The following is a 461,373-nucleotide window of genomic DNA, read 5'->3' on the forward strand; positions in this document are numbered from 1 at the left end:
TTGTCGTTGGCGTCGACACCCACGCGAAGAACCACGTCTACAGTGTCCTCACCAACACTGGTGAGCACGTCGACACTGCTGCATTCCCGACCACGAAAGCTGGCCTGAAACGGGCGCTGCTGTGGGCCGGTCGCCGTACCGGCGGGGACCTCGACACCCTGTGGGTGATCGAGGGTATCGGCACTTACGGGGCGATCCTTGCCGACCATGTTGCCGACAACGGGTACACAGTCGCCGAGGCCGCCAGCATGAATGCTCGTGACCGGCATGCCACGGGCAAGGATGACCGGATCGATGCCCGACGGATCGCTGGCACGGTCCTGTCGATGGATGAGTCGCGGCTGCGGTTCCCCCGGCAGGCTGATGGGCCGCGTCAGGGACTGCAGATCCTGGTCAAGGCGCGGGAGTCCATGACCCGGGAGAAGACCCGGACTGTCAATGCGCTCACCGCGCTGTTGCGTACTCATGACCTCGGTATGGATGCGCGTCGGAAACTGTCGGTCGTCAAGATCCACGCGGTTGCGAAGTGGCGGATCAGGAACGAGTCTGTGGCACTTACCGAGGCTCGTCGGGAAGCGATTCGGTTAGCCAAACGCGTCGTCGAAGTCGATGCCGATATCAAGGACTACGCCACCCGGATCGAAGCTTTGGTCAAGGACAGCCCGGCTGCGGTGTTGCTGGCTGAGCCGGGGTTTGGTCCGATCACCGCGGCTGTGTTCTACCTGGCGTGGTCGCATCCTGGGCGGGTGCGTTCAGAGGCTGCGTTTGCGAAGCTGGCGGGGGTCAGCCCGATACCGGCGTCGTCGGGGAATGTGGTGAGGTTCCGGCTTAATCGCAGTGGTGATCGTCGGTTGAATTCTGCGTTGTACATGGTGGCCATCACGCGGCTTTCTCACCAGAAGAGGTCCCAGGCATACATGGCTAAACGGCTTGGCGAGGGGAAGACGAAGAAGGAGACCATCCGGTGCATGAAGCGTCACTTGGCCCGTTCTGTGTATCGCATTCTCGAGGCCACGAACTCGATCGGCCAAGCCGCTTGACAGACATAGAAGGATCCCGACGGCGGCCCAGCAACCTTGCGCGAGGTTGCTGGGCCGCCGTCGGGTAGTACGGAAGGGAGTGGGGTTGGGTGCGGAGTCAGACTGCCGGTGCGAAGCGTGCGCGATAGTCTCGCGGACTGAGCCCGAACCGAGAGACGAAGTGCTTGCGCAGATTGTCCTGTGTACCCATACCCGAATCAGCCGCGACGATCTCGATCGGCGCCGAGGTGGACTCGAGCAGCAGTCTGGCCACGTCGAGCCGCAGACTGATCAGCCAATCGTGCGGGCTGGTGCCCAGCAGCGACGCGAACGTCCGATAGCAGGTGCGCTTCGAGAGTCCGAGTTCCGTGGCGAACCGCGCCACCGACCAGTCCTCAAAGGGCTTCGACCTCACGCGGTCTTCGAGCAAGCGGAAGTCCTCGGCCGCGCTGTTCTCAACCTCGTGATCGATGAACTGTGCTTGGTTGCCCGACCGGCGCAGCGGAATCACCATCGACCGTGCGACGACACCGGCGACCGTCGCCCCGAGGATCGACTCGAGGAGGTGAATCAGCAGGTCCGCCCCGGCACTGACCCCGGCCGAGGTCCAGACCCCGTCACCGCCGACGAAGATCTCGTCAGCGGTGACGTCGACCATGGGGAACCGTTCACCCAGCGCCGAGGCGAATCTCCAGTGCGTCGTGGCTCGTCGACCATCGAGCAGTCCCGCTTCGGCGAGCGCAAACGCGCCCGTGCACAGCCCCGCGACAGTCGCTCCGCCTTCGTGAGCACGCCGGATCCATGCGATCTCTTCCTCATCGAGGCGACCCAATCGTCTGTCCGACCCGGGAACGATGAGGAGATCCGGGACATCGGCAAACCCGGTGAGTTCGACTGTTGCTCCCGAGTCGCAGGACGCCCGTGGCTGCGCTCCTACCAGGCGCACATCATGGCGCGGCAGTCCTCGATCGCTGCGGTCGGAGAATACCTCGAGGGCGGTCGCGAGGTCGTACATCCGCGCCTGCTCAAACACGAGGATGTCGACGCGCAGTCCCTGTCTTCCCGTCCCCCGGTCCGAGCCCATGGCAGAATCCATGGCACAATCCTATCGAATGGTGTCACTCGTGCCGCCGACTTCCTCGCGGCGAACGACTTGAATGCAACCATGACTACGAACACCTCAGAGAACCCCCACCCGACCACGGCGCTCATCGTCATCGACATGGAACAGGGATTCCTCGATCCCAGCTGGGGAGTCCCTCTCGATCTCGAAGGCTGCCGGACGAACGTGGCCGCACTCATCGCCGACTTCACCGCGCAAGGGCTGCCGATCGTGCTCGTCCGCCATGACAGCACGCACCCCCACTCGCCCTTGCGCGTCGGCCAATCCGGAAACGACTTCTTCCCCGAGATCGCTGCCGCCGTCCCCGATCTGCTGGTGACGAAGACCGTCAACTCATCGTTCCTCGGCACTCCGGATCTGGCCGAGTGGCTGCGCGAACGCGGCATCGATGCGATCGTCCTGGCCGGAATTCAGACGAACATGTGCGTCGAGACCACAGCCCGGATGGGCGGAAACCTCGGGTTCACGGTGACGGTCGCCCTCGACGCGACGACGACCTTTCCGCTCAGCGCGACTGGCACCACACCGAACTCGCCCTCGCTGAGCGCGGAGCAGCTCATCGAGGCCACTGCGGTCAATCTCTCCGGCGGCGGCTTCGCCGAGGTGACAACGACCGAGTCGCTGCTCTCGCGGCAGCCGCGTTCTGCCTGAGGCTCCGAGCCCGACCGGTGCGGTTCACTCGCCCGCGCCCAGCGGCGACTTCCCCGTCTGACCGATGGACTGCGCCCGGTCGGCCAGCGCCGTCAATTCGGCTAACAGCCCGTCCGGTTCGATGATGTCGAAAGGTGCGGGAGTCATCGCGACCATCACCGCCGCCCATCTCAGGTCCTCGACACCGAAGGTGACACGGACACCGTCGGCAGCCTCGGTGATCGTCGCCGCTCGGCTCGGGAACCACCGTCTCGCTTCCCCGACACCCGCATCGGTCCGCAGAACCACTGTGTGCCGGTACGCGGCCGAGGTGACTGCGGAACTCACGGCTGCCTCGGCGTCGGGATGGTCCCTGGGGGAGAACACGAGGGTCGTCGCGTGGACGCCGCCCATCCGATCGAGGCGGAAGACGCGCCAATCGCTCCGCTCAAGGTCCCAGGCGTAGAGGTACCAGTGACCGCCGAGGACGACCAGTTGCGCGGGCTCGACGCGACGGGCCTGCCCCTTCGCGCCATGGGCTTGATCCTTCGGGTCGGGTGTGTCCGTTTCGCTGGTCGCGGTGGTCTCTCCCCATGACGGCGGGCGCTTCCGGTAGTCGAAGGTCGCGACCGTGCGGGCGGTGATGGCCGCGGCGAGGGTGATGACCGCGTCGAGGTCGACTCCTGGGACGTGTCCTTCGGGAACGGAGACCGCGGTGCTGATCTCATCGACGGCCGTGCGCGCCTCCGGAGGGAGCATGCCGCGCAGCTTCTCGGTCGCGGACTCGGCATTCGCGGTGTCCAGCCCCGCGCCGCGCAGCAGGGTGAGCCCGACGGCCGTGGCCAATGCCTCCCCTGCCTCAAGCTGCAGAGGCGGGAGCATCGTTCGGGACTCGGCACGGTAGCCGCCGGCGGTTCCAGGCACGGATCTGATGACGTAGCCGAGCTCGCGCAGCTCGGCGATGTCGCGCCTGATGGTCCGCGGTGTGCACTCGAAATGACCAGCGAGCTCCTGCGCCGAATACGTCCGATTCGACGCGAACATCCCCAGCAGCGACAGCAGCCTCGTCTCTGATCGCATGGCGACTCCCCTTCGGTACGGTGCTCGGCTGTTCACTCGGTTCGGTGCGGTGATCACCTCGACGCCGCGGCCTTTTCGATGACACCGCTTAATGCGGACACTATATGTCCTCATGGAGGTCAATACTCGAAAACACGAACCGGAACACCGGATCGAACACGGACGATCAGGAGAGATCATGGCTTTCTTCGCACCCAGCGTCACCGACGAGACCGATGCAGCCTTCAGCTTCCTCACCCAGCAGTGCTCGCAGCTCAAACTCACCGCTCGCGGCCTCACCGATGAGCAGTCAGTCAGCACCCCGACGGCCAGTTCTGCCAGCATCAAAGGCCTCATCGCCCATGTCGCTCAGGTGATCAACGGTTGGCTCAAGCAGGTCGAGAACCCCGAGCGTGTGGTGCCCTTCGAGGAGTTTCCTGCGATCAATGCCGAGCTCGGCCTCGCGGGGATGTTCGACAGTTCCGCCGTCCCCGATCTCGACATCGCCGAGGTGGTGGAGATCTTCGAGCGCGTCATCGCCGGCATCGACGAGGTCCGGCAGACCGTCATCGACACGGGTGTCGATCTCGGGGCAGTGAGCGCGACCCCGCCGAATCCGTGGATGCCGCAGGACTTCGTCATGTCCGTGCGCTGGATCCTCCTGCATCTCAACACCGAGGTGGCCCGGCATGTCGGTCACGCCGACATCATCCGCGAGTCCATCGACGGAGCGATCGCCTATCAGCTCAACGCCGAGGCCGACGGCGAGCCGTGGCCGCCCGAGGGCATGGACGACTGGTCCTGACGCCCCCACCTATCCCTCCCAGAACTACGTGACGGCGGCCCAGCAACCTTGCGCAAGGTTGCTGGGCCGCCGTCGGGTAGTAATTGGTCAGGCTACGGAGGCCTCGGTCGCGGCCTTCTTCGACACCCGGTCGACCAGGTGCTCGGTGTAGGCCGGCATCGTGAGGAACTCCGCGAAGGGCTCGTCGAGGGCCGTCGTGCGGAAGATCTCCACTGCCTCGTCGAGGTGATCATCGGGACGACGATCCATCGCCGCCAGCTCCTCGCCGAGGTAGCGCTCAGCCAGGTGACGGGTCAGCTTCTGCCCATTGTCGAGAGTCACCTCATGGTGGATCCACTGCCAGATCTGCGAGCGGCAGATCTCCGCGGTCGAGACATCCTCGAGCTGGTTCTCCAACGCCACGTGACCGTTGCCGCCGAGCCATTCGTTCATGTACCCGATGGCCACACGGATGTTCACCCGCACGCCCTCTTCGGTCACGATCGGCTCGAGACCGGTGACGTCGAGGATGTTCTCACTGGTCACCTGCACATCGGGTCGCATGTTCTCCAGCTGGTGCGGCTTCGAGCCCAGAGCCGCGTCGAACACGGCCAGAGCGGCCGGCACGAGAGCCGGGTCGGCGACCCAGGTGCCGTCGAAGCCCTGCCAGGCCTCACGAGCCTTGTCCTCACGCATGCGTTCGAACTCGGCAGCGACGAACGCTTCGTCCGGATGGTCGGACATGAGGTTCGACATCGTGCCGATGGCGTGCGCACCACGACGGTGGCAGGTCGCCACCAGACGATCGGTGAACGCCTTCATCAGCGGCAGGTCCATCGTCAGGCGCTCCCGGTCGGGCAGCACGTAGTCGGTGGCGTTGCGCAGGTTCTTCACCACGGAGAACAGGTAGTCCCAGCCGGCCGCCTCGAGACCGGCGCAGTGCTCACGCAGTTCGAAGAGGATCTCTTCCATCTGGAACACCGCGGTGATCGTTTCGATGTGAGCGGTGGCGCGGATGGTGCCCTGCTCGATGCCGAGCATGTTCTGCGCACGGACGAAGATCTTGTTCCACAGACGTGCTTCCTGCGAGGACTCGAGCTTCGGCAGGTAGAAGTACGGGCCGGAGCCGGCGTCGATGAGGTGGCGGGCGTTGTGGAAGAAGTACAGACCGAAGTCGACCAGTGCACCGGAGGCGGCGAATTCGCTGCCGCTGTCGTCGACGTAGAGCAGGTGCTTCTCCGGCAGGTGCCAGCCGCGGGGACGCAGCCCGATCGTCGGCTGCTGGTTCGGGTTCTTCACTCCGGGCAGCTGTGCACGGATGGCGCGGTAGAGGTTGAGCTGACCGCCGATGATGTTGGCCCAGGTGGGGCTCGTGGCGTCTTCGAGGTCGGCCAGCCACACCTTCGCCTGCGAGTTCAGCGCGGCCACGACTTCGGTCTCGGTGACCGGGCCGGTGAGTTCGACGCGGCGATCTTCGAGTCCGGGAGCTCCTGCCGAGCCGGCGACGGTCCAGGACCGGTCGGCGCGGATGCGGGCGGTCTCCGGCTTGAAGCGCGGGAGGGTTCCGCCGTTCATCTCGGCCTGGCGATTGCGGCGTGCCCGCAGCAGATCGGCGATGGTGCCGGCGAACTCGTCGTGGAGTGTGGCGATGAACGTCAGAGCGGGCTCCGAGAGGACGGTGCCGAAGCCGGTTTCGAGCGGCGCGTTGATCTTGATGTAAGACATGGGCTTCTCCTCACCCGTCGTAGTGTGCTGCCGGAGTGTCAGTGCTGCCGGAAGGTGTCATTGCAGTGGAAGTGATGCGGTGCTTGTGTGGTGCTGTGGGGGTTCGTGCCGTGAAGTAAATGGTCGCTGCCATCGGTGGGTGTGACGGCGCGGACCGACAATGCAAACCCCGTGAAAACATTGCCGATCCGCGCCGGGTTCCAAGCGGCCGATGGCCGGTGCCGCACCCGGGCCGCGAAGCCCGGGCGGGCGGGGCTCCGAAGAGCCGGTCGGACTCAGCTGAACTGAGCGGTCTCGGTCGAACCGGCCAGAGCCGTCGTCGAGGACTCCGGGTTGAGCGCGGTCGAGACCAGGTCGAAGTAGCCGGTGCCGACCTCGCGCTGGTGGCGGGTTGCGGTGTAGCCGCGATCCTCGGCGGCGAACTCGCGCTCCTGCAGCTCGACGTAGGCCTTCATCTGCTCGCGGGCGTAGCCGTGGGCCAGATCGAACATCGAGTAGTTCAGGGCGTGGAAGCCGGCCAGGGTGATGAACTGGAACTTGTAGCCCATGGCTCCGAGCTCGCGCTGGAACTTCGCGATGGTCGCATCGTCGAGGTGCTTCTTCCAGTTGAACGACGGCGAGCAGTTGTAGGCCAGCATCTGGTCCGGGTACTCCGCGTGGATCGCATCCGCGAATTCCTTCGCGGCGGCGAGGTCCGGGGTGGAGGTCTCCATCCACAGCAGATCCGCGTAGGGAGCGTAGGACAGACCGCGGGCGATGCCTGCTTCGATGCCGTTGCGGATCTTGTAGAAGCCCTCGGAGGTGCGCTCACCGGTGACGAACTGCTGATCGCGCTCGTCGATGTCCGAGGTCATGAGCGTGGCCGCCTCGGCGTCGGTGCGGGCGATGACGAGGCTGGGCACGTTCTCCACGTCGGCAGCCAGACGCGCCGCGTTCAGCGTGCGGATGTGCTGCGAGGTCGGAACGAGGACCTTGCCGCCGAGGTGGCCGCACTTCTTCTCAGAACCGAGCTGATCTTCGAAGTGCACACCGGCCGCGCCGGCATTGATCATCGAACGCATGAGCTCGTAGACGTTGATCGAACCGCCGAAGCCTGCTTCCGCGTCGGCGACGATCGGAGCGAACCAGTCATCGACCTGCTTGTTGCCTTCCGAGGTCTCGATCTGGTCGGCACGCATGAGCGCATTGTTGATGCGGCGAACCACCTGCGGAACCGAGTTGGCCGGGTAGATCGACTGATCCGGGTAGGTCTGGCCGGCTGCGTTCGCGTCGGCGGCGACCTGCCAACCGGAGAGGTAGATGGCGTTGAGACCGGCCTTGACCTGTTCGACGGCCTGGTTGCCGGTCAGCGCACCGAGTGCGTTGACGTATTCGCCGGACTTGATGTCGCTCGAGCTGATCTGCTTCCACAGGCGCTCGGCACCGTGACGGGCCAGCGTGTGCTCCTCGATCAGAGATCCGCGCAGTTTGACGACGTCCTCGGGCTCGTAGTCGCGAGCGATTCCCGACCAGCGGGCGTTGGTCGCCCAGTCGCGGCGGATCGCCTCAGCATCGTGCAAGCTGTTCTGCGTGGTGTTCTCAGTCATTGTCCTTCACTTTCCCTTTCGTTCGGGGTTGTTGATGTATCCAGTCTGCGGGGGCCGCAAGGGTTCAGGTAGGGGATTTTCGGATGAATAAGTGCGAAATTTCCGGTTTCAGAAATTTCCTCGTTCTGTCATACTGATTTTCACGCATGTGAACCAGCGCACAGAAACGATTGGAGCCGCCTTGGTCAGCATTAGAGCGGAAGTCGAAGACGAGGAACAGCAGACCGATCCCTTGAGCATCGGCAGAAGAATACGGTTTTTTCGAAAACAACGCGGGCTGACACTGAATGAGCTGGGACAGGAAGTCGGGCGTGCAGCCTCGCAGATCTCGACGATCGAGAACGGTAAGCGAGAAACTTCTGTCACGCTCCTCGCCGCCATCGCCAAGGCCCTGAAGACCGATGTCGCCGACCTCATCGATCCCGCCCCGATCGACGACCGGCAGGCTCTCGAACTCGAAGCCGAACGCAATCAGGCCTCGCCGATGTACTCCTCCCTGGGACTTCCGCAGGTGAGGATCAAATCGCTGCCGGCGGATGCGCTCGAGGCGATCGTCGGTCTGCAGCGTCAGCTCGGCGAGGTCCTCGAACGTCGCGCGGCCACCCCCGAAGAAGCGCGGCGGGCGAACCGTGAGCTGCGCGATCGGATGAAGGAGAAGAACAACTACTTCGCCGAGCTCGAGGCCACCGCCGCCGAGTTGCTCGACCTCGTCGGCTACGAATCGGGCACGGTCTCGCAGCGGCAGACGGCACTCATCGCCGAGAAGCTCGGATTCAGCCTCCACTACGTCTCGGATCTGCCCGAGTCGACCCGGTCGATCTCGGACACCGCGAACAAACGGCTCTACCTGCCCAACTCCGATGCCGCTTTCGACCCGCGTTCCCACCTGCTCATGAGTCTGGCCCCGCACGTGCTCGGCTATGACTCCCCGAAGGACTTCCATGAGTTCCTCCAGCAGCGGGTGGAGGCGAACTATCTGGCTGCGGCAATCCTCCTGCCCGAGTCTGCGGCCGTGCCGATCCTCGAAGAGGAGAAGAAGAAGCGGGTGCTCTCGGTCGAGCACCTGCGCGATATGTTCGGCGTCGGCTACGAGATGGCCGCCCACCGGTTCACGAACCTCGCCACCGAGCACCTCGGCCTGCCCGTCCACTTCATGAAGGTGCACAACTCGGGCACGATCCACAAGGCGTACTCGAACGACGGCCTGCCCTTCCCCACCGATCCGCTCGGCGCGATCGAGGGCCAGTTCGCGTGCAAACGCTTCACCTCACGCACGGTCTTCCGCGTCGCCGACCGCTTCAGCCCCTACTACCAGTACACCGACACTCCGCAGGGTTCGTATTGGTGCACGGCCCGCGTTCTGCCCGGCGGTGACTTCGCCATCAGCGTCGGCGTCCCATTCTCCCACGTCCGTTGGTTCGAGGGTCGGGAATCACCGATCCGATCGCAGTCAGGATGCCCGGATCCGTCCTGCTGCCGGCAGGCCCCGGACGACCTGGCCGAGAAATGGGAGGACCAGGCGCTGCCGTCGGCCCGCATGCACGCCTCGCTGCTGGCCGCGGTTCCGCCCGGCGCCGTGCCCGGCGTCGACGACACCGAGGTCTACGAGTTCCTCGAACGCCATTCCGGCTGATCGTCGACAGAGATCGACGGCACAGGAATCCCACGCCGAGGCGGCTCCCCCCACTCCGGGCGCCCCGTGACCGAGGCCGGTGAGCGTTCGGATCATTCCGCCAGGACTTCGGCCAGGCGGACGAGCATGAGTTCGCGCCACCACAGGTATTCGTGCCCGCCCACAAACGGTCGAGACACGATATCGATGCCGCCAGCGGCGAACTCCTCGGTGGCCTCGGCGACCGAGTCTGCAATGACCGTCTCCAGGGTCCCGTGGTCGACACAGAATGTCGGATGCGCGACGGCCTCGAGGGGCTCCGACTCGTGGGACTCCGACTCCACGTCGGTGCCGTCAGATTTGTCGTCGGATCGGCTCGGCGCGAGGTCCCAGATCCTGCGCCCCTGGTCATCGGATTCCCAGAACGACGGTGAGAGGCAGATCCCGCGGAATGCTTCCGGGTGCCGCAGGGAGAAGAAGGCCGCGGCCAGTCCGCCATATGAGGCACCCGCGACGATCGTCCGCGCTTTGACGTCCGGCGCGGTCCGACGGACGAGCGCGAGGACATCGTCGCAGAACCTCGGATTCATCACGAGGTCGTCGGCGCGCTGACCGATGGCCGCGTCCTCGTCAGGGCCGCCCTCCCTGACGGGAGCGTGGTCGACGGCGATGACCACGGACGGCGGGGACACCAGCTCGTCGATCCCCGTGAGCAATCCCCCGCGAATGAACCGCTCCCCGTCGAAGACGATGAGCACCGGCGCCGAGGCGGGACCTCGCTGCGGTCGGTGGATCCAGATCCGCCTCGGTGAGGAACCGAGGGTGACGACGTGCTCTTCGGTGGTCGGTCGACCGTCCACGGCCTCGTCGAGTGCCTGCGATGTCGGCTCGTCCCCGGCTCCACGGGGTGCCTGCGATGTCGGATCGGCCCCCCCCCCCCCCCGTTACATTCATTGTCAAGCAGCAGCCGGGGTCTTTGTCTCGTAGAAGACCCCATGCTTGACCATCGCAAATAGCACGTTCAACCGGCGACGAGCCAGACACATCACCGCCGCGTTGTGGCGTTTGCCCTCAGCCCGTTTCCGGTCGTAGTAAGCCTTCGACAATGGGTCATGACACGACGCCACCCACGCCGAATGGAACAACGCATTCTTCAACCGTTTGTTCCCCGCTCGCGACGGGAACTCACCCCGTATCGAGGTTCCCGACCGACGCGTGACCGGTGCAATACCGGCATACGCTGCCAAATGGCCGGCAGTTTTGAACGCAGAGAAGTCTCCGGCTGCCAGGAGGATCTGGGACGCGGTCTTAACGCCGATTCCCGGCATGGACGTTAAGACCTGAAGAAGAGGGAGCGAATCCGCTAACTCCTCAGCTTCGACCTCGATCTCCTTACGTTCGGCCTTCAACGCCTTGATCCGTATCGCATGTCGTGGCACCACTGACTCCGATGCCTCGGTACCCGGCACAACGACAGTCTGTTCGGCCAGTGCCTCAAAGATGGCGTCGATGAGGGCTGATGGGTCCTTGCGAGTGTGGTTCTTCGCCCACCGTTTCACCCCCGACTTCCCAGCCGCCCGTAGACCAGCCGGCCCGCGATAACGAACCAACAGATCTAACACGATCGTCCTGGTCAGGACCGTGCCCTTGAAGACACACTCCAACGCTGGATGGATCTGCAACAACAGAGACCGCAGCCGGTTGATCGCTCTCGTGATGTCATGAGCAAGGTCCTCATCCGTACCGGCCAGGACCTTGAGATTGGCCAAAACGTCGGACTCACGATCAACGGATCGAAGCGTGTGCGGCATAGTTCTGGCGGTGTCGGCGATGATGAACGCATCCCTGGCATCGGTCTTCGCCTGGCCCGGGTACAGGTCGGCTGCTTTGCGCATCGCAAGCCCAGGCAGGTAGGCAATATCGGCACCACAATCCCTGGCAACCGCGACGGGAAGCGCACCGATAGTGTTGGGCTGGTCGACGATGACGAGCACTCGGCCATACTCGTTTTGCAGACTCGAAATCACGGCCCGAAGTGCGGCCTCATCCTGCGGAAGCTCGTGATCATAGACCCGCTCACCAGCCGGATCGAGTCCGCACCCGTGATGGCTGGTTTTACCGACGTCGAGGCCTAACCACACGTCGTATTCGGTGTTCATGACAGTCCTCCTCGACCATCCAAACCAGTGGCCGTTGGTTGTCATGACACCCGATGCTGGCACCCACGTTACGACGAGACCTCAGTTCAACTGGGCCGAGCCCCTATCAGCAGTCAACGCGCGTCCTGGATTCCTGGCGGCAGCACCCCCCGGATCATCAATGACAGGGAAACCAAGCCATACCAGGACCAGCGACCAGACCCCGGTTAGGGCCTATGAATAAATATAGGGGCACCCCCCCCCAGTGCACCTCCGATGCCGGTTCGTCCCCGCCGGTCCAGATCAGCGGCCGTGCATCGGGTGCGGAGATTTCGAGGACCTGCGTCCTGCGCATGTCCGTAACCTCGCGCAGGCCGTGGTCACCGGCGGGGACGAATCCTCGCTCGAGAGCATCGAGCCAGGTCGGACGGTCGGCGACCTGGAGCCCGCGGGGCACAGGCAGGAAGCGCAGAGCCCCACGGTATCCGCGTGGAACCGTCAGCTCGATCGAGTGCGTCGTCGCCTCGGCACCATCGGCTCCGTCGCCACCGTCGGTTCCGTCGACAACGCCTGCCGGGACGGAGCGCCGGACCATGATTCCGCCCGGCACATGGCGTCGGTCCGTGACGCCGTTGAGGGAAGCGAAGATTTCGCGCTCAACCCCGGGGGCCGCCTCGGCGGGGATGTGCGAGGCCGGCAGAATCACCCGAAGCGTCCAGTCCTTGTCCGGACCGCCGTCGGTCCACGTGCACAGTGCGGGCGTCGTGCCGTTCTGCTCCGCCGGAGCATCGGCCGCGCTCTGGTCTCCGTCATGATCCGACAGCTGCCTTGTCGAGCTTCTCAGCGATGGGGCCGACGATCTCGGGCAGCGCGAGCGCGGAGACGGAGCGCAGCCCGCGCCACTCCTCATCGGTCGGTTGGTAGAAATGTCCGCCCTCAACGGTCGGCAGGCTTGAGAAGGTGGGGACGCCGTCGTACTTCTTTCGCAGCTTCGGGTCGGGGAAGTAGCCGACGAGGATGTCGGACTGCAGGACGTCGAGCTTCTCCAACGACAGGCTTTCGGGCACCTTCCCCGCCGTCATATCGTCTGCCACCGGGTCGAGTTCGAGTCCGAGTTCGCTGAAGAACTGCACGGTGGCTGCGTTCCGGTCGGAGAGCACACCCACCTGGTCGGGACTGTGGAAGAGCGCGACGAGGAACGATCTGCCGTCGAGATCCGGGTGTTCCTTCGCCGCATCATCGATCGCCGTCTGCGCCGTTTCGATCGCCTCCTCGCCCACGTCCTCCGCGTCGAGAACGGTCGAGACCCGCTCGGCCTGCGACCGCCAGCTGTCGGGGTGGCCCTCCTCGGCCGTGGCCAGGGTCGGCGCGATCTCGCTGAGCTGTTCGTGAGTATCCTCGCCGATGATGGTCCCCGTCGCCAGGATCAGATCGGGTTCCCACGCAGCGATGTCCTCGAACGGGATCGTGTCTTCGGTCGACCACTTGAAGAGCTCCGGGTCGTCTCCGCCGAGTTCGGCGATGGTCTCCTGCGCCCACGGCATCACCGGTTCGACCGGGGCTTCCGTCATCGCTACGGGGACCACGCCGGCCGCCAGCGCTGCGTCCGCATCGGAGACGGAGAGTGCGACCACGCGTTCGGCCCCGGCGATGTCGACGGAGCCGAAGGCGTCGTCGACGCTCCCCGCACCCGTCTTCCCTGACTCTGCATCCTCGGCGGATCCTCTTCCGCACCCGGTGAGAGCGAGGGCGAGCGCGAGGGAGACAGCCGCAAATCGGCGCATCGGCCGGTCGGAGAAGGTCAGGACAGAGGAAGGGCGGGTTGCCATCGGGAGCGGTATCGCTTTCACGTGAAGTTTGGTTAGCCTCGGCTAAGTTACCACATGAGCAGTCTGCGCCCCAGTGCGACCCTGCGGCGATATCAACGCGACCAGGTGAGCACGGAAGAAGCGTTGACTTCGCGCTGCGGATCCTCAGCGGGTCGTGTTCTCGAAGGCCCGATCGACGATCGTTTCGGCGATCGCCAGCGCCGAGGTGGCTGCCGACTTCGGCACGGATCTGACCATGGTCAGCCTGCCGCGCCTGGTCACGGCCAGTTCGTCGATGAGTTCGCCGTCGGCGGTCATCGCCTGAGCACGGACTCCGCGAGGTCCGGAGGTCACGGTGTTCGGATCGACCTCGGGGACGAAGCGGCGGATTCCGTCGACGAAGGCGGTCCTGCTCACCAAAGGTCTGACTCCGCGGGCCGCTGTCTTCGCGGTCTGGGCGGCGAACTTCCAGAAACCTTTGTTTCTGGCGGTCGAGCTGATATCGGCGAGGTCGAATCCGCGCCGGTCGTAGGATTCGCGGCCGAGGGCGACGAAGGTATTCGGTCCGAGGATGAGCCCGTCGTCGAGCCCGCGGACGATCGAGGTTTCGGTGAAGGGAGCCTGCGGGTCGGGAACGGATCCGATGATGCCGCGGACCACCTCAGTGTCGGTGGCCGGGATCCGATAGTAGTCGCTGGTGAACGGCACGATCCGCGGTTCGGCATCCAGTCCGGCGGCGGTCGCGAGGCGATCGGCCTGGAGACCGGCGCAGACGATGACGATGTCGAAGGTGCCGAGCACCTCTTCGGGGGCAGTGTCCCGGCCGGAGCTGTCGCGGTGTGGGGCATCATTCTGTCCGCTGTCGGGGCGCGCATCCCATGAGCGCCGATCGTCACGACGCGACCAGGAGTCCGAGAGCTTCTGTGTCCACTCCCCGATCGTCGATTCGGCCTGCTTGAACCAGTTCTGCTGCCCGAAGCGATCGCGCAGCTCATCGCCGATGCCGATGACCGGGTCGTGCCCCTCTTCCCCGCGGTATGTGCGCGGCCGGTCGCGGACCTGCTCGTCGCGGTCGTCAGAACTGGCCGTGGCGTCGTCTGCCGGAACCGGGCGTCCGCGCAGTCGGACTTCGTTGCTCATGGTGTCGAAGCCGGTGACCTCGGTGCCGAAGCGAAATGTCCCTCCGGCGGCACGCACATCGGAGGCGAGCGCGGCGGTGAGCGCCGCGAAGTCCGCGATGGCCGCATGGGGTGAGAAGAGGCCGAGGACTCCTCTCACGGCCGGTTCGACGGCTCCGATCTCGTGGCGTTCGAGCAGCCGCGCGCCGGGGACCTCATTGTCCTTGGCGCGGGCGAAGATCTCTTCGAGTCGTTCGGCTTCGTCGGTGTTCTGCGCGATGAGCAGCTGAGCGCATTCCCGGTAGGGCACGCCGGCCTCGGCCATATAGGGGATGAGCAGCTGGAGGCCGCGCTTGGTGAGTTTCGCTTCGGCCGAACCGGGCTTCTGATCGAGTCCGGAGTCGACGATTCCGGAGGTGTGCCCGCTTTGATGTGCGGCGACGATTTCGGCCCTGTCGAAGACGGTGACCTCAGCGTCGGGGAACCTAATGGTGACTTCGCGGGCGGCGGCGACGCCGAGGATGCCGGCACCGACGACGGCCACTCGTGAAATACTCATACAGCAATCTTGGCACCGTTCGGGTTGAAGGAGAAGGATGACGACCGTCTTGGAGTGGCCGGGCAAGGCCGCCGTCTTCGCCCTGGGTCGCCGCCTCATTGCGGATTCCGAAACCGGGCCCAGCCTCGGTGAGGGTGAGCGGGAACCCGAGCCCAGCCTCGGCGAGGATCGACCATGGCTTCGGGATAGCGACGGTGCCGCCCATGCTCCCGATCCGCACGAGAATCTCCTCGTCGTCGGGGACAATCTGCCGGCGCTGCAGGCGCTGCTGGCCACGCATCGTGGGCGGGTCAAGGTCGTCTACATCGATCCGCCGTACAACACGGGCAATGCACATACCTATAAGGATCACGGGCACGATCACGCCAGTTGGCTGTCGTTCATGACGCCGCGGCTGCTGCTGGCTCGCGAGCTCATGCGCGAGGACGGAGTGTTATTCCTCCATCTCGACGACAAGGAGAGCGCGTGGGCGCAGCTGCTCGGGCACGAGATCTTCGGTGAGGACAATTCGCTGGGCACGCTCATCCATCAGCGCGCGAAAGGCGGGGGCAATGCCCGGTCGTTCGTGCGCGGGCACGACTATGTGCATGTGTGGGCCCGCGATGCGAGCCGGGTGGGGCCGTTCCTCACGGAGAAGAAGTCGCCGGCGAAGCTTGAGGTCATCGACGGCAGGCGGATGCTCGTGGAGACCGATGTGCTCCGCGCCGGCTTCGGCCGGTATGCGCGCGGGTCGGAGCGGCGGCTGATGTACGAGGACATCGTCGCGGTCAAGGGTGAGAAGAAGCTCGCCGAGGTGGATGCGAAGCTGGCATCGGGCGAGTACATCCTGCGACCCTGGGGCACAGAGGGCAAGCATGCGGTGGTGCGGGTGACCCCGGCGGAGAAGGCGAGTTCGAAGCTGTACTCGATCATCAAGGCGCTCGGCGGGCAGAACGATCTGGAGCCGCTGGGCCTGGCGGGTGTGTTCAGCTATCCGAAGCCGGTCGAGCTGGTCAAGGCACTCGTGGCCTCGCAGACGTTCTTCGATCCCGATGCCATCGTCCTCGATTTCTTCGCCGGGTCCGGGACCACCGCGCAGGCCGTCATGGCCGCGAACGAACGGGATCAGGGTTCTCGATCGTTCGTGCTCGTGCAGACCCCGGAGCCGCTGCGATCGAAGAACGCGAAGGCCGTGGTGGTCGGTGACATCGCTGGTGAGGGTGGGGCCGACGCAGACACCGACGGGCCGGCAGCGGCAAGCGCGGCTGGTCCGGCTATGACCGGTGGCGACGCTGAATTCCCGACGATCAGTGAACTCACCGCCGAGCGCATCCGCCGTGCCGCCGACATCCACTCCCCCGGCCTGGCATTCACCCAGCTCGAGGTCGTCGAGGCCACTGGGACCGTCAGGGGCGCCCAAAACCTTCCCGTCGCACCTTCCGACTGATTTGTTGGGTCGATCCACGGTGTTTTCGACGTCCAGAACACCGTGGATCGACCCAACAATCGCCTTCGGGAGCGCCTCGCCCAAATGATCTCGAAAAGCAGGGTCAGTTTGCGACCAGTGGTGCCAGTTCCGCTTCGAGGATCGCCTTCGCCGAGACGGCGCTGCGCTCATCGAGCATGACCTCCTGAGCCAGTCCCTTACCCAAGGCGATCATCCGCATCGCCCACGTTGTCGCGACCTCGCCATCGGTGCCACCGGCGTCATCGGCGTGAGCAGCCCCATCGCCCTCGCCGACCGCCCGATAGAGACGGATTCCGAGCTCGAGAGTCGCACGATCACTGGCACGGATGATGTCGGCGATCTGCTCGTCCATCACCGCCCGGGCGACGTAGGTGTACCACACGGATGCACCGATGCGCATCGTCTCACCAGTGGGTATGAATGCGAAACAGAACTCACGGAGCGCACTCACCGCTTTGGCGGAACCGGGGTCGGACGACGCATCGGCACCTTCCGGACCTGCCGCCTCGGCGCTGTCGACGATCTGACGGCACCCCTCGAGGATGAGCTCACTGCGCGAGGGGAAGTAATGCTGCACACGACCGATGGAGATGCCTGCCGCCTCGGCGACGGAACGGAACGACACCCCGTCGATCCCTTTGAGATAGATGACCTGCCACAGGGCATGGACGATCTCGGTGCGGCGCTGGGCATGGTCGACGATCTTCGGCATCCTCCCACTTTACAATACGTTCAACTTGCATCATTATTGCAGTATGAATGTATTGCCATCGGTCGATGAAGGCATCTCGGTCCGCGGTCTGACGAAGAGCTACGGCGGACACCGCGTCGTCGACGAACTCAGCTTCGACGTCGCACCTGGCCAGGTGACGGGGTTCCTCGGCCCCAACGGCGCGGGCAAATCAACGACTCTGCAGATGGTCATCGGCCTCACCTCACCGGACTCCGGCAGCGCAGCCGTCTACGGCCGCCCCCTGCCGGAGCACACGGAACCCGCACGCATCGCCGGGGCGTTCCTCGGCGCCGAACACATGCTGCCGGGGCTCACCGCACGAGGACATCTCGGCTGGATCGCCGCGGCGGCGGGAACCGCACCCGCCCGGATCGACGAGATGCTCGACCTCGTCGACCTCACCCGCGCTCGCTCCCGCCGCGTCTCACAGCTGTCACTGGGCATGCGTCAGCGGCTCGGCATCGCCGCCGCCCTCCTCACCGACCCCGCGGTGCTCATCCTCGACGAACCGCTCAACGGGCTCGACCCCGCCGGAATCACGTGGCTGCGATCGCTCCTCACGGATTTCGCGAGCACAGGCAGAACGGTGCTGCTGTCGAGCCATCTGTTGCGGGAGATGGAGCTCATCGCCCATCACGTCATCATCATCCGCGACGGCGCCCTCATTGCAGACCGGCCCCTCGAGGAGCTGCGGCGGGAATCCTCAAGCCGGGTGCAGGTGGAGGGGACGAACCTCTCCCCGTTGCTCGATCACCTGCGGGCCGAGGGCATCTCGGTCGGTCCCGACGGATCGGGCACTCACGCCACGATCGACGGACTCGAGCCCGTCGAGATCTTCAGGCTCTGTGTTCGCCTCGGAGTCGAACTCACAGGGCTCGCGACCGAGGAACGCGGCCTCGAAGGCACGTTCCTCGGTCTCACAGACTCCGGCGACGATCGGCACAGACACACACTTCGACATCCGATACAGGGAGCGACGGCATGACCACGACACCACCGACCATCCCGGTCCCTCCGCGAGCATCGGCCGCACCGATCACCGCTCGACCCAGCTGGATACGTGCCGAATGGGTGAAGTTCTGTGACCTGCGACGGTCGCGTCAGCTGCTCATCGTCACCCTCATCGCGGGCGCGGTCTCGGCCGTGCTGCTCGTGCTCACCATTCCCGCCACCCGCGGTGCTCCGCTGTCGGAGACCAGCACCGAGGATGTGCTCTCGGCCAGCGTCCTCGGCGTCGATGCCGCCGCGGCCGTGCTCGTCGTCCTCGCGGCATGGTTCGCCGGGGGCGAGTTCCGCACCGGCGCGATCACCGAGACCCTGCTGCGCGCCCGCAGGCGATCAGGCATCGTCGCAGCGAAGGCCGTCGTCATCGGCGCGGCCTCCACGGTCGCCGCCATCGCCACGGCCGTAACCGTCACGATCAGCGGCACCCTCCTCGCGGCCACGCTCGCCGGGGCCGACTGGTCGGAGGTCCTCGCCGCGGCTGGCGGCCCGGACCATCTGCGGCTGGCGTTCGGCAGCACGCTCCTGCCCGTAATCTATTCGCTCCTCGCGGTCTTCGGTGCGGTCATCTTCCGCTCGGTCACCGGCGGAGTGCTCACTCCGCTTGCCCTGCTGGTCGGGTCCATGTTCGCCGGCTGGCTGCCGGAAGGGTTCGCATCCGTGGTTCGACCGCTTCTGCCCTTGGGTGCCGTGCACAATATCAGCGGGGTCGCGGAGGCGGGAGGGACCGAGCACGTCGGTGTCCTTCCGGCCCTCGTCGTCCTCGTTGCTTGGATCCTCGGCGGGGCAATGCTGGCAATGTGGCGTCTGCGCCGACAGGACTTCTGACGACTGTTCTGCGACCCGACCTGAGACTCCGCAGGCGAACAGTCGGACTCCTCAGACAGCATTCGGGTCGAAGCCGTAGGGTCGGGGTGACTCAGCTGTCCGAACCGAATAGGAGCAATCATGTCAGTCGTCGCCATCAACGCCCTCTCCGTTCCCGAACAGGCCCGGGAAGAGCTCGAGAAGCGCTTCGCCGAACGCAAGCATTCGGTCGACGGGGCTCCCGGATTCGAAGGCTTCCAGCTGCTGCGCCCGGTGGCCGGCGGGGACCAGTACTTCGTCTACACCCAGTGGGCAACACGTGAGGACTTCGAGAACTGGCGCTCCAACCGCTCATCCGCCCACGAGTCCGGCGGAAAGAAGCCGGTCTCCGAGCAGGCGAATCTCCTCGAGTTCGAGGTCGTCGACCTCGGCGACTGATCCTCGCGAGCTCCCGAGGTTCCGGCGCTCACCACCGCGGCGCCGCCTCGGCGAATGACCGTCCGTGCAGCACAACGGACCCAAGGACGTCGGCCTACGCGTCGGCGTCCTTGTCCAATTCACTGAACGCTTCGACCTTCTTCGGGCTGCCGGCCACGAGGATCTCATCGTCGGCGTAGAGAGTGACATCTCGATCGGCGATGTCCCAGGGGCTGCCGCCGCGACGTTTGAACGCGACGATCGTGACGTCGTACCTCGTGCGCAGACAACTCCCCGGTAATGGTCAGAATCCTGCTACTCTGCCTTATCGGAACTGCCGCGATTCGGCTCATGCCCGCGGCACGGCCCAGCATCTGTTCGTCCATCCACAGAGAAGTGTCGAGGTAATCATGAGTCAACCGCAGGCAACAGCAACAGATCGAGACCACGGCTTCGTCAAGGCCCTCGGCTCGATCGATGCGCTCTTCATCGGCTTCGGTGCCATGATCGGCTTCGGCTGGGTCGTCCTCACCGGTGAATGGCTGTCCGGCGCCGGCACCATGGGCGCCATCCTCGCCTTCGTCGTCGGCGGCATCATCATGTGCTTCGTCGGCACCGTGTACTCCGAGCTCGTGGCCGCCATGCCGCATGCCGGGGGCGAGCACAACTACCTCATCCGGGCGATGGGACCCCAAGTCTCCCTCTTCGGTTCGTGGGCGATCACCGGCGGCTACATCAGCGTCGTCATGTTCGAAGCTGTGGCCGTGCCGAAGACGGCCCTCTACCTGTTCCCGGATCTGGAGTTCGTCAAACTGTGGACGATCGCCGACTTCGACGTCTACCTGACCTGGGCCCTTGTCGGCACGGTCACCGCGATCATCATCTCCTGGATCAACATCCGCGGTGTGAAGGTCGCTTCACTCGTGCAGACCTTCGTCGTCTCCTTCCTCATCATCGTCGCCCTCATGCTCTTGGCCGGCGGTCTCACCGGCGGCGAGGCGGCCAATGCCGAGCCGCTGTTCACCGGGGGCGGGTCCGGCTTCATCGCCGTCGTCGCGGTGGTCCCGTTCCTCTTCGTCGGCTTCGACGTCATCCCGCAGTCAGCGGAGGAGATCAACCTGCCTCCGGCGAAGATCGGCAAGCTCGTCGTCGCCTCGGTGCTCATGGCGATCACCTTCTACGTCATCATCATCTGGATGACGTCCCTGGCTATGCCCGCCTCGGAACTGGCCACGCACGACCTTGTCACCGCTGATGCCCTCGCGGTCATGTTCAACTCGGCGATCTGGGGCAAGCTCGTCATCGCTGGTGGTCTGGCCGGCATCATCACCTCGTGGAACGCCTTCCTCATGGGGTCGTCTCGCCTCATGTGGGCGATGGCCGTGGCCGGAATGATCCCGGCCTGGTTCGGCAAGCTGCACCCGCGCTACCGCACCCCGGTCAACTCGATCCTCTTCATCGGAGCGCTTTCGGCGCTGGCACCGTTCCTGGGTTCGGCGGCCCTGGGGTGGATCGTCGACGCGGGTTCGCCCGCGATCGTCATCGCCTACTTCCTCGTCAGCGTCGCCTTCCTGGTCCTCCGCAAGCGGGAACCTGCGATGGACCGCCCGCTGCGCATCGGCGGCAAGGGCAACTCCGGTTTCGCCATCGGTGTCATCTCGGCCGTGCTCACGCTCATCCTCTTCGTCCTCTACCTGCCGATCACCCCGGTCTCCGCACAGCTGGCGTGGCAGTCGTGGGCGATGTTCGGACTGTGGCTGATCATCGGCGTCGTGTTCATGTTCCGTCTGCCGCGCGGCGTCAAGCCCGGCCCGAACGCCGAGAACGAACTCCTCGCAAAGGTCAAGGCCCTCCGCGGAAAGTGAACCTGTGAGCCGCCGCGTGAGGTGCGGCCGGTCGACCGGGAAGCCATCATTCGCCCAGGCGGTTCGCAGTTTCACCGAGACGGGACGCTCTGATCCGCTTCACCGCCGCGTAGCACCGTCCCCCTCCCCTCACCTTGAGCCACATCCCGCACCACTACTGGCGCTCCGCACCGGGGGTCGCACCCCTTACCTTCAGCGACATATCACCCCTTTGCACCGGGGTGGTTTGTCGCTGAGAGTGAGGGGCGCTCTGTCATCGGTAGGAGAAGCCACTCCGGGTGAGGGATGCTGGCATTGCCAACGGGAGGATTCGGCACCAACGGTGCGTGATGCCGCTGCTCTGAGCCGACTGTCGCGCCCGAATATCCGAGCGCATCCGGGCATGCGAACGCGGTCGCCGGCTTTGCGCAACGGCGACCGCGCTCGGTCCTGGGGCAGCGGGAGTCGGCTCAGACTGCGGCGTCGAGGCCGCGCATCTTCAGGCGCTCACGCTGGTTGGGGTTCACGCTCGGGCGGAACGGCATCTCGACCACCTCGGCGCGAACCGGGACTCCGGGAGTATCTGCGAACGGCTCCGGCAGATGCACCCAGTATTCGGTGCCGAGCTCGGTTGCCGACACCGGCACATGGGCCATCGCGATATTCGCTTCGAGTTCCGGCGAATACCACGGCGACGTCACGTACCCGACCGCCTCACCGTCAGCGGCAGCGGAGACGAGCCAGAAGTCCGGGGCATAGTCCGTGATCGGCTTGCCACCGACCAACAGGCCGACCAGCTGCGTGCGATACGGCGGAGTGCCGGCCTCGATCAGCCCACGCACCTCCTCGAGCCTGGCCTTGCCGATATAGTCGGCTTCCTTCTTACGCGGCACCTGGTAGGACAGGTTGACCTGGAACGGAAGTGTCTCGAAGTCCATGTCCTGGCCCCAGGAGAGGATGCCGGCGGCGATCCTACGGTGATGGCTGGGAGCGACGACCTTGAGGTTGTACGGCGCACCGGCTTCCAGCACGGCGTTCCACATATCCTCGGCGTACTTCGTCGCATCCCTGAGGTAGATCTCGTAGCCCTTCTCACCGGTGAATCCGGTCTGGGAGATGATGACGTCGCGGCCGCCGACCTGGGCTTCCATGAGTCCGTAGCTCGGCAGTGTGCGCCCCTCCTCTCCGACGAGATCGGCGATGACGTCGACGGACTTCGGGCCCTGTACCTGCACTGGTGCGACATCGATCTCGCCGATCGTGACGTCGAACCGCCCGCCGACGTTGACCCCCTGCAGCCAGAGCATGAGGTCGGTGTCGGAGAGGCTGAACCAGAATTCGTCGATGCCGACCCGCAGGAGGATCGGATCGTTGAGGATGCCTCCGGCTTCGTTGCACAGGATGACGTAGCGGGCGCGCATCACGGGGATCTTCGTTGCGTCACGAGTGATGACGAAGTTGACGAACGCCTCGGCGTCGGGGCCCTTGACCTGGATCTGCCGTTCGACGGCGACGTTCCACAAGGTCACATCGTTGACGAGGGACTGGTACTCGGCCATCATCCCGCCCTCTTCGCGGGGAATGTAGCCACGTGGGTGGTACATCCGGTTGTAGATCGATGCCCGCCAGCATCCTTGCTGCATGGACAGTTCCCAGTACGGGGACTTGCGGACGCGGGTGTCGATGAGCATCTCGACCGGGGTCGGGCCGGATTGACGTAGGTTGATCGGGACTTGTCTGTCGCTTTGGTCCACTGTGGGGACGTTGTTGTCCATGGTGTTCCCCCTGCTCGCACAGTTTTATATTATGGAACTCAATTCCCATATCATGGGTATAATGAGTGTAGGATCGAAGACACCGGGACGCAAGGGACTCGGAATCCGAGTTTCATGAATCGACCTCCGCGAAGGAGACGAAGATGTCACAGGAAACGCTGCGCACACTTCTCAGCACCGCTCGCTACGAGATACTGCCCACGGCGGGAATCGTCGAACGCGTCGGCGAGTACGTCGCGCCCGGCCGCGAGATCACGGTCACCGCATCGACGGGGCTGACCCTCGAAGCGACCCTGTCGACGGCCGAGCAGCTCCAGGCCCTCGGCTTTCGCGCCGTCCCCCATATCGCCGCACGGATGATCCAGGGCCGATCCGAGCTCACCGAGATCGTCGATCGACTCGCCGAGGCGGGGGTCGACCGGATCTTCGTCCCCGCCGGTGACGCCACTCCCCCGGCCGGCGGGTACGTCGGAGCGCACGACCTCCTCGTCGACCTCTCTAGCATGGCCGCCCCGTTCCAGCACATCGGCGTCAGCGCCTACCCGGAATCGCATCCGGTCATCGCCGATGACGTGACCATCCAGGCGATGTGGGACAAGCGCGACTACGCCACGCACCTCGTGTCGAATCTGTGCTTCGACCCGGCGGTCGTCGCATCATGGGTGGCCAGAGTGAGGGCGCGCGGCATCGAGCTGCCGCTCATGCTCGGCATCGCCGGCAAAGTCGAGCTGACGAAGCTCGCTCGGGTGGCGACGAAGATCGGGGTGGGCGAGTCCACGCGGTTCCTGCGGAAGAACACCGCGACCTTCACACGGATGGCCAAGCCCGGCGGCTACAACCCGCGGAAGTTCCTCGACAAGCTCGCTCCGGTTCTCGATGACCCGGCCATGGGCGTGGCGGGTCTGCACATCTACACGTTCAATCAGATCAAGGACACGGAGATCTGGCGGCGCAAGCAGCTCGCGCCCCTCGGAGGGGCAGAGGAATTCACCAGCCTGCAGTAGATGCGGGTCGGATCGGCTGCGCCGCCCTCTTAATGGTGGGTGACCTTGCGCTTGAGGCTGCGGGACAGCAGCCCCGCCTCGTCGGCGAGCAGAGCGCCGAGGCGGTCATGGTGCTCGGCGATGCGCATCGTCGGCCCCGAGATCCCCACGGCCGCGACGACGTCGCCGTCGACACCGAACACGGGTGCCGCCAGGGCGTCGAGGCCGATCTCGAACTCCTCGTGCACGATCGCGTATCCGCGCTCGCGCACCTCGGCGAGGTCATCGGTGAGCTCTTTGCGCGAACCCAAGGTCCGTTCGGTGCGACGCTCGAGCCGACCGGTCGGCAGCGGAATGATGTCGAAGGCGTACATGACTTTCCCCAGTGCTGAGCAGTGCGGCGGAACATCGACATCGGCCCAGTTCGTCGCACCGAGGACGAAGGTCGAATCGACCTGGGCGATCTGCACGACCCCGTCTGCGCTCGGCACGGCCAGGTTGACCGTCTCGCCGGTCTCCTCACTGAGGCGCTGCAGGGTCGGATCGGCGGCGGAGACGAGGTTCTCCACACGATCGAAACGCGAGGCATAGGTGGCGAAGAGGGAGCCGCCGCGATAGAGGCCGTCACCGTCACGCTCGACCAGACCATTGCGCTCGAGCGCGGAGAGCAGACGGGAGACCGTCGAACGGGCCAGCTCCGTGGCCCCCACCACCTCGGTGTAGGAGATCGGTTCGTCCGCCTTCACCACCAGCGACAGGATCTCTGCCGCCCGGTCGATCGACTGGGTCCCATTGGTCATCGTGCTCAACTCCGTCGGGGAAAGTAGGCCGGCGGGCTCTCGTCCTGCCGACCGCACTCACCCTACCCCACGCCCGCAGGAGTCTGTTCGGGTTGTGCCACGTGCGTTACAGTTTCGAAATGAGCAACAGCGCATCTCGCCGGGACCCCGCACCCGAGCCCACTCCCACCTCGGCGCCGGGCTCCGTCCAGTCCGTCGATCGGGCGGTGACGATCCTCGAGATCATCGCCCGCACCGGGCTGGCAGGAGTCACCGAGATCGCCAAGGAACTCGGCGTCCACAAGTCGACGGCCTCACGCATCGTCTCCACCCTCGAGGCCCGGGGACTCGTCGAGCAGGATCAGCTGCGCGGCAAGTACCGACTCGGCTTGGGCATCCTGCGGCTGGCCGGTGCCACGACCGCGCGCCTCGACATCGTCCACGAGGCCAGACCGATCACGAAGATGCTCGCCGAGGAGACCGGGGAGACGATCAACATCGCGGTCCTCTCCGACGGCGCCGCCCTCTATCTCGATCAGGCCTCAGGCACGTCCTCGGTGCAGAGCCACAACTGGGTCGGTCAACGCATTCCCCTGCACGCGACCTCGAACGGCAAGGTCCTGCTCTCGGGTCTGAGCGAGGCCGGCATCCGCTCCGTCCTCGGCACCCGGCTCCAGTCCTACACACCCCAGACCGTGACCTCGCTGCCCCGGTTGATGACAGAGATCGCCGAGGTGGTCGAGCGGGGGTCCTCGGTCGTCATCGATGAGCTCGAGGTCGGGCTCACCGCAGTCTCCGCCCCCGTGCGCAATGCGCATGGCGATGTCATCGCTTCCATTTCGGCTTCGGGGCCGAGCTTCCGCTTCAGCGACAAGGAGGTCGAATCGGCCAGGACGATGCTGGTCAGGGCCGCCGCCGACATCTCCTCGCGGCTGGGCTGGCGCGAGCACTGAGCCTGCCGGAAGAAAACCCTTGACACACCCTCGGCGGCGAGGCACGATCAGGATACGAAGTTCCACATAGCGCACCAAGTTGCACAGTTCGCAACATCGCAGGTGAAGGCAGAGTAGCCTTCAGAGAGGAGCCAGCCCATGGCTTCCGTCCCCGCCCAAGCCAGCGTCGTCGTTGTCGGAGCCGGCATCGTCGGCAACAGTCTCGTCCATCATCTCGCCGAACTCGGCTGGACCGACATCGTCCAGGTCGACAAGGGCCCCTTGCCGAATCCCGGCGGATCGACCGGGCATGCCTCGAACTTCATCTTTCCCGTCGACCATTCTCGTGAGATCACCGACCTCACCCTCGACAGCATGCGCCAATACAAGGACCTCGGCGTCTTCACCGAGTCCGGCGGCTTCGAGGTCGCCCGCACCGAAGAGCGCATGCAGGAACTGCGACGGCGCATGGCCTCGGCGCGAGCGTGGGGAATCGAATCCGAGCTGGTCAGCCCCGCCGAGGTCGCTCAGAAGGTGCCGTTCCTCGACCCCGATGTCATCGTCGGCGCCTTCTGGACGCCGACGGTCGGAGTCGTCGACTCCGTGCGTGCCGGCGCGATGATGCGCGAATCCGCACAGGCCAAGGGCGCCCTGACTGTCTCGCCCAACACCGAGGTGACCGATATCGATGTCGAGGACGGTCAGATCGTCCGCGTGCACACGTCGAAGGGCGCCATCGAGACGAACCGCGTCCTCGTTGCCTGCGGTGTGTGGAGTCCGCGCATCGCGGCCATGGCCGGTGCCGCTATCCCCCTCACACCCGCAGTGCACCAGATGATCAGTGTCGGCCCGGTGCCGCAGCTGGCCGAGACCTCCGGCGAGATCACCTTCCCGATCGTGCGCGACATGGACACCTTCTGCTACGAACGTCAGCACGGCTCGGACATGGAGATCGGCTCCTACGCCCACCGCGCGATCCTCCACGAGCCCGATGAGATCCCCTCGATCGAGGCCGCGAAACTCTCTCCCACCGAGATGCCCTTCACCGACGAGGACTTCGACCCGCAACTCGAGCAGGCACTTGAACTCATGCCTGAAGTGCTGTCGAACCCTGAGGTCGAGATCCGCTATGCCATCAACGGACTGCTCTCGCTGACTCCCGACGGTCCCGCGATCCTCGGCGAATCTCCCCAGGTCAAGGGCCTGTGGTCGGCGGCTGCCGTCTGGGTCAAGGAAGGACCGGGAGTCGGTCGGGCCGTCGCCGAATGGATGACGACCGGGCTGCCGGAGATCGACGTCCAAGCCGCCGACATCGCCCGCTTCCATTCCCACCAGCGCACCCGCGCACACGTGCGGGCCCGGACCTCGGAAGCGTTCAACAAGACCTACGGCATCGTCCACCCCGGTGAACAGTGGGCCTCCGACCGCAATATCCGCCGCTCGCCCATGTGGCAGCGGGAGAAGGACCTCGGAGCGGTCTTCTTCGAAGCCGGCGGGTGGGAGCGACCGCAGTGGTTCGAATCGAATGCGCCGCTGCTCGACGAGTTCGGTGACGCCGTCATGGAGCGCACGGCCGAATGGGACGCCCGCTGGTGGTCACCGATCATCAACGCCGAACACCTGGCCATGCGTGAACGCGCGGGCCTCGTCGATCTCTCGAGCTTCGTCATCTTCGACGTCTTCGGACCCGCCGCTCTCGATGCGGTCCAGCACATCGCCTTGGCGCAGATGGACGTATCCGTCGGTCGCGTCGTCTACACCCCCATCCTCGATGAGGGCGGCGGCTTCCGTTCGGACCTGACCATCATGCGCCTGGCCCACGACCGATTCCGCGTCGTCACCGGTGCCGCCCACGGCATGGTCGATGTGAAGTGGTTCTCCGACCGGCTGCCCGAGACCGGCGCGCAGATCGCCGATCTCACGAGTTCGTGGACGACGATCGGACTGTGGGGGCCACGTTCTCGCGACATCCTCGGCGCGCTCACCACTGCCGATGTCTCTCATGAGGGCTTCAGGTTCGGTACCGCACGAACCATCGAGGTCGGTTCGCTCGAGGTGCTCGCCTCCCGCATCTCCTATGTCGGCGACCTCGGCTGGGAGCTCTATGTGCCGATGGAGTCGGGGCTGAAGCTCTGGGACGCGCTCATGGAAGTCGGTGGGCAGCACGGGCTCGTGCCCGTCGGTCTCGGCGTCTACAGTACGACCGGCCGAATCGAGAAGGGCTACCGGGCTTTCGGCGCCGAACTCGACTCCGAACGCACCGTCGTCGAAGTCGGTATGAGCAGGCCGAAGGTCAAGTCCCAGGACTTCATCGGCAGGGCCGCCCACCTGCGCCACCGCGAGGAGGACCCGCAAACCGTGCTCTGCTCACTCACCGTCGACGATCACACGAGTTCAAGCGGTGAGAAGCGCTACATGCTCGGAGGCGAACCCATCGTCTCCGCGGACGGCCAGCCGCTGGTCGACGGTCACGGCCGCCGGGCCTATGTCACTTCGGCGGGTTCGGCTCCGAGCCTCGGAAAGCACGTCCTCGTGGCGTTCCTCCCACCCGCCGAGGCGGTGCTGGGCAACCGTCTCCAGGTCGTCTACATGGAGGAGTTCTACCCGGTGACCGTGGCAGCGGTCGATTCGACGCCGCTGTTCGACCCCGACAACGAGTGCATCAGGAGATAGCCATGAACATCCTCGTGTGCATCAAACGCATCCCCGATATCGCCGGGCAGGTCACCCTTGACGGTGCGGAGACCGGCATCGACGAATCCGGTCTCGGCCACACCATGTCCTCCCATGAGGAATGCGCCGTCGAGCTCGCCATCCAGACCGCCGCGGCCACCGGTGGCAAGGTCACCGTGCTCACCCTGGGCCCTGCCGAGGCGGTCGAACAGCTGCGTGCGGCGGCAGCCGTGGGTGCGAACGACGGAATCCTCATCGAAACGGCCGATCCCGATGCCTTCGGACCCGAGGACATCGCCCAGGTCATCGCCGATGTCGTCCGCGATCGTGCCGAACAGGGCCAGGAGTTCGATCTCGTGCTGCTGGGCAATGATGCTGCCGACACCGGCGACTTCCAAGTGCCGATCCGGCTCGCCTACGAACTCGAATACCCGGTGCTCACGAGCATCCAGACACTGAGCCCCACGGATGGCTCGGCCGCCTCGGGCGGGATCGAGGCCCGCGGGATCGGGCCGGCCGGTGCCGAGCTCTTCTCCGTCGACCTGCCCGCCGTCATCGCCGTCCAGGAGGGCGGAGTCGACCCCCGCTACCCCTCGATCACCGGGCGGATGAAGGCGAAGAAGGCGCCCATCGCCGAATACGACGCACCCGATCCCGGAGCGGGCAATCCACGGATGAGGCTCGAGCTGCCGCCGGAGAAGACGAGTGCGGTGACCATCCTCGGCGAGGGCCCCGATGCGGCACCCGCCTTGGTCGATGTTCTGGAAGAGATCGGGGTGCTTCGGTGATGACTCTCGTATTCGTCGAAACAGATGAGACCGGTGCGGTGCAGCTGACTTCCGCCGAGGCGGTCACCTTCGCCCGCATCCACGCCGCCACCCTCACCTCCTTGCTACCCGACGGCGGCGCAGCAACCTCGCGCGAGGTATCTGGGACGCCGTCGGGTAGTCCTGAAGGGGTGGTGGTGGGGCCGCTCAGCGACGCCGCCGTCGACGAGCTGGGGCGGCTGGGGGTGAGCGTCATCCACCACCTCCAGCATCCCGATCTCGAGGAGTACTCGGCGGCGGCCTGGGCGCAGGCCATCGTCGACATCGCCCCTGAGTCCGGCACACTGCTGGCTTCGGGAACACCTCGAGGAATGGAGCTCATGGCCCACGTCGCGGTGCGCACCGGTGAGCGGATGGCGGCGAATGTCATCGCCGTCGACGAGGAGGGGCTGCTGCGGCAGGTCTACGGCGGGACGGCGTTCGAACGGCTCCGGCTCGACGGCGACCTGCAGGTCCTCACGGTCGCCGGTCACGCCTGCTCTCCCGAGGAGACCGCGCCGACGACACCGCAGATCTACGACTACGAGCTCGAGGTCACCGAGGAGGACCTGCGCACCCGAGCGACACGGACCGAGGCCGAGGCCGCCGACGACACCTCCGGACTGACTCAGGCACGGGCCGTGGTCGGTGCCGGACGCGGGGTCGGTTCGGAGAACGGTTTCGTCGAGGTCCTCGAACTCGTCGACCACCTCGACGGAGCTCTGGGCGTCTCACGGGTGGTCACGGGGCTCGGCTGGCGGCCGCACGCCGAGCAGGTCGGGCAGACCGGCAGCCGGATCTCACCCGATGTCTACATCGCCTGCGGGATCTCCGGGGCCATCCAGCACATGGCCGGGATCGAGGGCGCGAAGACCCTCATTGCGATCAACACCGACGAAGAGGCGACCATGGTCCAGCGCGCGGACTACGCGATCATCGGCGATCTCCATGAGGTCGTCGGCGCCGTCAACGAGGAGATCCGCAACCGCCGAGGCTGAGGCTCGCTTCCTCCATGTGGGCCGTCACGGGCCAGGCGGGATTTCCCATTCGGAACTCTCTCCTGATTAACTGTGGAACGATCGTTCAGTTCGAGCACCGCTGCGCTCACGGCTGCCGCAGCGGACATGGAGGCATGCGTGAAGACATTCGAATACTCGCCCGAGGTCCGCTGGTCGGATCAGGACATGCTCGGGCACGTGAATAACGCACGGCTGATCACCATCGTCGAAGAGTGCCGTGTGCGGTGGATGCATGGGATCCGGGCCGGTCACATCACCGGCGGGGGTCTGCTCGTGGCCCACCAGTCCATCGATTACCTCGTGCCCGTCATGTACGGACCGAAGCTGACGATGACCGTGACGGTGAAGAAGCTCGGAAACTCCTCGTTCACCGTCAACACCCGGGGAGACCAGGATGGACGTCAGGTCTTCGACCATGACTGCGTGCTCGTCCACATCGACCGGGACACCTCCGAACCGACCCCGCTGACGTCCGATCTGCGCGCCGTGTTCGGGGAGTACCTGCAGGACTGAGCCTCGCCGCAGCGGCGACTGCTCCGCTCGCCCGAGGTTCACCGAGACTGCCCGGGCGCTTCGAGCCCACACGGACCGTGATGGTGCGAACATGGCCGATCTGTTCATGCTCACCAGCCGCGCTCCCGCATAGCCTGAAGGCATGAAACTCGACGCGATCTCAATCATCACTGCCGATATGCCCACAGCTGTCACCTTCTACTCCGCGCTCGGACTCGAGCTCACCGACGGCGGTCCGGAGGCGCCACACACCGAATTCTCCTCGGGCAGCCTCCGCATCCTCCTCGACACCGAGGCGGTCATGCACAGCATCGACCCCGACTGGACGTGGCCGACCGGCGGCCACAAGATGTCCCTGGCCTTCGACTGCTCCACGCCCGAGGCTGTCGACGCGACCTTCGCCGAACTCACCGGCGAAGCGGCGGGGCCCGCCGTGGCCGGGGTCGTCCACGAACCCTGGGACGCCTTCTGGGGACAGCGCTATGCCGTGGTCTCCGACCCCGACGGCAACAAGGTCGACCTCTTCGCGAGTCTCGGGTAGGCGCGCCGGCCCCGTCACCGCCCGAGCAGGGAGCGCTCATCGCGCCACAGGTGCGCCGCATCCGCGTAGCCGGCGCGCGCCGCAGCCGCGGTGCGGGTGTGGCCGGCAGTGAGGAATGCGCGAGCCGCCTGCCAGCGCAGGACCTTCGTCAGATGCTTCGGCCCGTACCCGAACCACTCCGCTGAGAGCCTGCGCAGCTGTCGGGGCGAGTACGCGAAGTCCGCGGCCACCTCGGCGACGGTCCTTGCCGGTGAGGCCATCCCGGCACCGAGGAGGCCGGCCATATCCATGGGGCGCCGGTCGAAGACGGTGCGGTCTGTCAGGACCGTCGCGATCGCGAGCAGCTCACGGGCGTGCGCACTCATCGGCTCAGCTGCGGCCTCCCCCGCCCGCCGTCGTGGCGAACCCGGCTCGTCGATCCCAGCCGCGCGTGCTTGGGCGGCGGCGACGATGCCCGGGGCGACGACTGCCTCGAGCGGGGTGACGCGATCGGCCAGCTCCGCCGCCGAGGTGGCCAGCAGTTGGGGAAGCACACCCGGACCGAAGCGGAGTCCGATCACGGGTTCTGGGGTGCCGGCGAAGCCGCGAGCGGTCGAATCGGCGCCGGCGATGATGATCGTCGGTCCGATGCGGATGAGGTCCATGCATCCGTCGGGGACGATGAGCGACTCCCCCGGCGTCTGCCCGATCGAGACCCACAGGCTCGCCTGCAAGCGGGGGATGTGGGTCTGTCGGTACACGGACTCGGCTCTCCTCGGCGGTCGGCGGTAAACTCGGAGACGAAATCTGGTGCGGGCGGAAGCGGTCTGCCCCCAGAATAGCGCGCTCGTCTCGCGTCCGGCCGGACGGCGAAGCGAACAGGAAGGAATGATGGCTGCCGCATCCCCGTCGCCGGTCTCGGCTCGCCGGCGAGCACGCCATGTCACCGTCTTCCTCGACGTCGACGGCGTCCTCAACTCCTATCCGGTGCCCAAACTGCGCATCATGACCGAAGGCCGGAAGAAGCTGCGGGCGTGGAACTACGAGCTCCACTACCGAACGGCCGTCGTCGAATTCTTCGATCGCATCGTCGAAACCCATGACGTCGACGTCGTCTGGCTCTCGACCTGGTCAAAGCGATGCAAGTCCGAGCTCGAACCGAAATTCGGTCTGCGCAACTCCTTCGACGTCATCGAAATGCCCGATGAGACCCATAACCGTTTCGCTCACGACCCGCAGCAGTGGTGGAAGGCCCGCGCCATGGAGGGCTGGCTGTCCACGCACGAACACGGCCGCGCGATCTGGATCGACGACGACCTGGCCTGGCCGGTCACGCGCGAATACTTCCTCAGCCGGTATTCGACGAACCGACTCAAACTCATCGCCCCGGACTTCGCCCACGGCCTGACGAAGGCCCACCTCAAAGAGATCCGGGAGTTCGCCTACCCGAAGGACGCTTCATGACGCGCATCGGTCTGCTCGATTCCGGACTCGGACTCCTCGGCACCGCCGATGCAGTCTTCCACCTCGCTCCCGACGCGAACCTCGTCCTGGCCATGGATCCGGACTTCTCTCCCTACGGCAGCCTGAGCACGGAGACCCTCGAACAGCGGGCCCTGCATTCGGCCGGGGTGCTCGCCGAATGGGAACCCGATGCCATCGTCATCGCCTGCAACACCGCCTCGGTGCAGGCACTCGAGGCCGTGCGCGCCCGCTATGAACCGCGCATTCCCGTCATCGGCACCGTCCCCGCGGTGAAGATGGCCGCCGGCACGGGACAGGACTTCGCGATCTGGGCGACCCCGGCGACCACCGGCAGCGACTACCAACAGAACCTCATCGATTCCTTCGCCGCCGACCTGCACGTGGCCAAGGTCGCCTGCCCGGGATTGGCCGAGGCGATCAACACCGCCGACCTGGAGAAGATCGACACCGCCATCGAGGATGCCTTCACCCAAATGGGGCCGGGAATGGAGACCGTGGTGCTCGGCTGCACCCATTACGGACTCGTCGCTGACCGCATCATGGCCGCCCGCGCGGGCGCCCTCACCGTCTTCGACTCCCCGATGCCGGTGGCCAAACAGACACTGCGCCGCATCGGTCTCGAACCCGCAGGAGTCGGCGAGGAACAGCCGGGCACCGGACGCGTGCTCGCCACCTTCGCTTCGGGCCGCCGGGTGAACCTGCCCGCCTCACTGGCGGCCTACCCGGCGGGCAAACGACTGCTGGCCCGAGAGGCGCAGGAGGGCTGAGCGCCCCATCCCCTCTCAGGGTGAGCCGTCGACGCCCCGTCCACGAAGCCCCGCGCTCGGCAAAAGTTTCGTGATTATAACCGACCCTGCCCTCAGGGGCAAACGAGTGCTAAAATGAGGGAACCGTCAGTCGTCAAAGGAGGCGATTCGACATGTTGGCGCTCGGAATCCTTGCCGCACTTGTCGCACTCGGAGCCATCACGCTGGGAAACAGCCTGAGGATCGTCAAACAGTATGAGCGCGGGGTGGTCTTCCGCCTCGGCAGAGTGAATGCCGAGCCCAAACCTCCCGGGCTGACGGCGATCATCCCGTTCGTCGACAACCTGCAGAAGGTCAATCTCCAGATCGTCACGATGCCGATTCCCGCTCAGGAGGGCATCACCCGCGACAACGTCACCGTCCGCGTCGACGCCGTCATCTACTTCAAGGTCGTCGATCCGCGCAAGGCCGTCGTCGATGTCGAGGACTATCAGCTCGCCGTCGGGCAGGTCGCGCAGACCTCGCTGCGGTCGATCATCGGCCAGAGCGAACTCGACGATCTGCTCACCATCCGCGAACGCCTCAATCAAGGCCTGGCGATCATGATCGACAATCCCGCCGTCGACTGGGGCATCCACATCGACCGCGTCGAGATCAAGGACGTGGCCCTGCCGGAGACGATGAAGCGGTCGATGTCGCGCCAGGCCGAAGCCGAACGCGAACGCCGCTCCCGGGTCATCATCGCCGATGGTGAGCTGCAGGCGTCGAACAAGCTCGCCCAGGCCTCCGAGGCGATGGCCCACACCCCATCCGCCCTCCAGCTGCGCCTGCTGCAGACCATCGTCGAAGTCGCCGCCGAACGGAATTCGACCCTCGTCCTACCCTTCCCCGTCGAACTGCTCCGGTTCCTCGAAGGCAACACTCCGACCTCGCCTCCCACCGCCGAGACGGGGGCGAAACCCGATTCGAACTCCGCCGAGGAGGGGGCGATGTCCACCCCGGACACGGCCGCGGCGAACACCGCACCGACCACCGACCTCGACGCCATCGTCCAAGCGATGTCCGAATCGCTCAAACTCACCGGCCTCATGCCCGAGCAGGAACGCGTCACCTCGGATATGCCCGAGCAGGAGCGCACGACCTCGGACACCGCGGAGGCGGAGGAGCATCTCGGGCACGCCTGATCGAGACCATCCTCTTCAGCGTCCGTCCAAATCCGAGGACTAGGCTGAGGCCATGGACCTCAAGCGCACAGGAAGAACAGTCATCGTCAACGGCGTCATCGCCCTCGTGATGGGTGTGCTGATGATGGCTTGGCCCGGCGCCTCCGCCGAGGTGGTCGTGCGGATCTTCGCCTGCTGGCTCGCCGTCATCGCCGTCTCCTCCCTCGTGTTCGCCCCGCGAGGAGGACGCACCGGCAGCCTGGTCACGCGTGCGGTTCTGCTCATCCTCCTCGGCGTGCTCATCTTCCTCACCCCGATGCTGTTCGCCTCGATGGTCACGGTGCTCACCGGCTTCGCGATCGTCTTCTTCAGCATCCTCGCTCTCACCGTGTCCTTCTTCATCCGACGCATCGGTGTCGGGTCCTGGTGGGTGCTCACGGCCATCGGCATCCTCGGCATCATCCTCGGCGCTTTCTTCCTCTTCGCCCCGAGCGCCGGGGTGACCGCGCTGATCTTCACGCTCGCCGGGTTCATCATCCTCGTCGGAATCGCCCTCATCGCTCTCGGTCGACGCCTGCGCAGCACTGCCCGGCAGATGCAGGCCGATCCGCACCGCAACCGTCCCGACGACGGCGGCGGCGACGTCATCCGCGGCGAGATCATCGACTGAGTCCGGCCGCCTCGGCGAGCCTCTCCCCTCTCTCCTGACTTCTGCGATCGGGCCCGCGCATGTCCGGGCCCGGTCACGTCTGTGGACCCGCTCCCGCTGCCGCGGCCCCGTCTCGGGGTTTCGTGGCCATTGTCACAGCCGGTCTTGCCTCCTGCCCCAACCGACCTCACCACCTCCCGCGCGAACCCGCTCGCATAGCATCTGACCTGGAATTTCGCGTGAACCTCAGGCGAATTGCACCGAATGTGCATGTTCATTTCGCGCGCGCCCGATTCGGTGTTCACCCTCCGTTCACCTTTCCCGTAACCTGGCGGTCATTCGGCCTGCGAATCATGGGAGCAGACACAGCCTGCATCCAGACCTTCGCTAGGAGATTCGAATGACCCAGGTTCTGGCCCCGGAGCGCCGCACTCCGCCGCCTGCCCTCGGCCGCAGCAATGATCGCCTCTGGCATCTGGCCTTCGGCGGCCTGCTCGCGATCACCCTCATTGCCTTCACCCTGTGGTCCTTCGACTTCGTCGGTCGCGACGCACCGCGCATGGTGCTCGTCACCACCGTCATCTTCGGCGCCTTCATGGCGTTCAACATCGGCGGCAACGATGTCGCCAACGCCTTCGGAACCTCCGTCGGAGCCGGCACACTGACGATGAAGCAGGCACTGCTCATCGCTGCGGTCTTCGAAGTCAGCGGTGCCCTGCTGGCCGGCGGCGACGTCACCGACACGGTCAAGAGCGGAATCGTCGACCTCAGCGGAGTCGCGATCAACCCGATGGATTTCGCGTTCATCATGATGGCCGCCCTCCTCGGCGCCGCACTGTGGCTGCTCGTGGCAACCCGGATGGGCTGGCCGGTGTCGACGACGCATGCGATCATCGGCGGCATCATCGGAGCTTCACTGACGATCGGCTTCGTCACCGGCACCGGCGGGCTCTCCATGGTGCAATGGTCCGAGGTCGGCCAGATCGCGATCTCCTGGGTGCTGTCGCCCGCGCTCGGCGGACTCGCCGCGTTCTTCATCTACGGGCTGATCAAGAAGTACGTGCTCGGCAATGCGCTGTCACACACCCTCAAGCCACATATGCTCTCCGCCGTCGCTCCGGCCGAAGGCTCCGTCGACGCCCAGATCGACTCGGCGACCACCGGGTCGGACGTCACAGGAGCCGGTACGGGTGCGATCGGCACTCACTCGGCTCTGCAGCGCTGGGTTCCGCTCATCGCTGCCGCCGGCGCGATCATCATCACCGCGATGCTGCTGTTCAAGGGTCTGACGAATCTCGACATGAGCGTGTCCACCGTCGGCGGAGTCCTCGTCATGGCGATGATCGGCGTGGCCGTGTGGCTGGCCGTGTTCGTCTTCGCCAAGACCCTGCGCAAGCAGACCGTGCCCCGCGCGACCTATATCCTGTTCTCCTGGATGCAGGTGTTCACCGCCTCCGCGTTCGCCTTCAGCCACGGTTCGAACGACATCGCGAACGCCGTCGGCCCTTTCGCCGCCGTCCTCGATGTGCTCCGCACCGACAGCATCAACGCCGAGGCGACCGTTCCGTTCGCGGCCATGCTCACCTGCGGATTCGCCCTCATCGTCGGTCTTTGGTTCATCGGCCGGAAGGTCATCGCGACCGTCGGAACGAACCTCACCGAGATCCACCCTGCCTCCGGATTCGCCGCGGAGCTCGCGGCCGCCGGAATCGTCATGGCCGCCTCGGTGAGTGGACTGCCCGTGTCCTCGACGCACATCCTCATCGGCGCGATCATCGGTGTCGGCCTGGTCAACCGGTCGGCGAACTGGAAGCTCATGAAGCCGATCGCCCTGGCCTGGGTCATCACCCTGCCGGCAGCGGCCGCCATCGGTTCGATCGGAGTGCTCGTCCTGCGCACCCTCATGGGCTGATACCCGTTCTGAACACGCCCCGCCGACTTCACTGAGAATTCGGCGGGGTAATTTTTTCGTCCACACCCTGGTGGGCGCGAGAGGACCCGTGCTATCTTATTCGGCATGGGAACATTGAACAGCAGCGCAATGACTGCGCCTTGCTTCTACATTCGTCACCGCCGCGCCTGACAGCGCGCTCGACGAAGATTCTGTGATCGGCTGACCGACGACGGTCGCCTCGATCTCCTCCTGCAAGCGCGTTGTCCTCCCGGATCGTCATCGGCATCCGGGTGCTGCGGCAATCGGCTGATCCTTTTCCGTCCCCACTGACCGTTTTGATCGTCAATGATCGACCAGGTCATCGCGGACCGATCTGACTCACCACCATTGCGCTGCCTCGGGTGCCTCCACCTTCTTTCTGGAACACATCCCATTGCGACCCCAAACGACACGTCCACACTCGACACATTCGAAGTCGAGACATTCACGGTCGAAGCACGGCGGGCGACACGAACTCGGCCAGAACTTCCTCCGCTCACGCACCACTATCGACACGATTGCGAGCCTGGCTCGCTCCACCTCCGGACCGATCATGGAGATCGGCCCCGGCGACGGAGCAGTCACGACCGAGCTCTACCGGCTCGGCCGAGAACTCACACTCGTCGAACTCGACGAAACGAGGCTTGATCACCTTGAAGACTCATTCCCGCGGGCCGAGGTCCGGCACGCCGACATCCTGACCACCCGGCTCGACCGGCCGGTCATCGTCGGCAATCTGCCGTTCCACCTCACCACCCCCATCCTCCGCAGACTGCTGCGCTCGAGTCAGTGGCAGCAGGCCATCCTGCTCACCCAATGGGAGGTGGCCCGCAAACGTGCCGGAGTCGGCGGATCGACCATGATGACCGCCCAATGGGCACCATGGTTCGACTTCCGCCTCGTATCACGCGTCCCCGCGGATGCATTCACCCCGAAACCCAGCGTCGATGGCGGCATCTTCACCATCGATCGCTGTCCCACCGGATCGATCCCAGCCGGTGATCGATCCGATTATCAACAGTTCGTCCGGTCGGTCTTCACCGGCCGCGGGCGAGGAATGAAAGGAATCCTCTCAACGATGAGCATCACCGATCACCGCACGCTGCAATCGACCATGGATCGCAACGACATCAGAGGAGACACCTTGCCCAAGGACCTCACCCCCGACCAGTGGACCGGACTGTTCACCGAGCTGACCGCCGAACCGAGCCCGAAGAATGCGAAGAAGGAGAAGACCATGCGAAACAACAAAGGAAACAAGAACCCCATCACCGAGGCGGCCCCGGAGAAGCCGTTGATCACCGGGGAGCTGCCCATCATCGGCGCCGAACAGGCGACCGAGAAGCTGCAGGCGTCCATCCCGGGTGCCGATCCGAAGGCGAAGAGCCATGACAAGGGTCATCTGCAGGCCGAACGCGGTTTCATGAATCAGCATCAGAAGCCGCAGCAGCCTCAACCGAGGTGGAACCTGCCCCGGAGGTGAGGGCGGCACTGACTGCCGCGGCGGCGAGGGCAGTCATCGCTGACGGGCGGTCCTCGCCGGCAAGGCAGGTTCGCTCAGAAGGCGGACCATTGCCGACGCGTCCCGGTTCCCGGTTTCGACCTCGAACCGGGACGCCGGCTCTGCTTGTTCGGGCTCGTGTCAGTCCGTCCCGCTACACTGAGAACACGTTCGCGAGTTGTGGCCATCGGTACCTGGCCGGCCACACGGCAACCCGTCATCGACCGGGTGCCCCAGGGGAAGAACGGGCCCGTGCCGACCGCTCGGGCAAGTTTCGATCCGGGCCGACGAGCCCGAGAAGGACGGTCCGCCATGTCCGCAGACTTCCACGACAACTCCGCCTCCGACGACCACGGCGATCCCGCCGATCGCAGGGCCGCCGACAACCGTCGCAGGGCCGCCGAACAGTGGCCCGGCTTCGAAGCCGCAGAGGCGCTGCACTGGTCGAAGGTCCTCCTCCACCACTCCCCCGATCCCCAGCGATCGGGCATCAAGGCGCAGATTCATTCGGCGATCACCAGCGGCGTTCCCGTCGCCGGACCCGATTGGGTGCGCACGGCCGACGCCGCGCGCAGCGACGGCTTCAACCCGGTGCTCTACCAGACGCTGTTCGAGAGTCTACGCACCATTGAGAAGGCGGCATTCCGCTCGCATCCCGGGCATCGGATGAGAACGTACAAGAACTACCTGCCCGGCACACCGTATGAGTCCGAGCTCTGGTGCGACTGGCCGAAGCTCTTCCTCACCGAGGGCTTCGACGCCCGTACGGCCACGAGCCTGACGCTGCTGCGCGCCGAACCGAAGTTCCCGCGACCGCACACCAGCGACGAGACCTGAAACCCCGGTCTCCCTCCGCCGAACCTGACAGTCTCGCTGGTCCGGCCGGCACCAGCGGTCTGGATGTCCTGACTGCCGGTCTCTCAGCTCGCCGAGACGGCCGTGCGCAGATACACGGCCGCGGCGAGCGCCGCGGCGATCGTTTCCCGTTTCCCGTCGATGCTCACGCTGACCTCATCATCGGAACAGTCGACGACTTCGAGCGCCGCCCCCGGCAGCACCCCCGCCTCGGCGAGTTTCCCGAGTGTCTGCGGGTCGGCGTCGGAGACCCGCAGCACCGTGTAGGGGCCGGCAGCCGCCTCGGTGAGCAGGGTGGGCGTGTGCGAATCCACGTGACCGTCCGCTCCGGGGATGGGATCGCCGTGCGGATCGGATGTCGGGTGGCCGAGGAACGCGTCGATGCGGTCGATGAGCCGGTCGGAGGCGGCATGTTCGAGGATCTCGGCTTCGTCGTGGACTTCGTCCCAGCCGTAGCCGAGCGACTCGACGAGGAACGTCTCGATGAGCCGGTGTCGGCGCACCATCGACAGGGCGATCGTTCTGCCCCGTTCGGTGAGCACCGGCGGACGGTAGGGCACTCGGGTGATGAGGTCGAGTTCGTCGAGGCGTTTGAGCACCTCGGTGACATTGGCCTTCGTCGTTCCGAAACGGTTCGCAAGCTCCGTGGCCGTCATCGGGTCCCCGCCCCATTCCTGGGCCGACCAGATGGCCTTGAGGTAGTCCTGACTGACCTCGGAGACTTCACCTGCACGCATACGTCCAGTATCCCATGGACAAACCGACACAGATGTTGCGAAACGATTACCTGCTGACCGCTCCTTCGCCGAGGCGGCCCTGCCAGAATCACAGACATGACCTCCCCTTCCGATCCGGTGCCCCCGACCGACGACGTTGTCCCCACCCGATCCGGCCCAACCGCTGCCGCACCCGCCGGCGTCCCATTTCTCGCATTCATCCGCGCCCCGTTCCTCGCGTTCAGCAAGCGGGCAGAAGCCCGCCGAACCTCGAGTGCACACCGCTCTGCTGCTGATCGACTGACACCGCGCTCTCCACGACGCAGCCCCGCCGATCGACCGAACCTCGCACCGGATGTCCCGGTCGGGTTGTTCCGACCCTGCGAGATCGAATTCGCGCGGCTCTACAGCCTCCCACCCTTCGACACTGACATCCTCATCCTCACCGACCGGCGACTGATGCGGGTGCGCACCGATGCTGCCGGACACGTCGCCCAGCTCTCCCAAACTGCACTCTGGCAGGTCGGGCACGCCCGCGCCGAGGAATTCCGCGACCGTGCGACCGTGACCGTGGAACTGCACGTCGGATCGTCGATGCGGCTCGAGGAGACCGCCCCGGCCGAGGCGCACGAATTCGTCGACACCATCACCGAGGCGGCTGCCCGATCCCGGGCCTGATCCCCGACCGTCCCCGCGGCCCCCTGACAACTCGCCCTGTTTCCTGAACGGACGGGGTGTGATGGTCGGCAGAAATTCCTCCATCAGTAGACTGGCGCAGGCTCGCTTTCGGGCCAGACCACGTTTCCTACCGGAGGCTGATGCGTGCACGATCCGAACGAAGAGAAGTTGAAGCGCCCGATCGTCGAACGAGAACGGTTCGGCGGCACCGATCGAACGACGCGAACCGGCCGGGGTGTCGATCCGGCCAAGCGTGCACCGATCGACAGCACAGAGATGAGCAGGGGCCCCGAGGAGCTCTCTGACGAACGCGGTTCCCGCGTCAATTGGCGAGTCTTCATCGTCGCCTCGCTCATCATCCTCGCCTTCTCCGTGTGGGCGATGATGATGCCGGACTCAGCCCAGTCGACGATGAAGACCACCGTCGACTGGATCGCCGAGAACCTCGGCTGGTTCTACGTCGTCACCGTTACCGTCGTCATCGGCTTCGTCCTCTGGGTTGCTCTGTCCAAGGAGGGTTCGGTCCGTTTGGGGCCAGACCACTCCCGCCCCCAGTACAACCTCTTCACCTGGGTCGCCATGCTCTTCGCCGCCGGTGTGGGCATCGATATGCTCTTCTACTCGGTGACCGGGCCGATCACCCAATACCTCGAACCCGTCAATGCCAGCCCGGAGTCGGCCGCGGCCGCCCAGGACGCCGTGGTGTGGACGATGTTCCACTACGGCATCGCCGGCTGGTCGATGTACTCGCTGCTCGGCATGGCCATGGGCTACTTCGCCTACCGCTGGGGAATGCCGCTGTCGATCCGCGCCGTCCTCTACCCCCTGCTGGGCAAGCGCGTGCGCGGAACCACCGGTGACGTCATCGACATCTTCGCCCTCGTCGGCACCGTCTTCGGTGTGGCCACCTCGATGGGCATCGGCGTCGTCCTGCTCAACGTCGGCTTCGCCACTCTCTTCGGCTTCGAGCAGGGACTCGCACTGCAGATCGCATTGGTCATCGTGGCCGTGGTCATGACCGTCGCCGCCTGCACTTCGGGCGTGGACAAGGGCATCCGCCTGGTCTCCGAACTCAACCTCTGGTCGTGCGCGGCGATGATGCTCTACATCCTCGTCACGGGAAAGACCGCGTTCCTCCTCAACGCCATGGTCGAGAATGTCGGCCGGTTCATCTTCACCCTGCCCGAACGCACACTGTCGACGTTCGCCTATGTCGACGGCGGCTCCGAATGGATGGGCGGATGGACCCTGTTCTTCTGGGCGTTCTGGCTGGCCTGGGGTCCCTTCGTCGGGCTCTTCCTCGCCCGCATCTCCCGCGGACGCACTCTGCGTGAGTTCGTCATCGCCGCGATCACCGCACCGGTCCTCTGCGATTTCATCATCGTCTCGATCTTCGGCAACTCGGCCCTGTCCGAGGTCTTCTCCGGCAACGGCGAGTTCGCGAAGACGGCCATCGCCTCACCGGAACAGGGCTGGTACGACCTGCTCGAGATGTTCCCGGGAGCGACATTCCTCATCGGACTGGCCACACTCTCGGGGCTGCTCTTCTACCTCACGAGTGCGAACTCCGGTGCCATGGTGATGTCGAACTTCTCCTCCTCGATCCCCAACCCGGAAGAGGACGGCCAGAAATGGCTGCGCATCTTCTGGGCCCTCGTCACCGCGGTGCTCACCATCGCCATGCTCGTCGCCGGCGGTGTGACCACGATGGAGTATGCGACCCTGATCTTCGCTCTGCCGGTCACGGTCATCGCCTACCTCGTCATGGCATCGTTCTCGAAGGTGCTGCGCATGGAGCGCGCCGAACGTGAGGGCCGGACTCGTCGGCGCCGCACGACTGCGGCCCATGGCGGTCGGGCCCCGGAGAAGACCTGGCGTCAGCGTCTCGCGACCCTGCGGTCCTATCCGTCGAAGGCCTCCGTCGAGCGCTTCGCCGCCGAGGTGGTCGGACCGTGCCTGGAAGCCGTGTCCGCGGAATTCCGTGAACTCGGCTACTCCGTCGAACACCTTCAGACCATGGACGAAGACACGGCGATCACCTCGAATACGCTCAACGTCGATATGGGCGAACAGCGCGACTTCCGCTACGAGGCGGCCGCCGTCGAGGCGAATGTGCCCTCGTTCGGTGCCCGCAACGCACCCCGCGGAGACGACCGCTACTATCGCATCGAGGTCTTCACCCAGACCGGTTCCGAAGGCTACGACCTCATGGGGCTGAGCTCTCAGCAGATCATCGACGACGTCCTCGACCGCTACGAGACGCACCTGTCGTTCCTCGCCTATTCGCACGAGCACTCCTACCAGTCGGTCGTCACGCCGCCGCACCCGCCGATCACGGACTCGATCCCGGCGATCCCGGTCTCGCCGAACGATGTCGAGGAGCTGGAGGAACCCAAGCACTGATTCGCGCGGACCCCGCCGTCCGCGACATTCCCGATCCCACCTCGCCGAGGCGGCCCGCCGAAAGAGGGCCGGCCGCCTCGGCGAGGTGGGATCCTTCAGATCTGGAACACGAACCGGGCCATGGCCGAGGAAAGAGCTGTAAGAATCGAAGCATGAAGTTCAGAACGCACAAGATGAGCACGAACGTGGTCTACGGGGTGGGTCTCGCCGGTTTCACCACGATCGTCTTCTTCCTCATGAATGCCGGCATCGATCCGCGGGCCCACCGCGTCGGGGACTTCGATCCCGCGGGCGCCGGGATCGTCGGCATCGGGCTCTACGGGCTCTACCATACGATTGCCATCATCTTCTTCAACGAGGACGACTCCTCTGACAAAGACGCACCGGCACCCGATCATCATGTGCCCAGGGCCCCCGATTCGTACACCGGCTTCATCCGCCAGGCCTGGTACAAGGTGTTCTCCGTCGGTCCTATCTGGGCTTTCTTCTCCGCGGCATCGATCTTCATCTGGCATTCCTTCGCCAAGAGCACAGGCACCCCGGGCACGATCTGGGGCGACTACAGCGCATCACCGCTGCCCGCGCTCGTCATCTTCTTCGCCTGCTGGTTAGCGGTCAATCTGGGCTTCACACTGTCCGCTGTCGCCGAGGCGTTCAACCGCGATCACCCCGCGGTCTTCATCATCATGCTCGTGACGATGTTCCTCCTCGGCATCGGCCTCACCTTCGTCTTCATGTTCCCCATTCCCGAGATGAGCACCGGCTCCGGCCTCTCACTCGTCACGATCACGCTGCCGTTGTCCCTGCTCGCCCTGTTCGGCACTCGACTGTGGGCGGTGGTGAGAGTCGCCCGCTGCGACGCAGCGCATCCTCATCTCAGCCCGAGGCAGCAGCGCCGCAGGGAGAGGTTCGATCCCCGGCACCAGGACAACGGCGGTCCCCGAGCCGGCGCCGTTCAACAGGGCAGCGCCGTTCCCCACGCGACTGCGGCACCGCCGACTGACCTGCTCCAGCAGGGAGAGGTCCTCCAGCCGGGAGAGGCCCTGCTCCTGCAGTTCCGCAGCGATCTCACCCCCGAACCGCAGATGCTCATCGCCACGAACCGTCGCGTCGTGCGCGCCTCCGTCAACGGCCAAGGACGCAGCGTCGTCCTCGATCAGGCGCAGCCCGGGCAGCTGATGGGCGGCAGCTGCACATTCGACGCCGGCGGAGTCGTGACCACGGCGCATTTCCGCGGCCGTGCCGAGATGAGGCTCCTCGGCGGCGACCCGGCACAGTCGCAGAGATTCGCCGAGGCTCTCACACGCCTGGCCCGAACCGGGCGAACCACACCCTGAGACGCCGGACGGCTCGGCCCCAGGGGCCCGCGAACTCTTGCACATCCTCGGCGAGCGGACCATAGTCGGATCAGAACCGCGAACCGAACCGGGAGGTGTGCGCCGTGGACGTCGGGACACTGACGCAGATCCTGACCGCCGATGACTACACGATCGCGCGTGAGGTGCTGCAGCGCGGATTCGGTGCGCTCTTCTTCATCGCCTTCCTGTCCGCGTGGAACCAGTTCCCCGCGCTCCTCGGCGAAAGGGGACTGACCCCGGCCCCGCGGTTCATCGCCCTGACCACCGCCGCTCAGGCACCGACCCTGTTCCGGTGGAAGCGCTTCGAATACACCGACCGACGCCTGCGCATCGCCTGCGGCATCGGGATGGTCCTCGCCGCATCCGTCGTGCTCGGAGTTCCCCAGGCCGGACCCGCGTGGACGACGATTCCGGCCTTCCTCGCCATGTGGTGCCTCTACTTCTCGATCGTGAGCATCGGCCAGCGCTTCTACGGCTTCGGATGGGAGTCGCTCCTCCTCGAAGCCGGGTTCCTCGTCGGATTCCTCGGCTCCCACGAGGTGGCCCCGACCCTGCTGATGATCCTGTTCCTCCGCTGGTTCGTCGTCCGAGTCGAGTTCGGCGCCGGCATGATCAAGATGCGCGGCGACAGCTCCTGGCGTGATCTCACCGCCATGGACTACCACCATCAGACCCAGCCGATGCCGAATCCGGTCAGCCGGCGTGCGCATCTCATGCCCCGGTGGTGGCATCGCAGCGAGACCCTGGGCAGTCACATCGTCCAGCTCCTCGCCCCCTGGCTGCTGTTCCTGCCTCAGCCCATCGCCTCCTTCGCCGCGGTCGCGATCATCCTCACTCAGCTCGCGCTCGTCATCAGCGGCAACTATGCCTGGCTGAATTGGGCGACGATCCTCCTCGCCTTCGCCGGCATGAGCGATTCCTTCCTCGCCTGGGTCGTCGGCGGTCCCTGGCCGGGTTGGGGCCTGACCGGCATGTTCGGCGCCGAGGCGGCAAGTCCGTCCACGGCAGCCGAGGCTTCAGGGGCAGCAGCGTCCGGGGCCGCATCCGGTGCTGTGCCCACTTGGTGGCTGATCCTCATCGCCGCCTTCGTGATCTGGCAGTGCATGCTCAACCTCCCGGCGCTGAAGAACCTCTTCTCCTCACATCAGCTGATGAATGCGAGTTTCAATCGGCTCGGCCTCGGCAATGCCTATGGCGCCTTCGGGTCGATGACCGAGACCCGCAACGAGATCGTCATCGAAGGCTGGACCTCCCCCGAAGGCGAGAACGTTTCCGAGGGCGGAAACGCCCCCGAGAGCCGCGAGCCGCTCGAGGACGGGGAGCCGTTCCGAGGCGCAGAGCCGTTCGAGGAGTCGACGGTCGCGGCCGATGTCGGCTGGCGGGAGTACGAGTTCAAGGGCAAACCCGGCGATGTGTGCCGGCGCGGGCCCGTCGTTGCGCCGTATCATCTGCGTCTCGATTGGCTGATGTGGTTCGCCGCGCTGGGCGATTATCGCCAGACCTGGTTCACCGAGCTGCTGGCCAAGATCGGTTCCGGCGACGCACAGATCCGCCGTCTCATGGGCCCCGATCCCTTCGCCGGCGCGGCCCCGGAACTCGTCCGCGTCCGCGTCTTCACCTACCGCTATGCCACCCGCGCCGAACGCCGGGACGCCGCTGCCGCCGGATTGCCGCGTCCGTGGTGGGTGCGCTCGAACCCGCGCACTCTGCTGCCCCCGACCGATCTGCGTCGCGACTGACGACCTCGGTCACGGCGCGCTCCCGTCGAGATATCCTGCCGCGCCCTCCGGGATTTGCCGTTCCTGCTCACTCGATCTTAAAGTTAAGGTACATTAACTTTCGTTCCGAGGTCCCGAACGCAGAAGCAGGAGCCCCATGCCCCACCGCAAACCACAGCCCTCCGCCCACCCTGCCTCCCGCCGGATCGCGCGCGGAGCCGCGGCGATCACCGCTTCGGCCCTCGGGCTCCTGCTCGCCGCCTGCAGCAGCTCCCCGGCCGCCGAGGATGCCGATGCCAAACCGGTCGTCCTCACGACCTTCACGGTGCTCGCCGACATTGCGGACAACGTCGCCGGTAACCATCTCGAGGTCGAGTCGATCACGAAGGTCGGCGCGGAGATCCACGGCTACGAACCCACGCCCGGTGACATCCGCAAGGCGTCGAAGGCCGACCTCGTGCTCGACAACGGGCTCAACCTCGAGCAGTGGTTCTCCCAGTTCGTCGATGACATCGACGTCCCTCATGCCGTCGTCAGCGAGGGCGTCGAGGAGCTGTCGATCACCGCGGATGCCGACGCCGGCAAACCCAACCCGCACGCCTGGATGAGCCCGCTCAATGTCCAGATCTACGCCGAGAACATGGCTCGCGCCTTCGCCGACCTCGACCCGGACCATGCCGATGACTACACCGCCAATGCCGAGGACTACGGAGCACAGCTGCAGGAGGTCCACGACGACCTCGTCGACGAACTCTCGACGCTGCCGAAATCCCAGCGGGCTCTGGTCACCTGCGAGGGGGCGTTCTCCTACCTGACTCGGGACACCGGACTGAGCGAGAAGTACATCTGGCCGGTCAATGCCGAAGCGCAGGCGACCCCGGGGCAGATCACCTCGGCGATCGACTTCGTCAAGGACAACGACGTGCCCGCGGTCTTCTGCGAGTCCACGGTCTCCTCGGCGCCGATGGACCGGGTCGTCGAGTCCACCGATGCGGAATTCGGCGGCACGCTCTACGTCGACTCGCTGTCCGAATCGGACGGACCGGTCCCCACCTATCTCGATCTCATCCGCCACGATGCGCAGGTCATCTCCGAGGCCCTGACCGGGGGCAGAGGATGAGCGCCGCGATCGGTCAGGGGCACACCGAGACCCCCGCGATCAGCGTCGACGGGGTGACCGTCCACTACGGGGACACGCTCGCTCTCGACCGGGCGTCCCTGTCGCTGGGGCACGGACGCATCTGCGGGCTGATCGGGATGAACGGTTCGGGCAAGTCGACCCTGTTCAAGACGATCATGGGCATGATCGACCCCGAATCCGGTCGAGTGCGCATCGACGGCGGCCCCACGCGGCAGGCACGACGGGCCGGTGTCCTCGGCTATGTTCCGCAGAGCGAGGACGTCGATTGGGACTTCCCGCTGTCCGTGCGCGATGTCGTGATGATGGGTCGCTACGGTCGTATGGGCCCGCTGCGGCTGAGCCGCAGGGCCGACCGTGAGGCCGTCGATCATGCCCTGGAGCGCGTCGAGCTCACCGAGTACGCCGATCGCCAGATCGGGCAGCTCTCGGGAGGACAGAAGAAGCGGGCCTTCGTCGCCCGCGGGCTCGCTCAGGAAGCGACGATCCTGCTCCTCGACGAGCCCTTCGCCGGGGTCGACAAACGCAGCGAGGCCACGATCACCCGGCTGCTCAAGGAACTCGCCGAGGCGGGCGCGACGGTGCTCGTGTCCACTCACGATCTGCATGCGCTGCCCGGTCTCGCCGATGAGGCGGTCCTGCTCATGCGCCGAGTCCTCCTCCACTCCTCCCCCGCCGAGGTGCTCCGCCCCGAAAACCTCGCCCGCGCCTTCGGCCTCGACATCACACCCACCGAGGCCACACCCACAGAGGCCACACCCGCAGAGGTCACACTCACCGAGGAGGAAGCGCGATGACCGTCTTCGAGTTCCTGTTCGAGCCCTTCGGCTTCGACTTCATGCTCCGCGCCCTGGCCACGACTCTCATCGCCTCGGTCGTGTGCGCCGTGCTCTCCTGCTGGCTGGTGCTCATCGGCTGGTCGCTCATGGGCGATGCGGTCTCCCATGCCGTGCTGCCGGGAGTCGTGCTCGCCTATGTCGTCGATGCTCCGTTCGCGCTCGGGGCGGTGGCCTTCGGGTTCCTCGCCGTCGGGCTCATCGGGGCGGTGCGCGACACCAGTCGCGTCAAAGAGGATGCCGCGATCGGGATCGTCTTCACCTCCCTGTTCGCCCTCGGCCTCGTCCTCATCTCGGTCGTCCCCTCCCATGTCGATCTCAACCACATCATCTTCGGCAACCTCCTCGGCGTCTCGGCCGCGGATCTGGCGCAGGTGGCGGTGCTCGGCGCGGTGACCCTGACCGTGCTCGTGGCCAAGAACCGCGATTTCACCCTCTTCGCCTTCGATCCCACTCATGCTCATGCCTTGGGTATCAACCCGCGGCTCCTCGGCGCCACACTGCTCGGCCTGCTCGCTCTGACCTCGGTGGTCGCTCTGCAGGCGGTCGGTGTCGTCCTCGTCGTGGCGATGCTCATCGTCCCCGGAGCCACGGCGTACCTGCTCACGGATCGGTTCCAGCGGATGCTGCTCATCGCCCCGGCGATCTCGATCGCGTGTGCGATCATCGGCCTGTACTCGAGCTACTACTTCGACGCCGCGTCCGGCGGGATGGTGGTGCTGGCGCAGGGCGCGGTCTTCGCGCTCGTCTACCTCTTCGCCCCTCGCCACGGCCTCATCGGCCGGCGCGTGGCGACCCGGCGACGGCAGCGCACGCGGGCACGAGTGTGATGCGCGCCGCGGCCCCCGCGACCGCGGAATCTTCGCCGGTCAGGGGCTTCGCGTCACCACCTCGGCGGGGTGATTCTCCCTCGCCGGCCGCCTCGGCGGGGCGAATCCCACCGGTTCACCACTTCGGTGGGGTGACCCCCGCCGGGTGACCACCTCGGTGGGGGCTAATCGACTCCCAGCGCAAGGAGGACGACGAGGACGACGTTGAGCACGATGATGAGGGCCGAGGCGACCACGGCGATGCTCGTGATCCACCGGGCATTCGCGAATTCGCCCATGACCTTCCGACTGCTCGTGAGCCTGACCAGGGGAATCATCGCGAAGGGAATGCCGAGGCTGAGCACGACCTGGCTGAGCACGAGCGCCCAGGTCGGGTCGACTCCGAGCCCCAGGATGATGAGTGCGGGAATCATCGTCACCGCCCGCTGCCACATGATCGGGATGTTCACGCGCAGCAGACCCTGCATGATCGATGCGCCCGCATAGGAGCCGACCGCGCTCGAGGCCAATCCCGAAGCAAGCAGTCCGATGCCGAAGAAGAGGCCGACGATCTCGCCGAGGTTGGCCGTGACGACCGCGTGCGCACCCTCGATGGTGTCGGTGCCGGCCTGGCCGCGCAGGGAAGCGGCGGCGAGGAGGAGCATCGCAATGTTCACGGATCCGGCGACGACGAGGGAGGCCACGACGTCCCAGCGGCTCGCGCGCAGCAGCTGCCCGGTCGAGGCGGTCGTGTCCCTGCGGTGACGGTCGACCGAGAGTGCCGAATGGAGGTAGATCGCGTGGGGCATGACCGTGGCGCCGAGCATGCTCGCGGCGAGCACCACGGAGTTCGTGCCTTCGAGCCGGGGCACGATTCCACCCGCGGCCTGCCCCCAATCCACGTCCCCGACGAACAGGCCCGCAAGAAAGCCGATGGCGATGATCGCGAGGAACGCGATGATGACGAACTCGAAGGGGCGCTGACCGCGGGTGGATTGGATCGAGAGCAGGAGCAGAGACACCACTCCGACGATGACTCCGCCGAGGAGGAGCGGCAGATCGAAGAGGATCTTCAGGGCGATGGCGCCGCCGATGACTTCGGCGAGGTCGGTGGCGATGGCGACGATCTCGGCCTGACCCCAGTAGGCCAGGCGTGAGCGTCGGCGCAGTCGTTCGCCGAGGATGCCCGGCAGCGACCGTCCGGAGACGAGCCCGAGCTTCGAGGACAGGTATTGGACGAGAACGGCGATGAGGTTCGCGGCCACGAGCACCCACACGAGCAGGTATCCGTATTCGGCACCGGCGGTGAGGTTGGCGGCGACATTGCCCGGATCGACATAGGCGATGGCGGCGACGAAGGCCGGGCCGAGGAGCGCGAGTGTGGAGATCTTCTTCCGGTCGCGTTTCTTCCGGCCGTGCCCGCCCGTGCGTGCGACGGCAGAGGAATCGACGTTCATGAAGTTAAGGTACATAAACTTTCCCGTCGAGGGCAACATGAGGGTCCACGATGGCGCGAGTCCGGCAGCACTCGGCTGCGCTCGACCGGCGCGAGGCCGGAAGCACCCGCCCCACGGCACCCGGCGCTCGGCCGGCGAGCGATGCACCGGCCTGGAAAGTGAACACGGAAGGACTTATGCTTCGACCATGTCAGGTGAACATGTTCAATTCCGCTCCGCAAAGCGCCGGCGCACGGAAGACCGGATCATCGGCGCCGCCGCCGATCTCTTCCTCGAACACGGGTTCAAGGCCACAACCGTGCGCGGCATCGCCAAGTCCGCCGAGGTGTCCGTCGGCCGGGTGATGTCCGTGGGCGACAAGGACGCCATCCTCGTCCGCTGCTTCGATCGGTGGATCGGCCAACTGCAGGACGGGACGTACACGGCACCTCCGCCTCGGCGGGTCAGTCTGTCGAAGCGGGGAGGGCACGATGCTGCGGGCACGTCGGTGGTGAGCGGGGCCAGGACCACCTCGGCGGTGCAGCGTCACCTGCTTGATCTCTTTCTGCCGTTCCTCGAATTCTTCGCCGCACACGAGGACCTGTCCCGGGACTACGCGGCGGCGATGATCCGGGTCAAGGGCGACCCCGAGGTATTCAATGCTCTCGCGGCGGACTTGCAGGACCGCCTCAGCGGGGCCTTGGCCTCGATCGGGATCAGCGAGGACCATGCGCGGGCCAGCGCCTCGGCGCTCTACGACTCCTACCTGGGCATACTCTTCCGGTGGGCCGCGACGACGATGACTCTCGCCGAGGCCACGGATGCGCTCCTGGCCATCATCGCTTTCCATACTCGCGTCCGGAGCCCGCTGTGAACCGGCCGTCCATCAACGATTCCACCGAGGCCCTGCCATGATTCTGCTGCCCGACCCCACCTGGCCGGTCGTCGTCCTCGCGATCGTCGTCTTCGGCGACGGACTGCTGACCTTCCGACCGCCCCAGGCGATCGCCGCCTGCCTCGACGGCGTCGGGTTCCCACGCGATTGGTGGTGGGTGCTCGCGATCGTGAAGTTCCTCGCCGCCGCGGGGCTGGTCGCCGGCATCTGGATTCCCGGTCTCGGCGCCGCCGCAGCGGCGGGGCTCGTCGCCTATTTCCTCTGCGCTGTCGCGGCGCATCGGCGGGCGCGCTACGTCGGGCGGGACTTCTGGCTCAACTGCCTGGGCATGCTCCTCGCCTGCGCGGCGGTCCTCATCTTCTGCTTCCTCGAATGAGTGCCGCGCAGGCGGACGGCAAGCACCGCACATTCGGGCGGATTCCGCCGCCATCCCCTCATCCTCGGCGCCGAGATTCGCAAATTGCAGGCGCGTACCCGTGCACACCCCACTTGTTCTGACCTAGAGTCGAGATACGGCACCGGCGCCGACAGGGGCGCTCAGCCGTCCGGCAGAGGAGTGTGGACATGCCTGAATACGCCGACAGCAGTCGCACGCGCGACGAAACTCCCCACGAACGCTACGAACGCTGGGTATGGATCCACGAAACGGCGTCGATGACCGGGTGGGACTTCTCCCCGCTCGCGGGACGGCTCGTCGCCGACGATCCGCCCTGGGACTTCGACCAGATCTGCCTCGACGCGATGGCCGAGGCGAACAGCTGCCTCGACATGGGCACCGGAGGCGGCGAGCGCCTCATCGAACTCATCGACCGCCTCGACGAGGCCCGCCCGCCCGGCGAAGCCTCGCCGACGATCACCGCGTCCGAGGGCTGGGAGCCGAACGTGCCCCTGGCCGCCTCGGCGCTGCGGGACTACGGGGTCGACGTCGCCCGCTACGACAGCGATCACCACCCGGAGATGCCGTGGAACGACGGCGAGTTCGACCTCGTGATGAACCGGCACGAAAGCTATGACACCGCCGAGGTGGCTCGCGTGCTCGCCCCGGGCGGACTCTTCATCACCCAGCAGGTCGACGGTACGGAGGCGCAGGAGTTCCGGGACTTCTTCGGCGGCGGAGTCGGCGATCTCCACCAGCAGCTCGAGCCCTGCCTCGACGAAGCCGAACGTCACGGGTTCGACATCGAAGCCGCACGGAAGTGGCAGGGCACGATGTCCTTCACCGACGTCGAGGCGGTCATCGAATACCTCGCCTACATTCCCTGGGATGTGCCCGGGTTCTCCGTCATGCCCCACCTCGGCGTGCTCAAACGCCTCGCCGAGTCGAATGACCCCATCGAGGTCACACAGAAGCGCTTCCTCATCGTCGCCCGCAAACTCTGAGCAACCGGAAACTCTGAGCATCCGCAAACGGCCTGCGCGCGAACCCGGCGCGCCGGCACGGCCTCGCCCGTGCCGGCGCGGCTGCACGGCCTCGCCCGTGGTGCCCGGGAGTTCCTGCTGCCGTGATGCGCGCGCAGAGGAGGGAGGTTTTCCCGACCCTGCGCACGGGAAAGCAGGATGGGTCGCACCGGCCCGGCCTCGATAGCGTCGAGTTATGACCTCGACGGACTTCTCATTCCCCCAGCCCACCGATGATGAGCTCGCCGCACAGCAGCCTCGGGTTCTCGGCCCTCACCCTTCGCTGATCGACTCCTCCCCCGGCACCGGTTTCGACAGCCACGACGGAGCACCACGCCCATCCTCAGCCACGACCTCAGCCGGTGGCGCAGGCATGTTCTCGGCAGGCGGTTCCGGCATGTCCTCCGCCAGTGGTACGGCCACCCCCTCAGCCGGCGACACAGCCGGCGCACTCGGCAGGCAAGCGGCTGAGGCGAAGTCGCCGGCCCTCGGCAAGGCGGCGATGGCGCTTTCGATCGTCGCTCTCGTTCTCAGCGTGGCCGCCTCGGCGATCCTCGGTGCCACCGTCGGCCCCGCTGAGGCCGCGTCGGGCTACTACTTCACCGATACACCGGACTGGTATCAGACCTTGGCGGCCGTGCTCGTCGGACTGCAGGTCCTGTGCACCTGCCTGGGGATCACCGGCCTCATCCTCGGCATCACCGCGGCGGTCACTGCCCGGGGTCGCACTGTCAGCATTGTCGCCATCGCTGTGGCGGCGGTCGCTCCGTTCGTCTCCTTCGGCACGTTCATCGCCCTCATCTTCGCCATCGCCTGACGCCGCATCCCCCTGAGCACCCGCCACCCATCTCCCCGCCACGCCCCTCAGCACCCGCCGCTCATTTCCCACCCCGGCCCGCCTCCCCGCCGGCCCGTCTCCGCCGAAAAACGGGGTGAGCGCCGAGACACACGTGCGCGCACACGTTCCTCGGTGCTCACCCCGTTTTTCGGCGCGCAGCCCCTGCGTGGACACCGCCAGCTGTCCGAATTCCGGGCCTCCTGTTGACACCGCTTCCCTCACGATGCACGATTAAACAAATCGATTTGGCCGCTGAGTTCCAGGCCGATCACGATGTGCCTCGAGGAGCAGTGCCATGACCGCGACACCCGATGCTGACAAAACTGACGGCACGGACAGCGCTGTCCACCCGGTCGACCGGCTCCGGCCGATCCACACCCTCATCCCGTTCGCCATCCAACACGTGCTCGTCATGGTCGCGACGCCGATCTCCTCGGTCTTCCTCATCGCCACTGCCCTCGGGCTGGATGCGAGAACCACCTCGGCGGTGCTGTCCGCGGTCTTCGTCTTCTCGGGCCTCGGGTCGATCCTGCAATCGGTCGGAGTGTGGAGGATCGGGGTCCGACTGCCCTTCGTCATGCTCCCGGGCGGGGCGGCGACGATCCTCTTCATCACGATCGCCCAGGGCACCGACGTCGAGACCGCGGTCGGAGCAGTGCTGCTCACCGGTGTCTTCTACATCCTCGCGGTGACGCTCTTCGTCAAGGTGCTCAAGTTCTTCCCACCGCTGGTCATCGGGATCATGGTCATCGTCATCGGCATCAACCTCGTCCAGATCACCGGCAAGCTCATCGTCGGCGAAGCGGATGCACCCGACTTCGGCGACCCGCAGAATCTGCTGCTCGGGCTCATCACCATCGGCATCACGGTCCTGTGTTTCCGGTTCCTGCGCGGAATGCTCGGCAAGCTCTCCGTGGCCGTCGGCCTCGTGGGCGGCACCATCGTCGGCGCCTTCATGGGAGCCACGGACTTCTCCGGCCAGACCGACGGCCCGCTGTTCGCGATCCCGACGCTCTTCCCGTTCGGGTCGCCGAAGTTCGACCTCATCGCCGCGATCCCGATGCTGCTGTGGGCACTGGCCTCCATGGCCGAGGCGACGGGCCAGACGATCATCAACGGTGAGATCGTCGGCAAGGAAGTCGAACCCAGCCGTGCGGTGCCGCGTCTCATCCGCTCCGACGGCATCATCACCATCCTCGGCGGGCTCTTCGGCACTCCAGCCATGGTCACCAGCGGCGAGAACGTCGGCATCGTCCGCGCTTCGGGTGTGCGCAGCAGGTACGTGACCGCCATCGCCGGCTGCCTCCTCATCCTCATCGGCTTCAGCCCCATCGCCCGCATTCTCAACGGGATCCCCTCGGCGGTCGTCGGCGGAACCGCCGTGGTCGTCTTCGCCATCATCGCCGTCCTCGGCATTCAGATGCTCGCGAAGATCGACTTCAACGAGACCGGCAACCTCATCACCGCCACGGTCGGCCTGGCCGCAGGGCTCATGCCCGTGCTCATCCCCGGCATGTACGCGCAGCTGCCGCAGAGCGCGGCGTCCCTGCTCGGCAGCGGTGTGGCAATGGCCGCATTCGTCTCCGTGCTGCTCAATCTGCTCTTCCACCACACCGGCAAGCGCAACCGCCACCCGAAGTCTCGGACACCGCTCGACGATCCGAGCACGCTCGAACAGCGCCCGTCCGACTATCGGATCTGACTCGGATCTGACACCGAGACGCCAGTCCGACTTACTGTCGCGGACCGGTGGCCGGTTCTCTGGTCACTTGTAATGAGCCGTGGTCCGGTGGTCGAGTTCCTGGTCATGAGCCAGGACCGGTAGTCGAGTCCCCGGTCATGAGCTAGGACCGGTAGTCGAGTTCCCGGTCAAGAGCTGGGACCGGTGGTCGATTCCCGGGCGACGAGCCTGGGTCCGGGCGCACCCGCCGAGGCGGTCGGAACCGAATCAGTCATTTCATCATTTGCCGTGCTGTGACCGTCGAGGACCGCGACCAGCATTTCGACCGCTGCCTTCGAGATCGCCTCGAGGCCGAGGTCCACTGCGGTGAGCGGCGGGCTGCTTGTGCGAGCGCGCAGACCGTCGTAGCGGGTGGCGATGAGCAGGTCATCGCCGATGGTTCGTCCGGCTTCCTCGGCAGCTCTCACCGCGCCGGTGGCGAAGGTGTCGATGGGGGCGAGGAGGGCGTCGATGTCAGGGTGTGCGGCCAGCAGTTCCTGTGTGGCCGCGTAGGCACCGTCTTCTCCGGACGTCTCGTCCGCCTCGGCGATAAGCGGGGCGAAGCCGCGGGCCTCTGCGGTCGCGGCATACACTTCGCGGGCGGCCGTCTGTGCCCCGCGGCGACTGCGGCTGACGAGAAGCGCCGGCTGCCGGGCGCCCTGGTCGACGAGGTGGTCGAGCAGCAGCTGCGCCGTCACCTGATGGTGGAGATCGATGCTCCACTTGCTGCCCGCGGCACCCCCGCGACTCGCCCCGCCGACCCGCTGCTCTGTGTCGCGGACCTGCTGCTCCGCGTCGCCGGAGCCCGGCCCGTCGATCGTGACGTAGGGGATGCCCCGCTCGCGCAGCGCCTCGGCGAGGGGATCGTCGAGGGTCGGTTCGAGCAGGATCGCCCCGTCGATATCGAGGAGGTCGACGGGATTGGTCTCCTCGTTGGGTGGGGCGAGGACGAAGACGTAGCCCTCGAGCAGCGCCGTCCGCGCACACCCCATGGCCAGTTCGGTGAAGAATCCCAGCTGGGAGGGCCCTGCGGACACCGCCGCCGGCATGGAGGAGAGCAGAGCCAGTGTCTGCGATCTGCCCGACCGCAGGCTCTGCGCACGGACGCTGGGCCGATAGTTCAGCCGCTCGGCGACCTCTTTGACCTTGTCCCGGGTGGCGGCGTTGACCTTCCCCTGACCGCTGAGTGCATGCGAGACGGTCGTCCGTGACACACCGGCCTCACGCGCCACATCAGCGATCGTGACGCGGTGGGTGCGCGGGAAGTCGGACATGGAATCAGCCTACTTCACTGTGCCGTGACAGAGATGACAGCCGAAGACGCCCGCAGATTCACCAGCGACCGGAGACTCGGACGGCATCCAGCGCCCGCAGATTTGCCTGTTGCCGGCCTGCGCGAGATTCGAATCCCCAAACATAGGTCGCAATCGGACATTTTTCGCGCCGGAAAGTATCCGTTTGCGACCTATATTTTCGGCCCAAGTATCCGTTTGCGACCACTACTCGAAGCCCCCTGGCGCTCTCGCCCTCGTATCCTCAGGCCTGGACGATGACGATGGCTCCGGAGACGATGGCGAAGCCGAGGACGATGTAGCGCAGCACCGGCCCGTCGAGGCGGTGGTGGACATAGCGGGAGAGGAACGAGCCGACGACGAGGAACGGCAGCATCCACGCGGTCGTCATCATCGTCTCCGCCGACACCTGCCCGCTGAGGGCGAGCACGATGAGCGAGATGATCTCACCGACGAGGAAGCACACGGCCACCGTCGACCGCAGCTCCGGCCCGGGCCTGTGCTGATAGGCCAGCGCGTAGGGCGGCCCGCCGATGCCCGTCGAGGTCTCGGTGACACCGGTGATGAGTCCGACCGTCGCGAGCACCGGCCGATTCGGCGCGAACTTCGGCGCGATCAGGGCGATGATCGCTGCGATGAGCGTCGACCAGCCGATGAGCAGCGCGAGCTGGTGGAGATTGACGATGACGAGGATCCACAGACCCGCGAAGGTGCCCGCGAACCGGCCGACGCTGATCCACTTCACGCCCGTCCAATCGATGTGCGCTCGTTCGCGCGCGGCGACGTAGAGGTTGAGCGGAATCATCAGCACGAGCAGCATCACCGGGATGAGACTCGGATCGATGAACGTCACGACCGGCGCGAGGATCATCGCGAACCCCATCCCGGTCGATCCCTGCACGAAAGCGGAGATGAGAACGACCGCAGCGACGATCGTGAAAGCGAGGATCGACATCAGCTGCGATCGCCCGCCGAGGTGGCCCTGTCCGCTGTGCCGGCCCCGCCCACCGCGTGAGATCCCCTCGCCGAGGCGGCCCCGCGCTCGGCCATCCACCGCGCCCGGTGTTCGGCTGCGTTGGGGTCGATGCGGGTGATCGGCGAGTTCGCGACGACGCGGCGGGAGACCTCCTTGGCGCGGTCGAGGAACGCGCAGCCGTCCCAGTCGACGGGCCAGCCGCGGTCGAGTCGGAGTCTGCCGTCGACGATGACGGATTCGATCTGGTCGCGGTTGGCCAGGCGCACAAGCTCCCAGGGCAGGTCCCAGGAGGGAACGAATTCGGGGGTGTCGATGTCGACGACGAGGAGGTCGGCGCGGGCGCCGGGGGCGATCTCACCGATCTGGCCGCTCAGCCCCACGGCGTCGGCGCCGCCGCGCAGGCCCTGTTCGAGCCAGGTCCAGCCGCCGCCGGATGAGGAGTCGACGACGTCCATTCCTCCGGTCAGCCGCTGCGCGGTCTCGGCGGCGTCGAGGAGCCGGAAGGCGTCCGAGCGGGTGCCGTCGGTGCCGAGCCCGATGCGCATTCCCAGTTCGTGCATGAGCAGGGCCGGAGCCACGGCGTTGCCCTTCCACGAACTCGCGACCGGGTTGTAGGCGATCGCGCCGCCGGAGTCGCGGAGGAGGCGGATCTCGCGCGGGGTGAGCAGCGTGGCATGCGCGGCGAGCAGTTCGGGCCCGAGCGCGCCGAGGCGGGCAAGGCGCTCCAGCGGGCGTTCACCGCTGGAGATGAGGGAGCGTTCGACGGCGACGATGTGCTCGTTGAGGTGGGTCTGGAAAGGCACACCGGCGTCCCGGGCCATCTGCGTGATCGTCGCGAGCGCCTCGTCGGAGGCGACCTCGGGGATCGACACGGCCAGGGAGGGGTGGATGAGGGACTCGGCGTCCCACCTGTTCAGGTGCATTTCGGCGGCGGCGACCACCTCGGCGAGCTCCACCGTGCGCACTCCCCCGCCGAGATCGTTGCAGATCACGCCGAGCACGCAGCGCAGGCCGACGTCCGAGGTGACGTCGGAGATCGCGGAGACGTCGACGCTTGAGCGGGTGCCGGCGTCGGCGACTGTAGTGAAACCGCCGCGCAGGGATTCCCAGGCGGCCAGGCGGGTGGCGACGTCGATGGCCTCGGCGTCCATGTTCGACTCCATCGGCACCCACACGCGTTGGAAGATCTCCGAGGGTTCGCCGAAGACGAGGGACTTGCCGAAGGTCTGGGTGAGGTGGTGATGGGCGTCGATGAAGCCGGGCATGAGCAGGCGGCCGGGAAGGTCGATGCGAGTCGGTGCGGGAGCAGGTTCGGCACCGGAATTCGGGTCGGCGGCGTCGGTGGGAGTGAGGAGCGATTCGGCGTGGGCGGTCACCTCGGCGAGGGGGCCGGCAGCGAGAATCCGGCCGCCGGAGATGAGCACCGCGTGCCCTGACTGCGGGCCTTCGGGAAGGAGCACCTGCTCGGGGACGAGCACGGTCGGGGACTGGTGCAGAGTGCGCAGCTGAGTCATGTCATCCTTCGTTGCCGCAGGAGCCTCGACGACCCTGCAGATCGTCGTGGCAGGCGATAGCCCGCAGCGTGGTCCTGCCGGTGAGACAAATCGATTTGGCTACTGCCAGTTTACGGCGAGCAGTCTAGTGGGTCAACGGCTCTTCGGAGCCGAGATCCACCGGTGTCCGTCGAGGGATCGCCCCGTGTACTGCGAGCCTGACGAACACCGCGACCGTGGCGGCGACGGCGGTGACCGTGACGACCGCGACCAGTGGTGCGCTCTGCAGCAGCTGCGGAATCAGCCTTTCGGGCACCAACACGGCGAAGGCGAAGGCCGTCAGCGTGCCGAGGTAGGAGCCGATCATGAAACCGCGGTGAACGGCCACCGCTCGACGTCGGATCGCGGCGATCGCAACGACCATGCACACGAGCGTCCAGATCGCCAGACCGTGCAGCCAGGAGAAGCCGTCTGGAGAGATCCAGAAGCTCGAGAAGCAGACGATGAGCATCGCGGCCACCCAACTGGCGCCCAGCAGCCGGTGGGCGCGATCCCGCCGCCGGCGCAGAATCTGCACGGGCCCCAGAAGAATTACGTACAGCGCGGCCACGGCATGGACGATGATGACCAAAGTGAAGGCATCCATAGGTATACGATAGTTTCACTATCCAGGTTTCCGCCATCAAGATAGTTCGGCCTCGGGCTGCTATCCGGCCCCCAGACGACGATGGAGGTGTCATGCTGCTCAAACAGCTCGCCAGTGTGAGTGGATGTTCTGCGGCATCGATCAAGTACTACCGGCGTGAAGGCCTGCTGCCGCCCGGCGAATACGTCACGGCGACACGGCAGGACTACGGACGCGTTCATCTCGAGAGACTGCAGCTGATCCATGTCATGCGCGAAGTCGCGGATGCCCCCATCAGCGCGATCCGTCGGCTCACCGAACTGCTCGATGACCCCCAGGTGCCGCAGATCCGAGCACTCCAAGAAGCCCAAGCGATCGCCCTCGGCACACCGACTACCGGCGAGGCAACCGATTCCGACGATGTCGAGCACCCGACAGTGGGTCGGCTGTTGTCGCAGATGGGCTGGCCCGACATCGACTCAGTGCCACGACGAGCACTCGACGAGGCGCTCAAGACCCTCGCAGCATGGGAGATGCCGGACGAGATCGACGCTGTCATGCGCTATGCCGTGCCGATGACCGAAGTCGCCCGGGGCGATATCGAATTCATCCAGCAGCGCCCCGCTGATGCAGGCCGGGTCTCAAGCGACGTCGTCGTCATGCGAGCGGCGGCCGGCACGATCGCGTTCGACCGCCTCATGAGAGCGCTGCGGGCTTTGGGACATGTCTCCCTGAGTGTTCGCAGCTCCGAGGCCGAGGGCGGTCCGGCTGACTGACCACGAGCGTTTCCCCTGCTGAGGACTCGAGTCACCCACGTCGAGGAGTCCGCGCCCCTGGGTTCGCGTCGAGGGGTTCGCCTCTGAGCCCGTAAAATGGGTCCATGCCGACTCTGCCGCTCACGCCCACCTCGGCGGATCACGAGCACCTGGACTGCGGATATTTCGAGCGCGGGGAGTGCCGGTCCTGCGCCCTCATCGAGACCGCGTATCTGAAGCAGATCTCAGACAAGGAGGCCTGGTGCCGGGAGATCCTCGCCGAGGCGGCCCCTCAGGAGTGGCTGCCGACCTTCGCCGGTGGGGTGGACGGCTTCCGCAACCGCGCGAAACTCGCCGTCGGCGGTGGGGCCGGTCATGTCACTCTGGGCATCCTCGACCAGGAATTCCACGGCGTCGATCTGCGCGAATGCGGGGTCCAGGCGCCGGCGATCCGGGCGGTGATCCCGGTGCTCGCAGACTTCCTCGATGCCACCGGGCTCGAACCCTATGATGTCTCCGCGCGTCGTGGTGAGCTGAAGTTCGTCCATGTCACGGCGGCGCCATCGGGTGAGCTGATGATCCGATTCGTCGTGCGCACTCAGCATGGCCTCGATGTGCTCCGGTCGCGGCGGGCCGGTCTGCTCGAGCTCGCGCCGGAGGCTTCAGTGGTGTCGGTGAATCTGCTGCCCGAACACAAGGCGGTGCTCGAAGGCAGCCGCGAGGAGCTGCTCCACGGTGATTCCCTGCGAATGAACCTCGACCGGGTCGATCTGCATCTGCGTCCCCAGAGTTTCTTCCAGACGAATACCCAAGTCGCGATCGGACTGTACAACCAGGTCACCGCATGGGTGGATGCGGTCGGCGCACAGAGCCTGTGGGACCTCTACTGCGGTGTCGGAGGGTTCGCGCTCTGCTGCGCGGGGAAACGCGCGCGCGGCGAGGACGGAACGGCCCGCCGGGTCACCGGTGTCGAGGTCAGCGAACAGGCGATCGAATCGGCGAGGATCAGCGCCGCCGAGCTCGACATCGACGCCCGCTTCCTCGCCGGCGATGCCACGGAGTTCGCCGAACGGAACTTGACCGCAGGCAAACGGCCGGACTGCGTGATCGTCAATCCGCCTCGGCGCGGGATCGGTGCTCGGCTGTCCGCCGCGTTCGAGGACTCCGGCGTCGAGCACATCGTCTATTCGAGCTGCAATCCCGTGTCCCTGGCCAAGGACCTCGCGCAGATGCCCAGCTACGAGGTGGCTCAGGCGCGGATCTTCGACATGTTCCCGCATACGAAGCACCTCGAGGTCGCGGTCGTGCTGCAGCACCGCTGACCACCGCGAGATGCCTCACACTCTGCCTCATCGGGTCCAATCCATGTGGTGATTCGGCGACAAGCGCCTAGACTCGACTGCTGCACGGCCCCACGAACGTCCCAGTTCGCGGGGCCTGTTGTGTATCTGCTGAAATCCCGCCCACTGCCCCCGAATACATGCTCCTGCCCGCCATCGAGGCGGCCGTGAGCCCGGAGACCACGATGACGACGCTGAATTCCCCCTCCTCAGATCCTGCAGGCACCGCCGCGACCGGGTCCGAGCACTCCACCGAATCCGCCTCCTCCGGCGGACTCGACGACCCTCCCCCTCCCGGCGGGGTCGGATCCGACTCCGGCCCCGCCGGCGCCGAGACCGCATCCCTTGCAGACCCTTCCTCCAACCGGGTCGGGAAGGTGTTCGTGTGCGCTGTCGGCCTCGTCATCGCCTTCGTGCTGTGGGCGGCGATCGCCCCCGAGGCGCTGGCCGACATCATGACTCGGGCGATGACCGCAGTCTCCACCGGCTTCGGCTGGATCTATCTGGTCGTGCCCTTCGCCGCGATCGTCATGCTCGTGTGGTTCGCCGTCAGCCGTTTCGGTCGCCTGCGGCTGGGCGCACACGACTCCCGTCCCGAATATCGCACTGTCACCTGGCTGGCGATGATCCTCGCTGCCGTCATGGGCATCGGCCTCGTCAGCTACGGCGTGGCCGAACCGATGTCCCACTTCATGGTTCCGCCCCACGGGCTGGCCGAACCGGAGACCATGGACGCCGCAGTGCGCGCCATGCAGTTCTCCTACCTCGATTGGGGCTTCCAGGCCTGGGCGATCTTCGGCGTCTTCGGTCTCGCGATCGGCTACTCCACCCACCGCAAGGGCCGACCGGCACTCGTGTCCACAATGCTGCGGCCAGTCCTCGGCCGCCTCGTCGACGGTTGGGTCGGCAGCTTCATCGACATCCTCACCATCATCGCCACTCTCTTCGGGACGACGACTTCCCTGGGTCTCGGCGCCTCTCAGATCGGCGAGGGTCTCAACACCGTCTTCGGCATCGACGCCACGATCGCTCTGCAGATCATCGTCATCTCCGTCCTCACACTCCTCTTCACCGGTTCGGCTCTGACCGGGGTGAGCAGGGGCATCAAGTACATCTCCCAGATCACGCTGACCATGGCGACGCTGCTGGGGCTGTTCGTCTTCATCACCGGCCCCAGCGGCTTCATCTCCAACCTGTTCGTCCGTTCCGTCGGTGCCTTCGCCGGGGACTTCCTCGAACTCAGCTTCATGACCCCGACGAATGCCGAGGACAGTGAGTGGATGCTCGGTTGGACGTACTTCATGATGGCCTGGTGGCTGTCGTGGAGCGCCTTCGTCGGCATCTTCCTCGCGAAGATCTCGAAGGGGCGGACCATCCGCGAATTCGTCGCCGGTGTCCTCCTCGTTCCCAGCGCCGTGTTCTTCGTCTGGTTCACCGTCATGGGCGGTTCGGCGATCAAGTTCGACATCGACGGCGCCGCGATCGGTGAGGCGACTCAGGACAACCTCGACACCGCGTTCTTCAGCCTCCTCGAGCAGCTTCCGCTGTCCCTGTTCGCGTCGGTCTTCACGATCATCATGGTCATCCTGTTCTTCGTCTCCTCCGCAGACTCGAACACGTTCGTCCTCAGTTCGCTGTCCTCGCACGGCTCCTTCGCACCGCGCCGCCCGGTCATCGCGACCTGGGGATTCCTCACCGGTGCCTGCGCGATCGTACTGCTCCTCGTCGGCGGCCTGCAGGCCCTCCAGCAGGCGGCGATGCTCTCAGCCGTCCCGTTCACCGTCATCGTGGTCGTCCTCGGCGCCGCCCTTGTCAAAGAGCTGCGCAGCGACGACCAGATCGTCGAGGAGGTCGCTCGCGAAAAGCGGGTTCTGCGCCCCTGACAGCGCCGGCCCACTTCACCGAGCGGACCACTGAGCAGCGAGCGCGCAGGTTGCAACTGGTCCGCTCGGCGCTCAGTGGCCCGCTCGGCGCCAGCCGGGCGCCGCAGGGTGCGCTCAAGGCCAGCCGGGCGCCGCAGGGTCCGCTCGAGGCTCGCCGGGCGTCGCAGGGTCCGCTCGGCGCTCGCCAGCCGCCGCAGGGCTCACCGCAGCTTGGCGGTCACCTCGGCGGCGGCGGACTGGACCTGGTCGACCATCGGACCGGAGTCCTCGGGCAGGGTGTCGCTGACCACGGACAGCCCGATTGCGGCGACAGGACGCCCGAGCACGTCGAAGACGGGGGCGGCGATCGTCGAGATCCCCGGTGTGACTTCGCCGTGTTCGATCGCGCAGCCGGTGCGTCGCTCCTGGGCGAGTATCGCGTTGAGCGCCTTCACCGAGGCCGGCCCCTTGCCCGTGCGGGTGACGAAACCCGTCTCGGACTGGAGCATCGCGAGCACCTCGGACTTCGGCAGCTGCGCGAGGATCGCCCGCCCCGTCGCCGTGAGGTAGCTGGGCATGCGCACCCCGGTGGCAGTGATGACCGCGACAGACTTCAGCGACTGCTCCTTGAGCACGTACTCGGTCTCCCACCCGCGGATGACGGCGAGCTGAGCGGTCGTGGCGGTATCCTCGGCGAGCTGACGCACGATCGGCTGCGCCAGCCTCTGCAGGGGGTTCGTCCGCAGGTAGGAGGCCCCGAGCTCATGCACACCGGCACCGAGCACGTACCCGGACTCGGTGCGCGCGACGAGCCCGAGCTCCTCGAGCACACCGAGGATGTCGTAGGCACTCGAGCGCGGTATCTCGAGTGCTCTGACCAGAGCACCGGCCGTGATCGACCGATTCGACGCGGCCAGATGCCGCAGAATCGCGATCGCCCGCCGCAGTGCGGGAACCTCAGCCACGGTTCAGCCCTCCATCTCCAGCGCCGCGAACGCCTTCGCGTAGAGGTCCGAGACGTCCCCGAGCTGCGCGTGCACGCCATCGCGGACGCGCACCCTGCCGCCGCTGACGGTGAGATGCGCATCCGCCGAGGTGGCCGTGAGGACGATCTGCTCGTCGAGTGAGCCGATGGTGCGCATGCTGTCGGTGCGCAGCGCAATGAAGTCGCATGCCTTCCCGACCTCGAGCGCTCCGACGGGCAGGTCGAGGCTGCGTGCCCCGCCCTCGGTGAGTGCGGTGATGAGTTCGGCCGGGGAGAATCGGCCGCGCTGCCCCGAGCGCAGACGTTCTCCGGCTTCGAGGCTCTGGGTCTCACGCAGGGCGTCGAGGACGACGTGCTGGTCGGAGCCGATCGAGATCACGGCCCCGGCATCGGCGAGTTCGCGCGCCGGGCCGATCCCGTCGGCGAGGTCCGCCTCGGTGCACGGGCACATGACGATCGCTGCTCGTGAGCCGCCGAGGATCGCGATGTCCTCATCATCCAGATGTGTGGCGTGGACGGCCGACAGCCGTTCGTCGACGACGCCGGAGCGTGCGAGCACCTCGGTGGGACTCGCGCCGTAGGCGGCTCGGCAGGCGTCGTTCTCCGCGGGCTGTTCGGACAGGTGGACGTGCACGGGGCCGGTCAGTTCCGCGAAGCGCGGCAGGTTCGCGGCGGGCACGGCACGGATCGAGTGGATGGCCGCACCCACGTGGACGAAGCTCTCACCTGGGGCATTGACGGGGAACTCTGCGGCGAAGGTCTCTGCCAGTCCGGCGTGCCGATCGATGAATCCGTCGATCGTGCCATCACCGAAGCGGGCCTGCTCATCCGAGAGTTCGGCGTCGATGGCACCGGTGAGGTAGCAGGTGTCGAGGAGTCGGATCCGGATCCCCGCCGAGGCGGCCGCCCGGGCCAGCGCCCGTTCCATTGCGTGGGCCGGTTCATAGGCCGACCCGTCGGGCGCGTGGTGGACGTAGTGGAACTCCCCCACCGAGGTGTACCCGCCGGCGAGCATCTCCGCGAACACGGCGCGGGCCACGGTCTCATAGGATTCGGGGTCGAGCTTCGCGGCAACGGAGTACATGACCTCGCGCCAGGTCCAGAAGGTCCCACCGTCGCCGTGGGTGCGTCCGCGCAGGATGCGGTGGAAGGCATGTGAGTGGGCGTTCACTCCGCCGGGCAGGGTGAACCCGGGCACCACCTCGGCGGTGGCCGGGGCGGCGTCGACTCCGGTCTGGACCGCGGTCAGGGTGCCGGTGTCATCGGCGCTCAGCAGCACCCCGCGAGCCACGGCTCCATCGACCCACGCGGTTTCGCACCAGTACTGGGTGCTCATGCGCCCGCCCCTGTCTCTCCGGTCGGCCCGGGCGTTCCCGTGACACCGAGTTCACGGGCGAGCACCGCGACGAGCGCGTCGACTCCGGCTCGCTGGTCATCGACCTCGCAGGCCTCCTCCGGGGCGTGGGAGACGCCGGTCGGGTTGCGCACGTAGAGCATCGCCGAGGGCACATGACCGGCGAGGATGCCGGCATCGTGTCCGGCACCCGAGGGCAGCAGGGGTGCCTCGGGCAGCACCGAGGTCAGCCGGGTGTTGAGATCGGCGGTGAAGTGGGTGGTCGGTGAGTAGGACTCCTGCGAGATGCTCACCTCGACGCCGGCGTCGGCGGCGTGCTCGCGGGCGCGGCGGCTGATGGCCTCGAGCACCTGTGTCACGACGGCGTCGTCGGCGTGACGGATGTCGAGCCAGAAGCTCATGGCCGAGGCGATGACGTTCGTCCCGCCCGGGTGGATGAGGGTCCGTCCCACGGTGGCCACGGCGCTCGTGTCAGTGGCGGCCGCTAGGGTCGGGACATCCCCGATCACCCGGGAGGCGGTGACGACGGGGTCGGCGCGGTGGCTCATCGGCGTCGTCCCGGCGTGGTTGCCCTGTCCGGTGAAGGCGAAGTGCCAGCGGCCGTGGCCGATGATCGAGGAGCCGATGGCAACGGCCTGATCGGTGCCCGCCAGGCCGAGGCCCTGTTCGACATGGAGTTCGATGAATGAACCGATACCGGCCAGCCGAGACTGGTCACGCCCGACCCGTTCCGGGTCGAGGCCATAGCTCGTCGCGACGTCGGCGAAGGTGTCGCCTGCGGCGTCCTTGAGTCCGAGTGCCCGGTCGACCTCGATGGCGCCGGTGAGCAGTCGTGAGCCGAGGCAGGCGACGCCGAAGCGTGAGCCCTCCTCTTCGGGGAACACGGCCAGGGCCAGAGGCCGGGTGGCCCGTTCGAGTGCGCCGGTGGCCTTGAGCTCGTCGAAAGCCGCCAGCGCCGAGGCGACACCGAGGGGCCCGTCGAACTCGCCGCCGCCGGGGACGGAGTCGAGATGGGAGCCGGTGACGACGGCGTTGTCACCGGGCGGGGTGGCCCAGGCCCAGGTGATGCCGTTGGCGTCGATCTCCGTGTCGAGACCGCGGCGGTCTGCCTCGGCGAGGAACCAGTCACGCAGCTCGCGTTCGGTGGCGGAAAACCCAGGACGCTGGTAGCCGGGTCCACGGGGGTCGCGGCCGGTGTCCTCGATCTGCCTCAGCAGCGAGACGACATCGCTGGTGGTCATGTCACTCCGTTCACTCAAGGTGGGACCGGTGGTGCAGCGGTCCCGTCAGTTCGGGACCAGTCAGTGACGGGCCCCGAACCGGTTTCACTTCTGGTGGGTGGTCGCCGCCGCGGTGCCCGAGGCTTCGGCGGCAGCGTCGAGGTTGCCCAGTGCCGTGAACTCGGGATCGTTCACCGCTGGTCCTCCGCCGACGGGCTGCCAGGCGCCGGCGTCGCTGGTCACGGTGTGGGTCAGCGGGGTGACCGCCTCGGCGGCGGTGACGAGTGTTCCGTCCTTGACCTTCGCGATGGTTTCGGCGAGCTCCGGGGACAGGAACCGGTCGGGCCCGGGCCCGGGGACGGTCTCCCGCAGTGCGGAGATCACGGCACCGGTGACCGGCGCCGGCGCGGCTTCACGCATATCGCAGGCGCGGGCGGCGGCGTAGAACTCGATGCCGATGACGCTGGCGAGGTTGTCGACGACCTTGCGCAGCTTGCGTGCTGCCGACCACCCCATGGACACATGGTCCTCCTGCATCGCCGAGGACGGGATCGAATCGACCGAGGCGGGAGCCGCGCCCCGCTTGGCTTCGGAGACCATCGCGGCCTGCGTGTAGTGGGCGATCATCAGGCCCGAGTCGACTCCGGCGTCGTCGGCGAGGAACGGGGTGAGATCCTGGTTGCGGGCGACATCCATCATCCGGTCGGTGCGGCGTTCGGACATCGAGGCGACGTCGGCGGCGACGATGGCGAGGAAGTCCAGGGCGTGGGCCAGGGGTGCCCCGTGGAAGTTGCCGTTCGAGGACACCATGCCGTTGGTGAGCACGACCGGGTTGTCGATGGCCGCCCGCAGCTCGCGTTCGGCGACCTGCGTGGCAAAGGCGACCGCATCGCGGGCGGCGCCGTTGACCTGCGGGGCGCAGCGCATCGAGTAGGCGTCCTGGACCAGGTGGGTCGAGTCGCGGTGGCTGGCGGTGATGCCCGAGTCCTCGAGGGCCGAGAGCATGTTCGCCGCCGAGGCGGACTGACCATCGTGGGGGCGCAGCGCGTAGTGGAGTTCGGGGGCGAAGACGGCGTCGGTGCCGAAGAGGCCCTCGATGCTCATGGCCGCAGAGACGTCGACGGCGGTGAGCAGGTTCTCGAGATCGGTCAGGGCCATGATGAGCATGCCGAGCATGCCGTCGGTGCCGTTGACCAGCGCCAGGCCCTCCTTCTCGGCCAGGGTGACCGGGGTGATGCCGGCCTTCGCGAGGATCTCATCGGCGGGTCCGGCCACACCGTCGGGGCCGACGGCGACGCCTTCGCCCATGACGACGAGCGCACAGGCCGACAGGGGGGCGAGGTCGCCGGAACAGCCGAGCGACCCGTATTCGTGGACGACCGGGGTGATGCCGGCATTGAGCAGGTCAACATAGGTCTGGAGCACCTCGGCGCGGACTCCGGCCCGGCCCGTGGCCAACGTCCGGGCACGCAGCAGCATGAGGGCGCGGACGACCTCTCGCTCGACGGGTTCGCCGACTCCAGCCGCATGTGAGCGGATGAGCGACTTCTGCAGCTGGGTGCGCAGTTCGGCGGGGATGTGGCGCTGGGCGAGCGCCCCGAATCCGGTCGAGACTCCGTAGACGGGCTTCTCGGCCTGAGCCAGGGCATCGACGGCCTCGCGGTACTTGTTCACTCGGGCCAGCGTGGCCGCGCTCAGTTCCACCTTCGCGTCGTGGCGGGCGACCGCGACCACCTCGGCGAAGGTGAGGGTGTCGGGATCGAGGTCGATGAAGTCTGACATGTCGGACCTTTCGGTTGAGTTGCTCTGCGCTGTGGCGCCGGAGGTTCGGTGGTATTCGAGGTGCTGCCGGGGCGACGGTCGGGCCGGTTCAGGCCCTCTGCGCGCCCATCAGCTCCGTGGTCGGTTGTCGACGACGAGTTCGCCGCTGGAGTAGACGCGTTCGACGAGCTGGACTCCCGGCCGGTAGGCCAGGTGCCGATAGCTGGGTGCGTCGAGGATCGCCAGATCGGCGCGGGCTCCGACGCCGAGGTGGCCGACATCGGAACGCTGCAGAGCGTGGGCCCCACCCGCGGTCGCCGCCCACACCGCCTGCTCGACGGTGAAGTGCATATCGCGCACACCGATGGCGATCGCGAAGGGCACGCTGTTGGAGAACCCTGAGCCCGGGTTGCAGTCGGTGGCGATGGCGAGCCGCACACCGGCCTCGACGTAGCGGCGGGCATCGGGGTATGGCTGACGGGTGGAGAATTCGATGCTCGGCAGCAGGGTGACGACGGTTCCCGCCTCGGCGAGGACGGCGAGATCGGAGTCCGAGGCGAAGGTCGCATGGTCGACGGAGACGCAGCCGAGTTCGGCGCCGAGTTTGAGCGCTCCGCCCTCGGTGAGTTGGTTGGCGTGCAGCCGCGGCTTCATGCCTGCGGCCTTGCCGGCGTCGATGATGCGGCGGGTCTGGTCCTCGGTGAAGGCTCCCTTCTCGCAGAAGACGTCGATCCATTTCGCTTTGTCCGCGGCCGCCGGGATGATCTCGTCGATGACGAGGTCGACGTAGCCCTCGGGGTTGTCCTTGTACTCCGGCGGGACCACATGGGCGGCGATGAGCGTGGTTTCCTCGGTGTGCCGGTTGATGATGTCCAGGGCACGGATCTCATCGTCGAGGCTCAGCCCGTACCCGGACTTGATCTCGAACGTCGTCGTGCCCTGCCGAGTCGCCTGCTCCATCAGGTGGACGAGGTTGGCCTCGAGCTCCTCGTCGCTGGCGGCCCGGGTCGCGGCGACCGTAGTCGCGATGCCGCCGGCCGAATACTTCTGCCCGGCCATGCGTGCGGCGAATTCCTCGGAGCGGTCACCGGCGAAGACGAGGTGGTTGTGGCTGTCGACGAAGCCGGGGATCACGGCTTTACCGCCGAGGTCGACGGTCTCGAGTCCCGCGAGATCACTCGCCGAGGTGACTTCCCCGTTGACGATATCGTCGTCGTTGACACCTGGTGACGGTTCTTCACCGCGATGGTTCTCCACCGCAGTGTCCGCCTCAGCGGACGGTCCGGACCAGACGACTCGGCCGTCGTCGATGAGCAGGGCGGCGTCGGTGATGACGCTGAGTTCTCCGAGGGAGTCGAGGTCGTTGACGACCAATTCGCTGATCCCCGTGATGAGCTGCACGACAAGATCCTTAACGGTTGAGAATGGTTCATCCTCAGTATGAACTGCCGCGGCGTATGGCAGAACCGGGTCAGGAAGAATTTGTCTGATATTTCGGACAGATGGTGATTGGGCGCTCAGAGCGCTCGGGCGTCAGGCGTGGACGATCTTCGTTCTCGACCGCTCAGCTCTCTCGCAGCTGACCCTTGACGATCTTGCCCACGGAGTTCTTCGGAAGACCTGCGTGGATATGGATCTCCGCCGGGAGTTTGTAGCGCGCAAGCCGCGGTTCGAGGAAGGCTCGCAGGGTCTCTGCACGATTGACGGCTCCTTCACGCAGAGCCACATGAGCCACGGGGATCTCCCCGTAGGTGTCATCGGGGCTTCCGACCACCGCTGCCTCGAGAACCTGAGGATGTTCGAAGAGCGCATCCTCGATCTCCTTGGGATAGATGTTCTCTCCGCCGCGAATGATGAGATCCTTGATCCGATCGACGAGGACGAGGAAGCCGTCCTCATCGAGGTATCCGACGTCCCCGGTGTGCAGCCACCCGTTCTTGAGCACTTCGGCGGTGGCCTCCGGTCGGCCGAGGTACCCGCGCATCACCGTCCGCCCAGCGATCACGACCTCTCCGACATCCCCAGGTTCGAGCAGTCGATCGTGAGGATCGGTGATTCCCACGCTCACTCCTGGCAGTGCTGGCCCGACGGTTCCCGGCTTGCTCGTACCATCGTTTCGGTTGATCGTGGCGCACACCGAGCACTCCGAGAGACCGTAACCCTCGACCATGTCGACATCGAAACGAGTCTCGAACCGGGTGATCGCGTCCGGGGACATCGGGGCGGCACCGCAGATGACGAAGCGCAGAGAACTCGAGTCGACATTCCGAGTCGTCGTCGCCTCGAGGATCGAGAAGATCGTCGGCACAGCAGAGAAATAGGTGGGGCGCTCTTCCTCCACGACGTCCCAAAATGACTCGGGATCGAACTTCGGGATCATATGCACGCTGCCGCCGAGCATGAGAGGTGAGACCGTCCCCGCGAGCAGGCCGTTGCAGTGGAAGAGCGGGAGAACCAGCAGGCTGCGGGCGTTCTCACCGAAGTCGAGACCATTCAAGATCGACCAGACCATGGCAGCGATGTTCGACTGCTCCAGAACGCATCCCTTCGGCTTGCCCGTCGTCCCCGAGGTGTAGACGATGAGCGCCACGTCGTCATCCCGGACGTCATCGAGGCAGTGCGAAGAGACGCCAGCGCAGGGCTCCATGTCACCGCGGAAGCAGCCGTCGGTCACCGGAAGGCAGCCGATCCCGCATCCTCTAGCGAGCGCCTCGGCGCGGGAGTCCCCCACGAGCAGGGCACAGCCGGAGTCGTCGAGCTGGAAGACCACCTCGTCGTCAGTGAGCGCAGGGTTGATCGGAGTGAGACCGGCGCCGAGAGACCAGGTGGCGAACATCGTGGTGATGATTTCGGGGACATTGCGCAGCAACACACCAACCACCGAACCGCGACCGATTCCGAACCGCGAGCGCAGTATGTGGGTTGTGGCCGCGACAGCGGCGGCGAACTCAGCATTGTCGAAACTGCCTCCGGGCCAGCTGAGGCATGGTCCGTGGGGGTTGGTTCGGGCACGAGCAAGGGGCAGCCCCATCACCTCGGCGACGGGATAGGTGGAGGATTCCGCGTCGATGGGGACAGGATTCGAAGTCATCATGGCCTCACACTAGCCACGCGTTGACGCACGTTCACTGGGCACGGTAACCAAATCACCATCGCCATTTCGGTCAAAGATACAAACACGGCTCGCGCTTTCGTCGACTCGGCCGTCCCCACGGGCCTCAATCGGCGGTACTGTGCAGACATGGTCGATCATCTGCTCTGGCCGCCCAATGACGGGCTGAAAGCCGACAGCTCCACCACGGAGGTGCGGACCCACGCGTCGCGGATCGCTGCGGGCATGACCCCGCACATTCCCGAGCTCACACGACGGGTCTACGACTATCTGGCGACGAAGATCACCGAGCTCGGTGCCGAACCGGCTCTCCTCGATCTCCTCAGTGCAAGCATCGAGGGCAATGTCGAAACGATCCTCCACGCGCTTCAGCACGGCATCTCCTCGGACAACTTGGAACCGCCGACCGCCGCGTTTGAATACGCCAGACGGCTAGCCCAACGCGGAATCTCCGTCAATGCACTGGTCAGGGCCTATCGTCTGGGGCAGCAGAGAATGCTCCAGAGCGCCTACGATTTCGTCATCGAGGACGAGGAGCTGCCGGCGGAGCTCGTCTCTGCGGTTTTCCAGCACCTCGTCGACGAGGTTTCGGAGTACATCGACTGGATTTCGCAGAAGGTCGCTGAACTCTACGAGCAGGAACGGGAATCCTGGCTGGCCAATCGCACAACGGCCAGGGAGACCCAGGTCAGACGCATCATCGCCGGGGAGAACATCGACGTCGCGGCGGCCGAGCGGATCCTCGCCTACAGCCTCGGCGGTCGTCATGTCGCAGTCATCGCATGGACCCACCACTCGGCCCCCGACGCGAACGGTCAGCTGGATCGGTTCACCACAGCCATCAGAGACCTTGCTGGCGCGCTCGGCTCCCAGCGTACCTGCCTCATCATCGGCCGGGACCAGGACACCGCCTGGGGGTGGATCCCTGTGCCGACCGACTGGGATTACGACAACTCTCTTCGCCAGCGTGTGCCGCCGTCGGGCTCGATCCATCTGGCGATCGGCTCCGCGCACGCCTTGTCCGCCGGTTTTCGCCTCTCCCATCAGGAAGCAGAACGCGTGCAGCGCGTCTGCATCGCCGGGCGCGCTCCCGCTGAGCTGAGATCACACGACGACCGGGGTATGGCCGTTACCTCGTTGCTGGCCCAGGACGTCGAGGCTGCTCGAGTGTGGGTGAGATCGGTGCTCGGTCCGCTGGCCGATGACACCGAGGCGAATGCCCGCCACCGGAACACTCTCTCGGCCTTTCTGCGCCATGAGCTCAGCTACACGGCGACAGCGGCCTCGATGACCATGCACAAGAACTCAATCCGGTACCGGGTCGAGATGGCCGAGGCGGCCCTCGGAGTGAGTCTGACAGAGAACCGCTTGAACATCGAGTCCGCTTTGCATGCTCACCATTATCTCTATGGAACCGAGGGCTGACAGGCGGCAGCCTCACCTGGGCTGTGGCCGAGCACCACAGAGGGAAACACGCGAAAGGGGCTCCCTGTCCACGCTGATACCCGCCCGAGGGACATTCGCCACACGGAGCTTCTGGGTGAAGGACCATGTTGTATCGGGAGTACAAATTCTTCGCGGAGCTTCGGCTGAGTATCCATGGGATCCAAGACACATCCTCCCTAGGGTGATTCCAGGTCCACTTGCTCGACATCGGAGTCGGGCACCTGCCTGTGAAAGGAAGCGACATGGGACTCACAACTCCGGATGCCCCTCCGGTTGATGCTGAGACATTCGAATCCCTCCCCCTCTCGGAGAGAATCAGGGCCGTCGTCCTCCACTGGGTCGACTGCGGGTTCGGCTCACCTAAACTGTTCCACATCATCTACATCCTCAAGCTCGCCGTTCTCTACATCGGCATCGGCGTCACCCTGGCCACGCTCACCTCGGGCGTCGGCGCCCCGTGGCAGGTGGCTCAGTGGTGGAACGAGCCGATCGTGTTCCAGAAGCTCGTGCTCTGGACTTTCCTGCTTGAGACCATCGGCGTGGCCGGTTCGTGGGGGCCTTTGGCCGGGAAGTTCAAGCCGATGACGGGTGGTTGCCTGTTCTGGCTGCGGCCCGGCACCATCCGCATGCCTCCGTGGCCCGGGAAGGTTCCAGGAACCAACGGATTCAACCGCACAGTATTCGATGTGGTCCTCTATGCGCTGCTGCTCGTTGCGCTCTTCGTCCCGATCATTCTGCCGGGGGCCACCGGATCGACCGTGGCCGCCGGCTCTCCCGAGGACCTCGGGAACCTGATCAGCCCGCCGCTGATGTTCGTACCACTCGTGCTACTCGTTATCATGGGACTGCGCGACAAGGTGATCTTCATCGCCGCCCGTGCCGAACAGTACGGACCCGCCGTTCTCATCTTCGGGCTGGTTCCCTTCCTCGGCAACGGTCTCGTCGACATGATCATCATGCTCAAGCTGCTCATCTTCTCCGTCTGGGTGGGGGCCGGAGTCTCAAAGATCGGCAAGCACTTCTCCTTCGTGATCCCGCCGATGATCTCGAATGCGCCGATCATCCCGGGCAAGGCGATCAGGCGTCTGCACTATCGCAACTACCCCCACGATGTCAGGCCGTCCCATCTGGCCTCCGGCATCGGGCACATCCTCGGCACTCTCGTCGAGATCGTCACTCCGCTTGTCCTCCTCCTCTCGACGGATTGGACCCTGGCCCTCGCCGGGACACTGCTGATGATCCTCTTCCACGGGTTCATCACGAGCACCTTCCCTTTGGCGGTGCCCCTGGAATGGAATCTGCTATTCATGTACATCGCGGGGTTCCTCTTCCTCGGCCACCCCAATGGGGACGGCTATGGGCTGGGCGATGCGAGCTCTCCATGGCTCATCGTCGCCACCGTGGCCTGTCTGTTCTTCTTCCCCGTGCTCGGCAATTTTCGCCCGGACCTCGTCGCCTTCACCCCGTCGATGCGACAGTATGCGGGCAACTGGGCCTCGGCGCTCTGGGCCTTCCAACCCGGTGCCGAGGACAAGCTGCATGCCGTGAATCGTCCGACGAAGAACCAGGTCGACCAGCTGCAGGAGATGGGGTTCCCGCGAGTGGCGGCGGAGATCACGATGCTGCAGACCGCGGGCTGGCGATCGATGCACAGTCAGGGTCGCGGACTGTTCTCTCTTCTGCACCATCACGTCAACGACGTCGATCGGGCCACGATCCGTGAGGCGGAGTTCTCCTGCAACTCGCTGTTGGGCTTCAACTTCGGTGACGGTCACCTCCATAACCACCACCTCATCGCCGAACTCCAGCGTCGCTGCCAGTTCGAGCCCGGCGAGTTCGTCGTCGCCTGGGTTGAGTCACAGCCGATCCACAAGTCGACTCAGAACTACATGGTCATTGACGCGGCCGTGGGTATCGTGGAACGTGGTACCTGGAACGTTGCCGACTGCGTCAAGGAGCAGCCGTGGCTTCCCAACGGACCGATTCCGCTCAACGTGACGTGGAGGGATCCGCACTACACTTCAGCCTCCCGGGCCGCGGTGTCTTCAATGGAATCTGCTCCGCAATCCGCGGGTGCCCAGAAACCCGAGTCTGCGGCGAAGCGTCACGACCTCACCACGGAGTCGGCCCTGCAGGACGCCGCCGAGCGTGACTAGACGAGGAGCCCGAGAATGACGACCGCTGCTGTGATCGGCAGTGGACCGAACGGACTGGCGGCGGCCATCACCCTGGCCGCTGCCGACGTCTCGGTCACTGTGTACGAGGCAGATGATCACGTGGGGGGCGGCGCTCGCAGCTCCGAACTCACCCTTCCTGGTCTTGTGCACGACGACTGCTCGAGCCACCATCCCTTCGGACTGGCCTCGGAGTTTGCTCGCGTATTCCCACTGGAACAGCACGGTCTTCACTGGGCTCACACGGAAGTCGAGTTCGCGCACCCGCTCGATGACGGTCGCGGAGCCAGCGCCGTGCGATCCGTGGTGGAGACCTCACGCACCCTCGGTGCCGATGCCCAGCGATACCGGACGTTCTTCTCGCCCGTGGCTTCGCGCATGCCGACGGTTGCCGACGAGTTCCTCCAGTCCCTCATCCATCTGCCCCGGCACCCTTTCCATCTTGCGATGTTGGGCGCGCGGGCGGCACTGCCCGCGGCCGCCGTTGCGAGGTACTTCCGCACCGAGGAGGCCCGTGCCCTATGGTCGGGAGTCGCAGCGCACACCTTCGGCCCCTTCAACGCGCCGCTCTCTTCGGCGATCGGCACGTCTCTTGCCTCGGCCGCTCACTACTTCGGCTGGCCGGTGGCGGTCGGCGGATCGGGTCGGATCACCTCGGCAATGGAGTCGCTCCTTCTGTCCCTTGGCGGACGGGTTGAGACCGGACGAAGGGTCGAGGACGTTCGGGATTTGGGCAACCCGGATGTGCTCATGCTCAACACCGGCCCCGCTGAGGCGGCCCGCATCGCGGGCAACTCACTGCCGGTGCGTGCGGTGCGGAGTTTGGAACGGTGGAAGAACGGGCCGGCCGCGTTCAAACTCGCACTGGCCGTGGACGGCGGGATCCCGTGGACCTACGAACCGTCCCGGGGTGCCGGAACCGTCCATCTCTCAGGGTCATACGAGGAGACGGCGTTCGCGGAGAGCGAGACTTCCAAAGGTCGGATGCCTGAGAAGCCATTCGTCCTCCTCGCCCAGCAACATCTTGCGGACCCCGGACGTGGGAAGGGTTCACTCGTTCCGATCGACTGCTATGCGCACGTGCCACAGGGCTTTACAGGAGACGCCACCGAGTCGATCCTCGCCCAGATCGAACGCTTCGCCCCTGGATGCCGAGATCGGATCCTCGCGGTGACGCCTCGCGGGACCACTGCGATCGAATCACTCAATGCGAACTTCGTCGGCGGTGACATCCTCACCGGCCGCAAGGACCCTCTACAGTTGGTGCTCGGTCCGACACCTGGGTTCAGCCCCTACCGACTCAGCGCACCGAGCGGCGGTCGGTCAGGGATATACCTGTGCTCGGCCGCGGTGCCTCCGGGCCCGGGCGCACATGGAATGTGCGGCTATCTGGCCGCAAAACAATCACTCAAGGAGACGCAATGACCACTGACTTCAGACTCACCGAGGGCCGCGAATCTGCGGCCGTCCCGGAACGCACGCTTGCAGGCAGAACCCTCCTCATGAGCGGCGGCAGCCGTGGGATCGGCCTGGCGATCGCGCTGCGCGCGGCACGGGACGGCGCGAACGTGGCGCTCTTGGCGAAGACCGCGGAACCTCATCCGAAGCTCGAGGGCACCGTCTTTACGGCAGCAGAGGAGATCGAGGCGGCCGGTGGACGTGCCCTGCCGATCGTCGGCGATGTCCGCAGCGAGGAATCCGTCGCCGAGGCGGTCGCGCAGACCGCGGAGACCTTCGGCGGGATCGACATCGTCGTCAACAACGCCAGCGCCATCGACCTGTCCTCGACCGAGGATCTGTCGATGAAGAAGTTCGATCTCATGAACTCGATCAACTCACGCGGTTCATTCCTGCTGGCCAAGACCGCTATCCCACACCTCAAGGCCTCGGATGCCGCACATGTGCTCACGCTGTCTCCGCCGCTCAACCTCAATCCGGCATGGGCAGGCAAGCACCTGGGCTACACGATGGCGAAGTACGGAATGTCGATGGTCACGCTCGGGCTGGCCGAAGAGCTGCGCGAGGAGGGAGTCGCGGCCAACAGTCTGTGGCCGAGGACGACGATCGCGACAGCGGCGGTGAACAACCTCCTCGGCGGCGAACAGCTCATGGCACGCAGCCGCAAGCCCGAGATCATGGCCGAGGCCGCATGGACGATCCTCACCGCAGACCCGCGTGAGGTCACGGGCAACTTCTTCATCGACGACGAGGTGCTGCAGGCTCGGGGCATCACGGACCTGTCCGTCTATGCACATGATCCGTCGCGGCCCGGCTCTGTCGGTCACGGCCCCGATGACCTCGAACTCGACCTCTTCCTCGACGAATAGGGGGTACGGCTCCGGCGCCCATCAGTCCAGAGCCCGGTTCACAAAGGCCCCTCGGCGGCGCTGATCCCCGTTTCGGCCCAGAAAAAGGTGGATAGCCCAGTTTCAAACCTGGGCTACTCACCTTTTTCTGGGCTATTCAGCGTCCGGCGCGGCGGGGCTGCTTACTGCGCGGCGGATTCCTCGTCGCGCTGATCCAGTTCGGGGATCATCGGCACGCGCTGACCGCGGTCTTCGGCCACTTCGGCGGCGCGGTCGTAGCCGGCGTCGACGTGGCGGATGACGCCCATGCCCGGGTCGTTCGTGAGCAAGCGCGCCAGTTTCTTGGCGGCCAGTTCGGTGCCGTCGGCCACGGAGACCTGTCCGGCGTGGATGGAGCGGCCGATGCCGACGCCGCCGCCGTGGTGGATGGAGACCCAAGTGGCTCCCGAGGAGGTGTTGACCAGGGCATTGAGCAGCGGCCAGTCGGCAACGGCGTCCGTACCGTCGAGCATGGATTCGGTTTCGCGATAGGGGCTGGCGACCGAACCGGAGTCGAGGTGGTCACGGCCGATGACGATCGGGGCCGAGATCTTGCCTTCGGCGACGAGCCGGTTGAACAGCAGGCCAGCCTGGTGGCGTTCCTTGTAGCCGAGCCAGCAGATGCGGGCCGGCAGTCCTTCGAACTCGACGTATTCGTTAGCGGCGTCGAGCCAGGTGTGGAGGTGTTCGTTCTCCGGGAAGAGTTCCTTGAGAGCCTGGTCGGTGACTTCGATGTCCTTCGGGTCGCCGGACAGCGCGACCCAGCGGAAGGGTCCGAGGCCTTCGCAGAAGAGGGGGCGGATATAGGCGGGGACGAAGCCGGGGAATTCGAAGGCACGGTCGTAGCCGGCCTTGCGGGCTTCGTCGCGGATCGAGTTGCCGTAGTCGAAGACCTCGGCGCCGCGGTCCTGGAACTCGACCATGGCCTTCACATGCTTGGCCATGGATTCTTCGGCGCGGATGGTGAACTTCTCCGCATCCTGCTCGGCCTCTTCGTGCCAGTCGTCGACACTCACGCCCACCGGCAGGTAGGACAGCGGGTCGTGGGCCGAGGTCTGGTCGGTGACGATGTCGACTTCGGCTGCCTCGGGACGGTCGAGAATGAGCGGGAGGATCTCGGCGGCGTTGCCGACGAGCCCGACGGACAGGGCCTGCTTGTTTTTCTTCGCTTCGATGACCTTGTTCAGCGCGGTGTCGAGGTCAGTCTCGACCTCGTCGAGGTAGCGCTTGGACTTGCGGCGGTCGAGGCGGGTCTTGTCGACGTCGATGATGAGGCAGGCGCCGCCGTTGAGCGTCACGGACAGCGGCTGGGCTCCGCCCATCCCGCCGCAGCCGGCGGTGATGGTCAGAGTTCCGGCGAGGGTTCCGTCGAAGCGCTTGCGGGCGATGGCACCGAAGGTCTCAAAGGTGCCCTGGAGAATGCCCTGGGTGGCGATGTAGATCCAGGAGCCGGCGGTCATCTGGCCGTACATCATCAGGCCTTCGGCCTCGAGCTCGCGGAAGTGCTCCCAGTTGGCCCAGTCTCCGACGAGGTTGGAGTTCGCGATGAGCACGCGCGGGGCCCATTCGTGGGTGCGCATGACGCCGACGGGCTTGCCCGACTGGACGAGCAGGGTCTCGTCGTCCTCGAGGTCGTCGAGGGTGCGCACGATCGCATCATAGGCTTCCCAGGAGCGGGCGGCGCGACCGGTGCCGCCGTAGACGACGAGGTCTTCCGGACGTTCGGCGACCTCGGGGTCGAGGTTGTTCATGAGCATGCGCTTGGGCGCTTCGGTCTGCCACGACTTCGCGGTGATCTCGGTCCCGCGGTCGGCGCGGATGACGCGGGAGGGGTCGTGCTGGGTGAACGACGGCTTGGTGGTCATGGGTTCTCCTTGTCGCTGTGTCCGACGAGGCGGATGCTTGGCTGCCGCTTCGCCGTCGCGCCGAGGTGTGGACTCCCCTGCGCTGTCGGCTCTGACTACACCATCCATTCTGACGACTGGAGCAGAATGCGGAAGTGGCCCGCGTCAAGTTCCGTCCGATATCTCGGACACAGCCGCCTCCACCTCGATTCATTACATCTACTTCTCAATCGAGACGTTTTCGATCCTTTAAATCAAGATGCGAAGCACATAAGCTCATGGGCAATACCTCACCCGGGCCACCCATGCCCCACGATCACGCACCGCCCACACCTTCGAAAGAGGAACAACGATGTTCATCGCACCCACCGCCGTCGTCGCCGACACCGAGTCCGACGCCCTGTTAACGACCCGCACCCGGGCGCAGAACTGGCGGTCGAAGGACATCGGGATCCCGGACCGGGAGCTCACCGACGCGGCACTGGAGGATCTCGCTCACCGGGCGAACATCCTCGGCGAGGAATCCTTCGAACGCACCGTCGCAGCCGTGCGCTCCAGCCGCGACGGCGAATGCCCGGTCATCCCGGACATCGCCTCGGCCGCCGAGATCTTCCGCGAATTCCTGCGTGCCGCCCGCATCGACGGCTGGCTCTATCTGCGCGAATCCGACGGGTATGTCCACCCGTATCTCGTCGTGGGCATCGACGTCGAGCACGGCGACAAAACCCGCGGACCCCGCGTGAAGGTCACCCTCGAAGCCGACAACCCCACGGTCAAACGCCCCTCCCGAGCACCCCGCATCCTCTATTTCGAAGAGACCGAAATCGTCGGCAAGACCCCGGAAGAAGCGCTCACCGCGGCCGGAGCCTTCCGCGAATCCCCCGAACTCAAAGACGAATACTCCCGGCGTCGCGCAGACTTCAAGGAGATCATCGACCACGGATTCGGTTGCCAGTACCTGTTCACGGGACGCGCCATCCGCACCGATGACCACCGTGCGGCCAACCGGCGCAGCGGCCGCAAGGTCGTCAACGACGTCGCCCCCGACGAGATCGCCGGTCTGCGCGGAGTCAGCGCCTCGGTGCTCTTCGACGCCGGCGAATACGGACCGATTCCCCTCCTCACCGCGGTGCGCGTATTCGACCTCGCGGCCCAGGACTATCTCGACGTCAACACCGGAGACCTGCGCGCCTACGAATACGACCCCACCCTCCAGGACAAGCTCGTCCTGCCGCCGGACCAGCGAGAGCTGCTGACCATCCTCACTACCGACATCGAGGTCTTCACCGGCGACATCATCGAAGGCAAGTCCGCCGGCAACGTCATCCTCGCCAAAGGTCGCCCCGGAGTCGGCAAAACCCTAACCGCGGAAGTCTACGCCGAGGTCATCGGCAAACCCCTGTACTCCATCCACTCCGGGTCCCTGGGCATCACGCCGGAGGCCGTGCGGAAGAACCTCGAGATCATCTTCGACCGGGCGAAGCGCTGGAATGCCGTGCTGCTGCTCGACGAGGCCGACGTCTTCGTCCTCGAACGCGGGTTCGACCTCACTCAGAACGCCATCGTCGCGGAGTTCCTCCGCACTCTCGAATACTTCGACGGGCTCCTGTTCCTCACCACCAACCGCACGAACGGAGTCGACGAAGCGATCCTGGCTCGCTGCGCCGCCGTCATCGACTATCAGGCCCCGTCCGCAGACGATGCCCGCCAGATCTGGCAGATCATGGCCGCCGGCAACGAGGTGGAACTCGGCGACGATCTCCTCGACCGACTCGTCGCGGAGTTCCCCGACATCACCGCCCGCGACATCAAGATGGTGCTGCGCCTGGCCCTGCGCATCGCCGCCCACCGAGGCGAACGCCTCGACCTCGACGACTTCGCCCATGCCGCGCGCTTCCGGGGCATCCGGATGACCAGCGCCACGGGCGCGATCGCACCGGCCGGTGCCGGTGATGCGACCGAACTGATCGGCGCCCGATGAAACTCGAGACCCGCCAATTGGAGTACTTCTCCATGGTCGCGCGCGAGAGGCACTTCGGCCGGGCCGCCGAACGCCTCAAACTCGCACAGCCATACCTGTCGCAGCAGATCCGCAAGCTCGAGAGGCAGTTGGGGACCACTCTGCTCAACCGCACCACCCGCTCCGTGTCGCTCACCGATGCCGGCGCCCACCTGCTCGAAGAGGCAGATCGTGTGCTCGCCCACCTCGACGCCCTCGGCAAGGAAGTCCAGCTCATCGGCGCGGGACTGACCGGGCCGCTGCGTCTGGGCTTCACCGGGTCGACGACGTACGGGATCATGCCGCAGGTCGTGCGGCGCACGGCCATTGCCGCACCGAAGCTGCAGCTCAATGTCAGCGGAGAGATGGTCACTCCCCGGCTCGTCGACCGCCTGCTCGACCGCAGCATCGACATCGCTCTGCTGCGTGGAGGCACCCAGGCGAAGGGAGTGAGCAGCAGCGTCATCGGCAGCGAGCCCTCCATCCTCGCCGTGCCCTCGGATTCTGCTCTCGATGCGCCCGAATCGATCACCGCGGCAGAACTCGGCGAGCATGCCCTCGTGGGCTATCCCGAGAAGTCGACGATGTCGGAGATGACCGCGGAATTCCTCGGCCGACATGGTTCGCGCCCCGACTACTCCGTCCGGGCCTCGGAGACGTCGACGCTGATGTCGCTCGTCGCCGCCGGTCTCGGTGCCGCGATCGTCCCCCACACCGCCACCGCCCTCGGCATCCCCGGAATCCGCTTCCGCACCATCGACGAGGCGCCGCGCACCGACCTGACCGTCGTCTGGCGCTCCGATGAGGAGACCCGCACCACCACCCGGATGATCGAGAGCATCACCGAAGTCGTCGGCGAGAACATCGACGACCCCACCGCCGATGAGAAGGAGCAGCCAGCGTGAAGATCACTGGCATCGAAGCCGTCCCGTATCGCGTTCCCATGCGCAAACCGCTCAAGTTCGCCAGCGGCGAGGTCCACCACATCGAGCACGTGCTGCTGCAGATCGTAACCGATGAGGGCCTCGTCGGCTGTGCGGACATCCCGCCGCGCCCCTACACCTACGGAGAGACGAAAGAATCCGTCGTCGGCATCGTCAACGGTGTCTTCTCGGAGGCGCTGCTGGGCGCCGATCCGCTCGACCGTGCCCTCATCCATTCCCGGCTGCACCGCACCATCGGCAACCAGACGGCCAAGGGCGGGGTCGACATCGCCCTGTGGGACCTCATCGGCAAGTCGCTGAACACGCCCGTCCACCGCCTCCTCGGCGGGTTCGCCGATTCGCTCGAGGTCTCCCACATGCTCGGATTCGCCCCCACCGAGGCGGTCGTCGAGGAAGCGCAGAGATTCACCGAGACGTACGGGGTGCGGTCGTTCAAGATCAAGGTCGGCAGACGTCCGGTCTCCCTCGACGTCGAACTCGTCGCCGCTCTGCGAGAAGAGCTCGGCGAGGATGTGCTGCTCTATCTCGACGCCAACCGCGGGTGGACCGCCACCGAAGCCGCGCAGGTGCTCGAGGCCACGGCCGGGCTCGACCTGCGGTTCTTCGAAGAGCCCGACGATGCCGACGAGATCCTCGGCCGACGCCGCCTCGTCGCAGCCTCCACCATTCCGATCGTCGCCGACGAATCGGCACCGAACCTCGGCGCCGCGGCCCGCGAGATCCATACGGGCGGAGCCAGCGCGCTGTCGATCAAGACCGCCCGGACCGGTTTCACCGAATCCCAGAAGATCCTCTCGTATGCCGAGGCGCTCGGCCTCGACGTCCTCATGGGCAATCAGATCGACACCCAGCTCGGCAGCACTGCGACGGTGACCTTCGGGGCGGCCTTCGAACACTCCTCACGGTGGCCGGCCGAACTCTCGAACTTCCTCGACATGGCCGATGACCTGCTCGCTTCCCCGATCGAGATCACCGACGGACGGGTCCGTGCCCCGACCGTGGCCGGCGTCGGCACGATCATCGACGAGGACAAGCTCGCCCGATACCGCATCGACTGAGACCCCGAACCGACCCCTCATCCCGACTATCCGACCCCGACCTCGAAGGAGATAACATGCTCTACCTCGTCAGAATGGACGTCACCCTGCCGCAGGACCTGTCGGCAGACGACACCGCCGATCTGCTGGCCCGTGAGAAGAACTATTCGCAGGAGATCCAACGCGACGGCAGGTGGAAGGAGATCTGGCGGGTCGCCGGCGAGTACGCGAACTACTCGGTCTTCGACGTCGCCGATCACGACGAACTCCACACCATCCTCAGCGGCCTGCCGCTCTTCCCCCATATGAAGATCACCGTCACCCCGCTGGCCGCGCATCCATCCCATATCTGAGGCGGGCAGCCGGCGCTCGCCTGCCCGCTGACGGCCCGCCCGTCAGAGTTCCGCTCACCAAAAATCTCGACGCCGGAACCGATCCGGCACTGTATCAAAGGAGAGACACATGTCAGAGAACAGCTTCACCGCCGAAGTCGACGCCAAGGCCGCCGATTCCGGCGCCAATGCCTCCGCCCAGTTCCGTGAGCGTCAGGCTCGCACGGGCTCCGGCGGAGTCGTCGACCACGAGCGGGTCGATCTGCTGGCCGGAAAGGCCATCAAGGCTCTCAACGACCTCGTCATCGAAGAGCAGGTCAGCTATGAGGAGTACAACGCGCTGAAGGCGTGGCTGATCAAGGTCGGAGAGGACGGCGAATGGCCGCTGTTCCTCGACGTCTGGCTCGAGCACTCCGTCGAAGAGGTCGCCAACGAAGACCGTGAAGGGTCGAAGGGCACCATCGAGGGGCCCTACTATGTCTCGGACTCCCCGGAATTCGCGTGGAACGACACGATCCCGATGCGAACCGATGAGCCGGGCACACCCTTCGTCTTCAAGGGTCAGGTCACCTCCGTCAGCGGGGAGCCGCTGCCAGGGGCCAAGCTCGAGCTCTGGCACGCCGACAACTTCGGCTTCTACTCCCAGTTCGCGCCCGGGCTGCCCGAGTGGAACCTCCGCGGGACCTTCGTGGCCAACGACGCCGGCGAATACGAGATCCACACGATCCGTCCCGCGCCCTACCAGATCCCCACCGAGGGAGCCTGCGGTCAGCTCATCGAGGCCGCCGGCTGGCACGCCTGGCGACCGGCGCACATGCACTTCAAGGTGTATGCGCCCGATCACCAGCTCATCACCTCACAACTGTACTTCCCCGGCGATCCGCACAACGACGATGACATCGCCTCGGCCGTCAAGCCCGAGCTGATGCTCGATCCGCAGCCCAACCCTGATGCTGAGGGTGAGATGGTCACTTACAATTTCGTCCTCGACACCGAGGCCTGAGCCGGCCCGGAAAGCGACGGGGCCCGCGCGCCGAGGCGAGGGTGATCCCGAGGAGAGAGCGCCATGTCGGTGACGAGCACGTCGCCACCGACATGGCGCTCTCGTTGTTGACAGCCGGCGACCTGGGGGGCCGGCGATTCCCAAGACCCAGACGGAGAACAGCGCATCCACTTCTCGCAGACGCAATCAGTCGACAACTCCGAGCAACCGACAGGAGAGAAACGATGACGAGCACAGAAGATTCTCATCCGGCCGCGAGCCGGCTCAGCTTCACGACCTCCCATATCCCCAGTCGCGACCGCATCGAGTACTGGGAGGCACACAATGCGAAGGCGCTCATCGGTCTCGACATCCGCACCTTGGAAGATGCCGTCCTCACTGCCGAGGAGATCAATCTCCAACTTCCGAAGCTGAGGTTCGCCGGTGTCCGGGGTTCTTCGCAGATCGTCGAGCGGTCGCAGCGACTGATCTCCGAATACCCGACGGGAGACATCGCCATCTTCTTCGCGATCCACGGCGAAGCGTTCTTCTACCATTCGAAAGGCACACTCTTCCTCCGCCCCGGTCAGGCAGTCATCTACGACGCCGATCGGCCGTTCGTCCGCGGATTCACCGCCGGACTCTACGAACTCGTGCTCACCATCCCGCGCGATGATTTCACCCATCTCACCGGCGGCATGCAGCTTCCGGAGCCGCAGGTCATCGATTTCGCCACCGGGTCGGGTGCCCCGTGTGCGAATCCGACCGCCACAGCCCTGGCCTCGCTCATCGACACCGCCCTGCGCACTCCCCCGGACGACCTAGCTCGCATCGAAGAGGAGTCCCTCGAACTCGTCGACCGGATGGTGTCCCGCACGCAGGACGCCGACAGAGACACCTTATACAGACGAGCAGTACGAGAGATCGAAAGCCGCTTCGGCGAGGGCTCGCTCGACCGATCCGATGTCGCCTCAGCGGTCGGAGTAAGCGAACGTCAGCTCTCTCGACTCTTCGCCGCGCGCGACGAGACCTTCGCCTCCCACCTGCAGCGCCATCGGGTGGGGACTGCCGAGAAGCTGCTCGAATCAGAGCCTCATACGACCGTCGCCGAGGTGGCACGACGTTGCGGATTCACCTCTCCGTCCCACTTCTCCCAGGTCTTCAAGGCCCATGCCGGGATGACCCCGCTCGAACGGCGGCGCTCCGTCGTGCGTTAGTCACCGGAGCTTTCCCCTCTGCGTCTCAATCAATCGCACTGAGATATCGCGTTGTCCAGTTCGGGACAGGACCTGTCACACAGAGGACGGCCCCTTCCGTCGAACAGCGTGACCGAGAACACTCGTGGATATCGCTCGCCAGCACCGCCCGACGACGCACGTTCCAAGGAGGGGACGACTTCCATGACTGAGACATCGACAGCTCTCACAGACGGACAGCCGATCGATTCGAAGAGCCTGCGCAACGCGTTCGGCAAGTTCGCCACCGGCGTCACCGTCGTCACCTGTCAGGCTCCCGACGGCAAACCGCACGGTGCCACGGTGAATGCCTTCACCGCCGTATCGCTCGATCCGCCCCTGGCCCAAGTGACGCTGATCCGGGGGAACAAAGCGTCCGAATACCTCGCGGATCGGCCGTTCGCGATCAACATTATGGCCGACGACCAGCTGACCACTTGCCTCAACTTCGCAGGCAAGCCGTCGAAGGAGCCCCTGCAGTGGCGCTGCGCCAGTGAGATCCCGGTGCTCGACGGCAATGCCGCAACCGTCGAATGCCGTCCCTGGAAGATCTACGACGGCGGAGATCACCTCATCGTCATCGGCGAGGTCATCGCGCTGGAGGTCAGCGACAAGGACCCGCTGGTCTTCATCTCCGGCAAGTTCCACCACTCCGGCACTCTCCACGGGGGTGCCCCGTGGGAGGCCTCCGGGGATTCGATCGCCCACGGCTGGTTCGAAGGCTCGTCGTCGTTCAAGTCCTTCTGAACAGCTGACGCCGGCTTCACCGGCACCCGGCAGTCGGAACGACGTGCGCGCACTCGGCCGATGCCTCCCACTCCCGTGTCCATCAACGCAGATTCACCACACCGAGGAAAGGACGGTCATCATGACCATCGAACAGAACACACAGGACTCCATGTCCGAACGAACCACCCCGGCCGACCCGACACTGCCCATGACCGGGGACGAGTACATCGAGTCCCTCCGTGACGGCAGGGAGGTCTACATCCACGGCGAGCGCGTGGACGATGTCACCACCCACCCGGCCTTCCGCAACTCGGTACGCATGGTCGCCCGGCTCTACGACGGCTTCCATGACGAGGCCACCGCAGACAAGCTCCTGGTCGACACCGACACAGGCAACGGGGGCAAGACCCACCCCTTCTTCAAGATGCCGAAGTCCGTGGACGATCTGCGGGAGAGCCGCACCGCGATCGAGGAATGGGCGAGGATGTCCTACGGCTGGCTCGGCCGCTCCCCCGACTACAAGGCCTCCTTCCTCGGCACCCTCGGCTCGATGCCCGATTTCTACTCTCCGTATCAGGATAACGCGCTGCGCTGGTACAAGGAGTCACAGGAGAAAGTCCTCTACTGGAACCACGCGATCATTAACCCGCCGGTCGACCGCCACCTGCCGCCGGACGAGGTCAAAGACGTCTTCATGAAGGTGGAGAAGGAGACCGACAACGGCGTCATCGTCTCGGGCGCGAAGGTCGTGGCCACCGGCTCGGCCATCACGAACTTCAACTTCATCTCCCACTACGGACTGCCGATCAAGCGACCCGAGTACGCGCTGATCTGCACTGTGCCGATGGATGCTCCGGGCATCAAGCTCATCTCGCGCACCTCGTACGCACAGAACGCCGCCGTCACCGGCACTCCCTTCGACTATCCGCTGTCCTCGCGGATGGACGAGAACGACGCCGTCTTCATCTTCGACAAGGTCTTGGTTCCCTGGGAGAACATCTTCGCCTACGGTGACCCCGATCAGATCAACGGATTCATGCCGAAGACCGGGTTCATCGAGCGCTTCACCTACCAGGGCTGCATCCGCCTGGCCGTCAAGCTCGACTTCATCGCCGGACTGCTGCTCAAGGCACTTGAGATCGCGGGCACCCAGGACTTCCGCGGCGTGCAGGCCCGAGCGGGTGAGGTCATCGGCTGGCGCAATATGTTCTGGGCCCTCGTCGACGGCATGATGCTCAACCCCGATGAGGGACCCAACGGCTCCGTGTTGCCGAAGATGGACTACGGCATGGCCTACCGCATGTTCATGGCGCACGGCTACGCACGCATCAAGGAGATCATCGAGCAGGACGTGGCATCAGGGCTCATCTACCTGCCCTCAGGTGCACAGGATTTCAAGAACGCGGAGATCCGCCCGTACCTCGACAAGTACGTCCGCGGCTCCAATGGGGTGCAGGCCGTCGACCGGGTCAAACTGATGAAGCTGATGTGGGACAGCATCGGCTCGGAGTTCGGCGGACGACACGAACTCTACGAGCGCAACTACTCGGGCAACCATGAGAACGTCCGCGTCGAAATGCTTATGAATGCGAAGAACAACGGAACCGTCGACACCATGAACGGCATGGTCGAACAGTGCATGAGCGAGTACGACCTCGACGGCTGGACCGTTCCCGACCTGTTCAACAGCGACGACGTCAACGCCTACATCCGTCGCAACACCTGAGGCTCAAGGCAGCTTCGGCTTCCCGCAAGTAACGAGTGCCCCCGGCATCATGCCGGGGGCACTCGTCGCCTCGATCCCGCTCTTCCTCCCGCACGGATTCACACTTCGGGCATGCCGTCGCCGAGGTGGACCGCCGCCAATTCCGTGCGCGACCGGATCCCGAACTTCTCGTAGATGTGTGTGAGGTGGTACTGCACCGTCTTCTCCGCGATGAACAGCCGGCGTGAGACCTCGGCATTCGTCATGCCCTGGACGACGAGGTCGGCCACGGACATCTCCTGCAGCGTCAGGACGATGGTGTCCACGCCCTCCGGCGCGACGGGACTCCCGTCCGGGTCGGGACTGCCTCGCCACGCCATGCCGGTGGCACGCAGCTCCCGGTCGCAGCGTCTCAGCTGGGCCTCGGCGCCCACCCCTTCGTAGAACTCCCGCGCCCGGACCAGGCTCTCGACGGCATCACGACGGCGATTGGCTCTTCTCAGCATCTGGCCGCGGCTGAACAGCACCTTCGCCACGGTCGTGTCATTCTGGCCGTCCATGAGAATCGTCAGCGCGCGGTCGAAACCGCGCTCCGCCTCGGCGAGGTCACCGGCGTCCTGTGCCGCCCTGGCCTTCGCCGCCTCGGCGCACCCGCGCATATAGGCACCCGATGTAGCGGCATGGGCGTGGAAGCTGTCGGCGATCCCGGCGGCCTGTTCACTCCGTCCCACGGCGATGAGGGCATCGACGATCTCCCACCCCCAGGGCCAGAAGGAGCTGCGCGAGTCCGTCCACAAGTAGACGTCGAGCAGGGGCCGCAGAGCAGCGGCCCGACCGTCGTGGTCTCCGCGAAGATCGGCGGCGACGGAGCGTGCCAGACGGGCCGGCACCTGCATCGCCAGATAATCGCTGAGGATGGCGTCTCCGCGGCCGCAGCGCTTCGTCCCATTCGCCGAGGAGGTACTGGACTCGTGCCAGCCACCCGTAGGCCCACAGCGAGATCCGCAGAGAGCCACGCTCCCGATGGGTCGGTGCAGCGATTGCTCTTGGCTCTCTTGAATTCAGAACACGTTCTGAACTAGAATCAGAGCATGACGACAGAAGCACGTGCCACCTTCAAATCCTCTGAGCTGAGCCGCGGCTCAGCAGAGGTATTTGCTGCCGCGTCCGACCACCCTGTTGTCGTCACTCGCCGCGATGCGGAACCTCTGATCCTCATGTCGGAACGAGAAGACAGCGCACGAAACCAGCTGCTTGAGATCGCCGCTCAACTCATCGGTGCGGCAACCCGCAGCGATGGAGACCTCACGCAGTTCATGACCGACCAATTTCCGTGGATGCTCGCGCTCTCGGAACAGGATCGCAACGAATGTGCCCGCGAGGTTCTCGACGCCGCCCGCGCAAGCTTCTCCGTCGGACAGTCCCACCTTGCCGTCTCCACTCTCACATCATGGCGAGAAACGGCAGAAGCGTTGGCCGCCGGCCTTGGCTCGGAAGACATAGATTGGCTCGATGACCCTGAACCAGTCGCGCGTCCGTGACGTGAAATGGCCAAGGAATCAAAGGTCGATCGGCCGACGAAGAAGAGTGAGTACGACCTGAGGTTCGCAACTCGCCAGGCCAGCAGAGCATGGCGCGATCTATGCGCAACAACCCGTGGGCCGATGGCTGACGCCTGGGATTTCCTCACCAGAACGCCGCTCGAGATCACCCCGACGAATTACCCATTGAAGGGCGATCTGGCACGCATCGTCCGGCAAGGAGCTTCCTTTGAACGATGGCAGCTCAAGCCGACGCTCAAAGGAAGCGCTCGGATCTGGTTCTACGTGAGTGGAGGCACCGTCTACTTGGAGCAAGTCCATACTGCGCACCCGAAGCAGACTGACAACTGAGACCGGCCCACACCCGAACGGCAGATGACCTCAGGCGGACGCATTTCGGCTTGTCGAGATTGCGTACTGCTCAGCATCCGATTGATCGCCGACACCTGCCGACTCGACGTCGACAGAATCTGCGTCGGCCGACTCCCCGCCGCCAGAGACCTCCGCCGATCCCTGCACCGGTGAGATCCGGTAGCTGGCCGGGGTCCGGGCAAGCTTGATCGGCGAGGCCACACCGCGACAGCCGTCTGCCATCTCCACGACCATCTCACGGTGGGCGGTATGCGGGTGCTCGACCACCTCGGCGGCGTTGAGGATCGGTCCGGCGGGCACACCGATGGCCATGAGCTCCTCTGCCAGCTTCTCCGCGGAGGTTTCTGCCATGAGCGCTTCGAGCTCGGTGCGCAGCGCGTCCCGGCTGCCCAGGCGCGCGGCGTTGTCGACGAACCGCGGGTCCTCAGCCAGTCCCGGAACACCGAGGTGGTCGACGAGCCTGGCGAACTGTCCGTCGTTTCCGGCGGTGATGAACACCTGCCCCGCGCCGGTCGCGAACGCCGAGTACGGAGCGATGTTCGGGTGGTCGTTGCCGGTCAGCTTCGGCACCGATCCGCCGCCGAAGAAGTTCGGCAGGTGCGGATGCATCACGGAGATCCCGCAGTCGAACAACGTCGTCTCGACCCGCTGACCGCGCCCGGAAGATACTCGTTCCTGCAGCGCCATGAGCACGCCGAGGGCGGCATTGAGTCCGGTGACAATGTCCACGGCGGGCATGCCGATGCGCATCGGCCCGGTCGACTCATCGCCGTTGACCGACATCAGGCCCGACATCGCCTGGATGATCGCGTCGTAGCCGGGCCGCCCGCCCAGCGGCCCGTCATCACCGAACCCGGTGATCGAGGCGTGCACGAGGCGCGGGTAGCGGTGCGGGATGTCCTCGACGGGGTCGAGTCCCCATTTGGCCAGGGTCCCGGTTTTGAAGTTCTCGACGAGCACATCGGCACCGGCCAGCAGCCCGTGCAGCGTCTCCTGTCCCTCAGCGGTGCGCAGGTCAAGTGTCATCATCTGCTTGTTGCGGTTGATCCCGGCGAAGTAGCTCGAGACCTCGGGGGCCACGAACGGCGGACCCCAGGTGCGCGTATCATCGCCGGCCGGCGGTTCGACCTTGATGACCTCGGCGCCGTGATCGGCCAGGATCTGCGTGCAGTAGGGCCCACCGAGGATGCGCGAGAGATCGACGACCGTGATCCCGGCGAGTGCCCCCGCGCTCATTCGGCACTCCCGCCGTGGCGCGCAGCTCCCTCGTCGTCGGGTCGACCGAAGCCGCCCTCGCCATCGGGCCGATCGAGACTCCCCTCATCGTCGGATCGGCCGCAACCGCCCCCGCCGAGGATGTCCTCCACGGCCGCGAACGCTTCGTCCCGGCCCATGCCGACATCGTCGATGAGGGTGTCGAGGACGGCATCGTCTTCGACGACGGGCACCAGCGGATCCTGCGGCATCAGCTTGTGCTTGAGCACCAAGGAGGCGGTGACGAGGCGCGACCAATCGCCGCGATCGGCACCGACCCGGGCGCCTTCCCAGGCCATGATGACCGCGGTCACGAGGTTGTAGGTCGCGGTCGCCAGCTGGCGCACGCGCGCCTGATCTGCACCTTCGGGCGTGGATTCGATCCGCTGCCGCAGCTTCGAACTCAGCGTGCTCACCTGCTCATGGAACACGGTCGGGAGGTCGGCCACCTCGGCGAGGAGATTCTCCAGGTGGAGGAACAGCGGCCCCAGCGCACCCGAGCGGTGGGCGGCGCGGATGACATCGAGGGCGACGATGTTCGAAGTGCCCTCCCAGATCGATCCGAGCTGGGAATCGCGGAAGACGCGGGCGTCGCCGTATTCCTCGATGTAGCCGACTCCGCCGCGGATCTCCATCGCGTCCGCGGTGACCTTGCGGGCGTCGCGGGTGGCGCGGAACTTGATGAGCGGGGTGAGGATGCGCAGAACCGAGGCGGCTTCGGCGTCACCGGCATCGGCCCGGGCGAAGACGTCCGCCGTGTGCAGGGAGATCGACAGCGCCTGTTCCGTGGTCGTCATGATCTTCGCGAGCTGGCGACGCTGCAGAGGCAGCTTGCTCAACGTCGAACCGAAGGCTTCGCGATTGCGGCAGATGAACTTCGACTCGCCGAAGGCCCGCCGCATGAGGCCGGCCGCGCGCACGGCGTTGGACAGGCGGGAGGAGTTGACCATATCGGCCATCTGCACGAATCCGCGTCCGATATCGCCGACGAGGTAGGCCGTCGCTCCCTGCAGGCTCATCTCGCCGCTGGGCATCGACCGGGTGCCGAGCTTGTCCTTAAGGCGGACGATGCGCATGGAGTTCGGCGAACCGTCCTCAAGAGTGCGCGGTAAGAGGAAGAGTCCGATGCCTTTGATTCCGGGCTGTGCACCCTCGGGGCGGGCGAGGACCATGGCGAGTTCGGCGTCGGCGTTCGAGCAGAACCACTTCTCACCGGTCAGCGCCCAGGTGCCGTCGCCGTTGTCGACGGCCGTGGTCGTCGCCCGGCCGACGTCGGAGCCGGCGTCCTGTTCGGTCATGAACATCGCGCCCTGGGTCAGGGTGTCGACATCGGTGCTCGTCAGTCCGCCGATGAAGCGCTCGACGAGTTCGGGTGAACCGTACTTGCGCAGGGTGCGGGTGAGCGAGTCGGTCATGTTCACCGGGCACAGCAGCCCGAATTCCGCCTGCGTGAACAGGTAGACGAGGAGGTATTTGACGATCGGCGGCATCGGTTCGTCCCAATCGAGGACACCGGGCCGGTGGCTCATTGCGGCCAGTCCGAGTTCGCCGAAGGCGACTTCCTGCAGGCGCCGGTAGGCCGGATGGATTTCGATCGACTGCTGATCGGCGCCGTTGCGGGTGCGGTGCTTGAGCACCGGAGGGTTGACGTCGGCATCGTGAGCGAGGTCGTCGAGCTCTCCGCCGAGGCGGGGCCCGAGGTCTTCGAACACCGGCCGGAGGTGCGCGAGCAGCTTCTCGTCGAGGTAGAGCGGCAGGAGATCCTTCAGCGACCGGTCGTCGGCGAAGCGGTCGATGCCGTAGCTGTCCGGCACGGGGGTCATGGTCGTATCGGGCGACGAAGCAGTCTCACGCAAGATAATCTCCTTTGATGGTTTCTTCGACCGTATGCCCGAGAACCTGGGGCTGACAAAGACAATTCTCTTAACCCTGATAATCTTCGGTTATGGCTGAACCGAGTCTCAAGCGCCTCCAGTACTTCATCGCCCTGGCAGAGCACGGCAAGTTCCAGCTCGCCGCCGACGCGGTGAACATCTCGCAGCCGGCACTGAGCGCCGAACTCAAGAGACTCGAGGACTTCGTCGGCAAACTGCTGTTCCACCGCAGTCCCGTGACGAAGCTGACCGCCGCCGGCGAGGCGCTGCTGCCCTATGCGAAGTCCGCCGTCGGAGCCGCCCACCGTTTCAACGAATATGCGGCGGCAGTGAACACGGGGGCGCCGACGTCGATCTCGATCGGCACAGTGGCCACCTTCCTCCATCGGGGCCTGCCGCAGACGATCACGGACTTCTCCGCAGCGCACCCGGACATCCTCGTCACCACCGAGGAGGCCACCTCGGCGGCGCAGTCGGACATGCTGCTCGGCCACGACATCGACATCGCCTGCGGACACATGCCCCTCCAACATCCCGGCGTCGTCTGCACTCCGGCTGCCCGGGAGTCGTTCTGGCTGTGTGCTCCGGCCGGCTCACCGATCACTACCATCGCCGAGGCGGTCGATTCCCCGTTCGTCATCTTCCGCAAGAGCGCGTCCCCGATCTATCACGACACCGTCGTCGGCATCTGCCGCACGCACGGCTTCGAACCGCAGATCCACCATCGGACGGCCAGCTGGTCGGCCGCCGTCGAGATGGTCGCCCACGGACTCGGCGTCTCGCTTGTCCCCTCACCGGTGGCCCGCAGCTACCACGGCGATGAGCGACTGATCTTCACTCGGGTCGGCACTCGCCCGAATGCCCCGCAGGCATGGATCACCGTCCGCCAGGAGGATCAGTCGACACTCATCGGCGACCTCGCCCTCGACCTCGTCATCGCCTCGGAATCACTCGCCGACCCGGTCGCCGACTGAGGAACCGAGCCCCGCCGCACGGACACTCCGGCCCGGCTGGAACCGGGCGGCCTCGCCCCGCCCGGCACCGCAACGGCGCGCGAGCGCGTCTGCTTCGCTTCACGCGTGGGCACAGCCGCCTCGGCGAGGGCATGGCCGCACTCTGATACACATCACGCAACAATCCGTTACTGGACTACCGGTGCCAGTATCAGCAGAAATTCACTCCTCGCGCCCCACGGCCCGGTAAGCCGCAGAACATAAGGGAACCCGGCTATAGCATCACTCCAAGTTACGACGATATAACTAAAAAGTGTTTGCGCGGCGCACAAGGGCAACTTACGGTGAACGAGCACCCATGCCACGTCAGAGACGCCTGGCAGCGGTCGGCGCAATGACGCTCCACCTGAGAGGAATCGCATGTCTGATTCGGTCAACACCGCGAAACGTGCCCGCAAAGCCGGAATCGCATCTTTCATCGGAACCACCATCGAGCGGTACGACTTCTACATCTACGGCACCGCCTCGGCGCTGGTCTTCGGGCATGTCTTCTTCCCCGACACCCTGCCTGCCGGCGTCGGCACTCTGCTCTCCTTCGTCACGCTGTGGGCGGGCTTCCTCGCGCGTCCGCTCGGCGGCATCATCTTCGGTCACTTCGGGGACAAGTACGGCCGGAAGAAGACCCTCGTCGTCACGCTCGTGCTCATGGGCGCGGCATCGTTCCTCGTCGGACTGCTGCCCGGATATGCGACCATCGGCATCGCCGCTCCGATCATCCTCACCTGCCTGCGCATCCTGCAGGGCATCGCGGTCGGCGGCGAATGGGGCGGATCCGTGCTCATCGCCAGCGAGAACGCCCCGAAGGGCAAGGGAGTCCTCTACTCGGCCTTCGCCCAGCAGGGATCACCGGCAGGAAATCTCATCTCCTCGGGCATGTTCTTCCTCCTCGCGCTCCTGCCGACCCCGCAGTTCCTCCTCTACGGCTGGAGGATCGCGTTCCTCGCCTCGATCTTCCTCATCGTCATCGGCCTCGTCATCCGCCTCAAGCTCGAAGAGCCGGAGAACATGAAGGTCGTGAAGAAGAAGGACGCCGTCGCCAAGGTTCCCGCCTTCGAGGCGATCAGGAAGCACTGGGTGCTCATCCTCCTCGGCGCCGGTGCGTTGCCGCTCATCCAGGTCACCTACCTCAAGACGACGTTCGCCACGGCCTGGGCCACGGACACCTCTCACTCTTGGGCGTACAGCTCGTCGACGTTCCTCGCCGTCGTCACGCTCGCGCTCGTGGTGCAGTTCATCGTCCAGCCCTTCGGCGCGATCATCCTCGACCGGGTCAAGGACATGCGCAAGGCGATCTTCTGGATCATCCTGCCGGAGTTCGTCCTCATGCCGCTCATGTTCTTCGCGATCGAATTGGGCCATCCCGGCATCGCGCTGGCAGCCATGGCCGCTGCGACTGTTCCGCATTCGCTGTTCTACGCCGGCATCGGCGGCATCATCGCCCGGGCGTTCCCCACGCGGGTCCGGTACACGGGCATCTCGCTGGCCTACCAGCTGTGTTCGATGACCGTCGGAGGCGGCACCGCTGCGGCCGCACAGTGGATGTACACGAGCTCGGGTTCCATCGTTCCGGTGGCGATCCTCAGCGCAGGCTATGCACTCGTCTCCCTCGTCTGCACGCTCATACTGCTCAACAAGACAGGCTGGACGGCCAGCGAGAACTCGAGGGCCGAGGCCGCCGACGAGGAGGAGTTCGCCGCAGCTCTCGCCGCCGAGAAGGTCGAGCGCGACGCCGACTCGAAGGGTGCGCCTGGCGCGACCGGTTCCGTGTCAGCGGCCGCCGGTTCCGCACCGGCCGCCGACTCCGCGGACGCGGTCGGCACGAGCCATTCCGTGTCGGCCGCCGACGCCACAGGCGCGGGCTCCGAACCTGCACCGGCGCGCGCTCCCGTCACTCCCTGAGGACTTCGCCTCAACAACGATGCGGCCTCGGCCTCGATAACGATGGCCTCAACAACGATGCGGCCCCTGCCTCGATAGCCATGCGGTCCCGAGTCTCCTGATGGACTCGGGGCCGCATGGCTTTGCGCAGTCTACTGGGTGTCAGAGGTCAGGACGCTCCCGACGGGGGCAATCAGCCGTAGAAGTGGAACTGCGACCAGCAATGCCGTTGCGGTCGCGACGACGGCAACCCAAACAGGTCCGAGAGCACCTGGCATGACGCTGAGTGCCACAGCGGCAAGGACGGGGCCGACGGCTGCGCCCATGTTGAGTGCCGCTGTCGCATACGCCCCCGCCATGGTGGGCGCACCCGCCGCCGCATAGAGCACTCGCGTGATCAGCGTGCTCCCAACAGCGAACCCCAACACTCCCTGGGCGAAGATGAGCCCGAGCAGAGCGACGGGGTTCGTCGCGAATATTGCCAACGAGATCCACCCGAGCACAAGAACGCTTCCACCGACCACGATGACGATTCGGGGTCGGGAGTCTGAGAACCGTCCTGCAACCGTGACGCCGATGAAGGAGCCAACACCGTAGAGCACAAGAGCTACCGACACCCACCACTGGCTCAGGTCGGCGGTATCAGTAACGATCGGCGCCAGGAAAGTCAGCGTGGAAAAGGTTCCGGCATTCACCAGGGCAGCAAGCAGCATCGTCAAGACGAGGCGCGGGGAGGCAAGCTGCGACAGCTCCGCCCGCAGTGAAATCGAGGACGGCTCTTCCTTTGACGAGTGGTCAGTTTGAGCAGTGAAGCCCGCGGCAATGCCGACGGCAGCGGGGACGCAGAGAAAGGCGATCGCCCAGAACGTCGACTGCCAACCGAGTGCCGTACCGAACAGAGCCCCCGCAGGTACGCCGGCGACGGTCGCGACGGTGGTCCCCGCCAGCAGAATCGCCACGGCCCGACCTTTGGCATCGGGCGCCACGAGTTTCGTCGCCGCGACCAGGGCGACAGCCAAGAAACCTGCATTGACAACTGCGGCGATCACGCGCGCAATGAACAGAACGGTGAAGTCCGGCGTGAGTGCTCCGACGGCATGGGACAACGCGAACACGACTACGCAGCCCAAGAGTGTCGCTTTCACTGGGAGGCGACGAGTGAGCGCTGCCATCGCAGGTGCACCGATCACCATCCCTACGGCGAACGCCGATGTCAGGAGACCGGCGGTTCCCACGGAAATGCCGAAATAGGTCGAGATGTCGGGCACGAGGCCGGCAAGCATGAATTCGGAAGTACCCATGGCGAAGACCACCAGGGCAAGAAGATAGAGAACGAAAGGCATCGATTCAGCTCCGAAGCGAGAGTACGAACAAGAGAACGTCTCGTCACCACGGTCAGCGCCCAAAGAATCATCCGAGAATCGAGCTGCGTGCAGCACTGGGCAGCAGCGATAGGGGTTCAGCGAAGGTGAGGGGCTGACGGCGTGACCGACAGCCCCTGAGTGTCCGATTCGGGGCTCGACATACGGCTCATCGTACCGGTCTGCACCGCACCTCCCAAGACACGTCAACAACTTCATGGCCAGCAACGTTGAGGTACTGTCTGCTCTGAACTGCTCACGTTCCTCGGTGGGCAATTGAGAGAAAAGTGTACCGTCTCGACATTCCACTCCCGCAGCCAACAGCTGACGGCACTGTCTACGACGAATAGCACTGGTTGCAACCCGTGCTATTCGTTGTGTTGTCTAGTTACTTATCGGACAGGTTGTCTCGCCACTTCGCGGACAGTGTTCCTACACACTTATCGGACACCGCCTGAGTCATTTTCTCGGTTCGATACCGTCGGGAAGGTGCTTCTGATCTCCGGCGGTGTAGATGCCGTATTTCTTGATCGCCAGTGAATGCAGATCGGGCAGCGGTCGGAATAGTTTCGCCACGGATATTCCCGTGGCGAGGTGGAAGAACTCGTAGTACGAGCCCTGATCGATGATGGCCAGTTCTTGGAATCTCCAGATCGGTCCGAACCGTATCTGCTTGCCAGCGAAATTGAGCTGTCCGCGCCGCAGCAGGCGCCTGGTCGTCGTCGCCGGGTTGAGATACCCGCGTGATTCGGGCGTTGTGTAGCGGTCCCTGAACTGGCTGATGTCGATCGGTTTGGTGGGTTCAGGAACTCGCGTCGCTGCCTGCCAAGCACTGGCAGGAGTGATTCCTTCGCCGAGTCCGAGGTGCTGACGTTCGTGGTTATAGCGCTGCCGGAACTCCTTGAGCAGGTCAGCAACCTCGGCAGGAGTCGTGGGTTTCTTTGCTCTGAGGCGTTTGAGCGCGGGTTTATGGGAGCTTTCGACCTTGCCTTGGTTCTGGGGGCGGTGGAAAGGGCCCGGGGTGAGGATGATGCCTTGCGCGGCCATGGCGATATCGACGCTGCCGACGGTTCCAAAGCGTTGCATGGTGAACGCGCGAGCATTGTCGCTGAGGATCTCGCGTGGTTTGCCGTAGGCAGCGATAGCGTCGGTGATGGACTTCAGTGCAGCCCGGCTGGTTTCACCATCGTCAGAGACGTCGAGGGCGAGCATGTAGCGGGTGCAGTCATCGATGAGCTGAATGATGGTGACGATGGTGCCATCGGGAAGGCGGTATTCGAATCCGTCGAGTTGCCACAGCTCGTTGGCGTGGTCCTTCTGGAAGCGTTTGTACGACGCGTGAGGGCGCTTCTTCGGGTTGATGGGGGCGAGTTCGTTGTTGTGGAGATATTGGGCGATGCGAGCGGTGCTGGGGATGAGGGACTTGTCGAGGTCGGCTCTGATCATTTCCCATTTAATTGACCGGGGCCCGTCGTCATAGCCTTCGGTCTGGAGCATTTCGCGGAAGCGTCTGACTTCGATCCATGTCAGTTCCCCGTAGGTGCGGTGTGGGGACTTCGGCGCGGTCGATTGTGGGAGGAAGCGATCGGGTTGGTTCTTGATGCGGTAGTACGAGTCGCGGCTGAGTGTGTGGGTCCGGCAGAACTGGGCGACTGATTCCTGTTCGGGGTCGTCGGGGTTACCCTCTGTGTCAGCCTTAGATGAGTCGGCGAATGTGTGTGCTGATGCGTGGGGTCATAGCCCCCACACAATCGTTGGGGTGTCCGATAAGCCAGTAAGACCTCAACGGCGTCCGATAAGTGTGTCAGGACTGTGTCCGGTAAGTGTGTAGGAACACTGTCCGATAAGTAACTAGACACCACAACCCGTGCTATTCGTCGTAGACAGTGCCGTGGCGCTGGTGCCCTCGGGCTGGCGCAGCGGGGCTGGGGCCGGCCGACCAACCTCTGCCGACTCCCGCACCCGCACCCGCCTCAGCGCAGGTAGAGGCGGACCGTGTCGATCTCGTCGCGGAGCAGGCGCACTTCTTCGGCCGTCGGCGCCTGGGTCTGCGTGACATCCTCGGCGACGGCGAGGTCCCAGCCGGTCGCTTCCTGCACCTGCTCGACGGTCACTCCCGGGTGGACCTCGCTGAGTTCGAGCTCGCCGAGGCGCTCACGCCGCCGCAGGATCCCCAGCGGGGTGATGACGGTGGAGACTCCGAATCCGCGCGGTTGGATGAAGTCTGGCTGCTCCGCCGCGCGCACGGGCGAGGCCGAGGTGACGAAGTCGAGTTCAGCGGGAAAGGCGGCCGGGTCATGGCGGCGGAGGACGACGAAGACCTCTCCGGCATTGGCCATGATGTCGGCGGCGCCGCCCGAACCGGGCAGGCGCACTCTCGGAGATTCCCAGTCGCCGATGACGGTGGTGTTGAGCGAACCGAACCGGTCCACCTGCGCTGCACCGAGGAATCCCACATCGACGTTCCCACCTTGGAGGACGTAGCCGAAGAGGGCATGCATGCTGACGACCGCCTCGGCCCCGGAGACGACGACGGAGTCCGCGATGCCTTCGGCCATCGATTCGGGGTGCGCGCCGGCGACCCCGGATTCGTAGATGAGCTGGATGCTCGGATTGACCGTGCGGTGGGCGAGGTCGACGGCCAGCGTGGGCAGCCCGACGCCGGCGAAGACGGTGCGGCTGCGGGCGAGCATCTTCGCAGCCGCGCAGACGATGAGTTCGGTTTCGGTGAAGTCCTTCGCCGAGGTGGTGCTCACTTCAGGCTCCCTTCGCTCGGTTGCGTCCGGCGTCCGTAATCGACCACGCCCGAGGGGCGCGGATCCACGAGCAGACCGCGGAGACGATCGTGACCGATCGATTCGAGGTACTCGGTATGATCGCGGGTACTGCGCACATGGACGTCGAGCCACTCCTGCAACCGGGCGGGGTCCTTCGAGATCGCGGTCCATTCGCGATAGAAGGCATTGTCGCGATCGTAGGAGCCCTGCACATAGGACGGGTGCGCCCCGGTTCGCACTTCGCACACCGCGTCGACGGCGTGAGCCGGGATGAGAGTGCGGTTCGGGTCGGAGCGGACGACCTCGTCGTCGACGATCTCCTCGACGGTGACGATGACATGGTCGGCCGCGTAGACCGCTTCCTGCTGAGTGCCGGTGATGCCCCAGATCTGGACGTTGCCATGACGGTCGGCGCGCTGGGCGTGGATGATCGTGACGTCGGGGTTGAGCGGCGGCACGACGTACGTCTTCTTGCCCGAATACGGGTCGACGACGGAGCGGATGTCCGGGTTGATGCCGGGGATGTCGGAGCCGACGAAGGAGCCGATCGGAGCAAACGGCAGGCGAGCGGCTCCGGCGTGATAGCGCAGGGTCATCGCGTGGTGTGAGTACTCTTCGACCGCGAGCGGCCGCGGGTCGGCCGATTCGATGCGGCGCCGCACCTCGTAGAGGCTGCCGGCCGAACCGGAGGCGAAGAAGGAGCAGACAAGGCGATCGACGCAGTCGGCGGCGATCATCATGTCGCTGAGCAGATCGGGGGTGAGCCGGCAGAAGGTGAGTCCGGAGATTCCCTGTCGGATGATCTCGTGTCCGGCGGCGAACGGGATAAGGTGGGAGAACCCCTCGAGCGCCACCGTGGCCCCGTCCTCGACGTAGCGTTCGATGGCCTCAGGCAGACTGACGACTGTGTCACTGTGCATGGTTCGCAGGCTATAGCAATTACCGAAATCCGCAAAATATCTCTGTGATTATTGTCAATTCATGCAATAATTAAGACATTCGCCCGGACCGCCTGATACAGGAGAACACAGTGGAACTGCAGCAGATCCGCGCCTTCGTCGCCGTCGCCGAGGAACTCCACTTCGGCCGCGCCGCCGAACGCCTCGGTATGGCCCAGCCCCCGCTGAGCCGCACCATCCGCTCCCTGGAGACCGAACTCGGCGCCTCACTGTTCCAACGCACGACGCGCTCAGTCAGCCTTTCCCCCGCCGGTGAGGCTCTGCTCGAACCGGCCAAACACATGCTCGCCACCCAGCAGGCCGCCATCGAATCCGTCCACCGCTCCTCCAGCGGCGAGGTCGGACGCGTGCGCTTCGGCTACTCGCATCCATCCTCCCGGGACCTCGCCGCCACCCTCGTGGCAGCCTCGCACGAACGCAATCCGGGCATCGCCTTCCACCTCGAGTCGACGGTCTATGCCGACGAAGGCCTCGAGAGGATCATGGACGGCACTCTCGACCTCGCGCTGGTCCGCTGGCGTCGGCGGCCTCCGCTCATCGCGGGTCGCCCAGTGGCGATCGAGCGCCCATGTGTCGCCTTGCCGAGTTCACATCGCCTGGCGAATCGGAAGAAGATCGACGTCGCAGAGCTCGCCGATGAGCCTTTCGTCCTTCTGCCCGCGCGCCCGAATTCGAACCTGCGCGAGACCGCCATGCGCCTATGCCTCGATGCCGGGTTCAGCCCGCGCACGGTCCAGGAGGCCCCCGATTCGCAGTCGATCTCTGCGCTCGTGGCCGCCGGAATGGGTGTGACGATCACGTTCGACTCCGTCGCCGCCGGCTACGACTCGCGGATCACCGCCGTGCCGCTCGATCTCCCGAACGAAGCTACCCAGCTTCACCTCGCATACCGCCTCGACCAACAGGACGCAGCCCTGAGCACGGTCCTCGATGTCGCCGAGGCGGTCTTGCCGACAGTCCGCTGAGCTCGGCCGGTCTCACCGCCGTTCGGAAAACCTCCACACCCGCCGCCCACGCGACCGACCCCACCATCGTTCACCGCGCGCGCGTCCGCCGTCGGCACATCCGCCATCGGGGCGTCGGATGCCCATTCATTGAGATGACCTCTTGTCTCTCGCGATCTATTCGGATATGTTCATAAATCAGAATGTATTGATATCAGCATCGGCAGTGATGCCGAAGGGATCGATGCCTCACCGCCGCAGCAGGACGGCTCGATCACAACCCAAAGGGAGACTCTGTGTCCGAAGACATCGTCATCTGCGAACCTCTCCGCTCCCCCGTGGGCGGATTCGGCGGACAGTTCAAGAACGTTCCGCATGAGGAGCTCGGCCGACAGGTCCTCGCAGCTCTGCTGGAGAAGACCAACCTGCCGGGCGAGGCCATTGAGGATGTCATCCTCGGCAACTGCTACCCGCACATGGAGACTCCGGCGATCGGCCGCGTCGTCGCCCTCAATGCGGGACTGCCGATCACCGTTCCCGGCCGCCAGGTCGACCGTCGCTGCGGCTCCGGCCTGCAGGCGATCGCCGACGCCCACGCGATGATCTCAGCCGGTTTCGCCGACCTCGTCGTTGCCGGCGGCGTCGAGTCGATGAGCCGCGCACCGTTCTTCAACGAGGAGATCCGGTGGGGCGTCAAGGGCGGCAACATCGAACTCAAGGACGGTCTCGTCCGCGGCCGTCTCACCGCCGGCGGCAACGATTACCCGGTGCCCGGAGGAATGATCGAAACCGCGGAGAACCTGCGTCGGGAGTACAAGATCTCGCGGGAGAACCAGGACGCCTACGCCGTTGAATCGCATCGTCGGGCCGCCTCGGCGACGGAAGAAGGGAAGTTCGCCGAGGAGATCGTGCCGATCACGCTGCCGGCCACCAGGAAGACCCCCGAACAGGTCATCACGACCGATGAGCACATCCGTCCCGGGTCGACGGTCGAGAAGCTCGCGAAGCTCAAGCCGATGCTCGGGAAGTCCGACGATGAGGCCACGGTGACCGCCGGCAATGCCTCAGGCCAGAACGACGGCGCTGCTCTGTGCATCGTCACCACCGCGGCCAAGGCCGCCGAGCTGGGTCTGCGGGGCTTCGCCCGCATGCGCAGCTGGGCCGTGGCCGGTGTGCCGCCGAAAACCATGGGCATCGGCCCGGTCCCGGCGACCGCGAAGGCACTGCAGCGCGCGGGTCTCGAACTCGGCGATATCGACCTCATCGAACTCAACGAGGCATTCGCGGCGCAGGTGCTCGCCTGCACGACCGAATGGAAACTGTCCGAATCCGACTTCGCCGAGCGTCTCAACGTCAACGGCTCGGGCATCTCACTGGGCCACCCGGTCGGCGCGACCGGTGGCCGCATCCTCGCCACCCTGCTGCGCGAGATGGATCGCCGCGAATCGCGCTACGGCCTCGAGACCATGTGCATCGGCGGCGGCCAGGGAATGGCCGCGGTCTTCGAACGCGTAGCCTGAGGCCCGCTCGTCTCACGACGAGAAGAACTCAGTGCACTGCCCTGGCCGGAAGCTCTTCCGGCCAGGGCAACGTGCATTGAGTGCCGGAACTCCGCCCCGGGGGCAGACGGCCCGTCGGAGCTTCGGGACGTCCGACACCTCCGTCCGACATCTCGGACGATTTCCGCGGAGACCCCGTTGTCTTCGCCCAGGTCAGCGCCGAAGATGAGGACCATGAACGCAACGAAGCAGCTGCTGACCGGGGTTCGGGTCGCCGATTTCTCCCGAGTCCTCGCCGGTCCCTATGCCACGGCGATGCTCGCCGACCAGGGCGCCGAGGTCATCAAGATCGAGATGCCCGGCCACGGAGACGATTCCCGACATCTCGGACCCTTCACAGAATCCGGGTCGACCTACTTCACCGGACTCAACCGCGGAAAGCGCTCGATCGAGGCCGACTTCAAAGACTCGAAAGACCACGCTCGCCTGCTCGACCTCATCAAGACCTGCGATGTCGTCGTCGAGAACTTCCGCCCGGGCGTCGCCGCGAAGCTCGGCCTGTCCTATGAGGACCTCAGGGCCGTGAAGCCCGATATCGTCTACGCGTCGATCTCCGGCTTCGGACAGCACGGCGCCCAAGCCAAACGCCCCGCCTACGACACCGTCATCCAGGCCCTGAGCGGCCTCATGGCCTCGACCGGCTTCCCCGAGGGCTCGCCCACCCGCGTGGGCGAATCGATCGCCGACGTCTCCGCCGGAGTCTTCGCCGCCTTCGGCATCTCGTCGGCGCTCTTCCGCCGGCAGACGACCGGCGAAGGCGCCCATATCGACATCCCGATGCTCGACGTCATGCTCGCCATGCAGCCGACGAACGCGTCACTCCATGCCGCCGGCATCGACCCGGCCCGGGTCGGCAACCGCCACCCGGTCTCGGCGCCCTTCGACACCTACCGCGCAGCCGATGGGCTGCTCGTCATCGCCGTGGCCAACGACCGTCTCTTCGGCACTCTTGCCCGCACCCTCGGCAAACCGGAACTGGTCACCGATCCGCGCTTCGCCACCGACGGGCAGCGGTCGGAGCACGCCGAGGCGCTGCGCGTCGAGATCGAAGAGTTCACCACGGGGCGCACCGTGACCGAGCTGTGCGAGATCTTCGATGCCGCCGGGATCCCGAACTCCCCCGTCCTCGATTTCGCCGAGGCGGTCACCGGCCCCATCGGCTCCGATCGCGATCTCACTGCCACCGACCCCCGGTCCGGGCACGCCATCCTCGGCCACCCGCTCCTCGTCGACGGCACCCGCCCTGCGTCCGCGCTTCCGGCACCCCGCCTCGGCGAACACAACGCCGACTTCGCCGCACCCACCGACGCACCCTGACCTGATCGGCTGGCCTCAACCTCGCCGAGGCGGCGCACTCCGCACGAATCCCCTGGCCTCTCAGTCAGGATTCCCCGATCCTCCTGGTCGGGACCCCGTCCAATTCCATCGAACCGATCCCCATTGCAAAGGAGCACTCTTATGGCCTTCGACATCACCGCCGACGAACAGGAACTCGTCGACGCCGTCGTCTCGATCAGCAAGGACGTCCTCGTCCCACAGGCCGCGGCCGCCGACGCGAACGAACGCGTCTCCGACGAAACCCTGAAGACCCTCGCCGAGGTGGGGGTCATGGGGCTCAACCTGCCCGAGGAATTCGGCGGGCCCGGCGTCGGTTCGGTGGCGATGAGCCAGATGGTCGCCGCCATCACCGAGGCGTGCGCATCGACCGCGTCGATCGTCACCGCGCAGTTCCTCGCCACCGACTCGATCCTGCTCGGCGGCACCGACGCCCAGCGCGAGGCGTGGCTGCCGCGGGCCGCCGCCGGCGAAGTCATCGGCTCCTTCGGACTCACCGAGCCGGGGGCCGGGTCCAACCCGGCGGAGATGTCGACGAAGGCCACTCGCGTCGACGGCGGATGGCATATCAAGGGCACGAAGTGCTTCATCACCAACGCCGGCTTCGCGGACTTCATCATCGTCTACGCGAAGACCGACGTCGACGCCGGCCACAAGGGAATCAGCGCATTCATCGTCGACACCGCGGTCGCCTCAGCGGGGCTGGATTTCAATCCCCCGGAGAAGACGATGGGCCTGCGCGGCAGCCCGGTCTTCGAATTCGTCATCGACACGGTCGTCCCCGAGGATGCTCTGCTCGGCGTCGAAGGTGAAGGCTTCACAACAGCCATGCGCGTGCTCGACCGCGGACGCATCGAAGTTGCGGCAATGAGTCTGGGAATCGGCAAGGCCGCACTCGACGCTGCCGTGGATTGGGCTGGCGAACGCAAGATCAGCGGAAAGCCGCTCAACCGGCTCCAGGGCATCGCTTTCAAGCTCGCGGATATGTACACGAAGTACCGATCGGCATGGCTTCTGACGATGGACGCCGCCGAACAGCGCGACGCCGAGGTGGACTTCACTCGGTCATCGGCTACGGCGAAGCTCGCCGCCTCCGAGGCGGCCGCCTTCATCGCCGACGAAGCCCTGCAGATCCACGGCGGCTACGGCTTCACCCGGGACTTTCCGCTCGAACGCTACGTTCGAGATGCCCGAATCTACCGCATCTACGAAGGCTCGTCGGAGATCCAGCGCACGATCATCGCGCGCTCTCTGTCGAAATAGCGGCCGGTGCGGCCGGGAGACCGGGCGCGAAACAGCACCGAAACGTGTCGGAGTCTACGATCGGCACGGTATCTGAGGGCGAGTCGGTCGCTCCTCGGACCCCCGCTCCGATGTCCGGACGTTCCGGGCCGCCTCGGCGAGATTTTCCGATATTTCGGACAGAAAGTGTGATCTGGACCTCGTCGGGTGTTGTGCAGCGATGCCACACTGAACCAGGTTCATCAGTTCAAAGGAGAAGATCATGGCGAGTACGACCAATTCGGGGATCGAGAAACGGTCCATCGAGATGGTGCCTGACGCTGAGCGTCACGGAACGCCACGTTCCCAGTTCACCCTGTGGTTCGGCGCCAACACTCAGATCACCGCGATCGTCGACGGGGCCCTGGCCGTCGTCTTCGGCGCCGATGCACTGTGGGCCATCATCGGTCTGCTCATCGGCAACATCATCGGCGGAATCGTCATGGCACTGCACTCCGCGCAGGGACCGCAGCTCGGCCTGCCGCAGATGATCTCCTCGCGTGCTCAGTTCGGCATCATCGGCGCGATCATCCCGCTCGTGCTCGTCGTGCTCATGTACATCGGCTTCGCCTCGACCGGTGCGGTCCTGTCCGGCCAGGCCGTCAACCTCATCATCGGAGTCCAGACCCCATGGGTCGGCATCGTCATCTTCGGTGCGCTCACCGCCCTGGTGGCCCTGCTGGGGTATAAGTACATCCACGTGCTCGGTCGGATCTCCTCGGTGACGGGCCTACTCGGGTTCCTGTTCATCACCTACTGCGTGCTCACACAGGTCGACGTCCCCGGTCTGATCTCGGGCTCGTCGTTCGCCTTCCCCGCCTTCCTCTCCGCAATCGCCCTGTCCGTCGGCTGGCAGCTGACCTACGGCCCCTATGTCGCCGACTATTCGCGATACCTGCCACGATCGACCCCAGCTTCGAAGACCTTCTGGTTCACCTTCGGCGGATCGGTCATCGGTTCGCAGTGGTCGATGACCCTGGGTGCGCTCATCGGAGCCGCCGCCATGACGGAATCCGGCAACCTGTTCGTCGAGAACCAGGTCGCCTACGTCGGCGACATCGTCGGCGGAGGGGTGTTCGCACTCCTCATCTTCATCGTCATCCTGCTGGGCAAGCTCACGGTCAATACGCTCAACGCCTACGGCGCGTTCATGTGCACGCTGACGATCCTCACCTCCTTCGGCAACCGGGCGACAATCCGCCGCTGGACCCGCGCGGTCTTCGTCGTCGGCATCGTCACCCTCACCGTGCTCGTGGCACTGCTCGCCTCGGCGGACTTCCTCGCGAACTTCAAGAACTTCGTCCTCACGCTGCTCATGGTCTTCACCCCCTGGAGCATCATCAACCTCACCGACTACTACCTCATCTCGAAGGACCGCTTCGACATCCCGGCGTTCTACGACCGCCGCGGCCGCTACGGAGAATGGAACTGGCGCGCACTGCTGGCCTACGGCGTCGGCGTGCTCATTCAGATTCCATTCCTCGCCCAGTCCTTCTACACCGGCCCACTCGTCGCCAAGCTCGGCGGTGCGGACATCTCCTGGCTCGTGGGCATCGTGGTGACTTTCGTGCTCTACTACGTCCTCATCCGCAACCACGGAGTCGCACCCGAGGAGACGATCTACCCGGAGGTCGAGGGGGCCGAGGCGAGGCTCAGCTGAGGACTTGGGCCCCGGTCCCGGGCCAAGCGGCCCCGGGGTCAAGCAGCCCCAGGTCAAGCGGGGCCCCTAGCCAAGCGGCGTGAAGGCCGGGAACGCGATCTCCGCACTCCCGGCCTTCACACTCACCACCCGAGATCCTCCACACGCGCGGCAACAGTGCTCGAATCCGTAAGTTACTGGTAAGTTCTACTATCGAGTAGGATCGTGATGTCCGTCACCATGCGGGCCCCGCACTACTGACGACCGCGCCGACGTCACCCTCGTTGCTGCGGTCAGTGACGCGACCACTGTCCGCGCACGCTCAATGCCGAGAGAAACGACAGAAGAGGACTACACGTATGAGCACGTCTCGTCACAGAACGCTCACCCACTCACGGCGCTTCGCCGTCCTGAGCACCGCAGCAGTCACCGGTCTGGCACTGACCCTGGGCACTGCAGCAGCACCCGCCAGCGCAGAATCACTCGCACCGCAGACGGAGCAGGAGGCCAAGGACCTCGTCGAAGACCGACAGGCCGAGGACTCCGATTCGCTGAACCGGAGCAACGTGCCCCAAGGCGTCAGCGTCCAGCAGGCCAAGGCCGCCGTCGACAAGTCCGACGCGCTCACCACCGCCGACGTCGAATACGCCGCGGCGCTGGAGGATCTCCCCGCGAATGGCGTCCCCGAGGACTTCTACGAAACGCCGGACGAGCTGCCGGACGAGGACGGTGCCGTGGTCAAGCAGGCCGAATCGGACTTCTACCTCGACCCCGTCAAACTCATCAAGCACAGCGCGAAGACGACGACGTTCATGTACAAGACCACCGACGAGCAGGGCACTGCGCGAGCCGCCACCGCCACCCTGCTCACGCCGAAGGGCGCGAGCGGCCCCGCAGACGATGCCGTCGTCATCTCCCCGGGCACTCAGGGCATCGCCGACAAGTGCGCCCCCAGCCGACAGATGGGCATGGGCACCGAATACGAGGGCATCTCCGTCGCCTCGGCCCTGGCCGCGAAGCATCCCGTCATCGTCGTCGACTATCTGGGGCTCGGCACGGAAGGTACCCATCACTACCTCAACCGCACCGAGGAGGGTCGCTCGGTCCTCGATGCGGCGCGCGCCGTCCAGCAGGTCGAGGGCAGCGAGATCGATGAGAAGACCCAGCTGCAGCTGCGCGGCTACTCGCAGGGCGGTCACGCCACGACTGCTGCCCTGGAGCTCCAGAAAGAATGGGCTCCCGAACTCAACGTCGCCTCCGCCTCGGCGGGCGCAGTTCCGACGGACCTGTACAAGACCGTGTCCGGCCTCTCGAGCGTCTATACGGCATTCGCGCTGTACGGAGTCGACACGTTCGCCGCGCAGGCCGACATCGATCTGTCTGAATTCCTCAACGAGAAGGGACAGGAGACGGTCGCCGCAACATCGAATCAGTGCACCGTCGAGGCTCTGCTCTCGACGGCGTTCACGGATTCGAAGTCGCTGACGAAGGACGGCAGGTCCCTCCAGGAGATCGTCGAGGAGAAATTCATGGACATTGCCGACAGGCAGCGCTTGGGCAAGGCCCCCGTGCCCGATGTCCCGCTGCTGGTCAACCACAGCCGCCTCGATGACGTCATCCCGTTCGAACAGGGCAAGGAGCTCGCCTCGACCTGGTGCCGCGCCGGTCACAAGGTGGCGTTCGAGGACAATCTCGGCCCCACACACGTCGGCGGCTACATCGCCTCGCTGCCCCGGGTCGAAACTTTCACCAGTCGCACGTTCGCGGGCAAGGCTCCCCTCGACAGCTGCTGGAGGCTGTGACCTCCCACCTCGCCGAGGCGGCTCATCCCTCCGGGGATGGGCTCACCCACCGAGGCGGTCCATCCCACCGGGGTGGGCCGCCTCGGCGACATTCACATCACGTTCGCCGAGCTCACATCACCGACCACCGCACCGGACCCCAACGGGTCGAAGCCATACACGATGACCAGGCTGACGATCCCTGCCACCAGCTCAGCCGCGCACCGTCACTCCGGCGCCAGACCCGTCCACGGCATCAGCTGTTCGATCGCGGCGGCGACCTCGAAGGCGCGAACGTCGTCGAAGGGGTGGGCGATGACCTGGACGCCGGTCGGGATGCCGCAGCCGGCCATGCCCGAGGGCACTCCCACGATCGGCACCCGGTTGCAGATGTTGAATGGCATCGTCATGTGCGCCTGCCAGTAATGATCGAGGCGCACACCGTCGCCCGTCGTCCTCCCACCGTTCCCGCCGCTTTCGGCGGCGCTTCCGTTCCCGGCTGCCCCACCGCTCCCGGCGAAACCGGCCGCCCCACCGTTCCCGGCGGTTGCGCTCTCACCTGACCCCGCGGCCTCCCGGCCGACGCCGTCCGCGCCGATCGTGATCCCGTCGAGGTAGCTGCCGTCGGCCGCCAATCCCGCCACCGCCGAGGTGGGAGCCAGCAGCACATCGAATCCGTCCATCGCGGAGGCCAGTTCCGCCTGGATCTGCGCTTCCATCGCCAGCCCCTCATACTGAGTGCGACGCGCCGCGACCGCCTCGGCGTCGGCCATGAACCGCAGCGTGTAGTCGGCCAGGGTGTCCTCGTGGCCGCGGGTCGCCGCGCGCATGGCCGGCGCCAGCAAGTTCCCGAAGTGCGTGAACGCGGTCTCGAAGATCCGCTCAGACGTCCACGGCAGTTCGATCTCCTCGACGACGGCGCCTGCGGACTCCAGCGCCGAGGCGACCGCGCGGGTATTCGCCTCAATGTCCTTCCCGACGGGGAAGTCCCCCAAACGCACACACAGCGCGACCCTGCGTCCGCGGAGTCGATCGGCCGCCTCGGCGGGGTCGAAGTCGGCGAGGAATCCGGTTGAATCGATCGTCGCGTGATCGCTCGCGTCGAGACCGACCATGACCCGAGCCAGCAGGGCGGTGTCCGCGACGGTGCGCGCCATCGGCCCGTCCCCGCGGTACCAGTCGGCAGCCAGAGGCTGGGCACCGGGGACCCGACCGTACGGGGCCTTGAACCCGACGGTGCCGGTGAAGGCGGCCGGCAGCCTCGTCGATCCGGCGATGTCGGAGGCGGTGGCCAGGGGCGCGAACCCGGCGGCGAGCGCGGCACCCGATCCGCCCGAGGACCCGCCGGGTGAGAGGTCCGGGTTCCACGGGTTGCGGGTGACACCCCACATCGGTGAGTGCGTGATCGTTGCGCAGCTGAACTCCGGGGAGGTCGCGCGGGCATGGACGTATCCGCCGGCTCGACGGATGCGACGGATGATCGCGGCGTCCGCCTCGGCGATGGTCTCGCGTTCATGGAGGAGCCCCTGGGTCAGGCCGCGCCCGGCCAGGGCGTGCTTCTCCTTGGCGATCACGGGCAGTCCGAGCAGGGGACGGTCGGCGGCCGCCTCGGCGAGTTCGTCTGCCGTGGCGTTCGCATAGAACGCCTCGGCCTCCCGCGCCGAGGTGACCGCCTCCTCGACGACTTCGGTGACCGCATTGATGCGCTCATCTTCCGCGGTGATGCGGCCGATGAGGGATTCGAGGTACTCGACCGGGGAGAGCTGCTTCGTGCGGAACCGGTCGAGCGCCTCGGCGGCGGTGAGCGCCCAGGGCGCGGTGGAGGCGGGCGACGTCGAGGTGGGCATCGCCGAATCTGTGCGGATCTCGTCGCGGGTCATGCGCGCACCTCGGCGACGGAGGATCCGACCCAAACGGCACCGTCGCAGACCTCGGCGAGTTCGCCGTGGACGAGCTCACCGGCCACGGAGGCGAGCACGCGGACACCGCGGAGCATGTCGTCGTCGGTGGTGAACTCACGTTCGCAGTGGGAGACGCCGTCGACACTGGGCACGAACATCATCACTGCGGGCACGCGGTGGTTCATCGCCACGGAGTCGTGGCCGGCCATGGTTTCGAGGCGGCGGATGCTCAGGCCCTCGTTGGCCACGGCCTTCTCGGCGAGTTCGACGCCTTCGGTCGGGAATCGGCGTTTGTCGCGGATGTCGAAGTCCTCGACATTGATGGTGATGTCATGGGCACGGGCGATCTCGGCGATCTGCCTCTTCAGCGAGTCCCGGGCTGCCTGCACGATGGTCGGGTCGGAGGAGCGGAGGTCGGCGACCATGTGGACACGGCGCGGCACGACGATCGGCGAGTTCGGTTCGACGACGTGTTGGCCGACCGACGACACGAGGGCCTCTTCTTCGAACTCGTCGACGACTTCGGCGACGGCGAGGACGACCTTCGCGGCGGCGACGAGAGCGTCGTGCCGGTCGGCCATGGCGGTCGCTCCCGTGTGGGACTGTTCGCCGAGGACATCGATGTCGAGTTTCTGTGTGTACCAGCTGGCTTCGACGACGCCGATGTCGATGGCCTCGCGTTCCAAGATGCGTCCCTGTTCGATGTGGATCTCGGCGTAGGAGATCGCCTCGGGCGGGGTGTCGGTGCCGGCATAGCCGATGGCGGTCAGTGCCTCTGAGACTGAGGTGCCGTCGAGGTCGGTGACGGCGAGCATCTCGTCGAGGTCGAAGAGGCCGGCGTAGACGGAGCTGCCCATGATGGACGGGGCGAAGCGACCGCCTTCCTCGTTGAACCAGTTGACGACGGCGAGATTGAACGTGGGCTGGAGACCGGATTCGGCGAACTGCTCCTTCACGCGCAGGGCCGCGAAGAGGCCGGCGATGACACCGTAGGCGCCGTCGAAACGCCCGCCGAGCGGCTGCGAATCGAGATGAGAGCCGATGAGGACGTAGGGGGCGGTGTCGGTGGGGACGAGCTGGAGACAGGCGAACATGTTGCCGATCGCATCGACGCGGACCTCGAAGCCGTGGGCCACTGCCCATTCGCGCATCCAGTCACGCGTCTGTTTGTCCTCAGGCGTCAGCGCCTGCCGGTCGACGCCGCTGTTGTCCGTGGCGCCGATCGTCGCGACGTGGTGGAAGGCGGAGAGGAAGGCGGCGTCGGAAGAGGTGGCTGCCTGTTGGTTCATTGCGGATCGCTTTCTCTGGGAGAAGAGGTGGACGGTGGGGTACGGGCGGCTCTGGCAGCCCGGGGGCCGTGGGCGTAGCGGGGGCCGGCTGCCGGGCGTTGCCGGCACGCGCGCCTTGGGCGGCGTGGGGGCCGAACGCCGCCGGGTGCGGCCCGGCTGCCGGGCGCTGTCAGCACGTGGGCCGGATGCCGAGCGCCGACAGCATGCGACCCGGAAGTCGAGCGCCGCCAGGGCGCGGCCCGAGGTGAGGCGTCGTGCCTGCTGTTCATATTCAGATTTCGTTCATTTCATCATGACGCGAACTGACCGTCAGTACGAAAAGTAGGTCGGCGTGCACGAAACGTGATGCCCGAGCGCACGAAACGTGATGCCTGAGTGCACGAAACCTGATGTGCGGCGGGTGAAACCTCACGGCCCAGCGCTCCTGCCTCGACGCACCGGCTCGGATGCAGCGAGGGCCCCCGCTCCGATGGGCAAAGATGTGCAACCTGCTTGCCGCCCACTCATCCCAACCGCCCTCGTGTCTCGGGCAGGCGGGTCACGACGATGAGCACGAGGCACACGGCAGCGCACGCGGCCATGTAGAAGCCGGGCGCGGTGTTCACGCCGGTGATGTCGACGAGCCAGGTGCCCACGAACGGGGCGGTTCCGCCGAGTACGGCATAGGAGATGTTGTAGCTGATGGCCGCCGAGGTGAACCGCGTCTTCGTCGAGAAGCGCTCGCAGAAGAACGTGTAGCAGCCTCCGCCGTAGCAGCACAGGGCGAGCACGAAGATCGTCTGTCCGAGGAACGCGAGCCCCATGTGTCCGCTGGTCACGAGACCGAAGGCCGGTACGGACACCACGGCGAGGAGGATCGAACCGACGACGAGCATGGGCTTGCGGCCGACCCGGTCGCCGATGGCCCCGGCGATCGGCAGGAAGATCGTGTAGCTGGCCATGGCGATGGCATTCGTCAGCAGCGACTGTTCTCGGCTGAGGTCGCCCGTGGTCTGGATGTAGGTGACGAAGTATGCGGACAGCATATAGAAGCCGAGTGCGGTCACGCCGAGGACGAAGAACACCTGAAGCATGCCCACCCAGTTCTCGCGGAAGGAGTCACGGATCGGGCTGAATTCCTTGGGACGCTCGGCGGCCGTCTTCTTGAACAGTTCGGATTCGTCGGTCTTCGCTCGGATCCACAGCCCGACTGCCGACAGCGGCAGGGCGAGCAGGAACGGCAGGCGCCAGCCCCAGGAGTCGAAGGAGGCGTCGCTCATCATGGTCGAGAGCAGAAGAATAAGGCCGCCGGCCATGACCGAAGGCAGCGCCGTGGCGGCCAGGGTGATGTTGATCCACAGGCCTCGTTTGGAGACCGGAGCGTGTTCGTAGACGAAAGACGGTCCGCCCACGGATTCGCCGCCGGCAGAGAAACCCTGGCCCAGACGAGCGAGGATGAGCAGAATGGGAGCGAACCAACCGATCTGGTCGAAGCCGGGCAGAACGCCGATCAGGGCGGTGCAGATACCGACGAGGAAGATCGTGATGGTCAGGGTCTTGCGCCTGCCGACCTTGTCGCCGAGCGCACCGAAGAACAGACCACCGAGCGGACGCATGACGAAGGCGACGCCGAAAGTCGCGAAGATGACGAGCAGTCCGGTGACCCGGTCACCCTGCGGGAAGAAGTATTCGGAGAGGATGACAGCCGAAAGACCGTAGAGCGTGAAGTCGTAGAACTCGACGAACTGGCCGATGCTGCCGCCGACGAGCACCTTCTTCTGCATGCCCGAGGACTTCTTCGTCGGTCGTGTTCGAGCAGCGGGTGTGCGCTCCTCACCTGTGGTGGGTATGGACATCGAAGCTCCTTTGCTCGTGCTCTGTCACGCTTGTGGGCGCAGACACCACCTGCCGCCGTGATGCCCGGCCTCAATTGTTGCGGCCCCCGTCACATCAGTCCAACAGATAATGCTGAACGCAGTCATCAATCTAATCTATGAGAACTTCGCTCATGCCTGTGCCCGACGCTCACTCCCCTGGCGGCCCGAGAATGTCCCTCGCCAGCTCGCAGAAGGCACGGGCCCGCCGGCTCAGCCGCAGCTCCTTGGGCCAGATGAGTGCAGAGTCGATGTTCGGGAAATCGTCGAGAAGCGGCACGTCAACGGTCCTCAACCCGATATAGGTACCGGAGGAGACACTCTGGCTGAGCAGTGAGTACCCGTGACCCATCGCCACGAATGACCGCACCGTCTCATAGCCGGAGAACGAGTGCCGGATCTTCGGCACCACCCCCGCGATGCGAAACAGCTCGTCGTAATACTGCCTGGTGAACGGCAGGTCGAGTTGGATGTAGTCCTCCTCGGCCAGCTCGCGCAGGTGCACCGGCTTCGGCTTCCCACCCCGGGCGAGAGGATGATCCCGGGACACGAGCGCATGTGGTTCGACGACGTCGATGAGGAAAGAGTCGAAGCGATCCGTCGGTCCGAGCGTATAGGTCAGAGCAAGGTCGCAGTCTCCGGCGGTGACGGCTCGCTGCAGCTCTTCCAGATCAGCTTCAAGGTAGTTGACCCGCACTTCCGGGTAGCGCTTCTCGAATTCGTCGTGGATGAGCGGCAGTCGAGTCGGAGCGATCGGCGAGAAGACCCCGACGGTCAGTCGCCCGCTCAGCGACCGGGACAAACCCTGTGCGGTTTCGCCGAGCGCATCGGACGCCTCGAGGAATCCGTTCACCTCGGCGAGGAACCGCTTTCCCGCCGGCGACAGGACGACGGAGCGATTCCGCTGCCGGATGAACAGGTCGAGACCGATGGTCCGCTCGAGCTGCGCCATCGCCGTCGAGATCGCCGACTGGGTGACGTTGAGATGCTTCGCCGCCATGGTCATGTTCTCCCGACGCGCAACTTCCTGGAAGTACCGCAGCTGCACGAGCGTGAAATCGAGTGCCATAGTCCCTCATCTTCCCACCGTTGCGCCGAACTTCGACGCAACCCGCTGGCCAACCGGTCGAACTTCGACGCAACCCGTCGGCCGACCCGCCGAATTTCGACACGACCCGTCGGCCGACGAGCCTAACTTCAATGCAACCCACCAGCCGACGAGCCGGGGCTCCCGATTTCCCGCTGCCATGTCGTCACCGGCGACTATCGTCAGCCTTTACTCGGTCGACAAGCGGCTCCTCATCATCAGCCAAGAATCGAGGCCACTATCCTAATTCGGATTTATTAGAACACCCTCGAATCTATCCTCTGTAATCATACTTATTTCGAATCTTCTATTGCTTTCCACTCGGACGATAACTATAATTTGAGAAAGAGACCTTCAACGGAGAACGGAACTCGGACCAGTGACCTACACTCCCGACCGCAAACGACGTAAGTCGAATCGGCGTGCCCGCCGCGCAGATTCCGACTCGCGCGGTGGAGTGAGCAGGAGGCCGAAATCCGATCGGAGCAATCCCACCCAGGACCTCTCGTCCCTGAAAGAGCAGCTCAAAGCGGCCGGTCTCGATCTCACAGGTCATCCTTTCGCCGAGGTGTTCGATGCCCTCGACCCCGTCCCCACTGAGCCGCTTGAGCCGGTCACCACCGACGCTGGCGTCGCTGCAGACGAGGACGCCGATGTCCCCGCATGGACAGAAGACTCCGAGAGCAACGCCTCCGCCCAGCAACCTGCTGGCGACCCGAGCGACGAGGTACCTGCTTGGGAAGAGACTTCCGAAGACGTTTCGCCATCGCGGGAACCTAGCCCGGACCTCGCCGAGGATGCTCCTGCGTGGGAGGACGATGCATGGGACGCGTGGGGCGCGCCCGCGGGAGAGGACAATGCAAAGCTCGGAGAGACGCAGCATGACGAGGCGAAGGCTGAAGCGTCGGAAACCGAAGCTGCAGAGACCGCCGAAAATCCGGTCTGGGACGACTCGGCTGTAGGCGGAGTCTCAGCTTCGCTCAGCCCGGAGGCCCTCGCAGCGAAATTGGGTCTCCAGCGGCCGGCGTCACGCCACCCGCTGCTGCCTGATTCCACGTGGAGCGATCTGGTCAATTGTGCACCCGAGATCACGGACGCCATCGCCTCGCTGACCGATCTGGACGAGGCGCTGCGCACCTTCGACCGCCCAATGGGCCCGGATGAGGCGCTGCATGTCATCGACGGGGCCGAGGCGCTTCGTCGACTCAGTGAATCTCTGTCCACTCTGGCCCTGTCGGTCTATGAACGGGTCGGCACGCCGAAGGACAGTGGCGCGAAGTCGCCCAAGGACCTCATTCAGAACCGCCTCAACCTGACCGGACGCGAAGCCAATCGTCGAGCCAGGCTCGCCGAGAAGCTCGGGGGTCGGGTCACTCTCGACGGCCAGCGCCTCGAACCCGAATATCCTTTGGTGGCCGAGCAGTTCCACCGCGGGACTCTGTCGACCGAACACATCACAACTCTCGAAGAATGCCTCAATGCACTTCCCGCATGGGTCGATCAGGCGACGAAAGACAAGGTGGAAGCCGACCTCGTCAGGTACGCGGCGGTTGTGACAGTCAATGAGCTTCGCGAAATCTTTCGGCAGATGCTGGTGCGGATCGACCCTGATGGAGCCGAGCCCTTGGACGCCAGGGAACGGTCGGCGTACTTCGTCACCGCACGCCCCAAACGAAACGGCGATTGGAAGCTCGAGGGTGTGCTCGACCCGGTGGCCGGGTCCGAACTCCACGGACTCTTGACCTCTCGCATCGAGTCCGCGCGCCACACCGGCGCGGACTCGACAAACACGAACATGAACACCACTCCCGAGACCGAGGAGGCCGGCGCCGAAACCGACGTCGCTGCCGATGTCCCGTTCATTCCGAACGGCGGACTCGGCCAAGCTCCCGGAGAGGAACGATTCGAACCGGTCGACGCCGTGCTCACCGGCGACCGCTTCGATGCTCCGCCGTGGGCCGTGTTCGAGGCCTACCGCGGAGACGGGCCCGAGCAGAATCCCGCGGCTGGAGCGACGTCACTCCCAGGTGGCTATGGCGTCCGTCAGGACGGTTCGACAGTCAATCTCGTCAGCGAGCAGCCGACCGCGAGGAACTGGATCTATGAGCGTTTCGCCACGCTCATCGGTCGTATCAGCATGAAGGAGGCCCAGAAGGGCTCGCCCTACGCGCTGGTCGTCACAGCCAAGGCATCCGACGTCGCAAACAAGATCGGCGAAGCCACCACAGGCTCGGGCGCACGTTTCCCCATGAACGATCTCGTCCGGCGCGGCCTCAACGGCACAGTCTTCTTCCACCTGATGGATGAAACTGCCAAAAGCGTGGAAGTTCGCACGGAGAACCGTTTCGCCAACAAGAAGCAGACGGCGATCATCACCGCTCGAGACCGTGGCTGTGTCTTCCCCGGCTGCGACGCACCAGCCGGATGGTGCGACGTGAATCATGTGGTTCCCCACAGCGACGGTGGCCGCACCGACATCAACAACCTGTGCCTTCTCTGCTCGTTCCACCACCACCTCATGGACCGCTCTGATTGGCAGATGGTTATGCTCACCGATGGACGCCCTGCCTGGCAGCCTCCGGAAAGCGTCGATCCCTCTCGAGCACTGGTCTTGCACTCGCGCTTCATCACCGACGAGATCATCGAAGGCCTCTTCGACGATTAGCTGGCTCCTGGGTACAGAGGGCACAGCTGTGCCCAGTCGAGGTTTTCAGCCCCATAGACTCATGCCGACTCATGCCCGTGTCCGTGCCCATGTCCGTGCCCGCGCCCGCGCCCGAACCGAGGTATGCAGCCCCATAAGCCAGACCCGTACGCCGATGAGCGCGACGAATACCGGATTCTCAGCCACCGCAAATAGACTGGCCCCATGCACTCTGCCCCACTCACTTCCGGCGTGGCCTCGCTTCCGCACGACATCTCGGCGGCGATCCCGAGCCCGAGCATCTCGAGCTTCCAACTGGGCCCGCTGACGATCCACTTCTACGCGCTGTGCATCCTCGTCGGCATCATCATCGCAATCGTGCTGACAAACCGTCGGCTGACCAAGCGCGGAGTCGAGGACTGGCAGGTGCTCGATATTGCGACCCTGGCCGTGCCCATGGCCATCGTCTTCGCCCGCATCTACCACGTGATCACGCACTACACGGACTATTTCGGTCCCGGCCGCAACCCGTGGAACCCTTTCGAACCCGGGTCCGTGTGGGCGATCTGGGAGGGCGGAATCGCGATCTTCGGCTCCCTCATCGGCGGCACCCTCGGCGCATGGATCATGTGCCGCAGGCTCGGCCTCAGACTCACCACACTGCTCGATGCGCTGGCACCGGGCCTCATCCTCGCTCAGGCCTGCGGGCGGTTCGGCAACTGGTTCAACCAGGAGCTCTTCGGCCTGCCGACCACCCTGCCCTGGGGCCTCGAGATCGCCCCAGGCAACCCGGCCATCCCACCGGGCACCCCTGCCGACACTCTCTTCCACCCGACGTTCCTCTACGAGGTCATCTGGAACAGCCTCGGCGCGCTCGTCCTGCTCTACCTCAGCCGGCATCTCTTCTTCCAATGGGGACGCCTGTTCGCCGTCTACCTCATGTGGTACGGCGCCGGCCGCATCGTCTGGGAGTCCATCCGCCTCGACCCGAGCTTCGTCATTCTCGGCCTGCGCACGAACGTGTGGGGCGCGATCGGTGCTGTGGCCCTGGGCTTGGTGATCATGCTCATCCAGTGGAAGCGCCACCCCGAACCCGAGAAATCGCCGTACATCGAGGGACGCGAACCGCAGCCGGCCGAGGACTGACCCACGCCCTCGCCGAGGCGGCTCCCCGCCCGGCTCAGGCCTCGATCCACTCCTTGAGGCGACCGAGGCCGGTGATGATCGCGGCTTCGTCGATGCCCGAGTAGGCCAGCCGGATATAGGATCGGTCCTCGCCCGGCTGCGGTGCGCCGAAATGCTCGCGAGTGCAGAACGAGACTCCCGTGTTGTGCAGCGCCTCGGTGGAGAAATCGGCCAGGGTGGCGATCCCCTTGGCCGCCATCGCCTCGGTGACGTCGGGGAAGACGTAGAACGTCGATCCGGGCGTCGCCGTGCTCATGCCGGGGATCTCATTGATGATGCGACAGGTGGCGTCCCGACGCTTGCGCAGCACCTCCAGCATCTGCCCCACCGGCGCCTGCGGTCCGCGCAGGGCGGCGATGCCCGCCCACTGCACATACTGGTTCGTGCAGGATTCGTCGTTGGTGTTCATCGTCGAGATCGCCTCGGCGACAGTCTTCGGAGCCACCGCACAGCCGAGTCGCGATCCGGTCATCGCGTACTTCTTCGAGAAGGTGTAGAGGATGACGGTGCGCTCGGCCATCCCCGGCAGAGCCGCAATCGACTGGGACTTGCCCCGATAGCGCATCTCGAAATAGGCCTCATCGGAGAGCACCCACAGGTCGAATTCCTGCGCGATCGCAGCCACGGCCTCTCGTTCTTCTGCCGTCGATTCGGCTGAGATCGGATTCTGCAGGTCGTTGTAGATGATGGCCGTGGTGGTCTCGTCGATCGATGCCCGCAGATGGTCGAGGTCGATGGCGAACCCGGTCTCGGTGGGCACATACCGATACGGCAAGGCGGTGCCGCCGAGGTAGTTGATCTGGGATTCGTAGATCGGGAATCCGGGGTTCGGATAGAGCACGCTCTCGCCAGGGTCCATCACGGCCTGGAGGAATTTCGTGATCACGGGCTTGCCTCCGGTGGTGACAACCACCTCGGCGGGGTCGATGTTCATGCCGCGCCGAGCACCGATGTCATCGGCGAGCGCCTCTCTCAGCTCGGGAATGCCTGGTCCGGGGCAGTAGCCGGTCTTGCCGTCGCGGATGGCCTGCTCGAGCGCTTCGACGATATGCCCGGCCAGGGGGAAATTGAGGTCGCCGAGGTGGAACGGAAAGACCTCGTTTCCGCGCGCCTTCCACTCGGCGGCGGCTTGGGCCACGCGGAACGCGGTCTCGGTGCCGAGGTTGTCCAGGCGTTGAGCGGTCTTCATTGTCGGCTCCTTCATCGGGTCGGGCAGAACGAGAGCGTGACCGCAGCGACTGCGGGCTGAGGTTCCGGCGCCCTTGAGCACGCAGAACATCCCTCGCTTCACACGATAGAACACCGCGAGCCGGAATGTCAGCGGTGGTCAGCCGCAGGGCACGATCGGTCACCAGGCCCGCCTGCATTCGGGTCGACCGCACGGCGAAGGGCCAGACCACTAGCCAGTCGGGTCGACAGCCCGGCGTCTAGTCCCCCGGCCGGCAGCTAGTCCTCCGGCTGCCAGTCCGATCGATCAGTCCACGGCCAGAGCTGCACGCCCAGCCAATAGGCACCACAGTCCGATGGCCAACAGCACCGGGGCACCGAGGACACCGCACCAGAAGCTCGGCGCGCCGAGGCTGCGCGGAATGAGGTACGCCGCGATTGCGATGATCGTGATGAGCGCTCCCGCGAGATGGAGGACCGGCTGGGCGAAGACGACGGCGAGCGCGAAGAAGTGGATGCCGACGATCGCGAGGATGAGTGGGGCGACCGCCTCGGCGTGGCCGGAACGGACTGCGAAGAAGCTGAGGACGGCGGCTGCGATGATCTCTGCCCAGACCACGACGATATAGATCGTGAACGCAGTCGTGCCCGTGGCGATCGCACTCGGTTCCGACCAATGGCCGATGGCCAGGAAGATGCTCGGCACCGCCAGGCCGAGTCCGGCTGCTGAGAGTCCGCCGAGGAGGATCCGGAAGACGACTCGATCGGGCGGAGCCTCCTGCGCCCATCCTGACCAGATGAACGCGGCGAGGCCGAACACCGCGCCGATCATCACGAGATCGCGCGGAAAGGACAGGTCGATCATCATTGATCCCTTCACCCAAGGCCGGCTGTCTGTCGAGTCTAACCCGGTCTTCGACCCAGGTTCGGGCAACGGGCTCAGTCTTCGATCGGCGCTCGAGCAACGTACGAGCTCGAACAGCGTGCGAACTCAGCCTTCGTGCGGAGCGATGAACAGCTTCCGCAAGGGCGCTTCGTCGACGTACCAGCGGGTGGTCATCCCCTCGTCGAGGCGGACCAGCGAACCCGGCGCCAAATGGATCGGCTCGCGCCGTGGTTCATCGAATTCGATGCGCCCGGTGCCGGAGATGACGAGGAAGACCTCATCGCCTTCGACATCGCGCATGGCCCCGGCGCTCATCTCCCACAGCCCGAAGTCCGCCCCGCCGATGGTGCCGAGTTCGGCGAATCCCGTCGTCGCGGTCCTCCCGCCCTCATCGTCGCGAGGCCCCGCCGAGGCGGCCGCTGGCAGGTCCTGCCAGGTCTCGATGGGTTCGTGGCTGAGGGGAAGATCATGGGTGTCGATCGGCTCCATTGCACTCATGCGATCAGTGTAGCCAGACTCCGCCCGAGGAAGCGAACCATTCCGCGCAATCAGCACCGAACCTCGCCGGTTTCAGCAGACGATACATTCGCTGACAACTGTTTACTTCGTGGCCGACGTGGGATAGAACTGTTTCCGTAGACCCGCCTCATGCGCGTCTCGTTTTCAGGAGTTGATCCATGTCCTACTTCAATGGTGAAGCATCGCACTGGCTGGCCCAGTCCCCCGCCGCTCCCATCGACCCCACCCCGCTGCCGAGCGAGAAACAGGATCTCGTCATCGTCGGCGGCGGCCTGACCGGCCTGTGGTCGGCCTACTATGCCCGGCAGACTCACCCGGACTGGTCGATCACGATCCTCGAGGCCAAGCACATCGGCTACGGCGCCTCGGGCCGCAACGGCGGCTGGCTGTCCACCCTGCTCCCCGGCAACCGGGCCAAGTACGCCGAGGCGGTTGATCGCGCCCTGCAGAACGACCCCACCGGCCCGGTCGGTTCGACCGGACTCGACGGAGTCTCGAGCGTCCGGTCCTTCCAGTCCGCACTCTTCGACTCCGTCGATGAGGTCCTCGCCGTCTGCGAGACCGAGGGCATCGACGCCCACCAGGTCCACGGAGGCCATATCGACATCGCCCAGTCCGAGGCCGGGATGTCGCGCCTGCACGCACTCTTCGAGGGCAATGCGCAGTTCGGCTACGGGCCCGAGGACATGCAGTTCCTCGACGCCGAAGCGACCCGGAATCGCATCAACGTCGACGGCGCCCAGGGCAGCATCTTCTTCCCCGGCACCGCGGCCATCGACCCGGCACTGCTCACCCGCGGACTCGCCCACACCCTTCGGCAGCAGGGCGTGACCATCTGTGAAGCCACCTCGGCGAGTCATATCGGGAAGGGAACGGTGGCGACCAACCGGGGGCCGGTGCGCGGGGAGACGATCTTCGTCTGTCTCGAGGGCTACTCGGACACCGTCACCGGGGACCTGCCCGGCCTGCAGGGACGGCAGGTGATCCCGGTCTTCTCCTCGATGATCGCGACCGAACCGCTGCCGGCGAAGGCGTGGGAGTCGATCGGCTGGCAGGGCCGGGAATGCCTCGGCGACACCGCGCACACCTTCATCTACGCCCAACGCACCGCCGATGGTCGGATCGCGCTCGGCGGGCGCGGGGCACCCTATGCCTTCGGTTCCGGGCTGCCCGGCGACGGCGAAGTCCCCGCCGAGGTGGTCGACCTGCTGGCCCGGCGCCTGTCCTCGCTCTTCCCGGACCTCGAGTTCGACATCGCCCACGCCTGGCGCGGGGCGCTCGGGGTGACTCGGGACTGGTGTGCCGGGATCTTCTTCGATCCCGCCCAGCGCATCGGGGTGGCGCGCGGCTATGCCGGGCACGGGGTGACGGCCACGCATCTGGCCGCGAAGACGTTGCTCGACCGGGCGTCCGGTGCTGCAACTCCGCTGACCGGGCTGCCGTGGAACGATCATTTCTCCGGACAGTGGGAGCCCGAACCGATCCGCTGGCTGGGGATACGCTCGATGTACAAGCTCTTCGGCGTCGCCGATGCGTGGGAAACCGCGACGAGCGCGAAGAAGACGAGCCTGCTCGCCCAGTTCGGCTCGCGGCTTGCCGGGTTGCACGAGTAGCTCGTCACCGGCGGCTTGAATCTGCAGAAGCCACCACTGCGGGTGGCTTCTGCAGGCTCAGACTGTCGATAGCAGTCCGGTGTCGACGGCCGCAGTCTGAGCGCGGACCGTACAGAGAGTCAGCTTCGCTTCAGACCGAGTTCCGCTGTCGGCGTCTTCGCAGTCTCGGGACTGAATGCGGCGCACAGCGCCGAGACGGCTATTCCGGCAGCAGCAAAGAGCGCGACACCGACCCAGTTGTTGTCATCGCCGTTGATCGTCTGAGCGATCGCCGGAGAGAACCCTCCGAGGACCAGGCCGATCATGAGGCTGATCGCCATTCCGCTGTACCGGATGTTCGCGGGGAACTGCTCGGGGAAATAGACTGGATAGATCCCGTTGGCCGCAGCGTAGGCAAACGACATGAGCAGGATTCCCAGCGCCCATACGAGGCCCGTGTGCCCCGGAGCGGCGTGGGCCAAGGCGCCGAGGTAGGCGAAGGTGAGTACGATCATTCCGATGCAGCCCGAGATGAAAACAGGTTTGCGTCCGATCCTGTCCGACAGGTGCCCGAGGAACGGGATCATGAACAGGGTGCCGAGGTTCGACACTGTGATCAGCGCCAGCATCTCGCTGCTGGAGACCCCTGCCACCTGCGTGCCGTATGCCAGAGAGAAGGTGCTGAAAAGGCCGACCATGAGGAGGAACAGGGCCATCCCGGCGACTCGGATCATCTGCAGCGGGTAGTGCTTGACCAGGTGGAACAGCGGGACTTTGACGGTCTCGTCGTTCTCCTTCGCTTCCTCGAAGATCTCGGGCTCCTGCAGTCGCGCTCGCATATAGATGGTGATGACGGTGACGACGATGCTCAGCAGGAACGGGATCCGCCAGCCGAAGCTCAGCATGAATTCCTGCGGAAGCATGTTCAGCGGGATGAACACGGCAGAGGAGAGGACCAGACCTGCGGTCGCGCCCGCGATGGTCCAGCTGGCATAGAAACCGCGGCGGTTCTCCGGCGCGGTCTCCATCGACAGCGAGGCCGATCCGGGCGATTCTCCGCCGGCGGATAGACCCTGCAGAAGACGCATAAGGACGATGAGGACCGGCGCCCAGAAGCCGATGGTCGAATATGCGGGCACCAGTCCGATGACGAACGTCGAGGCACCCATGAGCACGATGCAGGCCATCAGCGCGGTCTTACGACCGAGGACGTCGCCGAGCCATCCCCAGATGATTGCGCCGGCGGGCCGGGCGACATAGGAGACGCCGACGGTGGCGAGTGCCATGATCTGCCCGAGTCCTCCCTCACTGGGGAAGAAGAGCGGCTGCAGATAGAGGGCAGCAGCAGTGGCGAAGATGTAGAAGTCGTAGTATTCGAGCGCGGTTCCGACGAAGCCCGAGGTCGCAGCATTGCGAGCGTTTCGGCGCTGGGACGCAGCGTCAGGCGCTGCCGCAGCAGTGGTTGATGAGGACACGGTGGACCTTTCGTGAAGGGCGGTAGATGCCGAACAGGGCCGGCAGCGATTGTCTGAGCGCCACCGCTGGTTTGAGGACTCTCCGTTCCGGCGGTCGACGGGGACGCGGTCGCGGCATACCCGAAGGTCGACCGCCACGATGCGGCTCGTCGTCGAGCAGATGCGTCATCCAGATGGGTGGAGCGGGCGGATGGGATGGAACTGGCCTCGTGGCGGAGGGATTCACCGAACGACGACCGGGTTGACCGGCGCCCCGGTCCCTCCGACTACTTTGAGGGGAGCGGCTGTGTAGAGGAACGACCAGCGTCCGTCGGCGGCGCAGGCGTCCGCGAGTTCGTCGAGGATCGTCATCTCCGTCATGAGCAGACCGAGATTGCGCAGGAACGCCGCATGCAGCGGCAGCAGCACTCCGGATTCGGGGTCGGTGGTCACTTCGTTCGCGATGGTGTCGGTCACCAGGTTGGCGATCTCCATCGACCGGAACCATTCGACAAGCTCCCGCGAGTAGGTGAGACCGGGTTCGATGAAGTCGGCGAAGAATTCTTCAGGCTGGCGCGAATACCAGGACCCGATGAAACCGGTCCGAATGACGAGGACGTCACGCGGTTTGATCTCGACACCTTGCGCTTCCGCCGCGGCGAGGACGTCTTCATGAGTGAAGGTCTCGCCTTTATCGAGCACGTCCTTGCCACGGTGCCGCGCCATGTCGATGAGCACCCCGCGCCCGACGATGCCGTGCTCGGCGATCGGCAGAATGGAGGCCTTGGACAGAGCACCGGCGGTGGTCTGCGAATCGTATCCGTTCCAGATCTGGTCGTCGTACCAGGTGTGACCGAGTGCGTCGTACTGGGTCGAACCCTGCAGAGAGATGGTCGCGACATCGTCGGCGTCTGTCAGTCCACCCGGGTAGGGGTCGAGTCCCGTCTCTCCCTTCGCCCACACTTCCGCGTCGCGCACGTTCTTGCGTTCGATCTGGGGACGGCCGGGCCATACCGGGTCGCCGCGCTCATCGTCCCACCCCATCTGGATCTGCAGAGTGTAGCTCTTGCCGGTCTTGACCTCAGCGACGCCCTTGAGCGCCTCCTCAGGGCCGAGGTAGTTGAGGGTTCCGATTTCGTCCTCTGCGCCCCATTTGCCCCAGTTCGTCGGCGGGTTGGGGCCGAATAGCTCGGCCAGTGATGGAACGTTCGTATCACGCATGTCTTCTCCTTCGAATGTGATTCGTGTTTTTCGGATCGGCTTCTTACAAGGTGCGGCGAAGCCGGTGCAGCCGGCGATGAGGCGGCCGGATCGGATGTGTCAGCCGGCCATGTGCAGTCCGCCGTTGACGTGAAGAGTGTCGCCGTTGATGAACGACGCTGCCGGGGAGCAGAGGAACACCACCGCCGAGGCGACTTCCTCCGGTTGCCCGAACCGGTGCAGCGGGGTGGCGGCGAGGAGTGCGTCACCACCGGAAGCGACGAGCCCTTCGGTCATTCGCGTCGCGATGATTCCGGGTGCGACGGCGTTGACACGAATGTTCCGCTCCCCGAGCTCCCAAGCCAGGCTCCTGCCGAAGGAGACGATCGCTCCCTTGGTGGCGGCGTAGTGCGCATGGTTGCGGCTGCCCCGGGAACCGGCCATCGAACCGAAGTTGACGATGGACCCGCCCTCACGCATGTGCGGGATCAGAGCTCGAATCAGCTTGAAGCTGCTATCGAGATTGATCGTCATCGTCCGGTCCCAGTCTTCGTCGCTCATCTCCTCGACCGCGTGCTCGGTGTAGATACCGGCAGCGACCACGAGATGATCGATGCCGCCGACGGATTCGACGAGGCGGCGCAGCTCTTCGAGCGTATCGGCATCAGTGAGGTCACCGCTGAGCTGAGAGACCGAGGTGCGTTCGGGCAGCGTTGCGGTGACGGCCGAGACCGTTTCGGGCACGAGGTCGACGAGGACGAGTTCGGCTCCGGCAGCCGCGAAGTACTCGGCGCTCTTCGAACCGATCCCTCCGCCTGCTCCGGTGATGAGCACGCGCCGGCCGGAGAAGAGGTCTGGGGCGAATGGGTTCATGGTTGTTGCCTTTCGTTCAAGGGGTGGCCGGAGTCGCTTTCAGTGGGGGCGCCCGGAGGCTGTGGTCACTCGTACCAGTTTCCGTCGATGGTCATTCCGCCGTCGACCATGAGTGTGTGGCCGGTGATGAAGGACGCTTTGGGGCCGGCGAGAAAAGTGATGCCGGCCGCGATCTCCTCCGGTTGCGCCCATCGATCAAGCGGGATCCGTTTGGTGATCGGAGCGGGGTCAAGCAGGCCCTGCTTTTCGAGCGCAGCGTTGAATGGAGTCCAGGTGTATCCCGGTCCGATTGCGTTGACTCGGATGCCGTCGTCGGCCCATTCCACTGCCAGGCTCTTCGTCAATCCGATCAGTCCGTGTTTGACGGTGTTGTAGCTGGCGCGTTTCGGCATGCCTGCCACTCCTGCGACCGAGGAGATGTTGACAATCGCTCCGCCGCCGTCCTTGAGCAGGGAGTAGGCGGCCCGGCAGGCGCGCATAGTGCCGGTGAGATGCACGTCGAGGAGGGCTTCCCAGTCCGAGTCGCTCATTTCCGCGCTCGGCACGGGCTTGGCATTGCCGGCGCAGTTGACGAGCGCATCGAGCCGCTGTTCAGTCTCCGTGATCGATGCGAAAGCCTCGTCGACGGCGGCACGATCGGTGACATCGACAATGATTCCCCGCAGGGACCAGCCGGAGGGCGCTCCCTCCAGGGCCGCGTCGAGCTTCTCCTGGGAGAAGTCGAGAATGACCGCGGCGCCGCCATCGCCGCACCATGACTCAACGGTGGCCCAGCCGATTCCCGAGGCACCGCCGGTCACGGCGAGCACGGGTGAGCTGTCTGTGGAACTCATTTCCATCAATCTCCTTCGATCTGTGATTGCATGCGGTCTCCGCCCTCGATGAGGTCAGAGCACCAGGCTCATCGGGTCTTCGAGGGCAGTCCGCAAGGAGGTCAGGAGCCTGCCGGCGACGGCACCATCGATGATCCGATGATCGGCGGAGAAGGTCACAGTCATCATCGAAGCGACGGAGAGTTCGCCGTCGCTGACGACGGCTCGCTGCTCGGTGGCTCCCACTGCGAGGATTCCTGCCTGCGGCGGGTTGAGGATCGCGGAGAACTCGCGAGTGCCGAACATCCCGAGATTGGAGAGGCTGAAGGAACCGCCTTCGAGCTCCTGCTGCCGTATGGCCTTCTCACCGGCGCGGGCTTTCAGGTCCTGAGTCGTCCGACACAGGGCGGCCATGGACAGGTTGGTGACATCGTGGACGACCGGGGTCAGCAGGCCGCCCTCGGTGGCGATCGCCATGGAGATGTCAACGGAGTCGAACGTCCGGATCGAGTTCTCGTTCCAGATCGCATTCGCCTCGGGGACTTCACGCAGCGCGTGGCCGAGCGCCTTGAGCACGAGGTCGTTGATCGTCGCCTTGATCCCCTGCCGTTCCAGGGAGACGTTGATCTGCTTCCGGAAGTCGAGCAGGGCGTCCATACGGATGTCCCCAGTGAGGTAGAAGTGGGGGACGGTGGACTTGGATTCTGTGAGACGGCGCGCGATCGCCCGCCGCATGCCGGTCAGCGGCACATCGGTATAGCCGACGTCCGCGGTGCCTCCCACGGAAACAGCCGACGGCTGTGCATCCGTCGGGGTGCTTGCCGAGTCGCTCTCAGCGGCCTCGGCAGCGGCCTCGATATCGGACCGGATGATCCGGCCCCCCGGGCCGCTTCCATTCAGTCCGGTGACGTCAATGCCGAGTTCGCGGGCACGACGTCGGGCCAACGGCGAGGCGAATACCCGGGTCATATCGGAAGTCGCGGCTTCGACGGTGTCGACGGGCGCGTCGGCAGCCGCGCCCGCAGTGTCAGCCTGTGAAGCGTTTGAGCGCTCGACGCCGCCGACTGCTGTCTGATCTTTCTCGATCTCTGCTGCTGCGCCACTGCCCGCCGTCGAACTGGTCGCGGTCTCTGCGTGCACGCCGGCGAGAAGACCATCGATCTCGGCGTCTCCGTCTCCGGGTTCGGCGAGCACCGCGATCGGGGCCCCCACCTCGACGGTGGTGCCGGCCTCGACAAGGATTCGGGCGAGTGTGCCGGAGGATTCCGCCTCGAGCTCGACTGTGGCCTTCTCGGTCTCGATATCGGCCAGGGCCTGGCCGCGGCTGATGTCCGCGCCGGTTTCGACCAGCCAGGATTCGATGACGGCGTCAGTGGCGTCCGCGACGATCGCGGGGAGGGTGACAAGCTGTGCCATGGTGGTGTTCCTTGCTCTCAGTTCCGGCCCAGGCCGTCGGCGATGAGGTCGAAGCCGTGGGTGACTTCAGCGGGACCGGCGTTCGCTGCAGATTCGAGGACCTTCGAGATGGACGGGCTCGCCTCGCGTCCGCTCACGCGCTGGACCGGCTGGTCGAGGTAGTCGAAGAATCGGCGCTGGATCTCATCGGCCAACCAGGACCCGTAGGAGGTGCCGATCGGTCCCTGCTCGACGATGAGGACGCTGTTCGTTCGCCGAATGGAGTCACCGATCGTCTCCCAGTCGAAGCTGGCTCGATCGAGCCAGCGCAGGTCGATGACCTCAGCGTCGAGATCCGCGCGCGCCTCCGCCTCGTCGAGGGCCAGGGAGACCATGTTCAGGTAGCTGAGCACTGTGACATCTGTGCCGGTTCGACGGACGGCTGCCTTGCCCAGCGGCAGCCGGTAGTCGGGATCGCCGGACGGGATCTGGTCCTTGCGCGCATAGAGGTCGACATGTTCGAGGACAAGCACCGGATCGTCGAGGTCGAGTGCGGTGTTCATCAGCCCGATGTAGTCCTCGGCGTTCGAGGGAGCGATGATCCTCCAACCCGGGTTCGTGGCGAAGACGCCTGCCGGGTCCATCGAGTGCTGGGATCCGTATCCGGCTCCCATTGCGACCTTCGACCGCAGCACCACCGGCATCGAGGACTGACCACCGAACATATGGCGGGCCTTGCCGATCTGGTTGAACACCTGGTCGGCGGCGACCCACATGAAGTCGGAGTACATGAATTCGACGATGGGAATGTACCGACCGGTCATCGACAGCCCACCGGCCAGACCGGTGAAGGCGTTCTCGCTGATGGGGGTCCCGAGGACCCGGTCGGGGAAGGCCTTCGCGAGTCCACGCGTCGCTCCATTGGTGCCGCCCTTGAGCCGGTGGACGTCCTCGCCCATGACGACGACGGACTCATCCGTGCTCATCCGGTGTTCGAGGGTGTCGGCGATCGCGTCGACGAAGCGGCGCTCGATCGTGTCTCCGGCGGCGGGCCCATGGGTGCCCGGAGGCAGCTCGCCGAGAGCAGCCGATGAGCGGATGTGGGCGTCCACCTCGGCGGTGTCGGGCCATTCGGCCTGGCGGATCCGCTGAGCGCCCTTCGTCGATTCCGGATCGGTTTCGGTCAGTTCGCCGACGATCCGATTGATGACTTCACGGATGCGCTCTGCCAGGTCTTCGTTGTCTTTGTCCGTGAGAAGGCCGCGGCGGATCATTTCGCCGGCGACCTTGTCGACGGGGTCCTTCTCCCGCCATTCCTTCTCCTCGACTTTGGAGCGGTAGCCGAATGCGGAGCCGGGGAACGGGCCGTTCTGATGGAAGAAGCGGTAGGTGCGTGCTTCGATGAGAGTTGGTCCGTGACCGGCGCGCATATGCTCGACGGAGGCCTGCTGAGCGAGATAGACGGCCAGCGGGTCCATGCCGTCGACCTGCCAGGATCGGATGCCGAATCCCGGGCCGCGCAGGGCGAGGTTGCTTTCGCCGGTGACGTCGTCGACGGAGGTCGAGACCGCGTAGAGATTGTTCTCGAGGAAGAAGCACAGAGGCAGCTTCCACGCGGCGGCGAGGTTGAAGGTCTCCAGCGTGGATCCGATGTTCGAGGCGCCGTCGCCGAAGTAGGTGACCGTCACTCCCATATCGGGGCTCGCCTCGGTGTCGGTCGCCGAGGCTCGGCTGAGCGCGTCGTGGCGTTGAGCCCAAGCATTGCCGGCGGCCAGGGGAACCCCTCCCCCGACGATCGCGTTCGTGCCGAGGGCACCGGCTTCGGTCCACTGCAGATGCATAGATCCGCCGCGGCCACCGCTGAAGCCGGCGCTGAGTCCGAGGATCTCGCCGAGGGTGCGGTGGACGAATTCCGTGAGTTCATCGGCTTTGATCCCGTCGACGGTCTTCAGCCCCTCCGGCCGCAGGTATGAGAGTCCCTTCGCGAGGAACTGGTGGTGGCCGCGGTGGGTGCCGTTGACCCCGTCGGCCGCTCGGAGTGCGAGGACGGAGCCGACCGCCGCGCCCTCCTGTCCGATGCTCGAATGCGCCGGGCCGTGGACCAGTCCGCTGCCGGCGAGTCCGAGGACGACCTCTTCGAAGATCCGGATCGTGTGTGAGTGGACGAGCATCGATTCGAGAAGCGCCGGGTCGGCGGCGTCCCAGTCAGCAGTTGTGGTGGATACGACTTCGACCGCGTTCGGCGCAGACATTTCTTGGTTGACGGGCATCGATGCTCCAGAGGTGCGAGGACTGTGTTGCGGACCACGTTAACCCAGTCTGCGTATACATTCAAACGGAATAATGCTGATTATCGCTCACTTAACCCCTCCTATGTATACACTCAGCGGAGCGAAGAGAACTCGATAGTCTTGACTGACTGCCCGAAACTCCTACGACCCACAGAGGAACCAGCAATGGCCACATCGTCTTCGGCTTCGAGCGCGCGCATTGCCGATGCACTCCGCGATCGAATTCTCAGCGGCGCCCTCGGTCCCGGCACACGGATCTTCCAGGAGGAGATCGCCGAAGAGTTCGGAGTGAGCCGCATCCCCATCCGAGAGTCTCTGCGCATCCTCGAGTCGGCCGGGCTCGTGACGATCGTCGCCTCGTCCGGAGCATGGGTCGCTTCGATGAATCTGGCGGAGTTGCAGGAGAGCTACCTCATCAGAGAGCGGCTCGAACCCCTACTCCTCGGATTGGCGGTGCCCCTGCATTCACCGGAGTCTCTGACGCGCCTGGGCGAATTGGCCGCCGAGGCAAACGCGGCGGACTCAGTCGAGCAGTTCCTCGACCTCGATCGGAAGTTCCATCTCGCGACTTTCGAGGGACCCTCAGCTGACAACCTGCGTTCGATGGTCGACAGACTCTGGAACTCGACACAGCACTACCGTCGAGCCTTCATGGAATTGATCTGGGATTCAGGATTGAGAGAGACCCGCATGGAACACGATCTGCTCGTCAAGGCTATCTCCGACCGCGACGTGCGCTCGGCCGAGGAACTCATGGCCGTCCACATTCGGCGGACACGTCTGGCGCTCGAGCATCATCCCGAAGTCTTCACGACTGCGTGATTACGACGAAACGAACACCGAAAGGACACCTCAATGAGCACAGAAGCAGGTCTCCCCGGCCTCGTCGGGACCGATCATGTCGGATTCACGGTCCCGGACATGGAGCAGGCGCACACGTTCTTCACCGAGATACTCGGGTGCGTCCACGTCTATTCGCTCGGTCCGTTCCCAGCCGATCCCGAGCTCATGGTCGATCGGCTCAACGTGCACCCCGGCGCCGTGATGCAGGAGATCCGCTTCTATCGCTGTCGAACAGGAGCGAATTTCGAGGTATTCTCCTACGACGCTCCTGATCAGAACCAGACCCAGCCCCGCAACTCGGATATCGGAGGCCATCATCTCGCCTTCTACGTCTCCGATCTCGACGAGGCTGTCGACTGGCTGCGGAGGAAGGGCGTGCGGGTCCTCGGCGAGCCGACTGCCAGCAGCGGTGCCAGCAGGGGCCAACGGTGGGTCTACTTCCTCTCGCCCTGGGGCATGCAGTTCGAACTCGTGAGCTTCCCCGCGGGAAAGGCCTATGAATCGGATGCCACTATTCTGCTCTGGGATCCTCGTGCGCCCGAGAAGTGAGCCGTCTTCGGCATCTGACTGCCCTCAACAGGAGAGGCCGCAAGTCTACCGAAACTCTCGGGGCTCTCCGCACTGCGCATTCCACCCTGCGGACGACCACCTCAGCGAAGCGGCCTCGTGACATCGTGACCCATGAGCACCGCCACCTATTCGTCGGCGTCTCGTTCCCACAGCCTCCGAAGAAGCAGGAGCATTCCGATGCCGCAGGAACACCGCATCTCCCCGATGGCCGCGAGCTACCCGGCCTCGAGCATCCGCAAGATGTTCAACCTCGCCCTCGGCCATCCCGACGCCCTCAAACTCACAGTCGGAGAACCGGACTTCAACACGCCCGAGCACATCAAGGCCGCGGGGATCAGGGCCATCGAGAACGACAACACTCGCTACGTTGCCAATGCCGGCATCCCCGAACTGCGCAATGCGATTGCCCGCAAGTACTCCGGCAGATGGGGTCGAGGCGTGGGCCCCGAGAACGTCATGGTCTCCTTCGGCGCGATGGAAGCCCTGACCTTTGCCCTCGACGTCACTGTCTCTCCTGGTCAGGAGGTGATCATCCCCGACCCCAGCTTCCCGAACTACATGGGTCAGGTGCACCGCCTCGGTGGGGTGGCTGTGTCCGTTCCCGTCCGCGAATCCGAAGGATTCAAACTGCGTGCCGAGGATGTGCGCGCGGCCATCAGCGACAAGACCGCGGCCGTGATCATCAACAGCCCCTCGAACCCGCTGGGATCGGTCATGGACCGCTCCGACATCGAGCAGATCGCCGACCTCGCCGATGAGCACGGCTTCACGGTGATCTCCGATGAGGTGTACGACGAGATGGTCTTCGACGACTCGAAGTTCACCTCCATCGCCGAGGTGCGTCCCGGATTCGATCGGTTCCTCGCCATCGGCAGCTTCTCGAAGACCTATGCGATGACCGGCTGGCGGTGCGGTTTCGTCGTCGGCGCGACCGACTGCATCGCCCCCATGGCACTGCTGCAGGAGGGTCTGACTTCGAGCCTGCCCGGCTTCGTCCAGGAGGCTGCGGTCGCCGCTCTCGAGGGACCGCAGACCGATGTCGAGAGGATGGTGGCTTCCTACGCCCGCCGCCGGGATCTGATGAGCAGACGCATCAACGCCATCGACGGGCTGAGCATGATCCGCCCGGAAGCCACGTTCTACGCCTTCGTCAGTGTCCGCGACTGGGGCCTGGGCTCCTGGGAACTGGCGACGAGGCTGCTCGAGGAGCACAAACTCGCCACCATCCCCGGATCTGCGTTCGGCCCGGCCGGCGAGGGCTACCTGCGACTGACGTTCTCGGTCTCCGATGACGACATCAACACGGCATGCGACCGGCTGGAGGCGTTCGCCGCCGGGCGGTGAGGTCCTTGCCGATTTCGGTGAGGCTTCGGCCCTGCCGGTCAGCTGTCGTCGTAGCTGATCTCGACGCGTCTGTTCTTCGCCCGACCCTTCGGGTTGTCGCCGTCTTTCGTCGAGTTCTTCGCCACCGGGTCTTCTTCACCATGGCCTTCGACCGTGAGCTCGAGGTCCGCGGACCCGTCCTTGATGACATCGGCTACGGCCTGCGCCCGCTTCTTCGACAGCTTTTTGTTCGCAGCCCCGTCGCCGACCGCGTCCGTATAACCGGCTACGGTGACCTTCGCACCGTCGGGCACGCCCTCGACAGTCTGCGTGATCACTTTCTTGGCTTTGTCGGAGATCTCGGCACTGTTGAAGTCGAAGAGGATGTCGCTGGCAAGAGTGATGACCGCGTCGTCGCCTTCCTTCTTGTTCGTCACCAGCGGGGTGACGGACTCGGCGCTGCCCCATTCCTTGACGCCGCCCGGCTCCCATCGCTGGACAGACTCATCCAGCTGCTCCTTTTTCGGCTCGGGCAGATCAGCAGGCGAGGTCACCTCCGCCTCGGAAGCTGTTCCGACACCGGGGCCGGCCGTGATTGCGGCACCGGAGCCGAGCATGACACCGACCGTGACCACGCCGAGGGCGGACGTCCAACGCCCCCGCCTGACCAGCCTCATCACGACTCCGTGATCGGAACGTCGGTGAACTTGGGCCATGATTCCTGCAGCCGGATGTCGACGGAGTCGATGTCGTTCTCCGGAGCTTTGAAGACCGCCCACGCGGTCACCGGCTGATTGTTCGTCGTCTCGGTGAAGACCGAATCCGAGGTCCACTCATCGTAGGTGTCGGAGATCGGCGAATAGACCTTGAGATTGTCCGTATCGATGAGCTGCGGGGCGAACCCGTTCTCACCCCATGCGTCGTAGATGCTGATCGCAGCATCGTCTTCCACACTCTGGAAGTGCGGTGTGACGACCAAGGTCAGGGTCTGTGTCTTCCCCTCGACCTTGAGCGAGTGGATGGCGACCGTCACCTTGTCTTCGTTCGACCCGGGAACCTTGACGTCCTGCTTGACGATGACATCGTTGGGGTCGACCTTCTCGACGCCGGCCTTCGCGGCGTCCTTGCCACCGCCCTGAGCCGAGGATTCCTTGTCCTTCGACCCGTCGCCCGGCGACGAGGAACACCCCGTCACAGCCAGAACGCAGAGAGCCGCACCGGCGATGGCCTTGCTGAGCTTGCGCGAAATCACAATGGAAGACTTTCCCTCGTCGGTATCCGGCGCAGTCACCGATCCCGACGGCTCCGTCATTCTCGAGAATTTACGCTAGCACGGATGCAGTCGGTGCCGATGGACTTGACGAAAATCGCTCATTTCACCGCTGCAAGCGCGGCGTTCCAGGAACCGTAGAATTTGCGCACAGCGGCGGCGGAAGGAACTTCGCCCTTATGCTCGGCGGCGTACTCGGTGTAAGCCTTGTAGGTGGCCGTGATTCCGCGGGATTCGCAGTCGGCGACGAAGACGGACATCGCCTTGTCATAGGCCTCCGCGTCGAAGCGCAGTTGGCCCTTCGCTCGGCCGAGTCGGTTCGTCGCCAGGCCCGCGGCCTTGAGAGCTTCGTTCCAAGAACCGAACCGCTGCACGGCCGTCTGGCTCGTCGGCGGCCACACGGCCGCGCCCTTGCTCGAGCGCGCTCTGAGTTGGTCGAGCACCTCGGAGCGCAGAGCATCATATTTCGATGCTGACAGGCTCGGGGCCTCGGCCCGGGCGCGGACGGATCGGATTGCAGCGTCCACCTCGGCGAGGGCTGACCTCACGAGCTGCGGTGCGTCGGGCAGCTGGGACTCCAGAGCCCCTTCGACCGCATCGAGCATCTCCCTGTCACGGTCTGTGATGCCCTGAGTCGACGCAACAGCACTCGACCCGGCGGCGTCGGAGCCGGTCGGCACTGCTCGGTCGGCAAGATAGAGCAGCGCTGCCAGCACGGCCGGCGAGGGAGTATGCGATTTCGTCGATCCGGTGTCATCCATCACCGCTCATTGTACGTGGCGGCTTCGACACAGCCCGTAGCCAAGCTGAAACACGGACCGACTCACCTTGGAGGTCCGGGATTCTGGAGTGAGATCCGACGCCGGTGAGCGACCGGAACTCGGTTACTGCATGAGGAGGACGGATGCGCGCGAAGAGAGTGATCGGTATAGGAGCGGCTTCGCTGATGCTGGCAACGATGAGTGTGTTCGGGCAACCGCCGCTCATGCCGGAGGCAACAAGGCGTCCTACTCCTATTATCCGACCCTGGCCAAATGCGAGCAGGGCTCAGCTTTGAGGGCGCTGTTCTACAAAAGCTGGGGAAAGTGATCGTGAAGACGCAGTGCTGGACGGTTCGCCCGGGTGAGAATTACATGGGTGAAGTCACGTTCCGATGAGTTCGCCGTCCGGCCGATGACGTCGTTGTTGCCGAATCTGCACCCGTGCCCTGACGTGTGATGTATTGGCGATCGGTGGTCAGCGGAATAGTGTGAAGGCATGGTTGCTGATCTGGGCGCAGTCGAGGCGCTGGTCTTCGACATGTTCGGCACGGTCGTCGACTGGCGAACCAGCGTGGCGAGCGGCGTCGAACCGTTCCTCGACGAGTATCTGCCCCAAGCAGATCCGCATGAGTTCGCGGACCTCTGGCGTGCTGAGTACCAGCCGTCGATGGAGCGGGTCCGCAACGGCAGTCGGCCCTTCGTGCGCTTGGACGTCCTCCATCGGGAGAACCTCGAGACTGTCATCGAACGATTCGGAGTCGATCCGCGTGAGATCTCCGACGACGTCCTCGAGGAGGTGAATCTCTGCTGGCATCGCCTCGATCCCTGGCCCGATGCGGTCACCGGGCTGGCTCGCCTCAAGCAGCGCCACATCATCGCACCGCTGTCGAACGCCAATGTGCGACTGGCCCTCGACGTGGCCAAACGCGCAGGGCTGCCGTGGGACGCGATCCTCGGCGCCGAGGTGGCCGGCGCCTACAAACCCGACCCGGCCGCCTATCTGCGCACGGCAGAGCTCCTCGGACTCGACCCCGAACAGGTGATGATGGTCGCCGCCCACAACAGTGACCTCGCCGCCGCGGCACGGGTCGGTCTGCGCACGGCTTTCGTTCGCCGTCCCACCGAGCACGGACCTGGGCAGACAGTCGATCTCGTTCCGGAGGGACCATGGGACGTCGTCGCCGAGGACTTCGAAGATCTCGCTGATCAGCTCGGCTGTCCCTGAGCCGACCGAAGCTGCAGGCGAGTGAGAAGGCTATGTCGGGACAGGTCAGACAAACCTCTCGACGCTGGTCAGGCGACGAAGATGCAGAAGGGATGTCCGGCAGGGTCGCCGAAGACATAGAGAGGCTCGTCCGGATCGTCGGAGCGATCGAAGAGCATCGTCGCACCCAGGCCTTCAGCCCGTTTGCGCTGCCTGTGCAGTTCATCGACATCGCCGACGACGAAGTCGACGTGCATCTGCATGGGCACCTCGCTGCTGGGCCACGTGGTGGCAGTGAGTTCGGCAACGAGCTGAAACGCCAATTTCCTGGTACCCCCTGAGTCGGTGAGCACCAGCCACTCGACCTCGTCGTCCTCACTGGGCGCATCCCCGTCGCGGTATCGATATCCCAGTAGGCGACGATAGAAGTCGGCCAGACTTCGTGGGTCCGTGGTGTCGATGACGGTGTGCAGCATCTGCGGGTAGGTCGGCATACGTCTCTCCGTTTCTTCACTCAAGCAGGGCAGAATCATCCAAGCCTCAGAGGTGTGAGCACGGCGATCTTCCACCTCTCGCCGATGCGTACGAGTTGGTACATGTTCCGTTCATCCGGGGCGGCACCGTGATACCGCCATGTGACATCGGCCCAGATGCTGTGCCTGGTGCGGGCGACCACCTCGATGGCGGCATCGGCATCGGTGACATCTGCGTATTGTCCGATCGCGCCGGCGAAGAACTCTTCTGTCTGCTTCGCATCGGTCACAGTGATGCGCTGGTCCGGGAATTCGATCTGCGCCGGCACTGCATAGTGATCGGCAATCGCCGCGGCATCCCGGTTGAGCAAGGCACGGGAGTAGGTGTCGAAGAACGTTGTGTGAACCTCGCTGTTCTCGTCCATGCCCACGATGGTAGCGCGCGGCCCTGACACAACTGCCTGACTGAGCGGAGTGAGGACTTCGAAGACCTCGCTGATCAGCTGACCCGATAGTGCTCAGCTGACCCGATAGTGCTAGTCAGCGCAGCTCCTCGAGTGCCGCTTCTGCGCGTTGGCGTCTGTCGGCGAGGCTCATCTGCCACCAGCAGTCACCACGTTCGCCCAGACCGTGTTTGGCCGCGTTCACGCGCTGCCGGGCATCGGCGAGATCGCCCTCCGAGCCTGACTTCTTCGCGGTCCGGACCGCATTCCTTGCCGCGCCGAGGTGGCTCTTGAGCTCATCGACCACGTTCTGATCCAGCTCGGGATCTGTTCTGCGCCACCGGCGGCCGTTGACGATCAGCCATCGTTCGTCCTCCGTGGGCGACGGCTCGGGAGATTCGGGCATCCTTCACTGTAACTCGGCGGCTCGGCGGCTCGGTGATCACGGCTGGCTGTCGATTCCGCACCCCCTGTCTGCATTCCGGCTGAGGGTATAGCGTGGCCCGACAGGGCGGGTCGGCCGATTCGCCCTGGCACACACGCGACCACCTGATGAAAGGTGAAGATCATGGCAGAGATGAACGTCAGCGCTTCCAGAACGATCGATGCTGCGCCGGAGGACATCTTCAACGTGCTCTCGAACCCGGAGCGCCACGCGGCCATCGACGGTTCGAACATGGTGGTCTCCGATGACAAGACGGATCGCATCACAGCCGTCGGCCAAGTGTTCACCATGAACATGCACTCCGAACCGATGGGTGGGGACTACAAGACCGAGAACCACGTCGTCGGCTACGAAGAGAACAAACTCCTGGCCTGGAAGACCGCTCCGGCCGGTGAGGAACCACCCGGCTGGGAGTGGGTCTGGGAGCTCATTCCGCAGGGCCGTCACTCGACGGACGTCTCCGTCACCTACGACTGGAGCTCGGTCACCGACAAGCACGTACTGAAGCAGGTCAGCTTCCCTCTCGTCGGCGAGGACGACCTCGAAACCTCACTGGGCAATCTGGCTGCCGCGGTCTCCGAGGACTGAGTCTCAGCCGTAGGCGATGGTCGATCCAAGTCGATTCTGACGAGTCCAGCGACTTGGATCGACCAGACGCGGGCACCGCTCAATGAGCCGCGATCGCCCGGAGGCAATCAGATTCAGCTCATCGAGACGAGAATCTTCACCTCGTCCTGGCTGTTCGTGAGCCGGTCGAACCCGTCGCTGATGATGTCCTCGGCAAGGATCTTCGAGGTGACGAACGGGGCGAGGTCGATCTTGCCGGAGCGAACGAGGTCGATCGCACTCGAGGTCACACGCTATTCGCTCGACGACGCACTCACCGCCTTCGATGACCTCAGGCAGGGGCGGATCCAGGGCCGCGGCGTTCTCGTTCCTTAGCTCCCAAGTCAGCCTCGAGTGAGAAGATGGCCTCGTGCCCGAAACCCGACAGACCACTCCCCCGGCCTCGGCCGCCCCCGCCGACTGGCGGGAGGCCTTCGCCCCACTCGCCGAGGCGGCCCCGCAGGAACATACGCCCGTGGCCCTGGGATTCGAGCTCGTCGAGGTCGTCCCCCGCACCTGGTTCGAACCCCAGCACTCGGTACTGCTCGAACGCGCCACCGTCTCCCCCGGCACGAACCCGTCCCTGGCCATCCGGCCGCTGCTGCTCAGCGAATCCGGCAACTGGGTGAAGAAGTCGCTGACCTGGCGCACCATCGATCGGATGGCCCGGCAGCACAATATCGACGCTCGCCACCAGGAATGGTTCACCCAGCTTGCGGGCCTGCGCACCCGGGACAGGACCGACTTCACGCCCGACGGAGCGCCGTACCACCTCGGCGATTTCCATACCCCGCTGCTGTGGAAGCACTTCGACCGGGGTGCACAGCTCGGCATCGAATTCGTCGGCATCAACCAGGGCATGGACGTGCGCATTGGGCGGGTGGCGAAAGCCGTCGTCGACATCAGGCGTGCTCAGGGCCAGCTGCGCGTCCAGCCGCGGGCGACGATCGACGAACGCGAGTTCACTCCGGGCCTGATCAAACCGATCTGGACGCATGGCTTCTTCGGCATCGACGTGGCCTCGGGCTTCACCGTGACTCTCGCTCCGGCGGAGAAGCCGACCAGGGAGTCGGCCCTGCCGGTGTTCAAAGCCGCCGGCCCGATCACCATCCCCGATTCCGAGGCCGAGGAGTTCTTCGAAGAGTACTATCCGCAGCTGCGCACCAGCGCCGAGGTGGTCAGCACCGACGACACCGTGACTTTCCCGGCCTACCGGCAGCCCCGCCTCGTCCTCTTCCTCACCTTCGGCGCCGGCGACAGGCTCGACCTTCGCTGGTACTGGGAGTACTCGGGACCCCGCCGCACCCTGCCGGTCATTTCCCGCGCGAAGCTGCCGACCGTTTCACCGCCGCACTCGGCACCGGCCGCCTCGGCGGGGGCGACCTCGACACAGACGACACAGGCGCGGGAATCCTCTGCGTGGGAGCGGGACGACCAGCGCGATCTCGAGCACGAAGCCGAAGTGCTCTCCGCGGTCGCACGGGTCCTGGCCGACACCCATGAGGAAGGGTCCCGCCTGACGGAGGTCGTCGACACCGCACTCGACGATGCCGATACCGCCGACTTCGTCGTCAACGTGCTGCCCGGACTCGAGGAGATCGAGCATCTCAAGGTCATCACCCGCGGGAAGAAGCAGCCCTACCGGGAGCTCGGCGGGGAGCCGAACGTCACAATCACCTCGGTGGAGTCGGAGAAGAACGACTGGTTCGACCTCGGCTTCCAGATCAGCGTCGACGGGCACCCGGTCCCCTTCGTCAAGCTGTACAAAGCACTGGCCAGGGGCGCGAAGAAACTCAAACTCCCCGATGACACCTTCCTGTCGCTGAGCAAACCGGTCTTCGACAAACTCAAGGCCCTCCTCGCCGAGGCGGACCTCATCCCCGAATGGGAACCCGAGACACCGAAGATCTCACGGATGCACGTGGGCCTGTGGTCGGACTTCGAGGACGTCGCCGACGAGTCCGAGCCGGCTCTGACCTGGCGGGAATCCGCACAGGCATTGGCCGATCTCGACCACCTGCCGGCCACCGAGGTGCCCGAACTGGGCGGGGCGAGGCTGCGTCCCTATCAGGTGCAGGGATTCCGGTGGTTGGCGCTGCTCTACCGGTGCCGCCTCGGCGGGATCCTCGCCGACGATATGGGGCTGGGCAAAACGCTGCAGACGCTGGCTCTCATCGCCCATGTGAAGGCCGGCCGCGCGGCTGCCCGCGAAACTGCGGCCGCGGGCGATACCGTGGCCGCCAGCGATACCGTGGCCGGCACCGGTCAGGCGAGGGCACCGTTCCTTGTCGTCGCCCCCACCTCGGTGGTCGACAACTGGGTCAAGGAGGCTGCCGCCTTCACCCCTGACCTCGATGTTCGCGTCATCGCGGAGTCGACGAAGAAGAGACGGACACCGCTGGACGAGGTCGTCGACGGTGCCGATATCGTCGTCATGTCCTATGCGATGCTGCGCCTCGACGAGGACCCGATCTCTCGCCTCGAGTGGGCCGGGCTCGTCCTCGATGAGGCCCAGTTCGTCAAGAACAGCACGGCCCTGACCCATCAGGCGGCGAAGTCCGTGCGGACACCGTTCCGTCTGGCCCTGACCGGCACCCCCATGGAGAACTCGCTGCGCGATGTGTGGTCGCTGTTTTCCATCACCGCGCCCGGACTGTTCCCGAGCCCGCACCGGTTCGACGAGGAATACGTCCGCCCCATCGAAAGCGGCGAGAACCCGGGACGGATGCAGCGGTTGCAGCGACGCATCCGACCGTTCATGATGCGCCGGACGAAGGATCTGGTGGCCGCGGATCTGCCGGAGAAGCAGGAGCAGGTCATCACCGTCGAGCTCAATTCCGCGCACCGGAAGCTCTACGACCGGGTGCTGCAGAAGGAGCGGAAGAAGATCCTCGGCTTCATCGACAGCGACTACGACAAGCAGCGGTTCATCGTCTTCCGTTCGCTCACCCTGCTGCGGATGCTCGCCCTGGACCCGAGCATCGTCGACGCCGAGCACGCCGAGGTGCCCTCGAGCAAGCTGACGGCGCTGATGGACCGGCTCGATGATGTCATCGCCGAGGGGCACCGGTCGATCGTGTTCAGCCAGTTCACCTCGTTCCTCGACCAGGTCGCCGCGGTTCTCGAGCGCCGCGGTGTGCCCCATGCCGTCCTCGACGGGTCGACCCGGAATCGAGGGGCCGTGGTCGAGTCGTTCCGGTCCGGTGAGGCCCCCGTCTTCCTCATCAGCCTCAAGGCAGGCGGCTTCGGACTCAACCTCACCGAGGCGGACTACGTCTTCCTCATGGATCCGTGGTGGAACCCCGCGACCGAGAACCAGGCGATCGACCGAGCCCACCGGATCGGTCAGACGAAGTCCGTCATGGTCTACCGCTACGTTGCCGAGGGCACGATCGAAGAGAAGGTGCTGGCCCTGCAGAAACGCAAGGCCGAACTCTTCGACTCCCTCATGTCCGATTCCGGCACATTCGAAGGCCGCGGGTCCAGCGGACAGGCGTTCAGCCAGACCGTCACGGCCGAGGACATCCGGGGGCTGCTGGACGGGTGAATATTTACTTTAGATGAACTAAAGTAAATATACGAGCCCGTTTCTCACCGTGGGGCCCACCCGACAGAAGGCCCGCCCATGCCCTACAGCGTCGAATGCCACTGGAGTCCTCCGAACCCCGCGGGGCTGAGCAGAAAGGACAGAGCCTCAGGCACATTCCACGCCTATGTGCCCGATGAGCTCTCCTCCGCTCTCCCCACACTCGGTGCCGAAGCACAGCGCGCAGCCGAGGAAGCAGTCGTCGTGCTGGCCCGCCTCGATGAACGGATCAGGTCCTCGGGCAGCAGCTATCTCAACCATCTGCTCATCCGGTCCGAGAGCATCTCCTCATCGTGGATCGAAGGCAACCGCCTCAGTCCGAAGAAGCTGGCGATCGCCGAACGCCTCCACCACGGCGACCGGGTCGCACTCGATGTCATCGCCAATGTGAGAGCCACTGAGAACGCGATCGATGAGATCGCTGACCCCTCACGAGCGATCACGGTCCGTGACATCGAAGAGCTGCAGCACTCGATCGAGCCCCGGCTCGAGCCCGGACTGCGGACGACCCAGAATTGGGTCGGCGGCCCCGGAAACAGTCCTCTGCGCGCCGATTTCGTCCCGCCTCCGGCCGCCGAGGTGAAACGGCTCGTTGCGAACCTCGCCGAATTCGTCTCAGCCACCGAGGGAAACCCCGTCATTCGTGCGGCCATCGCCCATGCTCAGTTCGAGACGATCCATCCGTTCATCGACGGAAACGGTCGAACCGGGCGAGCGCTCGTCCACACCGTCCTCAAACGCGCCGATGCCCTCCGCACTGTGCTCGTGCCGATCAGCACTGTCTTCGCTTCTGACACGACTACCTATATCGGTGGGCTCACGGCCTATCGTCAGGCCCCAGCCGATCTCGACCACTGGGTCATCTCCTTCGCCGAGGCGGTCGAAGCCGCCGCCGCAAGCGCCGTCCTCCTCGCCGAGGATATCGAGGCACTCGAGCAGACGGTTCACACGGACCTCATCGAGCATCGCCGAGCGATCGGCAAGTCACCGGCTCGGCCGAGGACCGGTTCCGTCATCCTGAAAATCCTCGACAGCTTGGCACGAGAACCCGTGATCACCATCGAGTCGGTCTCGGTCGAGCACGGAGTGACTCGGGCGGCTGCGCACCGCGCCCTCGTCGAACTCGCCGAGGCGAAGATTCTCCGACGAACCAAGAACCACAAGGGCAAGATCATCTGCTATTCGGCAGACCAGCATCTGGCCTATGTCGAGTTGACCGAAGCGAGCCAGCGGAGCCGCAAGGCGTGAGGGCGGTCGCCTCGGCGCAGATGAGCCGACGGCTTTCTCCATCACCTCTGGAGTTCTGAGCACACCCGTGCCTATGCTGTCGATAACGGGCCGCCTGCATGGAGGCCGCACTGGTGCGCAACGTCGGCACCATTCCGATCGGCATCTGTTCGGATGACCCCGCGACTCATTCGCTGTGCGTCCATTCGGAAAGGCCGATCATGACTTCCAACAGCTTCAACACCCGAGACCAGCTGACAGTGGGCGAAAAGACCTACGAGATTCACCGGCTCGACCGCATCGAAGGGTCCCAGCGACTGCCCTACAGCCTCAAAGTGCTGCTGGAGAACCTCCTGCGCAATGAGGACGGCCGTCTGGTCACCGCCGAACAGATCGCAGCCCTGCGCGACTGGACTCCTGCGGATGTCGGCGAGCACGAGATCCAGTACACCCCGGCGCGAGTGCTCATGCAGGACTTCACCGGTGTGCCCTGCGTCGTCGACCTCGTGGCCATGCGCGATGCGATCACCGAGCTCGGGGGCGATCCGAAGAAGATCAACCCGCTCATCCCCGCCGAACTCGTCATCGACCACTCGGTCATCGCCGATGTCTTCGCCCGTTCGGATGCCTTCGGAATCAATGCGCAGAAGGAGTTCGAACGCAACCAGGAGCGCTATCAGCTGCTGCGCTGGGCACAGGAGTCGTTCACGGACTTCCTCGTCGTTCCACCGGATACCGGCATCTGCCACCAGGTCAACCTCGAATACCTGTCCCGGGTCGTGTTCACCCGCGAGACCGCCGACGGCCTGCCTCAGGCCTATCCGGACACCCTCGTGGGCACGGATTCGCACACCCCCATGGTCAACGGCCTCGGCGTGCTCGGCTGGGGTGTCGGCGGCATCGAAGCCGAGGCTGCCATGCTCGGCCAGCCGATGAGCATGCTCATCCCCGAGGTCGTCGGTCTCAAGCTGACCGGCCAGCTGCCCGAGGGGACGACCGCCACCGATCTCGTCCTCACTGTGGCCCAGCTGCTGCGTCAGACGGGCGTCGTCGGCAAATTCGTCGAGTTCTTCGGCCCCGGCGTGGCGAACATTCCCTTGGCCAACCGCGCCACCCTGGGCAATATGAGTCCCGAATACGGTGCCACCTGTGCGATCTTCCCCATCGACGAAGAGACGCTGGAGTATCTGCGGCTGACCGGCCGTGCTCCCGAGCAGATCGACCTCGTCGCCGCCTATGCCAAGGAGCAGGGGCTCTGGCACGACCCCGACCAGCCTGCCGAATACTCCCAGGTCGTCGAATTGGACCTGGCCACCGTCACCTCGTCGATCGCGGGACCGAAGCGGCCCCAGGACCGCATCGAGCTCGGAGATGCCCCCGCGACCGTGCTCGGCCTGCTCGCCGGCGAGCAGAAGAAGTCGACCGTCCGTCCCGGCGGGGTCGATGATGCCTCTGCCGATTCCTTCCCGGCCAGCGACCCGATCTCGGTCTCACCGTCGTCGGTCCCCGATGAGCCTCCTCGTCACGTCGACCGCGCGCAGCTGACCGCGAACGCCCGACTCGGGTGGCCCAGCGATCCGGCCGATGTCGTCATCAACGACATCCCGGCGATCGTCGACCACGGTGATGTCGTGATCGCGGCGATCACCTCGTGCACGAACACATCGAACCCTTCGGTGATGATCGGCGCCGGGCTGCTGGCCAAGAAGGCCGTCGAACGCGGGCTGCGGCCGAAACCGTGGGTCAAAACGACCCTGGCTCCGGGATCCCGGGTCGTCACCGACTACTTCGACCGGGCCGGCCTGACCCCCTACCTCGATCAGCTGGGCTTCGGACTCATCGGGTACGGTTGCACGACGTGCATCGGCAACTCCGGCCCGCTGATTCCGGCAGTGAGTCAGGCGGTCAACGACAACGACCTCAACGTGTCTGCGGTGCTGTCGGGCAACCGCAACTTCGAGGGGCGCATCCACCCCGAGGTGAAGATGAACTTCCTCGCCTCTCCGCCCTTGGTCATCGCCTATGCGCTGGCCGGGAGCATGCACACCGACCTGCTCACCGAGGTGCTCGGGGTCGGCGAGGACGGACGGGAGGTGTTCCTGCGCGACATCTGGCCGACCACCGCTGAGATCAAGAAGGTCGTCGATGAGAGCCTCGAGGCCGAGATGTTCACCTCCGGGTATTCGGACGTCTTCACCGGTGACGAGAACTGGCGGGGCATGGACGTGCCCGCCGGCGACAAGTTCGCGTGGAACCCGGACTCCTCCTATGTCCGCCGTCCGCCCTACTTCGACGGCATGTCAGCCGAGCCCGATACCGCCCATGACATCACCGGTGCCCGGGTGCTGGCCCTCCTCGGCGATTCGGTGACCACCGACCATATCTCCCCGGCCGGAACGATCAGCCCCACCTCACCGGCAGGACGCTTCCTGCGCGAGCAGGGGATCGAACCGACCGATTTCAACTCCTATGGTTCGCGGCGCGGCAATCACGATGTGATGGTGCGCGGAACCTTCGCCAACGTGCGGCTGCGCAATCAGCTGGCCCCCGGCACCGAAGGCGGTGTCACCAGGCACCTGCCCGACGGGGAGGAGATGAGCATCTTCGAGGCCTCTCAGCGCTACCTCGACGAGCAGGTTCCCCTGCTCGTCATCGCCGGTGCCGAATACGGTTCGGGCTCGTCACGCGATTGGGCCGCCAAGGGCACCACCCTGCTGGGGGTCAAAGCGGTGCTCGCGGAGTCCTTCGAGCGCATCCACCGCTCGAACCTCATCGGGATGGGTGTCCTGCCGCTGCAGTTCAATGACGGGGACTCGGCTGAGAGCCTGGGGCTCACCGGCGACGAGGTCTTCTCGATCACCGGGCTCGAAGGCCGGGATACCCTCCCCGACGAGGTCACCGTGCGCGCCGGCGAAGGCGACGGGAAGGTGGAGTTCACCGCGAAGGTCCGGGTCGACACTCCGGCCGAGGAGGCCTACTACGTCCATGGCGGAATCCTGCCCTATGTTCTGCGCCAGCTCCTCTGAACAGATGCGGCAGGGCTCCGACGCTGCTCACCCCTCGGGGTCGGCCACCGTCGGAAGCTCTCCGGTCATCTCGTCGCGGGGGACCGCCTCGGCGGAGTCGGGGTTCGTGGTCACGTTGTGATCGGTGCTCAGCCCCGTCAGCCGTTCGGGCTGGAGGATCTCGTCGAGCTGAGAACGGTCGAGAAGTCCGCGCTCGACGACGAGGTCGGAGATCGGCTCATTCGTCGCCAGCGCCTGTTTCGCCAGCTGGGCGGCCTGAGTGTAGCCGAGGACGGGTGCGAGTGCGGTGATGACGGTGACCGACCGGTCCACGGTGTCCTCGAGCTTCGCCTCGTTGGCGGTGATGCCGTTGACGCAGTTGGTGCGGAAGGTCTGGCAGGCGCGCTCGAGCCACGTGATCGACTGGAACAGGGAGTGGGCGATGATCGGTTCGAAGGCGTTGAGCTGCAGCTGACCGGCTTCGACGGCCATGGACACGGTGACATCGGCGCCGGCCACGGAGTAGGCGACCTGGGAGACCGCCTCGGGGATGACCGGATTGACCTTGCCGGGCATGATCGACGACCCGGCCTGCCGGGCCGGCAGGTTGATCTCGCCGATGCCGGCCTGCGGTCCCGATGACAGCAGCCGCAGGTCATTGGCGATCTTCGACATCTTCAGTGCGCTGCGCTTGAGCGCCCCGGAGAAGGTGATGAACACGCCGGTGTCGGAGGTGGATTCGACGAGGTCACCGGCCGTGACCAGGTCGAGCTCGGTGATCTCACGCAGATGCTTGATGACCGCTTCCTTGTACCCGACCGGAGCATTGATCGAGGTGCCGATCGCGGTGGCGCCCATGTTCACCTCGCCGAGGAGGGCGACGGCTTCCTCGAGACGCCGGACGTCTTCGCGCAGGGTCGTGGCGAAGGCGTTGAATTCCTGGCCGAGCGTCATCGGCACCGCATCCTGGAGCTGGGTGCGGCCGACCTTGACGATATGGGAGAACTCGCGGCCCTTCGCGGCGAAGGCATCAGCGAGGAGGGTGAGTTCGCTCAGCAGGTTCTGCAGTGAGAAGGCGAGCGCGATCTTGATCGCCGTCGGGTAGGTGTCGTTCGTCGACTGGCTGTGGTTCGTGTGATCGTTCGGGTGGATGAACGCGTAGTCGCCCTTGGACCGGCCCGCGATCTCGAGCGCCCGGTTCGTGATGACCTCGTTGGCGTTCATGTTCGTCGACGTGCCGGCTCCGCCCTGGATGACACCGACGGCGAACTGGTCGTGGAGTCTGCCTGACTTGATCTCCTCACAAGCGGCATCGATGAGGTTCGCCCGCTGATCGTCCAGCGCTCCGATCTCGGCATTGGCACGGGCCGCGGCCTGCTTGACGCAGGCGAAGGCGCGGACGAAGTCCGGGTAGACGGAGACGGGACGGCGCGCGATGGGGAAGTTCTCATTCGCCCGAGCCGTATGCACGCCCCAATACGCGGTGTCGGGGATCTCGAGGCTGCCGATCGAGTCGGTCTCGGTGCGGGTGGGGACGTTCTGGCTCGTCGAAGTCGGCGAGGTCAGGGGAAGGGAGGCGGTATTGGGGTCTGCGGAGGCGTTCGACTCAGTCATAGTGCTTTCAGACTCTCACATTCAAGGATCAGACGGTCCAACGGGTCAGGACGCTGCCGCTGCGAGCGGGGAGGTCACGGGTGCGTAGTCGCGATACATCCGTTGGATGCCGATCTGGTCGGCAAGATACTTCGCATCGTGCCACACGCCCCAGATGAAGCTCGATCCACGCCGGGAAAGCCAGGGAAGTCCGAGGAAGTACATGCCGGGGACCGGTGTCACTCCGCGCTGCTGAACGGGGTATCCGCGTGCGTCGAGCACGCCAGGGACCTCGAGCCAGGAATAGTCGACACCGAAGCCAGTCGCCCAGATCACAGTGCGGATGCCTGCGGCGGCGAGGTCGAGCTCGAGGATCGGGTCACTGACACAGTCCGGTTCGGGGCCGAACTCGTGTGCCTCGGGCTCCGGCGGCAGATCGAGCCCATTGCGTTCGATGTACTCGTCGGCCTCACGCAGCAGCGACAGGTAGCTCTCGTCCCCGCGCGCGATGTTCCTCTGCAGATCAGCTCCGATATGCAGCTTACCGTCGGAATAGGCGTTCGCCCGGCCGAGCAAGGTGATGCCCGAGTCAGCAAGATCGCGGAAATCCACGGTGTGTCCGCCTTGGGCGCCGCTGACGGCGATCGTGACATGCTCGGCACCGGCCGGTGGTGTGGCCATGTCCCACTTGCCCAACACGCCGAGCCACCAGCAGAAGTCCCGGTTGCGGTAGGCACGCGGCGGACGGTCGTGGGGACCGACGGCGAGGTGGACCGGCCGCCCCGAGCGCTGGATTTCAGCGGCGATCTGCACGCCCGAAGATCCGGCGCCGACGACGAGGACACCGCCTTCATCGAGCTGTTCAGGGTTCTTATAGGAGTTCGAGTGGATCTGCGTCAGTCCTGCCTCGGCGGGGATGATGTCGGGAATCCGCGGGGTCTGGAACGGACCGGTGGCGGCGACGACGTAATCCGCGTCGATGGCTCCGGCATCGGTGGTCACGCGGAAGCCACGGGACCCCGCGTTCTCCGTCACCGAGTTGGCGGTGACCCCGGTGCGCACCGGCAGGTTTTTGGCCTCCACGAGAGTCTGGAAATACTCGGCGACCTGTTCCTTCGTGGCGAAGCCGTCAGGGTCAGTGTGCGCGAACTCCTGCGTGGGAAAACGATCATGCCAGGCCGGACCGTTGGCGACGAGGGAGTCCCATCGGCGAGAGCGCCAGGCCTCGGCGATCCGATCGCGTTCGAGGACGATATGGTCCACTCCCCGCTGGTCAAGATGCTCGCTCATCGCGATCCCGGCCTGGCCGCCGCCGATGACGACGACTTCGGTGGATTCTGCGGCTGTGTTCGACATGGACACCCTTCCGTCGGTGCCGCATTGCTGCGGCATGTGCTTCGTTGCTGGCGGGCACAACTTCAACGTTGCCCTGACGCCATCCAGCAAACCGCAGGTGGAAGTGGCATTGCCAATAGTTCTTCACGGTCCACTACATCTTATGAATAGATGTAGTGTTCAATCATCGATCACTTCGAGGCATCGACAACATTGGCTTTCGCCCCACAGAACGCCCTACTCGACGCCGCCTTTCGGCTTACTCGGGAGCCACCTCGGCGAGGATCTCGCGGACGATGTCCGCCACGGCCGCGGCCTTCGCCGTTCGTGCGGAGCGGGCCAGGGTCGACACGGCCACATGGAGTGTCGGTACGGGATCGGAGATCTCGAGGATCGTCGTCCGCTCCCCCGTGTAGGTCTGTCTGATCTGCGGTCTCTGATTGAGAATGGAAAAGCCGAGGCCCATGGCGACCATCGAGCGCACGGTCTCGTAGCTCGAACTGCGGTAGCGCACATGCGGGGTGATTCCAGCCAAGCGCAGCATGTTGAGGAAGTACTCGCGGCTGTCGGGCAGGTCGAGGACGACGAACGAATCCTCAGCGAGCTCGTTCAGTGAAACCTTCTTTCGCCTTGCCAAGCGATGGTCGGTGCCGACGATGACGTGTGGTCGGGCCTCCCCGACGATCTCGGCGCGGATTCCGTCGGATTCGGTGAGGTCGTAGTTGAGCGCTAGTTCGACCCGGCCGCTGCGCAGCGCGTCGATGCTCTCCTCGTGGTCGCCCTCGACGACCTCGACACTCAGCTCGGGGTGGCGCTCGCCCAGCCGCTGGAGCAGCTGCGGCAGCAAAAAGGGAGCGATCGTCTGGAAACAGGCGATGACGATGGTTCCGCGCACTTCGCGCTGCCCGGCCTGAATCGAATCGACGGCATCAGTGATCCGCCCGAAGATCTCCCGGGTCTCGTGAAGCAGGCTTTCGCCGGCCGAGGTGAGAACGAGACCCTTCGAGTGCTGTCGCACGAAAAGCGGAGCGCCGAGAGCCCTCTCCAGCTGATTGATCGCCGTCGATACCGCCGACTGCGCGATATGAAGCTCCTGGCTGGCCTCTGTCATATTCAGTGTCTTCGCACATTCGGCGAAGTACGACAGCTGAGTGAGCGTGATCGAGAATCTCTGCACCATTGCGGCTCCCTGCGATGAAGAATCTGTTTTATAGATGCTCTGACTAAATTATAACTATTTCACAGATGAATGGAATGTCTCGAGAATGGGTGGCAGACAACGACCGCTTCACTCGACGAGGAGACGCCGACATGGCAGAGCCGACGCACACACGACTGAGAATGTTCAATACCAAGGACACCTATCCGGAGCAGAATCTCGACAACGATCTCTGTCAAGCCGTGGTCGCCGGCGGCGTCGTCTACCTGCGCGGGCAGATCGGCCAGGACCTCGACACCAGAGAGTCGGTGGGCATCGGCGATGTCACCGCGCAGACCGAGAAGGCAATGTCGAATATCGCGATGCTCCTCGATGAGGCAGGCAGCAGTCTCGCTGACATCGTCAAGGTCACCGTCTACATCATCGACCCCCGCTACCGTGAGGACGTCTACCGCACGATGGGCAAGTGGCTGAAAGGCGTCTTCCCCGTTTCGACCGGCATCGTCGTCCAGGCACTGGCGCGTCCCGAGTGGCTCGTCGAAATCGACGCCACCGCGGTCATCAGCGACGCCTCCGCCGCGAATTCCACTGCCGAGGTGACCTCGTGACCTTCTCTCTCCTCCTCCATGATCCCGAGACCGGGGAGTTCGGCTCCGCGATCTCCTCGTCGTCTCCGGCCGTTGCCGCCCGATGCATCAGTCTCACCGACGGCGTGGGCGGAGTGAACTCCCAGAACATCACCGACCCTCGCTTGGGCCCGGCGATCCTCGATGAGATGGCCGCCGGCAGAAATGCGCAGTCGGCCCTCGACACCGTCGTCGCCGCCTCCGATCCGATCGCGATCGACTACCGGCAGCTCCTTGTCATCGACGCGGCCGGGAACACCGCCGCACACTCCGGAGCGCAGGCACTCGGCATCTTCGGCGCCCGCGCTGAGACCAACGCCGTGGCCGGGGGCAATATGCTCGCCGACCTCGATGTCCTCGACGCTTTCGTCGAGACCGCCCTGTCTGCCACCGGCCGCCTCGAAGAGCGGCTCTTCGCCGCGTTCGAAGCCGCCATGGCCGCCGGCGGCGAAGCCGGGCCCGTCCACTCGGCCGGTCTGTCCGTGGTCAACGGCTCCGGCTGGAGAGTCACCGACCTGCGCGTCGATTGGGCCGATGAGGATCCAATCGGACAGTTGGGCCGCCTTCTCGAGATCTGGACGCCCCAGCGCGACGACTACATCACCCGTGGCCTCGATCCCGCCGCTTCACCTTCCTACGGTGTTCCCGGAGACGACCGATGAATCACTCAACAACCGGAACCGACCTCGAGGCTGCTGAGGGACTCGACCCCTCCGAAGCGACCGCGGCGCACAAGACGCGAGTGCAGGCCCGCATCGGGCAGGTGGCACCACGACTGGTCGACTTGTCGAACTCCCTCCATGACGACCCCGAACTCGGCTGGCAGGAGTTCCGCTCTTCGGCCGCCGTCGCCGGCGTCCTGGCCGAACACGGCTTCACCGTCGAGCAGCCCTACCTCGGACTCGACACCGCCTTCCGCGCGACGTTCGGATCGGGCGAGTTCACCGTCGGCTTCCTCGCCGAATACGACGCCCTGCCGGGACTCGGTCATGCCTGCGGCCACAATCTCATCGCTGCGATGAGCGTCGGTGGAGCGATTGGCCTCGCCGAGGTCGCAGCGGAGCTCGGCATCACGGTCGAGGTCATCGGGACCCCGGCCGAAGAGGGCGGCGGCGGCAAGATCGAGCTGCTCGACCGCGGTGCCTTCACCGAACTCGACTTCGCTCTCATGGCCCACCCGTCCCCCGTCGACGTCGCCGAGGCGGAACCCTTCGCAGTCACCCACTGGCATATCGAATACACCGGACGCGCCGCCCATGCGGCCGCCTATCCCGAACGCGGCGTCAATGCCAATGACGCCTTCCTGGTCGCCCAGATGGCCCTCGGCCTGCTGCGTCAGCAGCTGCCGAAGACAACCAGGGTGCACGGGGTGATGACGAACGGGGGCGAGGCTCCGAACGCGATTCCGGCCAGGACCGAGGGCCGCTGGTACGTGCGCGCCGAGACGACGGACGAGCTGCTGGCCCTCGAAGAGAAGGTCACCAACTGCTTTGAGGCCGGAGCATTGGCCACTGGCGCCGAACTCACGATCACCCCGGAGAGCCGACGCTACTCGGAGATGCGCACCGACGAGGACGCCCTCGAGCACTACCGGGCCAATGCCGTGGCACTGGGCCGGGACTTCGACGTCGACCCCGTCGCCGCGACGATGAACCGCGCCTCGACAGACATGGGCAACGTCTCTCAGATCGTCGACGCCATCCACCCCTATATCGGCGTCGGCGGCGAAGCGAGCAACCACCAGGCCGCATTCGCGGAGTCCTGTGTCGGCGACGTGGCCGAACAGACGCTTATTGACGGCGCCACCGCTCTGGCGTGGACCGCCACAGACGTGAGCATCCAACGAGCCTGAGCGCACTCACTCAGCGCACCACGATTCCAAAGGAGGATTCGGACATGTCAGGTGACACACGGGCCACCGATGGGCTGGCTTATCAGAAGGGCCTGCGCAAGAGCGTGGTCGCCGGTTCGATCGGCGTCCTCGTCCACTGGTTCGACTGGGCGGTCTACGCCTATATGGCCACGACGATCGCGGCGATCTTCTTCCCCGAGGAGGACAGCACCGCGGGCCTGCTCGCCACCTTCGCGGTCTTCGCCGTATCATTCCTCGTCCGGCCGATCGGTGCGATCATCTTCGGCCGCCTCGGCGACAAACTCGGCCGCAAGCACACCCTATCGCTGGTCATCCTCGCCATGGCCCTGTCAACGCTCGTGCTCGGGGTGCTCCCGACCTACGGAACCATCGGCGTACTCGCGCCGATCCTTCTCATCGTCACTCGCATCGTGCAAGGTTTGGCCGCCGGCGGAGAGTTCGGGAGCGCGGCGGCCTTCCTCGGCGAGTTCTCACCGCGCAGACGTCGTGGCTTCGGCTGCAGTTGGCTCGAAGTCGGCTCCCTGGCCGGGTTCCTGCTGGCTTCTTTCGTCGTCTTCGCCCTCAACCAGGCGCTCACCCCCGACCAGGTCAACGCCTGGGGGTGGAGGATCCCATTCCTCATCACCGTGCCCTTGGGTTTCATCGGCCTCTACATTCGCCGCCGGATCGAGGACACTCCGGAATTCGCGGCCCTGCAGAAGATGGAGACCGTCGCCGAGGCTCCCCTGCGTGAGGTGTTCAAGCGCAACCCCAAGCAGTTCCTCCAGACCTGCGGGATGGAGACGTTCATGAACGTCACCTTCTACGTCGTCCTCGTCTACCTGCTCACCTATCAGGAAACCGCGGTCGGGATCGAACCCGGACGGGCAGCGCTGCTGTCGACCCTGGCCTCGGCACTCGGCCTTGTCATCGTCCCGCTGGCGGGTCTCGCCTCGGATCGATTCGGACGCAAGCCTGTGCTCATGACCGCGGCGATCGCACTCACGGTGTTCTCGGTTCCGCTGTTCCTGCTCATGGGTGCCGACTACCCCTGGGCGTCGTTCGTCTCGACTTTCGGACTCGCCTTCATCCTCGCGATCATCCTCGGCACCCACGCCGCCACTGTCGTCGAGCTCTTCCCGACCCGCACGAGGCAGACCGGACTGTCCATCGCCTACGCTCTCACCGCTGCGCTCTTCGCGGGCACCGCGCCCTATATCCTCACTTGGCTCATCGATTCCACCGGCAGCACTCTGAGCCCCGGCTGGTTCCTCGCCGTTGTCGGCATCATCGGCATCGTCACCGTCGCATCCCTGCCCGAGACCCGCGGCATCGACCTGCTGCGCTCCGACGACCTCGAAGAGTCCCCCTCCACTCAGGCTGCCGACGCAGCGACCATCACAGAAACGCCCGCACCAGCTCACGTCGAGCCGACCGGCGACCGCTGACCTCTGCCCATTTGATCGCCAGCTTCCCTGTTTCACATCCCGAAGGAGACCCTCCATGACAGCAACTCTCGCCGACACCACGCCCCGACCGTCCACACTGGCGCAGTGGCAGGCCGCGGCCGCGGCACTAACCATCGACGGACGGCCCGTCATCGACGGGCGACGAGTCGACGCCCGCTCAGGACAGACCCACGCGAAGACGAATCCGGCTACCGGCAAGGTGATCTCACAGCTCCACCTCGGCGATGCCACTGATGTCGATGCGGCCGTGACAAGTGCTCGCACCGCCTTCGAGACCGGTGACTGGTCGCGCGCCTCGGCGACGCATCGTCGTGAGGTGCTGCTTCGCCTGGCCGAACTGATCGAAGCGCGGTCGGACGAGTTCGCCCTCCTCGACACCCTCGACATGGGCAAGCCGATCGGAGAATCCTCGACGATCGACGCACCGGGAGCCGCCGCACTCTTCCGCTTCTACGGTGAGGCGATCGAGAAGCTCAGCGACGAGATCCCCGTGACACCTACCGGATCGACGGCGCTCGTCACGCGCGAGCCCCTCGGAGTCGTCGGGGTCATCGTGCCGTGGAACTATCCTCTCGAGATCGCGACGTGGAAGATAGCCCCGGCGCTGGCAGCCGGCAATGCGCTGGTCGTCAAACCGCCGGTCGAAGCCTCGCATTCGGTCCTGTTGCTGGCCGAAATCGCCGCCGAGGCGGGGTTGCCCGCCGGCATTCTCAACGTCGTGCCCGGGCGCGGCTCGGTCGTCGGGGAAGCGCTGGGCCGGCACATAGACGTCGACATGCTCGGTTTCACCGGGTCCACCGAGGTCGCCAAGCAGCTGCAGGTCTATGCCGGGGAGTCGAACATGAAGCGCCTGGCCCTCGAAGCCGGGGGCAAAAGCGCGAACCTCGTCTTTGCCGACACCGACGATCTGACCGCCGCCGCACGAAAGGCGGCCTTCGGCATCTTCTACAACCAGGGAGAAGTCTGCTCGGCCACCTCACGGATCTTCGTCGAACGCCCCGTCTACGAGGAGTTCCTCCACCTGCTTGAGGATGCAGCCGAGGACTTCCAGCCCGGAGACCCGCTCGACCCCGCCACGGCGATCGGGTCTCTCGTGTCCGAACGGCATGCCGACGAGGTGTGGGAATGCATCGAACAGGCGCGCGCCGACGGCACCATCGTCCAGGGCGGAAACCGCCCTGCCGTCAATGGTCGCCGCACGTTCGTCGATCCGACGATCGTCACCGACCTGCCTGCCGACCATCGTCTGCACAGTCACGAGATCTTCGGCCCCGTCGCGCTCGTCACTCCCTTCGACACCGAGGAAGAGGCCATCACGAAGGCGAACGAAACTCCGTACGGACTCGCTGCGGCCCTGTGGACAGGCAGCATGGCCCGGGCCCATCGTGTGTCCTCACGCTTGGTCGCCGGGACCGTTTCGGTCAACACCGTCGACGCCTTGGGATTCACGACGCCTTTCGGCGGGTTCAAACAGTCCGGCTTCGGCCGTGACCTGTCTGTCCATGCCCTGGAGAACTACTCGGACCTCAAGACGACCTGGCTGCAGTGGGGGTGAAGCCGTAGTTCGGCCATGTACACACGACAACCCCGGTCCCGCAGATTCGACGTCAGAGCGCTCGGCGCTGATGTCCGACGTTCTTGGGCGAACGGCCTGACGTCTCTGGCGCTGACGCTCGTCTTCAGTGTCATCTTGGTCTATCGCATGGAGACCGGGGCCTCCCCCACAGTCGAACTCATGCCTGATCTCGATCATTTCGCAGCTTACTGGCCCAATGTCCTCTGCCAGGCCTTCGGTTGGACCGGTCTGATCTGGAGCTGGCTTTCGATCGCTTTGGGTCTGTTGCGCAGCTCGACCAGAAGTTCGTGGTTCACGGCATCTGCACGCACTGTCGAACGGTGGCATCGGACACTGAGCCTGACAACGATCGCTCTGGTGCTCCTTCACATCCTGATGTTCCTCGTCCTGACCTTCTTGGATCGACAGGCTGAGCTCGGTGCCCTGCGAAGCTTCGGCACAGCATTCGCATGTAGCTTCGTTCCCGGCGCATATTCGGAGGCCACAGGCGAGGTGGCCATACTCATTGGGATCATCGCTCTCTACCTGGCGTTGGTGCTGGGAATGGCGTTCTATTCGAGGCGCCTCTTGGGGCCGGTGGTCTGGCGACTGGTCCACGCTTCCATCGTCGTCGTGTACATCCTCAGCGTCTGGCACACACTGCTGTACGGGACCAACGTCTGGCATGAAGGTCTGCTTCGCAGCGGAGTGTGGCTGGCACAGCTGCCCTTGCTCGGCTTGCTCTTGGCGCGGCTGCTCTCTCCGCGCTCTGCACCTGGCCGGGCGCTCGGGTTCACGGCGCTGCGAGCCGTAGCCGCGTTGGCTGCCGTGGCCATGACTGCCGTGACTGCATGGATGGTCGTGTCCAGAAACGGCGGAGGGCGGACTCGCGGGGAGACCACCGACGTCGGTCCTGTCAATCCGGAGATGATCTGGTTCGGAACTGGTGTGTTCATCGTTCTCGTTGCCCTCGGGGTCATCTACTCCCGGTCCGTCCAGAAGCAGAGAAGACCGGCTTCACGCGGTCGAACTGCGGGCGATCTGTCCGAGGCGCGCCGCTGACCCGCGACGATTGTGTGATCAGGACTCTTCGAGCCTGCACCCCGTGAGCACCTCGGCATTGGCGATGATCATTCGAAAGATGTCCTCGACCCCGAGCGGCGTTCCACCCATGAAGTGCAGCCCATAAGCGTCCTCCATCGCCACGAGATTGCTCGCCGTTGTGTCGACGGGAAGAGCCAGTGTGAAGGCGCCCGCGTCGACGCCCTCATTGAGGGCCGTGGCATAGAGGGAGACCTCGAGCCGATACATCTCCGCCATGAGTTGCGCGTGGAACGCATCCCTGTACGCATGGGTGTGCAGTTCGTTGAGCACTTGGAAGTCAACGTCGTCGCGGGAGTTTGGGATGCCGCTGCGGATGATTCGGGCAAGCCTGATCGCCGGCTGCGCACCTGCGCCCCCCTGCTCGCGGCGGCTCCAATAGAAGCGCGACACCGCGTCCTCATGCACTTCACGCACCAGATCTCCGAGGTCGGGGTAGTAGTACGCCACCGACCCGGCGCCCAGTTCTGAATGCGCAGCCACGTCGATGGCTCGCAGCCCATTGATTCCGCGTTCTGCAATTGCATGTTTCGCTGCCTGCACCAGATGTGCACGGCGGCCTGCCTGATTCTTCGGTCGTGCCATAGCGTCATTATCTCCTGAAGTGATGCAGTCCAACGCGGATGGGTATGGCCCTACCCCTGTTATTCGGACATCGTCCATGCAATTCTTTATGGTGTAACCCAAAGAATTGACGCCCACTCACAAGGAGGTGGATGGTGTCTTCACTTGAACGCACGACCGCATATGCGGACGAACAGAAGCAACATCTGAAGAAGACGCTCGGCCGATTCGACATCGTGCTCATCGTCATGTCGGCGGTCTTGAGCATCGAAGTCCTCGCCGAAACTGCAGGGTTCGGTGCCGAAACCTTCACCTGGACCTTGGTGCTCGCGATCTTCTTCCTCGTGCCCTACGCGCTCATCTTCGCCGAGACCGGCAGCACCTTCGTCGGTGAGGGCGGAGCCTATATCTGGGTCCGCCAGGCCTTCGGTCGCCCCTTCGGCGCGATCGCCTCGATCCTCAGCTGGGTCACCCAGCCCGTGTGGGTCGGCGGTTCGATGGCCTTCCTCGCCACCAGCACATGGAACCAATTCATCAGCCCGATCGAGGCAGGCTCGATCGTCGACTGGACGTTCAAGATCGTGTTCATCTGGATCACCGTGATCGCGGCGATTCTGTCGCTGGCGAAAGCAAAGTGGCTGCCCACGCTCGGCGGCGTGCTCAAAGTTGTCTTCATCGCCTTCTTCCTGTTCACCACGATCATCTACGCCGTCCAACACGGCGTTCAACCCCTCCACCTTTCGGACTTCAGTCCGAGCCTCGGCGGCTTCCTCGGGCTGGTGCCGCTGCTGCTCTTCTCCTACCTCGGATTCGAGGCCTCGAACAGCGCCTCGGACGAAATGAAGAACCCGAAGCACGACATTCCCGTCGCCATCGCCCGTTCTGGCTTCGTCTCCGCGCTGTGCTACATCCTGCCGGTACTGGCTATGCTGCTCGTGCTGCCGACCCAGACCATCAGCGGCATCGGCGGGCTCCTCGACGCCGTACAGACGGTGTTCGCCGTCTACGGTCCGGCATCCGAGGTCATGGTCGTGCTCGCGGCGCTGATGTTCGTCATCATCCTCGCCTCTCAAGGCGCGGCGTGGATGATCATGAGCGACCGGATGCAGGCACTGACCGCCGCTGACGGTGCGTTCTTCGGAGGGTTCTTCGGCAAGATCTCCCGCAACCTGGGCACCCCGGTCAACGTGAATCTGCTCTCCGGCACCGTCGCCACCGTCTTCCTCATTGCGGCCATGCAGCTGAGCGGTGATGCCGGGGCGCTGTTCGGAGTCGTACTCTCGATCTCCATCTCGACATTCCTGCTCAGCTACCTGCTCATCATTCCCGCAGCCGTCAAACTGAGATGGAAGCATCCCGGCATCGAACGCCCATTCCGAGTGCCCGTCGGCAATGTCGGATTCACCGTCCTCGGCGGCATCGCGTTCCTCTGGGTTCTCCTCGGATCCTGGGTCGCAATCTTCCCAGGCACCCTGGAGAGGCTCTTCGGCCTCGACTACGACTTCCTCGACGAATGGGGCGTCGCCCAGGGACCATTCACGGCGCTGACTCTCGGCACCCTCGGCGCACTCGCTGCACTCGCACTCTTCGGATACGTCCGTGGGCACCGGATTCGCGTGTTCCGACCGACTCCGGCCGATCCTCAAGATCTGCTCGATGAACTCGACGCTCCGCTCGACAGCAAACTCGACACACAGAAAGGCATGTGAGACCCATGACTGCAATGACACCGACTGCCACCGGCATTGGGACCACCCACCCGCTCGATCGCCTGACCTCCGAAGAGATCGAACTCAACCGCTCGATCATCGTCGACGCGGGTCACGTGAGCGAGCAGACGCTCTTCGCTCTCGTCGGACTCGTCGAACCGGACAAGCGCGATGTTCTCTCGGGCGCAACGGACCTCGACCGGCGTGTGCGCTCACTCCTCATCAACCGCGGCACCGAGGAGCAGACAGAAGTTCTCGTGTCGCTGACCGAGCGCAAGGTCCTACTCGCCCGTGTGCTCGACGTCGCCTCCGAGGGCCAGGCACCGATCACGATGACCGAGTATGAAGAAGCCGAGCAGATGATCCGCAACGACGCGACGTGGCGGGCTGCCGTCGAGGCGCGCGGCATCACCGATGTTGAGACCGTGCGCATCTGCGCTCTTTCGGCAGGTTGCTTCGATATTCCCGGTGAGGCCGGGCGGCGATTGGTGCGCGGTTCATCCTTCATCCAATCGGATCCGCAGGACAACGCATGGGCCCACCCTCTCGAGGGCCTCGTGGCCTATCTCGACCTCAACACCGGCGAGGTGGTCGAGGTCGTCGATACCGACATCGTGCCTGTGCCTCAGGAACGCTTCGACTATCACCTCGACTCCTGGCTGCCCGAACCGCGGACAACGCAGAAACCGATCGAGATCACGCAGCCCGAGGGAGCGAGCTTCACCCTCGACGGTGACGTCCTCGATTGGGAGAAGTGGCAGGTCCGCCTCGGTTTCGATCCGGTAGAAGGACTGGTCCTTCACCAGATCAGCTTCGATGACGAGGGCGAGCGCCGCCCCATCGTCTACCGCGCTTCCGTGGCGGAGATGGTCGTACCCTACGGCGACCCGAGCCCGGTGCGCTTCTGGCAGAACTACTTCGACGCCGGCGAGTACTCGATGGGCAAGAACACGAACTCGCTCGAACTCGGCTGCGACTGCCTCGGCGAGATCCATTACTCGGATGCGGTGCTCGCCGACGATCAGGGGCATGCGCACACGATCACGAACGCCATCTGCATCCATGAAGAGGATGCAGGCATCCTGTACAAGCACACCGACGAATTCACCGGCGCCGTCGACGTGCGCCGCAACCGCCGTCTCGTCATCTCCTTCTTCATCACCGTCGGCAACTACGACTACGGCTTCTACTGGTACCTCTACCTCGACGGCACGATCGAACTCGAGTGCAAGGCCACCGGCATCGTCTACACCGCCGCCTACGGTGACGAGGCGCAGCGTCAGCGCTGGTCATCTCCACTCGGCGACGAGGGGCTGGGCATGCCCTTCCACCAGCACATGTTCTGTGCACGTCTGGACATGCAGGTCGATGGCATCGCCAACGCCGTCGATGAGCAGGAAGCCCTCCGCGTGCCCTTCGGGGAGGACAATCCCTACGGCAACGCCTTCACCCGAAAGCTCACCCGGCTCACCGCCGAGGGCGGACGGACGGCCGATGGTGAGGCCGGCCGCGTCTGGCACATCATCAATCCGGAGAAGACGAACCGGCACGGCTTCCCCGTCGGATACGAGCTGCGCGTGCCCGATGAGCCGACGATGATGGCTGCCGAGGGGTCGTCTATTTCGAAGCGCGCCGGTTTCGGGTCGAAGCACATGTGGCTGACGCACTTCGACGCGGACGAACGGTTCCCGTCGGGTACCTACCCGAACCAGAATCCGGGCAACGGCACGATCATGCAGTGGGTCGAGCAACAGCGTCCGGTCGATGGTGATGACATCGTTGTGTGGGCGTCGTTCGCGATGACGCACTTCCCGCGACCTGAGGATTGGCCGATCATGCCCGTCGACAGGCTCGGGTTCACCATGAAGCCCTACGGCTTCTTCGACCGCAACCCCGCGCTAGACGTGCCGCGCCCGAAGTCAGCCCACTGCGGTACGGACACCGGCGGACATTCGTGTGAGTGCGACTGACAGGCGCGGACGATGAGCAGCCTCGCGTCCTTCCTCATGGTCGCCTCGGGAGCACTGTGCCTGACCGGTGCCGTCGCTGCGAAGGGACGGCCGGCCATCATGGCGGCCGCGGTGATGGCCCTCACCATGGTCGACCTGGCCTATACCGCCGTTGCTCCGCCGGTGATCTGGTCGGGGGCGCTGCTCATCGTCGGGCTCTGCCTGGCCGTCTTCCTGCGATCGTCGGCAGGGGCTCCCTCGCCGAGGCGGTCCCCCGCACTCGTCATGAGCGGTGCGGGCGGCCCCTCGGAGCCCGAGGACGACCGTGGTCTTCGGTCATCGACCCTGCCTGACCGCTGCGTGTCACGGGCGGATTCTCATTCGGGCCCGACGGCCGCGGTCCTCTCCGCCATCACCTATCCGGTCATGGCGTGGCAGGTCCTCAACCATGGGGCGCACGTGAACGATTCGGGCCATGCCAGCGGTCATGGGCATCATGCCGGTGACATGTCGCTCATCAGCTCATTCCTCACTGTGGCCGTCGTCGTCCTCGCTGTGCTCTTGGTGGTCTGCGCCGTCCACGAGATCATCCGCAGGCGCCCTCTGGTCTCGCTCGACTGCTGGGGGATGGCTGCAATGATCGTGGTGATGCAGTTCCTTCACTGAGCAGTTGCTTCACTGGCCGATTGCTTCACTGGCCGGCGAAGTAGAGATCCGAATGCGCCGCGCAGCGTGGATTGAACGCCGCGGCGCATTTTGGGCACTCGTCAGTTGCTTTGTAAGCGGTGATCGTCAGTTCGGTCCAGCAGTTCCCACACAGGATGGCAGGCTGGTCGAATTTCTCCCGTGGCCACTGCTGCGCCGGATGGTCGGCAGTCTCCGAGTGGCACAGGTGGCAGGGGTAATAGCGGTCGCAGCAGGCGAAGCGGATCGCGATGATGTCGAGTTGGGTCGCGTAGTGGACGCACCGCGTGCGTTCGTCGACGGTCTTGCCGAAGACTTCTGGAGATCGCGTCATTGCTCACCTGCCTGCATTCATGGGGTCATCGACCGGGATAGTCCGACACGCTTCCACCCTAGCGTCTGTGGATTGTCGGCCGCCGGCCGTGGTCCGTGCGGGCAGTCTGTCGTAGTTCGTGACCGGTGTTTCGTCGATCGCCGTTCGTTTGGAAAAGATCCGCGTAAGGTGGAGACCCCACGCCGATGAGGAATCCCCATGCCGCAGCCAGAAGATCATGTCCACCAATTCGCCGAAGTGGCCTTGAGCAACATCACCCGTGACTATCCGTACGCCGCCCATCATCTAGCGCGGAGTCTCGCCGACATCGTTCCCGCTGCCGAGAAGAACCCTGCGTTCGCGAATTCCTTCGACTGGCACTCGAGCGTGCACATGCACTACTTGCTCGCCTCGCTTCTGGGGACCGAGGCAGGTCGAAGCGCAAGCTGGCGCGACCCCGCGCTCGAAGTTCTCACCTCGCACCTGAGTGAGAACAATATGACCGCCGAGGCGACCTTCCTCCGCAACAATCCATCGTGGGAGCGGCCGTATGGCTGGGCGTGGGCGGTCGAGCTCAACCGAGTGCTCAATGCCAGCGACGTTGCGGAGCTGCAGAACCTCGGGTCGAACACACAAGTACTCGCCGATACCGTGTTCGATCTGGTCGCCGCCTGGCTGCCGAAGGTCGCCGAACCGGTTCGACATGGAGTGCACTCGAATACGGCGTTCGGGCTGCGCCGGATTCTCATCGGCGCCCGTACTCAGAATCGACATAATGTTGTCGATGTCGTTGCCGGTGCGACTCGTCGCTTCTTCGCCGAGGATGCCGCGTGGAATTTCCGTCAGGAGCGCAGCGGTCATGACTTCCTCTCCCCCGGATTATGCGAAGCGGACCTGATGGCCGAGGTGCTTACCGATGACGAGTTGGTGACGTGGTTGCCCGCATTCCTTTCGGAACTGGACCCGAAATCGCCGGCGCTCACACCGGTCAAGGTCCTCGATCCGACCGACGGACAGCAGAGCCACCTCTACGGGCTGGGCTTGTCGGTTGCAGCGTCGGTAATGCGATTGGTACCGAAGCTCGAAGTCATTGCGGAGCCGAGGGGTGACAACGAACTCATGGCTCGCGCCAAAGGCATGCTCACACGCGTCGAGGCGCTGATGGTACCGGGGCTCGAAGCCGCCGTCTCCGACGAGTACATGTCTTCGCATTGGGTTGCGACGTTTGCGCGTGAAGCATTGCAACAGCGCAGAAACGCCCACCAAATCTCACGAACAAACGAAATTGCAACGAACTAACACACAGCATCGAAACAACAAACTCGGGCCAAAAGCGCGAATCCGACAGTCAAAAGACCCGATCACGCCTGACCGGCAGCCAAAGGATCACTAGAGCATAAGATCTGAGAGGCCGATACGTCCACCATCGAGAGACAAACTAAAAACCTTAGAGGCCGGAACCAAACGCACGTCAATAGGAGCAAGATCCAGCAAGTCGAACATAGGCATAGTAACACTAGCCAACACCGAGACCCGATCAAACTGAGACGGCAGCAAAAAACAATTAACGATCGAATCAATCCCATGATCGGTACAAAATTCACTATAGGCCATTTGATACAAGAACTGCTTGGAAACATCAGACACTCCGGGCTGCCCCTCAACACCTTCGAGCCGCGATAGCTCCACGACATAGTACTTAGCGTCAAAAATTGCCATTCTCGCCCTACCCCCAACGCGATCCAAACTCACCACATCAGGCTTCAAAGTACCCTTGGCGCGAGCCGAAAAATCACCGCAATCATCGCTCCCGTGCCAAGTAGGGCGCCCAATTATGTCACGGAGGGTATCAATCGGACGGCAAGAACAAAAAACGTGGCTATCCAGTGGCAGATCCGTCAACGGAACGTCCAACATGTCGCCAATAACTCGCTTACACACCTCTTCCCAAACTAAGTTAAAGCTCGAGGTACCGAAAACCGAAACATAAGAGCTGGCGGTAAACGAATATTCCGAGCTAATAAACGCATATAAAGCGTCAAGTAAGTTCAATTTACGCGTCTCGAACTGAACATTCATCTCACGACGAATTTGAGATAGAACAAAATCGACACCGCCGAAATCATCGATGGTGGAATCACTCAAATCGATTGCTAAAACATCGAACATATCAGAAAGCCCATAGAGCTGAAATTGCTTAGAGCAAGCAGTTAATACCAACTTATGCAGCCGATGAATGAAGTCGTCTTCATCGTCAACCAACCTACGCCTATAAAGATCAATATAAATTACTGAGGAGTTGCTAATTAATGGGATAGACTCGTCAATAGTCTTGTTCCATAACACATCGCCGAAATCACCCACCTCGACCGCCTCCCGGCGGTTGGAATATAATCCAAATTCGTAATAGTCGCGGATTAAATACAGCATAAGTGAGACTGCGCCGGAGAACTCGGAATCAAACTCCGGATCAAACTCCGTTGAACTCCCATTCCGGTACTTCCATTGTTCGATAACCCCAACGATCAACCTGAAATCGTCGATGGAACAAGAAGCTGTATCATAATACTTAGGGATGCATTTAAGTAGCCATCCTTTATAGAGGACCAAGCCAACATAGTCAAAGTAGAATTCTATGGCTGGAGGATCGTAAGAGTTTCCTTTATCTTGGGAAAGCAATTTGGCCATAGACCGTTTCCCCTCAGAATTGGGGAACTTCACAACCCCCAACGAAAACAATTGCGCTATGATTTCATTAGCCTCAACCATGTTCACCTTGAACACGCTTGAGACCCAAGCACTAGAGTGCCGATCAAGCTCTCGTACCATCAGGATGCTCATGAGCCACCTCAACTTCCAGTGGAACGTACCAGATCGACAATCTCGCGGTTAAAAATCTCAATACCAACGCGATCGAATTTTTCACATAGATCAGAATATCTAAAAGCGCTACCTTCAGCGCCACTAAATAGTTTTGACCTGATAGAACGAGCTGCATCCTCAAACAGGTACATCAAAACTTTTGTTTTAAATTTCGCCTCGAATATATTTCGAGACGAACCATCACAATAATCGGACTCCCAAATATTCCCTATAAAATATGGGCCGAGCTGTTTGTCTTCATTAATACCTTGTAGCGCGAGAAAATCATTGATTGCACGACGCAAATCATTCCACTCAACTTGTCTATTGTAATCACCAGAGCCTAACGAAACTAGGTTCCCAACAAGCGCCGATTCGAAGTCGTTTACGCCAATATATTCAAAGTCCCAGCGACGTTTGAACGCCGTGTCGAGAGGGTACACCCCCTGATCTGCACTGTTCATGCTCGCCCAGATAAACATATTGTCCGGTATCTTCAATTCACTCAACGCCTCGACGGGCAGTCTCAAACTCGTTGAAAGGTACTGTCGAACGTCCTCCGACGGATTCACCCCATAGACGCTACAACCATCACTGGAACGATCCAAGAGCTGAAACACTTCCCCGAACACTGCGCTGGCGTTAGCTCTGTTAATTTCCTCAATGACTAGTACATGCGGCTTGGGATCATCAGTGGCCGCATTCGCGAGAGCCGCAACTAGCAGCCGCAAGAAAGGACCGGGAACAAATCTGTAAGAAATACTTTCCGAGCCATGAATATCAACTATTGGGACAGGCTTATAAGTGCCCACGAAATTCGAGTATGTATAATCCTGATGAAAAGTAACGCGCTCATGACGCCCACCATCAGAAATCAATCGGATCATTCGCTCATTGAGACTGAAACTCTTCCCGGTACCAGGGGCACCGAACCATATGATGTTGCGGCTGTAAGTACTAGCAAGTCCAGAAACAAAGCGGAATTGCACCGGAGGTACAAAATCAGCCTCTTGCCTCGCATAATTCAGTGTCGGGAGGGGATCTGTTATTCCTGAATACAGTTCCGGATATTTTTTAGCGGTCGCGGACATCAACTGCTTGGTCAGGCCCTCACATTTGACAACATCAAACTCGGACTCATTGCTATAAATCCTAGCGAAATCGTTGAGGATATGATTTATTTCGTCGGTAAAATATTGACCAGTATTTAGTTTGATAATATCGCCGATTCTTCGCTGCGCATCTAGTCGAAAATACCTCCTTTCGCCACCTTTCTTCTTGTCCACTCCGCCTGCGAAGTATAGGGCCTGAGTTTCGAAGATGATGTTGCCGTTGGGCTCAGGATTATATCGATAACTCATCGGCATGGTCGCGAGCCAATAATTGCCAGTACTGAGAATAGATAGGTTTAAATCGGCAGCTGCGTCTGCATATGTTGTCGGCGGCAACATGAAGAACGCGCTGATAGCCCGTGATGGACTCGCCTTATCCACTCCAGGTCCGCCGACCTGGAACTTCATGTTCGGATTATTTCCACCGCGCGGTTTGATAGCATATCTACACTTGGGGTCATTTAACCGTATATCGTGTGAATCGTGGCTCGATATATCGCAGCGCACAGATATAGTAACTTCGCGATCCTGAAGCTGTTTGAGCGGTTTCCGCGCTCCATCAGAATCAATATACTGACCAGCCAGAAACGCCTGCCCGCCGCCGCTGTTAGCATTATTGCTAAATCGTAACTGATTGGGATCTAGCGATGTTTCTAGAATCTCCTCAAAATAGCTCATACTCACTATTTGATACCTCCGGTGTCTCAGTGAAACGTACTACTGCTCGGGCGATATATTCTGCCAAGTTGGGTGGCACAGCGTTGCCGATCGCGAGTTCGATGTTCGTCTTCTTGCCTGGTAGTTTAAAGCTCGCCGGAAAAGTCTGAATGCGCGATCGTTCCCTGGTGGTTAATGCCCTTACACCTGCGTCTACGTCAGCCTTGTCGCCACCGTGTTTTTTGTAGTTCTGCGGAATAGGCCGATTTATTCCACGTATTGTAGCTGACGGCTCGTCCACTGAAAATACGGCTCGGCGACTATAGCTGCGCGGATGCATGTAGTAGTACTCGGTGTCCAGGCAGCTCCCCATGTATTCGCGTACGGTAAGCTGTCGCTCCGTCAGCCCATCATCTAGAAATCTGTTGAGGAATCCATCCGGTTCGCTTAGCTTGCCGATCAGAAAATATCTATTGCGCTTCTGTGGCACACCACAACGGCTTGCGTCGAGTACGCGGGCTGACAGACCATATCCGGCACCTCTAAGCATCGCCTTGAGTTTGGGCAATGTCTCAAATCGTTCGATGTTGTAGACGTTTTCAAACACGACCCACTTCGGTCTTACAGAAGCCACGATCTCTCCAAACCGAAGCGTGAGATTTGCTCTGTCGCCGAGTTGGCGCTTTCCGGAGATCGAGTAGTCCTGGCATGGGGGCCCTCCGGCGATCACGTCGGGCCTCATTTCCTGCACAAGCGACAGAGCTTCGCCGGTTCCGATGTCTATTTCGTGTATCTCGTGTGAAAAGTTGGCTCTATAGATCTCCACGGCCGGGGCCCAGTTGTCGAACGCCCCTACCACCTCGAGTCCCGCATGTTCGAACCCCAACGACAGGCCACCGCACCCAGAGAATAGATCCACTACCCGCATACTCACACCCGATCCTCAGAACTCGCGTGGTGTTCAAGGAGTGCATTTGCGACATACTTTGCCAAGTTTACTGGTACGGCATTGCCAATCATTGCGTTTATGTTTGATTTGCCCCCGTGAAAGATGAACTCTTTCGGGAAAGTTTGCAGGTAGCTTCGCTCGGTCGGCGTGAGAGCTCGGACTGTTTCAACGGGTGCGGAGTCGCGGGGGTTACCCAAGTAGCCCTTAGGAATAGGGCGGTCGACTGCTCTAATGGTCACTGAGGGCTCGTGAATACTGAATACGGCCCTCCGGGTATAGTTAGTTGGCACTCTGAAATAATGTTCTACACCTAAAGAATCTCCTAAATAATCATGGATGGTCATAGGCTCTTTCGAGAGGTTCGTTAAAAGCGCATCGTCCAAGAATTGGTCTCGCACGTTAAGGCTACCGATTACAAACATGCGTTTCCGTGTTTGGGGCACACCGCAGTATGCGGCATTCAATACTTGAATGGTTACGCCATATCCCGCTTGCTTAAAGTTGCTTATCGCTTTTTTAAAAGATTTAGTGTTGTTGATCGTTGAGACATTTTCCATCACAAAATACTGCGGTCGTATCTTCGTTACGATTTCCGAATATTTTACTGATAGTATCGCCCTGCCGCCATCTTCGTCTCTTCTTCCCGCGGTCGAGAAGTCTTGACATGGCGGTCCCCCTATAATCAATTCCGGTTGGTATCGTTCTATTGCTTGATAGGCGGCTTCAACGTCGGACAGATCCATTTGATGCACCGGGTGGTTGAAGTTCGACTCATAAACTTCAGCAGCGGGTCGCCAGTTCTCAAATGCAGCGACAATATCGTATCCTGCTAGTTCAAAACCTTTTGACATTCCGCCACATCCCGCAAACAGGTCGACGCATTTCAGCTGACTTGGTTTCAGCTTCTGCTTTCGTCCGGTATAGGTCCGCTGTGGCTCACCATCGTGTTTGGAGTTTACTTGTGGATCTACCATGGGCGCCGCTTCAAGCATTGCTACGATCTTCTTTTCGTTCGATTGTGGGGTTTTTGGATATCTCTGTTATGTCAGAGATGTCACACTGTAGTGTTTCACATATTCGGACTAGCGTGTTTGTGTTTACGCTCAGCCCTTTGGACAATTTCGACATCGTCGTTGGCGATAGATCCGCCTCTCTTTGCAACGCCCCCTTGTTCATTTCTTTGTCGATCAATAATTTCCACAGTTTATTGTATGTGAGCCCCAAGCGCTGTCTGCCTTTTCGTTTGTCTTGCCGCTGCACACGCTCCGTCGCACGAGAATGCAATTTCGTTCAACGGGTCCGTATGCGTCTCTATTTACCGCCTACACATTTATGGAGTTTTTCTCCATGTTCATCCTACCCTTGTCTTTCGCCTTAACTTTGGAACTTCGTCTAGCCGTGTCGATCCTGTCGATCGGTTGCATAGTGTTTTGGCGCCCTCCTGCTCGGACACGGTCTAGACTTCCATGCGGTGCTGACATGGCTACCGGTACAGAGTGGCCGCTTCAAGGATGGTGCACTGGTTGTCCTGGCCTGGACCGTTCTTGTCAGGTCTTCGGCTCATGAAATGAAGAGCAGATCTGTCGGGTTGGCGGGTGGTTATCGTGGTTGGTGTTTCATCCAATCAATCGGAAGCGGGAGCCAGGGAGCGACGGTTTGATGTCGGTCATCTCGGCGAGGATTTCAGTCAACAGTCACGGTCGCCGTAATCGCGACTTTCCCGTCGGGCGCAATCGCCTGCAGCTCGTGAACACCGGCCTCGGTTTGCCGACCGACGAGGTGAATCTGTTCGCCGGCGAACAACGGGGATTTCGCGGTGAACCGATAACCGGTCACGGCCGCCTCGGCGTGGGTGAACATGAAAGCATCCAGCAGCAGTGTCGCCGTCAACGGGCCATGCGTCACCAAGCCCGGATAGCCTTCGACAGCCGTGACATAGGGATAGTCGTAGTGGATGCGGTGGGAGTTGAACGTCAACGCCGAATACCGGAACAGCATCACCTCATTCGGCCTCACCGACTCCGACCAGTCCCAGCCCGCAGGCACCGGCGAATCAGCCCGCGGCGCCTCCGCAGCCGTTCCCGCCGCCGAGGCGGCCTGACGGTAGACGATCGTGTGCCGGTCCGTCGTCGCCAAGACCCCATCCGCAGCAATCTCATGCTTGAGCACCACAAAACACAACGGCCCGGTACTGCCGACCTTCTCCGTCACGGACTCGATCGTCGTCGTCCGCCGAAGCACCTGCCCAGGCAGGATCGGGGCATGGAATGTCAGGTCACTGCCGGCCCACATTCGACGAGGCAACGGCACCGGCGGCATGAATCCGCCGATTTCGACGTGCCCATCGGCGCCGAGCTCGCTCATCGGCACATCGTCTTCGGAGAAGTGCAGCCAGTGCCCGAGAGGAAACAAGGGTGCTTCCTCGTCAATGCCATGGCGGCCGAGCAAAGATGCCAATCGTGCGGCACTCTCCCCCGACGCGACTTCTTCAACCGTCGACGTCCGCCGCACCCAGTCCTGCAGATTGATCGCGTCACTCATCAAAGCGTCCTCCTTCGTGCCTCGTCGCACTCAACAGCCTCGCCACCCCTACGAACTCTGCGTGATCTCAGATCTTATTGCGACCGATGAGCTGCTTGGCGATGACGTTCATCTGGATCTCGTTTGTGCCCTCACCGACGATCATCAGCGGTGCGTCACGGTAGTAGCGCTCGACGTCGTATTCGGTGGAATATCCGTAACCGCCATGGACGCGGATGGCGTCGAGGGCCACCTCAGCGGCCATCTCCGAGGCGTAGAGCTTCGCCATTCCGGCCTCCATGTCGACACGCGATCCCGAGTCGTAAGTGCGGGCCGCGTGGAGGACAAGCTGACGAGCAGCCTCGAGCTTCGGTGCCATGGTGGCGAGCTTATTACCCACCGACTGGTGCTTCCAGATCGGCTTGCCCATCGACTCGCGCTCCTGAGAGTACTTCACCGCGTCATCGAGTGCCGCCTGCGCGACGCCGAGCGACCGTGATGCGACCTGGATGCGGCCGATCTCCAGGCCCTTCATCATCTGCTTGAACCCAACACCCTCAGTCTCGCCGAGCAGCTGGGCCTGCGGTTGGCGGAGGTTCTCGAAGTTAAGCTCGCAGGTCTCAACACCCTTGTATCCGAGCTTCGAGAGATCCTGGGAGACGGTGAAGCCCTCGCCCTTCTCGACGAGGATGATGGAGATGCCCTTATGTCGCGGTTCGGCATTCGGGTCGGTCTTGCACAGCAGGGCGATGAGGTCGGACTTCCGAGCATTCGTGATCCACGTCTTCGAGCCGTTGATGACGTAGTCGTCACCGCCTTTGTCCGCGTGAGTGCGCATGGCCTGCAGGTCCGAGCCGCCGCCGGGCTCGGTTAATGCCATCGTCGCCCGCAGCCCACCGGTGGCCATTCGCGGCAGGTACTTGTCCTTCTGCTCGGTCGTGCCGTATTCGGTGATGAGCTTCGCGACGACGGTGTGTCCGCCCATCGCCCCGGCCAGGGACATCCAGCCGCGGGCGAGCTCCTGTGTGATGAGAGCATAGGCTTCGGTCGAGACCTTGCCCATCCCCCAGGGTTCGTCGATCGCGAGCCCGTAGATGCCCATGTCCTTCATCGTCTCGATCCACGCTTCGGGATATTCGTTCGCGTGCTCGACCTTATTGACCGTGGGCTTGACCTGGTGATCGATGAAATCGGCCACCGTATCAATCATCATCTGCTCTTCACTGCTCACTGCCATGCGGGGCTTCTCTCTCCTCGAAGATTGAGGGCATCGTCTTCCGACGATGTTCGGAGCGATTGCCCGCCCGGCAGTCTCCGCAATCGGTGCTTCCGTGCTCAGACGGTGCGACTATGCGGTCGATCTCGTCGGCGAGTTCGCATCATTAGTTACTTAAATCATACATATTCCAGTCTATTAAATACATATCAATCAAAAATGAAACAGTCTCTCGCTCAACCGCCTCTTGACTTCGAGTGCACTCACAGTCATAGGTTGTCTTCCATGGCACACGAAACCGCCGAGGTGTCACCAGCGACCGGACGACACCTCACGATCGCCAAGGTCAGCGAACTCCTCCGCATCACTGCCCACACTGCCCGCTACTACGAACGCGCGGGCCTCAATGACGTGCCCCGTTCGCGATCATGACACCTTTAACCGACAGATTGATATGACCCCGATGTCTCTGATCGCTGAAATAAACAAGCAATGACTGGACATATTGTCCGACTCATAAGTTCAAGAATGGCGAAGTCAGCACGATGGCCGGCAGTCCCTCGAACAAATGCTTGCATCCCAGGGGGGTCAGGATGCCGACTGATCTGAGTCCACCCGCACCCCACCACTCTTATACGTCCGCAGCACCGTCGACGCCCGCACTCCATGGACCTGCCCCGCCCAGCGTTCGTCGGCCAGGAACTCCTGGAACGCCGCGTAGTCCTTCATCGCCACATTCGCGACAATCTGGTACTCACCCAGCACGGCCACGACGTACTTGGCGAAGGGGCTTGATGTGATCGCGGCAGCCACCTCTGCGGTTTTGTCCGGTGCCGTCGAGAACCATATGAAGGCCTCGGCGAGCATGCCGAGATCCTGGGCGCGGACCACGGAGCGCACCTCCGCAATGCGAGTGAGCAGGCGCGCCAAACGCTTACGCACCGTCGTCGTGCTGTAGCCAGTGATCTCGGCCAAGCGCGAGGTGCCCAACCGGCCGTCCTCAGCCAAGGCTTGAAGCATGACGACATCGCCCTCATCTGCCCGTCCGCGCAGATCATTCACCGATGAATACGCGGGGTTCAGACGCGTCGCCTCTGCCTCGGTGATGAGCTCGGGCATCCACTGAGTGAGGGTCTTGTGATATTCCAGCACCGGAGCCACCGTCACCTCGATGACCCCGAGAATCGATGGAATATCCTCGAGCACGCTGAACGCGAGCTCCTGCTGGGATATGTACTGCTCAATCACCAATCGCGTCGGCGAGCTGAGCGCGTAAACGAACACCGTCTCCGGGCGCGATGCCAGCTCTCTGGCCACCGAATCAACGGCGGAGGACTCGGTGGCCACCTCGATGATTGCCGTGCGCTCCGCCAGTGCCATGACCGTCACAGTCACGAGTCCCGACGCAATGAGCGCGTTCCCACGCCGAACCACCGTGGTCAGCGGAATACCCAGCACCTTAGAGATCGCCCGCCACGAGGCACGTCCGTCAGCCTGCAGTGCGCCGATGATCCGATGGTCGATGTCTTCAAGCTCCATGGAACCAGTATCAGTCATCAAACCCAACGGGACGGGCAGCGGGCAGGCGAGTCACCGTCCCAGTCACGCACTCTCCTCAGACCATCCCGGTCGCGATCTCGTCCGGAGCAGTCGACGCACTGTCACCTCGGCTGCCGCCGCGACGCCCGCGCCGCACCATCCGCACGATCACCTCGACGGCCCCAAACACCACGAGGTTCGGTATCAGTGCAAGGAAGCCCGAGTCCCACGTCCCGATCGGCATCTCGGTGAAGGCGATGATCGCGACGAGCAGGGTGCCCACAACTATTCCGGAGCCCAGCGACGCAGCGCTCATCTTGACCTTGGTGCCCAGGCCGCAGGCGATGGCCGGTGCCAGCTGGGACAACCCGCCGTAGGTGAGCAGGAGCAGCGCCCCGATATCCGCGCCCTTGAGTCCGAACACGAGGGCGATGCCCACGGCCACGACGATGACGACGTGGTTGAGGCGGAAGCGCAGTTTCTCCGGCACCTTGTAGAGGACATTGTTCGACACCAGCGAGGAGATGCCCATGACGATCGACCCGGCGGGAACCATAGCGGCCGCGGCCCCGAAGACCGCGACGATTGCCACCAGCCAGCTCGGCATGGTCTGTCCGGCCACTGTGAGCAGCACGCGGTTGCCCTCGGTGGCGGGGTCGAGGAGGACGATTCCGCCCATGCCCACCATGATCGGGATGAAGAGCAGCAACTGGTAGACGGCGAGCCATTTGAGATTGCTGCGCAGGATCTTCGCGCTGCCGGCAGCGAGCGTCGGCGGCCACAGATGCGGCATGGTGTTGAAAGCCGCGCCGATCGTCGTGATCGCCACGCCGGAGATCCACCAGATCGCCCCGTAGCCCTCCGCATTGGTCGTGAGCATCGAGGAATTGGTGGCGGCCACCTCAGCGAAGATCTCCGGGATCCCGTTGAACGCGGTGATCACACCGACGAGCACGATGACGAGGCCGACGAGCATGCCCGCGTCCTTGAAGATCGACACCCGCGCCAATCCGCGGATGCCCGCGACGATGACGAACACGACGACGATGAGGCTCGCGAGCACCATACTCAGTCCGCTCGCTCCGGCGGATCCGGTGACGAGTTCGACGATGAGGCCCAGGCCCGTGATCTGCAGCTGCAGATACGGGATGAGGAAGATCGCGCCGACGATCGCGATGACAACGCTGAGCGTGCGCGAGCCGAAGCGGTCGTGGAAAAAGTCGGCCATCGTCAGGTAACTGCGTTCGGCGGAGAGGTTGCGCAGCCTCGGCGCGACGAAGAAGAGTCCCACCGCCGAGGCGGATAGGTACCCGACCGCAAAGGTGGCGCTCACGCCGCCAGTGAAGGCGATCCCGGCGAGGCCGAGGAAGCTGAAGGTCGTCAGCGACTCCCCCGCCTGGAGGAACCAGGAGGTCCAGCGGGGCAGTCCGCGCCCGGCGACGAGCCAGGAGGTCATGCCCTTCTCGCGCGAGCGTCCGGACAGGCCGATGAGTCCGATGAGGATGATGCCGGCCACGACAATGATGGCTGTGATGCTCATGCCTCGTCCTCCGATCCTGCGACGGTGCGTCCATCCGCGGAAATCTCGCCCGCGACCGTGCCACCGGCAACGTCAACGCCGGCGATCCCGACATTGGCCTCTTCACGCCGGGTGATCCGGCGGTCGATTAGCTGGAGGATGACGACAATCGCGACGACGAGGGCCGCCATCCACACAATCATCGTCGGAATGCCGAGGATGAGGCTTGGTTCATTCGCGAACGGGAGCAAGGGCGTGAAGATGATGAGCAGCACCGGAACGCCGGCCACGATCACCTCGGTTGCGGTCACGGTCGACCGCCTCCTCCGCCCGGCGGGCCTCGCAGCGCCCTTCGCACCGTCGTCAGTGGGATGCTGTGCTTGCGCGCTCATGCCTGCACCTCCCAGGGATCACAGCCGCCGAGGCCGATATGGGCCTCGATCGCGGCGGCTGCCTGCAGCAGCTCGACGTCCTTGCCCGGCCCCGCCAGGAGCTGGACGCCGATCGGCAGCCCGTCCTCGGAGAAGCCAAGCGGGATCGAGATGCCCGGGATGCCGAGCGGGGTGAACAGCCACGCCGAACGCATCCATTCGAGGTAGTCGCCCATCTCCGTTCCCGCCACGGTCTTCGGCCAGTCGAGCTCGGCGTCGAAGGGCAGGATCTGCGTCGTGGGCGCCACGACGATGTCGACGTTGGCGAAGAATTCAGCGGCCTCGCGAGAGAGCCTCGTCGTCGTGTGCAGCGCCTCCATGACGTCCTGGGCTCGCAGGCCCTTGCCCTTGAGAATGTTGTCGGCGAGGAAGTCGTTGAAGTTCTCCCTCTCGGCGGCGAGCAGCGCACCCATGTTGATGAAGAACTCGGCGGCGCGAAGAGTGCGGAAGGACTCGTCCGCGCCGTCCAGGTTCGGGCAGTCACGGGTGACCTGTGCCCCGGCCTTCGCGAGGCTATCGACAAGTGCGTCCAGCGCCAATGTGATCTTGGGTTCGACGGGAACATGACCGTCTAGGTCGGGGGCGTAGGCAATGCGGAACTCGCCGAGGTTCGCCGGCCTCAGCTCGGTCAGCGCCGCGGAATCGAGGGCCACGTGCTGGGGCTGGGCCGCGGTGGGTCCGGCCATGACGTCGAGGAGCAGTGCGGTGTCCGCGACGGTGCGCGCCATCGGGCCGACCGTGACGAGCCGGTCGCCCATGTTCGCGTTCTCGGCGTTCGCAATGACTCCCGGGGTCGGGCGCATGCCGACGACCCCGCAGAACGCAGCCGGGTTGCGAAGGGAGCCACCCATATCGCTGCCGTCGGCCACGGCCACGAATCCTGCCGCGAGGGCCGCTGCCGCACCGCCGCTCGATCCGCCAGCCGTCTTCGTGGTGTCGTAGGGGTTGGTGGTGGTGCCGTAGACCTTGTTGAAGGAGTGCGAACCGGCGGCCATCTCCGGGACATTGGTCTTGCCGAGGATGATGACGCCTTCGGCGCGCATGCGGGCGACATGGAGGTCGTCCGTATCGGGCCGGAATTTCTCGAAGTGCCTGTGCCCCGAGGTGGCGGTGAAGCCAAGGGCATTGGCCGTGTCCTTGATCGCCACGGGCAGTCCGTGCAGTCGCCCGCGCTCATCGACCGGCAGACCATCGAGCGCCTGTGCCTGAGCGCGCGCCGACTCGACATCGAGAGCGACGATGGCGTTGATGTCCCCATTGTGTGCGGCGATGCGCTTGAGGTGAGCTTCGAGGATCTCCGATGCAGAGACCTCGCTCGATCGCAGCTTTTCGGCCAGCTGTTTGGCCCCAAGTTCGTACAGATAACTCACGCGCGTTCCAGTACCTCTCTCTAAAATTCCTCTTTGAACCATTCATTCGAGTATGAAGTCGCCTACATGCGGGGTCAATCAATTTTGATTTTGATATGAACCAAATACAATGCCAATAATCACGATTCGTTCTCAGCGAGCGCGATCAGGGTGCGCACCGGCACACCTGTGCCACCGAGAACGGTGAAGCCGTATGCGGAGTCCGCGTTGATGGCGGGGCCGGCGATGTCGAGGTGTGCCCATCACACCCGAGGTCCGGTGCCCCAGGGCCGCGACCTGGGGCACCGGTGAGCGTCGCGATGTCGACGATGAGATCCGGATCTTCCCCCTGCGCCGCCACCAGGGAGTCAGCGAGGACGAGGCGCCCCTCGGCGTCCGTGTTCGTCACCTCGACGGTTGTGCCCCCGTAGATCCGGAGGACATCGGCCGGGCGCACCACCGATCCAGAGGGCATGTTCTCCGCGAGCGCGAGCCACGCGGTGACGCGGACCGGCAGACCCAGCCGGGCAATCCCGAAGAGCGCCTCGACCGCCGCGGCGGCGCCCGCCATATCGGACTTCATCTTTTCCATCTTCGCCGGCGGCTTGAGGGAGATTCCCCCGCTGTCGAAAATGATGCCTTTGCCGACAAACGCGAGATGCCGCTCGGCCCATTCGGGCGCATAGTCGACCCTGACGAGCCTCGGGCCACGGGTCGACCCGCTTCCGACGCCGATCAGACCGCCGAATCCGCGCTCACGCAGCTCGTCATCGTCGATGACCATCACGATAGCGAGTCCACGGAGGTCATCGGCCTCAGCCTCCCGGACGACCGTCTCGGCGAAGGTCTCGAGGTAGAGGTCGAGCGGCGGTTCGTTGACGAGGTCCCGGGCTGCGGCAACGGTGCGGGAGATGGTCGCACAGCCGACGGAGTCGACATCGACGGCGTCCTGCACGCACAGGGCGATCCATTCGACCGGTCCCCGGGACGGCGCCTCGGACTTGTGCCTCGTGTCCTGGTAGGCGCCCAGCAGCGCCCCGATCGACACGGCCTCGGCATCCGCGGTGTCATCGATAGGCAGGAGCACGGCCACAGAATGGACTCCGGACAGCGCCCGCAAGGCGGACCCGGCGGCGCTGCGCAGAACATCGGCGGCATCGGCCGGGGAGCGCTTCGCGTCCGCCCGCTCGATTCCGATGAGAACCACCGAGGCGGCCCCGCAGCCGACCGGAGCCGGGACCCTCGCGCTCGCATCGGCGGCCCCCGTCCGCCCGACGGCACCGGCGGCCACGGTGAGCGCATCGACCGTCGCGGAGTCGAGCAGCGGGGCGGCGATAGCGATACCGTCGTTCTCCTAGCTCACCGCGACGATGAGGACATCCGCCTCGAGGTCGGCGGGGTCGCGGGTTTCTCGGATCAGTTCGGGCAGTCGTGCGGACATGATTCTCCGTTCGTGGAAATTGGTGTTCGTGGGCATGAGTGTTCGTGAACGCAGCGGTTGGCGGATAGGGATGTGGTCGGTCATGAGAGCGACGGGGGCTGGGTCGATCACTTGGGGCGACTGGTCCTCCGCAGCGCCGAGGCGGCAGAACGTGCAGTGCGCCGAGGCGAGGGAGCCGGCGGCCGTCGAGATCGCGCAGTTGCTCGCATCGAGGAGACGACCGAGGTCGGCCGAGGTCAGGTACGGCTCGTCGAGGCGGGCAAGGTCTGCCACATTGGTCTCACCGAAGTCACCGCCGCCGAACTCCGGCGCGCCCACGACGTCCACCCGATCACTGCGGTCCAGTCCGAGTGGAGTCTGTGATCACGCGATGTCGAGGATCACGTCGTTCCCGCCTGCGCCGAACTCGGCGTGGGGTTCGTGCCCTACAGTCCCTTGGGCCACGGATTCCTCACCGGCACCCTGAGCAGAGAGCAGGTCGCAGGCGACCTCTGCGGCTGCACATCTCGGATGGGCGATTCCTGGGATGCCAACCAGAAGCTGCTCACACTCGTCGCCGAGGTGGCCCGCCGTCACGATGCCACCAACGCTCGAGTGGCGCCGGCATGGATCCTCCAATGCGCAGCCCAGTTGGGGGTCAGCGCGGTTCCGATCCCCGACTCGCGTAAGTCCGAGCGCAACCTCGAGAATCTCGGTGCCCTTGACCTCAGCCTCGACGATGAGGGCGCTCGACTCGTTCCGCACCCTGGTCGAGGGCACCCGCAACTTCGTCGACAGCCCGACATGGATCAGCTCCGGACGGGAGTGAGCCGGGCCAGAGTGGCCACCGCCGTCAGATAGTGCTGGAGGGCCTTCAGCCCACCGGCCCGGGAAGTTCGAGAACATGGGAGTTGCGCAGCCGCCACCTGAGCACGCTGATGCCCAGCCGGGTTCTGTTGTAGCCGGTGAGCGGGTCGTAACCGAGGCAGCGGGCGATGTGCTCGACACGGCTCTGCACCGTGCTGTGATGCAGGTCGAGGTCTCTGGCCGCTTGTCTGATCGTGGGTGCTTCGAGGACCACCCGCACCGTCGACTCCGCCCATGGCGCATCCATGATCTCGTCGATCCGGGCAGCATCGGGGTCGGTGGCATCGGGAGATTCCGCGAGCAGTTCGACGAGCCCGCCGAAGTTCTCCGCGCGCACGAGCCCTTCCTCGGGAGGCCGGCTGAGGCGCAGTGCCACCACGGCCGCCCGCAGCGAACGGGGCAGGTCACCGATCGTGCCGACGGGTCCAAGACCAGCCGGTGCGACTGCGATGTCCTCGGTATGGTCGTCGACGACGAGCACCTGCAGCGTGCCGTGCTCGCTGGCGATGACATCGGTGGGGCCAGCTGGGCGCTTGTCGAAGACCGCGAACAACGGAGCCACGAGGACTCGATACCCGTTTCCGGCGACCAGACCGAGCCGCAGTGCCGCAGCGCCGCGTTCATCGGCCGGTGCCGCGGGATCGAGTGCGAGTGCCACGTCCCGCGGCGTCTCCAGCTGCCGGCGCTCTAATCCGAATCTCACACCGATCGCCAGTCCGAACCGCTCGAGGATGAGGTCGTCGTTCGGCAGGGCATCGCCCTCTCTCTCGAGCCAGACTTCCGAGGCATCGGGAAGGGAAAGGTCAGCCACCTCGGTGGGTCGGTCACCTGTCATGACGCTTCCGGACGGATCGACACGCAACTGTCTGCTCTCATCGCCGTTGCGGAACCCTGCCGGGCAGCCGGCAAGTGCTGCGGCCGCAGCGGCGAGGGCACGGGAGTTGACCTCACCGACCATGAGTTCGTCAAAACAGGCGATGACGCGCAGGCCAAGACTCGCCTGAGGATCCAATCTGGCAATCCTGCCGAGCAGCTCCTGCACGTCATCGCCTCCTTGCGGGTGGTGGCCGATCCACGGTGCTCATCCGCACCGCGATACGATTCAGCTCTTCAGAGCATCGTAGACCGCTGTCTCCATCTCGAGGTAGCCCCCGACCGATGCCGGATCCGCGAAGGGGAAGATCTGCGTGGCCCAGTAGCCGCCGATGTTGTTCTTCCGATCAATCCAGTAGAAGAGGTTGGGAAGTCCCGCCCACGCTACCGCTCCTGCCGGTCGACCAGTCGGTGCGTCCTCCTCGTTGATCATGAACGTGTAGCCCCACGACTTCGGCATGCCGGGGAAGAACTCTGCATCATTAGACAGACTGGGGATGACCCCGGGCAGCATCTTCACCTTGAGATCGCCGAGGTGGTTCTTAGTGGCAAGGTCCACCGTCTCGGGGCGCAGGACGACGGTGCCGTCGTCTGCCTGGCCATCGTTGAGCCACATTCTGATGAACGTGAGATAGTCGTCGACGGTTGAAAAGAGCCCGTGTCCGCCCATTTCCACCTCAGGCTCAGGCAACATGAAGTCGGTGGCCGCCAACTGACCGTCGGTGCGCTGATGCATCGTCGCCTGCCGCTGCCGCATCGACGCCGATGGCCTGAAGCTGCTGTCCGTCATACCCAGCGGATCGAGAACCCGGGTCTGCATCGCCTGCCCCAAGGTGGTACCGGTGATGCCTTCGATGACCTGACCGGCCCAGTCCATATTCGATCCGTATTCCCACTGGGTGCCGGGGTCGAACAGCAGCGGTGTCTGCAGGGCCTGCCTGGTGCTGGTGACAATGCTCGGCTGCCCCTGCTCACGGGCAAGGCGCTCATACTTCTCGTTGAAGAAGTCGTAGCCGAATCCTGCCGTGTGCAGCAACAGCTGTTTGGTTGTCGGTTCGCTTGCCGGAGCCCGCAGAATCGGGGATCCGTCGACGTCGAAGCCTTCGATGACCTGCACATCGGCCAGGCCGGGAGCATATTCGCGCGCCGGTGCGTCAAGGTCGAGTTCGCCCGACTCCATCAACTGAAGGGCCACTGTGCCGGTCAGCGCCTTGGTTGTGGAGAAGATCATGAACACCGAATCAGTGGTCATCGGCTGCGGATCGTCCAGGGAACGGACTCCTGCAGAGGTAAGACTGATCGTCTCTTTGTCGGTGGTGACTCCGGCGACGACGCCGGGGACCCCGCCACTCTCGACCTTCTCGGAGGTCACGCGAGCAACGGCGTCGTTGACAGCTCGGTTCTCAGACATGGTTGTGCCTTTCGCTCAGTCGGCCAGGAGCTTCTCGATCCAGGCCATTCGGGTGCTGATCATTCCTTGTGCAAGGTGTGTATGGGCGGCGAAGATGTCGAAGGCGTGGAAGCCTCCGGGCCAGACGTGGAGCTCCGCCTCGCTGCCGGCGTTCCACAGCGCCGAGGCGTAGGCGACGGCTTCGTCGCGGAAGATCTCTGCCGAGCCGACGTCGATGTAGGCAGACGGCAGCTCAGAGAGATCACTGGCGCGTGAGGGTGCGATGTAGGGCGATACAGCGTCTGTGCGGTATGCATCACCGAGCATCGCCTGCCAGCCGGTCTCGTTGCTCACCCGGTCCCAGACCCCGATGCCGTCGAATTGTCCGGTCGACGGCGTGATCCCACGATCGTCGAGCATCGGGTAGATGAGCAGTTGGCCCCTCAGCTGCGGTCCCCCACGATCGCGCGTTGCCAACGCCATTCCGGCGGCAAGTCCTCCGCCCGAACTGGCTCCGGCGACGATGAGCCGATCGAGATCGACGCCGAGAGCATCGGCGTTCTCCGCCGTCCACAGCAACGAAGCGTACATATCCTCGCGTGCATAGGGATCTTGGAATTCGGGTGCCAGCCGATATTCCGGGCAGATGAGAACCGAGCCGACGCTCTCAACCCATTCGAGGTTGAGGCTGAGCGCGCTGAAGCGGTCCCCGAACATCAGTCCGCCGGAATGGGCGTAGACGATCGTCGGTCGTCGACCGGTGTCACCGGAGCGTCTGAACACGGAGACAGTGATCTCGTCACCGAGGTGGCCGCGCACCCGATACTCGGAATGTTCGACCCGGCGACCGCTGAGCGTCTCCGCAAGCGGCTCAGAGGCATAGGAGGCTCGCATGAAGCTGATGAGCGACGGAGTGACGGTCGGCGGGAAGACCCCGCCCACAACGGACAGACTCGCGGCGAGCTCCGCGTCGAATCGTGACCGTCGTTGTGTCATGTCACCCAGTATGCCGAGCTCTGCGCTGTGACACTACCGCCAGAACAACGCGATATCCGTCTTTTCGCCCGACAGTTGTCGGGCGAAAAGACGGATTCGTCCTCGGAAACTCTCTGGCGCCGAGGCGGAAATCCTTTGATCGTAGAGATTTGTATGGGCACAGACAGGTATCGGCGCACTATTCTTCGGCTTATGGCACAGACAGTCGATTCAGGACCGTTCTTCCACGGCACGCGTGCCGCCCTCCAACCCGGTGACCTGCTCACCGCGGGATACGCGTCAAACTACCGGCCGGAAGTGACGATGAACCACATCTACTTCACCTCACTTGTCGACGGGGCAGGGCTCGCCGCCGAGGTGGCCGCGCTGAACTCCGGATCACCGCATGTCTACGAGGTCGAGCCCCTCGGCGAGTTCGTCGATGACCCGAACGTCACGGACAAGAAGTTCCCAGGCAATCCCACCCGCTCTTACCGCAGCACCGAACCGCTGCGAATCGTCCGTGAGGTCCCCGAATGGAAGCGGCTGAGTCCGCAGGAACTGCAGATGTGGCGCGAGCGGCTCGCCGCGATCCGCGAGGACGACGACAAAGAGATCATCAACTGACCGGTCTCAGCCCTGCGTGGCTCCGAACACCGGGTGGTCACTGGCGATCGAGATGCGGTTGAACGCGTTGATGAGGATGACCGACCACTCGATCGCCGAGATCTGCTCCGTCGTCAGGTGCTGAGCCACCTCGGCGGCGATCGCATCACGGTCGGCGGTCTTGTCGAGCACGGTCAGGGATTCGGCCAGGGTGAGCGCGGCGAACTCCTCATCGCTGAAGATCTCGGCCTCATGCCAGCTGGGCAGCACGTCGAGCTTGAGCTGGTCGACCCCGGCCTTCCTGGCGGCCGGAGCATGAATGCTCAGGCACGTCCGGCAGCCGTTGATCTGCGAGACCCGCGTGTTGACGAGTTCGATCAGCCCGTCATCCAGTCCTGCCGCCCGTGAGGCCTGCCGCGAGGAAGCGGCCGCCTGGGCCAGCGCCTTGTAGTTCTCCGGGTGGATCTTGTCGATGAACGGTCGACTTGCGTTGCCCATACCCTCACTCACGCCTGTCGCTTGACGATGTCGAGATCGGCACCGGTGGCGCTGCGGTGCTTCCCGCCCTGCGCCGCATAGTCGTCACCGGTCTCCTGCAGCTTCTTGACGAAGAGCGGACAGACCGGAACCACCGTGACCCCGCGTTCACGGGAATCGTCGAGCGCCTCGGCGACGAGGATCTTCGACAGTCCGCGACCGCCGAACTCCTCGTCGACGACGGTGTGGTAGAAGATGCGTTCGGTCTCGGCTTCGGGACCGGGCAGGAAATGCGCACGCCCGGCGACCGTGCCGTCGGCGACGGCGATGTCGTAGGACCGGCCAGTCTCATTGAAGGTGACGGCCACCTCGGCGCCGGTCTTGTCCTGGAATGAATTCGACATGGTGAGAGCTCCTTAGGATGCTGATGCGGACACGGCTTTCACCGTGTAGGACAGATCTCGGTGCGGACTTATTCCCCGGCGATCATTCCTCGGGCCCGCCCTGGACCCGGGGCGGTGGGTTCCTCCGTGCTTTGATCGTCACTGCGGGCAGCGTCGGGGCGGGCAGTCGCCCCATGCCTTCGGCGTTCCGACCAGGCCCGCCCTTGCCGACGTAGCCTTCCACCGTGCCGAAGCGGTCGCCCTCGGCCTGCCACTCCTCACGGTATGCGGCGATCTCCTCATGAGTGCGGCCCACAAAGTTCCACCACATGACGATCTCCTCGGTGAACGGTTCGCCGCCAATGAGGAGGAGCCGGGCGGGCTCGTCGCTGCGGTTGGCGATGCGCAGCTCATCGACGCCGAGGCCCGTGTAGCCGATCGCGGCGGTCGGCAGGTCGACATTCTCTAAGGCGATGTCCCCGGAGTCGACGAGGAGACCGTGTTCGAAGCCCGGATCGACGGGCAGATCGATGCTCGCCCCGGCATCGAGGCGGATCTCGGCACCGAGCAGCGGCGAATGCGTGTGCACCGGCGAAGCAGTTCCCCACAGGCTGCCGAGGAAGACGAGCATCTCACCGCCGTCGAAGGCCACCGGTTCGGGTTCGTAATGCTCGAACTCGCGTTCCGGCTGGTGACGCGAGGACTCGGGCAGAGCGAGCCACAGCTGCACTCCATGGAGGATCGTCGTCTCGTCGGTCGAAACCTCCGAATGGCAGATTCCGGCCCCAGCGGTCATGAGGTTGACCTCGCCAGGCAGGACGAGGCCGACGTTGCCGCCGGAATCGATGTGCTCGATGGCGCCTTCGAACAGCCAGCTCACGGTCTGCAGACCGGTGTGCGGGTGCGGTGCGACATCCATGCCGCCGGTGACCGAAACATCGGCCGGGCCGTAATGGTCGACGAAGCACCAGGGGCCGATGAGGGAGCGCTGACGCTGCGGCAGAGTCCGGCGCACGGTCATCGCCCGCGGCCCGCCCAGCGGCACGTCGCGGGAGGTGATGATCTCGACTGGGGAACGTCCCTGCTGGTCACACGCGGGGCCGGGCAGGCCGCCGGCCTTGCAGACAACCTGTTGCGGACGGGTCTCCACGTTGCTCATGGCCTCATCGTAACCCTCTTCCGAGTACGTGGGCACGGGTGTGTCCCCTAGTCGCCGAGGACGTGGGCGCGGGCGTGTCTCCTAGTCGCCCGGGCAGACTTTGGAGACGAGCTCGAAGATCTCGTCCGCCTCGGTGTCGGAGATGCCGGCGAAGGCGGCGAGGATGATTTCGGCATTCGTCTCTGCCGCTTCGTCGCAGAGCTCGGCGCCCGCCTCGGTGAGGGACACGAGTATGCCGCGCTGATCGTCCGGATCGGCTTCCTGCCTGACGAGTCCCCGGTCCTCGAGTTTGCCGAGCAGCCGGCTGAGCGCACTGCGACTGATCACCAGGCTGCGCAGCAGATCGCGCTGCCGGACACTGCGCGCGGGTCGGGCATTGATGAGGACGTCGAACTCATTGGCGCTCAGACCGTGCCGAGTCCGGAACTCGTGCTCGAACCGCGTCATGAAGTCCTGATGCTTTTCCATCATCAGACGCCATGCCGCGATCTTGATCGGACCGTTCGCCCTGATCATGCTGCTCACCGGAGTCGTCTTATCCATGTGCTCGCCAACCTTCGACGTGTCGTGTCACACTTTTGTTGCAACGTCAACAAAAGCGTAGTTCAATGGTATTCCAGCCCCTCCGCGGGGCTCGTCGACCACCCCTCGACGGCAGTACCCGGAATATCCCCACCGTACCCCCGGCAACCGAGTTTGAACCGAGTCTCTCAACGACTCCGATCTCTCTGACCGGGGGTATCCGTATTGCCGCCTGCCTTCCCCGCCTCTGACATCTGCGCTGGCATTCGCGCCGACATCCGCGCTGCCGCCGACAGTCGGGGTCGACCTTCAGTCCAGCGGGATCCGCTTCCTCCACGGCCACCAGACATTGCGGCCGATGTCGTGGACGAGTGCCGGAACAACCAGTGACCTCACGAGGATCGCGTCGAGGAGGACACCGAAGGTGACGATGAAGGCGAGCTGGAAGAGGAACATCACCGGGATGACGGCAAGGGCTGCGAACGTCGCGGCAAGCACGATCCCCGCCGAGGTGATGACCCCACCGGTCGCCACGAGTCCGGAGAGCACGCCCTTGCGAGTGCCGAACCGCAGGGATTCCTCCCGCACCCGGGACATGAGGAAGATGTTGTAGTCGATGCCCAGCGCCACGAGGAACACGAACGCGTAGAGCGGCACCGAAGGGTCGGCGCCGTCGAAGCCGATGAGGTGGTTGAAGACCAGCGCAGAGACGCCGAGTGCCGTGCCGAAGGACAGCACCGTCAGCGCCACCAGCAGCAGCGGGGCCAGCAGGGACCTCAGCAGCAGGATGAGGATGACGGTGATGACGAGCAGGATGAGCGGGATCGCCAGCGCCCGGTCCGCCTCGGCGGTGGTGTTCGTGTCGAGGTCGACGGCCGTCTCCCCTCCCACGAGGGCGTCGGCGTCGACGTCATGGACGGCGTCGCGGATCGAGGTGACGGTGTCCTCGGCGGCGAGCGAGTCGGCCGCATCGGTGAGCGTGACCTCGAGCAGAACTTGCCCGTCCACCTCGGTGGGTGCCGGTGGGGACGACTGCGGCGCCTCGGCCGCGTCCGGTCCTCCCCCGCCCTGGGGAGCCTGGAGAGTGCCTTCGTCGTCGATGGCGACGGTCCCGCTCGGGGCGTCGTTGGCGACGACGGTCATCGATTCGACCCCGCCGAGGCGGCCGACGGCCTGCGCGGCGTCCTCGAGCTGGTCTTCGGCCACGACGATCTGAGTCGGCGAACCGGAACCGCCGGGGAAATGTTCGGCGAGGACGTTCTGGCCGTCGCGGGCCTCGGATTCGCCGAGGACGAAGTCGCTCTGCGCCACACCGGAGGCCTTGAACTGCGGGAAGGCGACCAGGGGCAGGGCGAGGAGAATGACGAGACCGATCCAGATCACGCGCGGACGCTTGGCGACCACCTCGGCGATGCGTGACCACAGACCGGGCTTCGCGCCAGCGCTGGCCGGGCCTACCTTCGGCAGGAACGGCCAGAAGACGGCCCGGCCGATGATGATCAGGGCGGCGGGCAGGAAGGTCAGTGCCGCGCACATCGCCACGAGGATGCCGATCGCCGCCACGGGACCGAGCGCCCGCGTCGAGGCCAGGTCGGTCAGGAGCAGGACGAGAAGGCCGGCGATGACGGTCCCGCCCGAAGCCGCGATCGGCTCGAGCACGCCCTTGAGCGCCGCCAATCCGGCTCTGAGTCTGTCGCGTTCGGTCAGGAGCACGTCGCGGAAGCGGGAGACGACGAGGAGGGAGTAGTCGGTGGTGGCGCCGACGACGAGGATGAACAGGATCCCTTGGACCTGGCCGTTGACGAGGAGGATGCCGGCATCGGCGAGGTGCCAGATGACGAAGATCGAGGCCGACAGTGCCGCCACCGAGGTGAAGAGGACGATCACCGGTAGCAGCGGTGAACGGTAGACGATGATGAGGATGACGAAGACGGCGATGAGCGCGACGATCAGGAGGATGCCGTCGATGCCGGCGAAGGCTTCGGAGAGGTCAGCCGCAAAACCGGCCGGCCCGGTGACATGGACGGAGACGCTGCTGCCACTGTCACCTGTGGCCATGGTGTCGCTGATGGCGGCGCGGATGTCTTCGACATCGTCGGCAGTCGTGTCCGAGGAGACGGGAAGGATGAGTTCGAGCACATCTCCGTCCTCTGACGGGATGACCGGTGAGGCCTCGGCGGCGAGCAGACCCTCATCATCGAGCTGCGTCGCCAGATCCTTCAGCGCTGCCGAGTCATCGTCGCTGACTCCGCTGCTGTTCTCCAGGACGACGATCGCAGGAACGGCATCATCATCGCTGAAATCGTCGATGATCGCCTGTGCCTGAGTCGACTCGGCCGATTCGGGCAGGAATGTGGAGCGGTCGTTCGTCGCCACCTCGGAGATCTTGCCGAAGTACGGTCCCCCGATTCCGGCGACGCCGACCCAGACGACGAGCAGCGCTGCGAAGAGGACGATGAGGGGCCTGCGCCCGCGGACGGGACGGCGGTTGCGCGCGCCTTCGGGGGCAGCAGCCCTGACCGCGCCATTTGCGTCGTCACCGATGGGGCCGCCTCGGCGGGGGGCGGGGTCCGGTGGGGTCGAAGTCAGCAGGTGGCGGGGCATGGTCTCAGCGTACGGCACCAGATCGCCGCGGAGAGTCTGTCGGCACGGCGTCGTCCGCCTCCCGGCAGCGGAGCGCAAGGACCACCTCGGCGATGGTCCTCGGGTCGCTCAGTCTGGCGCCGAGTGACTTCTCGATCTGGCTCAGTCGGTATCGGACCGTGTTTTCGTGTACCTGGAGCTGCTTCGCCGCTTCGGCAATGACTGCACCGCATCGTATATATGTCGTCACGGTCGCCCACGCCTCGCTGCTCTCTGAGATCGGCTGTAGGAAGCGCTCGACGAGTCGCCGGTCGAATCGCGAGTTCATCCGAGCCGCCGCCCATTCGATCGGACGCATCTCGTCGACGAAGATGAACTTCGAGTCTCGCACGGAGGCCAGAGCAACGTCAGCGGTCTGCAGCATCTCCGGCACTTGGCTGAGTGCAGTGAAGGGCCCGGAGATGCCGACTCCGATCAGGCTGTCGGAATCGAACTGCTCCACAATGTCGAAGTCAGTCAAGCACAATGCCGTATGTTCGATCACCGAACTGACATAACCTGAGTCTTTGACGATCATGCCCTTTCCCGGCGACGGTGCTCTCCGTCGTCCGCCCGGCTCTTCCACATCGGTTCGAATTCTGACAGCCCTGATCGGCTCGTGGCTGACGAATCCGAAATCTTCCAGCGCGCGCCACATCACGGATTCGCGACCAGGAGAGACTCCTGCCTCAAGATCTCTCAGCAGTCGAGCCGATTCCTCTTTGCGATTGCTGATCGTGAACGACTCGAATCCTTCGAATGCTCGCAGGAGCTTCGAAACCGTATCGAGCACGAGATCAGCTTCGGAATAGTCCGATTTTGCTCGGCCGACTGCCTCAGCGTCCTCATGCACTGCGACGACGATAGCGTGATCACGACCGCGCAATCGCACTATGCGAGCACCGACCAGCCATCTGCCGATCTTCCCGTGGACGATCTCGATCTCCCCCGGCGAAGTTGCCTCACCAGACATCACGTCATCGCGTACCCACTGAGAGATGAGATGGCTCGGGGCCGATCCAACAGCTCGGATGACCTCGCCCAATTCGTTGACAGCCAGTCCTGCCCCGCTGCAGATCCTCGCAACCCGGGACAACACCGATTCGAGCGGGTCAGCAGAATTCAGCGAACTCAGCAGCTCATCGAAGATTCGCTCCCTCGACTGTTCGTCATTGCGCGCTCTCAATCGCTTCCCCAATCATCACCAGCATCGACGCACGAGCGTTGTAATTTCCACAAAGCTAGCGCATTTTTCCTTCACCTGCTCCATTGACCAGCCTGTCCATCCCATCCAAGCTAGGGGGCACACAACAATCGAAGGAGATTCCCGTGGCCGATCTGAGAGTCGCCGTTGACGTCGGCGGCACATTCACCGATATCTGCATTTTCGACGAATCCGCCCAGAGAATGCGGGTGACGAAGGTCCCGTCTACTCCAGACAATCCCATGGAAGCTGTGCTCAACGGCGTAAAGAGAGCGAACATCGATCTCAGCCGAGTCGAACTCTTCTCTCACGGAACCACCGTGGCGACCAATGCCCTGATCACTCGTAGATTTCCCAAATCTGCGATGGTTACGAGCAAAGGATTCCGCGACGTCATCGAGATCAGAGACGGCACCAAAGACGACTTGTGGGACGCCTATTCGGATGTCTCCGGTCCCTATATCCGCCGTCGCGACCGATTCGAGGTTCCTGAGCGAATCGACTACGCAGGCAATGTGATCTCAGCTCTTGACGAAGACGAAGCGCGCAGAGTCGCGCGGCTGCTGAAGAAGCGCGGCGTCGACACCGTAGCGGTCTGCTTCATCAACTCCTACGCGAATGCCTCTCATGAGATCCGCATGCGCGAGATCCTCGCAGAGGAGCTCCCCGAGGCAAGCGTCTCGACCTCTGCCGAAGTTCTGCCAGAGATCTTCGAACACAACCGCTTCAACACCACTGTGGCAAACGCGGTTCTCGGCCCCCTGGTCTCGGGGTATGTCGAAGAGCTCGACAGCAGTCTCACTCGAGACGGCTATACTGGCGAGCTTCTGCTCCTCCACTCCGGCGGAGGATCGATGACATCAGAAGTGGTCAAACGCTTTCCCGTCCGACTCGCTGCCTCGGGAATCGCGGCCGGTGCCATCGCTGCTCAGCACGTGGCCGAGCAGTGCGGCCACGCAAATGCCGTCGGACTCGACATGGGTGGGACTTCCACCGACATCTCGCTCATTGCTGACGGCGAGCTGCGCGAAACCAATGAATGGGAGGTCGAATACGGCCACCCCATCGTCTTCCCGAGCATCGAGGTGCTCACCATCGGCGCAGGCGGCGGTTCTCTGGCGCATATCGACATCGCCGGCTCACTTCGCAACGGGCCTCAATCGGCAGGAGCCGATCCGGGCCCGGCCTGCTATCGACGCGGTGGTGCGGAACCGACGAACACTGATGCGAACCTTTGGCTCAACAGGCTGGGCACCGATCTAGCCGACGGCGAGATGACCTTGGACCGGGCTAGCGCCAAGACGGTCATCGAGGAGAAGATCGCCAGTCCTCTCGGGCTCGATGTCGACACTGCAGCAGATTCCATCATCAAGGTCGCCAATGCGAACATGGCCGACGCTGTCCGGCTCGTCTCGATTCGGCGTGGGCTCGATCCTCGTGACTTCGCCCTCATCGCCTTCGGTGGCGCCGGGGCGCTGCATGGTGCGGACGTAGCGCGAGAGCTCAATATCCCCTCCGTCGTCGTGCCGCCGAGCCCCGGAGTCACCTCCGCGCTGGGCTGTCTCCTCGTCGACATCCAGCACGATCTCTCCCAGATGTTCACCGGGGCTGCTGACTCCGCCGATGCCGAGGTCGTCGAGCAGCACTTCAAGGAGCTCGAGCTCGAAGGCCGCGACAGATTGCGGCATGAGAAGGTCGCGGATGAAGATGCAGTGTTCGAACGTGGCATCTCAATGCGCTACCAGGGCCAGTGGCGGTCTCTGCAGGTCAAGATGGGCACCGACCCTGATGCTCTTCGGCAGGCCGTGCAGCTCTTCCACGAGGAGCATGAGAAGCAGTATGCCTTCCGGCAGGACGAGACTCCGGTTGAGATCTACCAGCTGCATCTCAAGGCTCTCGGCAGGACACCGAAACCCAGTTTCAAACCTTCGCCTGTCGGCAACGGCGAGCCCGGAGAGCCGATCGAGGTCCGGGACGTCTTCTTCGACGGGCAGTGGGTGCCTACTCCGGTGTATCAGCGAGAGAACCTGCCGTCCGGGGCCGCATTCATCGGCCCGGCGATCCTCAATCAAATCGATTCGACCACTGTGATCCCACCGAACTCTTCGGCTGTGATCGACGAGTGGTTCAACATTCGCATCGCACTGACAACCGAGCCGTACGAGAATGTCCCGGCTTCTGCCGCCGAGGACTCGACGCAGAACGCTCTGTGAGGAGACAGCAATGACCACCACAACATCGACAACACCGACGACCACCCTCGATCCGGTGACATTCGAAGTACTCAAGAACGCCTTCGCCACCAGCGTCGACCTCATGAGTGAGCAGATTCTGCGAACCTGCTATTCGTTCGTCATCTATTCCCGCGACTTCTCGTCTGCGCTGTGCGATAAGTTCGGCAACACGGTCATGCAGGGAAGCGCGGATATCGCGGTGCACGTCGGCACGCTCCATTTCCAGTGCAAGGCCGTGATGGACGAGTTCGGTGAGGACATCAATCCCGGAGATGTCTTCCTCATCAACGATCCCTATCGAGGCGGCACGCATTTCAACGATGTCAGCTTCATCCGTCCGATCTTCGCAGAAGATGAAATCATCGGCTTTGCTCAGAACAAAGGGCACTGGGCCGACATCGGAGGCTCTGTCCCTGGTTCCTTCGACGTCTCCGCCAGTGAGCACTTCGGGGAGGGGCTGCGCATCACTCCCCTGAGAGTTTGGCACAAGGGCCGTTTCCTCCATGATGTCGCACAGCTTCTCGTCTCGAACACCAGAGCACCGGATCAGGCGCTTGGCGATCTCAATGCTCAGGCCGAAGCGACCGCAGTGTGCGAACGCGAGGTTCTCCGCCTCGTCGACAAGTACTCGAAAGGGACTGTGCTCGATGCGATGCAGGAGACTCAGGACTACGTCTGCCGAACAGTGCTAGCCAGCCTCGGAGATCTTCCGCGGGGCGAATGGGAGACCGTCGACTTCCTCGACGGAGATCCCGCCAAGGGCGAAGGGCTGGCTCCGATCCGCGTCAAACTCACGCTGGACGGCTCGGGCATCCATTACGACCTCACCGGTGCTGCCGAGGCGGTCTCCACCTTCCTCAACTCCGGTTACGGCACAACATTCTCCGCCATCTACGCGGGCACGAAGACATTCTTCCCCGAAGTCCCACTGAATTCCGGCTTCTATGAGGCTGTCACAGCGGATATCGGTGAGGAAGGCACCGTCGTCAACGCCGGCTGGCCCCACGCGGTCACGGGATTCTGCTCCGGTCCGTACGAGAAGGTGATGAATGCGATCTTCGAGCTCTGGTCGCACATCATGCCGGAGAGGGCGATGGCCTGTGCGTTCAACCTCGAGTATCTGCTGGTCGGCGGGCATGACAGTCGTACCAAATCGAGCAGCTACTTCATGTGGTACGACTGGATGGCCGGAGGTTGGGGCGGCCGGTCCACGAAGGATGGATCATCGGCGACCTCCCCCGTCTTCGGCACCGGTCTCGCCGTGCAGCCGGTCGAAGGACAGGAGCGTCTCACGCCCGTCATCACTACCCAGCACTCGATCAATACCGACTCTGGTGGTCCGGGCCGCTTCCGCGGAGGCTGCGGGGTCAATAAAGGCGGCATACTCACCGACGCATCAGGGGCTGTGATGAGCTACTGCTGCGATCGCGGCCGCTCGACGACTTGGGGCATCAACGGCGGACTGCCGTCGATCCCACACGGTGTCTGGCTCAACCCGTCTTCCGGGGGCTCAACCTACCTGGGCGCGACGTTCTCGAACGTCTCCATCAGCCCAGGCGACACCTTCGAACGTCCGAGCGCCGGAGGCGGCGGTTTCGGAGATCCGCTCGAACGCACCACGGCGGAGGTCCTCGAAGACGTCATCGATGGGTATGTCTCCATGGACCGCGCAGCCAAGGACTACGGAGTCGTCATCAACGAGATCGATGCTGAGCTCGACGAGTACAAGATCGACGAGGCTGCGACCAGAGCAGAACGTACACGGATCCGCGCCGAACGCGTCGCATGGATCGATGCAGATCCAGCCGAGGTCGCCCGCCGTTACCGAGAAGGTGACATCACCGTCCACGACGTCGTTCGCCAGTACGGGGTCGTCCTCGACTGGGGAACCGGGGAACTGCTCGAGAAGTCGACAGGCCAGTTCCGCGAGAGCATGCGACAGAGGTCGTTGTCGCACTGGGGGTGAGCTCTCTCAGCGGCCCTGAGCCGGACTGCGATGTGGAGCGCACGCACTCATCAGGCGCGTGCGCTCCACCCTGATCACGAGCTGCATCCTCTTGACCTGGCGATGCTGAGAGCGAAGAGTGAAGGCACACGTGGTCCACGAGCGAGGAAGGTCAGTCCCCATGAACAGTGTTGCAGTCGTCCAGGCCGGTTCCATTCCCTTCGATGCCGAGGCATCGATCGATAAGGCGATCGGGCTCATGGCTGAGGCTGCGAACAACGGTGCGGAACTGGCGGTCTTTCCTGAAGCGTTCATCGGCGGCTATCCGAAGGGCAGCACCTTCGGTGCCCCGGTGGGGATGCGCACCGCCCGCGGGCGGCATGAGTTCCAGCGGTACTTCGACGGTGCGGTCAGCGTCGACGGCCCCGAGGTCACCCGCCTCGGCGAGGCCGCCCGAGAGCATGGGATCTTCACCGTCATCGGCATCATCGAAGAATCCGGGAACACGCTCTACTGCACTGCGCTGATGATCGATCCCGAGCACGGTATCGTCGGCGCCCATCGCAAGCTCATGCCCACCGGCACCGAGCGTGTCATCTGGGGCTTCGGCGACGGGTCGACCCTCGACACCATGGACACTCCAGTGGGCAGGGTCGGCACGGTCATCTGCTGGGAGAACTACATGCCGCTGCTCCGACAGACGATGTACGCCAAGGGCGTCGAACTCTACTGTGCGCCGACCGTCGACGACCGACCGACGTGGTCCTCGTCCATGACCCACATTGCCCTGGAGGGGCGGGTCCATGTGCTCTCTGCATGCCAGTTCATCACGAAGAGCGACTTCCCCGATGACCACCCGTTCGATGAGGACCTGCCCTACGGCGAGACCGCAATCCGCGGAGGAAGCATCATCGTCGCACCCACCGGCGAGGTGCTCGCGGGGCCGATCTACGACGAAGAGGCGATCCTCTACGCCGAGATCGACCCCGACACTAAGACCCGGTCACATCTCGATTTCGACCCCGTGGGCCACTATTCGCGTCCCGATGTCTTCGAGCTCAGGGTCGACACGGCGGCGCGGGACTCGGTGCGATTCGACTGAGCCCGCGCCGCTCCCTCCTCCCCAGCAGCACATCGGCACCGAGGAACACGAGGAGACTCAGCCCCACCAATGGCAGCAGCACGCCGATGCCGATCGCGGCGAGCGCCACGGCTGCAACTCCCCACCACGGTGCCCCGGCCAGAGCGCCCCGGGCAGGGACGATTCCGAACCCCGTCACCGGGCCCCGCCTCGGCCGACGCTGCCACCACATGACATATCCCCACACGACCATCGCGGCGATGCCGATCGCCAGGACGAAGAGCACGATCTGGTTCGCGAGTCCGAACATCGACCCCATGTGCACGTCGATGCCCCAGCGGGCGAGCTTGGCCGCCACCCCGTAGTCGGCGAAGTCGACGCGGTCGGTGACCTCCATCGTGTGCGGGTCGAAGGCGACGGCGTCGACCTCGCTGGGGAAGCTGTGCTGGATCTCCTGGACGACCCAGGCCGAGTGCTCATCGGCCGGCGGCAGGATCTCGACGAGTCCGGTGTTGACGTTGACCTGCTCAGCCATCGACAGCATCATGTCGAAGTCGGCCGGGTCGATGCTGCTCGGGTCGATGCCGGGGTCGGTCGCCTCGGGGGACGTGCCGGGCGTCCCGGCGGACGTTCCGGAAGTTCCCGCAAAGGATGCACCGTCACCGTGGTGGTGGGCATGCTCGTCCGCGGGCGAGGACCCTTGACCGAGCTCCGTGGAGATCGCGGGGGTCTCCCAGCTCAGGGCCGCCCGCAGCTTCGTCACGTTCTCCCCTCCCAGCTGGGACCATGTGATGCCGGTGGCGGAGAGGAACAGCATACCGAGGGCCGCCCACACCCCCACCGAGGCGTGCCAGGAGAAGGTGCGTCGCAGCCCAGTGTGCTTCCTGCTCGGTCGCAGCATCGCGGCGGCTCGGCGCGTCTTCCGGGCCCGGATGATCCACAGGACCAGGCCGGCGGCCGCGACGATTCCCAGCCACGAGGCGGCGAGTTCGCTGTAGAGACGCCCGAAATCGCCGAGGTGGAGACTGCGGTGCAGCTGATCGATCCAGGTCCGCAGCGGCAGGGCACCCGAGGTTCCGTAGACGGTGAGGTCACCTGTCACCTCGGCGGTGGCGGGGTCGATGAAGATCGCGCGGGATTCGCTCTCGCCCAGGCTCGGGTCGGAGTACATCACTCGAGTGGTGTCTCCGGGCTCGGGCCCCGGTCGGACGGCCGACGGCGTCGCCTCACCGCCGATCACGGCGTTCGCCACTTCGACCTGTGCGGCCAGGGGAAGCGGGTCATCGGTCGGCGGGACGCTGAGCTGTTCGGCGTAGACCACCTTCTCCAGCGTCGGACTGATCGCATAGAGCGCCCCGCTGAGCGCGGCGATGAGGATGAACGGACCGACGAGGATTCCCGCATAGAAGTGGAGGCGGCGCAGGAGCGGACCGAACCACGCGCTCGGCCGGGCGGGCTGCCTATCTGCTTGTTCGGGGTGGCGACCCGCTGGCCGCCGGTCTGCTTGAACGGGGCGCCGGGCGGTCGGACGGTCGCCCGAATTTTCGGGCACGGTTGATGACGGTGGTGTCATGATGATGCTTTCTGTCAGAAGTGGTCAGCAGAGACCGCACCGGCTCGCTGGAGCCGATGTGCGGGTGTGATGAGTGTCAGAAAGCAGCCTGCGGGGGCCCGCGCCGCAGCACCGGCGACCGGAGAACACCGAGGGTTCGCGGAATCACGGGGGCGGCGTTGACCGGCGTTCTCGGCCCGTCGATGGGTGTCCGCGGGAGGATCAGCCGCGGGATGACCGCCCGGATGATGAGGCGAGCGAATTCGCAGAGCATGACCGGAAGACGCTCGGCCCAGTAGATCATCGCGACCGTCACGATCCCCGCTGCGACGTGGGCCAGGAGCATCCCCGGGCCGGCGTGCGCATGCATTTCGGGGGCCATGGTCACAGCCCCGTCCATGGTCGGCATCGCCGCAGAATCATGGCCCATCTGCACTGCCGCATGATGAGCCGTCTGAGTCGACCCGGTGTGGCCATGCGCACCGAGGAGGGCCTGGAGACCGCCCGATGCCGAAGTGGTGTGCGCGAACACGGAGAAGAGGAAGTGGAAGATCGCCTGGCTGATCCCGACCGAGATCGTCAGCCGCACCAGCGACAGCCGATGCCCGGCGAGCAGAACGCAGACGAGACTCGACAGCGCCAGCGGCACGATGACGCCCATGGCCGTCGGAAAGCCTCCCCCACCGAGGATGTGCGAAGCCAGAGCGACGAAGGTCGCCGCCGTCGCGGCGGCGCTGCCCCGCAGAGCACGCCGATGCCTGGCCCCCATATTCACCCGACCATTCTCACACAGCCGCCCTCACCGAGGCGGTGCTTCGTCCGCGTCCGAGGGTTCCTCCGCTCCGCCTTGGTGCGGGTGGCTCTTGATTACGGCATTGAACCATTGGTACAGTACCTTTATGTCTGACACCCCGCAGAAGACACCGTCCGTGAATTCGCGCTCTCTGCTCCTCCCCTATGCCCTCGGGCTCATCATCGCGATGGCCGTCGTCCACGTCGTCATCGCCGTCACCGGCGGACGGGTCACAGTCCTGGCCGGGGCGCTCACGGCGGTCGTCGCTCTCGGCATCGTCGTGTGGCTGCGCCGGAACCGGAAGCAGCTGCGACGCGTGCGCTTCGGAGTCGTCATCGCCCACACCCTCGCCTATGTGACTGTGACGACGTCGTTCACTCTCCATCTGGTCATCCGAGTCATCACCCTGGGCTCCGGAGAGGGCCCGAGCGGTGCGATCGGCGCCGCCCTCCTCGGCGGCTCATGGTTCGGCGCCACCCTCGTCATGAGCGCACTGTGGGGCCTCGGTCTGCTCATCCATCTCATCGGCACCGTCCTCGGACGTGGCTGGGAAGACTGAGCGTGATGAGCCCAAGCAGGAAGGAGGCCGCGACGGAGCACGCGGCCGAGACCCCCGGGGACCGCCTCGGCGAAGACCGCCTCGGCGAGGAACGCCCCACAGAGGAGCAGGAATGGCTGTCCGATCGGATCGATTCCTGGGTCGAAACCTACAAGAAGTCGATGCTCACCCCCGTCGTCCTCCACCTCGTCGCACGCCATCAGCCGACCGGGATCACCACGATCCTCACCGAACTCACCCGGAGAACAGGCTGGCAGATCACGGAACGCGGCCTCTATCGCACGATCAAACGGCTCCAGGACTCTGGGCTCCTGGTCAGCACCGACACCAGCGCCCCACGGACCGGAGCCAAGCGCAAAGAACTCTCGCTGACGACGCTCGGCCGCGCGTTCCTGTCCGGGATCACAGAGAACCTCATCGAGCTGCCGGGCGCAGAGATTCAGGCGCCCGAGCCGCAGGACTCCCATGTAGAGTAGTCGGCATCAGACCGTGACTGTGATCACAGACCTCGAGGATGAGTCTCATGGACGACGATCAGATCCCGAACGACCGCTCGAACGAATCCCCCGCTGAGGGCACCGCGGCGAACGAGGCCCCTCCCCGCTGGAAGCTCCTGGGCCCCGGACTCGTCGTCGCCGCCACCGGCATCGGCGCGGGAGACCTGGTCGCCACCCTCGTCGCCGGATCGAAATTCGGCTACGCCCTGCTCTGGGCGGTCATCGCTGGTGTGGTCATCAAGATCTTCCTCGTCGAGGGTGCCGGACGGTGGTCGCTGGCGACGGGGCATTCGATCTTCGAAGGCTGGCGCAGACTCGGCGTATGGACGTCGATCTACTTCGGCCCCTACATCCTCATCTGGGGATTCGTCTACGGGGCCACCGCGATGTCGGCCTCCGCCCTGCCGATCTACGCCGCCTTCCCGCAGATCCCGTTCATCGCCTACGCGATCTTCTCCGGACTCGTCGGCGCAGGCCTCGTCTGGCTCGGCAAGTACCACACGCTGGAGAAGCTCGTCGCCGTCTTCGTCGGGCTGATGTTCCTCACTGTGGTGGGATCGGCCGCGTTCGCCGCGCCGAATCTCCTCGACGCCGTCAAGGGCCTCATTCCGCTCATCCCCGAGGGCGGTCTCATCAACACCCTGAGCATCGCCGGCGGGGTCGGCGGCACGATCACCCTCGCCGCCTACGGTTATTGGCTCAAGGAGAAGGGGTGGTATCAGCCGAAGTGGATGCGGGTGATGCGCATCGACAACTCTGTCGCCTATGTCATCTCCGGCGTCTTCGTCATCGCGATGCTCATCATCGGCGCCGAGCTGCTGTATTCGGCGAACATCGCCATCGAATCCGGCGATGAGGGGCTCGTCGAACTCTCCGGCGTCCTCGCCGACCGGTACGGTGCCTTCGTCGGCAACCTCTTCCTCGTCGGGTTCTGGGCGGCGTCGTTCTCCTCCGTCCTCGGCGTGTGGAACGGCGTCTCCATCATGTTCGCCGATTTCTGGGGCCAGCTGCGCAAGAAGCCCGAGGATCACCCGGACCGCCGCTCCGGCGGAAAGTACTACAAATTCTACGTCCTCTGGCTCACCTTCCCACCGATGCTGCTCCTCCTGCTCGGCAAACCGGTGACCATCATCATCGCCTATGGCGTGCTCGGCTCCCTGTTCATGCCCTTCCTGGCCATCACGCTCCTCTTCCTCCTCAACGGCCGGCACATGCCGACACAGTGGCGCAACGGCTGGGTGCTCAACATCATCCTCGGAGTGATCGCCGCGATCTTCCTCATCCTCGGCGTCAACGAACTCATCGGTTCGTTCTCACCGAGCTGAGCCGCCAGGGCGTGAGGGGCCTCCGCCCGCCCGCACGAGAGGGCCGGGCATCCTCGTTGCTGTCATCTGAATACCGACTCCAGCGCCTCCACGCGGGGAACGCTCACCCCGAGACGCCTCGCGTCCGCAAGCACTTCGCGCGGATAGATGCTCGTCATGTCATAGCTGCCGTGCCCGCTGTCGATCACCTGCTCCATGAGGTAGCTGTAGTCATTGTCTCCGCCGAGCACCTTCTGCAGACCGAAGGCGATGAGGCCAGCCGGCAAGCGGCGGATGGCGGCCGCCCCAAGCCTCGGAGTCCCGCCTTTGGCTTCGAGGACGGCGGTCATCTCGCGAATCTGGAGCACTGATTCCTTTATGGCCGACCGCGATCGCGCGTATTCTCTGAAGCCGCCCAGACGGAGGATTCCGACCATGATGGCAGCGTCGAGGATGAAGTGGAACCACAACCAGCTCCTGAAGTCCGCCACCTCTGAGACCGAGAAGCCGGCTCCTTCGAAGAGCCCGTGCACCGCCTTGTGTCGCGCGGAGGGCTCCTCGGAGTCAATGAGCCCGAGGAAGACATTCCTGACCATTCCGCCGCGCAGAGTGCTGCCGAAGAACCCGCCGCCGGCACCGGGGAATCCCCATACGATCTGATCTTTCGGGAAGCCGGCCACCGCCTCCATGGGCTCGACCCAGATGTTGTTGAAGACGAGCACCGTCGCATCCCCGAGGCGCGGAGCGAGGAACTCGACAGCGCCGGCCAGCTGGTCATGATTGACGCTGAGGATGATGAGATCGTAGTCGTGGTCGGGCCCGAGCTCCTCGCGCATCGTGATCGCCCAGCGCTGCCTGACCTGCCGATTGCGCCGACGTTCGCGTCCGTCCCTGATCTCAAGATCGACGTGCGGGCCGAAGTCGGAGATCCGCCCGGGCCGGACATAGAAGTCGACATCGTGGCCGGCCTGCTCCAGGGCCCAGCCGTACTGCGTCGCGATCACTCCGCGTCCGAACATGAGAATCTTCATCTGCTTCTCTCTTCTCCGGCATCGCACCGGATCGTGACTCGATCGCCCCGTAATGGACGAGGCTTTCCACTTAGACTAAGAGTCGAAGTGGTCGCATCATTCCGTTTTCGCAGAAGTGAGAGAAAGTCATGACCGAACCGACTCAGATCGAGGGCACGGACAGCACCCGACTCCGCTCAGATGCGGCACTCAACCGCCGACGCATCCTCGACGCGGCGGCAGAACTCTTCGCGCAGAGGGGACTCGACGTGCCGATGAGCGCAATCGCCCGTCGGGCAGGAGTCGGTGTGGCCACGGTGTTCCGACGGTTTCCCGATCGGAGCAGCCTCGTCAGGGAAACCTTCGACACGCAGCTCGACCATTGTGAGGCGGTGCTCGCAGAGGCGGTGGCCGACCCCGACCCCTGGCGCGGCTTCCGCCGATTCCTCGAGGAGATCTGCCGCATGCAGATCGACGACCGCGGATTCACCGACGCCTTCCTCTCGACCCGCGCCGCGGCAGACGATCGCTCCACACGCGGGGCAGGCGACAGGATCGGTGAGAGACGACGGCAGGCCGAAGTGGAGCTCTCGCTCCTCGTCGAGCGTGCACAGCAGGCGGGGATGCTGCGTGCGGATTTCACGGTCAGTGACCTGACGATGGTCATGTTGGCCAATTCCGGTGTCGGGACGGCCTCGGGCGACCACGCGCACGAACTCTCCCGCCGTTTGGTCGCGTTCCTCCTCATCGCCTTCGGAACGGAGGCCGCGCGGGCTCGGATCAGCCTTCCTCCTCCGAGCCGAATGGGCATCGGCGACCTCTACACCGGCGAGGGCTGATCACGCCGCCGGCAGTCGGTCGATGTCGGAGGCAGAGATCATCACGCTGACCGTCTCGCCGTTGCCCCTCACATCTCTTCGTGCGTCAGCGGGTCCCGATCCTTCATCCGACCGCGCTCGAGTCCGGAAATCGCGTCCACCTCGGCGGGGGTGAGTTCGAAGTCGAAGACATCGGCGTTGAGTCGCTGTCGCTCGGGGTTCGCCGACTTCGGGATCGGGACGCTGCCGACTTCGATGTGCCAGCGCAGGACGACCTGGGCCGGGGTCACGTCATGGTGGTCGGCCGCCTCGGTGATGGGGGCTTCGTCGAACAGCCCCTGGTCACGGTAGAGCGGGGACCAGGATTCGGTCTGCACGCCGATCGAGCGGTGGAAGGCGATGAGCTCGGCTTGCGGGAAATAGGGGTGGAGCTCGATCTGGTTGACCGCGGGCGTGACCCCGGTGGCGTCGACGAGCTCGGTGAGCATCGCCTCGGTGAAGTTCGAGACCCCGATCGATTTCACGAGCCCGCGTTCGCGCAGCTCGATGAGACCGCGCCAGGTGTCGATGTACTTGCCGACGCTGGGGTTGGGCCAGTGGATGAGGTGCAGGTCGAGGTAGTCGAGGCCGAGCCTGGCCAGGGACTCCTCGGTGCTGGCGATGGCCTCGTCGAAGCCGTGGTGGCGGCCGGGGATCTTGGACGTGACGAAGAGGTCCTCACGGGCGACGGAGCAGTTCGCGATCGCCTCGCCGACTTCGCGTTCGTTCTCGTAGTTCACCGCGGTGTCGAGCAGACGGTAGCCGACGGTGTCGACGGCGCCCACGATCGCGTCGACGCCGTCTTCGCCCTTCATCGCATAGATGCCGAGGCCGAGCTGCGGGATCGCACGCCCGTCGTTGAGGTCGAGGGTGGGGATCGGTGAGTTCTGTGCTGAAGTGTTCGCTGAGGTCGCCATGACACCACCCTATGATCGCCGAGGTGATGTGGCCAGGGGGCGGGGGCGTTCGTGCCGTACTCTGCAGGTGTGCGCGAAAACCAGTGGAATCTCGCCTCTCTGCGGTGGAACGTCATCGTGCCGTGGGCGCTCATCGCGGTCGCGGTTCTCACGGTCGTCACCGGACGCCTGCCGGGCGACGACCTCGCCGCACTCGCCGAGACGACTGGGCCCGTCCTCGTATTCGTCATCGCGATGACGATCGTCGCCGAGCTCGCCAGTGTCGCGGGCGTGTTCTCGGTCGTTGCCGAACGCCTGGCCGTCTGGGGACGGGGGCGGCGAGCGCTGCTGTGGGGCTTCGTCCTCGTCATGATCACACTGAGCACGGCGCTCATGTCCTTGGACACAACGGCGGTGCTCATCACCCCGGTCATCGTCGTCCTCGCCCGGCACGTCAGGGTCTCTCCGCTCCCGTTCGCACTCGCCACCGTCTGGCTGGCCAACACCGCTTCACTGTTCCTGCCGGTGTCGAACCTGACCAATCTGCTGGCCGCCGATGCACTCGGCGGGACGCCGCTGGGGTTTTTCGTCGAATTCTGGGCTCCTGCGCTCGTGGCGGTGCTCATCACCGTCATCGCGCTCACCCTCATCCACCGTAGGAGCCTGGTGGGTCGATACGAGCTCGCGGAGACCACGACCATTCCCGACCGGCGCCTACTCTTCATTGCGGCGGTGGTCGTTGCCGTGCTGTTGCCGATGTTGGTCTCCGGGCTCCCGGTAGCCCTCGTCGCCGGTGTCGCGGCGTTTGTGCTCCTCGTGGTGTTCGCCGTCCGCCGCCGCAGTGTGCTCACCTTCCGCCTCGTTCCCTGGCAGACAGTCGGGATCGCGGCGAGCCTGTTCGTCATCGTCGAGGCGATCCATGTCCAGGGCTGCGTCGCGGCCCTCGACACCGCGGTCGGTCAGGGCGAGGGGTTGTTCGACCTGCTGCGGATCGCGGCCATCGGTGCCCTCGGCGCGAACGCCGTCAACAACCTGCCCGCCTATCTCAGCCTCTCGGCGTTCACGGACACTCCTCTGCGGCTCGGCGCTCTGCTCATCGGGGTGAACCTTGCTCCGATCATCACCCCGTGGGGGTCGCTTGCCACCCTGCTGTGGCATCAGAGGCTGACAGCGATGGGCGTCGAGATCTCGTGGCGGAAGTTCGCCATGCTCGGGTTGAGCCTGACTCTCGTACTCGTACCCGTGACGACGCTGGCGCTGTGGCTGGTGTGAGGAAGGAAGGACCGCTGGCTGCGAGGGCTTTCCGGCACGAACGAGTCGGGACGCTCGAGAGGATGCGCAAACCCCGCACGAGAACGGTCTCGAGTGCAGACTGAGCCGCACGTGGCTGCCGTGCGCTCAGACGCGGCTGACCGGGTGGGCCCCCCACGCTCAGACAGGTGCAGTGTGCTCGGTCGAGACCAGCGACATCGAGCTCGGGTTTCCGCGGGTCGAGTTCATCGTGAAGCTCGCCTTCCACGGCAGATAGCGGTCGTCGGAGGACTCGATGACGTCCCCGGCGGTGGTGAAGGCTCGCCGCCGCACCCGCAGCAGCGGGGTGCCCACGGGCACCTCGAGGAGCCGCGCATCGTCCTCATTCGCCCCGACCGCATCGATCGTGCGTGAGGCTCGGTTGATGTCGACGCCCTGATCGATGAGCTCCTGGTAGATCGATCCCGAATCCGTGTCGAAAGCCAGGACATGCCGACCGAAGTCGAGCGGATAATTCAGCCGCTCGACCATGGCGGGCACCTCGTCCATGAGGCGCAGGCGGAACACCGAGACTATCGGATCGCCGGCTTCGATCCGCAGACTCGCCGCCAAGGACTTCTCGGCCGGCTCACGTGCCACCCGCTGCGTGACCTGCCCCGGAACGATGTCAGAGGCGTGGCACCACTGAGAGAACGAGATGACATCGTCGAAGGACTGAGTGAGGACGTTGTCGAGCACGACCGTCCGCCGCCCCCGACCCGAAGAGATGAGCCCTTCTGCCCGCAGCGCCGACATCGCCTGCCGCACCGGACCGCGCGAACTGGAGAACTTGCGCGTGAGTTCCGCCTCGGAGGGGAGTTCATCACCGGGCTGGAACGATCCCTCGCGAATCGCCGTGCGCAGGTAGTGCGCAATCTCATCGTGCTGCTGTCGGGCGTGGTGCCTCGGGCCGGTGGTCATGAGTGATCCTCTCCTTCGCGACCTGCGCTCAGCGCTGTCTCGGTGAACTCGATATGGCGCGGCAGGGACGCAATGTCACATTCAGGTGAACAGCCATCAAACTTGTACATACATATCTTCATTCTACGCCACGGCCGCACAATCATGAGGGAATGCCGACAACAGATCTCATCATCACAGGCTCGGGAATCCTCGGGCTCGCCACCGCATTCCTCGCCCACCGACAGGGCCGCACCGTCCGCGTCATCGATCGCTCCGACCGCCCCGTCGGCTCGTCGATCCAGAACTTCGGCCACGCCTGCTTCACCGGCCAGTCCGATGCCGCACAGCCCCTTGCCGAGAAATCACGCGCGGGATGGCTCGACGCCGCGGCCGCCACCGGCCTCTGGGCGGCCGAGACCGGCACCTTCATCCCGGCGATGACCTCGGCCGAACTCACCGTCCTCGAGGAGTTCGCCGCCCACCGCGGCCCCGATCAGGTCCGACTCCTCACCCCCGATCAGATCGCCGAGGCGGTGCGCAATCCCGGACTCAACGCCGTCGGCGGTGCGCATCTGCCGTGGGACATGCGCGTCGACCCACGGCAGGCGGCCCCGCAGATCGCCGCCTGGCTGGCCGAGCAGGGCGTGGAGTTCACGTGGAACACCCACGTCACCGAGGTGGCCGACGGCACCGTGACAACTAACCGCGGGAACTTCCGCGCCGAACAGGTCGTCGTCTGCCCCGGCTACCAGCTGACCAGCCTGTTCCCCGAGATCGCCGAGGCCCACGAGGTCCGCATCTGCTCACTCGTGATGTCGCTGATCGAAGATGCGGACCGCTTTCCCAGGGGCTTCGCAATGCTCACCGGAACCTCCCTCGCCCGCTACGACGGGTTCGCCGCGATGCCCGGCGCCGAGGCGCTGCGGCGCGAACTCGACGAGCGGGAACCCAGGCTGCGCACCTGCATCGCGAACCTCATGGTCACCGACATTCCGCAGGGCCTGCTCATCGGCGATTCTCACGCCTACGATCTCAGTCCCGAGCCCTTCATCGACGAGGAGATCGCCGACCTGCTGCTCGACCGCGCCACTGCGATGCTCGGCATCGACCGACCCACGGTGCGCCAGCGCTGGTTGGGCATGTATGCCGACAGCCCGTCGACCAACCTCATCCTCGAACGCCCCGACGACTCCACGACCGTCGCCGTCGTCGCCTCGGGGATCGGGATGACTCTGGCCTTCGGCATCGCCGATCTCATCGTCTCGGGCGGCTCCGCCGACATCTGAGCCGCACCGCGATCTATCCGGGCATTTCCGAACCACGCATTAAGTTGTCATGTCCACCCGGTGAACAAGCATCAGTTGTATAGACATCACGGATTGGACTGGGCACGATGGAATCGAACGACCGCCCGACAGCGTCTCATCCACCCCCTGCACCCGAAAGGCTCCACCATGGCCACGCTGCCCTTCCTCCGCTCTCGTACGGCCCGAAGTCTCACGGCCGGCCTCCTCGCCCTCCCCCTGCTCGCCGCCTGCGGCGGTTCCAGCGGTTTCGGCGACGACGACACGATCACCTTCGCCGCAGTCCCCGCCGAATCCTCCTCGACGCTCGAATCCTCGTTCGAGAACATCACGAAGCTCATCGAGGAGGAGACCGGCAAGACCGTCGAATTCCAGAACGCTTCGGACTATGCCGCCGTCATCGAAGGTATGCGCGCCGGCCAGATCGATGCCGCCTCCTTCGGGCCCTTCGCCTACGTCATCGCGAAGGACTCGGGGATCAACATCGATCCTGCGGCGGCTCCGACCAACGATGCCGACAAGGACCCGGCTTACACTTCGCTGGCCTATGTGAAGAAGGGATCGAACATCAAGAGTCTGAGCGACCTCAAGGGCAAGAAGACCTGCTTCGTCGATGCCGCCTCGACTTCGGGCTACCTCGTGCCGATGAAGGGGCTGCAGGACGAAGGCATCGATCTCGACAAGGATCTCGAACCCGTCATGTCCGGTGGCCACGACGCTTCGCTTTTGACCCTGAGCTCCGGCGACTGCGACGTGGCCTTCGCTCACGACGCCATGCTCACGACGCTGGAGAAATCCGGACAGGTCGACAAGGGCAGCCTCGAGAGCATCTGGGAATCCGAACCGATCACCGAGGACCCGATCGCCGTGAACAAGGACGCCCTCGACGCGGACACGGCGGCCCAGCTCACCGACATTCTCCGTGAGAAGGCGAACGTCCCCGCGATGGTCGACGCCGGCATCTGCTCGGATGAGGACGACTGCGTTCTGCCCGAGGAGATCACCTACGGATACAAGGAAGTCACTGATGCCGACTTCGACTCGATCCGCGACATCTGCGAGGCCACCGAGGCCGACGCCTGCAAGAACATCGGCTGAGGAGGACGACCATGAGCCATCTTTCGACAGCGCCCACAACTCCGGAACTCCAGAGGGAGATCGACTCCATCTACTCCGTCCAGCTCGACCGGGTGACGAAGGACTTCGGCGGCGGAGTCCTCGGCCTCGACGACGTCAACCTCGGTTTCAGACACGGCGGCATCACCGTCCTCCTCGGGCTCTCCGGATCGGGAAAATCCACCCTGCTGCGCCACATCAACGGCCTGCACACCCCCACCTCGGGGCGGGTGCGCGTCCTCGGCCAGGACATGGACCGGCAGACCAGATCAGGGCTCAGAGCCGTCCGCCGCGACATCGGAGTGATCTTCCAGTCCTTCAACCTCGTCGGCCCGATGTCCGTGCTCGAGAACGTCTGCGCCGGGGCTCTCGGATCGCTGCGCGGACCGCGCATCACCCTGATGATGTACCCGAAGGCCGTCCGCCGGGAGGCCCTCGAAAAACTCGATCGGGTCGGTCTGGCCGACCGTGCCTACCAACGTGCCGATACGCTCTCCGGCGGCCAGCAGCAGCGGGTGGCGATCGCCCGCGCGCTCATGCAGCACCCGAAGGTGCTGCTCGCTGATGAGCCGGTCGCCTCCCTCGATCCGGTCTCGGCCCGCGACGTCATCGACCTGCTGCGGCAGATCTCCGCCGAGGACGACCTCACCGTCATCGCCTCCCTGCATCAGGTGCAGCTGGCCATCGATTTCGCCGACAGGATCGTCGGCCTGCGCACCGGTCAGGTCGTCCTCGACCGGGCGACGACCGGGCTGAGCACCGAGGAGGCTTCGCAGATCTACTCGAGCGTGTCCGGGCTGGGCGGCTCCGGCACCGATTCGACGACCACCGGCACCGAGGCGGCCGTCCGGGTCGGAGCGTTTCGATGAGTCTCGTCCTCGACCGTGAGGCTCCCGCCGTCACCGAACCCCGCCGGTCCCGTCCGGCCGGCAACAGCATCGCCGCCGGTCTCGTGCTCCTCGGTCTCGCCGGAGCCGGTGCCTGGTCGGTGTCGTCACTCGGTATCGATCCGGCCACCATAGTCTCGTCCTTCGACAATGCGGTCGGATTCTTCTCCCGCATCGTCCCGCTCGACTTCCCCGCCGTCGATGAGACCGTCTCGCTCGTCGTCGAGACGCTGGCGATCGTGTTCCTGGCGACCCTGCTCTCCGTCGTGCTCTCGGTTCCCGTGGCTCTGGCTGCGGCCAGGCCCACGCGGATGGGCCGCGGCTCTCAGTGGACGGCGAGGACATTCATCGTCCTCGCCCGCGCGATCCCCGATCTCGTGCTCGCCATCGTCTTCCTGCGGATGTTCGGCCTCGGGGCGACTGCGGGCATCATCGCCATGGGCATCCACTCGGTGGGCATGGTCGGCAAGCTCTATGCCGATGCCATTGAGGAACTCGACGACGGGCCACGCGAATCGATCGAAGCACTCGGCGGCAGCCGGCCCCAGCAGATCCTCAGCGCGATTCCGCAGACGCTCATGCCGCAGCTCATCGCCACGGCCCTGCACCGCTTCGACATCAACCTGCGCACCTCGGTGCTGCTCGGCTATGTCGGTGTCGGCGGCATCGGATTGGCCATCGCCGATTCGCTGCGCACCTTGGACTACCAGCGCGGGATGGCGCTGGCGGTGATCGTGTTGGGTCTGTGCATCGTCATCGAACTCGTCTCGGGCGCCATTCGGGCCGCGCTCATGCACTCGGCCGGCGCCCGGGTCACCGGCGGGACCTGGGTCGATCGGATGTTCAACCGGGGCCGTGAGACGCGCGCGGGCGACCTCGTGCTCACCCCACCCTGGAGTGTGGCACGATTTCGTCGTTTCGCCTCGGCGGCGGTGCTCATCGTCCTCACGATCGCCGCGCTGTGGCGGGTGGACATCTCGTGGTCGGCTCTGGCCGCAGGTCTGATCGACCTGCCCCGCACACTGGCGCTGTTCTTCCCGCCGTCGACGGGAGGGACGCTGGCCAACCTCCTTCAGCAGCTGCTCGTCACCGTCCAGATCTCGCTGGCCGCGACGTTCATCGGCACGATCATCGCCATCCCGGTCGGGGTCCTCGCCGCCCGAAACGTCGTAGCCAACCGGGTCGTCCATCAGGCGTTCCGCGTTCTCATCGTCGTCGTCCGCGGCATTCCCGAACTCATCCTCGCGATCATCTTCGTCGTCATCTCCGGACTCGGAGAGGTCGCGGGCACCTTGGCCCTGTCCATCGGGGCGATCGGCCTGCTGTCGAAGCTCATCGCCGATTCCATCGAGGAGACGGACACCCAGGTGCAGGAGGCGGTGCGGGCCACCGGGGCGGGCGAGGCACAGGTGTTCTTCGCAGCGACTCTGCGGCAGGCGGCACCGGCGTTCGTCGCCCACATCATGTACCTGCTGGACACCAACATCCGTTCGGCCACACTGCTCGGCGTCGTCGGCGCAGGCGGCATCGGATTCCTGCTGCTCAACGCTTCCCGAGTCAACCAGTTCGATGTCGTGACCATGGTGCTCATCCTCATGGTCGCCATCGTCCTCGCCGTCGAAGCCCTCTCCATGTGGCTGCGCGGCGCGGTCCGTTGACGGGGCCGATCGACCGAACCATGCCCACGAAACGCGTGGGCATCATCTCAAGAGAAGGAGAACCATCATGACCGAACTTGCCGTCTTCGACATGGCCGGGACCACCATCGACGAACGCGACGAGGTCTACCGCGTCCTGCGCGAGGCCACCGAGCGGGAAGGCGCCGCCTACTCCGACGAGGTGTTCCAGAAGTGGATGGGCACGGAGAAGCACTGGGCGATCGAAAATCTGCTCCGCCTCGGCGGGGTCGAGGTCACCGAGGAAGTCCACGAACGGGGCTGGCAGTGGTTTCGTGCCGAATTGAGCGAGACCTACACGCAGAATCCGCCGCGCCCGCTGCCCGGCATCGAAGAGGCGCTGGCGACCCTGCGCGAGCGCGGGATCAAGGTGGGCCTGACCACCGGGTTCTCCCGCGAAATCGCCGACCTCATCCTCACCACCATGGGCTGGAAGCAGGGTGAGACCTTCGATGTCTCGGTCACCGGCGATGAGGTGCCCGCGGGCCGTCCGGCACCCGAAATGATCAATCGGGTGATGGAGACCCTCAACGTCACCGACCGCTCTGCCGTCGTCAGCGTCGGGGACACCTCGGCGGATGTCGAATCGGCGCTGCGGGCAGAGGTCACCGCGGTGGGCGTGCTCACCGGGCACCTCACGCGCGAGGACTTCGCGGCAGAGGGGGCGCATCTCGTCCTCGACTCCGTGGCCGATCTGCCCGGCGCCCTTGCCGAGCAGGAAGCCGCGGTGGTCGCGAAGTGAAAGCGACCACGCCCGATCCGGCGATGACCGGCGCCGAGGCGGCTGATCCGACCCGTGAGCACACCTCGTCACACGGTGACGGCGGCAGCTTGGGTATACAGCCGTTCGCTCAGGTGTGGACCGGCGGTTCGGATTTCGAACTCCGCACTTTCGACCGACCGCCGCTCGGCCCCGGAGAGAGCCTGGTGAGGTTGACTGCGGCCACGGTGTGCGGATCCGACCGGCACACCGTCAGCGGGCGCCGATCGGGGGCGTGCCCCTCGGTCCTCGGCCACGAGGGCGTCGGCATCGTCGAGGAGACGCGCGGGGATGTGCCCGTCGGCACTCGCGTGGTCTTCTCGGTCACCTCGGTGTGCGGACAGTGTCGGAATTGCCTGCGCGGGCTGAGCGCGAAATGCACCTCGGTGCGCAAGGTCGGCCATGAGTCGGCGGACTCGGATTGGGCTCTGTCGGGGACCTATGCCAGTCATGTTCGCCTGCCCGCCGGCGTCGCGGTCGTTCCCGTACCCGATTCTGTGCCCGACGGCGTGGCCGCGACGGCGGGGTGTGCCGTCGCCACGGTCATGGCGATGTGTGAAGCCGCCGGTGACCTGCGCGGGCTTCGGGTCTTCGTCAACGGCATCGGCATGCTCGGACTGACCGCGGTGGCAGCCGCGCTGTCTCACGGAGCCGCCGAGGTCGTTGCCGCCGACCCGAACTCGGATCGGCGGCGCTTGGCCGAACGGGCGGGCGCGACAGGGACAGTCGAACCGGGGGCGCAGCTCAGTGATGTCGATGTTGCGCTCGAGCTCTCCGGCGCCGAGACCGGGGTGCAATCCTGCATCGGCTCCCTCGGCACCGGCGGCACCGTGGTCCTCGCCGGCAGTGTGTCGCCGGGCCCCGAGGTCGCAATCGACCCCGAGCAGATGGTGCGCGGCTGGCGCACGATCACCGGGGTGCACAACTTCGAACCGCACCATCTGGCGGAGGCCGTGGACTTCCTCGCCGCCGACGGAGCGGCGATGCCCTGGGAGGACATCTTCGGCGGTCCGATCAATCTGGCGAATCTGCCGAACGAGTTCACCGACCCGAGCGCGGGCCTGCGCACGGTGGTCACCACCACCCCCTAATTGCTACTTGACGGCGGCCCAGCAACCTCGCGCAAGGTTGCTGGGCCGCCGTCAAGTAGCAAAGGATGGGATCAGCGGACTAAACAGGGCCTCTTCGCGTCGAAGGTCCAGCCGGGGATGAGGTACTGCATGGCGACCGAATCGTCGCGTGAGTCCAGGCCGTGTTCGACGTAGAGCTCATGTGCTGCGGCCAGACGGTCATCGTCGAGGGCGACGCCTAGACCCGGAGTCGTCGGCACCCGGATCTCACCCTCGACGATCTGCAGCGGATCGGTCGTCAGCTCCTGACCGTCTTGCCAGATCCAATGAGTGTCCAGCGCCGTGATCTCGCCCGGGGCTGCAGCACCGACATGCGTGAACATCGCCAGCGAGATGTCGAAGTGGTTGTTCGAATGCGAACCCCAGGTAAGCCCGAAGTCGTGACACATCTGCGACACCCGATGCGAGCCGGACATCGTCCAGAAGTGCGGGTCGGCCAGTGGGATGTCCACCGCGTCAGACCTGATCGCGTGGGCCATCTCCCGCCAGTCCGTGGCGATCATGTTCGTGGCGGTGCGCAGCCCTGTCTTCCGACGGAATTCGGCCATGGACTCGCGTCCGGAGAACCGCCCTTCGGCTCCCACAGGGTCCTCAGCATAGGCGACGACCCCGTTCAGCGCATTGCCGTATTCAATGGCTTCGTCGAGCAGCCATCCGCCGTTGGGGTCAAGTGTGATTCTCGCATCCGGAAATTCCTCGGCCAGAGCCGTGACCGTCTCGACCTCGGCTTCACCGGCGAGGACTCCGCCCTTGAGTTTGAAGTCCTTGAACCCGTATTTCGCCGAGGCGGCCCTCGCCAGTTCGACCACCGCATCCGGGGTCAGTGCCTCCTCGCGGCGCAGACGATCCCAGCCATCTGCCTCGGATTCACGCAGATAGTCGAGGCCCGTGTCATCGGGATTGCCGACGAAAAACAGGTACCCGAGCATCGGCACCGCCTCCCGCTGCTGTCCGGCGGCCAGGAGGTCGGCCACGGGGAGCCCGAGAAACTGACCGTGCAGATCGAGCAGAGCCGATTCGATCGCGGCGGTGGCGTGCACACCCACGCGCAGGTCGAAAGTCTGGTTGCCCCGCCCACCGGCGTCGACCGTCGCGAACCGCTGGTGCAGCTCGGACACGATCCGGTTGACCTGAGCCACCGGCCTGCCAGCAAGCTCCCGCCCCGCATCGTCGATGGCGGCCTTGATGTTCTCGCCGCCGGGCACCTCGCCGAGACCCGTCCTGCCATCACTGTCGCCGATGAGGACGATGTTGCGCGTGAAGTAGGGCCCGTGGGCGCCCGAGAGGTTGAGCAGCATCGAATCCCTGCCGGCGACCGGCACTACTCTGACGGATTCGATTGTGGGAGTGGCGACCGCAGTTCGTGTCATCATCGGCGCTCCTTTCATGAGGTGGCCGATCCCGCTCCGTTGAGGGCCGCACGCTCGTCCTCGTCCGGAGTCGTCACCACGCCGTCGATCATTCGCACGATCGACCACGGGTTGTCATCGACGACGGCTTCCGGCAGGAGTGCCGTCGGCACCGACTGGTAGCTGACAGGGCGGAGGAATCGGTCGATGGCAAGCGTGCCCACCGAGGTCGTCGCCGGCGCCGAGGTGGCCGGGAGCGGTCCGCCATGCACCATGGCGTATCCGACCTCGACCCCGGTGGGCCATCCGTTGAACAGGATCCGACCGCACAGATCCTCGAGAATCGGCAGCAGAACGCCTGCCGCTTCCGTATCAGCGTCGGTCGCGTGGATCGTCGTCGTCAGCTGCCCCTCGAGCCCTTCAAGGGTTGTGATCAGATCCTCGACTCCGTCATATCGCACCAACACGGAGGCGGCTCCGAAGATCTCCTCGCTCAACACCTCGTTCTCCCTCAACGCCGCCGACGAGGCGGTGAAGACGACCGGTGCGGGAGCATTGGCGCCCTCGCCCGCAGTGCCTACACCCACCGTGGACACGGTGTCATGCGCACCGAGCGCGGCCACGCCGCGCTCGAACGACTCGGCGATGGAAGGGGTGAGCATGGTCTGTCCGGTCTGTTCGGCGATCAGTTCCGCGACCGCCTCGGCGAAGGCATCACCGCCGGTGCCCTGTGGGACCAGCACAAGTCCGGGTGCAGTGCACAGCTGCCCGCTCGAACCCGTCAGGGAGGTGATGAATTGTTCGGCGAGCTCGCGAGCTCCGGTCCCGGTCAGTGCGCCGTCGAGCATGATCACGGGGTTGATCGAGCTCATCTCCGCGTAGACGGGGATGGGCACCTTCCGCGCCTGAGCCGTGGCTTGCAGGGCCAGACCGCCGGAACGGGAACCGGTGAAGCCGACCGCGGAGATGCGGGGGTCAGCCACGAGTTGCTGCCCCACCGATGCCCCGGAACCGAAGACGAGGGAGAAGACTCCGGGGTTGAGTCCGTGGGCGGCGACCGCCTCGGTGATGGCGCGCCCGACGATCTCCCCGGTCCCTGGGTGCGCATTGTGCGTCTTGACGATGACGGGGCATCCGGCGGCGAGCGCCGAGGCGGTGTCGCCCCCGGCGACGGAGAACGCGAGCGGGAAGTTGCTGGCACCGAAGACGACGACGGGGCCGACGGGGACTCGACGCTGTCGGATGTCGAGTCGCGGCATCGGCGTGCGCTCGGGCTGCGCGGGGTCGATCCGGGAACCGTGGAAATTCCCAGCTCGGACCACCTCAGCGAAGAGTCGTAGTTGTCCGACGGTCCGTCCGACCTCGCCGTTGAGCCGAGCCGACGGGAGCCCGGTCTCGGACATGGCTCGCTCTACGAGTGGTTCACGCACGGTCTCGATGTTCGCGGCGATGGTCTCGAGGAATTCGGCACGTTCGGTCGGGGTCGTCGCCCGGTAGCTCGAGAAGGCCTGCGCTGCAGCAGCGACGGCCTGCTCGACCTGTGATTCGTCGAGGAAGGAGTAGTCCGGTGTCAGTGACTGTCCGGTGCGCGGGTCGATGGCATTCGTCGTGATGCCGTTGCCGGTGACCGGGTTCCCTGCGATGAGGGAGAGTCCAGTGAGCTCGGTCATGGGTGGTCAGGCTCCGATCTTCACGTCGGTCTGCGGCTGGATCTGCGCAGCCGCAATGAGGTCTGTGAGGTCCGCGATGTCCTTCTCGCTGAGGTCATGCAACGGCGGACGGACCGGCCCGGCGTCGCGGCCGATGGCCTTGAGGCCGCCCTTGACGATCGAAACACCGTAGCCCTTGCCACGGTCGCGGATGTCGAGGTAGGGCAGGACGAAGCGGTTGAGCTTCTCGGTCACCGCATCACGATCCTGGGCACGGACGTCGGCGTAGAAGTCGAGGGCGAATTCGGGGACGAAGTTGAACATCGCCGAGGAGTAGGTGCTCATGCCCAGTTGCAGCAGCGGCAGGGCGAAGGTCTCGGCAGTCGGCAGTCCGCCGAGGTAGAAGAGGCGGTCGCGGTTCTTCGCATAGACCTTCGTCAGGTGTTCGATGTCCCCGATGGCGTCCTTGAAGCCGATGAAGTTCGCGTGGCTGTCGGCCAGCCGGGCGACGGTGTCGGCTTCGTAGATCGCGTTGGCCCGGTTGTAGACGATGACCCCGATGCTCGTAGCCCGGCAGATCGCGGACACATGCTCGTAGAGGCCGTCCTGATCGCATTCGGTGAGGTAGGGCGGGAGGACGAGGACACCCTCGGCTCCGGCCGCTTCGGCATCACGCACATTGCGGACGGCCTGGACGGTCGGTCCGCTTGCCGAGGCGAGGACGGGAACCTCGGGTCGCGAGGAGGCCACTGCAAGTTCGACGACCCGAGCCGCTTCTTCGGGGCCGAGGCTGAACCCCTCGCCGGTGCCACCGGCTGCGAAGAGCCCTGCGACGTCATAGCTGGACTGCCATTCGATGTGGCTTCGGTAGCCTTCTTCATTGAGGCTGAGATCGGCGTTGAACGCCGTCGCAGGGAACGAGAGCAGACCGTTCTTGAGATGGTCTGCCAGGTCCTGAGGAGAGAATTGGGCCATTGTGGTTCCTTTGCTGACTACTTCGATGGAGTGATTCGGAAGCGACTCTAGATCGCCGGGTGATGCCTGTCTAAGGCTCATTCGATATCGATTCATGCACTAAAGGTATTGGCCTACAGGCGCGAACACCGATGTTATTGACACGGCACACGCCTCACCTGAACCAGGCCGATGACCAGGTGAGAGCGACCTCGAATCGGCACGATCAAGGAGTTCCAATGGCGTATACCCCCGACGCGATCAAGACGATCACCCTGTCATCGATTCGATTGCCGTTGGAGGTGCCGATCTCCGATGCCAAGGTCTTCACCGGGCGGCAGAAGCCGATGACCGAGGTCGCAATGCTCTTCGCGGAGATCTCCACGACGGAGGGGCATACGGGAATCGGCTTCAGCTATTCGAAGCGCGGAGGCGGTCCCGCCCAGTACGCCCATGCGAAGGAGATCGCCGAGGCGGCCATCGGTGAGGATCCCAACGATATTGCGAAGCTCTACACGAAGCTGCTGTGGGCAGGCGCCTCGGTCGGACGGTCCGGCTTGGCGACTCAGGCGCTGGCCGCCATCGACATTGCCCTTTACGATCTCAAGTCGAAGCGAGCAGATCTCCCCCTGGCCAAGTTCCTCGGCAGCCACCGCGACTCCGTGCGCACGTACAACACCTCAGGCGGTTTCCTCAACGCCTCGATCGACGAGGTCAAGGAACGGGCCTCGCAGTCGCTGGCCGACGGCATCGGCGGCATCAAGATCAAGGTCGGCCTGCCCGACAGTGCAGAAGACATCCGCCGGGTGACTGCGGTGCGCGACCACATCGGCGATTCCCCACTGATGGTCGATGCCAACCAACAGTGGGACCGGGCGACAGCGCTGCGCATGGGCCGCACCCTCGACGAGCTCAGTCTGGTGTGGATCGAAGAACCCCTCGATGCCTATGACGTCGAAGGTCACGCTCGACTGACTCGGACGCTCGACACTCCGATCGCTACCGGCGAGATGCTCAGTTCGGTCGCCGAGCACAAGGCACTCATCGACGCCCGCGCCTGTGACATCGTGCAGCCCGATGCTCCACGCGTCGGCGGCATCACACAGTTCATGCGCCTGCTCACGCTTGCCGATGAGGCCGCTCTCGACATCGCCCCTCACTTCGCCATGGAGATCCACCTGCACCTCGCCGCGTGCTACCCGCGCGAGACCTGGGTCGAGCACTTCGATTGGCTCGATCCGCTCTTCAACGAACGCTTGGAGACCAAGGACGGCCGGATGATCGTCCCGGACCGTCCCGGCTTGGGCATCACCCTCAGCGGCCAAGCTCGCGCCTGGACCACCGACACCGTGACGATCAGCTGAAGGAACCAGATGACTATGACTTCTTCTCAAACCACACGCATCGTCGACATCCGCCTCACGCCGGTCGCGTTCGCCGATCCCCCACTGCTCAACGCCGTCGGTGTCCACGAACCATTCGCCATCCGCACGATCATCGAGGTCATTGATGATTCGGGCAGCTACGGTCTGGGTGAGACGTACGGCGATGAAGCGCATCAGAGACGGCTCAGCCTCGCTGCGGACATCCTCATCGGCACCGAGGTCTTCGACATCAACCGAGCGCGTGAAGCGGCCGAAGATGCGCTGGCAAGCGATTCCATCGCTGGTGGGCACGGAATGAGCGGGATGATCACCGACTCCTCGACTCTCGACCGGGTCTTCTCACCCTTCGAAGTCGCCCTCCTCGACCTACAGGGCAAGATCCTCGGAGTTCCGGTCTCAGATCTTCTTGGAGGTCGGGTGCGCGACCGCGTCGACTTCAGCGGTTACCTCTTCTACAAGTGGGCGGGTCACCCCGGTTACCCCGCCGACAGGTGGGGCGAAGCTCTGAGCCCCGCAGGGATCGTTCGGCAGGCAGAGACGATGATCGACAACTACGGCTTCACCGCGCTCAAACTCAAGGGCGGGGTCTATCCCCCGGACGAGGAGGCTGCGGCCATTGAGGCGCTTGCCGCGCGATTCCCCGACATATCGCTTCGAATCGACCCGAATGCGGCCTGGACGATCGAGACCTCGATACGCGTCGCCGAACGCCTCGACTCGACCCTCGAGTATCTCGAGGACCCGACTCCGGGCATCGAAGGCATGGCCAAGGTCCGCGCCGCCGCGAAAATGCCCTTGGCGACGAACATGTGTGTGGTCGCATTCGCGCAGCTGCCGGATGCGGTGTACGCAGGCAGCATCGATGTCATCCTCTCCGATCACCATTTCTGGGGCGGAATGCGCAGGTCGACCATGCTGGCGGGCATTGCCGAGACCTTTGGCATGTCATTGTCGATGCATTCGAATTCACATCTGGGCATCAGCCTTGCGGCCATGCTGCATCTGGCCGGAGCGACGAAGAACATCGACTATGCCTGCGACACCCATTGGCCCTGGAAGAACCCCGAAGACGACGTCATCGTCGGCAACCCTTTCCACTTCGACAACGGCAGTCTCGAAGTTCCCACCCTTCCCGGTCTCGGCGTCGAACTGGATCGCGACCGGCTTGCCACCCTGCACCAGCGATACCTCGACTGCGGCATCAGAAACCGCGATGACACCGGCTATATGCAGAAATTCGACCCCGACTACCAGGCCGTGGCACCCCGCTGGTGACAGCGGACGCCGCCGAAAGGAACCATTTCACCATGAGTGCGACTAGCGACGACGCTGCCAGCACAATCTATTCAGACGGCCCGACTGCAGCCGGGCCGAAACGACGCGGAATCTTGGGGAGCCTGCGCGAATTCGGACCCGGAATCATCGCCGTTCTCGCCATGATGGGCGCCGGCGATCTGGTCACCGCCTCGGTGTCGGGATCGAACTACGGATACAATCTCATGTGGCTGCTCGCAGCCTCCCTGCTCATCCGCTTCGTCATCGTCAACATCATGGGCCGCTATCAGGTCCTCAACCTCAAGAACCAGACGATCATCGAAGGCTACCGCGACGTCGCCCGGTGGTATCCCTGGGCGATCGGGATCGCAGCTCTCATCAGCGGACACCTGCTCAACGGGTACATGGTCCGCGGGGCCGGCGAAGCCTTAGCGAGGATCTTCACCGTCGGAGATCCTTTCCTGTGGTCATGCATCCTCGTCGTCGCGAGCATCTTCGTCATCGGAAAGAACGTCTACAAGACAATCGAAAGCATCATGAAGCTGCTGCTGGCCATGATGACAGTCGTTTTCCTCGGGCTCGCCATCTACAGCGTGCCCGATGTCGGCGAGATCGTCCGCGGAACCATCGGATTCGGCATCCCCGACAACACCGGAGCAATCGGTGTCTTCGCCGTTGCCCTCTCACTCATCGGCGCGGTCGCCGGTTCCATGGCGAACTTCCTCTACCCCTACTATGTTCGCGACAAGGGATGGAGGGGCGCCGGCTTCAAGAAGCTGCAGCGCAACGACATTCTGTTCGGGATATCCTCGGCGATCGTCATCAGCCTCTCCATCTGGGTCGTCGGTGCCGAGATCCTCCGTCCGAACGGCATCGAGGTCACCAACCTCGATGACATCTCCCAGGCGCTGTCGATTCACCTCGGCGCGGTCGGCGGGACGATCTTCTACCTCGGCGCCTTCGGCATCCTCTACAGCAGCGTCGTCGGCTTCGCCAACGGGTTTCCGAAGATCATCGTCGACTGCCTGCACATCATCAGGCCCAGCCGCCGGGAACGTTACGGCGATCACTTTGAGGATGACCCGAGCTTCAAATGGTTCAGTCTCTTCATCCTCGTCTCACCGATCATCTGGGCGTTCCCCGGGATGCCCGGGTTCGTCACGATGGCGGTCTTCGTCACGGGCCTCCAAGCCGTCGTTGTCCCGCTCGTCGCAATCGGGCTGCTCGTCCTCGCGAACAAGAAGAGCCATTTCGGAGAGAATCGCGCGAACATCTTCGAGAACATCATCCTGGTCCTCACCACTCTGCTGACGATCTGGGTGACTGTCCAAGTGGTCGTCGGCTGGGTGTAGAGCCGAGCCGGAAACCAACTGAGCCTCGACATCGATCCGACGATGTCGAGGCTCAGTCATGTCAAGGCCAAGTTGCGGCGAGACAACACGGTGGCTCTGCGCTGACGAATGTTCAATAGCTGCGATTCAGGTCGATCTCTGCCATCAGCTCGCGTCCGGCGGCGAAACGACGAAGATTCTCTTCGACGAAGGCGGCGAAGCTCTCCAGCATGCTGCTCTTCGGGGTGGCGATATGCGGCGTGATGAGTACATTGTCCATACTCCACAGCGGGTCCCCGGCCGACAACGGCTCGGAGTCGAAGACGTCCAGCCCCGCTCCGCCGACGGTTCCACCGCGCAGGGCATCTGTGAGGGCGGCTGTGTCGACGAGATCACCGCGGGCGATATTGACCAGAACTCCAGGCACGCCGCCACGCGGGTCAGAGCCGAGGGCCGCCAGCTGAGCTGGACCGATCAGTCGGTGTGTCTCGTCCGTCGAGGCGCCCGCCAGCACGGCATCATCGGCTGCAGCCAAGGCGTCGTTCAGGTTTCGAGAGGTCACGGTTGTCACCGCACCTTCGACCTCGCATCCCGAGCGATTGATGGCGATCACCCTCGCACCGTGCGCGTTGAGCAGCGGGATCATCGCCCGCCCGATCGAACCCGCGCCGACGATCGCGACGGTGCGGCCCCGCAATGAGCGAACCGTGGCCCATGTGTGGTCCCTCAGCCAGATATTCGCCCGAGCATGAAGCGTGAACTGCCGCAGACAGCCGAGGAGCAGAGCCACGGCGTGTTCGGCGACATGGTCGCTGTAGGCGCCGGCTGCGGACGTCCACGTCCGCCGGGAATCGACACAGCCCGAGGCGATCCACGGTCTGACTCCTGCGGACTTAAGTTGAACCCATTCGATGTTCGCCGGCAGTTCTCGTGGAAAGCCGGTCTGATCGGACCCCGTCCAGATCACTGCACGGGCATCGTCCAACGAGGTGACGGTGGCGTCAGCTGATTTCAGCGCGGCGTCAAGATCGGGCGTCGAGTTCGGCAGTACAGCCACTTTGAGAGACACATCAGCTCCGTAATCGGTTCGTTGCGACCGCATCCGCCGTCGCAGGCAAGAGACCGACACCAGCAGCGCTGGTGTCGGTCCGACGACGAGTCGCTCAGCTGACGGCCTTGACCGCCATGACAGGTGCCTCCGCCTGAAGCAGAATCCGCTGCGCTGAGGACCCCATGATGAATTTTCCAACCTGGGACCGTTTGCGCATGCCGATGACGATGAGGTCAACAGACCACGCGTCTGCCGCCTCGAGCAGAGAGTCGACAACATCGTCTTCGTGAGCGAGGGTGAAGGCTTCGACGTCGACTCCGGCGTCTTCGGCTCGCTTCTTCACCGCTTCGAGATCAGCGTCTTCTGCCACCGTGCCTTCGACCAGCGGGCCGCGTTTGCGTGAGTTCGCGATTCGCAGCTTCACGCCCCTCCAGCGGGCTTCCTTGATCGCTGCATCGACCGCGGCTTCCCCCGTCGGGGTTGGAACATATCCGACCAGAATGCTCATGACACGAGCTCCTTGCTCTTTGACTTGACCTTGGTGCGGCCGAGCATCTTCTGAATGATCGGCAGGAGGATGACGACCAGGAACACGAACAGCAGCGTGACCGTGATCGGACGGGTGAATACCTCGCCGAGGTTGCCCTCGAAGAGAATGAGCGAACGACGCACACTCGATTCGAGGAGTTCGGCCAGAACGAAAGCAAGGACGAGCGGTCCCGGCTCGAATCCGGCCTTCTTCATGAGGTACCCGATCACTCCGAAGAGAACGACGAGGCCCACATCGAAGACGGAGTTCTTGATCGTATACGCACCGATGAGAGTGATGAGCACTGTAATCGGGGCGAGGATCGCCGGTCTGACGCTGAGGATCTTGACGAAGACGCCGATCAGCGGAATCGCCATGATGAGAAGCAGGATGTTGCCGATGTACATCGAGTTGACGACGCCCCAGAACAGTTCGGGTTCGTCGGAAACCAAGAGCGGTCCCGGAGTGATCCCTTGGATGAGGAGAGCACCGAACATCAGTGCCATGGTGGCATTGGCAGGAATACCGAGGCTCAAGAGCGGAATGAACGATGACGTTGCTGCGGCATTGTTCGCAGACTCCGGCCCGGCGACGCCTTCGATAGCCCCCTTACCGAAGCGCGAAGGGTCTTTGGCGACCTTCTTTTCCACACCGTAGGCAGCCAGAGACGAGATCGTCGCTCCTCCGCCGGGCAGGATTCCCAGCAGGAAGCCGAGGATCGAGCCACGTCCGATCGCGGGAGCGGACTGCTTGAGTTCGCCTTTCGTCGGCCACACCCGTTTGGGCTTTTCGGGAGTGGCCATCGCCTTGTGTCGCTCCTCGAGGTTGTAGAGGATCTCACCAAGTCCGAACAATCCCATCGCCACTGTCACGAAGTCGATGCCGTCGCTGAGGCTGAGATTGTCGAAGGTGAACCGTTCGGTGCCTGTGAAGACGTCTCGACCGACCATCGCGAGGAATACGCCGATGGCGGCGGCGATGAGCGCCTTGACCTTGCTTCCGGAGCTGATCGTTGCGACCAGAGTGACACCGAGGAGGGACAAGGCCGCGTATTCGGGCGGGCCGAAATCGAGTGCGAAGCCAGCGATCAACGGGGCCAGGAACGTCAGACCGAGGATCGAAGCAGTCCCGCCGATGAATGATCCGACTGCCGCAACTCCGAGCGCCGCACCCGCACGGCCCTGTTTGGCCATTTGGAAGCCGTCGAAGACGGTGACGACAGAGCTCGCTTCCCCTGGGAGCCGGAGCAGCACCGAAGTGATCGTGCCGCCATACTGGGCACCGTAGAAGATGCCGGCAAGCATGATGATCGCAGTGACCGGCTCGATTCCAAAGGTCATCGGAAGAAGGATGGCCATCGTAGCGGCCGGGCCAAGCCCAGGCAGCACTCCGATGAGCATGCCGACGAGAACGCCGATGAAGCAGTACAGAAGGTTTCCGGGCTCGAGGACGGTGCCGAACCCCTCGAGGACCGGTGTGAATATGTCCATTGGTTCGTCCCCCTCAGAAGAGATGTGGCAGCTGTGTTCGCAGCGCCACAACGAAGATGAGATAGAAGGCTGCGACGGTCAGAGTCGAGTAGAGGATGGCTGACCGCCAGGATTCGCCGCCCAACCACTTCATCCACACGAAGGACAGAAGCAGAGCGGGAATCTCGAATCCGACCAGAGGAAGCACAGTGACGAAAGCCAGAAGACTGATGACTCCCCAGACGACCGTGGCCGAATAGCGACTGAACTTCTCACCATCGCCTCCCCGACGACCCAGAACGATCTGGGCCGCCGAGAGGATCGCGGTGATCAACGAGACGACGAACGGGAAGAATCCCGGGGCGGGGTCTGTCAGGCTCCCGAGGGAGAGGTTCCAGGACAGCACCATCCCAGCGATGCCGAAAGCCAGAGTCAGAGCACACGCGACGAGGTTGGCGATGCCCCCAGCGGGTTCCGGTGCCTCTTCCTCCCACAGCGCCAGGAGCTCTTCGGGGGTCTCGGCGTCATCGCTGATGGCCTCGATCTCGGTCCGCGGCTCGCTGTCTTCGGGTTTTTGCACGGCAACTCGATCAGTCGGCGAGATCGATGTCATATTCATCAACCAGCTTCTTGTAGCGATCGGCCAGGTCGGACCACTCGGCGGCGATCTCATCGCCGGGCATCTCCGTCGGCGTCAGCAGGTTCTTCTCATTGAATTCCTTGTAGGTGTCCGTTTTGAACGTCGCCTTGAAGGATTTTTCGAGCCGTTCGACGACCGCATCGGGCGTACCCTTCGGCGCCACGACCGCACGGTACTGCGACACCGGAATGTCGTAGCCTTCTTCTGTTGCCGTCGGAACGTCCTTGAGGAACTTGTTCCGCTCTTCGGAGAAGACCATGATCGGCACGAGCTTGCCTGCGTCGATGTGAGGCTTCGCCTCACCGAGCTGAACTGTGGAGACATTCACCTGATTGCCGAGGGTCGCCGTCACCGCTGGGGCACCGGAGTCGAATGGAACTTCCTTGAAGTCGGTGTCGATCTGAGCCAACAGGAGGCTCTGGGCTAGCTGTGAGCCGGTCCCGACGCCTGCGGTGCCGAAGGAGAGCTTCTTCTTGCTCTTCTTGATGTCATCGACGTTCTTCACCTCGGCATCCGGGTTGGCCACCATGACATAGTCATCCTGCGATACACCGGTGATGACCTCGAAGTCGTCAATGCTGACTGCCTCGTCTTCACCGACGGCTAGCGGAGTGATCGTGATGAGTGAAGCATTGAGCGTCGCGAGATTGTAGCCGTCCGGCTTGGCCGCCTGAACTTCCTTGGCTGCCAGCGTTCCGTTGGCACCGGGTTTGTTGATCACCGGCATGGCCTGTCCGATGTCGGACGAGGCACCATCCGCCAGTGCACGTGCGATGAGGTCCGTGGATCCTCCTGCTGCGGCTCCGACAGTGATGGAGACTTCCTTCGTCGGAAAATCCTCTTCACCGCCGCCGCCCGCGGCGACATTGCCGCCACAGGCAGACAGCGTGAGGGCCACGACGGACCCGAGGGCCAGCGGCCCGACAACTCGTTTGGAGATGTTCTGCATTTCCTGGTCCATTCCTTCTCGGCTCGGTCGACACCCCTGCGTATCTGTTGAGCGCTTCTGTTTGAGCCTAGGAATTACCAATAATATTGTCTATGTTGATATCTGCATGAAGTGATGCTCGAAAGGTATTGTGCTTCCATGTACACATTGGACCAGGTGCGGTGCTTCGTCGCGGTCGCCGAACACCTTCACTTCGGTAAGGCGGCCGGGGCCCTGTCGATGACGCAGCCGCCTCTGAGCCGGCAGATTCAGAAGCTCGAGCGGTTCGTCGGCGTCGACCTGCTCGACCGAGACAACAAGCGCGTCACCCTGACTGCGGCGGGAGAGGCGTTCCTCGACAATGCACAGGTGCTATTGGCCATGGCCGATCGGGCACCGCAGGATGCACGGCGTATCGCCTCTGGTCAATGGGGGCGCCTGAGCATCGGCTTCACAGCCGCCAGCGGGTTCGGCATCCTCGGCAGCCTGGTCACGGCCATTGAGGAGAATTTCCCTGGCATCGACCTCGACCTCTACGAAATGGTCACGGGCGAACAGCTGGAGAATCTCGCCGAGGGCCGCATCGACCTCGGTCTGGGCCGGTCGGACACGACACCGACATTCATCGACTCGGAGCTGTTGCTTGCCGAACGACTCATACTGGCGATCCCCGAGGGCCACCCCCTCCTGGAACTGGATCGCCCGCTGCGCAAGGACGACGTGACCGGCGAGTCCTTGATCATGCACTCGCCAACGAAGGCGACTTCGTTCTATGACCTCATCATCCGACATTTTCCAATCGACCATCACATGGTCAAGCATTCGATCAGCCAAGTGCTCACGATGATCAATCTCGTCGCTGACAATCACGGGCTCGCATTCGTCCCCGAATCAGCTTCTCTGGTCAGCGTGCCGGGAGTCCATTTCAAGGCGTTCGGAGACCTCAGCGAAGAAATCGTTGAGCTCAAAGCCATGTGGAACGCCCAATCGAAGAACCCCGCTCTGCAGCAGGTCGTCTCTCTCCTGCGATCCTGACCCTAATTGCTACTTGACGGCGGCCCAGCAACCTTGCGCGAGGTTGCTGGGCCGCCGTCAAGTAGCAATTAGGGTCAGTTGCGGGCGGCTGCCAGGTCCTCCCGCAGCGCTCGGCCAGCCGCGCCGATGTCGCCGGCCGAGGTGATGAAGCGGAAACCCTGGTCCTTGCGCAGCTTGGCTTCCGCGCCGTCGCCGCAATGGATTCCCGGAATCACCCCGGCGGCATCGGCGGCTGTGCGGATCCGCACGAGCGCCTCGGCGTGGGCATCATTCGGCTGTCCGGGCAGGGCACCGACGGCGAACGCAAGATCGGCCGGACCGACGTAGACCCCGTCAACACCGGGCACGGCGCAGATGTCCTCGACCGCGGCCAGGCCCTGCTTGTTCTCGATCATGACGAACAGCAGCGGCCGCTCATCCCGGGTGTCCTGCACGGCATCGTGCATGATCTCGGCCGTCGGGCCCCACGAGCGATCGCCCCCGCGGCTGGGATAGTCAAGCGCGGCCACGGCCTGCTTCGCCTCAGCCACAGACGACACCAACGGCACGATGATCGCTTCGACGCCAGCGTCGGCGAGCGCCCCGATCTCGGTGAACCGGTTCGCCGCGACCCGCGCGGTCACGAGCGCGGGCCCGCTGGCGCGCACGGCATCGGTCAGTCGCAGGACGTCGGTGGGGCGGACAAGACCGTGCTGCAGGTCGAGGCAGACATAGTCGAAGCCGGCCGCCGACCCGATCTTCGCCAGCTCCGGGCTCGTCGACATCATCCACACTCCGTTGTAGATCTCCCCCGCGTGCAGGCGGGCCCGATGATTCTCAATCGCAGCAGTCATGACTGCATCGAATCACGGAACCGTCCGCCGGCACCAGAGGTGCCCGATATCCGGATGAACCTCGCCGAGGCGGCCGTGCCCGTCCGCACGGAACCTCAGTCCGCCTCGGCGCAGGGAATCGCTCGGGCCGACGACCTGGTCAGCCGTCCTCGCGGAGGGGACCGACGACCCGGTGGCGCGCGATGACGAAGGGGTCGCTGTGTCCGACTTCGATGAGTTCGAGGTCGAGGCGGCGCGGCAGCAGCGGACGGCCCTTGCCGAGCACGACGGGAGCCGTCCAGGTGATGATCTCGTCGAGGAATCCCTCGTCGGCGAACTGTCCGGCGAGGTCACCGCCGCCCATCACCCACAGATCGCGGTCGCCGGTGGCCGTGCACATTTCGAAGTAGCGGTCGGAGACTGAGCCCTTCGCGAACCGGATGTCGGGCTTCTTCCCGTCCTCCCCGGCTTCCGGAAGTGGGAGCTTCCGATGGGTCATCACCCAGGCGGGAACGCTGTAGGGCCAGGGCCCGTCGAGGTTGCGCAGCAGCCATTCGTAGGTTGTGGCACCCATGACGATCGCGCCGACGCCGTCGATGAACCCATCGTCGGGCGGCTCTTCAGTCTGACGCAGCAGCCATTCGAGCGAGTCCTCGGGATCGGCGATGAACCCGTCGAGGGTGGTCGCGGTGTAGTAGACGGTGCGTGGCACGTGCTGCCTCCTTCTGCTCCCGCCGCCGGTCCCGTGATCGGGGATCTGCATCGGCAGGTGTCGATGTCTCTCGACTGCATCCTATTGTGCAGACACCCGAACCGACGCACGCACCGAGGTGGCCCCTCTTTCGACGGGCCACCTCGGTGCCGCAGGGGACGAAGTTCGCAACCTCAGCGCTGCCGGGTCCTCACAGCTGCTGGGTGCGCAGCTGCTCGGCGATGTACTCGGCCTGCCGGATGGCGAGCGCGACGATCGTCAGCGTCGGGTTCGCCGCCGCACCGGTGGTAAAGACGGAACCGTCGGAGATGAAGAGGTTCTTCACGTCGTGGGTTCGACCCCACTTGTCGACCACGCCGTCCTCGGGCCGTTCGCTCATCCGAGCTGTGCCGAGGTTGTGCGTCGACGGGTAGGGCGGCGTGTGATGCGAGGTCGTCGCCCCCACCGCTTCGTAGACACGCTGCCCGGCCGCATAGGCGTGCTTGCGCATCGCCAGGTCGTTGGCGTGGTCGTCGTAGTGCACATTCGGCACCGGCAGACCGTATTGATCCTTGACCGTCGTGTTGAGCGTGATCCGGTTCGACTCCTGAGGCATGTCCTCTCCGACGATCCACATGCCGGCGGTGTTGAGGTAGCGGTCGAGCAGGGCCGCGAAGTCCGGACCCCAACCGCCGGGTTCGACGAAGGAGGCCATGAACGCCGGTCCCAGCGAGATCGTCTGCATGTAGTAGCCGCCGGAGAACCCGCGGTCGGGGTCGTGGATGGACTCGTCGGCGATGACTCCGGCCATCGTCTCACCGCGGTACATCCGCACCGGTTTGTCGAAGTGGCCCCAGACCGTTCCCGTGAGGTGGCGCATGTAGTTCCGGCCCACCTGTCCGGAGGAGTTCGCCAGCCCGTCGGGGAAGCTCGGCGTCCCGGACAGCAGGAGCAGCCTCGGCGTCTCGATCGAGTTGCCGGCCAGGCACACGAGTCTTGCCGCCTGCCGATGGAGGTTGCCGTCCTTGTCGAGGTAGAGGACGGCGTCGGCGCTGCCCTGCGAATCGTGGGTGATCTGCACGGCCTGGGACTCCGGCCGCAGATCGAGCAGCCCGGTCTCGGCCGCACGCGGGATCTCCCGGACGAGGGTCGACCACTTCGATCTGTTCTTATCGCCCTGGAAGTTGAAGCCGTCCTGGATCGACGCGGGCCGGCCGTCGTATTCTTCGGCGTTCGTCGCGTAGGGGCCGGTGGCATAGAACCTGTAGCCGACCTCCTTCGCGCCGTTGGCGAAGACCTTGTAGTTGTTGTTCGCCGGCAACGGCGGTCTGCCCTGGACATGAGTCGATCCCAGCGCCTTCTCGGCGCGGTCGTAGTAGGGCTCCATCTCCTCGAGCGTGATCGGCCAGTCGAGGAGGTTCGCGCCCTCGACTCGACCATAGACGCTGCGGGCTCTGAACTCGTGGTTCTTCAGCCTCGGCGTCGCTCCCGACCAGTGGGTCGTCGTGCCGCCGACGGCCTTGACGATCCAGGCGGGAAGGTTCGGGAAGTCTTGGGCCACCCGCCATGATCCCGTCGTCGTCCGCGGGTCGAGCCAGGCCATCTGGTTGAAGGCCTCCCACTCGTTGTTGACGTAGTCCTCGTGCTGCAGATACGGACCGGCTTCGAGGACGACGACGGGGATGCCCTTGGCGGTGAGCTCATAGGCCAGCGTTCCTCCGCCGGCCCCGGAGCCGATGATGACCACGGCCTCCTCGTCGGTATCGATGCTGTGTCCGGTCACGCTGCGTCCTGCCTGCGGGTTTGCGGGCATCATTTCTTCACCTTCCCCATGTCGGCACGCTGGGGTGCGGGCTGATTCGTCGAAGTGTCTTCGGCCAGGGCCGTCGCTGGCAGGTTCGCCAACGCGCCGTCGCCGAGTTCGGGCAGCGGTTCGTCTTCGGGATAGACGATGCGCGGCTCCGGCAGCCAATCGAGGTCGTCGAAGCCGCGGTTGATGTATCCGCCCTTGTCGAATGAGGGTCCTTCGTAACCGAGGGTCTCCCATACCTCGACGTCGTCGTAGAGGTTGAGGACGGCCGTGCGGCGGACGAAGCCGAAGAACTCGGTGCTTTCGACCCTCCTGAGCACCTTGAGCGCGGCATCGTCGTCGAGTCCGCAGAAGTCGCCGTCGGAGAGCTGGTCGAGTGAGAGGAGCCCTTGGATGAGTGCGACACGGAACCAGGTCTCTTCATCGGCGGCGACGAGGATCGTGTCCGCGGTGCGCTCATAGGGTCCGTCGGGGAAGTCGGCATGCGGAAACGCCACACGCAGCACGCGGATGAGCGTCTGCTTCGCCTCATCGGTCATCTCCATCGCATTGAGCGATGGATATTTTGCAGGGAATGCCATCGGATGCTCCTTTGCTCCAGTTCCGTCCGTCATCGGGGTGCGAGGGAGTCTGCTCCCCTTCGGCCCCCGACCTGCTACCAGCAACCTATGTGAAGCAGAACACAATGGACTATCCTCATTCTCACGACATGAAAAAGACGCTCGCAGTGGTTGGGACCCAGTTCCTCGGACCGCGGGCGCGGCGGTCAAGACAGGAGACTGTGTGTCCAACAGCGCCGTGATCCAAAGAACGTTCTCCGTCCTCGAGGCGGTGGCCGCTTCGGGCAGTGCCGCCGCGAAGACCGTGTCCTCTCGTCTCGAGATTCCTCTGCCGACCGTCTATCGTCTGCTCAACGAGCTCGCCGCTGCCGGTTACCTCGTCTACCTCCAGGAGTCCAAACGGTTCGAACTCGGACCCAAGTGCTTCGAGCTCGGGCTCTCGTTCCAACAGCGCCTCGTCGCTCCGTTCCCGATCCGTCAGATCACCGACCAACTCCACCGGGCCCTGGGCACCGCCGCCTACTTCGCGATCTACCGTGGCTCGGACATCATCCTCACCTACTGCTCCGACTGCGAGAAGCATCCGCGCCTGCGGCCGCTTCGCTTCGGGTTCCACGAGGCGGCCCACGCCACGGCCTTCGGCAAGATCCTCTTGGCAGCCATGCCCGAACCACAACGCACCGACTACCTCGAGGCGCGCGGGATGAAGGTGCTCACCCCGCAGACGATGATCCACCGCGAGGCCCTCGACCCCCACCTCACCGAGGTGGCCACCCGCGGCATCGCATGGGAGCACGAGGAGTTCCTGCCCCGACAGACCTGCGCAGCCGTGCCGGTGCGCAACGGCACTGGAATGCAGGTCGGGGCGATCGCGGTGAGCACCCCGTCGTCGAAGGCGACCGGCCGGACGAAGGAGATCGAATCGACCCTGCGCGAACACGCCGGCCTGTGCTCGAGCTACCTGCGCGGCGGCTCGGTCACCGTGCCCGCGGCCGAACACGCCTGACCCCCGCCGCGCACCTCTGACCCTCATCGGATCGATGCCTGATTATCGCGACATGAGAAGAACAGTGTCCTCCCGTCGCCGAGTCTGCTGAGAATGATCGTGCTCACTCACAGTGGAGAACTCAAGGAGGAGACATGGGCACAACCAACAGCGTCGCAGTGGTCACGGGATCTGCGCGAGGCATCGGCCAGGGCATTGCACAGCGACTCGGAGCCGACGGCCATCACGTCATCGTCGCTGACCTGCCGAGCATGCAGGACGGGGTCGCGGAGACCGTCGGCACGATCGAGAAGGCGGGAGGGAAGGCCACCGGTGCCGAGGTGGACGTCACGGACGAGGACTCGCTGAGCCGCCTCGTCGAGGTTGCGGTGGAAGCCGGAGGCAAACTCGACGTCTTCGTCGCCAACGCCGGAATCGCCCAGGTGGAGCCGCTCATCGACTATTCGAAGGCCGACTTCGAGAAGATCGTCGACGTCAACCTCACCGGAGTGTTCCTGTCCTATCAGGCGGCCGCGAAGCAGATGATCAAGCAGGGCAACGGCGGCAAGATCATCGGTGCCGCCTCAATCGTCGCCTTCCGCCCCTTCGCTCTGCTCTCGCCCTATTCGGCGACGAAGTGGGCCGTGCGCGGGCTCACCCAGGGAGCGGCGATGGAGTGGGCCAAGCACGGCATCACCGTCAACGCCTACGGCCCCGGAATCGTCGGCACCGCAATGTGGGACCTCATCGATGAGAAGCTCGCCGCCGAGGAGGGGCTGGCCAGAGGTGAGGCGATCAAGAAATATGCCGGTGACATCCTCATGGGCCGGGTCTCCGTGCCCGAGGACGTGGCCAATCTCGTCTCGTTCCTCGCCGGCGAGGACTCCGACTACATCACCGGCCAGACCATGCTCGTCGACGGCGGAATGCAGTTCTCGTAGACTCCCCCGCCGCGCCGGTGCCGGAAACCATCGAGCCCAGAACCGCAGCAGAACCCGTCCGAAGAGAGAAGGAAGAAGCCATGATCTTCATCGTCGTGAAGTTCCCCGTCAAACCCGAGATGGCCGAGCAGTGGCCCGAGCTGACCCGCACCTTCACCGAGGCGACCCGTGCCGAACCCGGCAACAAATGGTTCGACTGGTCGCGCAGCCTCGATGACCCGAACGAATACGTCCTCGTCGAAGCCTTCGACGATGACGCCGCCGAGGCACATGTGAAGTCCGATCATTTCCAGGCCGCGATCGCCGAGGGCGGACCGATGCACAGTGCCTTGGCCGCGACCCCGAAGATCATCTCCCGTCAGATCGACGGCGACGGCTGGGATGCCATGGGTGAGATGCAGATCGACTGAACCTCACCGAGGTGAGCCATCCAGAGGGGAGGGCGCCGCTCAACACAGCGGCCCACCCTCACCGAGGTGGCCGTGCGGGTCCGCTGATGCGTTCGGCGGGCCCGCACGCTGCGTCAACCGTGCTGTGGCAGGTACACCTTCTGGCGTGCGATCCAGTCGTCGAGGATTGCCCCACGCTCGTCGAACTTCGCCGTCGGGAAAGCGAGTCCTTTCGTCGGCACGCTCGCACCGAGTTCGACGAGGAGGGGCCGCAGCGTCGTTTCGACGGCCAGGGTGTGCGCCGGGGACCCGATCGTGAACACCGGGATCGCGGTCAGTCCGTGCAGGCCGTCAGCGTCGTACCGGTCGAGGAATGCTTTGAGCAGTCCGGTGTAGCTGGCTTTGTACGTCGGTGTGGCGATGACCGCATAGTCGGCAGTGGCCAGACGTTGGGTGAGCGTGTCGAGGCGGTCGGACTTCCATGCGAAGATCTCGTCGGTCACCTCGGCGAGTTCGATGGTTTCGTCGATCTCGGATCCGGTGATCTCGGCGATGTTGGCGGCGAGGTCTTCGGCCACTTGGCGGGTCCGCGATGTGGGGCTCGGGTTGCCGACGACGACGGCGATGCGGGTGGTCATATGGGGTTCTCCCGTTCGGCGTTGTGTGATCTCCACGGTGCCGGCGTGTGGCGGCTCCGATGCTGCTCACACTATTCCGCCTCGGCAGCTGACGGCCGGGTGTTCGACGCATCTCTTCATTCCGTCCACCCCGACCTGCGCGACGAGGTCTTCTGCGCCCTACTCCCCCGCCTGTTTCTTCGCGCCCAGGGCCAGGCGGGCGATATCGCGCAGCACTCCGAGCTCTTCGCTGCCGTCGAGGAGTGCGCGCAGCTCGACGGCCGCCTGCGACAGCAGGGTGCGGTAGGTGCCGGCGACGTTCTCCGGCTCCCGGGTCAGCGGGTAGGACACGCAGATCGCGAGCACGACCGCTCCGACCGTGAACGCCACACTCGCCGAGGCGGTGCCGGCCACCCGCGCCTGCTTCGTCGCGTAGAACTCGGCCGGGTTGCCCGGTCCGCACAGCGCCAGCGCGGCCGAACCGCCGTCGACGAGCGAGAGGACGGTGCCGACTCCGCGGGAGACCCGCAGCTCCTGGTCGGCTTCGACGTTGCGCACGCACACCCGGTCTTCACCAACGCGGATCCACAGCTGCACGGACTCGCCGGTCATCGACCGCAGATGTTCGAGCACCGAGTTCGTCGTGGCGATGCTGCGCCGTCCCGGGAACGGCCCCAGACGCAGGGTGCCCGAGGTGTCACGGACGATGAACCGGTGGGTGCGCAGATCGGCCAGCAGCCGGTAGGTCGTCGATTTCGAATAGCCGAGCCGGCGACACACCTCGGCGGCGGTCATCGGTTCGTCCTGGAGCGCGGTGAGGATCGCGGCACTGCGGTCGAGGACGCCGACCTCCGCGGTCGGGGACTGTGCCGCACGCCCGGCGCTGCTCTGTGTTGAACTCTTCATCGAACTCGTCACTTGTGCTCCTCAGGCCATCGTCACATCGGCGAGCAGCTTGCGCCGGCTCACCCACCAGCGGAAGAGGACCGGTCCGACGATCCCCAACACCATGAGGATGATGATCGACAGTGAGATCGGTCGGGTGACCAGCGGGGCGAACGATCCCCCGGAGATCTGGAGCATCCGGCGGAAGTTGTCTTCGAGCAGCGGAACGAGCACGAGGGCGAGGATCGCCGGCGCCAGGGGGATGCCGCCCTTCTCCATGAGGTAGCCGATGACGCCGAAGATGCCGAGCATCATGAGTCCGAAGAGGCTGAACTCGATGGCGTAGGCACCGATGACGACGAGCACGAGGATCGCCGAGAACAGGATCTCCTTGGGCATCTTCAGCAGCTTGACGAAGACACCGACCAGCGGCAGGTTGAGGATGATGAGCGCGATGTTGCCGATGTACATGCTCGCGATGATCGTCCAGATCAGCCCGGTCTCGTCGCGGAAGATCAGCGGTCCCGGCTGCAGGCCGTACATCGTGAACACGAACAGCAGCAGTGCTGTGGTCGCCGATCCGGGGATGCCGAGGCTGAACAGCGGAATCATCGCACCGCCGACGCCGGCATTGTTCGCCGCTTCGGGACCGGCCACGCCTTCGATGGCGCCGTGACCGAATTCGTCCTTCCGCTTCGAGATGCGCTTCTCCATGATGTAGGACATGAAGGATGCCAGGGACGGCCCGACGCCGGGCAGGATGCCGATGATGAAGCCGAGCACTGATCCGCGCGCCCACGGTCCGGCCGATCGCTGCCAGTCCTGTTTCGTCATCCACTTGTCGTCGCCGAAGCTCTGGATCTCATCCTTCGCCCCGCGTCCGAGCGCGAGGTTGCGGATCGCCTCGGGGATGGCGAAGAGGGCCATTGCGAAGATCGTGAAGTCGACCCCGTCGGAGAGCAGGTCGATGCCGAAGGTCTGCCGGGGCAGCCCGGTCTGGAAGTCGAGGCCGATGAGCCCGACGGCCAGACCGATGAAGATCGAGATGAGCGCCTTGGTCCGCGAGCCCGCCGACATCGTCGACGCCAGCAGCAGAGCCGTGGCCATGAGCAGGAAGTACTCGGTGGCGCCGAAGACGCTCGCGAGCTTGACGAGCACGGGCGACAGGAACGTCAGCCCGATGATCGCCAGCGTCCCGGCGAGGAACGACCCGATCGCCGCGGTCGCCAGGGCCGCTTTGCCGCGACCTCGGCGAGCCATCGCGTAGCCTTCGATCGCGGTCACCGCGCTGGCCACCTCACCGGGGGTTTTGATGAGTGTGGCGGTGATCGAACCGCCGTACATCGAACCGTAGTAGATGCCGCAGAGCAGGATGAGCCCGTGCACGGGCTCCATCCCGAAGGACACCGGGATGAGGATCGCGATCGCCGAGATCGGGCCGATGCCCGGCAGGACGCCGACGACGGTTCCGAGCAGCACGCCGAGGAGGGCGAAGGCGAGGCTGGCCGGCTCCAGCGCCGAGGCGAATCCGCCTCCCAGATCGATGAGAGTATCCATGTCCGCCCCCTTAACCCAGGATTCCGACCGGCAGGTACACGGCGAGTCCGTAGACGAAAGCCGCGTAGACCACGACGGCGAAGACGAGGGAGAAGATGAGGTTGCGAATCCACTTCTCCGGCGCGTAGATGCTCGTCAGCCCCATGAGGAACGCCGCCGTGGACAGCAGGAAGCCGACGGGGATGAGGATCGCCAGGTAGACGAAGAACAGCGCGAACTGGAAGACGATCTTCCGCGCCGGCGGCTCCGGCGGTGCCTCGAGGACGACCCCGCTGCCGCCTTCATCCGACTCTGCGGACCCCGCGTCCACCTCGGCAGATCCCGCAGAACCGGACCGTGCAGAACCGGACCGCGCAGACTCGGGTCTCGCAGACTCGGGCTCCGCCTCGGCGAGGGTGGCTTTCCGGTGGTGGTACACGGACTGCCCGGCGAGGAAGAGGCCGAGGAGGGTAAGAGCGATGCCGACGATGGCGGGGAAGGTGCGCGGGGTAACGATGTTCGCGGTCTCCTGGATGGCGAACGTCGCGATGTAGTAGACCAGGCCGATGACGGCGATCGCGCCGCCGGTGATGAGGTCGGTGCGGTGAGCGGTCATTTGCTGTTGCCCAGGTCGGTCTCCTTGACGCCTTCCTCGACCGTCTTCGCCGCCTCTTCGACATAGGACTGGGCGTCGTCGCCGGTGAGCAGTTCCTCGGACCACTGGTTGTTCTTCAGTGTCTCCTGCCACGAGTCGGTCTTGCTCATGTCCGTGAGCTTCTCGGCCCAGAACTCCACGGCCGAGTCCGGCATTTCGGCGGGTCCGTAGATGCCGCGCCAGTTGCCCAGGGTCACGTCAAAGCCGGAGTCCTTGGCGGTGGGCACCGTGTCGAAGGGCGCGGCCAAGGGCTCCTCGGCGAAGGTCACGAGCGGCTCGATGTCCCCGGATTCGAGCACCGAACGGAACTCGCTCATGCCGGCGATCGCGACCTTCGCATCCCCGTTGAGCATGGCCGTGGTCTGCTCGCCGCCGCCGTCGTAGTTGACGAAGTTGATGTCGCCCGGGTCGATGCCGGCTTCCTTCGCGAACAGCGCGAACGGCAGGGTGTCGTCTCCCGCGGCGGCGACGGTGACCTTCTGCGGGTCGTCCTTGAGCGCTTTGACCAGGGCGTCGAGGTCCTTGAAGTCCCCGCCCTTGGGCGTGACGACCATGAAGTCCTCGACGTAGAGGGTGGCGATGAGGGTGGCATCCTCGGGGCCGAATTCACACAGACCGCGGGCGTTCATCGTCTGGCTGGCCAGGGAGGTGACGGCGATCTGGTCGTCCTTGCCCTTCTCCTGCTGCATCATCGACGTCAGCCAGGAGCAGCCGGTGCCGCCGGGTTTGTTCTGCACCGGCAGCGGGGTGGAGACGAGGTCGTCCTTCTGCAGCGCTTCGACCATCGCGCGGGCGGTGGTGTCCCAGCCGGATCCGGGTTCGGCCGGGGCCGTGACCGTGACCGGCCCCTTCGGGTAGTCCCCGCCTTCGCCCGGGGGCTGCGCCTTGTTTCCGCAGGCGGTGGTGACGAGGGCGACCGTGGCGAGGACCGCGCCGATCTTCGCGGCGCGCCTGCCGGTGGGTGTCGAGTCCGCTTTCGCCGAGGTGGCCGTGCGTGTGATCGTCGTTGATCGCATGAGTTGTCCCCTTGTGTGTTCGGTGATCGCCGTATGGTCCGGTGGTGCTGGGTTCTCGTGGTGCTGTGATCTGATGAGCGAATGGTCCGGTGCTGTGGTCCGGTCCTGTGGTCTGGCGGAGCGGTCAGGTGGTGTGATCGGGTGGCCCGTTCGGTACGGCGGGGCCGTCCCGGTAGTGGGCGTTGTGGTGTCCCGGCCCGGGCACATCGCTGCGCAGACCGAGCCTGCGACCGTCGAAGGTCAGCGGCAGCAGCGGCACATCGACGCTGTTGCCGGTCGGCAGCCCGGTGTGTGCCAATGCCCCGGAAGCGACAAGATGGGGGTCGGAATTGAGATCGGCCGGAGTGTTGACCGGGGCGACGGGCAGGCCGCGGCGGGTGCATTTCTCCTCGATCTCGGTCAGCCTCAGCTGCGACAGCGCCGCCTGGAGTTCACGGTGGATGCGCTCACGCTGGTCGACCCGCCCCTGGTTGGTCAGCATGTCCGGGTCCATGGCCAGTCCCGTCAGCCCGAACTCGTCGCAGAGGTCGCGCCACTGTCCGTCGGAGACCGCGGCGATGAAGACCTGATTGTCCGCGGCATCGCGGAAGATGTCGTAGACGGCCCAGGTCGCCTGCCTCGTCGGCATCGGGCGGGGCGGTTCGCCGCTGATCTGGGATTGGGCCATGTGGGTGCCGACCAGGAACGCATTGTTCTCGAACAGTGCGGAGTTGATGAGTTTTCCGCGCCCGGTGGTCTCGCGGACCCGCAGGGCCGACTGGATGCCGATGACGCCGAACATTCCGCCCATGATGTCGTTGACGCTGGCCCCGGCGCGCAGCGGCTGCCCGGGCGGGCCGGTCATATAGGCGAGTCCTCCGAGCATCTGCACGACCTCGTCGAGCGCCGCCCGGTTGCCGTACGGCCCCGACAGGAATCCCTTGAGCGAGCAGTAGATGAGGCGCGGGTTGCGGGCGGAGAGCTCCTCGTATCCGTAACCCATCGACTCCATCTTCCCGACACGGAAGTTCTCGAGCAGGACGTCGGCGGAATCGATGAGGTCGAGGACACGGTCACGGTCGGCCGCCTCGGCGAGATCGAGCTGCACGCTGTGCTTGTTGCGGTTGAACGCGGGGAACAGCCCGGAGCCGGAGCCGGGCAGGTAGCGGGTCTTGTCGCCGGCCCCGCGGGGCTCGACCTTGATGACCTCGGCGCCGAGGTCTGCCAGGATCATCCCGCAGCTCGGCCCCATGACCATGTGCGAGAACTCGATGACGCGGATGCCTTCGAGCGGCAGCGGTTCGGTCGCCCGCGCGTGATCCGCGTTTCCGGTCGCGGAATCGGTCGCGGTGTCGGTCGCCTCGGTGTTCATCTCAATCCCTCACCGAGGCGGGGGCGAAGCGGCCGTCGAAGGCTGCGGGCACTGCGGGGATGTCCGACAGGCTCGACGTCAGCGGGTGTCCGACGGCGGCGATGAGCGGTTCGCGGACCTCGGCGAGGGCTTCGACATCGACGCCGGTGGCCACACCCTCGCGGTGGAGGAGGTGGACGAGGTCGTCGGTGCCGATATTGCCGGCCGCACCCGGGGCGAAGGGACAGCCGCCGAGTCCGCCCATGGCCGCATCGAAGTGCGCGATGCCGAGGTCGAGGGCGGCGATGACATTGGCCATGCCGAAGTTGTACGTGTCGTGGAGGTGGAGGTTGACCGGTTTGTCGGGGAAGGCTGCAAGCACGGCCGCAGTGTTCCGCCGCACGAGCGAGGGACTGGCGTTGCCGATGGTGTCGGCGACTCCGATTCCGTGGGACCCGGCGTCGACGAACGGGCGGAGGACCTCGACGAGGTGGTCGGGCTCGGTGATGCCGTCGAAGGGGCAGATGAAGCTCACGGCCGTCGTGATGTCGAAGCGCAGCCCCTGGTCACGGGCGTAGACGGCGGCGTCCATGAGACGGTCGGAAGCCTCAGCGATGGAGGCGTCGGAGTTCGCCTTCGAATGGCCTTCAGAGGCGGAGAGGACGAGTTTGATGTTCTTCGCCCCGGCATCGACGGCCCGCTGAGCTCCCTTGAGGTTGAACACGAGGGAGTAGAACTCGACACCATCGGCCTCGTACGGAGCCAGGCGGCGCAGGAGTTCGTCGGTGTCGGCCATCTGCGGGACCTTCTTCGGGTTGACGAAGGAACCGACTTCGATCTGGGTCAGTCCTGCGGCGATGAGCTTCTTCGCCAGAGCGACCTTGACGTCGGTGGGGACGATCGCCTCCTCGATCTGCAGACCATCGCGCAGAGTGGTGTCGAGGATGTCGACGGTGGTCGGCCTGGCCATGGGACTCCTTTTCGCCGGCTCCCGGACAACGGGAAACGAATCGTCGCCGCGCTCCGGTGTGCGGCGTCATCTTCGTTATACATCGCGCTCAGCCCACCGGACAGGCTTTGTTCGGCATTTGAGAGAACCGGGAGAATTGCCTGTGCGCAGTCCCACCTATCGGGAATCCTGTCGTCTCGGTCGATATGTCTGGATCGCGTGGCCTGCTTCGAGTTCGTCCCGATCAACGAGTTCGAGGTCGACGACGTCGCTCAGTCCGGCGAAGAGGTAGGGTCCGTGGCCGGCGATGCAGGGGTGGATGACGAATTCGAATTCGTCGATGAGGCCGACATCGGCGAGCGCGAGCGGCAAGGTCACTCCCCCGACCGCAAGTCCCGTCACGGATTGCTCCTTGAGCTCGCGGACCGCGGTGGCGAGGTCTCCGCGGATGAGTTCGGAGTTCCAGTCAACGCTGTCCAAGGTGCTCGAGACGACGTATTTGCGGGCCGGGTCGATGGCCGCGACGAACGGGTCGAGGTCCTCTTCAGGAGTCGTGTCACCCTCGGGCCGGCGCAAGGCGTCTTCCATCATCTGGTAGGTGACGCGGCCGAAGATCAGACCGTCGGCACGCTTGAGATTGTTCGCGTGATGGTGATGGAAATCGTCGCTGATGACTCCCACGCGATGATCGCAGCAGCCGTCGACGGTGACGTTGATCGAGTACCTCAGCTCGCCCATGGCATAAAAGTAGACCTCGGCGGTCGCCACCGGAAGAGGTATTCGAAGACAGCCGTGGCACGGCCGTCTGTGCTCACCCCCCCTGCCTTTGCTCAAAGACTCAATCGATGTACGATTTGCAAAAATTATCGCCAATATGCCCTCTGCCCAAAGTAGTATTTATACATGGGTAGTCGAGCTATTGAAGTAGACCGGGTCCAATGGGGAGTTGGGAACGGCGGATTCCATACCGAAGACATTCGAGCAACTGGAGCGTTCCAAGGACCTCCCGCAGTTCGTGTAGTTTACGATTGCGGCAGTATGCGCGAGGGATCAGTCGTGGACGCTGAAATTAGTTCATGGGCGGGCACATCCGGCGGCCAACGATTGCGGACCGCAGGAAAAGTTGTGATGGTCGTAAGTCACTTCGATAGGGACCATGTCAACGGATTGACCCGGTTAGGCAATGCAGGACTGTCACCAGACCACATTATTCTTCCCTACTTGAACCCACACGAACGCGTAATACAGATTCTGGAGAACGTAGCATCGGCCACCGATGATCCGGACGCCCAAAGTTCAATGGAAGATGACCAAGACATCCAATTATCTGCCTGGCTAGTCGCAGATCCTGAGTCATACGCCTCTGAAATGTGGCCCGGGACGGTCATACACACGATTTCACCAGAAGGCCAAGAGGGACCAACCTCTGATTGGACGGATTTCGAACCAATTGGGTTCGAATGGGACGACCCCGAACTAGATGATGCCTTCAAGTTAGCAATAAGGTTCAATCCTCAAATTGGGCTGGACATAGTGCCACAGGCTGAACCCAAGAAGCCCAGCAACAAACCACTGTGGCAATACCGCTGGAGAGAGCACCGAGAGCTAGCTCCAGATGAGCAAGACGTACCTTCAAATCTGGCACAAGCGTTAGCCCAGGCCCTTGGAATTACAGTAAAAGAAGTTGCGTCTCCCTCTGACTTGTGGAGTGCAATTGCAGCGAAGGATGCCTGGAAGAAAGTCGGCGACATTTACAGGCAGGAACTTCCGACAAGCGACCTCAACCCCTATTCATTGATGCTTTGGTCAGGTCCTGGTCCTGGCGCTAGACAGATACATGCCAGCAGAGGAGCGACCCTACGGAACCTAGTCAATCAAACTGATCGTGCCCTGAAAGTATGGGGGCGCACCGGCGGGTGGCTAGGCACTGGCGATGCGGTGCTGAAATCTGTTCCTGAAGTCGATCGACTAATTTCTTGGCTCGGAGTTCTAAACTCAAAAATCGACGTACTCAACGCGCCTCATCACGGCTCCCGCAACAACTCCGATAACAACCTCTACAGTAGGGTGCCGGAAGCACCTGGTGTTGTGCTAGCTCCCGCAGACGGAAAGAACAATTGGCACCACCCACACTCAGAAGTAGTAATTGCCGCAATCACCGAGGGACATGCCGTCATGCGGGTAGGAGACCGGCAAGACCAAAGGTTCATGTGGAGCGTGACAGTTCGATAACTCTCAGTTTCAGCCACCTATTCCATGTGCAAGATCACCCGAGCTCGTCGGCCAAATTTTCAATGCGTCAGATCTTCGCATGCTCAGCCTGCACTCGGAACTGACTATTGGTCACTTTCCGCGCGTAGCCTCAACCACGACAGCACTTCGTCGGTATGTTCGCCCAGATCGGGCCCGAGGTGGTCGATCGCGATCGATTCGCCGCCGATGAGCTGGGTAATTCCGGTGAAGGCGACATTCTCGAGGACCTCTTCACCGGTGGAGACGTCGAGGTTCTGGATCATTCCGCGGGCGGCCAACTGCTCATCGGCAACGAGATCCTCAGCTGCGTAGATCGGCCCGGCCGGAACACCCACTTCTTCCAAGGCCCCGACGACGTCCTCAACCGAACGCTGCGCACACCACTCCCCGGTCGCCTCGCCGAGTTCGTCGCGCCGCTGCCAACGGCCGGCATTCGTCTGCAGGCCGGCATCCTCGACGAGGTCGGGACGGTCGATCGCCAACATCAGCCGCGGGAAGATTCCGTCCCCATTCAACTGCCAACACATCTATTTACGCAAGCCCTCAGTAGCACGCAGACAGACGTACAGTGCACACCACGCTACCCTGTTTCGTTGTCATCGGCGGACAAATTTCAATTCATGAATGCGTACTCGGTCCACCAACCCACGCTAATGCATGCACAACTCCGAGCAACCTCAACGCACTAGCCGTCAATAGCCACAGCAACTTGAGTTACGCTGACATTTCTTGACTCAACTGCTACCGCCACCTCAGGATGAAATAAAGCGATGTTCACCCCTGAATCACTACTAACGGAGCTACGGTACAGCACGCCGTCAAACCCCAACTTTTTGATGCACTCACAGAGATACTGAGTTGGGACGTACTCGTAAGGAACTCCCCGTGGCTGCACAGGACGCGTCAGTTCGTCACCTAGCCTCTCAAGCAAAGGAAGATCTGCTCGAAGTTCGATAATGTCACCTTCATCGCCTTGAGTGAAAGGAGAAATTAGAGAGCGCGGGTCTCTCAAATCTGCCAGCTTCAAGTTGCTTGCGCCGCTAAGCTCGAACCTCGCAACGCAAGCCCTTTCACCGGTGTGAGGACGCAGCTCCGCAACGGCTGTTGAACGTGTGGATCCCAAATACAGATAGGGAATGCCTGCAGGATTGGCTCGACCGTGCCCCGCCTTATGGCGAGGAGGAGCGCCCATATCTTTCAAGTCGTAGTCCTCGTCACCAGCAATCAGACGCGCCCTGTACCATGGCGTATACGCGATATCCGACGGACCAGTGATTACCTGGGAAAGCAATACAGCAATGCGTTCTAAGTCCATCGGGTCCTCTAGAAACCAACGATTTCCGTGCATTAATTCGTCGCGAAGCTCTTCCCAACGATGAAGATTTCCGCCGCTTGGATGCGATAGTGGTACGAACGGCTTTCGAACGATTTCTCCATCGTCTAGCACTTCAGCAAGCAAACCGCTGGCTCCAGCCTCGCCCAGATTGCCGCTCGAGAACATTCTCCACTCGCTCATCAAGTGTCGAACAAGAGGGACTCCATCCGAATCTTCCCTGTACGTCGCCACCAATGGAGCGAACCATTGACCCAAACTTGCCGGCTCGACGCAATCCGTGTCCTCTTGGCCACAAAAGTCACACGTCATACGGATGGGCTGGCATTGCCCTATTAGGTTATCGCGAATTTGACGATCCCCGAAGCAATCAGCGCAGCAACGCCGGTCAAGCATTTGCGTGAAATTCCGCTAGCGTTTCAAGATGATGCTTAATTGATAACTTTTTAACGTAACCTAAACCCGGGAAGTGATTACGTCTATGAAGGTCCCGAAACTCTTCAACGGCGGAAGTAGGCAATACTTTTGTCGCGGGATCATTTACTGTACTAATCAGCTTCGAAAGGGCTTGAGCAAATTTCCCGGCCGGGTCAACCGGCGTGTCATTATCATCAGATTTGAAATGATAGACAAACATTGCATCATCGTTAGATGGGTCTATAAATGTTAAATGAATTGCCACTGCATACGCTGGACCTCCGCCCTCGCTGTAGTGGTCACCAATGGTGAGAAAGTCACCGTAGCCGTCTCCTCCGCGCTCTTCATATGTAACATGAAGATCGGAGAAATGCTCTACAAAATCGTAATCTGCGTTCTTCTTGCGCACGAATCCGTCCTCGACAAGGATCCGCCGAGACCGTCTAAACGGGCGCCGATAGAGCGTATTACGCGCGTCCAGGAAAACGTGAGTCATCGAATCGGAATCCAAATGCTGCGCCAATTCTTTACCCTCGTGGAAGCCTCCGTGAACCAGAGTCGGAATACGATCACCGAAGGAGTCGACCAGGTCCATCACCTGTTCGACCTTCATACCGCTGGTGAGCAGAATCGCCGGTGAGATAGCGACACTATCGCCATGATCTCTCTCCAAAAACTCAACCAGCGAATTTCCACTTTCCTTATGGTCGCCATGCCTGGGATTCATGATAATTGCCGCACCAGCACCATATTCGACCAATTCGTCTAGGCTCCGCTGGAGGCCCTTAATATTTTCTCGAACCGGCTCAATAACAGGGGTGAACCCGGCGTCAGCGATGACGCCCGCACTTTCTTTTATAGCCAGCAATTCAAACTGTTTCCCGCGAAAATATGGGTAGTACATCCTTGCCCCTAACTCCAGGTCATTACAGACGACATCGAGGTTGCAGTTGCCAGAGTTAAGTTGCTCTTAGCCTCGTTGTCTAGATTACCTAGTAGTGCAGCTGCCCGATACGAAGGAGCAAGCGAACGAATCTGTGTTTCATGCTTCGCCCGCGACCGACTTCGTTTCAGGACAGCAACGGTGTGTCTGTGAACTTCTGCGGCTTCTAGCCCTTCGCTCAGACCACGAATTTCCGACCAAAGGAGAGTGTTCGGAACGTCAGGGGCTTTAATTCCAAATTCTGATAGAACTTGAATTGCTTCACTGACACGAAGCGTTTCCACGAGTGCAACCGGATTAATTCTTTCTGGCCGATCATGAGCCTCACGGACAGTTTGCAGTCGCAATCGGGGTGAGAGAGCTGTCACGCCCACGTCTTCAGGTGCCATTCGAAGCACGGCATCCACCTGGCTTGGACTTGTGACTACAACTACGCTCGCAAAGACTGACCGATAGTCGTTCAGCTGACCAGGTAAACGTGCAAGTGAGTCTCGTTCTGACTTGATTTCGTATGCGGTGGAAGTTCCATTAAGGATCACTAGGTCGGCCTTAGAGGTCCGAGCTCTTACTTCATTTAAGACAGTAGCGGTTCGAAGATTGTGACGTCCGAGTGCAATCTTTTCTATGAGAGTACTTCGATAGACATAGTCATCACGATTGCCAGATTTGGCCAGCTTGCGGTAGCCCAGATCGAATGCATCTTTCAGCGTAGCCGAAGCGGGAAGCTCATGCACGAGAGAGGTGTTTTGGAGGAGTCGCGCGGCCAACGGCGAGCGTCCTCGCTTGCCGAGCTCCCTGATAACTCTGGGAGAAAACAAACGTGACAGGGATGCAAGCTCTGCTGTGGCCGGTTTGCCCACGCAACATGCCCCTTTCACTAGATTGCGTTCAGTTCACCTAGTCTACCGGTTTGCTTTGCGGGCTGTGGTCACAATATTGCTTTGGCCGTTGAACTGAGCCTTCGCTGTTCTAAATACTCAGCTGAGCAACCCCGCGCTGTAGCACGGGCCGCTATACAAATTGGTTATCTCTTACCTATCTATTCGCTATCGGAGATTGTCGCTCACCCGGTCTGACTCCGGGGCCGCTCCCTGATCTGACGCCAGCCCCAGCCAGGACAGCACCTCGTCGGTGTGCTCCCCCAGATCCGGACCGAGATGGTCGATGGCGACCGATTCGCCACCGACGACCGGGGTGATGCCGGGGAAGGCGACGTTCTCGAGGACCTCTTCGCCGGTAGAGACATCGAGGTTCTGGATCATGCCGCGGGCGGCTAGCTGCTCATCGGCGACGAGATCCTCGGCGGTGTAGATCGGTCCGGCCGGCACCCCGGCGTCCTCGAGGGTCTCGATGACGTCTTCGACTGAGCGTTCGGCGCACCAGGCCCCGATCGCCTCATCGAGCTCCTCGCGCCGGTCCCACCGTCCGGCGTTCGTCTGCAGTTCGGCATCCTCGGCGAGGTCGGGCCGCTCGATCGCGGTCATCAGCCGGGTGAAGATTCCGTCCCCGTTGCCGGCGATGACGACGGACTTCCCACCGGCGCAGAGGTAGCCGTTCGAGGGCGCGATGCCCTCCATCCGACCCCCGGTGCGGGTGCGGACCTCACCGAAGGCCGAATAGTCGGGGACCAGCGATTCCATCACGGAGAACATCGCCTCATTGAGCGCGACGTCGACGGTCCGCTCCGACAGCGGGCCCTCCCCTTCGAAGCTGTGTGCGGAGCCGACGACCGCCTCGGCGGCTCCGGCGATCTTCTGCCGCTGACGGTCGAAGAGCATCATCACCGCGCCGAAGGCCGCCTGCATGCCGGCGATCGAATCGCCGATGGAGATCCCCACCCGCACAGGCGGGCGGTCGGGGTCGCCGACGAGCTCGCGGAAGCCCGAGTAGCCTTCGGCCACGGCGGCGAAGCCGGGACGGGCCGACATCGGGCCGGTCTGCCCGAACGCGGAGATGCGCACGAGAACGAGGTCGGCGTTGGCCTCTTCGAGGACGTCCGGTCCGAGCCCCCACTTCTCGAGCGTGCCGGGGCGGAAGTTCTCCAACACGATGTCGGAGCGGCGGACGAGCTCGAGAGCAGCGGTCCGCCCCTCCTCGCTGCGCAGGTCGAGGACGACGGACTTCTTGTTGCGGTTGATCGTGCGGTAGAGCATCGAGGTGGTGCCGGCCTTGAGGCGCCAATTGCGCAGCTCGTCACCGGTCTCCGGGCGTTCGACCTTGATCACCTCGGCGCCGAAGTCCGCGAGCATCCTGCCTGCTGTGGGCGCGGCGATGTAGTTGCCGAGTTCGAGGACTCGCACACCGGTGAGGGGAAGTCGGCGCGTGCTCATTGCGATGCTCCTTATCAGGCGACGGTCCGGCGCGGCATGGCTGCGCCTCGACCATCGTGGTTCTCGTCCGTGACTGCTAGTTCCATCGTGCCAGGTGTTTCTCCCAAGGTCTGGGATATCGGTGCCGTCGCCGTCGATCTCACCGAAGCGCTCACTTGAGCTGAGTGCCGAGGGCAGACCCTATCGCGGATACGGCGCTTTGCGTACCGCCCTCTCCATTGAGAGTCATGTGAAGTTTCAGCATCAGTTGAACATCACCTGAGACTTGAGCGAACTTCGCGCAATTTTCCTTGCCGGGTGTTGCCTCATCCCAGCTGTTGTCCAAGACTGGAGGAGCAGTCGCAGACCGCGACGTTACGTTACTGAAAAGGAGTTCACCGTGGGAATCGGAGATTTCGCAGACAAGGCCAAGGACGCCGTCAACTCTGAACAGGGACAGAATGTAGCCAATCAGGGCCTCGACAAAGCGGCAGACGCAGCTAACAGCGCGACCGGAGGAAAGTTCTCCGACCAGGTCGACCAGGGCCGCAAGGCAGCAGGCGATTTCGTCGGCGGAGGAGACAACCAGGGCGGCCAGCAGGGTGGCCAGGGTGGACCCGGCGGCCAGCAGGGCAACCAGGGTGGCCAGCAGGGCGGACCCGGGGGCCAGCAGGGCGGCGGACAGCAGCCCAACGCCGGCCAGGGCAATCAGCCTCAGGGCGGCCAGCAGGGCAGCCAGGGCGGCCCCGGCGGCCAGCAGGGCGGCCAGTCCCAGGGTGGACAGGGCGGCCAGCAGAACCAGGGCGGAGCTCCCGGTCAGGGCGGCCAGGGCGGACCCGGCCAGCAGGGCGGCGCACCCGGCGGCCAGCAGAACCAGGGCGGTCAGCAGGGCGGCTTCGGCCAGCAGCGCTGAACCTCGGTTCAGCCACAGTTGACTGACGAGGGGCGGTGCACCAGCAGTGGTGCACCGCCCCTCGTTCTGTGCCGACAGATTCTGCGGCGTCCGATCCCGCCTGCCTTCCTCCGGGTGCTCTCACGTGCGACAACTGCTGCGAGCACCGAACAGGGCGACGGGGCCGAACAGTCCGTGACGGCTCAATCCGTGACGGCCACGACCTGCCTGTGCCGCCCGAGGCTCTCGACCTCGATCTCGACGAGGTCGCCGTCGGCCAGATACGGGAACTTCCCTGACAGCCCCACACCCTGAGGCGTACCGGTGAGAATGATGTCGCCGGGTTCGAAGACCATCGCCTGGCTGAGCTGGTGGATGATGTCCCCGACGGAGAAGATGAGGTCGGCAGTCGTCGAATCCTGCCTCGCCTCGCCGTTGACCCAGCTGCGCAGTCGCAGGTCCCCGGGGTCCACCTCGGCGGCGGGCCTGATCCATGGACCGAGCGGAGTGAAGCCGGGCAGATTCTTCCCCTTCGACCACTGACCGCCGGATTCCTCGATCTGCAGGCGACGTTCAGACAGATCGTTGGCGAGCACGTAGCCGGCCACGTGGGAATATGCCTCCTCCGCCGAGGTGACCCGGAAGGCCCGGGAACCGATGACGACCCCCAGTTCGACCTCCCAGTCGGCCTTCTTCGCATACGGTGGGAGCTCGATGGGGTCATTGGGCCCGGAGATCGTCGAGGGCATCTTGAAGAAGATGACGGGACGCTCGGGCGGCTCGGCGCCGGCCTCTCGGGCGTGCGCGGCGTAGTTCATGCCGACGCACACGATGGACGATGGCTTGGTCAGAGGTGCGCCGATGCGCATCTCCTCGGCACCGGCCAACGGTGCGAGCTCACCGGAGTCGAGCGCGGCGCGGACGCGTTCGATGCCGTCGGAGGCGAAGAAGTTCGGGTCGATGTCGTCAGTCAGTGGGCGGAGGTCGAAGCAGACTCCGTCGCTGCCGACCACCGGAATCTCGTGGCCGATCGGTCCCAGGCGCAGCAGTTCCATGCGGTTCCTCTCTACTCTGTGTCGGCCACGTCATTGTGACCTGCGGCCACGGTAGCGACATCACAGCACGCAGATTGGAGTCGTTCAAGGAATGGACATATCGAAACACCGAGCGATGGTCGACTGTGGCAGAGGGCCTCGTGTCATCGCACCTGGCCCTCTGCCATGTTTGAGGGTCACCACAGAATCAAAATTTCACCTGATCAGCACCCTTGAGCCCGAGAATTGTTCGAGCCTCGTCGGGAGTTGCCACCTCCATACCGAGCTCTTCGACAATGTTGCGCATCTTCGCCACCTGCGCAGCGTTCGACTCAGCGAGCTTGCCCGGGCCTATCCACAGTGAATCTTCCAGCCCTACCCGGATGTGTGAGCCCATCGTCGCCCCCATCGTCGCCAGGGGCTGCTGGTTTTTGCCTGCACCAAGGATCGACCACTGGTAATCCTCGAGCAGACGGTCTGCGGTGCGGTGCATGTGCATGAGATCTTCCGGATGCCCGCCTATACCGCCAAGTAGGCCGAAGACCGACTGCACGAAGAGCGGCCCCCGGGCCAAACCTCGACCTTGGAAGTGCGCAAGATTATAGAGATGGGAGATGTCGTAGCACTCGAATTCGAACCGGGTGCCATTTGCGTTCCCGATCTCGAGGATGCGCTGAATATCAGCAAAAGTATTCTTGAAAACGAGGTCGCGAGAATTTTCGAGATGTTCTCGCTCCCATTCGTTCTGGAACGACGAGTACTTATCGAGCATGGGAAACAGACCGAAGTTCATCGAACCCATATTCAAGCTTGCAAGCTCGGGTTTGAAAGTCGCCACCGGTTGCATTCGCTCTTCGACGCTCATGTGCGGCGACCCGCCGGTGGTGATATTGACAACCGCGTCTGTGTTACTCGCGACCTTCTGCAGAACAGGCTCGAAGTGCTCCGGATCCTGTGACGGGCGCCCATCGTTCGGGTCCCGGGTATGTAAATGCAGGATTGCGGCTCCCGCCTCTGCGGCACCGATGGCCGCATCCGCTATCTCATCCTGCGTGATTGGCAGATGCGGTGACATGGTTGGGGTGTGAATGGCCCCAGTGACCGCCGAAGTTATGATGACTTTTCGTGCCTGTGCCATAGGTGTTTATTCCTTTGATTTCAGTAGAGCTTTTCAGTGTTTCCGTCAACCGCCATGGCTTGACCGTTGACATGTGAGGCCATGTCCGAGGCCAAAAAGACGGCCATATTGCCGACGTCGCTGGGGGCCGCAAGTTTGTTGAGCGACGACTGGCCTGTATAGAGGCCCGTGACCTCCTCAACACTCTTACCTAGCATTTCCGCTTTGGATTCGATGACCGCTTCAATCCGTGGTCCTCCGACCGCACCTGGGCAGATGGCGTTGCAACGGATGTTCTCTGCGCCGAGTTCGATGGCAAGGGTCTTTGTCAGCCCGACTACCGCCCACTTCGTCGCCGAGTACGGGCTGCGTCCCGCCATTCCCAGCCTTCCGGCTGCCGACGACAGGTTGACTATGGATGGCTTCACGCCTGTTCGCAACAAAGGAAGGAAATGCTTAACGCAGTAAAATTGGCTATGGATGTTCACGTCAAACGTTGACAGCCATGCCTGGGAATCGATTGTTTCAATCGCACCAGTTGGTCCGGCGATGCCCGCGTTATTGACCAATACGTCGAGCGTCCCCCACTCAGCGGACACCTCACCGGCAAGGGCTGCCACCTGTTCTTCGCTTGCAGCGTTGGACACGGTGGCGCGAAATCCCTGACTGCGGGCCGCTTCGACTGCGTCTTCTGCGATGTCAGTTACCCAAACCTCAGCGCCAGCATCAGTAAACCTCTGTGCGATGGCCATGCCGATCCCGGCGGCCCCTGCAGTGATCAGGACGCGTTTTCCTTCGATACCTAGCAGGTTCGTACTTCTATTTACCATTTCATTTCTCCGAACTCGTGGACGTTTGGGCAGGATCAGAGTTCTGCGGCCTCTGAAGATTGGATTCCTGCCCTTGCTTGAGGAATGGGATAAGGAAAGCGCCGATTACGCAGACTCCGATGATCAGCCATAGTCCGGAGACACCTGATCCCGTGAAATCTTCCATAAAGCCCATAATGTAAGGCCCGAGGAATCCGCCGAACAGACCAACCGTGTTGACGAGAGCAAGCCCGGCGGCCAGTCCGACACCGGAGAGCCGCGTGGCCGGATAGGTGAAGAGGATTGGCTGCAAAGCGAAGAAGTTGAACGCGGCCAAGCAGAACCCGATGAGTCCAACCACGGGCCCACCAAGCGCGCCGATGATGAAGCCGACGATAATACCGATCATCGACCCAAGTGCGATCATCTTTGAGGTGCTCCCAGTCTTGGCGAAACGAGGCAGGAGCAGCGCCCCAGCAGCCGAGAACAACCACGGAATCGCTGTCAAAAGTCCAATCTGAATCGAACCCATCTCGCCCCAGCCGCCGATAATCGACGGCAAGAAGAAGTTGAGGGCGTAAACGGCAAGCTGGTGACCAAAGTAGACACCGACCACCAGGATTATCTGGGGGTCACGGACGATGTCGATGACGCGATGGTTAGATGCTCCTGACGCTCCAGCTTGTTCTTCGGCTGCGATGGTTTCCTCCAGCCTTATGGCTTCCGCAGAGGTGAGGAACTTCGCGTGCCGCGGCCCGTCAGGCAGGAACTTCCATACGAGGACTGCAAGGAAGCAGGCGGGCACACCTTCGATGAGGAACATCCACTGCCAACCGTGTAAGCCCAGGAAGCCGTCCATTGTCAGAAGCACTCCGCCGATCGGCGCTCCGATAATATTTGCGATTGAGACGCCCAAAAGGAATGCGCCGTTGGCCTTTGCGCGGTCCCTTACCGTGAACCACTTCGTAAGGTAGTACATCACGCCTGGGAACAGACCCGCCTCAGCAACACCGAGCAACATGCGCAGAATGTAGAAGGACCACTCCCCCTGGACAAACATCATCGCTGCTGAGATCAAGCCCCAAGTGATCATGATGCGCATGATCCACCAACGAGCTCCGACTTTATGCATGATCATGTTCGACGGGATTTCGCACAATGCGTAGGTGAGGAAGAAGAGCCCTGCTCCGATGCCGTAAGCAGTCGCGGAGATGCCCAAATCAATCTCCAGCCGCTCCTTGGCCATTCCTATGTTGCTTCGATCGAGAAAGGCCAATATATAGGCCGCGATCAACAACGGCATAAGCCTTGCGAAAATCACTCTGTTAAGCACTTCTGGCGACCGCAACGTCGCAGATTCTGACATGACTATCCTTTATGTTTGGAAATTGGCTGGTCCGATATTTCGCTGGAGCGGCTCAATCTCTGCGTATACTCAGTGCGTTGAACGATTCGGGATGGCACCCGCAACTGGTTCCAATGTGAATTTGGTGTTGGCAAATCACTTCGCGAACTGGCGAGCCCGGGTCGGCGATGTGATCAAGCAGGACAGCAAACGCCGTCTTCGCCATCTCGACAATTGGTTGGACGATGGTTGTCATGCCCATCAGTGGCGATCGAGAACGGGCAAGCCCGTCACTACCAACAACCAGGAGGTCATCGGGAATGCTGATCCCGTTAAGGACCGAGTATTCGATAATCCCCAGAGCCACCTCGTCGGAACCGCAGACTATAGCTTCGGGTCGGTTCTTCGTATCGCCGAGGAGCTCCTCGGCAGCAATTCGGCCACCATTGCGATGCAGTCGAGTACTCACTTTCCAATGCCCCGGAATGACGATCCCGTGTTCGGCAGCAGTGTCAATGAACGCTTTCTCTCTATCTGCCGAAGCGGTAGAGAACCGCGGGCCGATAACCGTTGCAATCCTCGATACTCCGTGTCCGAGAATGTGAGTCATGAGTTCCCGCGCTGCCAAAGCATCGTCGATGCCGATAAAGCTCGCTTCAGCATATTCAACCCTGCGGGAGAGGTTGACCACGGGAATGCGGGCACTGTTAAGCGTCCCATAAGACCGCGCATCGAGACGCATCCCACCAGTAGATATGACTCCATCGACATTGCGCGCAGACATGGTGGAAGCGACTTGGTCCAACCGCTCAGGCTCGTCTCCCGTCGTAGAGACAAATACATCAAAACCTTCCTCGGCAGCCGCCTCAATGATCGCCTGCGCCCAATGCATGTGCATGTAATTGACCATTGACGGGACAATTAATCCAATTACCCGCGTCAGCGAGCGGTTGTGCATTGCCGAAGTAAGAGGTGACCGGTACCCGAGCTCGTTGGCTTTTTCGATCACCTGACGTCGAACGGCAGGGGACACTCCTGATTTGCCGTTGAAAACGTAGCTGACTGTTGCTGTCGATACACCGCAAGCGCGCGCAACTTGGGCCGCAGAGACACGAGAACGAGACACATCTTCATGTCTTTCCGTTTGCATCGTTGACACCCAATCTCCCCACAGCCTTGTGCAGACCGAACATTGCCATTGGACTCCCCCACAATAACGTTAAGCAACGTTAAGTTCTCTGCAGATGTGCTCGTCGAGCGCTCTCCCTGGTGTGCGGACTTCATCTGCTCGACGTTCGAACCCGCGGAAGGGAAAACAGACTCACACCCGCAACCTTGGGGGCTGTTTAACAAAAATCTGGACGAGTGCCCCCAGCAGTGCGAACCCCGCCAACGTCAGGAAGCAGTACACGTACCCCGCAGAAGCTTCCCAACCACCTCCGAACGTGACGAGGCGGCCGATGAGAACGGGCGCTATACCTCCACCGATGAACATTGCGGTCGTAATGACACCATTCGCGGTCGAAGTCCCACCGTCGGGCGCAGAATCAGATGCTGCGGCATAATAGATCGGCCAAACAGCATTAGCGACCAAGCCGAAGATCAGCTGAACGACGACGACCAAAACAGAAGTCGTTGCGAAGTACAGAGCGGCCACACTCACTGCCATCCAGACGCCACAAATGATAATGGTGGGTTTACGCCCAATGCGGTCAGACAGGCTCGGCCATATGATCTGCCCGAAAATGCCGGTGAGAGCAAACACGACACTCAGCCCGGCTGACTCTGCCAGGGAGAGCCCCACAACGTTGTACAGATACGGGGGCAACACGGTGTTCACTCCCATGTACACGATCTGGGTAAGCATGGTTGTCACCGCGGTGATTGTGATTACCGGAGTCATCACTGTCCGCTTGAGCAAACCTTTGGCGTGTCCGCGCAGATTCTCTATCGCATCTGGACGTGTCAATCCCTTGGCATCAATGTCCTGATAGAGCGTGACAATTTTGTCTTTTGTCGAGTACTTCGCCCAGAAGAGCATGATCGGCACAGCAATGAATACGGCAAGGAAGAACGCGTACGACCATCCGTCAGGCCCGAACCAACTCAGCACAGCCGCCGCCATGACGCCCGACAGTAGAGAGCCGATCGGGTAACCAGTGTGGTGAGCGCCGAGCGCAAACCCGCGTCTCTCTTTTGGCCACCATTCCGCGGTATTGCTGACTCCGACCGGTTCACCCCAACCCGCGCCGAGATTGACTCCGAATCTCAACGCCAAGAACAACACGATGTTGTGACTGATGAACTTTAGCCCAGAGATGAATGACAACACGGCCATCCCGATGACGATCGGAACCTGGAACTTCGCGCGCTTCTCTCCGCCACCGTATTTGTCACTCAGTGCAGAGCCGGGTATCGGCAGGATAGCTAACGAAAGCATGATCAGCGACGCGATTACTCCCCACGCATCTGGCGAAAGGTTCAGCGATTCCGAGATCGACGGTCCCAGACGCAAGATGATTTCACGGTCATAAGCGTTGATCACCCAGATCAGCCAACAGACGAGAAGAGATACCCACGAGTACTTATGTATTGAACGGAATGAGTTGCCGACCGAGGTCTTCATTCGACGACCCTCACATTCCGAATCTGGGCTCAGCGATACCAGTGACTCCCAGACCTGTCACTGCGAAGACCGACCCTCGCAATTGACCGTCTTCGGGGAATCGCGGAAGTGGTGGCTTGGCCATGGAGGTGACGTAGAGAACGTCCAAGTCGGGTCCGCCGAAAGCAAGACTTGTCGTTTTGAGGACCGGCATTTCAACTACCCGATCCACTGCTCCGTCCGGAGAGTACCGAACGATGGTACCGCTGTAGACCAATGCTTGCCATACATATCCCTCAGAATCGACAGTGGCTCCATCGGCTGCACCGCCGCCGCTGGTATCGACCTTCGTGAATCTCCGTCGTGAAGAAACTTCTCCACATTCCGTGTTGTAGTCGTAAGCCCAGATCTCCCCGGTCCAAGTGTCGGAGAAATAGAGAGTCGAACCATCCGGACTGAAACACGGACCGTTCGAACATATGACTCCGGTTTCCAGCACAGCAAGCCGGCCGGACACATCATACGAATATAACTTCCCTGATGGCTCCTCCTCGAGCGTGTCCATCGACCCAAATACAAATCTACCCTGACGGTCTACTTTGCCGTCATTAAGCCGGTTCTGCGGTTCATCAGGTTCGGGATCTACGAGAAGTTCTTTGTTTCCACTTTCCATATCGATTCGGTACAGTCCGCTCTGTAGCGCCGCGATAAAGTAGGTGTTATCGGAACCTACAGCGATTGACCCGATCGGCTCGCCGACCTCCCACGCACGCAACTCGGTCCCCATATGAGTCGAGCGGAAAATTCTTCCGTCTGCACTGTCCACCCAATGCAGACGTTGCGATTCCGCATCCCATACGGGCCCCTCGCCCAGTGTTGTCTTGATGTCCAACAACACTTCGACATTCCCAGCCATCCAGATCCGCTCCTTTGTTCAGCTCCGGAACGCAAAAAGCATGGTCCTCGCATTTGCCATATCGGGCACGTCGAGGTCGCTTCGTTGCGACGTGAAACACTCCAATTAGAGTGCGGGCCGAGCATGTTAAGCAACGTTAAGGACGTATTTCACGCTGCTAGCTAAGATCAGGGGAAAACACTGCCAAGCCGACTGGATCTAATACTCAGGTAAGGCGGCAGTACGCGACTCTCCAACATCACCGTCGACTCTGGCCGCTCGTCGAAAGCAATCGGGCCACCAAGTTTCTGGATCTGGTCGATGCTTCCGCTGCTTTTGATCAGCCAGTGCAACTGCTGTACACCTCGTATTCGCCCGCCGCGGGAGGACAATGACAGGCACCAGCTAGCGCTGGAGAATCCGCATGGCATGCTTGTCCAAAGACACAGGTTTGAGCGCGTCGACGCCAGAAGGCCCGCGCATCATCACCTTCGGATGCCTCCACTCCGCTGCCGTCAGTGCCGTCGATCAGTCCGGCCCCGTCCCCACAACCACTTCGGTCTCGCCCTGCTTGATGTTGAGGCGCTTTATCGAGCACAGGATCTTTTCCGTGTGTTCCCGGTCCACCTCGATCCACTCGTCGACAACGCGGACTCCGCATCGAGTCCGATTCCCGCCGCCGACATTACGCGCGGCCGAGGCGCAAAGGAGACGATGCGGAAGGGCACCTCCGAGGCCGCGGGCACTGAAGCCGTGTCACTGACGGCGCTGGATACCTTGAGGCTCCGCAGCTCGTGACGGCCCGCTGACCACCCCTCACGACCTGCTGACGGATGCAGCCCTCAGACGGTCTGCTGGCGGATGTAGTCGGCCTTCGCGCGGCGGGGCACGACGACGATCGGCACCGGGGAGTTCTGCAGGATCCGCATCGCATGGCTGCCCAAAGACACCCGTTTGAGCGCGCCCAGCCCGGACGACCCGAGCATCATCAGCTCCGGATGCTTCCACTCGACGGCGGTCAGCGCCGCAGCCCAATCCCGGCCGGTGCCCACAACGACATCGGTCTCACCAGGCTTGATGTCCAGCTGATCGATCGAACACAGGATCCTGTCGGTGTCGCGCCGGACGACCTTCGTCCACTCGTCGACGACACTCGACTCCATATCGAAGCCGACCCCGGCGGTCGCGACCACCCGCGAGCGCGGAGCGAAGGAAGCGATGCGGAAAGGCACATCCGACTGCGCGGAGACCATCGCGGCACCGAGGATGAGATTCGCCGAGGTGGTCGACCCGGAATACGCGGCCGTGATCCGCTCCAGCCGCGCCCCCTCCGGGGCACGGAAGTCCGCCGGAGCCAGCGCCACCGGCAGTCGGGCACTGTGGAGCAGCCCATTCGACACCGAGCCGAGACCGATCCGGCCGGGCTCACCGTCGGCGGAGGGGCCGATGACGAGCCGGTACGCATCGGCCGTCTCACACATCTCGAGCAGACCACGCCGGGACGACCGCGCGGTGTGGAGGACGACCTCGGACTCGATGTCGCCGGGAATGAGCGCACGCGCCTCGTCGAGGGCCGCCTCGGCGATCTTGCGGTATTTCTTCTCGTACTGCCCCTCGAAGTGCACGGGCGCCATCGGGAAGGCGGCGGAGTTGATCGCGGTCGCAACGATCCGGTGACCGTAGGTGCGGGCGAGGACGATGCCGAGCTCGACCGCCGCGCGATTGTCCTGACCTGGGGCGATGCCGACAACGATGCTCATTTGTCTCCTCCTGCGGAGTCAGAGGTGGCGGGTCCCGCCTCGGCGAGCTGACGACCGAGGACGGAGGATTTGCGGCCGAAGATGAGGTACAGGCAGAGGATGAGTCCGGTCCAGATGACGAAGACGACGATGGTGATCAGCTGCAGGCTCGAGATGATCCAGAAGCAGCCGATGATCGAGAGCACCGGCAGCACGGGATAGAACGGGACCTTGAAGCCGCGTTCGAGGTTGGGTTCGCGTACGCGGAGGATGATCACGGCCAGGGACACGACGACGAAGGCGACGAGGGTGCCGATCGAGGTCATCTCGGCGAGGAAGTTGAGCGGGATGAACCCGGCGAGGATCGCGATGACGACGGTGACGACGATCGTGCCCTTGACCGGGGTGAGGGTGCGGGGATTGACCTCACGGAAGAGCTTGGGCATCATGCCGTCGCCGGCCATCGTGAACAGGATCCGCGATTGGCCGTAGATCGACACGAGAGTGACGGAGAAGATCGAGATCACTGCACCGGCGGCGACGACGGTGCCCGGCCATTGGGAACCGACGATGCCCTCGAGGATGGCCGACAGGCCTGCCGTCTGGCCCTCGAACTTCTCCCACGGCTGGGCGGAGAGGGCGGCGACGGCGACGAGGACGTAGACGCTGGTGACGATGATGAGAGCCGAGATGAGGGCCCGGGGCATCGTCTTCTTCGGGTTCTTCGTCTCATCTCCGGCCGTGGCGACGGCGTCCATACCGACGTAGCTGAAGAAGATCAGTCCGGACCCGGCGACGACCCCCGAGATGCCGAAGGGAGCGAAGTCGGAGAAGTTGTCGGTGTTCCAACCGGTGACGCCGACGCAGACGAAGAAGATGAGGACGCCGATCTTCAGGCACACCATGATCGCGTTGACGACGATGGATTCGCCGGTGCCGCGGACCAGCAGGAAGCAGCACATCGCGAGCAGGAGGATCGCCGGGAGGTTGACGATGCCGCCCTCCTCGGGCGCGTAGGCCAGAGCGTGCGGGATCTGGAAGCCGAAGAGATTGAACAGCAGCTGGTTGACGTACTGCGACCAGCCGACGGCGACGGCGGCTCCGGCGACGCCGTATTCGAGGAGCAGACAGGCGGCCACGCCCATCGCCGGCAGTTCGCCGAGGGTCGCATAGGCATAGGAGTAGGAGGACCCGGAGACGGGGACGGACCCGGCGAGCTCGGCGTAGCAGATGACGGCGAGGCCGGCGACGACTCCGGCGATGACGAACGACCAGATCACGGCCGGTCCCGCCACGGGCACGGATTCGGAGAGGATGAAGAAGATGCCGGTGCCGATCGTCGAACCGACGCCGACCATCGTCAGTGAGAACAGTCCGATCGTGCGCTTGAGGTCGGTCTCGACATCTTCCTTCTGCCGAGGCACCGGTTTGATCCGAAACAGCTGCTGTCGCAGGGTGGGCATCATCTTCTCCAGACATCCTTGTCAGTACGACCGCCGACGAACCCGGCCGCACATCCGGCAGATGCGTTTCCGGCTCGCCGCTATTGTGACAATACGACAGACTTCGCCGGAAGGTTCAATACCCGCGGGAAATCTTCGGTACGAAATCAGTCGACGACCACCGAGGCGGCCCCACCCTTGACCGCATCAGCCCAGGTGATAGCGGGAACCCGCGGCAACCGATTCCTTATTCAACGAAACGGTTGAATAGTGTGCCGGATGGCAGTACCCTTGATTCAACCAATTGGTTGAATACTGATTTCGACATCGATGCACGGGGGCTCCATGACCGATCAGCTGTCCAAGATCTTTGCAGCGCTGGCCGATCCGACTCGGCGGGACATGGTGGCACGGCTCAGCGTTGCGAACGCGACGGTGAATGAACTCGCCGAACCCTACGACATGAGCGTGCAGGCCGTGTCGAAACATCTCAAGGTGCTCGAGGACTCCGGACTGGTCTCCCGCACCCGTGAAGCCCAGCGGAGACCGGTCCACCTCGAAGACAACGTGTTCGATCTGATGACGAAGTGGATCGAAAGATACCGCCAGCAGGCAGAAGACCGCTACCAACGTCTCGATGCCGTCCTCGCACAGATGGACGCGGACGAGGCAACGCACGACTCGGACGCGAGCGCCGCCTCGGCGAAGCGGTCCGAGGACACTTCATCCCACGGAAAATCACGCAAAGGAGCATGACATGACGACCACCAGCGACACCGCAGCCGACTATTCGACGCTCAAGCTCGACGTCCCCGAGGGGGTGCAGACCGTGTCGATCACCCGCGATTTCGCGGCCACCCCGGATCAGGTGTTCCGGGCCCATATCGACCCCGAGCTCTTCGTCCAGTGGTGCGGGCCGGACACGATCACGAACACGATCCGCGAATGGAATCCTCGTACGGGCGGAAACTGGAGCTACGTGTCGACCGATGATCGCGGCGAGTACGCGTTCTTCGGCTCGTTCCACGAGGTGCGGGAGAACGAACGCATCGTCCAGACCTTCACCTTCGAAGGCTTCCCGGATGCGGTCAACCTCGAGATCCTCACTCTGACCGACCTCGGCGACGAGCGGACGCGACTGACCGCGACGTCGGTCTTCGATTCACTCGAGTCCCGTGACGGCATGGTCGCCTCGGGCATGGAGCACGGCATCGTCGAGGGCTACAACAAGCTCGACAGGCTTCTTGGCGAGAACTGAGGCACCGACCGGCACAATCCTGGCTGCCACCCTGTGGGCACTCAGCCCCGTGGCGACACGTCGCTGAGCGCCCACAGGGTGGCTGCTGCGTTTGCGGCTGCCCGCAATCGCACTATTCGTCGCCGGCCGCCTCGGCCAGACAGCGCTGCAGCTCGGCCTGTTCGTAGAAGTAGCTGCCCTCGTCGATCGGTCTGCAGTCGAGGCCGAAGGCAGTCTGCTCCTCGTTGTAGAGCATCCGGACGAGAACATCATCGCTGTTGTCCGCGAAGACGTCCCACTGGATATTGGCTCCCATGGGGGCGATCTGCGAACCTCGCCACTCGTTGTTCTCATAGGAGAACAGCGAATCGGGTTCCTGCTGCCTGCTGCTTCCGGGCAGCTCCATGAGTGCGGCCAGCGGGATGATCTCCTCGGCATGGGCGAATCGGAAGTCTGCCGCCTGTCTGGTCTCACCCGTGGCCACACCGTCAATCGCGTCGAGCATGTCGGCCAGCAGTCCACCGGCCATCGAGAACGTGGCGTCCTGTCCGGTCAGACCGGGGCCCTTCTCGTAAAAATCCTCGGCCTCTGACACCCGCGACAGCACCAGCGCATCCTCATCCGTGAGGAACTCGCTGAAGTCGATCTCCTGCTCATCGGCCATGCCGGGAGCGATGACGCGCAGCTCGTAGAGGTACATCGCCGCATCGACGACGCTGTTCAGATGTTTGTCGCCGTCGCCGCGATCGACAAGGTCGATCGTGCCGGAATCCAGCTCGGAGATGAACTCCGGGGTGAACAGGCGCTCCAGCACGGCAGCCGATGTACTCTGAATCTCCGGATCGTTCTCAACCTCGTCGAGCACTTCTGCAAGTGTGTCGTCGCCGTCCATATACGCGTTGTACTCCTCATCGGTGTCGTGGAAGTACAGCGTCTCCGTGTTCTCCTGCGGCTCTCCGACCACCGATGACAGCTGCGGGTCCGCATCCTCCAACGAGTCGATGAAGCTCGTCGCACTGTCGACTGCTCTGTCCACGCCGGAGGTTTCCACGGAGATCTTCTGACCTGACTCGACGGCTCGCTCGAAGACCGGGTTCATGCGCTGGTAGACGCGTTCGGCCATCTCAGCGTGCTCACGTCTGCCCAGTTCGCTGAGTTCGCCGTAGCCGGTCTCCTCGTGGACAGCGGTGATATCGGCGACGACCGGCCCGAGCTTCTCACCGGTGTCTGTCAGAGCATCGTCGTCATCGGCAAGCTCCCACAGCTGGGTGATCAGATCGTCGTACTTCTTGCTCGACAGCAGACGAGACCCGTGCCGGGCAACATGTTCGACGAGCACAGGTTCGTAGCCTTCAGGTGCACTTTCCAGCTCCTGGCTACCATCGATGGCCGGATAGGTCGCTTTGGTCCCGAGCGCAAGCCGGGCGACATCGTCGTCCTCCGCCCGGGATTCTGCGACGGAGGCATCGTCCGCGGCACAGCCGCTGAGGGCCAGCACCCCGGTGAGGGCAACGGCGGCCAGTCGCCGGCTCCGCTGGGTGAGCCGGGACAGGCCGGTGCCTGATTCGAATGTGGACTGGTCCCGCGATGCCATCGGGGTGCTCATCGTTCTCTCCTGACAGTGACAGAGGTTCTGAAGTCGCCTGGTGCTCTGCGAACCGAACGCCGCGCACCAGGACATATCGAAGGTACGGAGCAATACCCGCATCTCGGTGTCTCAGCGATGAACCGCACATGGCAGTTCAGCGAAATGTCACTGCAAGCAGCTTCTGCCTCAGGATGAAGTCTCGGACATCATGGCGAAGTAGGAATCCCGACTTCGGCGGACGTGGCGTGCCATGACCTCAGCCGCTTTCTCCTCCTGGCCTGCGTCGATGGCCGCGATGATCTCCCGGTGTTCGGGCCACGCCTGCGGACCGCGACGTGTGACGTTGAGCGAATACAGCCACTCGATCTTGCCCGAGATCTGGCGGAGCAGACTGATGAACGACAGGCTTCCGCTGAGCTCGGCGACAGCGAAGTGGAACCGCATATTGAGCACGGCCAGATCTTCGTAGCGCTGCTGACCGATGACGACATCGCCGGCGTCAAGGATGTCATTGGTTTCTTTGCGCAGCTCTCGCCACTTGAGGTCCGGAGTGTCGCTGGCGTTGAGTGCGGCAGCACGTACAGCCGCGCGCTTTGCCGTCGCCGCCTCGAGCACGATGCGGATCTCGAAGAGATCCTCGGCGTCCTCGATCGGTGAAGGCGCGACGACCGATCCGCTGTACTTCCGCGACTCGACCAGGCCCTCGGCCTCCAACGAGCGCAACGCCTCCCGGATCGGAATCCGGGAGACCTTGTACTTCTCGGCAAGCGCGGCCTCCCGCAGCTTCGTCCCAGGTTCGAGTCGACCGCCGATGATGTCCGCGCGGATCCGGGACCCGACGCTGCCACCGTCGGATGGCAGTGGAGGAGTCGGCTCGGAATCAGACATTGAGCAGACCAGAACCAGGAACGGCGGCGAGAAGCCGCTGAGTGTACTCGGCCTGGGGCCTGTCAATCACATCTTGTGTAGCGCCCGACTCGACGATCTCTCCGCTCTTCATCACAACAACATCGTCTGCCAAGTTCGCGACGACTGCAAGGTCGTGCGTGATGAACAGGCAGCTGACTCCCAGATCGTTCTGCAGATTCCGCAGCAGATCAAGTATCTGCTCCTGAACCAGCACGTCAAGTGCGGACACCGCTTCATCACAGATCAGGAGCTCTGGCTCGCTGATCAGCGCACGCGCAATCGCGATCCGTTGGCGCTGGCCGCCCGATAGCTCCGATGGACGCCGTTCAAGCATCGTCTTCGGCAGAGCCACCTGATCGAGTACATCAGCGACCTTTTTCGACCGTTCGGTTCGATTGCCGATCTTGAACACGTCGAGTGGTTCCCGAATGATCCGCTCCACACTCCACATCGGGTTCAGCGACGAAAACGGATCCTGGAAGACCGGCTGGCTGAACCGGCGAAGAATGCTGCGTTCTGATCGAGACGTCGCGTCAACGTTCCTACCGCCTGCTAGGACCTCTCCACTTGTCGCCTTCTCGAGGCCCAGGATGATCTTTGCGATCGTTGACTTTCCCGACCCCGATTCACCGATCACCGCAGTGGTCTTTCCGCGTCGCGCCGACAGGCTCACACCTCGCAGCGCATGGACCTCCTTGCCTCCTCCGCGCAGCTTGTAGACCTTATGCAGATCGTTGATCTCCAAAACGGTATTCGACGAAACTGACTCCGCATCAGCCTCGCCCACTTCTGCGTGTTCCGCATCGCTGTCGACCACCAGGCTCGGCGCGGCCTTGACCAGTGACATCGTGTATTCATGCTGAGGATGCCCCAGAACCTGCTCCGGTGCACCGCGCTCAACGACGCGTCCCTGATGCATGACGAGAATGGTATCTGTTCTCTCTCCCGCCACTCCGAGGTCGTGAGTGACGAAGAGGAGAGACATGCCCCTCTCAGTGACTAGCGCCTGCAGGTGGTCGAGAATCTGCTTCTGCACAGTCACATCAAGAGCCGAAGTCGGCTCATCGGCAATGATGAGATCAGGATCGCCGGCCAAAGCAATGGCGATAAGCACTCTCTGTCTCATTCCGCCGGAGAACTCATGCGGATAGGACCGCCTTCGGTTCTCGGGATCGGGAATTCCGGCGTCAGTCATGAGTCCGATGACTCGCTTGGTCACTTCCGCTGAGCCCGTCACCCCATAGGCGCGCAGCGCATCGGCAATCTGATCGCCGACCCGCATACTCGGGTTGAGGCTCGCCATCGGATCCTGGGGAACCAGCGCAATGGATCGTCCTCGCAATACCTGCATGCGCTGACGGCTCGCACCGACAAGCTCTTCACCGCGATACTTCACTGACCCGCTGCTGACCTGCCCGGCACCGGGCAGCAGTCCCAGAATGGCACCGATAGTCGTCGACTTCCCGGAACCAGACTGGCCGACGAGTGCCAACCGTTCACCTGGTTCCAAAGTGAAATCGACGTCGTGGAGCACCGATGTGTCGTAGGAGACTCCAAGCCCGGAGACTTCAAGTACGAATTCTTCGCTCATGCTTCTCATCTTCCCGCCGCGTATCCCTGCGCACCACGAGGATTGGCGCCCGCAGTCAGCCGCCCGGTCCCCGGATCTCTGGACACACATGACAGGCGACCGAGGTCCCAGCTCCCGGCTCGAGTCACCTCGTGCCCACGTGCGACAAGACCGTTGATGACGTCATCGCCGAGGCGGTCCTCGACAACTGCTCCGCCTGGAACCCAGGTGCGGGGCCAGAATGAAGCAGCCAGAGAGGTCGTGTGGAGCGCCGGAGCATCGATCGCCTCCTGCGCGGCATACCCGCCCACCAACATCCGGAGGATCAGCAGCAGTTGCCACTGTTCCTGCTGGTCGCCTCCGGGTGAGCCGAGGGCGATGATCGGCTCACCATCCTTAGAGATCAAGGTTGGAGTAAGCGTAGTCCTGGGCCTCTTTCCAGGTGTCAGCGCCGACGGCGCCGACTCATCGAGCCACATCATCTGCAAGCGCGTGCCGAGGCAGAACCCAAGCTCGGGGACCAACGGCGATGACTGAATCCAACCGCCTGACGGGGTCGCAGAGATCATGTTGCCCCAGCGATCGACAACATCGATATGGCAGGTATCGCCGTTGTTCACCCCGTTCTTCTGCACTGTCGGTTCGCCGATGCCGGCTTTGATGAGCTCCTCTTTGTCCGCGCCTTCCAGGATCAGCGGTGGGGTGAACTTCGGTCTCGCCCCATTCCGGTCCGTGCCCGGTCGGAATTCGCGTGATGCCGTTGGGCCGATGAGACCCCGACGTTGCGCGGCATACTCTTCGCTGAGCAGCCACTCGAGGTCGACATCGCCGTCTCCGTAATACGTGTCACGATCGGCCATCGCAAGCTTGAGTGCCTCGAGTATCGTGTGGGCTCCCAGTTCGGATGAAGGGTCCAAACGCTCGTCAGCAAAACCTTCGAGGATCTTCAACGTCTGCAGCAGAACGGGCCCTTGGCCCCAGGCTGCGATCTTCGCCACCTGATAGCCGCGGAAGTCGATTGTCACAGGATCTTCGAAATGAGCATCGAACCCAGCAATGTCTTCCAGAGTCATGACTCCTGCATGGTCGCTGCCGGTCGAGTGACGGTGCGGCGCTCTGATGAAGTCGGCGATCGCTTCTGCCACGAACCCCGTCTTCCACTCACGTCGGGCAGCCTGGACCCGTGACTCACGCGAATCAGCACCGTCGCCGGCCGCGATCAATCGGCGCAGGACATCCGCATAGGCGTGGTTGTAGATCAGATCCCCCGCTTTCGGGACCTTGCCGTCGGGAATCCACTGTTCCGCTGAAGTCGGCCAGTGCTCTGTGAAGAGATCCTTGACCTTCTCTATAGTTCCGACGGTTCGCGCAAGCGCCGGATGACCATTGTCAGCGTAGTCAATGGCGAAATCGAGCACATCTGCGAGCTCCCACGTGCCGTGGTGCTCCAAGAGGTTGAGCCATGAGTCGACCGCTCCGGGGACCGCTGCGGCCAGAGCCCCCGCCCCGGGAATCATGTCGAGTCCCTCCCTGCGAAAATGTTCGATGCTGGCCGCTGCCGGAGCAGGCCCCTGCCCCATCATGACTTTCGGCATCGCAGGTTCCTCCGCTGTGGCGAAGATTCCGGTCATATCGCCGGCCGGTCCGTTGAGATGAGGCTCGACAACATGCAACAGGAATGCACCGGCAACGGCTGCATCGAATGCGTTGCCGCCTCTCTCGAGCACTGCCTGAGAGGCTGCGGACGCCAGCCAATGGGTCGAAGCCGCCATACCGAAGTGGCCCTCGAGCGTCGGACGAGTTGTGAATTCAGGGGGTGTGGTGAACGACAAGTCAGTGTCCCTTCTTGGAATTGGGGTCGAGAGCATCGCGCAATGCGTCTCCGAACAGGTTGAAAGCCAGACAGATGAAGAGAATCGCCAAGCCTGGGAAAAGCGCAGTCGACGGTGCACGGAAGATGTACTGCTGAGCGTCCGACAACATGATCCCCAGGCTGGGTGAGGGCGGTTGGATTCCGAGGCCAAGGAACGACAGGATGGATTCTCCGATGACTGCGGTGGGAAGAATGACCGTAGCCTGGACAATGATTGCAGAGGCGGCATTGGGCAGAATGTGCATGCCTAGGATCCTGACCTTCGAAGCGTCGGTCGCGATGGCTGCTTTGACGAAATCAGCTGATTTCAGCCGCATCGTCTCGCCCCTGACCACTCGAATCATCGTCGGCACCTGCGAAATGCCCAGCGCAGTAGCCGCGTTTGTCAGGCTCGGCCCCGAGATGGCCGCAAGTCCAACGGCGATGATGAGGAACGGGAAAGCCAACGTCACATCGGTCAAGCGCGAAATGACCGAGTCAAGTCCTCGAAAATAGCCGGCCAACAGCCCCAAGGGTGTTCCCACCACGACCGCCAGCACCACGGCCATCAGTCCCACCTGAAGTGAAGCGCGGACACCAAACGCCAATCGGGACAGAACATCACGCCCGAGATCATCAGTGCCGAACACATAGCCGACCGTTCCGGGGACTTGGAACGGAACCTCGAAATTCGTCTGCGCATATCCGTAGGGGGCGATCAGGGGAGCGAAGATTCCGATCAGCACGACGACCACGACCATGATCGAGCCGACGAGACCCGAAGGTGTCGAGAAGATCGATTTGAGCAGCCACAGGGCCCGGTTGGACGATGCGTGGAACTCAGGATCGAGTCCTTGGGTCTTCTTATCCGTGTTGGTGACGAGTGGTGTGCTCATGAGGCATCCTCACTGACGCGAATCTGTGGGTTGATGACCGAGTAGAGGATGTCTACGGCCAAATTGATGAGAATGTAGGACGCAGTGATCACCAGCACGACCGCTTGGATGACCGGATAGTCGCGGGAGAAGACAGCGTCGAGGGTGAGCTTGCCGAGCCCGGGGAGGGCGAAAATGCGTTCGGTAACGACGGCACCGGAAATCAGTCCACCTAACTGCAGTCCGACGATCGTGACGAGAACGATCAGTGAGTTGCGAAGACCGTAGCGGAAGAGAACCCGGGGTCGCGAAAGCCCTTTGGCGCGGGCCATTCGAACATAATCCGTGCCCATGGTCTCAATCATCGATGCTCTGGTCTGACGTGTGATGACAGCGGCGAGGCTGGTCCCCAGAATCACAGCTGGAAGCGTCAGGTAGTAGATTCCCTTGAGCGGATCGGAAAGGATGTCGACGTATCCTGACGCAGGGAACCAGCCGAGGCCGACTGCAAGACCGAGGATCGCCAAGAGTCCGAGCCAGAAGTTGGGGACCGAAAGGCCGAGCAAGGCAATGAAATTGCTGCCGAATTCCGGCCAGCGTCCGCGGAACCTCTCTGCGATCATGCCGAGCGCGATTCCGACGACGATAGCAACGACGATCGCGTAGAGCGCAAGCCACAGAGTGACCGGCAAGGTGGTGGCGATCATCTCCGTGACCGGCAGCCCGGTTCGTGTGGATTCACCGAGGTCGCCTGTGACAATCGATCCGAGGAACTTGATGAACTGCACCAGCATCGGCTGATCCAAACCAAGTTCACCGCGGATTGCTGCGAGCTTCTCTGGAGTTGCTTCTTCCCCCGCCATTGCCAGCGCAGGGTCGCCTGGCAACATTCTGACGCCGAAGAAGATGACTACCCCGGAGAGGACGAAGGTGATGATCGAGTGAAAGATCTTGGTGAGAACAAAGCGGGTCATTTCCGGCCTCCGCCCGTCAGGAAGCCAGCTTCCGAAAGATGAACAACACCGTCAGAGAAGACGTCGATTCCTGCCACGTCTTCCGTGTAGGCGGTGAGGTTCTTCTGGCGGTAGAGGTAGATGATCGAGTTTGTCTCTCGCATCCGCTCAGAGGCTTGCCCATATAGATCAGCACGCTTTTTCTCGTCAGTCTCTTCACTGGCCCTGGTCAGCAGGTCGTTGATCTGAGAGTCATCGATTCCGGTGACGTTGTTTGCGGCGCCTGGGAAGTGGAACGAATACAAGTTGCCATGCGGATCAACGCGTCCCGACCAGCCCAACTGAAGCATTTCGTAGTCTCCGCGGTCCTGAGCATCGAGCAGCGCAGTGTACTCAGTCGGCTGAACCTTGATGTCGAAGCCAGCTTCTTTGGTCGCGGCTTGAACAGCCTGAGCGAAACGCAGGGTGTCCTGAGTGTTCGCGACTTTCATGTTCACCTCCAACGGCAGCTCCACTCCGGCATCTTCCAGAATCCTCTTTGCCCCCTCCGGGTCGTAGTCGACACATCCGTTGCTGGCCTCAGTAGCGAAAGGGCTGTCTGGCGCAATGCCGGAACAGGCTGGAGAGAACCACCCGTTGAAGACCGTGTTGACCAATGCCTTACGATCGATCGCCATTGAAAGGGCTTTGCGTACTTCCGCCTTCTGACCAAGCGGGCCGCCGAAGTTCTCTTTGTTCTCCCCGAACCCCATGTTGACGGTCAGCCCCTGATAGCCGAGCGAGTCCGACTGCAGAAGGCCGATTCCCGATTCCGCGTCAAGAGCGTCGACGTCCTGAGGAGAGATCGTGTCCGCAACCTGCACATCTCCAGATCGTATATTCGCGGCTCGGATGTTCGCGTCGGTCATGATCTGATAAGTGATCGAATCAAGGTGGACCGAGTCCGCGTCATAGTAGTTGGAATCTTTGACGACTTTGATCGAGGTCTGGGCGATTCTCTTCTCAAATTTGAAGGGCCCGACACAAACAGGGTGGTCGCCGAAGTCATCACCGTGTTCCTCCAGCGCCGCGGGAGACAAGATCATGCCCGCCCTATCAGCCAGAGCAGCAGTGAATGGGGCGAAGGGCTTATCGAAGTCGACCTCCACCGTGTGGTCGTTGACAGCCTTGACTGACGAAATGGGCCCGAGCTCAGCCGCCCGTGAGGACTCCTCAAGGTTGAGCCCACGCTCAATGGTCGTTTTGACCGCTTCGGCGTCGAAATCCGTTCCATCTGCGAATTTCACGCCGCTCTTGACTGGAATCCGGACCGTTTCACCGCCGTTCGAGATGATCGGCAGTTCGGTGGCGAGCATCGGGACGATCTCACCGTTTTCGTCGATGTCGTAGAGCTTCTGGCACATAGTCTGCATGACATAGCGCGTGTACAGCGACGAAGAAGTGGTCGGGTCGAGCCGATCCGGCTCCGACGAGAGAGCCATGACGAGGTTACCGCCCTTTTCGAACTCCGCCGCGTCGGCACTCACCGACTTCACGTCCGTCCGCTCCGGTGGGTCCTCCAACGGCTGAACGGGGACACATCCCGCCAGCAGTGCGGCGCCGGCAAGCGCCGCGACTATCCGAATCTTCACTCGCACTCCCTCGTGGTTGCAGATCTATACGCTTAGTTGCATACAATCTATAGCGAACCTAATGTTTTGTATACAAATAAAAAGATAATTCCGAATTGTGGAATCCGCTGAGAAGCATCTCCGTTCAAAGGCCCAGAGCTACGGCCTGCTCGCCGATCCTCAGCGCCGACGAAAGGGCACCTATGACACGTCGACTCGACCTGGCCATGCTTCTGTTGCTGACCTTCTCGACCGGCATGGTCGATGCCATCGGCTACCTCGGCTTCGACAAGGTCTTCACCGGAAACATGACCGGCAACGTCGTCATCCTCGGCATGGGCCTGGCCGGCGCCGAAGACGTTCCGGTTCTGCGCCCCGCCCTCGCACTCGTCTTCTTCATGATCGGCGCCGCCCTGTCCGGCCGGATCCTCGGCGACATCGGCGAAGCCTGGCACCGCCGGACGACGCTGATCTTCGGCATCGTCGCCGCCGGCTGCGCGGGCCTCTCGCTCTACGTCGGTCTCGTGCCCGATCCCGAGATCGGCCTCGCCGGCACGATCTTCACCTCCGCGCTCTCGGCTCTCATGGGCGCGCAGGCCGCGGCAGCGAGGAAGATGAAGATCGCCGACGTCACCACCGTCGTCGTGACCTCGACGATCGTCGGGCTCGCCTCTGATTCCCGTTTGGCCGGCGGCAGCAGCGTCCGCTGGGTCCGGCGCCTGCTGGCCGTCATCCTCATTCTCCTCGGCGCCCTCGCCGGAGCCGCGACGCTGGCGCTCAATCAGTGGATCGGCATCGCCCTCGTCGCCGTCATGATCGCCATCGCAACCATCATCGGCCACCGCGGTCAGAAGCGCGCTCACGCCGAGGCGGCCGCCACCGTCCCATCGAACGCCTGATCGTCCCTCGCGCCTCCTCAGCGCGGCCGCGACGTCCTGTTGTTCCACAAGATGGATCCTCGGCGACACCGGCGAGCGCCGCCGACGATAATCGAGACATGAGCAACGGAGCCGAGACGCGGAATCTGCCGCAGCCGACCTTTCCCCTCCAGACACCGGGAACCGCCGTCGTCCACGCCGGGCTGCCTCAGCACCCGCGCATCGTCTCCGTGCCCACCCGATTCACGGAGCACATCATCGACCTCACCGAAGGCACCGATGTCTTCGCCGCCCTCGAGCGGTCGCTGGCCGACTTCGCCGTCGAGGGGCTCACCGTCGAATTCGTCTCCGGTCAGTTCGGGCACATCGCCTTCGTCCACCCCGCCTACGGCCCCGACGCCGCGCACCCGATGTCCTTCACCGAAGCCTTCACAGTCGACTGCCCCACGCGGCTGGCCCATGCCGCCGCCACCGTCGGGCTCCGCGACGGCACACCTTTCTGCCACATTCATGCCTCGTGGACGCAAGCCGACGGCACAATCAAGGGCGGCCACTTGCTGCCGGGCACCCTTGCCGGGCCGGAGGGTCTGCGGGTCCGCGTGTTCGCGCTGCCCGATGCCCGGCTGATCAGCGATGTCGATGCCGAAACCGGGTTCTCTGCCTTCGCTCCTCACCCGACCGAACCGGCCTCCCCCAGCCCGACGGCAGCACCGACTCCATCCGAGTCGGACCGCCTGACCCCGCGCCCACCCGATGCCGTGGTCTCGCGCATTCGTCCCGGTGAGATCCTCGACGAGGCGGTGCTCGCCGTCTGCCGGAGCGCCGGTTTCGACTCCGCCGAGGTGACCGCGAGCCTCGGAAGCACGACCGGAGCGGTCTTCGTCGACGGCTCCGCTCCGTGGCCGGCCGTCGAGTTCACGCATCTGAGCGGCACCGTGACCGGTGCGACCTCGACCGGGGCGATTTCAACCACGGCGACCTCACTCGGGTCGAGCCCAGCCGGTGCGCAGGACGCAGCCCCTCAGGTCGTCCTCACCGGAGAAGTCGTCGACGTCGCGGGCCAGGTCGCCGGAGGCACCCTCGAATCCGGCGCCAATCCCGTGGCCGTGACCTTCGAGCTCTTCGTTCGCCGCACGGCCTGAGACGCACCCGCTGACCAGCGCATACAGGCGCCCCGGCACCTTCGTACACCGGGGCGTCTCCGCAGAGGCTCAGACTCAGCTCAGGACATCACGGCCCCACCGTCCACACGCAGGATCTGTCCGGTCGTGAACGCGGCACCGTCGGTGGCGAGGTAGGCGACCGCCTCGGCGATCTCCGAAGGCTGCCCCATGCGGTCGAGCGCCTGCCCCGAGGTGTCGTACGTCTGCCCGACAGTGAGCGCGGACTCGACCGGGCCGGGCGCCACCGAATTGCAGCGGATGCCCTGCCGGCCGTATTCCTTGGCCACCCACTTCGTCAGGGCGATGATCCCGCCCTTGCTCGCCGCATAGGCCGGGCCGGACCGGGCACCGGCCTCCCCGTCGGAGACCGCTCCGCCGTTGATGCCCGAGATCGAGGAGATGTTGATGATCGACCCGCAACCGGCCTCGGCCATGTGCGGGTGGACGGCGGCCTTGATGAAATTGAACGTCCCGCCGAGGTTGGTCTCGATGTCGCGCTGCCACTGTTCGGCGGTGATCTCGTCGATGCCGATGCGCGCGGCCGTGCCCGCGTTGTTGACGAGGATGTCGAGGCAGCCGAAGGTCTCGACGAACGACCCCACCGCGGCGGTCACCTCGTAGACGTCACGGACATCGAGGGAGAACGCGGCGAACCGCTGCTCGGGGTACGTCTGCGCCAGGCCCGCCGCCGCATCCTCGGCACCCTTGAGGTCGACGATGCCGACCGAGGCGCCCCTGTCGGCCAACGCCGTGGCGATGGCCAGGCCGATGCCCTGGGCGGCCCCCGTGACCAGCGCGGTCTTGTTCGTGAGCAGATACGGTTCCATGACTCTCCTTGAGAAGAATTGAGTGAAGCGCCGTCCGGCGCCCGGTCGAACTCACCCGGCACCGGCACCCGAAGGCGCCGATGCCGCGGCGGCAGCCCCGTCTACCCGACCCCGAGCAGATCGGGCAGCCAGTTCGACAGCGCCGGGATGTAGGTGATGAGCAGCAGGGCGATGATCGCGCAGACGAGGAACGGCACGATCCCGCGCACCACTTCCTCGAGCTTGATCTTCCCGATGCCCGCGCCCACGTAGAGGTTGAGTCCCACCGGCGGGGTGAACAGACCGATGGCGAGGTTGACGGTCATGAACACACCGATCGTCGTCATATCCACACCGACGCCGATGAGGATCGGCACGAGGATCGGGATGAACAGGTAGAACGCGCTGATCGCGTCGACGAAGGCGCCGACGATGAGCAGGATGATCGTGATCGCCGCGAGGATGAGGTACTTGTTGTCCGTCACCGACAGCACCGCGGACGAGATCCGATCGGCCACTCCTTCGACGGTGATGACGTAGGAGAACAGGCTGGCCACGCCGACGATGAACATGATGACCGCGGTCGAGACCCCGGATTCGAGGAACACCTTCGGCATGTCCTTCCAGGTCAGTTCCCGGTAGACGAACACCCCGACGATGAGCGCGTACACGGATGCGACGGCTCCCGCCTCGGTGGGGGTGAAGATGCCGCCGTAGATCCCGCCGAGGATGATCACCGGGATGAGCAGACCGGGGATCGCCTTGACCAGAGCGGTGAGGATCTCCCCGAACCCGCCCTCGGGATCGACCGTGGCAGTCGGGTCCCCAGACCCGACCGGTCCTGAACCGGAGACCCCGGAACTCGCCGAGGCGGCCTTCCCGTTCGTCGTCAGCAGCTGCGTCTTCGACCCTGCCGCACGGTCACCCGAACCGCCGGTTCCGGACGCACCGTTCGCCGACCCGGGCGCAGCATTCGCCGACGTGGAGGCGCCGGCTGCCGGTCCGGTCGCGCCGGACCCGGCGGCCGCCTCGGTGTCGGTCTTCGCCTTCACCGGCAGGCCGGCCAGTTCACGCACCCGGGGCACGAACAGGGCGGCGATGAAGAAGGCGAGGGCCATGATGATGCCGGGCACGATGCCGGCGATGAAGAGCCGGGAGATCGAGATCGATCCGAACTCGGCGGCGACGACGGCGAAGATGATGAACGCGATCGACGGCGGGACGACGATGCCCATCGATCCGGAGGCCGCGACGAGGGAGACCGCGTGCTTCTTCTGGTACCCGTTGCGCACGAGCGCCGGGATGAGGATCGCACCGATCGCCGCCACGGTGGCAGGCCCTGATCCGGAGATCGCGGAGAAGAAGAACGCGGAGATGATCGTCACCGCGGCCAGGCCGTGGCGCAGGCGACCGAAGATGAGGAACGCAAGGTCGACGAGCCGCTGCGAGATGCCCGTGTACTGCATGACGATGCCGGCGAGGATGAAGAACGGGATCGCCAGCAGCGTGCCCGAACTCATCGACGGGAACATCACCGAAGGCACGACATCGAGGACCTGGATGCCGTCGGTGGTCACGAGGGTGACGACGGCGGCCAGGCCGAGGGAGAAGGCCACCGGGATCCCGAGGCCGAGGAAGAGGAAGAAGCTGCCGAAGAGCAGGAGCGTGATCATTTCCGGCCTCCCTGGAATTCGTCAGCGTCGATGACCGGGGCGGCTTCGACGGCGAGGCGCTCGATGACCGCCTCGGCGGAGGTGTCCTCATGCAGAGCCGTCCGCAGGGCTTGGATGCTGCGCAGCACTCCGAGCGCACCGGCCAGCGGGATGGACAGGGTGAACAGCCATTGCGGGATCCCCAGCGACGGGGTGGCCCGGCCGCGCAGACCCTGCGCGATCGTCATCTCGCCGCCCCAGATCAGCAGCACAGCGAGGAAGGCGACGATGAGCACGGTGCCGGCGATGAGCAGGAAGCGGCGGACCTGGCCCTTCGCGTGCTCGACGAGGTAGGTGAACCCGAGATGCGCGCCGAGGCGGATCCCGACGACGGCTCCCATCATCGTGAGCACGACGAGGAGGTTGATGGTGATCTCCTCGGAGAAGGCCAGTGAGGCCTTGAAGATGTAACGGGAGAGAACGTTGACGAAGGTGACGAGGACGATCACCATGAACGAGGCGATGACGACCCAGTCCTCGAAGAATCTGATGGCTCTCATCTCACAGTCCTTTCGGAATGAACGCCTGGGCCATGTCCGGTCCCCAGACCTTGCGGTATTCGCTGTAGATCGGACTCAGCTTCGTGCGGAAGGCGTCCTTCTCCTCATCGCTGAGTTCGTTGACCTCCATGCCGGAGTCCTTGAGTTCTGCGATGAGCTTCTCTTCGCCGTCGCGGTTCTTCTCGATCTGGAACTCGTTGACGTCACCGGCGAGGCGGGTGACAAGCTTCTGATCCTCCGGCGTCAGGGAGTCGAAGAGGTCCTTGTTCACGCCGAGGATGAGCGGATCGTAGGAGTAGTTCCACAGTGTCAGGTACGGCTGGACCTCCTGCAGGTTCGCCGAGTAGATGACGTCGATCGGGTTCTCCTGCCCGTCGATCGCTCCCTGCTGCAGGGCGGTGAAGACCTCGCCGAAGGGCATCGTCGTCGGGTTCGCCCCGATCTGCCGGTAGAGGTCGGTGTACATGCCGAAGCCGGGAATGCGGAACTTCATGCCCCGCATGTCCTCGGGGGTGTGGATGGGCCGGTGCGTGTTCGTCAGCTGCCGCATCCCGGATTCGCCGAAGCCGAGCAGGTGCACTCCGCGTTCGGCGAGGTAATCGCCGTAGACGTCCCCGCCTTCGCCGGCGAGCGCCTTCTGCCCGTCCTCGACGGTGTCGAAGATGAACGGCGCGGTCACGGCACCGAAGCGCGGGTCGACGCCGGCGTAGATGATCGGCGAGTTGTAGGAGAAGTCCTTCGCCCCGTCCATGAGCTGTTCGACACCGGCGGTGGCTTCACCGGCGGAGAGCCGTTCATTGCCGAAGACCTTCATGGTGATCCGCCCGTCGGTCTCCGCCTCGAGATCCTTCGCGAACTTCTCCGCCGCGAGGTACCACGTCGAGGTCGACCCGGTCGTCACCGTCATCTTCCACCGGTAGCGCTGCTTGCCGTCGTCCGTGGTGCCGAAGTTCGTTCCGCACCCCGCCAGCAGCAGGGCGCACACCATCAGCACGGCGGACCACACGAGCATGGTTCTCGTCGTCCGTGTTCTCGGCACCATTGCCTCCTTCATCTCCCTATTTCCCTGTCACATTCGTGGTCTCTCGGCGCGCTGCTGCCCCGAGGCGGCCCCGCCGGTCACCGCTTCGGCATCCCCGCCCAGTGGGTCAGTCCCCCGTCGACGGGGATGAGCGTGGAATTGATGTAGGCCGATTCGTCCGAGGCGAGGAACACCGCGAGATCCGCGACGTCCTCGGGCCGGCCCATCGTCCCCGTCGGCGACTGCGCGTGCCGGGCGGCGAGCATGTCCTCGACCGAGTCGTAGTGGCCCGTGATCGAACGGTGGATGAGCGGGGTTTCGATGAGGCCCGGGGCGATCGAGTTCGCGCGGATGCCCTCGCCCGCGTACTGCGCGCCGACGACTTTCGTCAGTTCGATGAGTCCGGCCTTCGAGGCCGCATACGCCGGGTAGTCATACCCCATAAAGCGCATCCCGCCGATCGAGGACACCGTGATGATCGACCCGGTGCCCGCGGCACGCATGTGCGGCAGCGCGTGCTTGATCGCGGTGAACGCGCCGGTGAGGTTGATGTCGAGGGCCCGGCGGAAACCGTCGCTGGGAAGTTCGTCGACTCCCCCGTTGACGACGACGCCGACGTTGAAGTGGAGCACGGTCGGTCCGCCGAGGCGCTCGGCGCAGTGGGCGAAGGCCGCGGCCAGGGAGTCCTCGTCGGCGACATCGGCGACGGCCGTGGTCAGGTGGGATTCCAGATCGACCCCGCCGAGGCGGCCCTGCCCGCCGTGGCCACCGCGGTCGGTCTCGGGCCGGGCGGCCGCCTCGGCGAGGGCGCGCTGTGCCTGGTCGAGGGCGTTCGGATCGCGGTCGACGATGCACACGCGCGCACCCTCGCGCAGGAACGCGATCGCTGCGGCGAAGCCGTTGTTGACCTCCCCGTCCGGGGTGCCGCACCCGATCGCCATGATCGTCGTGCCCGCCAGCCTGCCTGCCGTGTTCATCGTGCGCTGCCCCGTCCCTGCGAATATTCGGCTTTGATCTCCTTGCGGGCGAGCTTGCCGTACGCCGTGACCGGCATGGTCTCGACGAAGTGGATCTCCTTGGGCACTTTGTATGCGGCGAGCCTTGATCGGCACAGCCGGTCCAGTCGTTCCTCCAGGTCATCGGCAGCGGCGGGGACCGTCCGTTCGATGACGGCTACGCCGATCTCTCCCCACTGCGGATCGGGCACGCCGACGACGACGGCTTGGGCCACCTCGGTGTCGGTGAGGAGGAGTTCTTCGATCTCACGCGGATAGACGTTCGATCCGCCGGAGATGTACATATCCGACTTCCGGCCGGTGAGGAACAGGTAGCCGGCCGCGTCGAGGTAGCCGATGTCGCCGGTGTGGAAGACGCCTCCTGCGAAGGATTCGGCGTTCGCATCGGGACGGCCGAGGTAGCCGGCGCACACGGTCGGCCCGGCCACGCAGACTTCGCCCTGAACGCCGACGGGCAGTTCCGCGCCTGTGTCGTTCAGGATGATGATCTCGACTCCGGTGCGGGCACGCCCGCAGGTGCCGATGCCGGCGGAGTCGACGGGGATCCGGCCGTGGTCGTCGGGACCGAGGACCGTGATCGCTCCGGTCACCTCGGCGAGCCCGAAGTACTGGACGAGGCAGGGGCCGAGACGCTCGAGAGCGCGTGCCTGGTCGGCGGCGAGCATCGGGGCACCGGCGTAGATGATGCGCTCCAAGGTGTGGTCCTCGGGTCCGCGTCCGTCCGGGCAGCCGGCGACGATGCGGTTGAGGATCGTCGGCACGGTGAAGGCGTTCGTGATGCCGTAGGCGTCGATGGCCGGCCACAGCGACTCCTGGCTGGGCTTGCCGCCTGGGTGGATGATCGACGGGGTGCCGCCGAAGACCTGCGCGAGCATGTGGATGCCCGCCCCGTGCGACAGTGGCGCGAGCACGAGGGAGGCTCCGGTCTCGTCCTCGTTGGGGAAGAGGTCGCAGCGATGGTTCGTCAGCACCGCGCCGAGGTGGCGGTGCGTGAACGTCGCGGCCTTGGGTCGGCCGGTCGATCCGGAGGTGAAGAAGTACCAGCAGGGGTCGTCTTCGTCGACGGTGGAGTCGACGGCCGCAGGCGCGTGCGCCGAGGGGACCACTTCGCGTCGAGAGGACTCGTTGGAGCCGGTCCCCTCGGCGCGAAGTGGTCCGCTCGATGAGGGCAGCTCGCCGATCCACAGGACGGGGCCGGTGAAGCCTTCGGCCACCAGCGCGGCGACGAAGTCGGAGTGGGCACGGTCGGCGATGACGGCGGCGGGGGCCACCTCGGCGCTGATGCCCAGCAGCTCCTCGGTCGACAAGGCCGCGTTCGGTGGGGCGATGACGCCTCCGGCACGGAGGATTCCCCAGAAGGACTGGATCACCTCGGCGTGGTTGGCCGAGAGCAGGAGGACGGTGTCGCGACGGCCGACCCCGCCTGCTTGGAGGGCGGCGGCGAGCGCCTCGGCGCGGGCGTCGAGTTCGGCCCAGGTCCAGCGCTGCCCGTGATCGTCGTCGACGACGGCAAGCCGCTCGGGCAGGCGTCGGGCGGTCTGTGTGAGGAAGTGGGAGACGTTGACCCCGCGCCGAGGTGTGGGCGTGAAGTCCTTGGCCGGGGAGGTCTGGGAGATTGTGCGCATCAGCGAACGCGCTCGAGCACGGAGGCGAAGTTCGACACGGCGGCGCCGCCCATGTTGAAGACTCCCGCGAGTTCCGGGCCCTCGATCTGGATGCCGGGCGAGCGGCCGGTCAGCTGGGCGGCGGCCAGGGCGTGCATGGAGACTCCGGTGGCGCCGATGGGGTGCCCCTTGGCTTTGAGCCCGCCGGAGGGGTTGACGGGCAGGCGACCGTCAATGGCGGTCGCACCTTCGTCGAGGAGGGTGTGGCCCCGACCTGGGGCGGCGAGTCCGAAGGCTTCGTATTCGAGGAGTTCGGCGATTGTGAAGCAGTCGTGGGTCTCAAGGAGGTCGAGGGCATCGATGCTGATGCCGGCGGACTGCAGCGCTTGGTCCATGGCCGCGCGGGCGCCGGCCATCTCCAGCGGATCGCGCTGTGACAGCGGCATCACGTCGTTGGCGTTGCCCATTCCGCGCCAGGTCACGGCCTGCGGGGCGGAGGCGGCGACCTCCTCGGCGGCCATGACCAGGGCGACGGCACCGTCGGAGACCATCGAGCAGTCGGTGCGGCGCAGGGGTTCGGCGACGTAGGGGTTGGTGGCGCCGACGGTGTTGCAGAAGTCGAAGCCGAGGTCCTTCTGCATGTGGGCCAATGGGTTCTGTGCGCCGTTGGCGTGGTTCTTCGCGGCGATCTTGGCCAGGGCCTCGGAGTGATCGCCATAGCGGTCGAAGTATTGTCGGGCGATCTCGCCGAATACTCCGGCGAAGGACTTCAGGTGCTCTTCCTCTTCGCGAAAACTCGCGCTGAGCAGCACTTCGTTGACGTCGTGGCCCGAGGCCTGGGTCATGCGTTCGGCGCCGATGACCAGCGCGGTGCGGTGGCGGCCGGCGGCGATCGTGTCGTGGGCGGCGAAGATCGCGGCGGATCCGGTGGCACAGGCGTTCTCGTGCCGGTGGGCCGGGATGCGGGCGAGTTCGGGGAACACGGTGCCCGGCAGTGCGGCTTCGAAGCCCTGGCGGGAGAGTCCGTTGTTGAATACGCCGACGTGGATGACGTCGATATCGGTCGGCTCGAGGCCAGCATCGGCGATGGCATCACGGGCGACGTCGGCCATCATCTGCGGCAGCGGTGACTCGGACCGGCCGAACCTGCCGTGGGACCAGCCGATGATTGCAGGCGTTGACATGGACACTCCTTCGGGTACCGGGCTCTGCGGGACGAGCACTGTCCCTCATACTTTCCCGGTCCCATCAGATGGTCAAAGAAAATCCACGATATGGAACATCGGTGTCGTGGCAGTCCCTCCGTCTCCCCTCGCCGCCGCAGCTCAGCACGTGCCCGCCGAGACACGCGCGGAGTGCCGAGACACGCGTGCGCACACCCGTTTCTCGACACTCAATGCGTTTTTCGATGAATTCCGGCCCCTGCAGCCGGAGTGCCTGCCCACCTAACCTTTGAGGCGCGTCATCTCCGGGTCGAAGATGGGTTCGGCCGTGACGGTGGCCGGCAGACGGCGCCCGAGGTACTCGATCTCGACGCCGTCCCCGACGCTCAGTGTGTTCGGCAGCCAGGCGTAGGCGATCGACTTCCCGATCGAGTACCCATAGGCCGCCGAGGTGACATAGCCGTCCGCACCGCCCGTCGAGGCAGGCGTCCGCCCCGTCGCCGAGGCGGTGCCCACCTCCGCATCGGCCGTCCCCGCGGAGCTCGCCATCAGGTACACGGGCTCACTGCCCAGCACGACGTCCTCGCGCCGATCGAGCGTCAGGCATGTCAGCTTCTGCGTGGCCGCCGCAGCCCGGTCCGCGAGGGCGGCCTTTCCGCGGAAGTCATCGGTCTTCGAAGCCTTGACCGCGAAGCCGAGTCCTGCCTGCATCGGTTCGTGTTCGCTGGTCATATCGGAGCCGAAGGACCGGAACCCCTTCTCCAGGCGCAGCGAGTTGAAGGCCTCGCGTCCTGCGGCGATGAGGCCGTAGTCCCGACCGGCTTCCCACAGTACGTCCCACAGGCGATGCCCCAGGTCAGCGGAGGTGTAGAGCTCCCATCCCAGCTCTCCCACATAGGACAGGCGCATCGCTGTGACGGGGATGCCGCCGAGGGTGATCTGCTTGGTGCGGAAGTACTTGAGTCCGTCGTTGCTGAGGTCGTCGTCGCTGACCTCAGAGATGACTTCGCGGGCGAGCGGTCCCCACAGTCCGATGCAGCAGGTGCCCGGGGTCGTCTCTCGCACGGTGGCCCACTTGCTCGGGTCGGCCGCGCTCTGGTGCTTGGCCGCCCGGGTGATGGAGGCGAAGTCGATGTTCGAGTTCGCTCCCACCTGGTAGGTCTCTTCGTCGAGGATCGCGACGGTGATGTCGCTCGTGATGCCGCCGGCCTCGTCGAGCAGCAGGGTGTAGCTGACGGCGCCGGGTTTGCGCAGCATCGACGAGGTCGTCAGTCCGTGGAGCAGCTCGCCGGCGCCCGGGCCTTTGACCTCGAAGCGCTTGAGCGCGGTCATGTCGTACATGGCGACATTCGTCCGCGTCTTCCAGGCTTCGACCGCTGCGATCGGCGAGTGGAACCTGTCGGCCCATTCGTCCCGCGGCGGTGCCTTCCACTCCTCCGGCAGCTCGTTCAGCAGAGCGGCATTGGCTTCGTACCAGTGCGGGCGCTCCCACCCGTTCGTCTCGAGGAAGAACGCGCCGAGGGCCTTCTGCTGTTCGTTGAACGGGCTGAGCCGCAGGTCACGCGGTGATACGCGCGGCTGCAGCGGGTGGATGACGTCGTAGATTTCGACGAAGTTCTGCTGCGAGGTCTCGCTGACGTACTCGGGTGTCGTCAGCGCGTCCTCGAAGCGGTTGAGGTCGATGCCGGACAGGTCGGTGTTCGAGCGTCCGAGGGCGATGAGTTCGGCCACGGCCTTCGCGATGCCGGCACCATGGGTGACCCAGACCGCCTCGGCGACGAAGAACCCGTCGACCTCCCGCGACTGGCCCACGAGCGATCCGCCGTCGGGGGTGAAGGAGAAGATGCCGTTGAAGCCGCGCTGGACCTGTGTCTGCGCGAGCTCCGGCAGCAGCTCCTGGCTGGCCTCCCATTCGCGGACGAAGTCCTCCGGGGTGAAGTCGAGGCTCGAGGGCATGACCTCCTCCGTGATCTCCTCGGGCGAGTAGGTGCGCAGAGTGTCGAGGTCGACGGGCATCGGCCGGTGGGCATAGGAGCCGATGCCGATCCGCTCGCCCCATTCGCGGAAGTAGAGGTCTTTGTCCTGGTAGCGCAGGATCGGAGCCTGAGCTCCGGCCGGCAGCTCGTTCTTCCCCACGAGGGACGGCACCTCGGTCGTCCACGCGAACTGGTGGCCCAAGGGCAGCAGGGGAATCGTCGTTCCGACCATCTCCCCGATCTTCGGGCCCCAGAAACCGGCGCAGGAGACGACGATGTCGGCAGGAATCCGATCCTCACCGGCGATGACTGCGCTGACCCTGCCGCCGGTCGTTTCGATGTCGGTGACCGTGGTCCGGTCGCGGAATTCGACTCCTGCGGCTCGGGCGCGGTCAATGACGAGCTGGGTGCCCTTCGCGGCCAGAGCGAGTCCGTCGCCGGGGGTGAGCAGCCCTCCGAGGACCATCTCCCGGTCGAGCATGGGGAAGAGCTTCGCGCACTCATCTGCGTCGATGACATGGGCTTCGACGCCGTAGGACCGATTCCAACCGGCCCGTCGGTGCAGATCCTGCAGCCGCTCTCCGGTCGTGGCGACCTCGAGTCCGCCGACGGGCAGGAACGAGCCGCGACCGTCGGGGCCGGTGAGAGACGTGAGTTTCTCGATCGTGTACTGCGCGAACTCAGTCATCGACTTCGAGGGGTTCGAGGAGAAGACGAGTCCCGGCGCGTGCGAGGTCGATCCGCCGGGAATCGCCAGCGGGCCCTGCTCGACGACGAGCGTATTGGTCCAGCCCAACTGCGCGAGTTCGTCGGCGAGATTGGCGCCGACGATGCCGGCTCCGATGATGACGACTCGTGGTGATGCGTTCGGCACAGAGTACTCCTTGTTGGTGAGGGTGATGGAGGATGATGTCGCAGTGGACTCTCGAGCAGCGCTCAGGCGTCCAATGCGGAGTATTTGGTTTCCGGTGCCCAGAAGATCGAAGCGATGAACCCGATGAGTGGGAAGATCGCCGCGATGAGCAGGGTGCTCGATACCCCGAGGTGGTCGAGCGTGACCGGGAAGAGATAAGTGGCTCCAGCGGCCCCGACACGGCTGAATGCCGCGGCATAGCCGACGCCGGTGCTGCGGAAGCGAGTCACGAACATCTCCGGCGGGTAGACGTACTGGATGCTGTTCGAAGCGGTGATGATGAGCACGAAGGCTCCGAAGACCATGAGAGTCACCAGCGGCGGCAGTTCCGTCCACCCGCCGAGGAAGACGAGCAGAACCACCATGAGAGCGAAGGTCCAGTTCACGAAGGTGCGGCGTGGCAGCAGCCACAGAAGCCACAGTCCCACACCGGCGCCTAGGAGCTGGAGCCCGTTCATGAGCAGATCCGTCGAGAATCCGTTATTCAGGCCGAGGTCGTCGAGGACAGGAACGATGAACGTGAAGATCGCGAACAACGGTCCCACCTGACAGAACCAGAACAGTCCGGAATACACGATGGTGCGGGTGTCGTTCTCAGCGAAGAAGTCGCGCAGCCGAGTCTTGACGACCTCTGCGGGGGCAGGTGGCAGCGCGTACTGCGGCCCATAGTGTGCGGAGATGATCGCCTGTGCTTCCTCCGTGCGCCCCTGCGCCTGCAGCCACCGCGGAGACTCGGGCAGTGCCATCCGCACGATGAGCACCACGAACGCCGGCAGCGCGCTGCTTGCCAACAGCAGACGCCAGGAGTCGGGGCTCGAGAGGTGGGCGACGACGAAGGCTGAGATGAAGCCGATGAACCAGAAGGCGGCAATCGAGCCGAGCAGGACGCTGCGGTGACGACGCGGAGTGAACTCCGCGAGCAGTGCCGTGCCGACCGCATACTCGACGCCGATGAGCAGACCGAGCAGCAGCCGCATCGCCACAAGATCCCACGTGCCGACGACGAAGAGTTGAGCCAGTGAGACGAGGACGAAGCCGACGAGGTTCCAGAAGAACACCCGTTTGCGTCCGTAACGGTCGGCGATGCGCCCGAAGAACAGTCCGCTGATGAAGATGCCGATGAGTGCGCTGGCCGCAATGAGCCCCTGGCCGAGTGCCGAGAGCTCCAGTTCGGCCGCCGCCGGACCGACCGCTCCGCCGATGACGCCGAGGATGTAGCCGTCGATGAAGATACCACCGAAAGCCGCGATCGCCACGACGATGACGAGTCGGTTCAGTGGAGCTTCGTCGACCGAGATGCTCCCCTCACCGATTCGGCGAGCGGAGACATCGGGGCGGACGGGGTCGATGCCATCGATGTCCTTCTGCTGTGTCATGTGGTCTCCTTCGACTCACTCGAGACTGTGCCCGAACCGACCGGTTCAGGCGTCGATGACGAGGTCGGACTTCGCCGTCGAGCAGCACGGCAGGAACTTGCCCGCGTCGATCTCTCTGGCGCGGATGCCGCCCTGATGATTCATCTCGACGTCGCCGTCGAGCTTGATGGACTTGCAGGAGCCGCACATGCCCTCCTGACAGTTCGCGGGAATCTTCACTCCCGCCTTCCGCGCGGCCTGGAGCACGGTCTCCTCATCCCCGATGCGGACGTTGAGACCCGAGCGCACGAACGACATCGTGTGCTCCCCCTCCCCCACAGTAGGCAGGACGGCGGGGTCGACGACGGTGGTTTCGTCATCTTCGTTCGAATCCGTCGCCGAGGCGGGGCTCGGGTCCTCGTCGGGCACGACCGCCTCGGCGTCGACGGCTTCGATCGGCGCACCCGTCGCTTCGATCGGACCGTCGGCGTCGTACTCGGGTTCGTACATGTCGAGCGCGGCCGGCTGGGACTCGTAGTATTCCTCGGTCGACGCCGCGATCTCCTCGGCGATCTCACCGGCGATGGCGACCTCTTCGGCATATTCGGCCCGGATCTCGCGGTCGCCGGAGAAGAACTCCATGAACACCGAGGTGTCATCGACTCCGACGGCGCGCAGCAGGTCGGTCGCCGAGTTGAGATACCCCTCCGGGCCGCAGGCGAAGACCTGTCGGCCGTTCGCGTCGGGGACGAGGTCGTCGAGCAGCGATGCCGACAGCCGACCGGTCCGACCCGGCCACTCCTCGTCGCACTCCCGATCGCCGAGGCAGTAGACGACCTTGATCCGGAAGTCCACCGTGGCGAGGAAGTCGAGCTCGTCGGAGAAGGCGAAGGAGTCCGGTGCCGCTCCATGGTAGACGAGGACGACATCGGCCTGGCCGGGCAGCGAATGCACGGTGCGGATCATCGACATCAGCGGGGTGATGCCGGCTCCGGCCGCCAAGAGCAGGAGACGGGCCCGGCGATCGTAGTCGGCGAGGTGGAAGGCACCGACCGGCCCGAGCATGTCCAGCGTCGTGCCGGGCCTGATGTTCGCGTGCGCCCACTGCGAGACCTTCCCTTGGGGATCCCGTTTGATGGTGATCGAGAATGTCCACGGTTCGGTCGGCGCCGACGAGATCGAGTAGCTGCGGGACACCGGTTCCGCATGCGGTCCGTCAGCGGGGAAGTCGATGTTGATGTACTGCCCCGATCGGAACGCCAGGGGCGCACCGTCCGTGCGACGGAAGACGAAGACCATCATTCCTCCCGCCTCGGGGATGGTCTCCACGCATTCGGCCGTGAACTCCTGCGGATGCCAGGGCCCCAAGGCGGTGGCGGCTCCGGCCGGGCCGGAGGTGCCCGAGAGCACGCGGTTCCACGGCATCTCCAGGCCTCGGACCCGCTGGGCCAACGGCAGCGCGGGCACTGCGGAGGATCTCATCCCACGTGCTCCCGCATCCGCTGCACGTACCAGTTGATGAAGGCCTCAACCTGGTACTCGCTCTTCATATAGGGCCCCTGCTCGTAGAACGGACTCGCCGCCCCCTGCTGGCAGAGTTCGACGAAGGCCTTGTCCTGCAGGTTCGTCTGCTTCCAGGTGTGGGTGAGCGTTTCGAGGTCGTAGTCGACCCCTTCGACCGCATCGTCGGCGACGAGCCATGTCGTGCGCACGAGGGTCTTGTCCGTGCCGATCGGGAAGACGGCGAAGGTGACGACGTGATCGGCCAGCAGGTGGAACCAGGAGTTCGGCTGCAGGTGCATCGAGCAGCGACCCAGTCGGAAGTCCGGCAGGTCGCCGAGGAGCTTCTTCGAGAGTCTGCGTCCGTCGGCCGAGAAGGACTCCCCCTGCCCGTCGAGGGATTCCCGGGAGATGCGGATCCCGCCGATGCGGGTGTCGAGCTCCTCGACGACGTCATAGGGCAGTCCGTAGCGGCGGCAGCGGTACTCCAGAGCGGCCTGGGCCTGCTGGTTGCGGTCCCAGACGTCTTCGAGGTGGGGCGGGATGGTCTCATCGGTCAGTCCCCAGGTCGGGAACAGCGAACAGGCGAGTTCCGGGTGTCCATCGCAGTGGTAGCACTCGCGATTGTTCTCCATCACGAGCTTCCAGTTGGCCTCCTCGACGATGTTCTGCTGGTAGGCGACCTTCGTCTTCGCCAGCTCATGCGGGCCGACATAGGGCTCGAAGATCTTCGCCGTCTCGTGGAAATCCGTGGGCGGCTCCTCCGCCAGACAGAGGAACACCAGACCGGCGACGATCGTGCCGTGAGCCCGCTTGAGCGAGTAGCAGGACTTGTCGAAGGTCATCTCGCCGGGAGCCGAAGCATGGATGAGGTCACCTTCGGGAGAGTACGTCCAGGAGTGGTAACCGCAGACGAGGTTGCCGGTCGTTCCCTTGAGCTCAGTGAGCACGCGGGCGCCGCGATGCCGACACACGTTGTGGATGACGTTGACGCCGCCGTCGTCGTTGCGGAGCACGATGATCGAATACGGACCGTAGTCGAGCGTGACGAAGTCACCCGGCTCGGGGATCTCAGCGACACTGCACGCGAAGACCCAGTGCTGTCCGAACACGGCCTGCATGTCGAGGTTGAAGATGTTCGGGTCCGTATAGAACGGTGCCTCGAGCGAGAAGCCGACCCGACGGGTGTCGAGCCGGACCCGGAACTCATCGAGCCGCTCCTCGGTGATTCCGGCGGGAAAGCCCTTCTTCGTCGGGGCCAGGTTGGTAGCAGTCAATTGTCATCTCCCTTGATGTCTGCTGGATGCGAGATACCTGCCTGCGCCGGCCCGACAACGGATTGGCGAACTCCTCATCGACGACCGCGGGGACCGTGCTTGCCGGGACCTGCTCGACTGTCACACTAGCGACCAAGATACTGCAGAAAAAGCGCGAGATTTTGTTCAGTATCGTGCGGAATAACTGCATAATATTACTCATGATCGATCCTCGTCTGGCGACGCTGCGCACCTTCGCCGCCTGCGGCACCGTCGCCGCCACGGCCGAACTCACCGGGTACTCTCCGTCGGCCGTCTCCGGTCAGCTCAGAGAGCTGCAGCAGTCCCTGGGCATGACGCTGCTCGTCAAGGACGGGCGCGGCCTGCGCCTGACCTCGACGGGGCGCTATCTCGTGCGACGATCCGACGCTCTGACTGCCGCCTGGGAAGACATCCGCGCCGGGGCCTTCGGGTCCGGCGACCAGGCGCCGACGCATTTCGGCATCGGAGGATTCTCGACCGCCTCGTCGAACCTCCTGGCGCCACTGGCCGCCAAGCTGCGCACGACCCGCCCCACGGTCAGCGTCCACGTCATCGAGGCGAGTCCGACGCGCTGCTTCGAACTCCTCATCGCCGAGCGCATCGACCTCGCCGTCATCGTCTCCATGCAGGGCAATGTGCAGGTCGAGGACGATGCTCGGTTCGAGAGCATCGACCTGCTCGATGATCCGCTCGATGTCATGGTCCCCGCCGACCATCCGGTCGCCGATCGCGAATCGGTGACCCTCGGCGAACTCGCCGGCGAGGAGTGGATCACCGCGAGTCCGGGATCTCCCTACTACTCGCTCTTCGTCGCCGCCTTCACCGCGGCCGGGGTGACGCCGACGGTGGCCCACGAATCCGTCGAGTGGGAGACCTCGGCGGCACTCGTCGGTGCGGGCGTCGGAGTCAGCCTGCTGCCGCGGATGGCCAGCCTCGCCGGAGAGGCGAACGTCCGCCGTGTCCGGCTCGCGGGAACCGGCCGACTGAGCCGGAAGATCATCGCCGCGGTGCGGGCCGGCAGCCGCAGATCTCCGCTCATCCGGGAATCGATGCAGCACCTGCGCACCATGTCGCAGCACATCCTCTCGACTCGCCTGCGCGAGGACTCCTGAGCGGTTCCCGGAGGATTCCGGGCCAGTTCGCGGAGGACTCCGGGCCGGCTCACGGGAGGGTTGCCGAGCGCGCGCACTGCGCCTGCATGAACTTCCGCCGAGGGTCTTGACACGGCTCTCCCACGACGGCGAGACTGCATCTACGTCTAATGTCAGACTGATATGTCAGTGGCGTCGTCCGACTCACTCACATGTCCGACAACTCCCACGCATTCGCACACATGGAGGCTCAACGATGAGCAACAAGGCAATCAGCTACGCCGGTCCCGGGAAGGTCGAAGTCGTCGACACCGAGTACCCGGACTTCGTCCTCAAGGACGGCCCGGGAGTCAATCCCGCCAACGTCGGCCGCACGGTCGATCACGGCGTCATCCTCAAGACCGTGGCCACGAACATCTGCGGCTCCGACCAGCACATGGTCCGGGGCCGCACGACTGCCCCGGAGGGTCTCGTGCTCGGCCACGAGATCACCGGAGAGGTCGTCGAAGTCGGCCGCGATGTCGAGTTCGTCCACGTCGGCGACCTCGTCTCCGTGCCGTTCAACATCGCCTGCGGCCGCTGCCGCAACTGCAAGGAGGGCAAGACCGGCATCTGCCTCAACGTCAACCCCGATCGCCCGGGCTCGGCCTACGGCTACGTCGACATGGGCGGCTGGGTCGGCGGTCAGGCCGAGTACGTGCTCGTGCCCTACGCGGACTGGAACGTCCTGAAGTTCCCGGACAAGGATCAGGCGATGGAGAAGATCCTCGATCTCACGATGCTCTCCGACATCTTCCCCACCGGCTTCCACGGTGCCGTCAGCGCCGGGGTGGGCGTGGGCTCGACGGTCTACGTCGCCGGTGCCGGCCCGGTCGGAATCGCCGCAGCCACCTCGGCGCATCTGCTGGGCGCGGCCTGCGTCATCGTCGGCGACCTCAATGAGGACCGGCTGGCTCAGGCACGCGGATTCGGCTGCGAAACGGTCGATGTCTCCCAGGGCGACCCGAAGGACCAGATCGCCCAGATCCTCGGCGAGCCCGAGGTCGACTGCGGCATCGACGCGGTCGGCTTCGAAGCCCGCGGACACGGCAAGGACGCCAGCCACGAGGCTCCCGCCACGGTGCTCAACTCGCTCATGGACATCACTCGGGCCGGCGGCAGCCTCGGCATTCCGGGACTCTATGTCACCGGCGACCCGGGAGCCCCCGACGAAGCGGCCAAGGAAGGATCGCTGTCGATGCGCTTCGGCCTCGGCTTCGCGAAGTCGCACGTCTTCGTGACCGGCCAATGCCCGGTGATGAAGTACAACCGGGGCCTCATGCAGGCGATCCTGCATGACAAGGTCTCGATCGCGAAGAACGTCAACGCGACCCCGATCCGCCTCGAGGACGCACCGCAGGGGTACGCGGACTTCGATTCGGGCGTGGCGAAGAAGTTCGTCCTCGACCCGCACGGGCTCATCACCACCTGAGACTCTCAGATCTCACGCTGAACCCGAGCTTCTCAAGGCCGAAAGTCGGGTGAAGTGGTGAGAAATGGTCACATTCGGATAGTGCGAGCCGAAACATAGGTCGTAACCGGATACTCAGGAGGCGCTGAAAGTATCCGGTTACGACCTATCATTCTGCGCCCACGTGTTTTGGTGGCTGGCAACTGGCACCCAGCAGTCGGCACCAGTAACGTCCGACATCAGCAGCTGGCCTTCAGCCCCGCTCCGCTTCGTCCGCCAGCCGCGCAAATGCCAGGTGGGCGAGCGCCGCGGCCTGATCGCCGAGCAGTCCGTCATCGAAGACCGCTCTGGGCGAGTGGTTCGTCTCCGCGTCCGGGTCGATGCCCTCGGGCGTCGCGCCGAGGAAGACGAACGTCCCCGGCACTCTCTCGAGTACAAAGGAGAAGTCCTCCGACCCCATCCGCGGATGCTCCATCTCGACGACCCGCTCGGACCCGAATGCCGAGACCAGCCGCTCGAGCACGACCGCCGACTCAGCGGGGTCGTTCACGGTCACAGGGAATCCCACCTGGAAGTCCACCTCGGCGGCGCAGCGATGCGCCCTGGCGATGTTCTCGGCGATCTCCGTCACCCGCTCCTGCAGCAGCGCCAAAGACTCGGCCGAAAGGAAGCGGATGGAGGCGGTGAGCTTCGCCGATTCCGGGATGACGTTGCTGGCATGCGCGGCTGCGAGCTGGGTGACCGAGACGACGACGGGATCGAAGATGTCGAAGGACCGGCCGGTCATCGTATTCAGGGCCAGCACCACCTCGGCGAGCGCCGGCACGGGGTCGCGAGTCGACTGCGGTTGGCTGCTGTGTCCGCCGGCGCCGTGGATGGTCAGGTTGAGATCGGCGAACCCGGCCATGAGCGGCCCGCCCTTCGTCGCGAAGCGACCGCGGAGACCGGCTTCGACGTGGATGCCGTAGGCCGCGACGACGGGGACACCGGCGGCCTCGAGCACGCCCTCGGCGATCATCGGCTCGGCCCCGCCCTCGACCTCCTCGGCGGGCTGGAACATGAAGATGATCGACCCGGGGAGCTCCGCTCGGTGCGCGGCGAGCAGGCGGGCGGCGCCGACGAGACCGGCCGTATGCAGGTCGTGCCCACAGGCGTGCATGTTCCCGTTCGTCGACGCGAAGTCCAGGCCGGTGTCTTCGACGACCGGCAGCGCATCCATATCCCCGCGTAGCAGCACCGCGGGTCCGGGCTTCCCACCCTTGAGGACGGCCACCACCGAGGTGAGTGATTCACCCGTGGTGACCTCGAGCCCCAGCCCGGCGAGCTCGTCGAGCACCGTGCGCTGTGTGAAGGGAAGGTCGAATCCCAGTTCGGGGTTCGCGTGCAGTTTCCGTCGCAGGGAAATGAGATCGCCGAGGTGGCTGTGCGCTTCTGCGCGGAAGTCGGGGGCGGTCATGAACTCTCCTCAGCAACGGGCCCAGGCCGGGCGGATCGATCCCAGCTCTCACACCGTATCGCCGTTCGTGCGCACGGCATCTTCGTAGGCGTCCAGAAGCCGGGTGAAGCTGCCCAGGAAGTCCTCGGCGTCGTCACCGAGCGCGTCGAGTCCCACCTGCAGCGCGGCACGTGACTTCTCGACATCACGCTCGAAGGCGGTGACGCCCTGCACGGTCGGAGAGATCCGCCGCGCCGCGCTTCCGGCCTCCCGCGAACGCTGCAGGAGACCCTCGTTGATGGCGGCGTTGATCTGACGGTTCACGGTGGACTGCTCGAGGCTGAGGTCCTCGGAGATCTCCTTGAGCGTGCGGGACCGCCCATCGGCGAACAACCAGAGGATCCGCAAGTCGGCTGTACCGAGATCCATCTGGTTCGTCTGCATTCGACGAATTCGTTCGAGCCTCGTGACGAGCACTCCCATCCTCCGCGCCGGGGGCAGGTCGGAGAATTCGACGAGGGCCTCGTCGCTGCCGCTCCTCCGCCTCGTTCGAATCTGCGGGATTGTTTCATCGCTCATAAGTATGTAGTCTACATACAAGCTAAATGTGTAGATTACACATTACTGTTTCTCGGAAAGTGAGCACCGGTTGGACGACCAGACTCAGGCACATCCTCAGACGCCCAGGCACCCCCATGCCGAAACCACACCGAAGACCGAGCCGAGGGTGGCCGCGGCTCCGATCCTGGCCATCATGGTGCTTGGGTTCTCGAGCCTGTGCGCCTCGCTCATGCAGTCCCTGGTCATTCCGATCCAACCGGAGCTGCCGCACCTGCTGAACACCTCGGCGGCGAACGCCTCCTGGGTCGTCACCGCCACCCTCCTGGCGGGAGGCGTGTCGATGCCGGTCTCCGGCCGCTTGGCCGACATCTACGGCCGCAAGCCGATCCTCATCGCCTCGGCGATGATCCTCATTGTCGGTTCCCTCATCTGCGCCCTGTTCTCGAGCATCGGCCCCGTCCTCATCGGCCGCGTCCTCCAGGGTGTGGCCATGGGCTACATCCCCGTCGCCATCAGCTTCGTCCGCGAGATCACCCCACCGCACATGCGCAATTCCGCCGTCGCCGGAATCAGCGCCACCCTCGGCGTCGGCGGCGCACTCGGACTGCCGCTCGCGGCATGGATCGCACAGGACTTCGACTGGCACATGCTCTTCTGGCTCTCCGCCGCCCTCGCCGTCCTCATGACCGTCTTCTCGGCCCTGGCCCTGCCCCATGTCGCACCCGTCGACCGTGCCGGATTCGACGCCCTCGGCGCGATCGGCCTCGCCCTGGGCATCGTCGGCATCCTCACCGGCGTCTCAAAGGGCAACGACTGGGGATGGACCGCACCGTCGACCCTGGTCACGATCCTCGGCGGCCTCATCGTCCTCATCGGCTGGGGCTTCTACGAGGTCCGCCACCCCCATCCGCTCGTCGATCTGCGCACCACCGTCAAACGCCCGATCCTGCTGACGAATATCGCCGCGCTGCTCATCGGCTTCGGTATGATGGCGCAGTCGATCGTCGTCCCGCAGCTGCTGCAGATGCCGACCGAGGTCGGCTACGGACTCGGGCAGACGATCCTGCAGGCCGGACTGTGGATGGCTCCGGGCGGACTGATGATGCTTGCGTTCACTCCGATCTCGAGCCGTCTGCTCACCACCCTCGGCGGTCGTGCGACCTTGGCCCTGGGTGCCTTCGTCATCTCTGCGGGTTACGTCTTCGCCGTCTTCTTCGACGGCGAACCCTGGCAGCTCATGGTCGCCACGTGCATCGCCTCGGCCGGAGTCGGCATCGGCTATGCGGCCATGCCCACGCTCATCCTCGAGAACTCCCCCGCCTCGGAAGCCGGCGCCGGAGTCGGCGTGAACTCGCTCATGCGCTCGATGGGCACGACCGTCGCCGGTGCCGTCATGGCCATCGTCCTCACCAGTCGGACGATCCCGATGGGTTCGGTCGCCATTCCCGCCGAAACGACCTTCCGCACCTGCTTCATCATCGGCGCCGGTGCCGCCCTGGCCGGGGCGCTGGTCGTCCTGTTCATCCGCCGCAACCACCCCCGCGCCGAGGTGGTCGAGACGTCCGAGCACGCCGAATCCCTCACCTGACGACTCCCGTCCCCCAACGGCATCGCGCCTTCGAACCGAGTTCCCAGACGTCGACGCGGCCCCTTTCGCCGGTCTCCGCCGGTGAGTAGTGTGGGCCCCCCACGTCACTCAACGAGGAGACCGACCGTGCGCATCATCATCACTCAGAACATCACCCTCGACGGTCGCGTCGAGATGCTCGACGACTGGTTCGACCCGCAGGCCCAGGACGAGGAACTCTCCGCCGAACTCATGCGGCAGTCCGCGAATGAGGATGTGCTGCTGCTCGGGCGGCGGACCTTCGAGGACTTCCGCGGCTACTGGCCCGACCAGACCGACGACACCACCGGGATCGCGGAGCATCTGAATCAGGTCGACAAACGCGTCGTGTCATCGACGTTGGCCGAACCGGGGTGGCAGAACACGCAGATCATCAGCTCCGATCCCATGCGGGCGGTCGCCGACCTGCGCGAGGAACCGGGCCGCGACGTCATCGTCACCGGCAGCATCACCCTCGCCCACGAGCTCATCGCCGAGGGGCTGATCGATGAGTATCGGATGTTCACCTACCCGGTCTGGCAGGGCCGCGGTCGCGGCTATTTCCACGACGGAGCACACTCGGCCAGACCGCCCCGACTGCGGCTCATCGATTCGAAAGCCTTCCCCAGCGGCATCGTGTATTCGGCCTACGAACCGAGCGAGTGACGAGCATCCTCCAGGAACTCGTCTGTATTCGTCCCACTCTCGTCCCCGGCCAATCTTGTGAGCCTGCTAGCGTTTCTGTTCATGGAGAGAACCGAGCTTGTCGTCTATGACCTCGACGGCGTCATCACTCGCAAGGACACGTTCACCGCTCTCGTCATAGGTCGACTCGTCCGCTCCCCATCGCGTTTCCTCCGGGCGCTGCCGGCATGCCTGACTTTCTTGTCTGGGCGGAAGGCACAGGCTTCACGACGCATTGCCGAGATCGCATTGTCCGGCATGTCCGACGACGACTACAGCACGCTTGCCGAACGCTTGGGCCAAAAGTTCGGTGCGGATTCGAGATGGATGCGCAGTGACGCCGTCGAACGCGTTCGCCGCCAACACGCATACGGTTCACGGATCGTCATCGCCACTGCGACAGAGCATCGACTCGCTTCGGCATTGCTTGCAACCGCGGAAATCCCCTTCGACGAGCTTTCCGCGTCGCGACTCGAAGTCACCACAGCCGGACCCAAAGTTGCCGATCACAGGGTCGGAGCACGAAAAGCGGACGCCTTGCGCAGTCTGGGCATTCCTCTCGAACGTGTGGAATTTGTCACCGATTCGCTGACCGACCTACCCACTGCCCGAGCGGCCGCCCGAGTAGTGCTCATGGGAGCGTCAGCTCACACACGACGACGATTCGACAAACACGGTATCCGAGTATCGAGAACGTCCTGACCTGAATTGATCGATCGACCCTGCTGCCTGCACCGCCCAGCAGCTCGCCCTGCCGGTTCAGTTCTCTCGGAGGCTCAGTCCGCTTGGTTCGCCGCGAAGTCCTTCCCCCACTCATTCATTGCCATCACGATCGGCTCAAGGCTGCGCCCCAGGTCCGTCAGTGAGTACTCGACCCTCGGCGGCACTTCCGGGTAGGCGGTGCGCAACACCACAGCGTCCTCCTCGAGCTCCCGCAGCTGCCTAGTGAGGGTCTTCGTATTCGCCAACGGCACCAACCGACCGAGTTCATTGAATCGACGCGTCCCGTCAAGGAGATGCTTGACAATGGTGAGCTTCCACGTGCCGCCGACCGCCGAAACCGCGACCTCGACAGGACAGACCTCCATCGCACGACGCACAGGCAACCGCATACACACCTCCACAGGGACATAAATGTCCGTACTAGACAGTCTTATGCTAAGCGGCAACCATGGAACCATGCAAGGAGACAACACCCCTCGGACAGTCCTCTGGCTCAGCGCGCATCCCGAACCCTGGTCACTCAACGGAAGCCTGCGCAGCGCGGGAATCACCCATCTGCGGGAGGCAGGCCATGCCGTCCTGACATCCGATCTCTACGCCATGGGCTGGGATCCGGTCCTGAATCGGAGCGACGGTGCTCATCTCGCGAGCACCGATCAACCGAGCGCTGAGGCGACCGACACCGATTCCGTCCGCGCCCCCGCCCGCTTCCGCGTCAGCGCCGACACCCGCACCGCCCAGGTCGACGGCACCCAACCGCACGAGATCACCTGCGAACAGGAGAAGCTTCAGCGCGCCGACGCTGTTGTGGTTCAGTTCCCCCTGTGGTGGTACGGGATGCCCGCGATCCTCAAAGGCTGGTTCGACCGTGTCTTTGTCAGCGGCTTCGCCTTCGGCACCGACTCGCCCACGGGTCGCCGCCTTCGCTTCGAACAGGGACCGTTCGCAGGCAAGCGGGCTCTCGTCGTCACCACCCTCGGCGATCGTCCTCTGGCCATCGGGCCCCGAGGCAAGTCCGGTGAACTCCGGGAACTCCTCTTCGGCCTCCTCCACGGCACCTTCGCCTACACCGGCATGAGCGTACTCGAGCCCTTCGCCGCCCCCAGCGCCGACCGGATCGACGACTTCGACGCAGTCCGCGACCGCCTCGTCGGACGCCTCGACGGACTCTTCACCGAACCCGTCATCCCCTACCGACCGCAATTCACCGGTGACTACACACCTGAATGGGAACTCGCACCCCGTGTCTGCCCCGACGAACACGGGGTTCGCATCCACACCGCCGGCTGACCGAACACATTCGCGCTCTCCGTGCAACCGCCACCGACTCCAGGAGGAAACCCGTGATGCCCAACTCCGACGACGCCCGTCCAGCCACCGAAGTCCAACCAGCCGACATTGCCCAAGCAGCCGACGCCGCCCTAAGTAGTGAAGCCATCCAGGGATTCGACTCACGCATTCCCGAAGCCGACCTCGACGATCTCCGTGCCCGACTGCAATCGGCCCGCCTGCCCGAACCCGAGACCGTCGCTCGACCAAGCCCCGACCCGCGACGGTGGGACCAAGGCATACCGCTGAACGACCTCATGGAGCTCGTCGACTACTGGCGAACGGTCTACTCGTGGCGGGACTTCGAAGACCGCCTGAACGACATGGGCCAATTCCGCACCACCATCGACGGCCTGGGCATCCACTTCCTCCACCGTCGCTCGTCCCGATCGAACGCGACCCCGCTGATCCTCACTCACGGATGGCCAGGCAGCATCGCCGAATACATCGACGTCGTCGACGAACTGGCCGAGCCGACAGATCCCGATGCACCGGCGTTCCACTGCGTCGTGCCCTCGCTGCCCGGTTTCGGGTTCAGCGACAGACCGAGTGTCACCGGCTGGTCCACGGATCGAATCGCCGAGGCGTGGGTGACACTCATGAGCAGGCTCGGCTACGACCGGTTCGCGGCTTTCGGCGGCGACTGGGGTGGGGTGATCACAACCATCCTCGGTGGGCGCTTCCCCGACCACCTGATCGGAATCCACACCACCTATGCGCCCGGAATCCCGGGAGCCTCACTGGAGGGCCTGACGGCAGACGAGCGTGCCTGGGCCCTCGACGCCGAAGACTTCTGGACGCATCGGGCCGCCTATGCCCACCAGCAGGCGACGCGACCGCAGACCATCGGCTACGCCCTCGTCGATTCACCCGTCGGCCAACTCGCGTGGATCCTCGACAAGTTCGCCGAGTGGACGGACACCGTAGACTCCCCGTTCGAGACGATCTCCCGCGACCGCCTGCTCGACAACGTCTCCCTGTATTGGCTGATGCGCACAGGCGCCTCGTCGGCGCGGATCTACTTCGAAAGCCACAACTCTCTCGACCCCGACCTGCGCGTCGACGTTCCCACCGCGATCACTATGTACCCGTACGACATCGAAAAGTATCCGCGTGCCCTCTCAGAGCACCGGTACCGCTCCATTGTGCGCTGGAGAGCCGCGGATCGCTGCGGACACTTTCCCTCGCTCGAAATGCCCGATGAGTTCGTCGCCGATCTCAGAGCCGGACTCTCAGCGATCCTCGCTGCGGACCGCTGAAGCACCTGGAACCATGCATCTGCCTTCGAGACAACGGTGGAGCGCCGAAACACCTGTGTGCACCGTGGTCTCGGCTCTCTGCCTGTGTCTCGAGCAGAACTGTGCCTCACGCGGTGCCGAACATGACCTTTCGGCCGTCGGGGTCCTCGACGGTGACGACGACATCGTCGACCGCGACGATCGGCACACCCGCATGGCGGATCCGCTCGAGGAACCCCGCCTGATCGGGGATCCGGAAATACAGGTGCGTGAGGTTCGACTCGGCCACCGGCGGGAACGCATAGTCGGCGAATGCTTCGGCGGAGTGGAAGGCGATCTGGACTCCCTCGGTCTCAACGAGGAAGTAGGTGTACTCATCACTGCCGGCCGTCGTCAGCGGCTGACCGGCGATGTCACGGTAGAAGGCGGCGGTCGCCTCGGCGTCGGCGCAGGTGAGGAACACCCCACGGAACGTCGACTCCATTTCGGCCCCCTTCATGGTCGATCTCCGGTCGCATCCGACCGGTAGCCGAAGTGTACCCGCCGAGGCGGACGCGGGGCAGTCCTCATCGCGGACCCGCCGGCTGGGTTGATGTGCCTCCCGAGACCCCGATGCAAACACCCTTGCCAAGCGACACACATACTCCACACATTCTTCGGGGAGTCGCCCCTGCTAGCCTGGCAGGCTGTATCCGAGAGCAGGAGTGATTGTGCGAACCAACCGGTGGTTGCTGGGCCTGGCCATGTCCGTCTCCGTGGTGGCGCTGGCCGCGTGCGGAAGTCAGGGCGACGACGCGAAACCGCAGGAGTCCTCGGCTGCCGCCGAGCAGTCCCCCGGCGCCGATTCCGGCGAGCAGGGCCAGCAGGGCAAGCCCAACACGAAGGACATCCCCAAGGTGGTCGCCGAGGTCAACGGCGAGAAGATCATGAAGGACGACTTCGTCCCTCTCTTCGAGACCCAGTACCAGCAGATGCAGATGCAGGCGCAGCAGTCGGGACAGCCCGTCGATGAGAAGGATCTGAAGAAGCAGACCGCCGAGAACCTCGTGAGCACCGAGGTGCTCGTCCAGGAAGCCGACAAGCGCAAGATCTCGGTGACGGACAAGGACATCGACAAGGGGCTCAAGGAGTCCGCCAAGTCCGGGCAGATGAGCGAGAAGGACTTCCTCAAAGCCATGAAGGACCAGGGCATGGACGAGAAGAAGGTCCGCTCGGAACTGAAGAATCAGCTGAAGATCGAGGGCCTCGTCGAGGACGAGTACGGCGAGTTCGAGGTCAGCGGCGAAGAGATCGGGCAGGCCTATGAACAGGCCAAGGCCCAGCAGGAGCAGATGGCGCAGCAAGGCGGGCAGCAGCAGGAGATGCCCTCGCTGGACGAGATGCGGCCTCAGCTCAAGGAACAGGTGAAGAGCCAGAAGACCGACGAGGCGACGCAGAAGTTCGCGAAGAAGCTGCGCAAGCAGGCCGACGTCACGCTCCACCTCTGAGACCACCCCGGCACGGAAGTCCCATCTGACGGGAAACTTCGGCGTTTTCCGGAGAAAACGCTGAGCATTCCTCGCAATCTGCTTGTGTGAGCTCTACCCTTTAGTGGAATATCGGGTCGGTTGATTCTTCACAGACCCCGCGTTCGTCCGCTCTCCGTTGTCGACGGCGAGACGAGTTCCACCAACAGAAGGACTTCCCGTGGCTTCCATTCTCACGCGTTCGGCGATCGTTGCGCCGAAGCACTTCAACCGGTGGCTGATCCCGCCGGCGGCCCTGGCCATCCACCTGTGCATCGGGCAGGTCTACGCATTCAGCGTGTTCAAGATCCCCTTCATGACGCACTTCGACGCCGGTGAGGTCTCGATCGGCTGGATCTTCTCGATCTCGATCCTCATGCTCGGCATCTCCTCGGCCGTCTTCGGTCCCTGGGTGGAGAAGAAGGGTCCGCGCGCATCGATGGTCGCGGCCGGAACCTGCTGGGTCGTCGGCTTCTTCATCGCCTCGCTGGGCATCGTGTCCGGACAGCTGTGGCTGGTCTACCTCGGCTACGGCGTCATCGGCGGCATCGGACTGGGCATCGGCTACATCTCGCCGGTGTCGACCCTGATGAAGTGGTTCCCGGACCGTCCGGGCCTGGCCACGGGTCTGGCGATCATGGGCTTCGGCGGCGGTGCGCTCATCGCCAGCCCGATGTCGAACCAGCTCATGGCCTTCTACGGCGGCGGTGTCGAACCCGAGAATCTCGTCGCCGGCCTCACCCCGACGTTCATCACCCTCGGCATCGTCTACGCCGTCGTCATCGCCGCCGGCGCATTCGTCATCCGCGTCCCCCACCCGGAGTGGACGCCGAAGGGCTTCGACCCCTCGACGGTCGCGGCGAAGCCGATGCAGACCGAGGGCAATGTCGCTGTCCGCAACGCCATCCGCACTCCGCAGTTCTGGCTGCTGTGGGTCGCCCTCTTCCTCAACGTCACCGCGGGCATCGGCATCCTCGAGAACGCCGCCCCGATGATCCAGGCCTACTTCGGCATCACCGCCGCCGCGGCCGCGGGCTTCGTCGGTCTGCTCTCGATCGGCAATATGGGCGGTCGCTTCATCTGGTCGACGACCTCGGACTACCTGGGTCGGAAGAACAACTACATGCTCTACCTCGGCGGTGGAGCGGTGCTCTACCTGCTCGTCGCGTTCTTCGGCGGCGGATCGATCATCCTCTTCGTGCTCGCCACGCTCATCATCATCTCCTTCTACGGCGGCGGCTTCTCCACGGTGCCCGCCTACCTCAAGGACCTCTTCGGCGTGTACCAGGTCGGGGCCATCCACGGTGCGCTGCTCACCGCCTGGTCGGCCGCCGGGGTGGCCGGTCCGCTCATCGTCAACTCCGTCGTCGAGGCCGGCGAGGCGGCCGGCAAGTCCGGCCCCGAGCTCTACACCCCGGGCATGTTCATCATGGTCGGCGCCCTGATCATCGGCTTCATCGCCAACGCGCTGATCCGCCCGGTCAGCGAAAAGCACTTCGAACGCGAAGAGGACGTCGCCGCCAGGCAGGCCGCCGCCCTCGAAGAGAACTGAGGAAGAGCAACGATCATGACTGACTCCACCCCCATCGCCCACGTCCCCGAATCCGGTTCGCCGCAGTCACCCGTCGGCGGCGCCTACAAGACCGTCGGCACGGCCCTGACCGTCGTCGTGGCCGGCGGCCTCGTCTGGGGCCTGTCCCTGACCGCGATCAAGGCAGTGGCGATCTTCACCGGCTGACCCCTCGCCGAGGCAGCCCTGGGCAGCCGCGCGCACACCGTCTTCCTCGCAGGCCCACCTTCGGGCCCCGGCTGAACCGATAACGGTTCTGCCGGGGTCCGGCAATCGACGGGAACTGCGACTCACCTCGGCGGGCGAGGACAAGCACGCGCACTGCGCACGCCTGCTCGGACACTCCCTCGACGAAAATGCCCGAGCGATCGGCATCGATCCGAGCTCACTGGCCTCCACGATCCGCGCACTCCACGACGAGGTCCGCAGCATCCGCTCCGACAACCCCATGGACCGCTCATGACCCTCATCCTCGCTGCACTCGCGACCGCCTGCGGACTGGCCCGTCTCGTTCTCTTCCTCGCCCTCCACCTCGTACGGAGCGAGTATTCGATCATCAGCCATGCCGTCAGCGACTATGCCGTCGGCAGCACGAGGCGCCTGAGCAGCGCGATGACCTGGGTGACGGTGCCGTTCTGGGGCCTGCTGGCCGCGGCCGTCGCCATCGGCATACCGGAATGGCCCGATTCGACGCTCGTGAGCATCGCCCTTGCCGTCCTCGCGCTCATCTTCGCCTTCCTGCCCTTCGTCCCCACCGACCTGGAAGGTGAGAAGCTGAGCACGACCGGCCGCCTGCACTACCTGATGGCCATCGCCTGGTTCGCCATCAGCTACGCCTGCATGGGCAACTTCGTCAGGCTCTTCACCGCCGAGGGGCCAGCACCCTTGGCGCAGACCCTGCACGCGGTCTCCTGGATCGCGCTCGTGTCGCTGGTCATCAGCGTCGTCGCGCTCATCATCAGGCCCCTTCGCGCGAAGGCCTTCGGCATCGCAGAACGTGTCTTCATCCTCTCCGTCAGCCTCTTCTACATCGGCACGGCCCTCGGCATCATCGTCATCGCCGCCTGAGCTGGTCTCACCCCTCTCAGCACTCGACTGGCAAAGTCGAAGCTTCGCTCCAGCTGCGCCACAGCCTGGCCACAGCCTCCGGGTACTGAATAGGAGTCATCGGACACTCCCACTCAGCACAGAAAGGCAGAGCCATGAACGAGTCGAAGCGCACGGGGTCAGCACAGGCACGGACCGGCGCTGGGCACACGGGTGAGAACACATCCGGCACCGAGACGGCGGCGACAGCCGTCACCCGCTCCCGCCCGCACAGGCATCGATTCGCCCTGGCAGTGACAGGAGCGGCCGCGGCTCTGGCGCTGAGCATCGGGTCTGCCGCGGGCCTGTCGGCCTCCGCCACGGGACACGCCCGCACGGTCGCGGCCGGGACCACCCAATCAGTCATCCCCTTCACCGGTCAGCCCACCGACCCCGGCCAGGGCAGCGACGGTTCGACGCAGCAGGACGCCGCACCGGCGAGCGCGGAAGAGTCCTCCGGTGTCGTCCTCATCGACACCCAGCTCGGCTACGAGAACGCCGAAGCGGCCGGCACCGGCATCGTGCTGAGCAAGGACGGTCTCATCCTCACGAACAATCACGTCATCGCGGACTCGACCAAGATCGCGGTCACCGTGGCCACGACGGGCAAAACCTACGAAGCCAGCGTCGTCGGTTCCGACTCGGCTCATGACGTCGCCGTGCTCAGACTCAAGGACGCCACCGACCTCACACCGGCCGCTGTCGACGACGAGACCGTCCAAGTCGGCGACGACATCACCGCCGTCGGCAACTCCGAGGGCGGCGGGCAGCTCCAGGCAGCCGATGGAACGGTCACCGACCTCGGCGCTTCGGTCACCACGACCGCTCAGGGCACCGAGGATTCGGAGACGCTGGACGGCATGATCCAAGTCCAAGCCGATATCGTCTCCGGCGATTCGGGCGGAGCCCTGCTCGACGATGAAGGCGAGGTCGTGGGCATGAACACCGCAGCCTCCTCCGGCACCCCGGTGGTCACCGGCTACGCCATCCCGATCGATTCCGCACTGACGACCGCCGAGTCGATCATCGCCGGTCAGCAGACGAGCACGAACACGCTCGGCTACCCGGCCTTCCTCGGTATCGGCGTCGGCCGAACCGAACGGTCGGACCAGCAGGACCGATCCGGACAGCCAGCACAGTCCGGCCAGCCCGGGCAGGGCATGCAGTCCGGGCAGACCGGGCAGGGCACGCAGTCCGGGCAGACCGGAACCGATGCGGTCGCAGGCGCCGTCGTCGCCGGGGTCTATGAGGACACCCCCGCCGCGAAGGCCGGACTGACCGCCGGTGACACGATCACCGCGATCGATTCGACGCAGATCAGCGACGGCACCGCGGCCTCGAGTGCGATCGCCGAGCACAAACCCGGCGACAGAGTGTCCCTGACCTGGACGGACACCACCGGTCAGAGCCATACCACCGAGGTGACCCTGACCGAAGGTCCCGCGTCCTGACACCAAGCCGGCCACGCTTCGGCCTCTGCCTGCAGTTCGACCGCAGGCAGAGGCCCGGCCCGTGTGCCCACGATTGCCGTCCCACCCCGGCCGGGACGTAAGATCGGTCCATGCCCGGACACGAAGACAGCCCACCCCCGGAGCGACCGCACCGCCCCGGCCAAGCCGCTCGTGCCCGCGATACCGCTGCCCAGCGCACGCGGAACACCCGCTCCCGCCTCGACTGGCCGACGATCCTGCGCAACATCGCCCTCGGCCTCGCGCTGCTGGCCGGAGTGTGGGCGGTCTTCAATGTCCGCCTGCCCTCCATCGACGTACTCCAGGAAGACATCCTCGCCGCCGGCTTCTGGGGCTTCGGTGTCTTCATCCTCATCTACATGGCCGTCGCCGCCACCCCGATCCCCGTGACGATCATGGCCACCGCCGGCGGCCTGATCTTCGGTCTGCCCTTCGGCACCCTGCTGTCGATGATCGGGGTCGTCGCCGGCTGCTGGATCGGATACTGGATCGCCAGGGCACTGGGCCGGGAGACGGTCATGCGGCTGCTCGGCTCCCACGCCGAGGCCGTCGAGTCCCGCCTCACCGGCGGTGGGTTCTACGCCGTGTGCGCACTGCGGCTCATGCCCGGCTTCCCCTATTGGCCGGTCAACTACGGCAGCGGGGCGCTGGGAATCGACAACCGCACGTTCCTCACCGCCACCGTCGTCTCCTCCCTGCCCGGCCAGCTCTCACTCGTGGCGGTCGGCGCCTTCATCGGCGAGCCGAATCTCATCAACGCCGTCGCCGTCGGCGTCTCCTGGGTGCTTGTCATCATCCTGACGATCATCACGATGCGTCGGTGGAAGTCCGCTCGCCACGACGATTCGCCTGAGCAGAGCAGCGATCATTGACTTCGCCCCGGTGATCGGCGCACGCTGAGACGGTGCAGCATCGCCCCTCCCCGGCCATCCGGTGAGGCATCCTCCCTCCCGACGTGGGCTACGCGACGCCGCGCAGAGAGGACGACGCGATGACCGCCACCTACACCTGGGATCTCTTCACCACCGTCGACGGCTTCGGCTCTTTCACACCGGAGGGCGATTGGGGCGGCTACTGGGGCAAGCAGGGACCGGAGTTCCTCGCCCGCCGTGCCGCCCAGTACGGTCAGGAGCAGCGGCTGGTCATCGGGGCACGCACCTTCCGCATGTTCGAGAAGTTCCTCGCCCACCTCACCCCTGCATCCGAGGCGGAGGACCCGATCAACACCCGGATGAAGCACCTGCCCACGACCGTCATCTCCACCAGCCTGAGCCCGGGCGTCGACTGGCCCGATGCGACGGTCGAGACCGGCGCCCCCGCCGAGGTGGTCGCCCGGTTGAAGCGGGAATCGACGATCCCCCTACGCTCCCATGGCAGTCCCATGCTCAACCGCGCACTCCTGGCCGCCGGTCTCATCGACCGCATCCAGGTGACGATGTTCCCCGTGATCAGCGGCCGCACCGGGGCCGTGCCGATGTTCGCGGGCGCACCCGATCTCGACCTCGAGCTGCTCGAGACGGTGACGCTGGACGACGGCATCGCCGAAGTGAATTACCGGCCGACGCTCCACGACGGCAGGCACAGCTGAGACCTCATTCGAAGTTCGGAGCCCGACGTTCCTGGAAGGCCCGGAACCCCTCGACGTAGTCGGGGGTCTGCCGGGCCGACTCCTGGAGGACGGCCTCCTCGGCGAGGACATCGGACAGGCTCGGACGTTCGTCGGCGATCTTCTGCACGAACCCCTTCTCCATGGCGAAGGCCTCAGCCGGACCGGACACGATCTTCTCGAGCTTCGCTTCGACGAATTCGCTCAGGTCCGCGGCTGGGACCGCGCGGGAGACGATCCCGGCGACGGCCGCCTCGGCGCCGGTCATGAAGTCACCGGTGACGATGAGGTCCATGGTCCGGTGGTAGCCGACCCGATCGAGGAACACGTGATGGGCACCGGAATCGAGCATCGCACCGATCGCGGCGAACGGGGACCCGAACTTCGCGTCATCGGCGGCGAAGATGATGTCCGCGGCCGCCGCGACACCGAAGCCCAGCCCGAGAGCGGCCCCTTGGACCTGGGCGATGACGGGGATCGGCAGCGCCCTGATCGCCTGGAAGACGGGGGCGAAGGACTCGGCGAGGAACGCGTGTGCGTCATCGGTCTCGGCGTCGACGCCGCTGATATCGCGACCGGAGCAGAAGACCTTGCCCTCCCCGCGGATGAGGAGCACGCGCACACTGGGCACCGCCTCGGCGACCTTGGCCACGGCTGCCGCAAGGTCGCGGAGGTTGTCCGCATCGAGAGCGTTGCGGGAGGCGGGCCCGTCGAGGATGATCTCGGCGATGCGGCCGCGGTTCTTCAGCTGGATCTCGGTCATGGATGCTCCTTTGCGTGTCCTAACAGTGGTGCCGGCGCCCGTGGCGGGACTCCGGAGTGCGCCCGTGAGCGCGGGGTGTCACCAGGCGTAGAAGCCCTGCCCGGATTTCCGGCCGAGTTCGCCGGCCGCGACCTTGTCCTTCAGGATCTGCGGAGGGGCGAAACGCTCACCGACCTCGGCGGCGAGGTGTTCGGCGATGCCCAGGCGCACATCGAGTCCGACGATGTCCGTGGTCTTCAGCGGCCCGGCCGGATGCCGGTAGCCCAGCGTCATGGCACGGTCGATGTCCGCAGGCTCGGCGACGCCTTCTTCGACCATCCGCATCGCTTCGAGGGCGAGTGCCACGCCGAGGCGGGAGGACGCGAATCCGGGTGAGTCCTTGACCGTGATCGCCGTCTTCGACAGTCCCGCGATCCATCCCTTGGCGACTTCGACGAGGCCGGGGTCGGTGTGGGTGCCGACGACGACCTCGACGAGTTCGGAGACGGGAACCGGGTTGAAGAAGTGGAGGCCGATGAGCGCCTGGGGGCGCGGCAGGGCGGCGGCGAGTTCGTCGATGGACAGCGCCGAGGTGTTCGTGCCGATGCTTGCCGCTGGTGCGTGCTTCGCGATGGCCGCGAGGATCTCCTGTTTGAGTTCGAGGACCTCGGGTACGGCTTCGACGACGAGGAGCGCTTGGTCGAGCATGGTCGGGTCGCGGACGACTTCGACGGTGCCGGGGACGTCGATGCCCTTGGACTTCGACTTCTCGACCGAGGCCTCGATGCGTTCCCGTGCGGCTGCGACGGTGTCTTCGGTGTTCTCGATGACGATGACCCGGGCGCCGGCGGTGGCGAAGGCGTGGGCGATGCCCGCTCCCATCCGGCCGCCGCCGTAGACTCCGACGGCTTCGGGCACGCGCGCGGCAGGGGTGCCGGCGGCCGCAGCATCTGCGGCCGGGGTGTCGGGGGTGGACTCGCTCATTCGCTCTCGCCTTCCTGCTGTGTCTGCGCACCGGTCTCGGCCTGGGCGGCCCGTTCGGCGGCCTTCTTCGCCCTCTTCGCCTCGCGCTTGGACAGGAACGCATCCATGCGGGCGAACTTCTCTTGCGATTCGAACAGCACGGCCTGGGCCAGATTATCAATGAGCGGGTGGGCTTCACGAGGAGCGTGGAAGGCGGATTTGCTCAACCGGACTGCCAAGGGCGCGAAGCTTGCGATCCGATCGGCCAGCGCCTGGCCGGCGAGTTCGAGATCCTCGGGGTCGACGACGTCGTTGAGAAGTCCGATCGCCTTGGCCTCATCGGCCTGGAGGGTGCGACCGGCGAGCAGGATCTCCTTGGCCCGGGGTTCGCCGACGAGTTCGCGCAGACGCCAGGCGGCTCCGGCGGCGGCGAGGATGCCGAGTCCGGTCTCCGGGTTGCCGATCTTCGTCGACGGTGTCCCGATGCGGAAGTCTGCGGCGAAGGCGAGTTCGGCACCGCCGCCGAGGGCGAATCCCTCGACGAGTGCGATCACGGGCATCGGCAGCTGTTGGATGCGGGTGAAGATCTTCGAGTTGATGCCGGCCAGGGCATCGTCGCGGCGGCGGTTGCGCAGCTGGGCGATATCGGCGCCGGCGGCGAAGACCCCGGAGGTGCCGGTGAGGATCGCGACCTTCGGTTCGGCTTCGAGCTCGGCGCACACGGAGTGGAGGGCGTCGACCATCGCCTGATCGATGGCATTGCGCACCTGAGGCCGGTTGAGCCGGATGATCGTGCGGTCGGGATGGCGTTCGACGAGCAGCGGGGAGGCCGATCCGTTCGTGCCGGCGCCCGCTCCGTTCGCTGCGTCGCCGCCCGTACTCATGCGCGCTCCAGCAGCAGGGCCGAACCCTGGCCGACGCCCACGCACATCGTCGCCAGCCCCTTCTTCGCCCCGGCCTGTTCGAGCCGGTTGAGCAGGGTCACGGTGATGCGGGTGCCCGAGCAGCCGAGCGGGTGGCCGAGTGCGATCGCTCCGCCGAAGCCGTTGACGGTGGCCGGGTCGAGTCCGAGATCTCCCATGCACGCCAGCGACTGCGAGGCGAAGGCTTCATTGAGTTCGACGGCTTCGAGTTCGCCGACCTTCCATCCGGTGCGTTCGAGCACCTTCCGGGTTGCCGGTACGGGACCGACGCCCATGATCTCCGGGGACACTCCGGCGTTCGCACCGGCGACGACGCGGGCGCGGGGGTTGAGGCCGTGCCTGTTCGCATAGTCCTCGCTGACGAGCACGACCACGGCGGCACCGTCGTTGAGCGAGGAGGAGTTGCCGGCGGTGATGAGCCCGCCTGGGCCGTGGATGGGCCGCAGCCTGCCGAGCTTGTCCACGGTCGTATCCGCACGCGGTCCCTCATCGGCGGTGACCTCGCCGATGGGCAGGATCTCCGGATCGAAGCTGCCTGCGGCGGCAGCGGCCAGCGCCTTCTGGTGCGAGTCAAAGGCGAATTCGTCGAGGGCCTCGCGGGTCAGCTTCCACTTCTCGGCGACGCGTTCGGCCGTCTGCGGCATCGACAGGGTCGTGTCCTCGTCGAAGGCGGGGTTCGTGAACCGCCATCCGATCGAGGTGTCCCAGGTCCGGCCGGGCTTCGACCAGGCCCGGCTGGGCTTCTCGCTCACCCACGGGGCGCGGGTCATCGATTCGACGCCTCCGGCCACGACCACCTCGGCGTCTCCGGCGGCGATCATCGCACGAGCGGTGGTGATCGCGGTCATTCCCGAAGCGCACAGGCGATTGACGGTGAAGCCGGGCACGGACTCGGGCAGGCCGGCCAGGAGCACGGCCATGCGGGCGATGTTCCGGTTGTCCTCACCGGCCTGATTCGCCGAGCCGAGGATGACCTCGTCGATGTCGGCCGGGTCGATTCCCGTCCGGTCGATGACGGTCCTCATCGTCGTGGCGACGAGGTCGTCGGGGCGCTGATCGGCCAGGACACCTCCGTAGCGGCCGATGGGGGTGCGCAGTCCGTCCAGAATGAATGCCTCAGGCATGGGTCTCCTCGTTGACAGGGGTGACGATCAGGTGGGTGACGGTCGAGTCCGGGGTGGGCGCGGGACGCGACCGTTCAGGGTCGTTCAGGAGTCGAAGTCGACGACGACCTCATCGCTGACGGGGAAGGTCTGGCAGGTGAGGACGAAGTTCGCCTCGACCTCGGCGTCCTCGAGGGCGTAGTTGCGGACCATGTCGACCTCGCCGCCGCAGATCTTCGCGCGGCAGGTTCCGCACACCCCGCCCTTGCAGGCGAACGGCAGATCGGAGCGCGATTCCTGTGCGGAATCGAGGATGGTCTTGCCCTGCGACATCGCCGAGGTGGTGCGGCGTCCGTCGATGACGACCGTGACCTCGCTGGTGGCGCCTTCGACGACCTTGTCGGCGTGGACGACCTCCGGCGGCGGTTCGTCGACGTAGAAGAGTTCGAAGTGGATCCTCTCCTTCGGCACGTCGAACTCGGCGAGCACCCTGCGGGCGTCTTCGAGCATCCCGAAGGGACCGCACAGCCACACATGGTCCATGCTGCCGATCGGGACGATGGCGCTCAGCAGCTGCCGCAGCTTCTCCTCGTCGAGGCGGCCGGAGAAGAGTTCGACTTCGCGGGGTTCGCGGGAGAGGACGTGGACGAGGTCGAGCTGCTGGTTGCGGGCGTCCTTGAGGTCGGCGAGCTCCTCGGCGAACATCACGGTGTTCGTCTTCCGGTTGCCGTAGAGCAGGGTCACCGAGGCTTCGGGGTTCGACAGCACGGTCGACGCGATCGAGAGCATCGGGGTGATCCCGGATCCGGCCGCGATGCACAGATGCCGTCCGCCCTGGTCCGGGTCGGCCCGGAAGCTGCCCGAGGGCGGCTGGACCTCGATGACGTCGCCGGCACGGACCTCACGCACGAGCCAGAGGGAGAAGAGCCCTTCGGGGACCTCACGCACACCGATGCGCGGGTCGGATCCGGCCGGGGCGCAGATCGAGTAGGTGCGGCGGTGCTCCTGCCCGTCGATGAGCCGGCGCAGGGTCAGCGACTGTCCGGCGGCGAAGTCGAAGAGCTCGGCGTACTCCTCGGGCACATCGAAGGTCACGGCCGCGGAATCCTCGGTGAGGTGGTCGACGGACTTCACGGTCAGCGGGTAGAAGCTCGACCGGGAGGAGCCGTCGGCGCGCTGGGCGGTGGGGGCCGCCTCGGCGGTCTGATCGATCGTCTGGGTCATCAGATCTCCTTCACATGGTCGAACGGTTCCAGGCAGTCGAGGCACTGGTACATGGCCTTGCACGCGGTCGGGCCGAATTCGGAGGACAGTCTCACGTTCTCCGACCCGCACAGCACGCAGCTCACGGCGCGGCGGGTGGGCATGAGGGTCAGTGCCACCGGCCCCTGCCGGTGCGGTGCGGCTCCGGGCGGGGAGATGCCGGCATCCCTGAGTGCCTTCTTGCCGCGTTCGGTGATCCAGTCGCTCGTCCACGCCGGGGACAGGGACACGCGCACCTCGGCGTCGGGGAAGCCGGCGTCGAGGAGTTCGCGCTGTAAGTCATCGCGCATCGTCGCCATCGCCGGGCACCCCGAATAGGTGGGGGTGATCGTCGTGATGACGCGGCCGTCCTCGATGCTCACATCACGGAGCACGCCGAGGTCGAGCAGCGTGAGCATCGGCATCTCCGGGTCCGTCACGCGTTCGGCGGCGGCACGGGCACGCTCGATCGCCTCGGCGTCGGTGCCGGTCGGGTGGGTCCGCAGCATGGCGGTCACCACTGTCCCTCCGGATGCTCCCGGGCGACGACCTGCATCTCCGCGAGCAGCTTCGACAGGGCTTCGGTGTGGAGTCCGTCGCGGCCCTTGCGACCGTGCACGCCGACCCCGGCCAGCGATCCGCGGTCGGGACGATCGATGCCGGCGGCGGCGAAGACCTGGTCGATGATGACTCCGGCCTCGTCGGCCACCTCGGCGGGGTCGACGCCGATTCCGGCTTCGGCCACGGCGGCCTCGACCGGGTGGGATTCGAAGAGTTCGGTCCACAGCGGCCACAGCCCGTTCAGGGCGCTGATCAAGCGGGACTTCGATTCCTCGGTGCCGCGGGCCAGGGTGAGGACCCAGCGTCCGGCGAAGTCGCGGTGGTAGGACATCTCCTTGACGCCCTTCGCCGCGATCGCGGCGAGCACGGTGTCGCGGCTGGTCGTCAGGCGTTCGAAGATCGACAGGCGCCAGGTGGAGTAGATGAGGATCTTCGCGACCGCCTCGGCAAAGTCGCCGTTGGGGACCTCGGCCAGGCGGACGTTGCGGAAGGCGAGGTCGTTGCGGAAGTACGCGAGCCGATCCTCATCGGGCACGGGTGAGCCCCCGGGCAGTTCGGGCACGAGCTCCGGATCGGCGGCCGCGGCGCGGGCGAGCAGGAGTCGGGCCTGCCCGAGGAGGTCGAGGGCGATGTTCGCCAGCGCGATGTCCTCTTCGAGGTCGGGGGCGTTCGAGCACCATTCGGAGATCCGCTGGGAGAACACGAGCGCGTCATCGCCGAGCATGAGGCAGTAGGCGCCGAGGTCCTTCGCGTCGACCCCGTCGGGCACGGTCGTGTCGACGCCGGCCAGCGGGTCCTCGAAGTCGGTGCCGAAGGCCCAGTTCGCATCGTTGACGAGCAGGCCCGAGTAGGCGTTGTCGTGGGTGCCGTGGTCGACGTTGGTTCCCGCTTCATCGTGTTCGACGTGAACGGTGGGTTCGTTGTTCGCAGTCATTCGTCTCCCCTTCTCACATGTGGGGGACATCGTCGGGGATGTCGTAGAAGGTCGGATGCCGGTAGACCTTGTCGCCGCTGGGGGCGAACATCGGGTCCTTCTCGTCCGGGCTCGAGGCCGTGACATCGGCGGAGCGGACGACCCAGATGCTCACGCCCTCGTTGCGTCGGGTGTAGACGTCGCGGGCATGGTGGATGGCCATCTGGTCATCGGTCGCGTGCAGCGACCCGACGTGGACGTGGTTGAGTCCGCGCTTGCCGCGCACGAAGACCTCGTACAGCGGCCATTCGCCGCGGGTCGCACTCGCCGAGGCGGAGCCGGGGTTGGTCTCGGTCATTTCGCTGCCTCCTCGGCGGTGGTGGTGGAGCCGTCGGCCGACGGCACGGTGGGGGCGGCCGCAGTGGCGGCGTTGCCCGCGGTGGGGGCGGCCGCCTCGGCGTTCTGGTTCTCGGCGAAGGCGAGCGCGGCTTCGCGCACCCAGGCACCGTCGTCCCAGGCGCGCTTGCGGTGGGACACACGCTGTTCGTTGCAGGGCCCGTCGCCCTTGACGACGGCCCAGAACTCGTCCCAGTTCGGTGTCGAGAAATCATAGTGTCCGCGCTCTTCGTTCCACTTGAGGTTCTCGTCGGGGAACGTCACGCCCAGCGCCTCGGCCTGCGGAACGGACATGTCGACGAACTTCTGGCGCAGTTCGTCGTTCGTGTGGGTCTTGATACCCCAGGCCATCGACTGCTCGGTGTTCGGGGAGTTGTCATCGGGAGGGCCGAACATCATCAGCGAAGGCCACCAGAAGCGGTCGACCGACTCCTGGACCATGGCCCGCTGCTCGTCGGTGCCGCGCATCATCGTCATGAGCAGTTCGTAACCCTGACGCTGGTGGAAGGACTCCTCCTTGCAGATGCGGATCATGGCGCGCCCGTAGGGGCCGAAGGACGTCCGGCACAGCGGCACCTGGTTGCAGATCGCCGCACCGTCGACGAGCCAGCCGATCGTGCCCACGTCGGTGTAGGACAGGGTCGGGTAGTTGAAGATCGAGGAGTACTTCTGGCGGCCGGCGATGAGCTTCTCTGTGAGTTCGTTGCGCGTGGCGCCGAGGGTCTCTGCGGCCGAATAGAGGTAGAGGCCGTGACCGGCTTCGTCCTGGACCTTGGCCAGCAGGATCGCCTTGCGCCGCAGCGAAGGGGCACGGGAGATCCAATTGCCCTCGGGCTGCATGCCGATGATCTCCGAGTGCGCGTGCTGCGCGACCTGGCGGATGAGCGTCTTGCGGTAGGCCTCGGGCATCCAGTCCCGCGGTTCGATCCGGTCCTTGGCCTCGATCGTCGCGTCGAACTGCGCTTCGAGTTTCGCTTCGTCGTAGCGATTGTCGTTCACTTGAGTCGTCATGACCACTCCGCCCTTGGATGTGCCCTTGTCAGGACCTGCCTCGGTCAGCGGCTGCCGACCTCCCCATCGGTCCGACCATCGTCAGACCTCTGATCCAGGGCATCCATTTACTGACCATTTGTTCTGTATTGTTGCCACCAGTGTCGCACACCCCCGGCCCGGGTGCAATGCCGCCCACGCGAACGGCTTCTATGCGCCTATCTTTCGCAAACAGGCGCCCACCCGGCGCATGTGCCGGTCGATCCACAGCGGTTTCGGCGCCTTGGGTTCAAGGAGTCGTCGCAACACCTGTCGGATCGACCAGACAAACTTCCTCCGGCCCAAGCGGCGCCTGCCGAATTTAGGTCAGCATCGGATACTTTCAGCGCCGGAAAATGTCCGATAGCGACCTATATTTCTCGGAAACTATCCGATAGCGACCTATTCCCGCTTCCGCTTGACGATGCGTGCGCGATTCGCAGGCCGGATCATCGTGTGACTTGACAGCGGCGACTATCGGAACGATATTTATTGACCAGATGGTCGTTTATTCTCCGACGGGCTGACCGTCCGGGATCACGGGGAACTCTCACCGTCGTCCACACGCAGCGGCGCAGGCACTCCTCGTGCACCGGCGCCAGAACCCGCGACTCGAGGAGGAGCCGACCTTGGGACAGCCCACCCACGATACGACGACCGCGGAGTCACAGACCCCGAACACCTCCACCCCCACCGAGGCGGCTCCACAGCCCGATCCCACAGGATCCACCGAGGCATCCAGCACCGGGGCAGCCCCACACGCTCCCGCACCCACCGGCGCCGCCGCGATGTTCGCCAATGACCGCGCCTCACAGCACTTGGGCATCAAGGTCGATGACCACGGACCCGGCTGGGCGCAGTGCTCGATGACGATCACCGAGATCATGACCAACGGCCACGACATCACGCACGGCGGCTACGTCTTCCTCTTCGCCGACACCACCTTCGCCATGGCCTGCAACTACCCGGGCTCGATCACGGTCGCCTCGGGCGGAGACATCGACTTCCTCAAACCCACCTTCATCGGCGACGAACTCATCGCCCGCGGCCGTGAGGTCATCAAGCAGGGACGCTCGGGCATCTACGACGTCACCGTCACCCGCGGTGACGAGATCGTCGCCACCTACCGCGGTCGCTCCCGCACCCTGCCTCCCCGCACGCCGTGACCGGCAGCAGGCGGGCGCAGCGCTGACGCGGCCGATGCCGCCGCCTGCCCACCCCCAACCACCCGCAGAGGACACGACGCCGAAGTCGGTGCCCCTCCTCGGCGGTCAGCGGATCGGACGCCCCGTCCGGATCCGGCACAGAGAAGAATTTCGCAAGGAGACGATGATGACTGACACCGACCTCGACGCCGGCGAACGGATGAGCCTCGACGAGCTGCGCGCCGACCAGCTGAAGAACCTCAAGACCACGGTGTCCTCCGTGTATGAGCAGGTGCCCTTCTACCGGAAGGCCTTCGACGAACTCGACGTCAGCCCTGCGGACATCACGAGCCTCGACGACATCGCGAAGCTGCCCTTCACGACCAAGCAGGATCTGCGCGATAACTATCCCTTCGGGCTCTTCGCGGTGCCGCAGGAGCAGGTCGCACGCATCCACGCATCTTCGGGCACGACCGGCCTGCCGACGGTCGTCGGGTACACGATGGGCGACCTCGACCGGTGGGGTGCCCTCATCGCGCGGTCCATCCTCGGCGCCGGCGGCAAGCGCGGACAGATGATGCACAACGCCTACGGCTACGGACTGTTCACCGGCGGCCTGGGCGTCCACGGCGCCGAACGTCACGGCTTCACCGTCGTGCCGATCTCCGGCGGGCAGACTCCGCGCCAGGTGCAGCTCATCCAGGACTTCAAACCGGACATCATCACGGCCACGCCGACGTATCTGCTCACCATCCTCGACGAGTTCCACCGTCAGGGCATCGATCCGACGTCGACGAGCCTGAAGACCGCGATCTGCGGTGCCGAACCGTGGACGGACGAGATGCGCAAGGAGATCGAGCAGTCCTTCAACATCAACGCCGTCGACATCTACGGCCTCTCCGAGGTCATGGGACCCGGTGTGGCCTGCGAATCGGCCGTGACGAAGGACGGTCCGACGATCTGGGAGGACCACTTCTACCCGGAGATCGTCGACCCCTTCACCGGAGAGGCGCTGCCCGACGGCGAGGAGGGCGAGCTCGTCTTCACCTCGCTGACGAAGGAGGCGCTGCCGATCATCCGCTACCGCACGCACGATCTCGCGACCCTGCTGCCGGGCACCGCACGCCCGAACTTCCGCCGGATCTCACGCATCACCGGCCGCTCGGACGACCTCATGATCATCCGCGGGGTGAATGTCTACCCGGCCAACGTCGAATCCGTCCTCTTCGAGTTCAGCCCGCTGAGCCCGCATTTCCAACTCGTCCTCACTCGCCCCGGCCGGATGGACGAGATGACCGTCGAGGTCGAAGCCCGCGAGGGCGTCGGTGCGATCGAACTCGAGGGCCTCGACCGTCTCGTCGCGGCCCGCATCAAGGAGCGCCTCGGCGTCTCCTGCGGCGTCGACATCAAGCTGCCCGGCGACCTGCCGCGCTCGGTCGGCAAGATGAAGCGCATCATCGACCGCCGCGAAGGCATCCGCTGAGATGACGTGCGTCTCCGTGCGTCACGCGGCAGCCGATTAGACTGATCAGCATGCCCGAATCGTCCTCATCCGCGTCGGATTCCCTCGCCGAGGCGGCCGCCCAGTCCCCGCGCTCCGCCGAGTCGACATCGTCGACCGCCGCCCCCAAGCGCTCGCGCCGCGGTCGCCCCGGCTATGACCGGGAGACGCTCATCAACAGGGCCACCGAGGTGTTCGTCTCCCGCGGCTACGACGGCACCTCGATGGACACCGTCGCCCGGGAGCTCGGCATCACGAAGTCGGCGATCTACCATCATGTGAAGTCGAAGGAAGAGCTGCTGCGGTTGGCGATCAACCGCGGCATCGACGCCTTGGACTCAGCCGTCGAAGCCGAGAGCCATCGGACCGGGATCACCGCCCTCGAACGGCTGCGTCTGGCCGTGCGGGCCAGTGTGCTCATTCTCATCGAGTACCACCATTCGGTGACTCTGCTGCTGCGCGTTCGCGGGAACTCGGCCATCGAGCTCGAGGCCCTCGATGCGCGTCGCGCCATCGACGAGAAGATCCGCAGTCTCGTCTCCGCGGCGATCGACGAGGGCGGACTCCGCTCGGACTTCAGCCCCGGGCTCATCACTCGCCTGCTCTTCGGCATGGTCAATTCGATCACCGAGTGGTACCGCTCGAGCTACCCCATCGACCCCGACACCATCGCCGAGGCGGTCACCACGATGGCGTTCCAAGGGCTCGAGGCCTGAACCACCGGCCCTGGCCCGCCCAACAAAGTTGCGGGCTTGCGGAGCACTCAGTTGCGGGCCGTGGGGCACTCGGTTGCGAAATTGTGGGGCACTCAGTCGAAGTCGGTCGCCGCACCGGCAGCGAGAATCCACCCCAGCGTCGCCTCCGTCTCGGCCAGTAGCCGATCGCGCGGAGGCTCGTAGCCGCTGATGACCCAGTCGACGACCACCTGCAGCCCGGCACCGACGAGGACGTCGCCGAGGACTCGCCTTCGGGCCGGCGTCAGCGGCGGGCCCGCAGTCACCTCCGCCAGACGACCCACGAGCTCGTCGCCGATGGCGCGAGCGTATGAGCGGTACAGCTCATCGACCCGGGCGCTGACTCCCAGGACCTCGAAGAGGTGGACGCGCGCCCAGACCGGGTTGGCCTGCACCCAATCGAGGAAGCCGGCGACGAAACCGCGCAGCACCTCGCGAGCCTCACCACCGCCGCCTGCGAGCACCGCCTCGCGCAGATCGGCGACCACCCGCGCATAGACGGCACAGAGAAGGTCCTCGAGCGTCGCAAACGACTCATAGAAATAGCGCTTATTCAGCCCCGCCTCGGCGCAGACCGCACCGACGGTCGCGGCCCGATAGCCGTGGAGGCCGAAGATCTGCGCACCGGCGGCGATGATTCGTTCGCGCCGTGCACTCTCGCGGGCTCGGCGGCTGGCACCGGCATAAGGTCGTCCATGGTCGCTCACACTGTGATGTTGACAACATTCCACGCCGATTGCAAACTGGTACGACTCAGTACCAGAAGGAGCGAGGATGCCCGAGGATGCCTGACAGAACCCATGGAGACGCGGCGCTCAATGCCGCTCGGCGAGCGCGGGACCTCGCGGCGGCCACCGCCGACGACACCGTCGACCTCGTGGTCATCGGCGGCGGATTCACCGGTGTCGGCGTCGCCCTCGACGCCGTGACCCGGGGACTCAGCGTGGTCCTCATCGAACGCGGCGACCTCGCCTCGGGCACGAGCAGCTGGTCATCGAAGCTCGCCCACGGCGGTCTGCGCTATCTGGCCAAGCTCGACTTCTCCATCGCCTGGGAATCCGCCCTCGAACGCGGTCGGCTGATGGGCAGGATCGCACCGCATCTCATCCGTCCGCTGCCATTGGTCATGCCCCTCCATTCCGGGGTCGGCCGCCTCGATGCCGCGATGTTCGGAATCGGCTTCTTCGCCGGCGACGTCCTGCGCAGGCTCGCACGCACTCCGGCATCCCTGCTGCCCCGTCCCAGTCGCGTCTCGGCCGCCGCCGTGCGCGAGCAGGTTCCCGCCGCGGACGCCGAGGGACTCCGCGGCGGCCTGCTCAGCTGGGACGGTCAGCTCATCGACGACGCCCGCCTCGTGGTGGCCCTGGCCCGCACTGCCGCCGTCCACGGCGCACGCATCATCACCTACGCCGAGGCCACCGATATCGAACCCGGTCAGGTCGGTTTCGTCGACGAGCTCACCGGCGACCGGCACACGGTGCGTGCGAAGCAGATCGTCAACGCCACCGGAGTCTGGGCCGATACCTTGGCCGATGAGGTCGAACTCGCACCCAGCAAGGGGTCCCACCTGCTGGTTCGAGCCGAGCGCCTCGGCGACCCGGAGGTCGCGATCACGGCACCGGTGCCCGGCCATTTCGGTCGCTTCGTCTTCGCGGTCCCCTGGCACGAGGGGCTCGTCATGGTCGGTCTCACCGATTCCCCGCACCATGGTGCGGTTCCCGACCGGGCGATGCCCGATGACGAGGACCTCGACTTCCTGCTCGCAACCATCAACACCGCCCTGGCCGAGCCTCTCGCCCTGGGCGACATCGTCGGCAGCTACGCCGGGTTCCGGCCGCTGCTGAAAACCTCGGGCTCTTCCAGCGCCGATCTCTCCCGCAGGCACGCACTGCTGCGGGACCCGCGCACCGATGCGCTGACCATCGTCGGAGGCAAACTCACGGAGTATCGGCGCATGGCCGAGGATGCCGTCGACGCCGTCGTCGAAGGCGGAGGCCTCACGGCCGGCCCGTCTCGGACGAAGTCGCTCGGACTCGTCGGCATCGGCACCCCCGATCCGAACCTGCCGGAGGCGCTGATCCGCCGCTACGGCACCGACGCGGCCAGCGTCGCGGCCTATGCCGAGTCCGATCCGACCCTCGGCGGCCCGGTGCGCACGGGCATCCCCTACAGCGGCGCCGAGGTCCGCTTCGCCGTCGACCACGAACTGGCCATCACCGTCGACGATGTCATCGACCGCCGTTCGCGGTGGGGGCTCGTCGAGGCCGACCGCGCCGATTTCGCCTCTGCCGTTCGCAGGCTGGCACCCGAACTGATCGTGAACACACAGGAAGAAGGATGACGCTGATGGACACCCCTCAACCGAGGATGCGCTGGTGGGGCTGGGGCGAGGACGGACACGACGGTCCCGTCAAACCCGGAGCGAAGAAGATGCTGAACAAGGTCTGCGGTCGGCCCGCCGGCGTCGTCAATCCGCCCATCGATCTCGACGACGTGCAGCTGCCCGAGCCGGCACTTCCGCGCGAGGCGTTCGCGCGCATCGACGAGCTGCTCGGCGCCGGTCACATCCGCGACGATCATGCCCGGCGCGTCTCGCACTCCCTCGGTCGCAGCACCCCTGACCTCATCCGCCTGCGCAGCGGTGTGCTGAGCTCGGCCCCGGATGCTGTGCTCTATCCCGGCACCGACGCCGAGGTGGACGAGCTCCTGGGCATCTGCCAGGAGGAGCGGATCGCGGTCGTCCCCTTCGGAGGCGGCACCAGCGTCGTCGGCGGCATCGAGACCGTGCGCGGCAAGTTCCGCGGCAGCGTGTGCATCAGCCTGGCCCGGCTCGATGAGGTCGTCGACATCGATGAGGAGTCGCTGACAGTGACCGTTCAGGCCGGCGTCTTCGGCCCCGACCTCGAGGAGAAGCTCCAGGCAGCCGGCTTCACGCTCGGACATTTCCCGCAGTCGTTCGAGTTCAGCACCGTCGGAGGCTGGGTCGCGACCCGTTCGGCCGGTCAGCAGTCGACCGGATACGGACGCATCGACGCCAAGGTCCTCGGTCTGCGCTGCTCGACGCCCACCGGTCCCATCGAGCTGCGCCCCTCCCCCGCCTCGGCGGCCGGACCCGATCCTCGGCAGCTGATCGTCGGCTCCGAAGGCACCCTCGGCATCATCACCGAGGTGACGCTGGGCATCTCGCGCCTGCCGGAGGCCAGCCTGCCCGATGCCTGGTTCTTCCCCGATTTCCATTCCGGTACGGCGGCGCTGAGGGAGATGGAGCAGACCGGTCTGCGACCGGATATCGCCCGGCTCTCCGACGTCAACGAGACGGCCTTCGGGCTCGCGCAGCTCGGCAGCGGGGTTCAGCGCAAGGGTGTTCTCGCCGTCCTCAGGGCCCGCGGCATCACGACCCCGTGCCTGCTGGTGCTGCGCTATGACGGGCAGAGGGCCTCGGCGCGGATGCGGCGGGCCGATGGACGCGACATCGCCAAGAGACACAAGGGAGTGAGCGTCGGCGGCTCCCCGGAGACCATGTGGGAGAAGCACCGCTTCTCGACGCCGTATCTGCGCGATCAGCTGCTCACGGAGGGAACGCTCGTCGACACCTTGGAGACCTCGGCTCCGTGGAGCGCGATCGAACAGCTCCACGACTCGATCGGTCAGGAGATCGAGGAGTCCTTGGCGAAGCGGGGCACCCCTGCACTCGTGCTGTGCCACATCTCCCACCTCTACTCGACCGGCTGCTCCCTCTATTACACGATCTTCGCGCGCCAGGAGGAGGGCCGGGAGATCGCCCAGTGGAAGGCGCTGAAGACCGCGGCCAGTGATGCCATCATCGCCGGCGGCGGCACGATCACGCATCACCATGCCACCGGCCGCGACCACGCTCCGTGGATTCCCCGTGAGACCGGTCAGCTGTGGGTGCGGATGCTGCGCGCGGCGAAGGCCGAAGCGGATCCGGTGGGGATCATGAATCCCGGCAAGCTCATGAACGGACCGGATCAGCTGTGACAGCCGCTTCGCCTCCGCCGCTGCCGGTGATCCTCAACCCGACCGCCCGTCACGGAGAGGTGGGGCGGCGGATCGGGCCGATGAAGGCCGCCTTCGCTCGGAGGAGCTTGCAGGTCGAGGTTGTCGAGAGCCGCAGTGAGGCGCACGCGGGGGAGCTCGCCGCCGAGTTCGCCGGCCGCGGTGCGCCCCTCGTCGTCTCGCTCGGTGGAGACGGCCTGGTCCGCGCCGTCGGTGCCGGACTCGTCGGGACGCAGACGTCCCTGGGCATCATCGCCGGTGGCCGCGGCAATGATTTCATTGCGAAGCTCGGCATTCCGAAGGACGTCGAGGCGGCCGTCTCCACCATCGCCGACGGATATGACCTTGCCATCGACACCCTCGACCTCGACGGGCTCATCTGCGTCGGCAATGTCAGCCTCGGCTTGGACACGACGGTGCAGGACTACGCCGATTCGACTCGCCGCATCAAGGGGCACTGGGTCTACCTGTACGGACTCATCCGCGCGATCAGGAGACCGACGCCCATCGACCTCGTCCTCACAGTCGACGGCGAGAGGCGCGGATTCCATGGGCTCTCGGCAGGTTTCGCGAACTCCGGCCGCTACGGCGGCGGGCTGAAACTGTCCCCCGATGCGCAGGTCGACGACGGACTCATCGACGTGGTCCTCTTCGAAGACACGATCGTGCCGCGGCTGGCCGCGGAGCTGGTCTCGTTCATGCTGGTCAGGCTTGGGTGGCACCCGCACATCAGCCTCAGTCACGCCACCGAGATCCGCATCGACACACCCCCGGGCGTGGATCCGGTCGTCATCATGGCCGACGGCGATGCGGTCGCTCGGACGCCGGCCACGCTCACGATCCGACCGGCCTCACTCAAGGTCCGCGTTCCACAGGACCGGAGAGCGTAACCGACCCGATGCTCCTCGTCTGCCGCAGGCAGAGACGGGGTTGCCCCACGCGAGCCCGGATGCCCTCAGTACTCCTTGGCCACCAAGGTGAGCACATCGTAGTTCGCGACGGGCTCCTCGTTCTGGTTGACGACCTGAGCGTCCCAGCGGACCTCCCCGTACTCGTCGGTCTCGCGCGGGGTGATGCGCTTGGCGGTCAGCGTCACCTTGAGCTTGTCGCCCGGGGAGACGGGCGTGATGAAGTTGAGCCCCTCGAGGCCGTAGTTCGCGAGCACCGGGCCGGGGTCCGGCTGGACGAAGAGTCCGGCGGCGAAGGAGACGATGAGGTAGCCGTGGGCCACGCGTCCCGGGAAGAACGGGTTCGCGGCAGCCGCCTCCTCATCCATGTGTGCGTAGAACGTGTCCCCGGTAAAGTTCGCGAAGTGCTCGATATCGTCGAGCGTGACCTCGCGCCATTCCGAGTCGAGGGTGTCGCCGAGGCGCAGGTCCGCAAGCGACTTCGTGAACGGATGCTCGCCGAGGCGGCGCTGCGATCCGCTCACCCATTCCCCACCGATCGCGGTGAGCATATCCGGGGAGGCCTGGATCGCGGTGCGCTGCATGAAGTGTTCGACTCCGCGCAGTCCGCCCATCTCCTCGCCGCCGCCGGCCCGACCGGGGCCGCCGTGGATGAGGTTCGGCAGAGGCGAACCGTGGCCGGTCGACTCCTCGGCGTCGTCTCGGTCGAGGACGAGCACTCGCCCGTGCCAGGGTGCGATCCTGCGGACGAATTCGGTGGCGAACTCGCGGTCGTGGGTGACGACCGAGCCGACCAGGGAACCGCGCCCGCGAGCGGCCAGACGGACAGCCTCCTCGGTGTCGGAATACGTGATGATCGAGGTCACGGGGCCGAAGGCCTCGATGTCGTGGACGGCATCGGCCCAGGCGTCATCGGCCTGGAGCACGGTGGCTGCGACATAGGCGCCGCCGTGTTCGGCGGCGAGGCGATCCGACTCCTCACGCCCGCCGGCGAGCAGGTGCGCTCCGCCGGCGAGGATCTCGTCGATGGAGTCGAGCACGTCGGCGCGCTGCTTGTCGGAGACCACCGGGCCCAGGCGGGTCGACTTCTCACGCGGATCGCCGACGCCCTGGGTGGCAAGCTTCGCGACGATGGCTTCGCTGACCGCCTCGGCGTGGGCAGCGGGGACGAAGGTGCGGCGGATCGCGGTGCACTTCTGGCCGGCTTTGACCGTCATCTCGGCGACGACGCCGGAGACGAACAGGTCGAATTCTTGCGTGCCGGGCCCGGCATCGGGACCGAGCAGGGAGAAGTTGAGCGAGTCCGCCTCGGCGAAGAATCGGGTGCCGCGCTCCGTGACGCAGTCGAGCCCGGACAGGCGGCGGGCGGTGTCCGCCGAGCCGGTGAAGGCGATGGCGTCCTGCTCGGCGAGGTGGTCGAAGAGCGGGGTGACGTCGCCGCTGACGAGCTGGATGGCACCTTCGGGCAGCAGGCCGGAGTCGATCATGTCGGCAACGACCGCGCGCGTCAGGTGAGCGGTGTCGGTGGCGGGCTTGACGACGACGGGGACGCCGGCGACGAACATCGGGGCGAACTTCTCGAGCATGCCCCAGACGGGGAAGTTGAACGCGTTGATCTGCAGTGCCAGACCCTGTCGGGAGGTCAGGATGTGGCGACCGACGAAGGTGCCGTTCTTCGACAGTCGCTCGACACCGCCGTCGAGGTGGACGGTCGAGTTCGGCATCTGGCGACGGGCGACGCCGGAGTAGGTGAAGAGGGTGCCGATGCCGCCCTCGATGTCGACGAAGGCGTCGCGCTTCGTCGTGCCGGTGGTGAAGGAGATCTCGTGGTAGTCCTTCGTCCGCTCCATGAGGTGGGCGCCGAGCTTTTTGAGGATCACACCGCGCTGATGGAAAGTGAGCTTCTGCAGCTCGGGGATGCCGACCGTGCGCGCATGTTCGTCGACGGCGGCGAAGTCGATGCCGGCCGAGCTGACCTGGTGAAGGAGCTCGCCAGTGGCGGCGTCGTGGACGGAGCGGGCGAACTCGGTCGCACCGGGCGTGTGCCAGGATCCCGCCACATAGGAACTGAGAATTTCGGTCATGCTTTGCTCTCCCTGGTGAAACGACGTCTCCCGGTTCACGGCGACCGCATTCGGCACCGCTGCCGATTCCTCCACAATATACTAACCAATCGGTCGGTAATTGTCATCGGACGATGGCGGAAGGCGGAGCCGCGCTCAGGATGCGGCCGACGCCTCTGCGCAGGAGTGACACGGCGCACGTTCTGCCCTATGATCGAGACCAATTACTGACCAGACAGTCAGTCCTCCGCCACCTGTTCACCGACGGCACCGGCGATCACTCACGGTCGAGGATCACCGCCACCGGTGAGGTGCACGGCAATGTCGCCCAGCAACCGAAAGATCCGCTTATGTCCACGACAGCATCCGGCCCGTCCGCATCGCATCCGGCAGCACCCGCATCGATCACCCGCGAAGAGCGCAAGGTCCTCGCCGGCACCCTCGTCGGCACCACCATCGAGTGGTACGACTTCTTCATCTACGCGCAGGCCGCCGGGCTCGTCCTCTCCGCCCAGTACTTCGGTCCGCTCGCCTCAGACAATCCGGCACTCGGCCAGATCATGGCGTGGGCGTCTCTGGGCATCTCGTTCCTCTTCCGACCGTTGGGCGCGATCATTGCCGGCCACCTCGGCGATCGCATCGGACGCAAGAAGATGCTCGTGCTCACGCTCATCCTCATGGGGGCGGCGACTTCGCTCATCGGTCTGCTGCCGAACTACGCGATGATAGGCGTCGGCGCCCCGATCCTGCTCACTCTGCTGCGGATCCTTCAGGGCTTCTCCGCCGGCGGCGAGTGGGGCGGAGCCGCACTGCTGTCGGTCGAGCATGCACCGATCTCCAAGCGCGGCATCTTCGGTGCCTACCCGCAGATCGGCGTGCCGGTCGGCATGATCCTGGCCACCGGCGTCATCTGGATCCTGACCACCGTGCTCAGCCCCGAACAGTTCGCAAGCTTCGGCTGGCGTATCCCGTTCCTCTTCTCCGTCGTCCTCGTCCTCGTGGGCTACTACATCCGGCGCCAGGTCGAGGAGTCCCCGGTCTTCGCTGAGCTGGCCGAACGCAAGGCCGAATCCTCCGCGCCGCTGGGCACCCTGTTCAAGAAGAACACGAAGGAAGTCGTCCTCTCCGCGCTCATCTTCATCGGCAACAACGCCGTGGGCTACATGATCATCGCGTTCTTCGCCGCCTACGCCTCCCGACCGATCGAGGACGGCGGATCCGTCGGCCTCGACCGCGCACCCGTGCTGCTGGCGACGACGCTGGCAAGCTTCGGCTGGCTGATCTTCACGATGTGGGGCGGGGCGCTGTCGGACAAGCTCGGCCGCGTGCGCACCTTCCAGATCGGCTACATCCTCCTCATCGTCTGGCTCATCCCGACGTTCCTCATGATCGACATGGCCAACATCTGGGCCTACGGCATCGGCATCTTCGTCCTCACCGTCGGTATGGGCCTGTCCTACGGTCCGATGTCGGCGATGTACGCGGAGATGTTCCCCGCCCAGGTCCGCTACTCCGGTGTGTCGATCGGCTACGCGCTCGGCGCGATCCTCGGCGGCGCCTTCGCCCCGACCATCGCCGAAACGCTGCTCGCGGAGACCGGGAAGTCCATCTCGATCGCGATCTACATGATCATCGTGTGCATCATCTCGCTCATCGGCGTCAGCCTCGTCAAGGAGACCAAGGGCGTCGACCTCGGCATCACCAAGCACACGAGCTGAAACGCCCGGAGTGGTCCCGTTCGCTGCCTCTATGCTGGTGACGGGCCCGATCTGACCGGCAGGACGAGCCCTGGATCGACGACGAGGAGGATGCCCGCATGCCACCGGCCACGGAGCTGAGCCACACCGACATCGAGGCGGCCGCCGCACGGACCGGCGGGCGGGTACGGCCGGTCACGGTCACCTCGGCGCCGGAGGACGGGATCTTCTTCGCGCTCGAGTTCCTCCAGCACACGGGCACGTTCAAGGCCCGCGGTGCGCAGAATTTCATCCGCGCACACCTGGATGCCGGCACCTTCCCCGAGGCAGGGGTGACGATCGCCTCGGGCGGGAACGCGGGGCTCGCGTGTGCGTGGGCGGCCCGTGCGGCCGGGGTGCCCGCGACCGTGTTCCTGCCGACCACGGCCCCGAGCGTCAAGGTCGATCGGCTGCGCTCCTACGGGGCTCGCGTCGAGCTCGTCGGCAGCGAATTCGCCGAGGCGGCCGCCGCCTGCGACGAGTTCGTCGAGTCGTCCGGGGCGCTGGCCTCCCATGCCTACGACCACCCGCTCATCGCCGCCGGCGCGGGCACGCTCATGACCGAGATCCTCGGGCAGGTGCCCGATCTCGACACGGTCGTCGTCTCGGTCGGCGGGGGCGGGCTGTTCGCCGGAGTCGCGACGGCCGCTGCCCATCACGGAGTGCGCACGGTCGCGGTCGAGCCCAAGAACTGTCGGGCGCTCAATGCTGCACTCGAAGCGGGCGAACCGGTCGATGTCACGGTCGATTCGGTGGCAGCGGATTCGCTCGGAGCCCGGCGGGCGACGCCGCTGGGGGTGGCGGCTGCGCGGTCGGATCTGGTCACCTCGGTGCTGGTCGACGATGCGGCGATCAACGCCGCTCGGGAGCACCTGTGGGACGAGCATCGGCTCGCCGTCGAACATGCGGCGGCGACTGCACTTGCGGGGATCGACGGACCGCACCGCTCCGGTCAGTCGCGTGGATCGGACCGTTCCGACAGTTCAGGCGCCTCTGGCCCAGGCGCCTATGTGCCGGCTGCGGGCGAGAAGGTCTGCGTCATCCTGTGCGGGGCGAACACCAGCCTCGGAGATCTGTGACGCCGGCGGATTCCCGGCCCGAATGATTCCAGTGCTGACGGTCCTTAACTCTGGCGGTCCTTCGACCTCAGCGAGGCTTTGATGAGACCGAAGATCGCCATCGCGACAACCACGGCAATGATGGCCTTGACGAGGAACCACGCGATCGAGAACGCGATGTTGACCACCCACCAGGCGATGATGACGGCGATGATCGCGCCGATGATGCTCCACACGGTACTCATCTTCATGCCTCAAGCCTAGGCTCGAGCGCGGGTGGGTGCAATGACGGCCCGCACCATCCCAGCCGATCACCAGCTCCGGCTCATATGGCGATTCATCCCGGCAGCCCTCATCCCAGCGGCTGACATACCCGCCCTCATCCCGCCAGCTGGCGTTCCGGCACCCCTCATCCCGCCAGCTGGCTGGTCTCACCCCTTTAGTGCACTTCGCCATCAGGTTTGGTGCAGAACACCGTCACATTACGTACGGGCCATCAGTTCGCGTCATGATGATATGGACGAGATGTGGAAGTGCGACGCAACGTCGGCCGACGCACCAGCAAAACGCCGACTCAACCGACCGACGCGCCTCGACCGACGCACCTCAGCAAAGCGCCGACTCGGCCGGCGCCCCAGCAGAGCGCCGCCTCGGCAGAGCGCCGGGTCAGCCGACCGGCTCGGCACCGGCGGTGCTGACGGCTCGCACGGCTCCGGCCGTACGCACGGCGCGGGCCGACCAGCGACGGTCGGCGAAACCGACCTCGATCGGATGGTCGAAGGCGGCGGAGACCTTTTCGGAGGTGAGCACCTCGCCGATGGAGTCCGCGGCGGTCAGTCGTCCTTCGGAGATGAGTGCGGCGTGCGTCGTCGTCTCGGGGATCTCCTCGAGGTGGTGTGTGACCAGCAGTGTCGCCAGCTGCGGCGAGCGCACCGACAGGTCGTCGATGGTCTCGAGCAGCTGTTCGCGTGCTGCGACGTCGAGGCCGGTGGTCGGTTCGTCGAAGAGCAGCAGCTGCGGATCGGCGATGAGCGCACGAGCCACGAGCGTCTTCCCCCGCTCCCCCTGCGACAGCACCTTCCAGCCCGCGTCCGCACGCGAGGTCAGCCCCACCTCGGCGATGAGGGAGTCGGCTTTCGCCACCTCGTGCGGTTCCGGTTCCCAGCGCAGGGGGCGTTCGACGGTGCCGGTCAGGCCGGTGAGGACGACCTCGCGCACGGACAGGTTCGAGCGCAGCGGATGGCGCGGATTCACGTGCCCGATGAAGCGGCGGAGGGCGGCGAGTTCGACGCGGCCCATCCGGGATCCGAGGATGTCGACGGTGCCGGAGGTCGGGAACACCTGCGCCGAGGCGAAGCTGAGCAGAGTGGACTTTCCGGCCCCGTTCGGTCCGATGAGCACCCAGTGTTCGCCGGCTCGCATGCGCAGGTCGATGCCGTGGAGGATATGCGTCTGCCCCCGTCGGAACGTCACCCCGGCAATATCGAGGACGGTTTCGGCCACGTCCCACTCTCCTCTTGAGTTCGCTGCTCGGCGGGTTCCACGCCGAAGGTCCCGCCGTTCGGCCGGGCCCATTCGAGTCTAGGCCCACCCCTTGTCGAAGCCGCCGCCATCGGTCGCGGCCGCGTTCCACATATTGGATCGCGGAGTAAGACCTCTGACTCGTCGACGATCGCAGAATGAGACGCTCGACGCGCGTTCTTGGCCTGATGCCCCGCGGTCCGACCCTTCATTCCGCCGCTCGGGCGCACGGGCCATAATGGGGGCATGCACAATGGCGCCGACCCGAATGAGGAACTCCGCGAGGAACATCGCATCAGGATGCGTGGTCGACTCCTCCGCCGCTCCGCGTCGTTCAATGTCGCTCATGCCGTCGACTCGCTCGAGCCCGGCACCGGCGCCCAGAGCATCCAGCGCGCACTGACGCTGCTCAACCTCGTCGGCCTCATCGCCGGTGAGCGACGCGAAGGCGCAAGCCTGTCCGAACTCGCCTCGATCAGCGGCCGTCCGAAGGCCAGCGTCCACCGCATGCTCCAGGCGCTCATCGCCATGGGTTATGTCGAACGGCTCGAGGAAGGCGGGTACCGCCTCGGCGTGCAGTCCCAGATCCTCGGGCAGCTGGCGCAGAAATCGGTCGACCCCCTGGTCACGGAGTCCGAGTCGAGCCTGCTGCGCCTGGCCGAGCTCAGCCACGACACCGTGTTCCTCACCCTGCGCACCGGCAGCTACTCGATCTGCGCGCGCCGCGAGGAGGGCTTCGGCGAGATCTTCAACAACGCCCTGTCCGTGGGCGACCGGCACCCGCTGGGCATCGGGGCCGGGTCTTTGGCGATCCTGTCCGAGCTCTCCCCCGCCGAGGTGGACGCCCAGTTCGAAGCCAACGCCGAGATCCTCGCCGAACGGTATCCGAAGGTCTCGGTCCCGCACCTGCGCGACATCATCGACCAGGCCCGCATCGACGGCTTCGTCCACAATCCCGGACTCTTCGCTCAGGGATCGTGGGCCGTGGGAGTGCCGTTGCGCATCCGCGGCTCCCGACCGCGCGCGGCTCTGTCGATCGCGAGCATCGCCGACCGCGTCACCGGGCCCCGGGTCGAACGCCTCGTCGCCCTGCTCCGTCGTGAGGCGAAGGCCATCTCCGAGGCGCTGAGCTCGCAGACCGACCCGGCCCCGGACTCCGGCGACCTCTGAGGCCCTGTCTCATCTGGCTCGTCCGCCCGGCCCCTTCGCTCCGCCCCGCCGCGCGGCCCTTTCGTTCCGCCGGCACACCTCACCCCGCCGAGGCGGCCCCGCGTTCGGCTGCCACCGTTTCGAGGATCTCGCCCATCCATCCGACCGCCGCCGGGTTCGGTCCCGTGCGGGTGACGAAGGAGACCCGCCTGGTGCCGAGGTCCTGCTTCGCCGGTCTGATCTCAACGGCGAAGCCCGTATCGACGGCGGCCTCCGTCGTCAGCGCACAGCCGAGTCCTTCGGCGACGAGTCCGTGGATCATATAGAGGTCGTCGCTGCGCATGAGCTCACGGACCTCGAGTCCGAGTGACCGGTAGACGCGATTGAGCACGCGCACCGAGGCTTCGGACTCATTGCGGCTCGACACCCACGCGACCTCACCCATCTGCTCGACGTCGAGCACGTCCTGCTTCGCCAGCTGCCCGTCACGGGCGACCATGACCCGGTAGGGCTCGTCGAGCAGGGTGCGCAGTCTCAGTTCGGGCCCGGCGAATTCGGGCAGTTCGGGGATGTCGTAGATGAGGCCGGCATGGACCTCACCGCTGTGCAGCATGCGCACCACCTCGCTGGGCTCGGCCTCGACGACCTCGACGCGCACCGACTTCTGTGCCTGCAGTTCGGCGATCGCGGCCGGCAGCAGGCGTGAGCCGATCGAGGAGAAGGACCCGATCCGCAGGGTGACCACGCCCGCGTCGCGCTGCGCGGTCACGAGCTGTTCGGCGCGGTCGATGCGCTCGAGCACGGGCGCGATCTCCGCGGCGAAGGACTCGCCCAAGGGCGTCAGCCGGGCACCGCTCCGGGCCCGCTCGACGAGCTGCACACGCAGATGCGATTCGAGTGTTCGCAGGTGGTGGGTCACGGTCGGCACTCCGTGGCCGAGCACCTCGGCGGCGCGGTTGAGGCTCCCCACCTCCCGGACGGCCTGGAGGACCCGGAACTGCTGCAGATTCATCATGGTATAGACACTATGACAGTGTGATCGATTTCTTGCTATAGCGTAGGTTTCTTCGCTTCCGTAGCGTGAGTTCCATGCGCACCGATTCCCAGCTCTCCGAACTGCCCTCCGGCACCGTGGCCCACATCGACCCGCGCCAGCACGAGGCCCCGTACGCGGATGCCCTCCGCGCTCTGGCCGCCCAGGACTGGCAGCGTCTTCACGTCCCGGCTCATCAGGGCTCGGGCGCACATGCCCCGGGCCTGGCGGACATCGTCGGTGAGAGCGGCATGAGCATCGACTTCCCGATGCTCTTCAGCGGCATCGATCAGCAGAGTTGGAGGATGATCGATCACGATCGCCGGACTCCGATCGCGGCCGCCCAGCAGCTCGCCGCCGAGGCCTGGGGAGCCTCGCGCAGCTGGTTCATCACGAACGGCGCTTCCGGCGGCAACCACATCGCTACCACCGTCGTGCGCGGGCTGGGACGAGAGTTCGTGCTCCAGCGCAGCGTCCACTCCTCCGTCATCGACGGCATCATCCACGCCGAGCTGAGCCCGCATTTCGTCCACCCCCGGGTCGACGCCGGCCTCGGATCCTCCCACGGCGTCACCGTCGCCCAGGTCGAATCCGCACTCCGGCAGCATCCCGACAGCTCCGCCGTCTACCTCGTTTCTCCGAGCTACTTCGGCGCCGTGGCCGATATCGCCGCCATCGCCGAGGCGGCCCACTCCCACGATGTCCCGCTCATCGTCGATGAGGCCTGGGGCTCCCACTTCGGCATGCACCCGGATCTGCCGGTCAACGCAGTCCGCCTCGGCGCCGACCTCGTCATCTCGAGCACGCACAAGGGTGCGGGTTCGCTGGCCCAGTCCGCGATGATCCACCTCGGCCACTCCCGGCACGCCCGCCGCATCGACGGTCTCGTCGATCGGGTCGTGAAGTCCTACCAGTCGACCTCGAGCAGCTCTCTGCTGCTGGCTTCGCTCGACGAGGCCAGACGCCATCTGGTCACCCGCCCCGAGGCGATCGGCGCGGCCCTGGACACCGCCGCGGAGCTGCGCTCCCGGGTGAAGAGCGACACCCGCTTCCGTGATGCCACGCCCGATATCCTCGGCGGACACGATGCGATCGACCACGATCCGTTCAAGGTCGTCATCGACACCCGCGGCGCCGGAATCACGGGTGCCGAGGCCCAGTACCGGCTCATCCGCGACCACCGCATCTACTGCGAACTCGCAACCCCCTCGGCGCTGCTCCTGCTCATCGGTGCCACCTCGCCGGTCGACGTCGAACGGTTCTGGTCCGCCCTGCAGGCGCTGCCGCGATCGGAGTCCGAGCCGGAGCGTCCGATCGTCGTCCCCGGCAGCTGCGTCAAGCGCATGGAGATCAGCCAGGCGCATTTCGCGGACTCACAGGTCGTGGACTCCGCCGAGGCCATCGGTCAGGTCTCGGCCGACGCCCTGGCCGCTTATCCGCCCGGAGTGCCCAATGTGCTGCCCGGGGAAGTCCTCAGCGCCGAGGTGGTCTCCTTCCTCCGCATGACCGCGGCCGCACCGTCGGGATACGTCCGCGGCGCCCAGGACTCACGGATGGACACCTTCCGGGTCGTGAGCGATCGCTCCCGGGCCCGAGCCTGAAGCACCGAGGGGACCACTTGGTGTCGACCGGACCAGGCGCAACCCGCTCGCTCGAAGCCAAGTGGTCCGCTCGGCGAAGCGGGCTCGCGCCCCGCACTCAGCGCAGACTCAGCGCAGAACCACCGTCCTCTTGCCCGAGAGGAAGACACGACCGTCGCAATGCCACTTCACGGCATTGGACAGCGCTTTGCATTCGGCGTCGCGGCCGGCAGCGACGAGATCCTCGGGGGCGAAGGAATGGTCGACCTCGACGAGCTGCTGGGCGATGATCGGCCCCTCATCGAGCTCGCTGTTGACGAAGTGCGCGGTCGCTCCGACGGTCTTGACCCCGCGCTCCCACGCCTGGTGGTAGGGCTTGGCGCCCTTGAACGAAGGCAGGAACGAGTGGTGGATGTTGATCGCGCGTCCGGTGAGCTCGCGGGCGAGGTCATCGGAGAGGATCTGCATATAGCGGGCGAGCACCACGAGGTCGACTTCGAAGCGGTCGACGAGTTCGAGCAGCTTCGCCTCGGCCGCCGGTTTCGTCTCCTTCGTCACTGGGATCCGGAAGAACGGGATGTGATGCCATTCGACGAGTTCACGGTGGTCGGGGTGGTTCGACACGACGGCGGCGATCTCGATCGGCAGCTCGCCGACGCGGGCGCGGAAGAGCAGATCGTTGAGGCAGTGCTCGAACTTCGAGACCATGATGAGCACCCGTCGCTTCTCGCCCTGCGGCCACAGCTGCCAGGTCGCCCCGAACTCCTCGCCGATCGCCGCGAAGTCGGTCCGCAGCGCCTCGATCCCGTTGCCCGGCTCCTCGGAGACGCGGAAGTCGATGCGCAGGAACAGCTGCTGCGTCGACTGGTCATCGAACTGTTTGAACTCCTTGATGTCCCCGCCGTGGGTGAGCAGCGCACCGGTCACCGCATGGGTGATACCGGGACGCTCGGCGCATTCGAGAGTGAAGATGAAGTCCTGCATGTCTCTTTTCCTTCTGCAGTCGGGGTTCGGCTGGATCGCGGCCGCTCAGCATTCGACGACGTTGACGGCGAGGCCACCGCGCGATGTCTCCTTGTACTTGGATTTCATATCGGCTCCAGTCTGCCGCATGGTTTCGATCGCCTGGTCGAGGCTCACTCGATGCGAGCCGTCGCCGTGCATGGCGAGCCTCGCGGCGTTGATCGCCTTCACCGAGGCGATGGCATTGCGCTCGATGCAGGGGACCTGCACGGTTCCGCCGACCGGATCGCACGTGAGTCCGAGGTTGTGCTCGAGACCGATCTCGGCGGCGTTCTCCACCTGCTCCGGCGTCCCGCCGAGCACGGCGCACAGGCCCGCGGCAGCCATCGCACAGGCCGACCCGACCTCCCCCTGACAGCCCACCTCGGCGCCGGAGATCGAGGCATTGCGTTTGAACAGGATCCCGATCGCCCCAGCCGTGAGCAGGAACTCGACGACCGCGTCGTCGCTCGCCGCGCCGGGATCACCGGGGGCGTCGTCATCGACGGCGCCCTCGCCACCCGGCCCGTCCCCGATGACGAACCGGTCCATGTAGTGGAGCACCGCGGGGATGATGCCCGCCGCCCCGTTCGTCGGGGCGGTGACGATGCGCCCGCCCGAGGCGTTCTCCTCATTGACGGCCAGGGCATAGAGATTCACCCATTCGAGGGCATCGAGGGAACCCGAGGCACGGTATTCGGCGGCCTCAAGCGTCGATCGCAGCTGCGGGGCCCGCCGCCCCACTTTGAGACCGCCGGGCAGGGTCGTCTCCGTGCGTGTGCACCCGTTGTGCACGCATTCGCGCATCACCGCCCAGATGTCGAGCAGCTGTTTGCGCAGCAGCTCGTCGTCCTGGCGCTGACGTTCGTTGACCGCCATCAGCTCGGCGATGCTCAGCTGGTGCGCACGGCACTGTGCGACAAGCTCATCGGCCGTGGAGAACTCGATGGTGTCCCCGTCCCGACCATGCCCGTCCCGATCGTCCCCGACTGTGTCAATCGCCTCGGCGGCCTCCTTCTCCGCGGCGAGCTCCTCAGCGGTGACGACGAATCCCCCGCCCACCGAGTAGTACTCGCGCTCGATGAGCCCACCGTCGACCTCGGCGCTGATCCGCATCCCGTTGGGATGGCCGGGCAGCGATTCGCGCAGGTGCAGGGTGAGGTCGGTCTGTGCGTCGAAGGGCACGGACATTCGCCCGCCGAGGTGGAGCGTGCCCTTCTCACGCACCTCGGCGACCAGCGGTCCCACCGAATCCGGGTCGAGGGTCTCGGGTTCCAATCCGCTCAGTCCCGCGAGCACGGCGGAATCCGAACCGTGTCCGATTCCCGTCGCTCCGAGCGAGCCGTAGAGTCCGACCCGGATCGCATCGACGCGGCCGAGCAGCCCTGCGGCCTCGAGTTCCCGGACGAAGCGCACCGCCGCTCGCATCGGTCCCACCGTGTGCGAGGAGGAGGGGCCGATGCCGATGGAGAACAGGTCGAGGACCCCGAGCGCCATCAGCCGGTCCTCTCCGCTGTCACGCCGCGGTCGGCGCCGGTCGCACCGTCGGCACCGTCGCCGAGGAACTCCGCCATGCCGTCGAGCAGCCAGCGGACCAGGTAGTCGGCGAAGCTCGCGCGCGGGTAAACACGGTAGGCCTCCTCCGAGGAGTGGTGGAGGATGACCGGCACGGGGCCCAGCTGGGTGACGATCGCGGTGCCGATTCCGAAGGCGCGCGGGTGGAGGTCGGCGCGACAGCTCTTCTCGAGCACCTCGCGAGCTCTCCCACCGGAGAGTTCGAGGATCGTGCGGTTGGCCGAGAGGTCGACGGCCTGTCCGGGCAGCCCTTCGAGGCCCGCCTCGGCGACGAGGGTCTCCCCTGGCTGCTGCCGGCGGGAGACGTCGACGGCGAGGAATTCGTCGGGGCTCAGCCACAGGAGGTGCAGTCCTGCACTGTCGCCGGTGACCTCGCCGACCCGGCGGGGCAGCGGCAGGCCGAAGGCGTCTTCGAGCACTCGCCCCGAGGCTGAGTCGGGTTCGGCTCGGGCACCGAGCTGGACGGCGAACGGCAGTTCGCGCAGGGCCACGGCTCGGCCCCCAGCGGCCGATGCCTGAGCCATCTCGTCGGCCAGGTGAGCCGCCGGGGAGATGCGCAGGTCCTCGAGCGAACCGGCATCGGTGCGGTCGCGAACCGTTTGGGCAGCACTCCCCTGAGCAGTGCGGGCGGTGTCGGTGGAATAGGTGGTGTCAGCCATCGCGGCGGTTTCCTTCCGGGTCGTAGAAGACGGGCGAGGTGATCTCGACGTCGACGAGGGTGTCGCCGAACGGGGATTTCACGATCTCGCCTTCGCGGTTGCGGCCGTTCTCGACGAGGGCGAGTCCGAAGGGACGGTCGAGGTTGGGCGAGATGTAGGAGGAGGTGACGTGGCCGATCATCGGCACGGGTCCCTCGTCCGGCGTCACCGGCGTGGCCGAGGTGATGAGCTGTGCCCCCTCGGCCAGACGCGTGGTTCCGTCGACGGGCAGCACGCCCACGAGGTGCTTGCGGTCCTCCCGGGCCGTGTCGACACGGGAGTAGGAGCGTTTGCCGATGAAGTCCTTGAACTTCGAGACGATCCATTCCATGCCGGCGTCGGCCGGGGTCACGGTGCCGTCGGTGTCCTGGCCGACGATGATGAAGCCCTTCTCGGCGCGCAGCACGTGCATGACCTCGGTGCCGTAGGGGGTGATGTCGAACTCGGCCCCCGCCTCGGCGACGGCCTCCCAGACGGCGAGTCCGTAGAACGTGTCGACGTTGATCTCGAAGGCGAGCTCACCGGAGAACGAGATCCGGCAGATCCGTGCGGGAATGCCGCCTACCAGCGTCGTCTCCCGGAAGCCCATGAACTCGAAGGCCTCGTTCGACACGTCGAGGTTGGGGGCGAGTTTGGCGATGACCTCACGCGACCGGGGGCCGGCCACGGCGACGGTCGCCCACTGTTCGGTCACCGAGGTGAAGACGACGTCGAGTTCGGGCCACTCGGTCTGGTGCCATTCCTCGAGCCATTCGAGGACGGTCGCCGCCCCGCCGGTCGTCGTCGTCATGTAGTAGCGGTCCTCGGCCACGCGCAGGGTCACGCCGTCGTCGAAGATCATCCCGTCGGGCTTGCACATCAGCCCGTAGCGGCCCTTGCCGACCTTCAGCTTCTTGAACCCATTCGTGTAGATCCGACCGAGGAACTCTCCGGCATCCGTGCCGCGGATCTCGATCTTGCCGAGCGTCGAGGCATCTTGGAAGCCGACGGATTCGCGCACGGCCTTGCCCTCGCGCAGCACCGCCGCGTCCATGTCCTCACCCGGCTTCGGGTAGTACCAGGGACGCTTCCACTGTCCGACATCCTCGAACTCGGCGCCGTGGGCGACATGCCACGAGTGGATCGACGTGATGCGGGCCGGGTCGAACAGCTCGCCCTTGCGACGTCCGGCCAGAGCGGCGAACGGGACGGGGGCGAAGGGAGCGCGGAAGGTCGTGTGACCGACCTGTCCGAGGTCCGCGGCTTCGCCCAGCACCGAGGCGATCGCGCCGATCGCGTTGACCGCCGAGGTCTTGCCCTGGTCGTTCGCCGTCGAGATCGAGGTGTAGCGCTTGATGTGCTCGACCGAGCGCATCCCCGCATTCATCGCCCGCTGGACGTCGGCGACGGTCTGATCGCGCTGGAAGTCGATGAAATGCGTGGTCAGAGCCGTGTGCTCGTCCTTCGCCGAGGTGACCAGCCACAGCGGGCGGGCCGGGGCGCAGGCCATCGGCGCGGCGGCCGGAACGTTGAGTTCGATGGGGAAACCGGTGCGGTCGGCTGCGGCATTGCCGGCTTCGGCCCCCTGCCTGAGGGCCGCTTCGAGCGAATAGTCGCCGTTGATCGCTCCTGCCGTGGACTGGTTCGGCACGGGGGTCGTCGGGACGAAGGCGGCGATGTCGGCTCGCCAGTGGATCGGGCCCTTGCGCTGGCCGTGGAGGTGGATGACCGGTGAGTGTCCGCCGCTGACGGCGAGCAGATCGACGGCGATGTCCTCACCATCGTCCTCTGCGACACCGTCCTCGTCGAGACCGGAGACCGTGATCGCACTGATCCGTCCCGCCGGGCCCTCACCTGCGGTGCCGCTGACGGCGGAGCCGAGGATGAGTCGTACGCCCGTCTCCTCGCTCACGCGCTTCGCCGCCGCCGAGGCGGTTGTCCGGGAGTCGATGACCGCGGGGATGTCGATGCCGGCTGCATGCAGGTCCGAGACGAGCTCGTAGGCGGAGTCGTTCGTCGTGGCCACGGCGATCGAGTCACCGGCGGCGACTCCGTAGCGGTTGAGGTAGGTGCGCACCGCCGTGGCGAGCATGATGCCGGGGCGGTCGTTGTCGGCGAAGACGATCGGACGATCATGGGCACCGGTGGCGAGCACGACCTGTCCGGCTCGAATGTGCCAGACGCGCTGGCGGGTGCCGGGGCGGGCCGATGCGGTGCCTGTGCTGTCCGGATCTCCGGCCCCGTCGGCGCCGACGAGCTCGACGGTGCGGTCTTCGAGGGCGACGAAATAGTTCGAGTCGTAGCTGCCGAAGACCGTGGTGTTCGGCACGCAGCTCAGTTCCTCGTCCTCGGCGAATCCGGCGAGGGTGGTCTCGATCCACTCGACGGGGTCCTGTCCGTCGATGGTCTCCGCGGCCGAGCTGCCCGAGGAGGGCGTCGATGCCGACAGCAGCGATCCGCCGGGGGCGGGACCATCATCGAGCAGCAGTGTCCGGGCACCGGATCTGCCTGCCTCACGGGCCGCGGCCAGGCCTGCCGGTCCCGCTCCGACGACGAGGACATCGGTGTGGACGTGCTTGTGTTCGTAGACGAGCTCGTCCTGGCCGGGGTCGAGGATGCCCAGACCCGCGAGGTATTCGGCTTCGAGCCCCTCGGTGATGGCGACGCGTGTGGCCGGCAGCATCGATTCGGAGACGTCCCCGGGGACGCGGGCCTTGACGCGCACCAGAGCGTTCGACTCTTCGATGCCTGCGCCGAGGATTCCGCGGGCCCGCGACAGGTAGGTGGAGTTGCCGCAGTCGACGCGGCCGGCGGCGATGAGGGCGCTGGCGATGGTGTCTCCGGCGAAGCCCGAATAGGACTGTCCGTCGACGGTGAAGGAGATCGGGCGGCTGCGATCGATGCCGCGGGCTCCGGCGATCCGGGTGTCGGTCAAGCGTGGGTCTGTCATTGTCCGGCCTCGCCTTCGAGTGTTGTCGGTCGGTTATCGCCCATCGGGTAGACGGCGATGAAGTCATAGGTCACGGTGTCGCGGACGGCGTTGAACCATTTGCGGCAGCCTGCGCTGTGGCTCCACATCTCCGCGTAGGCACCGCGGTCGTTGTCGCGGTAGAAGAGGTATTCGGCCCACTCCCTGTCGCTCAGGGCGTGTGGGTCGGCGGGGTAGGGCACGTGGGCCTGACCGCCGTAGTGGAATTCGGTTTCGTCGCGCGGCCCGCAGTTCGGGCAGTCGATGAGAAGCATGTCGGTCCTTTCCGTCTCGTATCGGCTCAGTGGGCCACGGCGGCAGCGCCGTGCTCGTCGATGAGGTGGCCGGTCTCGAAGCGGTCGAGTGCGTAGGGGGCGTTGAGCGGGTGGGGTTCGTCGTTCGCGATGGTGTGGGCGAAGGTGAGACCTGCCGCCGGAGTTCCCTTGAAGCCTCCGGTGCCCCAGCCGCAGTTGGCGTAGAGTCCTTCGACTTCGGTCTTCGACACGATCGGCGAAGCATCGAGGGTGACGTCGACGTTTCCGCCCCAGGTGCGCAGCACATGGGCTCGGGAGAAGATCGGGAACAGTTCGACCGCGGCGGCCAGCTGCTCCTCGATGACGTGGAAGCCGCCTCGTTGGCCGTAGCCGTTGTATTGATCGACTCCGGCGCCCATGACGAGTTCGCCCTTGTGCGCCTGGGAGACGTAGACGTGGACGTGGTTGGACATGACGACGGTCGGGTGCACGGGTTCGAAGAGCTCGGAGACCAGGGCCTGGAGCGGGTGGGACTGGATGGGCAGGCGGATGCCGGCCATCTCGGCGAGCACCGAGGAGTCTCCGGCCACGCACAGGGCGACCTTCTCGGTGGCGATCGGCCCGCGGGTGGTCTGGACTCCGACGACCTTGTCGCCGATGCGCTCGATATCGGTGACTTCGCAGTTCTGGATGATGTCGACGCCCATCTCATCGCATTTGCGGGCGAAGGCCCAGGCGACGTGGTCGTGCTTGGCGATGCCGGCGCGCGGCTGGAAGGTCGCGCCCATGACCGGGTAGCGCAGGTCGTCGCCGATGTTGATGATGGGGCAGACTTCCTTGACCTGTTTGGGGTCGAGCCATTCGGCGTCGACGCCGTTGAGGACGTTGGCGTTGACCCGTCTCTGGGATTCGCGGACGTCCTGGAGGGTGTGGGCGAGGTTGAGCACACCGCGCTGGGAGAAGAGGAAGTCGTAGTCGAGCTCTTCGGGCAGCTGTTCCCACAGCTTGAGTGACTTCTCGTAGATCGCGGCCGATTCGTCCCACAGGTAGTTCGAGCGGATGATCGTCGTGTTCCGGGCCATGTTGCCCCCGGCGAGCCATCCGCGTTCGAGGATCGCGATGTTTCTCATGCCGTGGTTCTTCGCCAGGTAGTACGCGGTGGCCAGTCCGTGTCCGCCCCCGCCGACGATGACGGCCTCATAGGACTTCTTCGGTTCCGGATTGCGCCACAGGAAGTCTGGGTGCTCGGGTAGCTGGTCAGCCATCAGCGTGCTCCGATCTCTGAGATGGTGGGGTAGAGCGGGTGGTCGTTCGCGAGTCGGGTGACCCGGCGGCTCAGTTCGGCAATGGTCTCGGGGCTCGCGCCGCCTTCGGTCGCACCGGCTTTGAGCACTTCGGCGATGATGTCGGTCACCTCGGCGAAGGCAGCGGATCCGAAGCCGCGGCTGGCCAGGGCCGGGGTGCCGATCCGCAGCCCCGAGGTGACCATCGGCGGGCGGGGATCGTCGGGCACGGCATTGCGGTTGACGGTGATGCCGATGGCGGCGAGCAGGTCTTCGGCCTGGGCGCCGTCGAGGACGGACTCTCTCAGATCGACGAGGACGAGGTGGACGTCGGTGCCGCCGGTGAGGACCGCGATGCCGCGCTCGGCGACATCGTCTTCGGTCAGGCGGCGCGCGAGTTCCGAGGCTCCGGCCAGGGTCCGTCTCTGCTTGTCGGCGAAGGTGTCGGTGGCAGCCAGGCCGAAGGCCACGGCCTTGCCGGCGATGACGTGTTCCAGCGGTCCTCCCTGCTGGCCGGGGAAGACAGCGGAGTTGATCTTCTTCGCAATGTCGGCCTCATTGGTGAGGATGATGCCGCCGCGGGGACCGCCGAGGGTCTTGTGCGTCGTCGAGGACACGACGTGGGCGTGCGGGACCGGTGAGGGGTGGAGGCCAGCGGCGACGAGACCGGCGAAGTGGGCCATGTCGACCATGAGGTAGGCGCCGACGGCATCGGCGATGCGGCGGAACTCGGCGAAGTCGAGCTGCCGGGTGTACGCCGACCAGCCGGCGACGATGAGCTTCGGCTCGTGCTCGTTGGCGAGTCGTTCGACCTCGGCCATGTCGACGCGTCCGGTCTCTTCGTCGAGGCCGTACGGGACGATCGAGTAGAGGCGACCGGAGAAGTTGATCTTCATTCCGTGGGTGAGGTGGCCGCCGTGGGCGAGGTTGAGGCCGAGCACGGTGTCGCCGGGACGGATGAGGGCGTGCATGACCGCGGCGTTGGCCTGGGCGCCGGAGTGCGGCTGGACGTTGGCGTACTCGGCGCCGAAGAGGGCCTTGACCCGATCGATGGCGATGCGTTCGATCTCGTCGACGTGTTCGCAGCCGCCGTAGTAGCGGCGTCCCGGGTAGCCCTCGGCGTACTTGTTCGTGAGCACCGATCCCTGTGCGGCCATGACCGCTGCGGCGGTGTGGTTCTCCGAGGCGATCATCTCAAGCCCCTCACGCTGCCGGGCCAGTTCGGCGTCGATGAAGCCCGCGATCTCGGGATCGAGTTCGGCGATCGCTGTGCTCAGTTCGACAGGCTCACGACTGGGGAAGACGGACTCCGGGGTCGCCTCGGCGAGGCTGTCAGGACGGGAGACGAGCTGCTCTGTCATGGATCTCCTTCGATCTGTGGCGATCAGACCTCGGCGTCTGATCGGCAACTAATATATCAGCTGTGTTCCTGTAGTCTATGCAGAGGAATCCGCTCAGTGCAACAGATTCGCCAGCACTTTCTTCAGGAGTCACCCCATGGCCACGCCCGCCGACGCGACGTCACCGACGCCGACTCTGGCGAATCGCGCCTATGAGATCCTTCGCCACCGGCTCATCATGCTCGACATCGGCCCCGGCGACCCGATCAACGAGGCGGCACTGAGCGCGGAACTCGAAGTCGGCCGCACCCCCATCCGCGAGGCCCTCAAGCGACTCGAGCGCGACCACCTCGTCGTGTCCTACCCGCGCCGGGGGACCTTCGCGACCAATGTCGATCTCACGGATCTGGCGACGATCTCCGAAATGCGGGAGGCTCTCGAGCCGATCGCGGCCAGACGGGCCGCACGCAGCCTCACCCCCGAGCGACGCCAGGACTTCACCGCAGCGATCTCCGACCTCAGGGCCCTCGGCTCGACCGACGAGCAGCGCACGCTCATGGAACGCGACCTCGAGGTCCATCGCCTCATCTACAGCTCAGTCGACAATCCGCACCTGTCCGAGACGCTCATTCGGCTCGATGATCTGGCCACCCGCATCTGGTGCCTCGTCATCCCTGGGATCCCCGATCTCATCGGCCACATCCGCGAGCACATCGATCTGCTCGAGGCGATCCTCGACGGCGATGAGGAATCGGTTGCCGCCCGTGCCGCCGAGCACGTCCGCGAGTTCGACAAGACCGTCCGCTCCACCCTGGGCTGAGCCCTCACCGAGGCGGAACCGACTCCAGTCGGAGGGGATCGATCCGCGTCGCACCCTCTCCGCCCGTTGACGCATCGGAGCTGCGGCACTAACGTTTGTCCAGGTGATATATCAGTTGTCGATCTGATGATCGGCGATCGCTCCATCCCTCAAAGAAGAAGGACTTCCATGACTGACACCTCTGCTGCCGCCCATCTGGCCACGACCGAGAAGACCAGCATCCTGCGCGTCATCACCTATGCGGGGGCGATCATCGCGTTCCTCATCGGCTCGGGCTTCGCGACCGGTCAGGAGATCCTCCAGTACTACGCGTCCTACGGATTCTGGGGTGTCTTCGGCACGGGCCTGCTCGTCCTCGTGCTCATCTCCTACGTCGCTGTCGAATTCTTCCTCACCGGCCGCCGCGAGCAGTTCGAGAAACCCTCGGGAGTCTTCTACCACTACTGCGGCAGGTACCTCGGCACGTTCTTCGACTTCTTCTCGATCCTGTTCGTCTTCCTGAGCTTCACGGTCATGATCTCCGGCGCCGGAGCAGTTTTCGAGGAGTACTACGGTCTGTCGAAGTACATCGGCGGTGTCGCCCTGGCCGCCGCCGTCGGACTCACGGTGTGGTTCGGGCTGACGAGCCTCGTCGATGTCATCGGAAAGATCGGGCCCGTCATCGTCGTCGTGGCGATCGCTCTGGGCGTCTACGGCATCATGCGCGACCCGGAGGGGATCTCGACCGGGAATGCGATCCTTCCGAGCCTCGATGTCACGCAGGCCTCGTCGAACTGGTTCCTGGCGGGCCTGTCATACGTCGGCTTCTGCATGCTCTGGCTCGCGGCCTTCCTCTCAGCACTGGGCAAGACAGTGAAGAACCGTCGTGAAGCCAGCGGCGGAGCACTCCTCGGCGGAATCGCGTTCTCGGCCGCGTGCATGGTCGTCGGCCTCGGACTGCTGGCGAACATCGAACAGGTCTACGATGCGGAGATCCCGATGCTCGTCCTCGCCGGCAACCTCGGCCCCTGGGTCGGCGCGCTCATCTCGGCGATGATCCTCGCCGGCATCTACACCACGGCCATTCCCCTGCTGTGGACGGTTTCTGCACGGTTCTTCGATGACAAGACGAAGAAGTTCAAGTACCTCACGATCGCCCTCGCGGCCCTCGGCACGATCGTCGGCCTGGTCCTGCCGTTCTCGCAGATGGTCAACATCGTCTATGTCATCAACGGCTATGTCGGGATCGTGCTCCTCGCACTCATGATCATCCGCACGATCAGACATCTCACTGCCCGCAGCAGTCACTGACCTCACCGAGGTGATGCGACTCAACCGCCTCCCAGACGTCGGGTGATGGCGTCTGCCGCATGCACGCAGGCCTCACCGAGGTCTGCGATCCGGGCGGTATCTGCCCGGAATTTCGGCGCCGCGATGAGTACGGCCGCAACGACCTCTCCGCGATGATCGCGCACGGCCGCGGCCACCCCGACTTCGTGCGGGGAGGTCTCGGCGTCGTTGAGTGCGAAGCCGACGTCCCAGGTCGCCTCCTCGCCGCTCTCTGCGGCGAGGAAGACCTGGACCGATGCGCTCTGCTCGGTCCGATAGCGTGAGCCCAGCGTCGAGGTGTGTTTGACCGGCTGCGGACTCGGAATCTGTTCGACGGTGATCGCTTCGGACCCGTCCCAGACCATGAGGGCGCTCGTCTCTCCGGTCCTCTGCGTGAGGTCCTGCAGGATGGGATAGGCCGCTCGTCTCACATCCAGGTCCGCCAGCAGGGGACCGGCGATCGCAATGATTCCGAGTCCTAACCGGTATCGCCGTGATGCCCCCTGTTCGACGATGCCCTCCTGCTCGAGCGATGCGAGGATGCGAGACACCGTACTCTTGTGCAGCCCCACGCGCGGTGCGATCTCGGTGACACCGAGCTCCTGTCGATCCGGTGCGAAGCAGCGCAGGATGGCGACGGTGTTCTCGATGACCGAGGCACCACGGCGTGGATTGTCGGGCGATTGTCGGGACATAGTGTGAGTATATTCGCCCCCCGAGGGATCAGGCCGGGATGATGTTGTGCTCGGGCCCGAACGGGAACTTCGTGATGTCTTCGGACTCGTTCTCGCCGACGATGACAATGTCGTGTTCACGGTATCCGCCGGCGCCGGGCTGCCCCTCGGGGACGGTGATCATCGGCTCCATGGAAACGACCATGCCCGGTTCGATGACCGTGTCGATGTCCTCACGCAGCTCGAGCCCGGCCTCCCGACCGTAGTAGTGGCTGAGCACACCGAAGGAATGCCCATATCCGAACGTCCGGTTGGCCAGCAGCCCGTGCTCGATATAGATCTCGTTGAGTTCGGCAGCGATGTCCTTGCACACCGCCCCTGGTTTGATGAGTTCGAGGCCGCGCTTATGCACCTCGACGTTGACGTTCCACAGCTGAAGTGATCGCTCATCGGGTTCACCGTAGAAGAGCGTCCTCTCCAGCGCTGTGTAGTAGCCCGAGGGCATCGGGAAGCAGTTGAGGCTGAGGATATCGCCCTTGCGGATCTTCCGTGTCGTCGCCCAGTTGTGCGCACCGTCGGTGTTGATTCCGGACTGGAACCACACCCAGGTGTCCCGCACCTCTTGGTCCGGGAAGGTCTTCGCGATCTCATGGACCATCGCTTCGGTGCCGATGAGAGCGACCTCGTACTCGCTGATGCCCTCGGTGATCGCGGCCTTGATCGCCTCACCGCCGAGGTCGCCGATCCGAGCACTGTGCTTGATGACCTCGATCTCTTCGGCCGATTTGATCATCCGCTGGCGCATGGCCGCCTGTGCGACGTCGACGAGCTCGGCATCGGGGAAGGCCGCTTGGATTCGGTTGCGGTTGTCCAACGGCAGGTTGTCGTCTTCGACGCCGAGTCGGCGAGGATTGCCGATGCCGCGCTGGCGCAGACCCTCCTGGATTGCGTAGTAGTAGTTGTCGCGGCGCCAGTCAGTGTAGACGATGTTCTCGCCGTAGCTGGTCCGCCACGGCATTCCGGCGTCGATGTTCGCAGTGATGGTCACCGTGTCATCGGCGGTGACGACCATCGCATAGGACCGTCCGAAGTAGGTGAAGAGGAAGTCCGAGTAGTACTTGATGTTGTGATACGAGGTGAGGACTACTGCGTCGAGCTCTTTCTCCGCCATGATCGCACGCAGGCCGGTCAGCCTCCGCTCCATCTCCGCATCGGAGAAGGTCAACGGCGTCTTGGCCCCGTTGTGAAGGACCTTGAGGCGGTCGAGGTCGGCGACGGAGGTGCTGTCGGCAAAAGTGGTCATTGATTTCTCCTGTTCCTTGGGCACGGCTGCACACGCGGTCCAACCGTGAGGGTGATTCTGCGCAGGTTCAGACTTCGCGCAGGGGTTTGTGGAAGGTCTCCTTGGCGCAGACGACGGCGCCGAGACAGATGGCGGCCGCAGCCATGAGGTACCAGCCGGGGGCCAGGTTCGAATCGGTCATACCGATGAGCAGTGTCGCCATGAAGGGGGCGGTGCCGCCGAACAGCGCGTTCGAGACGTTGAAGCTCACCGCGAAGCCGGTGTATCGGATCCTCGTCGGGAACATCTCGGCAAGGAAGCTGGGAAGCGTCCCGTCGTTGAGCGTGAGCATCGCGCCGAGTCCGACCTCGACGAGGATGACGACGGTGAAGCTGCCGGCGTCGAGAAGCATGAAGGCGGGAACCGTGAGGACGATGAAGGCAATGGAGGCGATGGTGAGCATCCGCTTGCGACCGAACCGGTCCGAGGCCAGCCCGGTGAGCAGGATGAAGCCGATGTAGGTCACGAGCGCGATGGTCGTGGCGATGAATGACTCGGTCGCCGCGTAGCCGAGTTCGGTTGTCAGGTACGTGGGCATGTAGGTGAGGACGACGTAGAACCCGACCGCGTTGAGCAGAACCGCGCACATCGCGATGAGGAGCGGTCGCCAGTAGTCGCGGAACATCGCGAAGACGGGTGCCTTGATGACCTCGTCCTGCTGTGCGAGTTCGCGGAAGGCCGGTGTGTCTTCGAGCCGAGTGCGGATGTAGCGGCCGATCAGCCCCATGGGCGCGGCGAGGAAGAACGGCAGTCTCCAGCCCCAGCTCTCCAGTTGGCCATCGCTGAGAGTGGCCGAAAGCACCGCCGCGAGCACGGAGCCCAGCAGCAGCCCCGTCGCGGTGCTGGCAGGCACCACGGCCGCATAGAGTCCGCGGCGGCGAGGAGGGGCATATTCGACGAGGAACGCTGAAGCGCCTGCATATTCGCCGGCAGCCGAGAAGCCCTGCACGAGGCGGACGACGAGCAGCAGGACCGGGGCGAAGAAGCCTGCCATGGCATAGCTGGGCAGGAGCCCGATCGCGAAGGTCGCGACGGACATGATGAGGATCGAGATCGACAGTGCCGAACGTCGCCCGATCTTGTCACCGATGTGCCCCCAGATGAAACCGCCGATGGGACGGACGACGAAGGAGACGGCGAAGACCGCGAAGGTCGACAGCAGAGCGAGGTTGCCCTCGGAAGCGGGGAAGAAGACGAGCGCGATGGTGGTCGCAAAGTATCCGTAGACGCCGTAGTCGAACCATTCGACGAAGTTGCCGACGAAGCTTGCGGAGACGACGCGCCGCAGGGTGCGCTTCTGTTCGAGCGTGGGCTGGGCGGGTGAAGACCCTTCGGTCTTCGCCGCATCGTTGTCCTCTGGAGCGAGGTCGGACTTCATTGTCTTCTCCATCGTCGTGAACGGTGACGCTTCGACCATGTTGCATTCTTTACAACGTGGTTGCATTTAAGGCTATTGTGTCACCGGTCCCCGGTCAAGAGATTTTTCCCGGCAATGCGCAGAAGGCATGCGAAAGGCCCCGCCGGATCGAATGTCCGACGGGGCCTTTCGCCTGTGAGTCCCGGCCCTCCGGTGCCGCGGCACCGGAATCGGGCGCTTCCGCCTACCTGCTCGAGACGCGCCCGAAGAGGTTCGCGATCGGTGCCAGCAGCAGCGGCCTGGCCGCGAACCACCCGGCCACAACCACGACCATGGCCACGATGAACCAGATCAGTCCGGCCCATCCGACCACGTCGGTTCCCGCGAACATGTAGCCGAGGTTCTGTCGCAGTCCGGTCGTGAACACGAGGAACACGTGGACGAGGATGAAGAACACGAAGAACAGCATCGTCGGGAAGTGGATCGCCCGAGCCAGCGGCGCCGGGTAGATCTTGTTCAGCGTCGAAGCGTCCTTCGGCCACCATTCGCTCATGCGCACGCCCGTGATCGCTGCCAGAGGCGCGGCGATGAACACGACGATGAAGTACATGAGCTGTTGGAGCGCGTTGTAGTTGACCCACGCGTCTTCCATCGGCCATTCCATCGTCGCGTACTGCAGCATCGCCGACAGAGCATTCGGGAACACTTCCCAACTGGTCGGCACGATGCGCGCCCAGTGTCCGGAGACGAAGAGCAGCACCACGAAGACGACACCGTTGGCCAACCACAGCAGGTCGAGACCCGTGTGCAGCCAGAGGTTGATGCTGACCTTCTTCCCGCCCTTCTTCGGGGTGTAGAACGCCGGCGGCTTCTGCTGATGGCGCACCTGCAGACCCGAGCGGATGATGAGCACCATGAAGAAGATGTTGAGGAAGTGCGTCCACCGCACCCAGCCCGGGAAGCCCGGATCAACGAAGTCCGGGATGTGGTATTCGCCCGGGTAGCGTTCGAGGAACTCGGGCACGCCCGGCAGAGTCGTGACTCCGCGCGCGGCGAGGATGAGGATTCCGGCCACGACGATGAGTCCGCCGAGCCCCAGCCCGACGAGCTTGGACCACTGTCCCAGCGACTTCGAACCGATCATGACCGGTTCCTTCTTCGCTGCAGGCTTCGCCGAGGCAGTACTGGCCGAACCAGAAGACGCGGCCTTCGCAGCCGGTGCCGATTTTGCGGCCGGCTTGTCCGCGGTGCGTGCCGCAGACTGCTCCGACGACTTCGCGGCGGGCTTGGCCATCGGCTTGCGCTGCGTGGTTTTGGCCGTGGCCTTGGCTGCTGGCTTGCCCATGGGTTGGCGCTGCGCGGGCTTCTTCTCGGTCGCGTCGGAGGACTTCTCCGAACTCGCCGAGGCGGCTCCCGCTGCGGCGGCACCCGCACCGGCGGCGGCTCCCGCACCTGCGGCGGCCGCACCGGCGCCTACGCCGCCGATGCCGGTGCGTCGGCCCTGGGGCTTCTTCTCGCCCGATTCGTCACCGGGGGTCGGCTTCGAGTCCTGCTTCGTTTCAGCGGTCGACTGCGCATCATCGGCAGGCTTGTCTGCCTGAGCCGATGCGGTGTCGGTCGAGGGCGAATCTGCCGCGTCTCCCGGTGCCGAAGCGGAGGCTGGCTGCCCGGCTCCGGCAGTCTTCACTGCCGTTGCGGGGGCAAAGCCTTCCGGCGGCCAGGGGTCTCCCCCGGCGGTGCGGGGGAGTCCGCGGCGCAGCGGAACGTCCGAGAGCTCTCCGGAGCCCGAACCGCTCGCGGCGGCTGCGGCAGCTGCAGGAGCCGCGGACGACGACTCGGAGGCGGAATCGGCTGACGTGTCAGCTGAAGCGGTTTCGGCAGAGTCGGCCTGCGTTGCGGTGTCGTCCGCGGCCCGGTCGACGGGCGCAGCCGCTGCCGGAGCAGCGGCGCCGGCGGACGTGCCTCCTGCGGCCTTGACCCCGGCAGGCGCAAAGCCTTCCGGCGGCCAGGGCTCTCCGCCTTCGACACGGGGCAGACCACGACGCAGCGGAACCTCGCTCGCGGCCGCAGGTGCAGCCTCGGCGGCAGGTTCAGCGGTAGGTTCGTCCGACGATTCGGCTTCGACCGATTCGGTTTCTGCGCCGGTCGCAGCGGCAGCTCCGGCACCAGCGGTCGCAGCGGCTGCAGCCGGAGCTGCGGACGCCGACTCTTCGGTCGGCTCGTCGGCTTCTTCGGTCGGTTCATCGCTCGGGGTCTCAGCCTCGACGTCCGAGTCGGCAGCGGGTGCCGCAGACGCGCCGGTGGCTTTCACTCCGGCAGGAGCGAGGCCCTCCGGTGGCCATGGTTCGCCGCCTTCGACGCGTGGCAGACCACGACGCAGCGGAACCTCGACGGACTCAGCGGCAGTCGACTCAGCGGCCACCGGCTCAGCGGCAGTCTGCTCAACGTCGGTCGTCTCGGGCTCGGCCGCCTCGGCGGGGGAACCTTCATCCAGTTCCTCCGACTCGGACGTCGCCGCGATCCACGATGCGCCCTCTTCCAAGGGCTCACCGACGGTGCCCTCCGGGGGCCAGGGGTCACCACCTTCGACCCGGGGCAGGCCCGAGCGCAGTGAACTGGAATAGGTCGCCATATCAGGACTTGTTTTCGTTCAGTGTTTCGATCGCCTGCGGAACGACCTTGAACAGGTCGCCCACGACGCCGAAGTCGGCGATGTCGAAGATCGGAGCTTCGGCATCCTTGTTGACCGCGACGATGGTCTTCGATGTCTGCATTCCGGCCTTGTGCTGGATCGCGCCCGAGATGCCCAGTGCCACATAGAGCTGCGGGGACACGGAGACACCGGTCTGGCCGACCTGATGCGACTGTGCGATGTAACCGGCGTCGACGGCCGCACGCGAAGCACCGACAGCGGCACCGAGGACGTCGGCGAATTCGCCGACGAGTTCGAACGACTCTTCCGAGCCGACGCCGCGACCGCCGGAGACGACCTTCTGCGCACCGCGCAGTTCGGGCCGCGAGGAGGTCTCGACGATGGCTTCGAACGAATCGATCGAGGCGGCACGCTTACCGGAATCGGCGACCTCGAGGGCCTGCGTGTTCTCAGGCTGGGCTTCCGCACGGGTCTCGATCGCACCGAGGCGCACCGTGATGACGGGAGCGCCGAAGGTCGGAGCCGACGAGGCGGTGTAGCCGCCGCCGTAGACAGAGTGATTGGCCACGATGCCTTCGGAGTCGCGCTCGACGCCGATCGCGTCGACGGACACGGCCGAACCGCTGCGCACTGCGAAGCGGCCGGCGATATCGCGGCCGTCAAGGGTGTTGGGCACGAGCACGGCGTCGGGGGCGGTGAGCTCGGCGGCCGAAGCGACAGCATCGACGGCGGAGTTGCCGAGGTTGCCCTCGGCGACTTCTGCGGTCAGAGTCGCTGTGGCACCGAGTTCGGCGGCCTTCTGCGCCGCGGCATCGGCACCGCCGGAAGCGGAGAGGACGAGCGCGACGGGCGAGCCGATCTCAGAGGCGCCGCCGAGCAGTTCGGCGGCCGGCTTCTCCAGCTGGCCTTCGGCATCGGCGGTGAGGACGACGAGAATGGAGTCCTGCGGGAATTCTGACATGACGATTCTCCTTAGGCCAGACGGTTCTTGGTGAGGTACTCGGCGAGCTCGGCGCCGCCATTGCCTTCGTCGACGACCTTCTCGCCGGCTTCGCGCGGCGGCTTCTCAGCGACGGTGACCATGATCGAGCGAGCCACGGACTGGTCCTCGGCATCGATGCCCAGATCGGACAGGCCGATGACCTCGAAGGGCTTCTTCTTCGCGGCCATGATGCCCTTGAAGTTCGGGAAGCGGGCTTCGGGCAGCGCCTCGGTGATCGAGATGACGGCGGGCAGTTCGGCCGAGACCTGCTGCTTGCCGCCTTCGATCGCGCGGGAGCCCGAGACCTTGCCGTCGGTCAGTTCGACGGTCGCCAGGCCGGTCACGTGCGGGTAGTCGAGGTGCTCGGCGAGCATCGCCGGCATCATGCCGCCGTTGCCGTCGGTGGAGACGTTGCCGGTGACGACGACGTCGTATTCGCCGCGGCGGATGGCGGCGGCGAGCACCTCGGCGGTCAGACCGAGATCGGCACCGGCCAGGCCCTCGTCGGCGACGTGCACGGCGTTGTCGCCGCCCATGGCCAGACCCTTGCGGATCGTGGCGGTCGCGGTGTCCGGGGACATCGAGATGACGGTCACCTCGGTGTCGCTGTCGCTGTCCTTGTGTGCCAGTGCGACCTCGAGGGCGCGCTCACCGATCTCATCGAGGACGGCTTCCGAGGCACCGCGATCGGCAAGCCCGGTTTCCAAGTTCAGTTTCCGGTCACCGTACGTATCCGGGACCTCTTTGACCAATACCGCGATCTTCAAGGATGACTCCTTAGTTTCGTGAAGCAGTTGGGCTGCAGTGAGACTTCTGTCTCATAATCTACAGGTGGCTGTTTGTCGACGGTTAACCGGGTCCGGCCGGATCCGATCATCTCTTCAGTCACCAATGGTACGTGGTACGCACCACAGACATCCTCGTTACTGTACGAACGATCGACAGAATTTGTCCAATGCCTCGGACCGCGGCCCCACTTCCCCGCTTCCGCGCACCGGCCCGTTTCCCCGCACCTCGCAGACGCCCGAGCCTGCCCGGTGTGGCGCAGAACCCTCGCCGAGGCGGGGCTCTAGAATCGAGGAGGGACTCTAGAATGGGGTCAGACCGACAGGACACGGTCAGACCGACCCTTGCCTCCCGGTGCCGATCCGAACCCGGGCGGACAGGACGCGAACATCAACGGTGAAGGAGCGCCCCGTGGCTTTCGACCTCGACGACATCGACCGCAGCATCATCGCTGCCCTCGTCGAGGATTCGCGCCTGAGTGTGCGCCAGCTGGCCGAGCGCGTCCACATCTCCCGCTCGGCGGCGCACAAGCGCTTCACCACCCTCGTCGAATCGGGTGCGATCAGGAAATTCACCGCCGAGGTGGACCGCCGCGCCCTCGGCATGACCGTGACCGCGGTCGTCGTCGTCAAGATCGGCGAGCGCCCCTGGCCGCAGGTCCGCGACGATCTGGCCGAACTGCCGTTCGTCGAGAAGGTCCAAGCCGTCAGCGGCGACATCGACGCCCTGGTCACGGTCAACGCCCCGGACAATACGGCACTCTCACAGGTCATTCTGCGCCGGATCCACGAGGTGCCCGGCGTCGTGTCCTCCCGCTCGCTGCTCATCCTCGACGAGGCCGAGGGACACAGGCCCGGCGCCGGCTGAGCGATTCACCGGCTACGACTCACCGGCAGGGCGACTCACAGACAGGGCATCGGCCCCGCAGATGAACCGTGCGGTGAATCGTCGAAGCCCTCGACACCGGAATTTGCGCCGAGGGCTCCATGACGTGAAACAGAGAGAATCACCACCATCGTGTCCAACACTTCAAGCCAGCGTGTCAACCGCCTTAGGCAAGACCGATGTTTCGTAATTCTCATAGGCTAGCCTAACCCGCAGCACGGCAACGCACAACAGGTCGTCGGCAACTATTTTCCCGAGACCGGCCGAATCCTCAGCGCGAGAGCAGCATGAGAGCGGCACCGGCGACGATGCGCCGGTACACCGGCTCTACGGACACCGTGTCTCCGTCTGCCTCAAAGAGCCCGAGCTCGGTCAGCTCCTGCAGCTCGTCCGCCAGCAATGTGGAGATCCGGCCGGCGCGCACCTCGTCGATGTCGAGCTCGGGAGGCTCGGGTGCGGAGTCGGGAGTGAGGATCTCGATGAGACGCTGGGCGATCGTGATCGCCGGGGCACCATAGTCCTCGCCGGGAACCAGGTTGATCACGTCGAGCAGCCGCTCGTAGATGAACGCGCCGATGACCGGCAGTGCCGCATCCGCGCTCACCACACCAGAGCGCCACTGGTCAGCGGCGTCGGCGGGCCTGACCTTCGTCCCAGTGATCTCGATGATCTCCGCGCTCTGCATGACGGCCCACATCGCCTCGAGGACGGGCACCTCATCCGCGCTGCGCGCATAGTTCACGCCGTCTTCGTACCGGGCGTTCGAGGCCACACCGACGGCATCGATGCCGAACTGTCCGGCCGCCTCGGCGATATCCGCTCGCTTCACCCGTCCCGTTCCGGTCACCTGTCGGGAGTCGCCGATCCACTCGAGGATTCCGGCGATGCCGGTGACGAGGCGGTTCTGCGTCATGGGCTGCGCGAGCTGCTCCTCGCTCAGTGCATTGGCTTCGACGGCGGCCATCAGGGCCGAGGGTAGCGGGTCGGTGCGCATGCTCGCGGCCTCGGCTCGGGCGCGAGCGGCGTTCCAGCGTTCGGGGGTCTCGTCGGTGTCCATGCGGAAGCGGAGATAGTTGTCGAGAGCTTCGAGGCTGTCGAGGAAGATCACCGTCGAAGGCGATTCGCCGTCGGCATTCTCGGCGCCCTCCTGTCCGTCGACGGCGAAGCTTTCAAGGACGTCGAGGAGGTCGTCGATTCCCTCCGGCTCGTCGATATCTGCGCGGGAGGATACGGCGATGCAGAACAGGAGGTGGGCGATGTCGAAGACCTCTGAGTCTTCATCGCCGTCGTCGTAGGCCTCGGCCAGCCAGTCGCGGAAGCGCTGGTAGAGCGGCATCTCGTAGACGGTCTTTTCGACCTCGTCCATTCGCTCATCGATGTCCCGCGGGTCAGCGGCAGCACCGGCTGCATTATCGGCAGCGTTCGATCCGCCGAGCCACTCGGGCAGGTCCTGCTCCACAGCGGGGCCGTCCTGAGCTTCCTGACCATCCTGGATCACTCGGTCGGTGGGGCTGTAGGTGCCGGCGACCGGTTCCGGATAACCGTCGAGGGGCATGAGTTCGTCGACGACGTCCTGCGCCGAAACCTTGTTTCGCTTGGTCAGGCGCACGACCACGGCGGCCACGGCGAGCATGGACCCTTCGAGGACGTGAAATCCGCTGTTGCTGTTGATGAGGCGGTCGAGGCTGTCGACGACGCGCCCCTTGTGCGCCAGCGCCAGGATGTCGCGTGCCACGGCACGGGACTTCTTCGTCGGCCACTTCGGCGCCATCACTCCGCCCAGTTTGGGTCCGTGGGTCTCGTCGGTGAACCATTCGTCGACCAGGCCCATCGCCACCCCGGTCACCTGTGCGACGCTCGGATTGAAGTCCTCAGGATCCGAGGGCAGGGAGGCCACAACAGCCTCGGCGCGCTTGGTATCACCCTCGGCGAAGGCAAGGGAGAAGGACCGCAGCTTCCCCACCGCCAGTCCGCGATGGGCACCGACCGGAGTGAACAGACGGCGGTTGTACGCCACCTGTGCCCTTTCCATGGCTGCGTGGAATTCGGCTTCGGTGAAGTCCGCATCCGGATCGTCGATGTCGACGCCTTCAGCTTTGAGGAACGGCGCCAACTCCCGCATCATCCGATCGCCCATGCCGGGGTTGTGGCTGATTTTGCCGCCCGCTGCCATACCGTGGAATTCGGGACTGTCGAAGAAAGAAGACACGCACTGCTCCTGCCGAGGATGAACTGAAGCAATAACGGTAACAAGCCAGACCTCGTCCGCCCCAGAACCGACCCGGCATGGCCCCGCGTCTTTACCGAGATCACACTCCGGGCGACCCCAGGGTCTTCCGCACCGCCCTGATGGTCAGCTCGAGGGACTGGGCGCGCACGGTCGGATCGTCGACGCCGACACTCACGCTGAAGAGGTGTCCGGAGCCGATAGTGAGGTAGACGAACGCCGCCGCCCATCCGATCGGCACGCCCTCATCGATGGAGCCGTCCGACTGCCCCCTCGCGATGACGGCTTCGAGCGGATCGGCATCGTCACCCGCACCTTCCGCGCCACCGCCCGCAGATTCTGCATCCGCACGGGACTCGGTGGCCGCCTCGGCGAAGGTCTCATCGGTGATGATCGGGTTGTCGGCGAAGAGCAGGGTGAGCACATCGGGCAGCGTGAACAGCTCCGCGCAGATCCGCTCGAGCGCGGCCAATCCATCGCCGTCGCCGGGCCGGGCCTTCATGACAGCCTCACCGAATCGCCGGGCACCGAGCCGGGCCGCCGCGGCGACGAGCGCCTCCCGATCACCGAAATGCCGATAGAGAGTGGTGCGGCCGACGCCGATCGACTGCGAGAGCTCAATCATCGACGCCTGCGGGTTCTCGGCAAGAATGGTCAGCGCCTCGCTGACCAGGGCGTCTTGGCCCAATCGACGCATGCCCTGCACCGGCACACCCCCTCCCTGACTCGGTGAACGATACAGAGCAGTCTACTTGTGGAACACACATGTTCCACTTTGGTATCATGGAGTACCGCAAAGGCCTTCGAGGATTGAGCATGTGATGGACCAGCCCCGACAGAAGAACGACCCCACCGCCCAGCAGCCCCACACCGCTGCGACGTTCGCGCTCAGTCGGACCGACGTCGTCGTCATCGGCCTCGTCTGCATCGGCATCGGCGTGGCGCTCGGATTCTTCCTGCCCGCACTCGGATCGATCGCCGCGACATTCCCCATCCCCTTCGGAGACGTCATCGAGAAGCTCAGCCGGTTCGACCAGGCGTGGGTTGTCATCGCCCGTCCGATCATCGGCGGGGCGCTCGGGCTCATCGCCACGTTCGTCATCGCCGCCTCGACGACTCCCCTGCGCATCGACGAGCACGGAATCACCATCGGACGAGACGACGACCACCCGCTGCGCATCTCCCGCGCCTCGTTTTCGACCGCATATTTCGCCGAGGGCAAACTCGTCGTCGTCACCGAAGGCGGGCATCAGGCCTTCAAGGGAACCGTCGAAGGCAAGAAAGCTGCGATCGCCGAGGCCTTCACCTCCCACGGCTATCGTTGGGGTGAGATCTGAAGACCGTGGCACCGGCGCGCCCGCGTGAATGAACCCCCGACCGCCCAGCCAAATGTCCACTCGGCCTGCCGGAACCGGCCCCTTCGTCCCGAGTTCGCGACACGTTTGGCCGCCCGTCCTCACCTGGCGTGACGCCATGGAATCGTGACTCGGCTCACGTCACCATGGGGGCATGACCATTGACGTTCCCACCACAGGCCGTTCACTGCCCCAGCTGCAGCCGATCAGCTTCATCGGCGCAGATGGCCGGCTCACCGACACCCCGACCGAGGGGCTGCGCATTCCCAGCGATCGCACCCTGACCGGGCTTTACCGGCAGATGGTCCTCGTCCGACGGTTCGAAGCACAGGTCACGCACCTGACCCGTCAGGGTCGACTCGCGACCTATCCCTCCGCGGCAGGTCAGGAGGCCGCCGAGGTGGGGGCCACCACCGCGCTGGCCCCCGGCGATTGGCTCTTCCCCACCTACCGGGACTCGGCAGCGCTGCTGACCCGTGGGGTGCCCGTGCCCGAGATCCTCGCGGCCTTCCGCGGCGACTGGCACTGCGGGTTCGACCCGCACGAGTACCACATCTCACCTGCGGCGACGCCTCTTGCGACGCAGACCCTGCATGCCACGGGATTCGCCATGGCGGCGAAACTCAAGGGAACGGATGCTGCGACTCTGACCTTCCTCGGCGACGGCGCCAGCAGCGAGGGCGATGCTCATGAGGCCCTCAACTTCGCCTCCGTCTGGCAGACGCCGACGGTCTTCGTCCTCCAGAACAACCAGTATGCGATCTCGACTCCGCTGCGGGAGCAGACGAACGCGACGATGCTCGCCGACCGGGCCGCCGGCTACGGAATGCCCGGGCTGCGCGTCGACGGCAACGATGTCGCCGCTGTGTTCGCCGCTGTCACCGCCGCCCTTGAGCGCGGCCGGAACGGCGACGGCCCCACCCTCATCGAGGCCCTGACCTACCGGATGGAATCGCACACGAACTCCGACGACCCGACGAAGTACCGCGACGCCGAGGAGGTCGAACACTGGAAGCAGTTCGATCCCATCGATCGTCTCGAGAAGTACCTGCGTCAGACCGGTGCCCTCGACGATGCCGGCGTCGATGAGATCGCCGAGGCGGCCGAGACCTTGGCCGCGTCCGTCCGCGATGCCATGAACACCGAGGCCGAGATCGACCCGCGCGAACTCTTCGCCCACGTCTACGCTCGCCCGCGCACCGCACTGGCCGAGCAGCAGCAGGTCCTCGAAGCCGAACTCGCAGCGGCGGGGCACGCATGAGCGTTGAAACGGGAACCGATTCCACCACCGATCCGACCGCGGTGAACGACGAAACCGCCACGGCCGCCTCGGCGAGCAATGTCGGGTCCGCCCCGTCCTCGGTGACGATGACGAAGGCGCTCAACCAGGCGCTGCGCGACAGTCTGGCCGCCGACGACACCGTGCTCATCTTCGGTGAGGATGTCGGCCGCCTCGGCGGGGTCTTCCGTGTCACGGAAGGACTGCGCGCGGAATTCGGGTCGAATCGGGTCTGGGACTCGCCGCTGGCGGAGTCCGGGATCATCGGCACGGCGATCGGCATGGCGATGAACGGGATGCGCCCGGTCGTCGAGATGCAGTTCGACGCCTACGCCTACCCGGCATTCGAGCAGATCGTGTCCCATGTGGCGAAGATGCGGAACCGGACGAAAGGCAAGGTCAGCCTGCCGATCACGATCCGCATTCCCTATGCCGGGGACATCGGCGGCGTCGAGCACCACTCGGATTCCTCCGAAGCGTATTGGACCTCGACTCCGGGGCTGACCGTCGTCACGCCCTCGAATCCGGCGGACGCGTATTCTCTGCTGCGCGAGTCGATCGCCTCCGATGACCCGGTCGTGTTCATGGAGCCGAAGTCGCGGTACTGGATGAAGGAGACCCTCTCCCTGCCTGTGACCACGGCCGCAATGGACCGTGCTCAGGTCCTCCGCGAGGGCACCGATGTCACCCTCCTCGCCTATGGTCCGACCGTGCGCACCGCACTCGATTCCGCGGAAGCCGGTGCCGAGCACGGTCTGTCCGTCGAGGTCATCGACCTGCGCACGCTGTCGCCCTTCGACGATGAGACCGTGTCCGCCTCGGTGCGCAAGACCTCGCGGGCCGCGGTCATCCATGAGGCCGCGCAGTTCGGCGGATACGGCGCCGAGGTGGCCGCCCGCCTCACCGAACGCAATTTCACGCACCTGTCGGCCCCGATCCTGCGGATCGCCGGGTTCGACGTGCCCTATCCCTCACCGAAGATGGAGGAGTACTACTTGCCGACGGTCGAACGCGTGCTCGATGCACTCGAATCGTGGGATTGGGAGCTGTGATGAGTGCTGAGACGAGTTCTGTGCGTCGCGATGCCGGCTCCGTCGCGGCCACGCGCGAGTTCATCCTCCCCGACCTCGGCGAGGGGCTGACCGAGGCCGAGCTGATCTCCTGGAAGGTCGCCGTCGGCGATGAGGTCCAGGTCGATCAGATGGTCGTCGAGGTCGAGTCCGCGAAGTCCGTCGTCGAACTCCCCTGCCCCTACGCGGGACGCATCGTCAGCCTCCACGCCGCCGCCGGGGACACCGTCAGTGCAGGTCAGGCCCTGCTGACCGTCGCCGAGGCGGGGGCCGAGGTGAGCGCGGGCGCTGAGTCGACAGCCGACGGCGGTTCCGAGAGCGCGGTGGCGAGCACGAGCGCAGTCGACGCAAACGGCGGAGACGACGGCGGCGAGACTGGCGCCGACGAATCGAACGGCGCGAACCTCATCGGCTACGGCACTTCGGAGCCGAAGACCAGGTCGACGAAGAAACGCTCGTTCGGCGGCAAGCACGCGGCCACACCGGATGCGACATCTACCGCCGCACCGACTGCGGCTCCCGCCGTTCCGACCGTCGTCCCGGATGCTCCAACGCAGCCGCCGACAGAGGCGCCCGCACGCGCTGATGGCTCGTTACCGTCCTCCACGGTCGACTCGTCGGTGTCCGCCGCCGACGAATCAGCGAGCGATGCGGACAACCACGTCTCCCCCGTGTCCTCTCCCCTCGTGCGCAAGCTCGCGAAGGATCACGGCATCAGCGCCAAGCACCTGCCCGGTACCGGCCCAGGCGGGGTCGTGACCAGGGTCGATGTGCAATCAGCGATCGGGTCCGGGGCAGGTGCCGCTGCCCACGTCCCCGCAGGGACGTCGCCGGCAAACCAACCGCACCTGGGCACGGAACGGGGAGCCGCCTCGGCGAGCGCTTCCGCATCCCGAACAGCCGCTGCGGCGAAGTTGCCCGCCTTCGCCGGCGATGCCGCAGCAGCGAATTCCCATCGGTCCGACCGCGACACTCGCACCCCGATCACGGGGCTGCGGAAGGTCGTGTCCGAACGCCTCACGAAGTCGCGGCAGGAGATCCCCGAGGCGACGATCTGGCTCGACGTCGACGCCACCGAGCTGCTCAACACGAAGCGCGCACTCGAGTCGAGAACGGGTGAGAAGTATTCGCTGCTGTCGCTCGTCGCTCGCTTCGTCGTGGCCGGGCTGAAGAAGTATCCGATCATCAACTCCTCGATCGACACGGCCGCCGGTGAGATCGTCACCCACGGCGACATCAACCTCGGACTGGCCGCGCAGACTCCGCGCGGGCTCATGGTTCCCGTCGTCCACGGGGCGGGCGAGATGAGCCTGCGGCAGCTGCGCGATTCGGTGTCGGAGACCGTCGGCAAGGCGACGACAGGGAAGTTCGATCCGACTGAGCTCTCGGGCGGAACCTTCACGCTCAACAACTACGGTGTGTTCGGCGTCGACGGTTCGGCCCCGATCATCAACCTCCCCGAGGTGGCCATGCTCGGTCTCGGCCGGATCAAGGAACGTCCCTGGGTCGTCGACGGACAGCTGACCGTGCGCAAGGTCATGTACCTGTCCTTCGTCTTCGATCACCGGGCCTGTGACGGTCAGGAACCGAGCGAGTTCCTCACCTTCGTCGCCGCCTGCATCGAGAACCCGATCTCACTCCTGCCGGAGCTCTGAGGGGGCGGCGCCCTCAGGTAACGCGAACGTCGAAAAAGTCGTCGCTGGCGGCGCTCTTTTCGAGTTTCGCGCTACCTGAGCGACGACAAGGACAGCCGCCGGCTCCCTCCCTACTCGTCGAGCAGAGCCGCCGCGTACATGGGGCGGGCGGCATCGGCGCTCGGCGGGTGGAACAGTCCGGCCGCGGCATCGCGGAAGAGTCGGGAGAGTTCGTGCTTGTTGCCGAATCCGCTGCCGCTCGTGCACATGAGCGCGGTCTCCGTGCAGTGTCGGGCCGCCTCGGCGGATTTGATGCGAGCACCCACGAGCCGCAGCGGCCACCCTGCCCCGTGATCGACCAGGTCATCGAAGTCCCGCGCATAGGCATCGATCATCGCGGTCACCGGCATGAGGTCGAGGTGGGCGTCGGCCAGGCGGGTCCGGGCCTCGGGCACCTCGGCGAAAGCGGTGCCGGCCTTCGCGGACTTCCGCTTGTGGAGCCCGGCCGCACCGAGTTCCAGTGCCCGGCCGGCGATTCCCGCATAGACGGCGGCGATGAGCAGCTGGAAGTTGCTCGTGATGGCGAAGGTGAGCAGGTCGGGGTGTCTGCCGGCGGGGATGATCCGGGAGACCCGCTCGGGCCTCATCGGCACCTGGTCGAGGATGGTCGCCCGCGACTGCGAGGCCCGCATGCCCAGCACATCCCAGTCATCGGAGACGGTGATCCCCGGCGCCGAACGTTCGATGAAGCCGTAGACGAGTTCGCCCTCGGCCGGTTCATCGGCATCGGGTCCGGCGATGCCGTCGTCATCGGCGGCCACGGCCCCATGGACGATGAGCCGAGTCCACACGGGTGACAGCGACGTGAAGATCTTCACCCCGGTGAGTTCGAACCCGCCGTCCGCGGTGGGCACCGCCTCGGTCGTCGAGCCCTGTAGCACCCAGTCGTTCGAGGGTTCGGAGATGCCGAAGGCGAAGATCTCACCGGCCATGACCTCGTCGAAGACCCAGTTGAGCGAGTCGTCACCGCGATCATTCATCGCCTTGACCACGCCCGTGCACATGAGGTGCATGTTGATCGCCAGCGCGGTTCCCGGCGCCGCCGCGGCCAGTCGCTGCTGCAGCCGGGAGACCTCGAACAGGCTCAGCCCGGGTCCACCGTGGGTCTGCGGGACGAACAGGGTGAGGTAACCCAGTGACTTCAGCTCCTCAAGGTCCTCATCGAAGAACCGGTTCTCGCGGTCATAGACATCGGCCCGCCGCCGGAAGCGTTCGAGCGCCTCATCGGGCAGGTGCTTCTCGGCCAGTTCGCGAACGCGCATCTCACGGTCGGTCATCGTCTCTCCTCTGTTCTCAGCTGTGTTCATTCGTGCGCGCCGCACCCACCGCGGCGAGACTCCGGCTCAGGATGATCGCCCCGTTGTGGCCGCCGAAACCGAACGAAGTCGACAGCACGGTGGTGGCGGCCGCCTCGGCGAGGGTCTTGTCTTCATTCAGTTCACGGGCCTGGCCTGCGACGATGTCCCATTCGGGGAACTCGCGGTCATAGAGGTTGAGCGTCGGCGGCAGCACCTGATCGCGCAGCGTCATGATCGCGATGATCGCTTCGACCACGCCCGAAGCGCCGAGCAGATGCCCCGTCGATGATTTCGTCGCCGAAATCGGGATCGTTCGCCCGTCCTCGCCGAGGACCGCGTCGAAGGCGGCGAGTTCGGCCCGGTCCCCGGCCGGTGTGCCCGTGGCGTGGGCGTTGATGTGGTCGATGTCGCCGGGTTCCAGCCCGGCATCGGCCAAGGCCTGCACCATCGCCGAGGCGGCTCCCCGCCCATCCGGATGCGGATTCGTCGGGTGGTGGGCATCGCTGGCGGCGCCGAACCCGGCGAGTTCGGCGAGCGGTTCGGCCCCGCGTGCGGCGGCGGAGTCGGCGGATTCGAGGAGGATCGCGGCCGCCCCCTGGCTCATGACGAACCCGTTCCGGGCGCGGTCGAAGGGCCGGCTCGCTGCGGTCGGGTCATCGTCGAAGCCTGCGGCGAGGGCGCGCATGTTCGCATTCGAGGCGAGATTGACCGCGCCGAGGCAGTCCTCCATCCCGACGACGAGCACAGCCTCGGCGTAGCCGTGGCGGATGCGTCGCATGGCCTCTCCCAGGCCGATCGCCCCGGATGCGCAGGTCGCGGACACGCCTTGCCCGGGACCGCGGAGATCGAAACGCTGGCTGATGAGGGCGGCCGCCGAGTCCGGCGCACCGTGGATGGCCAGAGTCAGCGGCACCGCGCGGGGGCCGCCGGAATCGAGGACGCGGGTCGCTGACTGCATGGCATCGACGGGCCCAGATCCGGTGGCGGCGATGACGGCGGTGCGGTCACGGTCCCAGGGCAGCTCCTCGGCGGCCGAGGCGATTCCGGCCTGGCGGAGGGCCTGGCCGGCGGCGGCGATGGCCCAGTGCTGGACGGGGCTGAGACGGCGGGCGAGCGCTCGAGGCAGGATGGCCTCGGCGTCGAAGTCGCGGATCTGTCCGCCGATGCGCACCGCGAGGTCCGCGAACTGCTCACCGGCGAGGACGTCGATGGCGCTGATTCCGGTGCGGACGGATTCCCACAGGGATTCGGGGTCCTGCCCGCTCGGGGTGATGGCGCCGAGTCCGGTGACGACGACTCGGCGCGGTGGGGTGGTGGGGGTGTTCACAGTCGCTGTCCCTGTCCGTTCGTGATGAGTTCGGTGGCTTCCGTGCGCCGGATCTTCCCGCCCACGGTCCGCGGCAGTCGGTCGATCAGGTAGAACCGACGCGGCACGAACTGCGGGGCCAGGCGGGCACGCGCGTGAGCAAGCAGCGCGGCCTTGCCTGGGACAGACGGCGCAAGGCCGGCTCCGGTGGCGGACCCGGTTTCGATGACGAGGGCGACGATGCTGCCGAGGCTGTCGTCGGGCAGCGCGATCGCGCACGCCTCGCCGAGGCGGGGGCACGTCTCGAACGCCCGCTCGACTTCCGGCAGGGACACCTTGTGTCCTCCCGTGATCGCGATATCCCCGGCACGGCCGGCCAGTTGGAGCAGTCCGCCTTCGATGCGTCCCTGGTCGCCGACGCTGGCCCATCCGTCCGGGCCCTGGAGCTGCGCGTCGGTGGTGCCGGTGACGTAGCCGTCGGAGCACGCGGCGGCCCTGATCCACAGGGTGCCGATCTCTCCATCGGGCAGGGGTTGCCCGTCGTCTCCGCGCACCTCGGCCCCGATCGAGTCGTAGACGGTGATCCAGGTGCCGTCGCCGGCGCGGCTGTCGCCGATGAAGCCGATCTCGGCGGCACCGTAGTAGCTGATGAGTCGGGCCTCGGGGAGGACCTCGGCGAGACGGTCGCGGATGCTCGCGGGCAGGTTCGCTCCCCCGGTGACGAGGAGGTCGAGACCGTGGAAACGGTCGGGGGAACGCCCGGCCGCCTCGGCGAGGGCCTTGACCACGGCGGGCACGGCGACGATGCGGGTGATGGCTTCGTCCGCGATGCGCGGCCCCATGGTGAAGGGGTCGAAGTCGTCGGCGACGTGGACGCTGCCGCCGGTGGCAAGCGACTCGATGACCGCATAGAGGGTGAGGCTGTAGGACACGGGGCCGGGTGCGAGCGTGGCCACCTCGGGGAGCGGTTCGAGGTGAGCGGAGGAGACGGCCACATTGTCCCGGTACTGCTGCCGGGTCTTGATGAAGGCCTTGGGATTGCTCGTCGTGCCCGAGGAGAAGAGCATGAGGAAGGGTTCGCTCGCCTCGCGGACGGTCGGGGCCGGAGCCGGGGTGCCAGCGCTGCGGACCTGTGCCTCGCGTGTCGCGAATTCGGCCGGGGTGATCACGGTCCCGGTCCAGCCGGCGGCGGCGAGCGCCTCGGCGAGGGTGGGCGATTCGCTGATGACGAGGCCGATGCCTGTCGTGCGGATGACTCCGACCTGATGGTCGAGCGGCCACCGCGGATCGATGGTCGCCGAGACCGCGCGGTAGCCGGCGAGACCGGCGATGATGCGGGCGGTGAAGAACGCCGAGGTGGTGCTCACGGCCGTGATCGGAATTCCCTGGGTCTCCGGGGCGGGCCGCGGCGGTTCGGTCTGCGCCCGGTGGAGGGAGTCGACGACGGCGAACGCGACACGGGAGTCAGCGACGAGCTCCCCGTAGCTCAGTCGGGCCTCAGACCCGGCGAGGGCGAGCTGATCGGGGCGTTCGAGTGCCACGTCGAGGATCGTCGAGGTGATCGGCAATTCTGACCTCCAGAGTTCATGGCATTCCATCGGAGCGTTCGGCGGCACACCGGCGCACCATGTCGGCCGTTCCCACAGTACAACGTGGCCGACGCCCCCTCACCGCAGCCCTGCCACTGAGATACTTTCGAGTATTCGGATACTTCAGTGTATTCTGAAATCATGACTGCCCCCTCCACACCCCGATTGACGCGCCGCGAGAGCCAGGAGCTCACCCGTCGACGCCTCATCGAATCGGCCGCCGGACTCTTCGCCGAGCACGGGGTGCGCGGCACCTCGCTCATCGCGGTCGCGGAGACCGCCGGGTTCAGCCGCGGGGCGGTCCATGGGAACTTCTCCGACAAGGACGAGCTCGCCGCGGCGGTCGTGCAGTTCGTCGTCGAGGATCTCGGGCCCGAGCTCGACCGGGCCCTGAGCTCGGCCGGGTCTGCGAACGACCGGCTCGCGGCCTATATCTCCACACACATCGACTACTGTCGCCGCGAACCGGCTCGGGCCGCAGCCATCATCGCAGCAGTGGGCTACCTCAGCCGGCCCGCTGCCCCGGCGCAGTCCTACGGCGAGCGCTCCGCCGATTCCATCGCCGACCTCGTGGCGCTCTTCGAGGACGGCCAGCGCCGAGGCGAGATGCGCAGCTTCGATCCCGCCACGATGGCCCTGGCTCTGCGTTCCGTCCTCGACACGGCAGTGCCCACCCATCCCAGCATCGAAGCGCACGAGATCATCACCCTGTTCGACCACGCCACCCGAGCCGAAGAGGCCCCACAATGACCTGGAATTTTCGCATCACCGTCCACGGGCGCTTCGCCGCACTCGACGAGGAGCAGCGCCGCAGCCTCCGTGCGGCACAGGACGATCACGACATGCTCTCCGCGCGCTTCTCCCCCGAGGGCACGTTCCTCTACACGCCCGAGCTCGTGAACTATCAGCACCGATTTCTGGTCACCAGCGACGAGGCGGACCGCGATGACGCCGAAACGCTGGCGAGCATCCGAGCCGAGGAGCTCTCCGATGCCGACCTCGCCGCACGCGGCCTCGTCGGCAGGGTCGTGAGTGTCTCAGCGGTGTGCCTCGAAGAGGTCAAGGTGCGGCCGAGGACACGGTCATGAGCACAGACGAAGCCGCCGACTGCGCTTCCGTGCCGAACCTCGAGGCCGCATTGACTCTGGCCTGGGCGAAGAGCTCTTTGGACACGACGGTCGGCGCGGCGCTCTCGCGGGTGGGGCTCAGCCTGGACGACCTTCGCCGACTGCGCCTCATCGATGCCCGGCCACAGGGGCTGGGCCGGGAGGACCTCGCCGAGGCGATGGGCGAGACGCTTTCACAGGCAGTGCGTGCCAGTCTGCCTCTGGTCAAACTCGGTTGGCTCTCACGCTCGGAATCGGGTGCGTTCTCCCTCACCGACAGCGGCCGCTTCCTCGTCGAGCAGTCCGAGGGCATCGCAGAGAAGGCGGCGCGCCGCTGGTTCGCCGAGAACGGCCTCGACCCCAGTGAGGTGTCGACGATCGCGGGATCGGACCCTGATGTCGATGCGCAGTGGACCTTCGAGAGCTGAGTTCCCCAGCTGAGCGCCCCGCCGCAAGACAGCGAAAAACGGGCTGAGCGTCGAGACACCCGTGCGTTCACACGTTTCTCGACGCCCAACCCGTTTATCGACGGTGCGCAGGTCGAGTATCAGTCAGCCACGTAGTACATGCGCTTGTTGACGAACTCGTCCATGCCGTAGGGGCCGAGCTCGCGACCGAAGCCCGACCGCTTGGTTCCGCCGAACGGGATCTCCGCGCCTTCGCCGGCCGGGGTGTTGACGTTGGACATGCCGACGTCGAGACGCTGAGCGAGCTTCGCGGCACGCTCGGGATCCTTCGCGAACACGGCACCGCCGAGGCCGAAGCGCGAATCATTGGCCAGCTCGAGGGCCTCATCATCGCTGCTGACCTTGTAGACGGTGGCCACAGGTCCGAAGAGCTCCTCGCGGTAGGCGTCCATCTCCGAGGTGACTCCGGTGAGCACGGCCGGAGTGACATAGGCCGAACCATCGGTGGCGAGTTCACCGCCGACGAGGTTCGCTCCCTGTTCGACCGCCCGATCGAGCTGCTTGCGCAGGTTCTCGGCCGCGCCCCGAGAGGACAGAGGCGAGTACTTGCCGTCGCCCGCCTCGGCGGGGGTGCCCTTCTCCCAGGACTGGGCACGTTCGGTCAGTCCGGACACGAAGTCGTCGTAGATGTCGTCCATAACGATCATCCGCTTGTTCGCATTGCACACCTGGCCGGTGTTGTAGAGGCGAGTGCCCCAAGCGGTGTCGACGGCCTCGTTCATGTCATCGGTGTCGAGGATGATGTAGGGGTCGGAGCCGCCGAGCTCGAGCACGGCCTTCTTCAGATGCTTGCCCGCCGTGGCGGCCACGGCCGAGCCGGCGCGTTCGGAACCGGTCAGGGACACGCCTTCGACGCGGTCATCGGCGATGATCGTCTCGATCTGCTCGTGCGTGGCGTAGATGTTGTTGTACACGCCCTCGGGGACGCCGGCTTCCTTCATGAGCTCGGCGATCTTCGCCGAGGAGCGGGGGCAGATCTCCGCATGCTTGAGGATGATCGTGTTGCCGAGCACGAGGTTCGGCGCGGCGAAGCGAGCCACCTGGTAGTACGGGAAGTTCCACGGCATGATGCCCAGCAGGGCACCGACCGGGCGGCGCTGGATGAACGCCTTGCCTCCGGACATCGATTCGATCGGCTCATCGGCGGCGAACTTCGGTCCGTTGTCGGCGTAGTAGTTGAAGATCGCCTCGCAGAACTCGGCCTCTTCCTCACCTTCGGCGGTGGGCTTGCCCATCTCCTCGGCGATGATCTTCGCGAGCTCGGCCTTGTGCTCACCGAACAGGGCTGCGACCTTGTTGACGACGGCAGCGCGCTCCTCGATGGTCTTGTCCCGCCAGGCCTGGAACCCCTTGTGCGCGGACTCGAGGACCTGCTGGATCTCCTCGTCGGTCGCGTTGTCGAACTTCTCGACGACTTCACCGGTGGCCGGGTTCTCGACGCGGTAGCCGCCTGCGGCGCTTCCTACATTGCTCATTCCAGACTCCTTTGACGTGGGCGCCTGTTGGCGCCGGCTAAGCAATCGCATACCTCTTCGCCGTCGGAATCGACGGATTGCGTATGCCTGTCTCACACGCTATCAACACGTGACCCGCGCAACAAGTGCCGGAACCTGGGGGAATCCTCAGTCCTGGATCGATCACCGACCCGCCACCGAGGGAGTGCGGATTCCGAATACGCTTCAACGAAATCCGCATGCCGTGAGTGCAGAACACAGCCACCTCCCAAGGGGCAGCCGCCTGCAAGGGGCAACCACCCCAAAGGGACTGCCGCCTCAGCGAAGGGAACGCACCGCAACAGCGAAACGGCCGCCCCCATACTGGGGACGGCCGCCTCGGTGAGGGAATCAGTCGAACCTGCGCGAGGAGCCGATCACGTCTCCGGCCTTCCAGTCGGCCCAACCGGGCTGATCGATCATGAACGATTCGATCGTGTCCTTGTCCGCCTTCAGCTGCGGATCGTGCTTGAGGTAGTGCTTCGTCTCCCGGGCGATGAGTCCGGAGAGGATGAGGATGCCAAGCAGGTTCGGCAGGGCCATGAGACCGTTCATCACATCCGAGAAGTTCCAGATCGGCTCGAGTTCGGTGGTGCAACCGACGAACACGACGAGAGAGAAGAAGATCCGGAACGGCAGCACTCCGCGCCGGCCGACGAGGCGTTCGACATTGCGATCGCCGTAGTAGGACCAGCCGAGCAGCGTCGAGAACGCGAAGAGGACGATGCCCAGCGTCACGACCCAGTGGCCCCAATGACCGGGCAGACCGTGGGAGAAGGCCTCGCCCGTCATGAGCGCCGCACTGATCTGTTCCCCTGTCTCCGGATCGACTTCGTTCCAGGTCCCGGTGGCGATGATCGTCAGACCGGTGAAGCTGACGACGATGATCGTGTCGATGAAGGTCTGCGTCATCGACACGAGCCCCTGACGCACCGGATGCGAGGTTTTTGCCGCGGCTGCGGCGATCGGTGCCGAACCGAGTCCCGATTCGTTCGAGAACAGACCACGGGCCACGCCCATCTGCACGACGACGATGATCGCCGAGCCCGCGAATCCGCCGACGGCCGAAGTGCCGGTGAAGGCCTCGGTGAAGATCTGGGCGAAGGCAGAGGGCAGGGCGTCGATGTTCGCGATGAGGATGTAGATGGCGCTGAGGACGTAGAAGACGATCATGATCGGCACCAGGCCGGCCGTGACCCGTCCGATGGACTTGATGCCGCCGACGAGGACGACGAGCGTGAGGACCGTGAGCACAGCGCCGGTGATCCAGGTGGGAACCGACCAGCTCGACTCGACATTCGCCGCGATCGAGTTGCCCTGCGTCATATTGCCGATCCCGAAGCAGGCGAGGACGGCGAAGACGGCGAACATCAGGCCGAGGACCTTGCCGAGAGGACCTTTGATGCCGCGTTCGAGGTAGTACTGCGGGCCACCGGACTTCTCCCCGGCCTCATCGGTTCCGCGGAAGCGCACCGCGAGGAAGCCCTCCGCATACTTCGTGACCATGCCCAGCAGGCCGGTCATCCACATCCAGAACAGGGCACCGGGACCGCCGATGCCGATGGCAGTGGCCACGCCGACGATGTTGCCGGTGCCGACCGTGGCCGCCAGCGCCGTCGTCAGCGCCTGGAACTGCGAGATGTCACCCTCGGATCCGGCGTCCTTGCGCTTGAGAATGCCCAGACTCAGGGCCGGCAGCAGCTTCGTGAATTGCAGCCCGCCGAGGCGGAACGTCAGGTACAGGCCCGTGCCCAGCAGCAGCGGGATGAGTAGGAACGGACCCCAGACGAATCCGCTGATCGTATCGAAGAATTCGGCGGCAGCACCCATGATGTCACTTCACTTTCCAACGTCGGCGCGCGACGTGACCCAGATCATTGCAGAGAACAGTTCCTGACTGTACCCGATGAATGTTCTGGGAGAACACGGCGACTCCTGAGCCGACCCGGACTCAGACGCCGGGCTCAGAAGATCGAGCTGTAGGCGTTGAGCGCGAGCTGACCGCCGAGGTGGGCGTAGAGGACCGTGGAGTCCCTGTCGATGCCGCCCTGACCGACGAGATCGAGCAGCCCGGCCATCGATTTGCCCTCGTAGACGGGATCGAGGATGACGCCTTCGAGCTGAGCGGTCGTGCGGATCGCGTCGACGGTCGACTCGTCGGGGATGCCGTAGGCCGGCCCGGCCCAGCCGGAGCGGATGTCGATCTCGTCCTCGCGAATCCTCCGACCGAGTCCGATGAGCTCGGCAGTGGAGTTCGCAATGCGCCGGACCTGGTCACGGGTCTTGTCCAGGGTCGCCGAGGCGTCGATGCCGATGATCCGACGGGGACGCCCGCCGGCATCCTCGAGAGCCGCGAACCCGGCGATCATGCCCGCATGGGTCGAGCCCGTCACGGTGCACACGACGATGGTGTCGAAGAAGACCCCAAGCTCCTTCTCCTGCTCGGCGACCTCATAGGCCCAGTTCGCGAAGCCGAGTCCGCCGAACCTGTGCTCGGAGGCCCCGGCCGGGATCGGATAGGGCCTGCCGCCGGCCGCTTCGACCTCGGCGAGCGCATTCTCCCAGCTCGAGCGGATGCCAATGTCGAATCCGGCCGAGTCGAGGCGGACGTCGGCGCCCATGATGCGCGAGAGTTCGATATTGCCGACCGTGTCATTGCCCGGATCCTCCCAGTCCACCCAGCGCTCCTGGACGAGACGGGCCTTCAGGCCGAGATGGGCAGCGACGGCCGCGACCTGCCGCGTGTGGTTGGACTGGTAACCGCCGATCGAGACGAGCGTGTCCGCGCCCGAAGCGAGGATGTCGGGAACGATGTACTCGAGCTTGCGGGTCTTGTTTCCGCCGAACGCGAGTCCGGAGTTGACGTCCTCCCGTTTGGCCCAGACCCTCGCCCCGCCGAGGTGGTCCCCGAGCCTGCCCAATTCATGCACGGGGCTCGGCCCGAAGGTGAGCGGATAGCGGTCGAAATCGGTGATGGCCATGGGGACCCCTTCGTCGTCGTATCGTTCGACCGCGATCCCTGCTCTCTGCCGGAGACGACCAGCACATCGCGGCCAGTGATATGCAATATATTGCATTTCGGGCCTGTCTACAATGAGGTCGGCACCGCATCCCAGACTTCCACGACCGGTGCCGACCGCCATCCCGATGCCGACGAAAGGACCCCCGGTGCCGATTCCCGCGCATTCGCCCTCCCCGCAGCGCACTCTCCTGCGGGATGACGTCTACCGGTCGATCCGCGATGCGATCGTCCGCGGGCAGCTGGCCCCCGGAGAGCAGCTGCGCGATCAGGAGCTCGGCGCCTGGCTGCAGGTCTCGCGGACTCCGGTGCGCGAGGCCCTGCAGCGCCTGGCCCAGGCCGGTCTTGTTGTGGCCCAACCGGGGAGGATGACCCGGGTGGCGCCGGAGAATCCTGAGGCCATCGTCCATGCACGTCAGATCGCCGCCGAGCTGCATGCCCTGGCCATGAACCTCGCCGTCGCGGACCTCACCGGCGCGGACCTCGACGCCATGGAGCGAGCGAACGAGCGGCTGCGCGCGGCCCTCGACACCGCCGACATCGACGCAGCCATCACCGCCGATGACGAATTCCACGAGGTGGCCCTGTCCCGCAGCGGCAACCCGCTCATCGCCGATCACCTCGAGCTCGTCACGGCCACCCTGCGCCGCACCGAGTACCTCCACTTCGATTCGGTCGCCGGTTCGGCCTCGCCTGAGAAACACACCGAAATCATCGCGGCCGTCCGCGCCGGCGATCACGGCCTCGCCGTCGATCTCACGAGGCAGAACTGGGCTTCGCTCTCCGGTCGGCAGTCTCGACGATCGGAGTCACCGGCAAGTCCTTAAGTCATTTTATGACTTGTGCTAGAGTCCTGCTCACGATCACCGACGATCAAAGGACTCACGATGCAATCGACGACGAGACGCACCCCGACCGCCATCCTCGCAGCGGCATCCGCCGTGGTTCTCACCTCGAGTCTCCTGGCTCTGGGGCCGGCCCTTGCCACGAGCCCGGGCAGGGCGGCCGAGGCCGCCGCCCCGACGCTGGAGGCCGCCCCGTCCGCAGGCTGCGGGAGCGAGCAGACTCCGGGCAATGACGAACGGACGATCACCTCGGCGGGCGAGGATCGGACCTATCGGATCAACATCCCCCGCGACTACGAGGAGTCGACGCCGATGCCGCTGATCCTCGGCTTCCACGGCAACGGATCGGACGGAGCCGAGCTCCAGAACTACACGGGCCTGCCCACCCTCCCCGCCGTCACCGTCTTCCCCGATGGTGCACTCGACGACGGCAAACGCTCCTGGCAGGGTGCCCCCTATGCCAGCGGTGCCGACGATGTCCGCTTCGTCTCCGATCTGCTCGATTCGATCGAGGACGAGCACTGCATCGACCTCAATCGCGTCTATGCCACCGGCAAGTCCAACGGAGGCGGCTTCGTCTCGGTGCTCGCCTGCCATCTGCGCGACCGGTTCTCGGCCTTCGGCATCGTCGCCGGGGCCTACTATCCGCAGTCGACGAACGGCTGCGACTACTCGGAGCCGACGCCGATGCTCGCCATCCACGGCACCGGCGACGCGACGATGCACTACGACGGGGGCGAGCGCCAGGGCGAGACCTATCCGGGCGTGCGCGACTGGATCGAGCCCTGGGCCGAGGCTTCGGACTGCACGGCCACGACCGAGCGCAGGGTCGGCAAAAGGGGCTCTCCTGATGGACCCGTGGGTCATCTACGGCCTGGGAGGACGGGTTTGTGACCGCCGAGGTTGAGCATCGCCAACGCGATCAATGCCTCCGGTGATCGGAACCCGAATGCCACTCGAGTCAGCAACCGGATCTTAGTATTCACCGACTCGATCCTGCCGTTGGACAACCCGTGCTCGATGGCAGCCAGGATCCGGACTTGATGCCTGCGGATCTTTCGCCCCAACTCAACCATCACGTGGATCCGGGACCGGGCCGCCCACGCCAACCACCGCTCCAGGCCGATCTTCGCCTCGGCATACTCCATCTGGAACACCGTCCGCAGCCCTTCCTTGAGCAAATACGCTCGATGCAGCCGGGGATCGGTCTGGGCCAGCCACGCCAGCTTCGTCGTCTGCTTCTCAGTGAGGTCCTCGGGGTTCTTCCACAACGCGTACCGAGAGTTCTTGATCTTCTTCGCTCGCTCCTTACCCGTCTCCGGGGCGTCCACAGCGGGCCTGCCCGGGCCCCGGACGGGTTCTTTGCCGGCCCGGGCCCGGGCCTCGTTCCACGCACCTCGACGCACTTCGTCCAGGGCATCAGTGGCCCACTTGACCACATGAAACGGGTCGGCGCAGACGATCACGTCCGGACACTTCTCGGCCACCACATCCTGAATCCAGTCCGCCCCGTCCGCGCTCACGTGCGTGATCTGAGCGCACCGACCACCCTGGGAGGCCTCTAACTGATCGAAGAAGCTGCGCAGGGTCGCTTTCGTCTTTCCCGACTTGGCCCACACCAGACGACCAGTACCGTGATCGACAACGACGGTGAGGTACTTGTGGCCCTTCTTATAGCTGACCTCGTCAATGCCGATCCGCTCCAGATCGGCAAACAGGTCGACCCGGCCAGCGGTGTCGTCCCATACCCGGGAGATGATTGCCCCGACTGTGCGCCAGGCGATACGCATCAGCTCAACAACCGCGGACTTCGAACACGCGGTGGCCAGCCAGGCGACTTGCTGATCGAAGGTGTGCGTGTGGCCACTGTCATGGCGGGCCCAGGGCACTTTCGCGACAGTGACCGCGTGTTCGCGACACTGCACGCGTGGTGCTTGAGCATCGAGGTAGACCGGGATCGTACCGAGATCCAGGGACCGCCAGCGGCGAGGACCGTCGCCGCCGTCGTACAGGGGTGCGGGTTTGTGGCACTTGCCGCAGCGAGGTCGGGTCCGTGCGTTGAGACGGACGTCGGCGATGACGGTCTCGGTATCTTCATCGAAAGTGACGTCGTCGATGATCGTGGTCTTCTCGACTCCGAGCAAATTGCGCCATAGGGTGGTGTTGTGCACGCCGTTCTCCGTGTCTGTGATTCCGTTTGTTTTGTCGCTACGAAATCTATCGCGGGAACGGCGTGCTCTTGCGTCAGGGGAGGGTTCACCCACCCACGGGTACATCACAAGCGCCGCAAAAGGGGCGAGGATGTGCTGCGCACGAGCTGGAAGAACTGCACGGCTGGGACCTCCACCGCCAGAGGGAAGAGCTCGGGCGCCGAGGTCGAGCTCTATTCGGTCACCGACGGCGGCCACGTCTGGCCGGGTGAGGTGGTCTACAGCGGCGGCGGGTACGTGACGAAGCACTTCTCGGCGACCGACACCCTGTGGGCGTTCTTCGAGAACCACGCGGGACCGACACGTGACCGTTGACACATCCGCACCAAAGTGATTAGATGACTTAAACACTTGAAGGAGAGTGGCATGACACCATCCATCGGACTCGTCGAACGACTCACCCGTGAGATCGTCCAGACGATTCGTGCCGAGAACCTGCAGCCCGGCCAGACACTGCCCTCGGCGAAGGTTCTGGCCGAACGCTTCGAGGTCACCGTGCCCACGGTCCGCGAAGCCCTGCGTCGGCTCGAGGCCACGGGCTCGGTCGAGCTCATGCACGGCTCGGGGACCTATGTGCGCGAGGCGATCAATCGCCGCATCCTCGACAATCCGCACTATGTGCCCGTCGACCTCGCTGCGGCGATCGAGCTCCTCGACGCCCGCGTCGCAATCGAGCCGGGCATCGCCGAGCTGGCGGCCCAGATCCAGAGCGCCGAGGCGGTCGCCTCGATGGAATCCGCCCTCGACAATGCCCTGCAGGTCGAGACCGCGGTCCCAGCAGGCCACTTCCACGTCGAGCTCGCACGGGCTTCGGGCAACCGCGCCCTGCACGAGATGCTCGTCTCGCTGCTCGCGATCCACTCGCGCACTCAGCAGGCGGCGCGGACCACCTACGACCGGCTGCGTGACCACGATGAGCATGCGGACATCCTCGACGCGATCAAGCGCGGCGACGGATTCGAAGCCGCTCATCGCACCCGCAAGCACCTCGAGGCGATCAAGACCGTCGTCCTCGCGGACTGGGCCGATGATCCTCAGACAGACGACGCGGCGAACAAGGAGGCCGAACAGTGACCAGACAGCAGGTGAGCGAGATCCGCCCGGACATCCGCAGGTACGGGGAGCTCACTTCGCTCGAAGTCGAAGTCGCCAAGGAGCAGGGCAGCCTCCTCATCCTCCCGGTGGGCGCCTGTGAACAGCACGGCGATGCGCTGCCGCTGAGCACCGACAGCATCCGCGCCGAACATGTCGCACTCGCCGTCGCCGAAGAACTCGCCGCGAGGGCAGCGGCCGATGATCCGGCAGGCCGGGCCTTCGTCCTCCCCAGCGTCGACTACGGGGTCTCCCCGCACCACACCTTCCTCCCGGGCACGATCAGCCTCGACCCGCGGACCTTCATCGACATCGTCACCACGATCGCGGCCCGGCTCGCCGACTCGGGATTCGCCAAGCTCCTCGTCATCACCGGCCACGGCGGCAATCAGGCCGCGCTCGGCGTCGCCCAGCAGGTGCTGCTCGACTCCCATCCGAACCTCGTCTTCGCCCATTCCCCCGTGAGCGCGCTGGCGACCGAGACCACCGCCGCACTGCCCCGCACCGAGGTCAGCGGACACTGCGGGGAGTCCGAGACTTCCCAGGTCCTGGCCATCGACGACCGCCTCGTCGACTCCCCTCGGCTCGCGCCAGGGGCCACGAGACTCGACGAGCTCGACGACCGCGCACGGCTCAGCCGCACGAAGACCCCCGCGAGCGCAGTCACCTTCGACCGATATGCCGACAACGGGGTCCTCGGCGACCCCCGAACCGCCACTGCCAAGGCCGGTCGCGACCTCCTCGGCGAAGTCATCGCGAAACTCGTCGCCTACTCCCGAGACATGCTGCGCCTATGAGACATGCTGCGCCCATGACAGCCGAGATGAACTGACACCACCACTGACCACCCGCCCTCTCAGACCGATGGAGCTCACGGGCCCGCGATGAGTCATGCCCTTTTTCGCTCCTCCGCCATCCACCTGGAGACCCTGGAGACCGACATGGAAACGAGCACCACCGAGCGGACGCAGGAGAAGCTGCCGTTCGTCATCCGCGCCCTCAACGTCATCGAAGTCGTCGGCAACAAGCTGCCGAACCCCTTCTGGCTGTTCTGGATCCTTGCGGGGATCCTCGCCGCACTCAGCCTCGCCCTCTCCTTCGCCGGTGCCGGTGTCGAGGATCCCGAAACCGGGGAATGGACCCCGGTGAACAACCTGCTCAGCGGCAAGGGAATCGCCATGGCCGTGAGCACCGCACTCGAGGCCTATGAGACGTTCCCACCGCTCATCACGATCATGGTCGTCATCATGGGGGTCGCCCTGGCCGAGCGCACGGGGCTGCTGTCGACGGCGATGAAGGTCTCGATCGCCCGCGTTCCTGCCGGGCTCATCGTGTTCACGGTCGCGTTCATGGGCACGATCTCGCATGTCGCCTCGGCGGCGGCCTATGTCATCCTCGTCCCGCTCGGCGGGATGGTGTTCAAGGCGGTGGGGCGCTCCCCCGTCCTCGGTGTCATCGTCGCCTACACCTCGATCGCCTCGGGCTACGACGCCAGCCCCATTCCGACGCCCAACGACGCGATCTTCGCTGGCATCACAACGGCCGCGGCGAACATCATCGACCCCGACTACATCGTCACCCCGATCGGCAACTGGTACTTCAACATCACCAGCTCCATCCTGCTGGCCGTCGTCATCACCATCGTCACCGAACTCGTGCTCATGAAGCGCGACAACCTCGATGCCGACGAGGATGCCGAATTCGAAGACCTCGTCATCTCCGACAAAGAGCGCTCGGCTCTGCGTCTGGCCATGTTCGCCGTCAGCGCGGCGGTCATCGCCATCGTCGTCCTCGTCGTCCCCGAGGGGGCTCCCCTGCGCGGCGACGGCCCCTTCGGCGAGTCCCCGTTCCTCACCGGCATCGCCTTCCTCATCGCCCTGCTCTTCGGCATCGGCGGCATCGTCTACGGCTTCCGCGAGGGCACGATCGAGACCTGGTCCGACGTCCCGAAGCTCATGGGTCAGGGCTTGGCGTCGATCTCCGGAGTCCTCGTCCTCTTCTTCGCCATCGCGCAGTTCCTCGAGTACTTCGAGTGGACGAACATCGGCATGCTCGTCTCGGTCTCCACCTCGGAGCTGTTCATCGGACTCGGCCTGCCGACCTGGGTGGTCTTCGTCCTCGTTCTGCTCGTGCTCTCCGTCGTCAATGTGCTCATCACCTCCGGTTCGGCGATGTGGGCGATCATGGCCCCGGTCATCGTTCCGCTGCTCATGCTCCTCGAAGTTCCGCCGGAGACGAGCCAGGCGATCTTCCGCATCGCCGACTCCGGTTCGACGGCGATCACCCCGATGAGTCCCTACTTCATCCTCGCGCTGGGCTTCATGCAGAAGTATCAGAAGAAGGCCGGCATCGGCACGCTCGCCTCGCACACCCTGCCGCTGGCCGTGTGCATGACGATCACCTGGAGTCTCCTGTTCTTCCTGTGGTGGGGTCTGGGCATCCCGCTCGGTCCCGACGCCCCTGTGCGCTGACTCCATGTCCCCGTGCGCTGACTCGACTCCTCCGCCAGCGACATGACCAGGGTTTTCATGCCACACGGGCACCCGTCGCCGGTCGGCATCCGCACCCGCAGGCGGACTCCCGCGCGGCGACTGCATCGCGGACAGGTTCGCACGGCCCGCAGAAAGTCGCGAAAATTACAGATGTGAAACCTGTTGACGCACAAGTTTCGGGCACGATACTGTCCAGTAACACCCCGTGGTAACTTACGTCACAAAGTTCATGCCGGCGCAGGCGCCGGTGCCCTAGGAGGATCAATGAAGTTCCGCAATTCCGGCCTCGTCCGCAGGCTCGTCGCATCCCATGCCGGTCGCATCGCACTGGTTGCTGTCCCCACCGGCGTCGTGTCGGCCATGCTCATGGGCGGAGTCGCCCAGGGCGCCGTGCCCGTCTCATTCGCAGTCTCGGGCACACAGTTCAAGATCACCTCGTCGCAGCTCGAGGGCACCGGCTTCTCGCAGTACAGCGGCGTGGCCAAGGATGCCGACGGCGGCAAGCACCCGGTCGTCACCGCGAACATCAAGGACGCCACGCTCGAGAATCTCTGCCAGTCGGCAGCCGTCGACACCCCGATCGGCAAGGTGGGCGTGCTCATCAAGGCCGGCGGCAAGGGCACCCCCGCCTCGGCGAAGGACCTGCAGATCGGCATGACGGGACTCAAGGGCGACGCGGAATTCGAGAACATCCGCATCGGCGTCGATGCCTCTGATGTCAACACGAAGGCCAAGGGTTCGAAGGGCGACTTCGCTCAGGACGCGGACACGATCTCCATCAAGGACCTCAAGCAGGACTCGTGGAGCACGACCGCCTCGGTGTTCACCCTCAAAGACATGGCGCTGAAACTCACCGACGGATCGGAGACGTGCTCCTGATGAGGGAGACAACAGCCGACGGGCAGCCGACCGATGAACGGGAGGCAGCCGACCAGGACGCCACCGTGCAGAAGACGAGCCTGCTCGCGCTGTCCCGACGGAGTCGACGCGCCGGTGAGCAGAATGCCCACCTCGAATCCGATGTCGAGACGGCGGAATTCGCCGGTCCGGCATCGGAATCGAGGGCTGCTGACAGGAGCGAAGGAGCCGAGATGAGCGACGGCGCGAAGAAACGCCGCGGATTCAAGCAGTGGCGTCGGCAGCGGCCCTTCATCGGCGGCGTGCTGGCCGTGCTCGGAGGAATCGAGCTGTTCTTCTCAGGACAGCTGGATCTCGGGAACATGCAGATCCAGTTCGGCATCGAGGGACTCCAGGCGACGGTCATCCCGATCGCGATCGTGGTGCTCGCGCTCTTTGCGATCCTCAAGCCCACGCATCACGTGTTCTACGGGATCATCGCGCTCATCCTCTCCGTCTACTCGCTCATCGGGGTCAACCTCGGCGGGTACCTTCTGGGGATGCTGCTGTCGACCATCGGGGCGATCCTCGTCGTCGCCTGGATGGGACCGCGCGGACCGAAGCCCGGCCGGAGGGGAGACTCCGGAACCGCCGAGGAAGAAGGGGAGACTGCATGAGTGCGCCCAGCCGCCGAACGGCCGCCATACTGGCGGCAGCTGCCCTCGTCGTCCCCACCACCATCGGGGCCGGAACGATGACCGCCGCCCACTCGTCTCCGCTGTGCTCACTCGTGGGCACGTGCGATGACTCCGACGATTCCGCCAAGGACAAGACTCCCGCACCCGCGGGAACGATGTCTCCGGGCATGCCGCTGAAGCCGACGGATCCGCCGACCTCGGATCCCACGGTCCCCGCACCCACATCGCCGGGGCCGACGGACGAACCGAGCGAGGAGCCGTCGGATCCGGCCTCACCGGAGCCCACGGACCCCGGCGGTCTGGGTGTCGATGAGCCGGATGACGAACCGAGCGACGAACCGAGCGACGAGCCGAGCGACGAGCCGAGCGACGAGCCGACAGACGAGACCAACGGCGAGTTTCCGGATCATGCGAAGCAGGACGAGAAGGCACCGATCTTCACGGACACTCCGGCCGCCATGGGTTCGGAGGGACTGTCGTTCAAGGGACTCAAGGGCATCTCGTTCGTCTCGGTGCCCACCGCCGACGGCGGGAGCGTCGTGACGCTGAAGCTCCAGGCCGAGGAGATCAAAATCACCGGCTTCTCGCTCACAGTGCGCCCGCCGGAGGAGGACCACGGCCTGGTGACGAAGGCCGACACGATGACGCTCAAGGGCGATGTCTCGGTCTACATCGGTTCGATCACCGCGACGACGAAGGACGGGAAGTCACTGACCCTGGGCCCGGAGACGCCTCCGCCCATGGATGACGTCGAACCGGGCCTGCTGCGAGTGACGATGGGACTCGTCGGATCCACCGCCGATTCGATCGCCTACTCGAACACGGATCAGAAGCTCAAGCGCGCGGACTGACCTGCCTGACACCCAGCGGGGTGGGGCACGGTCGGTCAGGCCCGAAGGCCGCGGACTCAGTCCGCGGCCTTCTCGCGTTCCTGCTTCTTCCGACGCAGCGTATCGCGGACCTCACGCAGCTTGTCGCGCTTGCGTCTGCGTCCCGCCTCGGCGGCTCTGATCTGCTCCGGGGTCGGTTCGTGATCGCCCATCCCGACCTGCAGCTCCACGGGGGTGACCTCTCGGAGGACCCCCGCGTCGATCTTCGTGCGCAGCCGCAGGACCTCGAGGCGGAGGATGCGGGCCAGGAAGTAGATGCCGAGCAGGTTGGGGAAGGCCATGAGGAAGAAGATCGCGTCGGAGAAGGCGATGACCGAGTCCAGCGACATCGAGGCGCCGATGATGACGGCGACGATCCAGAAGATCTGATACGCCTTGTCGGCCTTCTTCGAGTTGCCGGTGAGGTACCCCAGGGCCTGCTGGCCGTAGTAGCCGTAGGCGAGGATCGTCGAGAACGCGAAGAGCACGACGGCGATGGTGAGCAGGATCGGGAACCAGCTCGACACCGTGCCGAAGGCCTCGGCCGTCAGGCCGATGCCGTCCTCGGTGCTTTCGCTGTAGAGACCGGTGGTGATGATCGCCAGCGAGGTCAGGGTGCAGATGATGACGGAGTCGATGAGCGGCTCCCACATCGCCACGAAGCCTTCGGTCGCCGGCTTCGTCGTCTTCGAGGCTGCGTGCGCCATACCGGCCGAACCGATGCCCGCGGCATTGGAGAACAGGGCCCGCTGGATGCCGACGATGGCGACGCCCACGGCGCCGCCTGCGACGCCGCTGGGGCTGAAGGCACCGGTGACCATGAGGCCGAAGGCGTGCGGGATCTGACCGGCGTTGAGGACGAGGATGACGATGACGGACACGAAGTAGAGGATCGCCATGAGCGGGGTCAGCTTCGAGGTCCACTGGCCGATCTTCTTGATCCCGCCGAGGATGACCAGGGCGGTGAGTGCGGCGATGATCGCTCCGATGAGCCAGAGTTTGTCGGCGAAGAAGCTCGAGTCGCCGCCGGTGGCCTGGACGAGGATCGCGGCAGCCTGGTTCGCCTGGAACAGGTTGCCGGCGCCGATGACGCCGAGCACAGCCGTCAGGGCATAGAACACGGCGAGGAACTTGCCGAGCTTGGGTCGGCCGATCTCGGCCATGCCTGCCCGCAGGTAGTACATGGGACCGCCGGAGACGCTGCCGTCGTCGTTGATCTGCCGGTACTTCACACCGAGGGTGGCTTCGGCCATCTTCACGGTCATCGCGAAGAAGCCGAAGATGATGATCCACAGGGCGGCACCGGGCCCGCCGATCGTGATCGCCACGGCCACACCGGCGATGTTGCCCAGTCCCACGGTGCCCGAGAGTTCGGTGGCCAGGGCCTGGAAGCTCGAGACCTCACCCGGGTCGGTCTTGCGGGTGAACCGGCCGCGGATAATGCCGATGGAGTAGCGCAGACCGGTGATCGGCTGGAAGCGCAGGTAGACGGTGAGGAAGACGGCGGCGGCCATGAGCCACACGACGATGAGCGGGATGCCGAGATCGCCGATCTCCAGCTCGAAGAATACGATGTTGCTGAAGGTCTGTGCCGCGGGCCCGAGGAAGGATTCGATGGCCTCATCGACTCCGGCGGCGTTGAGGTCCACCGCGGGGGCGGAATGGGCGAGATGTTCAGTTATGGAAGTCATACCTGCGGGCGCGAGATTGCGTTTCGTCCGGAGGGTTGGTCCGGGACCGGCACCCGTGATCAACCTAACAACCGAAGAGGAGACTGTCAGCTTTCGCCCAGGAAAAGCGGTCAGCTCACAGGGTTTTCACAATTCGCTTCTTCATGAAGATGGCAGGGCTTGCGCCGGACGACGCGGATTCAGGGTCGCTCAGCGGCGAGGAATGCGACGAACGAATGCGCCAGGGCCCGGCCGGTCTGTTTGAGTTCCTCGTCGTGGTCGGCGACCTCGGCGATGATCGAATCCTCGGTCTTCCCTGTCGGCAGCGCGAGATCCTCGCCGTCGAGCCAGCGGGTGATCTGACCGGCATCGGTCTCCGGGTGGAACTGCGTGCCCCAGGCGAATTCGCCGAGGCGGAAGGCTTGGACCGGGGCGTCCGATCCGGTGACGAGGAGTTCCGCACCGTCGGGCAGTGCCATCTCCTCCTGGTGGAAGAGCACGGCCGGCAACCGACTCTCGGACAGTGACCCGAACACGGGGTCCGATTTCCCCGCCGAGGTGGCCGCAAGTTCGTAGATCCCGATCTGCGGGTGCGCCCGCCGAGTGATGGGGGCACGACCGGCGACGGCGAGCATCTCCCCGCCGAGGCAGATGTTCAGACTCGGGAACTCCCCGCCGATCGAGCGCTCCAGCAGTCGCCTGACCTCGGGGAACCACGGGTTCTCAGCGTCTTCGAGCGGTCCGGCGGATCCGCCGAGGACGATGAGGGCATCGAAGGAGCCGACCGCGGGGATCACCTCGCCGAGGTACGGCCGGGTCACGACCACCTCGGCGCCGGCGTCTTCCAGCCACCGTCCGAAACGTTCGGGTCCGGTGCCGTGTTCGTGTTCGATGACGAGGATCCTCACAGTGCTCATGGCACCATTGTCACCCACTCAGCACGGGCGAGGATCGGCTCAGTTCGCGATCGCCGCCGTGTCTGCGTGTCCGATCGCGGCCGTGTCGGCGACGACCTTCTTGCGCAGAGAGAGGAAGAACAGGACGAGGCTGACGGACAGCGCGATGTGGCCGAGTCCCGCGATGCCGGCGATCATAGCGTTGGATTCTTCGCCGAGGACGGTCAGCGATCCGTGCCAGACCATCATGCCCGCGGTGAGCACGACGCCGATGTTGTAGGTGACGAAGAACCATGAGAAGAGCTTCGATCCCGACAGACCGAACACCTTGTCCAGGGCGAGGACGATGAGGAGGACGATGAACCCGAGTGTGAGCAGGTGAGTGTGGACGACGGCGAGCTGGGTGAACTCGCCTTCGGGGAAGTCGTTGGCCTTGGTGAACTCGCGGTAGAACAGTCCGGCGAGGACTCCGATGATCATGTACGTGAATGCTGCGTTGAATATCTTCTTCATGCTTCCACTTCATCAATTCGCGGGCGCGGTTTCCTGACCCGCAGGATTGAACTCGGAATCCAACTTTCGATTGATGTTTGTCCTCACACCCTCTCGACGCTCGAATCGGCGCATCGCAGGGCATCCGTCGGGTTAGCCTGAGCGCATGGCTATGGAGAACGTATTCTCGAAGATCGATCGCATCGCCGGAGGCAGCAAGGCGGGCATCGTCGTGGCGCCCGAGGGCCTCGAGCAGCCGAAGACGAAACGCGCCTTCTCCTGGATCACCTGGCTGCTCGCGTTCGAGCTCGCCCTCGGCTTCGGTGCCGTGGTCTATGCGATCATCATCGCCCGTGCCGGCGAGCCGGTGCCCTTCGCCGTGTGGATGCGCACCGTCGTCGTCCTCGGCATGACCGCGACGCTGTTCTACTTCTTCTGGCGAGCGACGAAGGGCCTCTACTGGGGCTATCAGCGGCTGCGCCTGTTCACGCAGATCTTCCCCGTCATCACCCTCGTCATGGCCGCGATCCCCGGCCTCTATCCGGTGTGGATGATCACCGAGCAGATCGTGTTCAGCCTCGTCATGATCGGCGTCGGCGACTTCCTCACCGGCGATCACCTGCGCGAGGTGTTCCGCAGACCCGAGGACTGATCGCCGAGGCGGCCGCCACCTGACAGATCAGCCCGCCACGAGGCGGTGCGCTTCCTGCCGATGTGCGGCGATGAGGGCCGCTTTGTCGAGTTCGACCCCGTCGGCGCCGATGGCGTTGCCGTCGATGACTCGCCACCGGCCGTCGACCATCACCCGGTCGGCCTTCTCCGCTCCGCAGAGGACGAGCGCGGGGATCGGGTCGTGAGATCCGGAGAACGCCAGCCCGTCGAGGCGGAACATCGCGAGATCGGCCCGCCTGCCCACCTCGATGGTCCCGATGTCTCCGCGACCGAGCGCAGCAGCCGAGCCCTTCGTCGCCCAGTCGAGGGCCCGGTCGCAGGTGACCGCCTCGGTGCCGTAGCGCAGACGTTGGACGTAGAGGGCCTGCCGGACTTCGCGGATGAGGTTCGAGGCATCGTTCGAGGCGGATCCGTCGACGCCGAGGCCGACGTTGACGCCGGCGTCTTCGAGTTCGACGGCGCGGGCGATGCCCGAGGCCAGGCGCATGTTCGAGGTCGGGCAGTGGGCGACGGAAGCCCCGGCGGCGCCGAGGCGGCGGATCTCCTCCTCGTCGAAGTGCACTCCGTGGGCCAGCCAGGCCCGATCGCCGAGCCAGCCCACGGATTCGAGGTAGTCGACGGTGCGCATGCCGAAGGTCTCGCGGCAGAAGTCCTCTTCGTCGATGGTCTCGGCCAGATGGGTGTGGAGGCGGACGTCGAGTTCGGCGGCCAGAGTCGCGGACTCGCGCATGAGTTCGGTGGTCACGGAGAACGGGGAGCAGGGGGCGAAGGCGATCTGGATCTGCGCTCCGTCGCCGCGTTCGTGGTAGCTCTCGACGAGGCGGCGGGAGTCGGCGAGGATCACCTCGGCGTCTTGGACGGTCTGCTGCGGCGGCAGTCCGCCGTCCTTCTCCCCCCGTGACATCGAGCCGCGGGTGAGCATGGCGCGCATGCCGAGCCTGCGGACGACGTCGACTTGGACGTCGATGGCGTCGTCCATGCCCGTCGGGAACAGGTAGTGGTGGTCGGCGGCGGTCGTGCATCCGGATTCGAGGAGCTCTGCCATGGCCACGGTCGTGGCGAGTTCGAGGGCGCGCGGGGTCAGCCGGGCCCACACCGGATAGAGGTTCTGCAGCCATCCGAAGAGGGGCAGATCCGCCACGGGCGCCCAGGCGCGGGTCAGCGTTTGGTAGAAGTGGTGGTGGGTGTTGATGAGCCCGGGTGTGATGACGTGTGCGGAGGCGTCGATGACCTCGCCGCGGAAGCCAGCCGCATCGCTGGGCTCACCACCGCTCGGCTCCCCACCGGCGGGCACGAGTTCGACGATGGTGCCCGTGGACCGGTCGATGACGATGCCGCGGGCCGCTCGATCAGGATCGACACCGGCACCGAGGTGGACGGCCAAGGGATCGCGCAGCCACAGTCGCGCTGTCGGGTCTCCGGTGTGGCCACCGGCGTTCGCGCGCTCGCTGCCTGTCATGTCGTGTGTCATATCGCCTGTCATGTCGTCGCCTTTCGGAGCTCGAAGCTCGGCCTGCGGTTCTCACTGCATGGCCCGTGATGAGTGACGACAACGCTGGGGGTCGACGCCACCAGCTCAGGTTTTCCGGCGTCTGCTGCTCCGCCGTCCGATGTCTCGGCCCTCCGATCTCTCGATCACTGGCCCGCAGATACCGATCTCACGGTTCATCTGCGCCGTCCGAACCCACGATCAGACGCATCAGCGCTGTGACCCGATCGTGCAGAGAGTCCGAACGACCCGGCTGTGCGGACCGTTCGACTCGCCTGTACGATGATCCGGAGCCACCGAACTGAGCGAACGATCAGTAGGTTGCCGTTTGACGAATACACCGACGAGCGAGACTCTAGCATGTGCCGCACGTCACGAAAACGTATTGCGCGTCGAATGGTATTCCTTTAGAGTTTTGCGATAAGGAAATCTTGTTTCGCACTTCGGAATTCTGAAACCGATTCCTCGGTCACAGTGGAGCTCCACACCGACCTTGCCGTCCAGAAACTGGAATACCAATCGGTTCGGCGCGGGGCGGAGCAGTAAGCGTTCGAGGACAACTCAACGGAGAGATAGATGTCGGTATCCCAACACTCACCTAAGAATGGCCGCGCATCGGCGGCCAAATCCCAGTCGCATCGTCCCGAGGACGAACGGCTTCCGGTCGGCAGCTCCTTCGCCTACGGCCTGCAGCATGTGCTGACCATGTACGGCGGAATCATCGCTGTTCCGCTCATCATCGGAAACGCCGCCGGCCTCGATGGCAACGGCATCAGCGTGCTCATCGCTTCGTGCCTGTTCATGGGCGGTCTGGCGACGATCCTGCAGTCGGTGGGCGTGCCCTTCTTCGGCTCCCAGCTGCCGCTGGTCCAGGGCGTTTCGTTCGCCGGTGTGGCCACGATGACGTCGATCCTCGCGGGTGGCGACGGTCTGCCCGCGGTGTTCGGTTCGGTCCTGGTCGCCTCGGTGATCGGCCTCGTCGTCGCACCCGCCTTCGCGCTCATCGTGAAGTTCTTCCCGCCGGTGGTGACCGGCACGGTCATCACGACGATCGGTCTGTCGCTCATGCCCGTGGCCGCGGGCTGGGCGATGGGCGGTGACGCGGAGGCCGCCGATTACGGCAGCATGCGCAATATCCTCATCGCAGTGGTCACCTTGGCCATCGTGCTCGTCCTCAGCCGCATCCCGGTGGCGATGGTCTCGCGCCTGTCGATCCTGTTGGCGATCGTTCTCGGCACCATCGGCTGCCTCATCTTCGGGTGGGCCGACTTCTCACACGTGCTCGATCGCGGAATCTTTGCCTTCCCGCAGCCTTTCGCGTTTGGTATGCCAACATTTTCGGCCGCCGCGATCATCTCGATGTTCATCGTCGTCATCGTCACGTTCGCCGAGACGACCGCGGATATCATCGCGGTCGGCGAGATCGTGCGGACCAAGGTCGACTCGAAGCGCATCGCCTCGGGTCTGCGTGCCGACATGCTGTCTTCGGCGGTGTCGCCGGTCTTCAACTCCTTCACTCAGTCGGCGTTCGCTCAGAATGTCGGGCTGGTGGCGATCACCGGTGTGAAGTCGCGTTTCGTGGTCACCGCCGGTGGTGCCATCCTCGTCATCCTCGGCCTGTTGCCGGTGATGGGCGGAGTTGTCGCGGCGGTGCCGACCCCGGTGCTCGGCGGCGCTGGCATCGTCCTCTTCGGCACGGTCGCCGCTTCAGGCATCCGCACTCTCGCGAAGGTCGATTATGAGGGCAACCTCAATATGATCATCGTCGCAGTGTCCCTGGCCTTCGGAATCATCCCGGTCGTCGAGCCCGATTTCTACACTTCCTTCCCCTCGTGGGTCGGCATCATCCTGCACTCGGGAATCTCCTCGGCGACGCTCATGGCGGTGCTGCTCAACCTCGTCTTCAACCACATCGGTGTGAAGTCGAAGGATCGAACGGATCGGTCGGTCTTCGTGGCGGGCACCGGACGGGTCATCCGCCAGGAGGAGCTGCAGCGGCTGATCGACAACGAGGCCATCCTCACCGAGGGCGACACCGTCAAGGACGGCAAGATCGTCGATTGCAACGGTGAAGAGATTCCGGTCGTCACCGATGCACAGCACGAGAAGGTCATCGAGGCGGCGAAGAAGGGCGAGGTCAAGACTCAGGATGACGTGCGTCGGCTGATCGAGGAGGAAGACAAGGGCTGATCCCTGTCCCTGCCAGAACCTCGGCGCGGGGTCGGTCGTAACAGCGCGGGGTGGGTCAGAACGGCGGCGGGTTCTCCGGATCCCAGCTCACGGTCCAGATCGACTCCTGCGCTTCCCGTGACCGGCGAGCCTTCGAACTTCGCCGGTCTCCGCCGGCGGTCGCCCCAGTGTCGGTCTCCGAAGCAGTGCCGGTCTCCGAGGTGTAACGCAGGACCGATCCCTCGCCGCCGTCCGTGCGGTCGGCCCACTCATCCCCTGCGCCCGTGCTGAGCGGGCTGTCCATACTGAGCGAGGTGTCCTTGCGCGAGGTGTCCGTGCCGGGCGGGGCGCCCGTGCGCGGGGTATCAGTGCTGGGCGGGGAACCTGTGCGCGCGGTGCAGGCAGAGTCAGCCTCGAACGGGGTGACCCTACCGCCACCCGCCCAGCCACCGAAGCCGGACAGGTCGTCGAAGTCGCACCGGTCCCCTGCTTCGGGGGCGGGCTCTTCGTCGACCGCCAGCCGGTCCGGCAATTGGTCATAGTTCTCCACCTGCCATGCGTGCTCGGCGTTGATCGGGTTATCCGGCGGGTGAATTGTCGTGACGACATCATGAGCGAAGGCATACTCCACGGCCCCAGCTGCGGTCGTGCGGATGGAGAACTTGCGGTCGGTCTTGAGCTGATGATGAGTCCGACACAGTGGGTGGAGATTGTCGAACGTCGTCTGGCCGCCTCGTACGGGATCGTCGTGGTCGAACGGGATGATGTGGTCGATTTCCGAGGTCTCGGCGCGACGGGTGCACCCCGGCACAGAACATGACTGCCACTTCCCGGTCAGCGGAGCGCGGACATCCGCCGGGATGTAGTAGCTCTTCGAGCGCGCGTCGATCGGGGTGCCGGTCGCCGGGTCGGTGAGTATCCGATGCCAGGTGGGACTGTCGCCGGCCAGAGCTTTCGCAGCATCGGCGGGCACGGGAGCACCGTCCGAAAACATTCCCGGAAGCCCCGAGCGGCCGACTGCGGTGAGATAGGGAACCGTCACCATCATCTTCGCCTGCTCACGCACCCATTGTCCGTGGGTGGGCATGGCGAGTTTGATGATCGACCTCACCTCGACGCCGGCTCCTGCCGATTCTTCGGCTTCCTGTGTGGCCGCCCGAGCTGCGCGGTCGACCGCGCCGGCCGAGATGGGGGCTTTGCGGTCGCCGGTCTCGATGGAGTCGAGAGCGACCTCTTTCGTGGAGGTCTCTCCGGTCGTTGTGTCATGAGCTGTCACGGCGATGACCATCTGCGGGGTCGCTCGCGTGGCGATGTCGAACATCAGGGCGGCGATGCTGTCCTGCTCGCCGACATCGATTCCGGACACATCCTGATCGGTGAACGCGGAGATGTTTCCGTTGCGGATGGCGCGCGCGAACGCCTCGATGCGCAGGAAGAAAGCCTGCAGTTCCACGGCAGGGCCCGACAGCATCACCGAAGCGGTTCCGTCGGCGTAGGTCGTGATGTCCACACGACGACGCCTCGCCGCGACTTCGAGACGATCCTCGACCGGAACGAGAGACGCTATCTTGAGGTTCAGGGACTTCCTGAAGGTTTCGATGGTGATGTCGGCGCGACGCTGTCCGAGGTAGGTGTCGAGACGCGGGACGTACTCGAACTCGACGTCCTTCACGGCCCGTGCCGCGACGAGCACATGCTCGATAGTGAACTCTCCGTTGAGGCAGCGGTCGAGGAACTTCGGCAGTCCGAAGACCAGAGTGAGAGCGTTCGTGATCTCGTTGTATGCACCCTCGATCGTCGCGCCGAGGACTGCAGTCAGTTCGGCGACTTCTTCTTTTGCGGCGAATTCGTGCGCCCACGAATTGAACGACCGGTAGAGCTGGAACTTCGGGAAATTCGGAAGCTGCTTCGGCGAGGCAGCCGCGGTGGGCTCGACTTCGGTCGCCTCAGCGTCGTCTGGCTCCGCACCGTCGCTCTCGACGTTTCCGGACCCAGCACTGTCGGACTCGACGTTGCCGACGGCGCTGGGATCGACGCCGTGCGCCTCAGCGTTGTCGGACTCGTCGCTTTCTGGCTCATCACCGTCGGGCTCGGAGGGTGCGTCTTTCGGCTCCCCGTCGCGGGCAGTGATGAAGCGGTCCACCGTCTCGGTGAAGGTGGCGTGGTGGTAGATCTCGCCCTCGGGAGCATAGCGGAGCCGATCGACGACCTCGGCGAGGAAGAGACCGGCGACGGCCTGGAGTTCTGCGATGCGTGCTCCGGTGCTCAGTCGTGCGATGCTCGCAACCACGGCCATGGGCGAGTCAGGGTCGACATCGAGGCGACGCGGTGATTCGGGGCCGACCAGCGGCGGAGGGGAAGACGGGGCCGTTAGGGAAGACGGCTCAATGGAGGAGCCATTGGAGCCTTCGATCGAAGGGTCACTCGAGGACTCGTTCGAAGAATCGTTTGAGGCAGGCTCAAGACCGTCGTTGCTCGGATCCTGGGGATCCTTCATCGGTCTCGCCGCCCTTCACGTCGATGTGAATGCCTTGGCTCTATTCTACTTCAGAACCAGATCAATGAATGTCACAATTCGATTACAAACCGAAGTGATCTATTTTTGATTGCTATTTGCAGACGTTTGTTCGAAGACAAACGGCGCTGAACCCGACACTTCTCGAAAGCGGACACGAGGCTCAGCCCTTGCCCCTTCAGCCGTTGGGTCATGCTCCTGCGGCGTCCTCGCGGCTACTCCAGGAGCAGGCCCGGCAGATCGCCCATCGTTGCGAACGTCTCGGCCGCTCCGACGGCCAGCAGCGTATCGACGCTGTGATGGACCGGCGAATCCGGGCAGAACCCGAGCACACGGGATCCTGCCGCAACACCGGCCATCACTCCGGTGGGCGAATCTTCGATCACGGCAGCCTCGGCGGGGTCGATGCCCAAGGATTCGGCAGCCGCGAGGTAGACGTCGGGGGACGGCTTCGAGTTCGGCTGCTCCATGCCGGAGAAGATCCGGCCGCCGAACGCATCGAAGAGTCCGACCTTCCGCAGCTGAAGTTCGATCTTCGGACGGTCTGCGCCCGATGCGCACGCGATCCTGTTCGGATAGGACTCAGCGAGGCGGTGCACCGTTTCCACGACTCCCGGGATCGCTTGGAGTGAGGCCTCGAGCCCCGCGTTGCGGCGCCGACGGAATTCAGTCATCCACTCATCGTCGATCCGGAATCCGGTGTGTTCCTCGATGATGTCGGCCTCGTCGCGGAGCATCTTCCCGACGAACCGGGCGATGCACTCCTCGGCGGTCAGCTGCCAGCCGAGTTCGACGAGCATGGCATGCAGAACACCGTTGGTGATGCTTTCGGAGTCGACGAGGACCCCATCGCAGTCGAAGAGAACGGCGGAGAATTTCGGGTGAGCTGCCATGGTTCGATTCTGCCATCCGCCACGGACATGAGAACACGGCCCCATGCCGCGCACATGGTCAACCGCAGCGACCCGAGCGACCGGTCCGTCAGGTCACAGCGACCCGATCGATACCGCCGTGTACAGAATGCGCGCGGAGGCGAGCGCGCACACGATGATGACCAGCGCGAACAGAGTCAGCCAGGCACCGGCCGGCAGTCGCGAATCCTGGGCGAGGATATAGGCATCGGACTGCTGCACGCGTCGGCGGCGGGTATGGACGCGGATGATCTTGACGAGGTCCCTGAGCGAACCGACCGTCAGCGCGGTGCCGAGCGCGGCGACGAAGACAGCGATCCATTCGAGCGGCAGGACTACGACGACGAGCTGGGCCGCGATCGCGGTGATCACGGCGATGATCGCACCCGCGAAGTTCCGGATGAAGAGGAGCGCCACGAGCAGAATCAACGCCCCCACCGACAGCGCCAGCGGGGCCCACCCGAAGACCGCCGAGGTGATGAGGACGAGACCGAGAACGCCCGGTGCCGGATATCCCCAGAACCCCGCCCAGGTGGCTGAGAAGCCGACTCGGCCGAAGGAGTTCATCTGCCCCGAATGATCGAAATTCAGCGAGATCCCCTTCACCACGCGTCCGGTGGTGAGGGCGGCAAATGCGTGGCCGAGTTCGTGGACGAAGGTGACGAAAAGACCGAAGAAGCGCCAGATGCCCGGGGTCAGCGTCACGAGGAGGGGCAGTCCGATGACGAGGACGAGCCCGACCACGTCGAGCTCGAGTCCGTCCTGGCGCCCGAATCCCGAGGTGATCGCGTCCCACCACGTCGCCGTTGCCTGCTTGAAGTCCATAGCGGCTCAGTCTACGAATCGAGCCTGTGCGACGTCCTCAGGTCTCACTCAACCGCGGTGACGTCCTCAGGTCTCACTCAACCGCAGTGATGGCCCGGGTTCAACCGCAGTGGCGGCCCGGGAACGAACGACCCTCACACCGCTTCGACGTCGACCCAGGCTCGGGTCGACACCGATTTCAGGACCGCTTCTGTCACGAGCACCGCGCGGACTCCGTCGCGGAGTGTGGGCAGTCCCTCCGGATCACCGCCGGCGAAGTACGAGTAGGAGTCGGCGACGAAGGAGTTGAAGGCGTCCTGATATCCCTGCGCGTGGCCGGCCGGGACCGCACACAGTCTCGCGGCATCGGCGTGCATCGTTTCGGGATCACGGACAAGGAGGCGACTCTCGTCTCGGCGTCCCCACCACAGACGTTCCGGCTGCTCCTGGTCGAACCGGAGGCTCGCCTCGGTGCCGGCGATCTCGACGGTGAGCGAATTCTTCCGTCCCGGTGCCAACTGGGACACGAGCAGCGTGCCGATGGCTCCACCAGCGAATTCGGCGGTGACGGCCACGGTGTCTTCCGTCGCCACGGAGGCCCCGCCTCGGCGAGGGTGGACGGTCCGTGTCGTCGCCACCAGGGACGAGATGCGGTCGTCGACGATGAACTCGATGAGGTCGACGAGGTGGGAGCCGATGTCCGCGAACGCACGTGAGGGTCCGCCGCGGGCCGATTCGACGCGCCAGTTCTCATCGTCGGCGCCGAGCAGCCAGTCCTGCAGATACCCGGCGTCGACGGTGAGCAGCCGGCCGGCTCCACCGGCGCGAAAGCGGGCACGAGCCTCGCGGACCATCGGATGGAAGCGGTAGACGAAGGGGACGGTCCCGGCCAGTCCCTGCTCCTCGGCGCGAGCGAGCACGGCCCGGGCAGATGGCGAATCGGTCGCCAACGGCTTCTCGCAGATGATCGCGGAACCGGCATCGAGCGCCCGCAGCGACTGTTCGGCGTGGACATCGTTGGGAGTGCACACGTGGACGATGTCGAGAGACCGGTCGATGAGTTCGTCGACAGATGCGGAATCCGCGAACCCGAGTTCGGCAGCCGCCCGGGCGCTGCCGGTGGGCCCGGACGTGGCGACGGTGTCGAGCACGGCCCCGGCCGCACGCGCTGCCCGACTGTGGACGCGCCCCATGAACCCGCCGCCGATCACACCGATGTGGGGCGGTCGGCCCCCTGCTGAAGCACCTTTGACCATGCCTCATTATGCAATCGCGCGCCCAGTCCCGTCGACCGCGCACCGGCACCGACACCGAGGTGGCGACCGGCGGACCGGCACCGAGGTGGCGACCTGCGGACCGACGGGCGCCACATAGTGGAACCGACGCGCCCGTGCCAGGGTGCGGCGGTCCGTGGACTCGCCCCGGGCCTCTACACTGAGAGAAGTGGCCGCACGATCCCCCGTTCGCTGCGTGCGCCACGTCTCCGAAGGAGTGTCATTGTCCCAGAACCGCCCATTCGCCCAGGTCGACGTCTTCTCCGCAGTTGCCTACCGCGGCAATCCCGTTGCCGTCATTCTCGAGTCCGATGACCTCGATGACGAGCAGATGGCGCGGATCGCCAATTGGACGAACCTGTCCGAGACCACTTTCGTCCTCTCCCCCACGGACCCCGCCGCCGACTACCGCCTGCGGATCTTCACTCCGCACCGGGAACTGCCCTTCGCCGGCCACCCCACCCTCGGTTCGGCCGCGGCCTGGCTCGACGCCGGAGGCACACCCAAGCAGGAGGGCCGAATCGTCCAGGAATGCGGTGCCGGACTCGTCGACATTCGCCGAGGCGGCCCCACCCTCGCCTTCGCCGCTCCCGAACGCCTGCGCACCGGTGAGCTCGACGAAGCGTACGTGGCGCAGATCGCAGCGGCCCTCGGCGTCGATCGCGGCAACATCCTCGATCATCAGTGGGTCGACAACGGCCCCGGCTGGGCGGCCGTGCGGCTGCGCAGCGCCGAACAGGTGCTCGCTCTGTCCCCCGACTTCTCGGCGGTCCCCGATGCCAAGCTCGGTGTCCTCGGCTCCCATCCGGCCGCCTCGGCGCACGAATATGAGATCCGCGCCTTCGTCCCCGGCGTCGGCGTCGCCGAAGACCCCGTCACCGGCAGCCTCAATGCTTCCGTCGCGCAGTGGCTCATCGGCGCCGGCCTCGCCCCGGACTCCTATACGGCCACTCAGGGCACCGCGCTCGGCCGCGCCGGGGTCATCTCGATCACCCGAGACGACGATGAGATCTGGGTCGGCGGCGCCACGACCGTGTGCTTCCGCGGGACGGTGATCGCATGAACCGCCATGTCACCGAGGTGAACAAACCGAAGAAGCGGCTGCGCATCTTCCACGGTCGCATGTACTTCGCGCTCCAGGCCCTCGCGGGGGCCGCGTGGTGGCTGGGCACCGCGACGATCCCCGCCGTGCAGACGGCGACGCTGGGCGGAATCGACCCGCTGATCATCGCCATCGTCGACATCCCGCTCTTCGTCATCGGCTCGGCCCTGGCCGCGCTCAACTTCCGCTGGGCCGTGTGGATCGCCACGGGCTGGAGTGTGCTCGTCGCCCTCGGCATGATCATCTACGCGACCGCCACCACCGAGGCGGGACTCGGTGCCGTACTCATGATCCTCGCCGCGCTCGGCAGCGTGCTCGCCGGCGCCCTCATGCTCTACGGCCGCATCCCGTCCGAGAAGCTCCTCATCGGCCCCTTCGCCTTCCACAGTTCGCACACCCGCGTGCGCTCCCACCTGCTCGTGCGCACCACGATCCAGGTCGTCATCTTCTGGAGCGTCTTCCTCGTCATCATCCCCCTGATCATCAACAGCTTCGAGGACCGATGGGGCCTCGCCTACAAGTTCCCGATCCTGGTGGCCGTCCTCGGCTTCGCTCTGCTCGCGTTCTCCAGCGTCATCGGAGTGTGGTCGGCCCGCGCGATCGCGAACTTCGGCTCCGGAACCCCATTGCCCGGACAGATGGCCAACCACCTGGTCACCCGCGGACCCTACTCCTTCGTCCGCAACCCGATGGCCATCGCGGGCATCGTCCAAGGCGTGTCGATGGGTGTGCTCATCGGCTCATGGCTCGTCGTCGTCTACGCACTCGTCGGCTCGCTGCTGTGGAACTGGCTCATCCGCCCCCACGAGGAGGCCGACCTGTATGAGCGCTTCGGCGACGAATACCGCGAATACGCCGACCGGGTGTACTGCTGGTGGCCGCGATACTCACAGACCTCGTCGGCGGACCTTGCCGACGAGGCCTGATCGGACTCTCGGCGCACACGGGCGAGCTGCCCTCACCCTGCGTCGTGGAACGTCACCGCGTAGCCGTCGAGGTCGGCGATCGTGAAGGTGAGACCGAAGGGGCTGGGGGCCGGCGCGCGGAGGATCTCGACCCCTGCCTCGGCGAGGGAGTCATGGAGAGCGCGCGCATCTTCACATCTCAGCCACAACGCTACCCCGTTCCCCGGACGGTCCCCGGAATCGAGATCGACGCCGGGCAGCGGTTCGCGCACCGCGAAGGGGATCGGCGAGGTGGTGAACACGACCGCTCCGGGAGGTGCGGATGGGGCGCGAGTGAGTCCGAGCTTCGATTCGTAGAACCCGGCGGCCGCTTCGACATCGCGCACCTGCACGGCGATGAAGTCCGGACCGCTCACTGTGCCGACCGACCCCGTGCCGGCCGACCCTGCTCTGACTGACTCCGCATTGGCTGACTCAGTGCTGGCTGACGCATTCATGACGTTCTCCCTGCTCTTTCGGCACCCCGCCGCTTGACGGAACTCTTTATTCGTTAAATGTCAGCATCCTGACATCAGCAAATGTATGTCAGAATACTTACATGGGTCAAGGTTCAGAGAGTCACGATGTGGAGACGGACACTGATGGGCGGACGAACGATGCGGCACCGGTGGCGCTCGAATCCCACCTCGGCTATCAGCTCAAGCACCTGCAGACGGCGCTGCGGTCTCGGATGGACGAGACGCTGCGACCGCTGGGGCTGACCACGCCGCAGTACAACTGCCTCGAGCAGCTGCGCAGGCGGCCGGGAGCGTCGAATTCCGAGCTTGCCCGCGGCGCCTTCGTCACCCGGCAGACGATGAACACTCTTCTGCGCGGAATGCAGGACCGCGAACTCGTCACCCGCCCGGTGAAGGCCGACTCCGGTCGTGTCCTGCCCACGCGTCTCACCCCGGCGGGCGAAAGGCTGCTCGACCGGGCGGCGTCGCGAGTCGAGGCGATCTCGGACCGGATGGTCTCGCCACTCGACGAAGAGACGCGGACGATGGTCACCGAGGCGCTCGGTCTGTGCATCGCGGCCCTCGAGGCTCCGGAGAACGGCTGAGAATCCGGAGAACGACTGGGGGAGATCCGATATCCGGCATACTCCCTAGACGGCCGCGAGCTCCCGGCCTGAATCACTTCGCGCCCTCCGCTTCGGCCATACGGCCATGCAGCACAGGCCGAGGAGCGCGCCGATGCCCGCGCCGATCGTGTTCGTGACGAGGTCGCTGAGCGTGGCGAACCGGGTCTGCGTGAGCACGGTGCCCTGGAAGATCTCGATGGCGGCGCTGAAGCCCGCACCGAAGAGGAACCCGAACCACCAGCGGCTGCGCCCGAAATGCAGGGCGGCAAGGAAGCCGAAGGGAATGATCATCGCCACATTGCCGAGCTTCTCGACCCGTTCGTAGGTCAGCCAGGCCGTCTCCCGGTGAGCGGCGAAGAGGTCGAGTGCGTACCCGATGAGGGTGTCCGGGCCGGTGCCCATCTGCTGCGGGGTCAGCGTGATGGCGGCGATGAAGAGGGTGTAGAGAACGAGAAGGGCCAGCGGCGCACCGACGGTGCGCTGATCACGATCTGTCATCACCGTCCAACATACGGCCGAATCCTTGGAGAGCGGTCAACGGATCTCGTGAACGATGGGGTTGGAACGTCCTCAACGGACCTCGTGATCGATGGGTTCGTCGTCCCACCTCGGCGGCCAGATGGTCATGACGATGAGCCCGAGCAGCGCGCCGATCCCGGCACCGAGGCTGTTCGTCACGAGGTCGCTGATCGTGGCGAAGCGGGTGGGCGAGAGCAGGGTCGCCTGCGTGCCTTCGATGAGGCAGGTGAAGGCGATCCCCGTGACCCAGCCGACCCACCAGCGGCTGCGTCCGCACTGGAGCGCGACGAGCAGACCGAAGGGAACGAACATGCCGACGTTCGCGAGCTTCTCGAGGATGTCGTAGTCGATCCACGCCGTCACCGGGTGAGAGGCGAGGAACTCGAGCAGTCGGGCGATGAATGAACCGGAACCCGTGTCGAGCTGGTTCGGGGTGAGCGTGACGAGGCCGATGAAGATCGTGTAGAGGATGAGCAGCGCCAAGGGCACGGTCCGCACCCGCCTCTTCGACCCTGTCATCGAACCCACCCCCTCACCACTGTTCAGCGACCTCGACTCAGATGACTTCGCTCAGACTGCTTCGACATCGTCGAAGCTCGCGGTGTCGATGACGACGCGGAAGCGCACATCTCCGGCCACGACCCTGTCGTAGGCGGCGTCCGCCTCGGTGACGGGGATCGTCTCGATCTTCGCGGCGATGCCGTGCTCGGCGCAGAAGTCGAGCATCTCCTGGGTCTCGGCGATGCCGCCGATGTTCGATCCGGCGAGCACCTTGGCCCCGCCGATGATCGAACCGAAGGACAGCTTCTGCTTCTCCGGCGGCAGTCCGACGACGGCCATGACTCCACGCGGCCCCAGCAGGTGGAGGTAGCGGTCGACGGGGATGTCGGCGCTGATCGTGTTGAGGATGAGGTCGAATTCGCCGTTGTGCCGGCGGAAGAAGCCGTCCTCGGTGGTGGCGAGCATCCGCTTCGCACCGAGGGCGAGCGCATCGGCTTCCTTGTTGAGCGTGCGTGAGAGAACGGTCACCTCGGCGCCCATGGCCGCGGCGATCTGCACACCCATGTGGCCGAGCCCGCCGAGCCCGACGACAGCGACCTGCTTGGGTGCGCCGTTCTTCTTCTCACCGGCGCCCCACCGGGCCAGCGGCTGGTAGGTGGTGATGCCCGCGCACAGCAGCGGGGCGGCGACGTCGAAGTCGAGGGAATCGGGAATGCGGCACACGAAGCGTTCGTTGACGACGACCTTCTGAGCGTAACCGCCCTGCGTGATCGTGCCGTCGACGTCTTCGACGTTGTAGGTGCCGACACTGCCCGTGAAGCAGTTCTGCTCCTGGCCGGCCCGGCACTCCTCGCATTCGCCGCAGGAGTCGACCATGCAGCCGACTCCCACACGGTCGCCGACCTTCCACCCTGTGACCTCGGAGCCGACGGCTTCGACGACGCCGGCGATCTCATGGCCGACGGTCAGCGGGAAGTTCGCCTCACCCCATTCGTTGCGGATGGTGTGGATGTCGCTGTGGCAGATGCCCGCGGCCCTGATGTCGATGACGACGTCGTCGGGACGCGGGTCGCGCCGCTGGATGGTCGTGACGGAAAACGGCTGGTCCGGCCCGGTCTTCTGCAGTGCCTTGACGCTGATGCTCATGTGCTCTCCTTGTTCGGATATGCGAAACTGGGCCCCATCGTCCAGCGCCTGACGCCCGCAGTCTATTCCATGCATCGGCACTGATCTTTCAGTTCGCACTCAGTGCTCGAATCGGGCTCCCACCGGCTCAGTCCTCGCCCCAGGGCGGTCTTCGAACCGACTCAGTCCTTGGTCGCGCGCTGCCCGATGTTCAGCTCGAGAGGGAAATCGACGGGGGCATCACCGAAGAGCAGACGGCCCGCCGAGGCGGCCGCCGCCCTGATCTCCTCCGCCGCCCGTTCGGCCTGCTCGGCCGGGGCGTGGACGATGACCTCATCGTGGAGGAAGAAGACAAGGTGGGCGCGACGTGAGAACACCGGTCCCGAGGCGGCCGCCGGTTCCGCAGCCGCCGGTTCGACAGCCGACCGACCTATCGATCCCGACCCTCCGTCGCTGCCTCCGTCGATTGCGGGCAGCCGGGCCAAACGCAGCCGCAGATCGGCGAGCCAGGCCAGCGCCCATTCGGCGGCGGTGCCCTGGACGACGAAGTTGCGGGTGAACCGTCCCTGGTCACCGGCGGCCCGACGGGCCCGCTGCTCATCGACGCCGGTGGCGTCGAAGCGGTTCGCGGCCTTCTGCAGGCGCTGCCAGCCCTCGCTCGGCGGCGGGGAGGTCCGCCCCAGCCAGGTGGACACGACTCCCCCACGCACTCCCACCTCGGCGGCGGAATCGACGAGATGCATCGCGGCGGGGAAATTCGCACGCAGGCGGGGCACCAAGGCACCCGCCTCACCGGTCGTCGAACCGTACATGGCACCGAGCACCGCGATCTTCGCCTCCTGCCGCGTGGCCACGACTCCGGCATCGACGAGCCCGGAGTACAGGTCTTTGCCGAACCCGGCCGCGGCCATCGCCCGGTCCCCGGACATGGCGGCGAGCGCACGGGGTTCGAGCTGAGCGACGTCGGCGGAGACGAGACGCCATCCGTGGTCGGCGCGCAGGGCCGGGCGCAGCTGCCGCGGAATCTGCAGAGCCCCTCCCCCACTGGCCGCCCAACGACCGGTGACGACGCCGCCGGGCACATAGACCGGCCGATAGCGACCCTCATCCACCCACTCATCGAGCCAATGCCAGCCGTTGGCGCTCAGCAGCCGCGCCATCTTCTTGTATTCGAGCAGAGGTGCGATCGCCGGATGCTCGCTGCCGCTCAGCTCCCATTTCGAAGTCGAGGCGACGTTGATGCCGGCATTGTGCAGGGAGGACAGCAGCCGGTTCGGGGAGTCGAGGTTGACCCGCGGGTCCTCGAGCGCGGCACGGACCTGATCGGCCTTCGCCAGCATCTTCGCGGGTTTCCCATCACGGATCGGCCGGGGCCCGAGGAGCTCAGTGAGGATCCGGTCGTGCTCGGCCTCGTCCCAGGGCACCCCGGCCGCTCGCATCTCCGCGGCGACGAGTCCTCCGGCCGATTCCGCCGCCAGCAGCAGACGCAGCCGACCCGGATCGCCTGCGCTGTCGACGGCGGCGGTCTGGCGGGCGAACTCGGCCAGGGCCGCCTCAAGGTCGTGCGGCACCTGCGGGACACGGCCGCGGCCGGCGTCGACCTCGAAGAGCGCGGCGGCCTCCTCACCGTCCTCGGCGCCGGTGGGCGCGGCGTCCCAATCCTCGGCGGCACGGAGCGGCTCGGCGGCGGTGACGAGTTCGGAGCGGGCGAGGATCGCATGAGCCAGTCGCAGATCGTGGCAGCGTTCGATGCTCACCCCGGCCGCCAGCAGCGGCGGGTACCACTTCGGGGTGTCGCTGAAGACCCATCTCGGCGGGGGTGTGCGCTGATCCGCCCCGTCGGCGCCGGACCCGTCGGGGCCGACAGCGGCGTTTCCGGCCGGGTTCTCACGGTCACGGACGAACTCGGGCAGGGCCGCCTCGGCGAGTTCGATCCGACCGATCTGTGCACCTGTCGCATCGAGATCGACGATGCGGATCCGCGCCCCCTCGAGCCCGGTGCCGGGCACGGTCCCGAGCACGCAGGCGGCGGGCAGCTGATCGGGGGCGACGGTCATGGGTTCAGCCTACGCCGCGACGAGCTGCGGAAGGGCCCTTCACGAGCACTCTCGGCACGATGCGGACCCGCCCGGTCCGCACCTTGACCTCCGCGCCGAGAACGACAGTGATCCTGGTAACGTCGGAAGCGAATTCCGGGTGCCGAACTCCGCTCGAAAGGCTCGATCACAACATGGACGTTGTCTCCTCCCTCACCTCAGCCCTGCCGGCCTCGGCCGTCATCACCGATCCCGACTCGATGGACGCCTACCGCTGGGATCGAGCGAACGATCCTGATGCCGGCGTACCGCTGGCCGTCGTCCGAGTGTCCTCCACCGAGGAGGTGCAGCAGGTCGTGCGCATCGCCGCCGAGGCGAAGGTGCCGATCGTGCCCCGCGGCGCCGGTTCCGGACTGTCCGGAGGCAGCTCCGCGATCGCCGGCGGAATCGTCCTCTCACTGGATCAGATGCGCGAGATCAGCATCGATCCGATCACGCGCATGGCCGTCGTCCAGCCGGGTGCCTTCAACGCCGAGGTGAAGGCCGCCGCCGCCGAACACGGCCTGTGGTACCCGCCGGATCCCTCGTCCTTCGAGTTCTGCTCGATCGGCGGCAACATCGCCACGAACGCCGGCGGTCTGTGCTGCGTGAAATACGGCGTGACCACGGACTATGTGCTGGGCATGACGGTGGTGCTCGCCGATGGGCGGGCCGTAAATCTCGGTGGACCCAGGCTCAAGGACGTCGCGGGTCTGCCGCTGACGAAGCTCTTCGTCGGCTCCGAAGGAACCCTGGGCATCATCACCGAGGTGACCCTGCGACTCATTCCCGCCCAGCTGCCCCCGACGACCGTCGTCGCGATGTTCGGCAAGCTCGCCGATGCCACGCAGGCCGTGCTCGACATCGCGAAGGCCATGCGGCCGTCGATGCTCGAGTTCATGGACAAGCCGTCGATCAACGCCGTCGAGGACGAACTGAAGATGGGTCTCGACCGGGAGGCCGAGGGCATGCTCGTCATCCAATCCGACGAACCCGGAGAGCATTCGAGCGTGCAGGCGGCGCTCATCGAAGAGATCTGCAACTCCAACGCCGCCTCCGAGTGCTACCTCACCGCCGACCCCGATGAGGGCGAAGCCTTCGTCACGGCCCGCCGCATCGCGATTCCGGCCGTGGAGAAGAAGGGCGCTCTGCTGCTCGAGGACGTCGGAGTCCCGCTGCCGAAGCTCGGCGACCTGGTCCTCGGCATCGAGAAGATCTCGGCCGGGCGTGAGGTCACGATCGCCGTCATCGCCCACGCCGGCGACGGCAACACGCACCCCCTGCTCGTGCTCGACCCGAAGGATGAGGCGCAGCAGGAGCGCGCGCGCATCGCCTACGGCGAAGTCATGGACCTGGCGACCGGCCTCGGCGGCACCATCACCGGTGAGCACGGCGTCGGCCGGCTCAAAGCCCCATGGCTCGCGCCCTACCTCGGCGAGGACGTCATGGAGCTCAACCACCGGATCAAACAGGCCCTCGATCCTGACAACATCTTCAACCCCGGATCGGTCTACACCGGGCTGGTCTGAGCACCCGGCCGGGCCGAACCGCCTCGGCGGAAGGAATTCGTGGAAGAATTCTGAGCACGGTGTTGAATCGACGTCGATTCGATCGTCTTCTCTGTGAGCGACCGAAATCCGGTCGCCGCACACAGAACGGAGCGAACCATGCGCTACTCACTGATCTTCCACGCCCCCGAGCCCGGAGTCGACGGCCCCGCCCCCACCGAAGAGGACTTCCAGGAGATGATGCGCCTCATGGACGACTTCGGCCAGGCCCTGACCTCGGCCGGAGTATTCGTCGCCTGGGAGATGCTCGCACCCCACTCCGAGACGAAGACCGTGACCCGGAGGACCGGAGAGGTCGTCATCGAGGATGGGCCCTTCGCCGCGGCGAAAGAGGCTCTGGCCGGGGTCGTCGTCATCGACGTTCCCGACATCGAGGCGGCCCTGACTTGGGCCGAGAAATTCCCCGGCACGAGCTACGGCACGATCGAGATCCGACCCGCGGCGACTTCGTTCGTCGACGGCACCTGGACCCGACCGGGTGACGGGCCGGCCCGATCGGGCGACTGCCCGTCCCGACCGGACCAGTCGTCCTGAACTCCTCGCCGCGATGACCGAGCCCGCAGAGATCACCGATCCTGCCGAGTGGGCGATGAACCTGTCCCAGGACGGCTGGGGCAGGATCATCGCGCTCATCGCGGCCGCCGACGGAGACATCGCCGGCGCCGAGGATGCACTGGCCACCGCGCTCGAACGTGCCGTCACCGCGTGGCGGGCCCAGGGGCCGCCCGACAATCCCGAAGGGTGGCTCTACCGGGTGGCGCTCAATGCTCGCCGGGACGTATGGAAGTCTGCGGCCGCCCGGACCGCGACCGCCCTCGACGAGGAGACGATCGACCGGATCGACCAGGGTGGTGCGCATATCGACCGGGCGACGGGCCGCCTCGGTTCCTATCCTTCGAGCATTGATTCTGCGAGCGCCGATTCCGCCGATCTTGCCCCCTACGCTCTGCCCGATCAGCGCCTCGAACTCCTCGCCGCCTGCGCGCATCCGGACATCGACGCGGCCGCCAGGCCGCTGCTCATGCTCTCGGCGGTGATGGGAATGACGGCGAAGCAGATCGCCGCGGCCATGGCCCTGCCGGCCGCCACCGTCTCTGCCCGTCTGACCAGGGCGAAGAAGCGGGTTGCCGGTCTCGGCGTCGCCTTCGGCAGTCCCGACCGCCTCGACCTCGAGTCCCGTCTGCCCGATGTGCACGAGACGATCTACGGAGCCTTCGCCATCGAATGGACTCATGCGGCGGCCCAGCCGCGAGACGGCATGATCGGCGAGGCCCTGTACCTATCCCGTCTCGTGGCGCAGCTGTGCCCTGGCGACGGCGAATCCCACGGACTGGCCGCCCTCATCCACCTCTCTGCCGCTCGCTTCCCCGCCCGACGCAGCGGTGACGGGCGATTCGTTCCCCTCTCCTGTCAGGACCCCAACTTCTGGGACCAAACACTCACCGAGGCCGGCGAGCGCCACCTCGTCGAGGTCCACCGCTGCGGACACATCGGCCGATTCGGACTCGAGGCGGCCATCCAACTCCTCCATATGGCAGGAATCCGCACCGGGTCCACGGATTGGCCGATGCTGCTGCGCCTCCACGACGACCTCGCGCAGGTCGCGCCGAGCCTCGGCGGCTCGGTCTCCCGGGCGGCCGTCCTCGCGGAGGTCGACGGCCCCGAGACGGGACTGATGGCGCTCGACGCACTCGATGCCGACTCACCACGCCTTTCGGCTTTCCAACCGGCCTGGGTGCTGCGGGCTCATCTGCTGACCCGCCTCGGCCGCACTGACGAGGCGGCCACGGCGCGTCGGCGCGCCCTCGACCTGACCACCGACCCTGCCGAACGCGCCTACCTCTCGGTAGGGCTCACCTGAGACCGAGGTCACCTCGTCTTCGGGATGGGCCGGGGTACGGCATATGATGGTGGAATCAATCCACAGACTCCGAAATCCTCCTGCATGCACAATTCCTCTCAGACCGAACCGCCTCCGGCCGCCGCAGGCACAGCTCAGGGCTTCGCCCATGCCAAGGCCATCCTGTTCGGCGAACACGCGGTCGTCTACGGCTCTCCCGCCGTCGCCGTGCCGTTGCACGGCCTCGGAGTCCAGACCGATATCCGCCGGTCACCGGAGCAGGAGACCCGGATCGAGAGCCAGCTGTTCTCCGGGAACGCGCAGACCGCCCCGGAGCCGATGGGTCCCGTCGTCGCCGGGCTGACCGCCGCCCTTGAGGGCGTGGGCGATCCCGACGCCGAGGTGGAGCTGCTCATCCGTTCGGCGATCCCCCACAGCCGGGGCTTGGGATCGAGTGCCGCCGTGGCCACATCCGTCGCCCGGGCCGTGGCGAATCTCCATGCCACCGTCTTCGACGAGGAGGCCCTCCACGAGATCGTGCAGGCCGCCGAGACCGTCGCCCACGGCCGCCCCAGCGGCATCGATGCCTGGGCAGTGGCCAAACCCGCCCCGATCCGCTTCCAGACCGGGTGCGCGGAGACGATCGATGTCGGTCAGCGCCTCGTCTTCGTCCTCGCCGATTCCGGTCACCACGGGTCCACCGCCGAGGCGGTCGGCGGAGTGCGTGCCCGCCGTGACGCGGATCCGACGCGCATCGGCGCGATGATCGACCGCTTGGCCGAGCTCACCGATGCCGCCGTGGACGATATCCGCTCCGGTGACCAGGTGACGATCGGCCACCGCATGCTCGAGGCCCATGAGCTGCTCAGCGGCCTCGGCGTCTCCACCCCGAGCCTGGACTCCCTCGTCGCTGCGGCCACCGCGGCCGGAGCCCGCGGGGCCAAGCTCACCGGCGGAGGTCTCGGCGGCTGCGTGCTGGCCCTGGCCGATGGAGACGACGCCGCCGAGGAACTGGCGGATGCGCTGCGCGCCGCGGGAGCTCCCCGCACCTGGACGACGGAGGTCAGACCGACATGAGAACGACGACGGCGCGGGCCTACCCGAACATCGCCCTGGTCAAATACTGGGGCAAAGCCGATGAGGAGCTCATCCTGCCCGCCGCGGGCAGCCTCTCGCTGACCCTGGACCACTTCGAGACCACGACCACGGTGGTTCCCGCCCCGGAGGCGGCCACCGATGTCCTCGAACTCGACGGCAGCCTCGCCGATCCCGGGCAGACGAACCGCATCTCCGTCTTCCTCGACCATGTCCGCGAACTCGCCGGACGCGAGGACCGGGTCCTTGTCCGCTCCCGCAACTCCGTGCCCACGGGTGCCGGACTGGCCTCCTCGGCGTCGGGCTTCGCCGCCCTGGCGACCGCGGCCGCCGCAGCCTTCGACCTCGACCTCGATGCCCGCGAGCTCAGCCGTCTGGCCCGCCGCGGTTCGGGATCGGCCTGCCGGTCCATCGCCGCAGGGATGGCCGTGTGGCATGCCGGTGACGACGAGTCCTCGTTCGCCGAATCCGTCGACGCCCCGGACATGCGCATGATCATCGTCACCGTCAACCGCGCCAGGAAGGCCGTGTCCTCCCGCGAGGCGATGCGTCTGACGGCGGAGACCTCCCCGTTCTACTCCGGTTGGGTGTCCTCGACCGAGGACTACCTCGAGCAGATGGTCGCGGCCTGCTCCGCCGAGGACTTCACCCGCATCGGCGAGATCACCGAATCCCATGCCCTGCGCATGCACGGACTCATCCAGTCCACTGTGCCCCCGATCCGCTTCCTCAACCCGACCAGCCATGCGATCTTCGACGCCGTGGCCGAAGCCCGCGAGCACGGGATCAAAGCCTATTCGACCGCCGATGCCGGTCCGAACGTCGCCGTCATCGTCCGCCCCTCCGACGCCGAGGCGCTGGCGGAGAGGCTCTCCGGATTCGGCGATGTCCGCGTCGTCGGCCCCGGCCCCGGCGCCCACCTGCTCACCGCCGCTGACGAAGTCCCGCCCGCTGCGGGCACGTCTGCGGGTGAAGGCAGCCACGCATGATCGAGACCCGGGCGCCCGGAAAGCTCTTCATCGCCGGAGAATACGCCGTCGTCTCCCCCGGGCAGCCGGCGGTGCTCGTCGCCGTCGATCGCTGCATCACGGTGCGGCTGACCGAGAGTGAGGACTCCGGCCGCATCCACTCCTCCGAATACGGTCAGGCACCGCTGGTGTGGCACCGGGAGGAGAACGGCGAGGCCATCGTCCTCGAGCATCGTCCTGCCGACTATGTGCTCTCGGCGATCTCGACCGTCGAGGAGCTGCGGGCCGCCCGAGGTGCGGACCCTCGCTATTTCGATCTTGAGATCTCCAGCGAACTCGATGACACCGACGGCCGGAAGTTCGGGCTCGGCTCCTCGGCCGCGGTGACCGTGGCGACGGTCGCGGCCCTCGCCGAGTTCTACGAGCTTCGCCTCAGCCCCGCCGAACGCTTCAAACTCGCGCTGCTGGCAACGATCGCGATCTCGCCGAACGCTTCGGGCGGAGATCTGGCCGCCAGCACCTTCGGCGGGTGGATCCGCTACTCTTCGCCCGACCGTGCCGCCCTGCGCGCCCACCGTGAGGCCCATGGCGTCGTCTCGGCACTGAACTGCTCGCAATGGGCGGGCTCTTCTGCGCGGCGGATCACTCCTCCCGCCTCTCTCGATCTCCTCGTGGGATGGACGGGTTCACCGGCCTCGACCGAGCACCTCGTCAAACGCGTCCACTCCCCCGGCGCCGCACACGATGCTGCGCCCGCACCTGAGGCTGGCCCGGCACCTGAGGCCGGCCCCGCGCCCGTAGCCGCCGAGCCGCGTCCCTTCTCCTCCTTCGCCGCCGATTCCCATACTCTCGTCGACGATCTCGTGTCCGCCTTCGATGACGATGATGCCCAAGCGGCGCTGAAGACCATCCGCGCCGCTCGCGCCCTGCTCCAGCGCCTCGGCGAGACCTCGGGCAGCCTCATCGAGACCGCCACCCTGCACCAACTGTGCGAGATCGCTGAAGCACACGGTGCCGCCGCGAAGCCCTCGGGCGCCGGCGGCGGCGACTGCGGGATCGCAATGGCCCATTCCCACACCGATGCGCAGACCATCCTGACCGGCTGGGAAGCCGCAGGCATCCGACCATTGGACCTCGGCACCCACCGAGAGGAAGGCGAGATCGATGAGTTCTGAGACCCCCGAGGCCAAGGCCTCCCGCGCCTCCCGCAAGGACGACCACGTCCGCCTCGCTTCGGCGCAGCAGACCGAAGGGCCCCGCCGCAGCGACTTCGACGACCTCGAGTTCGTCCACCATGCGCTGTCGGGCACCAGTCCCGAGCGCGTCGACCTCTCCGTCGACCTCGGCGACTGGACCTGGCCGACCCCCTTCTATGTCAACGGCATGACCGGCGGCACCGAGACCACGGCGAAGATCAACCGGGACCTCGCGATCGCCGCGGCCGAGACCGGTCTGCCCATGGCCTGCGGGTCGATGAGCGTGGCCCTTGACGATGCGGAGGCCGCGAAGGGCTTCACCGTCATCCGGGAGGAGAACCCGCACGGCTTCGTCATGGGCAACCTCGGCGCCGGTCGCAGCGCCGACGATGCCCGCCGGGCCGTCGAACTGCTCGAGGCCGACGCCCTGCAGCTGCACATCAACCCCGTCCAGGAGACCGCGATGCCCGAAGGCACCCGCGACTTCTCCACCTGGCTGTCAGGGCTCGAGGACATCGTCGCCGCCTGCCCCGTGCCCGTCGTCGTCAAAGAGGTCGGCTTCGGACTCAGCCGCCGCACCCTGTCGCTGCTCGCCGGCATCGGGGTCCGCTTCGCCGATGTCTCCGGTGCCGGCGGCACGGACTTCCTGCGCATCGAGAACGACCGCGCCGGGGCCAGCGACTTCTCCATGCTCACCGGCTTCGGCCAGTCCGCCCTGGCCTGCCTGCTCGACGCCCCACCGGAATGGACCACCCCCGCTGACACCGGCGACGCGTCGACGACCACCGGCGACGCGAATGCCGACGGCGTCTCGTCACGTGTGCTGCTGGCCTCCGGCGGAGTCCGCAACCCCTATGATGTCGTCAAAGCGCTGGCCTGCGGAGCTCGTGCCGTCGGTGTCGCCGGCACCTTCCTGCAGACCGTGCTCGATCACGGTCCGGACGGACTCGTCGAACTCGTGCGCACCTGGCAGACTCAGACCTCGGCCCTGTTCGCTCTGCTCGGTGCCGAACGGTCCACGGATCTCACGGGCACGGACCTGCTCACGCGAGGCCGCCTCGGCGAGTTCGCCCGGCTGCGCGGAATCGACGTCACCGCGCTCTCGCACCGAACTGACGTTCTTTCGAGGAGGAATCAGCTGTGAAACAGCAGACCACGATGACCGGGATCCCGACCACCTGGGTCGGTCCCCTGCGGGTCAGCGGCGAAGCGCTGGCTCCGACAGGCACCCACACCGAAGTGGCCGTGCCCCTGGCAACGTACGAAACCCCGCTGTGGCCCTCCGTCGGTCGCGGCGCGTCGATCTCGCGTGAGATCGACGGCGGCATCCGCACCGTCATCGTCGATGAGCGCATGACCCGGTCGGTGCTCTTCGTCGCCGAATCCGCGATCGGCGCCGAGGCGGCCGCGCAGGCCATCCGACACCGCATGCCCGAACTCGAGGACGTCGTCTCGGCCGGCAGCAACCATGCCCGGCTCATCGAGGTCCACCCGGAGATCGTCGGCAATCTGCTCTTCGTCCGCTTCGCCTTCCGGACCAACGACGCTTCGGGCCACAACATGGTCACCCAGGCCTCGGACACGCTCATGGAGCGCATTCTGTCCTGGCAGCTGGGCCTCGACTACGGTTCGGTGTCGGGCAACTACTGCTCGGACAAGAAGGCGACCGCGGTCAACGGGATCCTCGGGCGCGGCCGCAATGTCGTCGCCGAGATCCTCCTGCCCCACGAGGTCGTCGAACGCCGCCTGCGCTCGACCGCGGAGAAGATGACCGAGATCGTCATCCGCAAGAACCTCGTCGGGTCGACGATCGCCGGGGCGCTGCGATCGGCGAACGCCCACTATGCGAACATGCTGCTCGCCTTCTACCTGGCCACGGGTCAGGATGCGGCGAACATCGTCGAGGGCTCGCAGGGGATCACCTATGCGGAGAACCGACCCGAGGGCCTGTACTTCTCGACCACCCTGCCGCATCTCATCGTCGGCACCGTCGGCAACGGCAAGGATCTGCCGCATGTCGACGAGGCGCTGGAGCGACTCGGCTGCCGCGAGGACCGCGAGCCCGGTGCGAACTCGCGCCGTCTGGCCGCGCTCATGGCCGCCACCGTGCTCTGCGGTGAGCTCTCGCTGCTCGCCGCGCAGACGAACCCGGGCGAGCTCATGTCCACACATCTTGAGATGGAACGCAGAGAGGACGGCGAGGCCGCATGACACCGATCGGCATCGACGACATCGAGTTGACCACGACCCATCATGTCGTCCGACTCGACGACTTCGCCGAGGCGAACGGCACCGATCCGAACAAGTTCCGTCTCGGTCTCGGGCAGGACGAGTTCAGCTTCCCGGCGCCCGATGAGGACATCGTCACCATGGCCGCCGCGGCCGCAGCACCCATCATCGAACGCAGCGGCACCGAGGGCATCAGGACGATGCTGTTCGCCACGGAGTCCGGCACCGACCAGTCCAAGGCCGCGGGCATGGCGGTGCATTCGCTGCTCGAGCTGCCCTCGCAGATGCGCATCATCGAGGTCAAAGAGGCCTGTTATTCGGCGACTGCGGCGCTGCAGGCCGCCGTCGGCATCGTCACGCGTTCACCCGGCCAACGCGTCCTCGTCATCGCTTCGGACGTCGCCCGCTACGAACTCGACACCGCCGGCGAGCCCACTCAGGGTGCCGGAGCCGTGGCGATGCTCGTCTCCGCGAACCCGAGGCTGCTCGAGATCGAACCGGTCTCGGGCCTGAACTCCGCCGATGTCGATGACTTCTGGCGGCCGAACGATTCGACGACCGCGATCGTCGACGGTGCTCTGTCCGTCACCGCATACCTCGACTCCCTCACCGGCGCCTGGAACGATCTGCAGACGCAGGACGGACCGGGAATCGACGAGATCGACCGCATCCTCTACCACCAGCCGTTCACGAAGATGGCGAAGAAGGCGCAGGTCCACCTCGCCGGTCTGACCGGAGCGGTGCTCGACACCGAGATCGTCGCGGGTGCTCAGACCGCTTCTGCCTCCGACCCGCGCGATACGGGACTGGCGGCGAGCACCCTGTACAACCGCCGTCTCGGCAACTCGTACACCGCTTCGCTGTATGCGGGTCTGTGTTCGCTGCTCGACCACGATTCGGATCTCGCGGGCAGGCGCATCGGACTCTTCAGCTACGGCTCGGGAAGCGTCGGAGAGTTCTTCACCGCCCGCGTCGTGCCCGGCTATGAGCAGCATTCGCATCGCGAGACCGTGACCGCGGCACTCGATGCCCGCGTGCCGCTGTCCATCGACGAGTACCGCGCCCTGCACGCGACCGAGCTGCCGAGCGCCGAGGACGTCTCGACCCCGAAGGTGACCGCGGGACCGTTCCGCTTCGCCGGGGTCACGGGCCGCGCCCGCGTCTACGAACGCAGCTGAGCCGCGACCTCCCACCCCGTCGGGCCCCGCGGCGCAGCCTCGCGCCGCGGTCTCCCGCCCCGGTGCTGCGGGCTTGCGCCGCGGGGCTCTTCTGCAGACACGACGAAGCCCCTCACCCGACCTTCTCGAGGTCCCGGTGAGGGGCTTCATGTTCGCTGTGCGCGAGGGGGGACTTGAACCCCCACGACCTTGCGGCCACTGGCACCTGAAGCCAGCGCGTCTACCAATTCCGCCACTCGCGCGAACAAGAGAAAACTCTAGCATCGCTGACGGCGAAACATAAAACCGGATGGAGCGAAAGCGCACAAACGTGTCCACGTTCACATTTCCCGTCCTTGATCACAATTGTCCGACGACCCTCCCCCGTCCCCCGCGGTGCCGCCGTCCCGGCGCCTGCACCGCGCCCCGCGCAGCCCGCACACCACCTCTCACCATCCCCGCGACTTCACTGGACGCGGGCCGAGAATCCCGGCACAGCTTCGCCCCGAGAACACGCGCGACGTGAGTTGAGAGCCTCACCGCGTTAGGATTGGGTGTTGATGTGCTCAGACTGTGCCCACCCGGGACCACCTGGTCAGGGCCCACACAGACGCGTGGCGAAGAGTTCGTCTGCGACCGGCAACACCTGATGAGGAGGTGCCATGGGGATACTCGATCGCTTCGAGAAGGGGCTGGAGAGCGTCGTCAACGGCGCCTTTGCCAAGGCCTTCCGATCACAGGTCGAACCCGTCGAACTCGCCGGCGCTCTGCGCCGTGAGGCCGACAACAAGGCCGCCGTGGTCTCCCGCGGCCGCACACTGACAGCCAACCACTACATCATCGAGCTCTCACCGACGGATCACGACCGACTCTCCGGTCTCGAGTCCGAACTGCGCTCGGATCTGCGCCAAGTCATCGGCGATCACGCCGTCGAGCAGGCCTACAGCTTCGTCGGTCCCGTGTCCGTCGAATTCTCCTTGGCCGATGACCTCGACACGGGCATGTACCGGGTCGTGTCCTCGACTCAGCGCCCCGACGGCTCCCCGGCCGCGCAGCCGGCCAATCGCGGCGGCTACGACCCGGTCTCCCGGGCCAACCCGGTCGTCGGCGAGTCACCGAACTCCGGCTCCCGGCCCGTGACCCCGCGCCGCACCCCGGAACCGGCGCGGGCGACACCCGCCCCGCGCGCCAATCCGGCCCCCCGACCGGCCTCCGCACCTGCCCCCGCACGCAGCCGCACGATCGAGGCCAGCGTGACCATCGACGGTCGCGCCCAGCAGCTGCGCCAGGGCACGAACACCTTCGGCCGCTCCTCGTCGAGTTCGGACTTCGTCATCGACGACCCGGGCGTCTCCCGCCGCCACTTCGAGATCATCGTCGAAGGCGACCATGCGGTGGCCAACGACCTCGGTTCGACGAACGGCACACTGCTGCACGGACGCAAACTCACCTCGGCGAACCTCTCCGACGGCGACATCCTCCTCGCCGGAGAGGCCGAAGTCCACTACAGCGAGCGAGACGCCCAGTGAGCGAATTCACCGTCACCGTCTTCCGGCTGGCCTTCTTCGTCATCCTCTGGCTCTTCGTCCTCGGAGTCGCCGGAGTTCTGCGCCGCGACATCTTCGGTCCCCGCCGTTCCCGCGCCGGACGGAAATCTCGCCGAGGCGGCTCCAAGGCCACCGCGCCCCCGCCGGCCCGTCCGGCTCCCGCACCCCGGCAGGCCCCCGCGGCCGCACCGGTCGCCCACGCCCATCCGGGCACCATCCGCATCACCGACGGCCCACTGGCCGGTCAGTCGCTCATGCTCTCCGGAGCCCCCGTGACCTTCGGCCGTGCGCCGGACAACACGATCGTCATCAACGACGACTTCGCGTCCAGCCACCATGCCCGGATCTCCGCGAAGAACGGCGCCTGGCTGCTCGAGGACCTCGGTTCGACGAACGGCACCATCGTCGACGGATCACGCATGACCGGCCCTGTGCGGCTGAGCATCGGCACCCGGATCACCATCGGACATACGACCCTGGAGACCCAATCGTGACGACCGGCGGTACCATCACTCTCCGTTCGGCAGCCCGGTCTCACACCGGGCTGGTGCGCAAGAACAACCAGGATTCCGGCTATGCCGGACCGAACTTCCTGCTCATCGCCGACGGTATGGGCGGTCACGCCGGCGGTGACGTCGCCTCGGCGATCACCGTCGCCCGTCTGGCCGAACTCGATGAGGAACCCGGCGGCGAGGACGCGCTCGAACTGCTGCGCACCTCGATCCTCGACGCCAATGACCGGATCGTCCGCGGCGTCGGCGAACAGCCCGAACTCGCCGGAATGGGCACCACCGTCACCGCGGTGCTGCGCGCCCCGGGCAATCGCTTCGCACTCGCCCATATCGGCGACTCCCGCGGCTATGTTCTGCGCGACGGTCGGCTGCAGCCGATCACCCATGACCACACCTTCGTCCAGATGCTCGTCGACGAAGGCCGGATCACCGCCGAGGAGGCCGAGACCCACCCGCAGCGTTCCGTGGTGATGAAGGTCCTCGGTGACGTCGGCGCCTCCCCCGATCTCGATCTGTCCCTGCGCGAAGCCCAGGTCGGCGACCGCTGGATGCTGTGTTCGGACGGACTGACCGGCTTCGCCGACCTCGACGACATCTCCCGAGTCCTCACCGAGGTGGCCGACCCCGACGAGGCCTGCCGCCAGCTCATCGATCTCGCCCTGGCCGGCGGCGGAGCCGACAATGTCACCGTCGTCGTCGGCGATGTCCTCGAAGGCGAAGTCGAGACTCCCGGCGGAGTCTCCGTCGGCTCCGTCCACATCAATCCCCGCTATGCGGCGATCGGTGCGAATCCCGAGACCGAACCTGCTGCGGACACCGACACCCAAGCGGCCTACGAGGACGCAGAGATTCCCACCGACACCGTGCCGATTCAGGCCGTCGACGGCGAGGCCGATGACGACGTTCAAGCCCAGGACGGCACCACTCGGCAGCTGCGGACCAAAACCGCCGCGGATGAGGAGGACGACCTCGACGACGAGGTCGAGAAAAGGTCCTACCTCGGATGGATCATCACCGCCATCGTGATCATCGCGCTGGCCGTGGGCGGCTTCTTCGCCTACAACTACGTCAGCAACCAGTACTACGTCGCCGCCGAAGACGGCAAGGTCTCGCTCTACCGCGGTCTCGACACCACACTCGGACCCATCGAGCTCAGCCGCCTCGTCGACACCACCGACATCGAGATCGACAGCCTCAACAGCTATTCGCAGGACCGTCTGCACGGTTCGATCCCCGCCGGTTCGCGCGATGAAGCCGACCGCATCATCGACAACCTGCGCAAGGAATCCGACCGCTCGACCGGTGTGACCGGCAACGTCGAGGATTCGACGAACCCGACCGACCCGGCACCCTCACCTCCGGATTCGAAATCCGCCGACCCCAGTGATGCGATCACCCGGGAGTCGCAGTGATGAACCAGGCTCCCTCGCAGACCGCGCGACCCAGACCCTACCGGCTGGCCGAACTCGGTCTCCTGATCCTGGCCATCGCCGTCGCCACCAGTGCTTATGCCCTTGTCGGCCTCGGCGTCGAGGGCACGATCCCGGCCAACGTCTACGGTTATGCCGGCTGGCTGGCCGCCCTGGGCCTCATCCTCCATGTCGTCGTCTGGATCAAGGCGAAGTACGCCGACCCCGTGCTCGTGCCGATCGCGGTGCTGCTCAACGGGCTCGGACTGGCCATGATCTATCGCGTCGACCTCGGACGGAAGGAATACCTGGGTTCGGCCATGACCCAGCTGGTGTGGATGACACTGGGCGTGGGACTGGCCATCGCGGTCATCTTCGTCGTCCGTGACCACCGCTGGCTGCGCCGCTACACCTTTGTGTCCGGCTTCGCCGCCCTGGTCTTCCTCCTGCTGCCGCTCGTCCCAGGCCTCGGCAAGACCATCAACGGCGCCCGCATCTGGATCGGTGTCGGGCCCCTGTCCTTCCAGCCCGGTGAGATCGCGAAGATCCTGCTGGCGATCTTCTTCGCCGGCTACCTCGTCAGCTACAAGGACCAGCTCGTGGCCGCCGGGCCGAAGATCCTCGGCATCCGGTTCCCCCGCCTGCGCGACTTCGGTCCCATCGTCATCGCCTGGGTCGCCAGCGTCGGCATCCTCGTGTTCGAGAAGGACCTGGGCACCTCCCTGCTCTTCTTCGGCCTCTTCGTCGCCATGCTCTACGTCGCCACCGCCAAGGTCTCCTGGATCATCCTCGGCCTCGGCTTCTTCTCCGCCGGCGCCGTCGCTGCGACCTTCCTCTTCTCCCACGTCGGACAGCGAGTGTCCGGGTGGCTCAATGCCCTCAGCCCCGAGGAGTACAACAAGACCCCCGGCGGCTCCTACCAGCTGGTGCAGGGCCTGTTCGGCATGTCCAACGGCGGACTCATCGGCACCGGTTTCGGTGAAGGACGACCGAATATGGTCCCCTACGCCGAATCCGACTTCATCTATGCCAGCTTCGGTGAGGAGATCGGCCTGGCCGGACTCTTCGTGCTCCTGCTGTGCTATCTCTTCATCTTCCAGCGCGGCATCCGCACCGCCCAGCAGCTGCGCGACGGCTTCGGCATCCTGCTGGCCACCGGACTGTCCTTCACGATCGCCCTGCAGGTCTTCGTCGTCGTCGGCGGCGTCACCCGCCTCATCCCGCTGACGGGTCTGACCACGCCGTTCCTGGCGCAGGGCGGATCCTCGCTCATCGCGAACTGGATGATCATCGCTCTGCTGCTGCGGATCTCGGACAATGCCCGCCGCCCCGTCGAGGAGTTCCACACCGGCGTCCTCAAGGTCACCGAGGATCCGGAACCGGGGAAGAACACCGCACCGGCCGCGGTCGGAACCGGGGCCGCGGTCGGTCCGGCCGCCTCGGCGAACGCTGTCGACGAGGACGACCCGACGACGAACCTGCGCCGCACCGACGACGAGGCCGCCACGACGAACCTGCCGCCCGCACGCGGCCAGGACTCGGACAACACCAACCCCACGGACTCACGACCCTCCGGAGGTGAACGATGAAGAAGCCGCTGACACATATCGCAGTCGTCGGATTCGTCATGTTCGCGCTCCTGTTCGGGTCGACGAGCTGGGTGCAGTACGTGACCGCGGACTCGCTCAACGACAACCAGCTCAACAACCGTCGGATCCTCGATCAGCTCGCTCGCGACCGCGGCCCGCTCCTCGTCGACGGCACCCCGATCGCGTATTCGGAACCTGTCGACGACAAGTACAAGTACCAGCGCAAATACGGTTCGGACAATCTCGATCCGCGCGCCTACGCTTCGCTGACCGGCTTCTACTCGGTGGTCTCCGGTGCTTCGGGCATGGAACGCGCCGCCGGGGACTACCTCTCCGGTGACTCCGATGCGCTCTTCTACGACAAGGTCGGATCCTTCTTCACCGGTGAGCAGCCTCGCGGCGCGGCCGTGGAGCTGACGATCGATCCGAAGGTGCAGCAAGCGGCATGGGACGGTCTGGGCAACCAGAACGGCGCGGCCGTGGCGATCAACCCGAAGACCGGGAAGATCCTCGCCATGGTCTCGACCCCCGGCTGGAATCCCAACGCCCTGGCCAACCACGACACGGATGCCGCCAACAAGGCCTTCGAGAACCTCGAATCGGCCGAGGGCAAACCCGCCTACAACCGTGCCATCGGCGGCAATCTCTACCCGCCCGGATCGACCTTCAAGGTCCTCGTCGCCGCCGCTGCCCTCGAGTCCGGGGACTACGAACCCGATTCGCAGCTCAACGGTCCCGCGACGCTCGACCTGCCGCAGACCACGGCGACGATCGGCAACTCCCATTCCGGCGCCTGCCGCAACGGCGGGCACCCGACCCTGGCCGATTCGCTCGCCGAATCCTGCAACACCTCGTTCGCCTCGCTCGGCATGGACCTCGGTGAGGACGCGGTCGCGAAGCAGGCGGAGAAGTTCGGCTTCGGCAAGGACCTCGAGATCCCACTCAACGTCACCCCGTCGTCGTTCCCGTCCGATCTCAACCCGCCGCAGCTCGCGCAGTCCTCCCTCGGTCAGTACGAGGTCCGGTCGACCCCGATGCAGATGGCGATGATGACTGCCGGCATTGCGAACGGCGGAAAGATGATGAAACCGCAGCTCGTCGACCGGGTGCTCAACGCGAACACCCTCGAACCGATCTCCGAGACCCGGCCGAAGGAACTCTCCCGCCCCGTCTCCGGCGATACGGCCGACAAGCTCACCGAGATGATGACCGGAGTCGTCGACAACGGCACCGCCTCGGTGGCGAAGATCGACGGAATGAAGGTCGCCGCGAAGACCGGCACCGCCCAGCATGCCAAGGGCGCGGCACCCCACGCCTGGTTCATCTCCTTCGCCCCTGCCGAAGATCCGGAGATCGCGGTCGCAGTCGTCGTCGAAAACGGTGGAAACGCAGGCAACGAAGCTTATGGTGCGACGGTGGCAGGACCGATCGCGAAGAACATGATGGAAGCGGTGGTCGAGAAATGAGACCCGTCGAAGGCACCCTGTTGGGCAACCGATACAAACTCACCTCCCGCATCGCCGTCGGCGGCATGGGCGAGGTCTGGAAGGGCGTGGACTCCGTCCTCGGCCGCGAGGTCGCGGCGAAGATCCTCAAGGACGAATACCTCTCCGAATCCACTTTCCTCGCCCGCTTCCGCGCCGAGGCGCAGAACATGGGTCGGGTCTCCGACCCGGGGATCGCTGGCGTCTACGACTACGGAGACGAGGACGGCTCACCCTACCTCGTCATGGAGTACGTTCCCGGGGAAGCGCTGTCGGCGATCATCGAACGCAGCGCGCCCCTGTCCGAGACCGACACCCTGAGCATCGTCACCCAGGCCGCTGCCGCGCTCGGTGCCGCGCACAAGGTCGGGGTCATCCACCGCGACGTCAAGCCCGGCAACATCCTCATGACCCCGGACTTCCGGGTCAAGATCACGGATTTCGGCATCGCCCGCGTCACGGATCAGGCACCGCTGACGAAGACCGGTCAGGTCATGGGCACCGCCCAGTACCTGGCCCCCGAACAGGCCACCGGCAAGGGTTCGGGCCCTGGCTCGGACCTCTATGCACTCGGCATCATCGCCTACGAGGCCCTGGCCGGGCAGCGCCCCTTCACGGGCGACTCGCAGGTCGCGATCGCCATCGCTCAGGTCAACCAGCAGCATCCGCCGCTGCCGGACACGGTCTCCGAACCGCTGCGCCGATTCGTCGACTGCCTGTTGGAGAAGAAGCCCGAACGTCGCCCTTCCGATGCGTTCAAGGTCGCGAAGGCCGCCGAGGCGCTCTCCGCCGGGGACGTCGCCGGTGCCGAGGAGCTCGTCCCGCAGATGCGGCACGGCAATGCCGCCGCCGAGGCGCTCACCCAGGTCTTCAACAATCCCGAGCCGGCAGCCACGACGAAGACCCTGCCCGTCACCGCGTCCCAGGACGCCACGCAGGTCTACCCGAACAGCCAGGCTCCCGGTTTCGCCGGCGCTGCCGGTGCGGGAGCCGCAGGTGCGGCCGGAACCGGCGAACTCGACCCGAACGATCCGCAGAACCAGGATCTCGAGAAGGACAAGCAGTCGAACAAGGGCCGCGTCCTCATCTGGATCCTTGCGATCATCGCCCTCATCGCCGTCGGTTCCCTGCTGTGGTTCTTCCTCGGCGGGGGAAATGCCGAACCCGAACCGGATCCGTCGACCTCGGCGCCGACCTCGGAGGCGGCGAAGACGATCGAGATCGATCCGAACGACTACATAGGACTGAGCGAATCCTCGGCGACGCAGAATCTCGAGAACAAGGGGCTGAAAGTCGACGCCACCGAGATCAACTCGGATCGTGCCTCCGGAACCGTCGCCGATGTCGGCGAGGGCGACAACGGATACACCTTCGAAGAGGGCGACACCGTCACCCTCTACGTCTCGGCCGGTCCCGCCGAACAGCCAGAGGAGCCGGCCTCGGATTCCGGATCCGATGGGGGTCAGGGCAACGACTCGGGGTCGAACTCGGACTCGGGTTCCTCCTCCGATTCGCAGGACCAGGGTTCAGGCTCCGGATCCGATTCGCAGGACAGCGAGACGGGCTCGGACTCGGGTTCTTCGAGCGAATCGAGCGCCGATGATTCCGGCAACGACAGCGGCAGCGAATCCGATTCCGGAAGCGGAAGCGGTTCCGACAACGGTTCCGACACGGGCAGCGGTTCGGACAGCGGTTCGGGCAGCAACTCGAACGGCGGCGACACCGGCTCCGGAAGCGGATCGAACTCATCGGACAACGCGAACAGCGGCGAGGCCAGTGGGAACCCGGGCGGGAACAACGGCAATGACTAGACCCTGAACGATCACGAGAAGCGAAGAGTTTGCAATACTGAGAACTCAACCCGGAACGGGCGAGACCGAACCCACCGACCGGGTGAGACAAGCGGAGGACATAGATGACTGAACCCAAGGTGCTGTCGGGGCGTTACGAAGTTCGTGCGCTCCTCGGCCGTGGGGGCATGGCAGAAGTGCACGAAGGCGTCGACAACCGGCTCGGCCGCCGCGTCGCCATCAAACTTCTGCGGTCCGATCTCGCCCGCGATCCTTCGTTCCACACCCGACTCAAGCGTGAAGCGCAGTCCGCGGCCGGTCTCAATCATCCCGGCATCGTCTCCGTGTACGACTCCGGTGAGGAGGAGTTCGTCGAATCCGGCGGCTCGTCGGTGTCTGTGCCCTTCATCGTCATGGAATACGTCGAGGGCCAGACCCTGCGCGAAGTGCTCAACGAGCACGGCACGCTCACCGTCGACGAGGCGCTCAACGTCATCGCCGGCGTCCTCTCCCCGCTCGAATACTCCCACCGCAACGGCATCGTCCACCGCGACATCAAACCCGCGAACGTCATGCTCACCCCCGAGGGTGACATCAAGGTCATGGACTTCGGCATTGCGCGGGCGCTCAAGGACAACTCCGGGCTGACGCAGACCCAGTCCGTGGTCGGCACCGCCCAGTACCTGTCCCCCGAGCAGGCCCGCGGCGAGGTCGTCGACGCCCGTTCGGACCTGTACTCGACCGCCTGCCTGCTCTATGAGCTGCTGGCCGGTCGTCCCCCGTTCGTCGGGGACTCACAGCTGGCCGTGGCCTACCAGCACGTCGGAGAGACCCCACAGCCGCCGAGCTTCTACAACCAGAACATCCCGCCGGCCGTCGACCGCCTCGTCCTCCACGCTCTGCTCAAGGACCGCGACGCCCGCTACCAGGACGCCTTCACCTTCCGTGAGGACGTGCTCGCCGCCCGCGACGGGCGTCCCATGAGCTTCGAGGACGACGCCGACGCCACACAGGCGTACCCGATGATGGCACCGCCGATGACCGCTCCGATGGCCCATGCCTCCGACGCCGAGGCGGCACCCGAGACCGGGCCGATGTCGGCGATCATGACCAACCAGGAGGAGCGTCCGCCGCAGAAGCGGTCGCGCGCCTGGGTCTGGATCGGCAGCATCTTCGTCCTCCTCGCCCTGGCCGCCGTGGCCCTGTGGGTGTACGAGATCAACAAACCCCCGGAGATCGTCGAGGTCCAGGTCACCGATGTCGCCGGCATGGATGCCGAAGAGGCCGAATCCGCGCTCATCCAACAGGGACTGAGAGTCGACACGGACGAGCAGTACAGTGCCGACGTCGACGAAGGCAAGGCGATCGAGACCGATCCTCCCGGCGGTCAGACGGTCGAAAAAGACAGCATCGTCAAGCTGATCGTCTCTTCCGGTCCCGAATCCGTGAAGGTCCCCGACGTCTCCGGAAAGACCGAGGAAGAGGCCCGGAAGATCATCAACGACGCGAAGCTGCAGGCCGGCACCCACATCTCGCAGAACTCTCCGGATGTGGAGAAGGGCGTGGTCATCGAGACCAAGCCCGGTGACGGTCAGGAAGTCGATGTCGACTCGAACGTCGACCTCGTCGTGTCCTCCGGAATGGTCAAGGTCCCCGATGTCACCGGCAAATCCGCCGAGGAAGCCTGCAAGATCCTCGAGGGCGACGACTATCAGCTCGGCTGCAAGACCGAAGAGGTCGAAACGGCCGATCACGACGAGAAGAAGGTCTACGAGCAGTCCGCCACCGAAGGCAGCGAGGTCAAGCAGGGCAGCGAGATCACGGTGAAGGTGGCCAAGAAGCCGCCGGAGCCCTCACCGTCCGTGCCCTCGATCCCCGGTGGCATCCCGACCTCACCGAGCGATGACGACGCCGACAGCGATGGCGGCGGAGACGACGGCAAGGACGATAAGGACACCGACTCGATGGGCGGCGGACTCTTCGACGGCTGGGCCGACGCCTCCGGGCACTGAGGTCCTGCCGCCGCTGAGGTAGGTCCTGCCGCGCCCGCGAGGGCGCCTCTGCCGGGTCTCAGTCCAAGGTGATGAACAGGTCCGTGCGCAGTTCGGCCGGATCCGCCTCGGGGCCGGGTTCGGTGACATAGAGTTCGATGAACGGCAGACCCGGATGATGACCGGCGGCCACCGCTTCCTTGAGCAGCTGTGCCCAGGTCTCTCCGAGTCCGTCGTAGCCGCCGATGTGGCTGCGCACGGCCATCGAACCGGCCGGCAGCTGTGAGGGGATGACGATGCGTCCGCCGGAGATCGGCTGGGCGTTCGTCAGCCCCGCGGAGATGGGGATCCCCACCTGCAGATCCACGGTTTCGCTCGGCTGCCGGGTGTAGAGGGCGAAGGCCGGTCCCGCGGGTTCGACTCCCGCTTCGGACAGGACGGGGAAGATTTCGGAGAACGTGGCATCGAAGAGCGCCGGCAGCTCGGCCATGGCCACGTCCCGGGCCTCGACGACCGCGGCCGGGGTCCCCGGCACTTCGAGCACGGTGAGTTCAGTGAACGGTTCTTCGCGCAGATAGCTCGGTTCTGACATCGCGGTGGCCTCCTTGCGCACTGTGATCGTTGTGCACACGATCCTAACGATCGGCCGCCTCGGCGAGAACCCCGAGCACGCAGGTCGGCGGGAATTCTCAGGCGATCGCGGTCGCCAGCGGAGACATTCCGGCCGCTGCCTGGGCGGCACCTGCGAGACCGCACACCTCGAGCCAGTTGCCGAGCATGAGGTATCCGTGTTCGGTGAGGACGGACTCCGGGTGGAACTGGACGCCGAACAGCGGCTTGTCACGATGTTCGATGGCCATGACGATGCCGTCTTCCGTGCGGGCGGTGACGGTGAACCTCTCGAGGTCGAGGGTCTCGTCGACGATCGCCAGGGAATGGTAGCGGGTCACGGTCAGCGGGCTCGGGCAGCCGAAGAAGATGCCCTCGCCGTCGTGGCTGATCACCGAGGTCTTGCCGTGCATGAGCACGGGCGAATGCGTCACCTGCGCGCCGAACACCTCGCCGAGGGCCTGATGGCCGAGGCAGACGCCGAAGACCGGCATGCCCGCGGATTCGGCCCAACCCAGCAGGGACGGGCACACACCGGATTCGGCGGGAACGCCGGGCCCGGGGGACAGAAGCACACCGTCGTAGGCGCTCACGGTCTCCGGCATCGTCTCGGCGGGGATGTCGTCATTGCGGACGACGTCGACCTCGGCGCCGAGCTCACGCAGGTACGACACGAGCGTATAGACGAAGCTGTCGTAGTTGTCGATGACGAGGATCTTGGTCATTGCTCTCCGTTGCGTCATTGTCCGCCGTCGGTCACGGTCGCGTTGTTGAAGGGCATGTAGGGGGCGATGACGGGGAAGACGTACTGCATGAGCAGCAGCACCACCGCCGCGATGAGGATGAGCGCGAGGATGAGCTTGACGACCCAGTTGCCGGGGAGCAGTCGCCAGATGAGCGCGTACATGTCAGGCACCACCGTCCTTGCTGACCTTGTCGTAGGCCTTCGAGTCCTTGATGTTGTCGGGAGCTCCGTCGCTCGCTGGAGTCCAATCGGTGAGTTCGGCGTAGGCGACGTAGCGTTCCCGTGCGGAGAACATCGGGTTGCAGGCCGTCATCGTCAGGATCCGGTCCTTGCCCTTGTAGTCGGGTTCCTTCGGCACCGGGGCGAGGACCTCGACGGCGTCGGGCAGGATGATGTCGAAGTTGCGGAAGGTGTAGGTGTAGAAGCCGTCCTTGGTCTGGACGATGATCTCATCGCCGGGCCGCAGGTTCGCGATCTCGTTGAACGGCTTGCCGTAGGTCACGCGGTGGCCGGCGACGGAGAAGTTTCCGACTTCGCCGGGCATCGCCGAGTTCGGGTAGCGGCCGACGCCCATCCGGTTGAGCACGGGTTCGAGGTCGACGCCTTCGGCGACGGTGCGATAGTAGTCGTCGCCGAAGCGGGGGATGTAGAAGATGCCGAAGGCGTGGTTCTTGTCCACCGGGTCGGCGACGACGGGTTCGTCCGGGTCATCGGGCAGTTCGTTGGGGTCCTGGTTCGCCCAGTCCTGCGTGAGTTCGTCGGCGAGGACTTCGTTGTCGCGGTTGGCCTGGATGTCCGTCCACCACAGTTGCCAGACGACGAACAGGATGAGGATGAGGCCGGCAGTGATGCAGAGTTCGCCGAAGGTGCGGATGGTGCCGCGGATCGGACCGAGTGGTTCGCGCTGCACGGGCTGGCGCCGACGCGACGTCGCCGCCTGCTCCCTCCGGGATCGGGGCGGGGGCACCGGATGCTGGGGTGGGTGCTGGGCCGAATGCTGAGGTGGGTGCTGAGACGTTTCAGGGGCATCGGAGTACACAGCCGTCGGCTGCCCCTGTGCCGCGGCCGCTTCGGCCTCACGGCGACGCAGTTCGCGCCGGCTGAGCAGCGGCTGGTCACCGTGGGCACCGGTCGGCTGCGAAGAGTGTGGAGGCTGTGACGGCGAGGTCTGGCTCTGTGCAGGACGGATAGTGGGTCGCGTGGGCGGATTCGCGCCCGGTTCGTTACCCGAGGAGGAACTATTGACCACTTCTGCTCCGTGACTGTCACTGCGTTGTCGGGGCTCGTCCGGCAGTCAAGCCAGTACACCCCTATGCACTTTATCCTATGAGAATCACCGTTCGGAGCGCGTTCGGGGCGCTTTCAGGGTAGTCGGAGTTTTTCACTGTGACCTCCCTCGCGAGTAGACTGGTCACCGATTGTCCCCAACCATTCATCCGGCGGCCCCTGCAGCGGTCGACCGTCAAAGGAGTACTCGTGGCCAAGTCCAAAGGACGGACCCAGCGCCCCCAGCGCACTTCTCGCACATCGTCGGCGGCAAAGGCCCAGCAGGCAGAGGCCACCGACGAGGTCGAGGCTGTCGAGACCGAAACGGTCGACACCGAGGCGACAGAGGCAGAGGGCACCACAGAGACGGTGAACGAGACCGAGTCCGAGGACACTGAGTCCAAGGAGCCCGAGTCCCAGGAAGCCGGGTCCGACGAGGCTGCGGAGTCGGATCAGGCCGCGCACGAGGACGATGAGAAGGCTGCGGGTAAGGACAAGAAGTCTGTGGAGAAGAAGACCGGGGAGAAGAAGACCGCGGCTGCGGACTCGGCGAAGTCCAGCGCATCGAAATCCGGCACTGCGAAGTCCGGCGCTGCGAAGGCGTCGACATCGAAGAGCGCGTCCACCAAGCGCACCTCCCGGTCGGGCAATCCGGCCAAGCGTTCGCAGGGCCGCAAGACCGCAAGCTACACCTCGGCGACCGGCCAGCAGACGATCAAGCCGAACCCGAGCTGGTTCCTGCCCGTGCTCATCGGCCTGCTCGTCGTCGGACTCATCTGGCTCGTCACCTTCTACATCACCCAGGGTGCTTTCCCCGTCGAGGCCTGGGGCAACTGGAACATCCTCATCGGCTTCGCCTTCTTCGTGGCGGGGCTGATCATGTCCACCCGCTGGCGCTAGATCGAGGCGCCGGCGGGGCCGGCCTCGCCCGTACCGACTCACCCCGTGTTCATGACATCGGTGTCAACAATCCACAGGGGATGAGTTATACCCAAGCCGGGTGCGTCAGTTGTGGATAACCTATTTTAAGCCTCTGACCAGGCTAAACACACGTATGTAAGTTATCCACGTTGTGGACAGAGCCTGTGGACAAATAATTTTCCACCGCGGAATGCACACAAGACGGCTTTAATCTGCTATAAGCCTTCGTCGGTTCCGCGCCCGGCACCTGGTGCCGGATCCTCCGCCTGGTCACAGCCCCAGACCGAACATCCTCCAGGCCCCGCCCGCCGTCATGAGCACCATCAGCGCGAGCGCGGTCAGGGAGAAGACGAGGCTGCGGCTCCGCTGCGGACCGAGCAGTCCCGCGCAGCCGAGGACGAAGCCCGTGAGCAGCCCGCCGAGGTGGGCCTGCCAGGACACTCCCTCGACGAGGAAGCCGTACCCGAAGTTCAGGGCCACGAACACCACCACTCCGACGATGTTGCGGTCGAGGCAACGGCTGGGCACGAGGAGGACGCCGATGATCGCGAACACCGCTCCCGAGGCGCCGATGTGGTGAGTCACCCAGTCGCGGCTGAAGGGTTCGGCGAGGACGAGCACCATCGCCGAACCGCCCACGGTGCCGAGGAGGTAGATGAGAAGGAACTTCCCACGCCCCAGAGCCCTCTCGACGAACGACCCGAAGAAGAACAGTCCGATCATGTTCGCGAGCAGGTGGAACGGGTTCGGCTCCTCGTGGACGAGGGCGACCGTGAGGATCCGCCACGGCTGTTCGAGTGTCAGCGCCGGCACGAAGCCCAAGCGGTGAACCAGGTCGAGGGCGGGGATGAGTTCGGCGAGGAAGGCCACCGCGGTGACGATGAGGATCGTGCGGGTGACCATCGGAGGGGATGCAGAGAGGGCCCGGCCGGTGTCCCGTGCCGAGCCCTCGTCAGGTGTGTCCATCACACCATCGTACTCAGTGGCCCGTCAGTGTCTGAAGAGCCTGCGGTCCATGGAGGACCCGTCTCACTTCTCGGTGATGTCGACCTTCTCGATGACGACCGGTTCGACCGGCTTGTCCATCGCAGCGGTGGGCACGCCCTCGATCTCGTCGACGACCTTCTGACCGGCTGCGTCGGCGACCTCACCGAAGATGGTGTGCTTGCCGTTGAGCCACGGGGTCTCGGCGGTGGTGATGAAGAACTGCGAACCGTTGGTGCCGCGTCCCATCTGCTTGCCGGCATTCGCCATGGCCAGCAGGTACTTGCGATCGAACTGGAGCTCCGGGTGGATCTCGTCGTCGAAGGTGTAGCCGGGGCCGCCGGTGCCGGTGCCCAGCGGGCAGCCGCCCTGGATCATGAAGTTCGAGATGATGCGGTGGAAGCCGAGTCCGTCGAAGAAGGGACGCTTGGTCGGCTCACCGGTCGAGGGATCCGTGAACTCACGCTCACCCTGGGCCAGCTCGACGAAGTTGGCCACGGTCTTCGGGGCGTGGTTTCCGAAGAGGTTGATGGTGATGTCACCGTGGTTGGTGTGCAGGACTGCTGTATGCGTTGCGACTGTAGTCATGTGCTCATTCTTCCACGCCGCGGCGGTGAATGCAGTTTCGCACCGGCTCCATTGCCGAGTCTGTCAGGCTATCTGCAGACAATTCGAGGACATCCGCTGTCCACAGGTCTTCCCGTAGGCCGTAGACTGGCACTGATCACTTGACCACCGACATCGAAGGATTGGGAACGTATATGTCGAAGAAGCCCACTCGAGATCAGCTCAGTTCGAAGCTCGATTCCGCGAAGCAGACGTCACTCCGAGTCCTGGCAGATGCCAGCGAGAACGCGGCCCCGAAGCTGCGTGAGGCCGCTGACAAGGCTCGTCCCCAGGTCGAGGCCCTGGCCGGCCGGGCAGAGGAGTTCGCCGAAAAGGCGCGCCCGCAGGTCGAGGCTCTGGCCGACAAGGCCAACGATCAGGTTCACTCCTGGGCCGACAAGCTCGAGGCCTACCGTCCCGAAGCAACCGAGCGCGCCGGCAAGTTCGCCTCGAACGCCGCGAACTCCCTGGCCGGCGTCGAGACCCCGAAGCTCATCGATGACCTGGCCGTCCGCCTCACCGGCGACAAGAAGGCCATGAAGAAGGCCCGCAAGGCTCTCGCCGGCGCCGGGAAGCGCATCGAGAAGGACACCGCTCGCAAGTCCGGCGGCGGCAAGGCCGCACTCGTCTGGACCCTCGTCATCGGTTCGGCCGCCGGAATCGGCTACTACGTGTGGAAGAAGGCGCAGCCGGTCGAAGATCCATGGTCGACCCCGCTGCCGAACAACCGTCCCGCCGATGCTCGCCCGGTCGGGTCGACCCCGGCTTCGCGTCAGGGCGCGACCACCCAGGTCTCTCAGACCTCGGTGCCCTCGACGAAGGCGCAGGGCGAGGACGAGGTTCCGGCTCCGAAGCCGGTCGTCAAGCCCGCCGAGGCGCAGGCCGGCGAGGATTCTGACGCCAAACACTGAGACCGACCACGCGGCGCTGATTCCGTCGGCGTCGAGTGTGTGAAGCGAACCGATCGGTTCGCCTGAAATCGCCGAGGCGGCCCACCCATCCGGTGGGCCGCCTCGGCGCATCTGTGCCCGGAATCTCCCCGCTAGGCTGCTGCTCGGCAGGTCCTAGTCGTCGGCGTCGAGGACTTCGCGTCCGGCCGGACCGCCGCGAGGGAACCCTCCGGCACGGTGGGCGGCCAAGAGTCCCGTGATCGTGAAGGCCAGAGTGGCGGCGAGGACGAGCAGCAGCGGAGCCGTCCATCCGCCGGTCGCCGTGTTGAGCCAGCCGGCGAAGGGCGGAGCCAGGGTCGCGGCGAGGTAGCCGCCGCCCTGCACCCTGGCCGAAGCCGAAGCGGTCTGTGCATCGCTGCCGGCGGTGCGGGCGATGATCGAGAAGATCGCGGTGAAGCCGCCGCCTTGGGCGATGCCGCCGGTGATCGCCCACAGACCATAGGCTCCCGGTGCCAGCAGCAGGCCCACGGGCAGGGACAGCCAGAGGCCGGCGACGATCGCCACGGGCATCCAGGGCTGCGACTTCGCGGCGAGCAGCGGGACGCCGAAGGCACCGAGGATCGCCGCGATCTGGAACAGAGAGGCCGTGCTGCCGGCCGTGGCCGGGGCCAAGCCGATGGTGTCGGCCAGATAGCTCGGCAGCCACGTCGTCGTCGTGTAGTAGGCGATGGACTGGCCGGAGAAGGTGATGATGAGCAGGGCGATGATGCCGCGGAAGGCGGCGGGCGCCTGGCTCCACTTCTGCTTCGATGCGGGAGGGGCCGCCTCGGCGGTGGGGTCCGTCTCGGTGCCGACGGTCGCGGCTTCGGCGGCCCGCGCCGCTTCCCTGCCCCGGCGGATCCTCACACGGATGAGGACCATCCAGAAGCCGAGGCCGATGAACGCGAGCAGCGCCCACGCGGCCAGGGCCCAACGCCAGCCGAAGGCCGCGGCCAAGGGCCCGGTGCCGATGAGTGTGGCCATCGAACCGATGTTCATCATCGCCGAATACAGGCCGGTGACCATCGACACCTGTTCCCACGGAACCTCACGGCGGATGATGACGGGCACGACGATATTGCCCAGGGTGATCGCCACACCGATGATGCCCGTGCCCGTAAGCACGAGCCAGGACGGACCGACCGACCGCAGCACCGTGCCCACCAGCACCCCGGTCAGGCAGGCGAGAACGGTGGTTTCGGCGCCGAGGCGGGTGATGAGCTTCCCCGCCAGAGGGGTGGCGAGCGCGAACAGGAGGACCGGCAGTCCAGTGAGCAGACCGAGCCCGGCCGCGCTGAATCCCGTGCCCTCCTGGATCGCGGGCAGGATCGCGGTCGGCGCGATGATCGGGGTGCGCAGATTGAGCGCCAGGATGATGATGCCCAGGACGATCCAGGGCAGCATCCTCTTCGCGGAGGATCGGGGAGCGGAGCTCACATGCGCTCGGGGACGCGGATGCCGAGCACTCCGAGACCGGCTTCGAGGACCTTGAGCACGATCGTCGACAGGCGCAGACGGGAGTCCCGCAGCTCCTCGGTCTCGGCGATGAGCACCGGGCACTGCTCGTAGAACGAGGTGAAGCCCTGAGCGAGGTCGAACAGGTAGGTGCACAGACGGTGCGGCGCGGAGCCGGCGGCCGCCTCGGCGAGGACATCGGCGAAGCCGAGGAGGATCAGCGCCAGCTCACGTTCGGCCGGCTCATCGAGGCTGATCGCCGCGTTCTCGACGCGGGCCGTCTCGACTCCCTCGGCTTCGGCCTTGCGTCCGATGGAGCGGATGCGGGCGCCTGCGTACTGCAGGTACGGGGCGGTGTTGCCGATGGGCGCGAGCATCCGGTCGAGGTCGAAGGTGTACGAGGTGTCGTGGGCGACGGAGAGATCGGCGTACTTCACCGCACCGATGCCGACGATGCGTGCGACCTCTTCGGCCTCCTCGGCGCTGAAGTCGACGTTCGAATCGGCCAGGGTCGTCTTCGCCCGGGCCACGGCCTCTTCGAGGAGTTCTCCCAAACGCAGCGGGGCACCGGAGCGGGTGCGCAGGATCTTGCCGTCGGAGCCGAGCACATTGCCGATCTTCACATGTTCGGCTTCGAAGGTCTCGGGCAGCCACCCGGCTTCGCGGGCGACGGTGAAGATCATCTCGAAGTGCATGGCCTGCGGGGTGCCGACGACGTAGAGGGCACGGTCGACGCCGAGGTTCATCGCGCGGTTGCGAACGGCCGCGAGGTCGGTCGTGGCGTAGCCGTAGCCGCCGTCGGACTTGCGGATGATGAGCGGCAGGGGTTCGCCGTCCCGTCCGGTGAAGCCTGCGGGGAACACGCACAGGGCCCCGTCGGAGATGCGGGCCAGGCCCTTGGACTCGAGTTCGTCGCAGACCTCAGCCAGGACGTCGTTGTAGGTGGACTCACCGGCGAGGTCGTCGTCGGTGAGCGTGACGTCGAGGAGGGAGTAGATGCGGTTGAAGTATTCGCGGGAGTATCCGACGAGTCTCGTCCACAGTCCGAGGGTGTCTTCGTCGCCGCCCTGGAGCTTGACGACGCGGGCGCGGGAGCGGGTGGCGAAGGCCTCATCCGAGTCGAATTTCGCCCGCGCCGCCTGGTAGAAGGCGTTCGGATTCTCCGACACCTCGGCGGCGGCTTCGGAGTCGACGCCGACGTCGAGGAGGTGCTCGATGAGCATGCCGAACGGGGTCCCCCAGTCGCCGATGTGGTTCTGGCGGATGACTCTGTTGCCGAGGAATTCGTGGGTGCGGGCCAAGGCGTCGCCGACGACGGTGGTGCGCAGGTGCCCGACGTGCATCTCCTTGGCCACATTCGGTGCCGAGTAGTCGATGGCGATCGTCTTCGGGTCCGTGTTGACCGCGGCCTCTGCCGCCGATCCGGCGGCAAGGGTGTCGGCGAGAAACTCGGGCGTGAACGTGAGGTTGATGAAACCGGGGCCGGAGATCTCCGGGGGCAGGCAGATGTCGGCGAGGTCGAGGTGTTCGACGATCTGCGCGGCGATGTCACGCGGCTTCGACTTCAGCTCCTTGGCCAGGGGCAGGGCCACATTGGCCTGGAAGTCCGCGAACTGGCTGCTCCTGATCACCGGGTCGCGTCGTGCGAAGTCCTCACCGAAGGCATGGGCGAGGGCGGCGGCGAAACGGTCCGAGAGCACAGAAGTCAGAGATGGCATGAGCCCATTCTATTGCCGCGTGCAAGTTGCCTGAGCATCGGTTCCGGGCCTGCGCCGCCTCGTATCGGAGCTTGTAATGTGGGTCACGTGACTTATCTTCGCTATCCCCATGTCCATGCCGATCTCATCACCTTCACCGCCGACGACGATGTCTGGCTCGTGGAATCCGCCGGCGGTCGCGCCTGGCGGCTGACCTCTGACCGTGTGCCCGTGCGATCGCCGCGGATCTCCCCCGACGGTGCGCACGTCGCATTCGTGTCCTTCCGGACGGGTCAGCCCGAGCTCATGGTCGCCGAGGTGGCCACCGGGGCCCTGCGCCGGCTCACCTGGTTGGGTTCGACGACCATGACGATGCTCGGGTGGCATGACTCCGCCCATGTGCTCGTCGCCGCAAACGCCGGAGAGTTCGAGGTCCGCAACCATGTGGTCAAGGCCGTGGGCCTCGACGGCGGTGTCGAACGCCTCGAGTTCGGTCGCGCCTCCGGACTGGCCCGCCACCATTCGGGAGTGACCGCTCTGTCGACGCCGTTCTCCCGGCCGCCCGCGCACTGGAAGCGCTACCGAGGCGGCACCGCACCGAGGCTGTGGCTCGACCGAGTCGGCGGCACGAACGCCTCGGGCATCCCCGATGGCTCGGGTGCCCGGTGGCAGCGGCTGCTGCGCGAGGATGAGGCCTCGCTGACCGACCCGCTGTGGGTCGGCGATTCCCTCGTCTTCACCTCGGATCGCGCCGCGACGTTCCCTCATCATGCCCAGGAGCAGGCGAACCTGTGGATCATCGACGGCTTGGCCACGGCCGCCTCGGCGAGCGGCTCCGGCTCCGGTGCCGGCTCGGGTGCCGGCACCGGCTCGGGCGATGCGTCGATCGAACCCCGCCAGCTCACCGATCAAGGGGAGGCCGAGGGCTATGTCCGCGATGCCACGACCGACGGCACCCGCATCGTGTGGCACAGCCGCGGTGAGATCAAGATCCTCGACAGCCTCGACGCGCAGGTGCGCACACTGTCCGTGACCCTGCCGGGCACCCAGGTGCAGCCGCTCAGTCTCGACCCGAAGACCGGGATCAACAGCATCAGCCCTGATCAACAGGGCAATGCTTCGGTGCTCGAGTGGCGGGGGAAGACGTTCTGGCTGGCTCATCGTGAGGGCCCGGCGCGGGCGCTGTGCGCGGATTCCTCGATCCGCACCCGCGAACCCCTCGTCCTCGGCACGACCGGTCAGGCCGCGTACATCACCGATGTCGAAGGGGAGGACGCGATCGAGGTCGCGTCCCTGACCGGGGAGAAGCCGCCTCGGCGGATCGGGGCCGGAGCCCTGGGGCGGGTCCTTCACCTGCGGACGGATCCGGCGGGGAAGATGCTCGCGACGATCTCCCACGACGGGTCGATCCGGCTGATCGAGGTCGGCAACGGGCGCACCCGACTGGTCGGACATTCCGGACACGGCGAGGCACGCAGCCCGCGGTTCTCCCCCGACGGGAAGTACCTCGTGTGGTCGCAGCCGACACAGGGCGAGGAGCTGCTCGCGCAGCTGATGATCGTCGAGGTGAAGTCCGACCGGCCCGCGCAGCCGCTGACGACAGGCAAGTTCAACGACTTCTCGCCGACGTTCACCGGTGACGGGAAGTTCGTCGCCTTCCTCTCCGACCGCACCTTCGACCCCTCGTACAACCAGCACTCCTTCGACCTGTCCTTCAACGGCGTCACCCGCCCCTGGCTGCTGCCGCTGACCGCCGAGGAGCCGGCCCCGTTCGGGCCGAGCGCCGGCGGCTGGGCGATCAGCGAGACCGAGGAGTCGAAGCCCGATCGTGCCAAGGCGGAGAAGCCGGCAGTCACCGCCGAGGTCGAACTCGACGGCGCCGAGGAGCGGATCCTGCCGTTCCCCGTCGCCTCGGGAGTCTTCCGCGACCTCGAGGCCGCCGACGGCGGTGTGCTGTGGATGCGCAAGGGCGATGCCGAGGGCGGTGAGCTCGGATCCCAGCGAGCCGGCGCCGCCGATGACAAACCCGCCGAGGTGGTCCAGCACTTCGACTTCGCCAAGCGCAAGGTCACCACCGTCGTGGACAAGGCTGATGACTACGAGGTCTCCGGTGACGGCAAGCTCATCGTCGTCCGCTCCGAGGGCGAGATCAGCGTGGTTCCGGCGACTCGGAAGGTCGAGGCTGACGATGACGAGAACGTCTCCGTCGACGTGACCCGGCTGCGGTTCGAACTCGACCGGCGCGCCGAGTGGCTGCAGATGTTCGAAGAGAACGCGCGGATCATGCGCGACCACTACTGGCGTGAGGATATGAACGGGGTGAACTGGGAGTCCGTGACCCTGCGCTGGCGTGCCGTCGCGGCGAAGGCGCTCACCCACGACGACCTCGTCGACATCCTGTGGGAGACCGTGGGCGAGCTCAACACCTCGCACGCCTATGTCTCCGGGCCGAATGGGCTGGGCGATGAGTCGAAGAAGCTCGGCTTCCTCGGCGCGGATCTGGAGAAGACCGCCGAGGGGTGGACGATCACTCGCATCCTTCCCGGTGAGAGCAGTGAACCGGATGCGAGGTCGCCGCTGCGGCAGGCCGGAGTCGGCGCGCAGCCCGGCGATGTCATCGTCGCTGTCAACGGTCAGCCCGTCGACGAGGCGGCCGGACCCGCCGCACATCTGCAGGGGGCCGCGGACACGATCGTCGAGCTCACTCTGCGCCGCGGCCGCCGCAAGGACCGCACCGTCGCCGTCATCCCCTTGGCCGGCGAGGAGGTCCTGCGCTATCAGGACTGGGTGCGCTCTCGGAGGGAGTACGTGGCGGAGAAGTCTCAGGGCCGCATCGGCTACGTCCACATTCCCGATATGACCTCCTACGGCTGGGCGCAGCTGCACCGCGACCTGCGACAGGCGATGGGCTGCGAGGGCGTCATCGCCGACGTCCGGTTCAACCGGGGCGGGCACACGAGTGCGCTCGTGGCCGAACGTTTCGCCGACGGCGTCGTGGCATGGAACCAGGCGCGCAGCTACGACGTCATGGGCCGGGACCCCGAGGACGCACCGCGCGGGCCCGTGGTGTTCCTGGCCAACGAGTTCTCCGGCTCCGACGGTGACATCATCAACGCACGCGTGCAGGCCAAGGGCATCGGCCCGGTCATCGGCGTGCGCACATGGGGCGGCGTCGTCGGCATCGACGGGCGCTACGAGCTCGTCGACGGCACCGGAGTGACCCAGCCGCGCTACGCCTTCTGGATCGAGGGCAAGGGCTGGGGCGTGGAGAACTACGGCGTCGAACCCGATATCGAGGTCGAGCACGATCCCGGCCAGCTCTTCGCCGACGACGATCCGCAGCTCGATCGCGCCATCGCCGAGGTCTTCGCCGGTCTGGAAGCTCATCCCGCCGCCCAGGCTCCCGAGTTCCCGCCCCCGCGCGTGCAGCCCCTGAAGAAGGACGCGTCTCCCGCCGCCGACCCCGAGGAGTGACGCCCGGCCGCCTCAACCGAGGCGCCGACCCCGAGGAGTAATGCCCCGGCAGAGGAGTAGTGCCTGGCCCCTCACTCAGGTGGGCTCAGGTGGTCAGGCCGCGCCCCGGCAAGCCCCGTCCGCGCCGCAGCGGGCCTCCTCCGCGCCGCCACTCGCGCACTAACCACATTTGGGACTATTCATCAGTTCGCATACTGATGAATAGTCCCAAATGTGTGAAAAGGCGGACGAAACCTATGTGCGGGTGTACCAACTGCAATGAAAGCCGGCGGCGATGTGGTCACCGGGGACGACACCCCGGACAGCCGGCAGGCTGAACACCGCGGACAGCCCGGCAGGCTGAACACCCGATCAAAACTCAGGCAAAGCGGTCGGGCTCTGAACCCCGGGGCACCGGACACGCTGCTTCAGTCGTCGACGGGCACGAGCGCCCAGATGCCGAAGGACAGCAGCACGAAGCCGGGAATGATGCCGCTGAGGACCGGGATGAAGTCGAGAGCACCGGCGAAGAAGACGATGAATCCGGCGATCCCGCAGGCGGTGACGACCGTGGCGAGAACGTGGAAGCGCCCGAGCTTGAACACAGAGCCGAGCGCGTAGAAGTGCGTGCCCACGACGAACGCCACCCAGGCGATGCCGAGTTCGGGATGGCCGATTCCCGAGAGCAGGCGCGTGCCTGCGAAGAGCGCGAGGGCCTCGATGGCCACGATGACCCAGTAACTGCGGCCGAAGGGGTGTGCTCCGCGCACCGCGCTGTCTGTCGCGGTTTCAGAGACTGAGCCGTCTGCGGCGGGCGCTCGTGTGTCTGCGGTGGGAGTCTGTGCATCTGCGGCGAGCGCCCGGCCGCGCCCCATGCGCCGCAGGCTGCGCATCGCAATGAAGACGATGACCGCGAAGACGGCGATTCCCACAACGAGCACGCCTATCCGGCCCACGGTCGAGAACTGACTGCTGTTGACGATGAGGAAGACGAGGCCGAAGGCGCCGCCGATGAGTGACCCGATCTCTGCTCCTGCAGCAGGCTGGGGTCGGTGGTCCGCCATCTGATTCGTCATCATTTCATCCTGAGTGTTTGTCCTGCACTGAGCCTCAGCGGGCGGATGTTCCCTGTCGGCACAGGTTCGCGTGGGCCACTCTGCCAAGATGTTCTGTCGTTTCGATCTATTCTTACACCGCTTTCACACACTTGGGACTATTCATCAGTTCGCATACTGATGAATAGTCCCAAATGTGTGAACGAGCGGACGAAACCTATGTGCGGGTGTACCAAATGCAATGAAAGCCGGCGACGACGTGGCTCTGCGGCCGGCCGAGCACCGATTGCACGGGAGTCGTAGACTCGAAGAAAGCGAGCGAAAGGAGCATCCGTCGATGTCCGAGAAGAAGGGCTCCGCTCAGAGCAGCACACCGACAGTCCGGGTCCGACGCATCTACGACGAAGTGCAGAAGTCCGATGGGACCCGCGTCCTCGTCGACCGGGTCTGGCCACGCGGAGTGAGCAAGGACAAGGCCGAACTCGACGAGTGGATCAAAGACGTCGCGCCCTCGACCGAACTGCGCAAATGGTATTCCCATGATCCCGAGAAGTTCGATGAGTTCGCGCGCCGCTTTCGGAAGGAACTCGACGAGGACGAGGCCGCCGAGGCCCTCGATTCTCTGCGCGATCTGGCGAAGAAGGGCACACTCACGCTCCTGACCGCGGCGAAGCGCGATGACATCAGCCAAGCGACGGTGCTGGCCGAGATCCTCAACGGCGGCAAACAGACGAGCGGTAAGCAGACGAATAGCAAGCAGACCAGCAGCAAACAGACCAGCGACAAGAAGAAGACGAGCAGCAGCTCGAACGACGGCAAGGACGGACAATGAGCGAGATCACCCCCGACACCCGTGACTGGGCCGACGTCCTCACCGACGGCTGCCCCGACTGCGGCTTCTCCGGGCGTGAGGATCCGACCACGGCCCCCACCACCGTCACCGAGGCGGCCGCCACCTGGCAGACGGTCCTGACCAGGGATGACGCCACCATCCGACGCACCCCCGCCCGATGGTCGGATCTCGAGTACGCCGCCCATATGCGCGACATCTTCGAGGTCTTCGACCGTCGCACCGAGCTCATGCTCACCGAGGTCGACCCGACCTTGGACAACTTCGACGGAGACGCGGTCGCCCTCGCCTCCGATTACGAGCATCAGAACCCCGCCGAGGTGGCCCCTGCCCTCCGTACGGCAGCCGAGTCCTACGCCGCCCGCCTGTCCCAGGTGCGCGGGGACGAATGGGATCGCCGGGGATTCCGCTCCGACGGGCGCGAGTTCACCGTCGCCTCACTCACGCTCTACGGACTCCACGAAGTCCGGCACCACCTCGGCGACGTCGGGGCCTGAACGATTCTGTCGCGGTCCGAGCAATCCATCGGGCCCGCAATCCATCGGGCCCGAACAGCTCATCCGGTGCGGCCGACCGATTTATTGGACACATCTGTCCAAAATACTTTAGGCTCGGCCTGTGGGCAGGAAGAAGAGCTTCGACGAACAGGCAGTCATCACCGCCGCCATCGCCGTCTTCAGCGAACACGGCTACGTCGGAACCGATGTCGGCCTCGTCTGCGAGCGGGCGAACATCGGCCGGTCGAGCTTCTACAACACCTTCGACAGCCTCGACGCCGTCTTCCTCCGCGCGCTGGAGGACTACACATCCAGCGGCATCCCCATCCGTGAAGCCCTGCTCGATTCGCACCGGCCGGCGCCGGTGCTGCTCATGGAACGCCTCGGCGGGGAACTGACGATCCAATGTGCGGATCAGAAGAAGATCGGGTGTCTGTCGGCGAATACCGCCGCCGAGCTCGGGCGTGAGGTCGATGCCGTGAGCACGATCCTCGATGCCGACCGCGAGGCCTGGATCGACACCTATGCCGCTCTCATCGCACGCGGGCAGGCGGCCGGGGACCTCCTCGGTGACATCGATGCCGCAGTCCACGCCCGCCTCGTCTTCAGCGTCCTGGCCGGATTGCGCATCGCCGCACGCATCATGCCAGCAAGCGAAGTCCTCGACCAAGCTCGCGCCTTCGTCGCGGGTCTGTGCACCCCGGCGGGCAGAGCCACCCTCGACACCACCGACTCGCGTCCGGGTACACCCGGTCCGGGCACTCCTGATTCGGACATACCCGGTTCGGGCGCATCGACGAAAGGCATCCCCTCCGCATGAGCACGTGCACCCCGGCCCGCGAGCGCAGGCCTCGTGTCCCTGCTCAGGTCTATCTGCTGGCCGCCGTCATCTTCTGCCTCGGCACCAGCGAGTTCATGATCGCCGGGATCCTCGAACCCCTGAGCGCTGACCTGGCCGTGTCCATTCCGCAGGCGGGCCTGCTCATCACGGGCTTCGCCGTGGGGATGATCGTCGGCGCGCCGGCCATGACCCTGCTGACCCTCACCCTGCCGCGACGGGCGACGATGATCATCACGATCGTCGGCTTCGCCGCTCTCCACATTCTGGCCGCACTGTCGCCGGACTACGGGCTGCTCATGGCGACCCGAGTCCTCTCGGCTTTCGCGTGCGGCGGATTCTGGGCGGTCGCGGCCGTCCACACCACACGCATCTCACCGGCCGCAGTGCAGGGTCGGGCTCTGGCCAACCTGGTCGGCGGACTCACCGTGGCCAACCTCGTGGGCGTGCCCATGGGCACCTGGATCGGCACGCAGTTCGGGTGGCGCGCGACCTTCTGGGCCGTCGCCCTCGTCACTGCCCTGGCCGCGGTTCTCATCACCGTCACGATCCGACCGGACGCCACCATCCGACCGGACACTGATTCGCACGACACGGACGCTGAGCCGAGCGGCGACGCACCGCACGCCGCTGAGGCGAAACCGGGTCTGCGCACCCTCCTGCGGGCGGAGCTGGCCGCTTTCAAGGGACCACGCATCTGGCTGGCCCTGAGTACGACAGCACTGTTCCAAGCCTCGGTGTTCGCCTCGTTCTCCTACTTCTCTCCGCTGCTCACCCGCGTGGCCGGACTCTCACCGGAACTCGTTCCCGCTGTGCTCGCGGCCTTCGGCATCGGCGCCTTCGTCGGTGTCGTGGTGGGCGGTCGCCTGGCCGACCGGAACGTCTTCGGCAATATCATCGGCAGCCTCGCGGCTCTGGCGATCAGCCTCGGCGCCCTGTGGCTGTGCGCGGAGAACGGGGTGCTCGCGATCATCATGATCGTCCTCATCGGCGCCAGCGGGTTCTCCATCGCCGGAGCACTCAATACCCGTGTCTTCCAGATCGCCACCGACGCACCGACCCTGGCCGCGAGCGTGAACACCTCGGCGTTCAATGTCGGCAACGCGCTCGGCCCGGCTCTGGGCGGGTGGGTCATCGCCGCAGGTCTGGGCTTCAGGGCCCCGATCATCGTAGCGATCGGTCTCGCGCTGGCGGCCCTCATCATCGTGGCCGTGGCAATCAGGGTCGAAACCCGGGTCTTACCGAAGGACCGCAGCGTCCTCAGGCCCAGGTGAGTCGACAGTCGGTCGGCGGCGAGCTCTGCATCCCGCTTTCCGCCACGTCAGATGTCCGATCAGACCCGCTGACCTGCCTGCGCATGGTCTCCGAGCCGCTGTAGCCAACGGATGAGCAGCTGAGTCTCGGCAGATCCGAGCACCTCGGCGTGGGAGGCAGCGTATTCGATGACCGAGTGGGCGAACTTCACATCCGCGGCCCCTGACTGCGAGGTCCCGGTGATCGCGGCGAACACACCGTCACGCACCGCTGCCGACAGCTGTTGATCGGGAACGGCCGCGATGATGAGGCGCAGGGTCACACCGATATTGGCAGCGAGGATATGGGCAGCTGCCTGCTCCGAATCGACGACGAGACGCCCCTGAGCCTCTGCCTCCGCTGTCAACGAGCCCAGGATCTCGCTCGCCCGCGACTGCTCTGCCGGTGCATAGCCTGGACGGACCTTGCCATACATGAGCGTGTAGAACCCGGGATTGTGCAATCCGAACTCGACATGGGCATCCCACCCCGTGCGCAGATCTTGAATCGGATCCCCACTCGACTCCATCGCCATCTTCTCTCCCAGGTACATGTCGAACCCGCGCTCGATCACAGCATCGATGAGTCCTTGTTTGCTGCCGAAGAAGTGGTAGAGAGTCGGCATCTTGACACCGACGGCATCGCACACTGCGCGCAGCGAGAAGTCCTCTCCGGGAGAGGCGGCAATGAGATCGGCCGCTGCATTGAGCAGCCGGGTTCGTGTATCGATGGTCGGGATCTCTGTCATATCGCTATATTATCGTGTACTATCGATATAGCCCTGTATATCAACGATATAGTGAGGTTGAGAATGACCGCCACTACACTGACCAACAAGAACATCCTCATCGCCGGAGGAGGGAAAAACCTCGGTGGCCTCATCGCACGACAAGCCGCGGGGGCCGGGGCGAATGTCGCCATCCACTACAACTCGGACTCGTCTCGACCCGAGGCCGAGGACACCCTGGCCGCAGTCGAAACCCACGGGGTCAGGGGAACGCTGATCAGCGGCGACCTCACTCACCCCGAGGTCGTTACGGCACTCTTCGATGACGCCGAGGCCGCCCTGGGAAGAATCGACATCGCCGTCAACACCGCCGGCAAGGTGCTGCGCAAGCCGATCCTCGACACGAGCGAGGACGAGTACGATGCGATGTTCGACATCAACTCCAAGGCGGCCTACTTCTTCATCAAGGAGGCAGGCAGGCATCTCAACGACGACGGTCAGATCATCACCATCGTCACCGCTCTCCTGGCCGCATTCACCGACGGATACTCCACCTATGCCGGCGGAAAGAGCCCCGTCGAGCACTTCACTCGAGCTGCGGCGAAGGAATTCGGCGAGCGCGGAATCTCCGTCACCGCCATCGCCCCAGGGCCGATGGACACTCCGTTCTTCTATGGGCAAGAGACCCCGGAGCGCGTCGAATTCCACAAATCCCAGGGTCTGAGCAATAGACTCACCCAGATCGAGGACATCGCTCCGATCGTGCGATTCCTCGCGACCGAGGGCCGATGGATCACCGGTCAGACCATCTTCGCCAACGGCGGATACACCACCCGCTGACGAAGACCTCCGCAACAGACGGAGACCCATACGACAGACAGATCCCTCACTCGAACAGGATTCACCATGGAAAATCTGCAGATCCCGGATACCGTCGCCAGGTTCATCGACATCGTCAATGCCCACGATGAGAACGGTTTCCTCGACGCCTTCGCCCCGGCGAGCACCGTCGATGACTGGGGCCGGGAATTCACCGGCCGCGAGGCCATCAAGACCTGGAGCGACACGGAGTTCATTGGCGCAGACGGCATCCTCACACCGGAGGAGGTGTCGACTGCAGGCGACCGTGTCACCGTGATCGGCGACTGGCGGTCGACCCACGCCAACGGACGATCCTCTTTCGCGTTCGATCTGGTCGGAGACCGAATCGCGAAGATGACGATCAGAGAGGGCTGAGCGGACATGCCTGCAGCCCGCCGGCCCTCACTCAAGTGAGCCGGCAGGCAGCAACCGCTCGCGCGTATCCTTCCACGGCTTGTCCCAGGACATGTCCTCAGGAAGCAGGGCCCGGCCGCAGGCGCTGCACACTTCGCCCCGAACGGTCTCGTTGCCGCAGGTCTCGTGGATGAGTGCCATGTGTCCGCCGCCGTCCGGGAGCTCCGTGTGCTTCTCAGCCCAGAGCGCCAGCTGCTGGAGAATCGGCAGAAGGTCGGCGGCGGCCTCGGTGGCCGCGTAGCCCTGCCGGATGCGCGCGCCGTCGGCGTAGTCGACCTTCGTCAGCAGTCCGGCATCGAGCATCGCCCGCAGCCGTCGGCTGAGCACGGCTTCGGAGATCCCGAGGTTGTCGCGCAACTCGTCGAAGCGTCCGCGTCCGTGGAGAACATCGCGGACGATGAGCAGCACCCACGGGTCGCCAAGCACATCGAGCGACCTCCTGACCGGGCAGAGTTCCTGGGACCAGTCCGAGCGGAGCGCCATCACAGCTTACTTTCTTCAGAGAAGTCTGTCTATACTTCCTCCAGTATAACTTCTTCGAAGAAAGTTCGAGGGTCCGATGCCGACCACCCCCGAAACCCAGCCCGCCGGCGCCGCCCAGTCTCGTCAGCCCAGGTCCGACGCCCGTCGCCGCATCCATCCCGCGTGGCTGGTTGCGGCTGTCGCCTTCATCGCTCTGCTCGCCGCCGCCGGATTCCGTGCGGCCCCCGGTGCGCTCATGGTCCCACTCCACGCAGACTTCGGGTGGTCGATGAGCAGTATGTCCCTAGCCGTAAGCGTCAATCTGCTGCTCTACGGGCTCACCGCCCCCTTCGCCGCAGCACTCATGGACCGCTTCGGCATCCGCCAGGTTGTGGCGGCAGCATTGACGTTCGTCGCCCTCGGCGCCGGAGGCAGCGTACTCATGACCGCGTCCTGGCAGCTGCTCATCTTCTGGGGAGTGCTCATCGGCCTGGGTACCGGTTCGATGGCCCTCGTCTTCGCCGCGACCATCGCCGATCGCTGGTTTCTCGCCCGTCGCGGGCTCGTCATGGGCATCCTCACGGCCGGATCGGCAACGGGCCAGCTGATCTTCCTGCCCCCGGTCGCCACGATCGCCGAGTCCATCGGCTGGCAGCCGGCCTCGATGCTCATCGGCATCGCGGCGCTGGCTGCGGTGCCGCTGGTATGGTTCGTCCTTCGCGATCACCCGTCTGACCTGGGAGTCCTGCCCTACGGAGCGATCGAGGACGACGACCGCTCTGGTGCTGCCACTGACACATCCGTCTCGTCCGTCCCCACCAAGCGAAGCGAAACCGGAGCCACCCGCCGCGCCTTCGAGGGCCTATTCATCGCCGCTCGTCACCGGTCTTTCTGGGCCCTCGCCATCGCCTTCGCAATCTGCGGAGCGACGACGAACGGCCTTATCGGCATCCACTTCATCCCCTCGGCCCACGACCACGGGATGCCGGCATCGACCGCGGCCGGTCTGCTCGCCGTCGTCGGGATCTTCGACATCGCCGGCACTGTGTTCTCCGGTTGGCTGACCGACAAGTTCGATCCCAGGATCCTCCTCGTCGCCTACTACACCTTCCGTGGAGTCGGCCTGCTAATCCTGCCGTGGCTGCTGTCGGACACCATCCACCCGAGCATGGTGCTCTTCATCGTCGTCTACGGCCTCGACTGGGTCGCGACGGTCCCGCCGACGGCCACCCTGTGCCGAGAGATTTTCGGCGAGTCCGGCACCATCGTCTTCGGCTGGGTCTTCGCAGCCCACCAGATCGGGGCCGCCGGTGCAGCGTTTGCCGCCGGAGTCGTCCGTGATGCCTTCGGTGAGTACACCTACGCCTGGTGGGGCGGAGCAGCCATGTGCGTGATCGCTGCGGTCCTGTCCTTCGCAGTCAAAAGACGTCTCATCGACGATCGCCCGGAGCTCACCCCCGCCGAGGCGGGGCTCTAGTCCCCGCTCAAGCCCAGCTCACCCGTCCTCGCCCCGCGAGGCGGGTTCTCCTCGCCCAGCTAACTCGCAGTTCAGCTCTTCGCTTCGGGCTCCCAGAGTTCGATCCGAGTCCGTTCGGGGTCGGTCTCCCAGCCGAAGCGATCGATTCCGTCCATCTGCCGGGTCTGTGCAGCCATCTCGGCACCGGCGTTGCGCAGCTGTGCGATCAACGAGTTAAGGTCTGCGACGCGGAAGTTGAGCATCGTCTGCTGCCACAGTCCGTGCTCACAGAAGCCCAGTCCGAGCACATCTCGGTACCAGTCCGTCATGGCCTCGGGGTCGTCCGCGCGGAGGAATCATCCGCCGATTCCGGTCACTTCCTCCATGCGCCGTCTCCATCCCAGAGATGGACACGAGTGTCGCGGAATGTCGCGAGACTGTAGTTTGTTACAGGGCACAGATCGTCAATCCGTGAAAGGACGTTCCATGAGCAAGTTCGCTGTCACCAATGCCAACACCGGCGAGGTCGAGGAGGAGTTCGCCTCCGTACCCGTCGAAGAGATTCCCAACTACATCGATCGTGCTCATGAGGCACACCTGTCCTGGAAGGAGACGCCGCTCTACGAACGCGCGGCGATCCTGCGCAAGTTCGCCGATCTCGTCGATGAGAACGCCGATGAGATGACCGACATCATCGGTCGCGAGATGGGCAAGGTCAAGAAGCAGGGCCTCGGCGAAGTCGACAAGGTCGCCCGCACCGCCCGCTGGATGGCCGACAATGCCGCCGCAAACCTGGCAACCACGCACCTGGCCGCCGCAGGAGCGGCGAGCAGCTATGTCGAGCACCAGCCCCTGGGCGTGCTGCTGGGCATCATGCCGTGGAACTTCCCGTACAACCAGATCGCCCGCTTCGTGCTGCCGAACCTCATGGTCGGCAACTCGATCATCATGAAGCAGGCCTCGATCTGCCCGAAGTCCTCGCAGTACTTCGAGGATCTCCTCACCGAGGCGGGGCTGCCCAAGGGTGTCTACCAGAACATCTACCTCGACTCCTCCCACGCCGAGGAGGTCCTCAAGGACTTCCGCGTCAAGGGCTTCTCGCTCACCGGCTCCGAAGGTGCCGGTGCTTCCGTGGCCGCGATCGCCGCGAAGTACTACAAGCGCGCCGTGCTCGAGCTCGGCGGCAATGACCCGGCTGTCGTCCTCGATTCGAAGGACGTGGCGTCCGTGGCGCAGAAGCTCGTCGGGCTGCGCCTGGCGAACGCCGGACAGGTCTGCACCTCGCCCAAGCGCATGATCGTCGTCGATGAGCTCTACGACGAGTTCGTCGCAGAGGCCGTCAAGGCCGTCGAAGCGATGAAGATCTCCGACTTCGACGACCCCGAAGTCGGCATGGGCCCCGTGTCTTCCGAAGGCGCCCGCGACGAGATCGTCGAGACGATCGACAAGGCCGTCGCCGACGGCGCGACCCTGCTCACCGGCGGCAAGAAGCTCGACCGTCCGGGCTGGTTCATGTCTCCGGCCGTGATCACCGACATCGACCCGAAGTCGGACCTCGGCTGCAATGAGCTCTTCGGACCGGCCGTGATGATCTACCGGGCCAAGGACGAAGAGGATGCTCTGCGTCTGGCCAATGACACCGAGTACGGTCTCATGTCCTCGGTGTGGACCGATGACCTCGAGAAGGGTCAGGAGTTCGGCAAGAAGATCAACGCCGGCATGACGCTCATCAACGCCCACATGGAGTCGGGCCCCGAATACCCGTTCGGCGGCATCAACCGCTCCGGCTACGGCCGCGAGAACGCTCAGTGGGCGTTCCAGGCCTTCACCAACGAGCACCTCATCCGCGTGCACAACTGATCATTTGCACACGTGATCGGCTGACCGACTGAGGTCTGCGCCCTCCGCGCAGGATCTCCGTCACCGAGGCGGCCGGACAGGCCCGATCGACCGCGAAATCTCCGCGGTCGATCGGGCCTTCGTCGTCTCCTCGGTCCGTCGTTCACTCGGCCGGGTGATCACTTTCGTACGGCAGATGACGTTGCGTTTGTATAACGCTTCTCCAGCGGTCGCGGTGACGGTGGGCCACCTCGGCGGGAATTTGCCCCACCCCAACGACGTATGGGCCTGTGAACTGCGACGATACTCGTGACTGCCCTTGCCTCCACCACCCTTTCTCCACTGTCCGCCGAAGCCCCAGGGACGTGATCGGAACGGTGCCGCATGTGCGATGTGAGCTGCACCGCTTTGACTCTCCTGTGCCCCCGGCATACTGTGAAAATTCTGAAAGACCAATGGATGTTCTTTGAATGTGAGGCAGATGTGAAATTGAGAAAGCGACTCTTCTCCGGAATTGCGATCGCGGCATCACTGGCCCTGACCGCCGGACTCTCGGCCTGTTCCTCCGGCGGCGACGACGAGGATGCGCCGCTCGAGGACACGTACACCTACGCCACAGACACCTCGTTCGTGCCCTTCGAATTCAAGAAGGGCGGCGAATACGTCGGCTTCGACATCGACCTCATCACGGCTGTCGCCGATGAAGCCGGGTTCGAACTCAAACAGGAAGTGACGAACTTCGACGGCATCATCCCCGGTCTCCAGACCGGATCCTTCGACCTCGCCGTGGCCGGCATCAGCATCACCGACGAACGCAAGCAGACGATCGACTTCTCCGACCCGTACTACAAGTCCGGTCTCATCCTCGGTGTGCCCACCGACAATGACGACATCAAGAGCATCGACGACCTCGACGGCAAGACCGTGGCCACCCGCCTCGGATCGACGAGTGCCGCCTACATCGACGAGAACATCGACGGCGCCGAGGCGAAGACCTACGAACAGCTCGACCAGGCCTACCTCGCGGTCGAGTCCGGCAGCGCCGACGCGGTCCTCTACGATCAGCCCAACGTCGCCTACTACATCCGCACCGAAGGTGAGGACAAGCTCAAGATGGTCGGCGACCTGCTCGAAGCGCAGGACTACGGCATCGCGATCTCCAAGGACAACCCGAACCTCGTCAAGGCCGTCGACGAAGCCTTGGCCACCATCAAGGAGAACGGGAAGTACGCGGAGATGTACAAGGAATGGTTCGGCGAAGAACCACCGGCCGAAGACTGACATCCCAGTTGTGAGAGCACAGCGGACTGCGGGCAGGGGAGCCATCCCGTGCCCGCAGTCCTGTGGAAGGAAGATATGTCCCGCTTAGCCCAATTCAACTGGGTCGGAGTCATCGACTACATCCCGGCACTGCTGCAGGGTCTGTACTACACGCTGCTCGTCTCCGTCGTCGGACTCATCATCGGCTTCATCCTCGGTGCGATCTTCGGCCTCGGCCGCATCTCCCGCAGCAGGATCGTCTACAGCCTCTCGACCGTCTACATCGAGGTCCTGCGCGGGACCCCCGTGCTCGTGCAGGCGATCTGGATCTACTTCGCCCTGCCGCTCATCATCGGCTTCAACATTCCCTCACTGACCGCCGGCATCGTCGTCATCGGCCTGAACTCCGGAGCCTATATCGCCGAGATCGTCCGCGGCGCGGTGCAGTCGGTGGAGAAGGGGCAGATGGAGGCCGGACGGTCCCTCGGGCTCTCCCAGCACCTGACGATGCGCTATGTCATCTGGCCGCAGGCGTTCAAGCGGATGATCCCACCGCTGGGCAACCAGTTCATCATCAGCATCAAGGACACCTCGCTGCTGTCGGTCATCCTCGTTCCCGAACTCATCTTCCAGGGCCGCCTCGTCGCGTCCAACCACTTCAACGCCGTCGAGATCTATACGACGGTCGCGATCTTCTACCTGGTCATCACGCTGACTCTGTCGAAGGTCCTCAATGTCATGGAAAAGAGGCTGACTCACTGATGATCATCCGCGTATCCGATCTGCACAAATCCTTCGGTGACAACGAAGTGCTCAAGGGCATCGACTGCGAGGTCGAGCCGCAGGAAGTCGTCTGCGTCATCGGGCCCAGCGGTTCCGGCAAGTCGACGTTCCTGCGCTGCCTCAACATGCTCGAGGAGATCACGAGCGGTGAGGTCGTCATCGACGGCAAGAGCCTCACCGACAAGAACACGAACATCAATGAGGTGCGCACGGAGATCGGCATGGTCTTCCAGCAGTTCAACCTCTTCCCGCACATGAGCGTGCTCGAGAACATCTCCTTGGCACCCCGGAAGGTGCGCAGCCTCAGTCAGCAGGCTGTGCGGGACAGGGCGCTGAAGCTGTTGGACAAGGTCGGCCTCGGCGACAAGGCCGAGGCCTATCCGGCACAGCTCTCCGGCGGTCAGCAGCAGCGCGTGGCCATCGCGCGGGCCCTGGCGATGGAACCGAAGATGATGCTCTTCGACGAGCCCACGAGTGCGCTCGACCCCGAACTCGTCGGCGAAGTGCTCGCTGTGATGAAGCAGCTCGCCGAGGAGGGGATGACCATGGTCGTCGTCACCCACGAGATGGGCTTCGCCAGTGAGGTCGCCGACAGGGTGCTGTTCATGGACGCAGGCGCCATCGTCGAGGAGGGGACACCGCAGCAGATCTTCAAGGCCCCGACGTCCGAGCGCACAAAGTCCTTCCTCAACAAGGTGCTGTGAGAACCCTCGACACGGTGCTGTGGGAGGGCGCCGACAAATGGTGGAGGCAGATGGTGGACGCGGGTGGACTCAAACCGAGCACCTGGCAGCGGTTCGAGAGGCTCGGTTCCGCGTGGAATCAGGCGAAACTCGGTCTTGGCGACGAGCCTCAAGATGCAGTCGAGGACGAGCCCGAGGTCGTAGCGAACCCTAGGAGACGAGCTAGATCACCGCTGACGGACAGCTAAGTGGACGCTATTAGAACTGCCCGAGCGGACGGCTAGAGCGTGGTTTCGATGTCCCGGCGATTCGGCGTGCATCGGATGACGGTGTGGACACACACGAAGGACTTGCTGTCGCGATCCAAGCGAGCACTGGACCCTCACCGACGGACTGGCAGTCGTTGCGGGGCGGGGTCCGTGGTCAACACAGGAACGCATCCGGAGCACCAGGGGCAGTCGATCACAAGGCCGCGACAGCAAGAAGGCGATGTCTCCGATCGAGTAGCCGACTTCCCCAAGCAGAACACTCAGTATGGGACGATCGGAACATGAGTAGCGAGTCCGAGGTACCTATCGGCGCAACAGGTCCCGCTTTCACTATTCACTCGCTGAACAACTACACGAATGTGTACGTCCCGCCGCGGTATCAGTACCTTGGCTTGCCCGAGAACCGTCCTGGTTAGGTTCTCAGCGAAACTGCGACTTCGCTGACCCAGCGTTTTTGTCGAGGTGTTTCCACCGCATGGCTATGGTGATGCTCTCTCACCCAGGCTACTGCTTCATCGACAGGAACTCCGCTCATGATCGCAAGTACTGACAGAGCGGTTCCTGTGCGGCCAATGCCACCATCGCAGGCGATCTCGACGCGCTCCGATGTTGCTCGCTCGTAGGCTTCACGAAGTGCGTTCAGGGCATCACTGGTAGAGGCTGGCAATCGGAAGTCGGGCCAACACACCCAGCGATACCGCGACTCATCAATGCATGGGTCACGACCCAGAAGGTAGAGCCCAAACTGAGGTTCGAGCCCACTCGAGGATGAGGCACGTAGGCCACGAGCTCGAACGCGACGACCGTCGGGGAACTCTACAATTCCCTCACCTGCACGCCAAACGTTCATGCCTCTAGACCAACCATGCGCGGAGCATTCTCCATCGTCACACTTCGTTCCTTCGATCGATGCCGAGGGTGGCTACGAGGTCTTCGTGGAGTTGGAACCAGACCCGGTGGCAGGAGTCCTTGTCGGTCTTGTCGATCCAGTCGAGTTCCCCGAACGTAGCCCTGCGTAACGCCGACTCGTACCGCGCCATATAGCCGTCGAATCTTGCGAGAACAGCAGAAAGGCGCTCGGCCAAGGGATCAAGTTCCCTGCCGAGGGTCGTGAGTTCTTCGAGGACTCGCCCATCCCATGCGTGATCGAGATGATCGTTGGGAGCGAACTGATCCGCTTCCGTCGGCTTGATCTGCCAATCAGTGACGGCTCGCAACAAACGAGCATTGAGTGGAAGGAAGACCCAGTAAGCGGCTGCAACTACGTTGTTGGGATCGGCGCTCACGCGTTCTGCCATGAGTTGGCGCTCGTTCTCTGCCTTGCCAGAGTCCGTGAGCGACCAGCCATCGAGATCGGCGAACGCGGCGTGCTGCACCCACCCGGCATGTTCCGCGGCGTTCAACAGGTGCAGCGCGTCGGCGTGGCTCGTTCCTGCACGCTCGGCAACCGCCTCGCTGTCGGCGAACCCCAGGAGGCGCACGGCGTGCAGCACCAGTAGTGACGCCATGGACTGATAGGTCATACTCGCTTGTCCTGCCTGGCGCTGAGACGGTTGACGTACTGCTGGCACGCCTGTGGCGAGCGGAATCCCATCGCCTCGGCGATCTGCGCCCACGTCAGCCCCTCGTTGCGAGCCGCGAAGAGCAGACCGACCTCCACGCTCTCGACCTCGGCGCGAGCAGCTGGAAGCAACGAGAGCACTCTCAGGAGTTCATCCGGGGTCAGTTCGGATGAACGCCACAGTGCGTACTGCGTCAGTTCGACCGCCGAGGGCGGCGTCGGTTCAGGTCGCCACGGCCGCGGCTCCAATTGATCTGCACCTTTGTTGAGAAGCATGCCTTGGGCGTTGCGCTCACGCTCGGCCTGCGCATGATCGGAAGTACCGGGTCGTTCGAGGTCGTGCTTGCGTTCCATGCCACCCACCCTGCTACGATCAACAGAATCTTGTCAATATTTTGTTGATTGGTGGTGTGATGCTGACGACGCTCTCTGAGGCGATCCGGACGGACGCAGGCGGGAAAGCGGCGACGCTCGGGGTGTTGCTGCGTGCGGGGCTGCCGGTGCCCGACGGGTTCGTCGTGCCGAGCGGCATCCAGCAGACTGGCACCGAGGTCGAGCACGCGTTGCGCGATGCGGTTGCCCGTGGACTGGCGAGGATAGGCGACCCGGTGGTGGCCGTGAGGTCGTCGGCGACGAACGAGGACAGTGCAGAGGCGTCGGCCGCGGGCCAGTACGAGAGCGTTATCGGTGTGCACGGCGCAGACAACGTGTGCCAGGCGGTCGCCGACGTTCAGGCATCGGCCCATGTCACGCGCGTGGGCGACTACTGGACTCGCTCCGGTGACGCCTCGCCGCAAGATTTGGGTATGCCGGTGCTCGTGCAACCGGTCATCGAGGCCGATGTATCAGGGGTCATGTTCACCCCTCAGCATGACGACGAGCCGACGCGGATCGAAGCCTCCTGGGGGCTGGGGCTCGCCGTCGTGGGCGGAACGGTCACCCCTGACGCCTACGAAATCTCCCCGAACGGGATCGTCGATTTCTCGCTGGGAAACAAGCAGACCCGCCTCGACCTGGATCACGAGCACGGCGGGATCATGACCAGCGCCGTCGCCCCCGAGAGACGATCCGCCCGCGCCCTGGACGACACCATGGTCGTAGCGTTAGCCGAGTTGGGAAGCCGGATCGCACACCTGTTTGGCAGGCCGCAAGACGTCGAATGGGCGGTTGCTGACGGTACCGTCTGGATTCTTCAAGCACGCCCGATCACTGCCGCGCTTCCGGCCCGCAAAATTCGTGATTCGTCCGATCCAGTCGGGGTGCTGAGCGGTACTCCTGGTTCTCACGGAACCGTTACCGCGGCGGCTCGCGTCGTGCTCGGCCCATCGGATTTCTCGACTGTCCGTGCCGGTGACATCGTGGTCTGCCCGTACACCGATCCCGCCTGGACGCCGCTGTTCGCCGTCGCCGCCGGGGTCGTCACAGAGACCGGCGGCGCGCTCTCGCACGCCGCGATCATCGCCCGCGAGTACAGCATCCCCGTCGTGCTCGGCATCGACGGTGCCACTACTCGCATCGAGAACGGTGCCCGAATCACGCTCGACGGCACAGCCGGAACCGTCACCGTTCTCCGATCCGAACCCTCACCCAAGAGAAAGGAGGGAGGGGCGTCCTCGTGATGCTCCCGACCTGCTCATGGCTACCAGATATCTCTACATCGCACGGCACGGCGACGCCGACGCGTTCGGCAACCTCACTGACACCGGGCGCGAACAGGCCCGTCTGCTCGGTCAACGATTGGTGCATCTTCCCATCGACGCCGTGTGGCACTCGCCTTTGCCGCGAGCTACCGATAGCGCCCAGCAACTCAACATCTTCCTCACGGGTACTGCGCCCGTCCGCGAAGCGCCCGAGTTGATCGACCACGTGCCCTATGTACCTACACCGGAGGAGACTCCGCGGTCGTGGATGCCGTTCTTCGACGGCTACGACACGGACGAGGCTGAGGCCGGGCACAAGATCGCGCAGAGCCTCACCGCGAGGTTCGCTACCCCTCCGGAGGGTGACGACGATGCGCATGAACTGCTCATCACCCATGCCTACCCGATCGCGTGGCTCATTCGTCATGCCCTGGACGCACCGGCGGTGCGATGGCTCGGCCTCAGCAGCGCCAACGCCGCTCTGACCGTAATCGAGAACCGGCCAGCATTGCCGCCGAGCATCGCCATGTTCAACGACATGAGCCATCTTCGCCCCGATCTGCAATGGACGGGTTTCCCCAAAGTACTGCGCCCCTGAACGCGGCGAGGAAGACAAGGAGATTCGAGTGAGTGACTATGTGATCGAGGCCGAGGGGCTGGTGAAACGGTATGGCAAGCACACTGCGCTGGACGGTGTGGATCTACGCGCCCGCCCGGGAACCGTGCTCGCCGTCCTCGGCCCCAATGGAGCTGGGAAAACAACGTCGATCCGCATCTTGGCGACCCTGACCGGCCCCGATGCCGGAACCGCCAGAGTCGGCGGCATGGACGTTAACCGCGACGCGGCCAAGGTGCGACGGATCATCGGTTTGACCGGCCAGTACGCGATGGTGGAGGTAAGGGAACTCGAACCCCTGAGAGCCTCACACCGGAGCAGAGTCGACGGTTCAGCCGAGCGCGGGCTCGACGCGGATCGCCTCGGCGGCGTCGAGGGCGAGTTCGACGCTCTCACCGTCGATGTCCACGCCGATCGAGGACGCCGCTGAGCTGATCGCCGTCACCGTCAGGCGCGTGCCGATGACGATCCCTCGGTCGGTGAGATAGCGCAGCAGCTCGGGAGACCGGTCGGAGACACGGACAACCGAGACCTCGTCCCCGGGGGTGGTCTCCTCCAAACGGCGACTCGGGAACGAAGCGGTGTGCCCGTGCGCATCGGGGATGGGATCGCCATGCGGGTCCCGGTCCGGGTCTCCGAGGGCGGCGTTCATCCGCTCGAGCACGAGGTCGGAGACGGCATGTTCGAGCCGGTCGGCCTCCTCGTGGACCTGGTCCCAGGTCAGTCCGAGGGCTTCGACGAGGTAGGTTTCGACGATCCGGTGGCGTCGGACGATCTCCACGGCGGTCCGCCGCCCCGCGTCGGTCAGGACGATCTGCCCATAGGGTTCGTAGTCGATATAGCCGTCCCGGGCGAGCTTCTTGAGGTTCGCCGATACCGTCGAGGCGGTCACACCGAGCTGTTCGGCCAGGTCCGTCGTGGCGGGGCGACCGCCCGGCCATTCGTAGGCCTTCCAGATGAGGGTGACATAGTCCTCGACCATCCGAGTCACTGCAGGGCGCGGCATGATCGTCATTCTACGCACGTGCCTTCGCCCGATCGGTGGGTGCCGCCTCGGCGAGGGCATCACCGCGGGTCCCATCTGAGCTCTCATGCCCGGATCGGCGGAAGGGTGCGGCCAGCGTGGGCAGGATGTGGCGACGGTGAAGGACGAGGAAGACGATCGCCAGTCCCGCCTGAATCGCCGAGAGCACAAAGCGTCCGGACGTGTCCGTGACGAAGAACTGCAGACCGAACAGGCCCGCCAGACCCAGCGCCGGTGCCCAGTGGAAGCGCAGCGCGAGGATGATCGCTACGCCGAGGATGGTCTGCGTGGCCGTGAGCGTGAACTCCTCGACCTGGCGAGGGTCCAGGGGCAGCCCCAACCCGCCCCCGCCGGCGAAGTGCGCGATCGGCAGGGACCCGATCAGCAGACTCCACTGGTTGACCTTCGCGGCGATGAGCGTGCCGATCGCCGCCCCGCCCATCCCGCGCAGGGCGAACATCGCGGCGATGACGAACTCGGGTGCCTCGGAGGCCAGCGGGGCCAGCCATTGGACGAGGAAGTAGCTGTCGATGCCGAGGCTCTCGCCTGAGGCCACGAGCGCCTCGGCGAAGGGTTCGGCGCTGAGCAGGATGATCGCCGCGGAAACGACGAAGAGACAGATCACGGTGGCCCGTCGGCGCCTCGTCGGCATTGCCGCGATGCCGGCGGCGGCACCGACGAATTCGCCTTCCGCGTCTCCGGCGGACCGGCCGGCGCACCAGAGGTAGGCGGCGAAGACGAGCACGAGTCCGATGCCGAACCATATCGGGATGCTGCCGATGAGCGGGATGGCGAAGGCGAGGACACCGAGGATGATGAGGAACCCGATGTCCATCCGGCTGCCGGGCTCGAGTCGCAGCGAGGCCGGTGCGTCGGCGGCCCTGCGCTTGGTCATCCGGCGGGCGGCGAGGAGGGCGATGATGACCACGAGCGGCCAGCCGAAGCCGAGCAGCAGCCGGTTCGATCCGGTCATGTTCGCGGCCGCGAAGTGCAGGTAGTCGGGATCGGAACCGGAACGGAAGGCGTAGAAGAGGTCGACGGCGTATTCGGGGAGGACGGCGATGAGCGCCAGCAGGGCGATCGCCAGGGCTCCCGAGATGTCCTTCTGCACCGCCTCGGCGGCCCAGGCCAGGAGGAAGGCGGCAGCGACGATCGCGGTGCCGAAGGCGAGGAGATCGAGGACGGGGGCCGCCTCGGTGCCGGTGATGCGCAGCACCACGGCGGGTGCGGCGATGAGCAGGCACACCGTGATGCGGCGAAGGAGCGCTGTGGGCATGTCTTCCAGACTTCCCGGCGCGAATCGGGTGTGTCTACGGACAACTGAGACTTAGACGTCTCCAACAATCGCATCGGCCCCCGCGATCCGTCTGATTCTGCGGTTCGCGGGGGCCGGGCAGCAGGGTTCGTGTGCTTGAGATCACCGGTCGGCGGACAGTGCCGCGGCCAGGTATCTCGCCGAGGGGCCCGCCCCGTCGGCGACGATGTCCGCGGGTGTGCCCGCGGCCACCACCCGTCCGCCGTCGTCTCCGGCCCCGGGACCGAGCTCGATGACGTGGTCGGCGACGGCGACGACCCGCATATCGAGCTCGACCATGACGACGGTGTTGCCGGCATCGACGAGTCTCTGCAGGTGAGCGACGAGACGGTCGGCATCGGCGCAGTGCAGCCCCGACGTCGGCTCGTCGAGCACGTAGAGTGTGTCTCCGCGCTGTGAGCGCTGCAGTTCGCTGGCGAGCTTGACCCTTTGGGCTTCGCCGCCTGAGAGTTCGGTTGCGGGTTGGCCGAGGCGCAGATACCCGAGTCCGACGTCGATGAGTGCGGTCAGCGAGCGGATGATGTCGAATTCGCCGGTGAAGAACTCGTGGGCCTCTTCGACGCTCATGTCGAGGATCTCGGCGACATTGCGTCCGCGCCAGACGATTTCGAGGGTGCTCGATTGGAAGCGGGTTCCGTGGCAGTCCGGGCACTCGGTGTAGACCGAGGGCAGGAAGAGCAGCTCGACCATCACCGAGCCCTCACCTTCGCAGGTCGGGCAGCGGCCGCCGGCGACGTTGAAGGAGAACCGGCCGGGTCTGTAGCCGCGTTCTCGGGCTTCGGGAGTTTCGGAGAAGCGGCGACGCACATGGTCGAACAGGCCCGTGTAGGTCGCAACGTTCGAGCGCGGGGTGCGCCCGATGGGTCTCTGATCGATGCTCACGACCCGCCGGATGTCCGTGAGATCGCCGGTGACGCTGCCGCGCAGTTCCTCGGATTCGTCGACGAGCAGCAGCTCGTCGCCCTCGGGTTCGGTTTCGCGAGCCTCGGCGGGAGCACCGAGCCGGTCGCCGACGATCACGGGAAGCACCTGGCTGACCAGGCTGGACTTGCCTGAACCCGAGACACCGGTGACCGCGGTGAGCGCTCCCAGCGGGACCTGAAGGCTCACATCGTCGAGGTTGTTGCGTCGGATGTTCTCCAAGCGCATCCAGCCCTGCGGTGAGCGGGGTTCGTGCGGGTCCAGTCCGCGATTGCCGAAGACGTACCCCCGAGTCACGGAGTCCTCGATCTCGGCGAGACCGGCCGTGGGGCCGCTGTAGAGGACGTCTCCGCCGCGTTCTCCGGCCCCGGGTCCGATGTCGACGAGCCAGTCGGCGTGCCGCATGATGTCGACGGAATGTTCGACGACGAAGAGACTGTTGCCGCGCGCCTTCAGCCCGTCGAGGATGCCGACAAGAGCGTCGACGTCCTGCGGGTGCAGACCGGCCGAGGGTTCGTCGAGCACATAGACGACCCCGAAGAGCTCCGAGGTCAGCTGCGTGGCCAGTCGCAGACGCTGCAGCTCCCCTCCGGACAGCGTCGGGGTGGTCCGATCGAGCGAGAGGTATCCGAGCCCGAGATCGCTGATGGGTCGCAGTCGGTCGATGAGACCCTCGCCGAGGCGGACCGTCGTCGCTCGCTTCTCCGCGGAGGGATCTGCCGTGGTCGGATGACGGTCCGCGGCTGGGTCGTCCGATGATGCCTTGGCCGCGGCGACGGCCTCGTTGAGGACGGTCATGAGTTCGTGCAGCGGAAGAGCGGAGAATTCGGCGATGTCGAGCCCGGCGATCGTCACGGACAGGGCTTCGGGTTTGAGCTTCTTGCCGTGGCAGACCGGGCAGGGTCCGGCGGCGAGGAACTCGGCCACCCGCCGTTTCATCGCTGCGCTCTTCGTGTTCGCGAAGGTGTCGAGCACATATTTCCGGGCGCCGACGAACGTTCCCGAGTAGGTCGGTTCGGTGCCCGCGGCGATCGCTTCGCGCGCCTCGGCGAGGGTGAGCCGGGAGTGGACGGGAAGGTGCGGGGTCTCCTCGGTGTAGAGGATCCAGTCGCGGTGCTCGCGCGGCAGGTCCTGCCAGGGCACGTCGACGTCGTAGCCGAGGGCCACGAGCACATCGCGCAGCTGGTGGCCGTGCCAGGCCTTCGGCCAGGACGCGATCGCGCGTTCCCTGATCGTCAGCGTCGGGTCCGGGACCATCCTCTCCTCCGGCACCTCATAGACGCGGCCGATCCCATGGCATTCGGGGCAGGCGCCTTCGACGGTGTTCGTCGAGAAGTCCTCGGCCAGGAGCATCGGCTCATCGTCCGGGTAGTGGCCGGCCCGTGAGTAGAGCATGCGCACGAGGCTGGAGACGGTCGTGATGCTGCCGACGCTCGAGCGGGCGCTGCGTCCGCCGCGCTGCTGCTGCAGGGCCACGGCCGGCGGCATGCCCGTGATCGAATCGACGTCCGGGACTCCGGCCTGATCGATGAGTCGCCGGGCGTAGGGGGCTACGGATTCGAGGTAGCGGCGTTGGGATTCCGCGTACAGGGTCCCGAAGGCCAAGGAGGATTTGCCCGACCCGGACACTCCGGTGAACACGACGAGTGCGTCCCGGGGCACGCTGAGATCGATATCGCGCAGATTGTGCTCCCTCGCCCCGCGGACCCTTACGTCCGATTGGATCTCGGGGGAGTGCGTCGGATGCGAGTGAGTCGGATCCGAATGCGCGGAGGAGGTCATGACGTCACCGTACCAAGGGCGGAGTCGAACTCGCCGAGGCGGCCACAGACGCGACCGCTGTCCCGGGGTTCCCCGGGACAGCGGTCATGCGGTCGGTGCGCCGATCATTCCGCGGGTGCGCCGGCGCTCGGTTCGACCACCTCGGCGGTGTGATCTTCCTGGTCTTCGGGCTTCTTGATGAAGAAGGCGAGGACGACGGACACGAGCGCGATGACCGCGGCCAGCAGGAACGCCGTCTGCGCACCGGGAGCACCGGCCTCGGCCACGGTCCGACCGGCGGCCTGACCGGAGTGCAGGGCCGCGGAGTAGATCGAGATGAGCAGGGCCGTGCCCGCCGCACCCGCGACCTGCTGCAGGGTGTTGAGCGCGGCCGAGCCGTGCGAGTACAGGCGACGGTCGAGCGAACCCAGGGACGCCGAGAACAGCGGTGTGAACGAGGCGGCCAGGCCCACGGACATCCCGGTCTGGACGACGACGAGGACCCAGGTGGGCGTCGCCGGAGTCACGATCGAGTACGAGAACATCGCCACGGCGATGAGGATCGTGCCGGGGACGAGCAGCGTCTTCGGGCCCCGTGCGTCGTAGATGCGACCCATGACGGGACCGAGCAGACCCATGAGGACCGATCCGGGCAGGAGCACGAGTCCCGACTGGGTGGCGTTGAGCCCGGCGACGTTCTGCAGGTACAGCGGCAGCAGGGAGAAGGTGCCGAACATCGCCAGCGCCACCACGGCCATGATGACCACGGAGATGACGTAGTTGCGGGAGTTGAACACGCGCAGGTCGAGCAGGGCGCCGTCGCGGCGCTGCAGGACGAGCTGACGCCACACGAAGAAGCCGAGGAACACGACGCCGCCGCCGATCGCACTCCAGGCCAGACCGGCCGAAGCGCCACCGCCGGAACCGCCGGAGCCGAACTGGCTGAGGCCGAAGACGATGCCGCCGAAGCCCAGCGCGGAGAGCACGATCGAGAGGACGTCGATGGGAGCGTGGGTGGACTCGCCGAGGTTGGTCATCCACTTCGCGCCGAGTCCCAGGGCGACGAGGCCGATCGGCAGGACGATGGCGAAGAGCCAGCGCCAGCCGAGGCTGTCGAGGACGATGCCCGACATCGTCGGTCCGATGGCCGGGGCCAGGGAGATGACGAGGCCGACGCGGCCCATCATGCGGCCGCGCGAATGCGGCGGGACGACGTTCATCATCGTCGTCATCAGCAGCGGCATCATGATGCCCGTACCGCCGGCCTGGACGATGCGGCCGATGAGCAGGAGTGAGAAGCCGGGTGAGACGAGGCAGATGAGGGTGCCTGCGCTGAAGAGGATCATCGCGGCCAGGAAGATCTGGCGCGTAGTGAAGCGCTGGAGCAGGAAGCCGGTGGTCGGGATGACCACGGCCATGGTGAGCATGAAGGCACTCGTCATCCACTGGCCGAGTTCCGGCGGGATGTCGAGGGAGGCGTTGAGCTCGGGGATGGCGATGGCCATCGTGGTCTCATTGAGGATGGCCACGAAGGCGGCCACGAGCAGCAGCCAGATGACCCGCATCCCGGCGGGATCGATGGTCTCCTGCTGCGGGGCCTGCGCGCGTGCGGGTGAGCTGTCGCTGGACAAGACGGTGCTCCGTTCGGATGTATCTGTGGGGCCCAGGATGTGGGCGGAGGCCGCACGCAGATGCCGAATCGGCGCGCAGACGAAAGTAAGAACAGCAACTCAGACTAACGTATTCCCGTTTCCGGCCGATAGTGGGGAGAACCCGAAACCTCAGCGATCTCCGTCACGGCGGGCATCGGTGACGTTCGGGTCACGGCGGGCATCGGCGGCGTCCGGTCCCGCCTCGGCGAGGTCACCGGGATTATCGATGGCGAGCGAGTTCACCGTCTCTTCGATTCGACGTATCGGATGTTCATTCCGGCGCTGTTAGCGTCGACAGCGGAGGTCACGAGCCCACTTCGGGCACGCCTCCATGTCAATCAGTCGAACGGAGCGAACGGAAGAGAATGACTCTGAAGAACGTCACCACGAAGACCATGACAACCGCGATGATCGCCGGAGCCGCCGTGCTCGGCACCGGATCGATGGCCTCGGCGGCAGAGACGACGGACGCACCCGCCGCTGCGCCCGCCAGCACCGGAGCCGAGAACTCAGCTGGTTCCGCCGATTCTCAGGCCGCCTCGGCGAGCCCGGAGGCGGAGAAGAAGTTCTCGAGCATCGGAGACTTCCTCAACCACTACAAGGGACAGTCGCTGGCGAACTCCCAGGGCGGATATCAGGGAGAATGCGTCAGCCTCATCTCCCGGGCTCTCGAAGAGGTCCACGGCGTCGACCACGGCGCCTGGGGCAACGCCATCGACTACCAGTCCGGGGGCTCCGGCGGGACCAAGATGAAGCAGAACGGCTTCACCTGGCACACGGACCAGAAGTTCGAGAACGGCGACATCCTCGTCTGGGGCACCGGGAACGACACCTCTGCTTACGGCCACATCGGCATCTACTACGAGGGACAGGTGTGGCACCAGAACTTCAACAACGACCGCACCCTGCACACCTATGACGGCCTCATCGACGGCTACCTCGGATATTGGCGAGCCTGAAGCACTCCCGGTCTGAAAGGCCCGGCCCATAACCCGAGTACTCAGCGAACGACGAAGGCTCCGAACCGCAATGGTTCGGAGCCTTCGTGTTACGAGTGCTGTCTCAAAACTACTCGAGTGGAGGTAAGGGGACTCGAACCCCTAACCCTCTGCTTGCAAAGCAGATGCGCTACCAATTGCGCCATACCCCCGAATCGGGTTCTCACCCCTCACACCGAGTCGGTGTGTTCGGACCATTCGGCTTGGGCACTCTGATTCTGGTGCCGCCACCGGAAGAACACTCCCAGTCCCACCACTGTGAGACCGCTGAGAATCCACTTCCTCATGATCCTCCTCGAAAGGAAATCCCCGAAGTGGGGACGTGGGCCTACCTGGACTTGAACCAGGGACCTCTTCGTTATCAGCGAAGCGCTCTAACCGCCTGAGCTATAGGCCCTTATCGGGGTGAACCCGAAGTAAAACGATACCCAACCCCTGCCGACAAACACAAATCGGCTTCCAGTGACTCGCCTCACAATCCACTCCCACCCAGCACTACTGTGAGTATTGATAGTGGCTGGTCTGGGACTGGCTGGCAGAGTAGGAACTGACCGTCCCATCGATCATCATGACCCGCAGAACTACTGACTCGAACGATGTCCTCGTCGGGATCTGTCTGATGATCGGTGGGCGGTCGGCACCGGCTCGGCCCACATCGATAACTTGATCAGAAGGTTGTCCGTTCCTGACCGAACGTGACTCATCACAGTAGTGTTTCGACGTGACTATCTCCCGGACCGGAGCCGACCGTTCGACGGTCGGACCTCATCCGTTCTGACACAGGAGAATCACGAACCGTCATGACTATCATCTCGCATTTATACGCGTTTGTCGTTGGCGTCGACACCCACGCGAAGAACTGGATCGCCCCGAGTTCGGTGGAGAGCTCATAGCGGTACGCCGGCCACTGCTGGCCGACTGATTTCAGTGTAGTAGTGATCCTCGAACTGTGTTGGAGCGAGGTCTCCGCAGTACGAATGCGGACGGGTGTTGTTATACCAATGCACCCATTCCAAGGTCGCGAATTCCACAGCATCGCGACCAGTCCACGGACCTTCGCGCCACACCACCTCTTTCTTATACAATTTATTGAGCGCTTCGGCTGCGGCATTATCATAAGAATCGCCCGTCGAGCCGACCGAGGCTTCTATCCCGGCTTCACGTAGTCGCTCTGTGTAAGCAATGGAAACATATTGACTTCCCTTGTCTGAATGGTGAATTAACTGATTGATATTACGGTTCTTTCGTCTCCTTTCCCATAAAGCGTGCTCCAGGGCATCCAGCGCCAAATCGGTCCGCAGCGTCGTATCGACTCGCCACCCGACAATCATGCGGGAAAACAAATCCATGACGAACGCGACATAGGCGAAACCACTCCACGTCGAAACATACGTAATGTCAGCGACCCAGCGGGTATCTGGAGCATCGGCGGTGAAGTCCCGGCACACAAGGTCACTCGGGTACGAGGCGGTCTTGGACTGCCATGTCGTAGTCGCCGACCGGGCATTGCTCACCCCTGCCAGACCCAGGGCGCGCATGCGTCGTTCGACTGTGCACCTGGCGATCGGCTCGTCTGGATAGAGCCGGCGGAGCATGACCCACATTTTCCGTGCTCCGAATAATCCTCGATTCTTCGCATGCACTTTCTGAATCCGTTCATCCCACACGGCGTCAGTTTGTTTCCGTGCCGAGACCGGTCGAGACTTTCTGGCGTAATACGAACTCGCAGCGATCTGCACCCCGGTACCGGAAAGGACACGGCAGATCGGCTCGACTCCGAATTCGTTACGATTGTCATCGATGAAACCATCGATATCCGTCAGCGGCGGTCGAGCTCCGCCTGGGCAAAATACGCACTCGCTTTCCGCAAGATCTCATTCGCCCGGCGCAGTTCCCGAATTTCCTTTTCCAGATCTGTGATGCGTTGCTTGTCGTCAGTCGTCATTCCCGGCGTCTTTCCAGAATCAACATGATTGTGCTTCACCCAATTGCGCAGGGTGTTCTTGTTGATCCCGATCTGTTCACCGACCAGCCGACACGCGGTGCTCACGGCCAGGACCGGATCATCGGAGAGCTTCTCGTTGACCATGCGCACGGCGCGGTCTCGGACTTCTGCAGGGTACTTACTTGGTGCGGGCATGGTCCTATCCTCTCGGTTAGATCAAGCCCTCCACCACACCCGGGGCGATCCAAACCACGTCTACAGTGTCCTCACCAACACTGGTGAGCACGTCGACACTGCTGCATTCCCGACCACGAAAGCTGGCCTGAAACGGGCGCTGCTGTGGGCCGGTCGCCGTACCGGCGGGGACCTCGACACCCTGTGGGTGATCGAGGGTATCGGCACTTACGGGGCGATCCTTGCCGACCATGTTGCCGACAACGGGTACACAGTCGCCGAGGCCGCCAGCATGAATGCTCGTGACCGGCATGCCACGGGCAAGGATGACCGGATCGATGCCCGACGGATCGCTGGCACGGTCCTGTCGATGGATGAGTCGCGGCTGCGGTTCCCCCGGCAGGCTGATGGGCCGCGTCAGGGACTGCAGATCCTGGTCAAGGCGCGGGAGTCCATGACCCGGGAGAAGACCCGGACTGTCAATGCGCTCACCGCGCTGTTGCGTACTCATGACCTCGGTATGGATGCGCGTCGGAAACTGTCGGTCGTCAAGATCCACGCGGTTGCGAAGTGGCGGATCAGGAACGAGTCTGTGGCACTTACCGAGGCTCGTCGGGAAGCGATTCGGTTAGCCAAACGCGTCGTCGAAGTCGATGCCGATATCAAGGACTACGCCACCCGGATCGAAGCTTTGGTCAAGGACAGCCCGGCTGCGGTGTTGCTGGCTGAGCCGGGGTTTGGTCCGATCACCGCGGCTGTGTTCTACCTGGCGTGGTCGCATCCTGGGCGGGTGCGTTCAGAGGCTGCGTTTGCGAAGCTGGCGGGGGTCAGCCCGATACCGGCGTCGTCGGGGAATGTGGTGAGGTTCCGGCTTAATCGCAGTGGTGATCGTCGGTTGAATTCTGCGTTGTACATGGTGGCCATCACGCGGCTTTCTCACCAGAAGAGGTCCCAGGCATACATGGCTAAACGGCTTGGCGAGGGGAAGACGAAGAAGGAGACCATCCGGTGCATGAAGCGTCACTTGGCCCGTTCTGTGTATCGCATTCTCGAGGCCACGAACTCGATCGGCCAAGCCGCTTGACAGACATAGAAGGATCCCGACGGCGGCCCAGCAACCTCGCGCCAAGTTGCTGGGCCGCCGTCGGGTAGCAAATGGGGTCAGTCGTCGGTGAGGGTGAGGCTGAAGCCACCGGCGATGAGGGATCCGATGTTGTAGATGAACGCAGCCAGGGTCGACAGAGCCGTCATCAGCACGATGTTGATCACGGCGATGATGAACCCGGCGGCCACGACTCGGCCGAAGCCGAAGATGCCGACGATGCGCTCGGCCGACTCGGCGCCGGCGAGTTCGCTCATCGTCGATTCGAGACCACTCATCACACCGGTCGCCTGCAGCACGACCCAGAGGACGATGAAGGCGACGATCGTGGCGATGCCGATGGCCACGGACATCAGGAACGACATCTTCATGACCGACCACGGGTCGACCGCGGAGACGGTGAGGCGGACGGTGCGAGGGCCTTTCTTCTTCTTGCCCTTGCCGCTGTCGACCATGTTCTTCACACCCATCTTCACGCCGCCGGAGCTGGCGCGGACGGTGTTGGAAGCGCTTCCCATCGCCGAGGTGGCTGTGCGGTTTCCGCCGCCCGACCCCTGCGAGCCGGTCGGCTGGGACCCGGCCGGCTGAGACCCGGAGGCCTGGGAGCCGGCCGTGGCCGCCTCCTGGGCGCCGGTGTGCGCGGATGGTCCCGAACCTGTCGAAGGAGCCCTGCCGGGCTTCGGCGAAGCCTTCGGCGCGGGCGGAGCGACGACCGTGGCCTTCTGTGAGGTCTGGTTGGCAGAGCCCTGACCGGACGATGCCGGACCGGACGCCCCCTGACCGGAGCCGCTGCCGGTCGCTTCGGCTGACTTCGCGTCGTTCTTCGACGAACCCGCCGTCAGCCGCGTCGAGCCGCTCGACGTCCGTATGATCTTGCCTGAGCCTGGCTGTTTGCTATCGCTCACTCTTCCACATCCTCGTTGCCGGTCTGAGGCTCTGCGACCTCACCTTCCGGGACTTCGGCATCGTCTTCAACTTCGTCCTCGACCTCGGCCTCGGGACCACGGGTCACTGCGATGATACGGTCTTTCTTGCCCGGTTTCGCAAACACAACACCCATGGTGTTGCGTCCCTTCGCCGGAACTTCATCGATGTTCGACCGAACGATCTTGCCCTTCTCCATGACCACGAGGACCTCTTCGCCTTCTTCGACGATGAGCCCGCCCACCAAGTCTCCGCGCTGTTCGGTGATCTTGGCAACCCGGATTCCCAGACCGCCACGGCCCTGCAGACGGTATTCGTCGACGGGGGTCCGCTTCGCGTATCCGCCTTCGGTGACGACGAAGACGTAGGTGTCGGGTTGGACGACATCCATCGTCAGCAGTTCGTCATCGCCCTTGAACTTCATGCCGGTGACGCCTCCGGTGACTCGGCCCAGGGGACGAATCGACTCGTCGTCGGCAGCGAAGCGAATCGACATGCCCTTGCGCGAGATCATCAGCAGGTGGTCTTCGGAACCGACGATGCGGGCCGAGACCAGCTCATCGGGCTGCCCCTTGTATTCGCGCAGGTTGATGGCGATGACACCGCCGGTGCGGTTCGAGTCGTATTCGCTCAGACGCGTCTTCTTCACGACACCCGAACGGGTGGCGAGGATGAGGAACTCCGCTTCCTCATAGTCGCGGATGGACAGGACCTTCGCGATCGACTCACCCGGCTGCAGCGCGAGCAGGTTCGCCACGTGCTGACCCTTCGCGTCGCGTGAGCCCTCGGGCAGCTCATAGGCTTTGGCCCGGTACACCCGGCCGGTGTTCGTGAAGAACAGCAGCCAATTGTGCGTCGAGGTGACGAAGAACTGTTCGACGACGTCATCACCGCGCAGAGCGGCTCCCTTGATCCCCTTGCCGCCACGGTGCTGAGCGCGGTAGAGGTTCGTCTGCGTCCGCTTCGCGTAGCCTCCGCGGGTGATGGTGACGACGACTTCCTCTTCGGGGATGAGGTCCTCGATGGAGACGTCCCCGTCGAATCCGGCGAGGATCTTCGTGCGCCGGTCATCGCCGTAGCGATCGACGATCTCGTCGAGTTCCTCGGACACGATCTCCCGCTGGCGAGCGGGCGTTTCGAGGATGTGGTTGTACTCGGCGATCAGCTGTTCGATCTTGTCGGCCTCTTCCTGGATCTTCAGGCGTTCCAGGGCGGCCAGGCGGCGCAGCTGCAGGTCGAGGATCGCATTGGCCTGGATCTCGTCGACCTCGAGCAGCTCCATGAGTCCGGTCCGGGCCTCGTCGGAGGACGGGGACCGACGGATGAGGGCGATGACCTCATCGAGGGCGTCGAGCGCCTTGAGGTAGCCGCGCAGGATGTGGGCACGTTCCTCGGCCTTGCGCAGACGGAACTGCGTGCGTCGGACGATGACCTCGATCTGGTGCTTGACCCACAGGCGCAGGAAGGAGTCGATGCTCAGCGTGCGCGGCACGCTGTCGACGAGCGCGAGCATGTTCGCCGAGAAGTTCTCCTGCAGCGAGGTGTGCTTGTAGAGGTTGTTGAGCACGACCTTGGCCACGGCATCGCGTTTGAGCACGATGACCAGGCGCTGGCCGGTGCGGCCCGAGGACTCATCGCGCAGGTCCGCGATGCCTGCGACCTTGCCGTCCTTGACGTAGGAGGCGATCTTCGCGGCCAGAGTGTCCGGGTTGACCATGTACGGCAGCTGGGTGACGACGAGGCAGGTGCGGCCCTGGATCTCTTCGACTTCCACGACGGCGCGCTGAGTGATCGAGCCGCGTCCGGTGCGGTAGGTGTCCTCGATGCCCTTGCGGCCGAGGACCGTCGCACCCATCGGGAAGTCGGGGCCCTTGATGATGCCGAGCAGAGCTTCGAGGGCCTCTTCCTTGCTCGCCTCGGGGTGAGTCAGCAGCCACTGGGCGCCGGCGGCGACCTCACGGAGATTGTGCGGCGGGATGTTCGTGGCCATGCCCACGGCGATGCCGGCGGAACCGTTGACCAGAAGGTTCGGGAACCGGGAGGGCAGAACCATGGGTTCCTGGTTGCGCCCGTCGTAGTTGTCCTGGAAGTCGACGGTGCCCTCTTCGATGTCCCGGACCATCTCCATGGCCAAGGGTGCCATCTTGCACTCGGTGTAACGGGGTGCGGCCGCACCGTCGTCGCCC

405 protein-coding genes, 3 tRNA genes, 1 pseudogene, 1 riboswitch and 1 other annotated feature (2 of these 411 only partly in view) are annotated in these 461,373 nt (G+C 65.0%); of the genes and pseudogenes, 194 read left to right on the top strand and 215 right to left on the bottom strand.

The annotated features are described in order from the left end of the window. Positions 1-1,040, top strand: the 3' portion of a protein-coding gene (locus ACSE4D_RS06240; RefSeq protein ID WP_436326802.1) for an IS110 family transposase. Its footprint begins 28 nt before the window's first position; the window shows 1,040 of its 1,068 coding nt (coding positions 29-1,068); the start codon falls outside the window, past its left edge; it ends in the stop codon at positions 1,038-1,040. Positions 1,041-1,137: 97 nt separating this feature from the next. Here ACSE4D_RS06240 and ACSE4D_RS06245 read toward each other — a convergent pair whose 3' ends face one another. Further along, positions 1,138-2,115, bottom strand: coding sequence for a GlxA family transcriptional regulator (locus ACSE4D_RS06245; protein ID WP_436326803.1), 978 nt, complete (start codon positions 2,113-2,115; stop codon positions 1,138-1,140). A gap of 69 nt (positions 2,116-2,184) precedes the next feature. On the opposite strand from ACSE4D_RS06245, the gene ACSE4D_RS06250 reads away from it, so the two are divergent. Continuing rightward, complete coding sequence (locus ACSE4D_RS06250; RefSeq protein WP_436326804.1) at positions 2,185-2,793, top strand: cysteine hydrolase family protein; 609 nt, start codon at positions 2,185-2,187, stop codon at positions 2,791-2,793. Positions 2,794-2,817: 24 nt separating this feature from the next. Here the strand turns inward: ACSE4D_RS06250 and ACSE4D_RS06255 are convergent, their stop codons facing one another. Beyond that, the gene (locus ACSE4D_RS06255; RefSeq protein WP_436326805.1) at positions 2,818-3,852 is read right to left on the bottom strand and encodes a helix-turn-helix transcriptional regulator; all 1,035 of its coding nucleotides are present in this window, start codon (positions 3,850-3,852) and stop codon (positions 2,818-2,820) included. Positions 3,853-4,030: 178 nt separating this feature from the next. Between ACSE4D_RS06255 and ACSE4D_RS06260 the strand changes: the two genes are divergently transcribed. Beyond that, entirely contained in the window at positions 4,031-4,636 is a 606-nt protein-coding gene (locus tag ACSE4D_RS06260) for a mycothiol transferase (RefSeq protein WP_436326806.1), read from the top strand. An 87-nt stretch (positions 4,637-4,723) separates the two neighbouring features. Here ACSE4D_RS06260 and aceB read toward each other — a convergent pair whose 3' ends face one another. Then, positions 4,724-6,340, bottom strand: coding sequence for a malate synthase A (gene aceB / locus ACSE4D_RS06265; protein WP_426936775.1), 1,617 nt, complete (start codon positions 6,338-6,340; stop codon positions 4,724-4,726). Between the two features lie 275 nt (positions 6,341-6,615). Further along, positions 6,616-7,926 (bottom strand): isocitrate lyase, encoded by a 1,311-nt coding sequence (gene aceA / locus ACSE4D_RS06270; protein ID WP_135540684.1) that lies wholly within the window; start codon positions 7,924-7,926, stop codon positions 6,616-6,618. Positions 7,927-8,107: 181 nt separating this feature from the next. Between aceA and ACSE4D_RS06275 the strand changes: the two genes are divergently transcribed. Beyond that, the gene (locus tag ACSE4D_RS06275) at positions 8,108-9,559 is read left to right on the top strand and encodes a helix-turn-helix domain-containing protein (protein ID WP_436326807.1); all 1,452 of its coding nucleotides are present in this window, start codon (positions 8,108-8,110) and stop codon (positions 9,557-9,559) included. 92 nt (positions 9,560-9,651) lie between these two features. On the opposite strand, the gene ACSE4D_RS06280 is transcribed toward ACSE4D_RS06275, so the two are convergent. From ACSE4D_RS06280 to ACSE4D_RS06295, 4 genes are all read right to left on the bottom strand, one after another. Further along, complete coding sequence (locus ACSE4D_RS06280) at positions 9,652-10,398, bottom strand: alpha/beta hydrolase (protein ID WP_436326808.1); 747 nt, start codon at positions 10,396-10,398, stop codon at positions 9,652-9,654. Positions 10,399-10,494: 96 nt separating this feature from the next. Next, positions 10,495-11,697: an IS110 family transposase gene (locus tag ACSE4D_RS06285; protein WP_436326809.1), complete on the bottom strand. Its 1,203-nt coding sequence runs from the start codon at positions 11,695-11,697 to the stop codon at positions 10,495-10,497. Positions 11,698-12,485: 788 nt separating this feature from the next. Continuing rightward, positions 12,486-13,505: an ABC transporter substrate-binding protein gene (locus tag ACSE4D_RS06290; protein WP_436326810.1), complete on the bottom strand. Its 1,020-nt coding sequence runs from the start codon at positions 13,503-13,505 to the stop codon at positions 12,486-12,488. Positions 13,506-13,649: 144 nt separating this feature from the next. After that, entirely contained in the window at positions 13,650-15,161 is a 1,512-nt protein-coding gene (locus tag ACSE4D_RS06295; protein WP_436326811.1) for an FAD-dependent oxidoreductase, read from the bottom strand. Positions 15,162-15,198: 37 nt separating this feature from the next. Here ACSE4D_RS06295 and ACSE4D_RS06300 point away from each other — a divergent pair, with 37 nt between their 5' ends. After that, a complete protein-coding gene (locus tag ACSE4D_RS06300; RefSeq protein ID WP_436326812.1) occupies positions 15,199-16,587 on the top strand; it encodes a site-specific DNA-methyltransferase in 1,389 nt (462 codons plus the stop codon). A gap of 103 nt (positions 16,588-16,690) precedes the next feature. Here ACSE4D_RS06300 and ACSE4D_RS06305 read toward each other — a convergent pair whose 3' ends face one another. After that, positions 16,691-17,320 (bottom strand): TetR/AcrR family transcriptional regulator, encoded by a 630-nt coding sequence (locus ACSE4D_RS06305; protein WP_436326813.1) that lies wholly within the window; start codon positions 17,318-17,320, stop codon positions 16,691-16,693. Between the two features lie 43 nt (positions 17,321-17,363). Here ACSE4D_RS06305 and ACSE4D_RS06310 point away from each other — a divergent pair, with 43 nt between their 5' ends. The 3 genes from ACSE4D_RS06310 (at position 17,364) to ACSE4D_RS06320 (ending at position 19,588) form a co-directional block, all read left to right on the top strand. Next, positions 17,364-18,326, top strand: coding sequence for an ABC transporter ATP-binding protein (locus ACSE4D_RS06310; protein ID WP_436326814.1), 963 nt, complete (start codon positions 17,364-17,366; stop codon positions 18,324-18,326). Next, positions 18,323-19,171, top strand: coding sequence for a hypothetical protein (locus tag ACSE4D_RS06315; protein ID WP_436326815.1), 849 nt, complete (start codon positions 18,323-18,325; stop codon positions 19,169-19,171). The genes ACSE4D_RS06310 and ACSE4D_RS06315 overlap by 4 nt, the downstream gene beginning before the upstream one ends. 120 nt (positions 19,172-19,291) lie before the next feature. Beyond that, entirely contained in the window at positions 19,292-19,588 is a 297-nt protein-coding gene (locus tag ACSE4D_RS06320) for an antibiotic biosynthesis monooxygenase family protein (RefSeq protein WP_436326816.1), read from the top strand. A 94-nt stretch (positions 19,589-19,682) separates the two neighbouring features. Here ACSE4D_RS06320 and ACSE4D_RS06325 read toward each other — a convergent pair whose 3' ends face one another. Beyond that, positions 19,683-19,853: a TrkA C-terminal domain-containing protein gene (locus tag ACSE4D_RS06325; protein WP_436327119.1), complete on the bottom strand. Its 171-nt coding sequence runs from the start codon at positions 19,851-19,853 to the stop codon at positions 19,683-19,685. Between the two features lie 124 nt (positions 19,854-19,977). Here ACSE4D_RS06325 and ACSE4D_RS06330 point away from each other — a divergent pair, with 124 nt between their 5' ends. Continuing rightward, positions 19,978-21,432, top strand: coding sequence for an APC family permease (locus ACSE4D_RS06330; protein WP_436326817.1), 1,455 nt, complete (start codon positions 19,978-19,980; stop codon positions 21,430-21,432). Positions 21,433-21,881: 449 nt separating this feature from the next. Here the strand turns inward: ACSE4D_RS06330 and ACSE4D_RS06335 are convergent, their stop codons facing one another. Next, complete coding sequence (locus ACSE4D_RS06335; protein WP_436326818.1) at positions 21,882-23,186, bottom strand: glycine cleavage T C-terminal barrel domain-containing protein; 1,305 nt, start codon at positions 23,184-23,186, stop codon at positions 21,882-21,884. A 143-nt stretch (positions 23,187-23,329) separates the two neighbouring features. Between ACSE4D_RS06335 and ACSE4D_RS06340 the strand changes: the two genes are divergently transcribed. Beyond that, entirely contained in the window at positions 23,330-24,190 is an 861-nt protein-coding gene (locus tag ACSE4D_RS06340) for a methylenetetrahydrofolate reductase (RefSeq protein ID WP_135540670.1), read from the top strand. Between the two features lie 29 nt (positions 24,191-24,219). On the opposite strand, the gene ACSE4D_RS06345 is transcribed toward ACSE4D_RS06340, so the two are convergent. Continuing rightward, positions 24,220-24,969: an IclR family transcriptional regulator gene (locus ACSE4D_RS06345; protein WP_135540668.1), complete on the bottom strand. Its 750-nt coding sequence runs from the start codon at positions 24,967-24,969 to the stop codon at positions 24,220-24,222. 119 nt (positions 24,970-25,088) lie between these two features. On the opposite strand from ACSE4D_RS06345, the gene ACSE4D_RS06350 reads away from it, so the two are divergent. From ACSE4D_RS06350 to ACSE4D_RS06375, 6 genes are all read left to right on the top strand, one after another. Continuing rightward, the gene (locus ACSE4D_RS06350; protein ID WP_436326819.1) at positions 25,089-25,901 is read left to right on the top strand and encodes an IclR family transcriptional regulator; all 813 of its coding nucleotides are present in this window, start codon (positions 25,089-25,091) and stop codon (positions 25,899-25,901) included. Positions 25,902-26,039: 138 nt separating this feature from the next. Further along, positions 26,040-28,553 (top strand): GcvT family protein, encoded by a 2,514-nt coding sequence (locus ACSE4D_RS06355; RefSeq protein WP_436326820.1) that lies wholly within the window; start codon positions 26,040-26,042, stop codon positions 28,551-28,553. Positions 28,554-28,555: 2 nt separating this feature from the next. Then, positions 28,556-29,341, top strand: coding sequence for an electron transfer flavoprotein subunit beta/FixA family protein (locus ACSE4D_RS06360; RefSeq protein WP_135540658.1), 786 nt, complete (start codon positions 28,556-28,558; stop codon positions 29,339-29,341). Further along, the gene (locus ACSE4D_RS06365) at positions 29,341-30,357 is read left to right on the top strand and encodes an electron transfer flavoprotein subunit alpha/FixB family protein (protein ID WP_240689923.1); all 1,017 of its coding nucleotides are present in this window, start codon (positions 29,341-29,343) and stop codon (positions 30,355-30,357) included. Before ACSE4D_RS06360 ends, ACSE4D_RS06365 begins: the two co-directional genes overlap by 1 nt. Positions 30,358-30,495: 138 nt before the next feature. Then, positions 30,496-30,891, top strand: coding sequence for an acyl-CoA thioesterase (locus ACSE4D_RS06370; RefSeq protein ID WP_135540655.1), 396 nt, complete (start codon positions 30,496-30,498; stop codon positions 30,889-30,891). Positions 30,892-31,033: 142 nt separating this feature from the next. Further along, on the top strand, positions 31,034-31,432 hold the full coding sequence (locus ACSE4D_RS06375) for a VOC family protein (RefSeq protein WP_135540653.1): 399 nt from the start codon (positions 31,034-31,036) through the stop codon (positions 31,430-31,432). Between the two features lie 14 nt (positions 31,433-31,446). Here the strand turns inward: ACSE4D_RS06375 and ACSE4D_RS06380 are convergent, their stop codons facing one another. Further along, entirely contained in the window at positions 31,447-32,172 is a 726-nt protein-coding gene (locus ACSE4D_RS06380) for a helix-turn-helix domain-containing protein (RefSeq protein WP_135540651.1), read from the bottom strand. Between the two features lie 127 nt (positions 32,173-32,299). On the opposite strand from ACSE4D_RS06380, the gene ACSE4D_RS06385 reads away from it, so the two are divergent. The 7 genes and pseudogenes from ACSE4D_RS06385 (at position 32,300) to ACSE4D_RS06415 (ending at position 39,725) form a co-directional block, all read left to right on the top strand. Continuing rightward, the gene (locus ACSE4D_RS06385) at positions 32,300-32,875 is read left to right on the top strand and encodes an HAD domain-containing protein (RefSeq protein WP_436326821.1); all 576 of its coding nucleotides are present in this window, start codon (positions 32,300-32,302) and stop codon (positions 32,873-32,875) included. Beyond that, entirely contained in the window at positions 32,872-33,663 is a 792-nt protein-coding gene (locus tag ACSE4D_RS06390; protein WP_436326822.1) for a glutamate racemase, read from the top strand. Before ACSE4D_RS06385 ends, ACSE4D_RS06390 begins: the two co-directional genes overlap by 4 nt. A 152-nt stretch (positions 33,664-33,815) precedes the next feature. Next, positions 33,816-34,826: a slipin family protein gene (locus ACSE4D_RS06395; protein WP_436326823.1), complete on the top strand. Its 1,011-nt coding sequence runs from the start codon at positions 33,816-33,818 to the stop codon at positions 34,824-34,826. Between the two features lie 52 nt (positions 34,827-34,878). Continuing rightward, positions 34,879-35,475, top strand: a complete 597-nt coding sequence (locus tag ACSE4D_RS06400; RefSeq protein ID WP_436326824.1) for an HdeD family acid-resistance protein — start codon at positions 34,879-34,881, stop codon at positions 35,473-35,475. A gap of 379 nt (positions 35,476-35,854) precedes the next feature. After that, positions 35,855-37,366, top strand: a complete 1,512-nt coding sequence (locus ACSE4D_RS06405; RefSeq protein WP_436326825.1) for an inorganic phosphate transporter — start codon at positions 35,855-35,857, stop codon at positions 37,364-37,366. 415 nt (positions 37,367-37,781) lie between these two features. After that, a pseudogene (gene erm, locus ACSE4D_RS06410) lies at positions 37,782-38,591 on the top strand (23S ribosomal RNA methyltransferase Erm); the annotation flags it as partial. A gap of 466 nt (positions 38,592-39,057) precedes the next feature. Further along, a riboswitch (SAM riboswitch) is annotated at positions 39,058-39,168 on the top strand. 32 nt (positions 39,169-39,200) lie between these two features. Then, a complete protein-coding gene (locus ACSE4D_RS06415; protein WP_436326826.1) occupies positions 39,201-39,725 on the top strand; it encodes a hypothetical protein in 525 nt (174 codons plus the stop codon). A gap of 83 nt (positions 39,726-39,808) precedes the next feature. On the opposite strand, the gene ACSE4D_RS06420 is transcribed toward ACSE4D_RS06415, so the two are convergent. After that, entirely contained in the window at positions 39,809-40,480 is a 672-nt protein-coding gene (locus tag ACSE4D_RS06420; RefSeq protein ID WP_436326827.1) for a metal-dependent transcriptional regulator, read from the bottom strand. Positions 40,481-40,576: 96 nt separating this feature from the next. Between ACSE4D_RS06420 and ACSE4D_RS06425 the strand changes: the two genes are divergently transcribed. The 7 genes from ACSE4D_RS06425 (at position 40,577) to ACSE4D_RS06455 (ending at position 49,420) form a co-directional block, all read left to right on the top strand. Continuing rightward, positions 40,577-41,137, top strand: a complete 561-nt coding sequence (locus tag ACSE4D_RS06425) for a hypothetical protein (RefSeq protein ID WP_436326828.1) — start codon at positions 40,577-40,579, stop codon at positions 41,135-41,137. Positions 41,138-41,281: 144 nt separating this feature from the next. After that, complete coding sequence (betT, locus tag ACSE4D_RS06430) at positions 41,282-43,540, top strand: choline BCCT transporter BetT (protein ID WP_425119962.1); 2,259 nt, start codon at positions 41,282-41,284, stop codon at positions 43,538-43,540. Positions 43,541-43,692: 152 nt separating this feature from the next. After that, entirely contained in the window at positions 43,693-44,877 is a 1,185-nt protein-coding gene (locus ACSE4D_RS06435) for a hypothetical protein (RefSeq protein ID WP_436326829.1), read from the top strand. Positions 44,878-44,981: 104 nt separating this feature from the next. Beyond that, positions 44,982-46,637, top strand: coding sequence for a lipase maturation factor family protein (locus tag ACSE4D_RS06440; RefSeq protein WP_135540614.1), 1,656 nt, complete (start codon positions 44,982-44,984; stop codon positions 46,635-46,637). Between the two features lie 136 nt (positions 46,638-46,773). Then, positions 46,774-47,736 (top strand): metal ABC transporter substrate-binding protein, encoded by a 963-nt coding sequence (locus ACSE4D_RS06445; protein ID WP_135540612.1) that lies wholly within the window; start codon positions 46,774-46,776, stop codon positions 47,734-47,736. Then, positions 47,733-48,551, top strand: coding sequence for a metal ABC transporter ATP-binding protein (locus ACSE4D_RS06450; RefSeq protein WP_135540610.1), 819 nt, complete (start codon positions 47,733-47,735; stop codon positions 48,549-48,551). Before ACSE4D_RS06445 ends, ACSE4D_RS06450 begins: the two co-directional genes overlap by 4 nt. Beyond that, a complete protein-coding gene (locus ACSE4D_RS06455) occupies positions 48,548-49,420 on the top strand; it encodes a metal ABC transporter permease (RefSeq protein ID WP_135540608.1) in 873 nt (290 codons plus the stop codon). The genes ACSE4D_RS06450 and ACSE4D_RS06455 overlap by 4 nt, the downstream gene beginning before the upstream one ends. A gap of 164 nt (positions 49,421-49,584) precedes the next feature. On the opposite strand, the gene ACSE4D_RS06460 is transcribed toward ACSE4D_RS06455, so the two are convergent. Further along, positions 49,585-50,856 (bottom strand): Nramp family divalent metal transporter, encoded by a 1,272-nt coding sequence (locus ACSE4D_RS06460; RefSeq protein WP_240689917.1) that lies wholly within the window; start codon positions 50,854-50,856, stop codon positions 49,585-49,587. 187 nt (positions 50,857-51,043) lie between these two features. Here ACSE4D_RS06460 and ACSE4D_RS06465 point away from each other — a divergent pair, with 187 nt between their 5' ends. From ACSE4D_RS06465 to ACSE4D_RS06485, 5 genes are all read left to right on the top strand, one after another. Further along, positions 51,044-51,709, top strand: a complete 666-nt coding sequence (locus tag ACSE4D_RS06465) for a TetR/AcrR family transcriptional regulator (protein WP_135540604.1) — start codon at positions 51,044-51,046, stop codon at positions 51,707-51,709. Between the two features lie 37 nt (positions 51,710-51,746). Next, on the top strand, positions 51,747-52,106 hold the full coding sequence (locus tag ACSE4D_RS06470; protein WP_135540602.1) for a DoxX family protein: 360 nt from the start codon (positions 51,747-51,749) through the stop codon (positions 52,104-52,106). 188 nt (positions 52,107-52,294) lie between these two features. Then, positions 52,295-53,110, top strand: a complete 816-nt coding sequence (locus ACSE4D_RS06475; protein ID WP_135540600.1) for a class I SAM-dependent methyltransferase — start codon at positions 52,295-52,297, stop codon at positions 53,108-53,110. 214 nt (positions 53,111-53,324) lie between these two features. Then, positions 53,325-53,945: a hypothetical protein gene (locus tag ACSE4D_RS06480; protein ID WP_135540599.1), complete on the top strand. Its 621-nt coding sequence runs from the start codon at positions 53,325-53,327 to the stop codon at positions 53,943-53,945. Positions 53,946-54,261: 316 nt separating this feature from the next. Continuing rightward, entirely contained in the window at positions 54,262-55,668 is a 1,407-nt protein-coding gene (locus ACSE4D_RS06485; RefSeq protein WP_135540597.1) for a uracil-xanthine permease family protein, read from the top strand. 167 nt (positions 55,669-55,835) lie between these two features. Here ACSE4D_RS06485 and ACSE4D_RS06490 read toward each other — a convergent pair whose 3' ends face one another. From ACSE4D_RS06490 to ACSE4D_RS06505, 4 genes are all read right to left on the bottom strand, one after another. After that, on the bottom strand, positions 55,836-56,960 hold the full coding sequence (locus ACSE4D_RS06490; RefSeq protein WP_436326830.1) for a LacI family DNA-binding transcriptional regulator: 1,125 nt from the start codon (positions 56,958-56,960) through the stop codon (positions 55,836-55,838). A 262-nt stretch (positions 56,961-57,222) separates the two neighbouring features. Then, positions 57,223-57,933, bottom strand: coding sequence for a sulfite exporter TauE/SafE family protein (locus ACSE4D_RS06495; RefSeq protein WP_135540593.1), 711 nt, complete (start codon positions 57,931-57,933; stop codon positions 57,223-57,225). After that, a complete protein-coding gene (locus tag ACSE4D_RS06500) occupies positions 57,933-59,468 on the bottom strand; it encodes an amidohydrolase family protein (protein WP_135540591.1) in 1,536 nt (511 codons plus the stop codon). The genes ACSE4D_RS06495 and ACSE4D_RS06500 overlap by 1 nt, the downstream gene beginning before the upstream one ends. Before the next feature lie 124 nt (positions 59,469-59,592). After that, on the bottom strand, positions 59,593-60,093 hold the full coding sequence (locus ACSE4D_RS06505; RefSeq protein ID WP_135540589.1) for a DUF2306 domain-containing protein: 501 nt from the start codon (positions 60,091-60,093) through the stop codon (positions 59,593-59,595). A 92-nt stretch (positions 60,094-60,185) separates the two neighbouring features. On the opposite strand from ACSE4D_RS06505, the gene ACSE4D_RS06510 reads away from it, so the two are divergent. The 3 genes from ACSE4D_RS06510 (at position 60,186) to ACSE4D_RS06520 (ending at position 64,050) form a co-directional block, all read left to right on the top strand. Further along, positions 60,186-60,848 (top strand): MerR family transcriptional regulator, encoded by a 663-nt coding sequence (locus tag ACSE4D_RS06510; RefSeq protein WP_135540587.1) that lies wholly within the window; start codon positions 60,186-60,188, stop codon positions 60,846-60,848. A 104-nt stretch (positions 60,849-60,952) separates the two neighbouring features. Then, positions 60,953-62,149, top strand: a complete 1,197-nt coding sequence (locus ACSE4D_RS06515; protein ID WP_425119954.1) for a methyltransferase domain-containing protein — start codon at positions 60,953-60,955, stop codon at positions 62,147-62,149. A 158-nt stretch (positions 62,150-62,307) separates the two neighbouring features. Next, on the top strand, positions 62,308-64,050 hold the full coding sequence (locus ACSE4D_RS06520; protein WP_240689915.1) for a BCCT family transporter: 1,743 nt from the start codon (positions 62,308-62,310) through the stop codon (positions 64,048-64,050). A 200-nt stretch (positions 64,051-64,250) separates the two neighbouring features. Here ACSE4D_RS06520 and ACSE4D_RS06525 read toward each other — a convergent pair whose 3' ends face one another. The 6 genes from ACSE4D_RS06525 to ACSE4D_RS06550 all read right to left on the bottom strand — a co-directional run bounded on the left by ACSE4D_RS06525 (position 64,251) and on the right by ACSE4D_RS06550 (position 72,443). Further along, positions 64,251-64,994 (bottom strand): IclR family transcriptional regulator, encoded by a 744-nt coding sequence (locus ACSE4D_RS06525; protein WP_135540585.1) that lies wholly within the window; start codon positions 64,992-64,994, stop codon positions 64,251-64,253. A 3-nt stretch (positions 64,995-64,997) separates the two neighbouring features. Next, positions 64,998-66,350 (bottom strand): formimidoylglutamate deiminase, encoded by a 1,353-nt coding sequence (locus tag ACSE4D_RS06530; protein WP_436326831.1) that lies wholly within the window; start codon positions 66,348-66,350, stop codon positions 64,998-65,000. Further along, positions 66,347-67,609: an allantoate amidohydrolase gene (locus ACSE4D_RS06535; protein WP_135540581.1), complete on the bottom strand. Its 1,263-nt coding sequence runs from the start codon at positions 67,607-67,609 to the stop codon at positions 66,347-66,349. Before ACSE4D_RS06535 ends, ACSE4D_RS06530 begins: the two co-directional genes overlap by 4 nt. 84 nt (positions 67,610-67,693) lie before the next feature. Then, a complete protein-coding gene (gene hutH / locus ACSE4D_RS06540; RefSeq protein ID WP_135540579.1) occupies positions 67,694-69,370 on the bottom strand; it encodes a histidine ammonia-lyase in 1,677 nt (558 codons plus the stop codon). A gap of 108 nt (positions 69,371-69,478) precedes the next feature. Beyond that, a complete protein-coding gene (gene hutI / locus ACSE4D_RS06545) occupies positions 69,479-70,750 on the bottom strand; it encodes an imidazolonepropionase (protein WP_425119953.1) in 1,272 nt (423 codons plus the stop codon). A gap of 163 nt (positions 70,751-70,913) precedes the next feature. Continuing rightward, on the bottom strand, positions 70,914-72,443 hold the full coding sequence (locus tag ACSE4D_RS06550; protein ID WP_240689913.1) for a class I adenylate-forming enzyme family protein: 1,530 nt from the start codon (positions 72,441-72,443) through the stop codon (positions 70,914-70,916). Positions 72,444-72,590: 147 nt separating this feature from the next. Between ACSE4D_RS06550 and ACSE4D_RS06555 the strand changes: the two genes are divergently transcribed. The 4 genes from ACSE4D_RS06555 to ACSE4D_RS06570 all read left to right on the top strand — a co-directional run bounded on the left by ACSE4D_RS06555 (position 72,591) and on the right by ACSE4D_RS06570 (position 78,408). Then, positions 72,591-73,886: a PucR family transcriptional regulator gene (locus ACSE4D_RS06555; RefSeq protein WP_135540577.1), complete on the top strand. Its 1,296-nt coding sequence runs from the start codon at positions 72,591-72,593 to the stop codon at positions 73,884-73,886. Between the two features lie 263 nt (positions 73,887-74,149). Then, the gene (locus ACSE4D_RS06560) at positions 74,150-76,063 is read left to right on the top strand and encodes a DUF3556 domain-containing protein (RefSeq protein ID WP_135540575.1); all 1,914 of its coding nucleotides are present in this window, start codon (positions 74,150-74,152) and stop codon (positions 76,061-76,063) included. A gap of 15 nt (positions 76,064-76,078) precedes the next feature. Further along, positions 76,079-77,506, top strand: coding sequence for a phytoene desaturase family protein (locus tag ACSE4D_RS06565; protein WP_135540574.1), 1,428 nt, complete (start codon positions 76,079-76,081; stop codon positions 77,504-77,506). Continuing rightward, the gene (locus tag ACSE4D_RS06570) at positions 77,503-78,408 is read left to right on the top strand and encodes an SDR family oxidoreductase (protein ID WP_135540572.1); all 906 of its coding nucleotides are present in this window, start codon (positions 77,503-77,505) and stop codon (positions 78,406-78,408) included. The genes ACSE4D_RS06565 and ACSE4D_RS06570 overlap by 4 nt, the downstream gene beginning before the upstream one ends. Before the next feature lie 161 nt (positions 78,409-78,569). Here the strand turns inward: ACSE4D_RS06570 and hutU are convergent, their stop codons facing one another. Further along, positions 78,570-80,291, bottom strand: a complete 1,722-nt coding sequence (gene hutU, locus ACSE4D_RS06575; RefSeq protein ID WP_436326832.1) for a urocanate hydratase — start codon at positions 80,289-80,291, stop codon at positions 78,570-78,572. A 331-nt stretch (positions 80,292-80,622) separates the two neighbouring features. On the opposite strand from hutU, the gene ACSE4D_RS06580 reads away from it, so the two are divergent. From ACSE4D_RS06580 to ACSE4D_RS06615, 8 genes are all read left to right on the top strand, one after another. Continuing rightward, complete coding sequence (locus ACSE4D_RS06580; protein WP_436326833.1) at positions 80,623-82,251, top strand: AAA family ATPase; 1,629 nt, start codon at positions 80,623-80,625, stop codon at positions 82,249-82,251. Next, a complete protein-coding gene (locus ACSE4D_RS06585) occupies positions 82,248-83,174 on the top strand; it encodes a LysR family transcriptional regulator (RefSeq protein ID WP_436326834.1) in 927 nt (308 codons plus the stop codon). The genes ACSE4D_RS06580 and ACSE4D_RS06585 overlap by 4 nt, the downstream gene beginning before the upstream one ends. Continuing rightward, positions 83,171-84,271 carry a mandelate racemase/muconate lactonizing enzyme family protein gene (locus ACSE4D_RS06590; protein ID WP_436326835.1) on the top strand — a complete coding sequence of 367 codons (1,101 nt, stop codon included), beginning with the start codon at positions 83,171-83,173 and terminating at the stop codon, positions 84,269-84,271. The genes ACSE4D_RS06585 and ACSE4D_RS06590 overlap by 4 nt, the downstream gene beginning before the upstream one ends. A 56-nt stretch (positions 84,272-84,327) precedes the next feature. Next, positions 84,328-84,603, top strand: a complete 276-nt coding sequence (catC, locus tag ACSE4D_RS06595; protein WP_436326836.1) for a muconolactone Delta-isomerase — start codon at positions 84,328-84,330, stop codon at positions 84,601-84,603. A 109-nt stretch (positions 84,604-84,712) separates the two neighbouring features. Beyond that, positions 84,713-85,585, top strand: a complete 873-nt coding sequence (gene catA / locus ACSE4D_RS06600) for a catechol 1,2-dioxygenase (RefSeq protein ID WP_436326837.1) — start codon at positions 84,713-84,715, stop codon at positions 85,583-85,585. Positions 85,586-85,809: 224 nt separating this feature from the next. Further along, a complete protein-coding gene (locus ACSE4D_RS06605) occupies positions 85,810-86,781 on the top strand; it encodes a helix-turn-helix domain-containing protein (protein ID WP_436326838.1) in 972 nt (323 codons plus the stop codon). A 183-nt stretch (positions 86,782-86,964) separates the two neighbouring features. Continuing rightward, complete coding sequence (locus ACSE4D_RS06610) at positions 86,965-87,546, top strand: flavin reductase family protein (RefSeq protein ID WP_436326839.1); 582 nt, start codon at positions 86,965-86,967, stop codon at positions 87,544-87,546. 121 nt (positions 87,547-87,667) lie between these two features. Continuing rightward, a complete protein-coding gene (locus ACSE4D_RS06615; RefSeq protein WP_436326840.1) occupies positions 87,668-89,254 on the top strand; it encodes a 4-hydroxyphenylacetate 3-hydroxylase N-terminal domain-containing protein in 1,587 nt (528 codons plus the stop codon). Between the two features lie 98 nt (positions 89,255-89,352). On the opposite strand, the gene ACSE4D_RS06620 is transcribed toward ACSE4D_RS06615, so the two are convergent. Beyond that, positions 89,353-90,129 carry a response regulator transcription factor gene (locus ACSE4D_RS06620; RefSeq protein WP_436326841.1) on the bottom strand — a complete coding sequence of 259 codons (777 nt, stop codon included), beginning with the start codon at positions 90,127-90,129 and terminating at the stop codon, positions 89,353-89,355. A gap of 195 nt (positions 90,130-90,324) precedes the next feature. Here ACSE4D_RS06620 and ACSE4D_RS06625 point away from each other — a divergent pair, with 195 nt between their 5' ends. Beyond that, entirely contained in the window at positions 90,325-90,774 is a 450-nt protein-coding gene (locus ACSE4D_RS06625) for a prevent-host-death protein (protein ID WP_436326842.1), read from the top strand. 6 nt (positions 90,775-90,780) lie between these two features. Continuing rightward, positions 90,781-91,125 (top strand): hypothetical protein, encoded by a 345-nt coding sequence (locus tag ACSE4D_RS06630; protein WP_436326843.1) that lies wholly within the window; start codon positions 90,781-90,783, stop codon positions 91,123-91,125. Between the two features lie 30 nt (positions 91,126-91,155). On the opposite strand, the gene ACSE4D_RS06635 is transcribed toward ACSE4D_RS06630, so the two are convergent. Together ACSE4D_RS06635 and ACSE4D_RS06640 are read right to left on the bottom strand one after the other, a co-directional pair. Beyond that, positions 91,156-92,382: a CaiB/BaiF CoA transferase family protein gene (locus ACSE4D_RS06635; RefSeq protein ID WP_436326844.1), complete on the bottom strand. Its 1,227-nt coding sequence runs from the start codon at positions 92,380-92,382 to the stop codon at positions 91,156-91,158. After that, complete coding sequence (locus tag ACSE4D_RS06640; RefSeq protein WP_436326845.1) at positions 92,379-94,256, bottom strand: acyl-CoA dehydrogenase family protein; 1,878 nt, start codon at positions 94,254-94,256, stop codon at positions 92,379-92,381. The genes ACSE4D_RS06635 and ACSE4D_RS06640 overlap by 4 nt, the downstream gene beginning before the upstream one ends. Before the next feature lie 89 nt (positions 94,257-94,345). Here ACSE4D_RS06640 and ACSE4D_RS06645 point away from each other — a divergent pair, with 89 nt between their 5' ends. Together ACSE4D_RS06645 and ACSE4D_RS06650 are read left to right on the top strand one after the other, a co-directional pair. After that, positions 94,346-95,248 carry a LysR family transcriptional regulator gene (locus tag ACSE4D_RS06645; RefSeq protein ID WP_436326846.1) on the top strand — a complete coding sequence of 301 codons (903 nt, stop codon included), beginning with the start codon at positions 94,346-94,348 and terminating at the stop codon, positions 95,246-95,248. A gap of 399 nt (positions 95,249-95,647) precedes the next feature. Next, positions 95,648-97,186 (top strand): MFS transporter, encoded by a 1,539-nt coding sequence (locus tag ACSE4D_RS06650; protein ID WP_436326847.1) that lies wholly within the window; start codon positions 95,648-95,650, stop codon positions 97,184-97,186. A 131-nt stretch (positions 97,187-97,317) separates the two neighbouring features. Here the strand turns inward: ACSE4D_RS06650 and ACSE4D_RS06655 are convergent, their stop codons facing one another. From ACSE4D_RS06655 to ACSE4D_RS06670, 4 genes are all read right to left on the bottom strand, one after another. After that, positions 97,318-98,508 (bottom strand): Cmx/CmrA family chloramphenicol efflux MFS transporter, encoded by a 1,191-nt coding sequence (locus ACSE4D_RS06655; RefSeq protein WP_436326848.1) that lies wholly within the window; start codon positions 98,506-98,508, stop codon positions 97,318-97,320. 477 nt (positions 98,509-98,985) lie between these two features. Then, positions 98,986-100,023 carry a DDE-type integrase/transposase/recombinase gene (locus tag ACSE4D_RS06660; RefSeq protein WP_436326849.1) on the bottom strand — a complete coding sequence of 346 codons (1,038 nt, stop codon included), beginning with the start codon at positions 100,021-100,023 and terminating at the stop codon, positions 98,986-98,988. A gap of 476 nt (positions 100,024-100,499) precedes the next feature. After that, complete coding sequence (locus ACSE4D_RS06665) at positions 100,500-101,282, bottom strand: CoA-transferase subunit beta (RefSeq protein ID WP_436326850.1); 783 nt, start codon at positions 101,280-101,282, stop codon at positions 100,500-100,502. Next, entirely contained in the window at positions 101,279-102,223 is a 945-nt protein-coding gene (locus tag ACSE4D_RS06670; RefSeq protein ID WP_436326851.1) for a CoA transferase subunit A, read from the bottom strand. The genes ACSE4D_RS06665 and ACSE4D_RS06670 overlap by 4 nt, the downstream gene beginning before the upstream one ends. Before the next feature lie 110 nt (positions 102,224-102,333). On the opposite strand from ACSE4D_RS06670, the gene ACSE4D_RS06675 reads away from it, so the two are divergent. The 6 genes from ACSE4D_RS06675 (at position 102,334) to ACSE4D_RS06700 (ending at position 110,822) form a co-directional block, all read left to right on the top strand. Further along, complete coding sequence (locus ACSE4D_RS06675) at positions 102,334-103,227, top strand: LysR family transcriptional regulator (protein ID WP_181271317.1); 894 nt, start codon at positions 102,334-102,336, stop codon at positions 103,225-103,227. A gap of 275 nt (positions 103,228-103,502) precedes the next feature. Next, positions 103,503-104,726, top strand: coding sequence for an acetyl-CoA C-acetyltransferase (locus ACSE4D_RS06680; RefSeq protein WP_436326852.1), 1,224 nt, complete (start codon positions 103,503-103,505; stop codon positions 104,724-104,726). Between the two features lie 213 nt (positions 104,727-104,939). Beyond that, complete coding sequence (locus ACSE4D_RS06685; protein WP_436326853.1) at positions 104,940-106,082, top strand: CaiB/BaiF CoA transferase family protein; 1,143 nt, start codon at positions 104,940-104,942, stop codon at positions 106,080-106,082. 141 nt (positions 106,083-106,223) lie between these two features. Next, entirely contained in the window at positions 106,224-107,363 is a 1,140-nt protein-coding gene (locus ACSE4D_RS06690) for an acyl-CoA dehydrogenase family protein (protein WP_436326854.1), read from the top strand. A 241-nt stretch (positions 107,364-107,604) separates the two neighbouring features. Beyond that, positions 107,605-109,041: a purine-cytosine permease family protein gene (locus ACSE4D_RS06695; protein WP_436326855.1), complete on the top strand. Its 1,437-nt coding sequence runs from the start codon at positions 107,605-107,607 to the stop codon at positions 109,039-109,041. A 338-nt stretch (positions 109,042-109,379) separates the two neighbouring features. Next, entirely contained in the window at positions 109,380-110,822 is a 1,443-nt protein-coding gene (locus ACSE4D_RS06700; RefSeq protein ID WP_436326856.1) for a lipase family protein, read from the top strand. Positions 110,823-111,028: 206 nt separating this feature from the next. Here ACSE4D_RS06700 and ACSE4D_RS06705 read toward each other — a convergent pair whose 3' ends face one another. The 4 genes from ACSE4D_RS06705 to ACSE4D_RS06720 form a co-directional block, all read right to left on the bottom strand. Next, the gene (locus ACSE4D_RS06705; protein ID WP_436326857.1) at positions 111,029-112,681 is read right to left on the bottom strand and encodes an amidase; all 1,653 of its coding nucleotides are present in this window, start codon (positions 112,679-112,681) and stop codon (positions 111,029-111,031) included. Further along, a complete protein-coding gene (locus tag ACSE4D_RS06710; RefSeq protein ID WP_436326858.1) occupies positions 112,678-113,991 on the bottom strand; it encodes a M20 family metallo-hydrolase in 1,314 nt (437 codons plus the stop codon). Before ACSE4D_RS06710 ends, ACSE4D_RS06705 begins: the two co-directional genes overlap by 4 nt. A gap of 503 nt (positions 113,992-114,494) precedes the next feature. After that, complete coding sequence (locus ACSE4D_RS06715; protein ID WP_167854444.1) at positions 114,495-115,826, bottom strand: MFS transporter; 1,332 nt, start codon at positions 115,824-115,826, stop codon at positions 114,495-114,497. A gap of 169 nt (positions 115,827-115,995) precedes the next feature. Continuing rightward, the gene (locus ACSE4D_RS06720) at positions 115,996-116,913 is read right to left on the bottom strand and encodes a LysR substrate-binding domain-containing protein (protein ID WP_436326859.1); all 918 of its coding nucleotides are present in this window, start codon (positions 116,911-116,913) and stop codon (positions 115,996-115,998) included. A 397-nt stretch (positions 116,914-117,310) separates the two neighbouring features. Between ACSE4D_RS06720 and ACSE4D_RS06725 the strand changes: the two genes are divergently transcribed. Further along, complete coding sequence (locus ACSE4D_RS06725; RefSeq protein WP_436326860.1) at positions 117,311-119,596, top strand: DUF222 domain-containing protein; 2,286 nt, start codon at positions 117,311-117,313, stop codon at positions 119,594-119,596. 204 nt (positions 119,597-119,800) lie between these two features. Then, complete coding sequence (lgt, locus tag ACSE4D_RS06730; protein WP_436326861.1) at positions 119,801-120,721, top strand: prolipoprotein diacylglyceryl transferase; 921 nt, start codon at positions 119,801-119,803, stop codon at positions 120,719-120,721. Positions 120,722-120,755: 34 nt separating this feature from the next. Here lgt and ACSE4D_RS06735 read toward each other — a convergent pair whose 3' ends face one another. The 3 genes from ACSE4D_RS06735 to ACSE4D_RS06745 form a co-directional block, all read right to left on the bottom strand. Next, the gene (locus tag ACSE4D_RS06735) at positions 120,756-121,949 is read right to left on the bottom strand and encodes a pyridoxal phosphate-dependent aminotransferase (protein WP_135540554.1); all 1,194 of its coding nucleotides are present in this window, start codon (positions 121,947-121,949) and stop codon (positions 120,756-120,758) included. Between the two features lie 285 nt (positions 121,950-122,234). After that, positions 122,235-122,795 carry a hypothetical protein gene (locus tag ACSE4D_RS06740; RefSeq protein WP_436326862.1) on the bottom strand — a complete coding sequence of 187 codons (561 nt, stop codon included), beginning with the start codon at positions 122,793-122,795 and terminating at the stop codon, positions 122,235-122,237. 123 nt (positions 122,796-122,918) lie between these two features. After that, positions 122,919-123,311 carry a cupin domain-containing protein gene (locus ACSE4D_RS06745; protein ID WP_436326863.1) on the bottom strand — a complete coding sequence of 131 codons (393 nt, stop codon included), beginning with the start codon at positions 123,309-123,311 and terminating at the stop codon, positions 122,919-122,921. A 179-nt stretch (positions 123,312-123,490) separates the two neighbouring features. Between ACSE4D_RS06745 and ACSE4D_RS06750 the strand changes: the two genes are divergently transcribed. Next, on the top strand, positions 123,491-124,945 hold the full coding sequence (locus ACSE4D_RS06750) for an NAD(P)/FAD-dependent oxidoreductase (protein WP_436326864.1): 1,455 nt from the start codon (positions 123,491-123,493) through the stop codon (positions 124,943-124,945). A gap of 119 nt (positions 124,946-125,064) precedes the next feature. On the opposite strand, the gene ACSE4D_RS06755 is transcribed toward ACSE4D_RS06750, so the two are convergent. The 6 genes from ACSE4D_RS06755 to ACSE4D_RS06780 form a co-directional block, all read right to left on the bottom strand. Then, on the bottom strand, positions 125,065-126,399 hold the full coding sequence (locus ACSE4D_RS06755) for an MFS transporter (RefSeq protein WP_436326865.1): 1,335 nt from the start codon (positions 126,397-126,399) through the stop codon (positions 125,065-125,067). 222 nt (positions 126,400-126,621) lie between these two features. Beyond that, positions 126,622-127,599 carry a cyclase family protein gene (locus ACSE4D_RS06760; RefSeq protein WP_436326866.1) on the bottom strand — a complete coding sequence of 326 codons (978 nt, stop codon included), beginning with the start codon at positions 127,597-127,599 and terminating at the stop codon, positions 126,622-126,624. Positions 127,600-127,698: 99 nt separating this feature from the next. Next, a complete protein-coding gene (locus tag ACSE4D_RS06765; RefSeq protein ID WP_436326867.1) occupies positions 127,699-128,451 on the bottom strand; it encodes an SDR family NAD(P)-dependent oxidoreductase in 753 nt (250 codons plus the stop codon). 65 nt (positions 128,452-128,516) lie between these two features. Further along, positions 128,517-129,284 (bottom strand): SDR family NAD(P)-dependent oxidoreductase, encoded by a 768-nt coding sequence (locus ACSE4D_RS06770; RefSeq protein WP_436326868.1) that lies wholly within the window; start codon positions 129,282-129,284, stop codon positions 128,517-128,519. A 54-nt stretch (positions 129,285-129,338) separates the two neighbouring features. Continuing rightward, entirely contained in the window at positions 129,339-130,679 is a 1,341-nt protein-coding gene (locus ACSE4D_RS06775; RefSeq protein ID WP_436326869.1) for a dihydrolipoamide acetyltransferase family protein, read from the bottom strand. A 17-nt stretch (positions 130,680-130,696) separates the two neighbouring features. Continuing rightward, a complete protein-coding gene (locus ACSE4D_RS06780) occupies positions 130,697-132,928 on the bottom strand; it encodes an alpha-ketoacid dehydrogenase subunit alpha/beta (protein ID WP_436326870.1) in 2,232 nt (743 codons plus the stop codon). Between the two features lie 186 nt (positions 132,929-133,114). On the opposite strand from ACSE4D_RS06780, the gene ACSE4D_RS06785 reads away from it, so the two are divergent. The 3 genes from ACSE4D_RS06785 to ACSE4D_RS06795 all read left to right on the top strand — a co-directional run bounded on the left by ACSE4D_RS06785 (position 133,115) and on the right by ACSE4D_RS06795 (position 135,706). Next, on the top strand, positions 133,115-133,771 hold the full coding sequence (locus tag ACSE4D_RS06785; RefSeq protein WP_436326871.1) for a GntR family transcriptional regulator: 657 nt from the start codon (positions 133,115-133,117) through the stop codon (positions 133,769-133,771). Positions 133,772-133,804: 33 nt separating this feature from the next. Beyond that, complete coding sequence (locus tag ACSE4D_RS06790; RefSeq protein ID WP_436326872.1) at positions 133,805-134,341, top strand: VOC family protein; 537 nt, start codon at positions 133,805-133,807, stop codon at positions 134,339-134,341. A gap of 198 nt (positions 134,342-134,539) precedes the next feature. Then, positions 134,540-135,706: a pyridoxal phosphate-dependent aminotransferase gene (locus ACSE4D_RS06795; protein WP_436326873.1), complete on the top strand. Its 1,167-nt coding sequence runs from the start codon at positions 134,540-134,542 to the stop codon at positions 135,704-135,706. Positions 135,707-135,744: 38 nt separating this feature from the next. Here ACSE4D_RS06795 and ACSE4D_RS06800 read toward each other — a convergent pair whose 3' ends face one another. The 3 genes from ACSE4D_RS06800 to ACSE4D_RS06810 form a co-directional block, all read right to left on the bottom strand. Next, positions 135,745-136,362: an OmpA family protein gene (locus ACSE4D_RS06800; protein ID WP_436326874.1), complete on the bottom strand. Its 618-nt coding sequence runs from the start codon at positions 136,360-136,362 to the stop codon at positions 135,745-135,747. Beyond that, positions 136,362-136,937 carry a hypothetical protein gene (locus ACSE4D_RS06805; RefSeq protein WP_436326875.1) on the bottom strand — a complete coding sequence of 192 codons (576 nt, stop codon included), beginning with the start codon at positions 136,935-136,937 and terminating at the stop codon, positions 136,362-136,364. The genes ACSE4D_RS06800 and ACSE4D_RS06805 overlap by 1 nt, the downstream gene beginning before the upstream one ends. Before the next feature lie 119 nt (positions 136,938-137,056). Continuing rightward, positions 137,057-137,716, bottom strand: coding sequence for a homing endonuclease associated repeat-containing protein (locus ACSE4D_RS06810; protein WP_436326876.1), 660 nt, complete (start codon positions 137,714-137,716; stop codon positions 137,057-137,059). Between the two features lie 496 nt (positions 137,717-138,212). Between ACSE4D_RS06810 and ACSE4D_RS06815 the strand changes: the two genes are divergently transcribed. Next, positions 138,213-138,941: a haloacid dehalogenase type II gene (locus ACSE4D_RS06815; protein ID WP_436326877.1), complete on the top strand. Its 729-nt coding sequence runs from the start codon at positions 138,213-138,215 to the stop codon at positions 138,939-138,941. 68 nt (positions 138,942-139,009) lie between these two features. Here the strand turns inward: ACSE4D_RS06815 and ACSE4D_RS06820 are convergent, their stop codons facing one another. The 3 genes from ACSE4D_RS06820 to ACSE4D_RS06830 all read right to left on the bottom strand — a co-directional run bounded on the left by ACSE4D_RS06820 (position 139,010) and on the right by ACSE4D_RS06830 (position 140,242). Beyond that, entirely contained in the window at positions 139,010-139,414 is a 405-nt protein-coding gene (locus ACSE4D_RS06820; protein ID WP_436327120.1) for a VOC family protein, read from the bottom strand. A 35-nt stretch (positions 139,415-139,449) separates the two neighbouring features. After that, positions 139,450-139,818: a hypothetical protein gene (locus tag ACSE4D_RS06825; RefSeq protein ID WP_436326878.1), complete on the bottom strand. Its 369-nt coding sequence runs from the start codon at positions 139,816-139,818 to the stop codon at positions 139,450-139,452. Positions 139,819-139,933: 115 nt separating this feature from the next. Then, entirely contained in the window at positions 139,934-140,242 is a 309-nt protein-coding gene (locus ACSE4D_RS06830) for a biopolymer transporter Tol (RefSeq protein ID WP_436326879.1), read from the bottom strand. 162 nt (positions 140,243-140,404) lie between these two features. Between ACSE4D_RS06830 and ACSE4D_RS06835 the strand changes: the two genes are divergently transcribed. Beyond that, positions 140,405-140,869, top strand: a complete 465-nt coding sequence (locus ACSE4D_RS06835) for an SRPBCC family protein (RefSeq protein ID WP_205683357.1) — start codon at positions 140,405-140,407, stop codon at positions 140,867-140,869. Positions 140,870-140,982: 113 nt separating this feature from the next. Here ACSE4D_RS06835 and ACSE4D_RS06840 read toward each other — a convergent pair whose 3' ends face one another. Beyond that, positions 140,983-141,138, bottom strand: coding sequence for a hypothetical protein (locus ACSE4D_RS06840; protein WP_436326880.1), 156 nt, complete (start codon positions 141,136-141,138; stop codon positions 140,983-140,985). A 119-nt stretch (positions 141,139-141,257) separates the two neighbouring features. Here ACSE4D_RS06840 and ACSE4D_RS06845 point away from each other — a divergent pair, with 119 nt between their 5' ends. The 3 genes from ACSE4D_RS06845 (at position 141,258) to ACSE4D_RS06855 (ending at position 148,726) form a co-directional block, all read left to right on the top strand. Beyond that, a complete protein-coding gene (locus ACSE4D_RS06845) occupies positions 141,258-144,434 on the top strand; it encodes a DEAD/DEAH box helicase (protein ID WP_436326881.1) in 3,177 nt (1,058 codons plus the stop codon). A 78-nt stretch (positions 144,435-144,512) separates the two neighbouring features. Then, entirely contained in the window at positions 144,513-145,721 is a 1,209-nt protein-coding gene (locus ACSE4D_RS06850; protein WP_436326882.1) for a Fic family protein, read from the top strand. Between the two features lie 200 nt (positions 145,722-145,921). After that, on the top strand, positions 145,922-148,726 hold the full coding sequence (locus ACSE4D_RS06855; RefSeq protein ID WP_436326883.1) for an aconitate hydratase: 2,805 nt from the start codon (positions 145,922-145,924) through the stop codon (positions 148,724-148,726). A 27-nt stretch (positions 148,727-148,753) separates the two neighbouring features. Here the strand turns inward: ACSE4D_RS06855 and ACSE4D_RS06860 are convergent, their stop codons facing one another. From ACSE4D_RS06860 to ACSE4D_RS06870, 3 genes are all read right to left on the bottom strand, one after another. Beyond that, on the bottom strand, positions 148,754-150,319 hold the full coding sequence (locus ACSE4D_RS06860) for an aspartate ammonia-lyase (protein ID WP_436326884.1): 1,566 nt from the start codon (positions 150,317-150,319) through the stop codon (positions 148,754-148,756). Between the two features lie 45 nt (positions 150,320-150,364). Further along, positions 150,365-151,654, bottom strand: a complete 1,290-nt coding sequence (locus ACSE4D_RS06865) for a flavin-containing monooxygenase (RefSeq protein WP_436326885.1) — start codon at positions 151,652-151,654, stop codon at positions 150,365-150,367. Positions 151,655-151,892: 238 nt separating this feature from the next. Beyond that, positions 151,893-152,813 (bottom strand): LysR substrate-binding domain-containing protein, encoded by a 921-nt coding sequence (locus ACSE4D_RS06870; RefSeq protein WP_436326886.1) that lies wholly within the window; start codon positions 152,811-152,813, stop codon positions 151,893-151,895. A 131-nt stretch (positions 152,814-152,944) separates the two neighbouring features. On the opposite strand from ACSE4D_RS06870, the gene ACSE4D_RS06875 reads away from it, so the two are divergent. The 6 genes from ACSE4D_RS06875 to ACSE4D_RS06900 are packed head-to-tail and all read left to right on the top strand — an operon-like array spanning position 152,945 to position 159,356. After that, positions 152,945-153,400, top strand: a complete 456-nt coding sequence (locus tag ACSE4D_RS06875; RefSeq protein ID WP_426936806.1) for a RidA family protein — start codon at positions 152,945-152,947, stop codon at positions 153,398-153,400. Then, positions 153,397-154,080, top strand: a complete 684-nt coding sequence (locus ACSE4D_RS06880; RefSeq protein ID WP_436326887.1) for a DUF1028 domain-containing protein — start codon at positions 153,397-153,399, stop codon at positions 154,078-154,080. The genes ACSE4D_RS06875 and ACSE4D_RS06880 overlap by 4 nt, the downstream gene beginning before the upstream one ends. Continuing rightward, positions 154,077-155,270 carry a M20 family metallopeptidase gene (locus ACSE4D_RS06885; RefSeq protein WP_436326888.1) on the top strand — a complete coding sequence of 398 codons (1,194 nt, stop codon included), beginning with the start codon at positions 154,077-154,079 and terminating at the stop codon, positions 155,268-155,270. Before ACSE4D_RS06880 ends, ACSE4D_RS06885 begins: the two co-directional genes overlap by 4 nt. Before the next feature lie 44 nt (positions 155,271-155,314). Continuing rightward, complete coding sequence (locus ACSE4D_RS06890; protein WP_426936809.1) at positions 155,315-156,718, top strand: MFS transporter; 1,404 nt, start codon at positions 155,315-155,317, stop codon at positions 156,716-156,718. Between the two features lie 55 nt (positions 156,719-156,773). After that, entirely contained in the window at positions 156,774-158,294 is a 1,521-nt protein-coding gene (locus ACSE4D_RS06895; RefSeq protein ID WP_436326889.1) for an aldehyde dehydrogenase, read from the top strand. 15 nt (positions 158,295-158,309) lie between these two features. Then, positions 158,310-159,356 carry a ferric reductase-like transmembrane domain-containing protein gene (locus ACSE4D_RS06900; protein ID WP_436326890.1) on the top strand — a complete coding sequence of 349 codons (1,047 nt, stop codon included), beginning with the start codon at positions 158,310-158,312 and terminating at the stop codon, positions 159,354-159,356. A gap of 18 nt (positions 159,357-159,374) precedes the next feature. Here the strand turns inward: ACSE4D_RS06900 and ACSE4D_RS06905 are convergent, their stop codons facing one another. Continuing rightward, positions 159,375-159,980, bottom strand: coding sequence for a TetR/AcrR family transcriptional regulator (locus tag ACSE4D_RS06905; protein ID WP_436326891.1), 606 nt, complete (start codon positions 159,978-159,980; stop codon positions 159,375-159,377). A gap of 131 nt (positions 159,981-160,111) precedes the next feature. Here ACSE4D_RS06905 and ACSE4D_RS06910 point away from each other — a divergent pair, with 131 nt between their 5' ends. Genes ACSE4D_RS06910 through ACSE4D_RS06920 form a run of 3 tightly spaced genes read left to right on the top strand, consistent with a single transcriptional unit; the run spans position 160,112 to position 164,283 of the window. Then, the gene (locus ACSE4D_RS06910; RefSeq protein ID WP_436326892.1) at positions 160,112-161,668 is read left to right on the top strand and encodes an APC family permease; all 1,557 of its coding nucleotides are present in this window, start codon (positions 160,112-160,114) and stop codon (positions 161,666-161,668) included. A gap of 5 nt (positions 161,669-161,673) precedes the next feature. After that, on the top strand, positions 161,674-163,638 hold the full coding sequence (locus ACSE4D_RS06915; protein ID WP_436326893.1) for a primary-amine oxidase: 1,965 nt from the start codon (positions 161,674-161,676) through the stop codon (positions 163,636-163,638). Positions 163,639-163,650: 12 nt separating this feature from the next. Further along, positions 163,651-164,283 (top strand): hypothetical protein, encoded by a 633-nt coding sequence (locus ACSE4D_RS06920; RefSeq protein WP_436326894.1) that lies wholly within the window; start codon positions 163,651-163,653, stop codon positions 164,281-164,283. A 25-nt stretch (positions 164,284-164,308) separates the two neighbouring features. Here the strand turns inward: ACSE4D_RS06920 and ACSE4D_RS06925 are convergent, their stop codons facing one another. Continuing rightward, entirely contained in the window at positions 164,309-164,635 is a 327-nt protein-coding gene (locus ACSE4D_RS06925; protein ID WP_436326895.1) for a CHY zinc finger protein, read from the bottom strand. 198 nt (positions 164,636-164,833) lie between these two features. Between ACSE4D_RS06925 and ACSE4D_RS06930 the strand changes: the two genes are divergently transcribed. Next, on the top strand, positions 164,834-165,913 hold the full coding sequence (locus tag ACSE4D_RS06930; RefSeq protein WP_436326896.1) for a DUF2891 family protein: 1,080 nt from the start codon (positions 164,834-164,836) through the stop codon (positions 165,911-165,913). A gap of 90 nt (positions 165,914-166,003) precedes the next feature. Here the strand turns inward: ACSE4D_RS06930 and ACSE4D_RS06935 are convergent, their stop codons facing one another. From ACSE4D_RS06935 to ACSE4D_RS06965, 7 genes are all read right to left on the bottom strand, one after another. Next, entirely contained in the window at positions 166,004-167,455 is a 1,452-nt protein-coding gene (locus tag ACSE4D_RS06935) for an LlaJI family restriction endonuclease (RefSeq protein WP_436326897.1), read from the bottom strand. An 8-nt stretch (positions 167,456-167,463) separates the two neighbouring features. Continuing rightward, on the bottom strand, positions 167,464-169,266 hold the full coding sequence (locus ACSE4D_RS06940) for an AAA family ATPase (protein WP_436326898.1): 1,803 nt from the start codon (positions 169,264-169,266) through the stop codon (positions 167,464-167,466). Next, a complete protein-coding gene (locus ACSE4D_RS06945; protein ID WP_436326899.1) occupies positions 169,253-170,164 on the bottom strand; it encodes a DNA cytosine methyltransferase in 912 nt (303 codons plus the stop codon). The genes ACSE4D_RS06940 and ACSE4D_RS06945 overlap by 14 nt, the downstream gene beginning before the upstream one ends. Positions 170,165-170,175: 11 nt before the next feature. Then, positions 170,176-171,186, bottom strand: a complete 1,011-nt coding sequence (locus tag ACSE4D_RS06950; RefSeq protein ID WP_436326900.1) for a DNA cytosine methyltransferase — start codon at positions 171,184-171,186, stop codon at positions 170,176-170,178. Further along, a complete protein-coding gene (locus ACSE4D_RS06955) occupies positions 171,179-171,454 on the bottom strand; it encodes a helix-turn-helix domain-containing protein (RefSeq protein WP_436326901.1) in 276 nt (91 codons plus the stop codon). Before ACSE4D_RS06955 ends, ACSE4D_RS06950 begins: the two co-directional genes overlap by 8 nt. Before the next feature lie 423 nt (positions 171,455-171,877). Further along, on the bottom strand, positions 171,878-172,735 hold the full coding sequence (locus ACSE4D_RS06960; protein ID WP_436326902.1) for an FAS1-like dehydratase domain-containing protein: 858 nt from the start codon (positions 172,733-172,735) through the stop codon (positions 171,878-171,880). A 67-nt stretch (positions 172,736-172,802) separates the two neighbouring features. After that, on the bottom strand, positions 172,803-173,951 hold the full coding sequence (locus ACSE4D_RS06965) for an acyl-CoA dehydrogenase family protein (RefSeq protein ID WP_436326903.1): 1,149 nt from the start codon (positions 173,949-173,951) through the stop codon (positions 172,803-172,805). Positions 173,952-174,215: 264 nt separating this feature from the next. On the opposite strand from ACSE4D_RS06965, the gene ACSE4D_RS06970 reads away from it, so the two are divergent. After that, entirely contained in the window at positions 174,216-174,362 is a 147-nt protein-coding gene (locus ACSE4D_RS06970; protein WP_436326904.1) for a MerR family DNA-binding transcriptional regulator, read from the top strand. A gap of 156 nt (positions 174,363-174,518) precedes the next feature. On the opposite strand, the gene ACSE4D_RS06975 is transcribed toward ACSE4D_RS06970, so the two are convergent. The 6 genes from ACSE4D_RS06975 to ACSE4D_RS07000 form a co-directional block, all read right to left on the bottom strand. Continuing rightward, positions 174,519-175,469, bottom strand: a complete 951-nt coding sequence (locus ACSE4D_RS06975) for an Lrp/AsnC family transcriptional regulator (protein WP_436326905.1) — start codon at positions 175,467-175,469, stop codon at positions 174,519-174,521. Between the two features lie 76 nt (positions 175,470-175,545). Continuing rightward, the gene (locus ACSE4D_RS06980) at positions 175,546-177,009 is read right to left on the bottom strand and encodes a sodium:solute symporter family protein (RefSeq protein ID WP_436326906.1); all 1,464 of its coding nucleotides are present in this window, start codon (positions 177,007-177,009) and stop codon (positions 175,546-175,548) included. Then, complete coding sequence (locus ACSE4D_RS06985) at positions 177,006-177,299, bottom strand: hypothetical protein (protein ID WP_436326907.1); 294 nt, start codon at positions 177,297-177,299, stop codon at positions 177,006-177,008. The genes ACSE4D_RS06980 and ACSE4D_RS06985 overlap by 4 nt, the downstream gene beginning before the upstream one ends. Before the next feature lie 77 nt (positions 177,300-177,376). Then, a complete protein-coding gene (locus tag ACSE4D_RS06990; RefSeq protein ID WP_436326908.1) occupies positions 177,377-178,789 on the bottom strand; it encodes an amidase in 1,413 nt (470 codons plus the stop codon). 145 nt (positions 178,790-178,934) lie between these two features. Continuing rightward, a complete protein-coding gene (locus ACSE4D_RS06995) occupies positions 178,935-180,059 on the bottom strand; it encodes a leucyl aminopeptidase family protein (RefSeq protein ID WP_436326909.1) in 1,125 nt (374 codons plus the stop codon). A gap of 63 nt (positions 180,060-180,122) precedes the next feature. Further along, positions 180,123-180,536 (bottom strand): hypothetical protein, encoded by a 414-nt coding sequence (locus tag ACSE4D_RS07000; protein ID WP_436326910.1) that lies wholly within the window; start codon positions 180,534-180,536, stop codon positions 180,123-180,125. A gap of 93 nt (positions 180,537-180,629) precedes the next feature. Here ACSE4D_RS07000 and ACSE4D_RS07005 point away from each other — a divergent pair, with 93 nt between their 5' ends. After that, a complete protein-coding gene (locus ACSE4D_RS07005) occupies positions 180,630-181,049 on the top strand; it encodes an aldo/keto reductase (protein ID WP_436326911.1) in 420 nt (139 codons plus the stop codon). Positions 181,050-181,062: 13 nt separating this feature from the next. Here ACSE4D_RS07005 and ACSE4D_RS07010 read toward each other — a convergent pair whose 3' ends face one another. The 3 genes from ACSE4D_RS07010 to ACSE4D_RS07020 are packed head-to-tail and all read right to left on the bottom strand — an operon-like array spanning position 181,063 to position 184,314. Continuing rightward, entirely contained in the window at positions 181,063-182,097 is a 1,035-nt protein-coding gene (locus ACSE4D_RS07010; protein WP_436326912.1) for a helix-turn-helix domain-containing protein, read from the bottom strand. A 60-nt stretch (positions 182,098-182,157) separates the two neighbouring features. Beyond that, positions 182,158-183,339, bottom strand: coding sequence for a serine hydrolase domain-containing protein (locus ACSE4D_RS07015; RefSeq protein WP_436326913.1), 1,182 nt, complete (start codon positions 183,337-183,339; stop codon positions 182,158-182,160). A gap of 15 nt (positions 183,340-183,354) precedes the next feature. Beyond that, a complete protein-coding gene (locus ACSE4D_RS07020; RefSeq protein WP_436326914.1) occupies positions 183,355-184,314 on the bottom strand; it encodes an alpha/beta hydrolase in 960 nt (319 codons plus the stop codon). A gap of 192 nt (positions 184,315-184,506) precedes the next feature. On the opposite strand from ACSE4D_RS07020, the gene arr reads away from it, so the two are divergent. Continuing rightward, complete coding sequence (gene arr, locus ACSE4D_RS07025) at positions 184,507-184,920, top strand: NAD(+)--rifampin ADP-ribosyltransferase (protein WP_436326915.1); 414 nt, start codon at positions 184,507-184,509, stop codon at positions 184,918-184,920. A 6-nt stretch (positions 184,921-184,926) separates the two neighbouring features. Here the strand turns inward: arr and ACSE4D_RS07030 are convergent, their stop codons facing one another. The 6 genes from ACSE4D_RS07030 to ACSE4D_RS07055 form a co-directional block, all read right to left on the bottom strand. Continuing rightward, positions 184,927-185,397, bottom strand: coding sequence for a carboxymuconolactone decarboxylase family protein (locus tag ACSE4D_RS07030; protein WP_436326916.1), 471 nt, complete (start codon positions 185,395-185,397; stop codon positions 184,927-184,929). An 8-nt stretch (positions 185,398-185,405) separates the two neighbouring features. Beyond that, a complete protein-coding gene (locus ACSE4D_RS07035) occupies positions 185,406-185,780 on the bottom strand; it encodes a GNAT family N-acetyltransferase (protein WP_436326917.1) in 375 nt (124 codons plus the stop codon). Positions 185,781-185,862: 82 nt separating this feature from the next. After that, positions 185,863-186,918, bottom strand: coding sequence for a pirin family protein (locus ACSE4D_RS07040; RefSeq protein WP_436326918.1), 1,056 nt, complete (start codon positions 186,916-186,918; stop codon positions 185,863-185,865). An 81-nt stretch (positions 186,919-186,999) separates the two neighbouring features. Further along, positions 187,000-187,461, bottom strand: a complete 462-nt coding sequence (locus ACSE4D_RS07045; protein ID WP_436326919.1) for a MarR family winged helix-turn-helix transcriptional regulator — start codon at positions 187,459-187,461, stop codon at positions 187,000-187,002. 288 nt (positions 187,462-187,749) lie between these two features. Next, complete coding sequence (locus ACSE4D_RS07050) at positions 187,750-190,044, bottom strand: MMPL family transporter (RefSeq protein WP_436326920.1); 2,295 nt, start codon at positions 190,042-190,044, stop codon at positions 187,750-187,752. A gap of 4 nt (positions 190,045-190,048) precedes the next feature. Further along, positions 190,049-191,035: a PucR family transcriptional regulator gene (locus ACSE4D_RS07055; protein WP_436326921.1), complete on the bottom strand. Its 987-nt coding sequence runs from the start codon at positions 191,033-191,035 to the stop codon at positions 190,049-190,051. 356 nt (positions 191,036-191,391) lie between these two features. On the opposite strand from ACSE4D_RS07055, the gene ACSE4D_RS07060 reads away from it, so the two are divergent. The 3 genes from ACSE4D_RS07060 to ACSE4D_RS07070 all read left to right on the top strand — a co-directional run bounded on the left by ACSE4D_RS07060 (position 191,392) and on the right by ACSE4D_RS07070 (position 196,547). Continuing rightward, positions 191,392-193,479 (top strand): hydantoinase/oxoprolinase family protein, encoded by a 2,088-nt coding sequence (locus ACSE4D_RS07060; protein WP_436327121.1) that lies wholly within the window; start codon positions 191,392-191,394, stop codon positions 193,477-193,479. Between the two features lie 10 nt (positions 193,480-193,489). Further along, on the top strand, positions 193,490-195,466 hold the full coding sequence (locus tag ACSE4D_RS07065) for a hydantoinase B/oxoprolinase family protein (RefSeq protein WP_436326922.1): 1,977 nt from the start codon (positions 193,490-193,492) through the stop codon (positions 195,464-195,466). 160 nt (positions 195,467-195,626) lie between these two features. Then, a complete protein-coding gene (locus ACSE4D_RS07070) occupies positions 195,627-196,547 on the top strand; it encodes a carbon-nitrogen hydrolase family protein (RefSeq protein ID WP_436326923.1) in 921 nt (306 codons plus the stop codon). Here ACSE4D_RS07070 and ACSE4D_RS07075 read toward each other — a convergent pair. Both ACSE4D_RS07075 and ACSE4D_RS07080 read right to left on the bottom strand, forming a co-directional pair. Beyond that, positions 196,504-198,099 (bottom strand): PepSY-associated TM helix domain-containing protein, encoded by a 1,596-nt coding sequence (locus ACSE4D_RS07075; RefSeq protein ID WP_436326924.1) that lies wholly within the window; start codon positions 198,097-198,099, stop codon positions 196,504-196,506. The genes ACSE4D_RS07070 and ACSE4D_RS07075 overlap by 44 nt on opposite strands. Positions 198,100-198,175: 76 nt before the next feature. Then, positions 198,176-198,847, bottom strand: a complete 672-nt coding sequence (locus ACSE4D_RS07080; RefSeq protein ID WP_436327122.1) for a hypothetical protein — start codon at positions 198,845-198,847, stop codon at positions 198,176-198,178. A 130-nt stretch (positions 198,848-198,977) separates the two neighbouring features. Between ACSE4D_RS07080 and ACSE4D_RS07085 the strand changes: the two genes are divergently transcribed. From ACSE4D_RS07085 to ACSE4D_RS07095, 3 genes are read left to right on the top strand one after another with little or no spacing between them, the layout of a single operon-like run. After that, positions 198,978-199,430 carry a hypothetical protein gene (locus tag ACSE4D_RS07085; RefSeq protein ID WP_436326925.1) on the top strand — a complete coding sequence of 151 codons (453 nt, stop codon included), beginning with the start codon at positions 198,978-198,980 and terminating at the stop codon, positions 199,428-199,430. Positions 199,431-199,435: 5 nt separating this feature from the next. Beyond that, positions 199,436-199,906 (top strand): PadR family transcriptional regulator, encoded by a 471-nt coding sequence (locus tag ACSE4D_RS07090; RefSeq protein WP_436326926.1) that lies wholly within the window; start codon positions 199,436-199,438, stop codon positions 199,904-199,906. A gap of 47 nt (positions 199,907-199,953) precedes the next feature. Continuing rightward, positions 199,954-201,252 carry an Nramp family divalent metal transporter gene (locus ACSE4D_RS07095; protein ID WP_436326927.1) on the top strand — a complete coding sequence of 433 codons (1,299 nt, stop codon included), beginning with the start codon at positions 199,954-199,956 and terminating at the stop codon, positions 201,250-201,252. Between the two features lie 62 nt (positions 201,253-201,314). Here ACSE4D_RS07095 and ACSE4D_RS07100 read toward each other — a convergent pair whose 3' ends face one another. Next, on the bottom strand, positions 201,315-202,262 hold the full coding sequence (locus ACSE4D_RS07100) for a ketopantoate reductase family protein (protein ID WP_436326928.1): 948 nt from the start codon (positions 202,260-202,262) through the stop codon (positions 201,315-201,317). Between the two features lie 128 nt (positions 202,263-202,390). Between ACSE4D_RS07100 and ACSE4D_RS07105 the strand changes: the two genes are divergently transcribed. Further along, on the top strand, positions 202,391-203,080 hold the full coding sequence (locus tag ACSE4D_RS07105; RefSeq protein WP_436326929.1) for a TetR family transcriptional regulator: 690 nt from the start codon (positions 202,391-202,393) through the stop codon (positions 203,078-203,080). 68 nt (positions 203,081-203,148) lie between these two features. Here ACSE4D_RS07105 and ACSE4D_RS07110 read toward each other — a convergent pair whose 3' ends face one another. Continuing rightward, complete coding sequence (locus ACSE4D_RS07110) at positions 203,149-204,015, bottom strand: aldo/keto reductase (RefSeq protein WP_436326930.1); 867 nt, start codon at positions 204,013-204,015, stop codon at positions 203,149-203,151. Positions 204,016-204,084: 69 nt separating this feature from the next. On the opposite strand from ACSE4D_RS07110, the gene ACSE4D_RS07115 reads away from it, so the two are divergent. Further along, on the top strand, positions 204,085-205,266 hold the full coding sequence (locus ACSE4D_RS07115) for an SLC13 family permease (RefSeq protein ID WP_436326931.1): 1,182 nt from the start codon (positions 204,085-204,087) through the stop codon (positions 205,264-205,266). A gap of 159 nt (positions 205,267-205,425) precedes the next feature. Here ACSE4D_RS07115 and ACSE4D_RS07120 read toward each other — a convergent pair whose 3' ends face one another. Then, positions 205,426-206,205, bottom strand: a complete 780-nt coding sequence (locus ACSE4D_RS07120) for a GntR family transcriptional regulator (protein WP_436326932.1) — start codon at positions 206,203-206,205, stop codon at positions 205,426-205,428. Positions 206,206-206,357: 152 nt separating this feature from the next. Here ACSE4D_RS07120 and ACSE4D_RS07125 point away from each other — a divergent pair, with 152 nt between their 5' ends. The 6 genes from ACSE4D_RS07125 (at position 206,358) to ACSE4D_RS07150 (ending at position 213,021) form a co-directional block, all read left to right on the top strand. Beyond that, on the top strand, positions 206,358-207,473 hold the full coding sequence (locus ACSE4D_RS07125; RefSeq protein WP_436326933.1) for a TIGR03364 family FAD-dependent oxidoreductase: 1,116 nt from the start codon (positions 206,358-206,360) through the stop codon (positions 207,471-207,473). Positions 207,474-207,641: 168 nt separating this feature from the next. After that, complete coding sequence (locus ACSE4D_RS07130) at positions 207,642-208,589, top strand: phosphate/phosphite/phosphonate ABC transporter substrate-binding protein (RefSeq protein ID WP_436326934.1); 948 nt, start codon at positions 207,642-207,644, stop codon at positions 208,587-208,589. 11 nt (positions 208,590-208,600) lie between these two features. After that, complete coding sequence (phnC, locus tag ACSE4D_RS07135; RefSeq protein WP_436326935.1) at positions 208,601-209,476, top strand: phosphonate ABC transporter ATP-binding protein; 876 nt, start codon at positions 208,601-208,603, stop codon at positions 209,474-209,476. Continuing rightward, positions 209,473-211,152, top strand: a complete 1,680-nt coding sequence (gene phnE, locus ACSE4D_RS07140; protein ID WP_436326936.1) for a phosphonate ABC transporter, permease protein PhnE — start codon at positions 209,473-209,475, stop codon at positions 211,150-211,152. The genes phnC and phnE overlap by 4 nt, the downstream gene beginning before the upstream one ends. 67 nt (positions 211,153-211,219) lie before the next feature. Then, a complete protein-coding gene (locus ACSE4D_RS07145; RefSeq protein ID WP_436326937.1) occupies positions 211,220-211,912 on the top strand; it encodes a phosphonatase-like hydrolase in 693 nt (230 codons plus the stop codon). Beyond that, positions 211,909-213,021, top strand: coding sequence for a zinc-binding dehydrogenase (locus ACSE4D_RS07150; RefSeq protein ID WP_436326938.1), 1,113 nt, complete (start codon positions 211,909-211,911; stop codon positions 213,019-213,021). The genes ACSE4D_RS07145 and ACSE4D_RS07150 overlap by 4 nt, the downstream gene beginning before the upstream one ends. A gap of 71 nt (positions 213,022-213,092) precedes the next feature. Here ACSE4D_RS07150 and ACSE4D_RS07155 read toward each other — a convergent pair whose 3' ends face one another. The 3 genes from ACSE4D_RS07155 to ACSE4D_RS07165 are packed head-to-tail and all read right to left on the bottom strand — an operon-like array spanning position 213,093 to position 217,033. Then, a complete protein-coding gene (locus tag ACSE4D_RS07155) occupies positions 213,093-214,433 on the bottom strand; it encodes an enolase C-terminal domain-like protein (RefSeq protein WP_436326939.1) in 1,341 nt (446 codons plus the stop codon). 11 nt (positions 214,434-214,444) lie between these two features. Continuing rightward, on the bottom strand, positions 214,445-216,079 hold the full coding sequence (locus ACSE4D_RS07160) for an aldehyde dehydrogenase (NADP(+)) (RefSeq protein WP_436326940.1): 1,635 nt from the start codon (positions 216,077-216,079) through the stop codon (positions 214,445-214,447). A 6-nt stretch (positions 216,080-216,085) separates the two neighbouring features. Further along, the gene (locus tag ACSE4D_RS07165) at positions 216,086-217,033 is read right to left on the bottom strand and encodes a 5-dehydro-4-deoxyglucarate dehydratase (protein WP_436326941.1); all 948 of its coding nucleotides are present in this window, start codon (positions 217,031-217,033) and stop codon (positions 216,086-216,088) included. A 218-nt stretch (positions 217,034-217,251) separates the two neighbouring features. Here ACSE4D_RS07165 and ACSE4D_RS07170 point away from each other — a divergent pair, with 218 nt between their 5' ends. Genes ACSE4D_RS07170 through ACSE4D_RS07180 form a run of 3 tightly spaced genes read left to right on the top strand, consistent with a single transcriptional unit; the run spans position 217,252 to position 221,024 of the window. Further along, positions 217,252-218,376: an L-talarate/galactarate dehydratase gene (locus ACSE4D_RS07170; protein ID WP_436326942.1), complete on the top strand. Its 1,125-nt coding sequence runs from the start codon at positions 217,252-217,254 to the stop codon at positions 218,374-218,376. A gap of 15 nt (positions 218,377-218,391) precedes the next feature. Then, entirely contained in the window at positions 218,392-219,672 is a 1,281-nt protein-coding gene (locus tag ACSE4D_RS07175) for a glucarate dehydratase family protein (RefSeq protein ID WP_436326943.1), read from the top strand. A 32-nt stretch (positions 219,673-219,704) separates the two neighbouring features. Next, a complete protein-coding gene (locus tag ACSE4D_RS07180) occupies positions 219,705-221,024 on the top strand; it encodes an Nramp family divalent metal transporter (RefSeq protein WP_436326944.1) in 1,320 nt (439 codons plus the stop codon). Between the two features lie 112 nt (positions 221,025-221,136). Here the strand turns inward: ACSE4D_RS07180 and ACSE4D_RS07185 are convergent, their stop codons facing one another. From ACSE4D_RS07185 to ACSE4D_RS07205, 5 genes are all read right to left on the bottom strand, one after another. Next, positions 221,137-222,072 (bottom strand): NAD(P)-dependent oxidoreductase, encoded by a 936-nt coding sequence (locus tag ACSE4D_RS07185; protein ID WP_436326945.1) that lies wholly within the window; start codon positions 222,070-222,072, stop codon positions 221,137-221,139. A 94-nt stretch (positions 222,073-222,166) separates the two neighbouring features. Next, a complete protein-coding gene (locus ACSE4D_RS07190; RefSeq protein WP_436326946.1) occupies positions 222,167-222,562 on the bottom strand; it encodes a universal stress protein in 396 nt (131 codons plus the stop codon). Next, positions 222,559-224,073, bottom strand: a complete 1,515-nt coding sequence (locus tag ACSE4D_RS07195; protein ID WP_436326947.1) for a tripartite tricarboxylate transporter permease — start codon at positions 224,071-224,073, stop codon at positions 222,559-222,561. Before ACSE4D_RS07195 ends, ACSE4D_RS07190 begins: the two co-directional genes overlap by 4 nt. 13 nt (positions 224,074-224,086) lie before the next feature. After that, the gene (locus ACSE4D_RS07200; protein ID WP_436326948.1) at positions 224,087-224,632 is read right to left on the bottom strand and encodes a tripartite tricarboxylate transporter TctB family protein; all 546 of its coding nucleotides are present in this window, start codon (positions 224,630-224,632) and stop codon (positions 224,087-224,089) included. Positions 224,633-224,642: 10 nt separating this feature from the next. After that, on the bottom strand, positions 224,643-225,653 hold the full coding sequence (locus ACSE4D_RS07205; protein ID WP_436326949.1) for a Bug family tripartite tricarboxylate transporter substrate binding protein: 1,011 nt from the start codon (positions 225,651-225,653) through the stop codon (positions 224,643-224,645). A 126-nt stretch (positions 225,654-225,779) separates the two neighbouring features. Between ACSE4D_RS07205 and ACSE4D_RS07210 the strand changes: the two genes are divergently transcribed. Beyond that, the gene (locus ACSE4D_RS07210; protein WP_436326950.1) at positions 225,780-226,655 is read left to right on the top strand and encodes a LysR family transcriptional regulator; all 876 of its coding nucleotides are present in this window, start codon (positions 225,780-225,782) and stop codon (positions 226,653-226,655) included. 74 nt (positions 226,656-226,729) lie between these two features. Here the strand turns inward: ACSE4D_RS07210 and ACSE4D_RS07215 are convergent, their stop codons facing one another. From ACSE4D_RS07215 to ACSE4D_RS07230, 4 genes are all read right to left on the bottom strand, one after another. Further along, the gene (locus ACSE4D_RS07215; RefSeq protein WP_436326951.1) at positions 226,730-227,488 is read right to left on the bottom strand and encodes an HpcH/HpaI aldolase family protein; all 759 of its coding nucleotides are present in this window, start codon (positions 227,486-227,488) and stop codon (positions 226,730-226,732) included. A 139-nt stretch (positions 227,489-227,627) separates the two neighbouring features. Beyond that, a complete protein-coding gene (locus ACSE4D_RS07220; protein ID WP_436326952.1) occupies positions 227,628-228,179 on the bottom strand; it encodes a dihydrofolate reductase family protein in 552 nt (183 codons plus the stop codon). Positions 228,180-228,369: 190 nt separating this feature from the next. Further along, positions 228,370-229,971 (bottom strand): GMC family oxidoreductase, encoded by a 1,602-nt coding sequence (locus tag ACSE4D_RS07225; protein WP_436327123.1) that lies wholly within the window; start codon positions 229,969-229,971, stop codon positions 228,370-228,372. Further along, complete coding sequence (locus ACSE4D_RS07230; protein WP_436326953.1) at positions 229,971-230,549, bottom strand: hypothetical protein; 579 nt, start codon at positions 230,547-230,549, stop codon at positions 229,971-229,973. The genes ACSE4D_RS07225 and ACSE4D_RS07230 overlap by 1 nt, the downstream gene beginning before the upstream one ends. A gap of 202 nt (positions 230,550-230,751) precedes the next feature. On the opposite strand from ACSE4D_RS07230, the gene ACSE4D_RS07235 reads away from it, so the two are divergent. From ACSE4D_RS07235 to ACSE4D_RS07245, 3 genes are all read left to right on the top strand, one after another. Beyond that, complete coding sequence (locus ACSE4D_RS07235) at positions 230,752-231,534, top strand: IclR family transcriptional regulator (protein WP_436326954.1); 783 nt, start codon at positions 230,752-230,754, stop codon at positions 231,532-231,534. A 134-nt stretch (positions 231,535-231,668) separates the two neighbouring features. Beyond that, complete coding sequence (locus ACSE4D_RS07240) at positions 231,669-232,454, top strand: SDR family oxidoreductase (RefSeq protein ID WP_436326955.1); 786 nt, start codon at positions 231,669-231,671, stop codon at positions 232,452-232,454. A gap of 80 nt (positions 232,455-232,534) precedes the next feature. Further along, positions 232,535-232,864, top strand: coding sequence for a putative quinol monooxygenase (locus ACSE4D_RS07245; protein ID WP_436326956.1), 330 nt, complete (start codon positions 232,535-232,537; stop codon positions 232,862-232,864). A 113-nt stretch (positions 232,865-232,977) separates the two neighbouring features. Here the strand turns inward: ACSE4D_RS07245 and ACSE4D_RS07250 are convergent, their stop codons facing one another. The 8 genes from ACSE4D_RS07250 to ACSE4D_RS07285 all read right to left on the bottom strand — a co-directional run bounded on the left by ACSE4D_RS07250 (position 232,978) and on the right by ACSE4D_RS07285 (position 240,569). Further along, positions 232,978-233,481, bottom strand: a complete 504-nt coding sequence (locus ACSE4D_RS07250; RefSeq protein ID WP_436326957.1) for an NADPH-dependent FMN reductase — start codon at positions 233,479-233,481, stop codon at positions 232,978-232,980. A 159-nt stretch (positions 233,482-233,640) separates the two neighbouring features. After that, complete coding sequence (locus ACSE4D_RS07255) at positions 233,641-234,366, bottom strand: helix-turn-helix domain-containing protein (protein WP_436326958.1); 726 nt, start codon at positions 234,364-234,366, stop codon at positions 233,641-233,643. 21 nt (positions 234,367-234,387) lie between these two features. After that, a complete protein-coding gene (locus tag ACSE4D_RS07260; RefSeq protein WP_425119213.1) occupies positions 234,388-235,902 on the bottom strand; it encodes a tripartite tricarboxylate transporter permease in 1,515 nt (504 codons plus the stop codon). A gap of 10 nt (positions 235,903-235,912) precedes the next feature. Next, positions 235,913-236,497, bottom strand: a complete 585-nt coding sequence (locus tag ACSE4D_RS07265) for a tripartite tricarboxylate transporter TctB family protein (RefSeq protein WP_436326959.1) — start codon at positions 236,495-236,497, stop codon at positions 235,913-235,915. Further along, the gene (locus ACSE4D_RS07270; RefSeq protein ID WP_436326960.1) at positions 236,494-237,552 is read right to left on the bottom strand and encodes a Bug family tripartite tricarboxylate transporter substrate binding protein; all 1,059 of its coding nucleotides are present in this window, start codon (positions 237,550-237,552) and stop codon (positions 236,494-236,496) included. The genes ACSE4D_RS07265 and ACSE4D_RS07270 overlap by 4 nt, the downstream gene beginning before the upstream one ends. A 124-nt stretch (positions 237,553-237,676) precedes the next feature. Then, positions 237,677-238,903 (bottom strand): CaiB/BaiF CoA transferase family protein, encoded by a 1,227-nt coding sequence (locus tag ACSE4D_RS07275; protein ID WP_436326961.1) that lies wholly within the window; start codon positions 238,901-238,903, stop codon positions 237,677-237,679. A gap of 1 nt (position 238,904) precedes the next feature. After that, positions 238,905-239,852, bottom strand: a complete 948-nt coding sequence (locus ACSE4D_RS07280; RefSeq protein WP_436326962.1) for a hydroxymethylglutaryl-CoA lyase — start codon at positions 239,850-239,852, stop codon at positions 238,905-238,907. A 156-nt stretch (positions 239,853-240,008) separates the two neighbouring features. After that, on the bottom strand, positions 240,009-240,569 hold the full coding sequence (locus ACSE4D_RS07285) for a dihydrofolate reductase family protein (RefSeq protein ID WP_436326963.1): 561 nt from the start codon (positions 240,567-240,569) through the stop codon (positions 240,009-240,011). Between the two features lie 483 nt (positions 240,570-241,052). On the opposite strand from ACSE4D_RS07285, the gene ACSE4D_RS07290 reads away from it, so the two are divergent. Beyond that, entirely contained in the window at positions 241,053-242,063 is a 1,011-nt protein-coding gene (locus tag ACSE4D_RS07290; RefSeq protein WP_436326964.1) for a hypothetical protein, read from the top strand. A 104-nt stretch (positions 242,064-242,167) separates the two neighbouring features. On the opposite strand, the gene ACSE4D_RS07295 is transcribed toward ACSE4D_RS07290, so the two are convergent. The 5 genes from ACSE4D_RS07295 to ACSE4D_RS07315 all read right to left on the bottom strand — a co-directional run bounded on the left by ACSE4D_RS07295 (position 242,168) and on the right by ACSE4D_RS07315 (position 247,107). After that, positions 242,168-242,611 carry a CoA transferase gene (locus ACSE4D_RS07295; protein WP_436326965.1) on the bottom strand — a complete coding sequence of 148 codons (444 nt, stop codon included), beginning with the start codon at positions 242,609-242,611 and terminating at the stop codon, positions 242,168-242,170. A gap of 158 nt (positions 242,612-242,769) precedes the next feature. Then, the gene (locus ACSE4D_RS07300) at positions 242,770-243,585 is read right to left on the bottom strand and encodes an RES family NAD+ phosphorylase (protein ID WP_436326966.1); all 816 of its coding nucleotides are present in this window, start codon (positions 243,583-243,585) and stop codon (positions 242,770-242,772) included. Positions 243,586-243,805: 220 nt separating this feature from the next. After that, positions 243,806-244,738, bottom strand: coding sequence for a sce7725 family protein (locus tag ACSE4D_RS07305; RefSeq protein ID WP_436326967.1), 933 nt, complete (start codon positions 244,736-244,738; stop codon positions 243,806-243,808). A gap of 8 nt (positions 244,739-244,746) precedes the next feature. Then, positions 244,747-245,511 (bottom strand): sce7726 family protein, encoded by a 765-nt coding sequence (locus ACSE4D_RS07310; RefSeq protein WP_436326968.1) that lies wholly within the window; start codon positions 245,509-245,511, stop codon positions 244,747-244,749. 312 nt (positions 245,512-245,823) lie between these two features. Further along, a complete protein-coding gene (locus ACSE4D_RS07315; RefSeq protein ID WP_436326969.1) occupies positions 245,824-247,107 on the bottom strand; it encodes a CaiB/BaiF CoA transferase family protein in 1,284 nt (427 codons plus the stop codon). Between the two features lie 379 nt (positions 247,108-247,486). On the opposite strand from ACSE4D_RS07315, the gene ACSE4D_RS07320 reads away from it, so the two are divergent. Beyond that, positions 247,487-247,999 carry an antitoxin gene (locus tag ACSE4D_RS07320; RefSeq protein WP_436326970.1) on the top strand — a complete coding sequence of 171 codons (513 nt, stop codon included), beginning with the start codon at positions 247,487-247,489 and terminating at the stop codon, positions 247,997-247,999. Between the two features lie 182 nt (positions 248,000-248,181). Here ACSE4D_RS07320 and ACSE4D_RS07325 read toward each other — a convergent pair whose 3' ends face one another. The 9 genes from ACSE4D_RS07325 to ACSE4D_RS07365 all read right to left on the bottom strand — a co-directional run bounded on the left by ACSE4D_RS07325 (position 248,182) and on the right by ACSE4D_RS07365 (position 258,985). Beyond that, complete coding sequence (locus ACSE4D_RS07325) at positions 248,182-249,033, bottom strand: fumarylacetoacetate hydrolase family protein (protein WP_436326971.1); 852 nt, start codon at positions 249,031-249,033, stop codon at positions 248,182-248,184. A gap of 187 nt (positions 249,034-249,220) precedes the next feature. Continuing rightward, the gene (locus ACSE4D_RS07330; RefSeq protein WP_436326972.1) at positions 249,221-250,150 is read right to left on the bottom strand and encodes a 3-keto-5-aminohexanoate cleavage protein; all 930 of its coding nucleotides are present in this window, start codon (positions 250,148-250,150) and stop codon (positions 249,221-249,223) included. Between the two features lie 20 nt (positions 250,151-250,170). Beyond that, a complete protein-coding gene (locus ACSE4D_RS07335; RefSeq protein ID WP_436326973.1) occupies positions 250,171-250,959 on the bottom strand; it encodes an SDR family oxidoreductase in 789 nt (262 codons plus the stop codon). Between the two features lies 1 nt (position 250,960). Next, a complete protein-coding gene (locus ACSE4D_RS07340) occupies positions 250,961-252,304 on the bottom strand; it encodes an MFS transporter (RefSeq protein ID WP_436326974.1) in 1,344 nt (447 codons plus the stop codon). Between the two features lie 52 nt (positions 252,305-252,356). Next, positions 252,357-253,433 carry a LacI family DNA-binding transcriptional regulator gene (locus ACSE4D_RS07345; protein ID WP_436327124.1) on the bottom strand — a complete coding sequence of 359 codons (1,077 nt, stop codon included), beginning with the start codon at positions 253,431-253,433 and terminating at the stop codon, positions 252,357-252,359. A 171-nt stretch (positions 253,434-253,604) separates the two neighbouring features. Next, on the bottom strand, positions 253,605-254,909 hold the full coding sequence (locus ACSE4D_RS07350) for an MFS transporter (protein ID WP_436326975.1): 1,305 nt from the start codon (positions 254,907-254,909) through the stop codon (positions 253,605-253,607). A gap of 10 nt (positions 254,910-254,919) precedes the next feature. Then, positions 254,920-255,804, bottom strand: coding sequence for an SMP-30/gluconolactonase/LRE family protein (locus tag ACSE4D_RS07355; protein WP_436326976.1), 885 nt, complete (start codon positions 255,802-255,804; stop codon positions 254,920-254,922). 821 nt (positions 255,805-256,625) lie between these two features. After that, positions 256,626-257,543, bottom strand: a complete 918-nt coding sequence (locus ACSE4D_RS07360) for a universal stress protein (RefSeq protein WP_436326977.1) — start codon at positions 257,541-257,543, stop codon at positions 256,626-256,628. After that, entirely contained in the window at positions 257,540-258,985 is a 1,446-nt protein-coding gene (locus ACSE4D_RS07365) for an APC family permease (protein WP_135537840.1), read from the bottom strand. The genes ACSE4D_RS07360 and ACSE4D_RS07365 overlap by 4 nt, the downstream gene beginning before the upstream one ends. A 324-nt stretch (positions 258,986-259,309) precedes the next feature. Here ACSE4D_RS07365 and ACSE4D_RS07370 point away from each other — a divergent pair, with 324 nt between their 5' ends. Continuing rightward, a complete protein-coding gene (locus ACSE4D_RS07370; protein WP_436326978.1) occupies positions 259,310-259,720 on the top strand; it encodes an ArsR/SmtB family transcription factor in 411 nt (136 codons plus the stop codon). 1 nt (position 259,721) lies between these two features. Further along, entirely contained in the window at positions 259,722-260,222 is a 501-nt protein-coding gene (locus ACSE4D_RS07375) for an SRPBCC family protein (protein ID WP_436326979.1), read from the top strand. A 112-nt stretch (positions 260,223-260,334) separates the two neighbouring features. On the opposite strand, the gene ACSE4D_RS07380 is transcribed toward ACSE4D_RS07375, so the two are convergent. The 7 genes from ACSE4D_RS07380 to ACSE4D_RS07410 form a co-directional block, all read right to left on the bottom strand. Further along, the gene (locus ACSE4D_RS07380) at positions 260,335-261,807 is read right to left on the bottom strand and encodes a histidine-type phosphatase (RefSeq protein ID WP_436326980.1); all 1,473 of its coding nucleotides are present in this window, start codon (positions 261,805-261,807) and stop codon (positions 260,335-260,337) included. Between the two features lie 168 nt (positions 261,808-261,975). After that, on the bottom strand, positions 261,976-262,677 hold the full coding sequence (locus ACSE4D_RS07385) for a GntR family transcriptional regulator (RefSeq protein ID WP_436326981.1): 702 nt from the start codon (positions 262,675-262,677) through the stop codon (positions 261,976-261,978). Next, a complete protein-coding gene (locus tag ACSE4D_RS07390; RefSeq protein ID WP_436326982.1) occupies positions 262,670-264,289 on the bottom strand; it encodes a dipeptide ABC transporter ATP-binding protein in 1,620 nt (539 codons plus the stop codon). Before ACSE4D_RS07390 ends, ACSE4D_RS07385 begins: the two co-directional genes overlap by 8 nt. A 5-nt stretch (positions 264,290-264,294) precedes the next feature. Further along, on the bottom strand, positions 264,295-266,136 hold the full coding sequence (locus ACSE4D_RS07395) for a gamma-glutamyltransferase family protein (protein WP_436327125.1): 1,842 nt from the start codon (positions 266,134-266,136) through the stop codon (positions 264,295-264,297). After that, positions 266,102-267,016: an ABC transporter permease gene (locus tag ACSE4D_RS07400; RefSeq protein ID WP_436326983.1), complete on the bottom strand. Its 915-nt coding sequence runs from the start codon at positions 267,014-267,016 to the stop codon at positions 266,102-266,104. The genes ACSE4D_RS07395 and ACSE4D_RS07400 overlap by 35 nt, the downstream gene beginning before the upstream one ends. After that, on the bottom strand, positions 267,013-267,969 hold the full coding sequence (locus tag ACSE4D_RS07405; protein WP_436326984.1) for an ABC transporter permease: 957 nt from the start codon (positions 267,967-267,969) through the stop codon (positions 267,013-267,015). Before ACSE4D_RS07405 ends, ACSE4D_RS07400 begins: the two co-directional genes overlap by 4 nt. Next, positions 267,966-269,579 (bottom strand): ABC transporter substrate-binding protein, encoded by a 1,614-nt coding sequence (locus ACSE4D_RS07410; RefSeq protein ID WP_436326985.1) that lies wholly within the window; start codon positions 269,577-269,579, stop codon positions 267,966-267,968. Before ACSE4D_RS07410 ends, ACSE4D_RS07405 begins: the two co-directional genes overlap by 4 nt. Before the next feature lie 182 nt (positions 269,580-269,761). Here ACSE4D_RS07410 and ACSE4D_RS07415 point away from each other — a divergent pair, with 182 nt between their 5' ends. Both ACSE4D_RS07415 and ACSE4D_RS07420 read left to right on the top strand, forming a co-directional pair. Continuing rightward, on the top strand, positions 269,762-270,457 hold the full coding sequence (locus tag ACSE4D_RS07415; protein WP_436326986.1) for a YoaK family protein: 696 nt from the start codon (positions 269,762-269,764) through the stop codon (positions 270,455-270,457). Positions 270,458-270,555: 98 nt separating this feature from the next. Beyond that, the gene (locus tag ACSE4D_RS07420; protein ID WP_436326987.1) at positions 270,556-271,578 is read left to right on the top strand and encodes a PCC domain-containing protein; all 1,023 of its coding nucleotides are present in this window, start codon (positions 270,556-270,558) and stop codon (positions 271,576-271,578) included. A gap of 80 nt (positions 271,579-271,658) precedes the next feature. Here the strand turns inward: ACSE4D_RS07420 and ACSE4D_RS07425 are convergent, their stop codons facing one another. The 11 genes from ACSE4D_RS07425 to ACSE4D_RS07475 form a co-directional block, all read right to left on the bottom strand. Then, positions 271,659-272,426 (bottom strand): SDR family NAD(P)-dependent oxidoreductase, encoded by a 768-nt coding sequence (locus ACSE4D_RS07425; RefSeq protein WP_436326988.1) that lies wholly within the window; start codon positions 272,424-272,426, stop codon positions 271,659-271,661. Positions 272,427-272,527: 101 nt separating this feature from the next. After that, positions 272,528-274,078, bottom strand: coding sequence for a TRAP transporter large permease (locus tag ACSE4D_RS07430; RefSeq protein WP_436326989.1), 1,551 nt, complete (start codon positions 274,076-274,078; stop codon positions 272,528-272,530). After that, positions 274,075-274,617, bottom strand: a complete 543-nt coding sequence (locus ACSE4D_RS07435; RefSeq protein WP_135537542.1) for a TRAP transporter small permease — start codon at positions 274,615-274,617, stop codon at positions 274,075-274,077. Before ACSE4D_RS07435 ends, ACSE4D_RS07430 begins: the two co-directional genes overlap by 4 nt. 1 nt (position 274,618) lies before the next feature. Continuing rightward, on the bottom strand, positions 274,619-275,659 hold the full coding sequence (locus ACSE4D_RS07440) for a DctP family TRAP transporter solute-binding subunit (RefSeq protein ID WP_436326990.1): 1,041 nt from the start codon (positions 275,657-275,659) through the stop codon (positions 274,619-274,621). Positions 275,660-275,736: 77 nt separating this feature from the next. After that, positions 275,737-276,615: an SDR family NAD(P)-dependent oxidoreductase gene (locus tag ACSE4D_RS07445; RefSeq protein WP_425119197.1), complete on the bottom strand. Its 879-nt coding sequence runs from the start codon at positions 276,613-276,615 to the stop codon at positions 275,737-275,739. Next, entirely contained in the window at positions 276,612-278,279 is a 1,668-nt protein-coding gene (locus ACSE4D_RS07450; protein ID WP_436326991.1) for an AMP-binding protein, read from the bottom strand. Before ACSE4D_RS07450 ends, ACSE4D_RS07445 begins: the two co-directional genes overlap by 4 nt. Continuing rightward, complete coding sequence (locus tag ACSE4D_RS07455; protein WP_436326992.1) at positions 278,279-279,442, bottom strand: thiolase domain-containing protein; 1,164 nt, start codon at positions 279,440-279,442, stop codon at positions 278,279-278,281. Before ACSE4D_RS07455 ends, ACSE4D_RS07450 begins: the two co-directional genes overlap by 1 nt. A 261-nt stretch (positions 279,443-279,703) precedes the next feature. Next, a complete protein-coding gene (locus ACSE4D_RS07460; RefSeq protein ID WP_426936840.1) occupies positions 279,704-282,271 on the bottom strand; it encodes a GcvT family protein in 2,568 nt (855 codons plus the stop codon). Between the two features lie 62 nt (positions 282,272-282,333). Further along, entirely contained in the window at positions 282,334-283,686 is a 1,353-nt protein-coding gene (locus ACSE4D_RS07465) for an MFS transporter (RefSeq protein WP_436326993.1), read from the bottom strand. A gap of 45 nt (positions 283,687-283,731) precedes the next feature. Next, on the bottom strand, positions 283,732-285,147 hold the full coding sequence (locus tag ACSE4D_RS07470; protein ID WP_436326994.1) for a 2Fe-2S iron-sulfur cluster-binding protein: 1,416 nt from the start codon (positions 285,145-285,147) through the stop codon (positions 283,732-283,734). Then, complete coding sequence (locus ACSE4D_RS07475; RefSeq protein WP_240689588.1) at positions 285,144-286,394, bottom strand: aromatic ring-hydroxylating oxygenase subunit alpha; 1,251 nt, start codon at positions 286,392-286,394, stop codon at positions 285,144-285,146. The genes ACSE4D_RS07470 and ACSE4D_RS07475 overlap by 4 nt, the downstream gene beginning before the upstream one ends. A 248-nt stretch (positions 286,395-286,642) precedes the next feature. Here ACSE4D_RS07475 and ACSE4D_RS07480 point away from each other — a divergent pair, with 248 nt between their 5' ends. Together ACSE4D_RS07480 and fdhA are read left to right on the top strand one after the other, a co-directional pair. Continuing rightward, positions 286,643-287,575 (top strand): LysR family transcriptional regulator, encoded by a 933-nt coding sequence (locus ACSE4D_RS07480; RefSeq protein ID WP_436326995.1) that lies wholly within the window; start codon positions 286,643-286,645, stop codon positions 287,573-287,575. A gap of 235 nt (positions 287,576-287,810) precedes the next feature. After that, entirely contained in the window at positions 287,811-289,025 is a 1,215-nt protein-coding gene (fdhA, locus tag ACSE4D_RS07485) for a formaldehyde dehydrogenase, glutathione-independent (RefSeq protein WP_135537550.1), read from the top strand. Between the two features lie 232 nt (positions 289,026-289,257). Here fdhA and ACSE4D_RS07490 read toward each other — a convergent pair whose 3' ends face one another. Next, positions 289,258-290,460, bottom strand: coding sequence for a M20 metallopeptidase family protein (locus ACSE4D_RS07490; protein WP_135537551.1), 1,203 nt, complete (start codon positions 290,458-290,460; stop codon positions 289,258-289,260). Positions 290,461-290,508: 48 nt separating this feature from the next. Beyond that, a complete protein-coding gene (locus tag ACSE4D_RS07495; RefSeq protein WP_205683280.1) occupies positions 290,509-291,018 on the bottom strand; it encodes a MarR family winged helix-turn-helix transcriptional regulator in 510 nt (169 codons plus the stop codon). Between the two features lie 175 nt (positions 291,019-291,193). On the opposite strand from ACSE4D_RS07495, the gene ACSE4D_RS07500 reads away from it, so the two are divergent. From ACSE4D_RS07500 to ACSE4D_RS07510, 3 genes are all read left to right on the top strand, one after another. Then, positions 291,194-292,588: an MFS transporter gene (locus ACSE4D_RS07500; protein ID WP_436326996.1), complete on the top strand. Its 1,395-nt coding sequence runs from the start codon at positions 291,194-291,196 to the stop codon at positions 292,586-292,588. Between the two features lie 126 nt (positions 292,589-292,714). Then, positions 292,715-293,272: a dihydrofolate reductase family protein gene (locus ACSE4D_RS07505; RefSeq protein WP_135537552.1), complete on the top strand. Its 558-nt coding sequence runs from the start codon at positions 292,715-292,717 to the stop codon at positions 293,270-293,272. Positions 293,273-293,353: 81 nt separating this feature from the next. Next, positions 293,354-293,992: a haloacid dehalogenase-like hydrolase gene (locus tag ACSE4D_RS07510; protein ID WP_135537553.1), complete on the top strand. Its 639-nt coding sequence runs from the start codon at positions 293,354-293,356 to the stop codon at positions 293,990-293,992. A 74-nt stretch (positions 293,993-294,066) separates the two neighbouring features. On the opposite strand, the gene ACSE4D_RS07515 is transcribed toward ACSE4D_RS07510, so the two are convergent. Continuing rightward, positions 294,067-294,402, bottom strand: coding sequence for a winged helix-turn-helix transcriptional regulator (locus ACSE4D_RS07515; RefSeq protein WP_205683282.1), 336 nt, complete (start codon positions 294,400-294,402; stop codon positions 294,067-294,069). Between the two features lie 67 nt (positions 294,403-294,469). On the opposite strand from ACSE4D_RS07515, the gene ACSE4D_RS07520 reads away from it, so the two are divergent. Continuing rightward, on the top strand, positions 294,470-295,303 hold the full coding sequence (locus tag ACSE4D_RS07520; RefSeq protein ID WP_135537554.1) for an NAD(P)H-dependent oxidoreductase: 834 nt from the start codon (positions 294,470-294,472) through the stop codon (positions 295,301-295,303). 56 nt (positions 295,304-295,359) lie between these two features. Continuing rightward, a complete protein-coding gene (locus ACSE4D_RS07525) occupies positions 295,360-296,601 on the top strand; it encodes an epoxide hydrolase family protein (protein ID WP_426936843.1) in 1,242 nt (413 codons plus the stop codon). Positions 296,602-296,707: 106 nt separating this feature from the next. On the opposite strand, the gene ACSE4D_RS07530 is transcribed toward ACSE4D_RS07525, so the two are convergent. Beyond that, positions 296,708-297,064: a VOC family protein gene (locus ACSE4D_RS07530; RefSeq protein ID WP_135537556.1), complete on the bottom strand. Its 357-nt coding sequence runs from the start codon at positions 297,062-297,064 to the stop codon at positions 296,708-296,710. Between the two features lie 226 nt (positions 297,065-297,290). On the opposite strand from ACSE4D_RS07530, the gene ACSE4D_RS07535 reads away from it, so the two are divergent. From ACSE4D_RS07535 to ACSE4D_RS07565, 7 genes are all read left to right on the top strand, one after another. Next, positions 297,291-298,067, top strand: a complete 777-nt coding sequence (locus tag ACSE4D_RS07535) for a SurA N-terminal domain-containing protein (RefSeq protein WP_240689554.1) — start codon at positions 297,291-297,293, stop codon at positions 298,065-298,067. A gap of 199 nt (positions 298,068-298,266) precedes the next feature. Next, positions 298,267-299,637, top strand: a complete 1,371-nt coding sequence (locus tag ACSE4D_RS07540) for an L-lactate MFS transporter (protein WP_135537557.1) — start codon at positions 298,267-298,269, stop codon at positions 299,635-299,637. 15 nt (positions 299,638-299,652) lie between these two features. Continuing rightward, entirely contained in the window at positions 299,653-299,823 is a 171-nt protein-coding gene (locus tag ACSE4D_RS07545) for a hypothetical protein (protein ID WP_426936844.1), read from the top strand. 291 nt (positions 299,824-300,114) lie between these two features. Further along, entirely contained in the window at positions 300,115-300,723 is a 609-nt protein-coding gene (locus ACSE4D_RS07550; RefSeq protein ID WP_135537559.1) for a DUF998 domain-containing protein, read from the top strand. A gap of 134 nt (positions 300,724-300,857) precedes the next feature. Further along, positions 300,858-302,192, top strand: coding sequence for a S1C family serine protease (locus ACSE4D_RS07555; RefSeq protein WP_135537560.1), 1,335 nt, complete (start codon positions 300,858-300,860; stop codon positions 302,190-302,192). Positions 302,193-302,302: 110 nt separating this feature from the next. Next, positions 302,303-303,082, top strand: a complete 780-nt coding sequence (locus tag ACSE4D_RS07560; RefSeq protein WP_135537561.1) for a TVP38/TMEM64 family protein — start codon at positions 302,303-302,305, stop codon at positions 303,080-303,082. Between the two features lie 119 nt (positions 303,083-303,201). Continuing rightward, a complete protein-coding gene (locus ACSE4D_RS07565; RefSeq protein ID WP_436326997.1) occupies positions 303,202-303,798 on the top strand; it encodes a dihydrofolate reductase family protein in 597 nt (198 codons plus the stop codon). Between the two features lie 4 nt (positions 303,799-303,802). Here ACSE4D_RS07565 and ACSE4D_RS07570 read toward each other — a convergent pair whose 3' ends face one another. From ACSE4D_RS07570 to paaA, 9 genes are all read right to left on the bottom strand, one after another. After that, entirely contained in the window at positions 303,803-304,579 is a 777-nt protein-coding gene (locus tag ACSE4D_RS07570; RefSeq protein WP_436326998.1) for an enoyl-CoA hydratase/isomerase family protein, read from the bottom strand. 78 nt (positions 304,580-304,657) lie between these two features. Further along, positions 304,658-305,542 carry a 3-hydroxyacyl-CoA dehydrogenase family protein gene (locus ACSE4D_RS07575; RefSeq protein ID WP_135537564.1) on the bottom strand — a complete coding sequence of 295 codons (885 nt, stop codon included), beginning with the start codon at positions 305,540-305,542 and terminating at the stop codon, positions 304,658-304,660. Then, positions 305,539-306,405 (bottom strand): enoyl-CoA hydratase/isomerase family protein, encoded by an 867-nt coding sequence (locus tag ACSE4D_RS07580; protein ID WP_135537565.1) that lies wholly within the window; start codon positions 306,403-306,405, stop codon positions 305,539-305,541. Before ACSE4D_RS07580 ends, ACSE4D_RS07575 begins: the two co-directional genes overlap by 4 nt. Next, positions 306,402-307,568, bottom strand: coding sequence for a thiolase family protein (locus ACSE4D_RS07585; protein ID WP_135537566.1), 1,167 nt, complete (start codon positions 307,566-307,568; stop codon positions 306,402-306,404). The genes ACSE4D_RS07580 and ACSE4D_RS07585 overlap by 4 nt, the downstream gene beginning before the upstream one ends. 84 nt (positions 307,569-307,652) lie before the next feature. Next, complete coding sequence (paaE, locus tag ACSE4D_RS07590; protein WP_135537567.1) at positions 307,653-308,771, bottom strand: 1,2-phenylacetyl-CoA epoxidase subunit PaaE; 1,119 nt, start codon at positions 308,769-308,771, stop codon at positions 307,653-307,655. Next, on the bottom strand, positions 308,771-309,298 hold the full coding sequence (paaD, locus tag ACSE4D_RS07595; protein ID WP_135537850.1) for a 1,2-phenylacetyl-CoA epoxidase subunit PaaD: 528 nt from the start codon (positions 309,296-309,298) through the stop codon (positions 308,771-308,773). Before paaD ends, paaE begins: the two co-directional genes overlap by 1 nt. Before the next feature lie 5 nt (positions 309,299-309,303). Continuing rightward, positions 309,304-310,284, bottom strand: coding sequence for a 1,2-phenylacetyl-CoA epoxidase subunit PaaC (paaC, locus tag ACSE4D_RS07600; protein WP_135537568.1), 981 nt, complete (start codon positions 310,282-310,284; stop codon positions 309,304-309,306). A 13-nt stretch (positions 310,285-310,297) separates the two neighbouring features. Beyond that, entirely contained in the window at positions 310,298-310,621 is a 324-nt protein-coding gene (gene paaB, locus ACSE4D_RS07605; RefSeq protein ID WP_135537569.1) for a 1,2-phenylacetyl-CoA epoxidase subunit PaaB, read from the bottom strand. Further along, the gene (gene paaA / locus ACSE4D_RS07610) at positions 310,618-311,670 is read right to left on the bottom strand and encodes a 1,2-phenylacetyl-CoA epoxidase subunit PaaA (RefSeq protein WP_167854327.1); all 1,053 of its coding nucleotides are present in this window, start codon (positions 311,668-311,670) and stop codon (positions 310,618-310,620) included. Before paaA ends, paaB begins: the two co-directional genes overlap by 4 nt. Before the next feature lie 647 nt (positions 311,671-312,317). Between paaA and paaI the strand changes: the two genes are divergently transcribed. The 3 genes from paaI (at position 312,318) to ACSE4D_RS07625 (ending at position 315,050) form a co-directional block, all read left to right on the top strand. Beyond that, positions 312,318-312,854 carry a hydroxyphenylacetyl-CoA thioesterase PaaI gene (paaI, locus tag ACSE4D_RS07615; RefSeq protein WP_436326999.1) on the top strand — a complete coding sequence of 179 codons (537 nt, stop codon included), beginning with the start codon at positions 312,318-312,320 and terminating at the stop codon, positions 312,852-312,854. A 166-nt stretch (positions 312,855-313,020) separates the two neighbouring features. Further along, on the top strand, positions 313,021-314,316 hold the full coding sequence (locus ACSE4D_RS07620) for an AMP-binding protein (RefSeq protein ID WP_436327126.1): 1,296 nt from the start codon (positions 313,021-313,023) through the stop codon (positions 314,314-314,316). Positions 314,317-314,366: 50 nt separating this feature from the next. Further along, positions 314,367-315,050, top strand: coding sequence for a TetR/AcrR family transcriptional regulator (locus ACSE4D_RS07625; protein ID WP_436327000.1), 684 nt, complete (start codon positions 314,367-314,369; stop codon positions 315,048-315,050). A 92-nt stretch (positions 315,051-315,142) separates the two neighbouring features. On the opposite strand, the gene ACSE4D_RS07630 is transcribed toward ACSE4D_RS07625, so the two are convergent. Next, positions 315,143-315,775, bottom strand: a complete 633-nt coding sequence (locus ACSE4D_RS07630) for a TetR/AcrR family transcriptional regulator (protein WP_167854328.1) — start codon at positions 315,773-315,775, stop codon at positions 315,143-315,145. 77 nt (positions 315,776-315,852) lie between these two features. On the opposite strand from ACSE4D_RS07630, the gene ACSE4D_RS07635 reads away from it, so the two are divergent. From ACSE4D_RS07635 to ACSE4D_RS07645, 3 genes are read left to right on the top strand one after another with little or no spacing between them, the layout of a single operon-like run. Further along, positions 315,853-317,409, top strand: coding sequence for a glycerol-3-phosphate dehydrogenase/oxidase (locus ACSE4D_RS07635; RefSeq protein ID WP_436327001.1), 1,557 nt, complete (start codon positions 315,853-315,855; stop codon positions 317,407-317,409). A gap of 5 nt (positions 317,410-317,414) precedes the next feature. Next, positions 317,415-319,067 carry an FAD-binding oxidoreductase gene (locus tag ACSE4D_RS07640; RefSeq protein ID WP_436327002.1) on the top strand — a complete coding sequence of 551 codons (1,653 nt, stop codon included), beginning with the start codon at positions 317,415-317,417 and terminating at the stop codon, positions 319,065-319,067. Further along, positions 319,064-319,975: a diacylglycerol/lipid kinase family protein gene (locus tag ACSE4D_RS07645; protein ID WP_436327003.1), complete on the top strand. Its 912-nt coding sequence runs from the start codon at positions 319,064-319,066 to the stop codon at positions 319,973-319,975. Before ACSE4D_RS07640 ends, ACSE4D_RS07645 begins: the two co-directional genes overlap by 4 nt. A 65-nt stretch (positions 319,976-320,040) precedes the next feature. Here the strand turns inward: ACSE4D_RS07645 and paaZ are convergent, their stop codons facing one another. Continuing rightward, positions 320,041-322,077 carry a phenylacetic acid degradation bifunctional protein PaaZ gene (gene paaZ / locus ACSE4D_RS07650; RefSeq protein ID WP_436327004.1) on the bottom strand — a complete coding sequence of 679 codons (2,037 nt, stop codon included), beginning with the start codon at positions 322,075-322,077 and terminating at the stop codon, positions 320,041-320,043. A 329-nt stretch (positions 322,078-322,406) separates the two neighbouring features. Between paaZ and ACSE4D_RS07655 the strand changes: the two genes are divergently transcribed. Further along, positions 322,407-323,774, top strand: coding sequence for an MFS transporter (locus ACSE4D_RS07655; protein ID WP_436327005.1), 1,368 nt, complete (start codon positions 322,407-322,409; stop codon positions 323,772-323,774). Between the two features lie 98 nt (positions 323,775-323,872). Continuing rightward, positions 323,873-324,871 carry a serine/threonine dehydratase gene (locus ACSE4D_RS07660; protein ID WP_135537577.1) on the top strand — a complete coding sequence of 333 codons (999 nt, stop codon included), beginning with the start codon at positions 323,873-323,875 and terminating at the stop codon, positions 324,869-324,871. Positions 324,872-324,915: 44 nt separating this feature from the next. Here the strand turns inward: ACSE4D_RS07660 and ACSE4D_RS07665 are convergent, their stop codons facing one another. Both ACSE4D_RS07665 and ACSE4D_RS07670 read right to left on the bottom strand, forming a co-directional pair. After that, a complete protein-coding gene (locus tag ACSE4D_RS07665) occupies positions 324,916-325,101 on the bottom strand; it encodes a hypothetical protein (RefSeq protein WP_135537578.1) in 186 nt (61 codons plus the stop codon). 415 nt (positions 325,102-325,516) lie between these two features. Then, positions 325,517-326,353: an ABC transporter ATP-binding protein gene (locus ACSE4D_RS07670; RefSeq protein WP_135537579.1), complete on the bottom strand. Its 837-nt coding sequence runs from the start codon at positions 326,351-326,353 to the stop codon at positions 325,517-325,519. Between the two features lie 264 nt (positions 326,354-326,617). On the opposite strand from ACSE4D_RS07670, the gene ACSE4D_RS07675 reads away from it, so the two are divergent. Further along, positions 326,618-327,541 (top strand): IclR family transcriptional regulator, encoded by a 924-nt coding sequence (locus ACSE4D_RS07675; RefSeq protein ID WP_135537580.1) that lies wholly within the window; start codon positions 326,618-326,620, stop codon positions 327,539-327,541. A 79-nt stretch (positions 327,542-327,620) separates the two neighbouring features. On the opposite strand, the gene ACSE4D_RS07680 is transcribed toward ACSE4D_RS07675, so the two are convergent. Then, positions 327,621-328,535, bottom strand: coding sequence for a LysR family transcriptional regulator (locus ACSE4D_RS07680; protein WP_135537581.1), 915 nt, complete (start codon positions 328,533-328,535; stop codon positions 327,621-327,623). Between the two features lie 74 nt (positions 328,536-328,609). Here ACSE4D_RS07680 and ACSE4D_RS07685 point away from each other — a divergent pair, with 74 nt between their 5' ends. Further along, entirely contained in the window at positions 328,610-330,154 is a 1,545-nt protein-coding gene (locus tag ACSE4D_RS07685; RefSeq protein ID WP_135537582.1) for an aminotransferase class I/II-fold pyridoxal phosphate-dependent enzyme, read from the top strand. A 108-nt stretch (positions 330,155-330,262) separates the two neighbouring features. Here the strand turns inward: ACSE4D_RS07685 and purU are convergent, their stop codons facing one another. From purU to glyA, 7 genes are read right to left on the bottom strand one after another with little or no spacing between them, the layout of a single operon-like run. Continuing rightward, the gene (gene purU, locus ACSE4D_RS07690; protein ID WP_425119175.1) at positions 330,263-331,117 is read right to left on the bottom strand and encodes a formyltetrahydrofolate deformylase; all 855 of its coding nucleotides are present in this window, start codon (positions 331,115-331,117) and stop codon (positions 330,263-330,265) included. A gap of 45 nt (positions 331,118-331,162) precedes the next feature. Continuing rightward, positions 331,163-332,632, bottom strand: a complete 1,470-nt coding sequence (locus ACSE4D_RS07695; protein WP_436327006.1) for an L-serine ammonia-lyase — start codon at positions 332,630-332,632, stop codon at positions 331,163-331,165. Then, positions 332,632-333,369, bottom strand: coding sequence for a sarcosine oxidase subunit gamma (locus tag ACSE4D_RS07700; protein WP_436327007.1), 738 nt, complete (start codon positions 333,367-333,369; stop codon positions 332,632-332,634). Before ACSE4D_RS07700 ends, ACSE4D_RS07695 begins: the two co-directional genes overlap by 1 nt. Further along, on the bottom strand, positions 333,362-336,337 hold the full coding sequence (locus ACSE4D_RS07705) for a 2Fe-2S iron-sulfur cluster-binding protein (protein WP_436327008.1): 2,976 nt from the start codon (positions 336,335-336,337) through the stop codon (positions 333,362-333,364). Before ACSE4D_RS07705 ends, ACSE4D_RS07700 begins: the two co-directional genes overlap by 8 nt. Further along, on the bottom strand, positions 336,334-336,630 hold the full coding sequence (locus ACSE4D_RS07710; protein ID WP_135537587.1) for a sarcosine oxidase subunit delta: 297 nt from the start codon (positions 336,628-336,630) through the stop codon (positions 336,334-336,336). Before ACSE4D_RS07710 ends, ACSE4D_RS07705 begins: the two co-directional genes overlap by 4 nt. A gap of 26 nt (positions 336,631-336,656) precedes the next feature. Further along, positions 336,657-337,874: a sarcosine oxidase subunit beta family protein gene (locus tag ACSE4D_RS07715; RefSeq protein ID WP_135537588.1), complete on the bottom strand. Its 1,218-nt coding sequence runs from the start codon at positions 337,872-337,874 to the stop codon at positions 336,657-336,659. Then, positions 337,874-339,253, bottom strand: a complete 1,380-nt coding sequence (gene glyA, locus ACSE4D_RS07720) for a serine hydroxymethyltransferase (RefSeq protein WP_135537589.1) — start codon at positions 339,251-339,253, stop codon at positions 337,874-337,876. The genes ACSE4D_RS07715 and glyA overlap by 1 nt, the downstream gene beginning before the upstream one ends. A gap of 136 nt (positions 339,254-339,389) precedes the next feature. On the opposite strand from glyA, the gene ACSE4D_RS07725 reads away from it, so the two are divergent. Together ACSE4D_RS07725 and ACSE4D_RS07730 are read left to right on the top strand one after the other, a co-directional pair. Next, a complete protein-coding gene (locus tag ACSE4D_RS07725; protein ID WP_135537590.1) occupies positions 339,390-340,052 on the top strand; it encodes a GntR family transcriptional regulator in 663 nt (220 codons plus the stop codon). Between the two features lie 168 nt (positions 340,053-340,220). Next, a complete protein-coding gene (locus ACSE4D_RS07730; protein ID WP_436327009.1) occupies positions 340,221-341,342 on the top strand; it encodes a YkvI family membrane protein in 1,122 nt (373 codons plus the stop codon). Positions 341,343-341,362: 20 nt separating this feature from the next. Here ACSE4D_RS07730 and ACSE4D_RS07735 read toward each other — a convergent pair whose 3' ends face one another. The 6 genes from ACSE4D_RS07735 to ACSE4D_RS07760 all read right to left on the bottom strand — a co-directional run bounded on the left by ACSE4D_RS07735 (position 341,363) and on the right by ACSE4D_RS07760 (position 349,135). Beyond that, the gene (locus ACSE4D_RS07735) at positions 341,363-342,055 is read right to left on the bottom strand and encodes an IclR family transcriptional regulator (RefSeq protein WP_135537592.1); all 693 of its coding nucleotides are present in this window, start codon (positions 342,053-342,055) and stop codon (positions 341,363-341,365) included. 28 nt (positions 342,056-342,083) lie between these two features. Further along, on the bottom strand, positions 342,084-343,337 hold the full coding sequence (locus ACSE4D_RS07740) for an aminopeptidase P family protein (protein WP_135537593.1): 1,254 nt from the start codon (positions 343,335-343,337) through the stop codon (positions 342,084-342,086). A gap of 67 nt (positions 343,338-343,404) precedes the next feature. Then, positions 343,405-344,754 carry an MFS transporter gene (locus ACSE4D_RS07745; RefSeq protein WP_436327127.1) on the bottom strand — a complete coding sequence of 450 codons (1,350 nt, stop codon included), beginning with the start codon at positions 344,752-344,754 and terminating at the stop codon, positions 343,405-343,407. A gap of 223 nt (positions 344,755-344,977) precedes the next feature. Continuing rightward, entirely contained in the window at positions 344,978-347,365 is a 2,388-nt protein-coding gene (locus ACSE4D_RS07750) for a cytochrome b/b6 domain-containing protein (RefSeq protein WP_425119166.1), read from the bottom strand. A 1-nt stretch (position 347,366) separates the two neighbouring features. Beyond that, positions 347,367-348,347: an electron transfer flavoprotein subunit alpha/FixB family protein gene (locus ACSE4D_RS07755; RefSeq protein WP_135537595.1), complete on the bottom strand. Its 981-nt coding sequence runs from the start codon at positions 348,345-348,347 to the stop codon at positions 347,367-347,369. Between the two features lie 11 nt (positions 348,348-348,358). Then, complete coding sequence (locus ACSE4D_RS07760; RefSeq protein ID WP_425119162.1) at positions 348,359-349,135, bottom strand: electron transfer flavoprotein subunit beta/FixA family protein; 777 nt, start codon at positions 349,133-349,135, stop codon at positions 348,359-348,361. A 430-nt stretch (positions 349,136-349,565) separates the two neighbouring features. On the opposite strand from ACSE4D_RS07760, the gene ACSE4D_RS07765 reads away from it, so the two are divergent. After that, a complete protein-coding gene (locus ACSE4D_RS07765) occupies positions 349,566-350,021 on the top strand; it encodes an Lrp/AsnC family transcriptional regulator (protein ID WP_135537597.1) in 456 nt (151 codons plus the stop codon). Positions 350,022-350,310: 289 nt separating this feature from the next. On the opposite strand, the gene ACSE4D_RS07770 is transcribed toward ACSE4D_RS07765, so the two are convergent. After that, a complete protein-coding gene (locus tag ACSE4D_RS07770; RefSeq protein ID WP_135537598.1) occupies positions 350,311-352,248 on the bottom strand; it encodes a hypothetical protein in 1,938 nt (645 codons plus the stop codon). Positions 352,249-352,348: 100 nt separating this feature from the next. Next, on the bottom strand, positions 352,349-352,978 hold the full coding sequence (locus ACSE4D_RS07775) for a TetR family transcriptional regulator (RefSeq protein WP_240689557.1): 630 nt from the start codon (positions 352,976-352,978) through the stop codon (positions 352,349-352,351). Between the two features lie 109 nt (positions 352,979-353,087). Between ACSE4D_RS07775 and ACSE4D_RS07780 the strand changes: the two genes are divergently transcribed. From ACSE4D_RS07780 to ACSE4D_RS07795, 4 genes are all read left to right on the top strand, one after another. Next, positions 353,088-353,603, top strand: coding sequence for a YqeB family protein (locus ACSE4D_RS07780; RefSeq protein WP_135537599.1), 516 nt, complete (start codon positions 353,088-353,090; stop codon positions 353,601-353,603). A 172-nt stretch (positions 353,604-353,775) separates the two neighbouring features. Further along, on the top strand, positions 353,776-354,882 hold the full coding sequence (pdhA, locus tag ACSE4D_RS07785) for a pyruvate dehydrogenase (acetyl-transferring) E1 component subunit alpha (protein WP_135537600.1): 1,107 nt from the start codon (positions 353,776-353,778) through the stop codon (positions 354,880-354,882). Further along, positions 354,879-355,952, top strand: a complete 1,074-nt coding sequence (locus ACSE4D_RS07790) for an alpha-ketoacid dehydrogenase subunit beta (protein WP_436327010.1) — start codon at positions 354,879-354,881, stop codon at positions 355,950-355,952. The genes pdhA and ACSE4D_RS07790 overlap by 4 nt, the downstream gene beginning before the upstream one ends. Continuing rightward, complete coding sequence (locus ACSE4D_RS07795; protein WP_436327011.1) at positions 355,952-357,625, top strand: dihydrolipoamide acetyltransferase family protein; 1,674 nt, start codon at positions 355,952-355,954, stop codon at positions 357,623-357,625. Before ACSE4D_RS07790 ends, ACSE4D_RS07795 begins: the two co-directional genes overlap by 1 nt. A gap of 110 nt (positions 357,626-357,735) precedes the next feature. On the opposite strand, the gene ACSE4D_RS07800 is transcribed toward ACSE4D_RS07795, so the two are convergent. The 3 genes from ACSE4D_RS07800 to ACSE4D_RS07810 are packed head-to-tail and all read right to left on the bottom strand — an operon-like array spanning position 357,736 to position 361,836. Then, positions 357,736-358,941 carry an acyl-CoA dehydrogenase family protein gene (locus ACSE4D_RS07800; RefSeq protein WP_436327012.1) on the bottom strand — a complete coding sequence of 402 codons (1,206 nt, stop codon included), beginning with the start codon at positions 358,939-358,941 and terminating at the stop codon, positions 357,736-357,738. Between the two features lie 16 nt (positions 358,942-358,957). Beyond that, on the bottom strand, positions 358,958-360,289 hold the full coding sequence (locus tag ACSE4D_RS07805; RefSeq protein WP_436327013.1) for a beta-ketoacyl-[acyl-carrier-protein] synthase family protein: 1,332 nt from the start codon (positions 360,287-360,289) through the stop codon (positions 358,958-358,960). Further along, a complete protein-coding gene (locus ACSE4D_RS07810; RefSeq protein ID WP_425119154.1) occupies positions 360,286-361,836 on the bottom strand; it encodes a class I adenylate-forming enzyme family protein in 1,551 nt (516 codons plus the stop codon). Before ACSE4D_RS07810 ends, ACSE4D_RS07805 begins: the two co-directional genes overlap by 4 nt. 162 nt (positions 361,837-361,998) lie before the next feature. Between ACSE4D_RS07810 and ACSE4D_RS07815 the strand changes: the two genes are divergently transcribed. Genes ACSE4D_RS07815 through ACSE4D_RS07825 form a run of 3 tightly spaced genes read left to right on the top strand, consistent with a single transcriptional unit; the run spans position 361,999 to position 363,391 of the window. Further along, complete coding sequence (locus ACSE4D_RS07815) at positions 361,999-362,607, top strand: TetR/AcrR family transcriptional regulator (RefSeq protein WP_436327014.1); 609 nt, start codon at positions 361,999-362,001, stop codon at positions 362,605-362,607. Further along, complete coding sequence (locus tag ACSE4D_RS07820; protein ID WP_436327015.1) at positions 362,604-362,945, top strand: DUF6204 family protein; 342 nt, start codon at positions 362,604-362,606, stop codon at positions 362,943-362,945. The genes ACSE4D_RS07815 and ACSE4D_RS07820 overlap by 4 nt, the downstream gene beginning before the upstream one ends. Next, on the top strand, positions 362,942-363,391 hold the full coding sequence (locus ACSE4D_RS07825) for a hypothetical protein (protein WP_135537612.1): 450 nt from the start codon (positions 362,942-362,944) through the stop codon (positions 363,389-363,391). The genes ACSE4D_RS07820 and ACSE4D_RS07825 overlap by 4 nt, the downstream gene beginning before the upstream one ends. A gap of 119 nt (positions 363,392-363,510) precedes the next feature. Here the strand turns inward: ACSE4D_RS07825 and ACSE4D_RS07830 are convergent, their stop codons facing one another. From ACSE4D_RS07830 to ACSE4D_RS07840, 3 genes are all read right to left on the bottom strand, one after another. Further along, positions 363,511-364,905, bottom strand: a complete 1,395-nt coding sequence (locus ACSE4D_RS07830; protein ID WP_135537613.1) for an NAD-dependent succinate-semialdehyde dehydrogenase — start codon at positions 364,903-364,905, stop codon at positions 363,511-363,513. Between the two features lie 369 nt (positions 364,906-365,274). Then, positions 365,275-366,753 (bottom strand): alanine/glycine:cation symporter family protein, encoded by a 1,479-nt coding sequence (locus ACSE4D_RS07835; RefSeq protein WP_135537614.1) that lies wholly within the window; start codon positions 366,751-366,753, stop codon positions 365,275-365,277. Between the two features lie 134 nt (positions 366,754-366,887). Then, complete coding sequence (locus ACSE4D_RS07840) at positions 366,888-367,904, bottom strand: 1-aminocyclopropane-1-carboxylate deaminase (protein WP_135537615.1); 1,017 nt, start codon at positions 367,902-367,904, stop codon at positions 366,888-366,890. A gap of 187 nt (positions 367,905-368,091) precedes the next feature. Here ACSE4D_RS07840 and ACSE4D_RS07845 point away from each other — a divergent pair, with 187 nt between their 5' ends. Together ACSE4D_RS07845 and ACSE4D_RS07850 are read left to right on the top strand one after the other, a co-directional pair. Further along, positions 368,092-368,769, top strand: a complete 678-nt coding sequence (locus ACSE4D_RS07845; protein WP_135537616.1) for a GntR family transcriptional regulator — start codon at positions 368,092-368,094, stop codon at positions 368,767-368,769. 60 nt (positions 368,770-368,829) lie between these two features. Beyond that, complete coding sequence (locus ACSE4D_RS07850) at positions 368,830-369,681, top strand: alpha/beta hydrolase family esterase (RefSeq protein ID WP_436327016.1); 852 nt, start codon at positions 368,830-368,832, stop codon at positions 369,679-369,681. Here the strand turns inward: ACSE4D_RS07850 and ACSE4D_RS07855 are convergent. Further along, positions 369,651-370,958: an ISL3 family transposase gene (locus tag ACSE4D_RS07855; RefSeq protein ID WP_096179112.1), complete on the bottom strand. Its 1,308-nt coding sequence runs from the start codon at positions 370,956-370,958 to the stop codon at positions 369,651-369,653. The genes ACSE4D_RS07850 and ACSE4D_RS07855 overlap by 31 nt on opposite strands. A gap of 132 nt (positions 370,959-371,090) precedes the next feature. Here ACSE4D_RS07855 and ACSE4D_RS07860 point away from each other — a divergent pair, with 132 nt between their 5' ends. The 7 genes from ACSE4D_RS07860 (at position 371,091) to ACSE4D_RS07890 (ending at position 376,967) form a co-directional block, all read left to right on the top strand. Beyond that, positions 371,091-371,312 carry a hypothetical protein gene (locus ACSE4D_RS07860; protein WP_436327017.1) on the top strand — a complete coding sequence of 74 codons (222 nt, stop codon included), beginning with the start codon at positions 371,091-371,093 and terminating at the stop codon, positions 371,310-371,312. Positions 371,313-371,363: 51 nt separating this feature from the next. Next, entirely contained in the window at positions 371,364-372,071 is a 708-nt protein-coding gene (locus ACSE4D_RS07865; protein WP_135537618.1) for a FadR/GntR family transcriptional regulator, read from the top strand. After that, positions 372,068-372,886 (top strand): creatininase family protein, encoded by an 819-nt coding sequence (locus ACSE4D_RS07870; protein WP_135537619.1) that lies wholly within the window; start codon positions 372,068-372,070, stop codon positions 372,884-372,886. Before ACSE4D_RS07865 ends, ACSE4D_RS07870 begins: the two co-directional genes overlap by 4 nt. 144 nt (positions 372,887-373,030) lie before the next feature. Beyond that, positions 373,031-374,560 (top strand): AbgT family transporter, encoded by a 1,530-nt coding sequence (locus ACSE4D_RS07875; RefSeq protein WP_135537620.1) that lies wholly within the window; start codon positions 373,031-373,033, stop codon positions 374,558-374,560. A 285-nt stretch (positions 374,561-374,845) separates the two neighbouring features. Next, the gene (locus ACSE4D_RS07880; RefSeq protein WP_135537621.1) at positions 374,846-375,460 is read left to right on the top strand and encodes a DUF6230 family protein; all 615 of its coding nucleotides are present in this window, start codon (positions 374,846-374,848) and stop codon (positions 375,458-375,460) included. Then, positions 375,460-376,095, top strand: a complete 636-nt coding sequence (locus ACSE4D_RS07885) for a DUF6114 domain-containing protein (RefSeq protein ID WP_205683283.1) — start codon at positions 375,460-375,462, stop codon at positions 376,093-376,095. Before ACSE4D_RS07880 ends, ACSE4D_RS07885 begins: the two co-directional genes overlap by 1 nt. Continuing rightward, a complete protein-coding gene (locus ACSE4D_RS07890) occupies positions 376,092-376,967 on the top strand; it encodes a hypothetical protein (protein ID WP_436327018.1) in 876 nt (291 codons plus the stop codon). The genes ACSE4D_RS07885 and ACSE4D_RS07890 overlap by 4 nt, the downstream gene beginning before the upstream one ends. Positions 376,968-377,023: 56 nt before the next feature. Here ACSE4D_RS07890 and ACSE4D_RS07895 read toward each other — a convergent pair whose 3' ends face one another. The 3 genes from ACSE4D_RS07895 to ACSE4D_RS07905 form a co-directional block, all read right to left on the bottom strand. Beyond that, positions 377,024-378,676 carry an alanine/glycine:cation symporter family protein gene (locus tag ACSE4D_RS07895; RefSeq protein WP_425119148.1) on the bottom strand — a complete coding sequence of 551 codons (1,653 nt, stop codon included), beginning with the start codon at positions 378,674-378,676 and terminating at the stop codon, positions 377,024-377,026. A gap of 179 nt (positions 378,677-378,855) precedes the next feature. Continuing rightward, positions 378,856-379,572, bottom strand: a complete 717-nt coding sequence (locus ACSE4D_RS07900) for a type 1 glutamine amidotransferase (protein ID WP_436327019.1) — start codon at positions 379,570-379,572, stop codon at positions 378,856-378,858. 39 nt (positions 379,573-379,611) lie between these two features. After that, entirely contained in the window at positions 379,612-380,064 is a 453-nt protein-coding gene (locus ACSE4D_RS07905; RefSeq protein WP_135537625.1) for a DUF2871 domain-containing protein, read from the bottom strand. A gap of 145 nt (positions 380,065-380,209) precedes the next feature. Here ACSE4D_RS07905 and ACSE4D_RS07910 point away from each other — a divergent pair, with 145 nt between their 5' ends. After that, the gene (locus ACSE4D_RS07910) at positions 380,210-380,695 is read left to right on the top strand and encodes a hypothetical protein (protein WP_135537626.1); all 486 of its coding nucleotides are present in this window, start codon (positions 380,210-380,212) and stop codon (positions 380,693-380,695) included. A gap of 27 nt (positions 380,696-380,722) precedes the next feature. On the opposite strand, the gene ACSE4D_RS07915 is transcribed toward ACSE4D_RS07910, so the two are convergent. Then, entirely contained in the window at positions 380,723-382,174 is a 1,452-nt protein-coding gene (locus tag ACSE4D_RS07915; RefSeq protein WP_135537627.1) for an 8-oxoguanine deaminase, read from the bottom strand. A gap of 606 nt (positions 382,175-382,780) precedes the next feature. Between ACSE4D_RS07915 and ACSE4D_RS07920 the strand changes: the two genes are divergently transcribed. Beyond that, positions 382,781-384,394 (top strand): nucleobase:cation symporter-2 family protein, encoded by a 1,614-nt coding sequence (locus ACSE4D_RS07920; protein WP_135537628.1) that lies wholly within the window; start codon positions 382,781-382,783, stop codon positions 384,392-384,394. A gap of 55 nt (positions 384,395-384,449) precedes the next feature. On the opposite strand, the gene ACSE4D_RS07925 is transcribed toward ACSE4D_RS07920, so the two are convergent. The 4 genes from ACSE4D_RS07925 to ACSE4D_RS07940 form a co-directional block, all read right to left on the bottom strand. Then, entirely contained in the window at positions 384,450-386,669 is a 2,220-nt protein-coding gene (locus ACSE4D_RS07925) for an HNH endonuclease signature motif containing protein (RefSeq protein WP_167854331.1), read from the bottom strand. A 434-nt stretch (positions 386,670-387,103) separates the two neighbouring features. Continuing rightward, entirely contained in the window at positions 387,104-387,781 is a 678-nt protein-coding gene (locus ACSE4D_RS07930; RefSeq protein WP_135537630.1) for an HAD family hydrolase, read from the bottom strand. 93 nt (positions 387,782-387,874) lie between these two features. Then, positions 387,875-388,624 carry a M50 family metallopeptidase gene (locus tag ACSE4D_RS07935; RefSeq protein ID WP_135537631.1) on the bottom strand — a complete coding sequence of 250 codons (750 nt, stop codon included), beginning with the start codon at positions 388,622-388,624 and terminating at the stop codon, positions 387,875-387,877. Positions 388,625-388,758: 134 nt separating this feature from the next. Beyond that, positions 388,759-389,859, bottom strand: coding sequence for a Gfo/Idh/MocA family protein (locus tag ACSE4D_RS07940; RefSeq protein WP_135537632.1), 1,101 nt, complete (start codon positions 389,857-389,859; stop codon positions 388,759-388,761). A 241-nt stretch (positions 389,860-390,100) separates the two neighbouring features. Between ACSE4D_RS07940 and ACSE4D_RS07945 the strand changes: the two genes are divergently transcribed. Both ACSE4D_RS07945 and ACSE4D_RS07950 read left to right on the top strand, forming a co-directional pair. Continuing rightward, positions 390,101-390,940, top strand: a complete 840-nt coding sequence (locus tag ACSE4D_RS07945) for a PhzF family phenazine biosynthesis protein (protein ID WP_425119143.1) — start codon at positions 390,101-390,103, stop codon at positions 390,938-390,940. Further along, positions 390,937-391,905 (top strand): methyltransferase family protein, encoded by a 969-nt coding sequence (locus ACSE4D_RS07950; RefSeq protein ID WP_425119142.1) that lies wholly within the window; start codon positions 390,937-390,939, stop codon positions 391,903-391,905. Before ACSE4D_RS07945 ends, ACSE4D_RS07950 begins: the two co-directional genes overlap by 4 nt. 32 nt (positions 391,906-391,937) lie before the next feature. On the opposite strand, the gene ACSE4D_RS07955 is transcribed toward ACSE4D_RS07950, so the two are convergent. Beyond that, positions 391,938-392,381 (bottom strand): VOC family protein, encoded by a 444-nt coding sequence (locus ACSE4D_RS07955; RefSeq protein ID WP_436327020.1) that lies wholly within the window; start codon positions 392,379-392,381, stop codon positions 391,938-391,940. Between the two features lie 128 nt (positions 392,382-392,509). Between ACSE4D_RS07955 and ACSE4D_RS07960 the strand changes: the two genes are divergently transcribed. After that, positions 392,510-392,986, top strand: coding sequence for a MarR family winged helix-turn-helix transcriptional regulator (locus tag ACSE4D_RS07960; RefSeq protein ID WP_436327021.1), 477 nt, complete (start codon positions 392,510-392,512; stop codon positions 392,984-392,986). Positions 392,987-393,031: 45 nt separating this feature from the next. On the opposite strand, the gene ACSE4D_RS07965 is transcribed toward ACSE4D_RS07960, so the two are convergent. The 4 genes from ACSE4D_RS07965 to ACSE4D_RS07980 form a co-directional block, all read right to left on the bottom strand. Further along, positions 393,032-393,505, bottom strand: coding sequence for a VanZ family protein (locus ACSE4D_RS07965; RefSeq protein WP_425119140.1), 474 nt, complete (start codon positions 393,503-393,505; stop codon positions 393,032-393,034). Between the two features lie 72 nt (positions 393,506-393,577). Further along, a complete protein-coding gene (locus tag ACSE4D_RS07970) occupies positions 393,578-394,045 on the bottom strand; it encodes a VanZ family protein (protein ID WP_425119139.1) in 468 nt (155 codons plus the stop codon). A 51-nt stretch (positions 394,046-394,096) separates the two neighbouring features. Beyond that, positions 394,097-395,173, bottom strand: coding sequence for an NAD(P)-dependent alcohol dehydrogenase (locus ACSE4D_RS07975; protein ID WP_135537637.1), 1,077 nt, complete (start codon positions 395,171-395,173; stop codon positions 394,097-394,099). Positions 395,174-395,334: 161 nt separating this feature from the next. Further along, positions 395,335-397,209, bottom strand: a complete 1,875-nt coding sequence (locus tag ACSE4D_RS07980) for a bifunctional 3'-5' exonuclease/DNA polymerase (protein WP_436327022.1) — start codon at positions 397,207-397,209, stop codon at positions 395,335-395,337. Positions 397,210-397,382: 173 nt separating this feature from the next. Between ACSE4D_RS07980 and ACSE4D_RS07985 the strand changes: the two genes are divergently transcribed. The 9 genes from ACSE4D_RS07985 (at position 397,383) to ACSE4D_RS08025 (ending at position 407,301) form a co-directional block, all read left to right on the top strand. Next, on the top strand, positions 397,383-398,756 hold the full coding sequence (locus ACSE4D_RS07985) for an FAD-binding oxidoreductase (protein WP_436327023.1): 1,374 nt from the start codon (positions 397,383-397,385) through the stop codon (positions 398,754-398,756). A 138-nt stretch (positions 398,757-398,894) separates the two neighbouring features. Next, on the top strand, positions 398,895-399,329 hold the full coding sequence (locus ACSE4D_RS07990; RefSeq protein WP_135537640.1) for a YciI family protein: 435 nt from the start codon (positions 398,895-398,897) through the stop codon (positions 399,327-399,329). A gap of 13 nt (positions 399,330-399,342) precedes the next feature. After that, positions 399,343-400,656, top strand: coding sequence for an RNA polymerase sigma factor (locus tag ACSE4D_RS07995; protein WP_205683285.1), 1,314 nt, complete (start codon positions 399,343-399,345; stop codon positions 400,654-400,656). An 84-nt stretch (positions 400,657-400,740) separates the two neighbouring features. Next, positions 400,741-401,712, top strand: a complete 972-nt coding sequence (mvk, locus tag ACSE4D_RS08000) for a mevalonate kinase (protein ID WP_167854332.1) — start codon at positions 400,741-400,743, stop codon at positions 401,710-401,712. Then, positions 401,709-402,719, top strand: coding sequence for a diphosphomevalonate decarboxylase (mvaD, locus tag ACSE4D_RS08005; protein ID WP_135537642.1), 1,011 nt, complete (start codon positions 401,709-401,711; stop codon positions 402,717-402,719). Before mvk ends, mvaD begins: the two co-directional genes overlap by 4 nt. Further along, positions 402,716-403,873 (top strand): phosphomevalonate kinase, encoded by a 1,158-nt coding sequence (locus ACSE4D_RS08010; protein ID WP_135537643.1) that lies wholly within the window; start codon positions 402,716-402,718, stop codon positions 403,871-403,873. Before mvaD ends, ACSE4D_RS08010 begins: the two co-directional genes overlap by 4 nt. Then, positions 403,863-405,038: an alpha-hydroxy-acid oxidizing protein gene (locus ACSE4D_RS08015; protein ID WP_425119136.1), complete on the top strand. Its 1,176-nt coding sequence runs from the start codon at positions 403,863-403,865 to the stop codon at positions 405,036-405,038. The genes ACSE4D_RS08010 and ACSE4D_RS08015 overlap by 11 nt, the downstream gene beginning before the upstream one ends. Next, positions 405,035-406,105, top strand: coding sequence for a hydroxymethylglutaryl-CoA reductase (locus tag ACSE4D_RS08020; protein ID WP_240689559.1), 1,071 nt, complete (start codon positions 405,035-405,037; stop codon positions 406,103-406,105). Before ACSE4D_RS08015 ends, ACSE4D_RS08020 begins: the two co-directional genes overlap by 4 nt. Next, the gene (locus ACSE4D_RS08025) at positions 406,102-407,301 is read left to right on the top strand and encodes a hydroxymethylglutaryl-CoA synthase (protein ID WP_425119135.1); all 1,200 of its coding nucleotides are present in this window, start codon (positions 406,102-406,104) and stop codon (positions 407,299-407,301) included. The genes ACSE4D_RS08020 and ACSE4D_RS08025 overlap by 4 nt, the downstream gene beginning before the upstream one ends. Before the next feature lie 158 nt (positions 407,302-407,459). Here ACSE4D_RS08025 and ACSE4D_RS08030 read toward each other — a convergent pair. After that, positions 407,460-407,543, bottom strand: a tRNA-Leu gene (locus ACSE4D_RS08030). 399 nt (positions 407,544-407,942) lie between these two features. Between ACSE4D_RS08030 and ACSE4D_RS08035 the strand changes: the two genes are divergently transcribed. The 7 genes from ACSE4D_RS08035 to pknB all read left to right on the top strand — a co-directional run bounded on the left by ACSE4D_RS08035 (position 407,943) and on the right by pknB (position 417,623). Beyond that, a complete protein-coding gene (locus tag ACSE4D_RS08035; protein ID WP_425119134.1) occupies positions 407,943-408,809 on the top strand; it encodes an FhaA domain-containing protein in 867 nt (288 codons plus the stop codon). Beyond that, positions 408,806-409,321 carry an FHA domain-containing protein FhaB/FipA gene (locus ACSE4D_RS08040; protein WP_135537647.1) on the top strand — a complete coding sequence of 172 codons (516 nt, stop codon included), beginning with the start codon at positions 408,806-408,808 and terminating at the stop codon, positions 409,319-409,321. The genes ACSE4D_RS08035 and ACSE4D_RS08040 overlap by 4 nt, the downstream gene beginning before the upstream one ends. Before the next feature lie 53 nt (positions 409,322-409,374). Then, positions 409,375-410,751 (top strand): PP2C family protein-serine/threonine phosphatase, encoded by a 1,377-nt coding sequence (locus tag ACSE4D_RS08045; RefSeq protein ID WP_425119133.1) that lies wholly within the window; start codon positions 409,375-409,377, stop codon positions 410,749-410,751. Further along, on the top strand, positions 410,751-412,337 hold the full coding sequence (locus ACSE4D_RS08050) for an FtsW/RodA/SpoVE family cell cycle protein (RefSeq protein WP_436327024.1): 1,587 nt from the start codon (positions 410,751-410,753) through the stop codon (positions 412,335-412,337). The genes ACSE4D_RS08045 and ACSE4D_RS08050 overlap by 1 nt, the downstream gene beginning before the upstream one ends. Then, positions 412,334-413,803 carry a peptidoglycan D,D-transpeptidase FtsI family protein gene (locus tag ACSE4D_RS08055; RefSeq protein ID WP_425119131.1) on the top strand — a complete coding sequence of 490 codons (1,470 nt, stop codon included), beginning with the start codon at positions 412,334-412,336 and terminating at the stop codon, positions 413,801-413,803. The genes ACSE4D_RS08050 and ACSE4D_RS08055 overlap by 4 nt, the downstream gene beginning before the upstream one ends. Beyond that, positions 413,800-415,632 (top strand): protein kinase domain-containing protein, encoded by a 1,833-nt coding sequence (locus ACSE4D_RS08060; RefSeq protein ID WP_436327025.1) that lies wholly within the window; start codon positions 413,800-413,802, stop codon positions 415,630-415,632. Before ACSE4D_RS08055 ends, ACSE4D_RS08060 begins: the two co-directional genes overlap by 4 nt. A gap of 104 nt (positions 415,633-415,736) precedes the next feature. Beyond that, positions 415,737-417,623 carry a Stk1 family PASTA domain-containing Ser/Thr kinase gene (gene pknB / locus ACSE4D_RS08065; protein ID WP_436327026.1) on the top strand — a complete coding sequence of 629 codons (1,887 nt, stop codon included), beginning with the start codon at positions 415,737-415,739 and terminating at the stop codon, positions 417,621-417,623. A 58-nt stretch (positions 417,624-417,681) separates the two neighbouring features. Here the strand turns inward: pknB and ACSE4D_RS08070 are convergent, their stop codons facing one another. The 4 genes from ACSE4D_RS08070 to ACSE4D_RS08085 form a co-directional block, all read right to left on the bottom strand. After that, the gene (locus ACSE4D_RS08070; RefSeq protein ID WP_426936875.1) at positions 417,682-418,194 is read right to left on the bottom strand and encodes a GyrI-like domain-containing protein; all 513 of its coding nucleotides are present in this window, start codon (positions 418,192-418,194) and stop codon (positions 417,682-417,684) included. A 97-nt stretch (positions 418,195-418,291) separates the two neighbouring features. Then, positions 418,292-418,936 (bottom strand): anthranilate synthase component II, encoded by a 645-nt coding sequence (locus ACSE4D_RS08075; RefSeq protein ID WP_426936876.1) that lies wholly within the window; start codon positions 418,934-418,936, stop codon positions 418,292-418,294. A gap of 14 nt (positions 418,937-418,950) precedes the next feature. Continuing rightward, a complete protein-coding gene (locus ACSE4D_RS08080) occupies positions 418,951-419,127 on the bottom strand; it encodes a hypothetical protein (protein WP_425119258.1) in 177 nt (58 codons plus the stop codon). Beyond that, positions 419,120-419,866, bottom strand: coding sequence for a class E sortase (locus ACSE4D_RS08085; protein WP_436327027.1), 747 nt, complete (start codon positions 419,864-419,866; stop codon positions 419,120-419,122). Before ACSE4D_RS08085 ends, ACSE4D_RS08080 begins: the two co-directional genes overlap by 8 nt. Before the next feature lie 566 nt (positions 419,867-420,432). On the opposite strand from ACSE4D_RS08085, the gene ACSE4D_RS08090 reads away from it, so the two are divergent. Continuing rightward, positions 420,433-421,122, top strand: a complete 690-nt coding sequence (locus ACSE4D_RS08090) for a cell division protein CrgA (protein ID WP_426936877.1) — start codon at positions 420,433-420,435, stop codon at positions 421,120-421,122. Positions 421,123-421,413: 291 nt separating this feature from the next. Here ACSE4D_RS08090 and ACSE4D_RS08095 read toward each other — a convergent pair whose 3' ends face one another. Both ACSE4D_RS08095 and ACSE4D_RS08100 read right to left on the bottom strand, forming a co-directional pair. After that, positions 421,414-422,109 carry a rhomboid family intramembrane serine protease gene (locus tag ACSE4D_RS08095; RefSeq protein WP_436327028.1) on the bottom strand — a complete coding sequence of 232 codons (696 nt, stop codon included), beginning with the start codon at positions 422,107-422,109 and terminating at the stop codon, positions 421,414-421,416. A gap of 63 nt (positions 422,110-422,172) precedes the next feature. Then, a complete protein-coding gene (locus ACSE4D_RS08100) occupies positions 422,173-422,715 on the bottom strand; it encodes a peptidylprolyl isomerase (RefSeq protein ID WP_425119122.1) in 543 nt (180 codons plus the stop codon). Between the two features lie 140 nt (positions 422,716-422,855). On the opposite strand from ACSE4D_RS08100, the gene ACSE4D_RS08105 reads away from it, so the two are divergent. Next, positions 422,856-423,644 carry a hypothetical protein gene (locus ACSE4D_RS08105; RefSeq protein ID WP_426936879.1) on the top strand — a complete coding sequence of 263 codons (789 nt, stop codon included), beginning with the start codon at positions 422,856-422,858 and terminating at the stop codon, positions 423,642-423,644. Positions 423,645-423,797: 153 nt separating this feature from the next. On the opposite strand, the gene ACSE4D_RS08110 is transcribed toward ACSE4D_RS08105, so the two are convergent. Both ACSE4D_RS08110 and argS read right to left on the bottom strand, forming a co-directional pair. Further along, positions 423,798-425,099: an MFS transporter gene (locus ACSE4D_RS08110; protein WP_436327029.1), complete on the bottom strand. Its 1,302-nt coding sequence runs from the start codon at positions 425,097-425,099 to the stop codon at positions 423,798-423,800. Then, the gene (gene argS / locus ACSE4D_RS08115) at positions 425,096-426,835 is read right to left on the bottom strand and encodes an arginine--tRNA ligase (protein ID WP_436327030.1); all 1,740 of its coding nucleotides are present in this window, start codon (positions 426,833-426,835) and stop codon (positions 425,096-425,098) included. Before argS ends, ACSE4D_RS08110 begins: the two co-directional genes overlap by 4 nt. 87 nt (positions 426,836-426,922) lie before the next feature. Between argS and ACSE4D_RS08120 the strand changes: the two genes are divergently transcribed. After that, positions 426,923-430,288, top strand: coding sequence for a S41 family peptidase (locus ACSE4D_RS08120; RefSeq protein WP_436327031.1), 3,366 nt, complete (start codon positions 426,923-426,925; stop codon positions 430,286-430,288). A gap of 407 nt (positions 430,289-430,695) precedes the next feature. Here ACSE4D_RS08120 and ACSE4D_RS08125 read toward each other — a convergent pair whose 3' ends face one another. Continuing rightward, positions 430,696-431,346, bottom strand: coding sequence for a hypothetical protein (locus ACSE4D_RS08125; RefSeq protein ID WP_426936883.1), 651 nt, complete (start codon positions 431,344-431,346; stop codon positions 430,696-430,698). Between the two features lie 313 nt (positions 431,347-431,659). Between ACSE4D_RS08125 and ACSE4D_RS08130 the strand changes: the two genes are divergently transcribed. The 4 genes from ACSE4D_RS08130 (at position 431,660) to ACSE4D_RS08145 (ending at position 434,781) form a co-directional block, all read left to right on the top strand. Next, positions 431,660-432,154 carry a DUF488 domain-containing protein gene (locus ACSE4D_RS08130; RefSeq protein WP_426936884.1) on the top strand — a complete coding sequence of 165 codons (495 nt, stop codon included), beginning with the start codon at positions 431,660-431,662 and terminating at the stop codon, positions 432,152-432,154. After that, positions 432,151-432,669, top strand: coding sequence for a DinB family protein (locus ACSE4D_RS08135; protein ID WP_426936885.1), 519 nt, complete (start codon positions 432,151-432,153; stop codon positions 432,667-432,669). Before ACSE4D_RS08130 ends, ACSE4D_RS08135 begins: the two co-directional genes overlap by 4 nt. A gap of 121 nt (positions 432,670-432,790) precedes the next feature. Beyond that, positions 432,791-433,489, top strand: coding sequence for a TetR/AcrR family transcriptional regulator (locus tag ACSE4D_RS08140; protein WP_436327032.1), 699 nt, complete (start codon positions 432,791-432,793; stop codon positions 433,487-433,489). Beyond that, positions 433,486-434,781 (top strand): Cmx/CmrA family chloramphenicol efflux MFS transporter, encoded by a 1,296-nt coding sequence (locus tag ACSE4D_RS08145; RefSeq protein WP_436327033.1) that lies wholly within the window; start codon positions 433,486-433,488, stop codon positions 434,779-434,781. The genes ACSE4D_RS08140 and ACSE4D_RS08145 overlap by 4 nt, the downstream gene beginning before the upstream one ends. Before the next feature lie 59 nt (positions 434,782-434,840). Here the strand turns inward: ACSE4D_RS08145 and ACSE4D_RS08150 are convergent, their stop codons facing one another. Then, positions 434,841-435,548 (bottom strand): TetR/AcrR family transcriptional regulator, encoded by a 708-nt coding sequence (locus ACSE4D_RS08150; RefSeq protein WP_425119110.1) that lies wholly within the window; start codon positions 435,546-435,548, stop codon positions 434,841-434,843. A gap of 63 nt (positions 435,549-435,611) precedes the next feature. On the opposite strand from ACSE4D_RS08150, the gene ACSE4D_RS08155 reads away from it, so the two are divergent. After that, complete coding sequence (locus ACSE4D_RS08155; protein ID WP_425119109.1) at positions 435,612-436,367, top strand: SDR family oxidoreductase; 756 nt, start codon at positions 435,612-435,614, stop codon at positions 436,365-436,367. Between the two features lie 66 nt (positions 436,368-436,433). Beyond that, positions 436,434-436,763: a nuclear transport factor 2 family protein gene (locus tag ACSE4D_RS08160; protein WP_436327034.1), complete on the top strand. Its 330-nt coding sequence runs from the start codon at positions 436,434-436,436 to the stop codon at positions 436,761-436,763. A 27-nt stretch (positions 436,764-436,790) separates the two neighbouring features. Here ACSE4D_RS08160 and ACSE4D_RS08165 read toward each other — a convergent pair whose 3' ends face one another. Further along, positions 436,791-437,285 (bottom strand): winged helix-turn-helix transcriptional regulator, encoded by a 495-nt coding sequence (locus ACSE4D_RS08165; RefSeq protein ID WP_426936889.1) that lies wholly within the window; start codon positions 437,283-437,285, stop codon positions 436,791-436,793. A 76-nt stretch (positions 437,286-437,361) separates the two neighbouring features. Between ACSE4D_RS08165 and ACSE4D_RS08170 the strand changes: the two genes are divergently transcribed. Then, entirely contained in the window at positions 437,362-438,741 is a 1,380-nt protein-coding gene (locus ACSE4D_RS08170; RefSeq protein WP_436327035.1) for an MFS transporter, read from the top strand. Between the two features lie 71 nt (positions 438,742-438,812). Here ACSE4D_RS08170 and ACSE4D_RS08175 read toward each other — a convergent pair whose 3' ends face one another. Beyond that, positions 438,813-439,049 (bottom strand): VOC family protein, encoded by a 237-nt coding sequence (locus ACSE4D_RS08175; protein WP_425119104.1) that lies wholly within the window; start codon positions 439,047-439,049, stop codon positions 438,813-438,815. Positions 439,050-439,206: 157 nt separating this feature from the next. Between ACSE4D_RS08175 and ACSE4D_RS08180 the strand changes: the two genes are divergently transcribed. The 4 genes from ACSE4D_RS08180 to ACSE4D_RS08195 all read left to right on the top strand — a co-directional run bounded on the left by ACSE4D_RS08180 (position 439,207) and on the right by ACSE4D_RS08195 (position 443,306). Next, positions 439,207-440,580 carry an NAD-dependent succinate-semialdehyde dehydrogenase gene (locus ACSE4D_RS08180; protein WP_436327036.1) on the top strand — a complete coding sequence of 458 codons (1,374 nt, stop codon included), beginning with the start codon at positions 439,207-439,209 and terminating at the stop codon, positions 440,578-440,580. A 462-nt stretch (positions 440,581-441,042) separates the two neighbouring features. Then, positions 441,043-441,840, top strand: a complete 798-nt coding sequence (locus tag ACSE4D_RS08185; protein ID WP_425119102.1) for a transporter substrate-binding domain-containing protein — start codon at positions 441,043-441,045, stop codon at positions 441,838-441,840. Positions 441,841-441,915: 75 nt separating this feature from the next. Further along, a complete protein-coding gene (locus ACSE4D_RS08190) occupies positions 441,916-442,581 on the top strand; it encodes an amino acid ABC transporter permease (protein ID WP_135537694.1) in 666 nt (221 codons plus the stop codon). Continuing rightward, positions 442,581-443,306 carry an amino acid ABC transporter ATP-binding protein gene (locus ACSE4D_RS08195; protein ID WP_276606420.1) on the top strand — a complete coding sequence of 242 codons (726 nt, stop codon included), beginning with the start codon at positions 442,581-442,583 and terminating at the stop codon, positions 443,304-443,306. Before ACSE4D_RS08190 ends, ACSE4D_RS08195 begins: the two co-directional genes overlap by 1 nt. Before the next feature lie 660 nt (positions 443,307-443,966). On the opposite strand, the gene ACSE4D_RS08200 is transcribed toward ACSE4D_RS08195, so the two are convergent. The 3 genes from ACSE4D_RS08200 to ACSE4D_RS08210 are packed head-to-tail and all read right to left on the bottom strand — an operon-like array spanning position 443,967 to position 445,469. After that, positions 443,967-444,404: a protein-tyrosine phosphatase family protein gene (locus ACSE4D_RS08200; RefSeq protein WP_436327037.1), complete on the bottom strand. Its 438-nt coding sequence runs from the start codon at positions 444,402-444,404 to the stop codon at positions 443,967-443,969. A 37-nt stretch (positions 444,405-444,441) separates the two neighbouring features. Continuing rightward, the gene (locus ACSE4D_RS08205) at positions 444,442-445,077 is read right to left on the bottom strand and encodes a transcriptional regulator (RefSeq protein ID WP_436327038.1); all 636 of its coding nucleotides are present in this window, start codon (positions 445,075-445,077) and stop codon (positions 444,442-444,444) included. After that, on the bottom strand, positions 445,074-445,469 hold the full coding sequence (locus ACSE4D_RS08210) for a DNA-binding protein (protein WP_436327039.1): 396 nt from the start codon (positions 445,467-445,469) through the stop codon (positions 445,074-445,076). The genes ACSE4D_RS08205 and ACSE4D_RS08210 overlap by 4 nt, the downstream gene beginning before the upstream one ends. Positions 445,470-445,528: 59 nt before the next feature. Here ACSE4D_RS08210 and ACSE4D_RS08215 point away from each other — a divergent pair, with 59 nt between their 5' ends. From ACSE4D_RS08215 to ACSE4D_RS08225, 3 genes are read left to right on the top strand one after another with little or no spacing between them, the layout of a single operon-like run. After that, on the top strand, positions 445,529-446,734 hold the full coding sequence (locus tag ACSE4D_RS08215; protein ID WP_436327040.1) for a PEP/pyruvate-binding domain-containing protein: 1,206 nt from the start codon (positions 445,529-445,531) through the stop codon (positions 446,732-446,734). A 16-nt stretch (positions 446,735-446,750) separates the two neighbouring features. Beyond that, the gene (locus ACSE4D_RS08220) at positions 446,751-447,353 is read left to right on the top strand and encodes a histidine phosphatase family protein (protein WP_436327041.1); all 603 of its coding nucleotides are present in this window, start codon (positions 446,751-446,753) and stop codon (positions 447,351-447,353) included. Positions 447,354-447,381: 28 nt separating this feature from the next. After that, on the top strand, positions 447,382-447,801 hold the full coding sequence (locus tag ACSE4D_RS08225) for an ATP-binding cassette domain-containing protein (RefSeq protein WP_436327042.1): 420 nt from the start codon (positions 447,382-447,384) through the stop codon (positions 447,799-447,801). On the opposite strand, the gene ACSE4D_RS08230 is transcribed toward ACSE4D_RS08225, so the two are convergent. The 4 genes from ACSE4D_RS08230 to ACSE4D_RS08245 form a co-directional block, all read right to left on the bottom strand. After that, positions 447,703-448,377 carry a metal-dependent transcriptional regulator gene (locus ACSE4D_RS08230; protein WP_426936893.1) on the bottom strand — a complete coding sequence of 225 codons (675 nt, stop codon included), beginning with the start codon at positions 448,375-448,377 and terminating at the stop codon, positions 447,703-447,705. The genes ACSE4D_RS08225 and ACSE4D_RS08230 overlap by 99 nt on opposite strands. A gap of 10 nt (positions 448,378-448,387) precedes the next feature. Next, positions 448,388-449,671, bottom strand: coding sequence for a sodium:proton exchanger (locus ACSE4D_RS08235; protein ID WP_436327043.1), 1,284 nt, complete (start codon positions 449,669-449,671; stop codon positions 448,388-448,390). A gap of 141 nt (positions 449,672-449,812) precedes the next feature. Further along, positions 449,813-452,413, bottom strand: a complete 2,601-nt coding sequence (locus ACSE4D_RS08240; protein ID WP_135537697.1) for an excinuclease ABC subunit UvrA — start codon at positions 452,411-452,413, stop codon at positions 449,813-449,815. Positions 452,414-452,517: 104 nt separating this feature from the next. After that, complete coding sequence (locus ACSE4D_RS08245) at positions 452,518-453,957, bottom strand: DHA2 family efflux MFS transporter permease subunit (RefSeq protein ID WP_135537878.1); 1,440 nt, start codon at positions 453,955-453,957, stop codon at positions 452,518-452,520. 452 nt (positions 453,958-454,409) lie between these two features. Here ACSE4D_RS08245 and ACSE4D_RS08250 point away from each other — a divergent pair, with 452 nt between their 5' ends. Further along, positions 454,410-455,003 (top strand): CHAP domain-containing protein, encoded by a 594-nt coding sequence (locus tag ACSE4D_RS08250; RefSeq protein ID WP_436327044.1) that lies wholly within the window; start codon positions 454,410-454,412, stop codon positions 455,001-455,003. A gap of 118 nt (positions 455,004-455,121) precedes the next feature. On the opposite strand, the gene ACSE4D_RS08255 is transcribed toward ACSE4D_RS08250, so the two are convergent. The 3 genes from ACSE4D_RS08255 to ACSE4D_RS08265 all read right to left on the bottom strand — a co-directional run bounded on the left by ACSE4D_RS08255 (position 455,122) and on the right by ACSE4D_RS08265 (position 457,182). After that, a tRNA-Ala gene (locus ACSE4D_RS08255) sits at positions 455,122-455,194 on the bottom strand. Between the two features lie 171 nt (positions 455,195-455,365). Further along, positions 455,366-455,439: transfer RNA gene (locus ACSE4D_RS08260), tRNA-Ile, on the bottom strand. Positions 455,440-455,929: 490 nt separating this feature from the next. Further along, a protein-coding gene (locus ACSE4D_RS08265) for an IS3 family transposase (protein ID WP_436327045.1) occupies positions 455,930-457,182 on the bottom strand; the annotation gives its coding sequence in 2 pieces (ribosomal slippage) (positions 455,930-456,891 and positions 456,891-457,182; 1,254 coding nt in all). After that, positions 456,767-456,898, bottom strand: a sequence feature (AL1L pseudoknot). It overlaps the preceding gene by 132 nt. Between ACSE4D_RS08265 and ACSE4D_RS08270 the strand changes: the two genes are divergently transcribed. Further along, positions 457,181-458,245 (top strand): IS110 family transposase, encoded by a 1,065-nt coding sequence (locus ACSE4D_RS08270; RefSeq protein ID WP_436327128.1) that lies wholly within the window; start codon positions 457,181-457,183, stop codon positions 458,243-458,245. The genes ACSE4D_RS08265 and ACSE4D_RS08270 overlap by 2 nt on opposite strands. 77 nt (positions 458,246-458,322) lie before the next feature. Here the strand turns inward: ACSE4D_RS08270 and ACSE4D_RS08275 are convergent, their stop codons facing one another. Further along, a complete protein-coding gene (locus tag ACSE4D_RS08275) occupies positions 458,323-459,168 on the bottom strand; it encodes a DUF3566 domain-containing protein (RefSeq protein WP_240689565.1) in 846 nt (281 codons plus the stop codon). Then, on the bottom strand, positions 459,165-461,373 hold the 3' portion of the coding sequence (gene gyrA / locus ACSE4D_RS08280; protein ID WP_135537699.1) for a DNA gyrase subunit A. It continues 353 nt past the right edge of the window; only the last 2,209 of its 2,562 coding nucleotides appear in the window; its start codon lies off the right edge, out of view; it ends in the stop codon at positions 459,165-459,167. The genes ACSE4D_RS08275 and gyrA overlap by 4 nt, the downstream gene beginning before the upstream one ends.

The sequence above is a fragment of the Brevibacterium sp. FAM 27836 genome (genome assembly GCF_051351055.1).
Classification (GTDB): Bacteria; Actinomycetota; Actinomycetes; order Actinomycetales; family Brevibacteriaceae; genus Brevibacterium.

Coding starts and splice junctions, on each gene's coding strand:
- ACSE4D_RS06245 (WP_436326803.1), bottom strand. CDS start 2,115: ATGGATTCTGCCATGGGCTCGGACCGGGGGACGGGAAGACAGGGACTG.
- ACSE4D_RS06250 (WP_436326804.1), top strand. CDS start 2,185: ATGACTACGAACACCTCAGAGAACCCCCACCCGACCACGGCGCTCATC.
- ACSE4D_RS06255 (WP_436326805.1), bottom strand. CDS start 3,852: ATGCGATCAGAGACGAGGCTGCTGTCGCTGCTGGGGATGTTCGCGTCG.
- ACSE4D_RS06260 (WP_436326806.1), top strand. CDS start 4,031: ATGGCTTTCTTCGCACCCAGCGTCACCGACGAGACCGATGCAGCCTTC.
- aceB (WP_426936775.1), bottom strand. CDS start 6,340: ATGTCTTACATCAAGATCAACGCGCCGCTCGAAACCGGCTTCGGCACC.
- aceA (WP_135540684.1), bottom strand. CDS start 7,926: ATGACTGAGAACACCACGCAGAACAGCTTGCACGATGCTGAGGCGATC.
- ACSE4D_RS06285 (WP_436326809.1), bottom strand. CDS start 11,697: ATGAACACCGAATACGACGTGTGGTTAGGCCTCGACGTCGGTAAAACC.
- ACSE4D_RS06290 (WP_436326810.1), bottom strand. CDS start 13,505: ATGGCAACCCGCCCTTCCTCTGTCCTGACCTTCTCCGACCGGCCGATG.
- ACSE4D_RS06295 (WP_436326811.1), bottom strand. CDS start 15,161: ATGAGTATTTCACGAGTGGCCGTCGTCGGTGCCGGCATCCTCGGCGTC.
- ACSE4D_RS06300 (WP_436326812.1), top strand. CDS start 15,199: ATGACGACCGTCTTGGAGTGGCCGGGCAAGGCCGCCGTCTTCGCCCTG.
- ACSE4D_RS06305 (WP_436326813.1), bottom strand. CDS start 17,320: ATGCCGAAGATCGTCGACCATGCCCAGCGCCGCACCGAGATCGTCCAT.
- ACSE4D_RS06310 (WP_436326814.1), top strand. CDS start 17,364: ATGAATGTATTGCCATCGGTCGATGAAGGCATCTCGGTCCGCGGTCTG.
- ACSE4D_RS06315 (WP_436326815.1), top strand. CDS start 18,323: ATGACCACGACACCACCGACCATCCCGGTCCCTCCGCGAGCATCGGCC.
- ACSE4D_RS06320 (WP_436326816.1), top strand. CDS start 19,292: ATGTCAGTCGTCGCCATCAACGCCCTCTCCGTTCCCGAACAGGCCCGG.
- ACSE4D_RS06330 (WP_436326817.1), top strand. CDS start 19,978: ATGAGTCAACCGCAGGCAACAGCAACAGATCGAGACCACGGCTTCGTC.
- ACSE4D_RS06335 (WP_436326818.1), bottom strand. CDS start 23,186: ATGGACAACAACGTCCCCACAGTGGACCAAAGCGACAGACAAGTCCCG.
- ACSE4D_RS06340 (WP_135540670.1), top strand. CDS start 23,330: ATGTCACAGGAAACGCTGCGCACACTTCTCAGCACCGCTCGCTACGAG.
- ACSE4D_RS06345 (WP_135540668.1), bottom strand. CDS start 24,969: ATGACCAATGGGACCCAGTCGATCGACCGGGCGGCAGAGATCCTGTCG.
- ACSE4D_RS06350 (WP_436326819.1), top strand. CDS start 25,089: ATGAGCAACAGCGCATCTCGCCGGGACCCCGCACCCGAGCCCACTCCC.
- ACSE4D_RS06355 (WP_436326820.1), top strand. CDS start 26,040: ATGGCTTCCGTCCCCGCCCAAGCCAGCGTCGTCGTTGTCGGAGCCGGC.
- ACSE4D_RS06360 (WP_135540658.1), top strand. CDS start 28,556: ATGAACATCCTCGTGTGCATCAAACGCATCCCCGATATCGCCGGGCAG.
- ACSE4D_RS06365 (WP_240689923.1), top strand. CDS start 29,341: ATGACTCTCGTATTCGTCGAAACAGATGAGACCGGTGCGGTGCAGCTG.
- ACSE4D_RS06375 (WP_135540653.1), top strand. CDS start 31,034: ATGAAACTCGACGCGATCTCAATCATCACTGCCGATATGCCCACAGCT.
- ACSE4D_RS06385 (WP_436326821.1), top strand. CDS start 32,300: ATGATGGCTGCCGCATCCCCGTCGCCGGTCTCGGCTCGCCGGCGAGCA.
- ACSE4D_RS06390 (WP_436326822.1), top strand. CDS start 32,872: ATGACGCGCATCGGTCTGCTCGATTCCGGACTCGGACTCCTCGGCACC.
- ACSE4D_RS06395 (WP_436326823.1), top strand. CDS start 33,816: ATGTTGGCGCTCGGAATCCTTGCCGCACTTGTCGCACTCGGAGCCATC.
- ACSE4D_RS06400 (WP_436326824.1), top strand. CDS start 34,879: ATGGACCTCAAGCGCACAGGAAGAACAGTCATCGTCAACGGCGTCATC.
- ACSE4D_RS06405 (WP_436326825.1), top strand. CDS start 35,855: ATGACCCAGGTTCTGGCCCCGGAGCGCCGCACTCCGCCGCCTGCCCTC.
- ACSE4D_RS06415 (WP_436326826.1), top strand. CDS start 39,201: ATGTCCGCAGACTTCCACGACAACTCCGCCTCCGACGACCACGGCGAT.
- ACSE4D_RS06420 (WP_436326827.1), bottom strand. CDS start 40,480: ATGCGTGCAGGTGAAGTCTCCGAGGTCAGTCAGGACTACCTCAAGGCC.
- ACSE4D_RS06425 (WP_436326828.1), top strand. CDS start 40,577: ATGACCTCCCCTTCCGATCCGGTGCCCCCGACCGACGACGTTGTCCCC.
- ACSE4D_RS06435 (WP_436326829.1), top strand. CDS start 43,693: ATGAAGTTCAGAACGCACAAGATGAGCACGAACGTGGTCTACGGGGTG.
- ACSE4D_RS06445 (WP_135540612.1), top strand. CDS start 46,774: ATGCCCCACCGCAAACCACAGCCCTCCGCCCACCCTGCCTCCCGCCGG.
- ACSE4D_RS06450 (WP_135540610.1), top strand. CDS start 47,733: ATGAGCGCCGCGATCGGTCAGGGGCACACCGAGACCCCCGCGATCAGC.
- ACSE4D_RS06455 (WP_135540608.1), top strand. CDS start 48,548: ATGACCGTCTTCGAGTTCCTGTTCGAGCCCTTCGGCTTCGACTTCATG.
- ACSE4D_RS06460 (WP_240689917.1), bottom strand. CDS start 50,856: ATGAACGTCGATTCCTCTGCCGTCGCACGCACGGGCGGGCACGGCCGG.
- ACSE4D_RS06465 (WP_135540604.1), top strand. CDS start 51,044: ATGTCAGGTGAACATGTTCAATTCCGCTCCGCAAAGCGCCGGCGCACG.
- ACSE4D_RS06470 (WP_135540602.1), top strand. CDS start 51,747: ATGATTCTGCTGCCCGACCCCACCTGGCCGGTCGTCGTCCTCGCGATC.
- ACSE4D_RS06475 (WP_135540600.1), top strand. CDS start 52,295: ATGCCTGAATACGCCGACAGCAGTCGCACGCGCGACGAAACTCCCCAC.
- ACSE4D_RS06480 (WP_135540599.1), top strand. CDS start 53,325: ATGACCTCGACGGACTTCTCATTCCCCCAGCCCACCGATGATGAGCTC.
- ACSE4D_RS06485 (WP_135540597.1), top strand. CDS start 54,262: ATGACCGCGACACCCGATGCTGACAAAACTGACGGCACGGACAGCGCT.
- ACSE4D_RS06490 (WP_436326830.1), bottom strand. CDS start 56,960: ATGTCCGACTTCCCGCGCACCCACCGCGTCACGATCGCTGATGTGGCG.
- ACSE4D_RS06495 (WP_135540593.1), bottom strand. CDS start 57,933: ATGTCGATCCTCGCTTTCACGATCGTCGCTGCGGTCGTTCTCATCTCC.
- ACSE4D_RS06500 (WP_135540591.1), bottom strand. CDS start 59,468: ATGACTCAGCTGCGCACTCTGCACCAGTCCCCGACCGTGCTCGTCCCC.
- ACSE4D_RS06505 (WP_135540589.1), bottom strand. CDS start 60,093: ATGGATGCCTTCACTTTGGTCATCATCGTCCATGCCGTGGCCGCGCTG.
- ACSE4D_RS06510 (WP_135540587.1), top strand. CDS start 60,186: ATGCTGCTCAAACAGCTCGCCAGTGTGAGTGGATGTTCTGCGGCATCG.
- ACSE4D_RS06515 (WP_425119954.1), top strand. CDS start 60,953: ATGCCGACTCTGCCGCTCACGCCCACCTCGGCGGATCACGAGCACCTG.
- ACSE4D_RS06520 (WP_240689915.1), top strand. CDS start 62,308: ATGCTCCTGCCCGCCATCGAGGCGGCCGTGAGCCCGGAGACCACGATG.
- ACSE4D_RS06530 (WP_436326831.1), bottom strand. CDS start 66,350: ATGAGCACCCAGTACTGGTGCGAAACCGCGTGGGTCGATGGAGCCGTG.
- ACSE4D_RS06535 (WP_135540581.1), bottom strand. CDS start 67,609: ATGACCACCAGCGATGTCGTCTCGCTGCTGAGGCAGATCGAGGACACC.
- hutH (WP_135540579.1), bottom strand. CDS start 69,370: ATGTCAGACTTCATCGACCTCGATCCCGACACCCTCACCTTCGCCGAG.
- ACSE4D_RS06550 (WP_240689913.1), bottom strand. CDS start 72,443: ATGATGACTTCGAATCCTGTCCCCATCGACGCGGAATCCTCCACCTAT.
- ACSE4D_RS06555 (WP_135540577.1), top strand. CDS start 72,591: ATGGTCGATCATCTGCTCTGGCCGCCCAATGACGGGCTGAAAGCCGAC.
- ACSE4D_RS06560 (WP_135540575.1), top strand. CDS start 74,150: ATGGGACTCACAACTCCGGATGCCCCTCCGGTTGATGCTGAGACATTC.
- ACSE4D_RS06565 (WP_135540574.1), top strand. CDS start 76,079: ATGACGACCGCTGCTGTGATCGGCAGTGGACCGAACGGACTGGCGGCG.
- ACSE4D_RS06570 (WP_135540572.1), top strand. CDS start 77,503: ATGACCACTGACTTCAGACTCACCGAGGGCCGCGAATCTGCGGCCGTC.
- hutU (WP_436326832.1), bottom strand. CDS start 80,291: ATGACCACCAAGCCGTCGTTCACCCAGCACGACCCCTCCCGCGTCATC.
- ACSE4D_RS06580 (WP_436326833.1), top strand. CDS start 80,623: ATGTTCATCGCACCCACCGCCGTCGTCGCCGACACCGAGTCCGACGCC.
- ACSE4D_RS06585 (WP_436326834.1), top strand. CDS start 82,248: ATGAAACTCGAGACCCGCCAATTGGAGTACTTCTCCATGGTCGCGCGC.
- catC (WP_436326836.1), top strand. CDS start 84,328: ATGCTCTACCTCGTCAGAATGGACGTCACCCTGCCGCAGGACCTGTCG.
- catA (WP_436326837.1), top strand. CDS start 84,713: ATGTCAGAGAACAGCTTCACCGCCGAAGTCGACGCCAAGGCCGCCGAT.
- ACSE4D_RS06605 (WP_436326838.1), top strand. CDS start 85,810: ATGACGAGCACAGAAGATTCTCATCCGGCCGCGAGCCGGCTCAGCTTC.
- ACSE4D_RS06610 (WP_436326839.1), top strand. CDS start 86,965: ATGACTGAGACATCGACAGCTCTCACAGACGGACAGCCGATCGATTCG.
- ACSE4D_RS06615 (WP_436326840.1), top strand. CDS start 87,668: ATGACCATCGAACAGAACACACAGGACTCCATGTCCGAACGAACCACC.
- ACSE4D_RS06620 (WP_436326841.1), bottom strand. CDS start 90,129: ATGCAGGTGCCGGCCCGTCTGGCACGCTCCGTCGCCGCCGATCTTCGC.
- ACSE4D_RS06625 (WP_436326842.1), top strand. CDS start 90,325: ATGACGACAGAAGCACGTGCCACCTTCAAATCCTCTGAGCTGAGCCGC.
- ACSE4D_RS06630 (WP_436326843.1), top strand. CDS start 90,781: ATGGCCAAGGAATCAAAGGTCGATCGGCCGACGAAGAAGAGTGAGTAC.
- ACSE4D_RS06635 (WP_436326844.1), bottom strand. CDS start 92,382: ATGAGCGCGGGGGCACTCGCCGGGATCACGGTCGTCGATCTCTCGCGC.
- ACSE4D_RS06645 (WP_436326846.1), top strand. CDS start 94,346: ATGGCTGAACCGAGTCTCAAGCGCCTCCAGTACTTCATCGCCCTGGCA.
- ACSE4D_RS06650 (WP_436326847.1), top strand. CDS start 95,648: ATGTCTGATTCGGTCAACACCGCGAAACGTGCCCGCAAAGCCGGAATC.
- ACSE4D_RS06655 (WP_436326848.1), bottom strand. CDS start 98,508: ATGCCTTTCGTTCTCTATCTTCTTGCCCTGGTGGTCTTCGCCATGGGT.
- ACSE4D_RS06660 (WP_436326849.1), bottom strand. CDS start 100,023: ATGCTCCAGACCGAAGGCTATGACGACGGGCCCCGGTCAATTAAATGG.
- ACSE4D_RS06670 (WP_436326851.1), bottom strand. CDS start 102,223: ATGCACAGTGACACAGTCGTCAGTCTGCCTGAGGCCATCGAACGCTAC.
- ACSE4D_RS06685 (WP_436326853.1), top strand. CDS start 104,940: ATGAACGCAACGAAGCAGCTGCTGACCGGGGTTCGGGTCGCCGATTTC.
- ACSE4D_RS06690 (WP_436326854.1), top strand. CDS start 106,224: ATGGCCTTCGACATCACCGCCGACGAACAGGAACTCGTCGACGCCGTC.
- ACSE4D_RS06695 (WP_436326855.1), top strand. CDS start 107,605: ATGGCGAGTACGACCAATTCGGGGATCGAGAAACGGTCCATCGAGATG.
- ACSE4D_RS06700 (WP_436326856.1), top strand. CDS start 109,380: ATGAGCACGTCTCGTCACAGAACGCTCACCCACTCACGGCGCTTCGCC.
- ACSE4D_RS06705 (WP_436326857.1), bottom strand. CDS start 112,681: ATGACCCGCGACGAGATCCGCACAGATTCGGCGATGCCCACCTCGACG.
- ACSE4D_RS06710 (WP_436326858.1), bottom strand. CDS start 113,991: ATGAACCAACAGGCAGCCACCTCTTCCGACGCCGCCTTCCTCTCCGCC.
- ACSE4D_RS06715 (WP_167854444.1), bottom strand. CDS start 115,826: ATGTCCATACCCACCACAGGTGAGGAGCGCACACCCGCTGCTCGAACA.
- ACSE4D_RS06720 (WP_436326859.1), bottom strand. CDS start 116,913: ATGGCACTCGATTTCACGCTCGTGCAGCTGCGGTACTTCCAGGAAGTT.
- lgt (WP_436326861.1), top strand. CDS start 119,801: ATGCACTCTGCCCCACTCACTTCCGGCGTGGCCTCGCTTCCGCACGAC.
- ACSE4D_RS06735 (WP_135540554.1), bottom strand. CDS start 121,949: ATGAAGACCGCTCAACGCCTGGACAACCTCGGCACCGAGACCGCGTTC.
- ACSE4D_RS06740 (WP_436326862.1), bottom strand. CDS start 122,795: ATGATGATCGACCTGTCCTTTCCGCGCGATCTCGTGATGATCGGCGCG.
- ACSE4D_RS06745 (WP_436326863.1), bottom strand. CDS start 123,311: ATGAGTGCAATGGAGCCGATCGACACCCATGATCTTCCCCTCAGCCAC.
- ACSE4D_RS06750 (WP_436326864.1), top strand. CDS start 123,491: ATGTCCTACTTCAATGGTGAAGCATCGCACTGGCTGGCCCAGTCCCCC.
- ACSE4D_RS06760 (WP_436326866.1), bottom strand. CDS start 127,599: ATGCGTGATACGAACGTTCCATCACTGGCCGAGCTATTCGGCCCCAAC.
- ACSE4D_RS06765 (WP_436326867.1), bottom strand. CDS start 128,451: ATGAACCCATTCGCCCCAGACCTCTTCTCCGGCCGGCGCGTGCTCATC.
- ACSE4D_RS06770 (WP_436326868.1), bottom strand. CDS start 129,284: ATGAGTTCCACAGACAGCTCACCCGTGCTCGCCGTGACCGGCGGTGCC.
- ACSE4D_RS06775 (WP_436326869.1), bottom strand. CDS start 130,679: ATGGCACAGCTTGTCACCCTCCCCGCGATCGTCGCGGACGCCACTGAC.
- ACSE4D_RS06780 (WP_436326870.1), bottom strand. CDS start 132,928: ATGCCCGTCAACCAAGAAATGTCTGCGCCGAACGCGGTCGAAGTCGTA.
- ACSE4D_RS06785 (WP_436326871.1), top strand. CDS start 133,115: ATGGCCACATCGTCTTCGGCTTCGAGCGCGCGCATTGCCGATGCACTC.
- ACSE4D_RS06790 (WP_436326872.1), top strand. CDS start 133,805: ATGAGCACAGAAGCAGGTCTCCCCGGCCTCGTCGGGACCGATCATGTC.
- ACSE4D_RS06795 (WP_436326873.1), top strand. CDS start 134,540: ATGCCGCAGGAACACCGCATCTCCCCGATGGCCGCGAGCTACCCGGCC.
- ACSE4D_RS06800 (WP_436326874.1), bottom strand. CDS start 136,362: ATGAGGCTGGTCAGGCGGGGGCGTTGGACGTCCGCCCTCGGCGTGGTC.
- ACSE4D_RS06810 (WP_436326876.1), bottom strand. CDS start 137,716: ATGGATGACACCGGATCGACGAAATCGCATACTCCCTCGCCGGCCGTG.
- ACSE4D_RS06815 (WP_436326877.1), top strand. CDS start 138,213: ATGGTTGCTGATCTGGGCGCAGTCGAGGCGCTGGTCTTCGACATGTTC.
- ACSE4D_RS06820 (WP_436327120.1), bottom strand. CDS start 139,414: ATGCCGACCTACCCGCAGATGCTGCACACCGTCATCGACACCACGGAC.
- ACSE4D_RS06825 (WP_436326878.1), bottom strand. CDS start 139,818: ATGGACGAGAACAGCGAGGTTCACACAACGTTCTTCGACACCTACTCC.
- ACSE4D_RS06830 (WP_436326879.1), bottom strand. CDS start 140,242: ATGCCCGAATCTCCCGAGCCGTCGCCCACGGAGGACGAACGATGGCTG.
- ACSE4D_RS06835 (WP_205683357.1), top strand. CDS start 140,405: ATGGCAGAGATGAACGTCAGCGCTTCCAGAACGATCGATGCTGCGCCG.
- ACSE4D_RS06850 (WP_436326882.1), top strand. CDS start 144,513: ATGCCCTACAGCGTCGAATGCCACTGGAGTCCTCCGAACCCCGCGGGG.
- ACSE4D_RS06855 (WP_436326883.1), top strand. CDS start 145,922: ATGACTTCCAACAGCTTCAACACCCGAGACCAGCTGACAGTGGGCGAA.
- ACSE4D_RS06860 (WP_436326884.1), bottom strand. CDS start 150,319: ATGACTGAGTCGAACGCCTCCGCAGACCCCAATACCGCCTCCCTTCCC.
- ACSE4D_RS06865 (WP_436326885.1), bottom strand. CDS start 151,654: ATGTCGAACACAGCCGCAGAATCCACCGAAGTCGTCGTCATCGGCGGC.
- ACSE4D_RS06870 (WP_436326886.1), bottom strand. CDS start 152,813: ATGGTGCAGAGATTCTCGATCACGCTCACTCAGCTGTCGTACTTCGCC.
- ACSE4D_RS06875 (WP_426936806.1), top strand. CDS start 152,945: ATGGCAGAGCCGACGCACACACGACTGAGAATGTTCAATACCAAGGAC.
- ACSE4D_RS06885 (WP_436326888.1), top strand. CDS start 154,077: ATGAATCACTCAACAACCGGAACCGACCTCGAGGCTGCTGAGGGACTC.
- ACSE4D_RS06890 (WP_426936809.1), top strand. CDS start 155,315: ATGTCAGGTGACACACGGGCCACCGATGGGCTGGCTTATCAGAAGGGC.
- ACSE4D_RS06895 (WP_436326889.1), top strand. CDS start 156,774: ATGACAGCAACTCTCGCCGACACCACGCCCCGACCGTCCACACTGGCG.
- ACSE4D_RS06900 (WP_436326890.1), top strand. CDS start 158,310: ATGTACACACGACAACCCCGGTCCCGCAGATTCGACGTCAGAGCGCTC.
- ACSE4D_RS06905 (WP_436326891.1), bottom strand. CDS start 159,980: ATGGCACGACCGAAGAATCAGGCAGGCCGCCGTGCACATCTGGTGCAG.
- ACSE4D_RS06910 (WP_436326892.1), top strand. CDS start 160,112: ATGGTGTCTTCACTTGAACGCACGACCGCATATGCGGACGAACAGAAG.
- ACSE4D_RS06915 (WP_436326893.1), top strand. CDS start 161,674: ATGACTGCAATGACACCGACTGCCACCGGCATTGGGACCACCCACCCG.
- ACSE4D_RS06920 (WP_436326894.1), top strand. CDS start 163,651: ATGAGCAGCCTCGCGTCCTTCCTCATGGTCGCCTCGGGAGCACTGTGC.
- ACSE4D_RS06925 (WP_436326895.1), bottom strand. CDS start 164,635: ATGACGCGATCTCCAGAAGTCTTCGGCAAGACCGTCGACGAACGCACG.
- ACSE4D_RS06930 (WP_436326896.1), top strand. CDS start 164,834: ATGCCGCAGCCAGAAGATCATGTCCACCAATTCGCCGAAGTGGCCTTG.
- ACSE4D_RS06935 (WP_436326897.1), bottom strand. CDS start 167,455: ATGAGCATCCTGATGGTACGAGAGCTTGATCGGCACTCTAGTGCTTGG.
- ACSE4D_RS06940 (WP_436326898.1), bottom strand. CDS start 169,266: ATGAGCTATTTTGAGGAGATTCTAGAAACATCGCTAGATCCCAATCAG.
- ACSE4D_RS06950 (WP_436326900.1), bottom strand. CDS start 171,186: ATGCTTGAAGCGGCGCCCATGGTAGATCCACAAGTAAACTCCAAACAC.
- ACSE4D_RS06960 (WP_436326902.1), bottom strand. CDS start 172,735: ATGAGTGACGCGATCAATCTGCAGGACTGGGTGCGGCGGACGTCGACG.
- ACSE4D_RS06965 (WP_436326903.1), bottom strand. CDS start 173,951: ATGGCAGTGAGCAGTGAAGAGCAGATGATGATTGATACGGTGGCCGAT.
- ACSE4D_RS06970 (WP_436326904.1), top strand. CDS start 174,216: ATGGCACACGAAACCGCCGAGGTGTCACCAGCGACCGGACGACACCTC.
- ACSE4D_RS06975 (WP_436326905.1), bottom strand. CDS start 175,469: ATGGAGCTTGAAGACATCGACCATCGGATCATCGGCGCACTGCAGGCT.
- ACSE4D_RS06980 (WP_436326906.1), bottom strand. CDS start 177,009: ATGAGCATCACAGCCATCATTGTCGTGGCCGGCATCATCCTCATCGGA.
- ACSE4D_RS07015 (WP_436326913.1), bottom strand. CDS start 183,339: ATGTCTGAGAACCGAGCTGTCAACGACGCCGTTGCTCGCGTGACCTCC.
- ACSE4D_RS07020 (WP_436326914.1), bottom strand. CDS start 184,314: ATGACACAACGACGGTCACGATTCGACGCGGAGCTCGCCGCGAGTCTG.
- arr (WP_436326915.1), top strand. CDS start 184,507: ATGGCACAGACAGTCGATTCAGGACCGTTCTTCCACGGCACGCGTGCC.
- ACSE4D_RS07030 (WP_436326916.1), bottom strand. CDS start 185,397: ATGGGCAACGCAAGTCGACCGTTCATCGACAAGATCCACCCGGAGAAC.
- ACSE4D_RS07035 (WP_436326917.1), bottom strand. CDS start 185,780: ATGTCGAATTCATTCCAGGACAAGACCGGCGCCGAGGTGGCCGTCACC.
- ACSE4D_RS07040 (WP_436326918.1), bottom strand. CDS start 186,918: ATGAGCAACGTGGAGACCCGTCCGCAACAGGTTGTCTGCAAGGCCGGC.
- ACSE4D_RS07045 (WP_436326919.1), bottom strand. CDS start 187,461: ATGGATAAGACGACTCCGGTGAGCAGCATGATCAGGGCGAACGGTCCG.
- ACSE4D_RS07050 (WP_436326920.1), bottom strand. CDS start 190,044: ATGCCCCGCCACCTGCTGACTTCGACCCCACCGGACCCCGCCCCCCGC.
- ACSE4D_RS07055 (WP_436326921.1), bottom strand. CDS start 191,035: ATGTCTGGTGAGGCAACTTCGCCGGGGGAGATCGAGATCGTCCACGGG.
- ACSE4D_RS07065 (WP_436326922.1), top strand. CDS start 193,490: ATGACCACCACAACATCGACAACACCGACGACCACCCTCGATCCGGTG.
- ACSE4D_RS07070 (WP_436326923.1), top strand. CDS start 195,627: ATGAACAGTGTTGCAGTCGTCCAGGCCGGTTCCATTCCCTTCGATGCC.
- ACSE4D_RS07075 (WP_436326924.1), bottom strand. CDS start 198,099: ATGACACCACCGTCATCAACCGTGCCCGAAAATTCGGGCGACCGTCCG.
- ACSE4D_RS07080 (WP_436327122.1), bottom strand. CDS start 198,847: ATGGGGGCCAGGCATCGGCGTGCTCTGCGGGGCAGCGCCGCCGCGACG.
- ACSE4D_RS07085 (WP_436326925.1), top strand. CDS start 198,978: ATGTCTGACACCCCGCAGAAGACACCGTCCGTGAATTCGCGCTCTCTG.
- ACSE4D_RS07090 (WP_436326926.1), top strand. CDS start 199,436: ATGAGCCCAAGCAGGAAGGAGGCCGCGACGGAGCACGCGGCCGAGACC.
- ACSE4D_RS07095 (WP_436326927.1), top strand. CDS start 199,954: ATGGACGACGATCAGATCCCGAACGACCGCTCGAACGAATCCCCCGCT.
- ACSE4D_RS07100 (WP_436326928.1), bottom strand. CDS start 202,262: ATGAAGATTCTCATGTTCGGACGCGGAGTGATCGCGACGCAGTACGGC.
- ACSE4D_RS07105 (WP_436326929.1), top strand. CDS start 202,391: ATGACCGAACCGACTCAGATCGAGGGCACGGACAGCACCCGACTCCGC.
- ACSE4D_RS07110 (WP_436326930.1), bottom strand. CDS start 204,015: ATGGCGACCTCAGCGAACACTTCAGCACAGAACTCACCGATCCCCACC.
- ACSE4D_RS07120 (WP_436326932.1), bottom strand. CDS start 206,205: ATGACCACCGGCCCGAGGCACCACGCCCGACAGCAGCACGATGAGATT.
- ACSE4D_RS07125 (WP_436326933.1), top strand. CDS start 206,358: ATGCCGACAACAGATCTCATCATCACAGGCTCGGGAATCCTCGGGCTC.
- ACSE4D_RS07130 (WP_436326934.1), top strand. CDS start 207,642: ATGGCCACGCTGCCCTTCCTCCGCTCTCGTACGGCCCGAAGTCTCACG.
- phnC (WP_436326935.1), top strand. CDS start 208,601: ATGAGCCATCTTTCGACAGCGCCCACAACTCCGGAACTCCAGAGGGAG.
- phnE (WP_436326936.1), top strand. CDS start 209,473: ATGAGTCTCGTCCTCGACCGTGAGGCTCCCGCCGTCACCGAACCCCGC.
- ACSE4D_RS07145 (WP_436326937.1), top strand. CDS start 211,220: ATGACCGAACTTGCCGTCTTCGACATGGCCGGGACCACCATCGACGAA.
- ACSE4D_RS07155 (WP_436326939.1), bottom strand. CDS start 214,433: ATGATGACACGAACTGCGGTCGCCACTCCCACAATCGAATCCGTCAGA.
- ACSE4D_RS07160 (WP_436326940.1), bottom strand. CDS start 216,079: ATGACCGAGCTCACTGGACTCTCCCTCATCGCAGGGAACCCGGTCACC.
- ACSE4D_RS07165 (WP_436326941.1), bottom strand. CDS start 217,033: ATGGCCCAATTCTCTCCTCAGGACCTGGCAGACCATCTCAAGAACGGT.
- ACSE4D_RS07170 (WP_436326942.1), top strand. CDS start 217,252: ATGGCGTATACCCCCGACGCGATCAAGACGATCACCCTGTCATCGATT.
- ACSE4D_RS07175 (WP_436326943.1), top strand. CDS start 218,392: ATGACTTCTTCTCAAACCACACGCATCGTCGACATCCGCCTCACGCCG.
- ACSE4D_RS07180 (WP_436326944.1), top strand. CDS start 219,705: ATGAGTGCGACTAGCGACGACGCTGCCAGCACAATCTATTCAGACGGC.
- ACSE4D_RS07190 (WP_436326946.1), bottom strand. CDS start 222,562: ATGAGCATTCTGGTCGGATATGTTCCAACCCCGACGGGGGAAGCCGCG.
- ACSE4D_RS07195 (WP_436326947.1), bottom strand. CDS start 224,073: ATGGACATATTCACACCGGTCCTCGAGGGGTTCGGCACCGTCCTCGAG.
- ACSE4D_RS07205 (WP_436326949.1), bottom strand. CDS start 225,653: ATGGACCAGGAAATGCAGAACATCTCCAAACGAGTTGTCGGGCCGCTG.
- ACSE4D_RS07210 (WP_436326950.1), top strand. CDS start 225,780: ATGTACACATTGGACCAGGTGCGGTGCTTCGTCGCGGTCGCCGAACAC.
- ACSE4D_RS07215 (WP_436326951.1), bottom strand. CDS start 227,488: ATGACTGCTGCGATTGAGAATCATCGGGCCCGCCTGCACGCGGGGGAG.
- ACSE4D_RS07225 (WP_436327123.1), bottom strand. CDS start 229,971: ATGCCCGCAAACCCGCAGGCAGGACGCAGCGTGACCGGACACAGCATC.
- ACSE4D_RS07230 (WP_436326953.1), bottom strand. CDS start 230,549: ATGGCATTCCCTGCAAAATATCCATCGCTCAATGCGATGGAGATGACC.
- ACSE4D_RS07240 (WP_436326955.1), top strand. CDS start 231,669: ATGGGCACAACCAACAGCGTCGCAGTGGTCACGGGATCTGCGCGAGGC.
- ACSE4D_RS07245 (WP_436326956.1), top strand. CDS start 232,535: ATGATCTTCATCGTCGTGAAGTTCCCCGTCAAACCCGAGATGGCCGAG.
- ACSE4D_RS07250 (WP_436326957.1), bottom strand. CDS start 233,481: ATGACCACCCGCATCGCCGTCGTCGTCGGCAACCCGAGCCCCACATCG.
- ACSE4D_RS07255 (WP_436326958.1), bottom strand. CDS start 234,366: ATGAAGAGTTCAACACAGAGCAGCGCCGGGCGTGCGGCACAGTCCCCG.
- ACSE4D_RS07260 (WP_425119213.1), bottom strand. CDS start 235,902: ATGGATACTCTCATCGATCTGGGAGGCGGATTCGCCTCGGCGCTGGAG.
- ACSE4D_RS07265 (WP_436326959.1), bottom strand. CDS start 236,497: ATGACCGCTCACCGCACCGACCTCATCACCGGCGGCGCGATCGCCGTC.
- ACSE4D_RS07270 (WP_436326960.1), bottom strand. CDS start 237,552: ATGCGATCAACGACGATCACACGCACGGCCACCTCGGCGAAAGCGGAC.
- ACSE4D_RS07275 (WP_436326961.1), bottom strand. CDS start 238,903: ATGAACACCGAGGCGACCGACACCGCGACCGATTCCGCGACCGGAAAC.
- ACSE4D_RS07280 (WP_436326962.1), bottom strand. CDS start 239,852: ATGGCCAGGCCGACCACCGTCGACATCCTCGACACCACTCTGCGCGAT.
- ACSE4D_RS07285 (WP_436326963.1), bottom strand. CDS start 240,569: ATGGGCGAGCTGAGGTACTCGATCAACGTCACCGTCGACGGCTGCTGC.
- ACSE4D_RS07295 (WP_436326965.1), bottom strand. CDS start 242,611: ATGTGTTGGCAGTTGAATGGGGACGGAATCTTCCCGCGGCTGATGTTG.
- ACSE4D_RS07300 (WP_436326966.1), bottom strand. CDS start 243,585: ATGTTCTCGAGCGGCAATCTGGGCGAGGCTGGAGCCAGCGGTTTGCTT.
- ACSE4D_RS07305 (WP_436326967.1), bottom strand. CDS start 244,738: ATGTACTACCCATATTTTCGCGGGAAACAGTTTGAATTGCTGGCTATA.
- ACSE4D_RS07315 (WP_436326969.1), bottom strand. CDS start 247,107: ATGAGCACGCGCCGACTTCCCCTCACCGGTGTGCGAGTCCTCGAACTC.
- ACSE4D_RS07325 (WP_436326971.1), bottom strand. CDS start 249,033: ATGGAACTGCTGCGCCTGGGACCGATCGGCCACGAGATTCCGGTGGTC.
- ACSE4D_RS07330 (WP_436326972.1), bottom strand. CDS start 250,150: ATGGCACAGGCACGAAAAGTCATCATAACTTCGGCGGTCACTGGGGCC.
- ACSE4D_RS07335 (WP_436326973.1), bottom strand. CDS start 250,959: ATGGTAAATAGAAGTACGAACCTGCTAGGTATCGAAGGAAAACGCGTC.
- ACSE4D_RS07340 (WP_436326974.1), bottom strand. CDS start 252,304: ATGTCAGAATCTGCGACGTTGCGGTCGCCAGAAGTGCTTAACAGAGTG.
- ACSE4D_RS07345 (WP_436327124.1), bottom strand. CDS start 253,433: ATGCAAACGGAAAGACATGAAGATGTGTCTCGTTCTCGTGTCTCTGCG.
- ACSE4D_RS07350 (WP_436326975.1), bottom strand. CDS start 254,909: ATGAAGACCTCGGTCGGCAACTCATTCCGTTCAATACATAAGTACTCG.
- ACSE4D_RS07355 (WP_436326976.1), bottom strand. CDS start 255,804: ATGGCTGGGAATGTCGAAGTGTTGTTGGACATCAAGACAACACTGGGC.
- ACSE4D_RS07360 (WP_436326977.1), bottom strand. CDS start 257,543: ATGAGCATCGTTGTCGGCATCGCCCCAGGTCAGGACAATCGCGCGGCG.
- ACSE4D_RS07365 (WP_135537840.1), bottom strand. CDS start 258,985: ATGCCCACCCTGCGACAGCAGCTGTTTCGGATCAAACCGGTGCCTCGG.
- ACSE4D_RS07370 (WP_436326978.1), top strand. CDS start 259,310: ATGACCGATCAGCTGTCCAAGATCTTTGCAGCGCTGGCCGATCCGACT.
- ACSE4D_RS07375 (WP_436326979.1), top strand. CDS start 259,722: ATGACGACCACCAGCGACACCGCAGCCGACTATTCGACGCTCAAGCTC.
- ACSE4D_RS07380 (WP_436326980.1), bottom strand. CDS start 261,807: ATGAGCACCCCGATGGCATCGCGGGACCAGTCCACATTCGAATCAGGC.
- ACSE4D_RS07385 (WP_436326981.1), bottom strand. CDS start 262,677: ATGTCTGATTCCGAGCCGACTCCTCCACTGCCATCCGACGGTGGCAGC.
- ACSE4D_RS07390 (WP_436326982.1), bottom strand. CDS start 264,289: ATGAGCGAAGAATTCGTACTTGAAGTCTCCGGGCTTGGAGTCTCCTAC.
- ACSE4D_RS07395 (WP_436327125.1), bottom strand. CDS start 266,136: ATGCTCTCGACCCCAATTCCAAGAAGGGACACTGACTTGTCGTTCACC.
- ACSE4D_RS07400 (WP_436326983.1), bottom strand. CDS start 267,016: ATGAGCACACCACTCGTCACCAACACGGATAAGAAGACCCAAGGACTC.
- ACSE4D_RS07405 (WP_436326984.1), bottom strand. CDS start 267,969: ATGACCCGCTTTGTTCTCACCAAGATCTTTCACTCGATCATCACCTTC.
- ACSE4D_RS07415 (WP_436326986.1), top strand. CDS start 269,762: ATGACACGTCGACTCGACCTGGCCATGCTTCTGTTGCTGACCTTCTCG.
- ACSE4D_RS07420 (WP_436326987.1), top strand. CDS start 270,556: ATGAGCAACGGAGCCGAGACGCGGAATCTGCCGCAGCCGACCTTTCCC.
- ACSE4D_RS07425 (WP_436326988.1), bottom strand. CDS start 272,426: ATGGAACCGTATCTGCTCACGAACAAGACCGCGCTGGTCACGGGGGCC.
- ACSE4D_RS07430 (WP_436326989.1), bottom strand. CDS start 274,078: ATGATCACGCTCCTGCTCTTCGGCAGCTTCTTCCTCTTCCTCGGCCTC.
- ACSE4D_RS07435 (WP_135537542.1), bottom strand. CDS start 274,617: ATGAGAGCCATCAGATTCTTCGAGGACTGGGTCGTCATCGCCTCGTTC.
- ACSE4D_RS07440 (WP_436326990.1), bottom strand. CDS start 275,659: ATGGTGCCGAGAACACGGACGACGAGAACCATGCTCGTGTGGTCCGCC.
- ACSE4D_RS07445 (WP_425119197.1), bottom strand. CDS start 276,615: ATGAACACGGCAGGCAGGCTGGCGGGCACGACGATCATGGCGATCGGG.
- ACSE4D_RS07450 (WP_436326991.1), bottom strand. CDS start 278,279: ATGCGCACAATCTCCCAGACCTCCCCGGCCAAGGACTTCACGCCCACA.
- ACSE4D_RS07455 (WP_436326992.1), bottom strand. CDS start 279,442: ATGTCAACGCCTGCAATCATCGGCTGGTCCCACGGCAGGTTCGGCCGG.
- ACSE4D_RS07465 (WP_436326993.1), bottom strand. CDS start 283,686: ATGACACAGCAGAAGGACATCGATGGCATCGACCCCGTCCGCCCCGAT.
- ACSE4D_RS07470 (WP_436326994.1), bottom strand. CDS start 285,147: ATGAGATCCTCCGCAGTGCCCGCGCTGCCGTTGGCCCAGCGGGTCCGA.
- ACSE4D_RS07480 (WP_436326995.1), top strand. CDS start 286,643: ATGATCGATCCTCGTCTGGCGACGCTGCGCACCTTCGCCGCCTGCGGC.
- fdhA (WP_135537550.1), top strand. CDS start 287,811: ATGAGCAACAAGGCAATCAGCTACGCCGGTCCCGGGAAGGTCGAAGTC.
- ACSE4D_RS07490 (WP_135537551.1), bottom strand. CDS start 290,460: ATGACCGCCCCCGACTTCCGCGCAGAAGCGCACAGCCACCTCGGCGAT.
- ACSE4D_RS07495 (WP_205683280.1), bottom strand. CDS start 291,018: ATGAGCGATGAAACAATCCCGCAGATTCGAACGAGGCGGAGGAGCGGC.
- ACSE4D_RS07500 (WP_436326996.1), top strand. CDS start 291,194: ATGGTGCTTGGGTTCTCGAGCCTGTGCGCCTCGCTCATGCAGTCCCTG.
- ACSE4D_RS07510 (WP_135537553.1), top strand. CDS start 293,354: ATGGAGAGAACCGAGCTTGTCGTCTATGACCTCGACGGCGTCATCACT.
- ACSE4D_RS07515 (WP_205683282.1), bottom strand. CDS start 294,402: ATGCGGTTGCCTGTGCGTCGTGCGATGGAGGTCTGTCCTGTCGAGGTC.
- ACSE4D_RS07520 (WP_135537554.1), top strand. CDS start 294,470: ATGCAAGGAGACAACACCCCTCGGACAGTCCTCTGGCTCAGCGCGCAT.
- ACSE4D_RS07525 (WP_426936843.1), top strand. CDS start 295,360: ATGCCCAACTCCGACGACGCCCGTCCAGCCACCGAAGTCCAACCAGCC.
- ACSE4D_RS07530 (WP_135537556.1), bottom strand. CDS start 297,064: ATGGAGTCGACGTTCCGTGGGGTGTTCCTCACCTGCGCCGACGCCGAG.
- ACSE4D_RS07545 (WP_426936844.1), top strand. CDS start 299,653: ATGACTGACTCCACCCCCATCGCCCACGTCCCCGAATCCGGTTCGCCG.
- ACSE4D_RS07550 (WP_135537559.1), top strand. CDS start 300,115: ATGACCCTCATCCTCGCTGCACTCGCGACCGCCTGCGGACTGGCCCGT.
- ACSE4D_RS07555 (WP_135537560.1), top strand. CDS start 300,858: ATGAACGAGTCGAAGCGCACGGGGTCAGCACAGGCACGGACCGGCGCT.
- ACSE4D_RS07560 (WP_135537561.1), top strand. CDS start 302,303: ATGCCCGGACACGAAGACAGCCCACCCCCGGAGCGACCGCACCGCCCC.
- ACSE4D_RS07565 (WP_436326997.1), top strand. CDS start 303,202: ATGACCGCCACCTACACCTGGGATCTCTTCACCACCGTCGACGGCTTC.
- ACSE4D_RS07570 (WP_436326998.1), bottom strand. CDS start 304,579: ATGACCGAGATCCAGCTGAAGAACCGCGGCCGCATCGCCGAGATCATC.
- ACSE4D_RS07575 (WP_135537564.1), bottom strand. CDS start 305,542: ATGAGCGAGTCCACCCCCGACACCCCGGCCGCAGATGCTGCGGCCGCC.
- ACSE4D_RS07580 (WP_135537565.1), bottom strand. CDS start 306,405: ATGAGTACGGGCGGCGACGCAGCGAACGGAGCGGGCGCCGGCACGAAC.
- ACSE4D_RS07585 (WP_135537566.1), bottom strand. CDS start 307,568: ATGCCTGAGGCATTCATTCTGGACGGACTGCGCACCCCCATCGGCCGC.
- paaE (WP_135537567.1), bottom strand. CDS start 308,771: ATGACCCAGACGATCGATCAGACCGCCGAGGCGGCCCCCACCGCCCAG.
- paaD (WP_135537850.1), bottom strand. CDS start 309,298: ATGCTGCGGACCCACCCGACCGGCACCGACGCCGAGGCGATCGAGCGT.
- paaC (WP_135537568.1), bottom strand. CDS start 310,284: ATGACTGCGAACAACGAACCCACCGTTCACGTCGAACACGATGAAGCG.
- paaB (WP_135537569.1), bottom strand. CDS start 310,621: ATGACCGAGACCAACCCCGGCTCCGCCTCGGCGAGTGCGACCCGCGGC.
- paaA (WP_167854327.1), bottom strand. CDS start 311,670: ATGACGACTCAAGTGAACGACAATCGCTACGACGAAGCGAAACTCGAA.
- ACSE4D_RS07620 (WP_436327126.1), top strand. CDS start 313,021: ATGACTGACACCGACCTCGACGCCGGCGAACGGATGAGCCTCGACGAG.
- ACSE4D_RS07625 (WP_436327000.1), top strand. CDS start 314,367: ATGCCCGAATCGTCCTCATCCGCGTCGGATTCCCTCGCCGAGGCGGCC.
- ACSE4D_RS07635 (WP_436327001.1), top strand. CDS start 315,853: ATGCCTGACAGAACCCATGGAGACGCGGCGCTCAATGCCGCTCGGCGA.
- ACSE4D_RS07640 (WP_436327002.1), top strand. CDS start 317,415: ATGGACACCCCTCAACCGAGGATGCGCTGGTGGGGCTGGGGCGAGGAC.
- paaZ (WP_436327004.1), bottom strand. CDS start 322,077: ATGACCGAAATTCTCAGTTCCTATGTGGCGGGATCCTGGCACACGCCC.
- ACSE4D_RS07655 (WP_436327005.1), top strand. CDS start 322,407: ATGTCCACGACAGCATCCGGCCCGTCCGCATCGCATCCGGCAGCACCC.
- ACSE4D_RS07660 (WP_135537577.1), top strand. CDS start 323,873: ATGCCACCGGCCACGGAGCTGAGCCACACCGACATCGAGGCGGCCGCC.
- ACSE4D_RS07665 (WP_135537578.1), bottom strand. CDS start 325,101: ATGAAGATGAGTACCGTGTGGAGCATCATCGGCGCGATCATCGCCGTC.
- ACSE4D_RS07675 (WP_135537580.1), top strand. CDS start 326,618: ATGCACAATGGCGCCGACCCGAATGAGGAACTCCGCGAGGAACATCGC.
- ACSE4D_RS07680 (WP_135537581.1), bottom strand. CDS start 328,535: ATGATGAATCTGCAGCAGTTCCGGGTCCTCCAGGCCGTCCGGGAGGTG.
- ACSE4D_RS07685 (WP_135537582.1), top strand. CDS start 328,610: ATGCGCACCGATTCCCAGCTCTCCGAACTGCCCTCCGGCACCGTGGCC.
- purU (WP_425119175.1), bottom strand. CDS start 331,117: ATGCAGGACTTCATCTTCACTCTCGAATGCGCCGAGCGTCCCGGTATC.
- ACSE4D_RS07695 (WP_436327006.1), bottom strand. CDS start 332,632: ATGGCGCTCGGGGTCCTCGACCTGTTCTCCATCGGCATCGGCCCCTCC.
- ACSE4D_RS07700 (WP_436327007.1), bottom strand. CDS start 333,369: ATGGCTGACACCACCTATTCCACCGACACCGCCCGCACTGCTCAGGGG.
- ACSE4D_RS07705 (WP_436327008.1), bottom strand. CDS start 336,337: ATGACAGACCCACGCTTGACCGACACCCGGATCGCCGGAGCCCGCGGC.
- ACSE4D_RS07710 (WP_135537587.1), bottom strand. CDS start 336,630: ATGCTTCTCATCGACTGCCCGAACTGCGGGCCGCGCGACGAAACCGAA.
- ACSE4D_RS07715 (WP_135537588.1), bottom strand. CDS start 337,874: ATGGCTGACCAGCTACCCGAGCACCCAGACTTCCTGTGGCGCAATCCG.
- glyA (WP_135537589.1), bottom strand. CDS start 339,253: ATGACAGAGCAGCTCGTCTCCCGTCCTGACAGCCTCGCCGAGGCGACC.
- ACSE4D_RS07725 (WP_135537590.1), top strand. CDS start 339,390: ATGGCCACGCCCGCCGACGCGACGTCACCGACGCCGACTCTGGCGAAT.
- ACSE4D_RS07730 (WP_436327009.1), top strand. CDS start 340,221: ATGACTGACACCTCTGCTGCCGCCCATCTGGCCACGACCGAGAAGACC.
- ACSE4D_RS07735 (WP_135537592.1), bottom strand. CDS start 342,055: ATGTCCCGACAATCGCCCGACAATCCACGCCGTGGTGCCTCGGTCATC.
- ACSE4D_RS07740 (WP_135537593.1), bottom strand. CDS start 343,337: ATGACCACTTTTGCCGACAGCACCTCCGTCGCCGACCTCGACCGCCTC.
- ACSE4D_RS07745 (WP_436327127.1), bottom strand. CDS start 344,754: ATGAAGTCCGACCTCGCTCCAGAGGACAACGATGCGGCGAAGACCGAA.
- ACSE4D_RS07750 (WP_425119166.1), bottom strand. CDS start 347,365: ATGGCGACCTATTCCAGTTCACTGCGCTCGGGCCTGCCCCGGGTCGAA.
- ACSE4D_RS07755 (WP_135537595.1), bottom strand. CDS start 348,347: ATGTCAGAATTCCCGCAGGACTCCATTCTCGTCGTCCTCACCGCCGAT.
- ACSE4D_RS07780 (WP_135537599.1), top strand. CDS start 353,088: ATGGACCAGCCCCGACAGAAGAACGACCCCACCGCCCAGCAGCCCCAC.
- pdhA (WP_135537600.1), top strand. CDS start 353,776: ATGACCATTGACGTTCCCACCACAGGCCGTTCACTGCCCCAGCTGCAG.
- ACSE4D_RS07790 (WP_436327010.1), top strand. CDS start 354,879: ATGAGCGTTGAAACGGGAACCGATTCCACCACCGATCCGACCGCGGTG.
- ACSE4D_RS07795 (WP_436327011.1), top strand. CDS start 355,952: ATGAGTGCTGAGACGAGTTCTGTGCGTCGCGATGCCGGCTCCGTCGCG.
- ACSE4D_RS07800 (WP_436327012.1), bottom strand. CDS start 358,941: ATGACCGACCGTGAGATGCGCGTTCGCGAACTGGCCGAGAAGCACCTG.
- ACSE4D_RS07815 (WP_436327014.1), top strand. CDS start 361,999: ATGACTGCCCCCTCCACACCCCGATTGACGCGCCGCGAGAGCCAGGAG.
- ACSE4D_RS07820 (WP_436327015.1), top strand. CDS start 362,604: ATGACCTGGAATTTTCGCATCACCGTCCACGGGCGCTTCGCCGCACTC.
- ACSE4D_RS07825 (WP_135537612.1), top strand. CDS start 362,942: ATGAGCACAGACGAAGCCGCCGACTGCGCTTCCGTGCCGAACCTCGAG.
- ACSE4D_RS07830 (WP_135537613.1), bottom strand. CDS start 364,905: ATGAGCAATGTAGGAAGCGCCGCAGGCGGCTACCGCGTCGAGAACCCG.
- ACSE4D_RS07835 (WP_135537614.1), bottom strand. CDS start 366,753: ATGGGTGCTGCCGCCGAATTCTTCGATACGATCAGCGGATTCGTCTGG.
- ACSE4D_RS07840 (WP_135537615.1), bottom strand. CDS start 367,904: ATGGCCATCACCGATTTCGACCGCTATCCGCTCACCTTCGGGCCGAGC.
- ACSE4D_RS07850 (WP_436327016.1), top strand. CDS start 368,830: ATGCAATCGACGACGAGACGCACCCCGACCGCCATCCTCGCAGCGGCA.
- ACSE4D_RS07865 (WP_135537618.1), top strand. CDS start 371,364: ATGACACCATCCATCGGACTCGTCGAACGACTCACCCGTGAGATCGTC.
- ACSE4D_RS07875 (WP_135537620.1), top strand. CDS start 373,031: ATGGAAACGAGCACCACCGAGCGGACGCAGGAGAAGCTGCCGTTCGTC.
- ACSE4D_RS07880 (WP_135537621.1), top strand. CDS start 374,846: ATGAAGTTCCGCAATTCCGGCCTCGTCCGCAGGCTCGTCGCATCCCAT.
- ACSE4D_RS07885 (WP_205683283.1), top strand. CDS start 375,460: ATGAGGGAGACAACAGCCGACGGGCAGCCGACCGATGAACGGGAGGCA.
- ACSE4D_RS07890 (WP_436327018.1), top strand. CDS start 376,092: ATGAGTGCGCCCAGCCGCCGAACGGCCGCCATACTGGCGGCAGCTGCC.
- ACSE4D_RS07895 (WP_425119148.1), bottom strand. CDS start 378,676: ATGACTTCCATAACTGAACATCTCGCCCATTCCGCCCCCGCGGTGGAC.
- ACSE4D_RS07900 (WP_436327019.1), bottom strand. CDS start 379,572: ATGAGCACTGTGAGGATCCTCGTCATCGAACACGAACACGGCACCGGA.
- ACSE4D_RS07905 (WP_135537625.1), bottom strand. CDS start 380,064: ATGAAGAAGATATTCAACGCAGCATTCACGTACATGATCATCGGAGTC.
- ACSE4D_RS07910 (WP_135537626.1), top strand. CDS start 380,210: ATGGCTATGGAGAACGTATTCTCGAAGATCGATCGCATCGCCGGAGGC.
- ACSE4D_RS07915 (WP_135537627.1), bottom strand. CDS start 382,174: ATGACAGGCAGCGAGCGCGCGAACGCCGGTGGCCACACCGGAGACCCG.
- ACSE4D_RS07920 (WP_135537628.1), top strand. CDS start 382,781: ATGTCGGTATCCCAACACTCACCTAAGAATGGCCGCGCATCGGCGGCC.
- ACSE4D_RS07925 (WP_167854331.1), bottom strand. CDS start 386,669: ATGGCCGTGGTTGCGAGCATCGCACGACTGAGCACCGGAGCACGCATC.
- ACSE4D_RS07930 (WP_135537630.1), bottom strand. CDS start 387,781: ATGGCAGCTCACCCGAAATTCTCCGCCGTTCTCTTCGACTGCGATGGG.
- ACSE4D_RS07935 (WP_135537631.1), bottom strand. CDS start 388,624: ATGGACTTCAAGCAGGCAACGGCGACGTGGTGGGACGCGATCACCTCG.
- ACSE4D_RS07940 (WP_135537632.1), bottom strand. CDS start 389,859: ATGGTCAAAGGTGCTTCAGCAGGGGGCCGACCGCCCCACATCGGTGTG.
- ACSE4D_RS07950 (WP_425119142.1), top strand. CDS start 390,937: ATGAACCGCCATGTCACCGAGGTGAACAAACCGAAGAAGCGGCTGCGC.
- ACSE4D_RS07955 (WP_436327020.1), bottom strand. CDS start 392,381: ATGAATGCGTCAGCCAGCACTGAGTCAGCCAATGCGGAGTCAGTCAGA.
- ACSE4D_RS07965 (WP_425119140.1), bottom strand. CDS start 393,505: ATGACAGATCGTGATCAGCGCACCGTCGGTGCGCCGCTGGCCCTTCTC.
- ACSE4D_RS07970 (WP_425119139.1), bottom strand. CDS start 394,045: ATGACAGGGTCGAAGAGGCGGGTGCGGACCGTGCCCTTGGCGCTGCTC.
- ACSE4D_RS07975 (WP_135537637.1), bottom strand. CDS start 395,173: ATGAGCATCAGCGTCAAGGCACTGCAGAAGACCGGGCCGGACCAGCCG.
- ACSE4D_RS07980 (WP_436327022.1), bottom strand. CDS start 397,209: ATGACCGTCGCCCCCGATCAGCTGCCCGCCGCCTGCGTGCTCGGGACC.
- ACSE4D_RS07985 (WP_436327023.1), top strand. CDS start 397,383: ATGGACGTTGTCTCCTCCCTCACCTCAGCCCTGCCGGCCTCGGCCGTC.
- ACSE4D_RS07990 (WP_135537640.1), top strand. CDS start 398,895: ATGCGCTACTCACTGATCTTCCACGCCCCCGAGCCCGGAGTCGACGGC.
- ACSE4D_RS07995 (WP_205683285.1), top strand. CDS start 399,343: ATGACCGAGCCCGCAGAGATCACCGATCCTGCCGAGTGGGCGATGAAC.
- mvk (WP_167854332.1), top strand. CDS start 400,741: ATGCACAATTCCTCTCAGACCGAACCGCCTCCGGCCGCCGCAGGCACA.
- mvaD (WP_135537642.1), top strand. CDS start 401,709: ATGAGAACGACGACGGCGCGGGCCTACCCGAACATCGCCCTGGTCAAA.
- ACSE4D_RS08010 (WP_135537643.1), top strand. CDS start 402,716: ATGATCGAGACCCGGGCGCCCGGAAAGCTCTTCATCGCCGGAGAATAC.
- ACSE4D_RS08015 (WP_425119136.1), top strand. CDS start 403,863: ATGAGTTCTGAGACCCCCGAGGCCAAGGCCTCCCGCGCCTCCCGCAAG.
- ACSE4D_RS08025 (WP_425119135.1), top strand. CDS start 406,102: ATGACACCGATCGGCATCGACGACATCGAGTTGACCACGACCCATCAT.
- ACSE4D_RS08035 (WP_425119134.1), top strand. CDS start 407,943: ATGGGGATACTCGATCGCTTCGAGAAGGGGCTGGAGAGCGTCGTCAAC.
- ACSE4D_RS08050 (WP_436327024.1), top strand. CDS start 410,751: ATGAACCAGGCTCCCTCGCAGACCGCGCGACCCAGACCCTACCGGCTG.
- ACSE4D_RS08055 (WP_425119131.1), top strand. CDS start 412,334: ATGAAGAAGCCGCTGACACATATCGCAGTCGTCGGATTCGTCATGTTC.
- ACSE4D_RS08060 (WP_436327025.1), top strand. CDS start 413,800: ATGAGACCCGTCGAAGGCACCCTGTTGGGCAACCGATACAAACTCACC.
- pknB (WP_436327026.1), top strand. CDS start 415,737: ATGACTGAACCCAAGGTGCTGTCGGGGCGTTACGAAGTTCGTGCGCTC.
- ACSE4D_RS08070 (WP_426936875.1), bottom strand. CDS start 418,194: ATGTCAGAACCGAGCTATCTGCGCGAAGAACCGTTCACTGAACTCACC.
- ACSE4D_RS08075 (WP_426936876.1), bottom strand. CDS start 418,936: ATGACCAAGATCCTCGTCATCGACAACTACGACAGCTTCGTCTATACG.
- ACSE4D_RS08095 (WP_436327028.1), bottom strand. CDS start 422,109: ATGGACACACCTGACGAGGGCTCGGCACGGGACACCGGCCGGGCCCTC.
- ACSE4D_RS08100 (WP_425119122.1), bottom strand. CDS start 422,715: ATGACTACAGTCGCAACGCATACAGCAGTCCTGCACACCAACCACGGT.
- argS (WP_436327030.1), bottom strand. CDS start 426,835: ATGCCATCTCTGACTTCTGTGCTCTCGGACCGTTTCGCCGCCGCCCTC.
- ACSE4D_RS08125 (WP_426936883.1), bottom strand. CDS start 431,346: ATGATGACGAATCAGATGGCGGACCACCGACCCCAGCCTGCTGCAGGA.
- ACSE4D_RS08130 (WP_426936884.1), top strand. CDS start 431,660: ATGTCCGAGAAGAAGGGCTCCGCTCAGAGCAGCACACCGACAGTCCGG.
- ACSE4D_RS08135 (WP_426936885.1), top strand. CDS start 432,151: ATGAGCGAGATCACCCCCGACACCCGTGACTGGGCCGACGTCCTCACC.
- ACSE4D_RS08145 (WP_436327033.1), top strand. CDS start 433,486: ATGAGCACGTGCACCCCGGCCCGCGAGCGCAGGCCTCGTGTCCCTGCT.
- ACSE4D_RS08150 (WP_425119110.1), bottom strand. CDS start 435,548: ATGACAGAGATCCCGACCATCGATACACGAACCCGGCTGCTCAATGCA.
- ACSE4D_RS08155 (WP_425119109.1), top strand. CDS start 435,612: ATGACCGCCACTACACTGACCAACAAGAACATCCTCATCGCCGGAGGA.
- ACSE4D_RS08160 (WP_436327034.1), top strand. CDS start 436,434: ATGGAAAATCTGCAGATCCCGGATACCGTCGCCAGGTTCATCGACATC.
- ACSE4D_RS08165 (WP_426936889.1), bottom strand. CDS start 437,285: ATGGCGCTCCGCTCGGACTGGTCCCAGGAACTCTGCCCGGTCAGGAGG.
- ACSE4D_RS08170 (WP_436327035.1), top strand. CDS start 437,362: ATGCCGACCACCCCCGAAACCCAGCCCGCCGGCGCCGCCCAGTCTCGT.
- ACSE4D_RS08175 (WP_425119104.1), bottom strand. CDS start 439,049: ATGACGGACTGGTACCGAGATGTGCTCGGACTGGGCTTCTGTGAGCAC.
- ACSE4D_RS08180 (WP_436327036.1), top strand. CDS start 439,207: ATGAGCAAGTTCGCTGTCACCAATGCCAACACCGGCGAGGTCGAGGAG.
- ACSE4D_RS08190 (WP_135537694.1), top strand. CDS start 441,916: ATGTCCCGCTTAGCCCAATTCAACTGGGTCGGAGTCATCGACTACATC.
- ACSE4D_RS08195 (WP_276606420.1), top strand. CDS start 442,581: ATGATCATCCGCGTATCCGATCTGCACAAATCCTTCGGTGACAACGAA.
- ACSE4D_RS08200 (WP_436327037.1), bottom strand. CDS start 444,404: ATGAACGTTTGGCGTGCAGGTGAGGGAATTGTAGAGTTCCCCGACGGT.
- ACSE4D_RS08205 (WP_436327038.1), bottom strand. CDS start 445,077: ATGACCTATCAGTCCATGGCGTCACTACTGGTGCTGCACGCCGTGCGC.
- ACSE4D_RS08210 (WP_436327039.1), bottom strand. CDS start 445,469: ATGGAACGCAAGCACGACCTCGAACGACCCGGTACTTCCGATCATGCG.
- ACSE4D_RS08215 (WP_436327040.1), top strand. CDS start 445,529: ATGCTGACGACGCTCTCTGAGGCGATCCGGACGGACGCAGGCGGGAAA.
- ACSE4D_RS08220 (WP_436327041.1), top strand. CDS start 446,751: ATGGCTACCAGATATCTCTACATCGCACGGCACGGCGACGCCGACGCG.
- ACSE4D_RS08230 (WP_426936893.1), bottom strand. CDS start 448,377: ATGCCGCGCCCTGCAGTGACTCGGATGGTCGAGGACTATGTCACCCTC.
- ACSE4D_RS08235 (WP_436327043.1), bottom strand. CDS start 449,671: ATGCCCACAGCGCTCCTTCGCCGCATCACGGTGTGCCTGCTCATCGCC.
- ACSE4D_RS08240 (WP_135537697.1), bottom strand. CDS start 452,413: ATGACCTCCTCCGCGCATTCGGATCCGACTCACTCGCATCCGACGCAC.
- ACSE4D_RS08245 (WP_135537878.1), bottom strand. CDS start 453,957: ATGCGGGTCATCTGGCTGCTGCTCGTGGCCGCCTTCGTGGCCATCCTC.
- ACSE4D_RS08250 (WP_436327044.1), top strand. CDS start 454,410: ATGACTCTGAAGAACGTCACCACGAAGACCATGACAACCGCGATGATC.
- ACSE4D_RS08270 (WP_436327128.1), top strand. CDS start 457,181: ATGGTCCTATCCTCTCGGTTAGATCAAGCCCTCCACCACACCCGGGGC.